The sequence below is a fragment of the Undibacterium sp. Di27W genome, assembly GCF_049340345.1.
In the GTDB taxonomy this organism is placed as follows: domain Bacteria; phylum Pseudomonadota; class Gammaproteobacteria; order Burkholderiales; family Burkholderiaceae_D; genus Undibacterium.
Map to the genome: position 1 here is coordinate 57,672 of NZ_JBMPOS010000002.1, position 461,373 is coordinate 519,044.

General features: G+C 51.6%; 385 protein-coding genes, 17 tRNA genes and 1 pseudogene (2 of these 403 running past the window's edge). 174 read left to right on the top strand and 229 right to left on the bottom strand.

Annotated features, from left to right (window positions below; all coding sequences use genetic code 11):
* Window positions 1-1,837, top strand: the 3' portion of a protein-coding gene (locus tag ACO0LF_RS05010; RefSeq protein WP_423012551.1) for a bifunctional diguanylate cyclase/phosphodiesterase. 392 nt of this gene lie to the left of the window's left edge; the window shows 1,837 of its 2,229 coding nt (coding positions 393-2,229); its start codon lies off the left edge, out of view; the stop codon is at window positions 1,835-1,837.
* 93 nt (window positions 1,838-1,930) lie between these two features.
* Here ACO0LF_RS05010 and ACO0LF_RS05015 read toward each other — a convergent pair whose 3' ends face one another.
* Window positions 1,931-2,452 carry a Spy/CpxP family protein refolding chaperone gene (locus ACO0LF_RS05015; protein WP_423012553.1) on the bottom strand — a complete coding sequence of 174 codons (522 nt, stop codon included), beginning with the start codon at window positions 2,450-2,452 and terminating at the stop codon, window positions 1,931-1,933.
* A 368-nt stretch (window positions 2,453-2,820) separates the two neighbouring features.
* Here ACO0LF_RS05015 and ACO0LF_RS05020 point away from each other — a divergent pair, with 368 nt between their 5' ends.
* The 3 genes from ACO0LF_RS05020 to ACO0LF_RS05030 all read left to right on the top strand — a co-directional run bounded on the left by ACO0LF_RS05020 (window position 2,821) and on the right by ACO0LF_RS05030 (window position 5,499).
* On the top strand, window positions 2,821-3,549 hold the full coding sequence (locus ACO0LF_RS05020) for a response regulator (RefSeq protein ID WP_423012555.1): 729 nt from the start codon (window positions 2,821-2,823) through the stop codon (window positions 3,547-3,549).
* Window positions 3,546-4,892, top strand: a complete 1,347-nt coding sequence (locus ACO0LF_RS05025) for an ATP-binding protein (protein WP_423012557.1) — start codon at window positions 3,546-3,548, stop codon at window positions 4,890-4,892. Before ACO0LF_RS05020 ends, ACO0LF_RS05025 begins: the two co-directional genes overlap by 4 nt.
* 136 nt (window positions 4,893-5,028) lie before the next feature.
* Entirely contained in the window at window positions 5,029-5,499 is a 471-nt protein-coding gene (locus ACO0LF_RS05030; protein WP_423013463.1) for a DUF2721 domain-containing protein, read from the top strand.
* An 87-nt stretch (window positions 5,500-5,586) separates the two neighbouring features.
* Here ACO0LF_RS05030 and ACO0LF_RS05035 read toward each other — a convergent pair whose 3' ends face one another.
* Complete coding sequence (locus tag ACO0LF_RS05035) at window positions 5,587-7,005, bottom strand: PKD domain-containing protein (RefSeq protein ID WP_423012559.1); 1,419 nt, start codon at window positions 7,003-7,005, stop codon at window positions 5,587-5,589.
* A gap of 210 nt (window positions 7,006-7,215) precedes the next feature.
* On the opposite strand from ACO0LF_RS05035, the gene ACO0LF_RS05040 reads away from it, so the two are divergent.
* Window positions 7,216-8,880, top strand: coding sequence for a long-chain fatty acid--CoA ligase (locus ACO0LF_RS05040; RefSeq protein ID WP_423012561.1), 1,665 nt, complete (start codon window positions 7,216-7,218; stop codon window positions 8,878-8,880).
* A 195-nt stretch (window positions 8,881-9,075) separates the two neighbouring features.
* Here ACO0LF_RS05040 and ACO0LF_RS05045 read toward each other — a convergent pair whose 3' ends face one another.
* Window positions 9,076-9,486 carry a hypothetical protein gene (locus tag ACO0LF_RS05045; RefSeq protein ID WP_423012563.1) on the bottom strand — a complete coding sequence of 137 codons (411 nt, stop codon included), beginning with the start codon at window positions 9,484-9,486 and terminating at the stop codon, window positions 9,076-9,078.
* A 383-nt stretch (window positions 9,487-9,869) separates the two neighbouring features.
* On the opposite strand from ACO0LF_RS05045, the gene ACO0LF_RS05050 reads away from it, so the two are divergent.
* Complete coding sequence (locus ACO0LF_RS05050; protein ID WP_423012565.1) at window positions 9,870-10,664, top strand: N-acetylmuramidase domain-containing protein; 795 nt, start codon at window positions 9,870-9,872, stop codon at window positions 10,662-10,664.
* Between the two features lie 250 nt (window positions 10,665-10,914).
* On the opposite strand, the gene ACO0LF_RS05055 is transcribed toward ACO0LF_RS05050, so the two are convergent.
* Together ACO0LF_RS05055 and ACO0LF_RS05060 are read right to left on the bottom strand one after the other, a co-directional pair.
* Window positions 10,915-11,271 carry an immunity 22 family protein gene (locus tag ACO0LF_RS05055; RefSeq protein ID WP_423012567.1) on the bottom strand — a complete coding sequence of 119 codons (357 nt, stop codon included), beginning with the start codon at window positions 11,269-11,271 and terminating at the stop codon, window positions 10,915-10,917.
* Window positions 11,271-11,870, bottom strand: coding sequence for a hypothetical protein (locus ACO0LF_RS05060; protein WP_423012569.1), 600 nt, complete (start codon window positions 11,868-11,870; stop codon window positions 11,271-11,273). Before ACO0LF_RS05060 ends, ACO0LF_RS05055 begins: the two co-directional genes overlap by 1 nt.
* Window positions 11,871-12,127: 257 nt before the next feature.
* On the opposite strand from ACO0LF_RS05060, the gene ACO0LF_RS05065 reads away from it, so the two are divergent.
* A complete protein-coding gene (locus ACO0LF_RS05065) occupies window positions 12,128-13,150 on the top strand; it encodes a BMP family ABC transporter substrate-binding protein (protein ID WP_423012571.1) in 1,023 nt (340 codons plus the stop codon).
* A gap of 180 nt (window positions 13,151-13,330) precedes the next feature.
* On the opposite strand, the gene ACO0LF_RS05070 is transcribed toward ACO0LF_RS05065, so the two are convergent.
* From ACO0LF_RS05070 to ACO0LF_RS05095, 6 genes are all read right to left on the bottom strand, one after another.
* Window positions 13,331-13,519, bottom strand: coding sequence for a 4-oxalocrotonate tautomerase (locus ACO0LF_RS05070; RefSeq protein ID WP_110254338.1), 189 nt, complete (start codon window positions 13,517-13,519; stop codon window positions 13,331-13,333).
* A gap of 53 nt (window positions 13,520-13,572) precedes the next feature.
* Window positions 13,573-14,901: a guanine deaminase gene (gene guaD, locus ACO0LF_RS05075; protein WP_423012573.1), complete on the bottom strand. Its 1,329-nt coding sequence runs from the start codon at window positions 14,899-14,901 to the stop codon at window positions 13,573-13,575.
* A 125-nt stretch (window positions 14,902-15,026) separates the two neighbouring features.
* Window positions 15,027-16,160 (bottom strand): xanthine dehydrogenase accessory protein XdhC, encoded by a 1,134-nt coding sequence (gene xdhC / locus ACO0LF_RS05080; RefSeq protein WP_423012575.1) that lies wholly within the window; start codon window positions 16,158-16,160, stop codon window positions 15,027-15,029.
* A 26-nt stretch (window positions 16,161-16,186) separates the two neighbouring features.
* The gene (gene xdhB / locus ACO0LF_RS05085) at window positions 16,187-18,553 is read right to left on the bottom strand and encodes a xanthine dehydrogenase molybdopterin binding subunit (RefSeq protein ID WP_423012577.1); all 2,367 of its coding nucleotides are present in this window, start codon (window positions 18,551-18,553) and stop codon (window positions 16,187-16,189) included.
* 14 nt (window positions 18,554-18,567) lie between these two features.
* On the bottom strand, window positions 18,568-20,049 hold the full coding sequence (gene xdhA / locus ACO0LF_RS05090) for a xanthine dehydrogenase small subunit (RefSeq protein WP_423012579.1): 1,482 nt from the start codon (window positions 20,047-20,049) through the stop codon (window positions 18,568-18,570).
* Window positions 20,050-20,372: 323 nt separating this feature from the next.
* The gene (locus ACO0LF_RS05095) at window positions 20,373-21,959 is read right to left on the bottom strand and encodes a S41 family peptidase (RefSeq protein WP_423012581.1); all 1,587 of its coding nucleotides are present in this window, start codon (window positions 21,957-21,959) and stop codon (window positions 20,373-20,375) included.
* Window positions 21,960-22,103: 144 nt separating this feature from the next.
* On the opposite strand from ACO0LF_RS05095, the gene ACO0LF_RS05100 reads away from it, so the two are divergent.
* A complete protein-coding gene (locus ACO0LF_RS05100) occupies window positions 22,104-22,862 on the top strand; it encodes a helix-turn-helix transcriptional regulator (protein ID WP_423012583.1) in 759 nt (252 codons plus the stop codon).
* Window positions 22,863-22,865: 3 nt separating this feature from the next.
* On the opposite strand, the gene ACO0LF_RS05105 is transcribed toward ACO0LF_RS05100, so the two are convergent.
* From ACO0LF_RS05105 to ACO0LF_RS05160, 12 genes are all read right to left on the bottom strand, one after another.
* Window positions 22,866-23,273: a hypothetical protein gene (locus ACO0LF_RS05105; protein ID WP_423012585.1), complete on the bottom strand. Its 408-nt coding sequence runs from the start codon at window positions 23,271-23,273 to the stop codon at window positions 22,866-22,868.
* 13 nt (window positions 23,274-23,286) lie between these two features.
* Window positions 23,287-25,647 carry a protein kinase domain-containing protein gene (locus tag ACO0LF_RS05110; RefSeq protein ID WP_423012587.1) on the bottom strand — a complete coding sequence of 787 codons (2,361 nt, stop codon included), beginning with the start codon at window positions 25,645-25,647 and terminating at the stop codon, window positions 23,287-23,289.
* The gene (locus ACO0LF_RS05115; RefSeq protein ID WP_423012589.1) at window positions 25,648-26,304 is read right to left on the bottom strand and encodes a 4Fe-4S single cluster domain-containing protein; all 657 of its coding nucleotides are present in this window, start codon (window positions 26,302-26,304) and stop codon (window positions 25,648-25,650) included. It abuts the gene before it with no gap.
* Complete coding sequence (locus ACO0LF_RS05120) at window positions 26,301-28,184, bottom strand: AAA family ATPase (RefSeq protein ID WP_423012591.1); 1,884 nt, start codon at window positions 28,182-28,184, stop codon at window positions 26,301-26,303. Before ACO0LF_RS05120 ends, ACO0LF_RS05115 begins: the two co-directional genes overlap by 4 nt.
* Window positions 28,181-29,251, bottom strand: coding sequence for a hypothetical protein (locus tag ACO0LF_RS05125; RefSeq protein ID WP_423012593.1), 1,071 nt, complete (start codon window positions 29,249-29,251; stop codon window positions 28,181-28,183). Before ACO0LF_RS05125 ends, ACO0LF_RS05120 begins: the two co-directional genes overlap by 4 nt.
* A gap of 57 nt (window positions 29,252-29,308) precedes the next feature.
* Entirely contained in the window at window positions 29,309-29,884 is a 576-nt protein-coding gene (locus tag ACO0LF_RS05130) for a hypothetical protein (protein WP_423012595.1), read from the bottom strand.
* Window positions 29,885-29,896: 12 nt separating this feature from the next.
* On the bottom strand, window positions 29,897-30,559 hold the full coding sequence (locus ACO0LF_RS05135) for an HAD-IA family hydrolase (protein WP_423012597.1): 663 nt from the start codon (window positions 30,557-30,559) through the stop codon (window positions 29,897-29,899).
* The gene (locus ACO0LF_RS05140; protein WP_423012599.1) at window positions 30,556-31,041 is read right to left on the bottom strand and encodes a GNAT family N-acetyltransferase; all 486 of its coding nucleotides are present in this window, start codon (window positions 31,039-31,041) and stop codon (window positions 30,556-30,558) included. Before ACO0LF_RS05140 ends, ACO0LF_RS05135 begins: the two co-directional genes overlap by 4 nt.
* Window positions 31,028-31,366: an antibiotic biosynthesis monooxygenase family protein gene (locus tag ACO0LF_RS05145; protein ID WP_423012601.1), complete on the bottom strand. Its 339-nt coding sequence runs from the start codon at window positions 31,364-31,366 to the stop codon at window positions 31,028-31,030. Before ACO0LF_RS05145 ends, ACO0LF_RS05140 begins: the two co-directional genes overlap by 14 nt.
* A gap of 124 nt (window positions 31,367-31,490) precedes the next feature.
* Entirely contained in the window at window positions 31,491-31,832 is a 342-nt protein-coding gene (locus ACO0LF_RS05150) for a YkvA family protein (protein WP_423012603.1), read from the bottom strand.
* An 11-nt stretch (window positions 31,833-31,843) separates the two neighbouring features.
* Window positions 31,844-32,476, bottom strand: coding sequence for a LysE family translocator (locus ACO0LF_RS05155; RefSeq protein ID WP_423012605.1), 633 nt, complete (start codon window positions 32,474-32,476; stop codon window positions 31,844-31,846).
* Between the two features lie 77 nt (window positions 32,477-32,553).
* Entirely contained in the window at window positions 32,554-33,414 is an 861-nt protein-coding gene (locus ACO0LF_RS05160) for a L,D-transpeptidase (RefSeq protein WP_423012607.1), read from the bottom strand.
* A 212-nt stretch (window positions 33,415-33,626) separates the two neighbouring features.
* On the opposite strand from ACO0LF_RS05160, the gene ACO0LF_RS05165 reads away from it, so the two are divergent.
* On the top strand, window positions 33,627-34,094 hold the full coding sequence (locus tag ACO0LF_RS05165; RefSeq protein ID WP_423012609.1) for a hypothetical protein: 468 nt from the start codon (window positions 33,627-33,629) through the stop codon (window positions 34,092-34,094).
* A gap of 13 nt (window positions 34,095-34,107) precedes the next feature.
* Here ACO0LF_RS05165 and ACO0LF_RS05170 read toward each other — a convergent pair whose 3' ends face one another.
* The 23 genes from ACO0LF_RS05170 to ACO0LF_RS05280 form a co-directional block, all read right to left on the bottom strand.
* Complete coding sequence (locus ACO0LF_RS05170) at window positions 34,108-34,548, bottom strand: GNAT family N-acetyltransferase (protein ID WP_423012611.1); 441 nt, start codon at window positions 34,546-34,548, stop codon at window positions 34,108-34,110.
* Window positions 34,549-34,608: 60 nt separating this feature from the next.
* Window positions 34,609-35,157 carry a gamma carbonic anhydrase family protein gene (locus tag ACO0LF_RS05175; RefSeq protein WP_423012612.1) on the bottom strand — a complete coding sequence of 183 codons (549 nt, stop codon included), beginning with the start codon at window positions 35,155-35,157 and terminating at the stop codon, window positions 34,609-34,611.
* 122 nt (window positions 35,158-35,279) lie between these two features.
* On the bottom strand, window positions 35,280-37,316 hold the full coding sequence (locus ACO0LF_RS05180) for a primosomal protein N' (protein ID WP_423012613.1): 2,037 nt from the start codon (window positions 37,314-37,316) through the stop codon (window positions 35,280-35,282).
* A gap of 166 nt (window positions 37,317-37,482) precedes the next feature.
* Window positions 37,483-37,854: a hypothetical protein gene (locus ACO0LF_RS05185; protein WP_423012615.1), complete on the bottom strand. Its 372-nt coding sequence runs from the start codon at window positions 37,852-37,854 to the stop codon at window positions 37,483-37,485.
* A complete protein-coding gene (gene hemE, locus ACO0LF_RS05190) occupies window positions 37,820-38,902 on the bottom strand; it encodes a uroporphyrinogen decarboxylase (RefSeq protein ID WP_423012617.1) in 1,083 nt (360 codons plus the stop codon). Before hemE ends, ACO0LF_RS05185 begins: the two co-directional genes overlap by 35 nt.
* A 360-nt stretch (window positions 38,903-39,262) precedes the next feature.
* A complete protein-coding gene (locus ACO0LF_RS05195; protein WP_423012619.1) occupies window positions 39,263-40,027 on the bottom strand; it encodes an SGNH/GDSL hydrolase family protein in 765 nt (254 codons plus the stop codon).
* Window positions 40,024-40,848 (bottom strand): PPK2 family polyphosphate kinase, encoded by an 825-nt coding sequence (locus tag ACO0LF_RS05200; protein ID WP_423012621.1) that lies wholly within the window; start codon window positions 40,846-40,848, stop codon window positions 40,024-40,026. The genes ACO0LF_RS05195 and ACO0LF_RS05200 overlap by 4 nt, the downstream gene beginning before the upstream one ends.
* A gap of 34 nt (window positions 40,849-40,882) precedes the next feature.
* Window positions 40,883-41,299, bottom strand: coding sequence for a CoA-binding protein (locus ACO0LF_RS05205; protein ID WP_423012623.1), 417 nt, complete (start codon window positions 41,297-41,299; stop codon window positions 40,883-40,885).
* Window positions 41,300-41,407: 108 nt separating this feature from the next.
* Window positions 41,408-41,830: a F0F1 ATP synthase subunit epsilon gene (locus tag ACO0LF_RS05210; protein ID WP_423012625.1), complete on the bottom strand. Its 423-nt coding sequence runs from the start codon at window positions 41,828-41,830 to the stop codon at window positions 41,408-41,410.
* 71 nt (window positions 41,831-41,901) lie between these two features.
* Complete coding sequence (gene atpD, locus ACO0LF_RS05215; protein ID WP_423012627.1) at window positions 41,902-43,305, bottom strand: F0F1 ATP synthase subunit beta; 1,404 nt, start codon at window positions 43,303-43,305, stop codon at window positions 41,902-41,904.
* 30 nt (window positions 43,306-43,335) lie between these two features.
* Complete coding sequence (gene atpG / locus ACO0LF_RS05220) at window positions 43,336-44,205, bottom strand: F0F1 ATP synthase subunit gamma (RefSeq protein WP_423012629.1); 870 nt, start codon at window positions 44,203-44,205, stop codon at window positions 43,336-43,338.
* 29 nt (window positions 44,206-44,234) lie between these two features.
* A complete protein-coding gene (atpA, locus tag ACO0LF_RS05225) occupies window positions 44,235-45,776 on the bottom strand; it encodes a F0F1 ATP synthase subunit alpha (protein ID WP_162044016.1) in 1,542 nt (513 codons plus the stop codon).
* 26 nt (window positions 45,777-45,802) lie between these two features.
* Window positions 45,803-46,336: a F0F1 ATP synthase subunit delta gene (locus ACO0LF_RS05230; RefSeq protein WP_423012631.1), complete on the bottom strand. Its 534-nt coding sequence runs from the start codon at window positions 46,334-46,336 to the stop codon at window positions 45,803-45,805.
* A 2-nt stretch (window positions 46,337-46,338) separates the two neighbouring features.
* Complete coding sequence (locus ACO0LF_RS05235) at window positions 46,339-46,809, bottom strand: F0F1 ATP synthase subunit B (RefSeq protein WP_422999512.1); 471 nt, start codon at window positions 46,807-46,809, stop codon at window positions 46,339-46,341.
* Between the two features lie 65 nt (window positions 46,810-46,874).
* Window positions 46,875-47,117, bottom strand: a complete 243-nt coding sequence (atpE, locus tag ACO0LF_RS05240) for a F0F1 ATP synthase subunit C (protein WP_110254369.1) — start codon at window positions 47,115-47,117, stop codon at window positions 46,875-46,877.
* 78 nt (window positions 47,118-47,195) lie between these two features.
* Window positions 47,196-48,026, bottom strand: coding sequence for a F0F1 ATP synthase subunit A (atpB, locus tag ACO0LF_RS05245; RefSeq protein WP_423012633.1), 831 nt, complete (start codon window positions 48,024-48,026; stop codon window positions 47,196-47,198).
* A 2-nt stretch (window positions 48,027-48,028) separates the two neighbouring features.
* On the bottom strand, window positions 48,029-48,367 hold the full coding sequence (locus ACO0LF_RS05250; protein ID WP_423012635.1) for an ATP synthase subunit I: 339 nt from the start codon (window positions 48,365-48,367) through the stop codon (window positions 48,029-48,031).
* 308 nt (window positions 48,368-48,675) lie between these two features.
* Window positions 48,676-49,242, bottom strand: coding sequence for an RBBP9/YdeN family alpha/beta hydrolase (locus ACO0LF_RS05255; RefSeq protein WP_423012637.1), 567 nt, complete (start codon window positions 49,240-49,242; stop codon window positions 48,676-48,678).
* A gap of 13 nt (window positions 49,243-49,255) precedes the next feature.
* Window positions 49,256-50,149, bottom strand: a complete 894-nt coding sequence (locus ACO0LF_RS05260) for a ParB/RepB/Spo0J family partition protein (RefSeq protein WP_423012639.1) — start codon at window positions 50,147-50,149, stop codon at window positions 49,256-49,258.
* Between the two features lie 2 nt (window positions 50,150-50,151).
* The gene (locus tag ACO0LF_RS05265) at window positions 50,152-50,928 is read right to left on the bottom strand and encodes a ParA family protein (protein ID WP_422999523.1); all 777 of its coding nucleotides are present in this window, start codon (window positions 50,926-50,928) and stop codon (window positions 50,152-50,154) included.
* Window positions 50,929-50,944: 16 nt separating this feature from the next.
* A complete protein-coding gene (rsmG, locus tag ACO0LF_RS05270) occupies window positions 50,945-51,595 on the bottom strand; it encodes a 16S rRNA (guanine(527)-N(7))-methyltransferase RsmG (RefSeq protein WP_423012641.1) in 651 nt (216 codons plus the stop codon).
* Between the two features lie 133 nt (window positions 51,596-51,728).
* Window positions 51,729-53,684, bottom strand: a complete 1,956-nt coding sequence (mnmG, locus tag ACO0LF_RS05275; RefSeq protein ID WP_423012643.1) for a tRNA uridine-5-carboxymethylaminomethyl(34) synthesis enzyme MnmG — start codon at window positions 53,682-53,684, stop codon at window positions 51,729-51,731.
* A gap of 184 nt (window positions 53,685-53,868) precedes the next feature.
* Window positions 53,869-54,627 carry a sulfite exporter TauE/SafE family protein gene (locus ACO0LF_RS05280; protein ID WP_423012645.1) on the bottom strand — a complete coding sequence of 253 codons (759 nt, stop codon included), beginning with the start codon at window positions 54,625-54,627 and terminating at the stop codon, window positions 53,869-53,871.
* Between the two features lie 185 nt (window positions 54,628-54,812).
* Between ACO0LF_RS05280 and ACO0LF_RS05285 the strand changes: the two genes are divergently transcribed.
* On the top strand, window positions 54,813-55,970 hold the full coding sequence (locus ACO0LF_RS05285) for an iron-containing alcohol dehydrogenase (RefSeq protein ID WP_423012647.1): 1,158 nt from the start codon (window positions 54,813-54,815) through the stop codon (window positions 55,968-55,970).
* Window positions 55,971-56,039: 69 nt separating this feature from the next.
* Here the strand turns inward: ACO0LF_RS05285 and ACO0LF_RS05290 are convergent, their stop codons facing one another.
* Genes ACO0LF_RS05290 through ACO0LF_RS05300 form a run of 3 tightly spaced genes read right to left on the bottom strand, consistent with a single transcriptional unit; the run spans window position 56,040 to window position 58,420 of the window.
* Window positions 56,040-57,362 (bottom strand): hypothetical protein, encoded by a 1,323-nt coding sequence (locus ACO0LF_RS05290; RefSeq protein WP_423012649.1) that lies wholly within the window; start codon window positions 57,360-57,362, stop codon window positions 56,040-56,042.
* 54 nt (window positions 57,363-57,416) lie between these two features.
* Complete coding sequence (locus ACO0LF_RS05295) at window positions 57,417-57,722, bottom strand: transcriptional regulator (protein WP_423012651.1); 306 nt, start codon at window positions 57,720-57,722, stop codon at window positions 57,417-57,419.
* A gap of 8 nt (window positions 57,723-57,730) precedes the next feature.
* On the bottom strand, window positions 57,731-58,420 hold the full coding sequence (locus tag ACO0LF_RS05300; RefSeq protein WP_423012653.1) for a hypothetical protein: 690 nt from the start codon (window positions 58,418-58,420) through the stop codon (window positions 57,731-57,733).
* Between the two features lie 103 nt (window positions 58,421-58,523).
* On the opposite strand from ACO0LF_RS05300, the pseudogene ACO0LF_RS05305 reads away from it, so the two are divergent.
* Window positions 58,524-58,841: pseudogene (locus tag ACO0LF_RS05305) on the top strand (alcohol dehydrogenase); the annotation flags it as partial.
* Between the two features lie 80 nt (window positions 58,842-58,921).
* On the opposite strand, the gene ACO0LF_RS05310 reads toward ACO0LF_RS05305, so the two are convergent.
* Entirely contained in the window at window positions 58,922-60,316 is a 1,395-nt protein-coding gene (locus ACO0LF_RS05310; protein WP_423012655.1) for a YncE family protein, read from the bottom strand.
* Between the two features lie 27 nt (window positions 60,317-60,343).
* The gene (locus ACO0LF_RS05315) at window positions 60,344-60,769 is read right to left on the bottom strand and encodes a DUF305 domain-containing protein (protein WP_423012657.1); all 426 of its coding nucleotides are present in this window, start codon (window positions 60,767-60,769) and stop codon (window positions 60,344-60,346) included.
* 161 nt (window positions 60,770-60,930) lie between these two features.
* Here ACO0LF_RS05315 and ACO0LF_RS05320 point away from each other — a divergent pair, with 161 nt between their 5' ends.
* Together ACO0LF_RS05320 and ACO0LF_RS05325 are read left to right on the top strand one after the other, a co-directional pair.
* Entirely contained in the window at window positions 60,931-61,611 is a 681-nt protein-coding gene (locus tag ACO0LF_RS05320; RefSeq protein WP_422940383.1) for a heavy metal response regulator transcription factor, read from the top strand.
* Window positions 61,608-63,023 carry a heavy metal sensor histidine kinase gene (locus ACO0LF_RS05325; protein ID WP_423012659.1) on the top strand — a complete coding sequence of 472 codons (1,416 nt, stop codon included), beginning with the start codon at window positions 61,608-61,610 and terminating at the stop codon, window positions 63,021-63,023. The genes ACO0LF_RS05320 and ACO0LF_RS05325 overlap by 4 nt, the downstream gene beginning before the upstream one ends.
* A 23-nt stretch (window positions 63,024-63,046) precedes the next feature.
* Here ACO0LF_RS05325 and ACO0LF_RS05330 read toward each other — a convergent pair whose 3' ends face one another.
* The 10 genes from ACO0LF_RS05330 to ACO0LF_RS05375 form a co-directional block, all read right to left on the bottom strand.
* Window positions 63,047-63,523, bottom strand: a complete 477-nt coding sequence (locus ACO0LF_RS05330; protein WP_423012661.1) for a hypothetical protein — start codon at window positions 63,521-63,523, stop codon at window positions 63,047-63,049.
* Between the two features lie 340 nt (window positions 63,524-63,863).
* Entirely contained in the window at window positions 63,864-64,289 is a 426-nt protein-coding gene (locus ACO0LF_RS05335; protein ID WP_423012663.1) for a DUF4279 domain-containing protein, read from the bottom strand.
* 219 nt (window positions 64,290-64,508) lie between these two features.
* Entirely contained in the window at window positions 64,509-65,489 is a 981-nt protein-coding gene (locus tag ACO0LF_RS05340; protein ID WP_423012665.1) for a branched-chain amino acid ABC transporter permease, read from the bottom strand.
* An 11-nt stretch (window positions 65,490-65,500) separates the two neighbouring features.
* Entirely contained in the window at window positions 65,501-66,385 is an 885-nt protein-coding gene (locus ACO0LF_RS05345; RefSeq protein ID WP_422951691.1) for a branched-chain amino acid ABC transporter permease, read from the bottom strand.
* A 315-nt stretch (window positions 66,386-66,700) separates the two neighbouring features.
* On the bottom strand, window positions 66,701-67,921 hold the full coding sequence (locus ACO0LF_RS05350) for an ABC transporter substrate-binding protein (protein ID WP_423012667.1): 1,221 nt from the start codon (window positions 67,919-67,921) through the stop codon (window positions 66,701-66,703).
* Between the two features lie 82 nt (window positions 67,922-68,003).
* Window positions 68,004-68,738, bottom strand: coding sequence for an ABC transporter ATP-binding protein (locus ACO0LF_RS05355; RefSeq protein WP_423012669.1), 735 nt, complete (start codon window positions 68,736-68,738; stop codon window positions 68,004-68,006).
* Window positions 68,735-69,508: an ABC transporter ATP-binding protein gene (locus ACO0LF_RS05360; RefSeq protein WP_423012671.1), complete on the bottom strand. Its 774-nt coding sequence runs from the start codon at window positions 69,506-69,508 to the stop codon at window positions 68,735-68,737. Before ACO0LF_RS05360 ends, ACO0LF_RS05355 begins: the two co-directional genes overlap by 4 nt.
* A 164-nt stretch (window positions 69,509-69,672) precedes the next feature.
* Window positions 69,673-71,292, bottom strand: coding sequence for a GMC family oxidoreductase (locus ACO0LF_RS05365; protein ID WP_423012673.1), 1,620 nt, complete (start codon window positions 71,290-71,292; stop codon window positions 69,673-69,675).
* Window positions 71,293-71,312: 20 nt separating this feature from the next.
* Window positions 71,313-72,350, bottom strand: a complete 1,038-nt coding sequence (locus ACO0LF_RS05370; RefSeq protein ID WP_423012675.1) for an NAD(P)H-dependent flavin oxidoreductase — start codon at window positions 72,348-72,350, stop codon at window positions 71,313-71,315.
* Between the two features lie 876 nt (window positions 72,351-73,226).
* The gene (locus ACO0LF_RS05375; RefSeq protein ID WP_423012676.1) at window positions 73,227-74,723 is read right to left on the bottom strand and encodes a CoA-acylating methylmalonate-semialdehyde dehydrogenase; all 1,497 of its coding nucleotides are present in this window, start codon (window positions 74,721-74,723) and stop codon (window positions 73,227-73,229) included.
* Window positions 74,724-74,836: 113 nt separating this feature from the next.
* Here ACO0LF_RS05375 and ACO0LF_RS05380 point away from each other — a divergent pair, with 113 nt between their 5' ends.
* From ACO0LF_RS05380 to ACO0LF_RS05395, 4 genes are all read left to right on the top strand, one after another.
* Window positions 74,837-75,721: a LysR family transcriptional regulator gene (locus ACO0LF_RS05380; protein ID WP_423012678.1), complete on the top strand. Its 885-nt coding sequence runs from the start codon at window positions 74,837-74,839 to the stop codon at window positions 75,719-75,721.
* A 96-nt stretch (window positions 75,722-75,817) separates the two neighbouring features.
* On the top strand, window positions 75,818-76,546 hold the full coding sequence (locus tag ACO0LF_RS05385) for a substrate-binding periplasmic protein (protein WP_423012680.1): 729 nt from the start codon (window positions 75,818-75,820) through the stop codon (window positions 76,544-76,546).
* Window positions 76,546-76,821: a hypothetical protein gene (locus ACO0LF_RS05390; protein ID WP_423012682.1), complete on the top strand. Its 276-nt coding sequence runs from the start codon at window positions 76,546-76,548 to the stop codon at window positions 76,819-76,821. Before ACO0LF_RS05385 ends, ACO0LF_RS05390 begins: the two co-directional genes overlap by 1 nt.
* A 156-nt stretch (window positions 76,822-76,977) precedes the next feature.
* A complete protein-coding gene (locus ACO0LF_RS05395) occupies window positions 76,978-77,424 on the top strand; it encodes an FKBP-type peptidyl-prolyl cis-trans isomerase (RefSeq protein ID WP_423012684.1) in 447 nt (148 codons plus the stop codon).
* Between the two features lie 44 nt (window positions 77,425-77,468).
* Here ACO0LF_RS05395 and ACO0LF_RS05400 read toward each other — a convergent pair whose 3' ends face one another.
* Window positions 77,469-77,753, bottom strand: coding sequence for a hypothetical protein (locus ACO0LF_RS05400; RefSeq protein WP_423012686.1), 285 nt, complete (start codon window positions 77,751-77,753; stop codon window positions 77,469-77,471).
* Window positions 77,754-77,928: 175 nt separating this feature from the next.
* On the opposite strand from ACO0LF_RS05400, the gene glpK reads away from it, so the two are divergent.
* The 9 genes from glpK (at window position 77,929) to ACO0LF_RS05445 (ending at window position 87,840) form a co-directional block, all read left to right on the top strand.
* A complete protein-coding gene (gene glpK, locus ACO0LF_RS05405) occupies window positions 77,929-79,398 on the top strand; it encodes a glycerol kinase GlpK (RefSeq protein ID WP_423012688.1) in 1,470 nt (489 codons plus the stop codon).
* Between the two features lie 65 nt (window positions 79,399-79,463).
* A complete protein-coding gene (locus ACO0LF_RS05410) occupies window positions 79,464-80,006 on the top strand; it encodes an SRPBCC family protein (protein WP_423012690.1) in 543 nt (180 codons plus the stop codon).
* Between the two features lie 42 nt (window positions 80,007-80,048).
* On the top strand, window positions 80,049-80,465 hold the full coding sequence (locus ACO0LF_RS05415; protein WP_423012692.1) for a hypothetical protein: 417 nt from the start codon (window positions 80,049-80,051) through the stop codon (window positions 80,463-80,465).
* Window positions 80,466-80,684: 219 nt separating this feature from the next.
* Window positions 80,685-81,899, top strand: coding sequence for a DUF3419 family protein (locus tag ACO0LF_RS05420; protein WP_423012694.1), 1,215 nt, complete (start codon window positions 80,685-80,687; stop codon window positions 81,897-81,899).
* A 6-nt stretch (window positions 81,900-81,905) separates the two neighbouring features.
* Window positions 81,906-83,030, top strand: a complete 1,125-nt coding sequence (locus ACO0LF_RS05425) for a hypothetical protein (RefSeq protein ID WP_423012696.1) — start codon at window positions 81,906-81,908, stop codon at window positions 83,028-83,030.
* An 892-nt stretch (window positions 83,031-83,922) separates the two neighbouring features.
* Window positions 83,923-84,432, top strand: coding sequence for a DUF2059 domain-containing protein (locus tag ACO0LF_RS05430; RefSeq protein WP_423012698.1), 510 nt, complete (start codon window positions 83,923-83,925; stop codon window positions 84,430-84,432).
* Between the two features lie 81 nt (window positions 84,433-84,513).
* Window positions 84,514-85,794 carry a glycosyltransferase gene (locus ACO0LF_RS05435; RefSeq protein ID WP_423012700.1) on the top strand — a complete coding sequence of 427 codons (1,281 nt, stop codon included), beginning with the start codon at window positions 84,514-84,516 and terminating at the stop codon, window positions 85,792-85,794.
* A 69-nt stretch (window positions 85,795-85,863) separates the two neighbouring features.
* Window positions 85,864-86,214, top strand: a complete 351-nt coding sequence (locus ACO0LF_RS05440) for a hypothetical protein (protein WP_423012702.1) — start codon at window positions 85,864-85,866, stop codon at window positions 86,212-86,214.
* 399 nt (window positions 86,215-86,613) lie between these two features.
* Window positions 86,614-87,840 carry an arabinose transporter gene (locus ACO0LF_RS05445; protein WP_423012704.1) on the top strand — a complete coding sequence of 409 codons (1,227 nt, stop codon included), beginning with the start codon at window positions 86,614-86,616 and terminating at the stop codon, window positions 87,838-87,840.
* Window positions 87,841-87,922: 82 nt separating this feature from the next.
* On the opposite strand, the gene ACO0LF_RS05450 is transcribed toward ACO0LF_RS05445, so the two are convergent.
* A complete protein-coding gene (locus ACO0LF_RS05450) occupies window positions 87,923-88,561 on the bottom strand; it encodes a TetR family transcriptional regulator (protein ID WP_423012706.1) in 639 nt (212 codons plus the stop codon).
* Between the two features lie 120 nt (window positions 88,562-88,681).
* Complete coding sequence (gene putA, locus ACO0LF_RS05455; RefSeq protein ID WP_423012708.1) at window positions 88,682-92,341, bottom strand: trifunctional transcriptional regulator/proline dehydrogenase/L-glutamate gamma-semialdehyde dehydrogenase; 3,660 nt, start codon at window positions 92,339-92,341, stop codon at window positions 88,682-88,684.
* Window positions 92,342-92,491: 150 nt separating this feature from the next.
* Between putA and ACO0LF_RS05460 the strand changes: the two genes are divergently transcribed.
* Together ACO0LF_RS05460 and ACO0LF_RS05465 are read left to right on the top strand one after the other, a co-directional pair.
* Window positions 92,492-92,950, top strand: coding sequence for an Lrp/AsnC ligand binding domain-containing protein (locus ACO0LF_RS05460; RefSeq protein WP_110254407.1), 459 nt, complete (start codon window positions 92,492-92,494; stop codon window positions 92,948-92,950).
* 33 nt (window positions 92,951-92,983) lie between these two features.
* Window positions 92,984-94,954, top strand: coding sequence for a GAF domain-containing sensor histidine kinase (locus ACO0LF_RS05465; RefSeq protein WP_423012710.1), 1,971 nt, complete (start codon window positions 92,984-92,986; stop codon window positions 94,952-94,954).
* A gap of 724 nt (window positions 94,955-95,678) precedes the next feature.
* Here ACO0LF_RS05465 and ACO0LF_RS05470 read toward each other — a convergent pair.
* Window positions 95,679-97,190: a DUF3369 domain-containing protein gene (locus ACO0LF_RS05470; RefSeq protein WP_423012712.1), complete on the bottom strand. Its 1,512-nt coding sequence runs from the start codon at window positions 97,188-97,190 to the stop codon at window positions 95,679-95,681.
* Window positions 97,191-97,214: 24 nt separating this feature from the next.
* Between ACO0LF_RS05470 and ACO0LF_RS05475 the strand changes: the two genes are divergently transcribed.
* The 4 genes from ACO0LF_RS05475 to ACO0LF_RS05490 all read left to right on the top strand — a co-directional run bounded on the left by ACO0LF_RS05475 (window position 97,215) and on the right by ACO0LF_RS05490 (window position 99,957).
* Complete coding sequence (locus ACO0LF_RS05475) at window positions 97,215-97,508, top strand: hypothetical protein (protein ID WP_423012714.1); 294 nt, start codon at window positions 97,215-97,217, stop codon at window positions 97,506-97,508.
* Window positions 97,489-97,713 (top strand): hypothetical protein, encoded by a 225-nt coding sequence (locus ACO0LF_RS05480; RefSeq protein WP_423012716.1) that lies wholly within the window; start codon window positions 97,489-97,491, stop codon window positions 97,711-97,713. Before ACO0LF_RS05475 ends, ACO0LF_RS05480 begins: the two co-directional genes overlap by 20 nt.
* Window positions 97,710-97,961 (top strand): hypothetical protein, encoded by a 252-nt coding sequence (locus tag ACO0LF_RS05485; RefSeq protein WP_423012718.1) that lies wholly within the window; start codon window positions 97,710-97,712, stop codon window positions 97,959-97,961. Before ACO0LF_RS05480 ends, ACO0LF_RS05485 begins: the two co-directional genes overlap by 4 nt.
* A 175-nt stretch (window positions 97,962-98,136) precedes the next feature.
* On the top strand, window positions 98,137-99,957 hold the full coding sequence (locus tag ACO0LF_RS05490; protein WP_423012720.1) for an AMP-dependent synthetase/ligase: 1,821 nt from the start codon (window positions 98,137-98,139) through the stop codon (window positions 99,955-99,957).
* Window positions 99,958-100,100: 143 nt separating this feature from the next.
* Here the strand turns inward: ACO0LF_RS05490 and ACO0LF_RS05495 are convergent, their stop codons facing one another.
* From ACO0LF_RS05495 to ACO0LF_RS05515, 5 genes are all read right to left on the bottom strand, one after another.
* Window positions 100,101-101,360 (bottom strand): DUF4214 domain-containing protein, encoded by a 1,260-nt coding sequence (locus tag ACO0LF_RS05495; RefSeq protein WP_423012722.1) that lies wholly within the window; start codon window positions 101,358-101,360, stop codon window positions 100,101-100,103.
* Window positions 101,361-101,385: 25 nt separating this feature from the next.
* Window positions 101,386-102,279: an FAD:protein FMN transferase gene (locus tag ACO0LF_RS05500; RefSeq protein WP_423012724.1), complete on the bottom strand. Its 894-nt coding sequence runs from the start codon at window positions 102,277-102,279 to the stop codon at window positions 101,386-101,388.
* 13 nt (window positions 102,280-102,292) lie between these two features.
* The gene (locus ACO0LF_RS05505) at window positions 102,293-103,423 is read right to left on the bottom strand and encodes a DUF3570 domain-containing protein (protein WP_423012726.1); all 1,131 of its coding nucleotides are present in this window, start codon (window positions 103,421-103,423) and stop codon (window positions 102,293-102,295) included.
* Between the two features lie 239 nt (window positions 103,424-103,662).
* The gene (locus ACO0LF_RS05510) at window positions 103,663-103,908 is read right to left on the bottom strand and encodes a DUF4266 domain-containing protein (RefSeq protein ID WP_423012728.1); all 246 of its coding nucleotides are present in this window, start codon (window positions 103,906-103,908) and stop codon (window positions 103,663-103,665) included.
* Complete coding sequence (locus ACO0LF_RS05515) at window positions 103,905-104,405, bottom strand: TlpA family protein disulfide reductase (RefSeq protein WP_423012730.1); 501 nt, start codon at window positions 104,403-104,405, stop codon at window positions 103,905-103,907. The genes ACO0LF_RS05510 and ACO0LF_RS05515 overlap by 4 nt, the downstream gene beginning before the upstream one ends.
* Window positions 104,406-104,745: 340 nt before the next feature.
* Between ACO0LF_RS05515 and ACO0LF_RS05520 the strand changes: the two genes are divergently transcribed.
* The 8 genes from ACO0LF_RS05520 to ACO0LF_RS05555 all read left to right on the top strand — a co-directional run bounded on the left by ACO0LF_RS05520 (window position 104,746) and on the right by ACO0LF_RS05555 (window position 111,921).
* Entirely contained in the window at window positions 104,746-105,162 is a 417-nt protein-coding gene (locus ACO0LF_RS05520) for a carboxymuconolactone decarboxylase family protein (RefSeq protein ID WP_423012732.1), read from the top strand.
* Between the two features lie 27 nt (window positions 105,163-105,189).
* Window positions 105,190-105,690 carry a cupin domain-containing protein gene (locus tag ACO0LF_RS05525; RefSeq protein WP_423012734.1) on the top strand — a complete coding sequence of 167 codons (501 nt, stop codon included), beginning with the start codon at window positions 105,190-105,192 and terminating at the stop codon, window positions 105,688-105,690.
* A gap of 147 nt (window positions 105,691-105,837) precedes the next feature.
* Window positions 105,838-106,893 (top strand): sensor histidine kinase, encoded by a 1,056-nt coding sequence (locus ACO0LF_RS05530; protein ID WP_423012736.1) that lies wholly within the window; start codon window positions 105,838-105,840, stop codon window positions 106,891-106,893.
* A 16-nt stretch (window positions 106,894-106,909) separates the two neighbouring features.
* Entirely contained in the window at window positions 106,910-107,653 is a 744-nt protein-coding gene (locus ACO0LF_RS05535) for a LytR/AlgR family response regulator transcription factor (RefSeq protein ID WP_423012738.1), read from the top strand.
* Between the two features lie 330 nt (window positions 107,654-107,983).
* Entirely contained in the window at window positions 107,984-108,409 is a 426-nt protein-coding gene (locus tag ACO0LF_RS05540; RefSeq protein WP_423012740.1) for a DUF2141 domain-containing protein, read from the top strand.
* A 13-nt stretch (window positions 108,410-108,422) separates the two neighbouring features.
* A complete protein-coding gene (locus tag ACO0LF_RS05545) occupies window positions 108,423-109,892 on the top strand; it encodes a carotenoid oxygenase family protein (RefSeq protein ID WP_423012742.1) in 1,470 nt (489 codons plus the stop codon).
* A gap of 57 nt (window positions 109,893-109,949) precedes the next feature.
* Entirely contained in the window at window positions 109,950-111,131 is a 1,182-nt protein-coding gene (locus tag ACO0LF_RS05550; RefSeq protein WP_423012744.1) for a sensor histidine kinase, read from the top strand.
* A gap of 4 nt (window positions 111,132-111,135) precedes the next feature.
* Complete coding sequence (locus ACO0LF_RS05555; protein WP_423012746.1) at window positions 111,136-111,921, top strand: LytR/AlgR family response regulator transcription factor; 786 nt, start codon at window positions 111,136-111,138, stop codon at window positions 111,919-111,921.
* 23 nt (window positions 111,922-111,944) lie between these two features.
* Here ACO0LF_RS05555 and ACO0LF_RS05560 read toward each other — a convergent pair whose 3' ends face one another.
* Window positions 111,945-112,940: a GlxA family transcriptional regulator gene (locus ACO0LF_RS05560; RefSeq protein ID WP_423012748.1), complete on the bottom strand. Its 996-nt coding sequence runs from the start codon at window positions 112,938-112,940 to the stop codon at window positions 111,945-111,947.
* A gap of 82 nt (window positions 112,941-113,022) precedes the next feature.
* Here ACO0LF_RS05560 and ACO0LF_RS05565 point away from each other — a divergent pair, with 82 nt between their 5' ends.
* The 5 genes from ACO0LF_RS05565 (at window position 113,023) to ACO0LF_RS05585 (ending at window position 117,670) form a co-directional block, all read left to right on the top strand.
* On the top strand, window positions 113,023-114,105 hold the full coding sequence (locus ACO0LF_RS05565; RefSeq protein ID WP_423012750.1) for a DJ-1/PfpI family protein: 1,083 nt from the start codon (window positions 113,023-113,025) through the stop codon (window positions 114,103-114,105).
* A gap of 75 nt (window positions 114,106-114,180) precedes the next feature.
* Complete coding sequence (locus ACO0LF_RS05570) at window positions 114,181-115,242, top strand: serine hydrolase domain-containing protein (RefSeq protein WP_423012752.1); 1,062 nt, start codon at window positions 114,181-114,183, stop codon at window positions 115,240-115,242.
* A gap of 1 nt (window position 115,243) precedes the next feature.
* Window positions 115,244-115,702 (top strand): GNAT family N-acetyltransferase, encoded by a 459-nt coding sequence (locus ACO0LF_RS05575; protein ID WP_423012754.1) that lies wholly within the window; start codon window positions 115,244-115,246, stop codon window positions 115,700-115,702.
* Window positions 115,703-115,890: 188 nt separating this feature from the next.
* Window positions 115,891-117,117 carry a hypothetical protein gene (locus ACO0LF_RS05580; RefSeq protein ID WP_423012756.1) on the top strand — a complete coding sequence of 409 codons (1,227 nt, stop codon included), beginning with the start codon at window positions 115,891-115,893 and terminating at the stop codon, window positions 117,115-117,117.
* A 181-nt stretch (window positions 117,118-117,298) separates the two neighbouring features.
* Window positions 117,299-117,670: a hypothetical protein gene (locus ACO0LF_RS05585; protein ID WP_423012758.1), complete on the top strand. Its 372-nt coding sequence runs from the start codon at window positions 117,299-117,301 to the stop codon at window positions 117,668-117,670.
* A gap of 152 nt (window positions 117,671-117,822) precedes the next feature.
* Here ACO0LF_RS05585 and ACO0LF_RS05590 read toward each other — a convergent pair whose 3' ends face one another.
* The 10 genes from ACO0LF_RS05590 to ACO0LF_RS05635 all read right to left on the bottom strand — a co-directional run bounded on the left by ACO0LF_RS05590 (window position 117,823) and on the right by ACO0LF_RS05635 (window position 133,097).
* Complete coding sequence (locus ACO0LF_RS05590; protein WP_423012760.1) at window positions 117,823-118,500, bottom strand: DUF2314 domain-containing protein; 678 nt, start codon at window positions 118,498-118,500, stop codon at window positions 117,823-117,825.
* 107 nt (window positions 118,501-118,607) lie between these two features.
* The gene (locus tag ACO0LF_RS05595) at window positions 118,608-118,934 is read right to left on the bottom strand and encodes a hypothetical protein (protein ID WP_423012762.1); all 327 of its coding nucleotides are present in this window, start codon (window positions 118,932-118,934) and stop codon (window positions 118,608-118,610) included.
* Between the two features lie 90 nt (window positions 118,935-119,024).
* On the bottom strand, window positions 119,025-121,394 hold the full coding sequence (pbpC, locus tag ACO0LF_RS05600; RefSeq protein WP_423012764.1) for a penicillin-binding protein 1C: 2,370 nt from the start codon (window positions 121,392-121,394) through the stop codon (window positions 119,025-119,027).
* Window positions 121,395-121,953: 559 nt separating this feature from the next.
* A complete protein-coding gene (locus ACO0LF_RS05605; protein WP_423012766.1) occupies window positions 121,954-127,107 on the bottom strand; it encodes an MG2 domain-containing protein in 5,154 nt (1,717 codons plus the stop codon).
* 156 nt (window positions 127,108-127,263) lie between these two features.
* Window positions 127,264-127,674 carry a hypothetical protein gene (locus ACO0LF_RS05610; protein ID WP_423012768.1) on the bottom strand — a complete coding sequence of 137 codons (411 nt, stop codon included), beginning with the start codon at window positions 127,672-127,674 and terminating at the stop codon, window positions 127,264-127,266.
* Window positions 127,675-127,828: 154 nt separating this feature from the next.
* Entirely contained in the window at window positions 127,829-128,338 is a 510-nt protein-coding gene (locus ACO0LF_RS05615) for a protein tyrosine phosphatase family protein (protein ID WP_423012770.1), read from the bottom strand.
* Between the two features lie 347 nt (window positions 128,339-128,685).
* Window positions 128,686-129,114 carry a YybH family protein gene (locus ACO0LF_RS05620; protein WP_423012772.1) on the bottom strand — a complete coding sequence of 143 codons (429 nt, stop codon included), beginning with the start codon at window positions 129,112-129,114 and terminating at the stop codon, window positions 128,686-128,688.
* A gap of 46 nt (window positions 129,115-129,160) precedes the next feature.
* The gene (locus ACO0LF_RS05625; protein ID WP_423012773.1) at window positions 129,161-129,868 is read right to left on the bottom strand and encodes a riboflavin synthase subunit alpha; all 708 of its coding nucleotides are present in this window, start codon (window positions 129,866-129,868) and stop codon (window positions 129,161-129,163) included.
* Between the two features lie 65 nt (window positions 129,869-129,933).
* Entirely contained in the window at window positions 129,934-131,943 is a 2,010-nt protein-coding gene (locus tag ACO0LF_RS05630) for a sensor histidine kinase (RefSeq protein ID WP_423012775.1), read from the bottom strand.
* Window positions 131,944-132,122: 179 nt separating this feature from the next.
* Window positions 132,123-133,097 (bottom strand): LysR family transcriptional regulator, encoded by a 975-nt coding sequence (locus tag ACO0LF_RS05635; RefSeq protein WP_423012777.1) that lies wholly within the window; start codon window positions 133,095-133,097, stop codon window positions 132,123-132,125.
* A gap of 147 nt (window positions 133,098-133,244) precedes the next feature.
* On the opposite strand from ACO0LF_RS05635, the gene ACO0LF_RS05640 reads away from it, so the two are divergent.
* Both ACO0LF_RS05640 and ACO0LF_RS05645 read left to right on the top strand, forming a co-directional pair.
* The gene (locus ACO0LF_RS05640; RefSeq protein WP_422999665.1) at window positions 133,245-133,562 is read left to right on the top strand and encodes a hypothetical protein; all 318 of its coding nucleotides are present in this window, start codon (window positions 133,245-133,247) and stop codon (window positions 133,560-133,562) included.
* Window positions 133,563-133,605: 43 nt separating this feature from the next.
* Window positions 133,606-134,019 (top strand): DUF2798 domain-containing protein, encoded by a 414-nt coding sequence (locus tag ACO0LF_RS05645; RefSeq protein ID WP_423012779.1) that lies wholly within the window; start codon window positions 133,606-133,608, stop codon window positions 134,017-134,019.
* 28 nt (window positions 134,020-134,047) lie between these two features.
* Here the strand turns inward: ACO0LF_RS05645 and ACO0LF_RS05650 are convergent, their stop codons facing one another.
* Together ACO0LF_RS05650 and ACO0LF_RS05655 are read right to left on the bottom strand one after the other, a co-directional pair.
* Window positions 134,048-134,818: a substrate-binding periplasmic protein gene (locus ACO0LF_RS05650; RefSeq protein WP_423012781.1), complete on the bottom strand. Its 771-nt coding sequence runs from the start codon at window positions 134,816-134,818 to the stop codon at window positions 134,048-134,050.
* A 141-nt stretch (window positions 134,819-134,959) separates the two neighbouring features.
* Window positions 134,960-136,810 carry a phosphoenolpyruvate carboxykinase (GTP) gene (locus ACO0LF_RS05655; protein ID WP_423012783.1) on the bottom strand — a complete coding sequence of 617 codons (1,851 nt, stop codon included), beginning with the start codon at window positions 136,808-136,810 and terminating at the stop codon, window positions 134,960-134,962.
* 373 nt (window positions 136,811-137,183) lie between these two features.
* On the opposite strand from ACO0LF_RS05655, the gene ACO0LF_RS05660 reads away from it, so the two are divergent.
* From ACO0LF_RS05660 to ACO0LF_RS05680, 5 genes are all read left to right on the top strand, one after another.
* A complete protein-coding gene (locus ACO0LF_RS05660) occupies window positions 137,184-138,161 on the top strand; it encodes a D-2-hydroxyacid dehydrogenase family protein (protein WP_423012785.1) in 978 nt (325 codons plus the stop codon).
* A 289-nt stretch (window positions 138,162-138,450) separates the two neighbouring features.
* Entirely contained in the window at window positions 138,451-140,391 is a 1,941-nt protein-coding gene (locus ACO0LF_RS05665; protein WP_423012787.1) for a putative bifunctional diguanylate cyclase/phosphodiesterase, read from the top strand.
* A gap of 112 nt (window positions 140,392-140,503) precedes the next feature.
* The gene (locus tag ACO0LF_RS05670) at window positions 140,504-141,079 is read left to right on the top strand and encodes an ElyC/SanA/YdcF family protein (RefSeq protein WP_423012789.1); all 576 of its coding nucleotides are present in this window, start codon (window positions 140,504-140,506) and stop codon (window positions 141,077-141,079) included.
* Between the two features lie 180 nt (window positions 141,080-141,259).
* Window positions 141,260-141,775, top strand: coding sequence for a TlpA family protein disulfide reductase (locus ACO0LF_RS05675; protein ID WP_423012791.1), 516 nt, complete (start codon window positions 141,260-141,262; stop codon window positions 141,773-141,775).
* Window positions 141,776-141,788: 13 nt separating this feature from the next.
* Complete coding sequence (locus ACO0LF_RS05680; RefSeq protein WP_423012793.1) at window positions 141,789-142,223, top strand: GNAT family N-acetyltransferase; 435 nt, start codon at window positions 141,789-141,791, stop codon at window positions 142,221-142,223.
* Between the two features lie 166 nt (window positions 142,224-142,389).
* On the opposite strand, the gene ACO0LF_RS05685 is transcribed toward ACO0LF_RS05680, so the two are convergent.
* Window positions 142,390-143,166, bottom strand: coding sequence for an L-asparaginase (locus ACO0LF_RS05685; protein ID WP_423012795.1), 777 nt, complete (start codon window positions 143,164-143,166; stop codon window positions 142,390-142,392).
* A gap of 147 nt (window positions 143,167-143,313) precedes the next feature.
* Here ACO0LF_RS05685 and ACO0LF_RS05690 point away from each other — a divergent pair, with 147 nt between their 5' ends.
* Both ACO0LF_RS05690 and ACO0LF_RS05695 read left to right on the top strand, forming a co-directional pair.
* The gene (locus ACO0LF_RS05690) at window positions 143,314-143,799 is read left to right on the top strand and encodes an asparaginase domain-containing protein (RefSeq protein ID WP_110254445.1); all 486 of its coding nucleotides are present in this window, start codon (window positions 143,314-143,316) and stop codon (window positions 143,797-143,799) included.
* 47 nt (window positions 143,800-143,846) lie between these two features.
* On the top strand, window positions 143,847-144,341 hold the full coding sequence (locus tag ACO0LF_RS05695; RefSeq protein WP_423012797.1) for a hypothetical protein: 495 nt from the start codon (window positions 143,847-143,849) through the stop codon (window positions 144,339-144,341).
* Window positions 144,342-144,348: 7 nt separating this feature from the next.
* Here the strand turns inward: ACO0LF_RS05695 and hisC are convergent, their stop codons facing one another.
* Window positions 144,349-145,413 carry a histidinol-phosphate transaminase gene (gene hisC, locus ACO0LF_RS05700; RefSeq protein WP_423012799.1) on the bottom strand — a complete coding sequence of 355 codons (1,065 nt, stop codon included), beginning with the start codon at window positions 145,411-145,413 and terminating at the stop codon, window positions 144,349-144,351.
* 29 nt (window positions 145,414-145,442) lie between these two features.
* Complete coding sequence (locus ACO0LF_RS05705) at window positions 145,443-145,913, bottom strand: MarR family winged helix-turn-helix transcriptional regulator (RefSeq protein WP_423012801.1); 471 nt, start codon at window positions 145,911-145,913, stop codon at window positions 145,443-145,445.
* Between the two features lie 38 nt (window positions 145,914-145,951).
* Here ACO0LF_RS05705 and ACO0LF_RS05710 point away from each other — a divergent pair, with 38 nt between their 5' ends.
* Window positions 145,952-146,689, top strand: a complete 738-nt coding sequence (locus ACO0LF_RS05710) for a siderophore-interacting protein (RefSeq protein ID WP_423012803.1) — start codon at window positions 145,952-145,954, stop codon at window positions 146,687-146,689.
* A gap of 399 nt (window positions 146,690-147,088) precedes the next feature.
* Entirely contained in the window at window positions 147,089-147,700 is a 612-nt protein-coding gene (locus ACO0LF_RS05715; RefSeq protein ID WP_423012805.1) for a hypothetical protein, read from the top strand.
* 29 nt (window positions 147,701-147,729) lie between these two features.
* Here the strand turns inward: ACO0LF_RS05715 and ACO0LF_RS05720 are convergent, their stop codons facing one another.
* Both ACO0LF_RS05720 and alaC read right to left on the bottom strand, forming a co-directional pair.
* Complete coding sequence (locus ACO0LF_RS05720; protein ID WP_423012807.1) at window positions 147,730-148,275, bottom strand: hypothetical protein; 546 nt, start codon at window positions 148,273-148,275, stop codon at window positions 147,730-147,732.
* A gap of 50 nt (window positions 148,276-148,325) precedes the next feature.
* Window positions 148,326-149,579: an alanine transaminase gene (gene alaC, locus ACO0LF_RS05725; protein ID WP_423012809.1), complete on the bottom strand. Its 1,254-nt coding sequence runs from the start codon at window positions 149,577-149,579 to the stop codon at window positions 148,326-148,328.
* A 332-nt stretch (window positions 149,580-149,911) separates the two neighbouring features.
* On the opposite strand from alaC, the gene ACO0LF_RS05730 reads away from it, so the two are divergent.
* Window positions 149,912-150,805, top strand: coding sequence for a Dyp-type peroxidase (locus tag ACO0LF_RS05730; protein ID WP_423012811.1), 894 nt, complete (start codon window positions 149,912-149,914; stop codon window positions 150,803-150,805).
* Here ACO0LF_RS05730 and ACO0LF_RS05735 read toward each other — a convergent pair.
* Window positions 150,788-153,760 (bottom strand): bifunctional diguanylate cyclase/phosphodiesterase, encoded by a 2,973-nt coding sequence (locus tag ACO0LF_RS05735; protein WP_423012813.1) that lies wholly within the window; start codon window positions 153,758-153,760, stop codon window positions 150,788-150,790. The two genes, ACO0LF_RS05730 and ACO0LF_RS05735, sit on opposite strands and share 18 nt — an antisense overlap.
* Window positions 153,761-154,158: 398 nt before the next feature.
* Between ACO0LF_RS05735 and kdpF the strand changes: the two genes are divergently transcribed.
* The 7 genes from kdpF (at window position 154,159) to ACO0LF_RS05770 (ending at window position 163,365) form a co-directional block, all read left to right on the top strand.
* Window positions 154,159-154,248: a K(+)-transporting ATPase subunit F gene (gene kdpF / locus ACO0LF_RS05740; RefSeq protein ID WP_423012815.1), complete on the top strand. Its 90-nt coding sequence runs from the start codon at window positions 154,159-154,161 to the stop codon at window positions 154,246-154,248.
* Window positions 154,248-156,056, top strand: a complete 1,809-nt coding sequence (kdpA, locus tag ACO0LF_RS05745) for a potassium-transporting ATPase subunit KdpA (protein WP_423012817.1) — start codon at window positions 154,248-154,250, stop codon at window positions 156,054-156,056. The genes kdpF and kdpA overlap by 1 nt, the downstream gene beginning before the upstream one ends.
* Before the next feature lie 87 nt (window positions 156,057-156,143).
* Window positions 156,144-158,312 carry a potassium-transporting ATPase subunit KdpB gene (kdpB, locus tag ACO0LF_RS05750; protein WP_423012819.1) on the top strand — a complete coding sequence of 723 codons (2,169 nt, stop codon included), beginning with the start codon at window positions 156,144-156,146 and terminating at the stop codon, window positions 158,310-158,312.
* Window positions 158,313-158,339: 27 nt separating this feature from the next.
* Complete coding sequence (kdpC, locus tag ACO0LF_RS05755; protein WP_423012821.1) at window positions 158,340-158,954, top strand: potassium-transporting ATPase subunit KdpC; 615 nt, start codon at window positions 158,340-158,342, stop codon at window positions 158,952-158,954.
* 38 nt (window positions 158,955-158,992) lie between these two features.
* The gene (gene kdpD / locus ACO0LF_RS05760) at window positions 158,993-161,716 is read left to right on the top strand and encodes a two-component system sensor histidine kinase KdpD (protein WP_423012823.1); all 2,724 of its coding nucleotides are present in this window, start codon (window positions 158,993-158,995) and stop codon (window positions 161,714-161,716) included.
* 7 nt (window positions 161,717-161,723) lie between these two features.
* Entirely contained in the window at window positions 161,724-162,431 is a 708-nt protein-coding gene (gene kdpE, locus ACO0LF_RS05765) for a two-component system response regulator KdpE (protein WP_422951774.1), read from the top strand.
* Window positions 162,432-162,630: 199 nt separating this feature from the next.
* A complete protein-coding gene (locus ACO0LF_RS05770; RefSeq protein WP_423012826.1) occupies window positions 162,631-163,365 on the top strand; it encodes a TorF family putative porin in 735 nt (244 codons plus the stop codon).
* Between the two features lie 99 nt (window positions 163,366-163,464).
* On the opposite strand, the gene ACO0LF_RS05775 is transcribed toward ACO0LF_RS05770, so the two are convergent.
* From ACO0LF_RS05775 to ACO0LF_RS05825, 11 genes are all read right to left on the bottom strand, one after another.
* Complete coding sequence (locus tag ACO0LF_RS05775) at window positions 163,465-164,046, bottom strand: hypothetical protein (RefSeq protein ID WP_423012828.1); 582 nt, start codon at window positions 164,044-164,046, stop codon at window positions 163,465-163,467.
* Between the two features lie 502 nt (window positions 164,047-164,548).
* Entirely contained in the window at window positions 164,549-165,196 is a 648-nt protein-coding gene (locus tag ACO0LF_RS05780) for a hypothetical protein (protein WP_423012830.1), read from the bottom strand.
* 17 nt (window positions 165,197-165,213) lie between these two features.
* Window positions 165,214-166,158 (bottom strand): 4-hydroxy-tetrahydrodipicolinate synthase, encoded by a 945-nt coding sequence (gene dapA, locus ACO0LF_RS05785; protein ID WP_423012832.1) that lies wholly within the window; start codon window positions 166,156-166,158, stop codon window positions 165,214-165,216.
* 43 nt (window positions 166,159-166,201) lie between these two features.
* The gene (locus tag ACO0LF_RS05790) at window positions 166,202-166,606 is read right to left on the bottom strand and encodes a hypothetical protein (RefSeq protein ID WP_423012834.1); all 405 of its coding nucleotides are present in this window, start codon (window positions 166,604-166,606) and stop codon (window positions 166,202-166,204) included.
* 146 nt (window positions 166,607-166,752) lie between these two features.
* Window positions 166,753-170,463 carry a two-component regulator propeller domain-containing protein gene (locus ACO0LF_RS05795; protein WP_423012836.1) on the bottom strand — a complete coding sequence of 1,237 codons (3,711 nt, stop codon included), beginning with the start codon at window positions 170,461-170,463 and terminating at the stop codon, window positions 166,753-166,755.
* A gap of 188 nt (window positions 170,464-170,651) precedes the next feature.
* Window positions 170,652-171,716: an ABC transporter ATP-binding protein gene (locus tag ACO0LF_RS05800; RefSeq protein WP_423012838.1), complete on the bottom strand. Its 1,065-nt coding sequence runs from the start codon at window positions 171,714-171,716 to the stop codon at window positions 170,652-170,654.
* A gap of 91 nt (window positions 171,717-171,807) precedes the next feature.
* A complete protein-coding gene (locus tag ACO0LF_RS05805) occupies window positions 171,808-173,586 on the bottom strand; it encodes an ABC transporter permease (RefSeq protein WP_423012840.1) in 1,779 nt (592 codons plus the stop codon).
* Between the two features lie 107 nt (window positions 173,587-173,693).
* Window positions 173,694-174,809 carry an ABC transporter substrate-binding protein gene (locus tag ACO0LF_RS05810; protein WP_423012842.1) on the bottom strand — a complete coding sequence of 372 codons (1,116 nt, stop codon included), beginning with the start codon at window positions 174,807-174,809 and terminating at the stop codon, window positions 173,694-173,696.
* Window positions 174,810-174,874: 65 nt separating this feature from the next.
* Window positions 174,875-175,858 carry a Bug family tripartite tricarboxylate transporter substrate binding protein gene (locus ACO0LF_RS05815; RefSeq protein ID WP_423012844.1) on the bottom strand — a complete coding sequence of 328 codons (984 nt, stop codon included), beginning with the start codon at window positions 175,856-175,858 and terminating at the stop codon, window positions 174,875-174,877.
* A gap of 160 nt (window positions 175,859-176,018) precedes the next feature.
* Window positions 176,019-177,134, bottom strand: a complete 1,116-nt coding sequence (locus ACO0LF_RS05820; protein WP_423012846.1) for an ABC transporter substrate-binding protein — start codon at window positions 177,132-177,134, stop codon at window positions 176,019-176,021.
* Between the two features lie 630 nt (window positions 177,135-177,764).
* Window positions 177,765-179,687 carry a methyl-accepting chemotaxis protein gene (locus ACO0LF_RS05825; protein WP_423012848.1) on the bottom strand — a complete coding sequence of 641 codons (1,923 nt, stop codon included), beginning with the start codon at window positions 179,685-179,687 and terminating at the stop codon, window positions 177,765-177,767.
* 199 nt (window positions 179,688-179,886) lie between these two features.
* Here ACO0LF_RS05825 and ACO0LF_RS05830 point away from each other — a divergent pair, with 199 nt between their 5' ends.
* From ACO0LF_RS05830 to ACO0LF_RS05845, 4 genes are all read left to right on the top strand, one after another.
* Window positions 179,887-180,561: a response regulator gene (locus ACO0LF_RS05830; RefSeq protein ID WP_423012850.1), complete on the top strand. Its 675-nt coding sequence runs from the start codon at window positions 179,887-179,889 to the stop codon at window positions 180,559-180,561.
* Window positions 180,561-181,994, top strand: coding sequence for a sensor histidine kinase (locus tag ACO0LF_RS05835; protein WP_423012852.1), 1,434 nt, complete (start codon window positions 180,561-180,563; stop codon window positions 181,992-181,994). The genes ACO0LF_RS05830 and ACO0LF_RS05835 overlap by 1 nt, the downstream gene beginning before the upstream one ends.
* A 62-nt stretch (window positions 181,995-182,056) precedes the next feature.
* The gene (locus tag ACO0LF_RS05840; protein WP_423012854.1) at window positions 182,057-182,371 is read left to right on the top strand and encodes a metal-sensitive transcriptional regulator; all 315 of its coding nucleotides are present in this window, start codon (window positions 182,057-182,059) and stop codon (window positions 182,369-182,371) included.
* 28 nt (window positions 182,372-182,399) lie between these two features.
* Complete coding sequence (locus tag ACO0LF_RS05845; protein WP_423012856.1) at window positions 182,400-183,263, top strand: substrate-binding periplasmic protein; 864 nt, start codon at window positions 182,400-182,402, stop codon at window positions 183,261-183,263.
* Between the two features lie 18 nt (window positions 183,264-183,281).
* Here the strand turns inward: ACO0LF_RS05845 and ACO0LF_RS05850 are convergent, their stop codons facing one another.
* A complete protein-coding gene (locus ACO0LF_RS05850; RefSeq protein ID WP_423012858.1) occupies window positions 183,282-184,832 on the bottom strand; it encodes a DUF4080 domain-containing protein in 1,551 nt (516 codons plus the stop codon).
* 412 nt (window positions 184,833-185,244) lie between these two features.
* On the opposite strand from ACO0LF_RS05850, the gene ACO0LF_RS05855 reads away from it, so the two are divergent.
* Window positions 185,245-185,463 carry a hypothetical protein gene (locus ACO0LF_RS05855; protein ID WP_423012860.1) on the top strand — a complete coding sequence of 73 codons (219 nt, stop codon included), beginning with the start codon at window positions 185,245-185,247 and terminating at the stop codon, window positions 185,461-185,463.
* A 116-nt stretch (window positions 185,464-185,579) separates the two neighbouring features.
* Window positions 185,580-185,897, top strand: a complete 318-nt coding sequence (locus tag ACO0LF_RS05860) for a hypothetical protein (protein WP_423012862.1) — start codon at window positions 185,580-185,582, stop codon at window positions 185,895-185,897.
* A gap of 167 nt (window positions 185,898-186,064) precedes the next feature.
* Here ACO0LF_RS05860 and ACO0LF_RS05865 read toward each other — a convergent pair whose 3' ends face one another.
* Window positions 186,065-187,084 carry an HDOD domain-containing protein gene (locus ACO0LF_RS05865; RefSeq protein ID WP_423012864.1) on the bottom strand — a complete coding sequence of 340 codons (1,020 nt, stop codon included), beginning with the start codon at window positions 187,082-187,084 and terminating at the stop codon, window positions 186,065-186,067.
* A gap of 218 nt (window positions 187,085-187,302) precedes the next feature.
* Here ACO0LF_RS05865 and ACO0LF_RS05870 point away from each other — a divergent pair, with 218 nt between their 5' ends.
* The 3 genes from ACO0LF_RS05870 to ACO0LF_RS05880 all read left to right on the top strand — a co-directional run bounded on the left by ACO0LF_RS05870 (window position 187,303) and on the right by ACO0LF_RS05880 (window position 189,327).
* Entirely contained in the window at window positions 187,303-188,331 is a 1,029-nt protein-coding gene (locus ACO0LF_RS05870) for an alpha/beta hydrolase (protein WP_423012866.1), read from the top strand.
* Window positions 188,332-188,411: 80 nt separating this feature from the next.
* Window positions 188,412-189,005: a hypothetical protein gene (locus tag ACO0LF_RS05875; RefSeq protein WP_423012868.1), complete on the top strand. Its 594-nt coding sequence runs from the start codon at window positions 188,412-188,414 to the stop codon at window positions 189,003-189,005.
* Window positions 189,006-189,078: 73 nt separating this feature from the next.
* Window positions 189,079-189,327 (top strand): hypothetical protein, encoded by a 249-nt coding sequence (locus tag ACO0LF_RS05880; protein ID WP_423012870.1) that lies wholly within the window; start codon window positions 189,079-189,081, stop codon window positions 189,325-189,327.
* Window positions 189,328-189,483: 156 nt separating this feature from the next.
* On the opposite strand, the gene ACO0LF_RS05885 is transcribed toward ACO0LF_RS05880, so the two are convergent.
* On the bottom strand, window positions 189,484-190,908 hold the full coding sequence (locus ACO0LF_RS05885; RefSeq protein WP_423012872.1) for a glycoside hydrolase family 18 protein: 1,425 nt from the start codon (window positions 190,906-190,908) through the stop codon (window positions 189,484-189,486).
* Between the two features lie 164 nt (window positions 190,909-191,072).
* On the opposite strand from ACO0LF_RS05885, the gene ACO0LF_RS05890 reads away from it, so the two are divergent.
* Window positions 191,073-191,285: a SlyX family protein gene (locus ACO0LF_RS05890; protein ID WP_422999758.1), complete on the top strand. Its 213-nt coding sequence runs from the start codon at window positions 191,073-191,075 to the stop codon at window positions 191,283-191,285.
* A gap of 642 nt (window positions 191,286-191,927) precedes the next feature.
* Here ACO0LF_RS05890 and ACO0LF_RS05895 read toward each other — a convergent pair.
* The 6 genes from ACO0LF_RS05895 to ACO0LF_RS05920 form a co-directional block, all read right to left on the bottom strand.
* Window positions 191,928-193,082, bottom strand: a complete 1,155-nt coding sequence (locus tag ACO0LF_RS05895; RefSeq protein ID WP_423013465.1) for an ABC transporter substrate-binding protein — start codon at window positions 193,080-193,082, stop codon at window positions 191,928-191,930.
* 48 nt (window positions 193,083-193,130) lie between these two features.
* On the bottom strand, window positions 193,131-194,375 hold the full coding sequence (locus tag ACO0LF_RS05900) for a cytochrome P450 (RefSeq protein ID WP_423013467.1): 1,245 nt from the start codon (window positions 194,373-194,375) through the stop codon (window positions 193,131-193,133).
* A 78-nt stretch (window positions 194,376-194,453) separates the two neighbouring features.
* Window positions 194,454-195,434 carry an MBL fold metallo-hydrolase gene (locus ACO0LF_RS05905; protein ID WP_423012874.1) on the bottom strand — a complete coding sequence of 327 codons (981 nt, stop codon included), beginning with the start codon at window positions 195,432-195,434 and terminating at the stop codon, window positions 194,454-194,456.
* Between the two features lie 124 nt (window positions 195,435-195,558).
* Window positions 195,559-196,539, bottom strand: coding sequence for an MBL fold metallo-hydrolase (locus ACO0LF_RS05910; RefSeq protein WP_423012876.1), 981 nt, complete (start codon window positions 196,537-196,539; stop codon window positions 195,559-195,561).
* Between the two features lie 127 nt (window positions 196,540-196,666).
* Window positions 196,667-197,518: an HDOD domain-containing protein gene (locus ACO0LF_RS05915; protein WP_423012878.1), complete on the bottom strand. Its 852-nt coding sequence runs from the start codon at window positions 197,516-197,518 to the stop codon at window positions 196,667-196,669.
* A 50-nt stretch (window positions 197,519-197,568) separates the two neighbouring features.
* Window positions 197,569-199,260 (bottom strand): methyl-accepting chemotaxis protein, encoded by a 1,692-nt coding sequence (locus ACO0LF_RS05920; RefSeq protein WP_423012880.1) that lies wholly within the window; start codon window positions 199,258-199,260, stop codon window positions 197,569-197,571.
* A 369-nt stretch (window positions 199,261-199,629) separates the two neighbouring features.
* Between ACO0LF_RS05920 and ACO0LF_RS05925 the strand changes: the two genes are divergently transcribed.
* Window positions 199,630-200,358 (top strand): glycine-rich domain-containing protein, encoded by a 729-nt coding sequence (locus tag ACO0LF_RS05925; RefSeq protein WP_423012882.1) that lies wholly within the window; start codon window positions 199,630-199,632, stop codon window positions 200,356-200,358.
* Between the two features lie 6 nt (window positions 200,359-200,364).
* Here ACO0LF_RS05925 and ACO0LF_RS05930 read toward each other — a convergent pair whose 3' ends face one another.
* Entirely contained in the window at window positions 200,365-200,958 is a 594-nt protein-coding gene (locus ACO0LF_RS05930) for a PilZ domain-containing protein (RefSeq protein ID WP_423012884.1), read from the bottom strand.
* Between the two features lie 116 nt (window positions 200,959-201,074).
* The gene (locus ACO0LF_RS05935) at window positions 201,075-202,103 is read right to left on the bottom strand and encodes a GlxA family transcriptional regulator (RefSeq protein ID WP_423012886.1); all 1,029 of its coding nucleotides are present in this window, start codon (window positions 202,101-202,103) and stop codon (window positions 201,075-201,077) included.
* Window positions 202,104-202,196: 93 nt separating this feature from the next.
* Here ACO0LF_RS05935 and ACO0LF_RS05940 point away from each other — a divergent pair, with 93 nt between their 5' ends.
* Window positions 202,197-202,646 carry a PaaI family thioesterase gene (locus tag ACO0LF_RS05940; protein WP_423012888.1) on the top strand — a complete coding sequence of 150 codons (450 nt, stop codon included), beginning with the start codon at window positions 202,197-202,199 and terminating at the stop codon, window positions 202,644-202,646.
* Window positions 202,646-203,179: a PaaI family thioesterase gene (locus ACO0LF_RS05945; RefSeq protein ID WP_423013469.1), complete on the top strand. Its 534-nt coding sequence runs from the start codon at window positions 202,646-202,648 to the stop codon at window positions 203,177-203,179. Before ACO0LF_RS05940 ends, ACO0LF_RS05945 begins: the two co-directional genes overlap by 1 nt.
* 116 nt (window positions 203,180-203,295) lie before the next feature.
* Here the strand turns inward: ACO0LF_RS05945 and ACO0LF_RS05950 are convergent, their stop codons facing one another.
* Together ACO0LF_RS05950 and ACO0LF_RS05955 are read right to left on the bottom strand one after the other, a co-directional pair.
* Window positions 203,296-204,519 carry a M20 family metallopeptidase gene (locus ACO0LF_RS05950; protein WP_423012890.1) on the bottom strand — a complete coding sequence of 408 codons (1,224 nt, stop codon included), beginning with the start codon at window positions 204,517-204,519 and terminating at the stop codon, window positions 203,296-203,298.
* 27 nt (window positions 204,520-204,546) lie between these two features.
* On the bottom strand, window positions 204,547-205,779 hold the full coding sequence (locus ACO0LF_RS05955) for a urate hydroxylase PuuD (protein ID WP_423012892.1): 1,233 nt from the start codon (window positions 205,777-205,779) through the stop codon (window positions 204,547-204,549).
* 342 nt (window positions 205,780-206,121) lie between these two features.
* Here ACO0LF_RS05955 and ACO0LF_RS05960 point away from each other — a divergent pair, with 342 nt between their 5' ends.
* Window positions 206,122-207,060: a LysR family transcriptional regulator gene (locus ACO0LF_RS05960; RefSeq protein WP_110254977.1), complete on the top strand. Its 939-nt coding sequence runs from the start codon at window positions 206,122-206,124 to the stop codon at window positions 207,058-207,060.
* A 19-nt stretch (window positions 207,061-207,079) separates the two neighbouring features.
* On the opposite strand, the gene uraH is transcribed toward ACO0LF_RS05960, so the two are convergent.
* Window positions 207,080-207,433 (bottom strand): hydroxyisourate hydrolase, encoded by a 354-nt coding sequence (gene uraH / locus ACO0LF_RS05965; RefSeq protein ID WP_186954319.1) that lies wholly within the window; start codon window positions 207,431-207,433, stop codon window positions 207,080-207,082.
* Window positions 207,434-207,643: 210 nt separating this feature from the next.
* Here uraH and ACO0LF_RS05970 point away from each other — a divergent pair, with 210 nt between their 5' ends.
* The 8 genes from ACO0LF_RS05970 (at window position 207,644) to ACO0LF_RS06005 (ending at window position 217,540) form a co-directional block, all read left to right on the top strand.
* Window positions 207,644-209,401 carry an allantoate amidohydrolase gene (locus ACO0LF_RS05970; RefSeq protein ID WP_423012894.1) on the top strand — a complete coding sequence of 586 codons (1,758 nt, stop codon included), beginning with the start codon at window positions 207,644-207,646 and terminating at the stop codon, window positions 209,399-209,401.
* Window positions 209,402-210,082: 681 nt separating this feature from the next.
* The gene (locus ACO0LF_RS05975; RefSeq protein WP_423012896.1) at window positions 210,083-211,471 is read left to right on the top strand and encodes a nucleobase:cation symporter-2 family protein; all 1,389 of its coding nucleotides are present in this window, start codon (window positions 210,083-210,085) and stop codon (window positions 211,469-211,471) included.
* Window positions 211,472-211,506: 35 nt separating this feature from the next.
* The gene (locus ACO0LF_RS05980) at window positions 211,507-212,865 is read left to right on the top strand and encodes an 8-oxoguanine deaminase (RefSeq protein WP_423012898.1); all 1,359 of its coding nucleotides are present in this window, start codon (window positions 211,507-211,509) and stop codon (window positions 212,863-212,865) included.
* Between the two features lie 200 nt (window positions 212,866-213,065).
* Entirely contained in the window at window positions 213,066-213,638 is a 573-nt protein-coding gene (locus ACO0LF_RS05985; RefSeq protein ID WP_423012900.1) for a transcriptional regulator, read from the top strand.
* The gene (locus ACO0LF_RS05990) at window positions 213,635-214,777 is read left to right on the top strand and encodes a sensor histidine kinase (protein ID WP_423012902.1); all 1,143 of its coding nucleotides are present in this window, start codon (window positions 213,635-213,637) and stop codon (window positions 214,775-214,777) included. The genes ACO0LF_RS05985 and ACO0LF_RS05990 overlap by 4 nt, the downstream gene beginning before the upstream one ends.
* Complete coding sequence (locus ACO0LF_RS05995) at window positions 214,770-215,534, top strand: LytR/AlgR family response regulator transcription factor (protein ID WP_423012904.1); 765 nt, start codon at window positions 214,770-214,772, stop codon at window positions 215,532-215,534. The genes ACO0LF_RS05990 and ACO0LF_RS05995 overlap by 8 nt, the downstream gene beginning before the upstream one ends.
* Before the next feature lie 105 nt (window positions 215,535-215,639).
* Complete coding sequence (locus ACO0LF_RS06000; RefSeq protein WP_423012906.1) at window positions 215,640-217,046, top strand: hypothetical protein; 1,407 nt, start codon at window positions 215,640-215,642, stop codon at window positions 217,044-217,046.
* Complete coding sequence (locus ACO0LF_RS06005) at window positions 217,043-217,540, top strand: hypothetical protein (protein WP_423012908.1); 498 nt, start codon at window positions 217,043-217,045, stop codon at window positions 217,538-217,540. The genes ACO0LF_RS06000 and ACO0LF_RS06005 overlap by 4 nt, the downstream gene beginning before the upstream one ends.
* 301 nt (window positions 217,541-217,841) lie before the next feature.
* On the opposite strand, the gene ACO0LF_RS06010 is transcribed toward ACO0LF_RS06005, so the two are convergent.
* The 5 genes from ACO0LF_RS06010 to ACO0LF_RS06030 all read right to left on the bottom strand — a co-directional run bounded on the left by ACO0LF_RS06010 (window position 217,842) and on the right by ACO0LF_RS06030 (window position 221,812).
* On the bottom strand, window positions 217,842-218,675 hold the full coding sequence (locus ACO0LF_RS06010; protein WP_423012910.1) for a hypothetical protein: 834 nt from the start codon (window positions 218,673-218,675) through the stop codon (window positions 217,842-217,844).
* Between the two features lie 227 nt (window positions 218,676-218,902).
* Window positions 218,903-219,694, bottom strand: a complete 792-nt coding sequence (locus tag ACO0LF_RS06015) for a LytR/AlgR family response regulator transcription factor (RefSeq protein ID WP_423012912.1) — start codon at window positions 219,692-219,694, stop codon at window positions 218,903-218,905.
* Window positions 219,695-219,739: 45 nt separating this feature from the next.
* Window positions 219,740-220,624: a sensor histidine kinase gene (locus tag ACO0LF_RS06020; protein WP_423012914.1), complete on the bottom strand. Its 885-nt coding sequence runs from the start codon at window positions 220,622-220,624 to the stop codon at window positions 219,740-219,742.
* Window positions 220,625-220,660: 36 nt separating this feature from the next.
* Window positions 220,661-220,918 carry a hypothetical protein gene (locus tag ACO0LF_RS06025; RefSeq protein WP_423012916.1) on the bottom strand — a complete coding sequence of 86 codons (258 nt, stop codon included), beginning with the start codon at window positions 220,916-220,918 and terminating at the stop codon, window positions 220,661-220,663.
* Between the two features lie 258 nt (window positions 220,919-221,176).
* Window positions 221,177-221,812 (bottom strand): ATP phosphoribosyltransferase regulatory subunit, encoded by a 636-nt coding sequence (locus ACO0LF_RS06030; RefSeq protein ID WP_423012918.1) that lies wholly within the window; start codon window positions 221,810-221,812, stop codon window positions 221,177-221,179.
* Between the two features lie 847 nt (window positions 221,813-222,659).
* Between ACO0LF_RS06030 and ACO0LF_RS06035 the strand changes: the two genes are divergently transcribed.
* Window positions 222,660-224,903 (top strand): collagenase, encoded by a 2,244-nt coding sequence (locus ACO0LF_RS06035; protein ID WP_423012920.1) that lies wholly within the window; start codon window positions 222,660-222,662, stop codon window positions 224,901-224,903.
* A gap of 162 nt (window positions 224,904-225,065) precedes the next feature.
* The gene (locus tag ACO0LF_RS06040) at window positions 225,066-225,440 is read left to right on the top strand and encodes a VOC family protein (RefSeq protein ID WP_423012922.1); all 375 of its coding nucleotides are present in this window, start codon (window positions 225,066-225,068) and stop codon (window positions 225,438-225,440) included.
* Window positions 225,441-225,453: 13 nt separating this feature from the next.
* On the opposite strand, the gene pyk is transcribed toward ACO0LF_RS06040, so the two are convergent.
* From pyk to gcl, 5 genes are all read right to left on the bottom strand, one after another.
* Window positions 225,454-226,878 carry a pyruvate kinase gene (gene pyk, locus ACO0LF_RS06045; RefSeq protein ID WP_423012924.1) on the bottom strand — a complete coding sequence of 475 codons (1,425 nt, stop codon included), beginning with the start codon at window positions 226,876-226,878 and terminating at the stop codon, window positions 225,454-225,456.
* An 84-nt stretch (window positions 226,879-226,962) separates the two neighbouring features.
* Window positions 226,963-228,231, bottom strand: a complete 1,269-nt coding sequence (locus tag ACO0LF_RS06050; protein ID WP_423012926.1) for a glycerate kinase type-2 family protein — start codon at window positions 228,229-228,231, stop codon at window positions 226,963-226,965.
* 242 nt (window positions 228,232-228,473) lie between these two features.
* Window positions 228,474-229,361 carry a 2-hydroxy-3-oxopropionate reductase gene (glxR, locus tag ACO0LF_RS06055; RefSeq protein WP_423012928.1) on the bottom strand — a complete coding sequence of 296 codons (888 nt, stop codon included), beginning with the start codon at window positions 229,359-229,361 and terminating at the stop codon, window positions 228,474-228,476.
* Between the two features lie 173 nt (window positions 229,362-229,534).
* Window positions 229,535-230,332: a hydroxypyruvate isomerase gene (hyi, locus tag ACO0LF_RS06060; protein ID WP_423012930.1), complete on the bottom strand. Its 798-nt coding sequence runs from the start codon at window positions 230,330-230,332 to the stop codon at window positions 229,535-229,537.
* A 107-nt stretch (window positions 230,333-230,439) separates the two neighbouring features.
* Window positions 230,440-232,215 carry a glyoxylate carboligase gene (gcl, locus tag ACO0LF_RS06065; RefSeq protein WP_423012932.1) on the bottom strand — a complete coding sequence of 592 codons (1,776 nt, stop codon included), beginning with the start codon at window positions 232,213-232,215 and terminating at the stop codon, window positions 230,440-230,442.
* Between the two features lie 212 nt (window positions 232,216-232,427).
* Here gcl and ACO0LF_RS06070 point away from each other — a divergent pair, with 212 nt between their 5' ends.
* The 8 genes from ACO0LF_RS06070 to ACO0LF_RS06105 all read left to right on the top strand — a co-directional run bounded on the left by ACO0LF_RS06070 (window position 232,428) and on the right by ACO0LF_RS06105 (window position 240,082).
* Window positions 232,428-233,336 (top strand): LysR family transcriptional regulator, encoded by a 909-nt coding sequence (locus ACO0LF_RS06070; RefSeq protein WP_423012934.1) that lies wholly within the window; start codon window positions 232,428-232,430, stop codon window positions 233,334-233,336.
* Window positions 233,337-233,528: 192 nt separating this feature from the next.
* Window positions 233,529-234,836, top strand: coding sequence for an NCS2 family permease (locus tag ACO0LF_RS06075; protein WP_423013471.1), 1,308 nt, complete (start codon window positions 233,529-233,531; stop codon window positions 234,834-234,836).
* A gap of 214 nt (window positions 234,837-235,050) precedes the next feature.
* Entirely contained in the window at window positions 235,051-235,521 is a 471-nt protein-coding gene (locus ACO0LF_RS06080) for a GNAT family N-acetyltransferase (protein ID WP_423012936.1), read from the top strand.
* A gap of 11 nt (window positions 235,522-235,532) precedes the next feature.
* Window positions 235,533-235,889: a ribonuclease E inhibitor RraB gene (locus ACO0LF_RS06085; RefSeq protein ID WP_423012938.1), complete on the top strand. Its 357-nt coding sequence runs from the start codon at window positions 235,533-235,535 to the stop codon at window positions 235,887-235,889.
* Between the two features lie 77 nt (window positions 235,890-235,966).
* Window positions 235,967-236,287: a hypothetical protein gene (locus tag ACO0LF_RS06090; protein ID WP_423012940.1), complete on the top strand. Its 321-nt coding sequence runs from the start codon at window positions 235,967-235,969 to the stop codon at window positions 236,285-236,287.
* A 372-nt stretch (window positions 236,288-236,659) separates the two neighbouring features.
* The gene (locus tag ACO0LF_RS06095; protein WP_423012941.1) at window positions 236,660-238,060 is read left to right on the top strand and encodes a hypothetical protein; all 1,401 of its coding nucleotides are present in this window, start codon (window positions 236,660-236,662) and stop codon (window positions 238,058-238,060) included.
* Window positions 238,061-238,103: 43 nt separating this feature from the next.
* Window positions 238,104-239,513 carry a hypothetical protein gene (locus ACO0LF_RS06100; RefSeq protein WP_423012943.1) on the top strand — a complete coding sequence of 470 codons (1,410 nt, stop codon included), beginning with the start codon at window positions 238,104-238,106 and terminating at the stop codon, window positions 239,511-239,513.
* Window positions 239,514-239,563: 50 nt separating this feature from the next.
* Window positions 239,564-240,082, top strand: a complete 519-nt coding sequence (locus ACO0LF_RS06105; protein ID WP_423012945.1) for a hypothetical protein — start codon at window positions 239,564-239,566, stop codon at window positions 240,080-240,082.
* Here the strand turns inward: ACO0LF_RS06105 and ACO0LF_RS06110 are convergent.
* Window positions 240,062-240,985 (bottom strand): LysR family transcriptional regulator, encoded by a 924-nt coding sequence (locus tag ACO0LF_RS06110; protein ID WP_423012947.1) that lies wholly within the window; start codon window positions 240,983-240,985, stop codon window positions 240,062-240,064. The two genes, ACO0LF_RS06105 and ACO0LF_RS06110, sit on opposite strands and share 21 nt — an antisense overlap.
* Before the next feature lie 141 nt (window positions 240,986-241,126).
* Here ACO0LF_RS06110 and ACO0LF_RS06115 point away from each other — a divergent pair, with 141 nt between their 5' ends.
* The 4 genes from ACO0LF_RS06115 to ACO0LF_RS06130 are packed head-to-tail and all read left to right on the top strand — an operon-like array spanning window position 241,127 to window position 243,933.
* Window positions 241,127-242,089 (top strand): NAD-dependent epimerase/dehydratase family protein, encoded by a 963-nt coding sequence (locus tag ACO0LF_RS06115; RefSeq protein ID WP_423012949.1) that lies wholly within the window; start codon window positions 241,127-241,129, stop codon window positions 242,087-242,089.
* A gap of 45 nt (window positions 242,090-242,134) precedes the next feature.
* Complete coding sequence (locus tag ACO0LF_RS06120; protein WP_423012951.1) at window positions 242,135-242,566, top strand: PaaI family thioesterase; 432 nt, start codon at window positions 242,135-242,137, stop codon at window positions 242,564-242,566.
* Between the two features lie 58 nt (window positions 242,567-242,624).
* Window positions 242,625-243,140 (top strand): flavodoxin family protein, encoded by a 516-nt coding sequence (locus tag ACO0LF_RS06125; RefSeq protein ID WP_423012953.1) that lies wholly within the window; start codon window positions 242,625-242,627, stop codon window positions 243,138-243,140.
* Entirely contained in the window at window positions 243,130-243,933 is an 804-nt protein-coding gene (locus ACO0LF_RS06130; RefSeq protein ID WP_423012955.1) for an arylamine N-acetyltransferase family protein, read from the top strand. The genes ACO0LF_RS06125 and ACO0LF_RS06130 overlap by 11 nt, the downstream gene beginning before the upstream one ends.
* A gap of 454 nt (window positions 243,934-244,387) precedes the next feature.
* Here ACO0LF_RS06130 and dbpA read toward each other — a convergent pair whose 3' ends face one another.
* Complete coding sequence (gene dbpA, locus ACO0LF_RS06135) at window positions 244,388-245,773, bottom strand: ATP-dependent RNA helicase DbpA (protein WP_423012957.1); 1,386 nt, start codon at window positions 245,771-245,773, stop codon at window positions 244,388-244,390.
* A 134-nt stretch (window positions 245,774-245,907) separates the two neighbouring features.
* Window positions 245,908-247,563 (bottom strand): DUF4214 domain-containing protein, encoded by a 1,656-nt coding sequence (locus ACO0LF_RS06140; protein ID WP_423012959.1) that lies wholly within the window; start codon window positions 247,561-247,563, stop codon window positions 245,908-245,910.
* Between the two features lie 205 nt (window positions 247,564-247,768).
* Between ACO0LF_RS06140 and ACO0LF_RS06145 the strand changes: the two genes are divergently transcribed.
* The 3 genes from ACO0LF_RS06145 to ACO0LF_RS06155 all read left to right on the top strand — a co-directional run bounded on the left by ACO0LF_RS06145 (window position 247,769) and on the right by ACO0LF_RS06155 (window position 249,583).
* A complete protein-coding gene (locus tag ACO0LF_RS06145) occupies window positions 247,769-248,293 on the top strand; it encodes an SRPBCC family protein (protein WP_423012961.1) in 525 nt (174 codons plus the stop codon).
* Between the two features lie 32 nt (window positions 248,294-248,325).
* The gene (locus tag ACO0LF_RS06150) at window positions 248,326-248,616 is read left to right on the top strand and encodes a hypothetical protein (RefSeq protein ID WP_423012963.1); all 291 of its coding nucleotides are present in this window, start codon (window positions 248,326-248,328) and stop codon (window positions 248,614-248,616) included.
* 88 nt (window positions 248,617-248,704) lie between these two features.
* A complete protein-coding gene (locus tag ACO0LF_RS06155; RefSeq protein WP_423012965.1) occupies window positions 248,705-249,583 on the top strand; it encodes an AraC family transcriptional regulator in 879 nt (292 codons plus the stop codon).
* Window positions 249,584-249,585: 2 nt separating this feature from the next.
* Here ACO0LF_RS06155 and ACO0LF_RS06160 read toward each other — a convergent pair whose 3' ends face one another.
* Both ACO0LF_RS06160 and ACO0LF_RS06165 read right to left on the bottom strand, forming a co-directional pair.
* Window positions 249,586-251,166, bottom strand: coding sequence for a pyridoxamine 5'-phosphate oxidase family protein (locus ACO0LF_RS06160; RefSeq protein WP_423012967.1), 1,581 nt, complete (start codon window positions 251,164-251,166; stop codon window positions 249,586-249,588).
* Between the two features lie 41 nt (window positions 251,167-251,207).
* The gene (locus ACO0LF_RS06165) at window positions 251,208-251,741 is read right to left on the bottom strand and encodes a carboxymuconolactone decarboxylase family protein (RefSeq protein WP_423012969.1); all 534 of its coding nucleotides are present in this window, start codon (window positions 251,739-251,741) and stop codon (window positions 251,208-251,210) included.
* A 333-nt stretch (window positions 251,742-252,074) separates the two neighbouring features.
* On the opposite strand from ACO0LF_RS06165, the gene ACO0LF_RS06170 reads away from it, so the two are divergent.
* A complete protein-coding gene (locus tag ACO0LF_RS06170; RefSeq protein ID WP_423012971.1) occupies window positions 252,075-254,240 on the top strand; it encodes a S46 family peptidase in 2,166 nt (721 codons plus the stop codon).
* Between the two features lie 212 nt (window positions 254,241-254,452).
* Here the strand turns inward: ACO0LF_RS06170 and ACO0LF_RS06175 are convergent, their stop codons facing one another.
* From ACO0LF_RS06175 to ACO0LF_RS06195, 5 genes are all read right to left on the bottom strand, one after another.
* Window positions 254,453-256,687 (bottom strand): ATP-binding protein, encoded by a 2,235-nt coding sequence (locus tag ACO0LF_RS06175; protein ID WP_423012973.1) that lies wholly within the window; start codon window positions 256,685-256,687, stop codon window positions 254,453-254,455.
* The gene (locus ACO0LF_RS06180; RefSeq protein WP_423012975.1) at window positions 256,687-257,172 is read right to left on the bottom strand and encodes a cache domain-containing protein; all 486 of its coding nucleotides are present in this window, start codon (window positions 257,170-257,172) and stop codon (window positions 256,687-256,689) included. Before ACO0LF_RS06180 ends, ACO0LF_RS06175 begins: the two co-directional genes overlap by 1 nt.
* Before the next feature lie 119 nt (window positions 257,173-257,291).
* Window positions 257,292-257,759 (bottom strand): cache domain-containing protein, encoded by a 468-nt coding sequence (locus ACO0LF_RS06185; RefSeq protein WP_423012977.1) that lies wholly within the window; start codon window positions 257,757-257,759, stop codon window positions 257,292-257,294.
* A 161-nt stretch (window positions 257,760-257,920) separates the two neighbouring features.
* On the bottom strand, window positions 257,921-258,343 hold the full coding sequence (locus tag ACO0LF_RS06190; protein WP_423012979.1) for a GFA family protein: 423 nt from the start codon (window positions 258,341-258,343) through the stop codon (window positions 257,921-257,923).
* 44 nt (window positions 258,344-258,387) lie between these two features.
* A complete protein-coding gene (locus ACO0LF_RS06195; protein ID WP_423012981.1) occupies window positions 258,388-261,165 on the bottom strand; it encodes an EAL domain-containing protein in 2,778 nt (925 codons plus the stop codon).
* Window positions 261,166-261,413: 248 nt separating this feature from the next.
* Between ACO0LF_RS06195 and ACO0LF_RS06200 the strand changes: the two genes are divergently transcribed.
* Window positions 261,414-261,611, top strand: coding sequence for a DUF1737 domain-containing protein (locus ACO0LF_RS06200; protein WP_422999877.1), 198 nt, complete (start codon window positions 261,414-261,416; stop codon window positions 261,609-261,611).
* 29 nt (window positions 261,612-261,640) lie between these two features.
* Complete coding sequence (locus ACO0LF_RS06205) at window positions 261,641-262,447, top strand: lysostaphin resistance A-like protein (protein ID WP_423012983.1); 807 nt, start codon at window positions 261,641-261,643, stop codon at window positions 262,445-262,447.
* 79 nt (window positions 262,448-262,526) lie between these two features.
* Here the strand turns inward: ACO0LF_RS06205 and ACO0LF_RS06210 are convergent, their stop codons facing one another.
* From ACO0LF_RS06210 to ACO0LF_RS06235, 6 genes are all read right to left on the bottom strand, one after another.
* Window positions 262,527-263,621 carry a hypothetical protein gene (locus ACO0LF_RS06210; RefSeq protein WP_423012985.1) on the bottom strand — a complete coding sequence of 365 codons (1,095 nt, stop codon included), beginning with the start codon at window positions 263,619-263,621 and terminating at the stop codon, window positions 262,527-262,529.
* A gap of 110 nt (window positions 263,622-263,731) precedes the next feature.
* Window positions 263,732-264,214: an SRPBCC family protein gene (locus ACO0LF_RS06215; protein ID WP_423012987.1), complete on the bottom strand. Its 483-nt coding sequence runs from the start codon at window positions 264,212-264,214 to the stop codon at window positions 263,732-263,734.
* A gap of 81 nt (window positions 264,215-264,295) precedes the next feature.
* Window positions 264,296-264,661, bottom strand: a complete 366-nt coding sequence (locus ACO0LF_RS06220) for a response regulator (RefSeq protein WP_423012989.1) — start codon at window positions 264,659-264,661, stop codon at window positions 264,296-264,298.
* Between the two features lies 1 nt (window position 264,662).
* Entirely contained in the window at window positions 264,663-267,824 is a 3,162-nt protein-coding gene (locus tag ACO0LF_RS06225) for a response regulator (protein ID WP_423012991.1), read from the bottom strand.
* A 51-nt stretch (window positions 267,825-267,875) separates the two neighbouring features.
* The gene (locus tag ACO0LF_RS06230) at window positions 267,876-268,676 is read right to left on the bottom strand and encodes a hypothetical protein (RefSeq protein WP_423012993.1); all 801 of its coding nucleotides are present in this window, start codon (window positions 268,674-268,676) and stop codon (window positions 267,876-267,878) included.
* Window positions 268,669-269,730 (bottom strand): response regulator, encoded by a 1,062-nt coding sequence (locus tag ACO0LF_RS06235; protein WP_423012995.1) that lies wholly within the window; start codon window positions 269,728-269,730, stop codon window positions 268,669-268,671. Before ACO0LF_RS06235 ends, ACO0LF_RS06230 begins: the two co-directional genes overlap by 8 nt.
* 283 nt (window positions 269,731-270,013) lie before the next feature.
* Between ACO0LF_RS06235 and ACO0LF_RS06240 the strand changes: the two genes are divergently transcribed.
* The 5 genes from ACO0LF_RS06240 to ACO0LF_RS06260 all read left to right on the top strand — a co-directional run bounded on the left by ACO0LF_RS06240 (window position 270,014) and on the right by ACO0LF_RS06260 (window position 275,689).
* Window positions 270,014-272,044, top strand: a complete 2,031-nt coding sequence (locus tag ACO0LF_RS06240) for a UvrD-helicase domain-containing protein (RefSeq protein WP_423012997.1) — start codon at window positions 270,014-270,016, stop codon at window positions 272,042-272,044.
* A 133-nt stretch (window positions 272,045-272,177) separates the two neighbouring features.
* Window positions 272,178-272,807 carry a pyridoxamine 5'-phosphate oxidase family protein gene (locus ACO0LF_RS06245; RefSeq protein ID WP_423012999.1) on the top strand — a complete coding sequence of 210 codons (630 nt, stop codon included), beginning with the start codon at window positions 272,178-272,180 and terminating at the stop codon, window positions 272,805-272,807.
* 118 nt (window positions 272,808-272,925) lie between these two features.
* Window positions 272,926-273,831 (top strand): TraB/GumN family protein, encoded by a 906-nt coding sequence (locus ACO0LF_RS06250; protein ID WP_423013001.1) that lies wholly within the window; start codon window positions 272,926-272,928, stop codon window positions 273,829-273,831.
* A 160-nt stretch (window positions 273,832-273,991) separates the two neighbouring features.
* Window positions 273,992-275,128, top strand: coding sequence for an acyltransferase family protein (locus tag ACO0LF_RS06255; protein WP_423013003.1), 1,137 nt, complete (start codon window positions 273,992-273,994; stop codon window positions 275,126-275,128).
* Window positions 275,129-275,272: 144 nt separating this feature from the next.
* Entirely contained in the window at window positions 275,273-275,689 is a 417-nt protein-coding gene (locus ACO0LF_RS06260; protein ID WP_423013005.1) for a hypothetical protein, read from the top strand.
* Window positions 275,690-275,716: 27 nt separating this feature from the next.
* Here the strand turns inward: ACO0LF_RS06260 and ACO0LF_RS06265 are convergent, their stop codons facing one another.
* Both ACO0LF_RS06265 and ACO0LF_RS06270 read right to left on the bottom strand, forming a co-directional pair.
* Entirely contained in the window at window positions 275,717-276,499 is a 783-nt protein-coding gene (locus ACO0LF_RS06265) for a substrate-binding periplasmic protein (protein WP_423013007.1), read from the bottom strand.
* A 209-nt stretch (window positions 276,500-276,708) separates the two neighbouring features.
* On the bottom strand, window positions 276,709-277,908 hold the full coding sequence (locus ACO0LF_RS06270) for a GIN domain-containing protein (protein WP_423013009.1): 1,200 nt from the start codon (window positions 277,906-277,908) through the stop codon (window positions 276,709-276,711).
* Between the two features lie 205 nt (window positions 277,909-278,113).
* Between ACO0LF_RS06270 and ACO0LF_RS06275 the strand changes: the two genes are divergently transcribed.
* Entirely contained in the window at window positions 278,114-278,731 is a 618-nt protein-coding gene (locus ACO0LF_RS06275) for a YcbK family protein (RefSeq protein ID WP_423013473.1), read from the top strand.
* 64 nt (window positions 278,732-278,795) lie between these two features.
* Here ACO0LF_RS06275 and ACO0LF_RS06280 read toward each other — a convergent pair whose 3' ends face one another.
* From ACO0LF_RS06280 to ACO0LF_RS06290, 3 genes are all read right to left on the bottom strand, one after another.
* Entirely contained in the window at window positions 278,796-281,513 is a 2,718-nt protein-coding gene (locus ACO0LF_RS06280) for a M16 family metallopeptidase (protein ID WP_423013011.1), read from the bottom strand.
* Between the two features lie 71 nt (window positions 281,514-281,584).
* Window positions 281,585-284,341 (bottom strand): M16 family metallopeptidase, encoded by a 2,757-nt coding sequence (locus ACO0LF_RS06285; RefSeq protein WP_423013013.1) that lies wholly within the window; start codon window positions 284,339-284,341, stop codon window positions 281,585-281,587.
* Between the two features lie 170 nt (window positions 284,342-284,511).
* A complete protein-coding gene (locus ACO0LF_RS06290; protein ID WP_423013015.1) occupies window positions 284,512-285,336 on the bottom strand; it encodes a D-hexose-6-phosphate mutarotase in 825 nt (274 codons plus the stop codon).
* A 79-nt stretch (window positions 285,337-285,415) separates the two neighbouring features.
* Here ACO0LF_RS06290 and ACO0LF_RS06295 point away from each other — a divergent pair, with 79 nt between their 5' ends.
* Together ACO0LF_RS06295 and ACO0LF_RS06300 are read left to right on the top strand one after the other, a co-directional pair.
* Window positions 285,416-285,871 carry a SirB2 family protein gene (locus ACO0LF_RS06295; RefSeq protein WP_423013017.1) on the top strand — a complete coding sequence of 152 codons (456 nt, stop codon included), beginning with the start codon at window positions 285,416-285,418 and terminating at the stop codon, window positions 285,869-285,871.
* Between the two features lie 11 nt (window positions 285,872-285,882).
* The gene (locus ACO0LF_RS06300) at window positions 285,883-287,448 is read left to right on the top strand and encodes an amidase (RefSeq protein ID WP_423013019.1); all 1,566 of its coding nucleotides are present in this window, start codon (window positions 285,883-285,885) and stop codon (window positions 287,446-287,448) included.
* A 24-nt stretch (window positions 287,449-287,472) separates the two neighbouring features.
* Here ACO0LF_RS06300 and ACO0LF_RS06305 read toward each other — a convergent pair whose 3' ends face one another.
* Window positions 287,473-289,068, bottom strand: coding sequence for a GMC family oxidoreductase (locus ACO0LF_RS06305; RefSeq protein ID WP_423013021.1), 1,596 nt, complete (start codon window positions 289,066-289,068; stop codon window positions 287,473-287,475).
* 128 nt (window positions 289,069-289,196) lie between these two features.
* Between ACO0LF_RS06305 and ACO0LF_RS06310 the strand changes: the two genes are divergently transcribed.
* The gene (locus tag ACO0LF_RS06310; RefSeq protein WP_423013023.1) at window positions 289,197-290,231 is read left to right on the top strand and encodes an AraC family transcriptional regulator ligand-binding domain-containing protein; all 1,035 of its coding nucleotides are present in this window, start codon (window positions 289,197-289,199) and stop codon (window positions 290,229-290,231) included.
* Here the strand turns inward: ACO0LF_RS06310 and ACO0LF_RS06315 are convergent.
* Both ACO0LF_RS06315 and ACO0LF_RS06320 read right to left on the bottom strand, forming a co-directional pair.
* The gene (locus ACO0LF_RS06315; RefSeq protein ID WP_423013025.1) at window positions 290,222-292,555 is read right to left on the bottom strand and encodes a PAS domain-containing protein; all 2,334 of its coding nucleotides are present in this window, start codon (window positions 292,553-292,555) and stop codon (window positions 290,222-290,224) included. The two genes, ACO0LF_RS06310 and ACO0LF_RS06315, sit on opposite strands and share 10 nt — an antisense overlap.
* A gap of 19 nt (window positions 292,556-292,574) precedes the next feature.
* The gene (locus ACO0LF_RS06320; RefSeq protein ID WP_423013027.1) at window positions 292,575-293,045 is read right to left on the bottom strand and encodes a thioredoxin family protein; all 471 of its coding nucleotides are present in this window, start codon (window positions 293,043-293,045) and stop codon (window positions 292,575-292,577) included.
* A gap of 296 nt (window positions 293,046-293,341) precedes the next feature.
* Here ACO0LF_RS06320 and dinB point away from each other — a divergent pair, with 296 nt between their 5' ends.
* Window positions 293,342-294,499, top strand: coding sequence for a DNA polymerase IV (gene dinB, locus ACO0LF_RS06325; protein ID WP_423013029.1), 1,158 nt, complete (start codon window positions 293,342-293,344; stop codon window positions 294,497-294,499).
* 7 nt (window positions 294,500-294,506) lie between these two features.
* Here dinB and ACO0LF_RS06330 read toward each other — a convergent pair whose 3' ends face one another.
* The 4 genes from ACO0LF_RS06330 to ACO0LF_RS06345 form a co-directional block, all read right to left on the bottom strand.
* Window positions 294,507-295,280: a substrate-binding periplasmic protein gene (locus tag ACO0LF_RS06330; RefSeq protein ID WP_423013031.1), complete on the bottom strand. Its 774-nt coding sequence runs from the start codon at window positions 295,278-295,280 to the stop codon at window positions 294,507-294,509.
* A 57-nt stretch (window positions 295,281-295,337) separates the two neighbouring features.
* Complete coding sequence (locus tag ACO0LF_RS06335) at window positions 295,338-295,874, bottom strand: HD domain-containing protein (RefSeq protein ID WP_423013033.1); 537 nt, start codon at window positions 295,872-295,874, stop codon at window positions 295,338-295,340.
* A gap of 74 nt (window positions 295,875-295,948) precedes the next feature.
* Window positions 295,949-298,723: a M16 family metallopeptidase gene (locus ACO0LF_RS06340; RefSeq protein WP_423013035.1), complete on the bottom strand. Its 2,775-nt coding sequence runs from the start codon at window positions 298,721-298,723 to the stop codon at window positions 295,949-295,951.
* A gap of 262 nt (window positions 298,724-298,985) precedes the next feature.
* A tRNA-Arg gene (locus tag ACO0LF_RS06345) sits at window positions 298,986-299,062 on the bottom strand.
* 271 nt (window positions 299,063-299,333) lie between these two features.
* Between ACO0LF_RS06345 and ACO0LF_RS06350 the strand changes: the two genes are divergently transcribed.
* From ACO0LF_RS06350 to ACO0LF_RS06380, 7 genes are all read left to right on the top strand, one after another.
* Entirely contained in the window at window positions 299,334-299,879 is a 546-nt protein-coding gene (locus ACO0LF_RS06350) for a c-type cytochrome (protein WP_423013037.1), read from the top strand.
* 738 nt (window positions 299,880-300,617) lie between these two features.
* Entirely contained in the window at window positions 300,618-303,398 is a 2,781-nt protein-coding gene (locus ACO0LF_RS06355) for a TonB-dependent receptor (RefSeq protein WP_423013039.1), read from the top strand.
* A 202-nt stretch (window positions 303,399-303,600) separates the two neighbouring features.
* Window positions 303,601-303,807 (top strand): hypothetical protein, encoded by a 207-nt coding sequence (locus tag ACO0LF_RS06360; RefSeq protein ID WP_423013041.1) that lies wholly within the window; start codon window positions 303,601-303,603, stop codon window positions 303,805-303,807.
* Window positions 303,808-304,326: 519 nt separating this feature from the next.
* Window positions 304,327-307,431: a TonB-dependent receptor gene (locus ACO0LF_RS06365; RefSeq protein WP_423013043.1), complete on the top strand. Its 3,105-nt coding sequence runs from the start codon at window positions 304,327-304,329 to the stop codon at window positions 307,429-307,431.
* Window positions 307,432-308,521: 1,090 nt separating this feature from the next.
* Complete coding sequence (locus ACO0LF_RS06370) at window positions 308,522-311,377, top strand: TonB-dependent receptor domain-containing protein (RefSeq protein ID WP_423013045.1); 2,856 nt, start codon at window positions 308,522-308,524, stop codon at window positions 311,375-311,377.
* 552 nt (window positions 311,378-311,929) lie between these two features.
* Window positions 311,930-313,663 (top strand): methyl-accepting chemotaxis protein, encoded by a 1,734-nt coding sequence (locus tag ACO0LF_RS06375; RefSeq protein ID WP_423013047.1) that lies wholly within the window; start codon window positions 311,930-311,932, stop codon window positions 313,661-313,663.
* A gap of 135 nt (window positions 313,664-313,798) precedes the next feature.
* Complete coding sequence (locus tag ACO0LF_RS06380; protein WP_423013474.1) at window positions 313,799-314,083, top strand: energy transducer TonB; 285 nt, start codon at window positions 313,799-313,801, stop codon at window positions 314,081-314,083.
* A gap of 106 nt (window positions 314,084-314,189) precedes the next feature.
* Here ACO0LF_RS06380 and ACO0LF_RS06385 read toward each other — a convergent pair whose 3' ends face one another.
* The 4 genes from ACO0LF_RS06385 to ACO0LF_RS06400 form a co-directional block, all read right to left on the bottom strand.
* Window positions 314,190-316,379 (bottom strand): M3 family metallopeptidase, encoded by a 2,190-nt coding sequence (locus ACO0LF_RS06385; RefSeq protein ID WP_423013049.1) that lies wholly within the window; start codon window positions 316,377-316,379, stop codon window positions 314,190-314,192.
* A 130-nt stretch (window positions 316,380-316,509) separates the two neighbouring features.
* Window positions 316,510-316,647, bottom strand: coding sequence for a hypothetical protein (locus ACO0LF_RS06390; RefSeq protein WP_423013051.1), 138 nt, complete (start codon window positions 316,645-316,647; stop codon window positions 316,510-316,512).
* 10 nt (window positions 316,648-316,657) lie between these two features.
* Window positions 316,658-317,866, bottom strand: coding sequence for an MFS transporter (locus ACO0LF_RS06395; RefSeq protein ID WP_423013053.1), 1,209 nt, complete (start codon window positions 317,864-317,866; stop codon window positions 316,658-316,660).
* 118 nt (window positions 317,867-317,984) lie between these two features.
* Window positions 317,985-320,864: an ATP-binding protein gene (locus tag ACO0LF_RS06400; protein ID WP_423013055.1), complete on the bottom strand. Its 2,880-nt coding sequence runs from the start codon at window positions 320,862-320,864 to the stop codon at window positions 317,985-317,987.
* A 163-nt stretch (window positions 320,865-321,027) separates the two neighbouring features.
* On the opposite strand from ACO0LF_RS06400, the gene ACO0LF_RS06405 reads away from it, so the two are divergent.
* The 3 genes from ACO0LF_RS06405 (at window position 321,028) to ACO0LF_RS06415 (ending at window position 323,858) form a co-directional block, all read left to right on the top strand.
* Window positions 321,028-322,578, top strand: coding sequence for an AlkA N-terminal domain-containing protein (locus ACO0LF_RS06405; protein ID WP_423013057.1), 1,551 nt, complete (start codon window positions 321,028-321,030; stop codon window positions 322,576-322,578).
* 10 nt (window positions 322,579-322,588) lie between these two features.
* The gene (locus ACO0LF_RS06410) at window positions 322,589-323,071 is read left to right on the top strand and encodes a methylated-DNA--[protein]-cysteine S-methyltransferase (protein WP_423013059.1); all 483 of its coding nucleotides are present in this window, start codon (window positions 322,589-322,591) and stop codon (window positions 323,069-323,071) included.
* Between the two features lie 223 nt (window positions 323,072-323,294).
* On the top strand, window positions 323,295-323,858 hold the full coding sequence (locus tag ACO0LF_RS06415) for a phasin family protein (RefSeq protein ID WP_423013061.1): 564 nt from the start codon (window positions 323,295-323,297) through the stop codon (window positions 323,856-323,858).
* 94 nt (window positions 323,859-323,952) lie between these two features.
* On the opposite strand, the gene ACO0LF_RS06420 is transcribed toward ACO0LF_RS06415, so the two are convergent.
* Window positions 323,953-324,345, bottom strand: a complete 393-nt coding sequence (locus ACO0LF_RS06420; RefSeq protein WP_423013063.1) for a hypothetical protein — start codon at window positions 324,343-324,345, stop codon at window positions 323,953-323,955.
* 539 nt (window positions 324,346-324,884) lie between these two features.
* Here ACO0LF_RS06420 and ACO0LF_RS06425 point away from each other — a divergent pair.
* Window positions 324,885-326,060 (top strand): acetyl-CoA C-acetyltransferase, encoded by a 1,176-nt coding sequence (locus ACO0LF_RS06425; protein ID WP_422999968.1) that lies wholly within the window; start codon window positions 324,885-324,887, stop codon window positions 326,058-326,060.
* A 159-nt stretch (window positions 326,061-326,219) separates the two neighbouring features.
* Here ACO0LF_RS06425 and ACO0LF_RS06430 read toward each other — a convergent pair whose 3' ends face one another.
* Window positions 326,220-326,624 carry a hypothetical protein gene (locus tag ACO0LF_RS06430; protein ID WP_423013065.1) on the bottom strand — a complete coding sequence of 135 codons (405 nt, stop codon included), beginning with the start codon at window positions 326,622-326,624 and terminating at the stop codon, window positions 326,220-326,222.
* 217 nt (window positions 326,625-326,841) lie between these two features.
* Between ACO0LF_RS06430 and ACO0LF_RS06435 the strand changes: the two genes are divergently transcribed.
* On the top strand, window positions 326,842-328,038 hold the full coding sequence (locus tag ACO0LF_RS06435; RefSeq protein WP_423013069.1) for a peptidylprolyl isomerase: 1,197 nt from the start codon (window positions 326,842-326,844) through the stop codon (window positions 328,036-328,038).
* Between the two features lie 216 nt (window positions 328,039-328,254).
* Window positions 328,255-329,727: a serine hydrolase gene (locus ACO0LF_RS06440; RefSeq protein WP_423013071.1), complete on the top strand. Its 1,473-nt coding sequence runs from the start codon at window positions 328,255-328,257 to the stop codon at window positions 329,725-329,727.
* A 101-nt stretch (window positions 329,728-329,828) separates the two neighbouring features.
* Here the strand turns inward: ACO0LF_RS06440 and ACO0LF_RS06445 are convergent, their stop codons facing one another.
* The 5 genes from ACO0LF_RS06445 to ACO0LF_RS06465 all read right to left on the bottom strand — a co-directional run bounded on the left by ACO0LF_RS06445 (window position 329,829) and on the right by ACO0LF_RS06465 (window position 336,645).
* The gene (locus ACO0LF_RS06445; RefSeq protein ID WP_423013073.1) at window positions 329,829-332,240 is read right to left on the bottom strand and encodes a prolyl oligopeptidase family serine peptidase; all 2,412 of its coding nucleotides are present in this window, start codon (window positions 332,238-332,240) and stop codon (window positions 329,829-329,831) included.
* 161 nt (window positions 332,241-332,401) lie between these two features.
* Entirely contained in the window at window positions 332,402-333,478 is a 1,077-nt protein-coding gene (locus ACO0LF_RS06450) for a HupE/UreJ family protein (RefSeq protein ID WP_423013075.1), read from the bottom strand.
* 65 nt (window positions 333,479-333,543) lie between these two features.
* The gene (locus tag ACO0LF_RS06455) at window positions 333,544-334,734 is read right to left on the bottom strand and encodes a hypothetical protein (protein WP_423013077.1); all 1,191 of its coding nucleotides are present in this window, start codon (window positions 334,732-334,734) and stop codon (window positions 333,544-333,546) included.
* A gap of 100 nt (window positions 334,735-334,834) precedes the next feature.
* The gene (locus ACO0LF_RS06460) at window positions 334,835-335,101 is read right to left on the bottom strand and encodes a hypothetical protein (protein WP_423013079.1); all 267 of its coding nucleotides are present in this window, start codon (window positions 335,099-335,101) and stop codon (window positions 334,835-334,837) included.
* Between the two features lie 41 nt (window positions 335,102-335,142).
* On the bottom strand, window positions 335,143-336,645 hold the full coding sequence (locus ACO0LF_RS06465; protein WP_423013081.1) for a DUF4331 domain-containing protein: 1,503 nt from the start codon (window positions 336,643-336,645) through the stop codon (window positions 335,143-335,145).
* A 301-nt stretch (window positions 336,646-336,946) separates the two neighbouring features.
* On the opposite strand from ACO0LF_RS06465, the gene ACO0LF_RS06470 reads away from it, so the two are divergent.
* Window positions 336,947-338,368 (top strand): RtcB family protein, encoded by a 1,422-nt coding sequence (locus ACO0LF_RS06470; RefSeq protein ID WP_423013083.1) that lies wholly within the window; start codon window positions 336,947-336,949, stop codon window positions 338,366-338,368.
* 54 nt (window positions 338,369-338,422) lie between these two features.
* Here the strand turns inward: ACO0LF_RS06470 and ACO0LF_RS06475 are convergent, their stop codons facing one another.
* Window positions 338,423-339,952 (bottom strand): peptide MFS transporter, encoded by a 1,530-nt coding sequence (locus ACO0LF_RS06475; protein WP_423013085.1) that lies wholly within the window; start codon window positions 339,950-339,952, stop codon window positions 338,423-338,425.
* Between the two features lie 489 nt (window positions 339,953-340,441).
* Here ACO0LF_RS06475 and ACO0LF_RS06480 point away from each other — a divergent pair, with 489 nt between their 5' ends.
* The 3 genes from ACO0LF_RS06480 to ACO0LF_RS06490 all read left to right on the top strand — a co-directional run bounded on the left by ACO0LF_RS06480 (window position 340,442) and on the right by ACO0LF_RS06490 (window position 341,444).
* A complete protein-coding gene (locus ACO0LF_RS06480; RefSeq protein WP_423013087.1) occupies window positions 340,442-340,621 on the top strand; it encodes a hypothetical protein in 180 nt (59 codons plus the stop codon).
* A gap of 81 nt (window positions 340,622-340,702) precedes the next feature.
* A complete protein-coding gene (locus ACO0LF_RS06485) occupies window positions 340,703-341,179 on the top strand; it encodes a glutaredoxin family protein (protein ID WP_423013089.1) in 477 nt (158 codons plus the stop codon).
* Window positions 341,180-341,279: 100 nt separating this feature from the next.
* Window positions 341,280-341,444 carry a hypothetical protein gene (locus tag ACO0LF_RS06490; RefSeq protein WP_423013091.1) on the top strand — a complete coding sequence of 55 codons (165 nt, stop codon included), beginning with the start codon at window positions 341,280-341,282 and terminating at the stop codon, window positions 341,442-341,444.
* Window positions 341,445-341,550: 106 nt separating this feature from the next.
* Here the strand turns inward: ACO0LF_RS06490 and ACO0LF_RS06495 are convergent, their stop codons facing one another.
* Window positions 341,551-343,512 carry a methyl-accepting chemotaxis protein gene (locus tag ACO0LF_RS06495; protein ID WP_423013093.1) on the bottom strand — a complete coding sequence of 654 codons (1,962 nt, stop codon included), beginning with the start codon at window positions 343,510-343,512 and terminating at the stop codon, window positions 341,551-341,553.
* 329 nt (window positions 343,513-343,841) lie between these two features.
* Between ACO0LF_RS06495 and ACO0LF_RS06500 the strand changes: the two genes are divergently transcribed.
* From ACO0LF_RS06500 to ACO0LF_RS06530, 7 genes are all read left to right on the top strand, one after another.
* The gene (locus ACO0LF_RS06500; RefSeq protein ID WP_423013095.1) at window positions 343,842-345,170 is read left to right on the top strand and encodes a M16 family metallopeptidase; all 1,329 of its coding nucleotides are present in this window, start codon (window positions 343,842-343,844) and stop codon (window positions 345,168-345,170) included.
* A 4-nt stretch (window positions 345,171-345,174) separates the two neighbouring features.
* Window positions 345,175-346,593 carry a M16 family metallopeptidase gene (locus ACO0LF_RS06505; RefSeq protein WP_423013097.1) on the top strand — a complete coding sequence of 473 codons (1,419 nt, stop codon included), beginning with the start codon at window positions 345,175-345,177 and terminating at the stop codon, window positions 346,591-346,593.
* 258 nt (window positions 346,594-346,851) lie between these two features.
* The gene (locus ACO0LF_RS06510) at window positions 346,852-349,314 is read left to right on the top strand and encodes a prolyl oligopeptidase family serine peptidase (protein ID WP_423013099.1); all 2,463 of its coding nucleotides are present in this window, start codon (window positions 346,852-346,854) and stop codon (window positions 349,312-349,314) included.
* 125 nt (window positions 349,315-349,439) lie between these two features.
* A complete protein-coding gene (locus tag ACO0LF_RS06515; protein WP_423013101.1) occupies window positions 349,440-349,883 on the top strand; it encodes an ANTAR domain-containing response regulator in 444 nt (147 codons plus the stop codon).
* Window positions 349,884-350,016: 133 nt separating this feature from the next.
* Window positions 350,017-351,384, top strand: coding sequence for a sensor histidine kinase (locus ACO0LF_RS06520; RefSeq protein ID WP_423013103.1), 1,368 nt, complete (start codon window positions 350,017-350,019; stop codon window positions 351,382-351,384).
* Window positions 351,385-351,405: 21 nt separating this feature from the next.
* Window positions 351,406-352,161: a LytR/AlgR family response regulator transcription factor gene (locus tag ACO0LF_RS06525; RefSeq protein ID WP_423013105.1), complete on the top strand. Its 756-nt coding sequence runs from the start codon at window positions 351,406-351,408 to the stop codon at window positions 352,159-352,161.
* 231 nt (window positions 352,162-352,392) lie between these two features.
* Entirely contained in the window at window positions 352,393-353,208 is an 816-nt protein-coding gene (locus tag ACO0LF_RS06530; RefSeq protein WP_423013107.1) for a TatD family hydrolase, read from the top strand.
* Window positions 353,209-353,236: 28 nt separating this feature from the next.
* On the opposite strand, the gene ACO0LF_RS06535 is transcribed toward ACO0LF_RS06530, so the two are convergent.
* Window positions 353,237-353,809, bottom strand: a complete 573-nt coding sequence (locus ACO0LF_RS06535; protein WP_423013109.1) for a hypothetical protein — start codon at window positions 353,807-353,809, stop codon at window positions 353,237-353,239.
* A 183-nt stretch (window positions 353,810-353,992) separates the two neighbouring features.
* Between ACO0LF_RS06535 and ACO0LF_RS06540 the strand changes: the two genes are divergently transcribed.
* Entirely contained in the window at window positions 353,993-354,865 is an 873-nt protein-coding gene (locus ACO0LF_RS06540; RefSeq protein WP_423013111.1) for a DMT family transporter, read from the top strand.
* A 54-nt stretch (window positions 354,866-354,919) separates the two neighbouring features.
* Here ACO0LF_RS06540 and ACO0LF_RS06545 read toward each other — a convergent pair whose 3' ends face one another.
* Window positions 354,920-356,875: a CocE/NonD family hydrolase gene (locus ACO0LF_RS06545; protein ID WP_423013113.1), complete on the bottom strand. Its 1,956-nt coding sequence runs from the start codon at window positions 356,873-356,875 to the stop codon at window positions 354,920-354,922.
* A gap of 62 nt (window positions 356,876-356,937) precedes the next feature.
* The gene (locus tag ACO0LF_RS06550) at window positions 356,938-357,612 is read right to left on the bottom strand and encodes a GGDEF domain-containing protein (protein ID WP_423013115.1); all 675 of its coding nucleotides are present in this window, start codon (window positions 357,610-357,612) and stop codon (window positions 356,938-356,940) included.
* 68 nt (window positions 357,613-357,680) lie between these two features.
* Between ACO0LF_RS06550 and ACO0LF_RS06555 the strand changes: the two genes are divergently transcribed.
* From ACO0LF_RS06555 to ACO0LF_RS06565, 3 genes are read left to right on the top strand one after another with little or no spacing between them, the layout of a single operon-like run.
* Window positions 357,681-358,580, top strand: a complete 900-nt coding sequence (locus ACO0LF_RS06555; protein ID WP_423013117.1) for a 1-aminocyclopropane-1-carboxylate deaminase/D-cysteine desulfhydrase — start codon at window positions 357,681-357,683, stop codon at window positions 358,578-358,580.
* Window positions 358,581-358,613: 33 nt separating this feature from the next.
* Window positions 358,614-359,402, top strand: a complete 789-nt coding sequence (locus tag ACO0LF_RS06560) for a substrate-binding periplasmic protein (RefSeq protein ID WP_423013119.1) — start codon at window positions 358,614-358,616, stop codon at window positions 359,400-359,402.
* Window positions 359,403-359,446: 44 nt separating this feature from the next.
* Window positions 359,447-361,216 (top strand): ABC transporter substrate-binding protein, encoded by a 1,770-nt coding sequence (locus ACO0LF_RS06565; RefSeq protein WP_423013121.1) that lies wholly within the window; start codon window positions 359,447-359,449, stop codon window positions 361,214-361,216.
* A gap of 12 nt (window positions 361,217-361,228) precedes the next feature.
* On the opposite strand, the gene ACO0LF_RS06570 is transcribed toward ACO0LF_RS06565, so the two are convergent.
* The 3 genes from ACO0LF_RS06570 to ACO0LF_RS06580 form a co-directional block, all read right to left on the bottom strand.
* Window positions 361,229-361,534, bottom strand: coding sequence for an NIPSNAP family protein (locus ACO0LF_RS06570; RefSeq protein ID WP_423013123.1), 306 nt, complete (start codon window positions 361,532-361,534; stop codon window positions 361,229-361,231).
* A gap of 56 nt (window positions 361,535-361,590) precedes the next feature.
* Window positions 361,591-362,358 carry an SDR family oxidoreductase gene (locus ACO0LF_RS06575; protein ID WP_423013125.1) on the bottom strand — a complete coding sequence of 256 codons (768 nt, stop codon included), beginning with the start codon at window positions 362,356-362,358 and terminating at the stop codon, window positions 361,591-361,593.
* Window positions 362,359-362,563: 205 nt separating this feature from the next.
* A complete protein-coding gene (locus ACO0LF_RS06580; RefSeq protein WP_423013127.1) occupies window positions 362,564-363,724 on the bottom strand; it encodes a M48 family metallopeptidase in 1,161 nt (386 codons plus the stop codon).
* A gap of 122 nt (window positions 363,725-363,846) precedes the next feature.
* On the opposite strand from ACO0LF_RS06580, the gene ACO0LF_RS06585 reads away from it, so the two are divergent.
* On the top strand, window positions 363,847-364,806 hold the full coding sequence (locus tag ACO0LF_RS06585) for a LysR family transcriptional regulator (RefSeq protein WP_423013129.1): 960 nt from the start codon (window positions 363,847-363,849) through the stop codon (window positions 364,804-364,806).
* 24 nt (window positions 364,807-364,830) lie between these two features.
* Here ACO0LF_RS06585 and ACO0LF_RS06590 read toward each other — a convergent pair whose 3' ends face one another.
* Complete coding sequence (locus ACO0LF_RS06590) at window positions 364,831-365,250, bottom strand: hypothetical protein (RefSeq protein ID WP_423013131.1); 420 nt, start codon at window positions 365,248-365,250, stop codon at window positions 364,831-364,833.
* 253 nt (window positions 365,251-365,503) lie between these two features.
* Here ACO0LF_RS06590 and ACO0LF_RS06595 point away from each other — a divergent pair, with 253 nt between their 5' ends.
* Window positions 365,504-367,816: a DEAD/DEAH box helicase gene (locus ACO0LF_RS06595; protein ID WP_423013133.1), complete on the top strand. Its 2,313-nt coding sequence runs from the start codon at window positions 365,504-365,506 to the stop codon at window positions 367,814-367,816.
* A gap of 220 nt (window positions 367,817-368,036) precedes the next feature.
* On the top strand, window positions 368,037-369,371 hold the full coding sequence (locus ACO0LF_RS06600) for an alpha-amylase family glycosyl hydrolase (protein ID WP_423013135.1): 1,335 nt from the start codon (window positions 368,037-368,039) through the stop codon (window positions 369,369-369,371).
* A 45-nt stretch (window positions 369,372-369,416) separates the two neighbouring features.
* On the opposite strand, the gene ACO0LF_RS06605 is transcribed toward ACO0LF_RS06600, so the two are convergent.
* Together ACO0LF_RS06605 and ACO0LF_RS06610 are read right to left on the bottom strand one after the other, a co-directional pair.
* Window positions 369,417-371,612, bottom strand: coding sequence for a C1 family peptidase (locus tag ACO0LF_RS06605; RefSeq protein WP_423013137.1), 2,196 nt, complete (start codon window positions 371,610-371,612; stop codon window positions 369,417-369,419).
* 189 nt (window positions 371,613-371,801) lie between these two features.
* Window positions 371,802-372,779, bottom strand: coding sequence for a foldase protein PrsA (locus ACO0LF_RS06610; RefSeq protein WP_423013139.1), 978 nt, complete (start codon window positions 372,777-372,779; stop codon window positions 371,802-371,804).
* 425 nt (window positions 372,780-373,204) lie between these two features.
* Between ACO0LF_RS06610 and ACO0LF_RS06615 the strand changes: the two genes are divergently transcribed.
* The 3 genes from ACO0LF_RS06615 to ACO0LF_RS06625 all read left to right on the top strand — a co-directional run bounded on the left by ACO0LF_RS06615 (window position 373,205) and on the right by ACO0LF_RS06625 (window position 376,268).
* Complete coding sequence (locus tag ACO0LF_RS06615; protein ID WP_423013141.1) at window positions 373,205-374,866, top strand: M20/M25/M40 family metallo-hydrolase; 1,662 nt, start codon at window positions 373,205-373,207, stop codon at window positions 374,864-374,866.
* An 88-nt stretch (window positions 374,867-374,954) separates the two neighbouring features.
* Window positions 374,955-375,515 (top strand): hypothetical protein, encoded by a 561-nt coding sequence (locus tag ACO0LF_RS06620; RefSeq protein WP_423013143.1) that lies wholly within the window; start codon window positions 374,955-374,957, stop codon window positions 375,513-375,515.
* 12 nt (window positions 375,516-375,527) lie between these two features.
* Window positions 375,528-376,268: a hypothetical protein gene (locus ACO0LF_RS06625; protein WP_423013145.1), complete on the top strand. Its 741-nt coding sequence runs from the start codon at window positions 375,528-375,530 to the stop codon at window positions 376,266-376,268.
* A gap of 158 nt (window positions 376,269-376,426) precedes the next feature.
* Here ACO0LF_RS06625 and ACO0LF_RS06630 read toward each other — a convergent pair whose 3' ends face one another.
* Window positions 376,427-377,353: a TonB family protein gene (locus tag ACO0LF_RS06630; RefSeq protein ID WP_423013147.1), complete on the bottom strand. Its 927-nt coding sequence runs from the start codon at window positions 377,351-377,353 to the stop codon at window positions 376,427-376,429.
* 409 nt (window positions 377,354-377,762) lie between these two features.
* Here ACO0LF_RS06630 and ACO0LF_RS06635 point away from each other — a divergent pair, with 409 nt between their 5' ends.
* Window positions 377,763-382,523 carry an NAD-glutamate dehydrogenase gene (locus ACO0LF_RS06635; RefSeq protein WP_423013149.1) on the top strand — a complete coding sequence of 1,587 codons (4,761 nt, stop codon included), beginning with the start codon at window positions 377,763-377,765 and terminating at the stop codon, window positions 382,521-382,523.
* Between the two features lie 61 nt (window positions 382,524-382,584).
* Here the strand turns inward: ACO0LF_RS06635 and ACO0LF_RS06640 are convergent, their stop codons facing one another.
* Entirely contained in the window at window positions 382,585-383,139 is a 555-nt protein-coding gene (locus ACO0LF_RS06640) for an SMI1/KNR4 family protein (protein ID WP_423013151.1), read from the bottom strand.
* A gap of 5 nt (window positions 383,140-383,144) precedes the next feature.
* A complete protein-coding gene (locus ACO0LF_RS06645; protein WP_423013153.1) occupies window positions 383,145-383,660 on the bottom strand; it encodes a hypothetical protein in 516 nt (171 codons plus the stop codon).
* 106 nt (window positions 383,661-383,766) lie between these two features.
* On the opposite strand from ACO0LF_RS06645, the gene ACO0LF_RS06650 reads away from it, so the two are divergent.
* The 3 genes from ACO0LF_RS06650 (at window position 383,767) to ACO0LF_RS06660 (ending at window position 389,886) form a co-directional block, all read left to right on the top strand.
* On the top strand, window positions 383,767-385,389 hold the full coding sequence (locus ACO0LF_RS06650) for a M28 family peptidase (RefSeq protein WP_423013155.1): 1,623 nt from the start codon (window positions 383,767-383,769) through the stop codon (window positions 385,387-385,389).
* 200 nt (window positions 385,390-385,589) lie between these two features.
* Window positions 385,590-387,656, top strand: coding sequence for a M13 family metallopeptidase (locus ACO0LF_RS06655; RefSeq protein ID WP_423013157.1), 2,067 nt, complete (start codon window positions 385,590-385,592; stop codon window positions 387,654-387,656).
* 88 nt (window positions 387,657-387,744) lie between these two features.
* Window positions 387,745-389,886: a M13 family metallopeptidase gene (locus ACO0LF_RS06660; protein ID WP_423013159.1), complete on the top strand. Its 2,142-nt coding sequence runs from the start codon at window positions 387,745-387,747 to the stop codon at window positions 389,884-389,886.
* Between the two features lie 48 nt (window positions 389,887-389,934).
* Here the strand turns inward: ACO0LF_RS06660 and ACO0LF_RS06665 are convergent, their stop codons facing one another.
* The 3 genes from ACO0LF_RS06665 to ACO0LF_RS06675 form a co-directional block, all read right to left on the bottom strand.
* Window positions 389,935-390,969, bottom strand: a complete 1,035-nt coding sequence (locus ACO0LF_RS06665) for an alpha/beta hydrolase family protein (RefSeq protein WP_423013161.1) — start codon at window positions 390,967-390,969, stop codon at window positions 389,935-389,937.
* Between the two features lie 116 nt (window positions 390,970-391,085).
* A complete protein-coding gene (locus ACO0LF_RS06670) occupies window positions 391,086-391,892 on the bottom strand; it encodes a LytR/AlgR family response regulator transcription factor (protein WP_423013163.1) in 807 nt (268 codons plus the stop codon).
* On the bottom strand, window positions 391,889-393,145 hold the full coding sequence (locus ACO0LF_RS06675; protein ID WP_423013165.1) for a sensor histidine kinase: 1,257 nt from the start codon (window positions 393,143-393,145) through the stop codon (window positions 391,889-391,891). The genes ACO0LF_RS06670 and ACO0LF_RS06675 overlap by 4 nt, the downstream gene beginning before the upstream one ends.
* Before the next feature lie 84 nt (window positions 393,146-393,229).
* Here ACO0LF_RS06675 and ACO0LF_RS06680 point away from each other — a divergent pair, with 84 nt between their 5' ends.
* From ACO0LF_RS06680 to ACO0LF_RS06690, 3 genes are all read left to right on the top strand, one after another.
* Window positions 393,230-393,709 (top strand): (2Fe-2S)-binding protein, encoded by a 480-nt coding sequence (locus tag ACO0LF_RS06680; RefSeq protein ID WP_423013476.1) that lies wholly within the window; start codon window positions 393,230-393,232, stop codon window positions 393,707-393,709.
* On the top strand, window positions 393,706-395,889 hold the full coding sequence (locus ACO0LF_RS06685) for a molybdopterin cofactor-binding domain-containing protein (protein ID WP_423013167.1): 2,184 nt from the start codon (window positions 393,706-393,708) through the stop codon (window positions 395,887-395,889). Before ACO0LF_RS06680 ends, ACO0LF_RS06685 begins: the two co-directional genes overlap by 4 nt.
* A gap of 88 nt (window positions 395,890-395,977) precedes the next feature.
* Window positions 395,978-396,370, top strand: coding sequence for an MAPEG family protein (locus ACO0LF_RS06690; protein WP_423013169.1), 393 nt, complete (start codon window positions 395,978-395,980; stop codon window positions 396,368-396,370).
* 29 nt (window positions 396,371-396,399) lie between these two features.
* Here ACO0LF_RS06690 and ACO0LF_RS06695 read toward each other — a convergent pair whose 3' ends face one another.
* Window positions 396,400-397,908, bottom strand: coding sequence for a tetratricopeptide repeat protein (locus tag ACO0LF_RS06695; protein ID WP_423013171.1), 1,509 nt, complete (start codon window positions 397,906-397,908; stop codon window positions 396,400-396,402).
* Between the two features lie 41 nt (window positions 397,909-397,949).
* Between ACO0LF_RS06695 and ACO0LF_RS06700 the strand changes: the two genes are divergently transcribed.
* The gene (locus ACO0LF_RS06700; RefSeq protein ID WP_423013173.1) at window positions 397,950-398,216 is read left to right on the top strand and encodes a hypothetical protein; all 267 of its coding nucleotides are present in this window, start codon (window positions 397,950-397,952) and stop codon (window positions 398,214-398,216) included.
* Window positions 398,217-398,221: 5 nt separating this feature from the next.
* Here the strand turns inward: ACO0LF_RS06700 and ACO0LF_RS06705 are convergent, their stop codons facing one another.
* Window positions 398,222-398,770 carry a GNAT family N-acetyltransferase gene (locus tag ACO0LF_RS06705; protein WP_423013175.1) on the bottom strand — a complete coding sequence of 183 codons (549 nt, stop codon included), beginning with the start codon at window positions 398,768-398,770 and terminating at the stop codon, window positions 398,222-398,224.
* Between the two features lie 162 nt (window positions 398,771-398,932).
* Between ACO0LF_RS06705 and ACO0LF_RS06710 the strand changes: the two genes are divergently transcribed.
* The 3 genes from ACO0LF_RS06710 (at window position 398,933) to ACO0LF_RS06720 (ending at window position 400,619) form a co-directional block, all read left to right on the top strand.
* A complete protein-coding gene (locus tag ACO0LF_RS06710) occupies window positions 398,933-399,427 on the top strand; it encodes a low molecular weight protein-tyrosine-phosphatase (RefSeq protein ID WP_423013177.1) in 495 nt (164 codons plus the stop codon).
* Window positions 399,427-399,654: a hypothetical protein gene (locus ACO0LF_RS06715; RefSeq protein ID WP_423013179.1), complete on the top strand. Its 228-nt coding sequence runs from the start codon at window positions 399,427-399,429 to the stop codon at window positions 399,652-399,654. Before ACO0LF_RS06710 ends, ACO0LF_RS06715 begins: the two co-directional genes overlap by 1 nt.
* A gap of 74 nt (window positions 399,655-399,728) precedes the next feature.
* Window positions 399,729-400,619: a M23 family metallopeptidase gene (locus tag ACO0LF_RS06720; RefSeq protein ID WP_423013478.1), complete on the top strand. Its 891-nt coding sequence runs from the start codon at window positions 399,729-399,731 to the stop codon at window positions 400,617-400,619.
* Window positions 400,620-400,632: 13 nt separating this feature from the next.
* Here ACO0LF_RS06720 and ACO0LF_RS06725 read toward each other — a convergent pair whose 3' ends face one another.
* Together ACO0LF_RS06725 and ACO0LF_RS06730 are read right to left on the bottom strand one after the other, a co-directional pair.
* A complete protein-coding gene (locus ACO0LF_RS06725; RefSeq protein WP_423013181.1) occupies window positions 400,633-400,818 on the bottom strand; it encodes a hypothetical protein in 186 nt (61 codons plus the stop codon).
* 62 nt (window positions 400,819-400,880) lie between these two features.
* A complete protein-coding gene (locus ACO0LF_RS06730) occupies window positions 400,881-402,836 on the bottom strand; it encodes a DUF5916 domain-containing protein (RefSeq protein ID WP_423013183.1) in 1,956 nt (651 codons plus the stop codon).
* Window positions 402,837-403,093: 257 nt separating this feature from the next.
* On the opposite strand from ACO0LF_RS06730, the gene ACO0LF_RS06735 reads away from it, so the two are divergent.
* The 4 genes from ACO0LF_RS06735 to ACO0LF_RS06750 all read left to right on the top strand — a co-directional run bounded on the left by ACO0LF_RS06735 (window position 403,094) and on the right by ACO0LF_RS06750 (window position 409,756).
* Window positions 403,094-404,251 carry a sensor histidine kinase gene (locus ACO0LF_RS06735; protein WP_423013185.1) on the top strand — a complete coding sequence of 386 codons (1,158 nt, stop codon included), beginning with the start codon at window positions 403,094-403,096 and terminating at the stop codon, window positions 404,249-404,251.
* Window positions 404,248-405,066, top strand: a complete 819-nt coding sequence (locus ACO0LF_RS06740; protein ID WP_423013187.1) for a LytR/AlgR family response regulator transcription factor — start codon at window positions 404,248-404,250, stop codon at window positions 405,064-405,066. Before ACO0LF_RS06735 ends, ACO0LF_RS06740 begins: the two co-directional genes overlap by 4 nt.
* Before the next feature lie 263 nt (window positions 405,067-405,329).
* Window positions 405,330-406,514: an efflux RND transporter periplasmic adaptor subunit gene (locus tag ACO0LF_RS06745; protein WP_423013189.1), complete on the top strand. Its 1,185-nt coding sequence runs from the start codon at window positions 405,330-405,332 to the stop codon at window positions 406,512-406,514.
* 2 nt (window positions 406,515-406,516) lie between these two features.
* A complete protein-coding gene (locus ACO0LF_RS06750; protein ID WP_423013191.1) occupies window positions 406,517-409,756 on the top strand; it encodes an efflux RND transporter permease subunit in 3,240 nt (1,079 codons plus the stop codon).
* A gap of 232 nt (window positions 409,757-409,988) precedes the next feature.
* Here ACO0LF_RS06750 and ACO0LF_RS06755 read toward each other — a convergent pair whose 3' ends face one another.
* From ACO0LF_RS06755 to ACO0LF_RS06765, 3 genes are all read right to left on the bottom strand, one after another.
* Complete coding sequence (locus tag ACO0LF_RS06755; protein WP_423013193.1) at window positions 409,989-411,518, bottom strand: S41 family peptidase; 1,530 nt, start codon at window positions 411,516-411,518, stop codon at window positions 409,989-409,991.
* Between the two features lie 99 nt (window positions 411,519-411,617).
* Window positions 411,618-412,631, bottom strand: coding sequence for an LLM class flavin-dependent oxidoreductase (locus ACO0LF_RS06760; protein ID WP_423013195.1), 1,014 nt, complete (start codon window positions 412,629-412,631; stop codon window positions 411,618-411,620).
* Between the two features lie 265 nt (window positions 412,632-412,896).
* On the bottom strand, window positions 412,897-413,715 hold the full coding sequence (locus ACO0LF_RS06765) for a nucleotidyltransferase domain-containing protein (RefSeq protein WP_423013197.1): 819 nt from the start codon (window positions 413,713-413,715) through the stop codon (window positions 412,897-412,899).
* Window positions 413,716-413,845: 130 nt separating this feature from the next.
* On the opposite strand from ACO0LF_RS06765, the gene ACO0LF_RS06770 reads away from it, so the two are divergent.
* A complete protein-coding gene (locus ACO0LF_RS06770; protein WP_423013199.1) occupies window positions 413,846-415,234 on the top strand; it encodes a hypothetical protein in 1,389 nt (462 codons plus the stop codon).
* A gap of 27 nt (window positions 415,235-415,261) precedes the next feature.
* Here ACO0LF_RS06770 and ACO0LF_RS06775 read toward each other — a convergent pair whose 3' ends face one another.
* The 24 genes from ACO0LF_RS06775 to ACO0LF_RS06890 form a co-directional block, all read right to left on the bottom strand.
* Window positions 415,262-416,317 carry a hypothetical protein gene (locus ACO0LF_RS06775; RefSeq protein ID WP_423013201.1) on the bottom strand — a complete coding sequence of 352 codons (1,056 nt, stop codon included), beginning with the start codon at window positions 416,315-416,317 and terminating at the stop codon, window positions 415,262-415,264.
* A 7-nt stretch (window positions 416,318-416,324) separates the two neighbouring features.
* Window positions 416,325-417,353, bottom strand: coding sequence for an RNA ligase (ATP) (locus tag ACO0LF_RS06780; RefSeq protein ID WP_423013203.1), 1,029 nt, complete (start codon window positions 417,351-417,353; stop codon window positions 416,325-416,327).
* A gap of 91 nt (window positions 417,354-417,444) precedes the next feature.
* Window positions 417,445-417,532, bottom strand: a tRNA-OTHER gene (locus ACO0LF_RS06785).
* Window positions 417,533-417,607: 75 nt separating this feature from the next.
* Window positions 417,608-417,683: transfer RNA gene (locus tag ACO0LF_RS06790), tRNA-Arg, on the bottom strand.
* 9 nt (window positions 417,684-417,692) lie between these two features.
* Window positions 417,693-417,780, bottom strand: a tRNA-Ser gene (locus ACO0LF_RS06795).
* A gap of 5 nt (window positions 417,781-417,785) precedes the next feature.
* A tRNA-Thr gene (locus ACO0LF_RS06800) sits at window positions 417,786-417,862 on the bottom strand.
* Window positions 417,863-417,868: 6 nt separating this feature from the next.
* Window positions 417,869-417,943 (bottom strand) — tRNA-Asp (locus ACO0LF_RS06805).
* A 7-nt stretch (window positions 417,944-417,950) separates the two neighbouring features.
* Window positions 417,951-418,039: transfer RNA gene (locus ACO0LF_RS06810), tRNA-Ser, on the bottom strand.
* Between the two features lie 77 nt (window positions 418,040-418,116).
* A tRNA-Arg gene (locus ACO0LF_RS06815) sits at window positions 418,117-418,192 on the bottom strand.
* A gap of 10 nt (window positions 418,193-418,202) precedes the next feature.
* Window positions 418,203-418,278, bottom strand: a tRNA-Trp gene (locus tag ACO0LF_RS06820).
* A gap of 41 nt (window positions 418,279-418,319) precedes the next feature.
* A tRNA-Ile gene (locus ACO0LF_RS06825) sits at window positions 418,320-418,396 on the bottom strand.
* A 10-nt stretch (window positions 418,397-418,406) separates the two neighbouring features.
* Window positions 418,407-418,481, bottom strand: a tRNA-Ile gene (locus tag ACO0LF_RS06830).
* Window positions 418,482-418,485: 4 nt separating this feature from the next.
* Window positions 418,486-418,561: transfer RNA gene (locus tag ACO0LF_RS06835), tRNA-Asn, on the bottom strand.
* Between the two features lie 86 nt (window positions 418,562-418,647).
* Window positions 418,648-418,721, bottom strand: a tRNA-Lys gene (locus tag ACO0LF_RS06840).
* A gap of 78 nt (window positions 418,722-418,799) precedes the next feature.
* Window positions 418,800-418,875 (bottom strand) — tRNA-Ala (locus tag ACO0LF_RS06845).
* A gap of 410 nt (window positions 418,876-419,285) precedes the next feature.
* Window positions 419,286-419,370: transfer RNA gene (locus ACO0LF_RS06850), tRNA-Tyr, on the bottom strand.
* 16 nt (window positions 419,371-419,386) lie between these two features.
* Window positions 419,387-419,461 (bottom strand) — tRNA-Glu (locus ACO0LF_RS06855).
* A gap of 52 nt (window positions 419,462-419,513) precedes the next feature.
* A tRNA-Gly gene (locus ACO0LF_RS06860) sits at window positions 419,514-419,587 on the bottom strand.
* Window positions 419,588-419,882: 295 nt separating this feature from the next.
* Window positions 419,883-420,155, bottom strand: coding sequence for a hypothetical protein (locus tag ACO0LF_RS06865; RefSeq protein WP_423013205.1), 273 nt, complete (start codon window positions 420,153-420,155; stop codon window positions 419,883-419,885).
* Window positions 420,156-420,340: 185 nt separating this feature from the next.
* A complete protein-coding gene (locus ACO0LF_RS06870; RefSeq protein ID WP_423013207.1) occupies window positions 420,341-420,643 on the bottom strand; it encodes a high-potential iron-sulfur protein in 303 nt (100 codons plus the stop codon).
* Window positions 420,644-420,782: 139 nt separating this feature from the next.
* Window positions 420,783-422,018, bottom strand: a complete 1,236-nt coding sequence (locus ACO0LF_RS06875) for a hypothetical protein (protein WP_423013209.1) — start codon at window positions 422,016-422,018, stop codon at window positions 420,783-420,785.
* The gene (locus ACO0LF_RS06880; protein ID WP_423013211.1) at window positions 422,015-422,788 is read right to left on the bottom strand and encodes a sigma-70 family RNA polymerase sigma factor; all 774 of its coding nucleotides are present in this window, start codon (window positions 422,786-422,788) and stop codon (window positions 422,015-422,017) included. Before ACO0LF_RS06880 ends, ACO0LF_RS06875 begins: the two co-directional genes overlap by 4 nt.
* The gene (locus ACO0LF_RS06885) at window positions 422,752-427,053 is read right to left on the bottom strand and encodes an MG2 domain-containing protein (RefSeq protein WP_423013213.1); all 4,302 of its coding nucleotides are present in this window, start codon (window positions 427,051-427,053) and stop codon (window positions 422,752-422,754) included. Before ACO0LF_RS06885 ends, ACO0LF_RS06880 begins: the two co-directional genes overlap by 37 nt.
* A gap of 101 nt (window positions 427,054-427,154) precedes the next feature.
* On the bottom strand, window positions 427,155-427,958 hold the full coding sequence (locus ACO0LF_RS06890; protein WP_423013215.1) for a hypothetical protein: 804 nt from the start codon (window positions 427,956-427,958) through the stop codon (window positions 427,155-427,157).
* Between the two features lie 211 nt (window positions 427,959-428,169).
* On the opposite strand from ACO0LF_RS06890, the gene ACO0LF_RS06895 reads away from it, so the two are divergent.
* Window positions 428,170-428,880, top strand: a complete 711-nt coding sequence (locus ACO0LF_RS06895) for a YceH family protein (protein ID WP_423013217.1) — start codon at window positions 428,170-428,172, stop codon at window positions 428,878-428,880.
* A gap of 215 nt (window positions 428,881-429,095) precedes the next feature.
* Window positions 429,096-429,848, top strand: coding sequence for an AAA family ATPase (locus tag ACO0LF_RS06900; RefSeq protein ID WP_423013218.1), 753 nt, complete (start codon window positions 429,096-429,098; stop codon window positions 429,846-429,848).
* 154 nt (window positions 429,849-430,002) lie between these two features.
* Here the strand turns inward: ACO0LF_RS06900 and ACO0LF_RS06905 are convergent, their stop codons facing one another.
* The 9 genes from ACO0LF_RS06905 to ACO0LF_RS06945 form a co-directional block, all read right to left on the bottom strand.
* Window positions 430,003-431,085, bottom strand: coding sequence for a hypothetical protein (locus tag ACO0LF_RS06905; protein ID WP_423000131.1), 1,083 nt, complete (start codon window positions 431,083-431,085; stop codon window positions 430,003-430,005).
* A gap of 69 nt (window positions 431,086-431,154) precedes the next feature.
* Window positions 431,155-432,309, bottom strand: a complete 1,155-nt coding sequence (locus ACO0LF_RS06910) for an SPFH domain-containing protein (protein ID WP_423013220.1) — start codon at window positions 432,307-432,309, stop codon at window positions 431,155-431,157.
* A 607-nt stretch (window positions 432,310-432,916) separates the two neighbouring features.
* Entirely contained in the window at window positions 432,917-434,275 is a 1,359-nt protein-coding gene (locus ACO0LF_RS06915; RefSeq protein ID WP_423013222.1) for a sugar MFS transporter, read from the bottom strand.
* Window positions 434,276-434,432: 157 nt separating this feature from the next.
* On the bottom strand, window positions 434,433-437,033 hold the full coding sequence (locus ACO0LF_RS06920; protein ID WP_423013223.1) for a TonB-dependent receptor: 2,601 nt from the start codon (window positions 437,031-437,033) through the stop codon (window positions 434,433-434,435).
* Window positions 437,034-437,453: 420 nt separating this feature from the next.
* Complete coding sequence (locus ACO0LF_RS06925) at window positions 437,454-438,656, bottom strand: ABC transporter substrate-binding protein (RefSeq protein ID WP_423013480.1); 1,203 nt, start codon at window positions 438,654-438,656, stop codon at window positions 437,454-437,456.
* 440 nt (window positions 438,657-439,096) lie between these two features.
* The gene (locus ACO0LF_RS06930; protein ID WP_423013482.1) at window positions 439,097-440,494 is read right to left on the bottom strand and encodes an ATP-binding protein; all 1,398 of its coding nucleotides are present in this window, start codon (window positions 440,492-440,494) and stop codon (window positions 439,097-439,099) included.
* Between the two features lie 61 nt (window positions 440,495-440,555).
* Entirely contained in the window at window positions 440,556-441,272 is a 717-nt protein-coding gene (locus ACO0LF_RS06935; protein ID WP_423013225.1) for a response regulator, read from the bottom strand.
* A gap of 18 nt (window positions 441,273-441,290) precedes the next feature.
* Entirely contained in the window at window positions 441,291-442,616 is a 1,326-nt protein-coding gene (locus tag ACO0LF_RS06940; protein WP_423013227.1) for an ABC transporter substrate-binding protein, read from the bottom strand.
* Window positions 442,617-443,336: 720 nt separating this feature from the next.
* On the bottom strand, window positions 443,337-444,833 hold the full coding sequence (locus tag ACO0LF_RS06945) for a glycine betaine ABC transporter substrate-binding protein (RefSeq protein ID WP_423013229.1): 1,497 nt from the start codon (window positions 444,831-444,833) through the stop codon (window positions 443,337-443,339).
* A gap of 415 nt (window positions 444,834-445,248) precedes the next feature.
* Between ACO0LF_RS06945 and ACO0LF_RS06950 the strand changes: the two genes are divergently transcribed.
* Complete coding sequence (locus ACO0LF_RS06950; RefSeq protein WP_423013484.1) at window positions 445,249-446,055, top strand: dienelactone hydrolase family protein; 807 nt, start codon at window positions 445,249-445,251, stop codon at window positions 446,053-446,055.
* 51 nt (window positions 446,056-446,106) lie between these two features.
* Here ACO0LF_RS06950 and ACO0LF_RS06955 read toward each other — a convergent pair whose 3' ends face one another.
* The 5 genes from ACO0LF_RS06955 to ACO0LF_RS06975 all read right to left on the bottom strand — a co-directional run bounded on the left by ACO0LF_RS06955 (window position 446,107) and on the right by ACO0LF_RS06975 (window position 451,734).
* The gene (locus tag ACO0LF_RS06955) at window positions 446,107-447,270 is read right to left on the bottom strand and encodes a glycerophosphodiester phosphodiesterase (protein WP_423013231.1); all 1,164 of its coding nucleotides are present in this window, start codon (window positions 447,268-447,270) and stop codon (window positions 446,107-446,109) included.
* A gap of 244 nt (window positions 447,271-447,514) precedes the next feature.
* Window positions 447,515-447,907 carry a hypothetical protein gene (locus tag ACO0LF_RS06960; protein ID WP_423013233.1) on the bottom strand — a complete coding sequence of 131 codons (393 nt, stop codon included), beginning with the start codon at window positions 447,905-447,907 and terminating at the stop codon, window positions 447,515-447,517.
* Between the two features lie 99 nt (window positions 447,908-448,006).
* Window positions 448,007-449,071 carry an alkene reductase gene (locus ACO0LF_RS06965; RefSeq protein WP_423013235.1) on the bottom strand — a complete coding sequence of 355 codons (1,065 nt, stop codon included), beginning with the start codon at window positions 449,069-449,071 and terminating at the stop codon, window positions 448,007-448,009.
* Between the two features lie 259 nt (window positions 449,072-449,330).
* A complete protein-coding gene (locus tag ACO0LF_RS06970) occupies window positions 449,331-449,918 on the bottom strand; it encodes a TetR/AcrR family transcriptional regulator (protein ID WP_423013237.1) in 588 nt (195 codons plus the stop codon).
* A gap of 412 nt (window positions 449,919-450,330) precedes the next feature.
* Window positions 450,331-451,734 (bottom strand): aspartate kinase, encoded by a 1,404-nt coding sequence (locus tag ACO0LF_RS06975; RefSeq protein ID WP_423013239.1) that lies wholly within the window; start codon window positions 451,732-451,734, stop codon window positions 450,331-450,333.
* 222 nt (window positions 451,735-451,956) lie between these two features.
* Between ACO0LF_RS06975 and ACO0LF_RS06980 the strand changes: the two genes are divergently transcribed.
* The 4 genes from ACO0LF_RS06980 (at window position 451,957) to ACO0LF_RS06995 (ending at window position 457,884) form a co-directional block, all read left to right on the top strand.
* Window positions 451,957-453,420, top strand: coding sequence for an FHA domain-containing protein (locus ACO0LF_RS06980; RefSeq protein ID WP_423013241.1), 1,464 nt, complete (start codon window positions 451,957-451,959; stop codon window positions 453,418-453,420).
* Between the two features lie 135 nt (window positions 453,421-453,555).
* Complete coding sequence (locus ACO0LF_RS06985) at window positions 453,556-453,828, top strand: hypothetical protein (protein WP_423013243.1); 273 nt, start codon at window positions 453,556-453,558, stop codon at window positions 453,826-453,828.
* A gap of 282 nt (window positions 453,829-454,110) precedes the next feature.
* Window positions 454,111-456,366 (top strand): hypothetical protein, encoded by a 2,256-nt coding sequence (locus tag ACO0LF_RS06990; protein WP_423013244.1) that lies wholly within the window; start codon window positions 454,111-454,113, stop codon window positions 456,364-456,366.
* A 78-nt stretch (window positions 456,367-456,444) separates the two neighbouring features.
* The gene (locus ACO0LF_RS06995) at window positions 456,445-457,884 is read left to right on the top strand and encodes a protein kinase domain-containing protein (protein WP_423013246.1); all 1,440 of its coding nucleotides are present in this window, start codon (window positions 456,445-456,447) and stop codon (window positions 457,882-457,884) included.
* Between the two features lie 82 nt (window positions 457,885-457,966).
* Here ACO0LF_RS06995 and ACO0LF_RS07000 read toward each other — a convergent pair whose 3' ends face one another.
* The 4 genes from ACO0LF_RS07000 to ACO0LF_RS07015 all read right to left on the bottom strand — a co-directional run bounded on the left by ACO0LF_RS07000 (window position 457,967) and on the right by ACO0LF_RS07015 (window position 460,764).
* Entirely contained in the window at window positions 457,967-458,758 is a 792-nt protein-coding gene (locus ACO0LF_RS07000) for an alpha/beta fold hydrolase (protein ID WP_423013248.1), read from the bottom strand.
* Window positions 458,759-458,923: 165 nt separating this feature from the next.
* Window positions 458,924-459,358, bottom strand: a complete 435-nt coding sequence (locus ACO0LF_RS07005; protein ID WP_423000167.1) for a MarR family winged helix-turn-helix transcriptional regulator — start codon at window positions 459,356-459,358, stop codon at window positions 458,924-458,926.
* A gap of 191 nt (window positions 459,359-459,549) precedes the next feature.
* Complete coding sequence (locus tag ACO0LF_RS07010) at window positions 459,550-460,332, bottom strand: tRNA-uridine aminocarboxypropyltransferase (protein WP_423013250.1); 783 nt, start codon at window positions 460,330-460,332, stop codon at window positions 459,550-459,552.
* Between the two features lie 183 nt (window positions 460,333-460,515).
* Complete coding sequence (locus tag ACO0LF_RS07015) at window positions 460,516-460,764, bottom strand: DUF3297 family protein (RefSeq protein WP_423013252.1); 249 nt, start codon at window positions 460,762-460,764, stop codon at window positions 460,516-460,518.
* Window positions 460,765-460,979: 215 nt separating this feature from the next.
* Between ACO0LF_RS07015 and katG the strand changes: the two genes are divergently transcribed.
* A protein-coding gene (gene katG, locus ACO0LF_RS07020) for a catalase/peroxidase HPI (RefSeq protein ID WP_423013486.1) crosses the window boundary here: on the top strand, window positions 460,980-461,373 show its 5' end (the start). 1,781 nt of this gene lie beyond the right edge of the window; 394 of the gene's 2,175 nt are visible here — the first part of the coding sequence; the start codon lies at window positions 460,980-460,982; its stop codon lies off the right edge, out of view.

Sequence of the window (461,373 nt, forward strand, 5' to 3'; positions counted from 1 at the left end):
TGACATCAATGACTATAAAACCAAGAATGAACTGACGCGCAAGAAATTGCTGACTTCACTGACTGCTGCCGTGCGCTCTTATGAACAGATACGTACCATCGATGCCAGCCGTCGCGGCCTGCACCAGATCATCAGTTCCAGTTCTGCCTTCACCTTTGAACATGGGATACAGTCTTTTGCCAGCGGCGTGATTACCCAGATCGCTGCTTTGTGTGGTGTACCTCCCGAAGGCTTGCTGTGTGCCCAGGGTGAACTTGATGATGTGGATGAAGAAGCTCCTCAGGTCTTCAATGTCATTGCTTCTGCGGGACACTACAGCAATCTGATGAATTGCCCCATAGACGATATCCACAACAGCAGGATACGCGATGCCTTGCGCCATGTGCTGACCCTGCGTGAACCCCTGTTCACCGATCACAGCATGACCCTGTATTTTTCTGGCCGCGGCAACCGGCCACTGGCAGCCTATATAGACCTGCCCTTCTCGCTGTCAGAAATCAACCAGAATTTGCTGGAAGTATTTTGCTCCAATCTTGGTGTCTGCCTGGACAATTTGAGCCTGGTGAATCAACTCAAGAACCATGCTTACCGCGATCAATTACTGAAGTTACCAAACCGCCTGAAATTCATAGACCAGATCAGCAGTGTCCTGAAAACCAGGATGCCCGGGCAAATGGTGGCACTCATAGACATCGATGATTTTGCCGAAATCAATGATGTGCTCGGCCATCACTATGGTGACCTGATACTCAAGGCCGTCGCAGACCGTCTGCGCGAAAAACTCGGTGAGCCCATTTTCCTGGCGCGTATTTCCGGCGATGTGTTTGGCCTCCTGGGCAGTAGCGAATTACTTGAGCCAGAAAGCTTGCGGCTCTTGTTCATCGAGCCCTTCACGATAGAAGAAACCGCGCATTCGGTATCCATGTCGATAGGCATGGTGGCCCTGGCTGGTTATGAAGGGGATGGCGCAGAGCCACTGAAAGACGCCAGCATCGCCTTGAAGCGTACCAAGATACACCAGCGCGGCACTTGCACACTGTTCACCCGTTCCATGGGTATAGAAATACGCGAGCGCGCCACCCTGATGCAGCATTTGCACAAGGCCTTTGATGCAGAACGCCTGTTCCTCATGTACCAGCCGCAAATCGATCTGGAAACCGGCAAATTCACAGGCCTGGAAGCACTGATACGCTGGCGCACAGATGAAGGTGTGCTGATACCGCCGAATGATTTTATCCCCCTGGCAGAATATTCCGGCCTCATCATCAGCCTGGGTGCCTGGGTCTTGCGGACGGCCTGTTTCATGATGGTCAGATTGCAAAAAGCGGGGATCGCCCCGCAACGCATGGGTGTCAATGTCTCGGTGGTGCAATTCCGCCAGGATGATTTTATCGACATCGTGGAGCGCGCCTTGCGCGATACCGGTTTGCAGCCACAACACCTGGAACTGGAAATCACCGAGTCTGTCACCATGAGCGGTGCAGCCATGTTTGAAACCCGGCTCGCCAAACTCAAAGAGCTGGGTGTGAAAATCGCCATCGATGATTTTGGTACCGGCTTTTCTTCCCTCAGTTACCTCGATAAATTACCGGTAGACAGATTGAAAATAGACCGCGCCTTCGTCAATCAGATCGATACCCCTGAGGGACCACGCATTGCCGAGCTGATTACACAACTCGGTAAAAAACTGGGCCTGCAAGTCATTGCCGAGGGTGTAGAACATGAAATCCACTGGAAGACCCTGGCGGCCATGGGTTGTCATGAAGGCCAGGGCTTTTATATAGGCCGGCCCATGCTGGAAGAGAATCTGATCAGCTGGATCAATCTCAGAAAATAAAAGGCTGTCGCAGGCGGGGCATGTTATTTCTGCCTCACGCTGCAACAGCCTTATCACAGTATCAGGGCAAACGCCCTGTCCTGCTTACGCGGCTTACTTCTTGTCCATAGGTGGGTGCTGACCATCCTTATGCTCGCCCATATGCCCCATGCGTTCACGCATATGCGATGCCATGCGCCTGTGGCTTTCATCAAAAATCTTTTGTTGCTCAGGTGTCAGCACAGCATAGAAAGTTTTCAGGGAGGCCAGGCGGCTTTGCATCTTGGCCAGATGCTCTTTCATTTTTTCCAGGCCTTTTTCCATACGCTCTGGCGTGGTCAGTTTATCCATTTCCTTGCGGTCTGGACGGGCAGGCATGGGGCCAGGGTTCATGGCATCGGTAAAAGTTTTCCAGGCGGGTTCCTGGGCTGCCGTAATTTTCAGTTTGTCGTGCAATTCGGCCTGGTGCTTGGCCATGCGTTCTTTCATTTTTTCTGCCCACTTGGCAGGATCACCATGCTGGCCGTGCCCGGCTGGCGGGGCTGCAGGTGCGCTACTTTGCGCCCAGCTCAGACTTGCAGCACCGAGTGTCAGCGCCGTCAAAGCGATCGATAATTTTTTTTGTAAGGTATTCATGATTTTCACTTTCTGAACAGAAGAACATACTCAAAGTTTGCTGTAAGCTGCCGGCAAAATAGGAGCGGACCTGATTGCCACATTTTCCATCAGGACTGAAGCAAACGATGCTGGCTGGCTAAACATCTAGACTCATTCCCCGGCTGGCTGATTTGCCTTGCCCCGGCATTGCTGCCCGGGACACGCTTCGCATCTTGCAGTACAGTTGTAACGATGAAATGTCGGTCTGCTCTCGCATTGTATCGACGTGTAACACGCAAGCTGATGTGGGCGTGGTATGTTACTTACTGTTTCCCCTTCGGTTTATCATAACAAGACGATACAAAATCAGGGTTTTTATAGTCAAGACCAGGCTCATAATGAAGAACATGGACACACCAAACAAAATTCTCATCGTTGATGATGACCGCGACATCCGCAACCTGCTGGCCGATTATCTCGACAATAATGGCTACAGCACCGTCACAGCCGCCGAAGGCAATGCCATGTGGGCAGCCCTGCAAAATCACCAGATCGATCTGGTCGTGCTGGATTTGAACCTGCCCGGTGATGATGGCCTGACGCTATGCCGCACCCTGCGCAGCAAATCAAGCTTGCCGGTCATCATGCTGACTGCCCGCGGCGAACCCCTGGACCGCATCCTGGGGCTGGAAATGGGGGCAGATGATTACTTGCCCAAACCTTTTGAACCACGCGAATTACTGGCCCGCATACGCAGCGTCTTGCGCCGCACCCAAAGCAATGCCCATCCGCATACCGGTGAGGCCTTGCAAAAACTGAAATTTGCTGGCTGGACGCTGGACTTGACGGCCCGCCATCTGATAGGCCCGGATGGCATGGTGATCTCGCTGTCAGGTGCAGAATTCCGCATGTTGAATATTTTCCTGGAACACCCCAACCGTGTGCTCAATCGCGATCAATTGCTGAACATGACACATGGCCGCGATGCCGACCCCTTTGACCGCTCGATAGATATTCAAATCAGCCGCCTGCGCCAAAAATTACGGGAAGATGCACGCTCACCGCAAATCATCAAAACTGTCAGGAATGGTGGCTATGTGCTGGCCGTGACTGTCGCTGTGGAGCAAGAGGCATGAAAATCCTATCGTCGATGTGGGGCCGGGTATTTGCCATCCTGTTACTGGGCGTGATTGCGTCAGCAGCACTGACCTGGTCACTGGCTTTTGGCGAAAGACAAAAAACCATATCGCAGTACAGGGATTCTCATGCTGTTGAAAGAGCCGAGCAACTGGTGCTGGCGCTGGATGCCCTGCCGGCCGAAAACCGCGAAAAATTCCTGGCGACTGCACCGCGCCTGGGTTTGAAAGTGGCTACCCTGCCAGCCGAGACGACGGACCAGGCCCCGCGTTCTGAATATGCTGCGGCTGTCAGCGAAAGACTGGGCAAGACTTTTCGCGTCATGTCATTGGCACAAGACCCGGAGTCCTGCCCGCGTAATCCGCAAAATATACAAACCAATCGCCTGCCCTGCGAAGCCCTGGGCATCACCCTGCATGATGGCACGGCCCTGCGCCTGACGGTATTGCCACCACGCAACCCAGCCCCACCGCTGCGCCCCGATTTCCTGCAATACCTGTTCCTGTTTTTAGCCAGTATCGCCGTGCTGGCTTATCTGATCGCCCGCATGACCATGCGGCCTTTGCAGCAAATGGCAAAAGCTGCCACTGCCCTGGGACAGGATATCAACCGCCCTGCGCTGCCAGAAAAAGGCGCAACCGAAATCCTGCAAGCGACACGCGCCTTTAATGCCATGCAAGCCAGGATACGCCAGCATATTGCTCAGCGTACCCATATGCTGGCCGCTATCACCCATGATTTGCAAACCCCGCTGACCCGCCTGCGCCTGCGCCTGGAAAAAGTCAGGGATGAAGAATTGCGCGACAAACTCATAGAAGATTTGTCTGGCATGCAAATGATGATACGCGAAGGCCTGGATCTGGCACGCAGCATGGATAGCAATGAAGCCCTGAAGCCGCTGGACCTGGACTCATTGCTCGACAGTGTCTGTGCCGACGCTGCCGATGCCGGCCAAAATGTCAGCTTTGAAGGCAAGCCCGGCCTGACCGTCATGGCCAGACCGCAAGCATTGCGCCGCTGTCTGACTAATCTCATCGACAATGCAGTCAAATATGGTCATTACGCCACCGTCAGCCTGGTAGCAGGCAAGGATGCTGCCAAAGATGTGCTGCATGTGCTGATACGCGATGGCGGTACGGGGATTCCACCTGAATTTCAAAGCAAGGTATTTGAGCCATTCTTCCGCATGGAAACCTCGCGCTCGCGCGAATCTGGCGGCACTGGCCTGGGCCTGACCATCGCCCAGAATATCGCCCAGCAACATGGCGGCCAGTTGCAACTGAATAACTTGCCTGAAGGCGGCCTGGAAGTACGTTTGACCTTACCCATGCAAATCGCCTGACCCCGTCTAAGACCTCGCTGTTACTCCTGCTGCCTTGCAGCAGGAGGCAGCCCCCCAAGCAAAAAGTCTGCAAGCCGCTAGCCCAAGCCCGTCCCCAGCCTGTAAAATTCAGAAAAAACCTGAGGACATACACATGATCAATCTACAACTGGGTGATGTCAGCCATATCATACAACTTGCTATTGCCCCGGTATTTCTGCTGACTGGCGTGGGTACTACACTATCGGTCCTGACCAGCCGCCTGGCACGCATCATAGACCGTTCCCGTGTTGCTGAAGAATTACTACATGGCAATAATAGCCCGGCAGTCAGCCCGGCCGGCCTGGAAGAAGAACTCCATGAACTCTATGAACGTTCTCACCTCATCAATCGCGCCATTACCCTCAGCACTTCTTGCGGTTTACTGATTTGCCTGGTGATCGCGACCCTGTTCATGGGTGACGCCACCAGCCTGAATCTCGACAAGCTGATTGCCACACTCTTTGTCGCCGGTGTGTTTTCGCTGATAGGTAGCTTCATCTACTTCATGCGCGAGATCTTTGTCGCCACCAAAACCCTGACACGCCAGCGCCAGCTTGGCAGGCGCAAAATCATCGCCCGCGAATAATATGTCGCCATAAAAAAAGCCCCGCCCATTCATCATGGGCGGGGCTTTTTTACAGGGAAATCGACTTTTTTCAGCTTATTGGTCAGCTTATTGTTTAGGCGGTGCCTGCACCAGCACGATGACATCGATCGATGCCGCCGCCGGATTGGCCACGGTAATAGGTTGATAGCTGCCACTGGCGCGGAATACCATCAGGGTGTCGCTGGAGACTGTCGGTGCCACAAAGCCGGCATTGCCCGTCGTCGCACCGGCGATGAATACCGTAGGGCCCGCCACCTGCGACCAGCGGTAGTAAATGATATTCGAACCCGTGTTCGAAGGTGCATCCACCTTCAGGGTAGCAACACCGCCCGAAGCGACTATCTGTGTCGGCGTATACGAGATCAATGAGATCGGTGGCAAAGGATCGACATAGAACACCACATCCATTTGCGTAATCGGGTCCAGTGAAAAACCACCTGGTGTAATGGCCGAGTTAGAGACATTCAGGGTGAATACAAATGCCGTCCTGGTATCGATGAACTTGGGCAGAGCCGTGCTGGCGACACTGGAAAAAGAATTAAATACTTCTACCACTGGGCCGGATTTTTGTTTCCAGAAATAAAAGATGGGCGTACTGGTGTCGGCCTTGCCGTTCGCATCATATTTGACCGACTTGCTGCCATCCAGAGTGATCGTGGCACCGGCGCTGACCACACCGCCGCTATAGGAGATGGGCACTACCGTGGGCTTGATGATGGGCGTAACCGTCACGTTCTGGGTGGCGGTGCCGACTTTTTGCTTGTCATCCGTGACCCGACATTGAAACTTCAGGGTAGACGCCACTGCGACGATAGGGGCGACGAAAGTCGTCGTTGCGGTATCCGTGGTTGCCAGGTTGATGGTGGTGCCAACAGCATCGCTGATGACCCATTGATAGGAATAAGGCTCGCCCGTTGTCGCTGGCGTACCGCCGCTGCCCGCACAGGTCAGCGTGACTTTATCGCCTGTCGTGGCAGTCAGCGCGCTACCGGCCTTGGCAACCGGGTTGGCCGTGGTCGAGGCTTCCTGCTTCACCAGCAGAGTCGTTGAAGCCTTGATGGTATTGCCTTTGACGTCAACCGCATTCAAGGTCAATTTATAGGTGTAATCAGCTGTCAGCAAGACGGGTGGCGCTACTTGCAAGACGCAGGTGGCATCTGTACCAGCCGTGCTTTTTTGTATGATCTTGCAATCTGCATTGCTGACCGAAGCCAGCGCATTGGCTGACAGCGTCAGATTCTCTACCTGCCAATACATATTGGTGATAACCCCCGCGCTGCTGCTGACTTGCCCGGTAAAGTTCAAAGGCGCACCAGTGACCACGGTCAGGGCATCAGGCACGCCTATGGTCATGGGGGTAGCGCCAGAGCCATTATTAGTGCTACCGCTGCTGCCCGAGCTGCCACTTGAACTGCTGCCACCGCCGCAAGCCACCAATACCAGGCTGGAAAAAATGACTAGGGCTGTTTTGATTTGCTGAACCACGCTGACTCCGATGACTTACAAAATAGAGGGATGCCTATCATTGTAGCTTCATGTCAGCATTTTCAATACCTTTGCATAAAGTGTTGACAAAATGTTTCAAGTTTCTGACAAAAATGATTTTTTTACGAACGATCGTGCAAAAATGGATTAGGTATGGCACTCTAATAAAAAATCGACCAATAATCGAACCGTAAGCGGAGACTGTAGATAATGAATACTTTGCACTACGCCCACTGGCCGCAGGGCCTGCCCCATGAGCTGCTCGTACCAGAGGCCAGTGTCTATACGAACCTGCAAGTGTCCGCCCTGCGCTACCCTGACAAGGCAGCCATCATCTTTTATGACAGCGTCATCAGCTACAGCGAATTACATGCAGAAGTGCTGGCGCTGGCGGGCTACCTACAACAAGTCTGTGGCGTAAAAAGGGGCGACCGGGTCTTGCTGAACATGCAAAACTGCCCGCAATTCATCATAGGCTTTTACGCCATCCTGCGCGCCGATGCCATGGTCGTGCCAGTCAACCCCATGTTGATGACGGATGAGCTAAGCCATTACATCGCCGACAGCGGTGCCAAAACCGCCCTGGTTTCGCAAGAAATATTTGCGCGCCTGCAACCCCTGGTAGGCCAGAGTATCTTGCAAAATGCGATAGTAGCTACTTACTCCGACCATCTGAGCACGGCCACCAGCCTGAATATCCCGGATTTTGTCAAAGCTGAGCGCCAGGTGCCAGAGCAGGCTGGCGTCTGTAGCTGGCAAGCCGCAGTAACCGCCGGATACCAGCCTCAGGCCCATATGGCCACGCCAGAAGACCTGGCCTGCATGCCCTATACCTCAGGCACCACGGGCAAACCCAAGGGTTGCATACACACCCACCGTTCCGTCATTTTCAATTCCGTCGCCAGCCCCACCTGGTCGGGCAATATCGTTGCCAATCATGTGTCTCTGGCCGTACTGCCATTCTTTCATGTGACTGGTATGCAGTCCGTCATGAACAGCATGATTTACTGCGGCGGCACCCTGGTCATCCTGCCACGCTGGGACCGCGACGTCGCCGGGCAACTCATCACCCGTTATGCCGTCAGCAACTGGACCCTGGTGCCCTCGATGATGATAGATTTCCTGTCCAACCCGCGCCTGGCAGACTACGATATCTCCAGGCTGAACCGGGTCTCCGGCGGCGGCGCAGCCATGCCCGCTGCGATAGCCCAAAAGCTGCTGGACTTGTCTGGTCAGGTATATATGGAAGGCTATGGCTTGTCAGAAACCATGGCCGCCTCGCACGTTAACCCGCCCCAGCGCATGAAACAGCAATGCCTGGGCGTGCCTTATTTCAACGTCGACTCGCGCATCGTTGATCCCACTACCCTGCAAGAAGTCAAACAGGGCGACACCGGCGAAATATGGATACATGGCCCGCAAGTCTTCCAGGGTTACTGGAATGACCCGCAAAAAACCGCCGACTCTTTCGCCGAACTCGATGGCAAAAAATTCTTCCGCTCCGGCGACCTCGGCTATATGGATGCCGAAGGCTTCTTCTTCTTCACCGACAGACTGAAACGCATGATCAACGCCAGCGGTTTCAAAGTCTGGCCTGCCGAGGTCGAATCCATGATGTACCAGCACCCGGCCATACAAGAATGCTGCATCATTGCCGCCCACGACGCCTACCGCGGCGAAACCGTCAAAGCCGTCATCGTCAAAAAACCCGGCAGTGACGTGACAGCCGAAGACATCATGACTTGGGCGCATGACAAAATGGCTGCCTACAAGGTGCCCAAATTTGTGGAATTTGTCGACAGCCTGCCCAAGTCAGGAACAGGAAAGGTCATGTGGCGCACGCTGCAGGAGCAAGAGGCGGCGAAGGTTAAATAACAGGTACACAACAAGATGCATTTACTACCGCAAACCTGGTAAGGGCGATTAGCATCCCGTAATCGCCCGTAAGGTTAAAAATGCATAAATGTTAGACACGTTTCCACGAATATCTGCACGAGAAATGCAAAGCCAAGAGTGCTTACATTTTCCCGTGCTTTTATTGGTGGCTAACTCTGCATCAACTGTCCTTGCTCACGCACAACTATTCGGTGGCACAGCAATGCGCATGGTCTGGTCAGCGCGGCCGTCGGGGCTGTAAGTGTACAAGTATTCTACGGTGACCTTTTTATCGAGCATGATCTTCATGGGGCCGCCGCAGATCTGACTGATGGCGGTGGATTTGAAGAAGTCATGCTTGCCGGGGTCAATGTTAAAGCCCTGGTCCATGGTGTAGTTGATGCGATAGGTTTTGCTACCGGGGTCATACTCGACCTTGGTGGCGGTGGTGACGTTGTCGATTTTCTTGGGCAGCTCTTGGTTAGCCTTGGCGGTGGCGGCGATCATGAGCTGGTCGACGTTTTCCCTGAACATGACTTTCTGAACGATTTTGGGCACGAAAATGAGAATGGCGATGACGCCGATGACTTTGACTACTTTGGACAATTGAAGACTCCGGTAAGTGTGACGACAAGCTGGCGAAAATATGGCAAGAACGAGGTGACAATGTGATGACTGATGCGACGAGGCAAATCACGCCAAGGCGGTGACAGTGTGGCTTGTTCCACCTGATTTTTTTATTTCTTTTCTATTTCCTTTTCATTGTACTTTAACCAAGTTCTTCGGTACATGCTCACCAGGCCGCCAGGCCCGTTTCTTTGGCATTGCCGGGTAAAGTGACTGTGGGAAGCAAAAAAATATTAAAGCAAATGTCATTGTTTTTTCATAAAAAAAGTCTACATTAAGAAAATGTTAATTAATTTTCATGGCGACAAGCCAAGGGGTTTTTTCACATTGACCAGCAGTTTTTTCTCACAACGGGGACCATCATGAATTTTGCAGGCAAGGCTTTACCACTACAACAAAATGCGCTCGATGAGATTATCGGCAATCTCGGCTGTGATGGCGCGTCGCTCTGGTCGGTGATCGCGGTGGAGACTTCAGGCCAGGGGTTTTGGGCCACAAAGAAACCAGCCATCCTGTTTGAGCGCCATTTGTTCAGCAGAATGACTAACAACATCTATGACAACAGCCACCCTGACATCAGCAACAAAGAAGCAGGTGGCTATGGTGCCTCGGGTGAGCATCAATATGCCCGCCTGAATGCAGCGCTGGCGCTCGACCAGAATGCGGCACTGGCTTCTACTTCATGGGGCCTTGGGCAGGTATTGGGCGAGCATTGGAAACCGCTGGGCTACCCCAGCCTGCAACAATTCGTCAGCGACATGCAGGATTCTGAAAGCAAGCAATTGCTGGCTATGGCAAAGTTTATCCAGCACAATGGTCTGGCCAATGACCTGAAAGCACGTGACTGGTCTAACTTTGCCCGCAAATACAATGGCAGCAACTATGCCATCAACCATTATGACGCCAAGCTGGCGCAACACGACGAGCTATTCAAGAAAGGCCCCCTGCCCGACTTGCGCATCCGTGCTGCCCAGTTGGCACTGACTTATTTAAGCCTGGACAATGGCAAATTTGACCCGCATGGCGTGGACGGCTGGATGGGCCGCATGACCAGCGCCGCCCTTGCCGAATTCCAGCGCAGCAAAGGGCTGACTGCCAGCGGCACGCTTGACAATACAACTTACACAGACCTGATAGCAGCGGCCAATCTGAGCTGAGGGGTTTGCCCTAGGACTGATCCGCACTTGTGGATGAGCAAACACTGGCAAGCCCGGATAGCAAGAAAGCAGCATTCAGACGGCGCCATCACTGGTGCCGTTTTTTATGCAGCCAGGGATATAACTCAGTAGTGAGTTCGTTCTTAGAACATGTTCACAAAGCGGGGGGCCAGTCTTATTTCACACATTTCTGTAACATGGAATTGTCGTAATGCAAGATCCAACCCCAATTTTTTGTGTAATTCCTGCCCTAGTCATCATCGTTGTAGTCAAACACGCCTAAGAATCTGACTTTGTCTGACATCTTCTTTTTTGTTTGGCTTTCATCAAAAGAAAAATTCAATTGCATCACTACCCAGGCTACTTCATTGATACCAATGGCTTGAGCTGATGAACAAGCATTACTGCCAAAAGATTCATTGTATGAAAGTTGATTAACTAAGTTTCCAATTGCATTCGTTTTCCCATTCAGGGCCGGGATACACTCCTGAAAATCAAGATCATAGAAATCCACGCCACAAAGGTCTTTAAGCAAATCGATATCGCTGCGCTGATGTTCTAACCCAACCCAGATGGAAACCACCCCATCCTTTTCATTTTTGCTCATCAAACTGTCCTTTCCGATAAATTTTGCATGTATTCATGGACATTATTTTCATTGAAGCGAACCATATCAAAACCAAAATTGCTGCAAAGATTTTTCTGCAAGTTCTGCAGCAGGCCTTTATCTGCGAAATAAATGCCGTCCAGATCTTCCACATCCAGCGCTGAAGGCACTAAGCCATATGGCGTTTTTTTGAAGTAATCAAAAATATTACGTTTATCAGCTTCGCCTACTAAGCTTGATTCGATGACATAAGCAAGCGCGTCTATGCCCAAGTATCTCGACAAGAATTCAATGTCGACAAAATAACTCACCTGGTCTATCAATCCTGAAAGCTTTGGGCGAATATTTGGGCGGATTAACATTCCCACCCAAAAATCATTTGGCAAACTTTCCCATAAAAATGGTGTACTCAAAATGAAATCCAGCACATATTGATGATGCCAATTCAGGTTCATTTGATGCTGTAAAACTATTCCAAAATCAAACTTTTCCAATTCATCAGAATATTTTCTGAAATAGGAAATCCCCACTGCATCCGATGTTCCATAGCCGTCATACATAGACGTCAACAGTAAAGAAAGTCTCTTTATTTTTTTCATTTTCTCATTACCTAAACAAGTTTTATTTATGAAATTTCTTCCCAGTCGATCCCTTTCACACTTGAGTACATATAAATCCTGGTGGGGTGATTATCTTAATAAAGAAACCTCACACTTAACACAAGCCCTATTCTCATCTATCCCCAAAAATCCATATTCATTATTGCGCATAACATCCTCATCGCCCATATTTTTCCCCCAAGATAAAACCTCATGCTGGCCCCGAAGCCAGCAGTAAAAATATCTGGAGGACGACCATGCGAGTCTGTATAGACAAGTGTAAATTCATCTGTGCAATTCTGCTGTTCATCGTTGCAAGCACTGGCTACACGACCAGACTGGCATTTGCCGCGGAACCACAAAAGATTTTCTACGTCCGCCCCGTTCCTGACAACGACGATCCCTATCTGCAACAAGGCAGCGACGGCATCAAGCAGGCGGCGCAGATGTACCAGATGCAGGCTACTACCCTGGCCAGTCAGGCCGACCGTGCGGGCAGGCAAAAGCAGCTGGAAAATGCCATCAGGCTCGGGGCGAATATCATTGTCATGATAGGTTATGAATTCAGGGAATTGCTGGATACCGTGCCGCGCACTGCGCCTAACGTGCGTTTCGTGATGCTGGAACAATGCATTGCCAATCCACCACCGAATCTGCTCTGCATCAGCTTTCGCGAAAGCGAAGCCAGTTACCTGGCGGGCATGGAGGCGGCGCTGGTGTCGGCCAGTGGCAAGATAGGTGTCATCGGTGCTGTGAAGTCACCGCTAAAACAAAAGCCTGTCGATGCCTTTATCGCCGGTGCAAAGTCGGTCAAGCCCGATGCGGACTTGAGCCATGTCGTCTGGATAGAAGGCAGCCAGCCCTTCAATGACACAGCACGTGCCGAGGCGCTGGCGAAGAACATGCTGGCTGATGGTGTGGACATCATTTATGCCGCGGCAGGCAGCAGCAATAATGGGGTATTCAAAGCGCTTGCTGGCAATACTAAGGCGCGAGCCATAGGCAGTTATGTCAACCAGTGTCCCAAGACTGGCGGCAAGGTTATCGATAATATGCAGGTGCATGGCGATACTGCCATCAGCCTGGCGGTCGCTGCTATCCTGGGTGGATCAACTGCCACCAGGATAGAATATGGTTTGAAGGAAGGTGCAGTATCGCTGACTGGCATCAGCACGGATGCAGCATACTCTGATTGCGATATCCTGCGCCAGCGGGCTGTGCTACAAAAACTGCGTGAAGCCAGTCAGGCGATTATTAAGGGCAAGCTGAAAGTGGAATAAGAAGCTGTATGGCAAAGTGCGTGTGCAAGAGGCGCGGTAGGGTGCGCAGTGCGCACCGCCCTTCTCGTCAAAAATCTCGGGAGATATATGGCTGCATACAAAGAATGCATATGTCTGCGTCAAGAAATGGTGCGCATGGCGCACCCTACCAAGGCTTTTTGACTTGAATTTATTCAGCTTCTACTTCTTGTCTGACCACAAAGTCCCGCCGGAAGCCCAGTCTTCGCGCTTGATTTCCTGGATGATGATATCCACAGCGTCAAGAGAACAACCCAGAGTCTGGGCGCTGGCTTCGGTGACGGCTTTGACGAAGGCGCGTTTTTGTTCCAGCGTGCGGCCTTCAAACATTTGTACATTGATGGTGGGCATGGTTTTTCCTTGAAAGGTATTGGACATAGTTGAACAATACCCACCATCATAAATCAGTTATGCCCGACTTTTCGCTGATGTACCAGTTTGCCTGCTGCATAAGTTGCAGCTACTGTGCGGTCATCGCCCAGCATGGCCAGCGCAAACAATAATTCATCAAGACTCTCGGTATGCCCGGTACGGCGCGCCAGCAAGGGCGTGGCCTGCGGATCAAGCACGATGAAATCAGCTTCTGCATCCTTGACGAAATTGCCTATCGTGCCTTCTAGCTGCATGCTGCGTGCGCCACCCAGGGTTGCCAGGTAAAACATGCGCAGCGCAGGCAGGTAAGTGCCACCGAGGCGCGCCATTTTGTAGGCTTCATTCATGGTGCGCAGCATCGAGAATGAAGTGCCGCCACCGACATCGGTTGCCAGTGACAGGCTGACTTGCTGGGCGTCGGCACGTTCAAAATTGAACAGGCCGCTGCCAAGGAAGAGATTAGAAGTCGGACACATCGCCACTGCCGATTGCGTTTCTGCCATGCGCGCACGGTCGGCATCGTCAAGCCAGATGCAATGGCCGTACATGGCACGCGGACGCAGCATGCCGTACTGGTCATATACATCGAGATAACTGCGTGCTTTTGGATAAAGCGCTTTGACCCAGGCTACTTCATCGGTATTTTCTGCGACGTGGGTCTGCAGGAAAGTATCGGGATAAGCCTGTGCCAGTTCGCCCGCCAGCTGCATTTGTGCGTCGCTGGAGGTAGGTGCAAAGCGTGGGGTGATTGCATACAACTGGCGGCCACGCTTATGCCATTTCTTGATCAGGGTTTCGCTGTCGCGTATGCCACCCTCGGCAGTGTCGCGCAGGAATTCAGGGCAATTCCTGTCCATCAAGACCTTGCCTGCCACCATGCGCAAATTGCGTGCTTCACTCTCAGTGAAAAAGGCTTCGACGGATTCTGGATGGACGGTGCAATACACCATGGCTGTCGTGGTGCCTGAGCGCAGCAATTCATCAATGAAGAAATGCGCGACCTGGGCACTGTGGTTGATGTCTGCAAACTGGCGTTCAGTCGGGAAGGTATAAGTCTCCAGCCAGGGTAGCAAACCGGGCGCTGGTGAGGCGATCATGTCGGTCTGGGGGTAATGGATGTGGGTATCGATAAAACCCGGCACTATGAGTTTGCCGCGGTAATCGATGACCTCTGTCCCTTCAGGCAGGCTGGCATGTAATTGGGCATACTCGCCGGCGGCAACGATCTTGCCGTCTTCAACGATCAACAGGCCATCCTCATGCCAGGCATAAGCCTGCGCATGAAAGGCAGGGTCTTGCTGGAAATGCAGCACGCTGGCGCGGTAGGCTTGCAGCGTGTTTTTACTTGAAATATTGCTCATCGTGGTCTTTCTGAATTCTGTCTTGCAGGCGCAATCAAGCCAGACCACGACTTGTACATCAAGTCTGCCGGTCTGGCATCACATTCGCATTGATCTGGTGGGTGCTAAGCGCTAACAGCGAGAGTTTAACGCTTAGCCAGCAAGTGTCGTTCATCTGGGACCATTTTTTCTGTCTGTGTGGCAGCAGAAACATGCTGGCCTGTCTGTGTACCTATGCGTGCCAGTACGCGGTTCAGTTCTTTTTGCTGGTGGATGTCATGCTCTTCCCAAACCTGCAAAAGCTGGGCAACGACAGAAGCGGCAATCACTGCGGGTTGCTTGCCATGTATGCCGGGCAAACCTATGGGGCAGACCATGTCATTGAGGCGGGTAGCCGGTATGCCACGTTCACGCAGGCGGCGTTCAAACTGCACGCGCTTGGTTTGCGAGCCTATAAGGCCAAACCAGCCCACATCCGGCAGGCGCAGGATATGTTCAGACAGTTTCTGGTCCAGTGCGTGACTATGTGTGAGCACCAGAAAAGATGTGCCCGGGGCAGCTTTGGCAATCAGGGCTTCTGGCGTATCCGTTGCTTCTACCGTGACATTGGCTGCCAGCCTGGTAGGGAACATGTCTTCGCGTTCATCAACCCAGGTGATACGGCAAGGCAAGTCAGCCATGGCACGTACGATAGCGGCACCGACATGGCCTGCGCCAAACAACATCAGGTGGGCACGGTAAGCGAGACAGGAATCAAGCAGCCAGCGCTGACCTGCTGCATCAGTCAGGACCTGGCAAGGATTACTGGTATCGATTTGCACAGCCAGACCCGTGGGCCAGGCCGGGCCTGTCAGGTGGGTGCCATTGGCATCGCACAGAGTTGGCTCTTGCGCACTGTCCAGCGCCAGCAAGCGCCAGCTATCCTGCCCTAACCGCCAGCGCTGGTTCAGGCAATTCAGATAAGCCAGGCTGTCAGCCTGCACACGTTCAAAAGCCAGGTGTACGACGCCACCACAGCATTGACCCAGGCTGGGGCCTAGCGGGAAGCGTTCAAAGCGGCGCTGGGCGGCAAGCTGGCTTTCCGGCATAGCCAGCATGCTGCGGGCAATTTCTGTGGCCTTCATTTCCAGATGGCCACCACCTATGGTGTCGAATAATTCATCTGCCGTGACCAGCATCTTGGCACCCGGTTCACGCGGGCCGGAACCCAATACCGTGGCAACCGTCACCAGTATCTTGGGTGCGGCTTGTGTGGCAATTCCATTTAACCAAAGCTTCATGATGAACTCGCTTGTCTGATTTTATCTTAGCTGGCAGCAGCCATGGCTGTTACGCCATTGATGGCCGACAAAATCGCTTCGCTGGTTGCCGGTGCATTCAGTGGCGGGTTATAGCGGTAATCTGCCACGCTGGCAATCGCATCACGTATCGCGAAGAAAACAGAGAACGGCAACAGCAGAGGTGGCTCACCGACGGCCTTGGACCTGTGTATGCTGTCTTGCACATTGCGGTTCTTGAACAGGCTCACACGGAAGTCTTCAGGACAATCAGAAATCGCCGGTATCTTGTAAGTCGAAGGCGCATGCGTCATCAGCTTGCCGCCTTTGTTCCACCATAGTTCTTCTGTCGTCAGCCAGCCCATGCCCTGTATGAAAGCACCTTCTACCTGGCCGATATCGATGGCGGGGTTCAGTGAATTACCGGCATCGTAGAGCGCATCAGCACGCAAGAGTTTCCATTCACCAGTCAGGGTATCGATAATGACTTCAGATACCGAGGCACCGTAAGCATAGTAAGAGAAAGGATTGCCACTCATGGTCTTGGGGTCCCAGTGCAAACCTGGTGTCGCATAAAAACCATCCGACCATAATTGCACCCGCGCCAGATAGGCTTTTTGCACCAGGGCTTCAAACGGGATATCCAGGCCATTGACACTGACCAAGCCTGCCGCAAAGCGGATGTCTGTCAGTTCGCCACCATAAGTCTTTACTGCAAATTCAGCCAGGCGCTGGCGCAGGGTATGCGCGGCATTTTGCGCGGCCTTGCCATTCAAATCTGCGCCAGTCGAAGCAGCCGTGGCCGAGGTATTGGCCACCTTGCTGGTATCAGTGGCGGTAGCGCGTACCTTGTCCAGGTTCAGGCCCAGCTCATGGGCGACCACCTGGCAGACCTTGGTATTGACGCCCTGCCCCATTTCGCAACCACCATGGTTAACGAGCACCGAGCCATCGGTATAGATATGTACCAAAGCACCAGCCTGGTTCAGGTGAGTGACGTTGAAGGCAATACCAAATTTAACCGGCGTCAGTGCCAGGCCTTTTTTGAGGACCAGGCTGCTGGCATTGAACGCCTTGATGTCAGCACGACGCTGTTGATATTCACTGCTGGTTTCGAGTTCTGCCACCAGTTCATGGATGACGTTATCGACGACCTTCTGGCCGTACTGGGTGATGTTGCGCCCCTCTGCGTCATTGCGACCATAGAAATTGATCTTGCGTATCTCCAGCGCATCCTTGTTCAGGTCTCGGGCGATATTATCGACGATATATTCAATCGCAATCGCCCCTTGCGGGCCACCAAAACCACGGAAGGCGGTATTCGACTGGGTATTGGTCTTGCCACACATGGCGCGGATATCGACATCACCAAGATAGTAAGTATTATCGAAATGGCAGACTGCGCGGGTTGCGACTGGTGCTGACAGATCGGCAGAGAAACCGGCACGCGACACCATCTCTACCCTGGCCGCGATGATGCGGCCTTCATCGTCATAACCGACTTCATAATCATAATGGAAGCAATGGCGTTTGCCTGTCACCATCATGTCGTCATCACGGTCAGCACGCAGCTTGACCGGGCGTTTCAGATGGACGGCAGAAATCGCCGCCGCTGCTGCCCACAATGCCGATTGTGACTCCTTGCCACCAAAACCACCGCCCATGCGGCGGCATTCAACCACGATGTTATGGCTGTGTACACCGAGCGCGTGCGCGACCACATGCTGCATTTCGCTGGGGTGCTGGGTAGAACACAGCACCAGCATGCCACGGTCTTCTTTCGGTATCGCGTAAGAAATCTGGCCTTCGAGGTAGAACTGTTCTTGCCCGCCTACATACAATTCACCCTTGACGCGGCGAGGTGAACGCTCGAACGCAGCCTGCGCATCACCACGCTGCAAACGCATAGGTGGCAAGACGAAGGACTGGGCTTTTTTTGCTTCTTGCGGTGTCAATATCGCAGGCAATTCTTCATAGATAACCTCGGCCTTGCGCACTGCACGGCGTGCATTGTCATGCGTATCAGCGACGACGATGAAGATGGGCTGGCCCACATATTCAACCAGGCCTTCTGACAGGATAGGGTCATCATGGATGATGGGGCCGCAGTCATTGGTGCCAGGGATATCCTTGGCGGTGTATACCGCCACGACGCCACGTGCGCTTTTGACTGCATCAAAATTCATGGACACAATATTTGCATGCGCCTTGGACGACAGCCCAAGCGCCGCATGCAAGGTGCCCTGCACTTCAGGTATATCGTCGGTATAACGGGCCTCGCCCAGCACATGCAGGACTGCTGATTCATGCGGATGTGATTTGCCTACCTCTGCCCAGTCTGCATTATCTTTGGCGAGGTTTTTGTCGGTCAGGAAAGCTTCAGTTTGGGTATTCATATTTTCTCCTGAGCTTAAGCTGTGACGGTGATGGGGGCAAAGACATTGATGGCCTGCAGTTTCAGCGGCGCATCGATACGTGTCTCCAGCCAGAAACGGCGCAAGAGATTTTGTGCTGTCTGCATGCGGTAGGTATTGCTGGCACGCATATCGCTCAGTGGTGTGTAATCCTGCGCCAGCAAGGCCATGGCATTTTTCACAGTCGCTTCATTCCAGGCTTGCCCGTTCAAGGCTGCCTCTGCCAGCGGTGCGCGGCGTGAAGTAGCAGCCATGCCACCAAAGGCGATATGCGCATCACGCACGATGTCACCATCCAGGTTAATTGCAAACGCTGCGCAGACGGCAGAGATGTCCTGGTCATAACGCTTGGCGAGTTTATAGGTGCGGAATTGCTGCCCGGTTTTTGGCAGGGGTATGCGCACGGCAGCGACAAATTCGCCGGGCTGCATATCCTTTTTCATATAGTCGAGGTAAAAACTCTCGAGCAGCAGCACACGCTGGCCGCGCACGCTGTGCAAGACGATCTCAGCACCCAAGGCGATCATCCATGGTGCTGAATCCCCAATCGGCGAGCCATTGGCGACACTGCCACCCAATGTGCCGGTATTGCGTATGGGTTGTGAAGCAAAGCGCTGCCACATCTCGGTCAGTTCATCCGGATAATGCTGGCAGACTGCGCCATAGGCGTCATTCAGTGACACGGCTGCACCTATTTCCAGCATGTTATCCACAGTCTTGATATGCTTTAACTCATCAACTTCACGCACATAAATGATATTGCCCAAGTCACGCATTTGCTTGGTCACCCACAGACCTACGTCAGTGGAACCTGCCAGTATGGTGGCCTTGGGATTAGCTTCACGCACTTCAGCCAGTTGCTGCAAAGTGCGCGGTGCATAGAAAGTCTGGTCATCAGCCGTATAGCTGAACATCTCACCACGCTGCAAACCTTGCAGGCCATGGATGACAGCCGCACGGTCAAACTCAGCCGCAGGCAATTCACCCATGCGCTTTGCGGCATCGATGATAGGGCGATAGCCTGTGCAACGGCAGAGGTTGCCGGACAGGGTTTCGTCTATCTCTTTGCGACATGGCGGAACACTGTCACCTTCTTTTTTTAGATACAAGCTCCATAGAGACATGGCAAACCCCGGCGTGCAAAAGCCACATTGCGAGCCATGGCATTCCACCAGCGCCTGTTGTACAGGATGCAAATCACCATTCTTTTGTTGCAAGTCTTCTACCGTAAACACTGCCTTGCCGTCCAGCGTAGGCAGGAATTGTATGCAGGAATTCACCGACTGCAATTCCAGCTGACCATGTTTCATTTCACCAACGACGACTGTGCAGGCTCCGCAGTCACCCTCGGCACAGCCTTCCTTGGTGCCGGTGCAATGCAGGTCTTCACGCAGATGCTGCAACAGCGTGCGCGTAGGCGCAGCATTGCTGACTTGCTGGATTTGGCCTTGGTAGTAGAAACGAATAGGGTCAGACATGAATGCTCCGGTATGAAATTCTTATGAAGCGAGGTTAGCATCCGTGGCGCTGACATCTATATGCATAAAATGATGTTGACTATCCGCAGAAAAAAATATGAGCACCCGCCATGCTTCTGCCTGGCCTGTCTGCCTCTGAGTGTGGAGATTTGCTATTAATTTCAGTATAGGCAGTTTGACGAGATTCGTCCAAATTCGTCCAAAATGGACTAATACATCTGCTTTTACTGGGAATTTTGGAGTATTCAGGCTGAACAGCCTGGTGAAGAGTATAGGTATCTACCCTGGATCACACAGACCCAGGGTAAGTCACAAGATGCTATTTATGGCAGGGGACGTGCTGAGGCCAGGTCTTGTTCTACATTGTGAATGAGGCGTGCCGCACGGGCGCGGTCACTCTCGCCCGGCAAGGGCTCCAGTGAGATATCCGGGATATTGGCCATGACTTCATCACTGCCATCCTTACGCAGGCGCACACAGTCTGGTGCCTGAAAACTGAGCTTTGAATGTGGCAAGGTGATAGGACGTATGGCCTGCATATTGCCGCAACCGGAGCCGGCGGTAACCGTGCCTATCGTTTTGGCCACGCCATTATCTTTCATAATGGCAACAAAAGCCTCAGCCGCCGAACCTACTCCTCGGTCGGTCAATACATACACCAGACCAGTCCAGCTGCCACGGTATTTGTCAACATTGGCAGGCCAGTACATATGGCCTGCATAGTCGGTTTCAGTCTCGGGCGTCACTGGCAAGTAAGCATAAGGGCCACTGGCAAAACCGACCCTGGCCAGGTTAGAACAGCCCTCAGCCTGCCATGGCCTTTGCTCTTGCCATACCCAGGATAAATCGCAGGAGCGTGTGGACATGTCTGCCTGCGCTTTCTCAAACGTCGCCATCGCAGCCTGCATGCCAGCTCTTTGGGTCGTCTTGGCATAGGCAGGATCATCATGGACCTTGCGCATGCCTCGCAATTCCTCCTCCAGATACGCATGTGCTATCGGCCCTGCTGCCATTAGTAAAGGAGCTGAACGTACAGGCGCGGCCGTCAATAAGCGCGCGGTCCAGTCACCAAAATCATTGCCGCCACCGTTACCACCTACGTCGACGATGAGCGCTTGTACGCCAGTGTTTTTCATGCGTGCAAGATGACTGGCGAGCACATCAAACCATGCATCCGCCATGGCGTTTTTAAGTTTGCGCACATTCACAGGCTGTCTGGCTGCAACCAGGGCGTTCCAGGCATAGCTGCACAAGCCTGGATTTTCAATTTCGCGAAAACGCGGTATGCGCAGGATACCCAGTTTTCCACCCTTTTCCGTTGTCATGATGCCCGCTCGAAAAGCCTGTGCTACGCCATCAGAAAAAAGTGAAAATCCCGGCAGGCTCTCGACAGGCAAAGAAAATTGCACTCGACCAGTAGAACCAACACCGATGGCAGCGCAAGCGTTTTCCATGCTCATATTGTCGATGGCAACAACAGCGGGCTCATTGTCAGTGCCAGGTTTTGCAGTGCTGTCCTGGCGCGCTGCCAAACGCAAATGTCCATCGTGGAAGGCATCGATGAAATTACGCAAGACTGCCCTGGCTTGCTCATCATTTCCTGCCAGTGCCAGGGCTTTTTGCGTATACAAATCGAGTTGTGGCAAATTGACCTTGCCCTGGGGCGTGGCAAACCAGGCCAGATTTGCATACTGTTTTTGCAGTTGCTGTTTTAAAAAAACATAATCTGCCTGCCATCCCTTCAAATCAAAAGCTGCGGCAAGCGGTGCTGCGCCCGGGCTTGTCGTTACTGTTGAAGTTGCCGCGTGCGCGGCAGAAAATACAGAAAAATTGGCACAAATGAATGCCAGAGAAAAAAACAATTGCCTGGCTTTAGGCCAGTTGCCTTGCGGGGAAACACTGATAGACATCGCTTATATCCTATTCAAAACCCAAAAACAGGTGGCCTACTTTAAAGGTAAAATAGCTGTTCGTCTTTCCCATAATTAGCGTTTTTTCCCTGGATTAGCATCCCCACTCCCTTGTACTATTTTATAGCCAGGTAAAACCCAGACATGCAAAGCGGACTACAGCTCCACCTTTCAAATTATCCGGCACTGGCCAGTTTGGAAGAGCATGTGCATACGGAAACCTCGTTTTGCCTGGTTATCGCAGGCAGCTATCAGGAAAACATACGTTCACGGGTTTCTGAGCATGTCAGGGGGGATTTGCTGGTGTGCCCCAGTGCCACGCCCCATGCCCAATTGATAGGAGCAAAAGGCGCACGCAAATTGATTTTTACTGCCAGCCAGACTGCCCAGGATTATTTGACTGAGCGCGGTATCAGACTGGACCAGGCACCATGTTTGCGTTCAGAAAAATTCCTGCAACTGGGTGCGCGGCTACTGTCGGAATTGCGCAATGAAGATGCTTATACGGCGCTGGCAAGAGAAGGCCTGGCATTGGAACTGATCGCACTGTTTGCACGCGAAAAACAATGCACAGGGCAAACCCGTGAACCAGCATGGTTAAAAAGCGCGCGTGATTACATACATGACGAATGCGAGCAAAACATCACGCTGGAGCATATCGCCAGTGAAGTCCATCACCACCCCGTACATCTGGCCAGGGAATTCAAGCGGTACTACGGCATGACCATAGGCGAGTATCAACGACAGATCAGGGTAGAACTGGCAGCACGCCTGCTCAAAGAGGGTAAATTGCCCTTGTCAGACATTGCACTGACTTGTGGATTCGCCAGCCATGCCAACCTGTGCCGCAGCTTCAAGGCTGCCTATGCCATGACACCATCACAATACCGCCAGCAATTTTGAGGTTCAGCGTGTAGCAGGCTTGATACAGGATACATGGCGGAAGCGTAATGCCGACCAGTCCTCATCTATCGCCACCATCCTCACCGTATCAAAGCCAGCCGCCTTGATCACGTCCCAGCCAGTATCACGGTTAAACTCGCACTTATACTTCTTTGACGTACCCTTGGGATAAGCAAACCATAACAAGGCATCGCCATGCACCAGCTTGCTCAGGGCCAGCGAGACTTCATCAAGCTCTTGCTGCTTGCTGACAAACACTAAAGCAAAGCTTACTTGTTTGACGGCAGACAATTTCCTGAGCACCTTGACACCCGTCAAAGCAGCAATCTCTGGTTCAAAAGAAGCTGGCGGGTTTAAGACCAGGATCTCGTTCTGGTCCTTCAGGTTTAATTTTTTAAAAATGGCAGACATATCACTCCTGTATTTATAGCTGCTCAGCGAGCGCGCGAATTTCGCGCATAGTCAGGAAATTAGGCAAGAAGCGCCAGATGGCAACTCCGGCAATCAAGGCCGGTATCCAGTAGAAATGAATCAAACGAAAAAACAAGGGTACTCCCACCAGGGCAATGACCACAAAAATCTGCATTTCCTCGCCTATCCAGCCCTGGTTTTCCATGCGTCTGGCAGCCAGTTTATCAAGCGAACGGGATATTTTTGCGGCTAGGTGCTCTACTCTTAAAGCAGCCTTCCTGGCGTCTTGCCATGCCAGTTCGGTGCTGGCGGAGGCACGCAGCTTTTCCAGCAATGCATAGTATTCATCCAGCGCAGCATAGAGATTGTCAGTCGCACTGGCAGGCAAGAGACTGTCCGTAGCGGCCACGCGTATGGCCTTGATGCTGCGCACAACCTCTTGCTTCATGGCCACTGCGGCATCCTGATCGGATGTACGTTGCCAGGCCTCGGCTTTTTGCTGGCGTTCTACGGCTTTTTGCGCCTCGGGCAAGATGGCTTCCAGCACCAGCAAGGATGCCACTGGCATTTGCTCTATCTCACCCAGCGCAGATAACCAGGGACAGTAGGCTTTCAGGCCAGCATAGGCAATGACCAGACGTTTGCGCAGGCGTTCTGGCCAGCGCTCATCATAGGCCAGTGCCAGAACGCGCGCATGCAATTTGTGCAAGGGTGCGCTGTCATCCGTCTCCAGGCCATACATGAGCTTGTCGACATTGGTATATTCGCCAGGCAATTGCTTGCTGGCATAGTCTTTCATCAAGCCAAAAGCCTCTTGCCAGGCTCGCTGAATTTGCGTGCAGCAATGCTGCCACTTGTGCACGATGCTGGCGACTTCCTTGTTACCGGCATCGGCATAGGTTTCCAGCACGCCGTAGTTATATAGCTGGTTCAACCAGTTACTGGCAGCTTCTTCACCCTTCAGTGAGCGGTTGGCATAACTGAGTATGGCGGGCAGTTCTATGGTTTCGCCGCGCCAGACTGGCGGTATGCCGGGAGCAAGATGCAGGATGATGCGCAAGAGCTGCACATCGACCGAGAGTTTTTTATCCTGGCGCATGTCGAGCAAAACCCGCACCGCATTCTGGTCTTTTTGCACATCGCGGAACCAGGCCAGCAATTGCGCATTCGAGATATCCCTGACGCCATCATCCCAGTTGCGTGTCAGGGCAACTGCCAGTTGTTCACGTGTGTGGCAGAGATACTGACCCAGGTGATAGGGTTCGCGAAAACCACCCATGGCCATGGTTTCTACCGCGTCTGGCAAGCTGGCATCCCGCGCCAGCCAGCGCATGATCGGTTCATCGCCCCAGCGTTTCTTGGGGTCACGCAAGAGCAGGCCGCGCAGCAGTTTGCGCAGATATGTGTCCGCTACTGCATTGAGTTCCAGCTCGCGTGTGGTCAGATGATGCAGGATCACCGCTTCTGACAAACCGGCGAAGGGATGCTGGCCCAGGGCCAGCTCCAGTATGATCATGCCCAGCGCCCAATAATCTGCCTTGGCATCGATGACCCCGGACAGGCTTTCTGGCGAAGCATAGGGCAAGGTGCGCGCGGTGCCAGTCAGTCTTTGCGTCGCATCCAGCACGGATGAAATACCAAAGTCAGTCAGTATCAAATCCAGCGGTTGCAGCGTACGCAGCAATATATTTTCTGGCTTGAGGTCGCGATGGATAAGCCCGGCCTTATGCACACTGGCGATGGCCGTTGCCAGCTCACGCACTATGCTTTCCAGCATAGCAGCATCGATTTTTTTGTTTTGCGCAAACTGCCTTAATGATCCCAGCGCGCAATACTCCATGAGCTCATAGGCATGGCCATCAGAGACACCGGCTTCCAGCACGACCACGCAATGCTCTGCCGGTACTGCTTTCAATCTCTCCCTGACTTCTGATTTGCCATGTATGCCATGGCGATATATCTTGGCGACGCGCTGTATCGCAGATGCGTTTTCTTGTACCAGTAACAGCTCGGCCTCTGCACCCAGGGTAGGTAGATGTTGCAGTATCTTGTAGCGATCACGCAGGGCTTGCGGCAGTGATAAAAGGCTATGGATCTGGCTACTGTCTGGTGTTGCGGCTTCCTTGATCAGCGGGCGATTGCAATACAGGCAAAGCTCGCTACCTGGTGGATTGCTTTGTTCGCAATCTTCATAACTACAAATTAATTCTGCTGCGCTGGCTACGGCTTGCTGTATTTCGATTGCAGGTTCAGGCTGCTCGCGCTTCTCCATCAAATCCACACCTGACAGCAAAGTGCCGCAAACGCAGCGCATGACTTCAGGCGCGTTTTCGGTTTCACAGGCGGGGCAGCGACGTATGTAAATCTGACTCACTCAGGGTCTCCAGCTGACGCTATCAAAGCTCAGGCCACGGCTGGCACATACTTGTTCCAGCGCCTGCATGTCCCCACGCCCTGGTATGCCTACATACCAGACACGCTGGCCATCTATCATGGTTTGTATGCGCTTGTCCTGTTCATCTATGGGGGCATCAACATAAGTCTGCATGCGTGCCCTGGCACGCTCTGACAAGAGTACCAGCGGCTGATTGGCTGAGCCACGCCAGGCCTGGGTCAGCGGCTTATTGGCGATAAACGGTTCGGGGATCAGGGCATCGAGTTTTTGCAGCAAGCCTGCATGTTTTTTTTGCAGCGTCGCCAGTGGATAACCGCTATAGCAGAGTATGTCAAAATCCATCCCTGCACTACTGCGCCAATGATGCAGACCATCCAGCAAGGCATGCAGGGCCCTGGGCTGCTCGAATGGTTCGCCGCCTGAGATGGTGATGCCATCAAATTGCCCGGCACTGACTTCGCGGCACCAGCTCAGCAAACCCGCGACTGTCATTTCCTTGCTGCCATCCCTGGCCCAGGTATCTTGCGAGACACAGCCCTTGCAGCCTATGCTGCACCCCTGTACCCATATACCTATGCGCCGCCCTGGCCCCAGTACGGTGACGGGGAAATGCGCTTTATTGATGGCAATCTTCATGCTAATTGCAGGCTCAGGCTGATGACTTTATCGGCTTCGGTAATCGCTGTCACCGTGACGCGCTGCTTGCCTTCCAGCTCTTGCTCAAACAAGGCACGTGACAAGGGATTGATGAAATTTGATTCCAGCTGGTTGCCAACACCACGGCCCCCATTGCTGAGATCGCGTATGCAACGTGCCAGCAATTCATCACGTACCGTCGCTGGCATGGCCAGTTGCAGGCCGAGTTCTTCCTGCAAGCGACGCGCCACATTGCGCAGCATACCATCAAAGATTTTTGCGGCTACTTCAGCAGAAATAAAATCAAAAACCACGATATTGTCACCGATGCGGTTCAATAATTCTGGCCGTGACAATTTGAATTTGAAGTAATTGCCTATGGCTTCGCGCACCTTGAATTCCACGGTCTCATAGCTATCACCCGGCTTGACATTCTGGCTGCGGTTGCCTTGATTATCCTCAACATAAATACCCAGGTTAGAGGTGAAAATCAATATGGTTTCCGAGAAATAGGCGGTGTCACCACGGCCATCGGTGAGGCGGCCATCTTCAAGTATCTGCAGGAATTTATCGAGTATGCGCGGATGGGCTTTTTCGATTTCATCGAAGAGCACAACAGAAAAAGGTTTTTGCCTGACGGCATTGGTGAGTTCGCCACCTGCATCAAAACCCACATAACCAGGCGGCGCACCGAGCAGACGGGCGCTGGTATGTTCTTCAGCAAATTCGCTCATGTCAAAACGCAGGTAGGCGCGCTCGTCACCAAACACCAGTTGCGTCAGTGTCTTGGCCAGTTCGGTTTTACCGACACCGGTGGGGCCAGCAAAAAATAAAACCCCGCGCGGACGACTGCCGCCAGAGCGTGCCTGCGCACCTGTCAGGCTCATGACCGAGCGCTTGAGTATATCCAGGGTTTTGACTACCGCCGGATGCTGGCCCTTGACGCGGTCTTCAATAAAACTTTGACCATCGCGTATTTTCTTGCGCAGGTAATCCTTGCGCCATGGGTTATCCAGCGCACCTATCTTGAAGCAGCGCACGGCATCTTCTATATCTGCAATACCCAGTTTCTGGCGGTCTGCCAGCTCAGTGATATCGGACAGGGCTGACAAGGACATGCCCTCAGTCCCTTCAGTAAAACTTTTAACAAACTGGGTGCGCACGGCAGTAGCCGCGTCAGCATAGCCATTGAACAAGGGGGCCAGTTGCAGGGCAGCGGCCTGACGCATTTCAAAATCAGGTTTACTGATGACCAGACTGGCTACTCTTTCACTATCGAGTGTGAACCATGAAGGTAAATCCTGCGCACGGTTCACCAGCCACAGTATGGGATTGTATTGCGGTGGCCCACCTGTCTCACGCGGGACGATGGCGCTGGCCGTGAGTGAGAGTTTTTCAGCAGCGACAAAAAACCGATGCTCAGCATCACTCAACTGTTCTGCCTTACGCGGTATGCGAGAAGAAAAGTCCAATACCATGGCGCAGCGTACTTCTCTTTCTGCACTCAACTTCTTCATCAGCTTGCTGAGACTTTCCAGACTGACTTGCTGGCAGCCATCTGCCAATTTCAAATCAAACAGGCGCGTAGCCAAATCACGCTGTGCAGGCTCATCTGGATAAACACGCAAGCCATCGACAGGATCATAAATTAATAAAAACCGATAATCATAACGCTTCATGGATTCCCATAAAGCGCGATTAAGTGGAACCAGAGTAGCACTGCTGACTATGTTGGTACTGGGTGCATTGGCAGTACTAATAACAGTAGCATCCAGCGACACAAGAAAATTATCGCGTATGCTACCGGAAATGACAAAATGTGAGCGAATGGACAGCAATCGCTGCAGATCTAGTAACCAACGCGTTTCTGGGACGTTCATGGTAATTTTTTCGCCATTAATCGGGTATGACTTTCAATTTGCTCTTCTTCGGCAAATTGCGGCAGCTTGTCTTCCACGACCAGTTGCACTGGCAGTTCGCCAGCCTGCAATAGCCGTGTCACTTGCATATGGATGCCACGTGCTTCCAGTGCGGCCATCAGAGTCGGGAATTCGCTGCACCAGCGATCTTCTGCCAGATGGTCAAGCACACTGCGTTCATTTTCACCCTGTTTGACAGAGCGAATCACATTGAAATTGGCTTGCCCGGTCTTGGCATCCATACGCATGCGCACCATGTATTTGTCCCAGCTGGCACGACGGAAATGCACTACGCCACCTTCGACAAACAGGGTATGCGAAACTTCTTCGACCTGATAGCCAAGGTCTTTCAAAGTCTGTTCCAAGATCAGGGCCTGGGCTTGTTCTACCTGGCGTTTTTTCTCTGCTTCCAGCAGGGCCTGGATTTGCAGGCGCAACTCGCTGGCCAGCATGTCGGCGCGGGCACCCGGCAAGGACTTTTCCAGTTCCCTGGCCAGTTGTGCAATGTGTTCAGGCAATTGCTCCAGATGAGCAATTCGTTTCAGCAGGCGCGCCAGCCGGTCTTGCGGCAAGGCTGCGGCGCTGGCGGCATCCAGGCTGACATCACTTTCGGCAGACAGCGCATCTGCACGTCTGGCTGATTCCTGCAATAGGACCGGGCGCAACTCATGCACCAGTGCCTGCAAGCTGCGCAGATATTCTATGGTTTCCTGCTCGTCTGTCCCTGCTGGCGGTACAGGCCGACTGGCGGTGATTTGTGCGCTACAACCTATCTTTTCAGCCAGGGCAATCAGCTGGGCATAATCCTGTTCGGCGATTTGTAATTGCTCTTGCAAGGCTTGCTTGCCGATGACACCAGCTGCCTGCAGGCGTTCTTGCAAAGCACTTTGCTGCGCATCTTGATCTTTACGCAACAATTTGGCATTTTGATGTGCTTGTGCCACCGCCATTGCTGCGCGTATGGCAGCTGCCGACAACAGGATTACCAGGCCATCACCTGTGATCATTACTGTAGTTGGACCACTCATGGCTCAGATTTCAAGAATTACGGAAGTAACTAATATAGCATGGGCCAGGCTAGCGTCTTACTGGAACACGCAATACCCGGCTATCAACCAGCGCTGATCGACTTTGACGAACTTGAATTCCGCTTCCCATTGATAAGGCGAGATCACGGTCACACTGGCTTTGTCACCATCGAGTTTGATGGTCTTGGCCTTGATTTTCTTGATGAAAGACGGTTTGTACTCATATTCCTGGGCGCAAAAGAAGATATCCATATCTTCCGTCTCCATCAAGGGTCCACGGCCATCCCTGGCCATCTGGGCAAACTCGGCATCGGTATACGCCTGGAACTGTTGCTGGTACTTGCCATAATAACGCTGCAGTGCCGCTGGGAAACCGGGTGCAAAATAACCGGAAGCCATGAATTTGTCACCGAAAGCCTTGAGGTTTTTGGTATCAAGCTGGAATTTCTTGCTGCCAGTGATATCTTTGATTTGCGGCTGCAAGGCAGAAACCTGTTTGCCATTTTTTAGCACCCAGCCATAAAAACCTTGCACGCCTCCCATTAATGCCTGTTCATCCTGGCTGCTGGCACTGGCCAAGGGCGCGCTGCTGAATAAGGCGGCGATCAAAACGATGCTCAGGCTGGTTTTCATATGGCGGTACTTTCAGGAGCTGATTGGTAAACCCGACAAGAAGTATGGTAACTCATGCATGCTGGAAAATCGCGGCACCTGTGGATAAGCATGCACTTGCCCGGCACTCCCAAACCAGTAAGCTTGCATGCCCGCAGCGATGGCTGCCTGTATGCCTACCTCGCTGTCTTCAATGACGAGGCAATCTGCGGGAGCAAACCCCATTTGCCTGGCCGCGTGCAAAAACAAATCCGGCTCTGGCTTCCAGGAAGAAATGTCGTAGGAGCTATAGATGCGCTCACCAAAGAACTGGCTCAAGCCAGTCAGGCTCAGTGCTTTCCTGATTTTATGCGGCGGCCCGGCAGATGCGACACAGATGGGCAAGTCCAGTTGCTGTAAAACTTCAAGGACACCAGGGAAAGCCTGCAAAGACGCATCGAATAATAGGTCTACGGTACGTCGGTAACTCTGCATAAAATCCTGGCCCAGTTGCAGGCCATGCTGCTGCGACAAGGCACTACAGATATCTGCCAGTTTGCGGCCACGAAAGCGCTGCGTCAGATCAGCAAGATCTTCTTGCACACCATAGCATTGCAATTCTTTTTGCAAACCAAGGTTGCACAAGCCTTCGCTGTCGACCAGCGTGCCATCGCAATCAAAGATCAGGCAACTGGATTTGCGCAGCGGGGAATTCATTTTCCCTGTGCAGCGTTTAAGACTATCTCTGCATTCATCTCGCCCTCTTCGTCTACACCTGTTTCTACAAATCCAAAACTGGCATAAAAATCTTTGGCTACCGGGTTTTCTGGCAGATAGCAAATGGTGATGCGTTCTGCATCCAGGTCCTGGCGTATTTCCTCGATCGCCAATTGCAAGGCCTGCCGCCCTATGCCCCTGCCCTGTTGACGATGATCGATCATGAAGCGATGTATGGCATATTCCCTGGGGCGATGTTCATCATGCATGGTCTTGTACATCAAAAAACCGGACAACTGCTCATCCACATAAATGGCACGCGGCCTGTAGTAAATATCGTATTTGGACTGCGCCAGAGAATAGGCATTACTGGCCAGATAATTTTCCTGATGGGGCAGCAAGGGCAGATGAATGACTTCATCAAAATTATCGATATCTACTTCTCTCAGTTGTATCTTCATCGCGCTTTTAATGTGCGGCATGCGGCACTACGGTCACACAGGGATGCGGCAAATTGCCATCACCATATGTGCGCAAGACTTCTGCCACAATGACTTGATACCCATCCAGCCACTTTGCCTGCGCCGCCTTGGCTTGCTGGTGTATAGGATTATTGATCAGCGATTGCAGGGCTTCCAGACTATCCCAGTAATACACATTGGAAACCTGGCCTGTTGTTGCATTCTCCCAGGTCTCTTCACCAAGATAACCTGGGATGGACTTGGCCAGGCTGACGATCTGATCATCCAGCGCATAAAAAGCGTCGTCGTATTGTTTCTTCTTGAAAGTGAAGGTGGAGGTGTACATGTGCGAGCCCGACTGATTAAATGAGCTGCAAATCATACATAGGTTTGCACGCGTCTGAACTTTTTTGTCGTATTTTTGCGCGTTTTTTTGAGCGTCAAAACAGGCATTAAAAAGTGAATCCATTTCAAGCTGAATTCTGCCCAAACCAGCTCTTCATCTTGTCCCGCGCACTCTGCCTCACCTCATCCGTAATATATAAACTGACAGTCACCAGTGCCCCCGCTATGACGCCCAGGTCATCTGTATAACCAATAACAGGCAAGACATCCGGCACTGCATCCAGCGGGAAAATGAAATAGCCCAATGCCCCAAAGATCACCGTCCTGGCCCAGGCCGGGGTTTCTGGCCTTTGCGCCGCATAATACAGGCACAGCACTTTTTCTATGACTTCGCTGCCGGCTGTTTGCGCGTATTTTTTAAGCTTGCTCCAAAAACCGCTTTCACTATAAGCCTCTGCATGTAACATGAGCCTGCTCCTTAATCATTTGCCTTTTTCACGGTAGCCAGCAAGCCTGCTGCTGCCACAAATACGCCGCCAGAAAACTGATTGAACATTTTCGCCTTGCCCTTGGAACGCAGCCAAGGCCCCATGCGTTCTGCGAACATGGCATACAACATCAGGACACTGAATTCAAAAAACACAAAGGTGCTGCACAAGACCAAAAACTGCGGCAGCTTGGCGGCAGCAGGATTGATGAACTGCGGGAAGAAGGCAGTAAAAAACAACAGGGCCTTGGGATTGCTGATACCGACCAGCATGCCTTTGACATACAGGCGCAGGCGGGTGCCGCGCAGCTCGGTTTCCGTGGGTAAGACAAAATCGCTGCTTTTGGCACGCAGGCTGCTGATACCCAGATACAAGAGGTAGGCCACACCAAGGTATTTGATGACGGTAAACACCAGCGCCGATGTAGCCAGGATGGCACCTATGCCTATCGCCGAGCAAGTCATGATGGCGATGAGGGAAGTGATATTCCCCAAGGCAGGGAACAGGGTCATGCGGGCACCAAAGTTGATGCTATTGGTAATACACATCAGCACGGCCGGGCCGGGGGTGATGGTCAATACCAATACGGCGACGACATACAGCAACCAGGTTTCTATAGACATGAGGGCTCCCTGAAATTAAACATCCTGACAGGGATATCTTAGTCGATTTCAGGGCTGGCTATCGTTTTCACTCAAATTCAGGAAGATTTCACCACTTTGCGTGCAGCAGTTGCAGGTGGAGGTGGTCTAAGTGGTGCAGGTGGTGCAGGTAATGTATATGCCGCCCATTCCGGTTTTTGCTCCTTGCCGCTATCAACGATGACCATATAGCGGCCCGCCCAGGGATTGTCCTGGCGATTTTTATCGAGTACCCAGAATTTCTTACCCTCAGCCAGCGCCTGTAGGTAGTCGGCATCCAGGACAGAATAGTGATCAAGCAAGAAATTCAAAGTCCCAGGTATGCGCACACAGCCCTTGGATTGCACTGTGCCCAGGCGCGATTCGAGTAAGCCGGGGTCAGTAGCATGCATTTGCAGGCGCATGTCGGCAATGATTTTATCGCCCCAACCTTTTTTCGCCTTTTGCCAGCCAAAATCAAAGACTCGCCTGCCCTTGGCACCATAACCACGTATGCCCTTGCTGTTTTTACTGCCTTCAGCGCGATAATCCAGGTTGGCCAGGCTATGGGCATATACTCCTAGGGGTGTTTCAAAATGCTCAAAACCAGGTGAGCGGCCTGTCGATACCGGCGATGCGCCTATCAACTGGTACTGCCCTTCCTGGTCCAGCCAGAACAGCATGGCGACCTGGACTTTGGGGTTGCGGTCTACCAGCAAGATATATTGCGAAGGCAAGTTGCTGATATTGCTAGTGGCCAGCACAGTCGCCATCTGGTCTATATAGTTTTGCAAGTCTTCGGCTGCGGGCTGGACTTGTTGTTCTACCGTACTGGCATAGATATCTTTCAAGCTCAGGGGGGATTCCAGCGCCTGGACAGGCCCGGCAAAGGCAAGCGCCACCATGATGGCGAGGGTAGGTTTGAGCAGGGATGGAAGCATGTTGGGATCGCGAAAAAGTCTGGTCGGCACACAGGACGTCCGCATCTGCATGTGGACAAGTGCATAGTTTCAATATGCCGCAGTTTCATGCCACCAGACAAGCTTTACAGCATGCTGGGACGCATTTGTTGCAACTTTGACTCACGGCATCGCTCTAATGCCAGAAAGCCTATATTCATTTACAAGCCCATCCGCTTACTGAGGAGCATGCTGTGAAACAGAACAATTTGATGTTGATGATTCCCTTCTTGCTTGCCCTGCTGGCGAGCCACCCGGCACTGGCGACGGGCAACAATTGCTCAAATAAGGATATCGCCTGTGTATCAGGTGGCATAGGTAGTACAGAACGGGAAGAATTGCAGCAGCAAGCTGGACAATACAGCTTGTGGCTACGCACTGTCGCCAGTAAATCAGGCGCTTATCTGGCGAATATCAAGGTCATTGTTCGCGATGAAAAGACCAGGGCAGTGTTAATGAACGTGACACTGGATGGCCCCTGGCTATTTCTTGGTTTGCATGAAGGCCGCTATGAAATTGAGGCGCAATATCATGACCCCGTGAAACGCTCAGACCAGATCGTCAAGCAAGTCACCGATATCAGAAAAGGCAAACAACGCCAGATGCTGATGTACTTTGAGGCCAGTAATGTGGGTGAATTGAATTACAAGCCGGCTTCTTAGCAGCGCCAAGGCTTTAGTCCAGATAAATCCTGGGCTTATACACTTCCATGAAATTGTCCGGTCTGCTCAATGGAGTAAAGCCAAATTTTTCATACAGGCCGGCAGCGGTGCTCGTGGACAGCGTGAAGCGGCGCAGCTTGCTGACAACCGGGTGGGCCATGACTTCTTCCATCAATAATCTGGATATGCCCTTGCCGCGCATATCCGTGACGACAAAGACATCGACCAGGTTACCAAAGGTGGCCATGTCGGTGATGATGCGACAAAACCCCACCATGCGCTCTTGCTGGAAGATACTGAAACACAGGGAATTGCGCAGGGATTCCTCTACTACAGGTCGTGGAATACCGGTGGCCCAGCCACTTTCCGTACTCAGAAATTGATGGACGACATCAATGTCTATCTTGTCCTGATCGGTCGTGATCCAGTATTCACCACCCTGCGCTGTACTCATGCGGTATTGCCTTTCTAAAATGAAATTACCGGAGTTCTGACCTGGAACCAGCTTGCAAGTTCACTGACCGCCTGCAACCACGGTGGCCAGGTAATTATTCTTGATGCGCACATAGTGCTCGGCTGAATATTTGAAATAGCTGATTTCTTCCGGCGTCAGGGCACGTACCTTGACTGCCGGGCGGCCTACATACAGAAAGCCACTTTCCAGTACCTTGCCCGGTGGCACCAGGCTGCCCGCACCCAGCATGACATGCTTGTGGATAACGACATCATCCATGACGATGCTGCCCATGCCTATCAGACATTCATCGCCTATATTGCAGCCATGCAAGATAACGGAATGGGCAATCGTCACATAGTCACCAATGATGAGCGGCGAACCAGCGGGCTTGCTGGCATTCTTGTGCGAAACATGACCCATGGCCAGGTCCTGGACATTGCTGCTACGGCCTATGCGTATATGATTGACATCGCCACGCAAGACGGCATTGCACCAGATAGAGCTGTCTGGCCCCAGTTGTACATCACCAATGATCTGGGCGCTGGGATGCAGATAACAATTCTCGGAAATTTCAGGAAAGCTGTTCAGGTAAGGGCTGAGTGGCATGGTGTTAGGATTCAGGCTTGATGATTGGTAGTCAGTTAGCTTCTGATTTTAACTGATCAATATCATCAAGCCCATGTGGGTAAATACTTAGAACTTATTTCACTAATGGGCTGAGATGCATTCTAAATATCCACAGGATCAATTTCCACCGACCACCTGACCCGGCTTTTCATGGCACGCAGATCAGCTATCCAGGCTTTGACAAAGGCTTGCAGGGCCGGGCGTGAGACTGACTCTACCAGCAATTGTGCCCTATCGACATTGGCCACCCGTGTCATGGTCATGGGGATGGGGTCATTGATCATGATGCCCTGATGCTCGGTACAGAGCGCCGCTTCTTTCAAAAAGACGATGGCGGTTTCCAGCTCTTTGGCTTCTGCCCGCAATAAAGCCTGGTACATGAAGGGTGGCATATGGGCTTGCTGGCGTTCATCCAGCAAGTCTTTGGCAAAGTCGGGGTAATTATGTGACATCAGCGCATGGTAGAGCGGATGGTCGGGGTAGCGGGTTTGTACCAGTACCTCGGATGCATTACCGCCCTCTTTTTGCGCAGCCCGCCCGGCCCGGCCTGCCACCTGCATGAGCTGGGCAAACAGGCGTTCACTGGCGCGGTAGTCTTGTGAGAATAAAGCGGCATCCGGGTTCAGCGCTGCCACCAGAGTCAGGCGTTTGAAGTCATGCCCCTTGGCCACCATTTGCGTACCGATCAGGATATCAACTTCACCGGCATGCACGCGTTCAAATGCGGCGGCAGCACTGCCTTTGAGGCGGGTGGAGTCGGCATCAATACGGAATACCCTTGCCTCAGGGAACAGCAGGGCCAGGCCTTCTTCCATGCGCTGGGTGCCGCGACCCAGGGGTTGCAGGTCAATATTGCCGCAAGTCGGACATGAGCGCGGTATGCGTTGCTCAAGGCCGCAGTGATGACAACGCAATCTATGGTCACCTTTATGCAAGACCAGATGGGCAGTGCAGCGGGTGCAATTGCTGATCCAGCCGCAGGCATCGCAAGCCAGCACTGGTGCATAACCGCGTCGGTTAAGGAACAGGAGTGATTGCTCACCCTTCTCCAGACGCAGCTTAATCGCGCCTATCAATCTTTGCGTCAAACCTTCACTAGGCTTTTCTCTTTCCAGATTGATGATACGTATGATGGGCAAAACCGCGCGCTGGACTGCGCGCTCGCGCAATTCCAGCAGGCGATAACGGCCAGTCTGCGCGCCCTGCCAGCTTTCCAGCGAAGGCGTGGCAGAGCCCAGCAAAATGGGGATGGAGAGCTGGCGGGCCCGCCATACCGCCAGGTCACGGGCAGAATAACGCAAGCCTTCCTGTTGCTTATAGGAAGGGTCATGCTCTTCATCGATAATGATCAGCTTCAGCCTGGGTAGGGAGGCCAGCATCGCCAGCCGCGTACCGAGCACGATGCGGGCACGTCCGGTATGCGCTGCTAACCAATGTAGCAAGCGCTCACCCTCAGCCATGCCACTATGCAGGGTGGATAGCATCAGGCCTGGGAAACGGGCGCGGATATGGGATTCCAGCTGGGGGGTCAGGTTAATCTCTGGCACCAGGATCAGGATCTGGGCATCCGGGGTTTTTGCCAGCACTTTGGCGGCGGTCTGCAAATACACTTCCGTCTTGCCACTGCCGGTGACGCCAAACAAGAGATGCGGAGCATAGCCCTCAGCTTGAGCCACAGCATCGACAGCTGCCTGTTGCTCGGGATTTAATTGCGGCTCACCCAGCGGGCTGACATCGGCCTGCTCAGGCAATTTGGCCAGCTTCTTGATGGCACGCTGCAGGGATACCGTCTTGATGGCTTTGAGGTTCCTGGGCAAGGCAGGTATCGCCACCTCGCCTATCGGCCGCTGATAATACTCGGCGGCGAACTGGCATAGCGCCAGCCATTCCCTGTTCATGGCTGGTAGTTCATGCCTGACGGCGATGACATCACGCAGCTTGGCGGGTGGGACATCTGTCTCACTCACCACATCCATGATGAGGCCGACTACTTCTTGTCGCCCAAATGGCAAAGCGACCAACTGCCCAATCTGGGGCAAGTCCGCAGTAATACCGCCCTCTTCTTGTGCTGTCCATCGATAATCGAAGGTAGTGTCAAGAGGGGTATCGAGGGCTACGCGTAAATAAACTTGTTTCACGATCTAAGCCTGGGCATGAAAATCGGCGCTAACTATTGATTTCATAAGGCTTTTTGACATATCCACAGTTTCTGTGGATAACTTTGTGGAGAAAGGTCTATTGACATCGGTTTTCGCTAGCGTTTACGTGGGTTTCGGCAAAATGGCCTGTCTAAGAGCCAAGAATTTAATCTTTTAAAATCAATGACTTAGAAAAAATGCTGGACGACAAAAAAATATTTTTGAAAATATTTTTTGTCGCCCCGATTTTGTGCATAAGTGACAGAAAATGTGCATAGAAATGCAAAATTTTACTAGCGCTAATCCATTGGTTTTCCACAGCATTTTGGCTGGAAAAGCACGCCAGTACTATGTTTTGCAGAGCAACATAACGCAATGGCAAGCCTCTCCAGCACTTGTTGTTTTGCCAGTGGCTAAATATACAGACTTTGCCAAGCAGCCCGGCAACAATACTGCCTGAGCAGCCAGTCTGCACAAACAAACTGGCAATTAAATTGTGTGACTTATGCTGGCAGACGTTGCTTACGGCTGTATTCATGCACCGTTTCGACCAGCACGCTGACAGACTCAACTGGGGTAAATTGCGAAATACCATGGCCCAGGTTAAACACATGGCCATGACCAGCCGCAGGCTTGCCATAACTATCGAGTGTAGCAATTACTTGCTGGCGAATTTGTTCTGGCTCAGCAAACAATACTGCCGGATCAAGATTGCCCTGCAAGGCCACCTTGTCGCCGACTTTGGCGCGAGCCTGACCGAGGTTCATGGTCCAGTCCAGGCCGAGGGCATCGGCACCGATATCTGCCAGTTGTTCCAGCCACAGGCCGCCGCCCTTGGTAAACACTATGGCTGGGATACGCTTGCCATCCTTCTCTTTTTGCAACTGGCTGACGATATCGCGCATATAAGATAGCGAGAATTCCTGGTAAGCACCATCTGCCAGCGCCCCGCCCCAGCTGTCAAAGATCATCACGGCCTGGGCACCCGCATCGATTTGCGCATTCAGATAAGTGGCTACGGCATCGGCGTTGGTACGCAGGATGTGGTGCATGAGGTCTGGGCGCTTGTACATCATGCTCTTGACGGTATGAAAGTCGCGCGAGCCCTGGCCTTCTACCATATAACAAGCCAGTGTCCATGGGCTGCCGGAGAAACCGATCAGCGGTACACGGCCATCCAGCGCGGTGCGGATTTGCGTTACGGCATCAAATACATATTGCAGGCTGCCTGCTTCTGGCACTTTGAGTGCCATGACGTCTTTTTCATCTTTCAGCGGACGCTCAAACTTCGGGCCCTCGCCTTCTTCAAAATACAGGCCCAGGCCCATCGCATCCGGCACGGTCAGGATATCTGAGAACAGGATGGCCGCATCCAGGCCATAACGGTCTATCGGCTGCAAAGTCACCTCAGTGGCAAAGCCGGGGTTCTTGGCCAGGCTCAGGAAAGAACCCGCACCTTTACGGGTAGCGCGGTATTCGGGCAAGTAACGGCCAGCCTGGCGCATCAGCCATAAAGGTGTGTAATCAGTTTCCTGGCGCAATAAGGCTCTCAGGAAAGTATCGTTTTTGAGTGGGGCAAAGTTCATGGATATAAAGGCTTTCTGTGAGGCTGCGCGTATTTGCTCACGCATCTGCACATCTAATGACATTGTCAAATTACGCAGGCAATTGCTGTATAAGCGACATTATCGCCTATGCGCGCAGGATAGGCATATGATCTGCAACAAGTGACGCAATTTTCAGCAAAATTTCCAGTAATAAACTGTGGATAACTTTGTGGATAGAAATGACAAAATACTAGTTTACTGATTAATTTTAAATTCGGTTAACAGGAATGTTGTGTAAGTCATTGATTCTATTGATAGTGATTACTGATTTCTAATAATTATCGATTTTTGTGCTTAAATAGCATGCAAGATAAATTGTGCATAAGTAGCAGATCTCGATTATTTTTCTTGACGATTTTGCAGAAATGTTTTCGCTAATTCTTGCGCCCAAATACTGACGCCAAGTGCTGACGGATGGTAGCCATCTTCGGCCATCTGGCGCACATCTTGAAGTTTCGCGGTAAACGGCAAATGCAAAACCTGCTGCCGGGATGCTGCCATTTCGCGATTTATTTGATCCAGGACGCGCGCTTTCATGCCCAGGACCTGGCGCAAAGGACTAGGTAGGGCGGGGAAAACTTGCATGGGAGGCACGCCTGCCAGGATGATAAAACCTGCTGGTACCAGCATGGTTTGCAACTCGTCCAGCAAGCTTTGCAACTCTGCTCTATAACTCCTGGCGGAACAAAAGCTGGTCGTATCATTGACACCAAAGGCGAGCAAAATCACATCCCAGACTGGCAATGCCTGGGCTTGCGTCTGGCGTAATGCAGCTAAAGCTGGCCTGGCCCAGGACAGGCGTGCACCGTTTTGCCCTAAAGCCTGCCATTCCACAGTGGCATACAGCTTGCCCGCCAGGGCGTTTGCCAATTGTGCTGTAATCGCCTCTTTATAATTGGCGACGCCGACTCCCGCAACGGGAGATTCTCCTATGCCCAGCACCCGCAAGTTATCCACAGGTGGACTGGCAGATACGCATACACCATAGGCCAGGTCACGGGCTTCTGGCAGGCGCGGTGTCACTGCACGGGTATGTCGCCCCTGCCAGGCCAGCAAGGGGTATAGCGGTGCTGCGATCAGCTCAGGTAAATAGCTGAACTTCATTCCACCTTGAGCTTGCTGTATTCAGGATTGCCAGGTGGATATTTAAGTTTCAGGCTCAGCATTTTTTCCTGGACTATGCTGGCAATCACCAGGTTGCGCTGGGTCTTGGAGTCAGACGGCACGGCATACCAGGGTGCATGATCGGCGTCCGTTGCCAGCAAAGTATTTTCATAGGCTTCTTGATAGGCATCCCAGTATTTGCGCTCTACCAGGTCCTGGGGGTCAAACTTCCAGTGCTTGTCAGGATCAGCCAGGCGTTCTTCCAGCCTGGCTTTTTGCTCTGCCTTGGAAATATGCAGGAAGAATTTCAGGATTACCGTACCAGTCTCAGCCAGCATGCGTTCAAAGTCGCGAATTTGCGCATAACGGCGCTTGCATTCTGCCTGGTCTATCCAGTCATGCACGCGGGTAATCAAGACATCTTCATAATGGCTGCGATTGAAAATGGTGATCTCCCCCTTGCCTGGTAATTCTTTATGTACACGCCATAGATAATCATGGTTTTTTTCATCTGTGCTAGGGGCTTTAAAGGCCACTGTGCGTGCCCCCAGGGGATTGATTTGCCCGAACACACCTTTGACCGTGCCATCTTTGCCTGAGGTATCCATGCCCTGCAGGATTATCAGCAGCTTGCGGTCATGAGCGGCATACAAGAGATTTTGCAGGTCAGAAATTTCTTCTGCCAATTTTAATGTCGCCAGTTTGTCGGCAGCCTTTCCGCCATCTTTATCCTCGCCAGCACTGCCCAAAGGCTTCTTTTTTGCATTTGCATCTTTGACCTGAAATTCTTTCGTGATGCGAAACTGTTCGGCTATGGTCATGCTATCCCTTTCATTTGAACTCTGGTGCGTTGCATTACAATCGTATACGGTGTTCTATCTTGATGCACCTGTCCATCACTACTTTGATGCCTGCAACTTCGGCCCTGGCAGCAGCTGCCTCATTGATGATGCCTGATTGCATCCATAGATAGGGGGCGGCAATCTGTATCGCCTCTTCGACGATGGGTGGAATATCCGCCGCATTGCGGAAGCAATCGACGATATCGATACGATGCGCTGCCGCGGCAGCAATCAGGTCAGGATAACAATACTCGCCCAATATCATATTCCCTGCCTCACGCGGATTAACCGGGATGATGCGATAGCCATGCGCCTGCATATAAGTCGCCACGCCATGACTGGGGCGGGAAGTTTTTGAGGACAGGCCGACGACGGCGATGGTTTTACTTTTGCTCAGTATTTCAGCAATCAAGTCTTGTTCCATAGGCATGGGCAGTTCCAGTATTGGTCCAGTTTGGCAGAATGGAAAAACAAAAAGGCAGCCTTAGCTGCCTTTCCATTGTACTGCTTTCGTCGCAAAAAAATTTTCGCAGCGAAATTAACGCTTTTGACGCAATCTTTGTATCGCTGCCAATTGGGCGATCGCCGAAGCCAATTCTGCCTGTGCTTGCGCATAGTCAATTTTGGAATCACGATTAACCAAAGCTTGTTCTGCCAGTCTCTTGGCTTCATTGGCTTTGGCTTCGTCCAGATCGTGACCGCGAATCGCTGTATCGGCCAAAACTGTCACTGCATCTGGTTGCACTTCAAGCAGGCCACCGGCGACGAATACGAATTCGTCTTCCGCTTTGCCTGGAACCTTGATGCGCACCGCGCCCGGCTTGATGCGGGTAATCAGTGGTGTATGTTTCGGATAGATACCCAATTCACCAGCCTCACCCGGCAACGCGACGAATTCGGCTTCACCGGAGAAGATCAGCTCTTCTGCGGAAACCACGTCAACGTGAATAGTGTGTGCCATGTTGGACCCTTATTATTCGCTCAAAAAAGCTATGGTGCAGTCAATCAATCAACTGCACCGCCAGTGCGTAATTACGCAGCCAGTTTTTTCGCTTTTTCGATTGCTTCGTCGATAGTACCTACCATGTAGAACGCTTGTTCTGGCAGGTGATCGAGTTCGCCGGAAGCGATCATTTTGAAACCACGGATCGTTTCTTTCAAGGAAACATATTTACCTGGAGCACCGGTAAACACTTCAGCAACGTGGAAAGGCTGAGACAGGAAACGCTGCATCTTACGTGCACGTGCAACCAGCAGTTTGTCTTCAGGAGCCAATTCATCCATACCCAGAATCGCGATAATGTCGCGCAATTCTTTGTAGCGCTGCAAAGTACCTTGAACAGCGCGGGCTGTTTCATAATGCTCTACACCAACCACTTGTGGGTCCAGCTGACGGGATGTTGAATCCAGTGGATCAACCGCAGGGTAGATACCCAGGGAAGCGATGTCACGGGACAGAACAACGGTGGAATCCAAGTGAGCAAATGTTGTTGCTGGAGATGGATCGGTCAAGTCATCCGCTGGAACATATACGGCCTGAATGGACGTAATGGAACCAGTTTTTGTGGAAGTAATACGCTCTTGCAGACGGCCCATTTCTTCAGCCAGTGTAGGTTGATAACCCACGGCGGAAGGCATACGACCCAGCAAAGCGGATACTTCAGTACCAGCCAGTGTGTAACGGTAGATGTTATCCACGAAGAACAAAACGTCTTTGCCTTCGTCACGGAAACCTTCAGCAATCGTCAAACCTGTCAGAGCAACGCGCAGACGGTTACCTGGTGGTTCATTCATCTGACCATACACCATCGCTACTTTGGAGTTTTCTGGATTTTCCAGATCCACCACTTTAGCGTCAGCCATTTCGTGGTAGAAGTCATTACCCTCACGAGTACGCTCACCCACACCGGCAAACACGGACAAACCGCTGTGTGCCTTGGCGATGTTGTTAATCAATTCCATCATGTTAACGGTCTTGCCTACACCCGCACCACCGAACAGACCGACCTTACCACCTTTAGCGAATGGGCAAACCAGATCAATAACTTTGATACCGGTTTCCAGCAATTCCTGGGATGGGGACAGTTCGTCGTAAGCAGGGGCTTTACGGTGGATGGATGCTGTCTGCTCGTGGCTGACAGGACCGCATTCATCGATAGGGTTGCCCAGTACGTCCATGATGCGGCCCAGCGTTGCTTTGCCGGTTGGTACCATGATAGGGTTGCCAGTGTTGGAAATAGTCATGCCGCGACGCAGACCATCAGAAGTACCCAGAGCAATAGTACGGACGATGCCGTCACCCAATTGCTGCTGAACTTCCAATGTCAGCTCGGAGCCTTCCATTTTCAAGGCGTCATAAATCTTAGGCATCGCGTCGCGTGGAAATTCAACGTCCACAACAGCGCCGATACACTGAACGATTTTGCCATTAGCCATGTTCGTTCCTTCTTAATATTTAAATTCAGTTTAGACCGCTGCCGCGCCGGCGACGATCTCGGAGAGCTCTTTGGTAATGGCGGCTTGACGGGTTTTGTTATAAACCAGTTTCAGTTCGCCAATCACGTTACCTGCGTTATCAGTTGCTGATTTCATCGCCACCATACGGGCCGATTGTTCAGATGCCATGTTTTCCGCTACGGCCTGGAAAATCAGTGCTTCTACATAACGTATCAACAATTCATCAATCACCGTTGCCGCATCTGGCTCATACAGATAATCCCAGGTATGGGCATTTTTATCTGTCGCCAGTTTGTCCGCTGTCAGGGGCAACAACTGCTCCATCACCGGCTCTTGCTTCATGGTGTTGATAAATCTTGTATAACTCAGGTAAACCGCGTCCAGCTTGCCTTCCTGATACGCATCCAGCAAAACTTTGACTGGACCTATCAGTTTGTCGAGGTGAGGAGTGTCGCCCAATTGTGTAACATGGGAAACCACTTGCGCACCTACGCGATTCAGGAAGCCGAGACCTTTATTACCAATTGCGACCGCTTCTATCTTTGAACCCTTACCTTCGAGTTCACGCATTTTGCTGGTGACCAGACGCAACACGTTGGTGTTGAGACCGCCACACAAACCTTTATCTGTCGTTACAACAATCACGCCAATTTTCTTGGACAGATCTTGTTGCACCATAAAAGGATGCGTGTACTCTGGGTTGGCCTGTGACAAGTTAGCCGTAATCGTACGAATCTTTTCACTGTACGGGCGAGCCGCACGCATCCGGTCCTGCGCTTTACGCATTTTGGATGCGGCGACCATTTCCATCGCCTTTGTGATCTTCTTCGTATTTTCTACGCTTTTGATCTTGCCACGTATCTCTTTGCCTGCAGCCATGAGTATTGACTCCTTCTAGCTACAGTAAATTAATAGGCGCCGGATTTTTTGAAATCAGCAATTGCGGCAGCCATGGCAGCTTCGCCATCTTTGTCCAGTTGCTTGGTTTCTTCGATCTTCTGCAGCAATGCTGCATGGCTGGTTTTCATGAAATTGTGCACGCCTGCTTCGAATGCCAGCACTTGCTTGACCGGTACATCATCCAGGAAGCCTTTGTTCACGGAGAACAGAGTAACGGCCATCAGGGAGATAGACAGTGGAGCATATTGAGCTTGCTTCAACAATTCAGTCACGCGGGCACCACGATCGAGCTGCTTGCGTGTTACTTCATCGAGGTCAGAAGCGAACTGGGCAAACGCTGCCAATTCACGGTACTGTGCCAAGTCATTACGGATACCGCCGGACAAGTTTTTGATCACTTTAGTCTGCGCAGCACCACCAACGCGGGAAACCGAGATACCAGCGTTAATCGCTGGACGGATACCGGCATTGAACAAGGATGTTTCCAGGAAGATCTGACCGTCAGTAATCGAAATTACGTTGGTAGGAACGAAAGCGGAAACGTCACCAGCTTGAGTTTCAATGATAGGCAATGCTGTCAAAGAACCTGTTTTACCTTTAACTTCACCTTTGGTGAAAGCTTCAACGTAGTCTGGGTTAACGCGTGCTGCACGTTCCAGCAAACGGCTGTGCAAATAGAATACGTCACCTGGGTAAGCTTCGCGGCCTGGTGGGCGGCGCAGCAACAGGGAAACCTGACGGTAAGCAACAGCTTGTTTGGACAGATCATCATAAATGATCAGTGCATCTTGACCGCGGTCACGGAAGTATTCACCCATCGCGCAACCGGAGTAGGCGGATACGTATTGCATCGCTGCAGATTCAGCAGCAGTAGCAGCAACAACGATGGTGTATTCCATGGCGCCGTGGGCTTCGAGAGCACGCACAACGTTTTTAACGGAAGAAGCTTTTTGACCAATCGCTACATAGATACATGTAACGTTTTGACCTTTTTGATTGATCACGGCATCGATCGCAACAGCTGTTTTACCAGTTTGACGATCGCCAATGATCAATTCGCGCTGACCACGACCAACCGGTACCATGGAGTCGATAGACTTCAGGCCAGTTTGCATAGGTTCAGAAACGGATTGACGTGCAATAACGCCAGGCGCAATCTTTTCGATAGGCGCGGACAGTTTTGCATTGATAGGACCTTTGCCGTCGATAGGCTGACCCAGCGCGTTAACTACACGACCACGCAGTTCAGGACCGATAGGCACTTCCAGAATACGGCCGGTACATTTAACTGTATCGCCTTCGGAGATGTGTTCGTAGTCACCCAGGATAACGGCACCAACGGAATCACGTTCCAGGTTCAGCGCCAGACCAAATGTGTTGCCTGGGAATTCCAGCATCTCACCTTGCATCGCGTCAGACAGACCGTGAATGCGGCAGATACCGTCGGTAACGGAGATAACCGTACCTTGATTGCGAATCTCAGCTGTGTCGCCAAGGCCTTGGATCCGGCTCTTGATCAGCTCGCTGATTTCAGATGGGTTGAGTTGCATACTAACTCCTAATATTTATTACGTTCTTACGCGGTCAGGGCGACGTGCATTTTCTGCAGCTTCGCGCGTACCGACGTGTCGAGCACCTGATCACCAACCACGATGCGTACACCACCGATCAAAGAGGAATCCACTTTGACAGTAGGGTGCAACTTGCGGCCAAATTTCTTTTCCAACAGCACTGAGAGCTCGCTCAACTGAGCTGCCGACATGTCAAATGCGCTAGTTACCTCTGCATCTGCAGCGCCTTCGTGGGCGTTTTTCAGAGCATGGAACTGGAAAGCGATTTCCGGCAGCAAAGTCAGACGGTCATAGTCAGCAAGTGTGTTGATGAAGTTTTTCGCTTCAGCAGTCACTGGAGATTTGATCGCAGACAAGAAAATCTCAGCTTTTTGATCAGCCGAGACTTTGGGGTTGTGTGCAAGAGCTTGTACATCGGGATGCGCACCTACCTGTGCCATTTCGGTAACCAGGTCCGACCAGGCGGACAGGTTACCGGATTGGGCAACACGAAACAGCGCTTCTGCGTAAGGACGAGCGATCGTTGCGATTTCGGCCATGATTACAGCTCGGTTTTCAGTTGGTTCAACAGATCAGCGTGAGCAGATGCGTTGACTTCACGTTTCAGAATTTGTTCTGCACCTTTGACTGCCAGAGTGGCAACCTGGTCGCGCAATTCTTCGCGTGCTTTAGTCACTTGATTTTCAGCATCCGCTTTTGCTGCAGCAATAATGCGGGCAGCTTCAGCAGCAGCAGTGTTGCGAGCTTCTTCAACGATCAGAGCAGCGCGTTTTTCTGCGTTGACGATATGTGTTTTGCTCTCTTCACCAGCAGCAGCCAATTGAGCCTGCACGCGCTTTTCAGCAGCTTGCATTTCCAACTTGCCTTTATCAGCAGCAGCCAAACCGTCTGCAATGCGCTTCATGCGCTCATCGATCGCACCAATTACTGGTGGCCAGATGAATTTCGCAGTCACCAAAGCCAGGATGAAAAACACCCCAGCCTGGTACCACATAGATAGATTCAGATTCACTTTAGTTTCCTTATCAAATTAATCGTTCCGCAGGCCAGAGACCTGCGGTAGAAAAAGGAAAGCTATTAGCCTTTGAATGGGTTTGCAGTTGCGAAGAACATGGCGATACCAACACCGATAATGAACGCAGCATCGATCAGACCAGCCAGCAACAACATTTTACCTTGCAGTTTTTCCATCAATTCTGGTTGACGTGCAGATGCTTCCAGATATTTACCACCCATCATAGCGATACCGATACAAGCACCCAAAGCGCCCAAACCGATGATCAAACCACAAGCCAATGCAACGAAAGCGACGTTAGTCATGAGAAAACTCCTAGAAAGTTAAAATTAAAATACCAAAACCAAAAAACTAAAACCAAAAACTAAAACTTCAAAACTTAATTAATGCGCTTCGTGAGCCTGACCCATGTATACCAGAGTCAACATCATGAAAATAAAGGCTTGCAGAGGTACGATCAGGATGTGGAAGATGGACCAGGCAGAACCCAGTACCAAATGACCAATACCACCAAAAATGGAATCGGAAGCACCCAGCAAAGCTGCAATCAACAGGAACAACAATTCGCCAGCAAACATGTTGCCGAACAACCGCATACCAAGCGAGAAAGTTTTCGCTGCGTATTCAACCAGATTCAATGCCAGATTGGCAGGAAAAAGCCATGGACCAAACGGTGCTGTCAACAATTCCTTGATGAAGCCGCCCACGCCTTTGATCTTGAAGCTGTAAAACATCATCAGGCCGAAGATACCAATGGAGATACCCAGAGTACCGTTCAAGTCAGCAGTAGGAACCACGCGATGAGGCATTTCATGATCCAGGCCCAGCACTGGGAACAACCATTGAGAGAACAGATCAACTGGCAGGAAATCCAGGGAGTTCATCAATACTACCCAGACAAATACCGACAAAGCCATAGGGGCGATGAAGCTGGTGTTGCCGTGCACTATGCTTTTTGCATTGTTGTCCACCATTTCGATGAGCATTTCAACTGCGCACTGGAAACGGCCAGGAACGCCGGAAGTTGCCTTGCGTGCTGCCAGATACATAATGATCGTGCCGAGCAAGCCGCAAAAGACTGACCAGATAACCGTATCAACGTTCACATACGACATGTCCCACAAGGAGGTTTGTGCCTGGTGGCCGTGGTTTGTCAAATGCCCAAGGTGGTGGGCTATATATTCTGACGGAGTGACTTGTTCAGCTGAGCTCATGATCAGTGCCTAAAGAGTAAAATGAAATAGCTTTTCAGTACGACGATGAAGGCGATCAAAAAGGCCGGCCAGTTGACATCGGGGTACCAGAAGACAACCGCTGCCATCAGCGCGACTGTCGATATAACTTTGAAAAATTCACCGATGAAAAAACTCATCGGATTTGCTCCTCCAGGCCTCCGGGCGCTCATACTCATGCGCAACGCGAACAAGGCATTTGGAATCGCACAGGATAATCCCCCAAACAGGGCTGATAATCCGTAAGAAATATTGCCAAAAATTCCAGCCAGCAAGCTCACGACCAGCGCTGCTACCAGTTGCAGCAGTATGATGCGTGCCATGCTTCCCTCATTTATCCAGGACTTGCGCAAAATAGCAGCAATGGATCAAGCTCATCGCCAGCCCCAACATCAGTTTTGCACTGCGTTCACGGTGGGGCTTTGCTGGACTATCTTGCGTAAGTCCTATAATTTTTAAAATATGACATTGAATTTAACTGGCTTGCCACTATATAACCGGGCAGCGCAAATCCTCGCCAATCAAAACCACGGAATTATACGTGGTTGTGCGTAATAACGTCAAACGTTTGATGCATATGGTCAAACGTTTGGTGCATTGCATAAAAATGCAACATTTTGGTGCTTTTTTATTATTGTACTGGTTTTGTCGTTTTTGCTGTTTTTGCAATCAATCCGTTCAGCCAGGCCTGGCCTTGCGTCCAGCTACCCAGACCAGACTCGCCATTGATATGGCCTCTTGCACCAATCAGGTGCAGCTCGGCTCCCCAGCTGCTTGCCCAGGCTTCAACAATTGACAGATCGCACCAGGGATCATCGCTGGATGCTACCACGGCGACCGGAAACGGGAAGCTGATCTGCGGCATGGGATTAAAACTGGGCGCGGGGAAATTTGCCCGTCCCACATTGGGCGGGGCCACCAGGAATGCTGCCCTGACTTTGCTTTTATCCACTACCCCCGGCATGCCGGATGCCAGCCACCAGGCTGTCAGCGCACAACCCATGCTATGCGCCACCAGCACCACTTCATCATCAACCGCATTAACGGCAGCTGACAAAGTGGCAACCCACTGATCCTTGACTGGATGATCCCAGTCTTGTTGCTCTACTCTTTTGACGTTGGGTAATTCGGCTTCCCAGCGTGTTTGCCAGTGGCCGGGGCCTGAGCCATACAGGCCGGGTAAAGTCAGTATCTGCATGGGCTGAATCTTTTTACTGTCCGCGAATTTTCAGGATGATGCCGTCCAGGCTATCCAGATCGGCAAAATCGATCAGCATTTGCCCCCTGCCCTTGCTGCCTAATTTAAGCGCAACCTGGGTCGCCAGCAAATCGGATAACTCTTCTTCAAGGCGGGTGATATCGCGGGATTTTTCTGCCTTGTCGCGTGGCTTGCCATTGGCACTCATATCTGCCGTGGTCTTGGCGACCAGCTTTTCTGCTTCACGGACTGACATGCGTTTGGCGACGATCTGATTCGCCAGTTGTATCTGGGTGGCGGCATCGGTCACCAGCAGCGAACGGGCATGGCCCATGTCGATGTCACCCGCCATGAGCATGGTTTGTACCGGCTTGGCCAGATTCAACAAGCGCAGCAGATTGGATACCGCACTGCGTGAGCGCCCGACTGCATTGGCTGCCTGCTCATGGGTAAACGAGAAATCCGTGATCAGCCTGTGTATGCCCTGGGCTTCTTCCAGAGGATTCAGGTCTTCACGCTGCATGTTCTCGATGAGAGCCATGGCGGCGGCGGCCTGGTCATCGACATCCTTGACCAGTACCGGCACTTCATCCATGCCTGCCATTTGCGATGCGCGGAAACGGCGTTCACCGGCAATGATTTCGTAGCGGGTTACACCGTTGTTTTGTCCTATCGGGCGAACCAGGATAGGTTGCATCAAACCCTGGGCCTTGATGGAGGCAGCCAGCTCGGCCAGTGCGCCCTCGTCCATGCGGGTGCGGGGTTGGTACTTACCAGCTTGCATTTGTGCCACGTTCAGGCTGGTAGGGGCACCAGTGACGGTAGGTACGGCTTCGGCAAAGTCGGCGGCACCGCCGAGCAAGGCGTCCAGGCCGCGGCCCAGACCTTTTTGTTTTTTGATCGACATACTTATTTTTCCAGTTGTTTAATTCTTTCCACCATCTCTGCACCAAAGGCAATATAGGCTTGCGCCCCTTTGGATGCAGGATCAAACACCACGCCGGGGATACCGTAAGAGGGTGCTTCTGCCAGACGGACATTGCGCGGGATCAGGGTCTTGAAGACCTTGTCGCCAAAATGCTGTTCGAGCTGGTCAGAGACTTGTTGCGACAGCGTCATGCGCGGATCAAACATCACGCGCAGCAGGCCGACTATCTTCAAGTCAGGGTTGAGGTTGGCGGAGACTTTCTTGATGGTATTGGCCAGGTCAGACAAACCTTCCAGTGCATAGTACTCACACTGCATGGGGATGATCACGCCATGCGCCGCACACAGGCCATTCAATGTCAGCAGCGACAAGGCTGGCGGACAGTCGATGAGGATGAAGTCATAGTCAGCATCGACCTTGGCCAGGGCTTCACGCAGGCGCTTGTCGCGGTTGTCCAGCGAGACCATTTCCACTTCGGCACCAGCCAGCTCACGGTTGGCGGGCAAGACATCAAAACGACCAGATTCGGAACGCAGTTTGGCGGTCGTCACATCTGACATACCCAGCAAGACTTCATAAATGGAAGCGGTCAGCTTGGCCTTGTTGATACCTGCACCCATGGTGGCATTACCCTGGGGGTCGAGATCAACCAGTAAGACGCGTTGATCGAGTTTCGCCAGGCCTGCGGCGAGATTGACGGTAGTTGTGGTTTTACCCACGCCACCTTTTTGATTTGCTATACAAAAGATTTTTGCCATAGAGGTTTCCGTGAGATCAGGCCTGGGTTTTCTTGATAAAGACGAGGTGACGTTCTGCCTGTAAACCAGGCACCGTCAAAGCTTGCAACTTATCCACATGCCAGCCAGCGGGCAGGCTGTCTATTTCCTGTTTCGGTTCTACGCCCTTCATGGCGATGAACTGACCGCCATCCGCCAGCAGATGACCCGACCAGTTGACGAAATTGGCCAGCTCAGAAAATGCGCGTGAAGTGATGACGTCAAAGGCCTCTTTGACCTGCAAGGCTTCTACCCTGCCGGTATGGACGGTCACATTCTTCAAACCCAGCTCAGTCTTGGCCTGGGTCAGGAAGGCCGTTTTTTTGCTGACCGTATCTATCATGGACACTTTGGCCTGTGGATAAGTAATGGCCAGCATCATACCGGGCAAACCACCACCGGCACCCACATCCAGTATATTTTTTGCATCCTTGAATGCTGGCGCCGCAGAAAGGGAATCCAGCAAATGTTGCCTGACCATTTCTTTGGGATCGCGGATAGCCGTCAGGTTATAAACAGAGTTCCATTTTGACAATAATGACAAATAAGCAATCATGTTATCAATTTGATCATTATTTAAATCCAGTGTCAATTCCTCAACACCGCTTGCCAGCATCGCTCTTAACTGTGTTTGTTCCACGTGAATCATACGGCCCTGCCCTCGATTAGCTTCTTGTTTTTCATTTCAATTTTTATTCTTCGTTTTAATTTCTTGTGTTTGCAGACATACTCATACCAAAGCGCTTGCAAAAACATGCCTGCAATCTGATGTTCCACGTGAATCAATCTGCTGGGCTTTCAGCACCCGCCTCAGCCACTGCATCAGCACTCGCCATAAACTCTTCAAAACCGCGCTTCTTCAGATGTACCAACAGCAGGGAAATCGCTGCAGGCGTCACGCCAGAAATACGACCACACTGGCCCAGGCTTTCAGGCTGATGCTTGTTCAGTTTTTGCCTGACCTCGATAGAAAGCCCGTTGACTTCCATATAGTCAAAAGCAACCGGCATTTTGAGATTTTCAAAATGCGCATGGCGCTCAACCTCTTTGGCCTGCCGGTCTATATAACCAGCATATTTAACCTGTATCTCTACTTGCTCACGCACATGTGGATCGAGCACACCTGGCCCGGCCAGCTCCTGCCCTTCCACACCCTGCAAACTCATGAGGCTTTCATAAGTCACTTGCGGGCGACGCAGTAAATCAGCCAGGGAATATTCACGCTCCAGAGCCTTGCCTACGACACGTTCAGCTTCCACATCTGCGAGGATGCGGGGGTTGACCCAGGTCGAACGTAGTCTTTCCATTTCACGTGAAACACTTTCACGCTTTTCTTCAAACTGCTGCCATTGCGCATCGCTAACGCAACCGAGTTGACGACCTATCTCGGTCAGGCGCATATCGGCATTATCTTCACGCAAGCTCAGACGGAATTCCGCACGGCTGGTGAACATGCGGTAAGGCTCTTGCACACCCTTGGTAATCAGGTCATCCACCAGCACACCCAGATAAGCTTCATCACGGCGTGGCACCCAGGCGTCTTTACCCTGAGTTTTCAGTGCAGCATTCAAGCCTGCCAACATACCCTGGGCTGCGGCTTCTTCGTAACCTGTCGTGCCATTGATCTGACCGGCAAAGAACAGGCCCTCTATCTGACGGGTTTCCAGCGATGATTTCAAACCACGCGGATCGAAATAATCGTATTCAATTGCATAACCAGGGCGCAAGATGTAGGCGTTTTCCATGCCGCGCATGGAACGCACCAGGTCCAGCTGTACATCAAAAGGCAGGCTGGTAGAGATACCGTTGGGGTAAAACTCATTCGTCGTCAGGCCTTCTGGCTCCAGGAAAATCTGGTGCGATTCCTTGCTGGCGAAGCGGTGTATCTTGTCTTCTATCGATGGGCAATAGCGTGGCCCTACCCCTTCAATGACCCCGGTGTACATGGGGCTACGATCCAGACCGGCGCGGATAATGTCATGGGTTTTTTCATTGGTATGGGTAATCCAGCATGGCAACTGCTTAGGGTGCATGCTGGTGTTACCCATATAGGAGAATACCGGCACAGGATCGAGATCACCTGGCTGCTCTTGCATGAGTGAAAAATCGATGCTGCGACCATCTATACGTGGTGGCGTGCCAGTCTTCAACCTACCTTGTGGCAACGCAAGTTCTTTCAAACGCGCAGACAAAGATATTGCTGGCGGGTCGCCAGCACGGCCTGCAGAGTAGTTATTCAAGCCCACGTGGATCTTCCCATCGAGGAAAGTACCTGCAGTCAGCACGACTGCACGGGCGCGGAACCTGATGCCAACCTGCGTCACAGCACCAACGACACGGTTACCTTCAACCAGCAAATCATCGACTGCCTGCTGAAACAACCACAAATTAGGCTGATTTTCCAGGCGACTGCGTATGGCTTGCTTGTACAAAATACGATCAGCCTGGGCACGGGTGGCACGTACTGCCGGGCCTTTGGATGAGTTCAGGATACGAAATTGTATGCCGGCCTCATCAGTGGCAATGGCCATGGCACCGCCCATGGCATCAACCTCTTTAACCAGATGCCCCTTACCTATCCCACCTATGGATGGGTTGCAAGACATTTGACCCAGGGTCTCGATATTATGGGTCAACAACAGTGTGGACTGCCCCATACGGGCAGCGGCGAGTGCAGCTTCAGTACCGGCGTGACCGCCGCCGACGACGATGACATCGAATTCTTTAGGATAAAACATGGTGGATTTCTGAGAATCTAGGAGATGAGGCTCGATTATAGTTTGTTTTGCAGTGCAAACTTTGGCGAGCTAAAGATTCTCTTTTTATTTAGATCTATGTTTCACGTGAAACATAGGTATCAAGGCATAAAAAATGGGACCGAAGTCCCATTTTGTCTACCTGATTGTTTCACGTGAAACACTGTTACTTAAAGAAACCATCATAGGTAGTCTTGCATATCAATGCCACCACCACGCCCAGGAACATCTTGCGTACAAATGAAGTGCCGTGTTTTATTGCCAAATGACTACCTAAAATCGAGCCACCTACACCGCACACAGCCATCGTCAAGCCCAGCATCCAGAGTACGTGGCCACTGTATCCAAACCAGATCAGGGCTGCGGTATTGCAGGCAACATTCAATACCTTGGCCGCGGCAGAGGCGCGCAAGAAGTCATAACCGAAGATGCGCACAAACAAAAACATGAAAAAGCTGCCCGTACCTGGTCCAAAAAAGCCATCGTAAAAGCCTATGCCTGCACCCACCAGCATAGCCATATAGGTTTCTTTACTGCCTGAAAATACCGGCTTATTGTCCGCCCCAAACTCTTTTTTCTTGAAAGTATAGATAGCTACAGCCAGCAAGATGAAAGGTAAAGCCCTGCGCAAATAGGTAGGTGGGATATGCGTCACCAGAAAAGCCCCGGCAAAGGAAAACGCAAAAGCCATGAATGCTGCTGGTATCACCATGCTCCAACGCAGGCTGACTGTCTTCATATAGCGCGTCGCTGCAACCGTCGTCCCCCAGATACCGGCCATCTTATTGGTACCAAGCAGTGTCGCTGGTGCCGTTCCTGGGAGGAATGAGAACAAAGCGGGCACCTGCACGAGGCCACCACCGCCGACGATGGAATCAACAAAACCAGCAAAGAAAGCGGCCAAACCTAGCAATACTATATCCATGGGTAACCTGAAAATTTGATGTTAATAAGTGGCGCAGGCAGCTTAAGTACAAGATCCAAGCAACTACGCCTCACCTATAGTACGATAAAGACCAGGCAATAAATCAGAACAGAAAAGCGCAAACAGAAATGGAATTACATCTGGCCTACCACCTTTAAACCTATCCATTTTTAGAAAATGTACATATGAACGACTTTGAATTCAGAACCGTCCCCAGCCTGATCAGCCAAACCGGTGCCGCTACACGCCTCGGTAAAACCATACGCCAGGAATTCCCCGCAATCCAGCATGTATTGCTGGTCACCGATGCCGGTTTCCTGCGTACTGGCCTGGTCCAACCCGTCATAGCTAGCCTGGAAACAGAACAACTCAAAGTCAGTATTTTCTCTGATGTGATTGCCGACCCGCCAGAAGCTATCGTCTTGCAGGCAGTAGAGAATGCGCGCAGCTTGCAAGTAGAACTGGTGGTTGGCCTGGGTGGTGGCAGCTCCATGGACGTCGCCAAACTCATCGCCATCCTGGCAGGCAGCGAGCAAAGCCTGTCCACCATGTATGGCATAGGCAATGTCAAAGGCAAGCGCCTGCCCCTGATACAAATCCCGACCACAGCAGGTACCGGGTCTGAAGTGACGCCTATCTCCATCGTCACCACCGGGGCCACTACCAAGATGGGCGTGGTCGCACCACAACTGTATGCCGACATCGCCATCCTCGATGCGCAACTGACTACCGGCTTGCCACCCAAAGTCACGGCTGCCACCGGCATTGACGCCATGGTGCATGCGATAGAAGCCTATACCACCAGGCACAAAAAGAACCCGTTGTCCGACATGCTGGCGGTACAGGCTTTAAAATTGCTGTGGAACAATATCGACGAGGCCTGCACCAACGGCAGCAACCTGGCGGCAAGGCAAGCGATGTTGCTGGGTGCCATGCTGGCTGGACAATCCTTTGCGAATGCCCCCTGCGCCGCAGTCCACGCCCTGGCCTATCCCGTAGGCGGCATCTTCCATGTGCCGCATGGTTTGTCGAATTCCCTGGTCTTACCGCACGTACTGCGCTTCAATGCAAGTCATGCGGCTGAACTGTATGCCGAACTGGCAGCGATCATCGCGCCTGAAGCTACAGGCACAGCAGAGCAGCGCTGTCACGCCATGATCAAGGCCATGGAAGACCTGGCAGTAAGGGTAGGCATAGAAACCCGCCTGAGCCAGGTAGGTATTACTGAGCAAGACCTGGATCAGCTCGCCAGCGATGCCATGTTGCAAACACGCCTGCTGGGGAATAATCCACGTGAATTGACGAAGGAAGATGCACGGGCGATTTACGCCGCGGCCTTATAAGTAAGGGCTTGAAGGTGGCGCATGGAGTAGCGAACATGCACCACCTTGCCAGCATGAGGCAATCTTGCCTCAGCGGGCCTCCTCATTATTATTATCATCACCGGGCCTGGTACTGGCACGAAAATGCATATTCACCCACAGGCCTGTCAGCAACATGGAGAAGGCAAGGATGATGACCACAATACCTTTAGCCATTTCCTTGTGCGGCAATAAAGGCCCCACGTTTCTATAAAGAATATAAAACGAAGCACAGGAAACCAGCGTAATCGCCAATAAATTGCGGCTGCGGTAAATAATGATCGCCAGGCAGGCTCCCAGCAAAACGCATTTCCATGAATACCAGACGGGAAAGTCTGGCATGGTCGCGCCATCCCCATTCCAGCCTGCCAGGCAAGTCGCGGCAAACATCAGCAAACTCGCAGCCACAGCAAGATTTCCATTGGAACGGTGCCAGGCTTGCAATGCCAAAATCAGAGCTAGCAATAGTAGCGTGTACATCAGGATAGCCGGACTGAATAAACTGCTTGCCAACATCAGCATGGCAAATTTCCAGATATCCCTCATCGACTCACGCGTTATTGTGCCTAGTAAAAAGTATGCAGAGAATTGTCCAACTATTGCCGCCGCCCAACCATGTGGTTCAGAGACAAACAACAAGAACGCCCAGACATGATAAAAGTAAAAGCCTATCAAGATCCGGAAAGCCGCTTTGATACAGGCATCTGCCAGCCTCGCCTGCCTTGCATTTTTTGACCAGGCAGATTTCAATGCTGGTCGACGCAATTCTAAAGCCAACACAATCAAGCTACCCAACCAGGCGGCAACTTGCAAGCCTGTGGCAGTATGACTACCCGCACTGGAAAGCCAGGCGATCAACACTGGGATAGAAGCCGCAGTCAGTAGCACAGCAACATAATGATAGGCCTTGAAATCCAGCCGCATGGCAACTGCCATCATGCGTAACTTGAGCGCCAGCATCACCAGCCACAAGACATCAATCACTGCACCAAACCAGGATTGCAAAGCCAGGCCTTCAAGCCTGAAGGTGCAATCGAAAAGCAGTACGCATTCCAGCAGGCATAACATGGCAGCCGGGCGAATAGCCCCCAGTCTGTGTGCCAGAAAGATAGCTGCAGCCAGCAAGCTGATTTCATACAATTGCAATACCAGTAAAAGCGCAATGCTGGCCATTGGTCCTGAGGATATCGTCATGGCCGACAAATTGCGGTCGATCAGGAATATTCCGTACAGCATGCAAAAGGCACTGACAAAATACAGCGGGTTATACTCGACAAAAAAGTACCTGAGCCAGGTATGGATGTCTGGTTTTTTTTGCTTGCCCTGAGCTGGTATCAAGCCAAAAAGCTGGGCTGACTCAGGTGTATTTTCCATTACTGCTGAATTGTCCATAATAGCTTTCGATGGGGTATCTGGCTGTCACTCGTCTCAACGCACTTGCTTCAGCAATGCTTCTATCGTGTTCAGATAGATTTGCAAATCTTGTCTTCCGGAGGCAGTACAAACATAAGTCGTCCTTGGCTTGCGATCGACAAACTCTTTATTGACACTGATCAGTGTCGCCTCTTCCAGCTTGCGCAAATGGGTAGACAGATTGCCCTTGCTCAGGTCGAGTGCTTCCAGCAAGCTATTAAAATCGACAGGCCCGCCAGCGATGGATAGATGCACCATGATCATCAGACGCACGCGGTCAGCCAGTAAGGGGTGCACATTTTGTAAATCGTTAGCACTCATGGATGCACCTAGTGCGCAGTCTGCACTTGATTGCGGTAACGCAAAATCAGTCTGCCTGCGGACAAACCAGCCACTGCGCTAAAAGTCAGCAAAGGTAGCAACAATGATCCCGAACCCACATAAAATTGATAAGCAGCCAGACTCAGGCAAAACACACCCAGTGCAGCAGCAACTTTTGAGGGCAGCGTAAACAGGCGCGCCTGAAACAAGTAATCAGCAGTAAAAGCCAGTAAAACCGGTGCTATCCACAGCGCCTTGTCAGCCAACAGCAGCAAAGCCAGACAAATGAACTTCATCAACAAATCTGACACCAGTGACAACTGGTACATATACAGAAAATTGCGCCGGATATAAGCCCCAGTTTCTTCACCATTATGTCTGGCAGCCCGCCAGACGACAAAATACAAAACCAGCACCAGGCCAGCAATAATGAATGCCATCAAGCCTATGCCGAAAAACTTCAGCTCCAGATTTTGATGGCCACTACCAAGTGTCTCTGACATGGCACCAGCGGTAAATAACTCAAGCAAGCCAAGGGCAAGCACGATGAAAAACACTCCTAGCTGCACCAGCAAGTTGGCATCCAGCGTGATGCCGGACAATTTCGCATCCGGCTTACCAGCATCAGCCTGGCTTATCACCTGCCGTATCAAGGCAATACTATTGATTGCCTGTTGAATATCATCATCTTTATTCATTTCACGCCTTTATTGAAAACTAGTTTGTGATACAAACCAAATGATAGACGATTGAGAGAATAAGTCAAGAACAGCGCTTCCAGCACGTCCATATCTTGCATGGCTCACGAATTCCCTGCTCTTGCCGGACGTACTGCGCTTCAATGCCAGTCATGCGGCTGAACTGTATGCCGAACTGGCCGCTATCATCGCGCCTGAAGCTACAGGCACAGCAGAGCAGCGTTGCCACGCCATGATCAAGGCCATGGAAGACCTGGCAGTAAGAGTAGGCATAGAAACCCGCCTGAGCCAGGTAGGCATCACCGAGCAAGACCTGGATCAGCTCGCCAGCGACGCCATGTTGCAAACACGCTTGCTGGGGAATAATCCACGTGAAGTGATGAAGGAAGATGCGCGGGCAATTTACGCAGCAGCCCTATAAGAGAGAAATAAGGTCAGAATAAAGCCAGATGCTGCATGAGCGGCATCTGGTCACAGCGTCAAATAAGCGTCAAATAAGCATCAGATAGAATCAACCAGTACAGCATTCGCCTTATCTACAACACCACCACCTTCCATCACAACGATATGATTAATGGTGCCTGCACTTTTTCCCTCAGGCGCAACCAACTCCCTGACTGGCCCTATCATCGTGCCATTCACTGCGCCCTTCGCATCCGTCTTGAAGACACCACTGACACTCGTCTGCCCATTCACATACACGCTATAAGTGGTGCCCGGCTTCAGCTTGAACAGCGACACTTCCAGCGCATCGACCACACCCAGATTACGCAAGACCACAAAACCACGGGCATCACCCTTGACGGGCTGCAAACGGATATTACTGGGCTCGCCATTGCCACGCGCCAGCAGATTGGCACTGCCGTCGCCGCTTTCCACCACATGCGACAAATACACTAGCGCCTGCGGTGCCTGGCCACCGCCCATATGGGCAAGCACCTTGTTGCTGTCGGTATCAATGACTTCCACCCCATCGCCATTTTCGAGACCAACATACACACGACTGCTGTCATCAGAAGTCCAGATGCCATGCGGCAAAGCGCCGGTAGCAATTGTCGCCAGCAATTCTGTATTCTTGTCCGTGGTATAAACCTTGACCACATTCTCGCCACCTATGCTGACATAGGCCACAACTCTGCCACCGACTTTGGCAAAGGCAATGTGGTTAGTGATAAAGCCGGTATCAAACACGCCAATGACTTCCAGAGTACGTGTATCAATGCGTGTGACCTTGCCGACATCCTTATGCGTCATCCACATTTCCCGCCCGTCTGGCGTGAATTGCAGGAAAGGTGAAAACGGGCTGACGACAGGAATCTTTTTTATGACCTCATGCGACCTGACATCCACCACATCGACAGCCGCCGTAAAACTGGAAACCACAAAAGCCAGTTTGCCATCAGGATGAAACTGCACCATGCCTGGCCCCAGACCAGTCTGGATACGGCGGGTTTCCTTGAAGCTGATGGGATCAATCACAGACACGTAATCTTCGCCACGCACCACCACCCAGACCTCTTTGCCATCGGCGCTGAAAAAACCTTCATGTGGCGAGCGACCGACATAAGTCGTGCCTTTGACTTTATTGGTAGCAGTGTCGATAAAGCTTACCGCATTCGAACCATTGGAAATTGCCAGCAAGGTTTTATGATCAGGTGAAAAGCCGAGGCCATGCACATTGATCTGCCCTTTGTACAAGGGAGAAAGCACGTCAGGACGCGCATTGCCAAGGCGTATCTGCCCAACCAGCGTATTCGTGGCGGGATTAAATACCGACACCGTATTGCTGTTCTGATCTGCTGTGTAGACGCGGTCTTGTGCAGGCGGCGAGGCTTGTGCGGATGGCAAAAGTAAACCCATTGCAGCGGCAGCCAATAGATGAGAAGATTTTTTCATGAGATTCATTTTTCGTGAGGGAAGGATTTATTTTTTCTCTGAAGCATCAGCGTGATGTTTCAGCCAGGCTTGCATGAGGCGGATTTCGTTTTGCTGTTCCGTAATGATGCCAAGCGCCAGATTGCGGATTTCCGGGTCTGTGGTGTACAGCAGCATCCCTTTAGCCATATCCACCGCACCCTGGTGATGCGGGATCATCATGGTGATGAAATCATGTTCCGAAACACCGTTCATATAGGCGCGCTGCATGCCGTCATCCATGACGGCCATGGCATCATCCATCAGCTTGGCGAAGGGCTTTGCTGTGCTGGCGACAAACACTGGTGGCGGGCCTGATGTCGTGGCATTACCGTGGTGGTGATGTGCTTCCTGGGCGCTGGTCACAGCAGCGGACAGGCCGAGACTAAGCGCTACTGCCAAATGCCATAAGAAACTGGAATTGCAACTACGCATGAAAAACCCCTCTCAATGATGGAAAACTGTACCCGCATCTTAAAAGGCAGATGCTGAACTTCTCATGTCTTTTGGATGACAAATTTGTCATCCTGAAATGCAGGGTCAGGAGGTAAAATCATTTTCATGATTTGTGTGCAGCAGCAATAACAGGACGACAAATGACCCTACTCGTCATTGAAGATGATCAAAAAACCGGTGACTACCTGAAGAAAGGTTTTCAGGAATCCGGCTATGCCGTTGACCTCGCCCGCAATGGCATAGATGGATTGCACCTGGCACTGGAAGGTGAGCATGAGCTGATTATCCTTGACGTCATGATGCCGGGTATGGATGGCTGGACCTTGCTCAGCGCGCTGCGCGCCAGGCGTGATGTGCCGGTAATTTTCCTGACCGCGAAAGACCGTCTCGACGACAAGATTAAAGGCCTGCAACTGGGTGCCGATGATTACCTCGTCAAACCATTTTCATTTGCAGAACTGCTATTGCGCGTGCGCACCATACTGCGTCGCGGCGTTACCCGTGACACCCGTGATGCAGATATGTTCCAGATCGGTGACCTGCAATTTGATGCGATCAAACACAGGGTCACACGGCAGGGCGTGCAGATCGTGCTGACAAAAAAAGAATTCATGCTGCTGCATTTGCTCATCAAACGACAGGGCGAAGCCCTGTCCCGTTCCGTCATCGCATCCCAGGTTTGGGACATGAATTTTGACAGCGACACCAATGTCGTCGATGTGGCCGTGAAACGCCTGCGTGCAAAAATTGACGCGCCCTTTGAACAAAAACTCATCCATACCGTGCGCAGCGTAGGCTATATGTTTTCGGACCAGCCATGAGATTCTGGAACAACTGGGAACTGCGCTACCGCGTCGCTGCGCTGTTTGGCCTGGTGGCCTGTCTGGTCATGGCCGGACTGGGTTTCTACCTGTATGCATCGGTCAGGCAGACGATGGAGATGCGCGCTGACTATACCCTGATAGGCAGGGTAGAACATTTCCGCAATCTCTTCCATGACCTGTACGACATCCAGCAGATGGAAGAACGTCCGGGCTTGTTTGAAAGCATGCTCGGCAATGAACAAGACGTGCGCATTTTCAAACGTGTTGGTGATGCGCCGTTTATACAGGTGAACCCTGGCAAGCTGAACCCGCCCGCCATGTCCGCCGTGCCGGTAGGAACAGCCATCAACATCGATGCACTGCACACCGGGCAAGCTGACGATCGCGTGCGTGTGCGCTGGGTGACGGCGCTGGCCAAGCTGGGTAGCAACAAGGATACGATAGAGATCACGGCAGCCTACGTCATGACCCAGGAGTCCAGGGTCCTGTCCACCTATCTGTACCGCGTCATGGCCGCAGTCGCCCTCACTGCCCTACTGACCACGGCACTGGCTTTCATCATCCTTCGCCGTGGCCTGCGGCCCATCCAACTCATGCATGACAAAGCAGCAGAAATCACCCCGGCCAAATTGTCGGTGCGCTTTGGCATGCAAGACGCCCCTCCGGAATTACGCTCACTGACTGAGGCGTTTGATGCCATGCTCGACAGGCTGGAAAAAGGCTACCAGCATCTGAACCAGTTTTCTGCAGACCTCGCTCACGAAGTGCGTACACCCGTCAACATCATGATGGGCCAGTCACAAGTCGCCCTGCGCCAGGCCAGAAGCGCGGCTGAATATGAGCAGGTATTGGAATCGAATGTGGAAGAATTATCCCGCCTGGCACGCATCATAGAAAACATCCTGTTTCTCGCCAATGCCGACCAGGACACAGTCGTCGCAGACCGGGTAGAAATTGATATGGCGGCTGAGCTGGAAAAGATTGCCGACTATTTTGAGCCACTGGCAGAAGAAAAACAGATGCGCTTTGAAGTCACGGCAAATGGCAGCATCTTTGCCAACCTCATCATGTGGCGTCGCGCTGTCAATAACCTGGCATTGAATGCCATACGCTATGGCAAATCCGGTACGGCAATCCAGCTGATCGGCGGGCAAAATGAAGGTACTGCTGTGATCTCTGTCATCAATCAATGTGAGGCACCACAGCCACCCGATACAGACCGCATGTTCGATCGCTTTTATCGCGGCGATGCATCACGCAGTGCCTACACGGAATCGAACGGCCTGGGCCTGTCCATCGTGCGTGCCATCATGCATCTGCATCATGGTGCGGCCGATGTGACCTATCTGACGCAGGAAAATACCCTCTGTTTTACCCTGTCGTTTCCAGACAAGGGCGTCAGCAAATGAAGTATGGCTATGGCTTCAGGCAACTAGCCTTGCTCTTCAGCATAAGAAAAATAAATCTTGTCTTTGGCGGCTTCGATGCCTGCTACGCGCCTTGGCCCGCCTTTTTTCAAGGGCTTCAAATTCCAGCTCACATCGCATGCACCATTTGTCTTGCCCGGCTTGCCAAAACGCTCGGCCAGGATTTTTTTCATTGCCTCACACTTGTCGGCACCAGTAAAACTCGCCTGTATCATACTGACCGTTGGCGTCTCACTACCTGAAATTGTCAGGCTCTCGACATCGGTATTTTTAGTGCATTCAACGTTACCATTTTTAATCAGGTCAACACCGGTACGTGTACTCTTCTTGCACAAACCATTCAACGGCGCCAGGATTTTGCTGAACGACATATCGAAAACCCTGGGCTTGCTGATGGCATCGAATACTTGTTCAAAGGGTGTGGTTTCTGCATGGGCATGCAATGCGGGGAAGGCAAACAAGAGGAATAGTAATTTTTTCACGAATTGGTTTTCTATATGTTGAATATATTATGTTGGCAAAGCAGATAATGAACGACGAATCATTTCCTGTCACCCTCGCATAAAAAAAACCCCGCGAATTTCTTCGCGAGGCTGTCTTCAAGCAGGGCATGTCTATGCCCTAACCAGCCCTGGCCTTACCGTTACGTTACACATAAGCCATCAATTCAGCGACGATACCGCGCTTCTGCCAGGCATTATTGTTCATGCTCATCCAGGAAGGAGACACCAGGCCCGCCAGTAAAATCAGCAATAACAAGACACTATTTTTATGGAAACAATTCTTAAATCGAACTCCCGCTTAAGAGACTGATCAAGTGTATTAAGCATGTGGGTAAATATCGACCACAAAACTTACGCCGAGTCCGGCACAGCGCAGCATGAATTGCGGACTCAATTCCACGGCATAGTTGCGGTTGCCATATGAACTGGCTTTCAAATGTATGCGTGCGCCCTGTTCTCTCAGCATCAATAAGAATTGCGTATGTGGTGTCAGCTCATCGAATACCTCTGCCATGGCATCTTCCAGCGAGATATCTGTGGAAAGATATTCACCACGCTCAAATGGATCAGCGAACCAATAACTTTCGGCATATTTCCCATCCAATAATTGTCCCCTGGGAGTCTGGCGCTGCATACCGCACATCTGGGCGTGCCTGGGCGTAATACCCAAGCGCTTGGTGATGAATGAAGGATCGATATTGGGATGCCAGATTTGCAGGGAAAGGCGATAGGAATAATTTTGCAATACAGACTTTCTCTAAATATTTTGAAATTTAAAACAGTTGATTCAGTTCCTTCCATTCTTCCCGAAAAAATTCTACGTCGAATCATGAAACTGAAAAATCTACAGCATTTTAACAAGCACCTGATTGAAAACATAGTCGGTGAAAAAAGTCCATCGCATATAAAAAAAGCCCCAAGAATTTCTTCAAGGGGCTCCTCATGAATCCGGCAATGCAAAACTTTAACCAGCCTTGGCCTTACCGTTACGTTCCACATAAGCCATCAATTCACCAACAATCCCGCGTCTGAAAGCCAGTACGCAGACAATGAAAATCAGACCAGTGACGATGGTGACTGAGTCACCTATGGAGCGGAACCATTCTATCGTCGTGATGTTCGCCAGCAGGTTGCCAAGGTCGCCGAGTTTGTTTTCCAACGCGATGATGATGATGGCACCAACTATCGGGCCTACCAGCGTGCCCAGACCGCCCACCAGGGTCATCAGCACGACCAGGCCAGACATGGACCAGTGTACGTCCGTCAGCGTCTCAAAACCCAGTACCAGGGTTTTGGTGGCACCTGCCAGGCCAGCGAGAGCAGCTGACAACACGAAGGCCATGAGTTTGTAGCGATCTACGTCATAACCGAGTGAGATCGCGCGTGGCTCATTTTCCTTGACGGCTTTCAAGACCTGGCCGAACGGTGAATGCACGGTACGCATGACGATGGCAAATCCGGCAATCGCCACCACCAGCACAAAGTAATACAGTGTCAGGTCAGAACTCAGATCAACCATGCCCAGCAGTTTGCCGCGTGGTACACCTTGTAAACCATCTTCACCACCCGTGAACTTGGCCTGCAGGAAAACGAAGTAGAGCATCTGCGCCAGCGCCAGCGTAATCATGGTGAAGTAAATACCCTGGCGGCGTATCGCCAGTGCACCCATCACCAGGCCTATCAGGGCTGCCGCCCCTACGCCCAGCAGGATGCCCAGCTCAGTCGGTAAACCGGCATCGCGCAAGGCCCAGCCCGCGATATAACCGGCGGCACCAAAGAAGGCAGCATGACCAAAAGACAGCAGGCCGGTAAAACCGATGAGCAAATTAAACGCACAGGCAAACAGGGCGAAGCACAAGAGCTTCATCAGGAACACCGGATAGATAATAAACGGTGCCGCCAGTAACAGGGCAAAAGCAATGCCGTAACTGATTTTCTTATTCATGGTGGCTCCGTTTATTTTTCTTTACCGAACAAACCGGCAGGGCGGATCATCAAGACGATGGCCATGACGATAAACACGACCGTCGCCGACAGCTCAGGATAAAACACCCGCGTCAGACCTTCGATAATGCCCAGGCCCAGACCTGTCAAAATCGAACCCAGGATAGAGCCCATGCCACCAATCACCACTACCGCAAACACCGTGATAATCAGGTTGGACCCCATCAAAGGCGACACTTGTATCACCGGTGCTGCCAGCACACCGGCAAAAGCCGCCAGTGCCACACCAAAGCCATAAGTCAGCGTGACCATCAAGGGTACATTGACACCAAAGGCTTCCACCAGTTTGGGGTTTTCAGTACCGGCACGCAGGTAGGCACCCAGCTTGGTTTTTTCTATGACGAACCAGGTCGCAAAGCAGACCACCAGCGAAGCCACCACCACCCAGGCACGGTAATTAGGCAGGATCATGAAGCCAAGATTGGTCGCTCCCGTCAGCGCTTCCGGCACTTGATATGGCTGACCGGATACACCGTAGATGGAACGGAATACTCCTTCCAGCATCAGCGTAATACCAAAGGTCAGCAGCAAGCCATACAAATGATCCAGCTTGTACAGCCAGCGCAGCATGGTCTTTTCTATGACGATACCAAACAGCCCCACCAGCAAAGGCGCAAGCAGCAGCATGGCCCAGTAATTGATGCCAAAATAATTCATGCCCATCCACGCGAGGAAGGCACCCATCATATACAGGGCGCCATGGGCAAAGTTAATCACATTGAGCAAGCCAAAAATCACAGCCAGCCCCAGAGACAGCATCGCGTAAAACGAGCCGTTGACCAAGCCCAGCAAAAGCTGGCTCAGCATCGCTTGCAGCGGAATACCAAATATTTCCATGGCACGCTAAATAAAAAATGGATGGAAAGGTGAAGACCTCTCAACACAGAGGCACAGAGACACAGAGAAAATCAAGAGAAAAGCCCTTATTTCCTGGCTGATCAGTAAGCAATTTTCTAGTGAAAGCCCCTAAACTGAACGGCATTCATTTCTTCAAACAATAAGGTCGCGACGAAGTCCGCGACCTCACACCTCAAATTACAGACACAGCATAAAATTCAATTCCCGGGATGCAGAGCAAGGCGCAAAACACAGCAATACTTTAGTATTGCGAGGCTTTGCAACGCCGCTATGCGCCCGAGAATTGGATTTCAATCATTTCCAGAGGGAGCATTTGGATTCGGATTTAGTCGTAAATGCCTGCTCACCCGGAATAGTCTGCGCCACTTTGTAATAATCCCAAGGCTCTTTAGACTCAGCACTGGATTTCACTTGCATGAGATACATATCATGGATCATGCTGCCGTCACCGCGGATGTAACCGTTTTTCGCATAGATGTCATTGATCTTGGCAGCCTTCAGTTTTTCCAAGACCTTGGCTGTGTCATCCGTACCGGCAGCCTTGACCGCATTCAGGTAAGTCAGGGTGGCCGAGTAATCAGCTGCTTGCAGGCTGGAAGGCATTTTCTTCATTTTTTCGAAGTAGCGGCGTGACCATTTGCGCGCTTCTTCGTTTTGATTCCAATACCAGCTATCGGTCAGATACATACCTTGCGTAGCGTTCAGGCCCAGTGAGTGGATGTCATTGATAAACATCAGCAAGCCAGCCAGTTTCATGGTCTTGGTGACGCCAAATTCATTCGCTGCTTTTACGGCATTGATGGTGTCACCGCCAGCATTTGCCAGACCCAGGATTTGTGCCTTGGAAGCTTGTGCCTGCAGCAGGAAAGAAGAGAAGTCAGATGCTGACAAAGGATGTTTGACCGAGCCTGCAACCGTGCCGCCATTGGCTTTGACAACATTGGCAGTATCACTTTCCAGCGACGCGCCGAAGGCGTAATCGGCTGTCAGGAAATACCAGCTTTTACCGCCCTGTTTAACCACGGCAGAACCTGTACCCTTGGCCAGCGCCACGGTGTCATAGGCATAATGCACGGTGGTTGGTGCGCATTCTTCATTGGTCAGGCGGGCAGAGCCAGCACCTATGGAAATAAAGACGCGTTTCTTTTCTGCGGCCACTTTTGCCATCGACAAAGAAGTACCTGAATTGGTGCCGCCTATCAGCATATCGACGCCATCACGGTCAAACCATTCACGGGCGCGGCTGGCTGCGATATCGGCCTTGTTTTGGTGGTCGGCTGTGACCAGTTCAATTTTCTTGCCCAGTACTGTGCCGCCAAAATCGGCAATCGCCATCTTGATCGCTTCTGCACCGCCCTGACCATCAATATCAGAATACAGGCCGGAAATATCGGTGATGAAACCGATCTTGACCGTGTCACCAGAAATCTGCGCATTTGCATTCAGCGCCAGGCCTGCCAGTGCAGCGGAAACAGCGAGACTTGCTACTTTTAATTTCGTGAATGTTGCTTTCATGCGTCTTCTCCAATCGTATTTTTATTCAAATCTGCATCACCAAGACAGCGAGACAGTTACCTACACATCCTGAGCACTCAAATTACACACCCAACAACTCATTCAAGACCGGCATTTTTTCCTGCAATTGCGCAGACGCAAAACTCTCTACGATCTGCCCATGCTCCATGACATAAAACCTGTCCGCCAGCGGAGCAGCAAAGCGGAAATTCTGTTCGACCATGACGATGGTATAACCCTTGGATTTCAACATCGTGATCATGCGCGCCAGGGCCTGGACGATAACCGGTGCCAGGCCTTCGGAAATTTCATCGAGCAATAGCAAACGCGCACCCGTGCGCAAGATGCGCGCCACTGCCAGCATCTGTTGTTCACCACCAGACAGGCGTGTACCCTGGCTGTTTTTACGCTCGGCCAGATTGGGGAACATCTCGTAAATCTCGGCCACCGACATACCCTTGTTCTCTTTCGATACCGAGGGTGGCAGCATCAGGTTTTCTTCTGTGGATAAGGATGAAAATATCCCCCGCTCTTCCGGGCAATAACCCACGCCCAGATGCGCCACTTTATGGGTAGGCAGGTGGATAGCCTCTTGCCCATTGATCTTGATCGAACCCTTGCGAGCGCCAGTCAGGCCAACGATGGCGCGCATGGTGGTCGTGCGCCCGGCACCGTTGCGGCCAAGTATGGTGACGACTTCGCCCTGGTTCACTTTCAAATTCACGTCATGCAGGATATGCGATTCGCCATACCAGGCTTGCAGGCCGGTAATTTCCAGCGCAGGATTTGTACTCGTATTTTTACTCGTGGCACTCATGCATGCGCCCCTTCCAGCTCGCCGCTGGTACTGCCCATATAGGCTTCCATGACTTTGGGATTGGTAGACACTTCTTTATAAGTGCCCTCGGCCAGCATGGCACCGCGCTGCAAGACCGAGATCTTGTCGCAAATACCTGACACCACGTTCATATTATGTTCCACCATGAGGATAGTGCGTCCAGCCGACACCTTCTTGATCAGCTCGGTCACGCGATGCACATCTTCGTGACCCATGCCCTGAGTAGGTTCATCCAGCAACATCATTTCCGGCTCCATCGCCAGGGTGGTGGCGATTTCCAGCGCACGCTTGCGGCCATAGGGCAAGTCTACTGTGACTGTGTCGGCAAAGGAAGTCAGGTCAACTTCAGCCAGCAACTCCATGGCCCGCGCATTGAGCTGGTTCAACGACTGCGCGCTTTTCCAGAAATGGAAAGAGGTGCCCAGTTTTCTTTGCAAGCCTATGCGCACATTTTCCATGACGGTCAGGTGTGGGAACACTGCTGAAATCTGGAATGAACGTATGATGCCCTGCCGCGCAATCTGGGCCGGTTTGGCCGAGGTGATGTCGCGGCCATTGAACAGGATTTGTCCCGAAGTCGGGACAAGAAATTTGGTCAGCAAATTGAAACAGGTGGTCTTGCCGGCACCGTTAGGGCCGATCAGGGCGTGGATATGCCCACGCTGTACCTGCAAATTGACATCGCTTACAGCGGTAAAGCCCTTGAACTCTTTGGTCAAGCGCTTAGTCTCCAGGATGACGTCGGTCATCTCTTCTCCTTATTGTCTGGCTCATGGTTATTAATCCAACGCGACAACACTTCCTTATTTTTTTGGAAGTTTTTTATATTAGCTTTTTATAGTACCCAGCAAATGGATTTCTAAACAATACGGTATAACTACTGTAAGTAATTCCACGCAGAAATTGCAAGCCTTCATTTTCCCAATATACTCTGCGCTGCCTTCTCTGCAATCATCACCGTCGGTGAGTTGGTATTACCTGAAGTTATAGTCGGCATGATGGACGCATCGGCCACGCGCAGGCCAGCTATGCCTATGACGCGCAAGCTGCTGTCGACTACCGCCAGTGCATCATCTGCACGTCCCATTTTGCAAGTACCTACCGGGTGGAAGATCGTCGTGCCTATATCCCCTGCCGCTCTCGCCAGTTCTTCTTCCGTCTGGAACTGTACACCAGGCTTCATTTCTTCAGGCTGATATTTTTGCAAGGAGGGCGCGGCGATGATCTTGCGGGTCAGCTTTAGCGAGTCAGCGGCGATCTTGCGGTCTTCTGGCGTCGTCAGGTAATTGGGCACGATCTTCGGCGCTGCCGCCGCATCATTGCTGGCAATGCGGACATGGCCACGCGAAGTAGGGCGCAGGTTACAGACACTGGCCGTGAACGCCGGGAAATCATGCAGGGGGTCGCCAAATTTCTCCAGCGACAAGGGTTGCACATGGTATTGCAGATTAGGTGTCGCCTGGCTGGTATCCGAGCGGGTAAATGCGCCCAGTTGCGACGGTGCCATCGACATGGGGCCACTCTGGAACAATGCGTATTCCAGTCCTATGCGCGCCTTGCCTAGCAGGCTATTCGCCATCTTGTTGAGCGTTTTGGCACCAGTGATCTTGAATGCAGAACGTATCTGCAAATGGTCTTGCAGATTACCGCCAACGCCAGGCAAGGCATGCGCAACATCAACCCCTGCCTGTTGCAAATGTGCTGCATCACCTATGCCGGATAATTGCAAAATCTGTGGTGAACCTATGGCTCCTGCTGCCAGCACGGTTTCTTTCATGGATTCTGCAAACCAGCTGCGACCTCCCCCTATGAATTCCACACCTGTGCAGCGCTTGCCTTGTTCATCGTTCCTGATGACCAGCTTTTGCACCTGGCAACCGGTCATGATGGTCAGATTGCTTCGTTCAGCTGCTGGCTTCAGGAAAGCCTTGGCAGCATTCCAGCGTATACCGCGTTTCTGGTTCACATCAAAATAGCCACAGCCCTCATTATTGCCACGGTTAAAGTCATCCGTGTTAGGAATGCCGACTTCGGCTGCTGCACTGCGGAAAGCATCCAGGATTTCCCAGGACAGCCTTTGTTTTTCCACCCGCCATTCACCGCCTTTACCATGGAATTCTGCATCACCTCCGTGGTGGTCTTCGCTCTTCTTGAACAGCGGCAAGACATGCTCCCAGCGCCAGCTATCGTCACCTGTCAGCTCTGCCCATTGCTGGTAATCCCTTTCCTGGCCACGCATATAAATCATGCCATTGATGGATGAACTGCCACCCAGCACCTTGCCACGCGGATAAATCAGGCTGCGGCCATTCAGGCCTGCTTCTGCCTCGGTACGTAACATCCAGTCTGTGCGCGGATTATTGATGCAGTACAAATAACCAACGGGGATATGTATCCACACATAATCATCCTTGCCACCCGCTTCTATCAACAAAACCCTATTCTCAGGATTCTTGCTGAGGCGGTTTGCCAGTACGCAACCTGCAGTACCGGCACCGACGACGATGTAATCAAACTGTCCTGCTGCTTCCATACCGTTTTCCTTAATTCTAATTAGGCTTGCATTTCCGCGACCAGCGCAGCCATCAGTTCCGCCACACTCATATCTCTGGTAGCTGCCATGCCCTGCCCGCCCCACATCGACATCAGGCCGGTGTTATTTGCCTTGGCAGCGGCTGCGCGTATCGCCCCCGTCAATGCATTCTGTATGGGATAGGCTGGTACCTTATCTGCAACCGCATCCATGATTTGCATGAAATGATTGTCCAGACCACGGGCAATACGGCCAGAAAAAGCCCGGGTCTGGCGTGTGCTGTCGCTACTGCTTTCCAGCAGGCCTTGTTTATAAGCTGGGTGTATCGCCGATTCCTTGGTCGTCAGGAATGCCGTGCCCATCTGCACCATCTGTGCGCCTGCCTGCAGCACGTGCTTGATCTGCCTGCCATCCATGATGCCGCCAGCGGCGATGATGGGTATTTGCATATGCGGCTTGCAGGCTTCCAGCAAGGCAAACAGGCCCAGTGTCGAATCTTTTTGCGCACCGATGAAAGTGCCACGATGCCCACCTGCCTCTACCCCTTGCAGGCAAACAGCATCCGCCCCCATGGCTTGCCAGACTATGGCTTCCTGCAGATTGGTGGCGGTACCCACCACCTTTATTCCAGCATCATGCAGTCGCTGCAACTGGCTGCCGTGCAAGACATCGAAAGTAAAACTGGCCACGGCAGGGCGGGCTGTGATCAAGGCATCGAGCTGGGCTTCAAAGTCTTCACACCAGCGGGTTGGGGTAGGCAGGTTGTCCCAGCCCAGTTCCTGACAAACCGGTTGCAGCAAGAGCTTGGCTGCTTCCAGAGCTGCAAAATCGACTTGTGGCCGGGTTTGTACGAACAGGTTAATCGCGAAAGGTTTGTCCGTCAGTCTTCTGATGTGTTCGGCCTGTTCTATGATGGCCAGCGGCGTCAGCAGGGGGGCTGCCAGGGAGCCCAGGCCGCCTGCATTCGACACTGCGGCCACCAGTTCCGGGGTGGTGGCGCCACCGGCCATGGGGGCCTGGATGATGGGGTGGGGGCAGAGGGTTGGCAGGCTGGGCATTTAGGGCGCTCCTTTAAATTTGATTTAGCAACAAATGGGAATTCGGTTCTTTTACTCGCATTGATTAATGATTTGCTTTGAACGCTAACTCATTTACTCACTTCTGTCACTTTTATAAATTGCTCTTTAAACGTTTGGTCTTTGAACTACATTTGTCACCATGTTTCGATTGCAGGTCGGGGGTAGCCCGACAGCTACATTCTTTTCTTGTCTCGCCAAGAAAAGAACGCAAAAGAAGGCGACCGAGGCGTCGCTGCCCCCTAAAGGGGGTTCCCGTTTGTGCGGTACAAAAAATGGGAAGGTCCGAAACTCGCTGCGCTCAGACAGCGGCCCTTCTTTTTCCATTTTCTGTACCGCACAAACGGCATCGACACATCGGAGCGGCAAAATTCAAAAACAACGGCAACCCCAAAAACACGGGTTAATTGACCATGCACAACTGCATATGCATAACGGTCGCATTGACGTTGCTTTTGACTCTGTTTTTGATCTTCAACCGCTTGGGACGATGTAATTTGTGCGCCACAGAAAATGGATCAGAAAGCTTCGTTGTTTGAGCGAAGCGAGTTTCGAAGCTTTCCCATTTTTTGTGGCGCACAAATTATGCTGAAGCGTAGCGTAAGCACCCGAAGGGCGAGTCTGCGGTCGCCTTTCTTTGAATACTTTCTTTGGCGAAGCAAAGAAAGTATTTCGGTCGCCGGGCCGAGACCCGGCTTGTGTCCACGGAGGGCAATCCATTTCAAACTATAAACGTATACAACGAACGCCGCTGGGCTCCTGCCTGCGCAGGAGCGACGACAATCTGATTGCCGTTTATCGACAGAACCCCATCCTCATCCCGACCTTATCCTTGAAGGAGAAGGAGCCCGTTCGCCGCTACTTCGCCACCGGCATCGTAAACTCCGCCCCTTTATCTATGCTATCCGGCCACCTCTGCATGATGGATTTATAACGCGTATAAAAACGTATGCCCTCTTCGCCATAGGCATGTACATCGCCAAATAAAGAACGCTTCCAGCCGCCAAAAGAATGCCAGGCCATGGGCACAGGAATAGGCACATTGATGCCCACCATGCCGACCTGGATACGGCGTGAGAATTCGCGTGCGGTGTTGCCGTCCGAGGTAAACAAAGACACGCCGTTACCAAATTCATGGCGGTTGATGAGTTCAACAGCAGAGGCAAAATCAGGGACGCGGACTACGCATAAAACTGGTCCAAAAATTTCTTCGCGATGTATTTTCATGCCCTCTTTGACATGGTCAAACAGGCAGCCGCCAAGGAAGAAACCTTCTTCATGGCCGGGCACTTTCAGGCCACGGCCATCGACCAGCAATTGCGCGCCTTCGGCTATGCCTTCAACGATATAAGACTCGATTTTTGCCTTGTGCTGAGCTGTCACTACCGGGCCCATTTCGGCATCAGACTCCATGCCGTTTTTGATCTTCAAGGCTTCAACCCTGGGTACTAAAGCTTCGACAAGTTTGTCAGCCACATTGCCTACGGCAACAGCGACCGAGATCGCCATGCAGCGTTCGCCGGCAGAGCCATAGGCTGCCCCCATCAGGGCATCAACGGCTTGTTCAAGGTTGGCGTCGGGCATGACGACCAGGTGGTTTTTTGCGCCGCCCAAAGCCTGAACGCGCTTACCCATGCGGGTGCCTTCACTATAGATGTATTCAGCGATAGGAGTGGAACCTACGAAGGAAATCGCAGAGACATCGGGATGCTCTAGCAGGGCATCAACAGCCACTTTATCGCCCTGCACGACATTGAAAACACCATCCGGCAAACCAGCTTTTTTGAGCAGCTCAGCTATCAACAAAGAGCAGGAAGGGTCACGTTCAGACGGTTTCAAGATGAAGGTATTGCCCGTCGCTATCGCCAGCGGTGCCATCCACATCGGTACCATGAAAGGGAAGTTGAAAGGCGTGATGCCAGCCGTCACACCCAGTGGTTGGCGCAGGTTGTAATTGTCGATGCCGCCGCCGATGTTGTCCGAGAATTGCGACTTCAATAGTTGAGGCATTCCACAGGCAAATTCGACGATTTCTATGCCGCGTGTGACTTCACCCATGGCATCCGACAAAACCTTGCCATGTTCGCGGGTGATCAGGGTTGCCATTTCCTTGTGATGCTGGTCCAGCAATTCCTTGAACTTGAACATCACACGGGCGCGTTTTAGCGGCGCAGTTTCTGCCCAGGCCGGTGCAGCGGCTTTGGCGGCAGCGATGACGGCGTGTACCTCCTCTATGCTGGCGAGGGCAACACTGCCCGTCACTTCACCGGTGGCAGGATTGAATACATCTTGCTGGCGACCACTGCCGGATGCATAAGACTGGCCATTCATATAATGCGCAATTGTGGATGTCATAAGTAAACCTTGGGGATAAGTTCCGTCTTACGGAAAGATGCGCACCACAATAATCGACTACCCTCACTAAATCCAATGAGTTATTATCAATAGCAATATAAGGATTGCTAATAATGGACTTGACACAATTACGTGCTTTTGTCGCTGTCGCCAGGGCAGCCAACCTGACCCGCGCGGCAGAGCAATTGCATGTGACCCAGCCTGCCGTCAGCCTGCAAATCAAATCCCTGCAAGAGAGCTTGCAACTGACTTTATTCACACGCAGTGCCAGCGGCATGCGTCTGACCAATGATGGAGCCAGGCTGTTACCCCTGGCAGAAAAAGTCATCGCCAGCATGGGTGAATTCCGCCAGACGGCACAGGCCTTGCACAGCACCATTTCTGGGGAGCTGGCGATAGGGACGATACTGGATCCCGAATTCACCCGCCTCGGGGTATTTTTGAAACGTCTGGTCGAGACTTATCCACAGTTATCTACAAAATTGCAGCAAGGTATGTCGGGCACAGTCTTGCAACAAGTACGGGCTGGTAGCCTGGACGTCGGTTTTTACCTGGGCCAGCCGCCAGATGACGGCAAAACACCTTGTCATAGCCTGGTGCTGACGCCATTTACTTATCGCGTGGTGGCACCCTATGGCTGGAAACACCGGGTAGCGGGCCAGGGCTGGGCCAGCCTGGCCACTTTACCGTGGCTGTGGACACCGGCAGAATCTGCCCATCATCGTCTATTAAGTAAAATCTTCGCCGAACTTGATGTCATTCCCAATAAAGTGGCGCTGGTGGACCAGGAGCCCAGCATGCTGGACCTGGTCAAGTCTGGCGTGGGCCTGAGCCTGATACGCGATTCCATCGCCATACGCGAAGCCCATGCCCATGGACTGGTGATTGCTGACGCGGTCAGCATCACGACTGAATTGAGCTTCATTTGTCAGGAAAAACGACAAAATGAAGCCATGATCGCAGCTAGTTTTGCCTTATTGAAAACGATCTGGGCCTAGACTGCAGACAAAGCCGTCAATCAGGAGAAAATATCTGCCTCTGGGGCAAATTCAGCGGTATATTTCCACAGATTATCTTCATCGGAAACCTGCGTCGTGAAATCCTTGAAATCCTGCCTGGTTTTGTGTCTGGCCATTGCTCCTGCCATCAGCCATGCAGATACGATCAAACTATTGATACAGGAATTCGCGCCTTTCACGCATACCGATGCCAAGACAGGAGAAATTCAAGGGGCCCTGACTGAAAAAATACAGGAAATCCTGAAACGTGCTGGCGATAGCTATATCATCAGCAGCACCTCACTGGCACGCGGACTGAGTTCCACCCTCAATGACGACAATACCTGTTTGTTTGGTTTTCGCCGTACGCCCGAGAGGGAAAATCTGTATAAATGGGTGGGCCCGTTAGTCACTGACAACTGGGTGTTGTATGGCCGCAAAACCGATAGCTTGCTATTGAAAAATTTTGAAGATGCCAAATCCTATTCCATAGGCTCGTACAAAAATGCCGCAACAGGCATACAGCTCAGCGAACAAGGCTATAAGATAGAATTCGCCAATCAGGATGAAGACAATCCACGTCTCCTGGTCAATAACCGGCTGCGTTACTGGATAGTTTCAGAAGCGCATGGCATGGTCATTGCCCAGCAGCTGGGATTTGCCAATGATATAGTGCGGGCCATCAAATACAAAAGCCAGGAGTTGAATATGTTGTGCAACGCCCGCATGGACAAGCAACGCATAGAGCTATACAACAAAATCAACAAAGAACTGGATAACGACGGCACCATGGAAAAAATCACACGCAAATACGGAATTAAATAATGGCCAGATCAACCAAGGCCGCCTATGCCGTCAATCGCCTGCGTGAGCGCAGCAATAATGCCCCCTATTCCATGGTCAGCCTCGCCGATGGCCGCTTTTCCCTGACCCTGGCCAATCTGGAACAGCCAGATGAATTACCAGTCAGCGTCAGCGAGGCCATGGAAATGGATGAATTTGTCGCCTACGTCAACAGCCTGCAAAAACTGGCTCCCAAAAAAGCCAGCAAGCTCGATGTCGCCTTTGAAAAAAAACTCCAGGCCGCCAAGCAAAAGTAATAGGCAACACAGCAAGCCCATTATTAATTAATATATATGCAAAATTGTAGCTGTCAGATCTCCTGTCATTTCATAGGCAAGCCCGAGCTTGCCTGAAATCCCGGTTGGCATCTGGCACCAGCAGTTTTGCGATCATATTTTTATAAGGAAAACCGTATGAAATACACTTGCCTCAGCGCCCTGCTCGCCAGCGCGCTACTGACTGGCATCTTGCCTGTATCAACTGCCCAGGCACAAGCACCTGATAGCGTAGTCGTCAGCAAACTCACAAAAATCGATGAAAAAGTCGGCACAGGAAAAGAAGCCATCATAGGAAGTTCTGTGAACGTGCATTACACAGGCTGGATACACGACCCCTTTGCCAACAGGGAGCGTGGTAAAAAGTTTGATAGCTCGGTGGGCCAACAACCGTTTTCATTTACTGTCGGCGCAGGCCGTGTCATCAAAGGCTGGGAACAAGGCGTTGCTGGCATGAAGGTGGGTGGCAAACGCACCCTGGTTATTCCGCCAGAACTGGCATATGGCGCGGCAGGTGCTGGCAATGGCCTGATACCACCAAATTCGTATTTGATCTTTGATATTGAGTTGCTGGATGTAAAGTAAACGCCTGGCACATTAGACGCCTTTGGCGTGCTTGCTGGCCTTCATCAAGAGGTCGGCTCGCCTTTGTTTTCTGGTATATCTGGCCACATCGAGTCATAGGAATAAATCGCGTAAAAGAAAATCGAGATGGCCAAAACAGTCGCTAAAGTGCCCGCAAAAAACAGGGCGCTCAAGCCCGTGGGAAAAATATACTGATACCAGGCAACCAGGCAAGCAGCGACCATGGCAAAAAATGCCAGGACGATCAAGCGACGGCTTTTGCGCATGGTGCCAAAGCCCATCAGCAGCAGCACCAGCAAGGACAAAGAAAAATTGAGTAAACCCGGCACAAAATTGCCTTTCTTGCTTAATATTAAATTAATAATCTACTATATCAAATTCGACTCTGTTTGCCATTACACAACAGACTTAATTTGTAACGAGACGTCAACATCAGCCTGAATATATTCAGTCTATGTTGTCCTGTACTCCTTTCATGAGCGGCCAGACGCATCAGGAATTTTTATGACATATCTGCTTGCACTAGATCAGGGCACCTCCAGTTCGCGCAGCATCATCTTCAATCACCAGGGTGAAGTGATAGCCACCGCCCAGCAAGAGTTTCGCCAGATTTTTCCGCAACCGGGCTGGGTAGAACATGAGGCCATGGAAATCTGGCAAAGTCAGTTTGCCACCTGCCAGCAAGTCATGCGCAAAGCCGGTTTGCAGGCAAATGACATCGCTGCCATAGGCATCACCAATCAACGTGAAACCACAGTATTGTGGGACAGGAAAAGTGGGCAACCGCTCTACCATGCCATCGTCTGGCAAGATCGCCGTACCGAAGCCTATTGTGATGAGCTGCGCCAGCAAGGCTATGCCGATCGCATACAGGCAAAAACCGGTTTGATACTCGACCCTTATTTTTCTGCCACCAAGCTGAAATGGTTGCTCGATGAGCTCCCGGACGCCCGCCGTCGCGCTCTGGCAGGTGAACTGGCCTTTGGCACCATAGACAGCTGGCTGGCCTGGCAACTCAGTGAAGGCAAATTGCATGTCACCGATGTCAGCAATGCTTCGCGCACCATGCTGTACAACATCCATGAAGGCAAGTGGGATGAAGAATTGCTGGCCTGGTTTGACATCCCCAAAGCCGTCTTGCCTGAGGTTTTACCCTCCAGCCACAAGTTTGGGCAAACCAGCTTACTGGGCTCCGCCATCCCGATCGCCGGTATTGCCGGTGACCAGCAGGCAGCCCTGTTTGGCCAGGCTTGTTTTACCCCTGGCATGGCAAAAAATACCTATGGCACGGGTTGCTTCATGCTCATGCATACAGGCGAGCAATGCCCAAGTTCGCAAAATGGCTTGATCAGCACAGCAGCCTGCCAGACCGATAGTCGCTCCCAATATGCACTCGAGGGCAGCGTCTTCATCGGCGGTGCCGTGGTGCAATGGCTCAGGGATGGCTTGAAAGCCATACAACATTCACCCGACGTGGAACAACTGGCCGCCAGCGTGCCCGATTCTGGCGGCGTGGTCTTTGTACCCTCCTTCACCGGCCTGGGAGCACCTTACTGGGTGCCTGCGGCCAAGGGTGCCATCCTGGGCCTGAGCCGCGGTAGTACGGTTGCCCATATTGCCCGGGCCGCGCTCGAATCCATCGCCTTCCAAAGTACCGCTCTATTGCAGGCCATGGTCAGGGATGCGGTATTCCCCATCCGTGAATTGCGGGTAGACGGTGGTGCGGCAGCCAATAATATGTTGCTACAATTCCAGGCTGATTTATTGGGCATACCCGTAATACGCCCCAAAGTCACGGAAACCACAGCCCTGGGCGCGGCCTATCTGGCAGGTCTGGCTGTCGGTATTTATCAAAATATGGAAGAATGCGCAACACAATGGCAAATGGACAGGCAATTCAGCCCGTCCATGAGCCGCGACGAAGCGAATAATCTCATGCAAAATTGGGAAGTCGCGATAGGAAAAGTAAGATAATCCGTGCAATCTATCCATAGCCTGGATAGGCACTTTATTAACAGATGAAAGACCGGAGAATAAAAATGAAGATCATCAAATGGTCAGCAGGCATACTGCTTATTGCAATTGCATTGATAGTGGCGATAGCCTATTCCTTGCCGAATGAATACAAAGTCAGCCGCAGTGTCGTGATACGTTCCACACCAGCATTACTCTTCCCCATGATAGCCAGCCCCAAGGAATGGAAAAACTGGTCAGTCTGGAACCAGCGTGACCCCGATATGAAACTGGAATTTTCCGGACCAGAATCTGGCGCAGATGCCGCCTGGGAATGGAAAAGCAAGTCACAAGGTAATGGCGGCATGAAGATCACCCATGTGGGCCCGAATCGCATCATAGACTATGAATTACATTTTGAAGGCATGGGTAAACCATCCACTGGTGCTTTCTTGCTGGAAGCACAAGCCCAGGGCACTAAAATTACCTGGACCATGGAAGGTACTAGCGAAGGGAATTTTATGATGAAGCTATTTGGGCCATTTATGGATAAAATGGTGGGCCCTGATTTTGAAGCTGGCTTGAGTAATCTGAAAAAGCTGGCTGAGAAAAATTATGTGCAAAACTAGCAGCCACCCTGGCTAGCGTATTTTCCTCTACCGAATGTATCAATGAAATTCAAGTTTTCCCCGGCCCGGATGTTGTCCCTGGTGTTGCCACTCTTGCTGGCAACACCAGCCCATACCGTTTTTGCTACCGTTGAAAGCAAGGCCGCTACTACCGCTACCACCACCACTCCCGCCAACCCGGCTCTGGGTTCACAAGCGGTATTTGTAGTCGCCCCCGAAGAATTACCCAAGCAAAATGCAGGTGTGCAAATTGACACCCCCAAACAGCTAGCATCGCAGAAAAGCACTAAACCCGATGTTGCCATCCAAGTCTGGTCCGGTCCTGTTCCCCTGGCTGGCGGCTTGTGGATACTGGTCGCCTCCATGCCAGTGCTTGCTTCGCTGTATTTTGCCTATCAATTATTGCTGTTTATTAAAGCCAGACGTCGACGCTTCTCCACAGAACTTGGTAGCAGGTAATAAGTCAGGAGAATAATAATCAAGCTGGTCTGAAGCTAAAGCTTAATATACTTAAATAAGCTGCTTAAGCTTGACTCACTAAAAAAGCATGAATCTTTATTCATGCTTTTTTTTGTGGTTTTCTTATCTGTTTTTCACATAAACTTCATCAGTCTGTCACTTGCCTGTCACCTGCACATCCTAAAGTCTTCCTTATCCAAAACATAAGCGGAGACCAGCATGTCCACGAAAGCCCTGATAGACAGCGCCGTTTTTAATTCCACCACATCTGGCCGCAAGGGCCTGGCAGACAAACTGTTTGCCCACTGGTTCAGCCGCCTCGTGTATGCCCAGATCTGGGAAGATCCGCAAGCCGATCTGGATGCCCTGCAACTCAAACCTGGTGCGAATATCCTGACCATTTCTTCAGGTGGATGCAATGCCCTGGCTTATTTATCTGCCGAACCCGCGGCCGTGCACGCCGTGGATTTGAATGCTGCCCACCTGGCCATGCTCAATATCAAGCAAACTGCCATCAGGCATTTGCCTGATTACGATGCAGTACTGGCTTTTCTGGGCAATGCCGACAAACCGGATAATCTGAAACGCTATAAGCGTCATATACGCATGCAATTGTCAGACGATGCCAGCAATTTCTGGGAAAGTCGCTCTTTATCAGGCAAACCCCGCTACCATTACTTTACCAGGCAGGCTTATCAACATGGCTTGCTGGGCAACTTCATTGGTTTTGCCCATTTCTTTGTACGTCTCATGGGCGGCGACATGAGCAAACTCCTGCAGGCAAAAAACCTGCAGGAACAAGCGCAATTATTTGAGCAATATGTCGCCCCGGTCTTTGAAACCCGTTTATTCCGCCTCATTGCCAGCCAACCCCTGGCCCTGTATAGCCTGGGTATACCGCCTTCCCAATTCGCTGAATTGAAGCATGACGCCAAAGATGGCTTGCATGTCTTGTTCAAGGAAAGAATGCGCCACCTGGCCTGCGATTTCCCACTGGAAGAAAACTGCTTTGCCCAACAGGCATTTGGCCGCCGCTATGACACAAAAAAACAGACTGCCCTGCCCATGTATCTGCAACAAGAAAATTTTCATACTTTGCGTCGCAATATAGACAGGCTGCATCCCCACCATCAAACCCTGACCGGCTTTTTACAAGGCCAGCCACGGGCCTCCATGGATGCCTACCTCTTTTTGGATGCCCAGGACTGGATGGATGAAAGGCAATTGTCTGAACTGTGGCAAGAAGTGAACCGCACAGCCGCGCCAGGTGCCAAAGTGGTGTTCCGCACTGGTGGCAGCACATCGCCGCTGGAAGCCAAACTAGCACCAGAGATGCTGGCGACCTGGCATACCGATGCTGCCCACAACCGCGCCCTGTATGCCACGGACCGCTCGGCCATCTATGGCGGCATGCACCTGTATACCAAGATGTAAGCACCCGTGCATACCTCATTACCGCCACGCGTGGTGGCTGATGCCCTGTGGCTGCTCACTGCGCGTTCCCGTGGTGGCCAACACTGGCTGAATAACGCCAGCTGTGACATCTCCACCATCGATATAGCTGGACAAAGCCAGCCTGTCAGCCTGCTGGAACACAGTTCCTGGCAGGAAAGCTATGTGTCCAGCCCACGCTCCACCTGGTTACGTTATCCACACCAGGAAATGCTGGGCCAGGTCCAGCCCAATATGAGAGCTTTGCTCAAATTGGCTGGCTGTGCCATTTTTGCGCCCTTATCAGCCCTGCTGAAGGCCAGCAAGCTGGACCAGGCAGCCATCGTCGCCAATCACCTGGTTTCTACCAATTTGTATCCAGACTGGACCAGCGACGAGATCCGCGAAGTGACAGATAAATTAGTCGCTACTTATCCACAGCGCCCGCTGATGATGCGCAATATCTGTCCACAAGTGAATCCTGGACTGACAAACAGCTTGCTAGGCAGTGGCTGGCAATTACTGCCTTCACGCATGATCTATGTATGCGATCCACAACTGGCCAGCGTCTGGAAACATAATCATGTCAAACAGGATGCCCGTTTGCTGCACCATCCCGAGGTAGAAGTGCTGGGCCATGAGGCCTTGCAAATGCAGGATATACCGGTATTGCAAGAGCTATACCGCCAACTTTTCCTGGACAAGCATTGTTACCTGAATCCCGCTTTCAGTCCGGCCTTCTTTGAACTTTGTCTGGAAACCCAGTTTCTGGAAATGCATGCCCTGCGCTGGCAAGGTCGCCTGGTCGGTGTTATTGGTTTATATAGCCATCATGAGAATGGCTGGCTGACTACGCCTTTGATCGGTTATGACACCAGCCTGCCAAAAGAACTGGGTTTGTACAGGCGCCTGATGGCCTTATTACTCAAAACAGCCAGGGAAAAGAAGCTGAAACTGCATTACAGCTCAGGTGCCAGCCAATTCAAACGTGCTCGTGGTGGCATGCCTGAGCTTGAATATACCGCCATTTATAACCGCCATTTATCCACAACGGCAGTACAGAGCGCAGCAATATTTGGCCGTTTACTCACTAGTTTTGCGCCAGCAATACTGAAAAAAGCCGATCGCCTCTAGGTTGTAAACCTGGGAATACATGCATTTTATCTGTGGATAAACCTATGCATATCCACAGGATGAAGTGTGCAGAACCAGTTAAAACTTCCAGAAAAATTTTTTTATCCCAAAACCATCCTTTTTTCATACAGGACTTATCAGCACATCTATACATGAACTAAGTACTTGTTTCTGTGGACAAATAAGGACTTGTCCACAAAAAATCGCGCCGTTAACTACTACTACTATGTATATGTAAACTAATTATATTAATTAAACCCTTTTTGAAAAAACCTGGAAATTTTTTTAAAAAATCTGGTTTTGATCAAAATAGAAATGGTTTAGAAAAAACTGAGCGAGATGTCGAAGTTTTAAAAAACTGCTTGCAAGCTTTTATTGAAAAATTTCGGTGGCTTTAAAAACACAGATGTTTTTTTACAGATCAATTCAAGTCTGGAGAACTACTCAGGCTTGAAAACAAGCAAGCTCTTTGCAAAATCACACGAATGCAGTCTTTTTGTGAAAAACCTCGCCTACAAACTGATAAAACCGGTTTTTTTGTGAAATTCCCATTGAAAAACAACATTTTTAAAAAAATTTCTGTGGATAAGTACGCCGATATCCACTGTATTTATTGTGCGTAACCTTGAATTTACTCATCGCCAAGTTTACTGTGCAGATTTTGTCCTGTGGATATACAGACTTTGATCACCGCTTTATCATTTACCTAAACTATTGATCCTGTGGATGTTTACCTACTTATCCACAGCAACATGCCTACGTTAACTACTACTACTATTTATATATAAACTTATTCAATTTAAAGGTATTCACACCTCAAAAAAAGGCAAAAAAACAAAAGCAAAAAACTGTCGTAGAATCCGTAACTCATTCAAATGAAAGGAAACTTTCCATGAAACGATGGTCAATTTTGCTCTTTGTCACCCTGTTGGCAAGTGCTTCTGCCTACGCAGAAAAACCCACGCAAGCATCCGTCAAGGAATTGCTGGTGTTGACAAATAGCCAGCAAATGTTGAAAAGCATAGAAGCGCAGATGGATGGCATGATGAAATCCGTGATGACGAAAGCGCTCAAGGACAAAGGCGTTACTGCTGAACAACAAGCCATCATGGATAAATTCAGGGATAAAGTCATACTTATTCACAGGGAAGAGATGACCTGGGAAAAACTGGAACCTGTTTTCATAGAAATTTATAGCAATTCTCTAACCCAGGAAGATGTCGATGGCATTAGCGCTTTCTATAAATCACCAGCTGGCAAGTCTTTTGTCAGCAAAATGCCAGGAATGATGCAACAGAGCATGTCTGCCATGCAGCAAAAAATGGCACCAATGATGGATAAAATACTCTCAGCTTCCAAGGTAATGGAAGAAGACATGCAAAAGCTGGAACAAAAGAAATAAGTTCATTTTCATATTGCGCAAAGATCGTACTTCATCCGCTATATTGACAAATTGACTGCAACATAAAAAGAATCTTTATCCATGAGTCTCGCAGTCCTGAAATCGAAGCATTTTATTTTTGTCGGACTGGGAACGCTGGGGGATATATTTCCTTCATTAAGCATGGCGGTAGAAATGCAGCGTCGTGGACATCAAGTCACCATGCTGCTTTCTCCAGTTCACGCAAAACATGCAAAATTGGCGGGCATCGCCTGCCATACCCTGGGTACTGAAGCCGACTATGAAGCGGCCTTGCGTAACCCCGATATGTGGGACATACGCAAGGGCATGACGGTAGTGCTCGAAGCAAGTAAGAGTATCTTCACAGCAATTCCTGACTATATCGCTACTTTGCCTGCCGAACAGGAAGGCGTATTGATCGTCCATCCCCTGGGACTATTGGCAGCAGACATGGTACGCAGTTTTCGTCCTGATATCCCTATCATTGCTGCTTATCTGGCACCCTCGAATTTAAGAACCATCCATGATCCCCTGGTTATGGGCGATTTATTTATCCCCAGCTGGTTACCAACTGGCATACGACGTTTCCTGTGGTCTTATGTGGATAAAAATTTTGTCGATCCTGTTGCTTTGCCCATCATCAATCAAGCCAGGCAGACCAGGCATTTAGCACCCATTGCCAGCATGGCCAGTCATATGTATGCCGTACCTGATCTGAATATCAGCCTTTTTCCTGCATGGTTTGCTCCGGTACAGGCTGATTGGCCTATGCCCATGTACATGGGAGAGTTTCAGCTATATGACAGCCAGCCTGATACAGACTTATCCACAGAGTTGCAAGAATTCCTGGTGGCTGGTCAGGCGCCGCTGATTTTTACACCGGGTAGTGGCAATTTACAGGCAGCTCATTATTTTGACTGTGCACTGCAAGCCGTAAAAAAACTGGGAATACGAGCAATTTTCCTGACCCCGCACAGAGAACAACTACCAAAAGAATTACCAGCCGAGATACTCTGGCAAAGCTATCTGCCTTTGCGCAACATTTTGCCGCATGCTGCAGCCATTATCCATCATGGCGGCATAGGGACGATGGCGGAAGCCTTAAGGGCAGGCACGCCACAGTTAGTGACTCCCCTGGCATTTGATCAATTTGATAATGCTGCACGCGTAAAAAAATTGGGCGTAGGTGACTTACTGCGCATGTCGCGTCTGAATACCCGTAAATTGACGTCTGGTTTGCAGCAATTGCTGAATTCCGTAGCAGTTAAAAGTAATTGTGCGGCAGTTGCGAAAAAATTTAACAGCGCGACCTATGCAAAATCTTTATGCGATGTGATTGAAACGGTAAAAATTAAGCAATAAAATAAGTCGTCAATTTTTTTTGCAAAATAGACGAAAACTTATCCACAGCTTATTTTCCGGAGCTTTTTTATGCGCGACTTGAAATGGTCAGATACAGAAAAGAAAATTGCGCGGTCTGTTTTTGATATCGCATTACAAAAAGAACTGGCTGCGATCATGGCAAGATTCAAAGAACTTGCCCTTGCTGCCACTACACCCGACGATCTATGGGAAATAGAGCGCTTTCTTCATCATGCAAGGCGAGGAATAGACGACAAGTATGATTATCGTTATTCACAATTGCCCTTACTGTTCGCCCGGCTGGTGCTGGAAAACTTGATCAAGCGCGAAGAATTACAAAAGCTGGGGCAAGATAAACTGGCAATCATCGATGATGTCATTGAGTTGAATAGAAAATATTCAGCTGAGGATGATGATTAATAGGCGCTAAATACGCGAATTAATACCAGAAGATGATACCTGTAAGAGTACATTGCGCTTTTTGCTCTGTGCTTATGTTGCCCTGCATGTTAGCCCACATATTACTCAGACCTTCTGACGCTCGCTACAGATAGCAAACAGCTTTTCAGCTCATACAACAGTAATCTGTAGCGACCCATGTAGCCTGCGCCATCCTGCTTTCCCAGTCCACATACCCGCTTAAAACGCGACTACGTCGCGCACCTACAGTAAGAAAATAAAAATAAAAAATGCGCAAAGCCATGTCCTGCCTGGCTTTCAGCGGTGTTTCCTGTTGCCAGGATTACGCGACTATTCGAGCTGAATGAAGACTTTTATCATAACCGACATCAATCACTCGTTTATGTAGGGAGTTCTTTAATGTCTTTATCTTCACAATCCTCACCGCCCCTGTCTGCTGCGCCTGCGGCGACTGGGGTTCATGTTTTTTTGAAATTACTGCCGATCTCATTAGCTGTTTTTATAGGTTTTTTGACCATGGGCATGCAGTTACCGGTACTGCCCCTCTATCTGCATACTAGCCTGGGTATGAGTACTCTGGTGGTCGGGCTGGTCATAGGTGCACAATTCATAGTCGCCCTGCTTACCCGTGCGTGGGCAGGCAATTTTGCTGATAGCCGTGGCACCAAACGCGCCGTTGTGACGGGCTTGCTCATCATCGCCAGTTCGGGCCTGCTGTACCTGGCATCATTGCCCTTTGTCTCTACCCCCGCGATTTCAGTCTGGATATTGCTGAGCGGCCGTGTTGTGCTGGCCCTGGGCGAAAGTCTGGTGGTGACTGGTTCCCTGGGCTGGGGAATCGGATTGGTGGGGCCGCAAAATGCTGGCAAGGTCATGGCCTGGGTGGGTATCGCCATCTACGGCGCATTTGCACTGGGTGCACCTATCGGTGTTTTCGTGAATGCACACCAGGGTTTTGCCGGTATTGCGATAGGCACTATCCTGATACCGCTGCTGGCATTATTGATCGCCTCACGTGTGCCAGCATTGCCACCTGCAGCCAGCACACGCATGGCTTTTTACAAAGTGCTAGGTTTGGTCCTCATACCCGGCCTGGGTCTGGCCCTGGCCAGCATAGGTTTTGGTGTGATAACGGGCTTCATTGCATTACTGTTTGCAGCCAGGGACTGGGGTAAATCATCTCTGGCATTCACGGCCTTTGGCGTGGCTTTCATCGGCGCACGTATTTTGTTTGGACATTTGCCAGACAAGCTCGGTGGGGCCAGGGTTGCCCTGGTCAGTGTCATCATTGAAGCTGCTGGATTATTGCTGATCTGGTGGGCAGATACGACGATGATTACCTACCTGGGTGTCGCCCTGACCGGCTTTGGTTACTCGCTGGCCTTCCCTGGTTTTGGGGTAGAGGCGGCAAGACGCGCACCACCACAAAGCCGCAGTGTTGCCATGGGGGCCTATGTGGCTTTCCTGGATATCTCACTGGGTATTGCCAGCCCGCTGGCTGGTCTTATCGCCGGGCAGTGGGGCGTACACACGGTATTTCTTGCAGGTGGTGTGGCGGTAGGCTTGTCTTTGTTGATTGCAGTGCGCTTGTTAGGTAAAGCACCTGTCGGCATACAAAAAAACTAAGATGGTAGGGTGCGTTATAACGCACCGGTTTTCGCACACGGCCATGGTGCGTTATAACGCACCCTACAAAAGCGAGTACCGCCTAAAATGACCTGGCTTCGAGGCTGCTCAGGTAGGCACAAAACATATCGGCCATGGCATCTGCGTAGGCATCTACCCTGTCGGCAGGATAGCCATGCGCCGAGACATGTTCGCCAGCGCTGCCAAGTGTGGTGGATATCAATTCTTCAAGTATGGAGCGCGTTGCTGCCGATGCTGCAGGCAGCAACTCTGCGATGAATACCTGCACGGTAGCATCCCAGTATTGCCAGGCTTCATGGGCTTCGGGGTCATCGTTGTACAGCGGTGCTATATCGGTCAGGGCATTGCGCATTTCTGCTTCTTCACATTCCGATCGGATGAAGGCGTGGACGAGGGTACGCAAGCGTTGCAGCGGTGCCTGCTGGGCATCCTGCAGTATGTCGCGCAACATCCCGCCGGTTTGTCGCCATTCATCGCTTTGCAAGCGAAACAGAATGGCTGCCTTGTTAGGGAAATATTGATACACCGAGCCTATGCTGACACCCGCCCTTTCTGCCACCCTTGCCGTGGTAAATTTCTGCGCGCCTTCTCTTTGTAAAACCTGAAGGGCAGCTTCCAGTATGGTGGCCACCAGATCAGCAGAGCGGCTTTGCTGGGGTTGCTTTCTTGAAGAAATAGGAGGGGTTTGACGTTTGCTCATGGGAATAAGAAATAGGATACAAGCTAGTACTTGAGATGATAGGCACTATATCTTTCCACCATGAAAAAAGCTCCAGATTTCAGGAGCTTTTTCCACTTACGACGATAAGACAGAAAGCGATCAGGTCGCCAAAGTCATCAAACTCGCATTGCCACCGGCAGCCGTGGTATTCACGCACAGTGCCCGTTCAGCCATCAAACGCCACAATGGTATTTCTACATGGTCATGGGTTTCGACGACTGAGACGATGGCATCATCCAGACCGGCAAACAAAAGTTTGTAGTGTGACAGCAAGCCACCTTCCACCAGGGCCAGCTGGGCACCACATTGTTCTGCTTCGGCAGTGATGAGGAGCTTGCTGACTTCAGCTGGCAAACCGGCAGGCAGGATAGCCATGGTTTGCGCAGGCAACACTGGCAGGTTGCCGGTAGCCAGGGTTGCCGCCAGTTGATTGACGAGACAGTTGACGGTGGTCGCCGCACAGAAGATACGGCCACGTGGTGCAAATGACAGGGTATTGCGTTCACCCGTAGGGCCAGGCAAGACCTGGGTCACTTTGTAAGGGCTGTTGTGGGCATAGTGCTCACCCAAATCGGCGATTTTTTGGTGACCCTGTTTTTGCGCCCAGACCAGCAAGGCTTCCAGCGCAGGCGGTGACTGGCGTTCATACACGGTATGTCCACCCAGGCCAGTGACAGGTGTGCGTTGCAGGCGTTTCAGGTAGAGCGGGCCACCAGCTTTGGGGCCGGTACCGGATTTACCTTCACCACCAAAGGGTTGTACTCCTACCACCGCACCAACGATATTGCGGTTCACATAGATATTACCGACATGGGCGCGACTAACAATGAAATCGATGGTTTCATCGATACGGGTATGGATGCCCAGGGTCAGGCCAAAACCGGTGCCATTGATCTGGTCTATCAATGCAGGCAAGTCGCTGCGCTTATAGCGCAAGATATGCAGTACCGGGCCAAAGACTTCTTTTTTCAGGTCGGCCAGGTTGGCGATTTCCATGACGGTAGGTGCAACAAAGGTGCCGGCGCGGCAAGTGGCTGCCAGGTCCAGCGTGTAGAAGGACTTGGCCTTATCACGCATGCCATTGATATGGCTCATCAAATTGTTTTGTGCTTCAGCATCGATGACGGGGCCGATATCGATGGCCAGGCGGTCAGGCTGACCTATGCGCAATTCCTGCATGGCACCGTGCAGCATCTCTATGGTCTTGTCGGCGATATCTTCTTGCAGACATAGTACACGCAGGGCTGAGCAACGCTGGCCGGCACTGTCAAAAGCTGAAGACAATACATCATTGACGACTTGCTCAGGCAAGGCGCTGCTGTCAACGATCATGGCATTTTGTCCACCAGTCTCGGCAATCAGCGGGATATCGATGCCTTCAGCCACTGCACGTTTCGCCAGTGTACGGTTGATGATTTGTGCGACTTCGGTGGAACCTGTAAAGATCACGCCCTTGATGCGGTGATCAGCTACCAGTTGCGCACCAACGACTTCACCCGTGCCTGGCAAGAATTGCAGGGCACCGCGCGGCACGCCTGCTTCATGCATGAGTTGTATGGCGCGATAAGCGATCAACGGGGTTTGCTCTGCCGGTTTGGCCAGCACCACATTACCTGCAGCCAGTGCAGCACTGACTTCACCGATAAAGATGGCGAGCGGAAAATTCCATGGGCTGATACAAACGACCGGCCCCAGCGCCTGGGTATTGGGCAAGCTTTCTACCTGGGCTGCGTAATAGCGCAAAAAGTCTACTGCTTCGCGTACTTCTGCCAAGGCATTCGGCAGGGATTTACCGGCTTCACGTATTGCCAGCGCCATGAAGTCCAGGGTTTGCGCTTCCAGCAAATCGGCGGCTTTCTTCAGGGCGGCGGCACGTTCTACCGGCGCTGTGGTTTGCCAGTCCATCGCATATTGTTCTGCTGCATGCAGGGCGGTTTGCACATCCTGGGCATCGGCTTCGATGACTTCACCAACGATATCGAGCTGGTTCGCTGGGTTATTCACAGGGCGCGCCTGGGTAGCAGAAACCTGGCCATGCAGGATGGGTGCCGCTGTCAAACTTTGCTGGCTGCTCTCGGCAAAGTGGGCACTGATTTTTTGCAATTCCAGCTCATTCGAAAAATCCAGGCCAGCAGAATTTTTTCTTTCCTTGCCAAACAAATCCTTAGGCAAGGCAATCGCTGTATGTGGGGCACCAGCCAGTTCACGCGAAACCGCAATCGGGTCGGCCAGCATGGATTCTATGGATACGCTTTCATCAACGATCTGATTGACGAAGGAGGAGTTAGCACCGTTTTCCAGCAGGCGGCGTACCAGGTAAGCCAGCAAGGTCTGGTGTGAACCTACCGGGGCGTAGATACGGCAAGGCTTGTCTAGCTTGTCTTTACCCACTACCTGGTCATACAAGGTCTCACCCATGCCATGCAGGCACTGGAATTCATAGTCAGTGATACCGGCTTTTTGTGCCCAGGTATAAATGGTCGATAAGGTCAGCGCATTATGCGTGGCAAACTGTGGATAAATCACATCCGTTGCGGCCAGCAGTTTTTGTGCGCAAGCCAGGTAAGACAAATCGGTGTAGACCTTGCGGGTGTAGACCGGGAAGCCACTCATGCCATCGACCTGAGAACGCTTGATTTCTGCATCCCAGTAAGCGCCCTTGACCAGGCGTATCATGAACTTGCTGCCACTACGACGTGCCAGGTCAACCAGGTAGTCGATCACAAACGGGCAACGTTTTTGATAACCTTGTACGACGAAACCTATGCCTTCAAAACCTTTCAGGTCGGCATCAAAGGCCAGTGCCTCCATCAGGTCCAGCGACAATTCCAGCCTGTCAGTTTCTTCTGCATCGATATTCAGGCCTATGTTGTATTGCTTGGCCAGCAACAGCAATTTTTTCAGCAGAGGCAACAATTCATTCATCGTGCGCTCACGCTGGGCACGGGAATAACGCGGGTGCAGGGCAGACAGTTTGACGGAAATACCAGGACCATTCTTGATGCCGCGGCCATTCGAGGCCTTGCCTATCGCGTGGATCGCAGTTTCATAGGCCTTGTAATAGAAGGCCGCATCCTTGGCAGTCAGCGCGGCTTCACCCAGCATGTCATACGAATAGCGATAGCCACGTTTTTCATTGTCCTGGCTGTTTTTCAGGGCTTCTTCTATGGTCTGGCCAGTGACGAACTGGTTGCCCAGCATGCGCATGGCCATATCCACGCCCTTGCGTATCAGTGGCTCACCACCCTTGGCGATCAGGCGCGTCAGGGCAGAACCCAGGCCTTGCTCGCTATTGGTGCTGACCAGCTTGCCAGTCACCAGCAAGCCCCAGGTGGCAGCATTGACGAATAGCGAAGGTGATTCACCCAGATGCTTGCGCCAGTCACCCTTGCTGATCTTGTCAGCAATCAGGCGGTCGGCAGTTTGATGGTCAGGTATGCGCAACAAGGCTTCGGCCAGGCACATCAGGGCCACGCCTTCTTCCGAAGACAATGAGAATTCATGCATCAGGGCATCGACACCAGAAGCGCGGGTGCGTTGCTGACGTACATTGCTGACCAGACGGTGTGCCAGTTCTGCAACACTCTTTTGCTGATCTGCATGGGGATTGACATTGCTGAGTAACCATTGCACAGCTTCAGGCTCAGGTCGGCGGTATACTTCTGTAATAGCAGTCCTGAGAGGGCTGGCAGGGGCGAGCAGCTCTGCCTGCAGGGCAGAAAAAGGGGAGTTATTGGTTGGCACAGTGGTCACAATCATATAAAAATAATCAAAACAAATATGATTTCATTGTATAGATGCTCTTCGAGGATTAATTCTGGAAATCAGAACATATATCGAAATTTTCTTTTTTGTGAGAAAATTATGCCGAATATTATTAATCACCACTGACACAGTTTCTGACTTCTTATGCTCGACAAAATCAGTAAAAGAATTCTGGCCGAATTGCAAAACGACGGCCGTATCAGTAATGTAGAACTGGCAACAAGGGTTAACCTCTCCCCTGCTGCCTGCCTGGAACGCGTGCGCAAGCTGCAAGAGTCCGGCTACATACTAGGATATACAGCCCAGCTTAATCCCCATCTGCTTGATGTGGCCTTGCTGGTTTTCATTGAAGTTGTGCTGGATCGCACGACACCAGACGTATTCGATGCTTTCCGGCGTGGCGTACAAGCCATCCCTGAAGTGCTGGAATGCCATATGGTGGCGGGTGGTTTTGACTATCTGGTCAAGGCGCGTGTCAAAGACATGAATGCCTACCGCGATTTCCTCGGCAAATCGCTGCTGCAATTGAATGGTGTGCGTGAAACGCATACTTATGCAGTGATGGAAGAAGTCAAGAATACCAGCTGTCTGCCTATCAAATAAACCCGCTGTCGATATCTCCCTGGGGAGTTTGTCATGGAAGCGCGCCTGGAACGCCTGGAAGCGGTGCAATCCGTGGTGTTGGAAATCAGCCGGATTTCTGCTTCCTCCAGCGATGTTACAGAATTCCTGCAAGCGGTACACCAGGCATTGGGCCGCATCATGTATGCGGCCAATTTCTATGTCGCTCTTTACGATAAACAGCAACACGCCATACGCTATGCCTATCGCGTCGATGAAATTGACGCGCCCATGGACCCGGCAGCCTGGTTTGTGCTGGCCTCCCCTGACCAGTCACCCACTGCCTGGGTCATACTGAATTGCAAGCCCTTGCTGATGACTGCGGAAGAAGATGCAGCCAGGGAAAGCGCCGTCATTGCCGCTGGTGGTGAAGCCTGGGGCAGCGGTGCCCGTGCTGAACACTGGATGGGTTGCCCGCTGCTGGACCAGCAAAAGCAGCCACTGGGGGCAATGGTCATACAAAGCTATGATGTATCGCATACCTATAGCGAAGAAGACCAGGCCCTGTTTGCCCTCATCGCCAATCATATTTCCACGTCCTTGCAGGCCGTGCAAAGCCTGGACCGCCTGGAGCAGGCAGTAGCAGACAGAACTGCCCTGCTGGAACATGAGGTGCAGGAAAGACGCCGTGCTGAAACCCTGCAAAGAGTCTTGTATGAAATCGCCGAATTATCCATCACCGCCACGGAAACCGAGCTGAAATTCTCGCGCCTGCATGACATCGTCAGCCAGTTATTACAGGTGCCAAATTTCATGGTGGCCCTGTACCTGCCTGAAGAAGATGCCTTCAGCATACAGTATATGCGGGATGAAAAAGACGCCGACCTCAGGGGCCAGCGCTTCCCCATGGGCGCAGGCATGACTTCTTATGTGGTGCATCAGCGCCGTGCGCAGCTGATAGACCAGCAGCGTTTGCAAAAGCTGGTCAGCGATGGTGAGATACAGGTGTTGGGCAGCAGCGACCTGGTCAGCTGGATGGGGGCACCCATGCTGGATAATGATTACATCCACGGCGTCATCATCGTCCAGAGCTACAAGGCAGATATCATCTATAGCGAGGCAGATCTTGATTTGCTGGCCTTCGTTGCCAACCATGTCGCCTCTGCCCTGGCGCGTATCAAGGCAGACAGCGAAATCCATGATGCCTATACCAGGCTGGCACTACAAAACGAGACTCTGAACCATACCCTGGCGGCCCTGCAAACTGCCCAGTCAGAACTCATCAGCCAGGAAAAACTGGCCTCGCTGGGACGCCTGGTGGCAGGTGTTGCCCATGAAATCAATACCCCGGTAGGCATCTGCGTGACAGCCACCAGCCACATGGTCGAAGAACTGGCCCTGATACGCAAAGACTTTGAGGCGAGCCACCTGAGCAAAGATGGTTTGCAGCAATTCTTCGATATCATGGACCAGTCCTTGCGCATCATGACCAGCAATTGCCAGCGCAGCGCCACCCTGATACGCAGCTTCAAACAAGTGGCGGTAGACCAGTCTTCAGAAAGCATGCGCGAATTTGATCTACGCGCTTATCTCGAAGAAATCCTGTTATCCCTGCATCCCAAGATCAAGAATAAAAACATCAGCGTCAATCTGCAATGTGACCCCGGCTTGCTGGTCAATAATTATCCTGGTGCGTTATCGCAAATTATCACCAATATGCTGATGAACTCCATCCATCATGGCTTTGACGGGCGTGAACAAGGCATAGTGACTATCCGTGCCCAGCTGGTGCAGGATCAGGTGGAGCTGGAATTCGCCGATGATGGCATAGGCATGGATGATGCTGCCCTGAAAAAATTGTTTGAACCATTCTTTACCACCAAGCGTGGTCAGGGCGGCAGCGGGCTGGGGGCGCATATTGTGTATAACCTGGTGACGGGGGCTTTGCATGGCACGGTCAGGGCGACTAGTGTGCTGGGAGAAGGATTGCGGTATCAGTTGCGGTTTCCGCAGAGGAGGAGTTTGCCGGTGAGGGAGGGGGGATAGGTTTGTGGTTGGGATATGTTTGTTTGCTGACCTGAACATACTTTCATGCGTGATTTAACGGTTGCAGGTCGGGGGTAGCCCGACAGCTACATTCTTTTCTTGTCTCGCCAAGAAAAGAACGCAAAAGAAGGCGACCCAGGCGTAGCCGCCCCTGCGGGGTTCCCGTTTGTGCAATACAAAAAATGGGAAGATCCGAAACTCGCCTTCGGCTCAAACAGCGGCTCTTCTTTTTCCATTTTCTGTACCGCACAAACGGCGTCTACACATGGGAACTGCGAAAGTCAAAAGCAACCCCAACCCCAACCCCAACCCCAACCCCAACCCCAACCCCAACCCCAACCCCAACCCCAACCCCAACCCCAACCCTATATCTCGTTGATCAACTACATTTAATGTAATTTGAATCGCAGTTGCATTGACGTTGTTTTTGACTTTGGGGTTGCTTTTGCCTTTCGCTGTTCCGATGTGTCGATGCCTTTGCTGCGAGGCAGAAAATGGATTAAGAAATACCCGTGTTTGAGCGTAGCGAGTTTCGGGGATTTCCCATTTTTTGCCTCGCAGCAAAGGGAACCCCGAAGGGGCAGCGACGCCTCGGTCGCCTTTTTTCGCTTACCTTTTTTGGCGAAGCAAAAAAGGTGAGTAGCCGCCGGGCTACCCTCGGCCTGTAAACTCAAATGACGTGTGCAGGTGACTAATAATCAGGCTAAAAACAATCCCAACAACCTCAATCCGGAAACCTCGCATTCACCATCAGCGCCTCATCCACATTGGCGATCATCAAGTCCACATAACGCGGATCAAGGTGGCTGCCGCTGACGCTTTGCAGGTGGCTGAGGACGGCGTCGAGTTCCCAGGCGGGCTTGTAGCAGCGGGCGTGCATGAGAGCGTCGAAGACGTCGGCGACGGCGACGATGCGGGCGTAGACGTGGATGTCTCCGCCGCGCAAGCCCTGTGGATAACCGCTGCCATCATATTTTTCATGATGCTGGTGGGCGATGATGGCGGCGGCCTTGAGTATCGGTCTTTGTGAACCTTCCAGTATCGATGCGCCTACGTCGGGATGCTGCTTCATGATTTCCCATTCAGCGACATCGAGCTTGCCGGGTTTCAGCAAGACGGCGTCAGGGGTCGCTATCTTCCCTATGTCATGCATGGGCGCGGCTTGCCGCAGGATATTCGCTTCATCCCTGGGCATGCCAGAAGCCACTGCCAGCAGGTAAGAAACCTCGGCCATGCGTTGCACATGGTTGCTGGCTTCATGCGAACGCGATTCCACTACGTCACCCAGGCGCATGATCATTTCGCTTTGGGTATCGGTGATTTCCTGGTTGAGTAAAATATTATCGAAGGCGATCGCTACGCCGGAAGAAAACACTTCCAGCAATTTGGCATCGATCTCGGCAACATCATGTACCCCTTTCAGTACCAGCAAAGATGCCTTGCCGCTGCTATTCGGGAAATAACCTACATAGGTGTCACCATTCAGGAGCGAGATGCGGTTGACGCAGGCTTCATGTAATTGCTTTATCAGCTCATCGGTAAAGATCTGGCTGTCATCCTCGAATTCACCTATCTTGGCCAGCACTTCATAACTGTCGGCACCCGAGATACCGCTGGCACCGCGCAGGCGCACCAGCAGGCTTTGTTCCAGCCGCAACAGGGCAACGACCTGCTGCAGCAAGCCATTGGCAAAATCATGCAGGTTGCGCTGCTTGAAGATATGGGCAGAGGCTTCGATGACACGCTCCAGGCCTTCGCGATACGTCGCCTGAAAACGCCTGGCCTGCTCCACATCCATGATGTCGCGATAGGCCCGCAGGGCGGCAAAGGTGGTGGTGAATAACTTCTTGCGGTCGAGTTCGGTTTTTTCCTTGTAATCATTGATATCGTAATCAACGATGACATTTTCTTCCGGTGCCTGGCCGGGCTGGCCTGTGCGCAAGACGATGCGGGTGAATTGATTGCCAAGGTCCTGGCGCAGCCAGCGCGCTACTTCAAGGCCGCTGTCTTCTTTTTCCATGACTACATCAAGAAATACCAGGGCGATATCCTGATGGCTGGACAGCATGGTTTTGGCTTCTGCACCGCTATAGGCATCCAGGAATAACAGCGGCCTCCCATCCATGCGAAAGCGGCTCAGTGTCAGCTTGGTGACGTCATGGATATCAGGCTCATCATCAACCAGCAAGACTTTCCAGGGCGGTGGTGGCTTAGCGTTTGATGACAAGAAAGACATGACGTATATCCTCTCAAAATCTGCATGGATGAGTCTGAATTAATTCAGCCTGCTTATGCTCATTATGTATGTATTTTTGTCATCTGTCACAAGAGGTATTTTTCTCGTTGCCGACGTCGCCAGCAAGGCCGACAAACCCAGGATCGCACTGCGCGTCATGATAAGGATGAACTGGAGCAAGCCTTGCGTGCCTGGCATATATACTCCGGTATGGGATGGGCTTGCCAAGGAATTGATTATACTGAGAATTGCAAATCCATCTTATCAGCCAAGATTTTGATTTTTCAGGATTTCACAAATGAAGCAATTTTGGAATAACTTATCGCCCATCTGGAAGACAGTGCTCGCCTGCATGGCCATGGAGGCCGTTTTGTTTTTCCTGCTAATGGTATTGAGCCGTTCGCTGATTATTTCAGTGGTGGTGCAGATCGTGTTGTTTGGTCCGCCTAGTTTGTTTTTTGCCCCTTTTCTGTATAAAAAATACAAAAAACTGGCTGAAAAGTCGCTGGGAGTGGGCACATGAGTCATAAAAAATTAAGCTACGACTGGGTCTGTCATGCCTGTAAAGCAGAAAACAGCAAGCAAGCCCAACAATGCCAGGTGTGTGGCTATGCGGCCTTTGCCAGCATGCAATCTATAAAAAACCATGAGAGTCAGCAGCGCAAAGCTGAATTTCAACTCTCACGCGAGCAGACAGTGCAAGTCTTGTTCTGGGTAGTGACGGGGATTATTGTGCTTTTGTTTAAATTTGCACTGATGCTGTGGATATGAAACGGGCATTTTGTGCCCACGTTGTGCTCACATTGTGCCCACATCATAAGACCACTCTCAATTTGTTGCATAATGACGCTTTTAGTCGGCATTTTCGTTTAAATACGAACTACCAAGTTTTCGCGGGTCCGCTTGAAAACTTGCTGCTGGCTTGTTTAATTTTGCTTCGCATTTCATGTCTACCTCTGCCCAAACAGTAACAACTCCTGACTTATCCACAGTGCAAACCCTGGCAGAATTATTTGCCTGGCGGGTAGCACAAAGCCCAGATGCAGAAGCCTACCGGCAATTTGATGATGCCCAGGGCCTGTGGATATCTTATTCCTGGCGCCAGACGCAAGAGCGCATGCTGGGCTTCATCAAAGCCTTGTCACCGCTGGCACTGGCCCATGGTTCCCGCATTGCCATCCTGTTGCCGAATGGCTTGCATGCGATCTGCATGGACCAGGCTACCCAGGCCTGTGGCTTCGTACCCGTGCCCATGCATGCGCTGGATAACCCGGCCAGTATTGCCTACATACTTTGCGATAGTGATGCCTCTTTTTTAATCGCTGCAACTGACCAGCAATGGAAAGACATCGCCGCGGCTGGCCTGGAATTGCCAGCCCTGCGCCAGGTCGTGGTCTTGCAAAAAATCTTGGACGCAGCGTCCTTGCCAGCCAGCGTGCCAGTGCTGCACATCGATGAATGGCTGGCCAGTGCGGCTCATTTGCAGGCCAGTGTAAAAGGTCCGGCAGCAGATGACCTGGCGGCCCTGGTGTATACCTCTGGCACGACCGGCAAACCCAAGGGGGTCATGCTGACGCATACCAATGTGATGTCAAATGTGAAGGCAGTTGTGCACAGGGTGTCGCCTGTCATCAGCGATGTGTTCTTATCCTTTTTGCCTTTGTCGCATACCTTTGAACGCACGGCTGGTTATTACCTGCCGGTGGCAGCGGGTGCCTGCGTTGCTTTCTCGCGCTCGGTCAAGCAATTGCCGCAAGATTTGCTGGAAGTACGACCGACTATCCTGATCTCGGTACCACGTATCTATGAACGGGTATATGGCGTGATCCAGACCAAACTCTCGGCATCAAAATTCCAGGCGAGTCTGTTCAATCTGGCGATTGCTACCGGCTGGCGCCGGTTCAGCCGCAGCCAGGGTTTGCTGAAAGGCGATGGCATGACAGGCTTGCTGGATGGTCTGCGCTGGCTGGTGCTGGACCCCTTGATCGCCAGCAAACTCAAGCAGCAATTTGGTGGCCGCCTGCGGGTAGCCGTCAGTGGCGGTGCCGCCTTGTCGCAGGTGATTTCACAATGCTTCCTGGGCCTGGGCATCCCTATCGTGCAGGGTTATGGCATGACCGAGACTGCTCCCGTGGTTTCCTTTAATGCGCCTGATGATAATGACCCTGCCACGGTAGGCCGTGCTGTGGAAAATGTCGAAGTACGCATAGGTGAAAATGCAGAACTCCAGGTACGTGGCCCGAATGTCATGCGCGGTTACTGGAAGCGTGAAGAAGATACCGCCAAGACTTTTATTGATGGCTGGCTGCGTACTGGTGACCAGGCTTCCATCGTCGATGGCCGGGTGCGCATCCTCGGTCGTGTGAAAGAAATCATCGTCACTTCCACCGGCGAAAAAATTGCGCCTGTTGATCTGGAACTGGCGATTACCAATGACCCGGTATTTGAGCAAGCCTATGCCTTTGGTGAAAACTCCCCCTTCATCGCCTGTGCCGTGGTACTTAGCCGTGCTTACTGGCTGGAATTGTCACGCTCGCTGGGCCTGGATGCTGCCTGCCTGAAATCGCCCAAGGCACAAGAGGCAGTCGTGCAGCGTATCAAGGACTTGACCAAAAACTTCCCCTACTATGCGCAACCGCGTGCGGCGGTCTTGACGCTGGAAGCCTGGACTGTGGAAAACACCCTGATTACCCCTACCTTGAAGCTCAAGCGCAATAATCTGCTCGCGCATTTTGCCGAGGATATCAAGGCTGTGTATAAACGCTGATAGCGCTGATAGTGCTGATAGTGCTGATAGTGCTGATAGTGCTGATCAAGAGGAGAGCGGTGCGCACGACACAGCCTGGTCTTGCATTGATTAAAATGGACTTATCCACATGCTGATGCGGACAACTGCCGCATCAGCATGCTTCATCCAAATGGGATGAAATCTATGCCATTCTGTATCTTGGCAATCACTTGCGCCTGATTCTCGGTACTTTCACTAAAGCCTGCCAGGGCAGTAGCTATAGTGTCTTTGCCGCTTGCCAATTGTCCCAGCCAGTAATCCATGCCAGGCTGGTCTGGTGCGCGATGCAATACATTTTGATAATAAGCAGTGATGACTTGCTCATTGCTCGGGTTATTCCCATATAACCTGTGGAACTCATCCGAGACCACAAAACTATTGGCAACGTCGCGCAGGGTCTGGCCCTTGTCCATCTGCCCTATCCAGTAACCCAGGCCCGCCAGGTCTGGCGTGCGGTTGAATGCCGCCTGGTAAATGCGGTAGGCGATGCCCGGCGTGCTGGTGATATCCAGCGCCACGGACATGTCGGCAAATTGCAGGCGCTCTACCTGGTTCAGGGTATCCGTGCCTTCCGCCCCGGTTTTGTCTTGCACGATAAAATTGACGCCGCTGGCAGTAACAGCAAAGTCAGCCCGCTTGCCCGCATAAACCGCCGTATCCAGACCAGCGCCACCATTGATAGTGTCATTTCCGGCCAGGCCGTTGAAACTGTCATTGCCGGCCGTGCCATTCAATGTGTCATTTGCTACCGTGCCTATGATGCCGCCGGGCACAGCCTTGGGGGCAGTCGTGAAGGAATAACTGCTGGTGCCTATGAAGTTATTGCCAGCCAGATCCTTGATGGCACCAGAGGGGATGCTCAGCTTGTAGGTGCTGGCATTGTTCAAGTCATTGGTCGGGTTGATGGTGACGATATTGCCATTGATGCTGACATTACTGCTCTGGGCAATGTTGTAGCTGGCGACGGTACTGCCATCAGCATTCAAGAGGCTGATCGTGCCACTACCAGCCTTGACGGCTTCACTGAAGGTCAGCACGATATCACTATTGGTGGCGACGCTGGTGGCCAGCGTCGCCGGGCTGAAACTGATGACCGTAGGTGGCGTGGTATCGCCAAAAAAGCTCAGCAAGTCCAGCACATCCTGGCCATTGTTGAAGACCAGTCTTTCCATATTGAACAGGGTGGCATGCAACTCGCCACTGGCGCCCGACAGAGTGTCGATATGCACGGAACCGTCTGCTGCTTTAGTGATGTGATAAGCAGAGCGCAGTGAAGTACCGAGATTGAGCGTGTCTATACCGCCTTTGCCATCCAGGGTAAAGGTCGAGGGATTGACAACGGTCCAGGTGTTATTGCCATCGTCGCCGACTATGGTGGTCATGATAAATACTCCTTAAAATCTCTGTTCAGGCATCCGCCTGCGTATGTACTCTGCCCTGCTGGTCTATTGCCAGAAAACGCAAGCCTGTTTGCCGTAAATACTCCACAGCATTTTCTTCCTTCAGCATGCCTATGGTGGTGCAACTGCCAGCCAGCGCAGCCACTGGTGCCAGCACGCTGATGCTGCGCCAATGCCTGACCGGCATGCCGGTCTGCGGATTCAGGATATGGCAATAACGCTGTCCGCCAACTTCAAGATATTTTTCATAATCGCCACTGGTGGCCAGCGCCCCCGATGTAAGCGGGATGCTGGCGGCTATCTTGTCTGGCTGGCGCGGGTCTTGTATGCCCATGATCCAGGCCTGACCATCTGGCTTGGGTCCCAGCACCCGTATATCGCCACCCAGGTTCACATAGCCATGCGTGACACTTGCCATTTCTAAGACGGAGGCTGCCCGGTCTGCGGCATACTCCTTGCCAAAACCACCAAAATCGATTTCCATGCCCGCCAGTGGCAATCTCAGCCTGTTGCCTGTTCTCTCCACCTTATGCCAGCCTATACGCTGGCATAAAGCCTGTAATTCATCAGCGGCGGGCACCCGCTGGCTCTTGAAGTCCCAGGCCTGGCGCAAGATGCCTGCGGTGATATCGAACAAACCATCGCTGGCTGCATGCAGGGCCTGGGCATAATCCAGCAAGGCCAGGGTTTCTTCATCACAGGTCACTGCATCTACACCTGCCTGACTATTGATGCGCGAGACTATGCTGTCTGGCCGGTAGCGTGAATACTTGAGCTCTATCCTTCTTACTTCGGCAATCGCTTCCTGTGCCTTGGCAAACATTGCCTGTTCGTCAGTATCCGCAATGACGACTTCACAGGCACTGGCCATGGCCTTGAAAGGGATGCGGTAAATCTGCATAAATCTGTCTTCACTAAAACTGTCTTGATATTCCCAGCTGTATGGTCCTGGCATCAAACGGCAATAAGCCCGGGCTGCCGCTGCCAAACAAGCGGTAAGAAGCACGTTGCTGGTATTGCTCAAACTTCACATCGACTTGCCAGTCTTCATTGATCTGCTTGGCCAGCTTGATACCCACAGTGCGGGCGCCATAGGCCGAGACCCTCTGGTCTTCTGAATAATTTTGTGCACCTTCGGGCGGGTTGGGTGCAAAAGGATAAATGTCCGGCTGTGCATTGACATAAAAACTGGCCGCGCTCTGGCTATAGATGCGTACGATCGGCGTGACGCTCCAGCCCTGGGCAAAAGGCTGGGTATATTCCAGGTTGAAGGTGTGCGACCTGATCTTCCAGCTATCGCCAAAATAGCGGTAGCTGATGCGTGCACTGCCGCCTGTGGCATCGAAATGATGGTTCCAGCGTGTCAGCAGGGTGTAGCTATTGCGTTCATCAGGGCGCTTGTCAAAAGCCTTGTAGGGATCAGACAAATAACCTTTGGCATGGGCCAGGCTGGCATTGAGCTGTACGATATCATTCATGCTCATGACCTGGGTCAGGCCGAGCAAGACGTCGGTCACCTGCTTGTTCTCACCTTTGACCCTGCCGGTGGAGGCGCTGACGGTATCATTGGCAAAGCCCAGGCCTGCAGTCCAGGTGGTATTTTTATCTTCACTGAACTGGCTGCCCTGCAGCGACATGCCACGCGAAATATAATCTGATTCGCTCGATGCGCTGGCACCCAGGGTCAGGGTGTGGTGGGCGAAATAACGGGTGACTTCGGCATCCAGTGCGCGGCGAAAGTCCCTGAGCTTGACCAGGCCATAACTATGAAAGGCTGGTGAGGCACCAGAGATACTGTCCGTCACATAGGTCGCACCGACTGACCATTCATCCGACAAGGGCGCCATGACTTTGAGGGCACTGGCCTGCACCTTGACGCGGTCTTCGCCGGGCTGGCTGTCCTGGTAATCGAGTAATTTCAGGCTGATCACGCCCTTGTCCGGAGCTGATTCTGCATGGGCAGCCTGCATCATGGGCAAGGCCAGCGCAGCAGCCAGCAAAGTGCTGGCGAGATTGTCCGGGCTTATGGGCTTGACTGGCTTCATGCTTTTTTCCTGGTCTTAATCATGCTCATGCTTATTCATCGATAGGGCTTACGCAAAATTGTCCCAGCAAGGCTACCGCTTTGTGAAACATCCCTTTCAAGGGATGTTTGTTTCGTCGGCAGACAATATATTGTCTGAAACCCCGACTACACCGTAGCGACGAAGACAGTACTTTAGTACCGAATCTTGCTAAATGCCGGAGCTACAACGCAGCTGGGGCGGTTTTACGTAAGTCCTAATTAATTGCAACCACAACCGCCGCCACCAACACCCGTGCCACCAAAGGCAGATTCCTTGCTCGAATAAGTATGTTCGGCAAATTTGCTTTCCAGTGCGTCGTGGTCAAATGTCATTTCCTTTTTGGCCAGCTTGCCTTTTTCCCAGGGCTGTACGGCTTGCACCAGCTGCATATTGCTGCAAGCTGTGCAGGACAGCACCAGGGCCAGCAAGGCCAGTGTGTGCAGATGTTTGATTTGCTTCATCATTTACTCCCCAGGCCCGCCTGTATGGCTTGTTCAATTTTCGCCTTGCCAGCGTCAGTAAAACCGGCATGCTGTGACAGTATCTTGCCATTCCTGTCTATCAGGATACTGCTGGGCATGCCCTTGATTTCATACGCGCGTGGCATGAGCCCTTTGGGGTCATAGGCAATATGAAAATTGCCAGGCGTGGATTTCAGGAACTCCAGCGCATCTTCCTGTTTGGTATCGAGATTAATGGCGACGACCTGGAAACCCTGTGCGCCATACTTGTTTTGCATGGCATTCATCCAGGGGAAAGATTGCTTGCATGGCCCGCACCAGGATGCCCAAAAATCGAGATAGACGACTTTGCCGTGATAATCAGCCAGTTGTATATTGCCCTTGCTGCTCTGGGCACTGAACTCAGGCGCGGGTTTGCCAGTTTCCAGTGCCAGCGCAGGCACACTTAAGGCCAGGGGGATGGCAAAAAATACTGCTGCCTTCAGATTCAGAAATTCCATGGTGCGGCCTTGCCCGTCGTGCAGGATAAGTGAGTGCAGCGCTGGATAGACCTGGGTCCTGTACCAGCAGCTTGCGTTTTACATCCATCATAAGCCCAGCGCAGAATAAATAAATCCTGGCATTGGTAAAGATACCGAGTTTTCTGTAATGAACTGTAACGTGGGAACGCAGTTAAAACAAGTCTGTTGTCAAACAAGTTTCCAAATTAACATAATTTCACCAGCAAGCAACATCGCTACTTAAAAACAACAGATCGCATTGCTGTTTTGACCCTGCTTGTCTATCTGGCTAGCATGTTTGTGCAGAAACAAATGAATTTGAACAGAAATGGAAAAGCGCATGAAAGCCAACAACATGGATCAGCAGTTTCAAGACGGCCTGCAAATACGCAAGCAAGTCATGGGCGAGGCCTTTGTCGAAAAAGCATTTAGCAATACCGATGCCTTTACTGCACCCTTGCAGGAATTTGTCACCCGCAATGCCTGGGGTACGGTCTGGTGCCGTGATGGCCTGGATTTGAAAACCCGCAGCCTGATTACCCTCTCCATGCTGACGGCTCTGGGGCGCGCGCACGAGATCAAGGGCCATGTACGCGGTGCTGTCAATAACGGCGCCAGCATGAAAGAAATACAAGAAGTACTATTACATGCCAGCGTGTATTGCGGCATGCCGCTGGCCATCGATGCGTACCGTTCTGCCCATGAGGTTTTACTGGAAATGGGCAAGATAGATGCAGACCAGACTGACCACACATAGCCACCTGATATTTCTAAGGAAGCAGATATGACAGCGAGCAGAAAAGCAATCGCACTCACTGAGGATGGAGTAAGCCGTCCGTTTGCAGTGGAGGATGTACCCTGGGATGAATATTCCCACGGGCAGAGTTTTGGTTCACGTTATCGCCAGCTGGGCCAATATGGCGGCTGCCAGCACGTAGGCGTGTGCATGGAAGAACTGGCGCCCGGCAAGCATGCCTGCCCCAACCATTATCATTATCTGGAAGAAGAGCAATTGATGATGCTCGATGGCAGCCTGACCCTGCGCATGGGTGATGAGACCTACATCATGAAAGCTGGTGATTACATGGTATTCCCGGCTGGACAAAAGGTAGGCCATAGTTTGTTCAATCATACCGATGTAGTCTGCCGTTACCTGGTCATCGGTGAGCGTAATCCCCACGACGTGATTGTTTATCCCGATAGCAATCGTATCAGCGTGGTGCTGGCCGGTGAAGGTTATGACAAGGCGGCGACGCTGGAGTATTGGGAGCGCGAGAAGGATTGAAACGACTGGAAGGGCTTAATCAGTGGCGCAGGCTTTGCAACTAAGCACCCTAATTCCTCATTTGGTGTCATCACAGTAGCTGTCCGGCAAGAATTGCCGGATACTCTGCCTGGTCTTGATAGCGTAAAAGGATAAGAGATGCGCCGCATGTGGCTTTTTTATACCCTGGCATGGATAGCATATTCCATCCTGATTACTTTGGCGATACAGGTAGACGGCTTGTCCACTGGCCAATTTGACCTGCAACAGGCTATCAATTCAGAGTTCAATACCTTGCCTGCGGCTATCTCACTGGCCTTTATCTGGCCCCTGACTGCCTGGATGGAACGCAAGGCTTTGCGTCCGCTCAGCATCGTGTTCATCCATATTTTGCTGAGTGTGGCCTTTGGGTTTTTCTGGCATTACCTGGTCAGCGGTTTCATGCAATTGATCGTGCATGTCAAGGAAATCGAAAAAGTTCGCCCCCTGAGTGCGTATATCTGGCCCTTCCTGTACAGCCTGATGATGTATGGCGTAGTTGCCAGCATTTTTCATTCAGTGCGTTCCAGCGATGCGCGCCGCCTGCAAGTGCTGGCAGCAGCCCAGGCCCAGGGTTTGCTGGTGGTGGCAGAACTGGCCAGCTTGCGCAACAAGCTCAATCCCCATTTTTTGTTCAATACCCTGCATTCCATCATTGCCCTGATGCGCAAGGATGGCAAGGCGGCTGAAGCTGCACTCTTCCGTTTTTCTGACATGCTGCGCTATGTACTTGATACCGAAAAAAACGGTAATACCCATGTCGCTCTTGAAGATGAATTGAATTTTGTCCGCGATTATCTGAACCTGGAAGCCCTGCGTCTGGGTCACAGGCTCAATGTAGACTGGCAACTTGATGAAATGGCTGGTGGCTTTGGCGTGCCCGCACTGACAGTGCAACCACTGGTAGAAAACAGCATCAAGCATGCATTCAACCCGCGCAGCCAGCCTGGCAATCTTTTGATCAAGACCAGACTCAAGGCCCTGCATGGTGAACTGGAAATCACCATCCGCGATGATGGCCCCGGTGCTGAGCTGGCAGAAGTACAGGCGTCCAGTGGTATAGGTGTAAAAACTGTAGAGCGCCGCCTGCATCTTGAATATGGCGGGCGCGCCAGTTTCAACATCAATACTGCACCTGGACAGGGTTTTGAAATATGCTTGACGATACCTATCTCTTCGACCTGAGGTCAAGGATCAAATCATGAGCAAAATTAAAACCGCCTTCATCGCAGAAGATGAACCCCTGGCCCGCGAAGTCTTGCGCGATGCCGTCAGCGACAGGCCAGAACTCAGCCTCATCGGTGAAGCTGCCGATGGCGTCACGGCATTGACGCAAATCAATCTGCTGAAACCTGATGTGGTCTTCATGGATATACAAATGCCCGAGATGACAGGTCTTGAAGTCTTGCGCCGTCTCAGCCATTTGCCAGAAATCGTCTTCACTACCGCCTATGACCAGTATGCCGTGACCGCCTTTGAATTGCATGCGGTCGATTATTTGCTCAAACCATTTACACGTGAACGTTTTGATGCCGCGGTAGACCGCTTGCTGGATGCGCCGCCATCCATGCAAGCCATGGAACATGCCCTCAATCTGGCCGCCGGTCGCGACAGCGGGCGGCTGGAACGCATCCTGGTACGTGACCGCGGCCATATCTTCCCGGTCAATGTGAATGACATCGCTTATCTCAAGGCTGATGCCAAATACACTGCCATTATCGTCGGCGACCGGACCCATCTGGTCAGGCTGGGCATCACCGAACTGGAAACCCGGCTAGATCCGGCACGCTTCATACGCATACACCGCTCGTTGCTGGTGAACCTGGATTTCGTGGTCTCCATGAAGGCCGATGAGCAATCACAATTACGCCTGCATATGCGTGATGGCAGCGAATTGCTGGCCAACCGCGAAGCCTCGCGCATGTTGCGGGATATGTCCATCTGAGTTTGGCGGCTTTGCTCCTTCCTCTTCAAGGAGGGAGCTTGGGTTGGGGATGGTTTTCTGTTGATTGACGATGATCCTATTTTCTATGCCCGTAAGAGCGGCTTCTGCCGCGAACAATACGCCGTACCTCATATTCCCGTCTGTATCAACCATTCGCGGCTAAAGCCGCTCCTACGGGCATGGTTTCTCTTAGTCCTGAAGCAGTTCGCGAACCAGGTAAGCAATTCGCGCCATCTGGGTCTGCCTTCGTCGCATACCCCGGCAAGCCCGCCGCAGGCGCGGCAAGATACGGGTATCGCAAGCGGCGATGCAAACTACGGGAGACAGACGGTGAAGCACTATTTTCAATCTATGATTTTGGCGGCGAGTGTTGCATTCGCAGTGACTGGCATGGCGCAGGCAGCAGAGCTGACGGTAGAAGTGACAGGTCTGAAGAGTGCCAAGGGCAAGGTCATGGTCGCTGTGTATGACAAGTCAGAAAATTTCCTGAAACAGCCTTTCAAGGTAGCGGCTGTCGATGCCCAGGCTGACAAGGTCAAACTGTTGATTGCCGGTTTACCGGCTGGCGATTATGCCCTCAGCGTGTTCCAGGATGAAAACAGCAATGGCAAGCTCGATACCAATCCCATAGGCATGCCGGTCGAGCCTTATGGCTTCAGCAACGATGCCGCAGGCAATTACGGCCCACCCAGCTTTGCCCAGGCGCTGGTGCAAGTGTCAGATGCTGGCAAGCTCATCAGCATCAAACTTCGTTAAGGGAGGGTGAGTCATGGACAGGCGTCATTTTCTGCGCGGTGCATTGGCAGCGCTGCCGGCCATCGCATTGCCAGCCGGGGCATATGCAGATGAAACCAGGGACGCCTTTCTGGCGAGCCTGCCAGCCCACCAGCGTCTTGCTGTGCTCTGCAACCACGATGCAGATATGCCGGGTGGTACGGCAGTTGTCGAAGGTCGCTGGCCTGCCGGTCTCAACGGCACCTTCTACCGCAATGGCCCGGCGCGCTTTGAGCTGGGTGATGAGCGCTATCACCACTGGTTTGACGGCGATGGCATGGTACATGCGTGGCAAATGGAGCATGGCCGGGTACGGCATAAAGCGCATTTCGTGCGTACCAAAAAATTTGTCGAAGAATCAGCCGCAGGGCAGTTTTTGTATCCCGCCTTTGGTACCGGCATCAGCCGCAGACCAGTTGGCAATAATGATACGGTCAATACCGCCAACACCAATGCCGTGCCGCATGCAGGCAAGCTGTATGCCTTATGGGAAGGCGGCTCGGCCACAGAGCTCAATCCGGCCAGCCTGGCGACCGAGGGTATCAAGACCTGGCGCGATGATCTGGCTGCCATGCCATTTTCTGCTCATCCCAGGATTTCACCAGATGGTGTGCTGTGGAATTTTGGCGTCGCACCGGGTGCCAACAAACTGCTGTTGTGGCGCATAGATGCCGACGGCAGCCTGGGCAAGTTCGGCATGGTCAATGTGCCGCAATTGCCCATGGTGCATGATTTCGTGTTAACGGCAAAGTACATGGTCTTCCTGGTGCCACCGTTTGATTTGCGCAATTCACCAGACCAGAGCTATCTGGGCTCACATGTCTGGAATGGCCAGCGCCCCATGCGTGCGGTGGTGGTGGACCGTGCAGATTTCAGCCTGCGCCGCATTATAGAAATGCCCGCAGGCATGGTCTTTCACTCAGGTAATGGCTGGGACGAAGGCAATACCATCCGCCTCGATGCCAGCATGGCGGCAGACGACAGCAGCCTCAGGGGCCTCGGTAGCATCATGCGGGGCGACACCGGGAAGCTGCAGAATGCAGATACTGTGCTCATCACCCTGGATCTGAACCAGGGCACGACACGCAGCGAAAAACTGATGAGCGTGACAGAATTTCCCCGCGTATCACCAGTCGATATGGGTTTGCGCAATCGCCAGCTCTTCGTGACCACCGGCGACAAATCGCCAGAATTTGGCATGACAGGCATCGCCAGCATTGATATGGAAACTGGCCGTCACGACAGATACAACTATGGCCAGGGCTGGGTAGTCGAAGAACACATACCTGTACCCAAGCAGGGCGGCAAGGGTGTGTGGTTGCTGGGCGTGGCTTACGATGTGAGAAAGTCGCAGACGGCGCTGAGCGTGTTTGACGGTGGGCATTTGTCACAAGGCCCGGTGGCCAGGGCACGCCTGCCCTATGCGGCACCGCTATGCTTTCATGGTAATTTTTTGGCGGCCTGAGTTTGTCCCTAAGCAGGGGCCAGGCTTGTCAGCCCCTGCCCACCTGTTTAGACTGTCATGATGAAACCCGCACCTGCCAACCCGGTCAGCCTCTCACTTCGCAAACAAGAGGCCAACGACCATCCGCTTGCATTGATCCCCTACTTTCGCCGCTGGCAGCCGGGTATTTTGCGCGACCTCGTCTATACCTTCATGCTGGGCCTGGGTTTTGCCCTGTTTTTCTTTGCCCTGTATGCGTATAACCTGTCGCGTGACCAGTTGATGGCGCAGTTGTGGAATAATTTTGTCATCGCGATGTCGATCTCCTATTCCATCCATATCTTGTTCGCAATCAGCTCTTTTTTGCTTGGGCCTGGGCTGGAGAAGATTCGTGGCTGGAAGTGGGCTGCCTATTACCTCATCGTACCTGGCTGCGGTGTGTTTGCTGGCTATTTTCTGGCCGTCGTACTCATCAATCCGGCTGCGCTGCATCTGCATTTTTTCCAGCCGGGTGTCATTTTTAATTTCGCCATTGTTTCCGTACTGGTTTCCTGTGTGCTGCTATTTGCCTATCTGATACGGGAGCGTGAGTTACAGGACAAGGAAAAAATCGCCACAGAACAGCAACGCGCCCTGGAATCCGAGCGCCGCGCGCTTGAGGCGCAGCTACGCATGCTGCAGGCGCAGATAGAGCCGCATTTCCTGTATAACACCCTGGCCAATGCAGTAGGCCTGATACAGCCGGATCCGGCACGCGCCCGCCTCTTGCTCGAACGCCTCATCGACTACCTGCGCGCCACATTATCGGCCAGTCGTGACAGCGATACTCTGCTGCAGGGCGAGATCGATACGATCAGTGCTTATCTGGAGCTGATGAAGCTGCGTATGGGTGAACGCCTGCGCTACCGCATTGAAATGTCAGACCAGGCCGCCAGCCTGTCCATCCCGCCCATGCTCTTGCAGCCTGTCGTTGAAAACGCCATCAGCCATGGCCTGGAACCCAAGATAGAAGGTGGCGAAATCCTGTTGAACGCGCACGTAGAGAAAGATCATCTGCATGTCACTATCAGTGATACCGGCGTGGGTTTCCAGACGGTTGCCAGCAGCAAGCCAGGTGGCGGAGTAGGTTTGGCTAACTTGCGTGAACGCATAGCCGCACTGTATGGCAAGCAAGGCAGCCTGAGCATCACGGAAAATTCCGCAGGCGGCGTCAGCGTGAGCCTGCATCTGCCCTTGCCACCTGAATTTACGTCACGATAAATACATGCCTACCGCACTCATAGCAGACGATGAAGTCACCCTCGTCAATTTTTTGAAAGCCGAGCTGGCAGTGCTCTGGCCTGAACTGAAGATTATCGCCGAGGCCTACAATGGTGCAGATGCCTTGCGCCTGATCAACGAACTCTCACCTTCCATCGCCTTTCTGGATATTCGCATGCCGGGCATGAGCGGGCTGGAACTGGCCAGTCAATTGCAAGCTGCGAATACTGCACCGCTGATGGTTTTTGTGACCGCATACCACCAGTATGCAGTCGATGCCTTCGAACGCGAGGCTGTCGATTACCTGCTCAAGCCACCGACCAGGGAGCGACTGGGGCGCTGCATAGAAAAACTCAAACGCCAGCTTGCAGCAACATATGGGGCAACACCTGCTGCAGATGTGCTTGCCAGACTCATGTCCGCCATGTCATCCATGACAGCGATGCATCAAGCCCCCGCAGCAAGCCGTCTTGACTGGATACGTGCCGCAAACGGCAATGACACCCGGCTGATTTCCATTGATGAGGTGGTTTATTTCGAGGCGAACGACAAATACGTGTCTGTCTTTACAGACACAGGCGAATCGCTGATACGCATGCCGCTCAGGGAATTGCTGGATGGGCTGGACAGCAGCCGCTTCTGGCAAGTACATCGCGGCACGATAGTCGCCGTCAAACACATAGCAGGCACCACGCGTGATTTTCGTGGACGCACCCTGCTCAAACTCAAAGAGCGACCCGAAGAATTACTGGTCAGCCGTGCTTATCTGCATTTGTTCAAGCAGATGTAGCCTCGGTGCGATGAGGACGGATATCAAACCACACTGCCAAACCTGTCCCTGAAAAATCCCGGTGTTGTCCCCAGATGTTTCATGAAGCTGCGGTGCAGGGTATCGAGGCTGCTATAGCCTGAATGGTCGGCTATCCTGGCCAGGGGCCAGCTGGTCGTGATCAACAAATTCTTGGCGAATTCCAGTCGGGCGGCATCGACAAAACGCGCTGGCGTGCTGCCGGTTTCTTGCTGGAAGATGCGCGAGAAATTACGCTCGCTCATGTGCACTCGCGCCGCCAGTGCTGGCGTGCGCAAGTCACCAGCAGGCTGGGCCAGTATCTCATTGACTAATTGTTGCAGGCGCGAGTTGCTCTGGTTTTGTGATGAAACCTGGCTTTGCAGGGTATGACTGTATTGCGATTGCCCACCAGCGCGGCGCATATACAGCACCAGCTCACGCGCCACCGCCAGACTCAGTGCCGGGCCACCATCAGCTTCCAGCAGCGACAGGCACAGGTCTATGCCAGCTGTGACACCTGCCGAAGTGTAGATGGGGCCGTCAGCAGTGAAAATCGCATCAGCATCGAGCTTGACCTGAGGGAAAAGCTTTTGCAATAGCGCGCAGCTATTCCAGTGCGTGGTAGCACGGCGATCATTGAGCAAACCGGCAGCAGCCAGTACCAGCGCATCTATGCAAACGCTGGCAATACGACGGGTATTTTTGCTGCGTGCTCGCAGCCAGGGTAGCAGAATATTCTCCTTAGCCGCTTCGCGCATCGCAGCCTCGCTGCCGCCAGTGACAATGATGGTATCAATCTCTGCTGGCAAATCCCTGAGTGCGCATACCCCATGTATTTCCAGCCCGGCGTGGGTGGTGATGACACCACCATGCGGGCTGGCAACTATCAGGCGATAGGCTGGCATGGCTGATGGTTTGTGCTGGTTGGCCACGGCAAACACTTCCATGGGGCCACTCAGGTCCAGGCTTTGTACGCCAGCCAGGGTAATGAAGACGATGGTGCGGGTATGTTTATCCATGGCTGAATTTGCGACAAGATTGGCACTACGGCCAAGATGTTGATGATTATAGTGTGCCTGTGCATAAATCCCCGGTGTACTGATGAAAACAAAAATCCTGCTCTTCCTGTTCCTGGCCCTGAGCTTTTCCCTGGCTATTGCAGATAGCCTGTCCACGCCTTTACCTGACTATCAGGCGCGTTTTGGCCGCAAGCAACCCCTCATCGCCGTGGTCGCCGATAATGAAATGACCGAGTTGACCGACTTTGTCGTGCCCTATGCCGTGCTCAAGGCCTCAGGTGCGGCGCAAGTCTTGTCCGTGGCAACCGGCAGCGGCGTGGTCAATCTCTACCCTGCACTCAAGATGCAGGCGGAGACGACAATGGCAGGATTTGACCAGACTTATCCACAAGGGGCGGACTATGTCATCGTCCCGGCTCTGCATAATGTGCAGGCGGCGGTACTGCAAAACTGGGTCAGGGCGCAGGCTGCCAAAGGGGCTATCATCGTTGGTATCTGTGACGGCGTCTGGGTTTTGGCCCATGCGGGTTTGCTGGAGCAGCGCCGTGCCGTGGGTTTCTGGTATTCCATGGGTGGCCTGCAAAAACAATTTCCCGCCACGACCTGGGTGCGCAACCAGCGTTACCTCGCCGATGGCAAGATCATCACCACGACAGGCGTGACAGCATCTCTGCCCGCGTCACTGGCCCTGGTCGCGTCCATTGCGGGTCACGAGCGCGCCACAGCTCTCGCCAGTGAGCTGGGGATAAAAGATTACTTATCCACACATGACAGCCAGCAATTCAAAATGAGTTTTGCCCATGCTACGACCATTGCAGGCAACTGGCTGCGTTTCTGGTCACATGAAGAAATCGCGCTGCCGCTGAGCGCAGGTGTCAACGACATCGCCCTGGCCCTGTATGCCGATGTCTGGTCGCGTACCTACCGTTCGCAAGTCAAAACCTATGCCAGCAGCATGCAGGCTGTGAAGTCGCGTTATGGTCTGCAACTGCTGCCGGATGCCGTGGCCGATGCAGCTGGCATGGACAGGATCAAAAAAGAACACAACTGGCTGACAGAGATAGCTCCGGCAAGAGCCATGGACCAGGCTCTGCAAGAAATAGGCAAGGCCTATGGGCTGGCGACCAGGGCCATGGTCAGTACCTTTATGGAATATCCGCAATAGTAAGATACATCATGAAGCTGAACCAACTTATTGTAAACTGGTCAAGTATTGCTGTGTTAACGCAAAGGGACGACCATGTTTGCTTACAGATTCAAATTGCTGGCAATACTCTTGATGTGCTTTGCACTGACGGCCAATGCCGCCACAGTTTTTCCTGGCAAAGAATGGGAGGTGACTGCCAGCACCACTGCACAATGCAAACAGGGCCAGACTGAACTCGATAGCTATGTGCAAAGGCAAGCCACCACAGCTCTGCTCGCCATCAAGGATGGTCGCATCCTGTATAGCTACGGTAAGACCGATGTGCCAAGCATCATAGAGTCACAACGCAAAAGCATCTTGTCCATGCTGTATGGTAAATACGTCGCGAATGGGACTATCAATCTTGACCAGACCCTGGAGACTGCCAATATCGACGATGTTGGTGGCCTCTTGCCTGCAGAAAAACAGGCCAGAGTGCGTGATCTGCTGACTGCACGCTCAGGGGTTTTTCATGCCGCCGCCAATAGTGGCGATGATCTGGCCAGTGCACCCGCACGTGGTACACAAACACCGGGCAGCTATTTTCTGTATAACAACTGGGACTTCAATGTCGCTGGCACTCTGCTGGAAAACGCCACCCACAAAAGCATCTATCAATTGTTCGATGAAGACATCGCGCAAAGCCTGCAACTGCAAGACTACAAACTCAGCGCCCAAAAGAAATTTGGCGACAAAAGCAAATCCAACCACCTGCCCTATCACTTTTTCCTGTCCACCAGAGACATGGCCCGCATAGGCTTGCTGACCCTGCATGCAGGTAACTGGAATGGCAGGCAGTTGATACCAGCAGACTGGATGCGCGTGACCACCAGTTTTTATACACCTTCATCCGACATGCACCCTGCCAGCACAGCAGCACGCCATGTCGCCTATGGCTATATGTGGTGGGTGCTCGAAGAACCCAGCGACTCACCATTGCAAGGCGCCTACATGGCCTGGGGTTTGCACGGGCAATACTTGCTGGTTATCCCCAGGCTGGATATGGTGATCGCCCACCAGCGCCGCGTGCCTGTGGATGGCAAATGGGATCAACCTAAAGTGGGTAAGAATGCGTTTATCCACATGGCGAAATTGCTGACAGAAAATTGTTCGTGATATGAATTTAAAACTTGAACCTTGCACGCCCAATGATGCTGCGCAGTTGGCAGAACTGCGCGTCCTCGCCATGCGCCCAAGTCTTGAGCGCATAGGGCGCTTTGATACAGAAAGAGCACGGCAGCGCCTGCTGCAAAATTTTGTAGCTGAATGCACCAGGCTCATCAAACTGGATGGTTTGCTCGCCGGGTTTTTAGTGCTGCGTCCAAAGGACAATGATCTCTTGCTGGATCATTTTTACCTGCATCCAGATTTTCAGCAACGTGGTCTGGGTAGCGCAGTCATAAAGTTGGTGCTGGCAGAAGCCGATGCAATGGGAAAGATCATCCACGTAGGCGCCTTGCGTGACAGTGATGCCAACCGTTTTTATATTCGACATGGCTTTGTTTTACGCGAGATAACTGAATTTGATAATTATTATCTGCGTTATCCACAGGCTGATACAAGCAGGTGCGAATAGCTTGCGTATTCGCATGCATGATTTTAAAAAGCCCGGTAGTACTTGCAGGCTGGACATGCGTGCGATTACGTTATATTAGTCGCATTTACTCGGGCTAATCGTATCTGCACATCATGCCAATATAGATTTTTATGCTTTACTATTTGCATTGATAAATTGACCAAATAAAAAATTAGGATAGATAGTTCATGAGCTATGTCATGCATATTTGGGAAGGCCCTGAGCCTGCCAATGTTAAGGATATCCCCAGACTGCTTGATTTGATATCACAGAATCGTTCACGGCAAAATCCCAAATTCATTGAATTTGCCAGCAAACTGATGCAACGCTATCCCTATGACGATGATGAGGAGGAAGAAACCGGTATTTGGACTGATGGTTTTATAGACGGGAAGCTTGGGTCAGCAGTTTTTGTGCTTGGTGTTGCCACCCCCAACCGTTCCATATGTCGATTTATTGTAAGTACAGCAAAAGAGTTGGGTTTAAATGTGCACGACATGCAAGAAGGGAGAGACTACTTTTCATCAGGCAGAGTAGTTCCACCATTTAGTAGCGTCGAGTTATCCCAAATGGCGTCGCGACCAGAAATACTTTCCATCACTGAGAAGAAAATTGCTGTCAATATTGCTCTTCACCCGTTTCTGAGCAATAGTGGATTTACTGTTTCCGATGATAAAATTAAACTGATACGCCGATTACCAGACGGTATTCAACGTATTAGCCCTATGTTTATTCGTGGTGAAATAGATGATTTCTACTGTCCTGTAAAAATAGACGAAGTACAGCGGATATACAATCCACTTTTTTTACCTGAAGATCCTGATCTCTACCGAAAAATTAATACCTTCAGCACTTTTCTTAGCTGGATTGTGAATGATAAGTCATCGATCGTTTTTCCAGCGGGAACCGATCAAGAAATCAAACACTGTATCACCAGATTGGCTCCAGTCATTCTGAAAAAAATCATCCCCCAACTCGACTGGTGTACTGATGTAATGCGGATCAACGAAGCGATTTATAACAACGCGATACCTTCTGTGAAAATCGATCCGCTGCGAAGACTGATCATCGCCCGTTTGGCTGATGATCCATGTTTTGAGAATTTGGTGCAGCAGCTAGACGCTGAAACCGCTAATAAAAAATCCGAAGAGCAGGATAAATTTTTCAGGCTTCGTGATTTTCTTCGAAAATATGATGTGAAGAATCCAGTCTCGCCGGAAATTCATCAAAAATATCCCTATGACCCATCAAGTATGCCGGTTGGAACACGTATTGAACATATCCCGATGAAACAACAGGGCGTCATATCAAAAATAACGGGGCAATGTTTTGGAACTCGGATTCATATTAATTTTGATGACGGAGATAGCGGCACATTCACTCCTGTGGTTTATAACATGCTAAAGCGTATATGATTGGAACCTTGGAAATAAGTTTGGAGTAATTCCCGCATTGATACAGACCACGGAGGTGCGAATAGCTAGCGTATTCGGACGAATGGTTTTCAAAGGATGAGTAATAATATCTTACAGCGTGACATACGTGTGATTACGTTGCGCTAATTGCACCTACGCGGGATTCAACATAGGGGAAAATATGAATGACGTAATGCGCTCGGTCTGTAAGGCAAACATCTTTTATGCCCTGGACAGATTACAAAAACATTCAGACCAGTATGTAATCGATCAAGCGGAAATGATCAAGGCACTTCTCACTGATTTGGAGTTATCAACAACCTCACCCAATGTGGAAGAAGAGGCTCCTTCAAGAAAAATCTGGGACACTGATCCAACAAATTACGACACATATAGATTGCTACACCAATTTGGATTATCTCCCACGCAATTGATTGATGTCACCAAGTGCGAAGGGCTTCATGAATTGCGTGCAATTAGAATGCTTAGACTTACATTCGACTTGTCCTATATGGAAGCCAAGGCAATATTTGATGGTCATGTGGGTTCTTAAGATGAAATCGACGATCAGGGCCGCTTGGCACCATGCGTGCGATTACTTTGCTCTAATCGCACCTAAACGCTATAAGTATTCAAAAGGCCTGGTCTCATTAGAAGATGGTGGAACTGTTTGCCCAGCCAAGTTCGTTAAGTGAATTATGGCTTTCACAGGTAGCGACTAACTCCCAGATGCCTGTCCAGTTTTTCCTGTTCCAAAGCATCGAGCGTCTCCCTGTGGGCGCGTATGGTGTAACCACCGTGCAGTTTGCCGTCGTGGTTGATCATCCAGTCGACAACGGCATCGTCGGTGACCTGGAAGCTGTCGCCGATTTCATAGTCTGCCAGGGCTTGCGGCAACTCAAATAATTCTGCAAGAAAACCTTCTGTATTACTTTCGAGCACCAGTAGCCATACGAAGATATTGCCATTGGCTAATACGAACTTGGTTTTGACGAGGGGGTGGAATTCTCTGGCAGTGTTGCTGTAAATCAGCTGGCGAAATTGGGGCAGGGATAGTTGTGCCTGGGCAAATGCTCGCTGCATGTCCTCGTCATCGGTCTTGCTCATGCTGATCCTGGCACCGGGATCAAGATCAGGCTGGCGGCCCATTTTCCTTCTGCTCATCTGCCAGTCATACCAGCAGTTTTCCGGGTCTATGTCGTCGTAGCCGCGAGATTCATCGAGTGCATCTGCATGGGGTTTTTCCATCATCATGACATTCGCGTAATCGCGTATGTTCAGCACTTGTGCATGCGTCAGGGGCTCACCTTTGCTGTCTTCTGCATGCACCAGCAGGGCAATCAGGGCGGGAATAAAAACGGGAATCAGTTGCTCTTCACTCATGGTTTTCTTTCAGCATGGCTGCAGATTTGCCAATGTAGAAATTCTACTCTGGCAAACCTGCCCTGACGGGGTCAGACATGTAAAGAAAGGAGACTTGTTGTGACAAATTATTTCTTTGCTTGCGGATTATTTTCTTTGCCTTCTGGCGGGTGTGGTGGCCTTTCAGGGCGGGCAAACAGGCCCTTGGGTGAATTGGTGCAAGTCGCAGAAATCTTGCCTTCGCGTGGCGTGGTGATTTGCACGACAGCGCCCTCTTTCTTGCCTTTGCAATCTTCATAGGCTTGTGGTGGCGGCTCACGCGGTGGCCTGTCGTCTCTGCCTGCTTCTGGCGGTTTTTTCTGGTCGCCGCCGGGTGGCTGGGCATGGGCGAACAGGCTGGCAGCCAATGCAGTCATGAATATACTGGCACGTGCCAGGGTGAGTAAGCTTTTCATTCTGTTTCCTTTCAATGGTGTTGAGGACAGAATAGATCTTAAGCAAAAATTATGAAGAAAAAGTGAAGACAGGCACTTCTTTACCTAGCTTTACTTTGTCACGCTCACACTGATCCTGTCATATCTTCCATAAGCATCAAAAGCAGTAATATCATAGCGCCCGGCCTCAGGAAATTCTATGATCTGAGACTGGTTCGCCAGCTTGTTCGATACAAGATGGCCATTCACCATCCAGCTGACTTCGGCCTGTGAGCCACGAATTTCCAGCCTGGCTTTGGGCACTTCCTTGTCGCTGGCCCTGTGCAGGGTTTCGCCATCGCTAAGGCCGACTATCTTGATGCTCTCATCAGCATTGTAGATCGCTGCGCACTCTGTTGCCCAGGCAGGTGGCAGGGCGACTTTGCGCAGTCCTGCGTCCAGCCAGGGTTCGAGGGCGGAGGGCCAGCGGGCGGCCTGCAATTTGTCCATGGAGCGTTTGCTGCATTCGGGGGCGACCCGCAGGCCGCTCTGGCTATCGACAAAGTAAGTGAATATGGGCGAAGCGGTTTTCAGGCGGTCGGCAAAACTGGGTGGCGCTGCGCCATTCAATATCCATGCGGTGCGTTGCAGCGGGCAGAGTTTTTCTACTTGTTCGCTGGCGCGAGTACCCAGCGGCCAGCAGATTTTTTCCTGGCTGACGGTGGCTGGCGGCACATCCGGGCTGGTGTTGCGGCCATCGGGTATGGCGGTAAAAATATCCACCAGCAAGGGGGCTGCCACATTTGCACCAAAGAAGCCGGGATTGGGTGTGCCATCTGGCCGCCCTACCCAGACGCCTATGGTGTAGCGCTTGCTGACGCCAACTGCCCAGGCATCGCGAAAACCAAAGCTGGTGCCGGTCTTCCAGGCGATGCCACGGTAGCTGCCATTGCCTTCTACGGCACGCGCCACTGGCCCGCCAGTTTCCAGTATGTCGCGCACGATGAAGGCGGCACCTTCACTCATCATTCTTTGTTCCTTGTGTGGCGCGTTTGGTGTCATGCGCGGTACGGCGGCCATGCCCTTACGTGCCAGGGAAGAATAGGCACCGACCATGTCTTCGAGTTTTGCTCCTGCACCACCAAGTATCACGCTGAGGTTAGGAGTCGCGCCACGCGGGAATTCCAGCTTCAAGCCACCACGCCTGAGCATGGAGACAAAGTTCGATGAACCCAGTTGTTCCAGTACTTCGACAGCCGGTACATTCAGGGATTTTACGAGGGCTTCAGACACACTGACCGGGCCACTGAAATTTTGCTGGAAATTACCAGGCTGGTAACCAGAAAAAGATTGCGGTGTATCGGACAATAAAGATTCTGAATGGATCAGACCTTCATCAAGTGCAAATGCATACAAGAATGGTTTCAGGGCAGAACCTGGTGAGCGTGCAGCCCGCACCATATCAACATCACTGAAACGCTCACGATCACTAAAATCTGCCGAGCCAGCATAGCCCAGCACTTCAAAGCTGGCATTGTCCATTACCATCGCAGCCATCGACACATGTGGCGGCAATTGTCGTATGCGGTCAGCCAGCAGGGTTTCCAGCGTTTGCTGGATTGCCGTATCAACCGTGGTCTGGATGACGGCTTGCTGGTTTTTGCTATGCCTGGCCTGCTGCTTCATACGCAGTGCCAGCAAAGGGGCAAGTAGAGGCTCACGCACTACCTGCGCCGTAACAGGCTCGGTCAGGGCATCGGCAATGATGTCCTTGCTCCAGTTGCCATCCATGCGGCGTATCACCTTGTCACGCGCCACCTGCGCACGTTGTGGATAACGGTCAGGCCGCAAGACTGAGGGTAATTGCGGCAGCACCGTCAGCAGCGCGGCCTCGGCATGCGTGAGGCGGCTGGCAGGTTTTCCGAGGTAGGCGCGGCTGGCTGCTTCCATACCTTCGAGCACGCCACCCATGGGGGCATAGTTGAGGTAGAGGGTCAGGATTTCTTTTTTCGAATAATGCGCTTCCAGTTGCAGGGCGCGTGCAATCTGTTTGAGCTTGCCACGCAGGGTATGTGGTGTAGGGTCGATGATGCGCGCCACCTGCATGGTGATGGTGGACCCACCGGATACGATCTTGCCATTGTGCACCCACTGCCAGGCTGCCCGCGTCAATGCCAGCGGGTTGACACCAGGGTGCCACCAGAAAGCCCTGTCTTCATACTGCGTCAGCGCATCGACATAATAGGGCGAAACTTCCTGCAGACTGATGGCATGACGCCAGATGTGGTCCTTGTCAGGGAAGGCGCGTAAAGGCGTGCCGTCGCGGGCCAGGACTACCATGGCGTAAGGGGAATCGCGACCGGGTTTGGGAAGAGGGAAGCAGAGGTCGGCGATGATGAAGGTCAGGGCGACGATGATGATTGCTGCGCATTTCTTTTTATGCGTGAGCAGGACTTTACGCAGGAAAGTGAAGTTGGTGTACTTCTTGAGATTGAGCGTCATTCGGGTAGGTCTTTATTAGAAACGCATTCAGGAAAAATAAGATAAAAGAACGGGATATGGCGTTATTTTTATAATGATCAAATTACCCTGTTTTTGATCTTCAACCGCTTGGGACGATGTAATTTGTGCTTCACAGAAAATGGAATCAGAAGAGCCGATGTTTGAGCGAAGCGAGTTTCGGATCTTCCCATTTTTTGTGAAGCACAAATTATGCTGAAGCGTAGCGTAAGCACCCGAAGGGCGAGTCTGCGGTCGCCTTTCTTTGGTGAAGCAAATAAAGGAATTCGGCCGCCGGGCCGAGACCCGGCTTGTATCTGCGGAGGGCAATCGTTTTAACAATGACTCAAGTATGCAACGAACGCCGCTGGGCTCCTGCCTTCGCAGGAGCGACGTTTTTTTGATTGCCGTTCATCAAAAAACTCAAGCCTTACTCAGTGTTTCCTCTGTGGCTCTGTGTCTCTGTGGTGAGAGGTCTTGAATCGGGCGTTGATTAACGAATACGCCATCAAGCGCCCAGAGTTGGGCTGATGAAGCGTAGCCCAACCTACACAATAAGTCCCTACTTCCCACTCTCCACCACAGTCAACACATCCGTCCCACCGGTTTGCCCATACAAATCCGGCCTGTACATATCTTCTGCATACAGCGGCGGTATCACGAATTTACCTGGGGTCACTACCCGCACGCGGTAGAACAGGTTCAGTACATTCCAGTCCATGCGTACTGCTGCCACAAACCTGTCATCGCGGAATTCTACATGCTTGATATGCGGGTCTTGCATGACTTCGGCGGGCTTGAGTTTATCTATCGTCACCGTACTCATTTGCTCACCCTGGACGATATTCGTGTTCTCGATTTCCAGGCCCGCCGGGATGCGATCGACGATCATGCCTGTGCCCATGGCGTTGCGGCTGCGGGCGGTGATGCGCATGATGATGGTCTCGCCTACCTTCAAGGCACGGTTGCCGATTTCCGAGCCATCCGGTGCATACATCTTGCGGCTCAGTTCTATGACATCAGTCTTGGCAGGTGGCATCTTGACCGGGTTGCCGTTCATGGACAATTCTACGTACAGATTGTCCTTGCTGTTATTACTCAGCTTGACACCGCCAGATAATTCACTGGCCTGCAATTCCCGGAACAGCGTCGTCTTGGCTGACAATTCATCAGCCTTGCCGGCGATGGCTAAAGTACCAGTCCATGGAGCTGCTTCACCAGTGCTGTAAGAACGACCTACCAGGAACAGGGCGAGTTTTTCCTGGGTGCTGTAGTAGCGGTATTTCTCCATTTCATTGGCGATGACGCCTATCAGATTGTCTCGACCAGGGATGTTGATCTGGTGGCGATCCAGCAAGGCGTAGGACAGGGCAGCATCGCGCAGATTGCTGCCATAGTCATACCACCAATAGCCATTGTCACGGCCCTTTTTGACACCTTCAGCCAGTGCCACATCGCTGCGTCCCTTGTCGCCCATTTGCTTCAGGGCGATGCCCAGTTGTATCAGGCCCAGGCCAGACTGTGCATTGCCACGGACATCATGCATCTGGCGCAATGTTGCCAGTGGCGCTTTGTTCTGACGTGACAGTACATAAGCACCGGCTGCCAGTACACTGAAGCGGCCATTGTCGAGCACACGGTTTTCTTCCCACAAGCCAGTGCTGTTGGCAGTCGTTGTAGAAGTTGCAGCTGCCACCGGTTTTGGATTGGCTGGCAAACGTGCTACCCCTTCCTGCAAACCACGCAGCAAAAAGTCCAGTGCCTTGTTATACATGGCATCTGGCACACCAAAGCCCTGTTCACGTGCATCCACCAAGAAGCCGGTGACATAGGCGGACAACCAGTATTCAAATTCGGATGCATTACCCCACAGGCTGAAGCCGCCATTCGGTGCCTGCATGGTGGCCAGGCGGGCGATGGCCTTGTCCAGCATTTCCACTCTTTGCTCGCGTGTATATGGCTTGAGTCCAAAGCGTTTGGCGGCTTCTTCATCAATGAAGACATGCGGGTAAGCGGTACTGGTGGTTTGCTCGACACAGCCGTAAGGGTAAGTCAGCAAACCCTGGATGGCAGCGCGGACATCGATAGGTGCCTTGTTCGATACCACCATGTGCGCCAGCACAGATGCCTTGTGCAAGCCAGCCAGATCAGCTTCCTTGATATCCAGCGATTCACCAGCCTTCACCGCGAAGCGTTTGGTGATCTGTGTCTGTGGCGTAGGAGCCTGCACGGTCAGGGCAAAGCTGCGCTCCATCTTGATACCAGAGCCGCTGATATTAACGGTGATGGTATGCAAACCCGGCACAGGCCTGGCTTCGATAGGGAAGCGCAGGGTTTGTTTTTGCTGGTCTTTGAGGCTCAGGCTGCGTTCGGCTTCTGTCAGTTTCAGGGCTTCGCCGCCGTTGATGCTGACTTTCAGGTTTTGTCCTGCACCCGAGAGATTATGCAAATCCAGCGCGACGATGGCAGTGTCACCAAAAGACAGGAAGCGTGGTGTCGCCAGCTCGGCTATCAGTGGTGCCGCCACTGTCATCTCGGCATCTTTGGCACCAAAACGCTCACCGCCAGCAACCACAGCCATCAGGCGCAAGGTACCGTTAAAGTCGGGGATGACCAGCGGTATCTCGGCCTCACCCTGATCATTGAGTTGTACAGGGCCACTGAAGATATCGATGAGTTTGACCTTCTTCGGCAAGCTCTTGGTTGCCTTGGGTGTGTTATCACCACCAAACTTCAGCTTGCCTTTCTGGCCCTGCATTTTTTCTATGAGACGGCCATAGATATCATGCTGGTCAGGGCCATAGCGCAATTTGGCAAAGAAAAAGGCATGCGGATCAGGCGAGGCAAACTTGGTGATGTTAAGTATGCCGACATCCACTGCCGACAGGGTCACCATGGTTTTTTGGCCTTTGGCTTCTGGCACCTTGATTTTTACCTTGACGGTGGTGTCAGGCAGCACTTTGACAGGTGCTTCCATGCTCACCGCAAATTTGCGGTCTGTTCTGTCCAGCGGGATATGCGCCAGGCCCAGTGCACGTGCCGGTGTCACCTTATCACCCTCATTGCCAGGGCGCAGAACCACGGCAGAGACATACAGGTCATGGCGTTTCCAATCCTTGTTGAGCGGGATATCTATCGTCGTCGCATCGGCACCGACAGACAGGCGTTTTACCCACAGGGTCTTGTCACCTTCCACCGTGATCAGGGCTTCGCCTTTATGCGGCGGGGTAATCGTCAGGTGTGCTGTGTCACCGTCCTTATAGACGGGCTTATCCAGCTTCATGGCGACCTTGTCGGGGCGTACACCCTGGCTTTCGTCACTGCGCGCGCTCCAGCCTGCATAGAAGCGATACACGGCCTGCATCTTGGTATCCGGGTCCAGCACTTCAAGGCGATAGCGGCCATAGTGCACTGGCAGGCGCAATTTGCCACGGCCATTGGCGGGCACGGCAACGACACTGGCTTCTACCAGTTCATCGGTTTCAGTAAAGCCAGACTGCCAGCCGCGCTGGTCTTCAAAGCGCCAGTAGTAATTGCGGTCTTCGCGGAACAGGCGTACCGGCAAGGTTGGCGATGCCTGCAATTTGCCATCCTTGTCCGAGCGTATGACTTCAAATTCCACAGGGCTGCCTTCAGGCGCATATTCACCCGTGAACATGGGGCGCAGGCCGACCAGCACAGGGGCGGGCCAGACTACCCGTTCCATACTGCGTACGACAGGGCGACCACCACTTTCCAGCAGGCTCAGGGTAGTGCGTACTGTGAAGGGGGAACGGCGTTTGGCGATAGGCGAGAGATCAACATCGACGGAGGCCTTGCCTTCATCATCGAGCTTGCTTTCTTCCAGCTCAGTACGGGTCTTGGCTTCGTTTTCAGTGACATCACCAAATTCAAAACCTGGGTATTGCTTGGCCAGCGGGTTTTTATTGCGTTCAAACTGGGCCACACCCAGCAGGCGGTTGCCGGCAGCCGGTGCGCCATACAGATAATTACCAACGACATCGACACTGTAGTCACTATCAGCCGCCAGCGTAGCCAGCTTGCTGGACAAATCCAGTTTCATGCGCTCTGGCAGGAATTCTTCAACGCCGAAGCGAAATACCGTACCTGGCACCTTGTCGGCAGGGTCGGCGCGCAATTCCAGCGTCCAGAAACCGGTAGGTGCATCGGCTGGTAATTCTATGCGTTTGACGAGGTAACCACCAAAGCGCTGGTCTGGCCGCCAGGTGGCGGTGAACTGGTCCTTGCCATCGGGACGTTTCAATTTAGCCTGTATGGCCTTGGCAGGCACACTGCGGCCATCGGCATCGCGGGCCAGTACCGATAAATCAAATTGCTCGCCAGGGCGGTATAAGTTGCGGCCAGAATAGGCGAACAGACGCGTCGCCTTGAATGGCGAGCCAGTGATATCGTATTCCGACAAATCAAGCGCCGGTTCTTTCAGGGCCAGTACAGAAATCTGCTCACCCTTGCGTGCCATCAAGACCTTGGCGGCCTTGGGTTGCTCGGCAAAAGTCGCATGGCCATCACCATCGGTATCTGACTTGGCCAGCACCTTGCCTGCTTCATCCATCCAGGAGACTTCGACACCACTGACGGCCTTGCCATCGGTCAGGGAACTGACAAAGGCGTCGGCTGACTTGTCATACAAACGCGTATGCAGGCCCAGATCAGACACATAGAAATAAGTAGTCTGGTATTCGTAGCGGAAGCGCCCAGGCTGGCTCATGACTGCGACATACACGCCGGGTTCCTTGAGTTCCTTGATGTCTTCCACCGAGATGTAGGTGACGCTGCGCTTATTGGCTTTTTGCTCGGTCATGAAGCGGCCAAGGTAGACGCTGTCTGACATGCCACGCAGGTCATCGATCTGGTAAATCTGAACAGCGCCCTTCAGGCTGCTGCGCCTGTAGTCATAGTTGTAGTCATCGCCGCCTTCGCCCTCTTCACCCTCAGCTTTTGCAGTATCGGATTTTTTTGTTTTGCCATTGATGACGCGATCCAGAAAGCGCGGCAACTGATCATTTTTCACACGCAGGAATTGCACATCGACTTCCGGCACATTCACCGTGACGATAGGCAAGCCGCCATTTTGTTTGGCGGGCAAGACCATGCCATTGCTGGCGAAATAATAGGAAGGCGATACTGGCGCAGAAACGATGGAATAGCGCGCCTCGCTACCCAGGGTTTTGCCATTGCGCGCAGGCAGGCCGATTTGGACCTGGACCACATAACGGGTTTGTGGCTTGATATGCGGGAAGTACAGGAGACGCGGGTTGTCACCCACCACCCAGGCACCGGCTACCGGCTTGCCACCCTTGCTGTCGGTATCTTCTGCCGTGGTACTGACAGTGCTGACCTTGCCCTTCCTGGGCTGGCCATCGTCGTCGTAGCCATTGTCTTCATCATTATTGCTGGTCTCGGATTTTTTCAGGTCGGCTGCCGAAGGTGGCATCTCGAATACCTGCAAATACTTTTCGTAGGTCTTGCTACTGTCGAGCGGAATGCTGAAAGTCAGCGCCAGTGCCGGTGCGCCATCGAGGCCACGGTCTGCCGCATCGACCAGGCTAAGTGGGGCATTTGGGTCATCATTGATTACCAGGCCGCCCACAGCATCAGATGCTCCCGGGCTTTTGTTCTTGTACCAGTATGCGCCGCCTATGATGGCAATGAATAAGGCGAACAACATCGCCATTTTGAACGATTTGCTTTGCATGTGGCTTCCCTGATTTATCTGGATGATTGCTTAAATTTCGCCCAATGATTATGACACGCACATTGTCAACAATTTCACTTGTTACGATATCTTCCGGTGTTACGATTTCTTCCGCGGGGGGAAATGCAACAGAGCTTCATAAGAGAATTTCAGTGCTCAGGGGGTGGGGCGCAGATACGTAAAATAGATCACCATCAACAACAAGGCTGCGGCCAGTACGCCCGTGACAATAAAGAAAGCGATGTGGGTTTTACCGTAAGTCGCCTGGCACAGCGCACCTATGCACAGGCAAATACCGCGCAGGACGGCAAGCGAGCTGAGGAAAGTGATGAAACCAAATAGTTTGGCATAGCCAAATGCGGAATTAAAGAATTCGGTGTTACTGGGATTGCTGCCATGCCCACCCTGTCCAGCCAAACCCGCAAGCAGAACGATGCCAACCACGACCGTGATGGAGACAATCAGGAAGAGTACGAAAATCGGTATGGATAACAGTAAGGCGCGTGTCGCTTGTCCCCATGTGACGATGTGCTCGTTCTTGACTGCATTGCTGAGATATTCAATCACGATATTCCACCTGTTCCATGGACAAAGCTATGTGTCTTGTTCATGCACAGGGTTAAGGTGGCATGGGCGAAAATATACAAAATAATAGGCATACTATCGCGATGGAACACAAAAACATAGCCGACCAAAGTATGTGGTGGCTTCAGGTGGGGGATCAATACGGTTCAAACCGAATCTGATGCTTTTGCAAGACGTCCAGCATCAATTGCTTCCAGGGCCCGCTGGGTGCCCAGACCTTGCTGACGGCTTCATAGGCGATGGCCGGGTCTTCCTTGCCTACCACCACGCGGTACAAAAAGACCATGGTCGAAGCACGCATATTCACCTGGCAATGTACCAGTACCTTTTTGTTTCCCAGGCCCTGCAGTATCGCGGCAAAGCTTTCGTAGTCGTTGACGGTGGGCTTGTTGAAAACTATCGGGATATTCACAAACACCATGTTCTGGCGACCGACGATGAGATTCTCTTCGCGCACGGCATCAGAGACATGCGGCGGGGCCAGGTAGATGACGGCTTCATAGCCTTGCGCGGCCAGGCTTTCCAGGGCTTTGGCCGTGGGCTGGCCTGAGCTGGTCAGTTGTGTGGTAATCGGGACGACATTCGGTGCATCAATGTTTTGTGCATAGGCATCTGTGGATAAGCCTGTACATAAGGCTGTGGACAAGCCTAGAAAAACGGTGCATAAGTATGTAGATAAGCTTGTGGATATGCCTGTGGACAGACCTGTGTATAAGATTCTGTCTCGCAGGCCTGGGCTGCTTATTCCTGCGGAGGACTGCTCACGTTTTCCTTGAATAGATTGCGTCGTGTCGTGAACCATACCCAAGTCCCCCATGCTCCGTAAATAACGCCCATCGGCAATAAGACCCATTCCCACCATGCGAGATGTTGGTCGCTTATTAGTGCGGCAACACAAATAATGACCATGAGTGGTCCAAATAGCCAGGGAGGTAGCCATTTTTCCCAAGGTAATAGGCCTATCATATAGCTTTCCTTCATTTTTCAAAGCGCTCATGCGGGATTGTCCTGCACCAGGCTCAGCAAATTCGCATCGCGACAGATGCGCCACTTACCATCGGCCTGCAAGCGCCAGATGCTCAGCACATTCCCGGCACGTTTCATGTGCGGGCCTGCCTGTTTCGGGGCGATCTCGACTTGCAGGTAAGACCAGGTATAGGCCAGATCAGCCTGCACGACAATTTCCTGTATCTGGGAGCTGGAAGCGATGTGATGTGTCTGTAAGATGTTGCGCAGGTTCTGGGCAAATTGTTCGCGGCCCTTCATGGGCGCATGGCCTGCTATCAGGAACACCACTTCTTCATCCATCAGATCAAGCAACTTATCCACATCCCCGGCAGCCGTGGCATCCTGCCATAGCTGGATATTATTCAGTATGGTGGTGGTTGCTGCGCTGGCTTGCTCGCTTACTTCAGTGTGCATGGCTATCCTTGTTGATGTTTGGGGCTGAAGCAAGCGCAGATCAGGCTTATTTGGGTGGTGGTACCTGGGTTTGCAGGATTTGCCCCAGGTCCTTGCCTTGTTGCGCCAGCAGGCTTTCCAGCGCAGGCATCAGCGGCCCCAGGGTCTCTGCCAGCATGCTGCGTACTGTATCGACCACGACCTGGGTGGTTCGTTCAATTTCTATATTCAGGCTGGCACCGGTTTTTTTCTCGGCAAAAACGGTCATGCGCAGGGTTTCCGGGATCAGCCAGACTTCAAACCAGCCTTCCTGGCGATTGACTTCGGCTATCGTCAGGCTGGCACCATTGATGGCGATATAGCCTTTGGCGAAGATATAGCGTAGCCATTCTGGTGGCACGGCGATGCGTATCACATAATTATTTTCCAGCTCGCGTATCTGGGCGATATGGGCCTTGAAGTCGATATGGCCAGACAGGGGGTGACCGCCGATCTCGGCACCATCTTTCGCGGCGCGTTCTACATTGACGCGGCCATCCTGGGCATATTCACCCAGCGTGGTAATCGCCAGGCTTTGCTGCATGACATCAAATTCTGCAGCATGCTCGCCGTGCAGGGCAGTCACAGTCAGGCAAACGCCGTCAACGGCAACGCTGGCACCGATTTCCAGGTCCTTGCAAAAACCATCGGGGAAATCCAGCTGGTAAGTGCGCAAGCCGGTTTTGTCATGGAGTGTTGCGATGCGGGCTATGCCCTGTACTATGCCTGTAAACATGTTTTATCTTGTTGAGGTACTTGGAATGTCTGTGATTGTAAGCCATTCGTGCACTGGCGATATTTTTATGCCGCCAGTGGCAATTCCACCATGAAGCTGCAGCCTTCACCGACCACGCTTTCACAATGGACTTTGCCACCACAGGCTTCACTGAGTTTCTTGACGATGGACAGCCCCAGGCCGCTGGAATGTTCGCCGGCTGTCGGCAGGCTGGATAGCTTGGTGAATTTTTCAAACAAGTGCTGCTGGTCTTCTGTGGATAAACCCGGCCCTTCATCCCTGACCTCGAACACGCCAAACTCTGGTGTATTGCTGACACTGAGCCAGATGCGTTTGCCCAGTGGTGAATACTTGACCGCATTCGACAACAGATTATCGATGATTTGTACGCAGGCATCAAAGTCAGCCTTGACCATGACACCATCCTGGATATCCATGATGACTTGCAAGTCCTTGGCTTTGAGCATCTCGGTATATTGCTGGGCCACGTCCTGCAAGATCTTGCTGACATCCAGGTTTTGCATCTTCAAATGCAGGTGACCGGTTTCCAGGGCATTCACATCCAGCAAATTGCTGATGATGCGCATCATGCGCTGGCCGCTGTTGCTGATGCGTTCGAGATAATGCTGGCGCTGCTGTTCCGGCATGGATTGCTGTAACTTACGCAATAAATCACTCATGCCTATGATGCTGGTCAGAGGATTTTTCAAATCATGGGCAGCGATACCCAGGAAGTCATTTTTATCCTTGTCCAGTTTTTGCAGCCTTGCCACGGCCTCGGCCAGCTCGGCAGTGCGCTGCCTGACCTTGGCATCGAGTTGTTGTTCTGTACGTTGTGAAATTTCCAGCAATTTGGCCTGAGTCTGGGCATGTTCTTTCTTCATCAGGCTGATGTGGTAAGCCTGGGCCAGCGCCAGCAAGATGGCTTCAATGGCAGAACCTATCTGGAAGCCGTATTCAGTTTCCCAGCTCGGCTCCAGCACACCCATATTACGCAGGGTGACCAGCGATAGCCCGGTGATCCAGGTAGCCGATGCCAGCATGACGATGTAGCCAGGCCGGTAGCCGCGCATGCCGACGATCAGGCACACCGGCAAGATCACCAGTATCAAAGCGAAGCCAGTCACTTGCATGATGGGAGCAACCAGCGGATAGTAACCGGCCAGCACTGCCACTGCAGCAAGCACGCAGGAGATCTGGGCCAGCACGAACAGGCGATAGATACGCGGCATTTTCTCTTGCAGACGCAAGAAGCTGGCGATGAACATGGACGTACTCATGACCACCAGGGGGGATAAGACGCCCGGTAGCATATCCACAAATTCCGGCCAGTCGGGGGTCAGGTACATGCCTACATGGCCGTTGATGCTCATGCCTGCCAGCAGGGAGATGCAAGACAATAACAGGTAATAGCGCAGCGCGACATCACGGTAAGACACTGCCAGCAAGAGGTTATAGACGATCATGGCCAGCATGATGCCGTAGTAGATCCCCATGAAATTCGAGACCTGGTTCGAGTGGGCTACAAAGGAATGTGGCTCCCACAGGCTGGCCTGTAAAAACACCGCACTGCTGCTCTGTATGCGCAGGTATAAATGATGGACTTCGGTATCTGGCAGCTCCAGCAGAAAAAGCGGATAGCGATGGCGTATTTCCAGACTGGAAAAAGGCAGGTGGTCACCAGCGCGGTGGACTGTCATGCTGCCATCAGCAGCGTAGTGGTAAAGGCGGATATCGTCGAGGATGACAGGCGAGAGTTCCAGCAGCCATTGCTTGCCCTGAGCTGGCTGGGTGCTTTGTATATCCAGCTTCAGCCAGAACACAGAAGAAGAAAAAGAAGCACTCAGATTGCCATGCAGGGGCTGGAATTTATTTTCATACTCTGCCTTGCTGATGTCGGCAATTTGCAATTGTGCGCTTTTGTCTTCATAGACCTGGAAGCTGGAGCGCAGTGAGATTTCATCCTTGCTGCCATCGAGCTTGAGGCTTTTTGCATGCGCTGTCGTGTTGCACATGCCCAGGCACAGTGCAAACAACAACAGATAGCGCCAGCAGTAAGCGTGGATTTCGGTCATGTTAAAGTGGAAATATCATGCGTTGCAGCCATGCCGAAATGGGAAAATAAAAAATACCGTCAAAAATCCTGCTTTTAGCCTAACAAGTTTTTGCTGGTGCAGCAATAGCAGAAAGACTTGTCTTCGTTCATCTTCGCTGTTTTACCGCTATCTTGTCTTTTTTTGTCTTGATTCCTGGCTTAGGTATCGAGTTGCACATCATGCTCAAGTTCCGGGATCAGATTGGAATGTGTCATATTCACCAGATTCTGGCGCAACCATTGATGAGCAGGGTTGCGGCTGTCACGCTCATGCCAGAGCATGTCGATATGGACATCCGGCATATTGAAGGGCAGTTCTTTCCAGATCAGGGCCTCGGTCATGCCGGTGGCAGAAATCAGGTGGCGCGGCAAGACCGTGAGCAAGTCTGAATTTGCCACTACCCGGCCACCGGTGAAGAACTGGTTCACTGTCAGCAAGATACGTCTTTCACGGCCCATCTGGCTCAGGGCTTCATCGACCAGACCATGGGCACGACCAGAAAAGCTGACCAGCAAGTGCTTGGCATTGCAATAATCATCCAGCGTCAGCTTGCTATTGGCCAGGGGATGATCTTGCCGCATGACGCAGACATAATGGCCGGAATACAGTCTTTCATGACGGATTGCGCTATTCGCCGCCCCCTGCCCGCCCGTCAACTGGGCCACCACGCCAGGGAAGAAACCGATAGCAATATCAATATCACCACGCATGAGCATGGGGCGCGGCTCGCGTGTAGTCAGTGGCACCATGCGCGCATTCACACCGGGAGCTTCTTTTTCTATGGCACGCACCAGGGTAGGCATCCACAAGGCAGCAGTCGCATCGGCCATCGCCATGCGAAAGGTGGTCTGGGCCTTGGAGACATCAAAGCTACTGGGCGCGATGGCGCTTTCCAGGCTGGAGAGTGCCTGGCGTATTGCTGGCCACAGGGTTTCTGCCCGCGGCGTAGGCTTGACGCCATAGGCGGTGCGTATCAATAACTCATCCCCCAGTGAATAACGCAGGCGTTTCAGGGCATTGGAGACGGCGGGCTGGGTCATGGCCAGCTTGTCTGCCGCACGGGTCAGGTTTTGCTCAATCATGACGGCGTCAAAGACACGCAGCAGATTCAAATCCAATGTCAGGAAATTCACGTTATTCGCTCCGGTTATTCAATTGCCAATATTTACTGACAATTATTCATGAAAAGCATAATTGATATGATAAATCAAAATTAGAATTATATGATGCACTGCAATATCATGGCTTCATTACATAGTGTTTAAAGAGTGGAGTAAATCATGACTTTCCTAAATATCGCCTTCCCTGCTGCAAGTGCCCTGCCAGTTTCTCAAATGGCTATCAGTGCCGTTATTGGTGCTGCCCGTCCTCTGCTGGGCCTGGGTATCCTGGCTACCATGCTGATCGTATTCAAACCCATGTTGATGGGTATGTTGCGCGCTGCCTTGCTGGTCATCAGCCCAAAACAATCCCGCGAAGAAAAAACCGCGTCCCGTAACTTGCGCACTATGCTGACTATCCGTCGCATCGCCAATGACCTGGATCGTAGTTCGCCTAACATGGCAGCAGAATTGCGCGCCCTGGCTGCACGTGGCTAACCGCCCGTAGCTAAACAGTAGCACGATTTTATAATTGGTCGCCATGCAACAATCATCTGCCTACACTCTGACAACAGCGACGGTCCAGGGCCAGTTTGCTGTGCAGCGCCAGCCACGTGTGGTGGCTGGTTCCAGGAGTCTGGCTTCCATGTTGCCTACCATCCTGACGACAGGTTTGGTGAGCCTGGTGGCGACTGCAGTCTTACGCCTGATGTGGATGGGCTGGGGCCATGATTTTTTTGGGGCATGGATGGAAGCCTGGCTGACAGTCTGGCCTATCGCTTTCCCGGCTGCCTATATCAGCAAACCCCTGGTCAACAAATTGATGCGTCGTCTGAGCAAACCATTGGCAAGCGAGCATGCGCTGGGCGCCAGTGCCATCATGCAAGCCTCGGACCAGGCGACAGCCTATAGCGGCTTGACACGCAAGCCCAGTTTATTGCCTGTGCATCGTTGAGCCTGTAAAGTCGCCCACGCAAAAGCCGCTAGCCAGCGGCTTTTTTGTTTCTGGCATCAGACAGTTCTGTGCATTGCTCCATGTATTCTTGCATGACCTCTTCCTGGATTTTTTTGATGCTGCCGTCTTTTTCCATGTTCTTCAAGACCGCTTCCAGTGCAGGCACCAGTTGTTGGTGTTTGCTATGCAGGAAATGATAGCCCAGCCTTTTTTCCAGCGATGGTTCGAGTATGCGTATGTTATTCAAGCCCAGTTTGCGTACCAGGCAAAAGCTGAAGCGTGAGTCGACGGCGACATCGGTGCGCCCGGCTTCAAGCTTACGGAATAAGGATTCCAGGCTGGGTGCAGTTTCTTTTTGCGGTACATTTCTCAGTCTTTCTTCCAGATAGGTGATGCCGTTGACATAGCCGACCACATAGGGTTTCAGGCTGTCAAAGCCATCCAGGCTGAGATTTGTTCGTGTGGCAAAGACCACCGCTTCTTCAAAGACGATGGGCACATTAATTTTGATCGAGTCTGGCAAGCCTGTATCTATGATCTTGGCGGCAACCGCATCAAGCTTGCCAGCATTCCACATGCTGAGTGCCCTGGCAGCTGGAGTGGCGATAAAGTTGACCTTGATACCCAGTTGTCCATACGCCTTGCTCAAGACTTTTTGTGCCGCGGCTGTACTGGGGCGGTTGGAGTCAGATGATGAAATATCCAGCCTGATTTCTTCACGACTTTGGGCCAGAACTGGCAAGACAGCTATGCTGGCTGCCAGTAGCAGCGATGACATCCGGTGTTTGGATAGATGCATGGTGTTCCCGACGTGTAAGTCGCTGCCTGGTAAAGTTTCCAGTTGATATTTATACACCCGTTCCTGCCGCATTTCCAGCCTGTGCACAAAAACAAAAAGCGCAACCACAGTTGCGCTTTTTGTCGTTTCAAACCTTAAGAATCAGGCTGCCAGGCGTTTTTCCAGGGCGACACGGGTCGCTTCCAGATCGGCTGGCAAATGGTAAGCCAGTTTTTCAAACAGCTCGGCATGCAGTTTCAATTCTGCATCCCAGGCGGCTTTGTCGATGGAAGTGATGGTATCGAACTGCGCTTGCGTGAAGTTCAGGCCTTCCCAGTTCAGGTCGGCAAAGGTAGGCGTGACGCCAAAGATGTTTTCCACACCCTTAGCCTGGCCTTCTATACGTTCCAGCATCCATTTCAACACGCGCATATTGTCGCCAAAACCTGGCCAGACAAACTTGCCGTTGTCATCTGTACGGAACCAGTTGACGCAGAAAATGGCTGGCTGTGTTGCGCCTGCCGCTGCTATCTTCTTGCCCATGTCCAGCCAGTGCTGGAAATAGTCGCTCATGTTGTAGCCCATGAAAGGCAACATGGCGAAAGGATCACGACGCACCACGCCTTGCTGGCCAACGGCAGCAGCCGTGGTTTCAGAACCCATGGTCGCAGCCATGTAGACGCCTTCTACCCAGTTGCGGGCTTCAGTCACCAGTGGCACGGTCGTTGAGCGTCGGCCACCGAAGATGAAGGCAGAGATAGGCACGCCAGCCGGGTCATCCCAGGCTGCATCGATAACCGGGTTTTGCGTTGCTGCTACCGTGAAACGCGCATTGGGATGGGCAGCTTTACGGCCTGTCTCCTTGGCGATTTCTGGTGTCCAGTCCTTGCCTTGCCAGTCGATCAGGTGCGCTGGCGCTTCCTTGCTCATGCCTTCCCACCAGACATCGCCATCATCGGTCAGGCCGACATTGGTGAAGATGGTGTTGGCTGTCAAAGACGCCATGCAGTTGGAATTGGTGGCGGTATTGGTGCCAGGTGCCACGCCAAAATAACCGGCTTCAGGGTTGATCGCATACAAACGGCCATCCGCACCAGGTTTGATCCAGGCAATGTCATCACCGATGGTGGTGACTTTCCAGCCCTTGATGGCAGGGATCAGCATGGCGAAATTGGTTTTGCCGCAGGCAGACGGGAAAGCCGCTGCCACATAATGCTTCTTGCCTTCCGGGGACTCTACGCCCAGGATCAGCATATGTTCTGCCAGCCAGCCCTGGTCACGGCCCATGGTGGAGGCGATACGCAACGCAAAGCATTTCTTGCCCAGCAGCGCATTGCCACCGTAACCGGAACCAAAAGACCAGATCTCGCGCGTTTCTGGATAATGCACGATGTATTTGGTGTTATTGCAAGGCCATGCCATATCAGCCTGGCCCTCTGCCAATGGTGCGCCCACGGTATGTACGCAAGGAACAAAATCACCGTCTGTGCCCAGTACATCATACACAGCCTGGCCCATGCGGGTCATGATGCGCATATTGACAGCAACGTAAGGCGAGTCAGACAATTCCACGCCGATATGAGCGATAGGAGAACCCAGCGGGCCCATGGAAAAAGGCACGACATACATGGTGCGTCCACGCATGCAGCCATCAAACATGGGGTTCAGGGTGGCGCGCATTTCTGCCGGGGCCATCCAGTTATTGGTTGGGCCAGCATCTTCCTTGTTGGTCGAGCAGATATAGGTGCGGTCTTCGACACGGGCCACGTCCGACGGATCGGAGCAGGCCAGGTAACTATTCGGGCGCTTGGCTTCATTGAGCTTTGTCATGGTGCCAGCGGCAACCATTTGTGCGCACAGACGGTCATACTCTTCTTGCGAGCCGTCACACCAATAGATATTGTCAGGTTTGGTCAAGGCCGCCATTTCAGCGATCCAGTTGATCAATTTCTGATGTTTCACGTAAGCGGGTGCGTTTAATGCAGCCACACCTTTCATGATGGGTTGATTCACGATACTACCTCCAATGCCATTTCAATAAAAAAACCGGTGTAGCGGCACGGCAGGATCGTCGTTAGATTGTGGCGATGCGATCGCAGGAGCGCTCAAGCAAGGCGAACACCATAGCGGCGGTTCTGTCGGATAATACGAAGACAAGAGGGTGTCTTGGCTCCAGGCTTGCGCCCGGCAGGATGGCGCGGGGCGGAAGAAATCAAAAAGCTACGTAGGCGAACATTGTACACGCGAGTCTTGCTTGACGCGAATTTTGCATCAGTTTCATTATCATTGTTTTACGTTTTATGAAAGTGAAGATTTTTCAGCCAAGCATGAACGAAAGCAGGAACAAAGATTTTCCATCGTTTTAAAGAATGAATAAGGATAAAGCATGAAAATAGCCATACTTGATGATTACCAGGACGTGGTCCGGCATCTGCCTTGTTTTGATTTATTGAAGGACCATGAAGTCAAGGTCTTCAATAATACTGCCGTAGGTACAGGCCAGCTGGCGATACGCCTGCAGCCGTTTGATGCTGTTGTGTTGATACGCGAACGCAGCCGCCTGACGCGCGCCCTCATGCAAAAGCTGCCGAATCTGAAGCTGATCTCGCAGACCGGCAAAGTGGCAGGCAATATAGACATAGCCGCCGCCCATGAACTGGGTATCGCCATCGCAGAGGGCATAGGTGACCCGACCGCACCTGCTGAACTGACCTGGACCCTGATCATGGCAGCATCTCGCAAACTGACCAGTTATGCACAGCTCTTGCAGGAAGGCGTCTGGCAAACTTCCTCCCTCAATCCCGCATACAACCAGCTGGGCCGTGTCCTGAAGAAGCGCACCCTGGGTATCTGGGGCTATGGCAAGATAGGCAAGATGATCGCGGGCTATGCCAAGGCTTTTGGCATGCAGGTCATGGTCTGGGGACGTGAACCCAGCCGTGCGCAAGCTGCTGCAGATGGTTTGCTGGTAGCAACATCGAAGGAAACTTTCTTCGCTGAGTGCGACATCATCAGCATGCATCTGCGTCTGAATGATGCGACTCGCGGCATCGTCAGCCAGGCTGACCTGGCGTTGATGAAGCCGGATGCCCTGTTCGTCAATACCAGCCGCGCTGAACTGGTACAAGAGGGAGCGCTTGAGGCAGCCCTGGATGCCGGTTGCCCAGGCTTTGCTGCAATCGATGTTTTTGAGAGCGAACCCGTTGCCACAGAGCACTCCTTGCTGCACCGGGAAAATGTCCTGGCAACGCCCCATCTGGGTTATGTGGAGCAAAGCAGTTATGAATTGTATTTCCGCATTGCTTTCCAAAACATCGTCGATTTTGCCAATGGCAAGCCGCAAAATATTTTGCAAGCGACTTGATTGCAGATAGGCAGTGGCTTAGCAATATGAAAAAAATATGATCATTTTCCAACAGGTGAAAAAATATTTCAAAAATAACATTGTAAATACTTTAACTTTGTAAAAAATGCACTAAACTTTAGCCTCATAGTCAGTGTTCAAGGGCTAATTGGTGTGAGTGGTGATTTTCCTTTGCCAAGGATCTTTGTCAAAGATTGCCGCTTGCCAATAAACCCTGGAGCTGGCCTTGCCTCTATCAACCTGAAGCTACGTTGGTATGACTCATATTGACTGTGAGGAGAGCTTTGCGATGAGATTACAGTTGCTAAACCCCGCCATGTTGAAAGGCATGCTGGGTATGGTGGCCGGGCATGAGTTAAGCGTCAAGCAGCGCAAACCTCATGTGCGGCGACTGATTTATATTGCCTTGCCCTGCGCTATCTTGCTGGCCCTGGCGAATTACCTGAAATCTGGCTATCCCCTGCCGGGTTTGATTTTTGCGCTGATTGCCGCGCTGACGCTGGGCGCGGCATTTTTTCTCAGCATGCAAGACAAATTGCTGGCAATGGCCGAGTCCTTGCTCTTGCTGTTTGCGCTAGGCACCAGTGTCGCCCTGGGTTTGCTGGGTGGCATCGCTGGCAGTGGCGTGTTGTGGATTTACGCTTTTCCCTTCCTGGCCTTATGGCTCAAAGGCCAGCGCCAGGGCGCGCAATGGAGCTTGCTGTGGTTGCTATCTGTGTCTCTCAGCATCTGGAGTGCCGGTGAATTTTCTTTTGGCTATCCCTATGAAGAACAATTCAAGATACAGGCCAGTGTTGCCCTGCTGCTGTATACCGGCATAGCCCTGGCCTACAATTTTAGCCGCAGCCAACTGGAAGAAAAACTGTATGTCAGCGAGCAAGGTGTACAGGCCAAGAAGCGCGACTATCTGACGAAACTGGAACAAGCCGCCTATCAGGATGGGGTGACCGGCTTGCCTAACCGCCTGCGCCTGCTGGAACTCTTGCACAAGGAAATCAACATCGCTCAGGAACGCGGTCACACTTTGCTGGTGGCCCATATACGCCTGAAAAAGATGTTTGAAACCGCCAATATCATAGGTGCAGATGCCAGCGATAAACTGATACGCAATATCGCCGCCACCATGACGGCAGCGGTGGGTTCACGCGGCAGCTTTGCGCGCATACGGCGTGACGAGTTCGTCTGTATTTACCGCAAGCATTCGGAAGACATCACCGCTACCGACATCATCAAGGAAATCCTGGACTTTCGCCTTGAATATAAAATCAATGAGTATGCGGTGCACATCGACCATACGATAGGCATAGCCAGCTTCCCCAGGCATGGGCAAGATGCCGAGACCTTATTGCGCAAAGCCTCTCAGGCCATGCTGCAGGCGCAATTCGCGCATCAAAGCCTGGCTTTTTTTGATGAAAGACAGGAGCAGCAATTCACTCGCCAGCAACAGCTCTTTGTACAGCTGCATGAAGCCTTGCATAAAGGGGGACTCAGCCTGCATTACCAGGCCTTGATCGATTTGAAAACCGGGGCTGTGGTCGGTGCCGAAGCTTTGGCCAGATGGATAGACCCGGTATCCGGGCCGGTCACCCCGGCAGAATTTATTCCGATTGCAGAAAAATCCGGCCTCATCAAGCCCTTTACCCTGTGGGTCATACGTGAAGCCTTTGGCCAGCTTGCCAGATGGCGTGCCGAAGACTTGAACCTGAGTGTTTCCATCAATTTGTCAGCACGCTGCATAGTCGATCGTCAACTTGTCGATGACTTGTGTGCTTTGCTCACAGAATTCAATTTGCCTGCCGAATCCATCATCCTTGAGCTGCGGGAATCCAGCTTTGCCGATGCAGCTGAAACGGCCATGCTAACCATACAGAACTTGCATACACTGGGCTTTCGCCTGTCCATCGATGATTTTGGGGCCGGATATTCTTCCCTGGCTCATCTGAAAGACTTGAAGGTTGATGAACTCAAGATAGACCAGAGTTTCATGCGCACCATGGGCATAGATGCCAGCAGTCGTGCCATCGTGCTATCGACGATACAACTGGCGCATAACCTCAATCTCAAAGTCGTCGCCGAGGGTATAGAAAGCGCCAGGGTCGAGCAGCAATTGCAGGAAATGGGCTGTGACCTGGGCCAGGGCTATTATTTCTGCAAACCCATGCCTGCTGATGTCTTCAGCCAATGGGCCAGATCCTGGCAAATCAACCGGCGGGCAGTGTTGTCGGCCTGATCCAGCCATAAGCAGGGATGAGCAGAGATAAGCAGGGTTTTGCATTCGCCCCTGAAAAGGCTTAGCATGCGGGTTCCTGTCTACTACTTCCCCTGCTTCCATGCCTTATTCATTGCAAAAGAAAATAAAACAATTCAGCCTGGCTTTGCTGATCTGCCTCTTGTTCATGGCGGCGGCTATTTCTACCCTGGGTTTGCGCGATCAGGTCGTGGCTGCGGATCTGGTGGTAGTGCCTGGTAATACCGTTAATCCTGATGGCAAACCATCCGATCGCCTGCGTGGCCGCCTGAATGCCGCCTTGCGCCTGTACGTCGCACAAAAGTGTAAAGCCATCCTGGTCAGCGGCGGCACAGGGGAAGAGGGTCATGATGTAGCCATCGTCATGAAAAAATACCTGGTCGATCATGGGGTGCCAGACGCTGCTGTATATACCGACAGCCAGGGCATCAATACCTTTGCCACCGCCAAAGCGGCGACTAGCCTGATGAGAGAGAAAAACTGGAAATCCAGCATGCTGGCCAGCCAGTTTTTTCATATCGCACGTTTTCAACTGGCGATGAAAAAATATGGGGTCGACCCTGTCGGGCATGTGCATTCCACCGACTACGAAATACGGGATGCCTATTCACTGGGACGCGAAGTGTTTGCCTATTTTGAGTATACCTTCAGCAATCCACAAGCGGAATGAATGGATTACTGGAGCCACTTAAGCAGGGAGTGTTATGGGCTTTGTCAGCTTGAAAATGAGAATGTCATATTTCGTGTCCAGAAATAAATCACTGTAAGCTGAACGCCTAAAGCTGCGACCAATTTATATCTGTCGTATGATTCATGCATAAGTACATATCTTTATAGAAAGCCTTTTATCGTGAAAAAAACAAAATTACTCAGTGTCGTCATCGCAGCGATGCTGGCGACAGCCAGTATCGGGGCTAGTGCACAGGCAGGCAAAGATAGCCAGCAGATGAGTTTCCAGGGGGCGGACTTGAATGGCAAGAAGCTGGCCATCAGTGATTACGCGGGCAAGACCTTGCTGGTCAGTTTTTTTACTGCGGGTTGCAATCTTTGCGCGCGCGACCTGAAACTCATGCGTGAGTTTTATGTTGGCAATATGAAACGCAATTTTGTCTTGCTGGCCATCAATATTGATGCGGACAAAAAAGATTTTGATTCTTATGTGCAACTGATCAATCTCGCTGTACCTGTAGAGCAACGTTTTCCCATCATCTGGCGCAATACGCCGGGCTATAAGGATAATTTCGGCACTATCGTCAGCCAGCCCACGCATTTCGTGATTAATCCCAAGGGCCAGCTGGTTTTGAAACGGGAAGGCAGTTTCCAGGCGAATGACTGGGATAATCTGTGGGAATCGCTGGGCTCCTGAAATAGGGATGGAAATGAAATACGAAGTGAGCATACTTGACACCGGCCATGTAGAAAATATACGCCAGTGTTTCACTGTTTTTAGCTACTTGCGCCCCCACCTGGATGAGGCTGAATTCATCAGCCGGGTACAAACCCAGGTCGCTGAAGGCTATACCATCGCCTGCATCTACATGGATGGGGAAGTGGTCGCTGCTGCGGGTTATCGCGTTCAGCATTATCTGGCCTGGGGCAAGATACTTTATCTCGATGATTTGATCACCCACCCGCAAAAGAAAAATGCGGGTTTGGGATCAGCATTGATGGACTGGGTAAAATTGCAGGCAAAGATCTTGAATTGCAGTGAATTGCATCTCGATACTGGCTATCAAAGGCATGATGCGCACAGGCTGTATCTGAAGAATGGTTTCGACCTGAGTTGTCACCATCTTTCCAGAAAAACAAGCTGAGCTGGCAGCTAATCACTACTTGTGGCTTGCAGGAGCGGCTTCAGCCGCGCATCTTTGGGCCAAATGAAATACCGACACGGCATGCTGTTCGCGGCTAAAGCCGCTCCTACAAAACCAGGGCAAGCGTCTTATTGGACTTCAACTACTGGTATGTAATCGGGCTTACTCAAAATTCCAGCGGCAAACTCCAGCTGGTGGGTATCACATCATGCCTGACCACGGCGCGCTGTTGCTGGCGGCGTTGCAGGCTGTCTGGGCTCCAGGTTTTTTCCCAGCCAGGCGGATAAGCCAGGCCCTCACCTTGCCAGTCTGGCAGGCGTTGCCGTACGGCGATCACCGGCAGGTGCAGAGGTAAAGGCTGTTCCGGGGTATCTGCCCCCAGGCTATAGGCATAATTCGGCAGCAAGGCGTCGCAGACTGCGGCAAACCAGGCAGTATGGTCTTCATCCTGCCCCAGTGCATTGGCCAGGCCAGCCGGATCAAAGCGGGCCAGTGCTTCTATCAGCTCTGCCGTGCTGGCACCGGGTGCATCACCCCAGCCCATAACGGGGTTGAAATTGTAATCCGCACCTGAGCCATACCAGCCTTCGCGCCAGGGTCTTTGCATCCAGTTGCGCGGGCCTGTGAATAACTGCCAGCGCCAGTGCAGGCCAGAGGCCTTGGGCCAGCTGTACAAGTACAGTTTTTGATAACCGGCAGCATGCAAGTCCCTGACCACGGCCATCAAACGCGCATGCGGCATGCGTTCTGGCGGGGTGCGGCGAAACAGTATGGCTTCGCCATCGGCATGCTGGACTTCATCTGTGGATAAGTTCAAGTCCAGGGTGCGTTTTTCATCGCCAAAGCGTGCTGCCACCCAGCCACTGAGCAAGTTCACGGCAGTCAGCACGCCATAGCCACGATGGCGGTGAAAAATTACGGTTCCGGGGGCGATCGGTTTCATATATCTCTGGTGTATCTTGGATCTATCAACAAGCTGCATGCGATGAAATGCAACAGCTTAGTGTAGCAGTTTTCACTGGCCCCCTATGCGCGTTACAATGTGTCTAATCTAAAATTTTTGAAATCCCTCATCTACAGAGACAAGACCATGACTTTGCGCATCATCGCCACGGGCGGCACTTTTGACAAACATTATGACGAACTGGCAGGCAAGCTCAGCTTTGCTGACAGCCACCTGCCTGAAGTGCTGAAGCGTGCGCGCCTGACGATACCGGTAGAACTGGAAGTCTGCATGCTGGTCGATTCGCTCGACATGAACGACAGCCACCGCAATACCGTCTTGCAGGCTTGCCAGCAATCGGCAGAAAAAGCGATTGTCATCATCCACGGCACCGACACCATGCGTGAAACGGCAGAAGTGCTGGGCGCAGCCAATCTGGGCAAGACCATCGTATTTACCGGCGCCATGATCCCTTACGAAATCGCCAATTCAGATGCCTTCTTCAATCTGGGTTTTGCCTGCAGCGCAGCGCAACTCTTGCCAGCCGGTGTACATGTCGCCATGAATGGCAAGGTGTTCCCCTGGAACGATGTACAAAAGAACCGTGAAGCTGGCGTCTTCGTTAATAAATAAGATCAACTGAGATCAACTGAGACCAAGTGAGACGAAGCGAGACTACTATGAAACTGCTGCTGGCGACATTATTACTGTGTTTTTCTACCCTGACGCAGGCAGCAGAGGCGCGTTTTGATTCTATCTATTTTTTCCAGTCGCAAGCCGAGCTGGAAAAAAAGGGTATCAATGTTGATAGCTTTGGCCGTTATACCCGGGCTTTGCAAACGCAGATTTACAAAGCCCTCAAAAAAGCCAAGATGCCTGAGAGCGCCGGTTACCTGGTCGTGGCGATACGTTCAGATGGAGAAGTCACTTGCTGGCTGGACATGACACCCGCTGTACATGAATATTACGATAACCAGATTTATGAGATCGTCAAAAAAGTCCAGCCTGTCAGTGTAGAAAGTGGCATCCTGGTGTTTGGCATGAAGATGGCGATAGACACTGCCGTGCATACCAAAAAAGCCGTGCCCGCCCCTGCAGACTGGGCAGAGGCTAAAAAGAAAATGAATGACCCGAATAATATAGAAGAGCTGGTCTTGTCCCGCTGGCCTGAGTAAGCATTCTTCAGTCTTGTTTTACCAATAGCTTTAAGGCAGCAAGCAGTGCAGTACTTTCATCATCCCTGCCTATGGAAATCCGCAAGAATTCACTGATGCGCGGCAGTTTGAAATGGCGCACGATGATGCCTGACTGCCGCAAATTCAGGGCAATTTCTTCTGCCGCAAAATCAGGATGGCGGGCGAAGATAAAATTCGTCGCTGATGGCAAGACTTCAAAACCCAGGTCCCGCATAGCTATTGCCAGTCTTTCGCGCGTCGCCATTACTGCCTGGCAAGTCTGCAAAAAATAATCCTGGTCTGCAAATGCGGCAATCGCGCCCGCCACTGCCAGCCTGTCCAGCGGATAAGCATTGAAACTGTTTTTGACACGGTTCAAACCCGCAATCAAATCTGCATGACCAGCAGCGAAACCTACCCGCAAACCAGCCAGCGAGCGCGATTTTGACAGGGTGTGCACCACCAGCAAATTGGGGTAACGGCCTATCAAAGCAATCGCTGTCTCGCCACCAAAATCCACATAGGCTTCATCAATGACGATTACCGTATCGCGATTGTGTTGTAGCAGGAATTCGATTTTTTCCAGCGGCACGACGCAGCCGGTAGGCGCGTTGGGATTGGCGAAAATAATCCCGCCATTTTCTTGCAGATAATCTTCAACATTCAATTGAAATTCTGCATCCAAGGGCACGCTGCGGTGAGCGATTTCATACAGACCGCAATACACAGGATAAAAGCTGTAGCTTATGTCAGGGAAGAGCAAGGGCTGCTGGTGTTTGAGTAATGCCTGGAACACATGGGCCAGCACTTCATCCGAGCTGTTACCAACAAAAACCTGCTCTGCCTGCAAGCCGTGATAATTGGCGATGACGCTACGCAAACTATCTGAGCCGGGATCAGGGTAGAGGCGCAGATCAGCATTGGTGGCTTGCTGTATCGCCGCCAGCACACGGGGTGAGGGCGGGTAGGGGTTTTCATTGGTATTGAGCTTGATGAGCCTGGCCATTTTCGGTTGCTCACCGGGGGTATAGGGGCTCAGCTTGTGGACAACTTCACTCCAGTATTTACTCATGATCTGATATTTTTTTCGAAAAAAATTCTTTACGTGCCGTTATCCAGATTGACTTTAACTCTTTGCAATAGTTGCAGTAGTTGCCCTTGTTCCTGGCCATCCATTGCCTGCAGTGCCAGGGTATTCAGGCGTTTGGCTTGCTGGCGCAGTGTTGTCAATACGCTTTGTCCATCTGCAGTCAATGTCAGCCTGACATTGCGCTTGTCACTTTCATCTGCAACCGCATCAAGCAGGCCCTGGTCACGCAAGCCCTTGATGAGCCTTGCCAGTTGTGCCTTGTCGCGGCCACTGTGCTTGGCCAGGTCACTCTGGGTGGAGCCGGGATAATGGCCAAAATAGCTCAATACCTTGCCTTCCATATGGGTGATGTCATGCGGGCCGTCGCGCAGGGCCTGGTATTGCATGGAGCGGTATTGATGCATGACCGTATGAATAAGGTCCAGCACCCCATCCTCATTATTTTCTTGAGAATGGTTGACATTGTCATTTATTTTGCGCATTATAGTAGATATTGTCAACTAATTTGATGGGTGAATAAATGAGTATAGCCTCTGCAAGCAGTCGCGTACAACGCGTACGCCATGAAATCAAACGTCGTAATCTGCAAGTTGTCCGTGTTGAAAGTCCTACTCCACACTTCCGCCGCATCACTCTGAGCGGCACTGATCTGCCTGGTTTTATCAGTGCATCCTTTGATGATCACCTTAAATTGATACTGGGCGCCGACAGTGACAATGTCGTTATGCGCGACTACACGCCCAGGCATTACGATGCCGTCAAGGGCGAACTGGTGCTGGAATTTTCCATACACGGTGATGGTCCCGCTGCTGCCTGGGCCAGCCAGGCTGATGTTGGTCATAGCGTCACGGTCGCCGGGCCGCGTGGTTCTTTAGTTATCCCCACCGATTATGAATGGCATTTACTGGCCGGTGATGAAACTGCCTTGCCAGCGATATCGCGACGCTTGGAAGAATTGCCAACTGGTGTGCGCGCCATCGTCATCCTGCAAGTGCCACCAGTAGAGCGCCGTGAATTAAGCAGCGCAGCAGACATCAGCATAGTCTGGGTAGACAGTGCACAAGAGTTTTTGGACACCCTGCGTGCCCTGCCTTTGCCAGCGGGCGATGGCTACGCTTGGTGCGCCGGTGAAGCTGCCACCATGGCAGCGACACGTCGCATACTGGCAGAAGAAAAAGGCCATGCTGGTACTGCCATGCGGGTGGCGGCTTACTGGAAGCGTGGTTTGATTGCGCATCATGAGAACCTGGAAAGCTAATGAGTTGGTGCTTTATCAGGAGCAGGGACCTGCTCCTGATAACACGGGTAGTTTTTCAGCACAAATTAATTACCGGGAGTTTTCTGACGTATAGTGTCGCACCGCAATTTACCTCATCCCAGCATGTCCTCGCCCCAGGTTTTCTCGCAAACAATAACTAAACTCTTGGCCTCGCAATTTGCCTCGCTGCTGTTTCTGGCAATTTGTCCAACACCCGCATGGTCAGCCGATATATTGAGTTGCAAGGATGTTAATGGCAAAACCATCTTTACCGACAATACCGCGAATTGCGTAGGGCAGACGCAAAAGCACGAGATACATGATTCTCTCACTTCAGGATTGGCAAATTACAGTTCTCCGCCAAGGACGTATTACCGCATACCTGGTGACTGGAACATCATGGTTGAGCAAGATATGGCGGCGGCAGACCCCAAGCTCACTGCTGCGGCAAGCAGCAGGCTACAGCAGATGTTGACAGCGATTCTGGAAAAATTACCCGCCGCATCACACCAGCATGTCAAAGGGCGTAATTTTTACCTGATGTGGGGGCCGCGTTCACCCAAGGGAGGGAAAAAAGGATACGGGCATTATATGGAAGCGATTTTGTCCGTCGACCCTTTGCGCTTACCCATGTATGACCCTGCATGGAAAAATGCCGTCGTGATTTATAGCACAGATTTTTTCATGTCCTGGGATGATGTGTATATAAGACATTCACTGGCCCATGAGATAGCGCACACCTGGCATCAGCGTGAGGTGCTAAGGAAAAACCGGCAAATAATAGATGCCCTGGAAGCAGCAAAGCGTGCGGGTTTATACAAAAACGTAGCAAGCCTCAAGAGAGGAAATATTGGTCGAGCCTATGCACTCACCAATGATCATGAATACTTTGCCGAGTTGTCTGCCGCCTATTTCATCGGTGGAACTTATTTTCCTTACAGCAGGGAAGACCTGAAAAAATATGATCCCATAGGTTACCGTATGGTGGAAGATCTTTGGGATCTGCGCTGAAAGTCTTCCAGTTTTCTCTCATCAGCTCGTCAACAATACCAGCGCCAGGCAGCCAGCATTTGACTGGCGTCTGCGCTGCCTGCCATCAGACTATCCAGGTCTTGAACAACCCGCGCACGGGCAGCGCTTGTCAATTCACAAGTATCATCAAAAGCCTGTTCATCCAGTTCGCGCATGGTATTTGCGACGCAGGCGATCGCTGTAAAAGCAGTCAGCAAGTCTGGTGCAAACAATCGAAAATCAGGTTTGCCACCAGCCAGGGCAAAATAGACTTGCCCTGTCATGGTGTCGAGCATGAAGGGATTGCTGCCTTCCGTCGCCACCACCAGCCAGTGCTCTTGCCAGTCGGGCAGACGCTGGCCGGTGTTGCCGTGCCAGCGATAGCAAGCCTGGCGCGACCATAAATCCTTTAATGTGGGTATATCGACGGGGTTGCCACCCGCAGCTATGCTTAAACCCATAGGGCCATGTTTTTCATGCACGCGACCCCAGGGGCCTATCTGCTCATAGAATTCTGCAACAATACCAGGCAGGGGTATTTCACCCTGCCAGTCACTGGCTGGCTGCGGGCGCAATTTACCCCAGGACGATAGCAAGTCGCGCAGGGCAGAAAAAATGATCGCGCTTATTTCGCCACCCCATCATCCTTGAACATGGTTTTCAAACCGCGCAGAGCCTGGCGTATGCGCGACTCATTTTCAATTAATGCAAAGCGCACATATTCATCGCCATATTCACCAAAACCTATGCCGGGTGAAACACAGAGCTTGGCTTTTTCCAGCATCTGCTTGGCAAATTCCAGCGACCCAAGATGACGGTAATACTCAGGGATATGGGCCCAGATATACATCGACGCTTTTGGTTTTTCCACCATCCAGCCCAGTTCATGCAAGCCTTTGACGAGTACGTCACGGCGGCGCTGGTACTGGTCGCGTATCTCATTGACACAAGTCTGGTCGCCTTCCAGCGCGGCAATCGCCGCCACCTGCACAGGGGTGAAACTGCCATAGTCATGGTAACTCTTGATGCGGGCCAAAGCCGCCACCAGTTCCTTGTTGCCGACCATGAAGCCTATGCGCCAGCCTGCCATGTTATAGCTTTTTGACAGTGTGAAAAACTCCACGGCGACATCGCGTGCACCTGGCACCTGCATGATGGACGGGGCTTTCCAGCCATCATAGGTAATGTCGGCATAAGCCAGGTCATGCACGACCAGGATATTATGTTCTTTCGCCAGCTTGATCACGCGCTCGAAAAATTCCAGCTCCACACATTGTGCAGTGGGATTGGATGGAAAACCAAAGATCATCATCTTCGGCTTGGGGTAAGTTTCGCGTATTGCTCTTTCCAGCTCGGCAAAAAAATCCACGCCCGGGCTCATGCGTATGGAGCGTATATCAGCACCGGCGATCACCGCGCCATAGATGTGGATGGGGTAGCTGGGGTTGGGCACCAGCACCGTGTCGCCCTTGTCCAGCGTTGCCAGCATCAGATGCGCCAGGCCTTCTTTCGAGCCTATGGTGACGATGGCTTCTGAATCCGGGTTCAGGTCTACCTCGTAGCGGCTCTTGTACCAGTGCGCAATTGCGCGACGCAAACGGGGTATGCCCTTAGAGGCAGAATAACCGTGGGTGTCAGGGCGCTGGGCCACTTCGACCAGTTTTTCTACGATGTGTGCAGGGGTTGCGCCATCGGGATTACCCATGGACATATCAATGATGTCTTCGCCACGACGGCGCGCAGCCATCTTCAGCTCGGCAGTGATATTGAATACGTAAGGGGGCAGGCGATTGATACGAGCGAAAGAGAACTTTGTTGCAGGCGCAGGCGTGCCTTCAACAGCAGAACCCCGACCCGGCGGAGTAGTTGTATTGGTCATGATATGAATTGTACGTAGCCCTTGTAGTCCATACGAACTGCAAGAACGGGCGCCCGGAACCGTCCGAGCGACGTTGAAGCGATTTGCCTCGCATTTGATTGTAGCGAGCAATTTAAAAAATAACAAGCGGCGGTGTTGCAGGAGGGCGGGGATATTTTACCTGGAACATATTGCCTGCCTGTTGATAAAATGCGTCCCAGAGCTGGCTTACGTGCCCTTTGCATTTTCGTAGGAGCGGCTTCAGCCGCGAATGTCCGGTATAACAGGCTGTTCGCGGCTGAAGCCGCTCCTACGGTACAGGTGGTTTGAATTATATTAATCAGGAGCAGTACATGAACTTATTCCAGGAAGGCATATTGCAGGCAGTCCCTGCCCATGCCGTTTATCTCAGTTTGAATATCAAGGCTGGTACTGATGCAGCAACGCTCAAGAAAGTAGTACGCGCGCTGGCAGACAAAACCGATGGCCAGAATCTGGTCATCGGCTTCGGTGCCAGTCTCTTGCAGCAATTGGGCAGCGAGATCGCAGGCATGAAAGAATTCCATGGCATAGAAGGCAGCCGCATGCGCCTGCCTGCGACACCGGCAGCATTGTGGTGCTGGTTGCGCCAGCATGAACGCGGCGATCTGGTGCGCCAGCTGCATCAACTCATGCCTTTGCTGGCACCGGCATTTGAAGTGCAACAGCAGGTTGATGCCTTCAAATACCAGGAAGGTCGTGACCTCAGCGGTTATGAAGATGGCACCGAGAATCCGCATGACGACGCTGCCATCGCTGCGGCTTTTGTTGCGGGTGATACGCCAGGACTGGCAGGCTCCAGCTTCGTCGCCATCCAGCAATGGCTGCACAAGTTTGATCGTTTTGATGCCATGGCAACAGCAGACCAGGACAATGCCGTGGGCCGTCGCCGCAGCGATAATGAAGAACTGGAAGATGCGCCAGAATCAGCCCACGTCAAGCGTACTGCTCAGGAAGACTTCACGCCTGAAGCTTTCATGCTCAGGCGTTCCATGCCCTGGTCTGCATTGGATAAGGCGGGTCTGTATTTTGTCGCCTTTGCCAATTCCTTCTATCCGTTTGAAGTGCAATTGACGCGCATGTCAGGTGCAGAAGATGGCGTCACTGATGCCCTGTTCCAGTTCACTGTTCCGCAGACGGGTAGCTATTTCTGGTGCCCGCCCATGCAGGACGGCAAGCTCGATGTGCGCTTATTGAACCTTGTCTGATTCCGGCGCTTTCAAGAGTGCCAAAAAGCCTTCCAGTGGTAGAGGTTTGGAGAAATAATAACCCTGGAAGGCATAGCAATTATGCGCAATCAAAAACGCCCGCTGGGCACTGGTTTCCACCCCTTCGGCTATCACATTCAAGCCCAGGTTAACGCCCAGTGAGATGATGGCCCGCACTATGGTCGCATCATTTTCATCATGACTTAAGTCGCGCACAAAAGACTGGTCTATCTTCAATTGATTTAAGGGCAGGCGCTGCAAGTAGGCCAGTGAAGAATAACCAGTGCCAAAATCATCCATGGAAAAAGCAATACCCAGCTTTTTCAATTCATGCATTTTCTCGGTCGTGGCATCGACGTTGTCGAGCACCGTGCTCTCCGTCAATTCGATTTTCAGTCGAGTGGGATCGATCTTGTGACGTCGTATGATTTCACTGAGGCTCTCGACAAAATCGACTTGCTGGAATTGCTTGGCGCTGACATTCACGGCCAGCGTCAGGTGACGGGTTTCCTTGCTGCTTTCCCATTGCTTGATCTGGGCACAGGCGGTTTCCAGTACCCACAATCCTATAGGAATGATGAGACCGGTTTCTTCTGCCAGCGGGATGAAATCTGCCGGTGAAATAAAACCACGATCGGGGTGTATCCAGCGCAACAGGGCTTCGGCACCGATGAGTTTTCCTTCGGAATTGACCTGTACCTGGTAGTACAGCTGGAATTGATTATTCGCCAGCGCCACGCGCAAATTCGATTCCAGCAACATGCGCACTACCAGTATGGCTTGCATGGCCGGATCAAAAAAGCGCACGGCATTGCGGCCAGCGGTCTTGGCTTCATACATGGCCGTGTCGGCGCGCTTGAATAAATCCTTGACCGTGATATCGCCGCCCTGGAACAGGCATACACCGATGCTGCTGGAACCATGATGTTCAAAGTCGGTGATCTGATAAGGCTGGCTCAATAGCTGGCGTATTTTTTCTGCGATGCGGTCAGCCTGGCGCAGGGCATCTTCTTTTTCTATACTCAATTCTTCGAGTACCACCACAAATTCATCGCCACCGAGGCGCGCCACGGTATCGCTGTCGCGTACACAGGTTTGCAGGCGGCTGGCAGTTTCTATCAGCAGCAAATCACCGGCATCATGGCCGCGGGTATCGTTGAGGGTCTTGAAGTTATCGAGGTCGATAAACAGGATGGCGCTGTGGGTGTCATTGCGGTTACTGATGGAGATCAGGTGCTGCAATCTGTCCATCAACAAACGGCGATTCGGTAATTGCGTCAGTGGATCATAAAAGGCCAGATTACGTATCTCGGCTTCATAACCCTTGTGGCGGCTGATGTCGGTGAATGAGCCTATGTAATTGCTGACTTCGCCATGGTTGTCGGTGATGGCGGTCAGCGTAATCATCTGCGGGTAAATTTCACCGTTCTTGCGGCGGCTCCACAACTCGCCGTGCCAAAAGCGATGCGCTGTCAAAGAGGCGTTGATCTGGGTAAAAAAATCCCGGTCTTGCTGCCTGGTCTTGTGCAGGGGCGGGCGTTTGCCTATCAAGTCTTCTGCGGCATAACCAGTGATACGGGTGAAAGCCTGGTTCAGTCTCAGCATGATCCAGTTGGCGTCGGTGACGAAAATACCTTCCTGCGATTCAAAGGTGCAGGCAGCAATCCGCAAATCCTGCTCAGCCTGCTTGCGTTCAGTGATGTCGGTAATAAAACAATGCCAGAGCATGGAACCACCGGGTTCAGGCTCGGGCAAGCCATCCAGGTACAGCCAGCGTATGGTGCCATCCTTGCGATGCATGCGAAATTCACTTTGCCAGGGCGACAGATTGCGCATGGCGGCACGTATCAGTTCCGTACCGTTTTCTATATCACGCGGGTCTATGCGGGCAAATAAATGCAGGGCATCGTCCTTGACTTCTTCATGCGTGACTTCAAACATTTGCACGATGGCATCGCTGGCAAAGGGGATGGAGGCACTATGGTCAGGTCGTATGCGATATTGCATGACCAGGCCAGGCAGGCGCGATGCAACTTTATTGATACGCTGATAAGCTTCCTGGATCTGACGGGTGGCGTCTATGCTTTCTGACTGCAGGGCGGTGATGATCAGGGTGATCAAGACCATGGTCGTCATGTATGCCCACAGTATCAACAGATTGGTCTGGCCGCCGTCATAAAACGGCCCCATGCCGTGAGAAGTCGCCCAAGCCGAGAATAAAGAGGTGCTCAACACCGCGCAGGAAGCACCGCTAATGCCAAAACGCATGGCCGCCCAGATCATGATGCCCACCATGATGAAGGTCAGATGAAAATGGCTGTAAGGCGAAGCAAAAATCAGCCAGTTGGCCAAGCCAAACAAGAGCAGGAAGCCGAGAATTTCTTTACGCCTGTCGGACCAGCCAGACAGGGATTTCAGTGTAAACGACAGTAGCAGTGGGCCAGCCAGCAAGGCACCGACAGTGTCCCCTGCCCACCAGGTCAGCCAGACCGCAGCCAGATCGGCATTCAAGCCATGCAGCCAGAGTGTCAGCGTGCCGCCCGTTGCCGAGATACACATGCCCAGCATGACAGCCATGCCAAAGCCGATGACATCGCGCCGCCTGGAAAAATCGCGCCTGAAACCCTGTTTGCGTAATAGCCATTTACTGAGCACAGGCCCCAGGGTATTGCCCACGGCCAGGCTGCCAGCCACCAGTACACTGAAACCTGCCGACGTTTCCAGCAGCCAGGCGGCGATAAATATGGCAACTGCGGCCAGCCTGCCATAGCGCAGCAAGCCTGTGATGGCGATGCCGGTTGGTAGCCAGATCAGGCTGACATTGGGATTGATATAGGGAATGGACAAGCCTATGCGCCCGGCACCAAAGTAAGCCAGCATGATCAATAGAAAATGCCCCAGCCTTATTTCCTGGAGAAAACTTCTGGAGTGGGCAAATTGCTCAGGCTTGTACATGGATTAAGACTTTAAAAGACTTGAGCAATTATGCGGCAAAGCCAGACTAGCGTTAGTTAACTTTTGATAAGTCACCATTCTTTGAGCAAGGTTTATCGATAATAAAAAAACATTTACATGCTTATAGTTAAGCTTAGGTCAATATCGGCATTTCTTCCAGTCAGTCTCTGAGTTCGCCTCGTCCATCCCACTTTTTGCGAAATTTTTACATCTTGTTTACGCCCCCTGTTTAAGTCTTTACGAATTTTTTACATGCTTCTGACTATGCTTCACTGTGTAAAAACGAAGGAGTAAAGCATGGAATATCTGATGGAATTTTTATATCTCGCAGGCATGGGAATCTTCCTCCTGCTGGTTTGGGCTTTAGTGCTGGCTTGCGACACTTTGGGAGCAAAAGCATGAATCCCTTCTACGTCCTGGGCACGGTGGTGGCTGCCGCCTTGTTCGTCTATCTGATTGCAGCCTTGTTGAATGCCGAGGAGCTGTGATGACTACGCAAGCAATTGTTTTATTGGTATTGTTCCTTGTCGCGCTATTGCTCCTGGCCTATCCCCTGGGCGGCTTCATCGCCAGGATAGCCGATGACAAGGCTGCTGTACCCGGCATGGGCTGGTTGCGCTGGCTGGAAAAAGGCCTGTACCGTGTCGCTGGCGTAAAAGCCGAAGTGGGCATGGGCTGGAAGCAATATGCCATCGCCCTGCTGATTTTTAATACCCTGGGCGGGCTGCTGGTGTATGCCGTACAGCGCCTGCAAGCCTGGTTGCCTTTGAATCCGCAAAGCCTGGCCAATGTCAGCATGGATTCTTCTTTCAATACCGCGGTCAGCTTTGTCGCCAATACCAACTGGCAAGGCTATACCGGTGAATCCACCATGAGTTACCTGACCCAGATGCTGGTGCTGGCCGGGCAAAACTTCTTTTCCGCAGCGACCGGCATTGCCGTGGTGTTTGCGCTGATACGCGGTTTCAGCCGTCATTCAGCCACGTCCATAGGCAATTTCTGGACTGATATCACACGTTCTACTCTGTATCTGTTGTTGCCGCTGTCGGTCATTTTTGCGGTCTTCCTCATGGGCCAGGGCGTGATTCAGAATTTCTCTGGCTATAAAGATGTACAGCTGATTGATCCTGTCACTTATAGCCAGCCCAAGCTCGGCCCTGATGCGCAGCCTTTGAAAGATGACAAGGGCGCACCTGTCATGGAAACCCTGACGACGACGACCCAAACTCTGCCCATGGGGCCAGTGGCTTCACAAGAAGCGATCAAGATGCTGGGTACCAATGGTGGTGGTTTTTTCAATGCCAACTCGGCACATCCTTATGAAAACCCCAGCTACCTGAGCAATTTCATGCAGATGATTGCCATCTTCCTCATCCCTGCAGCGCTGTGCTTTGCCTTTGGCCGCATGGTCGGTGATATGCGCCAGGGCTGGGCGGTATTGACGGCAATGACAGTCTTGTTCGTGGCCATGACGCTGACCGTGATCTTGTCAGAACAGCAGACCCATCCTGTGCTGGCCAGCATGAATATCGACCAGGCGACATCAGCCTTGCAAGCCGGTGGCAATATGGAAGGCAAGGAAACCCGCTTCGGCATCAGCGCCTCCAGCCTGTTTGTTGCAGTGACGACGGCAGCATCCTGCGGTGCGGTGAATGCCATGCATGATTCCCTCATGCCTATCGGCGGCCTGGTGCCTATCGTCCTCATGCAGTTTGGTGAAGTGGTGTTTGGCGGTGTCGGTAGTGGCCTGTACGGCATGTTGATCTTCGCGATACTGGCGGTGTTTATCGCTGGCCTGATGATAGGCCGCACACCAGAATACCTGGGCAAGAAAATCCAGGCGTATGAAATGAAGATGACTTCGATCGCCATCCTGGTGACTCCGGTCCTGGTGCTGGCAGGCACGGCCATCGCGGTCATGTCAGAAGCAGGCAAGGCCGGTATTTTGAACCCAGGTGCCCATGGTTTTTCTGAAGTGCTGTATGCCTTTACTTCAGCCGCCAATAACAATGGCAGTGCCTTTGCTGGTTTGAGTGCGAATACGCCCTTCTACAACATCATGCTGGCGATCGCCATGTGGTTTGGCCGCTTTGCCATGATCGTGCCTGTGCTGGCGATCGCCGGTTCACTGGCAGGCAAGAAAAGGCTGGAAGCCAATGCTGGCACCATGCCCACCCATGGCCCCATGTTCATCGCCTTGCTGGTCGGTACGGTGGTGCTTATCAGTGTGCTCAATTATGTGCCAGCCCTGGCCCTGGGCCCGGTGGTTGAACATCTGCAGCTGATCGCGAAATAACACGCAAAATGATTTGGGGAACCTGAATGAGGCTTTGCCTGATGGCGTACGCTCATTCAGACCCACTCGTAGTCTAAGGGGATTAAAATGTCTAGTACCAGTGTACAAAAGTCGATAGACAGCAAAGTCAATACAGCCGCCAAACCTGGCGCTGGACAAGCTGGCGACACAACATCCAGCGGCAAGCCACGCTTGTCGCTATTTGACAGCAGTCTGATCATGCCTGCCGTCATCGATTCATTCAAAAAACTCAGCCCACGCACGCAATTGCGCAGTCCGGTGATGTTTGTCGTGTATGTAGGCAGCATCATCACCAGCATGTTGTTCGTGCAATCCCTGATGGGCCAGGGAGAAGCCAGCCCTGGCTTTATCCTGGCAATTTCCATCTGGCTATGGTTCACCGTCCTGTTCGCCAATTTTGCCGAAGCACTGGCAGAAGGCCGCAGCAAGGCCCAGGCTGCGTCTCTGCGCGCATTGAAGCAAACCGTGATGGCCAAGAAGCTGGCGATACCAAAACACGGCACTACCTGGCTGCCTGCCCAGGCCAATGACTTGCGCAAGGGCGATGTGGTACTGGTCGAAGCCAATGATGTCATCCCTATCGATGGTGAAGTCATCGAGGGTGTGGCGACGGTGGATGAAAGCGCCATCACTGGTGAATCTGCACCTGTGATACGTGAATCTGGCGGTGACTTTTCTGCCGTCACCGGCGGCACCCGCGTCTTGTCTGACTGGCTGGTGATGCGCGTGACATCCAATCCCGGTGAAGCCTTCATCGACCGCATGATCGCCATGGTAGAAGGTGCCAAACGCCAGAAGACCCCGAATGAAGTTGCCCTGACTATTTTGCTGGTGGCGCTGACTATCATCTTCCTGGTGGTGACGGTGACTTTGCTGCCGTTCTCGCTGTTCAGCGTCGATGCCGCCAAGGCCGCTGGTCTGGCTTCTGCTCCTATTTCCATCACAGTGCTGATCGCCTTGCTAGTCTGTCTGATCCCCACCACTATAGGTGGCTTGCTGTCTGCCATTGGTGTAGCTGGCATGAGCCGCATGATGCAGGCCAATGTCATCGCCACGTCTGGCCGCGCAGTTGAGGCTGCCGGTGACGTTGATGTCTTGATGCTGGATAAAACCGGCACCATCACCCTGGGTAACCGTCAGGCATCTGATTTTTTCCCTGCACCTGGCGTAACCCTGCCACAACTGGCTGACTCTGCCCAACTGGCTTCACTCGCAGATGAGACACCAGAAGGCCGCAGCATCGTCATCTTTGCCAAGCAAAAATATAATCTGCGTGAACGTGAGATGGCCAGCCTGAATGCGACTTTTGTGCAATTTACCGCACAAACCCGCATGAGTGGTGTCGATATCGGCAATCGTCAGATACGCAAGGGCGCTGCCGATTCCGTCAAGAAATTCGTTGAATCCCTGGGCCGTCCCTTCCCTGCCGAACTCAGCAAAACCGTGGATGACATCTCGCGCCGTGGCAGCACCCCATTGGTGGTGGTGGATGATGGCAGGGTCATGGGCGCGATAGAGCTCAAAGATATCGTCAAGGGCGGCATCAAGGAAAGGTTTGCCGAGCTGCGTCGCATGGGTATCAAGACCATCATGATTACCGGTGATAACAAGCTGACTGCAGCGGCGATTGCTGCCGAGGCTGGTGTCGATGACTTTTTGGCAGAAGCCACGCCAGAAGACAAACTCAAGCTGATACGCAGTTACCAGTCTGAAGGCCGCCTGGTCGCCATGACAGGTGACGGCACCAACGATGCACCAGCACTGGCACAGGCTGACGTGGCGGTGGCCATGGCTTCTGGCACGCAGGCGGCAAAAGAGGCTGGCAATATGGTGGACCTGGATTCCAACCCTACCAAATTGCTGGAAATCGTCGAGATAGGCAAACAGATGCTGATGACACGCGGTTCGCTGACGACGTTCTCGATTGCGAATGATATCGCCAAGTATTTTGCGATTATCCCGGCAGCCTTTGTCGCCACTTATCCACAGCTCAAAGCGCTGGACATCATGCATCTGACCAGCCCTTCTTCGGCCATCATGTCTGCGGTGATCTTCAATGCCCTGATCATCGTCTTCCTGATCCCGCTGGCTTTGAAGGGTGTCAAATACCGCGCCATCGGTGCTTCGCTGCTATTGCGCCGCAATTTGCTGATCTATGGCCTGGGTGGCATAGTCCTGCCTTTTGTTGGCATCAAGCTCATTGATGTCATCCTGGCCATTTTGCATCTTGCCTGAATTTATATTGCTCAATAAGGAAACATCATGAGTACCAATACAAGCGCTGTTACAAACCCCGACGCTGGCAATTCAATTTTGCGCCCCGCCATCGTCCTGCTCGTCGGGCTGACACTGGTGGTTGGCGTTATCTACCCCTATGCCATGACAGGCCTGGGTAAAGTAATGTTTAACGATCAGGCAGAAGGCAGCCTGATCGTGCAGGATGGCAAGACGGTCGGTTCTTCCCTGATAGGCCAGTCTTTCTCGTCACCAAAATACTTCTGGGGCAGGCCATCTGCCACTGGCCCTATGCCGAACAATGCCCTGGCATCCAGCGGTTCCAACTTTGGTCCTACCAATGTGGCGCAATTTGACGCCATCAAAGGCCGGGTAGAGGCATTGAAGGCGGCTGACCCTGGCAATACCGCAAAAATCCCTGTCGATCTGGTGACGGCATCGGCCAGTGGGCTTGACCCTGAAATCAGTCTGGCAGCGGCCAATTACCAGCTCGCCAGGGTGGCACGCGAACGTAAGCTGCAAGAGTCGCAAGTCAAGGCTATCATAGACCAACTGGCGCAACAGCCCGCTTTGGGTTTGCTGGGCGAGGCCAGGGTGAATGTGCTGGCTTTGAATCTGGCACTGGACAAGCTCTCCAAGTAATCAAGTAATTCAAGATAAGAAGTACAAGAAAAACCGATATGGCCACAAATAGCGAACAACGCCCTGACCCTGATGTCTTGCTTGCCCATGTGCAGGAGCAAGAGCGCAGGGCCACGCGTGGCAAGCTGCGCATCTATTTCGGTGCATCCGCTGGCGTAGGCAAGACCTACGCCATGCTGACTGCCGCACGCAAGCTGGTGGCCGAAGGCCAGCAAGTATTGGTTGGCGTTATAGAAACCCATGGCCGTGATGAAACTGCAGCCCTGGTTGATGGTCTCGAAGTCTTGCCTCCGAAGGCCATCGCCTACCGCGACAAGACCCTCAGTGAATTTGATATAGACAGCGCGCTGGAACGCCATCCGCCCTTGATACTGATGGATGAACTGGCACATTCGAATGCCGCCGGTTCACGCCACCCCAAACGCTGGCAAGATGTCGATGAATTGCTGAGCGCCGGTATTGATGTCTACACCACCGTCAATGTCCAGCATCTGGAAAGTCTGAATGACGTGGTCGGTGGCATCACCGGCATACGCGTCAATGAAACCCTGCCCGACAAGGTGTTTGATGAAGCCGATGAAGTCGTGCTGGTGGATATCCCGGCTGACGAATTACTGGCCAGGCTCAAATCGGGCCGCGTCTATAAGCTGCAACAGGCAGAACGCGCTGCCAAGAATTTTTTCCGCAAAGGTAATCTGATTGCCTTGCGCGAACTGGCCCTGCGCCGTACTGCCGACAGGGTCGAAGATGATGTACAAGCTTATCGTATAGAAAAATCCATAGGCACGATCTGGAAGACGGATGCCGCCCTGCTGGCCTGCATAGGACCACATGGGGATGCCGACCATCTGGTACGCAGCGCCGCCCGCCTGGCCAGCCAGATGAATGCAGAATGGCATGCAGTGTATGTAGAGACGCCGCAACTGCAAAGGCTGCCATCGGCGCAGCGTGAACGGATTTTGAAAACCCTGAAGCTGGCGCAAGACCTGGGAGCTTCGACAGCAGTATTGACTGGCAAGGACATTGCCCTGGCGGTTGTTGATTATGCCCATAGCCATAATTTTTCACGCATCGTCCTGGGACGCAGTAAAGCAAGAAAATGGCGCTTTGCCTGGCATCAAACGACGCATCTGCATGATATTGCGGCCTATGCACCAGACCTGGACTTGATCGAGGTTGGACAAAGCCGCACTAGTACTACCGACAATGATCATGAAAAAAATGCAGCGCCTGGCAGTGCCAGTGAGCTGCCCAGCCCGCGCGTACCAGCACGGCATTGGCGTTATGTTTATGCGGTGCTGGCCAGTGTTGCCACCGGCCTGATAGCTACACCCTTATTTGAGGTATTCAATCTCGTCAATATCGCCATGCTGTTTTTATTGACGGTAGTGCTGGTGGCCGTCAAATTTGGGCGTGGCCCTTCAGTACTTTCCACCATTGTTGGCATTGCGGTATTCGATTTCTTTTTTGTACCACCACGTTTTTCATTCGCAGTCAGCGACCTGCAATACCTGATGACATTTGCAGTCATGCTTTTGGTTGGTCTGATCACTGGTCATCTGACTGCTGATCTGCGTTATCAGGCCAGGGTGGCATCGCACAGGGAATCGCGGGCGCGTGCCTTGTATGAATTTGCCCGTGATTTATCCGGGGTTTTATTGGCAGAACAGATTTCAGAAACTACCCAGCTCATCATACAAAGAGCCTTCCGCGCCCAGGCAACCCTGTTGTTACCGGATGATAACGGGCGTTTGCTGCCTCCCAACAATACGGTGAGCGGCCTGGACATGGGCATCGCACAATGGGCTTTCGACAAGGTAGAAGCCGCAGGCATAGGCACAGACACCCTGCCCGCCAGTAATTTCTTTTACCTGCCGCTGGTGGCTCCCATGCGTACCCGTGGCTTGCTGGCAATACAGCCAGAGAGCAAGCGCTGGATCATGATACCCGAGCAAAGACAGCAACTCGATACCTTTGCCGCCCTGGCAGCCATCGCGCTCGAACGTGTGCACTATATCGAGGTCGCGCAAGATGCCCTGATCCATATGGAATCCGAACGCCTGCGTAATTCATTGCTGGCAGCGCTGTCGCATGACTTGCGCACGCCCCTGACTTCGCTGGTGGGTATTTCGGAATCCCTGGCCATGTCCAAACCTGCACTGGCAGATGCGCAACTGCATATGGCGCAAGCCCTGCGTGAAGAGACCCTGCGTCTGTCAGCCCTGGTGACCAATCTGCTCGACATGGCAAGAATAGAAAGCGGTGAAGTCAAACTGAATTTGCAATGGCAGACTTTTGAAGAAGTGGTCGGCACTTCTCTGCGCATCTGCAACGCGCAATTGCAGACACATCAAGTGGAAACCAGGCTGGCAGCCGCTTTGCCCCTCGTCAATTTTGATGCCGTACTGATAGAGCGGGTACTGTGCAATCTGCTGGAAAATGCCTGTAAATATACGCCAGAGAATTCTCTCATCACGATTTCAGCCGAGCTCAATGGCAGCATGCTGGAAGCCAAGGTCTATGACAATGGGCCGGGTTTGCCAGCCGGGCGTGAAGAAGCCATATTTGAAAAATTTACCCGTGGTGAACGCGAATCTGCCCTGCCCGGTGTTGGCCTGGGGCTGGCAATTTGCCGCGCCATTATCACGGCCCACAAGGGCAGCATGCATGCAGCGCAGTCGCCCAATGGCGGAGGCGGCGCCTGCTTCATCTTTACCCTGCCTTTAGGCACGCCACCGGCGATGCCTGATCTTGAAGAATAAGCATACGATGACTACTGCTAGCCAAACAACACCAGTCGCCTTGCTGGTTGAAGATGAACCACAGATACGCCGTTTCGTGCGCAATGCGCTTGAAGAAGAACAATGGCAAGTCCATGAATCGGTCAATCTGCAACGTGGCCTGGTCGATGCTGGTACCCGCCAGCCTGATCTCATCATCCTTGACCTGGGTTTGCCAGATGGCGATGGTATCGATTTCATCCTCGATGTGCGCAAATGGTCGAATGTACCCATCATCGTCTTGTCTGCCCGCGTCAGTGAACAGGACAAGATCAAGGCGCTGGATGCCGGTGCCGATGATTATCTCAGCAAGCCTTTCGGTGTCGGCGAATTGCTGGCGCGCGTACGTGCCACTTTCCGGCGTCAGCGCCAGCCTGGCGTCAATCTGGATGGCATAGTCCAGTTTGGTGATGTCAAGGTCGATATGAAAGCCCGCCTGGTCACCAAGGCCGGGGCGATGGTGAAACTGACACCGACAGAATTCCGGCTGCTGATGGTGCTGGTCACCAATGTAGGCCGGGTTGTCACCAACCCGCAACTGCTGCGCGAAGTCTGGGGCCCCAGCCATTCCGAAAGCGGCCATTACCTGCGCATCTACATGGGGCATTTGCGACAGAAACTCGAAGATGACCCGGCGCAGCCGCGTTATCTGCTGACAGAGACAGCGATAGGGTACCGCCTCCTGCTCCCAAGCTAAAGGGACTTCCGCAAAACCGCCCCAGCTGCGTTGCAGCGACTAGCCGTACTAAAGTACTGTCTTCGTCGCTGCGCCTTGCTGGGACAATTTTGCGTAAGTCCCTCCACCTAAATATTTGAATAACCGGCAGCAACCTTTGCTCGCCGGTGGGACTTTTGCATCCTTAAATTTTGCAAATACTTTTTTGAGAGGACTCAATATGAAAAAACTCATCATGGCAGCAGCCATCAGTACGGTCTTTTTTGCCGGATACGCCAGCGCAGAAGATGTCAAACCCGAGCATGAGGTCAGCTTCAATGCGGCAGTGACTACTGACTACCGTTATCGCGGCATTTCACAAACACGCCTGCAGGCAGCATTGCAGGGTGGGGCTGACTATACCCATAACCCCAGCGGCTTTTATGCCGGCACATGGGCATCCACCATCAAATGGACCAAGGATGCCGGTGGTGGTGGTGATGTAGAAATTGATCTGTACGCAGGCAAGCGCGGTGAGCTCACTAAGGACATAGGCTATGACGTCGGTGTACTCAGCTACGTCTATCCATCCAATGGCCTGGCTGTAAGCGCGAATACGACAGAAATTTATGGTCAGCTTTCCTACGGCCCGGCTTATGCCAAATATTCACACTCCGTCACCAATCTGTTCGGTTTTGCCGACAGTAAAAACAGTGGCTATCTGGATCTGGGCGCAAATGTGGAAATGGTCACTGGCCTGACGCTGAACCTGCATGCCGGGCATCAGCAAGTCAAGAACAACGGTACTTATAGTTATACAGACTGGAAGCTGGGCCTGACAAAAGACTTTGGCATCGTCACAGGTGCTGTGGCCGTTATCGGCACCAATGCCGGTGAAGTGGCGTATGCATCGCCAGCCAATGGCAAGTTCCTGGGTAAGACAGCGCTGGTGGTCACGGTCAGCAAGACGTTCTGAATAAGTCCTGATTAAATTTTTAGGGTGCGCATGGCGCACCCTAAAAAATTCAGGCCTCGTTTTGCAACTGGCTTTATTTGTGAATAGGGAACAAGGCAATCAAGGTAAATAGATTGCCCTGTAAAGCTGTGTCAGCGGCATATCATTTTCTGCATCGAGGTAAATAAATTTGATATGGCAAAGTTGCTGCGACAACTGGCTGATAAATTTCTGGCCTTGCATGCAGGCGATTTTATCTATCGTAATCAGCACTGGTAAGTCTTTATTTTTACTGCGTGCCAGCCGTATGCATTTATAGAGTTTTGCCTGTTTTTCTTTATTCCATGCATGCAGTTCTGTATGGCATATCAACAGATCACAGCAAGATAAAGCAATGGCAGCATCTGCATAAAATGGCTTGGGAATATCCATCACGGTATCATGGAAGTCTGCATATCCATGCGCCAACTCTTTAGTCATGGCATTGGAGGAAAATGCAGTAGTCTTGGCACCTGCTTTTATCTCCAGGCGTGACCATGCAATATTTTCAGCTTCGTTGCGATACTGGTTAGCCTGCTTTCTTTCGCCGTTTTGTTTTAGTAATAAGACGTTCCTGCCCGCTAGTGCCCGGCGTTCAGCCAGCCTGGTGGCAGTGCTGAAAGATAATGATGCGAAATCTGCAGTTACTATTGCCGCAATCATGGCAAGTGCAATCCTGAGGAAAACTGCGCATGCATGCCAGACAGCAGGTCTTGTACCGCCAGCATAATCAATATCAAGGCCAGCAATTTCTGCAAACTTGTGAGTAACAGTACATAGTTCTTTTGCAGAGATCGGTGCTCGCTAGGGAGTGTGATGAATACCTGCAAGAAGCTTGTAAAAATAAGCGCTAATATGCATTCCGTCAAACAGCCATTTCTGCTGGTTTGATATAGCATGATAGAAGGTAGAGACGTCGCAGCCAGTAAGTAAACAGGGATGTCAAAACCCTCTTCAGTTTCTTTATTCAGCGAATTGCTCTTCATGAATATGCAGATGGCAAGTACAAGCAGTATCAGTCCAGAAACTATCTGCAAACTCAAGTCTTGTATCGGCATACAGGCAAGCAGAATATAGCCTGAAAAAACCATGCTGCCATACGCAGCCAGTGCAATAAGAAAACGTTTCATTGCGTAAGGCATTTTGCTATCTTTTTTTAATATCTTCAGTGGCTGGCAAACACTTTGCTGGACAAGGCCTGTAAGGCCTTGATCGTCATGGGATGTGCCGCCGGATATTCACAAACTGACAAGCCACCCTGGTAGGCTTGACGAAAACTGCCACCACAAAATAGGGGATAGGGGAATAGCTCTGTAGCATCTAGCTGGCTGACAAAATTCTTTACCCTGTTCACTTTATCGGTAGCTGCCTGGACATCGCTGCAACTCATGACGACCAGGGTGCGCATGCGGGGATTTTCTGCCTGTGCGAGCTGTATGCGCGTGCGCAGTTCTTGCTCTTGCAATTGTGCCAGTTGATCAAGGTCGATAACCAGTATCGTGACATGCGCTGCCTGCAAGGCACTGCGACTACCCATGCAGTCACGTGCTTCTGCATCAATGACGATATCCTGATAATGAAAGCCGAGGTTTTCCAGTTCTGCCTGCATGCCCTTGCCGCTGACTCTGCGCACGTTGACTGGAGTGCAGTCAGTAGTACGGCGGCGGGCGCGGCTCCAGTCCAGGGATGAGTGACGGGCGTCGTTATCGAGCAAGATAAGTTTGCTGCCTGACAGGGTACGCAAGGTAGCGAGATTGTCGGCCACGATGGATTTGGCGCAGTCTCCCGCGCCATGTGCAATGGTGATGATCATAGGTAATTTCGGTATCCTCAGCGCACCATGCGCAGCGAGCGGCTATTGTTGATAACTGGGCTGGGCAAGCTCCTGGCTTTGACTGGCAAAGGCAAAGCCGCCAGTCTCTCCAGCTCATGCGCGAGTTTGATTTTCCCTGCAAGCGACATGGCTGTCATGGGCAGGCGCAGTTCTTCCTGTATCAAACCCTGCATCGCCAGTGCTGCCTTGACAGGGGCAGGATTGGATTCAGAAAACAATAAACGTATCAGTGGCTGTATTTCAGCAAACAAGGCCTGGGCTTCTGGCAAATGTTCAGTGCGCATGAGTTCATACAATTGCACAAACAAATCCGGCCTGACATGCGCCGCTGCAGAAATCGCGCCTTGACCACCCATGCTCAGCGTGTCGAGTAACATGGCATCGTCACCGCATAACACTTTCAGGTGACTGCAATTCACCAGTCCCATCATTTGCGTCAGGTTGCCGCTGCTTTCTTTGATGGCTACGATATTTTTTTGCTTTTCCAATGCGATGACGGTGCTCAAGTCTATGTTCACCCCTGTCCTCGCGGGCACGTTATACAGGACGATATCTTTCTCAGTCGCTCTGGCAATGGTCTCAAAATGCAAGCGTATGCCTTCTTGCGAAGGTCGCAGGTAAAAGGGCGCGCTGAGTAAAAAACCTTGCAGGTGCTGACTGGTATAGGAGGCTACTTTTTCTGCCAGCAAGCGCGTGTCGCTACCACTCATACCCATCAGCACTGGGCAAGTATTTTTTGTTACGTCCAGCACGGCAGCCAGCAATTGCTGTTGCTCATGCTCAGTCAGTGTCGCGGCTTCGCCGGTAGTGCCACAGACCACCAGGCCGTGTACACCTGCAGCGATCAATTGCGTGGCCAGTTGTTGTATTTTATCCAGCTCAGGCTGGCCATTCTTAAATGGCGTGACGAGCGGAACCCAGATGCCTTCGTAGATAGACATAGTGATCTCTTTAAATATTTGGAGTTGTCGGCGTGTCTTAAAATCAGATCGCGATCAGCGGTGTAATTTTCCCGAATTCAGCTTGCGGCAAGGCGCGCATGATGTGGCTGATGATGGTATCAACCGAGGACTTGCTCAGGCATAACCACACCTTCATTTTACTGGCATGGTCTATCGGTTTGACACGCATGAACAAGACCAGCTCACCGCAGGATTTGAGTATCAGATGACGCAATTCAGTGATGCTGGCAGCATCGACCGTGATACGCATGACAAAGTCATTTTGCACTAATTTTGCTGCGGTCTTATAGGTGACCAGGGGGTGGGGCAGAGCATAGGCGCTTTTGCGTTCGCGATGATTTTCAAATAAAAATTTTTCGCGCTTGCATGATTTTAGTACGTCTGAATAATTTTCAGAGTTATGGCCAGAGTATTGATTCATCATCATCTCGTGTTGTTTGACACAAAACAAGATTAGCAGTCACCGCGTAAAGATTCTCTAAAAAGAATGGGGTTAAATCGTAAACGGCGTGTAAATTTTTCTTCGCTGAAATCCAGGTAAGCATGCGTTGCCAGAGATAGGTAGCTGAATACTTACTGTTTCGCTTCATTCAACATCTGTGAAACAACATCATGTAACACTTCAGCCTGTATAGGTTTGTGCATCAGGATCAATTCTGCAGCTTTGGCGTCTTCTGCCAGTTGTGGCGAGATGTCGCCGGTAATCAAAATGGCGGGGATGTGATGATTAAATTCTTCACGTAAATTGCTGACGACATCAATACCGTTTTCATTCCGATTCAGGCGATAGTCGCAAATCAGCAAGTCAGGTATTTTGATTTCTTCACTGCACATGGCCAGTGCCTGGGCACCTGAGGTAGCCGTGATGACACGGCCATCCCATTGCTCCAGCAAGGCGCGCATGGCCATCAGTATGCTTTCATCATCTTCTATGACGACGATCAAGGCTTCCAGCAAGGATGCTGTCACGACAGACTTGCTGCGACTTTGTTTTTCTCTCATGTCCTGACTCATGGAGAGGGGTAAACTGATTGCAAAAGTTGAGCCCTGGCCTGGCTGTGAGCGCAGTTGTATGGGGATGTGCAAAAGACGGACCAGTCTTTGTACTATCGCCAGGCCCAGACCCATGCCCTTGGCACTACGCTGTGACTCTACCTGGAAAAATTCTTCGAAAATGGTTTCCTGGTCATGCAGGGAAATACCGATGCCGCTGTCTTCTACCGCGATTTGTAATTGATCACCGCTTTCCTGGCAATTGACGATCACTTGTCCGGCAGGGGTATAGCGTATGGCATTGGCGATCAGGTTGCGCAGTATCTGCTCCACCAGGGCAGGGTCACTCCTGACCACCGCCATGCTATGTTGAATATGGAAGTGCAAGCCCTTTACCAAGGCTTGCGGCGTAAATTCCACTTCCAGCCTGCCCAATACTTCGGCGATGCCAAACTCTTGCCATTGTGGTTCAACGATCTGCGCGTCCAGGCGGGATAAATCCAGCAGATTGGCAAACATATCATCCATGGTGCGAGCGCAGTGCCTGAGATTATTCAGCACAGGCTTGACAGTTGCGGGTAATTCAAAATTACTCAGTGCACCCAGATATAAATTCAGCGCATGCATGGGCTGGCGCAAGTCATGGCTGGCCACCGCCAGGAAGCGTGTTAATTCGCTTTGCTGTGCTTCTTGCCGTTTATTGACCCTGAGCAGGGCTTGATTGGTTTTTTCCAGTTCTTCTTTTTGTGCGCTGACTTCCATGGTCCTGATATTGACTTCAGCCTCCAGGGCTTGTTTTTGCTGTATCAAGGTGCGCACGCGCCACAAGTACGCAAGCCAGATGATGGCCAGCAGGCTGGAGCCCAGGAGCAGCCGGAACCAGATGGTTTGCCAGAATGGCGGCAAGACGGTGATCTTCAAACTTCTGCCCGTCTCATTCCAGACACCATCTTTGTTGGCGGCCTTTACTTTGAAGGTATAGGTGCCAGGATCCAGATTGGTATAGCTGGCAAAACGTTTGCTGGCATCTGTCAAGACCCAGTCCTGATCAAATCCCTGCAACTGATAGGCAAACTGGTTTCTTTGTGTATCTGCATAATGCAGGGCTGAAAACTCCAGCGAGAAAATCGCATGTTGATGCCCGAGTGTAATTTCTTTTGCATCCTGGATCTGACCCTGCATGGAAAAACCATCCGGGAATTTCCCTGTGCTGACAGATTGATTGAAGATTTTTAAATCCGTCAGCAAGACCTGTGGGGCATGGGGATTATCGCGGATATCTTCAGGTTTGAAACTGATGAGCCCGGACGGCCCGCCAAAGTACATATTGCCCAGCTTGTCCTGGTGGCAGGTATTTGCGTAGTAACCTAATTCTCCCAGCCCATCTTCATAGGTATAGTTCTTGAATTCGCCTGTGGCTGGATTGAAACGTGAAATATCACTTTCCTGGCTCATCCACAATACCCCCTTGCTGTCTTCCAGTATGCAATTGACAGCTTGTTTGCTGGGGTAATTGATAAATTGAGCCTGCTGGCCTTTCCATCCTGTCAGCTTGCTGAGACCGGTTTCCGTCCCTAGCCACAATTGTTTTTTACTATCAGTAAAAATATGAAATACATTATCGCTCATCAGACTGTGCTGATCGCTGGCATTGTGATGGAAACGACGGAATTTACCTGAGCTGGTATCAAGCAAGTTCAAGCCCTTGATCGTTGCCACCCACAATGTACTATTGTCTGCAAGGAGTATGGAGCTGACATAGTCATTTGAGATGCTGTCGGGGTCATCTGCCTTATGCTTGAAGGAAACCAGTTTGTCCGTGCGGGTATCGAGTTGCATGAGGCCATTGATACTGGCTAGCCAAAGCCGGCCATCGCCATCCATGCGCATTTGATTGATGGAGGTTTTTAAAGATGGCTCATCTTTATTATAGGCGCGCATGATCAGTTGCCTGGTCTGTGCATCCAGATGGCCCAGCCCAGCCCGCGTCGCAGCCCAGATCTGGCCGTGTATATCCTTGTGCAAGCTGCTGACTATATCCATGTCGTCTATGCGCTGATCACCGACTTTGCTTTGCCGTATACTTTTTAATTCTCTGGCATTGTCGGGATCGTAGAGCTTGATCCCTTTTCCCCAGGTGCTGATCCACAAGAGTTGGTCCTTGCCTGGAATGATAGAGGTCGCCTTGCTATCTGCCTCCATGCCTGTGCCCGGTGGCAGGTAAGCAAAATTGGTAAAGCCACCACTGGCCAGGTCCACCCTGTTGACCCCACCACCTGACCAGGTGCCCACCCACAGCGAGCCACTTCTATCCTGGTACAAGGCCTCAACCTGGTTGTCAGACAGGCTTTCGGGTATGCCTGGCTGGTGTTGAAAAGAGCTGAACTTTTGACTGGCTTCGTTCCAGTACTGCAGACCCCGGTCTGCCAGGCTTAGCCATATGCCATAGTTGCGGTCTTCATAGATCTTGAGGAAGACGCCACTAAGCAAATTGTCATCTTCCCCAAATCGCCGGCGCTCTGGCTGGCCTTGTAACTGGGTCCATAATTCCAGCGAATAATTAGTACCAACCCAGAGGCGTTGGCTATGATCTATCATTAAACTGCGTATGATTTGCTGCGCTGGCGTACCCGCAAGCTGAAAATGCTCAAATTGCTGGCTGCCGTATTTTTTTCTATCCAGGCCCTGGGTCGTACCTATCCATAGATTTTTATTGGCATCCATCACCAGTGAAGTCAGCTTGTCATCCACCAGGGAGTCGGGGTTTCCTGCATCATGCTGGAAAACACTGAATTTTTGCCGCTCGGGATTGAAATACTTGAGGCCACTTCTGCTGGCCAGCCATAGCCCGCCCTCACCATCACTGATGATGGCACGTAAAGAGTGTTTATTATTGCTATTACTTGGGTCAGATGAATAAAAGCGCTGGAAATTATTCTTGCTGGGGTCATACAGATGCAAACCGCCGCGATTAGTACCTACCCAAAGCCGTCCGATTTTATCCACATGCAGGCTGCGCACCCAGTTATCGTCGAGGCTGGAAGGATCTTCTGGCTGATTCTTGTATAGGCTGAATTTGTACCCGTCAAAGCGCGACAAACCTTGCTGTCCGGCTATCCAGATATAGCCTTGTGCATCTTGGACGATATCGGTAACCGACCCTGGCAAGCCCTGCTTACTCTTGATGTGCTCAAATTGCAGACTGCGCAGGGGCGTGGCTGCGTTGGCTGCATGCCAGTTTGACATGAGCAGAGCAAACAGAGCCAGCAGGCAGGTGCGAAAAATAGGCATCTTGGTAGGTTAGTCTGGAGTAGGAAGGCATGATGACTGCATATGCGGGTCGCGGCAATAGAGGTGATACCTAAGTATGCCTTTAGAGGAGCATTTATTTGCCTGAAAAAGTAAAAAACCCGCATTGTTATCCACAATGCGGGTTGATTTACCAGATGTTTAAGACCCGTTAGATGCAGGGTGTTGAATTAATACAACCAAAGTTTGTCGGCATCCAGTTGCAGATAATATTCACCCGGATTGAGCTTGAATGGTGAATAGGCGCGTAAGCCAGCGTCTGTCTGACCAAACAGGCATTCCCAGCGGTCACCCAGGTACATGCAGGTACTCAATGGCAGTTTGATGGCATTCTCAGTATGACTGTCAGCAATTTTGACCTTTTCCAGGCGGATGATGGCGGTGACATCTTCCCCTACATCCTTGCCGCGCACCGTGGCTTTTAATTGCTGGCCATTGACACTGATGGTAGCAGTATCGCCATTCTTCTGTATGACTTTGCCTTTCAGTTTATTATTACTACCCATAAATTCGGCGGTAAACAGTGTGTTTGGTGTTTCATACATGCTTTGCGGCGTACCCTGCTGCTCTATGACGCCATTGTTCAATAACAGGATACGGTCAGAGATTGCCATGGCTTCGCCCTGGTCATGCGTCACCATCAAAGCGGACAGGTTCAGCCTGACGATCAGTTCACGCAGGAAGGCACGCGCTTCTTCGCGCAGCTTGGCATCGAGGTTGGACAGCGGTTCATCCAGCAGGATGACGGGCGGGTTGTACACCAGCGCCCGGGCTATCGCCACACGTTGTTGCTGGCCGCCCGACAATTGATGCGGGAAGCGCTCGCCCAGATGGCCCAGGCCCAACTGGCCCAGCACATCCTTGACCTTGTCATTGATTTCGCTGCTGCCCAGTTTGCGCAACTTCAAACCATAGGCAACGTTATCAAATACCGTCTTGTGTGGCCACAAGGCATAGGACTGGAATACCAGGCCCAGGTTGCGTTGTTCTGCCGGTATTTCCAGCCCTTTGCTGCCGTCAAACATGGCGCGTTCGCCCAGGTGTATTGTGCCAGTCTTGGGGGATTCCAGCCCGGCCACGGCACGCAGCAAGGTAGTCTTGCCGCTGCCGGATGGGCCCAGCAGGGCAACTACTTCGCCACGCTGCAAGTTCATCGACACGCCTTTGAGGATGGGGTTGGCGGTAGCGCCGGAACCATATTCCAGGGTCAGATTTTGTACGCTTAATTCAGACATAGTGTGCTCTCGTATATTTTTGTATTGCTATGCAATGAAATTTTATGGAACGTTTTCAGTGACTAATTCAGTGGCCAACTTAGTGATTACTTCAGTGACTTAGCTTCACGCCAAAGCGCAGGGCCAGACCCAGACCTATGGCAACCAGGGTGATATTGATGAAGGACAATGCCGCCACCAGATCAACAGAACCACCCGCCCACAGCGAAACGATCAATGCACCAATGACTTCAGTTCCTGGCGACAGCAAGTACACGCCAGTTGAATATTCACGTTCAAAAATCAGGAAGACCATGAGCCAGGCACCCAGCAAGCCAAACTTGACCAGCGGCAGGGTGACATCACGTGTGACTTGGCCACGGCTGGCACCAACGGCACGCGCCGCTTCTTCCAGTTCAGGGCCAACTTGCAGAAGGGCAGTGGAAATCAGGCGCAAACCATATGCCATCCATACGACGGAATAGGCTATCCATACCGAGAAGATGGTCGAACGCAAAGCACGCAATTGCGGTATTACATTTTCTATCAACCAGATGCAGAAGGCATTGTCGAATCCCTTCAAGCCACCTTCCAGCCAGCTGGGCACGAACAGGAATACCCACAGGAAAGACAGGCCGGCCAGCAAGCCAGGAATCGCACGCGGCACCAGAACGCTATAGTCCAGCAAACGGGTAATGCCATCCGGCTTGCGATGCATGGCCAGTGCAATACCGGCATAGCAAATCACCGCCAGCGCACCACCGATGATGCCGATCAACACGGTATTGAAAATACCGCGCATCAAGGAAGGTTGTTCCAGGATATCCCTGAAATGCTGCAGCGTGATCACATCAGCCAGCTTGACACCCTCACCCCAGTAAGAAACAAAAGCACGCAAGACGATGCCTGACAATGGCAAGACGATAGTGAAGATCAGCCAGGCCGCCAGTACAGCAAAAGCCAGCCATTTCCATTTGCCCAGTGGCAGTGCTTTCTGGCGTGAACCCTTGCCTTTGATCGATACATATTTATTGGCGGATTTCAGCAACCAGCGCTGCACCATCACCAGTGGCATGGTCACTGCCACCAGGCAGACAGCCGCAGCTGCCATCAGGTGATATGAGGGTGTGCCCAGCTTATTGGTCAGCTTGTACAGATAAGTCGCTAATACTAAATGCCCTTCAGGGTCACCCAGCACCAGCACCAGGCCAAACACTTCAAAGCCCAAAAAGAATACCAGCACTGCAGCAAAGGCCAGCGCTGGCATGATCATAGGCAGGGACACATGCATGGCCACCTGGAAAGGTGAGGCACCTGCGACCCGTGCCGCTTCTTCGACGTCTGAGCCCAGGCTCTTCAGCGCAGCAGATGAATACAGATAAACATGCGGCACATGCGTCAGGCCAGCGATCAGGACGATACTGAAGAAGGAGTAGATATTCCATGGCTCTACCCCGGTCAACTGCTTGACCCACAGGGTATAGAAACCAACCGGCCCCATGGATACGACATAGCCAAAACCCATCACCATGGGGGAGACAAAGATAGGCACCAGCAGCATAGGCTCTATCCAGCTGCGGCCTGGCAAATCCGTGCGTACCATCAGGAAGGCCAGCAAAGCGCCGAGCGGAACAGCGATAGCTGCCAGGCCAGAAGCCAGGATCAGGCCATTCCAGAAAGCCTGGCGGAAATCAGTATCGTCAAAGATGAAGCGATAAGAATCCAGGCCCAGTTCTTTTACTGGTGCAAAGAAAGGGGCATTCAAAAAACTCTGGAATAATATCAATGACAGCGGCGTAAATATCGCCAGCAGCGTCAGGGTCACAACCAGGCCACGCGGCCAGTTGAATTGCGACCACCGGCTGCGCGGAGGTAGACTCAGGGTGCTCATGCTTAGCCCAATTAGAATATGGTGTGTGATAGCGGTGGAAGAAAAAACCACCAAATGCGTTTAGCAATGCCAGTGAGATACAAAGGCATTGCTATTGCCAGTAAGGTCTATTTTTTGCCTGCGGCTTCTTTCCATTGTTTCAGGAAAGCCAGGCGTTTGTTTTGATCCAGGTATTGCAATAACATGGGATTGACCGGCAAAGGTTTGAGGCCTACGCCTATCATTTTTGCCAGGTCAGAATAGGTGGTTTCACCCTTGACGTCAGCACGTATCGCATACAGCTTGGCTTCATTGGCGATCATGGTCTGGCCACGTTTCGACAAGGTGTAATCAAGCCACAGCTTGGCAGCATTCGGGTGCTTGGCGGCTTTGCTGATGAACATCACGCGTGACAATACCAGGGTGTAATCCTTGGGGATTTGCACGCCTATGGACGGATCCTTGGCGGCGCGTACCAGCGCATAAGAACCAAGGATGTTATAGCCGAGCAGGTTTTCGCCGGAAGAAATACGTTCCAGCATGGTGCCGGTAGATGATTGCACGCGCACGCTGGCATTGCCGAAGGCTTTCGCCAAATCCCAGAATTCCTTGTTTTCGCGACTATCCTGGGTAATGAACATGAAACCTACGCCGGATTTCTCGATGTCATAAGTCGTGACCTTGTTCTTGAATTTATCCAGTTTGCTATTGATGAGCTTGGCAAATTCAGCATGGGTCTTTGGTACTTCATCAGCCGTCACCAGACGCTTGTTATAGACGAAGACTGCTGGTTCAAATGTCGTGCCATAAGCTGCATTATTCCAGATTGCCCATTGCGGTATGCCGCTGATTTCTGGCGATGCATAGACCAGGCCATAACCATCAGAAACCAGCTTGGTTTGCAAGTCCATGGCAGATGACCACATCAGGTCGGCGCTATTGCCACCTGCGGCCATTTCCGAGATATAGCGGTTATACACTTCGGTGGAATTCATGTCATTGTATTCAACCTGCACATCTGGATACATGCTGCGGAAATCCTTGATCAGCGGTTCCACTGCCTTGGTGTCGGTGGCGCTATAGATGACCAGCTTGCCTTCTTTTTTTGCACCATCAACGATCTTGCCATAGTCGGCTGGATAACCTGCTGGCGCCTGTGCCTGCGCCGCAGTTTGGGCACTTAGCATTACGCTGCCAGCCGCCAGTGCTAGCATGCTCTTGACGAAAATTCTTTTTGTTTGCATTTGTCTTCTCCTGTTATTGTTTGTACTGGTGTACCAAGTGATGAGGGTTTACTGCTGGCAGGGCGCTAACGCACCATGCCAAATTCTTTTGCCTGCAGACGATAATTATTGACAGCTTTTTGTATGTAATCAGTCAGCTCCTTGCCCGTCATGGCGAAGGGGAAGAGGCCGTGAATTTTTCTTTGATCTTCAAAGGCGGGGGTGTTCATGGCTTGCTGGAAATAAGTGACCCATTTTTGATAATCCTTGTCGCTGACCTGGGGACCCATATACACCCCACGGATAATAGGCCAGGTCACGTCAAAGCCCTGTTCACGCGCGGTAGGCACATTCGCCAGCGGGCCGGGCAGGCGGGCATCGGACAAGACGGCCAGCACACGTATCTTGTCATCGCGGGCATGCAGGCTGGCTTCAGAGGCATCGCCGGATACTGCCTGCACATGGTCAGCCAGCAAGGCCGTGAAAGATTCACCGCCGCCTTCAAAAGCTACCAGGCGCATGGACTTTGAGTCTATGCCTATCTGCTTGCCTATCTGGGCCATCTTCAACCAGTCCTGGCTGCCAACCGTTCCACCGGCACCGATGGCAATATTGGCGGGCCTGCTCTTGATGGCTTCCATCAATTCACGCAGGTTCTTGTAGGGGGAATCCTTGCGTACTGCAATCATGCCGTAGTCAGTGCCTATGGCCGCCACCCAGCGCACATGGCTGGCATCAGATTTACCGAACTTGCCTTCGGCCAGGTTCAGCAGCGAGCCGCCGGAATAGGCAACCAGGGTATTGGCTTCAGCTTTTCTCTGTGAAATGATGGTGGTCCAGGCGATAGCACCGACCCCGCCAGGCAAGTAACTGATTTGCATGGCTTGCGTGGCAGTGGCCTGTTGCGCCAGCTTGCAAGTCAGGTCCATGCCACCCCCGGGTTTGGCCGGGACGATGCACATGGCCATTTCTGGCTTATCTGCAGGCATCACAGGTAGTGCGGCACTCGCAGGCAAGCCAGCCAGCAGGCTGCTCAGCAAGAAACTCAGATGTGTAGGCCGGATGTGCATGACAAGACCATGGTTGATGGGTTACATGGATCATACCGAATTGAATCTTTCAGTACGCTTTCACAAAATCTGGTGATGATGAATGCGGCAATAGTATGCAACATTAGAGTCTAACAATAGAATGTAAAAATAGAAGCTAAAAATAGAAGCTAACTGCAGCTTACCGCAATATCACGCCATTTTTACCAACGATGGTCAACTCTACGAAATGCGAGCCATCATGGTCTTTGGGACCATAACTGACTTCCACTCCGCCCAGATCGACATTGCGCATGCTTTCCAGTGCCTGCAGCAGTTTCCTTGAATCCGGGTTATTCCCGGCACTGCGCAAGGCTTGGGCCATTAATTTGGCGGCAACATAGCCTTCCAGTACAGCATAGGACAAAGGCGGTGGATTTTTGGCCGATTTCAAGGCTTTTTGCAACTCCCTGACTACAGGTATACCTATATCCCGCGGATAGGGCATGACTTGCATGACGCCTATGCCACGCCCTTCTGCCCCCAGAGATTTGAAAAAATCATCCGAATTGACATTCGATAGCATCAAAAATTGCGGTCTTTGCCCCAGTTTTTGCATTTGCCGTATGAAGTCAGCACAGGCAGCTGGTGTGCAAGCCATCAAGACCGCCTGTGGAGTCGTCGCCGCGATGCTGGCAACAGCGGCATCCAGCTTCATTTCTTTCCTGTCATATTTGGCGATGACAGCCGCGCGCATATTGCGTTTTTCCAGGTTGCTGACAAAGCCGTTCAAGCCATCTTTGCCAAAACTGTCATCCTGGTGCAGGATAGCCAGCTTGCTGATCTTCAGTTCGGCCAGTGAAGCCACCATTTTGGCTGCCTCGTCCTGATAACTGGCGCGCAGATTGAACACCTGGGCATGCAGCGGCTGGTGCAGGCTTTGCGCACCAGAGAAAGGCGCAATCAGCGGTATCGCATATTTGTCCAGCAGCGGCAGTATGGCTTCTATGGTCGGCGTGCTGCGATAACCAAACAGGGCTATCGCATGGTCTACATTGATGAGCTTGAGAGTATTTTCTTTAGTCAGCGCCGGATCGCGCTTGTCGTCATAGCTGATGAATTCTATGGTTTTTCCGTTGATGCCGCCCTGGCGGTTCAGTGCATCAAAATACAGTTGTGCACCTTCGCGGTTTTCCTTGCCGGTGCCCTGGCCGGATAATTCTACCGACTGGCCGATGACGATTTTGCCGTCTGCATGGGCGATGGCGGGACAGATGAAACAGGCGAGCAGGAAGAAACTGAGGCGTAAGGGCTTCATGATGGTAGTCTCCGGAATTTTTTTTGTAAGGGAGCATAGGGCCGGGGAGCTTTCATTTTGCTTGCAGTAAGGGGCCTTTCGGAAATTTTGGGGATGCTCGAGTGGGTGACGAGCCTATGCGCACTGTGGTTTGAGTCTGGATTAGAGGGTAATCATATTAACGTCATTCCTGCATGGTTTTGGCAGGAATCCAGCGGCGTTCGTTGTAAAATATTGCGTGAATTAATTTCAGATTCGTTGAACTTTTAGTGCTCTGACTTTTAATACTCACATTCGTCGATTAAGATTGCAGGCCAGTGGTAGACCGGCGGCTACACACCTTTTTGTCCCGCCAAAAAGTTGTGCCAAAAAGGCGACCGAGGCGTTGCTGCCCCTGTGGGGTTCCCTTTGCTGCAAGTCAAAAAATGGGAAAGTCCGAAAACTCGCTACGCTCAAACATCGGCCTTTCTTTTTCCATTTTCTGCCTTGCAGCAAAGGCATCGACACATCGGAACTGCGAAATTCAAAAGCAACCCCAAAGTCAAATGCAACGTCAATCCATCCTCTATCCAGATTGCACTTTACATTGCGGCCCAACAAATCAAAAGGGACGCATAAGCGTCCCTTTGTTGCTATCAAGATGAAATATGGCTACAACTTAAACACACTCACAGTCTGTACCAGTGCCTGTGATTGCTCTTGCAAACCTTCTGCGGCAGCGGCAGCCTGTTCTACCAGGGCGGCGTTTTGTTGGGTCATTTCATCCATCTGGGTGATGGCCAGGTCGATTTGTTCTATGCCTGTGCTTTGTTCTACGGTGGCGACGACGATTTCCGACATGATATCGGTGATACGTTTGACGCTGGCGACGATGTCGTTCATGGCTTTGCCAGCGTGGCTGGCCAGTTCATTGCCAGTGTCGACCTGCTCTACGCTGCTGCCTATCAAGTCCTTGATTTCACGCGCAGCAGTGGCGCTGCGCTGGGCCAGGTTGCGGACTTCGGCGGCGACTACAGCGAAGCCGCGGCCTTGTTCCCCGGCACGGGCGGCTTCGACGGCAGCATTCAGGGCCAGGATATTGGTCTGGAAGGCGATGCCATCAATGACGCCGATAATTTCAGAAATTTTGCGAGAACTGATATTAATAGCTTCCATGGTATGGATGACCTGGTCGACGATGCCACCGCCTTCTGTAGCGACCTTGCTGGCATCATTGACGAGTTGATTGGCTTGCCTGGCGCTGTCGGAATTTTGTTTCACTGTGCCCGTCATCTGTTCCATCGACGAGGCAGTTTCTTCCAGGCTGGAAGCCTGGGTCTCGGTACGGGCTGACAAATCTACATTACCCTTGGCAATATCATGTGTGCCATTGTTGATATTCTCTATGCTATCCCTGACATTACCGACTATAGCTATGAGGCTGGTGCGCATGTCTTCCAGCGCTTGTAACAGCCGCCCGGTTTCATTGCCGCCACTGGCATCGGCAGGAAAACGCAAGTCCCCACTGGCGATATGCTGGGCTACCACGATGGCTTGTTCCAGTGGCACGCTGACTGAGCGCGCAATGGCCCTGGCAAACAGACCAGCCGCGCAGATCATTGCCAGCATAGAGATGATCATGGTCCATCTGAGCTGATAAAAATCGCTGATGCGTTGATCGAGTATATTGTGCAATTCCTTGCTGGCATCTGCATTGAGCTGGAATTGGGCATCAATCGCACGGGTCGTCACCTGTACATATTCCACCGATGAAAATTCCAGAGACTCGGCCTTGGCAATTTTTTCCGTTGCCAGCTTCATCGCATCTATGGCTTGCCCGGTTGCTTCTTTCATGACGGCACCGAGTTTTTTCTCTATATCGGGATTACTGAGAACAGCCTTGTTGAAGGAGTTATTCATTTGCTGGGTGCGGTCATTTGATCTGGAAATCAGGTCAGAGACCACCATCTTGTCCTCTATTGTGGCTTCTTTTTTTGTCAGCAGCCCTGCCCCTTTTGCACGCATGCGCCCCAGTTCTTCTGTCAGGTAGGGCTGGATATAGTACATCGCCTGTATCAATTGATAACTGTCTATATTCGGGTCCAGGCTGAGACCGTAATAATCACCGATGAGATCATTCACCAGCAGCAATTTGGGCATCAGTGCACTATGGGCCTTATAGCTGTCGGGCACGCTGATACTAGCTTTGGAAATCTGCTCACGCAGGATAGCCCAGTCTTGTTCAGCCTTGTTCCAGGCCTCGGTGATGGCTTTGTCGTTGATGCTTTTGACTATGGCAGCCATGCCAGCATATGAGGTATCGGCTTCTTTTTGCTTGCTTTCCCGTTTATCTTTTTCGCTGCTGACACCGCCTAGTACCAGTGCAGACAATGCCCGGTGCTGTTGCGTCAGTTGCACAGTTTTGAGTATCAGGGTCATGGCTGGCAAGCCTTGTTTTTCAGCTAGCGCAGCATCCAGGTTTTTGGAGGATTCCAGATAATACAGAGCCGTAGGTATAGCAGTCAAAATCAAGGCTATTACACTCAATAGTACAAATTTTTGCCATAGTAGCAATTTTGTTAATATCGATTTCATTCCAGCCTCCTGTTATGGAATCTATAAGATTTTCTTGTTGAACAGAAAGTTTATAAATTTATCTTAGGTCAAGCCCAGCACGATTGCGATGCGTTTATTGAAATCTGCCTAGTTTTCTTGTCAGAAATAGTTACAGGAATAGTGACGCTTTTGAATCAGGCTGGTAGCCTAGTGGGTATCTGGAGTGAACAGGCTGTGTATGCGCATACTATTAGTTGAAGATCATATCGAGTTGTCCCACTGGCTGGCCAAGGCCTTGCGTGATGCACATTTGACGGTGGAAACTGCCATGAATGGGGCGGATGCCGATGCGCTTTTGCATACGCAGGAATATGCGCTGGTCATTCTCGACCTGAGCCTGCCAAAAATGGATGGCATGGATGTGCTGAAGCGCATGCGCGCGCGCGGCAGCAAGACGCCTGTGCTGATCTTGACGGCTCGGGGTGGCTTGAATGACAGGGTGCAGGGTTTGAATTCCGGTGCCGATGATTACCTGCCCAAGCCGTTTGAGCTGGCTGAGCTGGAGGCACGTGTCAAAGCCTTGCTGCGTCGTGCCCAGGGGAATGAAGCGGTGACCTTGACTTGTGGTGCACTGAGCTTTGATACCGTGATACGGCAATTTCATTATGACGGCCAGCCATTGTCACTGACCCCGCGTGAATACGCCGTGCTGGAAGCCCTCATCATCCGTCCTGGCCAGGCAGTGTCCAAGGACAAGCTGTTTGATGAAGTGTTTGCCCTCGATGATGATGCCAACCTCGATGCCATAGAAATCTACATCCATCGCTTGCGCAAAAAACTTGATACCGTCAGCACCGGCAAGGTCGTTATCGTTACCCTGCGTGGCATAGGTTATCTGCTGGAAGCACGCTGATGGCCAGGCCTTACCGACTGGGGAGTTTGCGCGGGCAGTTCTTGCGCTGGTTATTGATACCCCTGGTCCTGCTGGTGGCATTGAATGCTTTTTCTGTGTATCGCAATGCGCTTGATGCAGCGGACCTGGCTTATGATCGCTCGCTGCTGGCTTCTGCAAGGGCGCTGGCAGAAAGAGTGCAAATCGTCGATGGCAAGGTGGTTGCCAATGTGCCCTATGTGGCACTCGATAGTTTTGAAACCGATACCCTGGGACGTTTGTATTACAAGGTCACCGGTGTCAATGGTGAATTTGTGTCGGGTTATGAAGACCTGCCGGATTTGCCCAAAAATGTACCTCGCTCAGAAATCTATCCCGCCCTGGTACATTTTTTTCATGCTGATTATCAGGATCAGGCAGTGCGTATCGCTGCCCTGCACCAGCCCGTGTATGACGACCAGATGCGTGGCATCGCCCTGATAGAAGTCGGTGAGACGCTGGATGCGCGACGTGGGCTGTCACGCAAAATCCTTATCGATACCCTGTTGCGCCAGGCTGCTCTGGTGCTGGCAGTGGCGCTCATGGTCTGGGTGGCTTTGCGCTTCGTGCTGGCTCCCATCATGCAATTGCGGGCCGATGTAGAAGCGCGCGAGCCTACTGATTTGTCAGACTTTGATGTCAATCTCGTGCATAAGGAAATCCGCCCGCTGGTAAATGCCATGAATGCCTATATGGCGCGGCTGCAGACGCTGATCAATGGGCAAAAGCGTTTCATTGCCGACGCCTCGCATCAGTTACGCACTCCCCTGACAGTCTTGAAAACCCAGGCCGAACTGGCGCTGCGCGAAAATGATGTGGTGGCCATGCGGCAGATTGTTGCCAGCATCGCCCAGACCACCGATGCCACGGTCCATCTGGCGAACCGTTTGCTGACACTGGCGCGTACCGGGCATGGGGCAGTGGTGGCCGAACTGGAAGATATTTTGTTGAACCAGCTGGCGCAAGAGGTTTGCCTGGAACTCGCCATGCCAGCCGTGCGCAAGCAAATAGACCTGGCGCTGGAAGCGGATGAGGTAATTCCTTACCGCGGCAATACCCTGTTATTGCATGAGATGCTCAGCAACTTGCTCGACAATGCCATACGCTATACACCGGAAGGTGGGCGCATACTCTTGCAGTTGTATTTGCGCGATGGGCAGGCGCACATCGATATTCAGGACACGGGTCCTGGCATAGCAGAGGCCGAACGTGAAAAGGTGTTTGAACCTTTTTACCGCGCCGCTGCCAGCTCAGCGATCAATCCGGGTGGTACCGGACTGGGTTTATGCATAGTGCATGATATCGTCAAGCTGCATGGCGGTGACATCGATCTGGCAGATGCCAGCCTGCAAGAAAAGAGCCATGCAGAATTGCCGGGCTTACGTGTGCAAATCCATTTCCCCCTCTTGAGCTGACTAGTGTAGGATACTCAGTAGTAGTATCAGATTCATCATCACCATCGCAAAGGAGCACTTTCATGGCGGATACTCCCCCACTAAAAATAATTCAGGGTACGGCTTTGAACGAGCAGCAAAAAAAAGACTTGCTGCACCGTCTGGCCAGGGTCGAGGGGCAATTGCGCGGCGTACAAAAACTCATCGCCAAGGCAGCCGTGCCCGCCGACTGTGAGGCAGTGGCACAACAGATGTCGGCAGCGCGCAAGGCGCTGGATCGTTCTTTCGTGACTTTACTGACCAGCGCAGTTGTCACTCACGCAGAAAAAGCCGAGACTACAGAAGAAGCTATCGCCAGCACCAGGCGCCTGGCCTCTTTACTGGAAAAATTTGCCTGAAGCCAAGCTGACAAAGAAGTAAACACCTATGCCTACCCTCACCCAGCCAGATCGTCCTGACCCTGCGTGCAGATGCTGGCTATCGGTAAGGCTGTTGCCATGGCTGTTAGTATGGTTGTTTTTCGTCTTTATCCTTGGCTGCTTTGTCTCTACCTCTGCCAAAGCAAATGAGCCTGCAAAGCCGGAAAAACTGGTTTTACTGATACGTGAATTGCGTAATGAAGCCGGTGAGATCGTACCCATACGCGATGAAATCCGCCAGCTCCTGAATTATTTTGAACATCAGCTGCAAATCAAATTTGAAATTCGTCGCTATCCCTGGACACGTTTATTGATCAATGCCAGGACGGGTGAGGGCATTGTTTTTGGCCTGTCAAAAAACCGTGAGCGCTTGCAGACTTACCAGTTTTCTGAAGCCATTTACGCCAATTATGTCTGGCTGGTCACACGCACTGATGCCACCTTCACTTATAACAGCATGCTGGACTTGAAAGGCAAGACTGTTGGTGTTATCCGTGGCACCAGTTATGGCGATGAATTTGATAGTCAGCGCAATATCTTGTTCCAGGTGGAAGAAGATGTAGGCTCACACGGCGCACGCCTGAAAAAACTCATCAATAAGAGAATGGATGTGATGATTTTTGGTGACCGCCGCGCCCAGGCCGACGAGGTGGAGCAATTACTGTTGCGCATCTTGCGCAAAGAATCCAGCACGACGGATAAAGCCGTGGAACAGGGCTTCAAGGTTTTACCCAAACCCATGCTGGTTGATGAATTGCATTTCGCAGCCGTCGGTGCCCAGTATGAAGAATGGATACGCAAGCTCAATGCGGCTATCCTGGCCGGGAGAAAATCCGGTGAGATCAGTCGCATACTCATTAGCGATAAGTAAGTTTCTCGTATCCCCCGCTTATGCCGCCATATGGCGTGCCTGTCTTTGTGGTACAGCCTTTGCCGCTTCCCTGCCCGCCTCTTTTCTGGTCTGCCTTTGTGGCGCTGATGGATCAGCTTTGTTACCCTGTTTGTGCATGGCCTGGCCAGCATAGTCACTCGACATGGCCAGTTGTATCGCGTCGGCTGCCGTGCCGTGGACTTCCAGCAGCCATTTGTTGACCAGGGCTGCCAGTTTGTCGAGGGCGATGCGGTGGGTTGCATCGGTATTGGCAAACAGCCAGTCAGACAAGGCCATGAAATTCTCGAACGCAGTGTCTGCCAGTATCAAGGGCAGGCTATGAGAAAAACGTCCTGAATTGGCAATCATGTCCCAATAACGGGCAAAGCGTATCAGTCTTTGCATGTCAGCAAAGGCGATGTCCTTGTTGGCCAGGATGGTGTAAGGCGGTTGCGGATCAAAGGCCAGCTGATAGGCAGCGGTATGACGGATTATAGGTGTGCCGCGCAGGCGTTTCAGGATGCCGAACTGGATTTCATGCGGGCCCAGTGCCACCAGCCTGTTAAACCCCTGGGCAAAACTTTCCATGGTTTCGCCTGGCAAACCGGCAATCAAATCCACATGCAAGTGGGCATGTGAATGCTCACATAACCAGCGTATATTCTCGGCCGCCTTTTCATTATTTTGTTTGCGGCTGATCAGGGCTTGCACTTCCGGGTTAAAACTTTGTATGCCTATCTCAAATTGCAGGCTGCCTTCCGGGAATTTTTGTATGCCCTCTTTCAAGGCATCCGGCAAATGATCTGGCACCACTTCAAAATGCGCATACACAGGATCATGCGGTGCTGCTTCCAGCTTGTCGAGGAAGAATTGCATGATCTTCAAACTGGTTTTGATATTCAGATTGAAGGTGCGATCAACAAACTTGAACAGGCGCGCACCACGCTGATACAGGCCTTCCATCTCTTGCAGGAACAGGTCTATATCAAAAGGCCAGGCGGTCTTGTCGAGTGCAGACAAGCAGAATTCACACTTGAAAGGACAGCCGCGCGAAGCTTCTACATACAGGGTGCGGTGGCGGATATCCTGGTCGCTATACAGGTGATAAGGTAATTGTATGTCAGCCATGGCTGCCTGCACGCCTGCATGCACCTTCATCAGTGGTTGCGGACCATGCAGGATTTGCTGGCACAGGCTGGCAAAACTGACGTCACCCCAGCCAGTGATCACATAATCGGCCAGGCGTATGATTTCCTGGTCGGCAGTTTCATGCGACACCTCGGGGCCACCGAGTACCACCACCACCTCGGGGGCAACACGTTTTAAGACGGCGACGATTTGCGTGGTTTCCACGACATTCCAGATATACACACCAAAGCCGACGATGAATTTTTCGTCGGTTTTGCGTAAGGCCAGGATTTTTTCGACGATGTCGGTACTGCGTGCACCAATGACAAATTCCTGTATCTGGGTGACAGGCTGCAATTCGCCCATGTTTGCAAGCAAATAGCGTAATCCCAGAGAAGCATGGGAATAACGGGCATTCAGGGTGGTTAGCAGGATGTTCATGGTACAAGAGGCGGGAGCAGCTAAAACCGCTATTGTACGCCTCTAGTGCAGGCAGCCTGCCATGAATCCGGTTCGCCTCTGCGCGACACCGCTTGGTCGCGCATATGCTGGTAGTGAAACTTACTAAACTGGCATGAACATGCCTGAGACAATAATGACAATAAGAATTACAAGTTCAACAAGCACTACAACGATAACAACAATAACTAATCAGTGAAACGGATGAAAACTGCTGCAACAACAATTAGTCTGTCAGCGCAGCAGTCAGCATAACGATAGTTGCCAGAATTTGAGCAAAAACGATAACGGTGATCATGTTTATTTCCTTGGTTGATTAAAAACAAGCTCATGATACGAGAAGGCAACTGTCGAATCCAATGACATGTTTAGATGTCTGTTATATGAATTGTGAATGTCATCGTTCAGTCACATTCTTTTTGCACATGAATGTAATAATCCCTGGCCTGCCAGTCTGATGGCTATTGCCTGGACTTGTGGCTGGTGTTTCCTGGGTTTTTACTCCTTGCACCGGACTTCAGGTTTGCCTGTTCGTCTTTTCAGCCTGGTCACCCGCTATCTCCTGTCTGACGCACTTTTTTCTTTCCGGACTACCGCCCTCAAAAAACGTTGAAGAAGTGTTTTTGACACTTCGATCTCAGTTTCCTGCATTTCGTCGCATAGCCCTCGCAGATGGACAGCGTAAGTTCTACAGTACACACATCAACCAACCACAAAGAGGAAAACGAAATGAAAAACACTATCACTAACGCATTCAAATCTGGCTTGATTTTGTCTACAGCATTGCTGACTGGCGCACTGGCTATCACAGCAGCTTTCACACAGGGTAATGCAGAAGCCAGCATGAATATCGCCAGCGTGACCATCTCTGCCAAACGTATGACTGAAGAACAAAAACTGGCATTTGATGCAGCTCAGGACATCACACAAACTTTCTTGATCAGCGCTAAAAGATTGACTGCTGAAGAAAAACTGACGATGGATAAAGAAGATCAGTTTGAACGTCAGCAGCTGGCAGAAAAAGCCGCAGCCCGCAAACAAGGCTGATGAGCATGTGTTTTGTGTGCGATAGCAATCGCCAAAGCCACAAGGGATGCGAGCAAGTGCAAACGGACTTTTTCTTGATGAGCGCCCGTTTTTAAAACAAAGATTTTCGACACTGCTTTCGACCTGATAGACGGAAGTTTTTGTTTTGAAAATGGGCGCAGGAAATCTTAAGCCTCATCCTTTTCTTGCAAATGCAGCGCTGTAAAACAGTGCTGCATTTCTGCGTCTGTTGCCAGGCATAATTCATCATCATCTTTGCTGATGACGCCAGCATTCACCAGCAATCTGATTTTGCTGATATCACTCGCCTGTTTTAATACCAGCCCCAGATCCTGCAGCTCACCCTCATGACTGACCTGGGCTTTCAGGGCTTGCATGACGGCATCGGGGAAATCCCATTCTTTGGCGATACGGTAAGACAGGATATGCGCCATGTGTAAAAAGCGCAGACGAAATTCAGTTGCCAGCGGCATGACAGGTGCCAGCATGATTTGATCAAGGCTGCGAAAAGCGATGATCAAACCGATGTTTTGCAACAGGCCAGCCAGATAAGCATGGAAACCATCGAAACCCCGCTCTTGCGCCAGCAAGCGACAAGCCTGTGCGCATTTTTCTGACTGTTCCCAGATCACAGGTGCCACAACGCTGGTGATACGCCCCGACTGCAGCTGTATCAGCGGCCGGAAAGCCGTGCGCGCCACCAGCAGGCGCAAGCCATTGATGCCCAGCAAGCGTATGGCATTGTCGAGATTGCTGATCTTGTCTGCCGGGCTATAGTAAGAACTATTAACTTCACTGATGATCTCGGCCAATAAAGTCACATCTCTGGAAATATGATTGACCAGCTCATCGACAGAGACATTTTCATTGCGCAGGCTTTTCAATAATTGCGGCAGCACGCTGGGCACGCGCGGTATATGACGGGTGTCGCTGAAGTCAGCCCGCACCAGCCTGTCCAGCGCGATCAGCAAGGGTTTTTCAGCACCATGCTGTATTTGTTTGCCATGCACGCCCAGCAACCAGGGGTAAAAGCGTGAATCGACATCAAAGGCTGCTTGCCAGGCGCCTTCTTCCGCGACGATCTCTTCTGGTTCACTGAAGACGGTCACGGCCTGCAATGCATCATCGTCGTCATAGACCCGGCCCCGGATCAGGCGTCTGAACAAGTTGCGCAAATAGCCTAGCACCTTGCCTCCGGCTGGCAGCGACAAAGTGACACTAGGCAGGGCAACGACATAAGAGGCGCTCCAAACTGGCGATGCCTGCTATATTCGCACAAACTGGGGCTGCTTTGCATAGCCGCCATGGCGAGTGTTGCTAGTTTGTGGGCAGGAGTAACAAATCTTGCATAAATTAACTAGAATAAAGCCCTGCCGTAAAGCCTTGCTGTTTTCTACCGGAGTACATGATGCCTGAACTCGCACCTCTTGCTATTAATACCCGTCCTGCCTTGTCGGTACTGGTGTTCTCCCTTATTTTAGGCCTGGCATTGCCTGTTGCCCCAGTCAGTGCTGGTGTACTGCGTGACAAACTCATGGAGCGACGCCAGGAAAGAAAAGAGCAAAGGGCTGAACAGGCGGCGGAAAAAAACGAAATGACTGAGCCGGAATCTGCAGACCTGGCGCCCCAGGGTCTGCCTGCCGGCACTAAGGTCTTGCGAGATATTACCTATGGCAGTGACCAGCGCCAGACCATGGATGTCTATTTGCCCGCCAATGCGGCTGGCCAGAAAAACATGCCAGTGATCTTCATGGTGCATGGTGGTGCCTGGAAAATAGGCAGCAAGACCGCTCGTGGCGTGGTTGAAAACAAGGTAGCCCACTGGCTGCCCAAGGGCTATATCTTCATCTCTATCAATTACCGCATGCTGCCAGAGATCAAACCACTGGAGCAGGCAGAGGATGTGGCCACAGCCCTGGCCGTGGCACAAACCAGGGCGGCAGAATGGGGTGCTTCGCGCAATCGCTTCATCCTCATGGGGCATTCTGCTGGCGCTCACCTGGTATCGCTACTGGCCAGTTCACCGTCTATCACCAGCAAAGCCGGCGCTTCTGCCTGGCTGGCGACGATCTCACTCGATAGTGCAGCCTACGATATCAGCAAAATCATGGCGCAAAAACATTACCGTTTTTATGATGAAGCTTTTGGCACTGACCAGGCCTACTGGCAAGCCGCTTCACCCAGCCTGCAATTGCAAAAGAGTGCCGCGCCTTTCCTGGCGGTCTGCTCCAGTATCAGACCAGACAAACCCTGCGCCCAGGCCGAGGTTTTTATCAACAAAGCCAAGTCCCTGGGCATGCAGGCTGTCTTGCTGCCGCAAAGGCTTAGCCATGCCGACATCAATAAAAACCTGGGCCTGGATAATGCCTATACGGCAGCAGTGGATCATTTCCTGAAGCAATTTGATACGGTGCTGCATGCAGGGCATGACTGACATGAATTACTATTTGTCAAAACAGCTGCTTAATGGCAGCATGCTGACCGATATCAAAAAACTGGAAACCGGAAATAATCGTGATTGATCTACAAATTGTCTGTGACGACGTGGTTGTGACCAATGATGGAATGATCCACTTGAATGAGGCCATGTTTAGCGGGGCCATCAATTTGCTGAATAATCCTGAAGAAATTTTACTCAGGATACATCCAAAAAAGAAAGCGGTTTTTGACTCCATCACAGATGGCAGCATCCATTCGATAGAGGTGAGAGATTCTGCCAGCGGCAAGCTGGTAAAACAAAAAATCAATCCTCAAATAAAAATCCATGTGAATAGTCCGGCTGGCATAGTTGCCGTCAATTATGCAGACATAGCACATACTCCCATGAAATCGCTAGTCAGGGATTTTCAAGTGCAAGGCTTTGATGACAATGCCGAGCCAATCATCAGACTGATCAAGGATGGTAGTTTGCGTGTCATATTTTGCACCATGCCACCCAAGAAAAATATTTTGGGCAATGCTTTCGACATGGATCATTTTGCCAGGCAACTACAAAAAAATGTGAGTTCTCAATTTGCCTGGGATGACAGAGATGTTTTTTATTTCAAATCATCCGAGCCATCGAACGTCCGTGAAATTACCAACTTCATTTCAAAATTTGGCAGGTAATACTCGCACCATCAGTAAGCGAAACTGGCATGAAGTACAGAGAGTGCCTTTCATTTTTACGAAAGATATTTAGGTGATTTTTCTTGCATTGACACGTAACGGTCTGGATGAATTAATTGCACTCAGAAAAAAGTCGGATATCGCAATCTGGTGTGGCAGTAATGTCTTGAGTAATGCTGAATATGCCGCTTTGTCTGGTATGAATATTTCACGCTTTAATTATCCCCTGAAAAGCCCTGGCGACGAGGCTTTTCAGGGCGCGCTGGAAACCATGGCAGATCATCATGGGAATGAAAAAATCTGGGTAGAGAATATTAACTAGGGAATCCCAGAGCGGATAAACCTAATCATTTTTGTCAGGTGACTTGAGAAAAAATTCCTTTACTTTGTAGGAGCGGCTTCAGCCGCGAACAGTTTACCGTGTCGGGCATTCGCGGCTGAAGCCGCTCCTACAGAGAAAAATTTTCTGCGGCATTCCTCATTTCGGCTCGTAATGCAAACCACCCTGCAAACCTGCTTCTGGATTTAAGCCCGTATACAAACTGCGCAACAAACTCCCCTCTTCATCATCCTGCCCCAGGTGCCAGAACATGGCACCGGCCAGTTTGTATTTTTTCAGGTAGGCGATTTTGTAGGCAAAAGAAACTTCATTGTCATAGCTGATAAAGATTTTCTTTTCGGCGTTGTATATCCAGGGCACCTTGGTCTCGTTACTGAAATAAGATTGATAGCCCAGGTTGGCCGCCAGCAGCTTTTTGATTTCACCATAGCCAGGCATGCGCGGATCTTTGCGGGCGGTGCAGGCATCGCAACCCACCAGCAGGCTGGGGTCGCCTTCATACACGTCACCGGCAGGTGTGACAAAGGCTTGATACAGGCCACGGTTTTCTCCGGCCTCTACCTGGAAATAAGCACGGCCATAAAATGGCAAGCCCAGCACCAGTTTACTGGCAGGCACACCGGCATACAGGTGTTGCTGCACGGTGGCATCCACAGTCAAGGGCAAAGGGGAAGGGAAGCGTTGTTCCAGTGCTTTCTTGCTCAATGCCGGTTTGATGGCCAGGGCGCGCAAGGGATTGTCAAACATGTGTTCACGCGCATCACCAAACAGATGGGCATTGTGGTTCGTCAGTTTTTCCCACGGCCCAGTCAAGTCATAACTCATGAGATTGATGTAATCAACCTGGGCGGCGATTTGTGGCAAATGCAGATAAGTGCGCGCCATATTGAAAGCACCGCCAGCAACTGCGATGGTCAGTTGCGGGGCCAGCTTGTTGTCTGGCCTGCTAGTTTTCAACTGGCCCAGTTGCGTGCGCATTTCCTTGAGCAAGTCCACAAAGTTCTGCGCATCTTCTGCACGCGGATATTCCCAGTCTATGTCTATACCATCGAAACCATATTCACGCACCATGCCTACGCAGGATTGCGTGAGTGTCTTCCTGTTATCTGCTGTTGCAGCGGCCTTGCGATAACGACCTACGGTGGGGCTTTCATCATTGCTATTGCCCCAGCCACCTATGGAAAATTGCAAACGTAAATCAGGATTATATTTTTTCAGGCCTTGCAATTCCCGAAAGATTTTTGCTGCAGCTGGCAAGCTGGTGCCTTCTTCCAATGCGCATTTACCATCTTCGCTGATGGTCAGGAAAGAAAAATTGAGATGCGTCAGCATGCGTGCTTTTTCTGCCGTAATGGCAGAGACCGGGAATGCGACCTTGCCTTCATCGTAATGATTGATTTCTTCTTTTTCCAGCGCATAATAAGCCATGACTACCGGCTTATTTTGTAGCTTTGCTGCTGGCTTGCTGACTTCTTTGGCCAGACTGGCAGTTGAGGAAGATAAGACCAGTATGCCAAACAGGCATGACAGGAGAGGACGTGGGGGAAGGTGAGTAATTTTCATATCCATAGCATGCAAGCGCAGGCAAAGCGGGTCAACAGGTTTTTATTTTTTAACAAATCAGGGCATACCACTTGCATGCCTTGCTTGTAAGTAGAGAATACCAGTCCACTAGCATACCAGACTGGTATGGCATACTGTGCGCCTGATTAAATGAAAGCGATGCCATGACGACAGAAGAAAGATTGATAGACCTGGAAATACGCCTGACCCGTCAGGATGATCTGGTCGATACCCTCAATACCCAGGTCTACAGGCAGCAAAAGAAAATTGATGAGCTCGAAGCGCTGTGCACGGCGATGGCAGCGCGCCTGCGGGAAGTGGCTGTGGCGGCTAGCCAGAGGACTGCGGTGGTGGATGAGAGGCCACCGCATTATTGAGATGGGTGTAGTTGCTTTGCCAGAATAAATTCGAAAGAAACGCTCTATAGTTCATAAGCCGTATCTGTATTTATGTCATTCCTGCGTACGCAGGAATTCAGTGGCGTTCGTGGTATGCCGTATTGCTCGTTACATGCCACACTTTGATTAAAACGATTGCCTTCCGTGGTTGCAAGCCGGGTCTCGGCCCGGCAGCCGAAATTCTTTCTTTGCGTCGCCAAAGAAAGAACTCAAAGAAAGGCGACCCAGGCGTAGCACTCCACTGCGCCGCTTGCAAGCGGCTTAGATGTTGGCAGCGCAAAGCATGCTTTGCGAAACCCTGCCAACATCCCCTGCGGGGTCCCCGTTTGTGCAGTACAAAAAATGGGAAATGCCCGAAACTCGCCTGCGGCCTTGCCCTTAGGAACATGCGCTTGCAAGCGCATGCCGTTACGCAGGCGCGCAGCAGTGCTGCACGAAACCCCTGCTACACCTCAAACAACGGTCATTTCTTTTTCCATTTTCTGTACTGCACAAACGGCGGCTACACATGGGAACTGCTAACGTCAAAAACAACAGCAACCCCAAAGTCAAACCAAACAGCAACGTCAATACGGTTATTGCCTCATTTTCTGCTGACTAGTTAATTAAAATTTTCTCGTCCTACTCCGCCTGATAAACCCACTTCCCACCCTTGATCTGCACCATGACACGCGCCCTTTGATCGAGGCCCAGGTGGTCAGATTTATTCATGTTGACAACGCCATTGGTGGTGGCCAGGCCTTGTGTTGCTTCGAGGGCGTCGCGCAAGGCAGCGCGAAATTCTGCAGTGCCGGGGGTGGCTTTTTTCAAAGCGAGGGGGATGGCTTGTTGCAGCAGCAGACCAGCGTCCCAGGCATAAGAGGCGAAGGCTGCCAGGTTGCCTGCGCCGTAGGTGGTTTCAAATTTGTTGGAGAAATCCAGTGCAGCTTTTTTGACGGGGTTGTTATCGGCCAGTTGTTTGGCGACCATGACCGGGCCGGTGGGCAGGAAGGTGCCGTCACAGTCTTTGCCGCAGACGCGCAGGAAGTCGCTATTGGCGACGCCGTGATTGTGGTAGATGCGGCCTTTGTAACCGCGTTCTGCCAGGGTTTTGGGTGGCAGGGCGGCGGGTGTGCCTGAGGCGCCAACGACGATGGCGTCGGGGTTGCTGGACATCAGTTTCAAGACCTGGCCGACGACGCTGTTGTCATTGCGGCTGAAACGTTCCGTCGCCACAACCTTGATTTTTTTCAGCTCGGCATATTTTGTCACTTCCACCAAAAAAGCTTCACCCAGAGCATCCGAGAAACCGATGAAGCCCATGGTTTTGACGCCCTTTTTGCTCATGTCTTCGGCGATCGCAATCGCCATCATGGTGTCGGTCTGTGGGGTCTTGAACATCCAGGCTTTATTGGCATCCATGGGTTCTATGATACGGTTGCTTGATGCCAGGCTGATGGTCGGGGTCTTGCCTTCGCCGATGACAGGCAACATGGCGAGGGAATTGGGCGTAGTGGTCGAGCCTATGATGGCATCGACTTTTTCTTCCGAGATCAGCTTGCGGGTATTGGTCACGGTTTGGGTAGTGTCAGAGGCATCATCGAGGACGATGTAGTCGACTTTTTTGCCAGCAATTTCTTTGGGCAGCATGGCAATCGCATTCTTCTCAGGGATGCCCAGCGAAGCTGCCGGGCCCGTCGATGAAATGGTCACGCCTATCCTGATCTGTGCCTGCGCATTGATGCTGAGGCTGGCGCAGAGCATGATCGCTGCTGCTGCCAGCAGGTTTTTCTTGATATGTATATTTGTCTTCATTTTGTCTCCGTCTTTTTGTTGTGAGTCATTTTATAGTTTGCAGGGTACTGATAAAAAACCGCGGAAGCGAGCGCGGCCACCTCTGACAGGTGCTGCGCTTAATTCATAATCGGGGAAGCGTGCCAGCAGGCGAGAAATTGCTACCCTGCCTTCCAGCCGCGCCAGAAACATGCCTGCGCATTGGTGTATGCCGGAGGCAAATGCCAGATGGCGATTCGGGCTGCGGCTGATATCCAGTTGGTCGGGCTCAGGGAATTGCAAGGGGTCACGATTGGCGGCACCTATACACAGGCTGATGCGGCTGCCAGCAGCGATAGCGACGTCACCGATGTGCGTGTCCACCGTCGTCATGCGGTTGCCCAACTGGTTGGAACTTTCAAAGCGCAGAAATTCTTCGATAGCGGTGTTGATCATTTCTGGCTGGGCGATCAGGCGGGTTTTTTGTGCTGGCCATTCCTGCAAGGCGACCAGGCCATTGCCTATCAGGTTGGTGGTGGTTTCATGCCCGGCATTGAGCAGGAAAACGCAGTTTTGCAAAAGCTCGGTTTCAGTCAGCTTTTCGCCATTCGCTTCGCCTTCTATGAGGCGGGTAAGCATGTCCGTTTTTGGGTCACCGGGATGCAGCCTACGCTGTGCCACCAGTTGTTTCAGATAATCCAGAAATTCTGCGACACATTGATTGGCATAGGCAAAAAATTCTGGCGTGATGGCAGGCTCCAGCGCACCGAGTATGGCCAGTGACCATTCGCGCAAAGGCTCGCGCTCATCATGCGGCACAGCCAGCAAATTACCTATGATTTCTACCGGTATGGCAGAGGCGAAATGGGTGATGAGATCGACTTCTCCCTTGCTTTCCATCTGGTCCAGCAAGCCATCCACCAGCTTGATGAGGCCGGGTTCGGTATCGGCCATGGCTGCCGGTGTCAGGCCACCCATGATGAGGCGACGCACTCTTGTGTGCAGTGGCGGATCATTGAAGACCAGGCTATTGGTGTGATGCTCATACAGCAGCGAATCACCATAGCGCGGCTTGAATTCCTGCTTTTTGTCTGAACTAAAGGTCCTGGCATCCTTATACACGTGCACCAGGTCGGCATAGCGCGTCAGCAGGTAAGAGCCATCTGGCATCTTGCGTACGGGCGTCTGTTCACGTAGGGCGTGGTAGTAGGGATAGGGGTTCTGGTAAAAATCTGCAGGCAGGTGGCGCAGGTCAAAATCATCCCTGATGAGCGGCGCTGATGTGGCGGTATTCTGATACTCAGGATCAGGATTCATGGAAAACCCGGCAAAGGACAGAGTTTGCACTGTGTCCGATTTGCCGGATACTGTCAATCAGGCTGATGACAATACAGATTATGGCAAGGGGGCATGGTTCAAAGGCATCCAGGCATAGCCCTTGCCCTCTTTGCGCACATAACCCAGGGCTGGAAAAGACAGGTGAGCGGCGCCGACCAGATAGGCATGTTGCGCTGCATCAGCATAGGCTTTTTGCCTCTGTAGCGTGGCAAACTTGCTATTTTCTTCAAACTGGATGGCGACTGCTGGAGTCTCAAACTGGACTGCCGCGACATGCATGAGATCGCCCCATAAGACCAGGGTCTGGCCCTTGCTCTCCAGTTTGAAAATACTGTGACCGGCAGTGTGCCCATGGCTGGCAATCGCCTTGATGCCTGGTAGCAGTTCACTGTTGCCATCGAAAGTTTTCAGTCTGTTGGCCTCGACATAGGGCTGCAATACCTTGCTTGCTCTTTCATAATAGGCCTGGATTTCCTTGGGGGCCCTGGCCATATTGGCCGGGTTCAGCCAATGCTCTGCATCCTGGCGGTCTACCCGCACGATGGCATTTGGAAAAACTGCTTTGTCGCCCTCCCCCAGGCCACCGATATGATCAGGATGCAAATGGCTGAGATAAATTTCATCAACTTGTTCCGCCTGATAACCGGCAGCCTGCAAATTGCTCAGCAACTTGCCCAGGCTGGGGCCAAAAAACTTGCCACAACCAGTATCAATCAGCACCAGTTTATTGCCGGTGTTGATCAAAAAACCATTCACGGAAGTGATCACCGGGCTGGATAGATGTGACTTGGCCAGGGCCTTGTTGACTTTTTCTTGACTGGTATTCGTCAGCATTTGCGCTGCTGGGAATGGAAATGTGCCATCCGATAAAACAGTAATTTCAAAATCGCCCAGCATGCTGCGATAAAAACCAGGTGTCGCTATGCTTGCCAGCGGTGCGGCTGCCTGGGCAACTGGCGCTAGCCCAGCCAGGCTGATGAGGGCCGCCAGAGCGGTGGAATAAAATGCACCGGAAAATAGCGGGCGTGATAACTGCATGAATTTCTTTCTATAAGCGGCAAGACAATTAAAAAACCAACACCTGCCGACCGCATGGCGGCGCAGCATGTGTTGGCGATGTTGCTTGTGTCGGAAGATAGGCTAATCTGCCAGGGGGAGGTAATTACTGCAGTGGGGCGTAATTCAAAGGCATCCAGGCATAGCCCTTACCTTCCTTGCGTATATAACCTATGCCTGGGAAAGACAAGTGAGCAGCACCCACCTGATAGGAATGCTGGGCTGCATCAGCATAGGCTTTTTGCCTTTGCGCATAGGCGGCCTTGCTATCGCTGTCAAACTGTATGGTGACAGACGGATCTTCAAACTGCACGGCGGCGACATGCATGAGGTCGCCCCACAAGACCAGGGTTTGCCCTTTGCTCTCTACCTTGTAGATGCTGTGACCAGGAGTATGCCCATGAGAGGCGACTGCCTTGATGCCGGGCACCAGTTCAGTATCACCTTCAAAGGTTTTCAGCTTGCCTGCCTGTACATAGGGTTTCAGGATGGCGATGGATTTTTCAAAACTGCCTTTGGCATCACCAGTGGCCTTGTCCAGGTTGGCCTGGCTTAACCAGTAATCAGTGTCATGCTGGTCTATGCGCACGATGGCATTTGGGAAGGCGGCCTTGTCACCATCCACCAGACCACCGATATGGTCGGTGTGCATGTGGGTGATATAAATTTCATCGATTTGCTCAGGCAGGTAACCAGATGCTTTCAGGCTGGCTTGCAGCTTGCCCAGGGTAGGGCCAAAGAAGACTCCAGCGCCGCTGTCTATCAGCACCAGCTTGTTGCCGGTGTTGATGAGAAAGGCATTCACGGAAGTCACCACCGGGGATTGCAAATGGTATTTACTGAGTGCCTTGCCGACTTTTTCTGGCGTGGTATTGGTCAGCATTTTGTCGACCGGTAGCGGGACTGCGCCATCCGACAAGACGGTGACTTCAAAATCGCCCAGCATGCTGCGGTAAAAACCGGGAGCACTGGTTTTCACCATGGGCGCTGCGGCATGCGCGCTGATGGCAGGTATGCCAAATACGGCAATGCCAGCGAGGATGGAAGAACTGAACAGGCCAGAACGAAGCAAACTTTTCAATTGCATGGTTTTTCCTTGGGAAGTGGCGGGGGCGCAGCAGCTTGCTGCGACAGGCAAAAAAATTGCAAATGCGACAGCTATTATGCCGAATTTCTGCCAGCTTCGTTGGAAAGCAATAATGAAGGGCGAAGTGTCAGCTGATCAGGGAGGCAGTCAGGGCATCGACTTCTTCAGTCGATTCAGACAGGATGGAAAGCAGGGTACCTTCGCCGACGGCAAAATCAATTTCTGAAGCTGACTGGCGTATGCTTTCTGGCGAACGCGGGTCCAGTGGCGATGGCACTGCTGCCAGTTCATTGGCCAGCAACAGCGTGTCGCCCAGGGTTTCTGGCGGCATGACGCGCATGCCATACCACAGGGCTTCGACGGCAGAGACCACACGTTTTGGGACCAGCAATTTATTCAGGACGGCGCGGCCTATGAAGGTTTCATCGGTTTCTGCCAGCGCATCTGGCACGCCTGCAGGCGCATCGATTTCCAGCAAGGCCGGGAATTCCTGCGCGCGTGAGAGCAGGTAAAAGCCACCTACTTCATGGACTATGCCAGCAAACAAGGCGGTTTCTGCATCGACCTTGCTGACCTTGCGCGCGATCAGGTGGGCCAGGGCGGCAACATAGGCAGAATGACGCCATAGAGCATCCATCCTGCTGCGTATGCCAGGGTCGGAGACCGCGGCGCTGAGCTGGCGCATGACGACGGCAGCGGTCACCGAGCGCAGGGTATTGAAGCCGAGTATGGTGATGGCAGTGCGGATATTGGTGACGCCACCGCCAAAACGGTTATAGGCTACTGAATTGGCAATGGCCACCACACGGGCAGACATCAGGGGTTCAGTCATGACCAGTTTTGCGGCCGTCTCTATACCGCAATCAGGATCGTCGAGTGCCTGTTGTATCTTCAGCGAGGCATTCACATTGGTGGGGAAAACCAAGTCGCCCTTGCTGGCTTGCGCAACGATACTCTTTAATGCTTCCGACTTGTTCATAATATGCTTGTTGGAGCAGACCAGAAAGCAGGGATCTGCCCCACAGCCCGCTAATTTTTATTGAAACCCAGTGCCCTCACCAGTTTACCAGCAGTTGCTGCGATCAAGGATGGCTCTTCCTCAGTATAGTCGTTCCTGGCAGAACTGAGGTTAACGCCTTGATTAAGCGCTTGCGCCCGGCGCACATGATTGCCAGAAGCATCCAGTTTGAAGGCAGATACTGCCCTGGCCAGGTTGTTGGCCTGTTCTTCCATGCTTTCTGCGGCGGCAGCAGCCTGCTCCACCAGCGCTGCATTTTGCTGCGTCATCTCATCCATCTGGTTGATGGCGCGATTGACTTCTTCTATACCCGAACTTTGCTCCTGGCCAGCTGCCGTGATCTCAGACATGATTTGCGCCACATGTTTGACCGAGCTGACGATCTCATTCATGGTCTTGCCAGCCGCATCGACAAGCTTGCCGCCGGTATCGACTTTTTCTACAGAATCGCCGATCAGGGTCTTGATCTCTTTGGCGGCACTGGCACTGCGCTGTGCCAGATTACGCACTTCGGAGGCTACTACGGCAAAGCCACGCCCTTGTTCACCGGCACGGGCAGCTTCTACCGCAGCATTCAGGGCCAGGATATTGGTCTGGAAGGCGATGCCATCGATGACACTGATGATATCGACAATCTTGCGTGAGCTTTCCTTGATGGAGTTCATGGTGTGGACAACTTTGCCGACTTCTTCACCACCCTTGATGGCGAAGTTGGAAGCAGAGGTGACCAGGCCATTAGCCTGTCTGGCATTGTCGGCATTATGTCTGACGGTGGCCGTGATTTCTTCCATGGAGCTGGCGGTTTCTTCCAGCGCCCCAGCCTGGTTCTCGGTACGTGAGGACAGGTCGGAGTTACCGGTCGAGATTTCTACTGCAGCAATCGCGATGGCATCTGTGCCCTGCCTGACTTCGCTGACGATATTGTGCAGGTTGTCGCTCATTTCCTTCAGGGCATTGAGCAACTCGCTGATTTCATCGGTGCCCTCAGCCGCTTCACGGAAAGTCAGTTCACCGGCGGCAACACGTTTGGCGATGACAACGGCATCACGCAAGGGTGTAGTGATGCTGCGTGTCAGGAAGATAGAAAATCCTGCACCAAACAATAAGATCACCGCACCTATGGCGAACAGGGTCAGGGTTAATTGCTTGCCCTTGCTTTCTGCCGTGGCGGAAAGTTCGGCAGAGGCCTTGTCCTGGATATCGACTAGTTTATTAATCTCCAGCAAAGCTTTTTGTTGCAAAGGGTCAACCTGGGTGGCGATCAGCTTGACGGCTTCTTCACCATTGAAAGCCAGCAACATCTTCATGGCTTCCTTGATGGGCACGTCGACTTGCTTATCGAACTCCGAGACGCTATCAAGAATCTTCTTTTCTTCTGCACTGAGGCCCAGGGCAATCAGTTTTTCACGGGTTTCGGCAAAACGGGCCTGCTGTTTTTTGGAGATGGTTTTTTGCTTGTCGATTTCACCAATATCGCTTTGCAAACCTATATTACGTATGGCGATACCCCCTTCCAGCATGCTGCTCTTCAGGCTGGCGGCGAGTTCACTTTTATTGTGCGAAAGTTCCAGCCCCGCAACCATCTCCTTGCGGTTGGCGGCGCTGAAGATACTGTCTATGACCAAGATCAGTATCAGCGTGGCGAGTATCACACCAAAGCCCACGGCAAGTCGGGTTCCTATGCGCAAGTGACGCAAATTCATAGTGAATCTCCCAGAAAGAAAAACATGACTACGAGGTTGTGCTTACCTGAAATCTTCAACTCAGAGAGTTTATGCATCCCTTGCACGCAAAGCGCATGCCAGGGGCTGTCAGTCTCTGTTGCCGATTTGATTTGTATGCTGTAAAGATTTCAGACTAGCCTCTTAGAAAAAACTTTTTCATAAAACAACATATCAGAGTCTGGGGAAGAGAAAATCTGGTATCGCAGACCTGACTTGGAATAAGCTACGGCAGTTTATGTCTAGCCAACTAAATCACTTTGTTTCCATACTATGCCAAAATTGCTTTTGCGCAAAGCGTGCATGGCGCAAGTTTTTGTTAAATTCTATTGATCAAGAGCAAGAATACTTATGCCTATTTTATTGAGCGTGGTCGTACTGGCACTGGCTGTCAGTCTGTTGCTGGTCTGGATGCGCTGGCGGCGGGCGGCGCGAGCTGACTATATACGTACTTATATGTTTCCACCCGGACTGTTGGAAAGGCTACACAAACAGCGCCCTGACTTGCATCTGAAAGACCAGCAATTGGTCGCCAGGGCTTTACGACAGTTTTTCCTGGTCTACCTGAAATCCGGTTACAAGCATATTTCCATGCCTTCGCAAGTGGTCGATGACTTGTGGCACGAATTTATACTATATACAAAAAATTACGAGCAATTTTGCAAACAGGCTTTTGGGCGCTATATGCACCATACACCGGCAGCAGTACTGGGTGCCAGCCAGCGCAGCAATGAAGGCTTGCGCCGTACCTGGTGGTTTGCCTGTCTCGAAGAAAACATCAACCCGCGCCGCGCCACTCGTCTGCCCCTGTTGTTTGCTCTGGATGCCAAGTGGAATATTGCCGACGGTTTTCGCTACCAGCCTGACTGTAGTGCTTTGCGCAAGAATGGTGACGGCACAGTGTATTGTGGCGGCGATTTTTATGGCGGTGGCAGCAGCGATACGGCGTATGATTTTGGCGACACCAGTCAGGATAGCGGCAGCAGTGCCGATAGTCGCAGTGACAGCGGTGGTGACAGCGGAGGGGACAGTTCGGGCTGCTCAGGTGGTTGCGGTGGCGGCTGTGGCGGAGGGGATTAAGCAGGATCAAGCCAGACTGGGCCTGAGGGCGGCATTGCTGCTTTCCAGCCTGTCCATCAGGATTTTCTTTTCGCCATCGCGAAAATGCAGGAATTCCAGGCCCAGGCGAAAAGCATATTGCGAGAGTATGGTGTACACCATCCTGCTCTCGACTTCGATTTTTTGTACTGCCGCGCCTATATGCAAAGGCGGTAAGCTCATGACCAGTTTGACCCTGCCATCAAAAAACACATTGTAGTCACAAAACATGCTGAGGCCATTCTCGGAAATATCATTGACCCTGCCGTAATAACTGTTTTTTTGATCGCGGCCTTCATGAATCAGGGCGATTTCCCATTTCACCAGATAGCGGTTATGTGAACGCAATAGCTGCGTTTTGACCACATTGAATTTGGCCAGGGTATCGGCGATGGCCGGATTTTGCGAGGCTGCCAGGTCTTGCACGGCTATCACCTCACCCAGGTCAGGAGTCGCAATAGCCTGATCGGACACATCCTCTGCTACTGTGGCTGAATCTGAATCTGGCGCAGCAACAGGTGCTTCTGGCGCTACAGGATCTGAGCCATAAGAGATTTTTCTTTTTCCGGGTAATTTGTGCATGACTGCATTATATAAAGAAAACCGGGATTAATTTCCACAAAGAAATTACGATAAAGTTTTGATATGCTTATTGTATATTAATACATAGGGACGCTCAGAGTGTTGAATAGATAAGCTTAAACCGTATCGACCACCCGTTTCGCTGGCTTGAATTGCTCACGATAACTGGCTGGCGACAAACCCGCATGCCGTTTGAACAGACGGCGAAAAGAGCTGGGGTCACTATAGCCCGTGCGCTCTGCCACTTGTTCCAGCGTCAGCGTGGTGGTTTCCAGCAAGCGCTTGGCAACATCCATCTTGACTTGCTGGGCGTAGGTGGCGGGTGTGGTATCGAGCGTCTGGTGGAAGTGACGTATCACAGTGCGTTCACTGACTGCCAGGTGCTCCGCCAGGGCAGGCAGGCGGAAAGGCAGGTGATGATTCAGGCTCAGCCATTTTTGTGCACGTTGCACCAGCATGTTTTCATGCTGATGGGTATCTTGCTGGGTCAGGCTCAACAATTGCATATACGGCATTTGCGAAGCGCGATTGGCATCAATCAGCAAAGTCTTGGCAACGCCGCTGGCAATTTCCTGGCCACCAAAGCGTTCCACCAGATGATAGGCAAGATTGAGATAGCTGGTGGCGGCTCCACTGGTCAAGATGTTTTGATATTCATCCAGTACTTCTGACAAATGCAGGCTGACTTCGGGATAGCGCGCCTTGAAAGAACGCTCCAGCCACCAGGTCGTCGTGGCATGGCCACCATTGAGCAAACCAGCTTCTGCCAGTAAAAAAGTGGCGCTGCAATTGGCCGCCAGCACACAACCCTGCGCATGCTTGGCCCGCAAGGCTGGCAACAAGCCGCGCATGGCATGCAAATCTGCCGTCAGCCCGGCTATGCCATTCTCTATATAGATGCCAGGCAATAAGACGATATCTGCCTTGCTGTTTGCATTGATTGTTGCATCGGCAGTCAGGCAGACTCTGGAAGGCGTGATGACAGGTTCGCCATCCATGGAATGTAGGCTCCAGCTGAACAGTGGACCTACCTCGCCCTTATTCTTGATAGACCAGATGGCATTGGCAACCGAGAACACATCCAGCGGGCCAGTCACCGCAGAAGCCATGCATTGGGGATAGAGCCAGACCTCTATATGTGCCATTTGTCGCAATCTGCATAGAAAGAGTCAATACTGACACTGTCCGACTTTTCCTGCAATAACTAGAATGCAGACTGCACATCTGAGGAGAAGGCCATGAGCACAACAGACACAGTCGACAGCATCGCAGCACAAGAGCAGGCGCAACGCCTGAACCAGTTCGGTGCCAAATTCCTACCCGGCCACCTGGGCATCAATATCTTAAGTGTAGAAAAAGGCAAGGTCACCGCAGAATTGCCAGTCCAGCCGCATTTACTGGCCCCGAATGGCTATCTGCATGCGGGCAGCGTGGTCACCCTGGCGGATACCGCCTGCGGCTATGGCTGCGTCGCCAGCTTGCCGGAAGGCGCGCAAAGCTTTACCACGGTAGAGTTGAAATCCAACCACCTCGGTACTGCCCGTGAAGGCAAGATCAGCGCCATCGCCACTGCCGTACACCTGGGCCGCACTACCCAGGTCTGGGATGCCATTGTCAGCTACGAGGGCAAGACCATCGCCCTGTTCCGTTGTACCCAAATGATCTTATTCCCCAGAAAGGATGCATGATGAGCAGCGATCCAGCAACAGTCTTGCAGCAATGGCAAGAACAGGAAGCCGCCGTGCGCGCCCGCATGGCAGAACCTGGCGTCTTAAGCCTGGAACAGTTAAAAGCCGTCAGTGGTATTGATTTCCTGCGTGGCATCTTGAATGGTGATTACCCTGTCGCCCACATAGGCAAGACCCTGGATTTCATTCCGGTAGAAGGCGAGCCTGGCCGCATTGTCTTCCAGGGCACGCCGGGTTTGCAGCATTACAACCCGCTGGGCAGCGTACACGGTGGTTATTTCTGCACCCTGCTCGATTCTGCCGTTGGTTGCGCCGTGCAATCCATGCTGCCAGCCGGTATCGGTTACACCACTCTGGAAATCAAGGTCAACCTGATACGCGCCATGAACAGCAAGACTGGCCCTGTACGCGCTGAGGGCAAGGTCATACAGGTGGGCAAACAAGTGGGCACGGCAGAAGGCCGTATCGTCGATGCCGCAGGCAAGATCTATGCGCATGCGACGACGACTTGTTTGATATTTCCTTTGCCTTGAGGCTAATCATACGGGCTTGCTTTCACTCTCAATAAACAGCAATCCCAAATTCTTCGCTCCTGCGGTGTTCGTCGCATACCGTGTTCTCATTGGTATGCAACGAACGCCACCCTACATCACACCAGCAAATCCGCCAGACTGCGCGCAATGACCTTGGTGGCTTTGCGTAAATCTTCCAGATGCAAACGCTCATCTGCGCGCTTGGCATGGGATTCCAGCACAGTGCGCGGCCCCGCACCATAGATAACGCCAGGTATGCCTGCTTCCGAGAACAGGCGTACATCGGTATACAAAGGCGTACCCAGAGCAGGAATCGCTTCACCAAATACCGCACCACCATGTTTTTGTATTGCATCTACCAAAGGTGTATTACCTGGCAATGGACGCATGGAATTTGCCAGCAAGATGCGTTTGACATCGACGCTGATACCAGGCAATTCAGCCGCGGTATCGTTAATGACTTTGCGCAAAGTCGCTTCGACTTCTGCCGGATTTTCTTCCGGTATCATGCGGCGGTCGAGTTTGAATGTCACGCGGCCAGGGATCACATTGGTATTGGTGCCACCTTCTATCGTGCCCACATTCAGGTAAGGATGGGTGATGCCTTCGACTTTCGATGTGACTTGTTTGTACAGCGTGTTTTGCGCATACAGGGCATTCAAAATCTTGACTGCTGCCTGCAAGGCATCAACACCTGAGTCAGGGATAGCTGCATGCGCCATCTTGCCGTGGACGGTTACTTCCATCTGCAGGCAACCGTTATGCGCAGTGATGACCTGGTAAGAAAAACCTGCGGCTATCATCAGGTCAGGCTTGATCAAGTTGTGCTTGAGCATCCAGCCCGGGCCAACTTCGCCACCGAATTCTTCATCATAGGTGAACAATAATTCCAGTGTGCCTGCAGTTGGTTTGGCAACCGCTTCCAGTGCACGCAGGGCAAAGGTATACGTCGAGAAATCGCATTTACTGACAGCCGTAGCGCGGCCATAGATATTGCCGTTTTCTATTTCGCCGCCGTAAGGGTTCTTGGTCCAGCCTTCACCCGGTGGCACTACATCGCCATGGGCATTCAGCAGCACCGTCTTGCCTGGACCATACTGGCGGCGTACCAGCAGGTTGGTGATGCTTTGCAGGCCAGCGTCTTTGACTTCGCTATCTGGCACAGCATGTTTTTCTGCGCTGATGCCCATGTCTTGCAGCAGATCAGCGGTACGTTCTGCATGCGGCGTGTTATTGCCAGGTGGGGTATCAGTCGGTACACGTATCAGTTCTTGCAGGAACTTGACCTGCTCATCAAAGTGCGCGTCTACCCAGGCATCGAGTTGTTCGTAGTTATTCATGTCTTGTACTTTCTAAATTTTATTGATTTACTTGGCACCAGCCTGGAACCAGGCGCCGACGACTGCACGTTCTTCTTCCGTCATTTGCGTCATATTCCCTATAGGCATGGCCTTGAGTTGTACGGCTTGCAAATTTACCTTCACTGCGTTTTGCCTGATCAGCTCTGGCGTATCGAGTTTGATACCAGCAGGCGCAGTAGCAAAGCCAGGTTGGGTAGGTGCGGCTGAATGGCAAGAGGCGCAACGCTGCTGGATGATGCCCTGCACTTTTGTGAACTGGGCCTTTTCTGCTTCTGCCGCCGACAGGGCCGGGTCAGGCGCTGCCACTTTGGCTGGCGGTTTTGGTGCAATCGCAATTGCCACTGCCAGCAATAAAGTCACACCAGCCGCAGGGTAAGCCCAGTTGGTAATGCCCTTGTGGCGCAGGTTGAAGAAATGACGTATCAAGACACCCGCCGCCATGATGGTCGCCAGCACCAGCCAGTTGTATTCATGGTTATACGTCATTGCATAATGGTTGCTGATCATGATGAACAGCACCGGCAGGGTGAAGTAATTATTGTGTACGCTGCGCTGCTTGGCTTTTTGGCCGTGAATGGGGTCTGGCGATTTACCCTGCTGCATGGCTTCGACCAGTTTGCGCTGGCCGGGGATGATGAGCATCAGCACATTACCGACCATCATCGTACCTATCATCGCGCCAACGTGGATATAGGCCGCACGGCCACTGAGGAATTTCGACAACACAAATGCTGCCGCCACAATAAATACAAACATGATGATGCCCAGCAGGCCTTCACGTTTGCCCAGCGGTGAGCGGCACAGCAAGTCATACACAGTCCAGCCCACCAGCAGCGTGCCCAGGCCTATGCCTATGGCTTGCCAGCTCGTCAGGTCAGCGACGGACTTGTCTATCATCATGGCAGACGCATTGAAGTAATAGACGATAAACAACATCGCAAAGCCAGACAGCCAGGTGGCATAGGCTTCCCATTTGAACCAGTGCAGTTCTTCCGGCAGTTCCTTGGGGGCGATCAGGTATTTTTGCGGGTTATAAAAGCCACCGCCATGCACGGCCCACAATTCACCGGACACACCCTTGTTGGCCAGTTCAGAACCCGGCTTGGGCGGGCGGATATTATTGTCCAGCCAGACAAAGTAAAAGGATGCACCTATCCAGGCGATGCCGGTAATCAGGTGCAGCCAGCGGACAATCAGGTTCAGCCACTCAGTGCCATACGCAAGTAAAAAAGCTTCCATGTTTTCTCTCATGTTAGAAGCTCGTCTGCCTCCGCGGGGCTCTTCAGACGAGAGGGATATAAAAATATCCCAAAGTGGTCGCGAACCGAAGCTCCGCTGCGACCAGGTATTTCTGGCAGCTTACGCTACCATGATTCACGATCTTAGTGCTAAAAAACCACAACCTGTAGCTATCTGCTGCAAATGTCTCCTATTGCCGCAGTTAAAACAAGGGCAGGTACTACCAATAGCAAAAAACTTGGTGAAGTCTGGTAACGATAAACTTTTTCCCTACAAACTTCATTGAAAACGAAGTATATTAAAAATACAGATTTCGATATACGTTTGAAGACAGGCATCAGCATGGCACAACTACCCAATCATCTCGATCTGCATCTGATACGCATTTTGTATCTTTTGCTCAGTGAGAAAAACGTTTCCCGCGTGGCTTTAAAGCTTAACCAGCCGCAGCCTTCGATTTCTGCCTCGCTACGCAAACTGCGTGAGCTGACTGGTGATCAATTGCTGGTGCGTGGTGGCCGCGGCATGGTACCTACCCCGCATGGTGAAACCCTGCTCAAGCCTGCCAAACGCATACTCGATGAAACCGAGCTCTTGTTTGAACGCAAAGTCCCTTTCGTCGCCCAGCAGGAAAGCAAGACGTTTCACATCGCTGCGCCAGATTCCCTGCATGTGCAATTTTTGCCCAGCGTCGTCGAGCGCCTGCGCCGTGAATCACCTAAAAGCCGCATCGTCATCCATGGTCTGGGAGCAGAAGTTGATTATGTGCGCCACCTGTCTGACGGTGACCTTGACCTCGTCATCGCCAACTGGGATGAACCACCGCAACACCTGCACCTGTCCAAGCTTTTTGAAGATCCCATCGTCTGCGCCATGCGTGCAGACAGCCCTTATGCCAAGCGCACCGGCACTGACGACATGACGCTGGAAGACTACCTGAGTCTGCCGCATGTCGCGCCTTCGCAACTCTTGTCCGGCTATCATGGCGTCATCGACGCCCATCTGGAACGCCAGCATCTGCGCCGCAATGTCGTCGTTGAATCCGCCTACTTTGGCCTGATGCCACATATGTTGACGCAGTCAGACATGGTGCTGACGACGGGCAAGCAATACCTGAGCTTTTATGAAAAAAGCCTGCAACTGAAGACTTTTTCCATCCCCATCAAATTCCCGCCACTGCGCTTTTACCAGCTCTGGCATGAACGCGTACATCATTCGCCAGAACACAGATGGCTGCGTGAGCAGATAGCCCAGGCAGCCAAATCGCTGATGTCCAAATAATCCTGAACGGCGCAGGGGCTTAACTACCCCTGTAAGTCGAGTAAGCCCATGGCGATACCACCAGCGGCACATGGTAATTCTGGCTGGCATCAGCCACGCCAAAAGCCAGGGTCACGCGGTCTATGAATTTGGGGCTGGGCAGGTCTACACCTTGCTTATCAAAATAATCACCTGCTGCAAATACCAGCTCATACAGGCCGGGCTTCAGGCTGTCACCTTCCAGCAAGGGCGCGTTGCAGCGGCCATCATTATTGGTGGTTTCTGTCTTCAGCAGGGTTTTCTCGCCTGCATTGACGGCATACAACTCCACCTGCACACCCACGCCGGGTTTGCCAACGGTGATATCCAGCACATGTGTACTGAGCTTTCCCATACTGATCTCCTATATTGATGACTTGAAATGTGCTATCAGCTAAATCTTATACTGCCAGCAGTCTATCAATATACTATCGAAGATATACAGATCATGACGACAGCAGCACATTGCAGGCCAGAATTGGGCTTAAGCTTCATCATCATGCCGGGACAACACCGGTCACATTAATGAATACGTACAAATAACAGGCACAAGGCCTGAGCAATTATGACGACAACTCTGGACCACCTGAACCACTGTAGCCCGCAAGACTTTGTGCATATTCTGCACGGTATCTATGAGCATTCACCCTGGATACCCGAGCGGGCAGCCGACAGTCGCCCCTTTGCCAGCATCACGGCGCTCAAGCTGGCCTTGCAAACCGTGGTCAGCCAGGCGACAGAGGCAGAACAGCTGGGCCTGATCCGTGCCCACCCCGAGCTGGCAGGCAAGGCCGCCATCGCCGGAGAATTGACGGCAGAGTCAACAGGTGAACAGGCCAAGGCGGGCCTGACCAATTGCAGCCCTGAAGAATTTGCGATACTGCACAAGCTCAATGCCGACTACAACAGCAAATTTGGTTTCCCCTTCATCCTCGCCGTCAAAGGGCCGGATGGCAAGGGTTTTACGCGGGAAGCCATCATCGCCACTTTCCAGCGCCGTTTTAAAAACCAGCGGGCAGATGAGCTGGCAGAATGTCTGCGCCAGATAGGCCGCATCGCCGAACTGCGCCTGAATGATTTGCTCGAACACACCCTGCAATTTGGCAACACCATCATGCAATGGTCAGAAACCCTGGCTGCCTGGAGCGATGATGAAGATGGCCTGACCTGTGCCTACATGACAGCCGCGCACCAAAAAACCGCAGAGCAACTGGCGGCCTGGATGCGCGAAGCTGGCATGCATGTGCATATCGATGCGGTCGGCAATGTGGTAGGTCGCTACCTGTCTGATGCAACCGACGCCAAGACCCTGCTGACCGGCTCCCACTATGACACCGTCTGCAATGGCGGCAAATACGATGGCCGTGAAGGCATCCTGCTGCCCATTGCCATCGTCAAGCACCTGAACGACAGGAATGAAAAACTGCCCTTCAATTTCGAAATCATCGGCTTTTCTGAAGAAGAAGGCGTGCGTTTCAAAAGCACCTTCCTCGGTAGTAATGCCGTCATCGGCCAGTTCGACCTGGCCTTGCTGGACAAGACCGATGCAGACGGCATCAGCATGCGTGAAGCACTGACTGCCGCCGGGCATGATGTCAAACAAATCCCGGCCATAGCGCGTGACCCTGCACAAATCCTGGGCTATGTAGAAGTGCATATAGAACAAGGCCCGGTCTTGCTGGGCCGTGACCTGCCGGTGGGCATCGTCACTTCCATCGCCGGCAGTTGTCGCTATCAGGTGCAACTCAAAGGTGTCGCCAGCCACGCTGGCACCACACCCATGAGCATGCGCAAGGATGCTGCCGCTGCTGCAGCAGAAATCATTTTGTATGTAGAACAGCGTTGCGCCAATGGAACGTCCCTGGTTGGCACCGTAGGCCAGTTACAGGTGCCGCATGGTTCAGTCAATGTGATACCCGGCTCCTGCAATCTTTCGCTCGATATCCGCGCCGCTGACGATGCTACCCGCGATGCCGCGGTGAATGACATCCTGGCAAAGATAGACGCCATCTGCCAGCGCCGCAATATTGAAGTCAATATAGTCAAAGCCGTATCAGCCCCGGCAGCGCCTTGTGCCCCATGGCTGATGCAGCAACTGGCAGCAGCCACGCAAAGGGCAGGTTTGCCCGCCTTTGAATTGCCATCAGGCGCAGGCCACGATGCCATGGCGATAGCAAAGATGACCGATGTGGCCATGCTGTTCACCCGTTGCGGTAATGGTGGCATCAGCCACAACCCGCTGGAAACCATGAGCGCCGACGACGCAGAAGTCTCGGCACAAATCTTGCTCGATTTTTTAAGGAATTTTAAGGGGAAATCTTAAGACCTTAAAGCTCACCACAGAGGAGGGAAAGGCTTCTTGCAAGAAGCCTTCGTTACGCAGGCATGCGGCATGCCGCATGAATTCCCTGCTACACCACAGAGGGGGCACAGAGGTTCACAGAGAAAATCAAAAGAATAAAGATTTCTCATGCTTTTCTCTGTGTCTCTGTGCCTCTGTGTTGAGAGGTCTAGTTTTTCAGTTCAACAACCAGGATTTCTGGCGCCACTTTCAGTATTGCCTGCATCAGCTTCGCAATGAAGACCTGATGCAGGACCAAGACTGAGCTTGAGCCTGCTGCCATGTTTGCGCTTGATAGCGCTGCATGGTTTGAGGCGACGCAAGAATATGCTTTCACCGGCATTTTTTTACGACGCAGATCAATCCTGACGAGATGTCTTCTTCCAGTTCATGGAGGATGCATTTCGTCAGGCAGCAGTAAAAAGCGCAGTCGGACACTATGTTTCGGCTGTATTTGTAGCCGCTTTTCCTGACGACACCATCGTCAGGAAGGCAAACCAGGAGTTTTGCACATGATGCATTTCCCCCTCATCTCGATTACCAGTCGCTTAAATCTTTAGCAGCTCAGTATGTGCATTTCCAGCCATCACTGACAAAGAATTCCGTCAGAGAATCCAGCAGTGATGTGTCAAAAAAACCAAACCATCAAGCAAGGAAGAGACGATGCAAACAGCGATACACCCGGTAGATGAAAAGCTACCAGCAGCAAAATTATTCACTCTGGGCATACAGCACGTGCTGGTGATGTATGCCGGGGCGATAGCCGTGCCTCTCATTATCGGCGGTGCCCTGCACCTACCCAAAGACCAGATCGCCTTCCTCATCAATGCCGATTTATTCTGTTGCGGCCTGGTGACCCTGATACAAGCCCTGGGCATCTGGAAATTTGGCATACGCATGCCTGTCATGATGGGTGTCACCTTTGCGGCAGTAGGCCCCATGGTGGCGATGGCGGGTAACCCCAATCTGGGCATACTCAGCATTTATGGGGCGGTCATCGCCTCCGGTATTTTTGGTCTCATCATCACCCCCTTCATGAGCCGGGCTGTCAGGTTTTTTCCACCTGTCGTTACCGGCACCATCATCACCGTCATCGGCATTACCCTCATGCGCGTGGGCATCAACTGGGCAGCGGGTGGGCAACCGATGATTTTTGATGCGGCCAGCAAGTCCATGCAGCCCAATCCCAATTATGGTGCGCCTGAGAACCTGGCGATTGCATTCTTTGTGCTGGTCTCTATCATGCTCATGACACGTTATTTGCGCGGTTTTTTGGGCAATATCTCGGTCTTGCTCGGCATGGTGCTGGGCTTTGTGGTTTCGCTGGTATTGGGCAAGGTCAGTTTTGATGGTCTGGGTGACGCTGGCTGGTTTGCCTTCATCATGCCGTTTCAATATGGCATGCCGACTTTTGACCTGGGAGCCATTATAGGCATGTGCCTGGTCATGATAGTCACGATGGTGGAATCGACAGGCATGTTCCTCGCCCTGTCTGAGCTCACAGGCAAGCGCATCAGCAATGAAGAACTGGCAAATGGCTTGCGGGCAGACAGTCTGGGCACAGTCATAGGCGGTGTCTTCAATACTTTTCCTTACACCTCGTTTTCACAAAACATAGGTTTGGTCGGTGTCACAGGTGTGCGCAGCCGTTATGTCTGCGCTGCTGCGGGTGTGATCCTGGTGGTGTTTGGCATGTTCCCCAAAATGGCACATGTGGCGGCATCGATACCTGTGTACGTACTCGGCGGTGCAGGCATAGTCATGTTTGGCATGGTGGCCGCCACTGGTATCAAGATACTCGGCAATGCCGGGCTCAATCACCAGCGTCATAACCTGTTCATCGTTGCCGTCAGCATAGGGGCGGGCATGATACCGCTTGTAGCACCGCAGTTTTTCTCGCACTTGCCGCACTGGCTGGGCACGATAGTCGATAGCGGCATTTTGCTGGCCACCATCGCGGCAGTGACACTCAATCTGTTTTTCAACGGTCAGGGTGCTGAGTCGGAAGCCAAGGCATTTGCCATGGCGGCGGCCCACAGTTCCGACCATTAATTTTCTCTGTTATTTTATTTCTTATTTTATTTGTTATGGCCAGCCTACTTATCAAAAATGCCCGCGTCGTCGTCACCATGGACGACACGCGCCGTGAAATCAGCAATGGTGCGGTATACATCATCGACAATGTCATTGCGCAGGTGGGTCTCAGTGCAGACTTGCCACAGACTGCTGACGAAATCATCGATGCGACTGACCATGTCGTCATGCCCGGCCTCATCAATACCCATCACCATATGTACCAAAGCCTCACGCGCGTCATACCTGCGGCGCAAAATGGTGAGCTGTTCAACTGGCTGACCAACCTCTACCCTATCTGGGCCAACCTGACACCAGAGATGGTGCAGGTATCGACCCAGGCCGCCATGGCAGAGCTGATCTTGTCAGGCTGTACAACGAGTAGTGATCATCTCTACATCTACCCAAATGGCTGCCAGCTTGATCACAGCCTGCAAGCCGCACAAGAGATAGGCATGCGCTTTCATGCGGCGCGTGGTTCCATGAGTGTGGGCCAGTCAAAAGGTGGTTTGCCACCAGACCGGGTGGTGGAAGACGAAGCCAGCATCTTGCGCGACACCCAGCGCCTGATAGAGACTTATCACGACAGCAGCCGCCACGCCATGCAACGCATCGTCGTTGCACCCTGCTCGCCATTTTCTGTCTCACGCGATCTCATGCGTGAATCAGCAACACTGGCGCGCAGCTATGGCGTCTCACTGCATACTCACCTGGCAGAAAATGCCAATGACATCGCCTACAGCCGTGAGAAGTTCAATATGACCCCGGCAGAATATGCCGAGGATTGCGGCTGGGTAGGCCATGATGTCTGGCACGCGCACTGTGTGCAGCTCGATGACGATGGCATCTATATGTTCGCCCGCACAGGCACTGGCATTGCCCATTGCCCCTGTTCGAATATGCGCCTGGCATCCGGCATTGCACCTATACGCAAGATGCTGGATGCCGGTGTCAGTGTCGGCCTCGGTGTCGACGGTTGCGCCTCGAATGATTCTGGCCACATGCTGGGCGAAGTCAGGCAAGCCATGCTCCTGCAACGTGTGGGCTTTGGCCCTGACGCCATGACAGCCAGACAGGCGCTGGAAGTCGCGACCCTGGGTGGTGCCAAGGTACTCAACCGCGACGACATAGGCGCACTCAAACCCGGTATGTCGGCCGACATCGTCATGTTCAACCTCAAGCAGATAGGCTATGCCGGTGCCTGGCATGACCCGGTCGCGGCCCTGGTCTTTTGCACGCCTTCAGATGTGGCATATAGCATCATCAATGGCAGGGTAGTCGTTCGTGATGGGAATATCACATCCATAGATTTACCAGTAGTGATGGAAAAACATAACCGGCTGGCCCATCAACTGGCAGAAGCGGCAGGTTGAAAAGCCAGATTGCATCCCGAGTCCGTCACCTGCTTCCATCAAACAGGCAGGTTTACTGGTGGAATGTGAAAAGGGTGCATCTTTTATCTTGTTGCAGACGCGTTTATCGCTAAAATCATGCGCTTGTCGCAAGCAAGCCATGAGCGTATTTTTCTCTGGCAAAGTGACAACATGACAAGTCGTCATGAAAAGGAGAAAACATGAAACCGGGATTTATTATTTTGTCAGTACTCGCTGCTACGTCCTTATATGCGCTGGCCGCAGAATCCGTAGAAAAATTGGCCACACCGTGGGACCTGGCCGGTGAAACACCGAAGTCTTACCAGATTGGTCTCGACCGCAGCCAAACAATTAGTGGTAAAGGCAGCAAGTTTATTCGCTATGTCAGTGGTGACGATCAAAGCTGGGGCACGCTGATGCAAATGATCGCTGCGGATCAGTATCTCAACAAGCGTGTGCGTTTCCAGGCCAGGGTAAAAACCAAGGATGTGGATGGCTGGGCCGGTTTGTGGATGCGTATTGATACGAAGTCAAAGTCAGACTACCATTTTTATAATAGTGAAGACAAACCCATCAAAGGTACGACAGACTGGCAATTACGCAGCGTGGTGCTGGATGTACCTGCCGATGCCAAAGCCATTGCTTTTGGTGTCATTGATGACGGTAAAGGCCAGGTCTGGCTGGATGACTTGACACTGGAAGTGGTAGGCGCGGACGTACCTGTCGATAAAATGAAGCCGTCCAAATCCTTGCCGACTAAACCCAGTTTATGAAGCTGGCTTTGCTGCATACCCTGGCTACAGCAGGCAAGCACGTGCTGTGGACCAGATCATCTGAAAAGTATAGCCTCAGCATGCCAGACAGCGACGCTGCATCGGTAGTGTTTAATATGCTGGGCTTTTCAAGATCACAGTTCCTGCTCAGCATATGCATGCTGGTGGGAGTGAATCTGCTAGCGATACGATGGAAGGCCCATGCCTGGCTGGGCTTGTTTGGCTTACTGGCTTTCCCTTTATGTATGACGTCATGGACGCTGCTGCTCAGTCTGCGACTATTCAGCAAATGCCGCAACTGGCTGTGGATATGGTGTTGTTTGTTATCGCTCACCGCATTGACAGTCTGGCTGGCAGTACGCACGTATCACTGGTGGGTAGATGCTCATGAGCTGCATGGTTTGAATACTTTGCAGGCTTTTGCCAGTACCATCGTGTTCAGTGGCGTATTGCTGGGATGGCCGTTATGGCGGGTGCAGATCCAGTCACGTGACTTGCAGATCGCCAATTTGAAACAATTGGCGCTGGCAGCAGAGTTGAAGGCCTTGCAAGCCCAGGTCGAACCGCATTTTCTTTATAATACGCTGGCCAATAGCCGTTACCTGGCACGCCATGATCCAGAAAAAGCCGTGCAGATGCTGGACCACCTGATCGCCTATCTGCAAAGTGCCCTACCTGATTTACGTAGCCCCATGTCTACCGTGGAAAGGGAGTTTGAACTGGCGGAACATTATCTGGCGCTGATGGCAATACGCTTTGGCGAGCGCCTGCATTTTCAGTTTGATTTTTTACCCAGTTTGAATGATGCAATTTTACCGCCCATGATGCTGATGTCACTGGTCGAAAACGCGGTGCAGCATGGCGTTGAATGTCAGCCTGGGCAAGTGAAAATCTTGCTGCAGGCGCGCGAACAGGCAGGAAGCCTCTACATTACCGTCAGTGATGATGGCGCAGGGCTGGAACAAAAAGTTCTGGGGAGTGGCGTAGGTTTGCGCAATCTGCGCCAGCGCCTGCATGCCCTGTATGGCGACAAGGCAAGCTTTGAATTGCGCACGGAAGCCAGTCAGCTCACCGTGGCAGAACTGATTTTGCCATTGCATTTGTCATTGAATTTGCACTCTGAAGTGAACCATGAATAATCCCGACAGAAGACCACGCCTGCTGATCGCCGATGATGAACCCTTGCTGAGGGCAGAATTGCGCGAATCGCTGGCCCTGCTATGGCCAGAAGCCGAAATCGTGGCTGAAGCCAGCGATGGTTTTGAAGCACTCAGGCTGGCCAGAGAAATGTCGCCGGATGTGGCGTTTCTGGATATACGCATGCCCGGCCTGAACGGCCTGGAAGTTGCCAAAGCTTTTGCAGCACGCACCCATGTCGTCTTTGTTACCGCATTTCAGGAGCATGCCATCGCCGCCTTTGAAGAAGGCGCGCTCGATTATGTGGTGAAGCCCAGCAGCCCCGCCAGGCTGGCTCGCACCATCACCAGGGTGCGTGAACGCTTGGGGACACCACCACCGGATCTGAGCAACTTCATGCAGAAAATACAGGAAAAACCGCAAAAAAAAGCGCAATCTCCAGCCTGGTTGCAGGCAGCAGTTGGCAATACCATCCACTTTATCGATCTCAGCGAGGTCATCTATTTTTGCGCCGAGTTGAAATATACGCGGGTAGTCACAGACAAAATCGAAGCGCACATACGCATCCCTTTGAAAGAGCTGGCCGATACACTGGAAGACGCAGGCTTCTGGCAAATTCACCGCGCTTATCTGGTTGCCGTCAAACGCATTGCCAGCGTCAATCGCGATGCCGATGCTGCATTGTGGCTGAGCTTGCGCGAGCACAGCGCCCGCCTGCCAGTCAGCCAGCGTTACCGATACAGATTCAAGGGTATGTGAATTCCAGAGCAGTGTTCTTGCTCGTGTAGTAAGAAAGATATGGCGGGCCACAGCTGAGTCAAGTTCATGCAGATTTGCTGAACATTATCCCTGTTCTGTTATAGTTTGAAAAAACCCATCAATGTCGGCCTGTCCCAGGCCATTACCCCTCTATACTTATACGTGAAAAAACAGATTTCATTAATACCAACTGAAACCACAGAACTGCAAAAGCAGTTTTTCCATTCCCTGACCCTGGGTACAGGTAGAGCGATGCTGCTTTTGAAGACGTATCCTCAGTTGGATTTTTCCAAGGAACTCATTGCGGCATCCGCCAAAAATCTCGCAAATGATGCTCCATGTGAAGGCAGTCGAGCCAATTATTTGTATCCATTAATCAGACGTGCCAAGAACAGAGTCTTGATAGAAAAAACGATACTTCAAAAGCTTAAAAATAAAAAATCTGGGGTTTGCAATTTGGCTCAACTGTGTGACCTTGCCCTGCATTTCCATCAGGATGGGAATCTTCATGCCAGAGATATTTTTCTTGAGCGCTTCGACAAGTCTTTTCAAGATGATTATGAGCTTTGTGGTGAAGAACAAATCTTGAAAATGGATGGATTGCAAGGATTATTCAGGCTGGCTGACAAGATAGGCAGGCTCTCAGAAGATGAATGGGCGTGGTATGAGTATCGTTGGGATATAGATGATTTTCAAAAGGCCAATCCATCGATTGATGTCTTTGCAGAGTTTGAAAATGCCGCTAAAAATAATCCTTACATCCATAACTATTTCAAATTAATATCTTCTATCGAGCCCCTCAAACGTGCACGCCGAAAAGTGCCTTCAGCTTATACAGTGAGCGATGTGGAAGAGATTATCAATCGTCCAAATAAGCGCGCCGGGTTTGGCTTTGAACGTACGCGGAGGATGAGCCAGCAAGAGATAGTCACGGTTGCCAGAAATTTTCTTGATGAAAAAGACAAGCTCAGGAAATTCAAGTATCTACGTTTTTTCTATGCGACCAAGTTCCCTTTTGATTACGCGCCTTTGCTAAAAATTGCGAGTGGCCAAAAAAATCATCAAACTAGAGCAGTGAATAATGCAGTGCTTGCGCTCAGCCATTTTTCTGGTGATGACATCCGCGCCCTGGCTTTGAAAAAATTGCGGGAAGAGAGAATCCCGTGTGAGTACCTGCACCTGCTCGTCAGTAACTATCAGGCCGGGGATGCTGAAATGTTGGTGGAAATAATAGGGCGAGCAAAGAATTTTGATGAAGTGCATCTGCTGGTACAAGGCATCATTGCCATCTACAAAGCGAATCCAGGGGCTGATTGCAAGGCACCGCTGGAAGCCATGTACTACAGCATGAATTGCGCTTTACACAGAAGGGATTTACTGGAGATTCTGAATGGCAATGCTGTGCTTTCCGACGATATTCTTGAAGAACTGGCATATGATACAGATGCAGATATACGTAAATTATCCCGCAGCATAAAACGCTCAAGAAAAAGTGAGGCTATATCAAAATGAGTTTGGCTATCAAAAAGTTTTTATGTTTTCTATGTTTCAGCATCTATGCGGTGGCAGCTTTTGCTGCAGCACCCAAACCCATGGAGCTCGATTGCAGTGGCACCAAGGCCAGTGTAGAGTTTGAGGAAGAACAGCTCAGCCCCAGACAATATAAAGCTTATCTGACTTTAAAAGGGGAGAATGGCTATACCTCAATATTGACTTTTTCCGTGCGCAGTTTTGGGATGGAGTGCCGCAGCAATATACTCAACTGGCAAGGCTTTGTCGTATGGCAGACAGCTTGCCCTCTGGCGTGGGGGCCGGCTACTCCCTTCGACGCCTGTGACAAGAAAAATTATTTTGGCATCGCCAAAGGCTCGGATGTCATGCTGGTACCCAGCGCCAACAACGGGCGTCTGGCGGCTGAGTTATTTCATTATCCTTACCAGAAAAAAGCGCCAGATCTGGCACCTGTCAAAATCTACTTCAAGGTAGATGAGAATCTCACCAAGTGAAAGTCACATCTGTTGAAACAGGTGTGTGTGATTGCGGCTGACTTCCAGTTTCTCTGCATGGCCTTTCAAGCCTATCAGCTGGCGGCCACGGAAATCACAGGTGACTTAGGCAATTATAGAGACGTGCACTAGGTTATATTTTGCATTGAAATAAAAAACGAAACTTCCTTGGTGCCGACCATGCGCAGGCTGGCCTGTATCCAGCACAGCACTGCCGCCGGGATGAGTTAGGAGAGGATCATTGCTTGCTGGTTCGCATGCATATGCAAAATGCATGCAAACTCTTGTTCAGTACGTTAACTCAAGCTGCAATTGCTACTCTCAGTGTACTTCTTTCCTGCTCCGTAAAATCGAGTGTCGTCAGATCATCATTGAGTATGACGACATGGGGTGTGCCAGCGAGCCTGACTGCCAGTGCCATATCTTGTTGATGCGGCAGGAAAAGCGGGCCTTCTTTCTTGCGCATGATGTGGCGGAGTTTTTTCTTCACGCCATCTATATCGGTTTCAAAGTACACGGTACGTTCGTTTTGTATGTCTTTGACTTTAACCATCACAGGTAACAGGCCCGGTTTTGTTTGTATCAGGCGATTAAAGAGATTGCTTAACCAGGCGGCGTACAGGCAACCGAAAGTAATAAACCCAAATAGCAGGGCAAAAGTCAGTATCATGAAAAAGCGGTTGGTGATATGTTCGGTCGCCATGGTCGTCGTGATCATGCTGGGGTTGGATCTGGATCTGACGGCTACTGTGGACATGGATGGCTGGAAGCTGACAAACCAGAAGCTGTGCTTGATCTCCTGCGCTACGCTGTCTTGTGGTGTTGGCAGATAACGGATTTTGACATCGCAGTCAATAAAGATCACTTTGCGGCTTTTGCAGCTGCCGTGAATTTCTGCGCGTTCATCCACGACAGGGTCTTTGGATACTTTGTAGTCATACAGGAAATCCGGCACCGTCATATAGATCAGACCGACCAGAAAAAGCAGCCCGGTCATGGACAGACCTATCAACATCAGCACCCCCTGTTTTCCGGTTGCGAGTATTTTCATACTGCGCTTGGGAAAGGCGGCGCTGATAGATGCAAGTTGTGCTTCCGCTGAAGTGCTGCGGGTGGTTAATGGTGTCTGGAACATGTCAGGCTTCCTTGGCAAAGTAAAAATACCTTTGTAAGTATCTTTTATAAGCTGGAAGTATCGGAAAAGCTGACATGCCGGAGTAGATTTATTTCAAATTTTTACATTTGAATAATCGTGTTGAAGAAGAGTTTTTCATTCGGTAGCAAGCATGTACACAAGCTGGTGAATGGAAAGATATCAGTGTTGAATATCAGGTTTGAGCAAAGATCATTCTGAGCCGAATACTACATTTGCTGGAACAAATGTGTGTGATTACGGCTGACTTCCAGTTTCTCTGCATGGCCTTTCAAGCCTATCAGCTGGCGGCCACGAAAATCGCGGGTGACTTCGGCAATCGCAGAAACGCGCACCAGGGTGGAGCGGTGGATGCGCCAGAATTCTTTGGGGTCGAGTTCGTCTTCGAGCTCTTTCAGTGATTTGCGTATCAGGTATTCAACCTGCTCAGTCTGTACCAGGGTGTATTTTTCATCGGAGCGGAAAAACAAGACTTCCTTGGTACTGACCATGCGCAGGCTGGCACCTACGCTAGCTTGTATCCAGCGCAGGTATTCACGCTTCTGGCCTTGCTGCTGCATTAATTGCGTCAGCATTTGTTCTACCTGTTTGGCCTGGTCGCTGGCGGCAGTGGTGGGTGCGTTTTTTTCTTGTTGGCGCTGCTGCAATCGTTCTCTCAGTCGCTCGCAAGTGCCTGCCAGTCTGTCAGCTTCTACTGGCTTCAAGAGATAATCCATCGCACCACGTTCGAAAGCCTGTATTGCATATTCATCATAGGCAGTCACAAACACCACTAGCGCCTGCTTGGCCAGGATGCTGGCAGCTTCTATGCCATTCTTGCCTGGCATACGTATGTCGAGGAAGATAATGTCGGGATGCAGTTCTTCTGCCTGCTCGATGGCGACTATGCCATTGGCAGCCTCGGCAATGATGGATAAGTCTGGCCAGACTTGTTGCAGGCGTGCGCGTAGCTGATCGCGCATCGGGCTTTCATCATCGACTATCATTGCTGTGGCGGACATGCTCTTACCTGTTATTGATTGTGTAAGTCTTAGAGAATAATAGGCTTATGCCTTGCTGTCTACAGGTACCAAGATGCCGACGATGGCACCGCCAGTCTGTGGTGCTTCTATGACCAGCTGGGCCTTGCCTGAATACAGCACTTTCAGTCGTTCACGTATGTTTGTCAGGCCCATGCCATCATCGGCGTGCATGTCAAAGCCCATGCCATTGTCTGTGACTTCGACCAGTAATTGTCCCTCAGTGATTTGTGCCTTGATGCCGATATGACCGCCTATGGTCTTGGGTTCCAGGCCATGCTTGATGGCGTTTTCTACCAGGGTTTGTATCATCATCGAAGGGAAGGGCAAGAATTCCAGTTCGGATGGCAAGTCTATCTGGTAAGTCAGCCTCTCCTGCATGCGCGCCTGCATGATGTTGAGGTAAGCACGGCACATCTCTATTTGCAGGCCCAGCTTGCCATTACCCTTGTCACGCATCTGTGGCATGGCCGAGCGCAGGTATTTGATCAGGTGCTGGTGCACAGTCGTGGCTTGGGCTGGATTGGTTTCTATCAACTGGCCTATCAAGGCCAGGGTATTGAACAGGAAATGTGGCTCTATCTGCGCTTGCAGCGCTGCCATTTCTGCTTCCAGCAATCTGCGTTCCAGTGCTTCCACATCGGCACGGGTTGCCGCTGCAGTGGCGGCGATCTCTGCACTGCGCTTGCCGCCTGCCAGGCTTTTGATAATGCAGGAGGCGAACACCAGCCCGGGCATCAGGCCACCCAGACCCAGGGCTCCACCTACTATCATGGCAACCAGCGAGATGGCCAGTAAAGATGACCAGGGTACCACCGCCAGCCAGTCAAAGAACTTCCACCAGATCACGGTCACCGTATCGGTGATATCCATGATCAGGTCGAGTACCTTGTTATCGTCGCGATGTTTCATAACAGTTCCATTCGCCGCTTATGCTTTCAAAGCGGCTTATTCAGTTTGAGGGTTTGTTGCTGTATTGTTTTTGTTAGCAAATAATTTGACGATGATAGCGCCAAACACCAGGCCATTTGCCAGTGATGATAAATGCAATATGCCGCCAGTGAGCAAAGTCAGCAAAGAAGTCAGTAATAGTTTTTTCCAGGATGCCTGTATTACCCAGTCAAAAGCATGGCGACCTACAAAAGCCAGCGTGTCTGCCAGGTTTTTGACAAAGTCCAGGACTGGGTTGTTGTTTGTGCTGTTCATGTTATCGCTCCTGTTAGTGGTTGTTTCAAGGGTGACCAAAGTGTTTTCTGTTGGCGTAGTCATTTTTCTCTCCTGTCTGCAGGATGATGATCTTCATCCATGGAGGCAGAATAGCAGGCACTTTTACAGGGTAATAGTCCGCTGCGACTAACAGTAACTTGACCGGGTCTAACGGTCGTTTGCGAGGATAAGTGGGGACGAAACGGAAGAGAGGCTGGCAGCGCAAGTCGCGCGCCAACCCCTTCTTGTGCATGGATTTTATTTATTGCACAACATCAGTCTGTCAAAACCCAGACCAAATCCTATACCCTGCTTGTAGCTGCCACCGCCGACGACCTGCTTTTGTGCACCGAGTGCAGGGACAGAAATTTCAAAACCAGCCTCAGTGTAATAATCCAGCCCACGTTTGACTGAGCTGGCAACTTCATAAGCACCGGTTTTCAAAGCCACCATTTGTTCAGCCATGGCCAGCAACTCTTCACGACAGGAAGGATTATCAGGATTGATGATTTCGACACCAAACTGGAAAAATTCGCGGTAACGCCCTTCCTGTGGTTTCTCATAGCGCCAGCAACGCTCGAAATACCAAAGCTTGAGATTCTTCTTTTGCTTGTAGTGTTTATCGGCTAGCAGTTGTATCGTGGCCGTCGCTTCGGGGCGCAGGCACAGTGACCGGCCTTTTTTATCCGGGAAGACATACATTTGCGATAACACTTCAGGGCCAGCCTTATCAATGTAGATAGCTGCCGGTTCCAGTGAGGGCAGCATGATTTCATTGAAATCATTTGCTTGCGCGATATCGATCAGGGCGTTTAAGAGGCGGCGTCTTTCCCTGACTTCATCGCCCACTAAAATTCTTACTCCACGACTTTGTTCTTCTATTCTTAATTCCATATTTCACTCCATCATTGCATTGCAACATGACCGCTGCGCACCAGGTTCTGATCTTTTGCAGCGGAAATAAAAAAGCCCTCTGTGCAGGCTGAGAGGGCTTTCTTAGTGATGGGGCTTAACATTCATCCAAGCAATAGCTCTCCCAGCCAGCGATGTGACTGATGTTGGATAGCATGCAAAAGAGATATAGAAAATGTAGGCATGAAAGTAATCATAAATTTGTAGCCGATTTCTGTCAATCAAGAATATCAAATCTGGGAATGTGAATTTCTCATAATTTAGAGGATTTTTTTGTTACGTATCTTTACAACTTTTCAAAACTATATTCTTTCTGTTTCTACTTTTTAAACTTAAAATTCCGTCCTGCTAAATAAATGCCCAATTTTCTGGTTTTGTGAAATTTGGTCTAGATATTTATAAAATATATTACTAATATATTTCCACCAAATGATATTTGCATTTGGTAAAGACAATGTCCGGCGCTGTTTAATAGGCTAGTGGGCAGTAACAGTGAAAGCGAAGATACCGGGTACCTGCCCGGCGAACCAAGGCAAGCTCAACGCTCAGGCGTATCGATAGCAACATCGAGCGCATTTGCAAGACAGCCATGGTCGACGCGCAGGTGGCAGGCACTTTACTTTGACTGTGACAGTTCACTAGGTTGCGCAGGCATTGATAAAAGCAAGCAGCGGCATGCAGGTGCATGTCTGCTGCTTTGACATATATGGAGTCGGTAAATACCTGCTTCCAGAAATTCGGGCGACGTCATTCTACAAACTGACGGATGAAAAAGCCCGAAGGGGACGGTATTGCCTGAAACTCTTAAACAATCAGGGAGATGTATTTCATGTTATATCCAAACAAAATAGCCAGCATGGCTGGGCTGATGGCGCTTAGCTTTACAGGCCTGACGCAAATGGTTCATGCTGCCGATGCAGAAGAACATGCGCGTTTGAAGCAAGCACCTATGCCGCATCTGCGACAAAGTCTGCCACCTACGGCAGAGCAAAAGAAATTCAACCTGCCACCAACCAGTGCCACGCGCCTGGACCTGGGCATAGTCAATAAGCAAAGAAATCTGATGGCACCGCCCCCAGCTGACGATTGCAAAAACATGGCAACCCTGGCTGGCTATAGCGGTGACGCCCTGGCGACCTACATCGTCAATCTGCCCAGCTACGAATGTCACTATGGCCTGTTTTCGCTGAATGCAACTGATGCAGCTAAGGTATATTCACCTGCCAATTTTACGGCGGTCATCAATCGTTTTGCGCAAGAAGCAAGCAACTACAATGCCACTAACATGGCGCTGGTTAACCTGATCATTTACCTGCGTGCCGGTTACTATCTGGCAGGCAGCGATATCATCCCGGCACCTTCGGCAAGTTACCTGACCAGCATGCGCGGTCCGATCAAGCAACTGGTGGATGGCAACCAACTGTTCAAGACCAATACAGTCGGCCCAAGCACAGCGGCAGAGACCCTGAAGCTGGTTACCAACCTGCATGACGAAGCCAACTTCTTGTCTAGCGTAAAAAATATCGTTACTCGTTACACCAATACGCCAGCCAATCCTGCAGCTACGGATGCCTTGAAATCATCAACGGTTGCCGATGCCTACACTGCTGCATTGACAATACTGTTCTACGGACATTCCCGTCCTGATGCCTTGCCTGTATTGCGCAGTGATGCGTCATATGCCACTGCACTGAACAATTTCGTGGTCAACAATAAAGCAGCACTGATGGGCACCAGTCTAGAATATCAGCTCAGCGATACCGAGAATGAAGCCTTCCGTTTCATGCAGTATCCCAGCCTGCAGCCTACCGTCAAGCCTATGGTCAAGTACCAGCTCAGCCATTCCAGCATGACTGGCAATGACAGTTCGCTGTGGTTGAATGCAGCATCGGCAGTCAAGTACTATGACACTGCCAATTGTGCAGAATATGGTACTTGCAACTATGAAACGACGCTGGCTAATACCATCCTGAAAAACAACTACACTTGCAGCCCTAGCTTGAAAATCCGTGCACAGGACATGACCACTGCGCAGTTGCAGGATTCTTGCTCCATGCTGGCAACGGAAGAAAATTATTTCCACACCATGCTGCAAAGCAAGCGTCAGCCTGTCGCCGGAGATAATAATACTTCGCTGGAAGTAGTCGTGTTTGATGACTATACCAACTACAGCAAATATGCGTCGATACTGTATGGCATCGACACTAATAATGGCGGCATGTATCTGGAAGGTGACCCAAGTTCGACCACCAATCAGGCGCGCTTTGTTGCGCATGAGGCATCCTGGTTGCGTCCTGTCTTCCAGGTCTGGAATCTGCAACATGAATACGTCCATTACCTCGATGGCCGCTTTGACATGAAGGGTGATTTTGGTGCTGGCACTGCCAAACCTACAGTCTGGTGGATAGAAGGCATAGCTGAATACCTGTCACTGAAAAACAATAATCAGAAAGCCATAGATGCGGCAAAAACCGGCACCTATAAGCTGAGCCAGATTTTCGGCAACACTTATTCCATGGCTGATTATGTGAATCGTGCCTATAGCTGGGGTTATATGGCGACGCGCTTCATGATAGAAAAACATCGTAGTGATGTGGACGCCGTTATCGCCAAGTTCCGCGTTGGTGATTACGATGGCTATCAAACCTATATGAGCAATATAGGTACACGTTATGACAATGAGTTCACAGCCTGGGTAGCCGCTGCCACTACAGCCGGTGAACCGCCAGTGCCAGTCGATAACAGTTTGCCTGATTGCCCTGCCGGTAGTTACCTGGGTAAAAACTGCATCAAACGCGGTTATGCATCCAGCACCCAGGCTTATGCCTACATCATGGTGCCAGCAGGCGCGAAAAACCTGAAACTGACTACCAGCGGTGGCACGGGTGATGTGGACTTGTATGTGGCCCTCGACAAGTACCCAAGCACAGGTATCTATGACTATGCTTCCGTCAAGAGCGGCAATGATGAAAGCGTGACGATCAGCAATCCAACTGCCAATCGCTGGTATTACATCATGCTGAGCGCAAGACAGAGTTTTGCAGGTGTCAATGTTTCGGTAACCTATGACTGATAAAAAACTGGCTGCTTGTTAGTCGCAAACCAGCCATTATAAAAAAAGTGTAACAAGGTGTTGGGGCAGGCATGTAAATGCCTGCCCTTTTTTTATGCAGTCAATTTACTGATACTGTTTTTTTGATATCCTGTACATCCACGCAAATGAAGGGAGCTCAATATGCATAAAAGTAGATTGGCATGTTTTGTGATTGATTGCCAGGTAGATGATATCAAGCCGGGAGCCGATTTCTGGGCTGCGGCTTTAGCTTATCCAGCCGGAGAGGCGGACGAAAAATACGTCGCCCTTGAAGCTACACCCACTGGCCCGAAAATGCTCTTGCAAAAGGTCAAGCACCCCAGTCGCATCCACCTTGACATAGAAACCGACAATAAGGAAGCTGAGGTCCAGCGTCTGGAAAAACTCGGTGCCAAAGTCGTCAAAATCATGGAGCGCTGGGTCGTCATGGAAGCACCGACTGGCCACCGGTTTTGCGTCGTCAATCCCCAGCGCCCGGATTTTCATACGGCCAGTGATGTCAATGTCTGGGAGTGAGCTTGCATGCACATTAATGCTGCGGCCAGATCTCGGCTATCCGCAATAGATTGGTAGAGCCCGGCTGGCCAAACGGTACACCTGCCGTAATCGCTATCTGCTCGCCGACTTGCGCCAGACCTTCCTGCCAGGCGGTACGGCAGGCAGTGGCAACCAGGATGTCTTCGTTAGGTACGACATCACTGACGCTGGAATGCACGCCCCAGACCAGCGCCAGGCGACGGGCAGTATTTATCTTGGGCGTGATGCTGAGTATCGGAGCCATTGGCCTTTCACGTGCAGCGCGCAAGCTGGTGTGGCCAGAAGTGGTATAGGTGACGGTAGCTACCGCACCGACTATCTGCGTGACTGAACGCAGTGCGGCACAAATGGCATCGCCCTTATTATTCTGCGGCGCTTCATGCTGGGCGGCGATCATGTTTTTATACAAGGGGTCGAGTTCTACTTCGCAGATGATGCGGTCCATAATTTCCACGGCTGCAACCGGGTAGGCACCGCTGGCTGATTCTGCCGACAGCATGACTGCATCAGCCCCATCATAAATCGCGCTGGCGACATCGGATGCTTCAGCACGGGTGGGTACGGGTGCGGCTATCATGGATTCCAGCATCTGGGTGGCGATGACTATCGGTTTGCCATGGCTGCGGCAGACGCGCAATATGCGTTTTTGTACCCCGGGTACGCGTTCTGGCGGCAATTCCACACCCAGGTCGCCACGGGCCACCATGATGGCATCGGACACTGCGACGATTTCTTCCAGCCTGTCCAGTGCGGCCGGTTTTTCCAGCTTGGCCAACACACCTGCGCGACCTGCCACCAGGGTTTTGGCTTCTGCCACATCTTCCGGCCTTTGCACAAAGGACAGGGCGATCCAGTCGGCGCCCATGTCGAGTGCGAATGCCAGGTCGCGCCTGTCTTTTTCTGTCAATGCCGGGATGGGTAATACGGCATCTGGCACATTCACGCCCTTGCGGTCAGACAGTGCACCGCCGTTGATGACGCGGGTACGTATGGTGTTTGCATCACTATCCATGACTTGCAGGCGCAGCTTGCCATCGTCAAGCAATAATGATTGCCCGGCTGTGATGACAGCAAACAATTCAGGATGTGGCAGGCAGACCCGGTTTGCGTCACCAGGCGTGCTATCGCTATCGAGTATGAATTCCTGCCCGGCTGTCAGGATTACCCGGCCAGCGCTGAATTGCCCTACCCGCAATTTCGGTCCTTGCAAATCCGCCAGGATAGCGATGGGGCGGCCCAATTCTGCCTCGACCTCACGCACGATATTGCAACGTAATTGATGGTCAGCATGGCTGCCGTGGCTGAAGTTAAAGCGGAACACATCAGCACCGGCTTCAAACAGAGCCTTGATCATTTCCAGGCTATTGCTGGCAGGGCCCAGGGTAGCGACTATCTTTGCTTTACGACTGCGTTTCATGGCTTGCTTTCATTTGTTATAGACGACAGACATCCCGGCGCGCCGCACCTTATTCTTGCTGTCGTTGAATGTTTGAGTTGTGTCTTACAAGATCAGGATGGCCCTGAAGTCGTTGACGTTGGTGCGTGTAGGGCCGCTGACAACCAGATCATCCAGTGCGTTGAAGAAACCATAGCCATCATTGTTTTCCAGCAGGCTACGCGCGCGTATCTGCTTCGTTGCAGCACGGGCTATTGAATCCGGCCCGTACAGCGCCCCGGCATTATCTTCCGAGCCATCTATGCCATCGGTATCACAGGCGATGGCGTGTATATCTTTGTGGCCATCGAGTGCCACTGCCAGGCTCAGCAAAAATTCTGCATTGCGGCCACCACGCCCCTTGCCGCGTACAGTGACGGTGGTTTCACCGCCAGAAATCAGTACGCAGGGTTTCTGGAATGGCTGACCATGCTTTGCCACCTGCTTGGCCAGGGCCGCATGCACCAGGGCAACATCGCGCGCTTCGCCTTCTATGCCATCCGACAAAATATACGGCGTGATACCTGCCGCACGTGCTGTCGCTGCTGCGGCTTCCAGTGCTTCCTGTGCCGTAGCAATCACATGATGGCTGTGACCTGCAAAACGCACATCATCTGGCTTGGGTGTTTCACCCTTGCCGCTTTCCAGATGCTGCAATATTTCTGCTGGAATAGCGATGTCATATTTACGCAAGATCGCCAGCGCCTCCGAGCAAGTCGTGGCATCAGGCAAAGTAGGGCCACTGGCGATGATGCCGGGTTCATCACCAGGTACATCAGATATCAGCAAGGTCACTACCCTTGCCGGTGCGCAAGCCAGTGCCAGACGGCCGCCCTTGATGGCCGACAAATGCTTGCGTACGCAATTCATTTCTGAAATTGCTGCCCCGCTTTTCAGCAAAGCCTTGTTGATGGCCTGCTTCTGTTCGAGGCTGATGCCGTCTGCAGGCAAAGCCAGCAAGGCAGAGCCACCGCCAGAGATCAGGCAGAGTACCAGGTCATCCTTGCTCAGCCCTTGCACCATGTCCAGTATGCGCGCTGCAGCCTGCTTGCCTGCTTCATCGGGTACAGGGTGAGCGGCTTCCACCACTTCTATTTTGCGACAGTCTGCGCCGTGGCCGTAGCGGGTGACGACCAGGCCAGAGAGTTCACCTTGCCAGTGATCTTCCACCACCTTGGCCATGGCTGCTGCGCCTTTACCGGCACCGATGACCAGCGTCCTGCCTTTTGCCGGTGGTGCTGGCAAAAAGGCGGGCAGGCACTTCTCTGCGCTGACGGCGGCAACGGCGCTGGTGTAGAGGTCGAGCAAGAACTGGCGTGGGGCTAGGGTGGTCATGTCAGGGCTTTCTTAAAAACTTTGTGTTGCTTCGTTACTTGGGCCGGGCCTCGTAGGTTGGGCTACGTTTCATCAGCCCAACACTTGGCGGCTCAATGACGTACGTGTCAATTGCAGGCCCAGTGTTGGGCTGGTAAACCGTAGCCCAACCTACAAGAATATTTCAAAATCTAGTATGCCTTCAAACCGCATAGCGCCAGGTGAATTTTTTTCGTGCATTCACTGTCGAAGGCCAACAACGATCAAACCTTGGCAATCTCATGATTCGACATGATCTCTATCGCCCGACACAGGGCCGAGTGATCAAGACCGCGCATGCCGTTAGCAGCGCAGGCATTCATCAATTCCTGCGCGGTTGCCGTATTTGGCAAAGATACACCCAGGGCTTTTGCCCCTTGCAAAGCCAGGTTCAAGTCTTTTTGATGTAGCTCTATCCTGAAGCCGGGGTTGAAAGTGCGTTTGACCATGCGCTCACCGTGCACTTCCAGTATGCGCGATGCAGCAAATCCGCCCATCAGTGCCTGCCTGACTCTGGCCGGATCTGCACCGGCTTTTGAAGCAAATAGCAAGGCTTCCGCCACGGCCTGTATGTTCAGCGCAACGATGATCTGGTTGGCAACCTTGGTGGTCTGGCCATCGCCATTGCCACCCACCAGGGTGATGTTCTTGCCCATCAATTCGAACAGGGGTTTGGCCTTGTCAAAGGCCGCTTCCGGGCCACCGACCATGATGGTCAGGCTTGCTGCCTTGGCACCGACTTCACCGCCGGACACTGGCGCATCGAGGTAGTCACATTTCAGAGCATTGATTTTTTTTGCGAAGTCCTTGGTGGCAATCGGGGAAATAGAACTCATATCCACCACGATCTTGCCAGCGTCGAGGCCAGCAGCAACACCGTTTTCACCAAACAGCGCCGCTTCTACATGCGGTGTATCTGGCACCATGATGATGATGATGTCCGCACGCTTGGCGACTTCTTCACCCGATGTACAGACGGTGGCACCACGTTCTATCAATTCAAACGGCGGGTTCTTGATGTCGTGCAAATACAGCTTATGCCCACCCGCCTGCAAATGCCCGGCCATAGGTGCACCCATGATACCCAAACCTATAAATCCAATTTTAGCCATGATAGTTCCTGATAAAGTTAATAGTTTGCTTAAGACCTCTCAACACAGAGGCACAGAGACACAGAGAAAGGCAGGAGAAAAACAATTTTTCCTAAGTCACGTATATCAACAAGATTCCTCTCTTTGCTTTTCCTCTGTGTCTCTGTGCCTCTGTGGTTAATGGTCTTGAATAATTAAAGGCCGTGCGATTTGATCCAGCCCAGTCCAGCGACAGTACCGTTCTGCGGTTTGTATTCGCAGCCTACCCAGCCCTGGTAGCCCTGGTAGCCCTGGTAGCCCATGTCGGCCAGTGCGGCGAAGATAGTGCGGTAATTGATTTCACCTGTGCCGGGTTCAAAGCGACCTGGGTTGTCGGCTAGCTGTATATGTCTGATCATCGTCAGATTTTTCTTGATGGTATTGATGAGTTCACCTTCCATACGCTGCATGTGATAGATATCGTATTGGACGAAGATATTGTCTGAACCGGTAGCGCGTATCAGGTCCAGCGCCTGCTGTGTGCCGGATAAGAAGAAGCCGGGTATGTCGTAGGTATTGACGGCTTCGATGAGCAGATTGATATTTGCAGCTTTCAGTTTGTCCGCCGCATAGCGCAGGTTGGCAACCAGGGTTTGTTCCGCTTCCTGTGCGCTGACATTTGCCGGGCGTATGCCGACCAGGCAATTCAGTTGAGTGACATTCAAGGCTTTTGCATAAGCGATGGCAATGTCTACACCCTGGCGGAATTCATCAACACGCTCAGGGTGGCAAGCAATACCGCGTTCACCCGCTTCCCAGTTACCAGCGGGCAGGTTGTGCAATATCAGTTGCAGATTATTTTCCTGCAGTTTTTCTGCGATCTGCTTTACTTCGAAAGCATAGGGGAATAAAAATTCCACAGCCTTGAAGCCTGCCTGCGCGGCAGCGGCAAAGCGGTCGAGGAAGGCATGTTCGGTAAACAACATGCTGAGATTGGCGGCCAGTCTGGTCATCGCATATCCTTGTAGATGAGTGACCGTAAGCCTCCCGCGGCATAGCTACGGGAGTTCACGGGGTACCAGACGGGGAGGCCCGGCACCTGAAAATTTTCGCTAATTGTTTAATCGAGCAAAGCGATGGCTGTCGGTGCATGGCCATCTTCCGTCGCCAGCTCTTCAAATTCATTGATATTGCTGATCTCGGTGCCCATGGCGATATTGGTCACGCGTTCGAGGATGATTTCGACGACCACAGGCACGCGGAACTCTTGCATCCAGCGCTGGGCCTGGGCAAAGGCATCCGCAATAGCGCTAGGCTCAGTCACACGTATGGCCTTGCAACCCAGGCCTTCGACGACGGCAACGTGGTCGACGCCATAGCCATTCAGCTCTGGCGCATTGATGTTTTCAAAAGCCAGTTGCACGCAATAATCCATGTCAAAGCCACGCTGTGACTGGCGTATCAAGCCCAGGTAAGAATTGTTGACGACCACGTGCAGGTAAGGCAGCTTGAATTGCGCGCCTACGGCCAGTTCTTCTATCATGAACTGGAAGTCATAATCGCCAGAGATGGCGACCACTTGCCTCTGCGGATCAGCGGCGCAGACACCGAGGGCTGCCGGTATGGTCCAGCCCAGCGGGCCAGCCTGGCCGCAGTTGATCCAGTGACGCGGGTAATACACATGCAGGAATTGCGCTGCCGCGATTTGTGATAAACCGATAGTACTGACATAGCAGGTTTCACGGCCAAAGGCCTTGTTCATTTCTTCATACACGCGCTGCGGTTTCACCGGCACATTGTCAAAATGCGTGCGGCGTAACATCGTGCGTTTGCGTTGCTGGCAATCGGCTACCCAGGCAGAGCGGTCTTTGAGTTTGCCTGCGGCTTTCCATTCTTTGGCGACTTCGATGAAAAGTTTTAATGCCGCGCCTGCATCAGAGACAATGCCAAAATCAGGGCCAAACACACGGCCGATTTGCGTGGGTTCTATATCGATGTGGACAAACTTGCGGTCCTTGGTAAATACATCAATGGAACCTGTATGGCGATTCGCCCAGCGATTGCCTATGCCCAGCGCAAAGTCAGATGCCAGCATGGTGGCATTGCCATAACGGTGGCTGGTTTGCAGGCCCACCATGCCAACCATCAGCGGGTGGTCATCTGCTATTGCCCCCCAGGCCATCAGGGTAGGTATGACGGGCACGCCAGTCAGCTCGGCAAATTCCACCAGCAAGGCTGAGGCATTGGCATTAACTATGCCGCCACCAGCGGTAATCAAAGGGCGCTCTGCATCATTGAGCATGGTCAGCGCTTTTTCTATCTGGGCGCGGGTGGCCTTGGGTTTATACACTTCCAGCGGCTGATAAGTGTCCGGGTCAAATTCTATCTCGGCCATCTGTACATCAAATGGCAGGTCAATCAATACCGGGCCAGGGCGACCAGAGCGCATGATATGAAAAGCTTGCTGGAATACCATGGGCACCAGAGCCGGTTCACGCACCGTTACCGCCCACTTGGTGACAGGCTTGGCAATGGATTCTATATCCACCGCCTGGAAGTCTTCCTTGTACAACCTTGCCCTGGGTGCCTGGCCAGTAATGCAGAGTATGGGTATGGAATCTGCCTGGGCAGAATACAGGCCGGTAATCATATCCGTACCCGCCGGGCCGGATGTGCCTATGCAGACGCCGATGTTGCCAGCCTGGGCACGGGTATAGCCTTCGGCCATGTGGGAAGCCCCCTCTACATGGCGCGCCAGTATATGTTTGATGGTGCCTTGCTTCTTCAAAGCCGCATAAAACGGATTAATCGCCGCACCCGGCACCCCAAACACCTGATGCACGCCTTCTTTTTCCAACACATAAGCCGCCGCCTGCGCCGCCGTCATCTTTGCCATTTTGCTCTCCAGTTTTGCTATTAGTCGTGTGTATGCAGATGTTGAAACACATGCTAAAGGCAAAAGGGACGGCTGATAAGACGACAAATTCTCGTCTTATTCAATACAAAAAGTATGGAATAATGAGGCCTCTCAAGATTTCTCTGTGCCCCCTCTGTGCCTCGGTGTCTCTGTGGTGAGAGGTTTTCATGCCAAATTCACATGGATAAACCATGGACAAACTCACCCAAATCGAAGCCTTCGTCGATGTCGTCGAAAAAGGCAGCCTGGCCCGCGCCGCGCTGGGCCAGAACATCACCCCGGTCATGCTGGGCCGCCGCATCGATGCGCTGGAAAAACGCTTGGGCGTGAAGCTCATGCACCGCAGCACCCGCCATCTGACGCTGACGGAGCAGGGCACGGTTTATCTCGATCATTGCCGCAAATTGCTGGCTGACCTGGGGTATGCCGATCAACTGGTATCTGAAGGACGGCACAAGGCCACTGGCCACCTCATCGTCTCAGCCCCTGCCGCATTTGGCCGCAAGCATGTGGCACCGCATGCACCGCAATTCGTGAAGTCCAATCCTGCCGTGCAGATTTCCTTCAACCTGACCGACAGGGTGGTCGATCTGGTACGCGAGGGTTATGACCTGGGCATACGCATAGGCGGCAATATCGATCCCAATTTTGTTGCCGTCAAACTGGCCAGTAACCGCCGTGTGGTCTGCGGCACGCCAGCCTATTTTGAGCGGCATGGCATACCGCGCACGCTGGAAGACCTGGCCCAGCACAATTGCCTTGCCTTCAACTTGCAGGGCGGGCAACAGCGCGGCTGGTATTTCCAGCAAAACGGCAAGCCTGTGACCATCAAGGTGGCCGGCAATCTCGATTGCAATGATGGCGAATTGCTACACCGCTGGGCTTGCGAAGACCTGGGCCTGGCCTGGCGCTCTTCATGGGAAATACAGTCGCAACTGATCTCGGGAGAATTGATTACCGTGCTGGATGACTATGCCCTGCCGCAATACGACATCGTCGCTGTATACCCGCAACAACGGCATTTGCCTGTGAAGACACGGTTTTTCATAGACACCCTGAAGGCGATCTATGCACAACCAGATTACTGGCTGAAAAATTGATGGGGACCGGGCACATATTCAAATTCAAATAGCATCTATAGAAATTCCTTAGCCTTGATATCGAAATAATTGCGCTATCGTCTTTTCACAAACAAAAAAATTGGATTATCCATAATCAAGGAGACAAACGTGTTAACTTCCGAGCAAATTCCGGCTGCACAAGATAGCAACAGGCCTGTCAGTCACAGCCCTGTGCAGCTTTCCTTTCTCGATAAATTTTTCAAGTTAAGAGAAAACAATACCGATGTACGCACAGAATTACTGGCAGGTCTGACGACTTTCCTGACGATGGCGTATATCATTTTCGTCAACCCCTCTATCCTTGGTGACGCTGGCATGCCCAAGGACTCGGTGTTTGTCGCCACCTGTCTGGCCGCCGCAATCGGTACCATGATCATGGGCCTGTATGCCAACTATCCCATGGCGCTGGCACCGGGCATGGGCTTGAACGCCTACTTCACTTATGCCGTCGTCAAGGGCATGGGCATACCCTGGGAAGCAGCGCTGGGTGCGGTATTCATCTCGGGTTGCCTGTTTGTGGCAGTCAGTGTGTTTCGCCTGCGCGAGATGATCGTCAATGGCATACCGCGTTCCATCCGTACCGCCATCACGGTGGGTATAGGCTTGTTCCTGGGTCTGATTGCATTGAAAAATTCCGGCATTGTAGTTGCCAATCCAGCCACCATGGTGGGTATTGGTGACTTGCACAAGCCACAACCCATTCTGGCCATACTGGGCTTCTTCCTCATCGTGGCGCTGGACCGCTACCGTATCAAAGGCTCCATCCTGATCGGCATCCTGAGCGTGACGGTATTGAGTTTTTTCTTTGCCGGTAATACCTTCCACGGTGTCGTGTCCATGCCGCCTTCACTTGACCCTACCCTGTTCAAGCTGGATATCATGGGTGCACTTTCGGTCGGTATCCTGAATGTTGTGCTGGTATTTTTTCTGGTGGAATTGTTTGATGCAACAGGTACGCTGATGGGTGTTGCCAGCCGTGCGGGTTTGCTGGTCAACGGCAAAATGGAAAGACTGAACAAGGCATTGCTGGCTGACAGTACGGCCATCGTTGCGGGCTCTTTTTTGGGCACTTCCAGTACGACAGCTTACATAGAAAGCGCGGCCGGTGTGGAAGCCGGGGGCCGTACAGGTTTGACAGCCGTGGCTGTCGGCCTGCTGTTCCTGGCCTGTCTGTTCATTGCGCCGCTGGCTAGCGTCGTGCCATTCTGTGCTACTGCGCCAGCGCTGTTCTACGTGTCTTGCCTGATGTTGCGTGAACTGGTTGAAGTCGACTGGACAGACACCACAGAAAGCGTGCCTGCGGCCATTACCGCTTTACTGATGCCCTTTACTTATTCGATTGCAACCGGTGTCGCATTTGGCTTCATTTCATTTGCCGTCCTGAAATTGTTAAGCGGACGTGCCAAAGAAGTCAAGCTCATCGTCTGGGCGATAGCTGCGGTTTTCCTGTTCAAGTTTATTTATCTGGGAGCGGGCTAGACTTTGTATCTGTTGCAGGGCTGAATCATCCGGTGCAAGCAAAAAAGGGTCAGGCAGAAATGTCTGGCCCTTTTTGCATCTGTACTTGCTGTCTGCTTTTTTTTGCAAGATCATTCAATAAAATAAAAGCCTTTGTGTATTTCAGGCTGTGGCAGAATCGCTGTAGCAAGTATAAAAACGAGTAGTACAAATGCGTAGTACAAACGAGGTGAGAATGTTAGACGCAAGCCTGGTAGTAAGAAGTGCGCAGGAAGCAGATAATTCTGAAATACGTCATATCGTACTAGCCTCGCTTGGTGCTTTTGGTATCGAAGTTGAATTTGATGGGCTGGATGCTGCAATTGCTTCTGCAGGCTTGCCCGGGACAAAAAATGCCATAGAGCTGGTTGCAGAATTGCATGGCCACATTTGCGGCTGCATCGCGCTGGAGCGTATGCATGATCAGCAGGGGAAAGTTTTTGGTTTTCACGTCGATCATCATTATCGCGGCAAAGGCATAGGACGGAGCTTATTGATAGCTTTGATGGCGGATGCAAGGCAACTTGGCTTCAAGACTTTGCACCTGGATACCTGGGATAGCATGCAAAGCGCCATCAGTTTGTACAAAGCTCTTGGCTGGATAGCTGGGCCCGATCCTGCGCCTGAGTCAGGCGCAAATCGTTCCTATTTTTTTGAAATTACCTGAGTATATTCAAGATGCAAACGACGGAACAATTATTGTATCAATTAAAAAATTCCGATGACCCTGATGCAGCCCTCATGTTGCAAATGCTGGAAATGGGTAGTGATTTCTCCCGGCCGCATCAGCCAGAATTTTGCTTTGAAAGCCCAGCCAGGGAAAAACTGGAAACCCTTGCCGCAGTATTGGGAGCGATGAATTTTGAGCTGGAATTATATACACCGGATGATGATCACCCAGACTTCCAATTGATAGCCCGCAAAGAAATGCTGCTGGAGTTAAGCGACATGCAGGAATGGACGAAAAAATTTGAATCTCTGTCGACGCAATACGGCGTAAATTATGACGGTTGGGGTGCCGAAATTAATGCTTGAATCAGAAAATCTGTAATTCGTTTTTATTTAAAAAATTCTCCCATTAAAATTCTTCCATTATCTGACGAGGATGGATCATGAGTGAAGCACTGGCAGAGTATGAAAAGCTGGCAAAGAAATTGACTACAGCTGAATTGGCAGAGGCTGGCCAAATGTTCGGCAAAGCCTGTCTGAAAATCAATGGCAAGGCCTTTGTGGCACAGCATAAAGATACCGTGGTTTTCAAATTGTCGGGTGATGCACACACCAAAGCAATGGCGCTTGCGGGGGCGGTTTTATGGGATCCTTCTGGTAAAGGTCGTCCCATGAAAGAGTGGGTAGCATTGACTAGTGTTCATAGTAAAAAATTTTCTTCTCTGGCTGCGCTGGCTTCAGAATATGTGCAATCCATTATCTGATTTTTCTTGAAGTAATCATCGTCTGAGTCAAACCAACAGTTTCCCCATGCAAATCTTTTGCCAGGGATGCTCACATACTTAAGTATTGCCATCTCCTCATTTATATGGGCATTAATTAGTGCGATTGAAATGTATGGCAAAATTCTTTGCAAGTAATATCGTCGATATCCTTGGCGATTCAAGATTTTATCGACTTCGACAATCTTGTGAGCATGTACACCAGAAAAAGTGACATCCCTTACAGGCTGTTTGGTTGGTTTTAAAGGGAGAAATCCCTCAAGCTAGCTCGGTACATATGAGTGTCTGGCGTAAAAATCCCCTTTTTAATATTTGTTGCGCTACAGTAGCTGCCATGACCAGCCTGAATTTTCTATGAAAAAAATATCGCCTCTCTTGTATCCGCTTGCACTATTTACTGCCATTGCCATCAGCCATCCTCTGGCTGCGCAAGCTGATACTGACGCACGTTGGGTGCATGGTTCCTGGGTCAATGTCAGGGCCAAGCCTGAAGCGAATGCAACAGTCCTGACGCAGTTGGTGGTGAACACGCCTGTGCAGCTGGATGCCGCCGCGTCGAAAGGAGAATTTTGTGCCATTAGCTGGGGCCAGGGGCAACGGGGCTTTATCGCTTGTAAGCTGATAGGTAATCAGCAACTCAGCATACAGGACTTAATCGATAATCTGGATAAGTCGGACGATAACAAGAATAATTTTCGTACGCGCGCCTTCTGGATTGAGCCTAGTTTTAGCCGTTTGCGAGAAGCTGGATATTTTTTTGACGAGAGCATGTTGAGCCCGCAACAGAAAGCCCTGGAAAATTATGCAGAAAAATTTCCGGGAGATAAACGGCCTTTACCCAAACGATTTCCGATTCCCGAGTTTGAAGCGATGAAGCAGCGCATGATGGCGGGTGTGATAGAGCCAGCATCCGAATTCTTCCAGCCAGGTATTTCATGGGTAGCTTTGCGCAAACTGGCACAAGAGGAAGACTTGTCGCCCCAAAAATTAATAGAAGTAAGCAACTACGCAAATCTTTATCCAGGTGCCTTGAAGATGTTGCGCCAGATAGAATTGCCAGCGCCTGCAAGTTCCTATTTTCTATCATTGCAGGCGCTGGGGAAACCCTCGACCTTGCCAGAACAATTATCGTTCCAATTTCAAAAACCGTATGCCATCAAGATAATCAGTGGACCATACTGGGATGCTTATGAGCCTCCTGGACCATCCACAAAAAATTCATGGGACATGGGCAAAGTCGATGTCTTCCTGAAAACCCCTGTCATCAAGCATACGCTCATGCTCAGCGGTAGTTTGAAATCAGAAAACAGCGATTTGAAATATCATTTGTCAGATAGCGTATGCAAAGAAGGCTTTCATTTTGGCGGACCTGCCCTGCAAGGACAAGCAATAAAAAGTCTTGCAAAAAGAAAGGCAGAAACGCAGTTCAAGGACGAAGCGCTATTTCACTTTTATACGCAATCCAAACTGCCAGCATTGCATGGGCAAGTAAGCTTGAATTTGCAGGCACCCATGCCCCTGCAATATGAGCCAACAGATAAAGCTAAGCGTTACGAACAATTTACCCAGGCCAGCATCAACACATTTGATCTTGACCATGATGGCATCGCCGACTTTGCCATGATAGAAGCCTGGCATATAGGACCTGATTCTTCAAGCAAAGTACCTGAACCAGGATACAGAATATTGTTTGTCAATGCAGGTGGGCATTGGTATTTATTTGATATAGACCAGTACCATGGTTGCGATCATTAAGAAAACTGCGTGCACAAAATTCCTGAGATTTTTTAACTCGCCCATGAAAAAAATACCACTTGCCCTCGTCGCAACAGCATTATTTTTTACTGGAATAAGTTGGGATGCAATGGCGCAAACTGCGACAACGCAGACACGCTGGGTGCATGGTTCATGGGTCAATGTGCGATCCAAACCGGATGCCAATGCGACAGTGTTGACGCATCTGGTTGCCAATACTTCAGTGCAACTGGACCAGTCGGCATCCACAGACAAATTCTGCGCAATTTCCTGGGGTGAAGGGCAGCAAGGTTTTATCGCCTGCAATTTATTGGGCGATAAGGCATTACGCCTGGAAGACTTTGTAGACAGTGAAAACCGGACTGGTTCAAGTAGCAATTATTATCCTGCCCGTATGTTCTGGATAGCACCCAGCTTGCGACGCTTGCAGGAGGCTGGTAAATTTTTTCAAGAGACCATGCTCAGTCCCCAGCAAAAAGCGCTGGAGACAGTAGACGATAAGTTCAACTGGGAAAAACCACCTGTTCCCAGGCGTTTCCCAATACCAGAATTCGAGGCCATGAAACAGCGCATGGCAGCCGGTGTCATAGAGCCGGTTTCAGCTCACTCCAAACCACCAGCCTCCTGGACGCAAATACTGGCCCTGGCCCAGGCAGAAGAAATGCCGGAAAAAAATACCCTGGCTGCCGCTGCGCGCCTGCATCCTTCCCTGTTTTATCCTGGTGTCTTGCTCATGTTGCGTCAACTCAAACTACCAGTGGCCACAGCTTCTTATTTCAAGTCCTTGCCTGAGCTGGGCAAGCCTTCTGCCAGGATAGAAGAACTATCTACCCAGTTCCAGATTCCTTATGCAATCAAGGTTCAGAGTGGACCCTACTGGCATCAATATGATCCTTCTTCGAGAGCTCTGCTTGGCTGGTGGGATATTGGCAAACTGGACGTATTTTTACAGCAGGCTATTTATAAACATAGGCTGATGCTGGATGGACAATTGAAATCTGCCTCCTATAGCAGTGCTTCTTACAACACTGCAAGTACTTGCAAGGATGGCTTTCGGCTGGGCGTTTCTGCTGAGCAGAGTGAGCCAGTAAAAAGCCTGAGAGAGCGGAAGAAGGGAAAAAATTTTAGCGATGAAACACTTTTCCACTTTTATTCCAAAGAAGCGCTGCCAGGATTTGCAGAACAGATAAAGCTGGATTTTCAGCCACCCCGAAAATTACAATATGATGTGCAAAACAAGAATCAGATACACGAGCAATTCACGCAAGCCAGCCTGACTACACTGGACCTGGATGCCGATGGCAAGCCTGATTTTGTTCTTGTGGAAGCATGGCATGTAAGCCCTTTTTCTAACAGTAAATTACCCGAGCCATCCTATCGCCTGATATTCGTGAATGCGGATGGCGCCTGGTACTTGTTCGACATTGATCAATTCGATATTTGCGGTGAATAAAGCTGAGGGCAAACAATAAAGATGCGACAAAGACTATTGCTGGACTACCCTTGAGCTTACTCACTCTATTGCCAGGCGCTCACAATGATATTCTGGTCATGCCACGCTGGCCCTCGAAGCAGGTATTGGTAGACGAGCTGACCTGGCAAAAATTGCAGGCAGCGCAGGCCAGCTTGCCTGCACACCTTGGTTTGCTATTGACGCGTGCGTATGAGCCTGCAGTTACCGAGCTTGGACGTGCCAGAACTGTATTCCGTCGTATGGGAATCTGGCTGTTTGGCATGTTATACCCGCATAGAAAAGACGAGATAGACGACATCTTTGGTAGCAATGGTCATGATCTTGATGGTACACACATCGATGTCTCTATCACTATTCATGGACGCAGGGTGCGTCTGCTGCCTCTCAGTGTCTTTACCCCCATATCATGGCAGGCGCGGCGTATCAAAAAATTTAATGCCGACCTTGTTTTAGTGCAGACAGCCTTGGCTGCGCAAGGCTTTCAATTGCATAGGAACGCCACGGAGAGCCTGCAAATTCATTGCGATTTAAAACCTGTGCTGCAATAAGCCTTCAGCCAGAAAATCAAACACCGTCCGAATGCGCTTGCTGGACTTGAGTTCCCTATGCGTGGTCAGCCACACTGGCAGGGATGGCAGTTCCTGTTCCACCAATACCTGTTCCAGGTCTGCATGGCGCTCTGCCAGCCAGCGCATGGCGATACCTATCCCCAGGCCTTGCTGTATGGCTTGCCAGTTGACCAGGTGGTTATCGCAACGGAAGTCGAAGAAGCTGCGGTCTATCTGCAGTCCAGCGGCACGAAAGCCAGCGATAAATTGGTCGGACTGATCCATTCCCAGCCAACGAAATTTTTGCATCAATGCCAGCGTGGCTACCTGGTCTTTTGCTGGTAAACCGGGCAAGCTGGCCAGATAGTCTTTGTGTCCATACATGCCTATGGGCCAGTCAGTCAGGTGACGGGCAATCAGGGCAGACTGCGTGGGTCGTATCATGCGTATGGCAATATCGGCCTCACGTTCCAGCAAATTGCTGACCTGGTTACTGGCGACGAGCTCTATCTGGATTTCAGGATGCAATTGTGCCAGTTGACGCAGCAAGGCTGGTAATACAAAGCCAGATACCATTTCACTGGCGGTGATCCTGACTGTGCCGCGCATCTCATGATTTTGTGTGGCCGCAGCCATGCCCAGTGTACGTGCCGCTGCCATCATATGACGGGCAGGTTCCACCAGGTTTTCACCCGTGCTGGTCAATTTCAAACCACGCGCCACTCTTTCAAACAGGGCTGCACCTATGCTGCTTTCCAGCTCGGCGATCTGCCTTGACAGGGTGGGCTGGCTCAGGCCCAGCACCTCGGCTGCCCGCGTCAAGGAGCCTTGTTCGACCACAGCAACAAAGCTGCGTATCAGGTTCCAGTCAGTCTGGCTGGGATCAAAAGTGAGCTTAGACATGGGATTCCTTGATGGCGATAGTCATAGAGGTATGCAAATTTGAATAATATCTATCCACGCATGTCGATTGTAAATGCATAGCCTGTGCATGAAAATACTTTCATCAGCCAATTTGCTGACAGACATAAAAAGGAATTCCCTATGAATCTTGCAAGCAAAGTGAGCAATGTCCAACTACCCTCAGTCCTGGTGCTGGGTGCGAAAGGCCGTCTGGGCCAGGCTGCTGTCGAGGCCTTTGCTAATGCAGGCTGGCGCGTGATCGCCCAGGCACGTACAGCCAGCCATGACAGGCCGGGGCGCAATATTGAATTCCTGCAATGCGATGTACTTGATACTGCCCGCATACTGGCTGCCGTGCCCAGGGTGGATGTGGTGATACATGCAGTCAATCCCGACTACACCCGCTGGGATACGCTATTACCCCCAACGACGGAAGCGGTCATACGCATCGCTACCGTCAGCCAGGCCTTGTTGATGGTGCCCGGCAATGTGTATAACTTTGGTGCTGATTTACCGGCAGTGCTGGCAGAAGACACGCCCTTTGTCGCCAATACCCCCAGGGCGGCGCAACGCATCGCCATGGAAGCAAGTCTACAGGCCGCCACCCGGCAAGGCTTGCGCTGCGTGATTTTGCGCGCCGGTGATTTTATCGGCGGGACAGGCACCTGGCTGGATATGGCGATCACCAAATCACTCACCAAAGGCGTGGTCACTCATATGGGGCCAGATGATATGCCACATGCCTGGGCCTACCTGCCCGACCTGGCCAGGACATTTGTACGCGTTGCTGAGCAACGTCAGCGTCTGCCTGCATTTGAGGTCATGCATTACCCCGGTATCACAGCCACCGGCAAGGATGTGCATATCGCACTCGAACAATTGAGTGGTCGCACATTGAAAGCCAAGCCTATGCCGTGGTTGCTGATGCAGGGCATAAGCTGGTTTTCGCCCATGCTGCGTGCGGTCATCAAAATGCGTTATCTGTGGCAGCGTCCGCATCAATTGCATGGGAATAAACTGGAGCATTTACTAGGCAAGATATCCACCAGCAGCTTGCCAGATGCCTTGCATGGCTATGTGCATAAGTCGCCTACCAGCAATTGATATTGCGCTGGCTTATACTGTGTTCATCTATTTAGTGGAGATGGTATGAGCAAGCAAAATTTCTTTTGGCAGATACAGGCTGGTGAATTGCCGCCACCACCGGCAGCACAAACCCTGGGTATACGCTTTACACAGATAGATGCAGAAGCAGGCACGATAGAAACCGAGTTCCAGGCCAGGCTGGAATTTACCAATCCGGCTGGCAATATCCAGGGTGGTTTTCTGGCAGCCATGCTGGACGACAGCATGGGGCCAGCATTGGCAGCGACTCTGGCTGTTGGTGAATTTGCCCCTACCCTGAACCTGAATGTGTCTTACCATCGTGCCGCAAAAGTGGGGCTGATACAGGGTAAGGCACGCATAGTAAAGCGCGGCAAGGATATTTGCTTCCTGGCGGCTGAGTTATATCAGGATGCGCATTTGATCGCTAGTGCGACGGCCACAGCCATGGTGCGTAATATGGCTGTGCAGGCTTGATCTGCAAGAATTGCCATAGCGGAGTATATTCTAGCTTTCTTTGTTGCTCATCGTAGTCATGACTGAAACCAGCACCGTCATTATCGTTGGCAGTTCCAGAAGCACAGGTAATACTGCTGAACTGGCGATGGCCGTTGCCAGCAAACTCAAAGCCAGCGTCATCGATCTCAAGCAATATCAGATCGCCCCCTTTGATTATGAATTCAAAAACCGGGATGATGATTTCCTGGCACTCATGAAGCAGGCGCTGAGCTTTGAACGCATCATCTTCGCGACGCCCATGTATTGGTATGCCCCCAGCGCCACCATGAAAACTTTCATGGACAGGATTTCTGATTTACTGAAAATCGAAAAAGACCTGGGACGGCAATTACGCAGTAAGAAGGCTGCCTTGCTGGGAACGGGTTGTGATGCCGAGCCCGCTGCCTGCTTTGAGCAAGTGTTCCAGCTGACTTTTGCCTATCTGGGCATGGCTTATCAGGGCATGCTGTATGCGCATTGTGAAAATGAATTTATCCATGCCCAGCATTTACCGGCGATAGACAACTTTGCGGAGGCCTTGCATGCTCAATGAAACCCAAGTCTCAACTTATCTGCACAGACTGGCATATCTGGGCCCGCGTACTGCCAACCTGGCGACTTTGAACGCTTTGCATCATGCGCATTTGCAAAAAATTGCGTTTGAAAATCTCGATATCAGCCTGGGAAAAAAACTGGATTTATCGACGCATGCTTTGCTGGATAAATTATTGCAGCAAGGCCGCGGTGGTTTCTGCTATGAGTTGAACCAGGCCTTTGCACTCTTGCTGGAAGCCCTGGGATTTAACGTCAGCCGCTTGTCTGCCCGCGTACACAATGGCAAAGACTATGGGCCAGACTTTGATCACATGTTATTGCTGGTGCATGTGGATGGACAAGACTATCTGGCCGATGTGGGCTTTGGTGATTGCTTCCGTACACCTTTGCAATTAGGTGGTGAAGGCGTGCATGAACTGGGCCTGCATTATTATCTGGCAGCAGATGTGGAGCAGCATCACGTGCTCATGCAGGCCAGGGATGGCGGTGCCGGGCATGCGCAATACCGCTTCAGTTTGCAGGCGCATGCGATTAGCGATTTTTTTGAAATGTGTGAGTATCAACAGACTTCGCCTTTATCGCATTTCACGCAAAAATCGATTTGTTCCATCGCGACTTTGGCCGGGCGTGTCAGTATGTCGAATAACAAATGCATAGTCACGGATAGTCTCGGGCGGCATGTGCATACTATCCATGGTGAGGATGAATACAGGGCCTTGTTGCAGGAGTATTTTGGGATGAGATTGGCGGGAGATGTGGATGTAGGGAAGTTGTTGGTGAGGCAGGTATAGGAACTGTTTTCTTCGACTACTGACAATCTTCTTAACGTCATTCCTGCGTGCTTTTGGCAGGAATCCAGCGGCGTTTGTGGCATACTATAAGGTAAATTAAAATCAGATACATCATAATTGCATATCTGATTTTAATGTCTCTATGCGTTATTTGAGACTGCCGGCCGGGGGTAGCCCGGCAGCTACTCACCTTTTTTGCTTCGCCAAAAAAGGTAAGCGAAAAAAGGCGACCCAGGCGTAGCCGCCCCTGCGGGGTTCCCGTTTGTGCGGTACAAAAAATGGGAAGATCCGAAACTCGCTACGCTCAGACATCGGCTCTTCTTTTTCCATTTTCTGTACCGCACAAACGGCGTCTACACATGGGAACTGCAAACGTCAAAAACAACTACAACCCCAAAGTCACACCCAACAACATCATCAATCCAATTGCTGTTGATATTTTGTGATGCCGCAATCAATCAATAATCCGCATCCTGAATTGCCTGCCCTTGATATTGGTACGGCTCAGCCTGTCCACGGTTTTTTCTGCTACCTGTCTGTCTATGGCGACATAGGTGACAAATTCCGAAACATTGATTTTGCCTACCTGTTCTTTTTTCAAACCCAGGTCAGCCGTCAGCGCACCGAGCAGGTCGCCGGGGCGGAGTTTGTCTTTTTTGCCACCCATGATGCAGATGGTCATCATGGGGGCTTGCAAGTCTCTTTCCGGGCCGGCTTCGAGGGTGTGGATGTCGTCCCAGTTGACCGATACGCCCTGATATTCTTCTATCAGTTTGACCCACTTCTTTTCACCGGGGGTGGCCAGGCTCAGGGCCAGGCCTTTTTCACCAGCGCGACCGGTGCGGCCTATGCGGTGGATGTGGACCTCGGTGTCTTTCGATACATCGACATTGATGACGGCACCCAGGGTTTGTATGTCGAGGCCGCGGGCGGCGACGTCGGTGGCGACGAGGACGGAGCAGCTCTGGTTGGCGAAGCGTATCAAGACTTCATCGCGGTCGCGTTGTTCCAGGTCGCCATGCAGGGCCAGGGCGCTGATGCCCTGGGCGTGCAATTCTTCTGTCAGTTCGCGGCAATGGATCTTGGTATTGCAAAAAGCAATCGTGGAGGTCGGCTGATAATGATGCAGCAGGGTGGCGACGGCGGTATTGCGTCCTTCTGGTGTGACCAGGTAAAACATTTGTTCGATGTGATTGGCGGCATGCTGGGATTCGACCTTGATCTCCACCGGGTCGCGCAATAGTTGCTCGCTGGCCTGGCGTATATCGTCCGGGTAGGTGGCCGAGAACAGCAGGGTTTGCCTACGTGCTGGCGTGGCGGCGACGATGTCGTAGATATCGTCATAAAAGCCCATGTCGACCATGCGGTCGGCTTCATCCAGCACCAGTGTCTGTACGGTTTTCAGGTTGATGGTGTTACGGCTGATATGGTCGATCAGGCGACCAGGCGTACCGACCACGATGTGGGCACCATATTCGAGTGAGGCAATTTGTGGGCGCATGGCGGTGCCGCCGCACAGGGTGACGATTTTGACGTTGGGCATGGTCCTGGCCAGACGGCGTAATTCATTGGCGACCTGGTCTGCCAGTTCACGTGTAGGGCATATCACCAGAGCTTGTACGGCAAAATAAGTCGGATTGAGTTTGGCCAGTATGCCCAGCCCAAAGGCAGCGGTTTTGCCGCTGCCGGTCTTGGCCTGAGCGATCAAGTCTTGCTGTTGCAGGATGATGGGCAGGCTGGCTGCCTGTATGGCTGTCATTTCCTTGTAGCCCAGGCTGTCCAGATTGGCCAGCATGGGAGCGGATAGCGGCAGGTTATTGAAGGCGGTGGATTCTGACATGGATGTATTTCTGTATAGAGAGAGCGACAACAGGCCGCTTAAGGTATAAGCAGCCCGGCGGATATGTCGTCATTGTAGGTTAAGCTGCCACTGACGTGGCAGGCTTTACCTTGAGAATGGGGAAAACGGCGTGTTTAAGCAGGCCAGGCCAGATATTCTATGCCATTTTGTATAGAACCTATGACCAGTGCCTGGTTTTCGGCGCTTTCACAAAAACTGGCGAGGGCACCGGCAGCAGTGATTTTATGGGTATTGAGCTGGTCCAGCCAGTAATCAAAACCGGCTTTATCTGGTGTCCTGTGCAAGACATTCTGGTAAAAATTGTTGATCAGCGTGGTATTCGACGGTGCGCTGCCATATAGTTTCTGGAACTCGGGGGAGAGCATGAAACCTGCTGCCACCGTAGTCAGACTGGAACCATTATCCATGTCATTGATCCAGTAACCCAGGCCCTTCAAGTCGGGCTTGCGGTCAAAGGCAGCCTGGTAAAGTCGGTATGCCTGTCCAGCAATGCCACTGATATCGAGGGCGATGTTGTCATCGCTGAAATGCAGACGCTCTACACTGACTAGTGTATCTGTACCTTCGATACCAGTTTTAGCCTTGACGACCGCGGTGACGCCACTTGCCGTGATAATGTAATCGCCGTGCAAGCCACTGTAGTTGGCCGTATCCAGACCCAGGCCGCCGTCTATGGCGTCATTGCCACCGTTGCCGGTGAAACTATTATTGAGCTTGTTCCCTATCAAGCGATCGTCCCCGGCACCACCTATGGCGTTTTCTATATAGGCACCAAAGGCGATGCCCAGGTTGCCTATGCCGTCATAGGTTGGGACCGTGCCGCCGGTATACCCCTTGGGATTGGGTGCAGATATCATGCGGATATCAGAATAATTGCCAGGCGTGAGGTCTATCACACAGCCAAGGCTAAAGTTAGCGACAGATATCGTGTCGTTGCCACCAGCATCCCAGATAGTTTTAAAAAATGGGGTATTCGGATCAAAGGTGTAGGTATCGTTGCCTGTCTTGTAGCTGTTATTGGCACCATACAGATATTGCATGGCGGCGATATCGTAGACCATGGGTGTTTCCTGAACTACATCCTTGTAGGTAAACACGGGCTTGTTATTGCTGTCATAGCTGATGGTACGGAATAAATCATTGACTACACTGGTATACGACATGATGGTATTTTGCCTGGTATCGAGAGAAGCAGGCAAAGTCGTCCCTTCATCGTCAAAAGGATGTTTCAAACCCAGGGCATGGCCAATTTCATGCATCAGTGACATGAAATTATAAGAGCCTGTACTCCAGTCTTTATTGGTAGCTCCTGAGCTTTCTGTCGAAATCCAGATATCACCACCGTCAGGATAGCTTTTGTTCGGTTGGTATGCCCAGCCCCAGGCTTTTTTATTCGTTGATGTTATATCAACTGCCGAAGTCCAGGCGATGCGGATATCCCCAGCACTGCTGATATTGTCAGCCACTGGTACGAAATTCAGGTTGGCGACGTTGGCCCAGGCCTGGAAGGCCTTGCTGGCAGAAAGCTGTTGTTCTGTAGTCAGGGCAAAATGGGACGTGGCTTTTTGTTCTTCCAGCTTGGAATACTTGCCGGTAGAAGTGAAACCGTAAAAATAAGAATCCCCGCTCGTCCAGGGGAAGCTATATGAAATGGTCGCGCCTGTGGATAAGTCGCCACCCCATTTGATGGCATGCAAGATGGCATCAATAATGAGCTGGCCAGACAGAGGCACGTTCGTGGCGGGTGAGGCAGAATTAGGCGTAGGCATGGCGATGTAAGGTAAATGCGATTAATGCACATCTCAGCATAGGTGCATGCCAAGGATTGAAAGTCTTATTTTAGCGGGTATTCATCAGTTTTGATGGTCTCCTTGATAATAAAGGCAGGCTGGTAATAATGCGATAAGCGCATTAAGCTAGAAGGCATTCTTCCGTTCGCTCGGGATCATTACTGAATATTTCAGGAGACCTGCCATGATGCTTGCTGCCATAGTCTTGCTTTTGCTAATCGCTTTTATATTGTTTGTCGCCACCCGGCCAGATGATTTTCGTATTGAGCGTTCCCTGATCTTGCAGGCCAGGCCGGAACAGATTTTCCCCCTGATTAACGACTTTCATGAATGGGAAGCCTGGTCGCCATGGGAAAAAGCTGATCCTGCTGTGCAGCGCATCTATAGCGGTGCGGCACAGGGGCAGGGAGCCATCTATGCCTGGAAGGGTAATAAAGACCTTGGCGAAGGCAAGATGGAAATCCTCGAAACCCGCCCTCATGATTACCTGCGTCTGCAAATCAATTTTTTCAAGCCATTTACTGCGCAAAATACCATCGAGTTCCGTCTTGAAGAAAAAGAGGGTCACACTGTCGTCAGTCATGCCATGTTTGGCCCCAGCAATTTCATGTCCAAGCTCATGAGCTTGTTCTTCAGCATGGATAAAATGGTGGGTAGTAAATTCGATGAAGGCTTGCATAGCCTGAAAAACATCGTGGAGAAAATCTGAGCTGGTTGATCAGCCTGTAGAAAGGATTGCACATGGCAAGACAGCGAAAATTCTATGCCTGGCTATGCCAGCACAGTATCACCAGCTTTCTGATATTGACTCTGAGCTTCGTGGTATTTGGCAAACTGTCTTTTGATATCGTCCATCTGTTCACTGCCAATGCAGAATACCTGCTTGATAATGGCTGGATAGGTTTGGTGGAAGGTGGCTTGCAGCAATTGCTGGAATTGATACTGAGCGCCTGTGCTGCCATGGCTGCATATATGCTCTTTAAATTATGTGAACAGGCGCTGCTGGAAAGGCTGCGTCACCGTGCTGACTAAACAAATCCCCAAAAAACAAAACACAGCAAGAACTATCATGCGACAACACTGAGGCCTGGCTATTCTGCAGTCTGTCAGGGAGAAATGATTGAGCGAATCTAATTATCAAACGCGCATGCTTCGAGTAGTCAGGTATATCGACAGCCATCTGGATCAAGATCTGTCGGTGGAGCGTTTAAGTGAAGTCGCGACTTTTTCAAAATACCATTTTCACCGGCAGTTTTCTGAATACTTTGGTATAGCGGCATTTCGTTATGTGCAGCTATTGAGACTAAAAAAAGCCATGTATGAACTGGCATTTCGCAGCCATAAACAGGTCATCGATATTGCTCTGGATAATGGCTATGAAAGCAGTGAAGCTTTTTCCCGCGCTTTTAAAAAAAGCCTGGGGCTCAGTCCGGCTCAATTCAGAAAACAGCCACAATGGCATGCCTGGCAGAACAGCAATCTGACCATAGACCACATGAGAGAACAGTATATGCCTGCTACCTATCAAATCGCCGACGTGCGTATCACGGACTTTCCCGAAACCCGTATTGCTGTGCTTGAGCATCGCGGTGCCCCCGCTTTGCTGCCCAACAGCATCCAGCAATTCATCGCCTGGCGCAAACTCAACAAACTGCCGCCCAGCGTCAGTGCGACTTTTAATCTCATCTACGATGATCCTGAACAGACACCAGCTGAAGAATATCGCTTTGATCTGGCTGCTGCAGTAGCCGCGCCAGTGGCAGATAATCAGCATGGTATCGTCAACAAGATCATTCCCGCCGGCGCATGTGCAGTGCTAAGGCATACTGGCAGTGACGCGCAGCTGGGCAATGTCGTGCGTTTTTTGTATAACAACTGGTTGCCACAAAGTGAGCGTAATTTACGGGATTTTCCTTTGTTTTTTCAACGTATCAGTTTCTTCCCGGATGTGCCTGAACACTTGATAGTGACCGACGTATTTCTACCATTGCAAAAATAAAGTTACAGATCAAGTACCAGTTCGCCAGCTTGCGCACGTGAGACACAGATGCAGATGCGATTTTTTTGCTCTGCTTCTGTCAATACGGCATCCCTGTGCTGTGCCTGCCCGCCCAGCAGTTTCACGGCACAAGTACCGCAATTCCCGGTTTCGCATTCTGCATCTGCAGCCACACCATGGGCGCGCACTGCCTGCAAGACACTTTGATCTGCACGGACCATGATGACTTTTTTACTGCGCACCAGTTCCACCCGGATTTCTTCATCATCTGCTGACTTTTGTGCCGCAAATCTTTCATAGCGTATTCTTTGCTTATCTATGCCCAATGCTGCGGCGCTACTCAGCACGGCAGCGATCATGCTGGCAGGGCCGCAGACATAGATCAGACTATCCTTGCTGGCTGCTACCATGATCTGGCGGATATCCAGTCGCTGGTCCTGGTCCGCCGCGTACAGATGCAGGGATGCACCCAGTTGCTCCTGCAATTCCTTACGATATGCCATGGCCTGGAGTTGGCGGCCAGCGTAATGCAATGCGTACGGTCGCCCCTGGGCTTGCAAGCCCTCTGCCATCGGCTTGATGGCCGTGATACCTATGCCACCGGCAATCAGTATGGCTGGTGCCGCATGGGCATGCAGTTCGAAGTCATTGCGCGGCAGATCGCAATGCAGATGCATGCCAAGTTCATACAAACTATGGACCGCCATGGAGCCACCGCGCCCTTCAGGCTCTGCCAGTACGGCAATTTCATACACATCCGGCTTGCCAGCGGCGGAGCTGATGGAGTATTGACGGCTACCAGCTTGCCCATCTGCCAGTAAGACGGGCACACGCAAATGCGCACCGGCAGTCACGACAGGCAAGTCTTTACCCGCCGGATCGCGCAATTCATAGGCACGTATGCGCGGGCTCAACTGGCGCACGCCAGTGATGACCAGTTCCAGGGGACCGTGGCCAAGACGGCTGAGTTTTACTGGTGCAGGCTGTTGCTTTAATTGTTCTTCGAGCTGACGGTTTTCTGTCAGCAGGCTGGCCAGCATGGCTTGCACTTCTTTATCCGTGAACCGGGGTGTGATATGTTGTGGGCAATTCCATTCTATGGCCTCTACCGTGATCACCACGGCACGCTCAACACGAGCGCGGTAGCTGGACATTTCCAGTCTGGCGATCAAACGGGGATCTTCACTTTCATGGACGATCCTGGCCCGGCCCCAGATTTTCAGACGGCGGCGGTTGGCATAATCCATGAGTATTAAAGAGATCTTGTCGTCGGCGAACAGATTGCCTACGCTCAGGTATTGGGCATTGCCGGAAAAATCGGCATAGCCTATGGTTTTTGCATCGAGAATTTTGAGAAAACCGGCTGGGCCACCACGGTGTTGCACATAGGGCCAGCCGTTTTGCGAAATCGTTGCCTGGTAAAAGCTGTCACGAGCAGCGATGAATTCCATGTCCTGCTTGAGCAAATGATCACGCTTCTCTTCCACCAGTTCAAAGCCACGATTGGCGTCACGGCTGCCATACAGGCTTTGTGCAGCTTTCACGCTGGCGGTAAAACTGATATCGGCGAATGCGCGTGACATGATGACTTCCTTGCTGTTACGGGACGAGAGTGTTACTGGAATCAGAGACTGACTTTAGGGAAGTCGATGTCCAGACGGCTGGCCTTGCCCAGCATATTCGTCAGGATATTCATACCTACATGGGTGATGACTTCAACGATATCGGCATCGCTATAACCCGTGTCACGCATTTCCAGAATTTCTGCTGTCGTGACTTCGCCACCATGCTCGACCAGAGAGCGGGCAAATTTGACGGCAACGGCTGCTTTGGCATCCTGGCTGCTGCCAGCGCGATTGGCCGCCATTTCTTCATTGTCCAAACCAGTACCGCGACCGATGGCGGTATGGGCAGATACGCAATATTCACAGGAATTTTTTTGTGCTACAGCCAGGGCGATGCGTTCGCGGGTTTGCGGGTCAAGGCTGCCCTCACCGGCGATACCATGCAAACCCAAAAAAGCGCGCAGGGCAGCAGGTGAATTGGCGAAGGCTTTCAAAAAATTGGGAACCATGCCCAGTTTTGTTTGTATTGCTTCCAGCAAGGCCAGTTGTTCAGCATTGGCAGTTTCTTTAGTGACGAGATTGATGCGGCTCATGATTTTTCCATTCAAAGTAGGCTTGTAGCAAGTGCGATAGAGGTGCAAGTGCATGGACTATATTTTGTGCCTTCCTTGAAAATATAGGAATAGACTAATTTATCAATTTATTATTTCATTAATTGGAATAATGGAGAAAATCATACAGAGCAATGGAAAAATACAGGAACTAATTAAACTGGGATATGTCTCTATTTACGCCTAATTTTCGTTATTTCATGCTAATTAATTAATGTGAGTGTTTTTAAAAATTGAAAAATCTTCACCGGCCTTACTATTCTGGCTGTTTACAGGTGGCCGGCGCAGCTATACTGCCGCCCATGATTCATACTCATGTCATCAGAATTTAATTTGGAGTGTATTTTGTTGAAGACCCTTGCTGTTCCGCTGGCCCTGGCTGGCGTTTTTTCATCTGCGTATGCTGACGAAGGCCAGTGGCAACCTTATCAGTTGCCACAACTCAAATCTGAATTGAAACGCATAGGCATCAATGTGCCGGCAGAAAAATTGGCAGATTTGAACAAACACCCTATGTCAGCCATGGTGTCACTGGGTGGATGTTCGGCTTCTTTCGTATCGAATACTGGCCTGGCGGTGACCAATCATCATTGCGCCTATGGGGCGATACAAAAAAACTCGACGGCAGAAAAAAACTATATTGCCAATGGTTTTCTGGCCAGGACCATGGCAGAAGAATTGCCAGCTGGACCCGATACTCGCATGTATATCACGGACAAGGTGGAAAACGTCACGGCGCAAGTCACGCAAGGCTTGACTGCCGCCATGTCTGGCCGCGCCAGAACCGAGCATGTGGAAAACCGTATCAAGGCCCTCATCGCAGAATGTGAACAGGACAAGGCTTATCGTTGCTCCGTACCTGGCTTTCACCGTGGCCTCGAGTATTACCGCATACGTCAGTTGACCATACGTGATGTGCGCCTGGTGTATGCGCCGTCAGACAAGATAGGCAATTTTGGTGGTGACGTCGATAATTTTGAATGGCCGCGCCATACCGGTGATTACTCCTTCCTGCGCGCCTATGTAGGCAAGGATGGCCGTCCTGCCGACCCTGCTGCCGACAATGTGCCGTATCAGTCCAAAGACTTTTTGGTGGTATCTGCACAGGGCTTGAAAAATGGCGATCCCATCTTGCTGGCAGGTTATCCTGGCCGCACCAGCCGCTATAAATTACCGGCAGAAATACGCTTTGCGCGCGATGTTATTTTCCCAACCAAAGTGGCCGAGTCCAAGGCTGACCTGGCAGTGATTGCTGCCGCAACGCAGGGCAATGCTGCTGCTGGCGTACGCTATGCAAACGTGGTCAAGGGCATCAATAATGGTTTGAAAAAAACTGAAGGCTTGCTGGACGGTTTTGCCCGTAAAGATATCGCTGCCATCAAGGATGGTCAGGATGCTGAGTTCAGGCTGTGGTTTGCCCAGCATGGCAGCAACAAGAATTTGCTGAAAGAACTGGATGACCTGATTGCTGCCGACATGGCCATGTCGGACGAAGAATTCGCCTGGAACGTCGCCAATACCAGTGAACTTCTGAAGAGTGCACGCACGCTGTATCGCCTGGCGATCGAAAGCGAAAAACCGGATGCAGAACGCTATACTGGCTATCAGCAAAGGGATATGACTATCATTGCCGGCAGACTCAGCCGCCTGGAGCAATCCTATTTACCGAATGTGGATCAGGCCAGGTTTACTGCTGCTTTGCAAAGATATAATCAATTGCCAGCCAAGACACATCCGCAAGGTCTGGACGTGTTGTTACCCACACCGGAAAGTGTCGTCAGTCTGTATCAGCAGAGTACGATGGGCGAAACCGCCAAACGCCTGTCCTGGATGGGCAAGGACCGCAAGGCTTTCGAACAATCGGATGATGCCTTTATCCGTCTGGCTGTGAAATTGCATGACACCGGTATGTCGCTGGAAAACCGCCGCAAGGAGCTGGATGGCAATCTTGAACGTGTCATTCCCCAGTACATGCAAGCCGTCATCGAGTGGAAAAAATCCCAGGGCAAACCAGTGTATGCTGACGCCAATTCCACCCTGCGCGTGACGTATGGCACGGTAGCCCCGTATTCACCACGTGATGGTATCAGCAAGGGGCCGTTCACCACTGTTGAAGGCATAGCCGAGAAACACACAGGCAAGTCACCCTTCAATATGCAAGAGAGTTTGCTGGCTGCGGTGAAGGAAAAACGTTATGGCGTTTTCAAGGATAATGTCTTGCAGACTGTACCTGTCAATTTCCTGTCCAGTGCCGATACCACGGGTGGTAATTCCGGTTCTGCGGTCTTGAATAAAAATGGCGAACTGGTGGGTTTGAATTTTGATTCCACCTATGAATCCATCACCAAGGATTGGTATTTCGATAGCGCCATCACGCGCGCCATTCATGTCGATATACGTTATATGTTATGGGTCATGAAAGAAGTCGATCATGCTGATAATCTCTTGAAAGAAATGACTATCAAGTATCCCGGCAAATAAGGCTGGCAGTTAGGATGAGAGGGGCTGAATTTATTCAGCCCTTTTTTATTTTCGACAAATTTGTAGCAGCAATTCGTACGTCACTATCGCAGCAAAAAATCAAACAATTTAATTTCTGCAAGTGATTCTGATACGCTCGGAATCGACCTGTTTTTCTCGTTTGTGTTGCATGCAGGATACAGCTGCCTGATCAACTCCTGGATCAGGCTGCCCTAGGTATGATGAATATCAGTTTCCACTTTATCCTTGTTGAGCTTGGCTCTGACTTTCAAGGGCAGGTGGATGATAATGCAGGCACCTGCACCTGATGGGCTTTCTACTTTAATACTGCCTTCCAAAGTACCTGTTACCAGGTTGTAGACGATATTCATTCCCAGTCCCGAGCCACCCTGTCCCAGTTTGGTGGTAAAAAACGGATCAAAGATACGGCTCAGGTGCTCAGGGGCGATACCCAGGCCGTCGTCAGTGAAAATCAATTCCAGTTCTTCATTGGATAAGCGTCGACTGCGCAGCTGCATGGTGCCCCCTGCCCGGCCTTCAAAACCATGGACGATGGCATTGCTGACCAGGTTGGTGATGACCTGGGCCAGGGCACCAGGATAACTATCCATGTTGAGCCCGGCTTCCAGATCCAGATGGAGTTGATGCTGTTTGACGAACATGGGTTCTATCGTCACGACCAGCTCTTGCAATACTTGCTGCAAATCGAAACAGCGTCTGCGGTCACTGGACTGGTCTGCTGCCACCTGCTTGAAACTGGCGACCAGGGTGGCGGCTCTTTCCAGGTTGCGGATGACGATGAACCCACCTTTATGGATGAGTTCAGCCGTAGAATTCAGTATGGAACGACGCGGGCGCTCACTTTTCAATTCTTCCAGCAAATTGTCTGTGTAGGCTTGCACGCTGCTGGAAGCAGTCAGGCTGTTTCCTATAGGCGTATTCAATTCATGGGCGACGCCTGCAACCAGCATGCCCAGTGCGGCCATTTTTTCCGTGCGCACCAGTTCGCTTTGCATGGCAGTGATGGAACTCAGCGCTTCCCGCAAATTCGCGGTACGGTCGGCGACACGTTGTTCCAGCTCTTCATTGAGCTGGCGAATTTCGCTTTCGACTTCGCGTTGCCGACTGATATCAATGGGCGAAAAAATCACTACTTTTTGTCCCTCGGATTCCAGCATGCGCGCCGATAGCAAGCAGGTAATGATCTTGCCATTCTTATGCTGAAGCGAGGCTTCATAATTGTCGACAAAAGCTTGTGACTGCAATTGCTGCAGATAGGGGGCACGTGCCTGAGGGTCTTTCCACAGCGCGAGCTGTACCGGGGTCTTGCCCAGGAACTCCAGACGGCTATAACCGAATTGCAGGAGCAGGGCGTTATTGACTTCCATCAGCACATCATCGCCGACGGCCATCAGGGCTAGCGGTACTGGCGAGCTTTGGAACAAGTCCACGAAGCGGCTCTCACTGGCTCGCAGCTTGTTTTCCGAACGTTGTAATTTATCCATATGCAAGACCAGGTACCAGGTCAGCAGTAAGTGAAAGACGATGAATACGCCGGAAAAAAACAGTCTGTCCCAGGTACGGGCCTGCCAATTGACCAAGACCTTATCCAGTTCACGTCCAAACAAAGTGGTGACTGGAAAACCATTGACCTTGCGATAAGCATATTGATACAGATGTTGTTTACTCTCATCCAGGTAGGCTTCAAATGCACCTTCCACTGCAGAAGCTTGCAAGGCCTGCAAAACCGGTGCCGGTAATTTATTTTGCTTGAATTCGCGCCCGGCAGAGGCCGAGCTGACGATCACCAGCCCCTGGTCAGACACCAGTTGCACCAGTGCCTGGCTATCCTTGGCCACCCTGTCATATACCGTATTGAAATAACTTAAGGACACTTCAGTGCTGATCAGGCCGACATGGCGAGCATGGCGATCATACAGATTGCGTGCCAGAGGCAGCACCAGCTCCGCATCAATGAAGCGCTGCAAGGGAGAGCCTATCGTTACAAACTGATATTGCGGGCGCTGTAGCAACCATGCCATGTAATCCCTTTCCTCGGTATTGAAGACATAGGAAGGGAAATCCATAGTGCTGACCCAGCGTTCGCCCTGGCGGTTGGCGAATTGCAAGGCACCGGCAGAGCGGCTGTTTTTCAGGGTTTCTTCTATTACATCATGGATGGCGGCATCATCACTTGCTTTTTCCTGACTGATGGCTTGTACGCCATTGGCGACCGTATCAAGCCGGATCGAAGCGGTAGCCAATTGTTGCTGTGCATGTTCTTCCAGCAAACGCACGGCAACCAGTCCATTTTCTCGCTCAGATGCCAAAGTGATGCGGCGATCTTCAAAGATGGCCCAGGCAGTCTGCAACAAGATGGCGATGGAAGTTAATCCTACGAAGAAGAGCAGTACGGTGCGTGGATTTCCCAACTGCCGCCAGCGCATCACCGGGCCCATTCCTTGGGCATGCCGCAACCAAAAAACAAATCGCCAGCACGTTCTATATAAGATGTTTTCAATTCCACGAATTTGCCACGGGTGGCGCTAGGCCATTTGTAATCTACCCAGCCTTTGCCGCTCTTGCTATTGGCGACATCAAGGAAGCGTTTGATAATATAAATACCATCGGGGTCCCGCATATCCAGCAAGTTCTTTCCTACCAGAGCGGGGAACACGGTATTGGCCTGGGTGATGCCATCACCTTTCAAATTAAAGGCAAACAGATACAATTCACCGTCTACCAGCACGCCCTTGGGATTATTGATTTCCGCTAATGTGCGTTCACGACCGTACTGGTTTTGAAAAGCGATGGCTTTCTGGACCAGGGCAATGACTTCATCAGGACGCCTGATCTTGCGTTCGGCCCTTGAATCTGCCATGACGCTGCTCAAGAGCAGGGCAACGAGCAAGCTGACAAGAAATTTCCACACTAACCTCTCCCTGGCATGAAGCTGGTCGTACAGAACAAGTTTGGATACTGCGAGAGGCCAAGGGAGAGGCTGTTGCCTTCCCTTTGGCAAGGATGAATCTGCGGGTAAGCTGGTATTCCTTATTTGTAAATACCGCAGCCTATCCAGATATCGCCCACGCGTTCTATATATGATTTTTTCGCCTCCAGCGCCTTGGTGATGGAATTGGGCCATTTATAACTGACCCAACCCTTGCCTTCAGGGCTGACGGCTATCTTGTTGGCCTCACGTATCAAATAGACACCGTCTACATCTTTCATATCCAGCAATTGCTTGCCTATCATTTTCTGGTTTTGTCCATGTGCCAGCACGATGCCATCACCGTTTGCACCATAGACAAAAAAGTACAATTCACCTTTGACGAACTCCCCATTCGGATCGCTGAAGGCAGCCAGGGCTTTTTCCTTGCCGTTTTTTTTGTAGTATTCCACACCTTTTTTAACAAAGGCAACGGCCTGTTCTTCCGTTGCCTTTTCATTGGCATAAGCGCTGCTACCAGCAACCATGGCAAACAACACCATCATCAACTTAATCAATAAACTTTTCATCGTCTACCTCCATGTTGTCAAATGAGCAGGCGTGGCTGTATTTGCCATCGCTACTACGCTTACAATCTAGATGACATGAACAAGTTTTCCTATAGAAATTTTGAAAAGAAATGTCATTTCATTTTTTCGGATGATGAAGTGGAAATTAAACAGTGTGGATTTTACTTGCTGGGCGGGCGAGTGGGCGCCTGTGCAAATTGCCGGCAATCTGCAGTCAGTTGCAGCCAGCTTAACTGGTTTTCACAAAACAGGGCCAGGTGGGGAGTCAAGTCCTGGTGTGCGTCGACAGTACCCAGATAGAGCATGGCCAGGCCTGCATATTTTTCTGTATTGGCATTAAACAGGGGTGTGCCACACTCGCCACAAAAATGACGTTTTGTATGAGCTGTGACGGCATAGGTTTTCAATGCATCCTGACCCTGGGTAAAGACCAGTTCAGCAGCCTTGACGACGACATAGGAGGACATTGCCGCTCCTGTCATGCGACGACACATGCCGCAGTGGCAAGTCACGACTTGCAGGGGCGCTGCAGGGTAATGATAGCTGATGTTCCCGCAACTGCAGCGGCCGGATATTGTTTGCATAAGCGCTTTCGTCAGTAGATGTAGCGAGTGATGAAGACGGATAATCAGGCATCTTCCCATTCCGGGTTTTTGCCATGCGCCCAGAGAGCGGGCGGCACATAATTTTTTGCCCATGCTGCGATGTGCTCGGCTGGCATGGGGCGGGCAATGCCATAGCCCTGGGCCAGATCGCAACCCAGGCGCATCAGCGCCACGCCGTGTTCTGCGGATTCTACACCTTCTGCAATGACACTGCGCTTGAAGGCATTTGCCAGGCCGATGATGGCGCTGATGACCGCCAGGTCATCCTTGTCTTCCAGCATGTCACGCACAAAACTCTGGTCAATTTTCAGGGTATTGGCTGGCAGTCGTTTCAGGTAAGACAGCGAAGAATAACCTGTGCCAAAATCATCCAGGGCAAAACTGACACCGATTTGCTGACATGCCAGCATGACTTCGCGCACATGCTGGATGTCTTGTATGGCGGCAGATTCCAGTATCTCTATTTCCAGTTTTTCTGGCGCGACATCAGGGTAAGCCGCGAGTACTTCGCGCAAGCGTGCGACGAAATCCTTGCACTGGAAATGGCGGGCGGCAATGTTGACGCTGATGACCCAGTCTGCATGCGATGCATTCCACGCGCGCAATTGTGTCATGGCCTGATGCAAGACCCAGTCACCCACATCGATAATTAAATCCGTATGTTCTATCAGCGGTAAAAAATGTAAAGGGCCGACGATGCCCTGCTCTGGATGTTGCCAGCGCAATAGCGCCTCCATGCCAGTGATACGAGCTTGGCGCATATTCACCTTGGGCTGGAAGTACAGACGCAATTCACCTTGTTGTAAAGCCTGGCGTATGCGGGTGCGCTGATTGTGATGGGTGCGTAATTGCTGGTCTTGCTCGGCATCAAATAAATGAAACTGATTACGGCCATTCAATTTCGCCTGGTACATGGCCTGGTCGGCACAGCGTAACAGGGTATCGGCATTGACATCGTCGCGCGGATAAATCGCCACGCCTATGCTGGCGGTGAGGCTGATGCTGTGCTGCTCTATTTGATAAGGCTGCGCCAGTTCTGCCAGGAGCAAGGCCAGGTTTAATTCCACACCTGCGACATTCTGCTGGTTTTGCAGCAACACCACAAATTCATCGCCACCCAGGCGCGCCACGTGGTGCTCACTGGCAGTGCTGCTTTCCAGGCGGCGGGCTACTTGTTGCAATAATTTGTTGGCGAATTCCTGGCCATGATTTTGATTGATGGCTTGAAAATGATCGAGATCCAGCAGGCAAACCGCCAGCCATTTTTTCTGAGTACGGGCAGTTTGTATCGCCGTGCTGAAACGCTCATTCAGGGTCGCGCGGTTTTCCAGTCCGGTCAGGACATCATGACCCGCCTGCCAGCTCAGTTGCTGCATGAGCTGCTGCTTTTCGCTGACATCGCGAAACACCAGCACACAACCCATGACCTTGCCATTTTTCTGACGTATCGGTGCTGCCGTATAGTCGACCGTAAAGCGTTGTCCACCCCGTGCATGCAGGCTTTGATTATTTGCTTGCAAGATATCGCCGCTCAGACAAATTTTTTGTAAAAATCCTGCCAATTGCTGACGCTGAAGTTCGTCACCCAGAGAAAATACTTCTGTCAGCGCATGTGCTTGTGCTTCCTTGCGGCTCCAGCCACAAATCTGCTGCGCCACCTTGTTGAGCATCAGTATGCGTCCGTGGACATCAGTACTGATAACAGCATCGCCTATCGATGCCAGCGTGGTTTCCACTCTCTCGTTTTCTGCTGCCAGCGTGGCCTGTGCCTGATTGCGTTCGCTGATATCTATCAGTGCTCCTATACTGCCCGTGGTTTGCCCCTGAACATTGGTGAAGCTGGCCTGGTAGTAAATCACGTCCAGAATTTCCCCGCCTGCCTGTATCTGCATTTCCATGACCAGCTTGTCATGGCCTGTGTCTGGTGTGGGCTTCTTGCTGGCGTGCAGGGCCAGCACTGGCATGGGACGACCTACTACATCGACAGCACTCAATGCAAACAATTCTTCCCAGGCGCGATTGATGCGCTGGCAGATGCCATGCTGGTCCTGGAAAAAAATCGGGATGGGCAAGGCATGTAGCAATTGCCAGGTGAAGTGCAGTTGCTCACTATTGGCCCGCTGGCTGCGCTGTAACGTCAGCAGCAAGGCTTGCACTTCGGTCGCCATACTATTAAAGGTCAGGGCCAGGGCGCGTGCCTCGGCTGTCCCCGTAACGGCCATGCGTATCGCATGCTGGCCTTTCTTGAATTTGTCACTGGCTTCAGCCAGTTTATGCAAACTGCGGGCGTTAGCGCGCAGTATCAGCCCCAGCAAAAAATAAATCGTGAAAATGATGCTGACAGAAATTTTTGCCTGGCCCGTGACTTTTTGCCAGATATGCAGACTATCATTATCTGCCCTGGCGTCCAGACGCAAGCGCGCCATCTCCCCATCCGCCAGCCTGACCTCGGTGACTACGCTCTCTGCTGGCAAAGACAGGAGCCTGACAAACCATGCTGGCGCAGCAGCAGGAAGTAGCTCATTTTGCTGCTGGATTTCTTGTTGCTGGTAGTGCCAGCTGATGCGCCAGATGGCTGGGCTGGAGGCGACTTCCTGGGCTAGCAAATTGCGTATGGCCAGCGTATTGGTTTGCGCAGACAAGCTGTTCAGTGCCGGGATCAGGTAATGTGCGCTGTGGCGCAATTCTGTGCTCAGTCTTTGCCGGGCATCCCTGACTTCGCCATCTATCAGCAGATAGTAACGCAGGCCGCTGACAATCAGGATCAATACAAAGATGGGTATGAATAAACGGGTATACACGCCTCGCTGTTGCCATCGCTGTAAAAAATCTTGTAGTTTTTGCACAAATTCGACGACTTCCAGTGATAAAGACGGTTTGCTTGAGTATGCGGGCGGGCCAGGAGTGGCGGCAATTTTAACCTGAAGATGAATATTGTCACATTGAAAAAAATTGATACTCAGCAAATGAGCGGCAACAAGCCTGCAGGCAAGCATGGAATATAATGTAGTACTCCGTTTGAGCATATTATCTGGATAGCAAACTCATCATGAAACTCTATCGTTACCTGACCGGCCCGGATGACAAGGCTTTTTGCCTGCGTGTGACTGCAGCCCTGAACCAGGGCTGGAACCTGTATGGCGGGCCTACCCTCAGTTTTAATGGGCAGCAAACCATCGCTGGCCAAGCCATCATCAAGGAAGTGGATGGCGAGTTTACCCCAGACCTGGATTTGTCCAGCCTCTAGGCTGGAACAGGTTAATACGGTAACGGCTGATGCAAGAAAAACACAAAAATTTCCCTTCAGGGCTGGAAGCTTTTTTCCTCATCGTCTTCTTGCTGGGCATAGAGTTCATCATTGCTATCCTGGTCCATGACACCAAGTCCTGGACTGGCGTGGGGGCGGAAGACATCGATGGTGTCATTGCGGTCTTGTCGAATGCTGTCTTGTTCTCGGCCATATTGCACTACAAGGGCTTGAGCTATACAGAGTTGTTTCATTCCTCTGCGGGTAAATCCAAAAGCAGTATTTTTCTCTTGATCTTGCCTATATTATTGTTGCTGCCAGGACTGGACATGTTGCTGGTTTTTTTGGGGACCTTGCTGGAAGCATGGCAACCCGTGCCAGCTGGTCAGCAAAGAATGTTTGATGAGATGATGAACAATGGGGTGCACTCCATCATCACGGCCTGCCTGGTCGCGCCCGTATTGGAAGAAATGCTGTTCCGTGGCATTATCCTGCGCAGTTTTTTACATCTGTATTCCCGCTGGGTAGCGATACTGGGTTCGGCCTGCCTGTTTGGCCTGGCGCATCTGAATATATACCAGTTTCTCTGTGCCACAATAGTAGGCGTGGTCTGTGCATGGCTGTATCAGAAGACCTTGTCCTTGTGGCCAGGTATCATCTTGCATGCGTGCTCAAACGGGGTGACGATCTATCTGTATAGAATCTCGGTGACGCGCGGGGTGAATCTCGCCTGGCAACCCAGCGCGGGCGTGTATGCCGCGATAATGCTGGCTGCTGGTCTGGGCATTTATTTTTTGCGACGCCTGCTGGCCAGTGAAAGCGATGTTGGCGTATAGATGCCGGTAAAAAAGGCGCTGAAAGAGTTTGCTCTCAGCGCCTTGCCCTACCACTATTTCAACTATTCAAAACTCAGCTTCAGGCTGGCTGCATTTCACGCTTCAGACGACGTGGCACTTCCCAATCCAGTTCAGTTTCACGCTTTTTTTCCAGTGCATCGATATGCTTGAGCTTTTTGCCTTCGACAAACTGACCAGACAAGAGCAGACGGGGTTTGCTGACGGCAGAGACCATGCCATGCGTAGCCCAGCGTGAGCGCGGCAGGCTGGTGGCAGCCAGGATGCCATAATCGGCACCGCAACTGATGCCTTTTTCGGCGACGATGGATTCGCCAGACTTGATGTATTTGGCAGCGTAGACGCTGCCCTTGGTGGCGATCCAGCGACCGCTATGGATTTCACCGCGCAGGCTGCTGACTTCACCAGTAGCGCGCAGATAACCCCAGCAACTGATATCGCCCTGGCTATGGATGCTGGCTACATCCAGGTTACCCTGGCATATCAGGTTGGCAGCAAACAGTGCGCCTTCGACCTGGATATCGGTTTCGCTGAACAGCTCGCCCTGGCAATTGCAATCGCCTGCAACATGGATGGCCGCTGCCGACAAATGGCCACCAACAAACTGGATTTCACCGACTTCCAGCACATCATCGAGTTGTACATTGCCATGGCAATCGAGGTCGGCGCAGGCCACATAACCGAGTGCCTGGATATCGCCAAAACCACCAAAGGCATCATGATGGTCATAGCGCGCCAGGATGGCGGGATGCACCAGGATATCCATATAGCTGCTGCCGTCGGCTGCCGGTTTGCGCTGATCCAGTTCCAGCATGCGTGCCATCCAGTCGGCACTGCAACCGGTTTTGATGAGGTATTCAACATCAATATTGCCACCCGCATCCAGTGCATGGCCTACATACAGGGATTGCACGCGTATATCGCCAGTGACCGTCAGCTTGCCCAGGCAAAACACTTCTTCAGCTTCTAAATCGCCATCAATGAGGCAGTCACCGCCGACGATGAACTGAGTGGCAATCACCGCATCACCCTGGATATGCACATCGCCGGTGCTGGAAAATTGCTTGCGTTTCAGACGCGCGGTTTGCACTGGTGCAGGCAAGTCCAGAGCTGCCAGGACAGGCTTCTTTGTTGCAGGAGTAATACGCTTGGTCATGGGAGCCTTGGAGTAATGAAAGGTAGACTAATTGAGGAAAGTAATGACAGAGCCGCATTATCCCTGAAATGCTGGCGGCTCAGCAATCCTTCTGCTGTTTTCCGCTTTGATCAGGATGGCAGGGCATCGAGTCGTCCGCTTTCGGCCAGTTCACGGATGATGCGTATGGTTTCCACATCGGCTTCCTGATAGGCTGATTTGCGGTATTCGTTATACATCCGGTTTTCTGCATCTTCTGCTTCGGCATGCCCGCTGTCATACAGGAAACGCACGAACAGCGCCTGTGGTTGCGGCTCTTCTATACGCATGCGCAAGGATGATTGGGGGATATCATTCTGGGCCGCCACATCGTAATGTACATGTTCGAGGTGGACAAAGCTGACGCGGTCAGTGATTTCCAGCGCACCGTACTTCAAGGTGCGTGTCATGCCGGCTTCATTGTGGTCCGTGATGCTGGCATCATCGAGGTAAGAGACAAACAGTTTCGGCATTTCTGCCCGCAAGACCAGGCCACGCCATAATTGTTCGCGGCTGATGACTTCGACCATGGGATTAGCGAAATCATTGATTTCAATTAAATGTTCAAATTTCATGGAGCACCTTTTTTCTGATGCCTGCAGTTTACTCTGCTTGCTGCTGCTTGTCTCAGCCTGCCCTGGCCTGCACCAAGCTGATCAAGCCTTGAGTATGGATTCAACCAGGGATAAGAATGCCTGATAGCGTATCGGTTTTGCCATATAGGCATCACAACCGGCGGCGCGGAAGCGGTCTTCATCACCGTTCATGGCAAAGGCAGTCAGGGCAACGATCTTGATATGGGTGGTTGCTGCATCAGTTTTTAGCTGACGGGTGGCGGTGATACCGTCTATGCCGGGTAATTGCATATCCATCAGTATCAGCTCGGGCAATTCATCGCGGGCAATTTGCAGGCCAGCTTCTGCATCTACGGCTTGCAGCACTTCATAGCCAGCATTTTGCAGCAAGAATGCCGCCAGCTTCATGTTGACAGGATTGTCTTCTATGATCAGTACACGAACCATCTCACTTACCCCTGCCTGTCATGGCACGTCTGACTTCGCCTATGAAGCGACCGTGATTGAAATCGGATTTTTCCATGACTTTTCTGACATCGCCATTTAAACGCATCCTGTCTTCTGCCGTAATCTGTTTGGCAGTCAGGACAATAATTGGAATACTTGCTGTGACTGTATCACTTTTAAGGGCTTCGACGACATCAAAACCATTGATTTCTGGCATCATCAAATCCAGTACGATAAGATCAGGCGTGTGTTGTCTTGCCATGTTGATACCATCCTGTCCACCCAGAGCCGCCACGGTATGATAACCCAGGGAGCCGAGCTGGGTTGTCACCAGACTAACTGCCTTGGGATCATCATCGACCACCAGGGCAGTTTTTTGTACCGCCGCCGGGTCATTGCAAAAACCCAGTACCGTCAGTGCGGTCGTCAGATTTTCCCTGGCGATGGGCTTTTGCATGACATGGGCAGCGCCCAGCGACAAGCCGCGACCACGGTCGGCCACGATAGAGATGATGACAACGGGCGTAGACGCAAACAGGGGATGTTGCTTGAAGCGCTCCAGGAATTCCCAGCCATCCATGCCGGGTAATAAAATATCCAGGGTAATCAGGTCAGGATGGGCTTCTTCAGCCATGCTGAGTGCGGCTTCAGCTGTCTTTGCACGCAGTATGTGAAAGCCTTCGCTCTCCAGTTGCACCCGCAAGACTTCTGCTGCCTGGTCATCGTCTTCTATGACTAGGGCCAGCAATTCTCCGTGCGCCAGGCTACTGCCAGAACTGGCAATGGCAGGAGACGTTGTTGCTGTAGCCGCCTGTACCGCGCTGTATTTGCCTGGCAGATTGGCAGTACGCCATGGCAGCAAGATAGTGAAAGTCGACCCCTTGCCAACGATACTGCTCATGCTGACACTGCCTTCATGCAATTCGACCATGCGCTTGACCATTGCCAGGCCCAGGCCTGTACCCTGGTACTTGCGTGACAGGCTATTGTCTATCTGGCTGAAAGGCTGGAAGAGCAAGCCTTGTGCGTCTTGTGGTATGCCTATGCCGCTGTCACTGATCATGATTTCCAGATAATGCTCAAAGCGCCCGCCAGCGATCTGGTGACCCTCAATGCGGCGCGCCGATAAATGCACACGGCCACCCTCGGGGGTAAATTTGACGGCATTTGACAAGAGGTTGTAGATGATTTGTTTGACCTTGATTTCATCGAGCCAGATGTGACCCAGATTCTCTTGAACTTTGGCTGAAACTTGCAGGCTTTGCGAGATAGCCTGTTCGCGTATGACTTGCAAACTGGCTTGCACCAGCGATGCTATATCGGTGGATTCCAGATTGATCTGCATCTTGCCCGCTTCTATCTTGGACAAATCGAGAATGTCATTGATCAGGGCCAGCAAGTGCTTGCCGCTACTGAAAATATCGACGGCAGCATCTTTTTGCTGAGGCAATAAATTGCCCATCAAGCCATCCTTGAGTATTTCAGAAAAACCGACGATGGCATTGAGCGGGGTGCGCAGCTCATGTGACATATTCGCCAGGAATTCTGATTTCATGCGGCTGGCCTGTTCCAGTTGCTGGTTCTTGGCAGCGATTTCATCACTGCTGGTACGCAGTTGATCTGCCAGAAGCTTGAGATCACTGTACTGACGCAGATTATGCAGGGCAACTCCAAGCTGACCAGCCAGTCTTTCCAGAAAAGCCTGTTCACCAGCGATCATATTATTCGTGGTAGCCAGCACCATCACTGCCAGGCGGCGTTCCTGGTAGACCACCGGTATCATCAATACATGTTTGGGGCTGAAGTCTGCCAGGCCGGTTTGCAGGCTCAGGCGGCTGGCGTCCAGTGAATTGCTTTTGCCGGTCTGGGCCGCCTGACCCAGCAAGCCCTCACCCATTTCAAATTCACGCGGGATATCACGACCCAGGCCGTAGCTGGCTTCACAGCGAAAGCGGGCATACCACTCATCATAACTATACAGTGCAGACACCAGGTAATCATGACGGTCGGCCAGCAGGGATAGCAAGCCATCGAAAATCTTACTGCGCTCAAAAGTGGCAGCAAACAGGTTTTGCGCCTTGACCTGGGTGTCATCATAATGAGCAGCAGTGCGCAGCTTGCGTTCCGTCAGGGTGAAGGCGGTGACATCGACATTCACCGACAAACCGCCGACGATCTGGCCACTATCGTCACGCAAGGGGGCAGTGCTGTTAGCGATCGTTTTGCGGTTGCCATCGAAGCAGCGTATGTCGGCCAGTTCATTGAGTATGGTCTCGCCAGTTTTGAGTGTCCTTGCCAGCGCCCATTCATCCGCTGCGATGCGCTTGCCGCTATCCGGCCACCAGCCCGCATATTCACCGTATTGGTCCAGGCGCACTTGCCGGCTACCACCCCAGATAATCTTGGCACCCGGATTAATCTGGGTCAGCGTGCCGTCGCGGCCACAGATCAAGACCCCCACCGGCAAGATATCGAGCACTTGCTTGAGCAGAGATTCACTATCTCTGACGGCAGCTTCCGCCTGTTCGCGCTGTATCAGATCGCGTCTGAATTGCCACCATAGCAAAGCCCCACCAGTCAGGGTAATGATCAGTACCAGTATGCCTATGTTGCGAGCCTGCACGAAATTGTTTTCGACCTGGGTCTTGCGCTGTTGCAGCAAGACCCGTTCTTCTTCTTCCATGCTGCTGATTTGTGCCAGCAGGGCTTCCATGACCAGACGTGGCGTACCGCTGATCAAATGCTGGCGTACTGCAGGGTAAGCCTGGTTTTGATAGATCTGCAGGGCCTTGTCGAGAGCAATCAGCCTCTCTTCAAGTTTGAGGGCCAGGGTTTTATACAATAATTGCTGACGTGGATTATCGTTCGTGAGTTCGTCGATTTTTTTTGCTGCCTGGCGTATTTGTGCTGACCTGCTTTCACGTTGACTGGTGAAGACATCATCACCAGTGATGAAGTACAGGCGCTGTATGCTTTCCATTTCCAGCACACCGGATTTGACCTCGTTTAATTGATCCAGCACCTGATAGGTGTGGGTGACCCATAAAGAGTTTTCACGGTAGTCTTGCAATGAACGGTAGAGCTGCCATCCGGCTGATAAGAGTAAGGCCAGCCCGAACATAAGCCCTGCGAGCAGTCTGAATTCGGTACTGAGTTTTTTCATGATGCTGCTTTCTTGGTGAGCATATGCAAAATGGAAGTGCCATGTTCATGATTATGCCTGGTTTGGCGGCCTGCCCAGCCTGGGTTCTGGGGCAAATGCGATCAGCGTACCTATGCTCAGGTCCAGCACAAAATAATCCAGCCTGCGCTGCCCGTTCAAGCGTGTCTGTACACGCAGCTTGCGTTTTGCATCGTAGGCCTGCTGGAGTATCAAGGGCAAGTCTGCCAGTGGAGTGGCGATGTCGACTAGTGTCAGATCAAGTTCCCTGAGATAGCGATTGACCTTGGTATTCATCAATTGCACGACACCATCGACCAGCAAGCATGCCGCCATGGGTAAACTGTGTATCGCATCTGCCGCCATCTCCTTGTGGATAGCGTGCATCAGTGCTTCAAGACTGCGAAAAGCGTGGGCAGCTTCGGCATTGTCGAGTATGCCGTTGTATTCGCTGAGCAAGCGCTCACGTTCGCGGTTCAAGGCATATTGTTCCAGTGCCTGGCTGACTGTCGTCAGCATTTCTTCATTCAGCCAGGGTTTGACCAGTAACTTGAAAGGCTGCGCCTGATTGACTGCCCGCAATACACTGCTCAGGTCAGGGTAGCCAGTCAGTATCAAACGCACGACATCGGGATGTTTTTCCCTGGTGGCGATCAGGAGCGCAGCCAGACGTTCATCCCTGGGTTCACAAATCAGGACGCCGACAGGATGTTGAGCCATGAGTGCCAGTGCTTGCGCCGCATCTCTGCTGCAGAACATGGGGTGTTGCAAGGGTCTGAGCAAGCGCATGAGTGCCTGCTGCAGATCGACATCATCATCGATCAGTAAAATACCGGGGCGTTGGGCATCAGGCATCGGCATGCAGATCAAAGATGGCTGCAAAGCGCTCCGCCTGGGCTACAAAGCAGGACAAGACCTGTGGATCAAAATGTGAGGGCTGGGTACGTTCATCCCCTTCTATGATAATGCTCATGCTCTGCTCATGATCGAGCGAGGGCTTATAGGGGCGACGACTACGCAAGGCATCATACACATCGCAGATTTGCATGACCCTGGCAGCGATAGGAATGTTTTCACCCTTGAGACCATTCGGGTAACCGGTGCCGTCCCAGCGCTCATGATGATTCAGGGCGATTTCTGCACCCATTTCTATATAGGGCGAAGTGCCACTGGCAAGTATGCTGGCACCGAGGGCGCAGTGGGTGCGCATGATATTCCATTCTTCATGATTGAAGCTGCCTGGCTTGAGCAGCACATGATCAGGTATGCCTATCTTGCCTATGTCATGCATGGGGCTGGCCTGGAAGATCGCATCATGAAAGTCGGCAGGTAAATCCATGGCTTCTGCCAGGGCGCGGCAGTAATAGCTGATGCGGCGCACGTGATGGCCGGTTTCTTCATCCTTATGCTCGGCAGCACGCACCAGAGTGAAGACGGTATCGCGATAAGCATTTTCGAGTTGCTCGGTGCGCTGTACCACCTGGTTTTCCAGTATGCGGTTATGGTCGTTCAGGAAGTCACCATATTCCTTGAGACGTAAGAGATTGCGCACTCGCACGCTGAGATCGGCACTGTCTATGGGCTTGGTCAGAAATTCTTCTGCGCCTGCCTGCAGGGCGCGCAGTTTGGAGGTACGGTCATCCAGTGCAGTCAGCATGATGACAGGCACAGGCTGGGTCAGGGGATTGGCCTTGAGTTCTGCCACTGTGGCAAAACCATCCATGTCCGGCATCATGATGTCGAGCAGGATAAGATCAGGTTGCGCAAAGGCGGCTATTTTGAGTGCATCACGACCATTATTGGCGCTCAGGGTAGAATAGCCTTCAGCATGCAAGAGTACTTCCAGCAGGCGGATATTTCTTACCTCATCGTCAACAAGCAGGATACGAGCGGATTTCAGATCTTTCATAAAAAGCATCCTCCTGATTAAGAGAATAGTCTGAGCTTATACAATTGTCTAGCCTTTATTTCTATCTTTCTAGCAACACTATCCCTATTTTCACAATAACATCAGCCAGGCTGTATTGTCTCTGATGTGTTGTTTGTTGATCTGTGCGTATGCTCACATAGGAAGGGTGTTGCTGGGATTGAGCTGAGCTTAAGCTGCGGTGAAGCTTATCAAGGCACTCTGGCTATTGCAGGCTACAATAGCGCTTGCAAGTTTTTGCGGATCAGCTCCGTCTTTCTCCCTTATGTCACATGGCCTGAATACCCCCCAAAGTAATGCAGTCAATTATATGGATGGCCCCTGCCTGGTGCTGGCTGGGGCTGGTTCAGGCAAGACGCGCGTGATTACCCAGAAAATCGTCAATCTGATCGAGTTGCATGGCTATGATCCAAAACATATTGCCGCCCTGACCTTTACCAATAAGGCTGCCCTGGAAATGCAGGAGCGCATAGGCAAACTGCTGGCCGAACCGCGCCAGGCCAGGCAATTGACAGTGTCCACTTTCCACTCCCTGGGAGTGAAGATACTCAGGCAGGAAGCCCAGGCCCTCGGTCTGAAAGACCGTTTTTCCATCATGGATAGCGATGACTGCTTTTCGCTGGTGCAGGATCTGGCGATTACCACCGACAAGCAATTGATACGCCGTATACAAACTGCCATGTCGCTCTGGAAAAATGGCCTGGTTGACCCTGAGGTCGCTTTGCAACAGGCGAAAGATGAAGACGAAGCGATTGCCGCCAGGGTTTACCGTAGTTATGTCGCTACTCTGTCAGCCTATCAGGCGGTGGATTTCGATGATTTGATACGCTTGCCGGTAGAACTGTTCCGCAGCAATGAACAGGTGCGCGACAAGTGGCAACGCCGCCTGCGCTATTTGCTCGTCGATGAATACCAGGATACCAATACCTGTCAGTATGAACTGGTGAAATTACTGGTGAGTGGCATAGGTAAAAAGCCCATGTTTACTGCCGTGGGCGATGATGATCAGGCTATCTATGCCTGGCGCGGTGCCACCATAGAAAACCTGAAAACCTTGCAGGTGGATTTTCCTAATCTGGAAATCATCAAGCTGGAACAAAATTACCGCTCCAGCACCCGCATCTTGCAGGCAGCCAATTCTGTTATTGGCAATAATCCCAAACTGTTTGAAAAGTCACTGTGGTCTGAGCATGGCCTGGGTGATCCGGTCAAGGTATTGGGTATGCAGGATGATGAACAAGAGGCCGAGCAAGTCGCCATCATGATTTCTGCCCACCGCTTTGAGCGCCAGGCCAAGTATTCTGATTACGCGATTTTGTATCGCGGTAATCACCAGGCGCGTGTTATCGAACAGGCCTTGCGGCGCGAACGTATTCCCTACACCATTTCCGGTGGCCAGAGTTTCTTTGACCGTGCCGAAATCAAGGACATCATTGCCTATTTACGCCTGATCGCCAATGAAGATGATGACCCGGCTTTTATCCGCGCCATCACCACACCCAAGCGTGGTGTCGGCCTGGCCACACTGGAAGTGCTGGGTGAATTTGCCGGGCAATGGCAATGCTCGCTGTTTGCTGCCGTTTTCAAAGGTGGCATAGAAGCCAAGCTGCCTGACAAGCAGTTAAGGCCTTTACGCAATTTCTGTACCTTCATCAACCAGGTCGAAGCCCACGCCCACAGGGAGGGTCATGCCACAGAATTGCTGGATGACCTGATGAAAGAAATTAATTACGAAGGCTATCTCTACGATAGCTTTGAAGACCGTGCTGCGCAAAACAAATGGCAAAACGTGCTCGACTTTACCCAGTGGCTGAAAACCAAAGGCAGTGGCGGCAAGGATGGTACTGATGATCACCGCAGCCTGCTCGACCTGACCCAGATGGTGGCCCTGATGACCATGATGGAAGGCAAGGATGAAGAACCGGATGCCGTGCGCATGTCGACCCTGCATGCTTCCAAGGGGCTGGAATATCCACATGTATTCCTGGTCGGTGTCGAAGAAGGTATCCTGCCGCACAAGGGTGACCCGGATGCGCCTATAGAAACCTTTGCCGCGCGCATAGAAGAAGAGCGTCGTTTGATGTACGTAGGCATTACCCGCGCCCAGCGCAGCCTGCATATCACCTGGTGCAAAAAACGCAAACGTGCAGGCGTGCAAGTGCATTGCGATCCTTCCCGTTTTATCAAGGAAATGAAGCTCGATGAAGGTGATGCCCTGCCAGCCGAAGGTGAAGTCATGACGCCCAAGGAAAGGCTGGCTGGTTTGAAAGCCCTGTTGAGCAAGCCCAGAGAATAAGCCCAGAAAATAGGCCGGGCCAGGCATGCAGCTTTGAGCAATGTTAATATTGTCAGTACTGTCAGTACTATATGCAAGCCCGGTCTTATCAGCTGCCCCATCTCATCTTGATCAACTCTCGCCAGCTCTTCTTATGACAAATCCTTCCTCCCCTTATCTGATTACCAGCAGTGAGCAACTGGCTGCCTTATTTGATGTGGTTGGTGCTGCATCCATCAAAAAGGAAGTGCCATATATACATCCGCACTACCGCGCCATGATAGAAGCCTCGCCCTTTGCCGTGCTGGCCACACGTGGAGTCGATGGCCTGGATGCCTCACCCAGGGGGGATGCCCCCGGCTTCATCGTGGTCGAAGATGAGCATACCCTGCTCCTGCCTGAGCGGCGCGGTAATAACCGCATAGACAGTTTGCGCAATATTTTGTTTGATCCGCAGGTCGGTCTTTTGTTCCTGATCCCTGGGATAGGCGAAACTTTGCGTGTCAATGGCAGGGCCAGCATTTCTGTCGAACCTGAGCTGCTGGAAAGACTGGCCGTGGATGGCAAAGCACCCAAGTGCGTGTTGCGCATTGCCGTGGAGACGGTGTATTTCCAATGCGCACGCGCTATCCTGCGCTCACAATTATGGCAAGCTAATGGCAAGCCAGTTTCCGTGCAAATTCCCAGCCCGGGTACGATTTTGGCCGCACTCAGCAATGCTGAAGTCGACGGTGAAAAATATGATAGTGAATTGCCAGCCAGGCAGCGTGCCACCCTGTACTAACTCGGCAAAGCCCGACATCGCCTGCATGGATCAAATCTGCGCAGGCTTTCTGTTATCCTGTGCCGCCTGACATCACATCAGCCAGACCAGATTAAATAATGATATGGAAATAATGACAATGAAATTCAAGACTACACTAACTCAGTTGACGCTCAAGTACCTGGCCGTATGTGGATTGGCTGTTGCTGCCAGCCAGGCTTTTGCCCAGGCAGAAACGCCGGCCAAAGGAGTATTGTGGGAAGTTAAATCCGAAAAAAATACCGCTTATCTGTTCGGCTCCATCCATCTGGCCAAAGCCAGTTTTTATCCCCTCCCTGAGGCAGTAGAGAGCGCTTACAAACAGGCCGATACCCTGGTAGTGGAAGTCGACACCACCGATGCCAAGGCCGCTGAAAAAGCCATGCCCTTCTTTACCTATGCGGCGCCCGATAAACTGGAAAACCACATCAAGAAAACCACCTGGGAAAGCCTGCAATCCATGGTCGGCCCGGCTGCCGCACAATTCCAGAACCTGAAACCCACCGTCGTCGCCACTGCACTCAGTATCGGTGTCTTCAGGCAGCAAGGCTATGATGCATCCAAGGGCGTGGACTTGCATTACATCTTGCGTGCCAAGCAGGATAAAAAAGAGATAGTCGAACTGGAAAGCACCGCATTCCAGGCCGGTGTCCTGGGCGGCTTGCCGGATGAAGATGCGGATGCCATGCTGGCCCAGACTCTGGATGGCTTGAAGAGTGGTGATACCCTGCGTGAAACCGCAGGCATGATCAGCGCCTGGAAAAGCGGCGACGTCGAGGGATTGGCAAAGATACTGCAAGATGCCGCCAACAAGGATGCCGGTTCGAAAAAGCTCATGAAATTATTACTGGATGATCGTAACCAGGGCATGACAAAAAAAATTCTGGGTTTGCAAGAGCAGGGCAAGAAACTCTTTATCGTGGTCGGTGCCGGTCACTTGTCTGGTGCCAACAGTATTATCGAATTGCTGGAAAAACAGGGTCTGGAAGTGAAACAAATCAAATAAATCCTGACAGTGCATGATCAGAGGCCAGGCGCGGGGTGCTACACTCTGCGCCTTTGTTTTTTTAGCCTGATCAATTCGCCTCAATACCAGCTACGGTATTCGTGACGAAGAAATGTGCATGCCTTGTTAATATGTTCAAACGATAAAATGCTGTAAAAATATGTCATCTGATAAAAACAAGATTTTATTTGCGCATCAACTCAGGGGCATGGCCGCTGTACTCGTGCTGGTCTCTCACTGGTTTGGTGTGTACTGGGGGATGAGGGAGGCAGTTGCTTACTATACTGCATCGCCGGTCCATGGCGGTGCCAGCCCGCTGGTCTACGATATCATGTCCTACTACCCCAATTTTGGTCTTGGACCCCTGGGCGTATCTATCTTTTTTTTGATCAGTGGTTTTGTGATCCCCGTCTCGCTGGAAAAGATTAGCTCGTCGAAGTTTTTGATCATGCGGTTTTTCAGGATTTATCCTACTTACTGTATGAGCTTGTCGGTAGGTTTGTTATTTGTTTATTGCTCCAGTCAGTTTTGGAGCATGCCACTTTTTTGGAATGCGAAAATTCTGGCATCCAATATGTTGTTGATCAATGATTTCTTTTTACTACCCAGTGTTGATCTGGTCAACTGGACGCTGGTGGTGGAATTGAAATTTTATCTCGTCGCAGCCTGCCTGAGCCCGGCAATCAGGCAGGGAAAAATCCTTCCGCTTTTTATTTTTTCCCTGAGCCTATTGATGCTGAACTGGTTCTTGAACAGTACATATAGTACGGCAGTGAGTGCTGAGTTGTTATCTGTCCTCAAGTTGCTGGCTTCCGGCTTTGTGTATGTACAATTCATGTTGATAGGCCTGTTTTTTTATTATTCATATCAACAGAAAATATCCAACAAAAATTTGATTTTCTGTGTGCTGCTGCAGTTGATGATCTTTGCACTGACCTGGTCACACAGCAGCATACAAGATCAATTTCCTATTGTGACCAGGATTTATTTTTATGGGTTTGCGCTCTTTGCACTGGCGTATATCTTCAGAAATAAATTCAGGAAAAACCGCTGCTTTGATTTTCTCGCGGATATCAGTTTTCCCTTGTACCTGGTACATTCACTGGCCGGGTATGTCATGATAAAAATACTGATGTTTTATGCCTGTCCATTTTATTTTTCGGTATTGCTGGCTCTTTTGGTCGTTACTGCGATGGCCTATGCCATCCATGTTTTTGTAGAAATGCCGACCAATTCATTGGGTAAGACCCTAGCTCACTACGGGATATTTAAAGGCGCACTCAGGAAAAACATGTAATTTTTTAAATGTTTGCAGGGGTATACAGCGTCACTTAGCCCGTGCTACCAGAAACATTTGTGTCAAAATGCGGCATTTAGCACTTAATGCTTGCCTCATTACTCTCGGGCTTGTGGATAAGCAAGAAAGCAATAAAGAAACAAAATGATGTTTAATGACGATCTGCCATCAGCTACCCCGCCTTCTCTATTGGAGCATCCCTGGATTTCTCTGGAAACAGCGCTTGATGTCGAAGCCTGGATGGATTTGCAACACCGTGAATTGCAACAGGCCCTGGGTGACAAGCCCACGACCGGACAGGGCATCTGCCTGAGCCTGGTGCATGGTGGTGAGCTATACCTGCATACCAATTCTGATGGTGATGTCTTGCTGGACCTGACTGAAGAAGCATTATGGGTCACACCAGTCCTGACTGCTGTGACGCGCACCCCGCCGCCGCGTGGGCAAGTCTGGGCTTTGCCTGGCCATGTACTGATACAGCTGATACTGGGTTTGAATAGTCTTATCGCCAGCAGCCGTCTGGTCTTGCGGCATCAATACAAGGGTGCCAGGTCAGCCTGATCTGCTTATCCTGGTCTTTATCCTGATCTATCTGGGCGAGTAAATTCGCGCCAGTTCCCCATCTTGCCGGCCACGCAGTATGGCCTGGTCGATTTGTTGCAGCAGGCTGGCATCACTATCCTTACTTATGGCTATATGGATATCGATAGAAGAGACGGGCTTGGGCAAGATGCAAAACAACTTGTTATTCGAGGTTTTGTCGGTGAATTCCCTGGCATATTGCTGATTGAGATAATTTTCCAGGCGGCTGGTATTGGTTGCCGAACTGTAGAGTAAAAAGGCATCCATGCGCCGCATGAATAATTTCCTGAAGCGGCCCAGATTATTGCCAGTATCATCTTCGACCTTGAACAAGACATTGCTGAGTCTGTCAAATTCCTCCCCATAGCTGGTGCCGCGCACGATACCTATGGTCTTGCCCTTTAAATCATCCACAGAGTTATAGCTGAATCTGGCAGTGCATAGTGTCACCAGCACAGCCTGATCGGCAAAGATAGGCAGGCTGAATTTGAACAAGCGCAGGCGCTCTCGGGTTTTCGAGATGCCAAAGATCAGGCCCTCGCCGTTAGCCGCATTTTCTACCGCCCTCTTCCAGGGATAACGTCTTACCTCGAATCTGAGTTTGCTGTGCAGTTCCAGATAGCGCAACAACTCCAGGACTTCATTCGATAGCGGAATGACAGCACCCTTGCCATCGAGTTCCTCGCTCATCAGCAATACGGTGTTTTGCCTGGTCTGCGCATGTGCCACATTGATCCAGCAGGCGCAAACTAGCAGTATGCTGGCAAGTAAGCGCGTGTAGCGTGGCATTGTTATTCCGGGCTGATCTCTGTCGCTTTATCTTAGCGCAATTTATCTGCTTTGGCTGCTGGCCCGGGTAAGGATGCGGCATGGCATGCCACAAACTCTGTTAAATATGGCAAACCAGATACTGAATCGGAATACTAAAAAAACAAAAAGGGCACATGCCATCAGCATCTACCCTTTTGAGAGTCTGGCAGGAATCAGGCCTGCAAGCCTTAATCTGCTACCCCATTTCTATCTATCCTGACAGTCCGTGAGCCGCCTGCTTTTTTGACATTGACTTCGGCTTCGCTGGGGCCGGTCACTTTGATGCTGGCACTATCAAGCAATAATTCACTGGCGCGCAAGTCACCGCTACCTGTCAATTTGGCATTCAGGCTCTTGGCCCGGCCTTTCAGCCTGGTTTCTCCAGGGCCATTCATGATGATTTCCAGTACTGCTTCGGATTGCAAGTCCACGTCAAAGTCACCGGAACCAGCATTTTCCAGCTTAAGCAAGCCTGATATACCAGCATAACTTTGGTTGGAAGGGCCGCTATTGACGACTTGCAAATCCTTGATTTTCAAGTTATCTGCATTGACATCACCAGATCCACTGCTGTTCAGACTCAGGTTGGTGACTTCGCCACTGAGTTCAATTTCTCCTGGTCCGCTGGCACGTATATTCACTTGTTCCGCCTGGATATTGTGAATCTTTGCGTCGCCCGAACCAGACATGACCAGATCCAGCATCTTTATCTTACCCGACAGTTTTGATTCTCCAGGCCCATGCTGTACCAGTTTCACAGGCACCGATTGCAAATCGTCGACGCTGAGTTCGCCACTGCCATTCAGGCTGGCATCCAGCGACTGGGTGATGCTGTGCATATAGGTATCACCCGGGCCATGGATTTCCAGTTCTGCCTTGCCGACTTCTAATTGTTGCAAATCAATATCACCGCTGCCAGTGGCGGCCATTTTCAGGCTTCCTGTCTTGCCACTGATCTTGATATCGCCAGAGCCATTCAGGTTCAGCGCCAGATTATCAGACTGCAGGTTGCGCACATCGATGTCACCACTGCCGGTATTATTAATACGGTTCAGACTATTGACCGTGACCTTGACTGTGCCCGGGCGGTTATTCCAGGTGAAACTATAGGACTTGCGCTTGCTGCGTATGATCAAGACCTTGTTTTCCACCACGGTTTCTATTTCTGGCACCAGATTATCGTCACCACTGATTTCCACTGCAGCAGCAGTCCCGCTCGTCACGATCACATCAAAGAAACCAGCATTTTCTATGGCGCTGAATTCAGTCACCGTGCGCTGCTCGGTCAGGAGTTTGCCACTACCCTTGACGGCATCGCCATTGACCCTGACTTCACATGCGCTGAGTGAGAGCGTGAGCAACAACAGACATCCGAATGATTTGTACATGATATCGTAGGGGAAAGATTAAACAGGTGCCCAGTGTAATGTTGTTTTACCTGGATTTCATCGTGCAACAAGACAGAATGCCATTTTCTAGCCATCAACTGCAAATTTACCGGATAAAACGTAAGCCTTTGCAACAGCTGCCAATTGTTTTTCCAGCAGATGTACACTAAGCTGGTTTTCATCGTCAAACCAAGAACAAAGTATGATGCCTACCCGCCGTCAACTCATAAAAAAAGGACTTTTGCTCGGCAGTGCTGGCCTGGTCGCGCCGCATACCTTGCTGCAGGCAGCAGAACCAACACCACCGCCAGACTTGTTTGATTCGCAGTCACTGGATATAGAATTCTGGGTCAAGCCGCGTACCCTGGATTTGATACGTCCGGCGACTGGCGAGCGCAGCAAGCTGCTGTACTGGAAAGATGGTGATGTACTGGAATCGGCCTACCAGCAGCTTTGCCATTTGCTGCGTGATGTGAATGGCAAAGAAACTGCGCCGATAGATCCCAAATTGCTGGAAACCCTGTGGGCCACCCAGGCCTATATCGCCCGCCTGGGCATGACCAGGCCGCTGGAAGTATTGTCCGGCTTTCGCACCCAGGCTTCCAACATGCGCCTGATAGAACAAGGCGTGCCCGCCGCCCGCAAATCCCTGCATATGGAAGGCAAGGCGGCGGATATACGCATCCCCCAATTGCATGAAGAAATCCTGGGCGAACTGATACAAAGCTTCCGTCAGGGCGGGGTCGGCTTCTATTATCGCCAGACTGCCAACGGCGGCTGGATACATACCGACACCGGCTTGCAAAGGAGCTGGAAGGGCTGAGTCTGGCTAGCAAACTCAGTGGATCAGCCCGGATCACGCACGCGCACTAGGTCGTCAACAGGCGTTAAGGGTTCCTGGGTATCTTGCTGGCATCACCAGTGGTCACGATGCTCCAGCGTTCTGGTTGAAGATATTGTCTGGTGGCCTTGTTCAATTGTTCCAGGCTCAGATTTTGCAAGGCCGCATCCCTTTGGATTTGCCAGGAATAATCGACGCCATGATGTAAGAGGCTGCTCCACTCTGTGGCCAGATAATCATTATTGTGTCTGGCCTGCAGTTGCAAATGGCTTAAGGAAGATTTGGCCATTTGCAATTCATTTTGCGTAAAGCCATTAATGACCAGCAATTGCATTTCTTCCAGGATTGCCTGTTTGAGTTTCTCTATATTCGGGCTGGCGGCACTTGCCGTGATTTCCCAGTTGCTGACAGCATCGGTGGCATAAGGAGTCAGGCTGGAAGTTACACCATAACTCCAGCCTTCCTTCAGGCGCACCCGCCTGCCCAGCCTGGATTCTATAGGGTGGCTACCCAGCAAATAACTGGCAACCGTCAAAGCGGTAAAATCAGCCTCGTTAATGCCAACCGGGACATCCAGTTGTCCCAGGAAAGTGCCATTTTCTTTGCCTGGAGTATCCAGGAATTTATGTAATGGCTGCCGTTCGATAAAGTGCTGGTGTGCAAGCTGGTAAGGCGACTTGCTTTCCCATGCCTGGAATTCTTGTTCCAATACCGCCTTGGTCTCGTCTATATCAAAATCACCAACGATGGCAATATGGCCGTTGCTGGCGCCATAAAACTGCTTGTGAAAATCAATCACATCAGTTGCCTTGATGGTGCTCAATTCAGTGAGCACTTGCTGAGCGGTTTCCAGGGCACGCACATCTCCAGGGGGGAAATTGTTGAAATGTCTGGCCAACTCGTCCCTGGCCATGCGCTCTGGGGTGCTGGCTGATTTTGTCCACAGCAGCCGCTCATTGGAGAGTATGCTGTAAAGGTGGGCAAGATTAGGTTCTTTCAGATTCAACATCATCAATTGCAGGGCCTGTTTCAGATGCGCTTTGTCGGTGGTGAATTTGGTGATGCCACCGCGTATACGGGCTTTTACCCGTTCAGCCTCCAGGCTTTCTTTTCCATAAGAATTGGTGCCATTCGGCAAAACTTGTGCGGTCAGGTTCTCTATCCATCGTTTGCCAGCCAGGGAATTTTCATCTCCCCAGTGCAAGACCAACTCTACGCTCACTGCCTGGCCACGCGTGGGTTTTGCCAGCAAGGCGGCTTCTATATTTCCTATCTTGAGCCGGCGGGTACTTTGTTGAATATGTTCGGCCGAGGTATTGAATTCAGCGACCGTAGCATATTCATCGCGATGTGAAAATTCCTTGAGTGCCTCACTGGCCGTGGGAACCGGCGGTATGCTGCTGTCTGTGCTTTTCTCTTCTGACAGCAAGATGCCTGTAGTGCGGTTTTCCCTGACAAAATAACGCAATGCGGCTTTTTGTATTTGTTCACTCGTCATACTGACCATACGATCCTTTTCCAGGAACATTGAGCGCCAGTCTCCGGCTGCGATGTATTCCGAGATCCAGAAATTCAGGAACCGGGGGTCATTCATTGAAGCTGAAAAACCATTCATATATTTGTTCTTGATAAAATCCAGTTCTTGCTGCGGCCAGGTATTTTTCCCAAAAGTTTCTATGACCTTGGTCAAGCCTTTAGCGCTGTTTTCATCGAGACTACCCGGTGAGTTAGTATGAGAAAAAAATATCAAGCCATTCTGGGCTGTGCCTTCGAGATGAAAACCTACGCCCGGATTGGCGGGAAATATGTCGCCAGCCTCATTCCGCAATTCGCGGCTGGCACTTATCATGAAGGCGGCGAATTTCAAGCTGACATGGTCGGGATGCAATAGCGAGGGCAGGTGATAGGCAAGTATGACCGCATCGGCGTTTTCTTTTTTCCTGAGAATGATCTGACGTTCACCCTGCTGTGCCGGTTCTATCGTAGGAATATTTGGTAAGGCAGATTGAGGTGCTGGAATGCGGCCAAACTCACGTGAGATAGTCTTTAACACCATGCCAGTATCAAACTTGCCTGCTACCAGCAATACCACATTATCAGGCCGATAATACTGGTGGTATAACTGCTGTAATGATTCTATATTGACATTCTCAATATCGCTTTTTTCACCGATGACGCTATGACCATAGCCATGCCAGTCAAAGGCGACCGACTGTACCCGCCGCTTCAGCGTATCGTGTGCATTATTCTCTCTGCGTTCAAGTTCATTACGTACCACCGTCATCTCTGTGTCGAGTTCTGATTTCAGGATACGCGCATTTTGCATGCGGTCTGCCTCCAAGCTCAGGATCCAGTCAAGCTCACTGTCATTCGCCTCGAAGTTGGCGAAATAGTGCGTGCGGTCTGGAAAGGTCATGGCATTTGAGTGCATGCCTTTTTCATTCATTTGTTTGGAAAGTTGCGGATAATTTTTACTGCCCTTGAATAGCATATGCTCAAGCAAATGTGCATAGCCGGTTTGTCCTGCACCCTCGTTCCTGGAGCCGACCAGATACGTCATGCCTATGGTCGTCGTCGACGTGGATTTGTCTGGCATTAGCAAGAACTTGAAGCCGTTGGGCAGGCGATATTCAGTGATGCCTTCTACAGTTTGCACCTGCACTATGTTGGCAGGTAAGGCAGGAGCTGCCAGTGTCTGGCTGTGTAGCGATAGCAGGCCCATGGCAAGAGTGAGCGCAAGAACAGGCGTTTTAAATGTGGACATGATGAAGCTTGAAAATGGGCAATAAAAAAACCGGAAATCTCAGATTCCCGGTTTGAAGATAAAGAAAAAACTTATTTGGCTATAACTGCTTTAGCCTTGGCTTCATCTGCCGCGATGAAGATACTCATTTTGGCTGGATCGATATAGCGGCGGAAGGCATCGTTCACCTGTTCGACGGTCAGCGCCTGTATCTTGTCATCCATGGCTTGCGACCAGGCCCATGTGCGTTTCAGGTAGATATTGCTATTCCAGCCGCTGGCGACGGCACCATCACTGGTGCGCCCCTGTACCCTTTGCTGTAATAAACCTGACTTGGCCTTGGCCAGCTCATCGGCAGTGAAGCCATCTTTGAGGGCGCGTGCCAGTTCTTCCTTGATGGCGGCTTCCAGTTTTTCCAGGTTTTGCGGTGCTGCCGTGGCACTGATGCTAAAGCTGCCTGTCGGGTCTATCTCACCCGCAGTCAGGCTGGAACCACCGCCATAAGACAAGCCATCTTTTTGACGTATGCGTTCCATCACGCGCGAGTTCATGCCAGCACCACCACCAAAAATATAATTGGCTACACGTAGTGCAGCGAAATCGGCATCGTCTTCCCGCAAGCTCAGATTCATGCGACTGGAGTAGACGCCGTTTTCCTTGTCAGGAGTGTTGAAAGTCTTGCGTACCGCCGGGATGTCTTCGCGTTTGCTGACCAGGCGAGTGTAGGGAGCCTTGCTGGTCCAGCCATCAAATACTTTGGCGACGGTCTGTTTGGTACTATCCACATCAAAATCACCGACGATGGACAATTCACCTTTGGAGACACCATAGAAATTTTTATGGAAAGCCTTGATGTCTTCCAGCTTGACATTGCGGATCGCTTCCAGGCTTTCATCCAGTGTCAGCGAGGCACGGACATCTCCTTTAGGATAGGTATTGAAATGCTGGGCCATGGCGCGGCTGGCAACGGCAGAAGGTTCATTGCGTGAAGCCTCCATGCCGACCAGGGCTTTTTCCTGCATTTGCTTGAATTCACTCTCAGGGAAGTTGGCTTCTTTCAAGACATGCGCCACCAATTCCAGTGCTGCTGGCAAGTTGGCCCTGGTGGTCTGGAATGAATACAGGCCGCCACTCATTTTCAGTTTGGACATTTCATCTGCCAGCTGGGCGCGGCTATATTTGCTGGTCCCTGTGTTTAGCAAGCCACCAGTAAAGCCTATTGCTGTAGCTTTGCCGAACAGGCTTTTTTCATCGCCCCAATGCAAATTCAAAGTGACATTCACAGTCTCGCCACGGGTTTTTTTAGGCAGCAAGGCTACTTGCAGATTGCCGATATTGCTTAGTTGTGTGCGTTTATCGATATTTGCCGGTGATGGGTCAAACACTTCGCCACTCAGCGTTGCGGCTTTCGGTTTGAAGTCTTTCATGACTTCTGCAATACTTGGCGCAGCCGGTATCTCGGCACGTTGTGGATTATCTTCAGGGATGAATGTACCGATAGTGCGGTTGTCGCGTACCAGGTACTTTGTCACGGCCGCAGTGACTTCTTCTGCTGTGACTTTGCCAGCATCATCCCTGTCCTTGAACAGATAGCGCCAGTCGCCCATGGCGATATATTCAGACATGCTGATGCCTATGGATTCATGATTATTCAGCAGCTTTTCATAGTAATTGGCATTCTCGCGTTGCAGGCGCTCAAGTTCTTCCTTGGTCGGTGGATTCTTCTTGAAGTCCTCTATGCCTGCCAGCAGTGCATCTCTGGCAGCATCGGCAGATTCGCCTTTTTTGACGACTGCACCGATGATGGCGAGACCAGGCTCAACATGTCCCATGCCACTTGAGAATACCTGCACCAGCTTGCCGCTCTCTACCAGTTGTTTATGCAAACGACCATGTGGTGCACTGGCCAATATACTGCCTGCATAATTCAGGGCATCACGGTCATGATGCAAGCCAGCTGGTACTTTATAGGCGATCATGACCATCTGGGTGTCACCCTTGCGTCGCACGACAAAGCTGCGCTCACCGTCCTGCGTAGGCTCAGTGGTCCAGAACTGAGGCAGGCTGCGGGTGGGTTTGGCTATTTTGCCAAAGGACGCATTAATCCACTGTAAGGTTTTTTCTGTCTCGAATTTACCTGCTACCAACAACACGGCATTGTCTGGCTGGTAGTATTGACGGTAAAAGGCTTGCAGGTTTTCTATCTTGACGTTCTCTATATCACTGCGGTTACCTATGGTGGAATTACCATAGTTATGCCAGTCAAAAGCCACGCTTTGCAGGCGTTTCATCAGCACTGCACCGGGTGAATTTTCACCACGCTCATATTCATTGCGTACTACGGTCATCTCTGTGTCGAGGTCTTTTTTCGCTATATTGGAATTGACCATACGGTCGGCTTCCATTTCCAGCGCCCATTTCAGGTTGTCATCGCTGGCCTGGAATAGTTCAAAGTAATTGGTACGGTCCAGAGAAGTCGTGCCATTGATGCGCATGCCACGTTTATTGAAATCATCCGTAATTTTGGGATTGGTCGGCGTGCCCTTGAACATCAGATGCTCAAGCAAATGCGCCATACCGGTTTCGCCATAGTTTTCATGACGCGAACCGACCAGGTAAGTCACATTGACTGTGACGGTAGGTTTGGATGCATCTGGCATCAGTAAAACACGCAAGCCATTTGGCAAGCGGTATTCGGTAATACCTTCTACGCTGCTGACCTGGCTCACGCCTTTGGGCAAACTGTCTGCCAGGGCTGCGGGCACATTGAAGAAAAAAACTCCTCCCAGTACAAGGGCGCGCAAAACGGGTTTGAGGCTAAATTGCGTCGCTGAACATAGTTGTTGCATAAAATCCTATTATTTCGAATAAAAACAAAATAAATCCGCTGGATGGATAAGATGGATGAAAATAGAGAAAGTTGCAGCTATTTTGTCATATGGATAGACGATGTTTGTTGCATAAAGCCAGTATTGGCAAATACGCTCAATTGTGACTATGTGTTAAATGTATTTGTTTGTCAACTGTCTGCGGCGATCACTTCCAGTGTCTGACTGCCACTCCAGCTATCGCCTGGAGCCAGACTGATGGGCCGCAAAATAGTGGCAGCTTCCACACAGAGCATGCGTTGCTCTCCACCAGCTTCCATGTCATTGATATTGGCTGCTGCCGCGCCCGGGTTCCAGACCACTGCATCGGCAAAACCGCTGCTGCGTATGAGGGTAGTTTGTTCTTTCTGACGCAGCTCCAGTTGTGTTGGTACAGCGCCATAAATGCGGTCAGTTTCACCGGCAATACGCAAAAAGGGATCAGCTTCCAGACAATGTGACGCACCACTGACAGTGTCACGATAATGCAGGCCTTGCAAGCCATGCAGACTGACGTCGGCAATATCCTGCACCGCCAGGTAAGTATGCAAGGCTGTCGTGAAGCTGAAATTGGTGTCGCCAGTGTTTTCAATGTCCAGGTTCATTTGCAAGGCATTGCCACCTATGGAGATGCGCAACTGGGCACGGAAGACATGCGGCCATATCGTCAGGCGTGCGATATTTTCCTTCAGTTCATAGACTGCTTCAGCCGCGCCATTCGCCAGCAAACCAGATTGCAAGAGCTTCCATTCAGAGTTGCGGGCAAAGCCATGCTTGGGCAAAGTGCCCTGATTGGAAAACTGGGGAAACACCACCGGTACGCCGCCACGTATGGCCACACCCTCCTGGAAGGCTGTGCTCTTGCTCATGAATAATTGCTCGACTCCGCCCGCAGGTATCCAGGAGCATAGATGAGCACCCTGGCTGGCAATTTTTGCTGTGGCACCGTCTTGGGAGAGGAGGTCGAGGAAATTCATGCAGGCTTCTTTCTGTAGATAGGAATATTTGCCAGTGTAATGGATAGTGAGCAAAAAGCTATGGCTTGACCAACAAAACATGATGACAAAAAATGACGGCTTTCGGTTAGTATTGCAGGCACAAAAAAATTACCGGGGATTGTCGTTTGCCATGTCCATCAGCTATCTCGCCATTAAACACCTGCATCTGACTTGCGTAGGCTTGAGTGGCAGCTTGTTTTTGTTGCGCGGCTTTTGGAGGATGCGTGACTCTGTACTGTTGAATCAGCGCTGGGTCAGGATAGTGCCGCATCTGATCGATACGCTCTTGCTCGCCAGTGCCCTGACACTGGCTGTCATGAGCGGGCAATATCCCTTCCAGCAAAACTGGCTGACTGCCAAACTGCTGGCCTTGTTGTTGTATATCGTATTGGGCACCATCGCCCTCAAGCGTGGCAAGACGCCCGCGATACGCACTGCCGCCTTCGTCGCCGCCATCCTGACTTTTGCCTATATCATCAGCGTTGCCCTGAGCAGGCAAGCTATTCCCCTCTGAAGGAAATATTCATGACATGCCGTTCTATCCGCTTGCGCCATCTCAGTCTCAGCATATTTGCCACCCTGCCTCTGCTATACGGACCTCATGCCAGTGCCAGCGATACTCTACATGAACTGGCGCAGGACTTACAGTCAGGTAAGACTACGGCGCAGCAAATTTACGATACCTATGATGCGCGCATACAAATGTATAACCCCAGCATACAGGCAGTCACTACCCGTAATCCCCAGGCCAGGGCCGATGCACAGGCAGTGGACCAGCAAAAGACTGGCCGTGGCAGCCTGGCTGGCTTGCCCCTGCTCTTGAAAGACAATATCGCCGCCCGCGGTATGGTGACCACGGCTGGTTCAACTGCCCTGGCTGATAACCTGGCAGAGCAAGATGCTCCTCTGGTGGCCCGTTTGCGTGCTGCCGGTGCCATCATCCTGGGCAAGGCCAATCTCAGTGAATGGGCAAATCTGCGTTCCAGCCAGTCCAGCAGTGGCTGGAGCAGTGCTGGTGGCCAAACCCGCAATCCCTATGCCCTGGAGCGCAGCCCCTGTGGTTCCAGCGCAGGCTCAGGTGCGGCGGTGGCGGCACGTCTGATCCCGGCCGCAATAGGCACAGAAACGGATGGCTCCATCGTCTGCCCCGCATCAGTCAATGGCCTGGTGGGTTTGAAACCCACCATAGGCCTGGTCAGCCGTACTGGCATAGTCCCGCTCAGCCATAGTCAGGATACGGCCGGGCCTATGACCCTGAATGTACGTGATGCCGCCATGCTCTTGAACGCCATGGCTGGCAGTGATAAACAAGATATTGCCACCCGCCAGGCAGACCGGCTGCGCAGCAAAGACTATACGGCAGGCTTGCAAACCACGGCCTTGCAAGGCAAGCGCCTGGGTATAGTACGCAAAATGGTGGATGGCTACGATGCTGACACTAGGGCCTTGTTCGACAAGAGCCTGGCTATCCTGATCGCACAGGGAGCTACCGTGGTTGACCAGATAGACTTGCCTTATCTCGAAGAGCTGGACAAAGACGAACTCAACGTCTTGCTGTATGAATTCAAGGCTGATCTGAATGCCTATCTGGCCAAGACACCAGCGAGTGTCAAAACCCGCAGCATGGCCGATGTGATCGCCTACAATCAGCAGCATGCGGATACTGTCATGCCTTATTTTGCCCAGGAGTTGATGGAACAGGCGCAAGCCAAAGGCAAGCTCATCGACGCCGCCTACCGCCAGGCCAGTGCCCGCATCAAGCTGCGCGCTGGCAAGCTGGGCATCGATGTAGTGCTCAAGAAATATAAACTTGATGCCCTGATCGCACCGACCACAGGCACAGCCTGGCTGATAGACTATAAAGCGGGCGACACAGTAGAGGGCAGTTCCAGCAGCCCGGCTGCGGTTGCCGGTTACCCCCACCTGACCGTGCCCATGGGCCAGGTCAGGGGTTTGCCAGTTGGCCTCTCACTGTTTGCCGGTGCTTGGTCAGAAGCCAAATTGCTCAACATGGGCTATGCCTTTGAACAAGCCAGACCAGCCCTGCCAGCGCCTACTTTGGCCACGACAGCAACCGCTGCCGCCAAATAAACCAATCAGGGCTGTACTGTAAAACTACAGGGCAGCCCTGATCATATCCGCCGCCTTTTCCCCTATCATCATGGTAGGGGCATTGGTATTGCCACCGATCAGGGTAGGCATGATGGAGGCATCCACCACCCGTAAGCCTGTCATGCCATGCACGCGTAATTGCGGGTCGACCACGGCCATGGCATCCACTCCCATTTTGCAAGTGCCTATGGGGTGATACACGGTGTCGCTGGTCTGGCGCAAGACGGCGCGTATCTCATCATCCGTATGCACATTGGCCGTCTGGAAGTCGCTGGTGCGCGCTGCCACCAGTGCTGGTGCATCCATCAGTTTGCGCGTCAGTTTGAAACCCTTGACCATGCTTTCTATATCATCCGGGTGTTCCAGGAAACGTGGGTTGATGAGAGGCGCAGCCAGAGGGTCTTTGCTGGCCAGTGTCACCTCACCTATGCTCTTGGGGCGCAACAAACACATATGGCAGGAATAGCCATGACCCAGATGCAGCTTGCGCGCATGGTCATCCAGCATGGCCAGGACAAAATGCAGTTGTATGTCGGGCGCGCTCAGGCTGGGATCAGTTTTCAAAAAGCCGCCACCTTCAGCACCATTGGAAGTCAGCAAGCCGCGGCGTTGTTTTTGATAACGCCAGAATTCCCTCACCATGCGCACACTGCCACCGGCGGAGACGCCCAGCAAATCCAGGCTCTTGGCGCGGTATTTAAAAACAAAGTCCGGATGGTCTTGCAAATTCTGGCCTACGCCTGGCAAATCGTGCACGACTGGTATGCCCATGGCTTGCAAGGCCTTGCCATCCCCCACGCCAGACAACATCAGCAATTGCGGGGTCTGGAAAGCACCGGCTGCCAGCAAGACTTCCTTGCCCGCTTTCAGGGTCTTGGTTTGCCCGCCCTGATGGTATTCAACACCAATGGCGCGCTTGCCTTCAAACAGGATGCGCGTCACATGGCAGCCAGTTTCCACTTGCAGATTATTGCGCTTGCCCAGATGCGGGTGCAGATAGCCACGGGCGGCAGTCCAGCGTTCACCATTGTGCTGGGTGACCTGGTAAATACCCACGCCTTCCTGTTCTTCGCCATTGAAATCAGTATTGATATTGAAGCCAGCCTGACGGGCCGCTTCCAGGTAAATTTGCTGAAAGGGGTTATCGCTGCGCAATTCACTGACATGCAGGGGGCCAGACTGACCATGATAATGGCCGCCATGGGTCTGGTTGTTTTCTGACTTTTTAAAGTAAGGCAAGACTTCATCAAAAGACCAGCCGGTATTGCCCAGGGCTGCCCACTGATCATAGTCTTGCCTGTGACCACGGATATACACCATGGCATTGATGCCTGATGAGCCACCCAGCATCTTGCCACGCGGCTGATAACCACGCCTGCCATTCAGGCCGGGCTGCGGCAGGGTTTCAAAAGCCCAGTTGTTCAGCTTGGTCGGCAACATCGCCACCACCCCCGCTGGGGTATTGACTACCCAGCTATCCCCCTTGCCACCGGATTCCAGTATGGTCACATGCAGATTAGGGTCTTCCGTCAGGCGGCCAGCCACGGCACAAGCGCCGGAACCGCCACCGACGACGATGTAGTCGGGTGTAGTTGTCATGTTGTCTCTTTAGTATTGTTAATTTCTCTAGTATTGCCGAATTTTGTGTTCCGGTGTAGCTTAAGATAGTAAATCTTCAGACTCGGTAAAGTAAGGACAAATCCTGCCACGTCGCAGCCAAGGTGCAGATGAACAACAAGGTACTCTCAGTACAGGATGCAGTTTTCCCGGCGCACCCATTTTCGGGTTTGCTGGCGATAGGTCGCGAGCGCAACTGGCGTCTGCAAGAGATATTCCCGGCACTAGGTCTGGATGCGGATGGACGGGCGCCCGACGATGTGCGCATCAGCTATACCCAGGCGCGCGAGAGTTTGCTGAGGGCGCGCCATCAGGGTGGCGCAGACCTGGGCATCTTGTCCGGCGCCCGCAAATCCCTGCCGGAACTGGGTGCCATGGCCAGTGGCATGCTGGCTCAGGCAAGCCTGGCGGAAGCCATGCATTTTGGCCTGGAATACCAGTTGATTGCTGGTGCCATGGTGCAATTGCAACTGGAACAGGGCACACACAGCTCGGTGCTGACAGCCCGTCCTTTGTTTGATGACAGTGAGTTGCAGGATTTTCTGGATGCTGATCACCTGGCAACGGCCATCAATGTCAGCCGCGCCCTGTGTGGTCCTGCACTGCAAATAGAAAGAGTGGAGTTGCGCGGCAATAGCAGGGCCAGCCGCGCTGTTGCAGAGGATTTTTTTGGCTGTCCCGTCATTTATGGCGCTGATGCCAGTCGTGTCATCGTCAGCAATAATGTACTCGCCACCTTGTTGATCAATCCTGATCCCGGGCTGGCTGCCGACAGTAAAATGCGTTGTGATGCAGAACTGGCAGCAGTCGGTTTGACGGGTAAACAAAGCCTGCTACACCAGCTGGTCAGCCTGCAATGTGAGTTCCATAGCGTGCCTGAACTGGCACAGGTGCTGGATATCAGCGAGCGTTCGCTGCATCGCCTGCTGGCGCGCGAAGGCTGTTCTTACTTCCAGATTGCAGAAAGCCTGCGCATGGAAAGAGCCAGGCATTTGCTGCGCAATACTGAGCTTGCTCTTGAGGATATTGCCGGTCAATTACTCTATTCGGACAGTCGCAGCTTTCGTCGTGCATTCAAGCGGGCAGTGAATCTGACACCCGCACAATTCAGACAGCAGTATGAGAGCAGAATTGCTCAGCGATAAACATCAAACTCGAACCAGAAAGTTGTCCCCTCTCCCGGTGCGCTGTTAAAACCGATCTGCCCATGCATTTTTTCCAGCATGGCCTTGGTAATGGACAAGCCCAGGCCGGTGCCGCCTTTTTGCCGGGTATCGGTACCGTCGGCCTGGGTGAAGGGTTCAAACAAATGTTCTTGAAATTCAGGGGCGATGCCTGCACCCAGGTCACTGACTTCTACGCGGTAACGCGATTCTGTACTGACGATGCGCAGGACGACGGCGTCACCCTCTTTGGAAAACTTGGCGGCATTGGAGATCAGATTGGCCATGACTTGCATGAGCCTGTCGTGGTCGGCCAGTATCCACGCTTGTCTGGGATGCTGTTCCAGTTGCAGGCCTACCTTGAGCGAGGCCGCATAAGCCATATTCGATTCCAGCGAACTCTTGACCAGGGCCACCAGGTCCACGGCTTCTGATTTGAAGATCATCTTGCCGCTGGCCAGCTTGTCCATGTCGAGAATATCATTGACCAGGGTAATGAGGCGCTTGCTGTTATTGTGGGCGATGCGTATCAGGTGCTCGGCCTGTCTGGGCAAGACGCCACTGACGCCAGACTCCAGCAGGCTTAGTGAACCACGGATAGACGTCAGCGGTGTGCGCAATTCATGGCTGACGACAGAAATGAATTCTGTTTTCAAGCGATTCATGCGCAGCCTGTCGCTGATATCCATGGCAAAGGCCACCCAGTCACGCTCGGAGTTTTCCAGATGGCTAAGGCCTACCAGAATAGGTACACCGACATTTTCTCCTTGCTGCAACATGATTTCGAAAGGCGCTGTGGTGCCGGTCTGTATCAATTCCTTATACGCCTGCTGGCAGATTTTCAAATCCTGCGATGACAACAGGGTGTCCCAGACACTGGCATGTGTCAGCAGGTAATCTCGATTGTAGCCGCTGAATTGAGTAAATACATCGTTCACATCGAGTATCTGGCCAGACTCATTGCCCTGGATAATGCCGATCAGACTGGAATTCATCAGTCTTTGCAGGCGTTGCTCACTGGTACGCAAGGCATCCAGGGTCATTCTTTGTTCGGTGACATCTTCTATCATCCAGACTGCGCCACGGACATAGCTTTCCGTCGGCAAAGAGCGTCCCGCCACGCGGCCAGTGAAGGGCTCGCCATTGTAGCGGCGCAATTGCCATTCCAGCTCAACCAGCTCGTCGGCCTGCAAGCCTGGCACGACCTGGGCGCTAAAGGCTTGATAATCTTCCGGTCCCTGATACAGGAAGGTGGTCTGCACCCCTATCATGGCCTGCGCATCGGGGAAGCGGCATAGTTCTGCCAATGCCTTGTTGGCCCTGACAATGAGGCCGTCGCTGACAAACATGATACCTACCGGCGCATTGGTGATGAGGATTTCCAGTTCCCTGGCCAATTCCTTATAGCGGTTCTTGTTGGCTTCCAGCAGCTCCTGGTTATGCCTGAGCATTTCCTCGGTTTGCTTGCGCTCGGTGATATCGATGTGTGTGCCCACCATGCGCAAGGGCTTGCCCTTGCTATCCCACTCGACGATGCTGCCTAGGGACATGATCCAGCGCCATTCACCCGCGCGGTTTCTTTGCCTGAACTCGGCATGGTAATCGGCATTGCCCTGGGTGGTGGCATGATTTTTATAGGCGTGCTTGAGATGCGGGACATCATCTGGATGCACGCCCGTACCCCAGAAATAATCCCAGAATTGTTGGGGGGTACTGAAGTCACCCGGTTCATAGCCCAGCATCTGCAAATACTCGGGGCTGAAACTACCTTCACCCGTTTGCAGATTGATGTCATACAAACCCTGGTTTGATGCTTTCATGACCAGGCGACGCTGGCGCTCGGCCGCCTGCAATTTTTGTTCGGTCAGTTTGCGCTCGGTATTGTCACTGAGAAAACCATGCCAGAGCACACTGCCATCATCGAGTTGTTCAGGGGTGGCGTCGCCGACTACCCAGCGATCTTGCTGGCCAGGAGAAACGATGCGGTATTCCTGATGCCAGGGACTGAGCTCGGCGAAGGACTTGCGCACGGCGACTATCATCTTGGGCAAGTCTTCGGGATGGACTTTGGCAAACATGAAGCTGGCATCTTCACGTAATTGCTCAGGCTGGACGCCAAAAAATGCGACTACCGCATCGCTGGCATAGGGCAGGCAAAAACGGCCATCAGGATAGCGCCGGAATTGATAAAACATGCCCGGCAGACAGCGTGAAAAATTCGATAACAAGGCATGGCTGTGCTGTAAAGCTGCCAGCTCGGTTACTTCCGAAGTGAGCTTGGCAGACATGGCAGGATCTTCAGACATGCTTGTTCATTTTGTATGCTTAGCGGTACAGTGCGGTGATTTCATCAAAGAAGTCGTACACCCCTTGTTCACTCATCTTGCGCGCATTCGACAATTCACCGCCCTTGGATGCATACAAGACCGTGTTATCCGGTCTCAGCAATACCGCCGCTGGTATGCCTTTCTTGGTGGGGTTGCCATATAAATCGACCAATTCCTTGTTTTTATCAAACTGCCCTACATTCACCTTCACAGTGATGAACTTGCTGGCTAGCAGAGGTTCATTCTTGCCATGCATGGATTTATCCAGCTCCAGACAATCCTTGCACCAGTTGGCACCAAAAATCACCAGGACTTTTTTATCTGTTTTTTTTGCATCTGCCAGGGCCTTATTGACAACAGCCTGGGCATCCGCCGCTTCATCATAGGCTTGTGGCGTGGCAGCGCTGGCCGGACTGATACCTGTAAGCAGACTGAATGCAAAAATAAGGGAAAGCAGTTTTTTCATCATCGTTCCGTCAGAAAATTCAGGGAAAAAAGCAGGAAATGCAGTATCGGTCTATCTTAGCGCAAACTGCATCTGGCTGTAATTCCTTGTTGTGGCTAAAATCAATTTTGCTGTATGTATATTCAGTTATATGTCGGTTTCGGGATAAAATAAGGGATTAGCGTATAAGCATATGAGCTTGCCAGGACTTTTTTTGAAAAAATTATCGATAGGGGCAGTGATTGCTCTTACCCAGCGACAGAAAAGTGCGATGCAGCCACGCTGCCAAGTGATGTATTTCCAGGCGATTTTTAATTGCTATGAATAATAAACAACGCCGCATTGCCCATTTGGACATGGATGCTTTTTATGCATCTGTTGAGCTGTTGCGATATCCCGAACTGCGGGGGCAGGCGGTACTGATAGGTGGCGGCTCCGCGCACCGCCCCATACCCAAAGGCGATGGCACGCATGAGTTTTCTAGGATAAAAGACTATGTTGGCCGTGGCGTCGCAACCACGTCGACTTATGCAGCGCGGGCACTGGGTATCTTTTCTGCCATGGGCATCATGAAGGCTGCGAAACTGGCACCGGATGTCTTTTTGCTACCGACGGATTTTGAATCCTATCGTCACTACTCCCGGCTGTTTAAAGAAGCAGTAGGCAAGATTGCCCCAAAAATTGAAAACCGTGGCATCGATGAAATCTATCTCGACCTGAGCGAGCACCCGCAAGAAACACGCGCCCTGGCCAGCAGTTTGAAACAGGCAGTCTTTGAGTCGACGGGTCTGACCTGCTCGATTTGTGTGGCACCCAACAAGTTGCTGGCAAAGATAGGCTCTGATCTGGAGAAGCCTGATGGCCTGACCATCCTGGATATGGAAGATGTGCCAACACGGATATGGCCCTTGGCCGTGAAAAAAGTCAATGGCATAGGCCCAAAATCAACTGAGCGCCTGGCGAGCCTGGGTATCAATACGGTTGGTGAACTGGCAAGTGCAGACCTGGGTTTGCTGCAAACCACTTTCGGCAGCAATTATGCTGGCTGGCTCTACAATGCGGCGCGTGGTATTGATGACAGAGAGATTTCCACCGAGTCAGAACCCAAGGTCATCAGCAGAGAAACCACATTTGACCGTGACCTGCATGCCGTTCATGACAGGGCGGTTTTGACAGATATTTTTACCGATCTCTGTACGCGCCTGGCGAGGGACTTAACAGTTAAGGGCTATCGCTGTAAAACCGTAGGTATCAAGATCCGTTACACGGATTTTCGTATCTCTACACGTGACATCACCATTCCTGTGGCGACAGCTGATCCTGCCATCATACGCAGGACGGCTGGTGAATGTCTGCGCAGAGTGGCCTTGGAAAACCGGTTTCGCCTGTTAGGTGTCAGGGCCAGTGCCCTGGTGCGAGAGGCGGATGTCCGCAATGAACGTCAGGTCAGCCAGGGTAGTTTGTTTGATGAAACCTAGTGGGCTGTCAGGGCTGGGTATTTTGCATTTGCTGGAAATACAGGTTTTCAATTTTCCTGAGATTGAGTTTTTCCAGATAGGGGTTGATGAGTTGTTGATATTTCAAGCCACGCTCATTGCGCTGGAAGCAAATGTGCAAGGAGAAATTGATGACTTCTTTGGGGTGGATAATGATGCTTTCCTGACTGTTCTTCAGGCTGCTTTCCGTGATCAGCAATTGACGCAAGACATCCTTGCTGATGACGACCAGGTCGACCCGCCCTGCTATCAGTTTGCGTAAGTTGCTGATGTCTGAAGGTGCCACATCAAGTTTCAACTGTTCTTTTTTAACCTGGGCATCAAATTCCTCGCCATTGGCATAGTCTTGTACCACTCCTATGGTCAGGCCCTTCAGATCTGCATAAGCTTTCCAGTCGAAATGACGCTCTTTTAAAGCCGCCAGGCCGATGATGCTATTGCCTAAAGGAGCTGAAAAATAACAGGTTTTTTCCCTCTCCTTTAAATAAAAGGCAGGAAAGTAGCCAGCGTAAGAGGGATCATTCTGGCCCAGTTGCACGGCGCGGCTCCAGGGTGTGTAACTGATATGGGTATCCATTCCCGCCTGTAAAGCTGCCGCCTTGACAATGACAGACGTCAGTCCTTCATCTGGCAGATGTGAGCCTACATAGGGCGCCCATTCCAGCGAGGCCAGTTGCATGGCAGGCCTGTCGGCAGCCAGAGACGACACTCCTGGCAGGCAGCTGGCAATGATCACAAGTGAGCGAAAAAACCGGGCACTCATAGCATAGGGACTAGCGTTAGTAAAAACTGAGTGTAGCGCAAGTAGGCGGAAGCAATTTTAAGAGATAGTTACATGACTGCTGCGTTGTAATCTTTCAGTGCCATCTGCGGCGATTGCCTCAAATACATCATCCAGCGCGGTAAACATATCCCACTGATCAACTTGTTTTTGTATCGCAATAGTCTCGATGAGTTTGAGTTCCAGTTCCGCCTCGCGCTTACCTTTCCATAATTTGTCGGCAGCAGCGACAGATAATTCTTCCAGGCTCAAGTCACCATGTTGCCATTGTGCATGGGTGATGCAACACCGGGCAACTATTTTTTGTACCCCATGATCCAGCAGCATTTTTTCACCGGCAGGCTCATGCAGGGAACCCGGGCCGTCTAATTCATTGGGGTGCAGGATTTTTCCGGCGTCATGGATGGCGACACCAAGGCGTATCAGATTTGCATCGAATTGCAAGTCCATGTTTTCAAACTTTGAAATCAGTATTTCCGCTGCTTCTCCGACCAGTTTGACATGGGTCAGCAGGCGTTCTGATGCACCAAGTCGTGATAGCAATTGGTAAGCTTCGGTGGTTGTTTTAAGCATCATGAGCAATCAGGAGAAGTAATAGGGCTTGCACAGAATGAAGTACAAGCCCATTTCTTAAAAACTGCCAAAACTCATTATTTGAAATCGCCTGCGAACACCCGCACGGTTTTTTCATACCCCAGGTGTCTGGCCATGGCTTCTTTTACCTGTGCCACGGTCAGTGCCTGTATCTTTTTCTCTAATTCAGCGCGGTATTGCATATTGCGGCCAAGCTCGAGATTGTTCGCAAGTGTTGGTGCCAATACGGCGTCCTGGCTGCGTTCGAGCTGGTATTGCTGGATCAGGCTTTTCTTGCCATCTTCCAGTTCTGCCTGTGTGTAGCCTTCGCTCAGGACGCGGGTGATTTCTTCGCGTATGCCGGTTTCCAGCTTGGCACGGTTTTGTGGTGCATAAATAGCGCTTACGGAAAAATGAGCGACTTCATCCAGGGCAGAGGCATTGAAACCGGAACCACCACCATAGCTGACACCATCTTTTTGACGGATGCGGTTCAGTATGCGTGAGTTGGCGCTACCACCCAGCAGGTAGTTACCCAGGACCAGCGCAGGGTAATCAGGGTGTTTGATGCCCAGCGGCAGTTGCATGCCGGCATAGAAGAAGGCGTTTGCCTTGTCCGGTGTAATGATTTGCTTGTCATCTGCCTTGGTGGCCTGATAAGGTCGGGCAAGGCGGGTGAATTTTTTCTGCGTATTCCAGTCGCCAAAGGCAGCCTGCAATTCGGCTTTTACTTTATTGGCATCAAATTCACCTACTACGGCAATTTGCGCCTGGCCTGGCTGATTGGCGCCATAGAATTCTTTCCAGAATGCCTTGGCATCGGCTAGTTTCGCCGTTTTCAGGTAAGCAATTTGTTCATCAATGCTGCGGTAGTAGCGCGGGTCATCGCTGGAGTAAATGTTTTGGGCTTTTCTGCCAGTATCGACGGCGACTGATTGCGGTTCTTTGCGTGACTCTTCCAGTTGTGCCAGTTGTGAATTCAGCAGTTGTGTGAATTCCGCTTCATTGAAAGCGGGCTGGCGCAGGGAATCGCGCAGCAGTTCCAGTACGCGTGGCAGACTGTCGCGTATGGTTTCTACCTGGATATTGGCCATCGTCGCATTGCCATTGATTTGCAGCTTGGCTTTGAGCTTGTCCAGTTCTTCCGTAAATTGCTGGTGGCTGAGTTTTTCTGTACCGCGGCTGAGCATGGCAGCGGCCAGCTCGGCAGCACCGGCTTTGCCTTTCAAACTGTTTTCATCACCCAGGTTGATATGCATGGACAACACAACAGTATTGCCGCGGGTAGTTTTAGGCAACAGCGCATACTTCATGCCATTGCTGAGTGCGCCTGTGACAGTACGTTTGTCGATATTGTCGGCAGAGGCTAAGAAATTTTCTGCCTGCGCGACGGCTGTTCCAGGTTTGAATTGCTTGATCTGCTCATCAACTGCTACCTTGGCTGGTGCTGGTGAGCGGTCCGGTTTTTCAGTCGGGATAAAGCTGCCTGAGGTGCGGTTACTGGATTTTAGCCAGGTAGTGGCAACTCTTTGTACATCCTCTGCCTTGAGTGCCTTGACGCGGTCGCGGAACAGCAAAAACAAACGCCAGTCGCCCGCGGCAATGTTATCAGAAAGAGATACAGCAAACTTTTCCGGGTCATTGAAAACCTGGGCAATGTCTGAATCAAGCCTGGCCTTGGCGCGTACCAGTTCAGCTTCTGTTACTGGTGATTTGTCAAAGCTTTCTATGGTGTCGAGCAATATCTTCCTGGCTTCTTGCAAGTTTTGCTCAGTCCGCAAATTGACTCCCAGTATCAGGAAACCAGGCTCTTCCAGATTAGCGGCCCAGGGAAAGACATCGGCCGCTTTCTTGGTTTCCACCAGGGCCTTGTAGAGACGACCATTTGGCGTATCTCCCAATATCAACGCCAGTGCTTCCGTTGCTGCATAATCCGGGTGGGCGGCTGGCATGGTGTGATACAAGGCAGCGACAGCTTGTGAATCACCCACGCGACGGACGATGACATCACGCTCGCCATCTTGTGCAGGGTCTAAAGTATACGTGGTTTCCAGTACACGTTTGGGTTTGGGGATTTTGCCAAACTGGCTGGCAATCAGTTGCAGCGCCTGCTTGCTATCAAAGGCGCCTGCCACGATCAGGGTGGCATTGTCAGGCTGGTAGTATTTACGCCAGAAGGCTTGCAGGTGCGGGATATTGACGTTCTCTACGTCGGTACGTGCGCCTATGGTGTCCTTGCCATAGTTATGCCATTGATGGGCGCTGGACAGGATGCGCTGCACAAGGATACTGGTACCGGAATTCTCATTTTTTTCCATCTCATTGCGCACGACAGAAAACTCGGTCTTCAAGTCTTCGCCTGAGATGCGTGAATTGACCATGCGATCAGCTTCCATGCTGATGGCCCAGGCCAGGGTCTCAGGCCTGGCGGCAAAGGTTTCATAATAATTGGTGCGGTCCAGCGTGGTCGTGCCATTGAATTGCACGCCGCGTTGTGACATTTCTTCCCACAGGCGTGGGTGGGCTTTACTGCCCTTGAACATCAAGTGTTCCAGCAAATGTGCCATGCCGGTTTCACCATAATTTTCATGGCGTGAGCCTACGCGGTAAGTGATGTTGACCGTTGTCGTTGGTTTGCTGGCATCCTGCACCAGTAAAACGCGCATGCCATTTGCCACCTGGTATTCATCGATGCCCTCAACCTGTCGTAGCAACTGTATACCTGCGGGCAGGGCCGTCCTGGTTGCCGTCAGGTTTTCTGCCGCGACGGCAATAGGGATATGGACCAGGCCAGTAAAAGCCAGGGCCAGTGACAGGCTTAAGCAACTGAGTGGCATGCGCGATGATTTCATGTAGCGACCTTTATGGATGAGGTGAATACAAATTGGTGAACACAAATGGCAGAAATAAATCAGGGAAATAAATCAAGGAAATAACTAACAGTGAGCCTGAGTATCAATAGCGAGGCTTTGACCATGGAAAATAAATTCTGGTTCAATTCAAAAATACTTGCAAAATAGATAACTACAGAGGAGGGGCTTCAGACTAGCCGAGCCAACTTCTGGCAACAGATGAAGGAAGCTAATAGCAGATGAATCGTAGACAAGGAAAACTTGGCGCGCCAGACACGAATCGAACGTGCGACCCCAGCCTTCGGAGGGCTGTACTCTATCCAACTGAGCTACTGGCGCGTGGGATTATGCATAGATATGCATAAGTGATACAGAAGTAATGCAAGGGCAACATTTTAACCTAATTTCATGCTGACCTCGTGTTAGAAAGCGAGGAAATTGTCGTTAATGCGGGTAGATTTTCTTTATTCTTGGCCCGTACAGCCTGCTTTTCATTCCATACATGGCGCTTTCGCACTATAATCCCAAGCTTTAGCACTTGTGGTGATAAGTTGCTGAGTTGCATAGACTGAAGATTTTCTGTACCTAATTTATTTGCATTGAGGAAACCATGAGCGACGCGCACGACGAACACGAATCAGCTATCAAGACCCCTAAGCAACTTATCGTTGCTGTTCTCGCCGGATTCCTGGTCCCCATTATCGTCATTGTTTTGCTGGTACAGTTTGTATCGAATGACAAAAAAGTCGGCGCAGGTTCTTCTGCCCTGACAAGCGAGGCCGTTGCTGCACGTATCAGCCCGGTTGCTGATCAGGGTTTTAATTTCAAGGATGCCAGTGGCCCGAAAACCTTGCAGTCTGGTGAAACAGTGTATAAAACCATCTGTGCAGCTTGTCATGATAGTGGCGCAGCAGGCGCGCCAAAATTCGGTGATGCCGCCGCCTGGGGTCCTCGTATTGCACAAGGCTATGACAAGGTAGTTGCCAATGCTATTGGCGGCTTGCGCGCCATGCCCGCCAAAGGTGGTAACCCTGATCTGGATGATATAGAAGTCGCCCGTGCCGTGGTTCACATGGCCAACGCAGGCGGTGCGAAATTCAAGGAGCCTGAAGTCAAGGCTCCGGCTGCAGCTTCTGCTGAGGCCTCTGCAAAATAAAATACCTCATGCAGGTAAAACAAAAAACCCCGGTGCGCCGGGGTTTTTTGTTTTATACGCGCAGTTTTTATCGCAGGACATATACTTTTTTTATCTCCGACATAAACCGCACTTGCGCAAAAAACCGTCACAGCTGCGCTGCAAGCTCCCGCATTGAGCAAGCGATACTAAAGTACTGCTTTCTTCGCTGCAGTGTAGTCAGGTTTTTGGGCAATATATATTGTCCACCAGCGTAACAAACATTCCCTGTAAATATGCCGCCTAAAGCGCTAGCCTGGTAGAGGCAATTTTGCGTAAATCCCCATAAACCGCATTTGGCCAAGTGACTCCATCATCCACCTGTGCACAAATTCAGTGCATCTATAAGTAATATAATTCTCTTTAGTAAATATTACTTATAAAGCAATTCTTTCTTAAAAAATGATATTTAAGAAATGTTTCTACAAAGAAATTTATATTTTTGTGGAACTTCCTACATGATCAACTAGTCTGAACACCACGCATTGCTACGCGCCTCCCCTATAAGAGCACGGTTGTGTTGTTTTTTTGTAGCAAGCATTCTATCTATATTGACAATAGAATCTCTTAAATGCTTTCATGCTGCAGTGAAATTTAGAAATAAAATTTTCATAATTTACTGTCATAAGAAAATAAATTTACATTTTTGTTTGGCGGTTAGGCAAAGATTCTTTGCTTGTCACAAATTTTGTTAAGAACATATAAGTATTGGAGCGTATAGTGATAAAAGAGAAAAAGATTTCAAGATCAGTAAGACTGATCTGTTCTAGTGGCTTGTTGTTGGGCGTGGGCATGCTGGCCCAGCCAACTTTCGCCCAGGAAGGTGTACAGAAAGTTGAAATTACCGGTTCCAGTATCAAACGTACTGAAACTGAAGGTGTTGCAACGACTCAGGTTTTGAGCCGTAAAGACATAGAACAAACAGGCAAGACTTCCATCGCTGACGTAGTCCGTAGTATCTCTGCAGATAACAACGGCAGTATCAGCGGTTCCTCCACGAATGGTTTTGCTGGTAGTGCTTCCGGCGTTTCCCTGCGTGGCTTGAGCGTCAGCTCCACGCTGGTGCTGATCAATGGTCGCCGTACCGCACCTTATGGTTTTGGTGATGACGGTCAACGCAGCTTTGTTGATTTAAATTCCATCCCACTGGATGCAGTTGATCGCATAGAAATCCTGAAAGATGGCGCTTCGGCGATTTACGGTTCCGACGCTATCGCTGGCGTGGTGAACGTTATCTTGCGTCAAAACTATGTAGGTCAATCCGTTTCTGCCAATATCGGCCAGTCCTCCCGTGGTGACGGTCGCGTTAGCAGCGCTTCTGCAGCCATCGGTTTTGGTAATCTGCAACAAGATAAGTACAATGTATTTTTGACGATTGATGCCAAGAAACAAGAAGCCATCTGGTCCAAAGACCGTGATGACTATCTGGGCCAGGCTGATGCGCGTCCATGGGGTGGCCGTGATCAACGTGCTGGTTTCATCACAGGCGGTAATGGTGGTGGTACAACCTTCCTGGGCACAGTACGTCCGGTAAGTGCTACTGGCGCTGCGATTCCAGGCCGTGGTATCCAGCAATTGAAAGGGACCTGTGATCCTAAAAACCTCGACCCTCTAGGCGGCAACAATTACGATAATGCAGGTGGCGGTTGCTTGTGGGATCCTATCCAGTATCAGGCGATACAACCAGAAACAGATAATCTCAATCTGTACGGCCGTGCCACGTTTGCCATCAATGACCAGACTACTGCTTATACAGAACTGGGCTTGTTCAAAAACAGGGCAAAAACCCTGACTACACCATCTGCATTGACCGGACCAGGTTTCGATCTTCTGCATTCCCGCGTCTACAATACCAGCACTGGTCCAGATCAGTTGCTGCTGCCTATCGGCCATCCTGACAATCCTTATGCTGATGCACGTGCGCGTCCGCGTTGGGCAGATGCAGCGCGTCCACGCACTTCCGACCTGGAAACGACAGTTACCCGTTTCCTGGCAGGTGTGAAAGGCACAGTGGCTGAATGGGACTATGACGCTGGTTTCCTGTATGCAGAAAGTAAAACTGACAGGACCCAAAATGGTTACTATCGTCAATCTGCCTTGAAAACAGCAATGGCCAATGGCAGTTTCCGTATTGGTCAAAACGTGGTCAACAAGCCTGAGGTGCTGGCCCTGGTGTCGCCAACCTTGTATAACTCTGGCGTGACCAAGAGCACTTCTGTCGACTTCAAAGCTACTCGTGAATTAATGCAATTGCCAGGTGGTGCCCTGGGTATCGCGATCGGTGCCGAATATCGTAAAGAAGACACCAATAGTGACGCTACTCCTTATACGATCGATAGTGATATCGCTGGTCTCGGCTATTCTGCTTCCAAAGGTTCTCGCAATGTCTCGGCGCTGTACACCGAGCTGGCTATTCCTGTGCTGAAGTCCCTGGAATTCCAGGCAGCAGTCCGTACCGATAAATATTCTGATTACGGTCGTTCTACCACGCCAAAACTGGGTTTCAAATTCACGCCTACCAATACTGTAGCCTTCCGTGGTACTTATGCAGAAGGTTTCCGTGCTCCTAGCGCAGCAGAGAATGGGGATAGTGCGGTTGCTGCCTATACACAGATCGGCAGTGATCCAATTCGTTGCCCGGTAACAAAATTGACTGCGGATTGTTCTTCACCAAGTGTTGGTGCCGTCACTCTTGGTAACAAAAACATCAAGCCAGAAACTTCCAAGAGCTATAGCCTTGGTTTGGTTGTAGAACCTGTCAAGAACTTCAGTGTTTCCCTGGATTGGTGGAAAATTGTCCGCGATGGCGAAATCAGCAGCTCTGACCCGAGTGCGATTGTTAATAATCCAAAAGGTTTCCCGGACGCACAAATCGTTCGTGGTGAAGCAACAACCGATTTCCCTGGCCTGGTTGGTCCTATCCTGTTGGTGAAAGCGCCTTACCAGAATGCAGGTAAGACAACCACTTCCGGTCTGGACCTGGACATGCGCTACAAGTATGACCTGGGTGCAAATGGCAAGATCAATACCGGTCTGGTAGTGACTTACATAGACAAATTCACCAAGGTTGATGCTGCAGGTACTGTTTTTGAATATGCAGGTACACATGGTGATACCAACTTGTCTGCCAACGGCGGTACACCACGTACTAAAGTCAGCTACAGCCTGGGTTGGGAACGTGGTCCCTGGACATTCAACGGTAATGTCAATTATGTATCCAGCATCAGCGACACCAATCAAATTGGTGGTGACTGCCTGGATACTGACACCGATGGCAAGCCTTACTTCGGTTGCCGCATTGCTGCCTTCACAACAGTAGACATCTTTGGCAAATGGAAAATGTCTAAAAACCTGGAGTTCACAGCATCGATCACTAATCTGTTCGACAAGATGGCACCACTTGATGTCCAGACTTATGGTCGCATCAATTACAACCCATCCTTGCATCAAGCCGGAGCAGTTGGACGTTACATCAATCTTGGTGCACGTTATACATTCTAATGTGATGTTGTGATGGCAAAACCTGAAGAACTTGATACAAGGGCAACGAAAATCTTGCCTTTGTGATTTCAGGATAGTTTGAAACTAAAAACCCCCGTAAGCATGCTTATGGGGGTTTTTTTGTCCCATTTTTTGTTCCACATCAACTATCCGTCACCCGAAAAAAGAATCAGGAGTGCAAACAGGACGACTTCCAGGATACATGAGCTTTGTCTCTTTAAAGATACAAAAAATCTCATGCTTAAAAAATTATAGAGGTTTTTCAGCAGCCGCAGACGCTGGAACGTGGCGCGAAATAGTCGAAATTTTTCAATGGAATAATGCAATAAAAACAAAATATTTTATTGCAGGTATTGATTTTTCAGTATTTAATTTCCAAAAAAACACAAATAATCATTCTTGCAACTGAAATACGCTGCAATAAAATTTTGCGAGAGCCAGTCTGGAGTGAATTAAATCGATAATTCTGTATTTTAATCATGACAATAAAGAATTAATGGCGCTTCAATCTTGGGTTTGAAAAAGTGTTTTTTTAGAATTAATCCAACTCAAAAAAATGGGTGAAATTCGATTGAAAGTATTAAAAAAACAATCTTGACTTCACTTATTGCAAATGGTTCCATGCAATACGAGTATTTTTTGATAGGAAAATTTACATATTGTTTTAGTGGGAATTGCTCAAATTTGATGCAATTTTCATGAAATCTGAATCCAGTATGAAAATTTCTTCGACAGAGAATATTTGTAATGTGCATTAGCAATGGATAACAAAAATAGATTTGAGAGTGATGGCTAAAAGAGATGCAGCCAGATGCCGTCCCTCATTTCACGTCGCATCGCTAAGCTGGCAGGGAGAAGTGGCACGGGATAAGTGAGTTGAAGGCAAATTCCGTGTTGTGTTGCATTGGAAAAATACTTAGGAAAACACATGTCGAAAAATAGTTTAGTATTTAAAAAGACACTGGTTGCCCGCGCGCTGATGCTCGCGTTTGGTGCTGGTGTAATGACAGTTGGCTATCAAGCCGACGTAATGGCGCAATCAAACACAACTGGTACGATTTCAGGCAGGGTCACGACGAAGGCGAATACCAGCGTCTCCGTGGTCGGCGTGGATAATGGTGTCAAACGCGTTGTCACCCCAGATGCCAATGGTCAATTTCGTCTGACTTCAGTACCTACAGGTAACTACAAAGTATCTTTGCTGGAAGGTAGCAATGTCGTTGGCACGCAGGACATCGAAGTCCGTATTGGCCAGGACAGCGAAGCGACTTTCGGCGTACAGGTAGTGCAAATTACCCAGCGTGCCAAGGCAATTGATGTCAAGACTTCCAATTCTGGCAGTTCATTTACGGCCAAAGAACTGGCAGTTTTGCCTATCGCGCCTGCAATCGCGAATATCGTTCAACTGGCTGGCGGCACCACCCGTGGTGATTCCCGCTTCGGTAATAATGCGGCCAGCTTCGGTGGATCCAGCTCGGCAGAAAATGCTGCCTACATCAATGGTTTCCCAGTCACTAGCAGCCTGTATCAAGTTGGCTACTCATCCCTGCCTTTTGGTTCCATTGCTGAAGCCCAGGTGATTACCGGTGGCTACGGTGCCGAGTTTGGTCGTTCTACTGGCGGTGTGGTCAATATCATCACCAAGAGCGGTACCAATAACTGGGAAGTGAATGCTGGCTTTACTTATGCACCTAATTCTCTGCGCGCGACACCAAAAGATATCCTGTTTCCAAACACTGGTGCAGCACGTAATGCAGCAACCGATGGCACAATCTGGAATTACAAATCTGGTGACATAGTCAATGAAAAGATTTATAACGCCTCTGTCAGCGGTCCTATCATCAAAGATAAATTGTTCATCTACCTTGGTGCTGAACTGAACCAGACTGACAGACAAACTGCACGTCAGACTGTCAGTAACACCACCAATGCAAAAGTGGGCTGGCTGGAACAAAAATCTGAAGTGCCACGTTACATCGCCAAAGTCGATTGGAACATCACAGATGACCATCGTCTGGAATACACCCGCATAGGTGATGAATCCAAAGTTGAAGACAAGTACTTTGGTTTTGACTATGCGACAAAACAACGTGGTTATGTCCAGAATGGTGGTGCGACATTCAAGAACTATGCTTCCGGTATTATTGGCCTCAATGCCAACGGTGCGGCTTTGTCAGCACCACAAGGTGCCAATATCGATATCCTGAAATACACGGGTTATCTGACCAATGACTTGACCGTGCTGGCCTTGATCGGCCAAGCGAAAACAGACCGCAAACAAGATCCATTTGGTTACCTTCCCAACGTGTATCCTATCACTGCGGCAGAAGCTAACCGTGCACCTGGTGTCAACTATACGCCAACCAATCCGCAAAATTTCACCGGTTCTCTCTTGCGTGACGGTTCTGGCGATCAAAACAAAGGCTACCGTGTTGATATCGAGTACAAGCTGAACAAGGAACACACTGTTCGCGGCGGTCTGGATTACAACAAGATCAATGCCAACATGGGTACGATCGCAGCTGGTGGTGGTCAATGGATATACTTGCGTGCCACGGATCCTAATGCAGTCTTGTCTGGTCATAATATTTCCCCGGCAGCTGGTGGTGGCCTGGGAGCAGGTGGTTACTATGTGCGTGAAAACAAAGTTTCTGGTGGTTTGACACCTGCTGTCAAGCAATCAGCTTTTTACATAGAAGATCGCTATCAGGTCACCAAAGATGTTCTGGTGACTCTGGGCTTGCGTAATGAAGCTTTCTCCAATTTGAACGGTATCGGTGAAGTCTTCGTTGAGCAAAAAAATCTGATCGCACCACGTCTGGCAGCAACCTGGGATGTGAATGGTGATGGTTCCCTGAAAGTCTTTGGTACTGCTGGTCGTTATCACCTGGCATTGCCAACTAACCTGGCAGTCCGCTTTGCCGGTGCTTCTTTGAATACAGATAAGTTCTACACTTACACAGGCGTTGATCCTAAGACTGGTGCTCCGCAAGGCTTGAACGCAATCAGTGGCGTTCTCTCTGCCAATGCTGAATTCGGTCAGGATAAAGTTGCCAATGAATTGTCGGCCACCAATCTGAAGGCTCACTATCAGGATGAGCTGAATTTCGGTTTCGAAAAGGCACTGACACCTGAATTCAATGGTGGCGTCAAGTTCACTTATCGCAAGCTGAAAAACACCATTGATGATTATTCTGATCCACGTCCAATCTGGAAAAAACTGGGTCCGGTCGATGCCAAGTATTTGCAAGACAATGGCTGGGGCGGTGCTCTGTTCAACCCAGGCCAGGACAATACTTTCATCGTGCCTATCGGTGGTGGCAAGCAACGTGCTGTGACGATTACGGCCGCAGATGCTGGTTTCCCAGAAGCCGCGAAACGTGAATACACTGCGCTGGAATTCATGCTGGAACACCCAATGCGCAATAGCTGGTATGGTAAATTCAACTATACCTGGTCGCGTACAGAAGGTAACCAGGAAGGATTGACCAAGTCTGACAATGGTCAATCCGACGTGGGTAACAGTTCCTTGTGGGATTTCCCGGAAGCGATGTTGAACAGCAGCGGCTTGTTGCCAAATGACCGTACCCATCAGTTCAAGGCTTATGGTCTGTATGAGATCAATTCCGAGTTTGCAGTTGGTGGCAATGTCCTGGTAGCTTCTGGACGTCCAAAATCACTGACTTGCAACATTCCATCTGCAATGGATCAGGAAGGTCTGGGCTTGTCGCAATATGGTTCAGTATTCTATCTGTGCCCGGCTGGTATTCCTAATGGTCGTGGTGCCGCAGGCAAATTGCCATGGGATAAACGTCTGGATCTGAACTTCATGTACAAGCCAAGTCAGATCAAAGGCGTACTCTTGAAGGTAGATATCCTGAACGTCTTCAATGCGCAAGTTGCTGAGCGTATTGACGAAGGCTATAACGTGACTGCTGCAGGTAATGCAGTCAGCCCTACAGCTGGTCAGGAAACAGCGTACACAGCACCACGCTCTGTGCGCCTCTCTGTACAGTACAACCATAAGTTCTAATTTGGTGTGGTGCAAAAAAACCCCCGCAAGCTTGCGCTTGCGGGGGTTTTTTATTTCGTGTATTGCTTAGTGGTAGATGACGTGGTGTGTATTCGCTGTTTCCAGCCTGGATCGCAAGCGATGCTCCTGTCCATACACACGAGAGTCTGGACTCACTATGTTAGTGCCCTAGCTACGCCAGAGTATGGTTCCGTCGTTGAAAGCTGTGCCTGACTCCCAAGTTATAGAACGTATCGTTGAAGGCGACAAGCGCGGTTGTGCTGACGATGCAGTCAGGCCAGGGCTGGGTGGCAGAATTCTTGAACGATATCCGCTTTTGTACGCTTGTCAGCGCATTACCAGGACCAGTTTACAAGATGCACAGGTAGCGCAAGCTTGCCGAGGGCTGGTTTATTGCAGCGATCAGATGGGGCTTTGAAAAAATATTATTCAAACAATTTATTCTTTAAAGCTGCACGTGCGTTGTTGTTCACAAGAGACAGCTCAGAATTTTGAGTCAGGCACTCTATAATTCTGGCAGGAAATAGAATACTGAGACAGTCCGCCAGCATTAAATGTAAATTTATACATGCAAATTTCAGATACTGAAAACAGGGTTGCCCGGATATTTTCAGATCCGCATCTGCTTCAAAATCCTCCAATTTTTATACAGAAAATATGCATTTAATGGCATATAAATTCTTATAAGTAAAAAATAACTAAATTAAATATAAATATTGTAAGCCGACGTAATTTAGCAACAGATCATATTGCCTAATTTCATGCACTCAAAATCAATATTAATAGTATAACTAATTTTACTTAATTCCATTCGGGAAATATAACAAGCCAGTCTTGACAGCAAAGTTTTCAAATGGTTCCATGAAAAGGGAGATTTTTTTTCGGCAAAGCAAAAAATCCAAGAGAAATGTATCAAAGCTTCACAGACAAGCATAAGTACTGACTCTTTTGTTTTAGCCGGAGGAAAAGTTCTACATAAAAAATCTGGCTACTCCAGGCAAATAGGGGGTTCTGGTTATCCACCGGGATCTTGCCTGGGTAGACATCGCTCATAAGTATCATTTTTGGGGGTTTAGTCATGGTAGAAAAAATGTTGGCCCGATCAGTACGCCTGATGTTTGTAGGTGGTTTTGCGGTCGGTGCGGGTTTGCTGGCACAACCAGCAATGTCGCAAGACGCAGTGCAAAAAGTGGAAATTACCGGTTCTTCGATCAAACGAATTGCACAAGAAGGCGCATTGCCGGTGCAAACCCTGAGCCGTAAAGACATAGAACAAAGTGGTGCGAATAATGTGGCCGACTTGGTCGCTGCCCTCCCTGCCATGCAAGGCTTTATCACGGCGTCCACGTCCGTCAATGGTGGTGGTGGTGGCCGTCAGTCTGCCTCCATCCATGCGATAGGTACCGACTACACCCTGGTATTGCTGAATGGTCGCCGTATGGCACCATACGGCACAGGCAGTGCTGTCAATTTGGGCAGCATTCCTTTGTCCGCAGTCGAGCGAGTAGAAATTTTGACGGATGGCGCGTCCACGCTGTATGGTTCAGATGCCATCGCTGGTGTCGTCAACTTCATTTTGAAAAAGAACCAGACTGACCTGAACGTAGAAGCGACACTGACCAGCCCACAACAAAGCGGTGGCCGTAGTGGCAACTTCTCCATTTCCAAGGGCTTTGGTGATCCTGAAAAAGATGGCTTTAACGTCTTGTTCGCCTATAGCCATGATGAACAAAAACCGCTGGAAGCCAATCAGCGCAGTTTTGCAAATTCTGGCGTCCAAAAGTTCATGAAAGATGGCAAGATGTTTGCCACCTGGCAAACCAGTATCAACTCCATACCTGCCAATGCCGATATCTATGATTCCAAGGGTAATAACGCGACTTTCTCGCCTGACCTGGTCAATAGTGGCAAATGTAATGGCCCTAACACTTTCGAACGTGGTGGCGTATGCCGCTATGATTATGCATCGACCGTGCAATTGTTGCCAGAACTGAAACGCGACAGTTTCTTTGCTTCCGGCAATTTGAAAATAGGCAAGGACACCACCTTGTTTGGTGAATTGGTCATGTCCAATTTCTCCAACAAGGCACGCTATGCGGCTCCTGCCCAGCCTTTGACGACTTTCAGCACGGATCCGGTGACAGGTCAGAAAGTCATCAATCCGAATTATATCGGTGCCTATAACAAGTCGGTCGTGCCACTGCTGGCAGGACAAGGTATTAATCCTGCCGATGTGACTGACGCCTTCTTCTATTTCCGTGCGCGTGATGCAGGCGGTCGTGCTGATGATTACAAAACTGAAGCCCGTCATCTGGTGCTGGGTTTGGACAGTAACTACCTGGGCTGGGATTTGAGCGCCAGCTACACTCATTCCGAAAACACAGAAAAAGATGATGCAGTCTCCGGTTACATGAGTGCCAATCGGTTTGATGCCCTGGTCAAGTCGGGTGCCTATAACCCTTACATCATCAATCAAAATGCCGGTTCCATACTGGCTCCCGCAGTATTGCAAGAAAATCTCAGCGTTACCAAATCCAAGATTGATGTCCTGAGTGCACATGCCTCCAAAGAACTGTTTGAGATGACCGGTGGCAAGGCGCAATTGGGTCTGGGTGCGGATATGACCAAGCAGTCTTTCAATGACGCGCCTAGTGAACTGGTGCAAGGCCCGGGGCCGCAACATCCTGCCTGGACTGATGTCATTATCGGTGGTTCCACAGGTTCTCAGGCTTTGGATGCTTCCCGCAAGAGCTGGGGTGCCTTTGGTGAATTGCTGATGCCGGTCATCAAGAATATGGATGTCACAGCCGCTTTGCGCTATGACAGCTATGATGCCGTCAAAAAAGAAAATGTCAGTTATGACGTCAGTGGCAATGCCTCACAACCAGGCACCCAGGGTATCTCCGTTTCCAAGGCAACCTATAAATTGTCAGCACGTTATCAGCCTATCCAGAGTCTGATGTTGCGTGGTTCTTACGGCACAGGTTTCAAGGCTCCTACCCTGAACGATATTTCCGATCCTTTGAAAAATGACGGCTCGTCGAATTTTTTCCCATGCCCTATCACTAAGGCAACAGATCCTCGCTTTGCTTATTGCCGTGGTACTGCTGAATATGGCTTGCTGAAAAAAGGTAATCCAAGTACAGGTGCCGATGCGCTGAAAGCGGAAGAATCAAAACAAGCTGCACTGGGCTTCCGTTTTGAGCCTGTCAGCAGCTTGTCCCTGGGCCTGGATTGGTGGGATGTGAAACTGAAAAACCAGATCCAGAAATTGTCTCAGGATTTGATTTTCACGACACCGACTCTGGCTGATCAATACATCTCTCTGTATTACGATCCTATCCAGAAGTCCAAAGTTCTGGTGGCTAACCGCAGCCCGGTCAATCTGGCCAGCTCGCGTTATTCCGGCGTGGACTGGGATGCAACGTTCAAGACAGCAACGCCGATAGGCAAACTGAACGTGAACTGGTCTGGTACTTATATGCTGACTGCCGAGAAAGATGTGCCAGGTGCAGCCAAAGAAAGCAGCATAGGTCGTTTTGACTCGTATGATGATGTGACTTTCCGTATCATCTCCAGATTGGTGACTTCTTTGAAAGTGTCTGATCAATACACTCATAGCCTGACCATGAACTACCGTTCTGGTTATCATGACAAAGTGGCAGCTGCTGGCGACGGTTATGTCCGTGCCGTCAATACTGATGGTACAGTCGGTGGTTATGTAGACATGAACCGCGATGTCAGCAACTACACGACCATAGATTATCAGTTGCAAGCCAAAGTCATTAAAAACCTGACGATCACTGGTGGTATCCGCAATCTGTTCAACGTTGATCCACCATTCACTATCCGTAATACCGGTGGTGGTAATCAGGTTGGTTACGATGGTCGTTATACCGATCCACTCGGTCGTACCTTCTACGTCACTGCTGCCTATAAATATTGATTTGCTCAATAGATACAGGTAGATAAAAACCCGGACTTGTCCGGGTTTTTTCATTTTTTTTCAAATTAATCAGTGATATTGAAAATTTTTTTTCTTATGACCAGCATAAGACCACTAGGTATTTTAGCAAGAGAGTGATTTGTCAATAAAATGATGTTGCCATGGAGAAATCGAGAAAAACGTGAACAAAATTTAGTCAGTTGCCGAGACTGGCAAGTATAGTTTTTCTGCGTAAAAAATAAGCAAATTTGCAGCACTGTATAAATGCAAATAATTTCTTTCCCTTCCGACTTTTTGAGAGTGGGGATACCAGTAAAAAGCACTTGCTACTGAGAAAATTTCGAGTATATTTCTAACTTTATCCTTTGCTTTTCCACCGAATATGCCGGTTTTTTTAATAAATGCATGCTTCACCATGCATTTGTAAAAATAAGTGTCCTGGCGGCAATTATGCGTGTAAGGATAAGCAATCAGGTTAGTATTTCGTAGCACTCTTGTTCTCCTCTCCTTCAACCATTTTTCACACCAGTCAAGCAAATGAATTTATCAAAAATGACAGTAAGTAGGCGTCTGGGGCTGGGCTTTGCTCTGGTTTTAACGTTATTAATTGCAGTGACCGTCGTCGGTATTTCCAGGATGGCGCAAATTCAGGGGCGACTGGACAAGATAGTCAATGTCAGCAATGCCGAAACCCGTCTGGCACTGGACATGCGTGCCATCGTGTATGACCGTATGGTATCGCTGCGTAATCTGACCCTGCTCAATGATGCTGGTGACATGGAGCCTGAGCTGAAAAAGATCGCCGAGCAATCCAAGCAGTATGCTGCCGCGGATGAAAAAATGAGTAAGCTGGCGACAGAAGAGGGCGCAGGCAATAGTGATAAAAAGACTTTGCTGGGCAAGTTGAAAGAAGCTGAAACCGCTGCCGCAGCCTTGCCTGCCAAAGCGCAGGAACTGGGTCTGGCGAATAATGCCGAAGCAGCGACCATCACCCTGATCAAGAAACTGCGCCCAGTGCAGAAAAAATGGTTGGACACTCTGGACGAGCTGGTCGTAGTGGAAGACAAACTGAATTCCCAGACTGCTGATGAAGCTGGTTCTGCCTTCAAGGCAGCGACCAGTCTGATGTTGATCCTGGGTGGCCTGGCATTACTGGCAGGTATATTCATGGCTTTTGCCATCAGCCGCAGCCTGCTCAAGCAACTTGGTGGCGAACCTGATTATGCAGCTGAAATCGCTGGCCAGATAGCTGCTGGTGACCTGACAGCGCCGATAGATCTGAAGTCTGGTGACACTGCCAGCTTGCTGTTTGAAATGAAGAACATGCGTGACAGCCTGGTCAACATCGTTGCCCAGGTACGCAATGGCACCGACACCATCGCCACTGCTTCCAGTGAAATCGCGACCGGTAATCTGGACTTGTCTTCCCGTACTGAACAACAAGCCAGCTCCCTGGAAAAAACCACCTCGTCCATGAAAGAATTGACGACCACGGTCAAGCAAAATGCTGACAATGCGCGCGAAGCCAATCAACTGGCCGCGTCTGCATCGGAAGTGGCACGCCAGGGTGGTGTGGTAGTGGCTCAGGTGGTTGATACCATGGGTTCCATCAATGAATCCTCCAAGAAAATTGTCGATATCATCAGCGTCATTGATGGTATCGCTTTCCAGACCAATATCCTGGCTTTGAATGCCGCCGTAGAAGCAGCCCGCGCTGGTGAACAAGGCCGTGGTTTCGCTGTAGTTGCCGCTGAGGTGCGTAACCTGGCACAACGCAGTGCCGCAGCAGCCAAGGAAATCAAAACCCTGATCGGTACTTCGGTAGAGAAAGTTGAAATCGGCACCAAGCTGGTAGGCCAGGCAGGTGTCACGATAGACCAAGTCGTCTCCAGTGTGAAACATGTGACCGACATCATTGCCGAAATCAGCGCTGCAAGCCAGGAACAAAGCGTGGGTATTGAGCATGTCAATCATGCCATCATAGAAATGGATGGCGTGACCCAGCAAAATGCCGCGCTGGTAGAACAGGCTGCTGCCGCCGCACAAAGCTTGCAGGATCAGGCTTCAGAGTTGGCGAAAGTGGTCAGCGTGTTTAAATTGCAAGCGGGGGAACGTACCCAGCAAATTGCCGCACCAGCCGCCAGAGTCGCACCGCGCCGTGTTGAACCGGTAGTGGCAATCAAGCCTAAAGCCAGAAACACTCAGGTAAAATCTCTCCCAGCTGCAAGAGCTCCAAGCAAGAAAGCAGCGAGTGCCAGCAGTAACGATGAGTGGGAAGAGTTCTGATGCAAAATAGGCTGCTTGCCTTGAAAACCCCGGGAAATTTTTTATACTGAATAGAACATGAATAAGAAGATCACTATGAAACCTCAACTGTCAATTCTCATTTCATCCTTGTTGCTGGCGGCCAGTGCTTCCGTCATGGCGGCTGAGACATCTCCCGTCATGGATAGCAAATCCTGCGAGCCACCTAAATACCCGAAAGCCGCCTTGATGAATGAAGAAACCGGCACGGTTTCCATGGGCTTTCTGGTCGGTGCCGATGGCAAGGTGGTTGAATCCAAAGTCGAAAAATCCAGTGGCTCCAAGAGCCTGGACAAGGCTGCGCTGTCTGCCTTGAGCCAATGCAAATTCAAGCCAGGCACCAAGGATGGCAAACCTGACCAATTGTGGGCCAAGGTTGATTTCGTCTGGAAGCTGGAATAAGTTTTTTACAAGTAGCGCTGCAAATGAAAAGAGGGAACAGTGATGTTCCCTCTTTTTTTACGACCTTTGTTTAACTGCTACAGCCCGTAAGCTATTGGCAGATTGATTACTCCGCTTTCAAACCGCGGCGTATCAGCAAAGGTTCTATCTTTGGTTCGCGTCCACGGAAATTACGGAAAGATTCCAGCGGATCCATGCTGCCGCCCTTGGACAATAATTGCTGACGGAACCAGTCACCATTCTTGCGATTCAGGCCACCGTTTTCCTTGAACCATTCCACGCTTTCCGCATCCAGCACTTCACTCCACAGGTAGGCATAGTAACCGGCAGAATAGCCGCCGCCAAAGATGTGGGAGAAATACGTGCTGCGATAACGTGGCGGCACAGGGGCAAAGTCGACTCCAGCCTGCTTCAAGGCTGCTGCTTCAAAGGCCAGCGCATCTTTAGGAACCTGGGCTGGTGTCAGTTGATGCCAGCGTTGATCCAGCAAGGATGCTGCCAGATATTCCGTGGTCGCAAAACCCTGATTGAATTTATTCGCCGCCGTGATTTTATCGACCAGGCTTTGCGGTATCACTTGGCTGTTTTGATAATGTCTGGCGTAGTTTTTCAGAACTTCTGGCCAGGTCGCCCACATTTCATTGACTTGCGAAGGATATTCGACGAAGTCACGTGGCACATTGGTACCAGAAAAACGCGGGTATTTCACATTCGAAAACAGGCCGTGCAAGGCATGGCCAAATTCATGGAAAGCCGTGCGCACTTCATCAAATGTCAGCAGGGTAGGCTGGCCTGCCGGTGGTTGCGGGATATTGAGATGATTGGCGATCACCGGGTGAGTGCCAAACAGGCTGGATTGCTCCACATAGGCATTCATCCAGGCACCACCGCGTTTGGTATCGCGGGCATACATGTCAGCGATGAACAATGCCATGCTCTTGCCATCGGCATCAAATATTTCATAGACCTTGACGCTGGGGTGGTAGACCGGCAAGTCAGTGCGTTCTTTGAAAGTAATGCCATACAGCTTGGTGGCAGCAAAGAAGACACCGTTTTCCAGTACATTCTTCAATTCAAAATAAGGACGCAACTGGCTATCGTCAAAGCTGTATTTGCTTTTGCGTAATTGCTCGGTATAAAAGGCCCAGTCCCAGGCCGCCAGTTTGAAACCGCCTTGCTGGGCATCTATGATTTTTTGCAGCTCTGCGGCTTCTGCCCTGGCATTATTGACGGCTGCCGGTGCCAGTTCACCCAGCATTTTATTGACGGCTGTCGTGGTCTTGGCCGTTTCATCTTCCAGGCCATAGGCGGCATGGTTGGCATAACCCAGCAGCGTTGCCCTTTCGGCGCGCAGGCGTGCCAGGTCGATGGCAACCTGGCGGTTGTCAAATTCACCACCGTGGCTACCGCGGTTGACGGATGCTTCATGCAGGCGCTGGCGCAAGGTACGGTTAACCAGGCTGGCTTCAAAGGGTTGGCCCGTGGTATTCACCAGTGGGATGACGAATTTATCTTTCAGACCACGCGTCTTGGCTGCTTCGGCGGCACTGGCAATTTCTTCTTCCGACAAACCCTGCAATTCAGCCTTGCTGTCAACGATGATGGCCGAGGCATTGGTTTCTTTCAACACATTCTGGCTGAACTGGGTGGCCAGGCTGGCCAACTGGGCGTTCAGGCTTTTCAGCTTTTGCTTGTCCTTGTCGCCGAGTTTGGCACCGGCACGCACAAAGTCGGTGTAATAGCGTTCCAGCAAGCGAGCAGATTCTGCATCCAGTTGCAATGCCTGGCGCGCTTCATATAATTTGCTGATGCGCTGGAACAGGCGGGCATTCAAGAAAATCTGGTCTTGATGGGCCGCCAGTTTGGGTGCCAGTTCGCGCGACAGATTCTCCATCTCAGGATTGGTATTGGCCGCAGTCAGGCTGGAAAATACTGTGGAAACACGGTTCAGCATCTGACCTGCGCGCTCCATGGCAATCACGGTATTTTCAAATGTAGGGGCAGCATGATTATTGGCAATCGCTACAATCTCCAGACCATGCAGACGCATACCCTCGCTAAAGGCTGGCGCATAATGCGCATTTTTTATTTGATCAAAGGCAGGATATTGGTAAGGCAGTTTGCTGGCGCTGGTAAAGGGATTGTCGGCCAGCTTGACAGCAGGCTTCTTTTGCAGAGCAGCACTGCCTGGCTCCGCAGTCGAGGTAGCGGTGGTGGCACTAGTAGCAGTTGTGGCATGGCTGGCCGGGTTGGCCAATGCTGTGCCCAGCAAGATAAGCAGCAAATGTTTGTTCATGTAGTTTTACCAAAATCTTTTGATCAAAAAGGGAACCCAGTGTAGCAGACCATACAGCGGAAATATCGTTCATCCCGGGCAAAAAAATAGCGCCGGACTGGCGCTATTTTTTGCTGGGAGTGGAGCGCACTCAGCACATCACAAAGCGATTCGCCAGATCAAGTATGAAAGCCGGACGCAGATAAGCCAGGAAAACCAGGGCCAGCACTGTCACCATGATGGCAGCCCAGAGCAGGCGCAACAGTTTTTTGGAGCAGAGCATAGCCATGGCCAGGTCCTCAGGCGGCTGCTACGCGGGCTATGGGTTTTTCACTGATAGGCAAATTCACCAGAGCCGCGAAGATACCCAGTACCAGGACTATGCCCCATACCATGTTGTAACTGCCAGTCCTGGTGTAGATATAACCACCCAGCCAGACCCCGATGAAGCTGCCGACCTGATGCGAAAAGAAGACAAAGCCCGACAGCATCGACAGATACTTGACCCCAAAAATCCCGGCAACCACGCCATTCGTCAGCGGTACGGTAGATAACCACAGCAAGCCCAGCGCTGCTGCGAACAAATATACGGAATACGGTGTCAGCGGTGCCAGCAAGAACAAACCGATGACCGCACTACGGGCCAGATAGATTGCTGACAAGAGATAGGGTTTGGGGAACATGCCCCCCAGTTTGCCTGCATAGTAAGAGCCAAAGATATTGAACAAGCCTATCAGGGCCAGGGCATAGACAGCCACGCTGGGGTCCATGACACCCTTGTCCTTCAGGTAGGCAGGCATGTGCACGCCGATGAATACCAGCTGGAAACCGCAGACGAAATAGCCCGCTACCAGCAGCAAGAAAGGTTTGTAGCCAAAGGCTTCGCGAGTCGCTTCCATGATGCTTTGCTGTGGACCTGTGACTTGCTCCAGCGCTGGTTCGCGCAACTTCCAGGCCATGGGCAGCATCAGTACCACGACCAGGGCGGCCAATACATAGAAAGCAGTTTGCCAGCCAGCATGGGCGATCAATTGCTGCTCTATCGGCATCATGATAAATTGACCAAAGGAACCTGCCGCAGAAGAGATGCCAAAGGCCCAGGAGCGTTTTTCCAGTGGTGCCGTACGGCCTATGATGCCACTGACTGCACCAAACGAAGTACAGGCCAGCGCCGCCCCTATCAGTATGCCAGTGCCAATGATGAACAGGCCGGAGTTATCGATCAGTGCCATCCACAGCAAGCCGGCGGCATACAGGAAGGCACCCAGCACCATCATCTTCATCGTACCCACTCTGTCTATCACCATGCCGGCGAGAGGGCCAAATACGCCCCACATCAGGTTTTGCATGGCCATGGCCATGGAAAAGGTTTCCCTGGTCCAGCCATGCGCTTGCGAGATAGGTTGCATCCAGAAACCAAAACCATGCCTGACGCCCATGGACAAGGTAATGACAATGCCGCTGGCCAGCAGCACGGTTTTCAGGTCGGGGGCGCGTTGAGTAGTCATGATAAATAAGTATAAGCAAACTCAGTTAGTGTATGCCAATCCTGAAAACCATGTGGACTGCCCAAAATACCATGACGGTATGGTGTTCGGCAGCAGTCAGCGCAGGGTTGGCAAAAACTCAGGGATTGAGTGGCAAGCTTAAACTAAAGCGCGTGCCCAGGCCGGGCGTGCTGTCGACCGTGATACTGCCCATCATGATGGTGGTCACCAGGTTATGCACAATGCTGAGTCCCAGGCCACTGCCACCCTGACCCAGCTTGGTGGTGAAGAAGGGATCGAAAATGCGCCTTAAATCCTGTTCCTCTATGCCCATGCCATTGTCAGAGAAAATCAGTTGTACCTGATTGTCCGGTGTTTTATAGGCGCGCAAGAGCATCTTGCCATTCTCGCGTTTGTCAAAGGCATGCAGCATGGCATTATTGATGAAATTGCTCAGGATTTGCCCATACGGCCCCGGGAAGCTGTTCAACTCTATATCATCAGGGATATCAATTTCCAGCGTATGGCCGCGCTTGTGTATCAGGTTGTGCAAGGTGCGTATGACTTCCAGTGAAGTCTTGCGCAAATTAAAGCTGCGGCGCTTCTGGCTGGTCTGGTCTACCGAGACTTGTTTGAAACTGCTGACCAGGTCGCTGGCACTCATGAGATTGCGCAACAATAAATCATTGGCATTATTGATACTTGCCGAAAATTGATTCAAGTCAGAGCGCTTCAAGCTGTTGTCCGCCAGCTTGCGCAGGAAGATGGCGGACTGTTCCTGCAAGGTGGTAGCTGTCAGTAGGCTATTTCCTATGGGGGTATTCAATTCATGGGCGATGCCAGCCACCAGCGAACCCAGGGCCGCCAGTTTTTCTTGTGAGATCAGGATTTGCTGGGCTTTTAATAACTGTTGATAAGTCTCGGCATTTTCCACGGCGATGGCGGTATACGCCGCCAGCATCATGGCGATATCCAGATGCATGCGCTGGAAAGCATTTTTCTGCGTACTCTGTATGGCAATGATGCCTATGGTGCGCCCTTTGATCACCAGGGGCACGTAAATATGCGAGACCGGGATGATCTTTTCCAGATCGGCAAAATAGGCACTGTCCACAGTCAGTTTATGCAAACCGGCTGCACTGATATAGCTATGGTATTCAGTATAGATGTCGCTGATGAAAATCGCCTGCTGGTGGGTGACACACCAGACTGACAGCAAGTCCCTGTCCTTGATATCGCGTATATACGGCAACATGCGATGGCCGCGCAAAATATTGCAGGGGAATTCTATGGTTTCCTGTTCTGGCCGGTAAATGCCAACTGCAAATACCTCAGCCCCCATCAAGTCATGCACATGGCGGTAGACAATTTCCATGATGGTATCGCGGTCCAGGCTGGAAGTGATTTCCCTGCCTATTTCGCTGAGCTGGTAAATATGCTGGTGCGCCTGTTGTAATTGCTCAGTCTGTAATTGCAGGCTGGCGGTGCGTTCTTGTACCCTGGCTTCGAGCTGCTTCTGGGTTTGTGCATGCTCGGCATGGCTGAGTACTTGTTGTATCAGATTCGCCAGATGGCGGCCAAACAAGACATCTTCGCGCGACCAGTGCCTGATACTGCTGGTCTGGGCCAGGCATAGCAAGCCCATGCTCTTGCCATGCAGACGCAGGGGGATTTCCAGTACCGAATGCAGTTGCGGCTGACCGAGCAAGGCCTGCATCTCGCCAGCCACTACATGCAGCCGCATATCATGGGCCACCAGCGGTACTTCATCTTGCTGCAATATGTGCATCAGCAGCGGCAAGTTCTGGCAAGGCATTTCTGCCTTGACCCTGGCGCAGGCGACACCCGCTTTGGCATGGCAATGCAAGCCTACGCCATTGCCATCAAACAGGTGGATACTCACCAGCTCGGCATGCAGGATGCTGAGCGCAGTATCGCTGATGAGTTGCAGTATTTCCGCTGGCTGGCCTTCTTCGAGCAAACGGTTGGACGAGAGTTCCAGCAGGATTTCTACTGGCGACTTGCGTGATAAATCATAGGCGCGCAATTCACGGAACTTGTCCACCGTACCCAGTTCGCTCAGCTCGCTGGCGGTTTGCTGATGCAGGCGGGCAAAGTGCAGGGCAGCTTGCCAGTTTTCCTGCTGCTCATGCAATTCGGACAGCGCTGCCAGGCTGCGCACTTTCTGGCTGCGTGAACCAATTTTTTCTGCATAGCTCAGGGCAGTGGCATAGGCCGCCAGGGCTTCTTCCACTTGTCCTGCCGCACGCAAGATGTCAGCCAGCGAATCCAGGGTTGCTGCTTCCAGCCAGACATAGTCGCAGGCATGGGCCAGTTGCAAAGCTGTTCGTATATGCGCTTCGGCTATCGCCAGCTGTGCGCGACGGCTGGCAACCAGACCCAGATACCAATAGGTTTCTGCCAGGTATTCATGGATGGCATGTTCTTCGGCCAGCGCTTTTGCCTTCAGAAAGCAGTCTGCTGCCGCCTGCAATTCATCGGTATTGAGTTCATTGACACCCAGATTGATGATTTGCTTGCACAGCAAATAAGGTTCATTCAATTGTTCCAGCAAGATGCCAGCATCGGTATGAAAACGGGCGGCAGTCTTGCGGTCGCCTAGGGCATCGTAAATCTGTCCCAGCCCTATATGCGCTTCTACCAGGGTGACCTGGTCGCGGTTGAACTTGCTGAGATCGACACAACGGGTCCAATACAGGATGGCATCACGGTAAGCACCTTCGGTATAGCTGATGCGGCCCAGCGCCAGCAACATTAGCCCCGCCGGGCGTGTCAATTGCTGTTGTTCAGCAATTTGCAAGCCTTGCTCCAGTTCATGGTGCATGGACTGCGCTTGCCCCAGTCTTTCCAGTATCAGGTAGCGCTGATAACAGGCATCAAGCTGCAAGCCGGTTTGCCCGGCAGCTTGAGCCTGCAAGCTCAATTGGCTGAGTAAACAAGTCGCCAGCCGCGGATGCCTGCGCGCGGTCTTGACGATACGATGCAAATTGCGATTCAAATTCAGCGCCTGGCGCATGATTCCCGATTTGTTTGTCCGAAAATGGCTAGAAGAGTGACCAGCACTCGCGTATAAAGTTTCCTGAAGATAGTAATGCAGATTGTATATTGGGTACATGACTTTAACTATTTCAGAATTGATTACGCGAAAGAAAGTGGCGGCTATGGAACAGCAGATACGGACTACACCTGGCAAGCAACAGGCAATAGCGCAGCCGGATGCGACCAGCCTGATGCTGACAGAAGCCAGCGATGGCTTGACGCAAAAGCAATGTTATTACCGTGCCCTGGCCGCCAAGGATAGCCGTTTCGATGGCGTGTTTTTTACCGGCGTGAAAACCACAGGGGTGTATTGTCGCCCGGTGTGTGGCGTCAAGACGCCGCGCGAATCATCTTGTGAATTTTTCGGCAGTGCTGCGGCGGCAGAGGCGGCCGGTTTTCGCCCCTGTTTGCGGTGTCGGCCCGAACTGGCTCCCTATGCGATACAGCAAAACCTGGCGCATGCCATCTGGCAAAAAATTGCTGACGGTGCCTTGAATGAAACAGATATAGAAAGTTTTTCTGAGCAGGTGGGACTGTCATCGCGCCAGTTGCGCCGCGTCATGTTGCAGGAGTTTGGGGTGACACCAGTAGAACTGGCCCAAACCCAGCGTTTATTGTTTGCCAAAAAACTCTTGCAGGAAACCCAGCTGGGCATGGCCGAGATTGCTTTTGCCGCCGGTTTTGGCAGTGTCAGGCGTTTTAATGCCTTGTTCTCAGAACGCTATCAATTGGCTCCGGGGTCGATACGCCGTGCAGCAGATAGCCCAGGCGAGGGCGTCAGCCTGAAATTGGCTTACCGCCCACCCTATGCCTGGGACGCAGTGATTACTTACCTTGCTGGCCGTGCCATGCCCGGCCTGGAAGCCGTCATCGATGAAAAAGGCGGCAAGGCCTATGTGCGCAGTGTGCACATGGATGGCCTGGACGGTTGGCTCAAAGTCGCCCATCTGCCAGCCAAACAGCAACTCAGTCTGCAAGTCTCGCCCACTCTGGCACCGGTACTCATGCCACTGATGGCCAGGGTCAGGCAACAATTTGACCTGGAAGCCAATCCCGCGATCATACAAAGTCATTTGCAAAGCCATGCCTTGCTGGCCGGGCAAATCCTGCGCACGCCCGGTATGCGCGTGCCCGGTGCTTTTGATAGTTTCGAACTGGCTATCCGCGCCGTGCTGGGCCAGCAAGTCAGTGTGGCTGGTGCCACCACGGTGGCGGGGCGTCTGGTGACGCGTTTTGGTCAGCCAGTGCTTACCCCGTTTGCGGCTGTCACCCATCATTTTCCCAGCCCGCAAACCATCGTTGGTTTATCGATCGATGAACTGGCAGGCATAGGCATACCCGGTGCACGCGCTGCCACACTACAGAATATTGCCCAGTTCGCGCTGGATGGTGGCTTGCAAAGGCAGTTGGCCGCCAGTTCAGATGAGATGGTGAGCAGACTGAAAACCGTCAAGGGCATAGGTGAGTGGACGGCGCAATACATCGCCATGCGCGCCCTGCGTTTCTCGGATGCTTTTCCGGCGGGCGACCTGGGTTTGCAAAAGGCCGCCGCCTTACTGGCTACCCCAGTCAGCGAGCGCCTGACTGAAAAACAATTATTGAATATCGCCCAGCCCTGGGCTCCGTGGCGGGCTTATGCAGCTCTATTGTTATGGCAATCACTGAAAGATTAAAGGAAATATCATGAAATACATTAATTGCAGCAGCCCGGTAGGGAATTTACTATTAGCCGCCAGTGAACAGGGGCTCAGCGGCGTGTACTTTGAAAACCACAAACACTTCAAAGGCAGCGCAGGCTGGCAAGAGGATGAGTCTGAGCCCATCCTGATACAGGCACGCCAGCAATTGCAGGAATATTTTGCCGGGCAGCGCCAGGATTTTGACTTGCCCCTGGATTTATCGGCAGGTACAGATTTCCAGCAAGAAGTATGGTCAGCCTTGCGCCGCATCCCCTTTGCCCAGACCAGCAGCTATCTGGCGCTGGCGCAGGGCATAGCCAGGCCCAGGGCAGTACGTGCAGTGGGCGCGGCAAACGGGCGCAATCCTCTATCCATCATTATTCCCTGCCACAGGGTAATCGCCAGCAATGGTGCGCTGACGGGTTATGCCGGTGGTTTGCAGAATAAGGAAGCCCTCTTGATGCTGGAGAGAAAATTTTCTAAATAGCAATTTGTGTATGCTTAAATAGTCAGCAGAACTGGCAATTCCAGGAAAAGCAGTTAGATATCTGAAAATATCATTTACTTAATTTTGGTGCGATGCACAAAAAGTGCTTGACGTTTTAAATTCTGCGTGTAGAATCGTATTTGTTGCGGTGCACCATTCAAGAATTCCTGGAAAGCGCTGCCGATTACCTAAAGCCACTTAATTCCATCTACCGGAGAATGCCATGACTACCAATACACCAGAACAATTTATCGCTACGACTAAAGCTAACCTGGAAGCGCAATTTGCTTCCCTGACTTCCCTGAACAAAAAAGCATTTGAAGGCCTGGAGCAATTGTTTGCCCTGAACGTCAATGCTGCCAAGGCAAGTTTCGAAGAAGGTACTGCTGCAGCCAAACAACTGTTAAGCGCCAAAGACCCACAAGAATTTTTCACTTTGTCTGCAGCACAAGCTCAGCCAAACGCAGAAAAAGCCCTGGCTTATGGCCGTCACCTGGCAACGATCACAACAGCAACTCAGCAAGAATTCACTAAAGCTGTTGAAGCGCATATCGCTGAAACAAACACTAAAGTGATTTCCCTGATCGACGAAGTAACAAAAAATGCACCGGCTGGTTCCGAACAAGCTGTTACAGCCTTGAAATCTGTCGTTGGCAACATCAACGCAGGTTACGAGCAACTGTCCAAAACAACCAAGCAAGCTGTGCAAACACTGGAAGAAAACCTGAACAAGGCTACTCAACAGTTCACACAAGCGGCTGAAAAAGCAACTGCTAAAAAGAAATAATTTAGCAATTGTAGATTCAGACTCACTGCGGTGAGTTGCAGTAAAAAAATCCCCTGATGCTCGCATGAGGGGATTTTTTCATTTTCAGACAAAATCAAGTCTGTGCCGATGACGCTGGTGCCTTACCCAGCAAGTAAATCGAATACAGCAGCACACAACTGCCGTCGAAAAAAGCGGCAATATGCAGACCCTGCAAGGCTGGCTCAGTCCAGTTGATGGCCAGCATGAAGACCAGGCCCAGTTTTTCCACTGCTGCTGCCAGTAAAATTGCTCTCCTCGCCTGCACTTGTTTGACCGCATAGATAATCAACGCGCCAACCACAAAAGCCATCAAACCCCAGTGCCGCGCAAAGAACAGGCCGGTGACATCGCCTACCTGCATGCCCGATGCCTGCAGAAACAGGGTGGGCGCAATAAACTGCAAGCCCGCCAGCATGGTGACGGTGCCACTGACGTACAGGATTTTACTGATGATTTTTTCTTGCATGGTCTTCCTCCAGCTTGTTAGCTTTTTCTTTGTTGATATAAAAATGCAGGCCCTGGTAATTCCCTGCCAAGATCAGCACCTGCTTCGGCAGTGATCAGTGTATTCAATCTTTGATTCAAGTCCAGCAACAAAAATCCAGCAGCAAATCTTTGTCTTGCTCAGGGCTGGCTGCCGGTCTATCTGACCCAGCCTCTCTCCCATGGCGGCAAGGGTATTGGCTAAGCTTGCCAAGCATGTGTAAAGCATGACAGCCATGTTACATGCCAAAACACCATCTTTTTTTGAGCACTCTGGACTCAAGCCATCGCCAGCAGTGGTAAGCTAGAGGATGTATCCTAAGAACCTGTTTACGATCTGTAGCGAGCGAGCGTCAGCGGGGTGAAGAGTAGCGCAAAAAGCGGAATGTACTTAAGTACATGAGCATTTTGAGCAACGCATGAGCCCCGATCACGCTTGCGCAGTAAGATCGTAAACAGGTTCTAAAGCAGCAAACATTTGACCATCTCACCCCCCCCAGGGGTAAAACCAGGAGAATTCACATGCAAGACGTGGTAATCGTAGCTGCAGGTCGTACTGCAGTAGGCAAATTTGGTGGCTCTTTGGCAAAAACGGCTGCTTCCGATCTGGGCGCGCATGTCATCAAGGCCTTGCTGGCGAAAGCCGGCCTCAGTGGCGATCTGATCAATGAAGTCATACTCGGCCAAGTCCTGACTGCAGGTGTGGGCCAGAATGCGGCGCGCCAGGCTGTCATCAAAGCTGGTTTGCCAGACATGGTGCCAGCTTTCACCATCAACAAGGTATGCGGTAGCGGCCTGAAAGCCACCCATCTGGCGGCGCAAGCCATCAAGGCCGGTGATGCTGACATCATCATCGCCGGTGGCCAGGAAAACATGAGCGCCTCCCCGCACGTATTGAACGGTTCTCGCGATGGTTTTCGCATGGGCGATGCCAAACTGGTCGATACCATGATCGTTGATGGTCTGTGGGATGTCTACAACCAATACCATATGGGTATCACGGCAGAAAACGTCGCCAAGAAATATGGCGTGACCCGTGAAGAACAAGACTTGTTTGCTCTGGCTTCCCAAAACAAGGCAGAAGCCGCGCAAAAAGCAGGCAAGTTCAAGGATGAAATCATTCCTTTTGAACTGGTCAGCAAAAAAGGCACGACAGTGTTTGACAGCGATGAATTCATCAAGCACGGCACCACGCTGGAATCATTGGCGGCACTGCGCCCTGCCTTTGACAAGAATGGTACTGTGACTGCCGGTAATGCCTCTGGCCTCAATGACGGTGCTGCTGCCGTCATCATGATGTCCGCCAAGAAAGCCGATGAGCTGGGTTTGCCAGTGCTGGCCCGCATCAAGGCTTATTCTTCTGCCGGTATTGATCCTACCATCATGGGCATGGGCCCGGTACCTGCCGCTCAACTCTGTCTGAAAAAAGCTGGCTGGAGCCATCAAGACCTGGACCTGATGGAAATCAATGAAGCCTTTGCCGCCCAGGCAATCGGCGTCAACAAGGAAATGGGCTGGGACACCAGCAAGATCAATGTCAATGGTGGCGCAATTGCGATAGGTCACCCTATCGGTGCATCCGGTGCCCGTATCCTGGTCAGCCTGATTCATGAAATGATACGTCGCGATGCCAAAAAAGGCCTGGCGAGTTTGTGCATAGGCGGCGGCATGGGTGTGGCGCTGGCGATAGAGCGTTGATTTTTTCTTGCTAATGGATGCCTGAATCAGCAAAAGATACAGACATGTTCATCAAGGCCCCTCGGTTATCTTGACGAGGGGCTTTGTTTTTGTGGTGGTATAAGGTATGCATGGCGCATGCTTTATCCATGTGCCATTCTGAGCAGTGTTGAATTCCAGTTATTTGCCAGCGTCCTCGGCTGCACAACGAAATTCTTTACCGTCAATCATCATGGCAATGGCAGCCATCCCAGGTTTTTGAGCAGGCAGTTTGCTGTTATCGCCTTCGAACTGTATTTCTGCACGATGCAACTTTTGCCCACAAGCAGTCACCGCCTTGATTTCCAGCAAATCTACTTTGCCAGCTCCCGCCGCACTTAAGCTTTTTATAAAATCCGCGACTGCCGTATTCGATGCCGCATATGACACAACTTTTGCTCCACTGGCAGTGGCTGTCACATTGGCCAGCGACAGACTGCTGGGCTTGGCTGCTTGCAGATTTTCTGCAGTGATAACGTAGGTTTGGGCGGCAAAGCTGCTGGCTGCGAGCAGTGCGCAGGCCAGGAAATAGATTCTAGGGTTCATGATTATCCAGTACGAATGAAAAAATGCATGCCGACATGTTCAATTTTTGATCCGGCATTCAACGCTGAAATATACCTTGATGAAATATAGAAATTAAATTGTGTGTGCATAAATCGGGCCTATTTTTGAGGTGTTAATTTGATCATTTCATATTGAGCAATGTGGGAACAAGTTGCAAACCCAAGTAAAATGCGGCCTTTACTAAAAAGGTCGCGTGATGAAAAAACTAATTTGCTTGAGTATGCTGGGCATGCTGTTGACAGCATGTGGTGGTGGCGGCGGTTCAGCGCCAGCCAGTCCTGTTGTTGTCAATGATCCTGGTCTGAGCTTTAGCCCGGAATCCTTGAATGTCGCCGTCATCGAGGGACAAAACAAATCGGCGGTCATCAGAGCCAGCGCCAACAAGGTTTTTTCAGGAACGGTGAATGTCGGCATCATAGACACGAAAGGCGTGACTACCGGCACTGTCAATATGACCGCGGTTTCCACTTCTGCCTACGATGTTACTTTGCAGGTTTCCGGGAAGTTGCCGATAGGGGTCTATGACGGTGTTCTGGAAGTGCGCTTGTGCCAGGACAACCCTACCGTATGCAGCCAACCGCAACCAGGTTCACCCTGGAAATTGCCCTACCATATAGAAGTCAAAGCCCTGGCCAGCATCAGCAAGGTGAGCATGGATCAGTTGGTATACAGAAAAGTTTCCAAGATTACTGTCACTGGTGAAAACCTGGGCTCAGCCAGCGTCAAGATGCCGTTTTGCCTGAGTTTGATAGAGGCGGGCAATGGCTCATCTACCCAAAGGAATTTTTCTTGCAAGATCATCGGTGTGGGCAGTTCTGAATTGACGGTACTCTCTGACAAGGGCAGCAAGCTGTATTCCATGCCCACGGTGGTCAACCTGGCTAATCCACCGCAAGTGACGATGAAGACCAATCTGGGTGACATGGTGGTGGAATTAAATCCTGCCAAAGCACCCATTACAGTGGATAACTTCCTCACCTATACAGAGAATGGCTTTTATACGAACAAGATATTCCATCGCGTCATCAGTAATTTTGTGATCCAGGGTGGCGGCTATGACGCTGATCTGAAGCAAGCGGCGACGCTGCTGCCGATCAAGCTGGAATCGCCCAATGACTTGAGCAATTTGCGTGGGACCATTGCCATGGCTCGCACCAATGTGCCAGATAGCGCCACTTCGCAATTCTTTATCAATGTCGTCGACAATCCTGCACTCGATTCTTGCAGTCAGTTTTCTTGCGCCACGACACAAGGCTATGCCGTATTTGGCAAACTCGTCAGTGGGCTCGATATCATGGACAAGATACGTCAGGTGCCAACCAGGCAGGTTCAGGACATGAGTGATGTGCCGGTCAATTCTGTCATTATTTATTCGGCGATACAGACGCAGTAATGCCCAGAGTTTGAACATGGAAAAGGGGGCTGTGCAGGCTCCCTTTTTTTATGCTTTTGCATTTATTCTGAACTTTAATTTGTATTGCTCTCTAAGCTAGAATATTGCAAGTATTATATTGCAATTATTGTATCTACTTAGAGTGCAGCTGGCACTTGCTTTGTTATTCCCTGCGAAGCCCATGATGTACATCATTCCGAACAGAGTCCACTCACAATGAAAAAAATCTTTGCCCCTTTTGCTTGTCTGTCCTTATTGTGTTTGACCATGCAGGCAATGGCCGAAGATGCTGCCACGGTGGATGCACTCAATGTACGCATAAGCCGCATAGAAAATGGCTTGTTACCGCAAACCGTCATCAAGGGGCGGCCTCTGCAGCCCATGCGCCTGGCAGAGCGCATGGCGGCACTCAAGGTCCCAGGGCTGAGTATCGCCATCATTAATCAGGGCAAGCTGGAATGGGCGCGTGGCTATGGCTATGCCGATGCGCTCAGCAAGCAGCCTGTCACTGTTGAAACCAGATTCCAGGCTGCCTCCATCAGTAAGCCGGTGACAGCCATGGCGGCACTGGCCCTGGTCGAGCGCGGTAGCTTGAATCTGGATGGCGATGTCAACCAGCAATTGCAGTCATGGAAACTGCCTGGCAATGCTTTTACAGACAAACAAGTCGTCAGCCTGCGTGGTTTGTTAAACCATACGGCTGGTATCAATGTGCATGGCTTTCAAGGTTATGCTGCCAGTCAGGATGTGCCGTCCTTGATTGATGTGCTGGAAGGTAAAAAGCCAGCCAATTCCACCGCAGTCAGAGTCACTGCCTTGCCCGATAGTGTCTGGAGTTATTCAGGTGGTGGCTATTCCATAGCACAGCTGCTGATGACGGATGCCAGCCATGAAAGCTTTCCTGCCCTGATGAAAAAAAACGTGCTGGACAAACTGGGCATGGATCATAGCAGCTTTGAATTGCCAGAAAACTGGCAGTCTATGGCAGCCTCGGGCCATCTTGCCAATGGCATGCCTGTACCTGGTAAATGGCATCGCTATCCGGAAATGGCAGCTGCATCCCTGTGGACTACCCCATCGGATCTGGCACTTTTTGCGATTGAGATACAGCAGAGCAGCCTGGCTAAATCAAACAAAGTCTTGTCGCCAGAAATGACCAGGCAAATGCTGACACCCAGCAAGTTAAAAGACTATGGCCTGGGTGTGTTCCTGAGCCCGGCCACCGACAAGCATGCGGGTTTTGGTCACAGCGGTAGTAACGAAGGTTATCGCACCATGCTGACAACTTTCACCAGTACTGGCCAGGGCGCAGCACTGATGACCAATAGCGAGAATGGTAGTGAACTGATACAGGAAGTTTTGCGTGCCATTTCGATGGAATACGGCTGGACTGACTACAAGGTAGTGGAAAAAATTGCCAGGGCTGGTGATGCCAGTGAATACAAGAGTTTGGCCGGTGAATATGCGCTAGCTGGCTATCCTGTCATCATCACTGCCGAAGCTGATCGCCTGTACGTCAAGGCTGCTCCCTTTGGCGGCGACCGGCAAGAGCTTTTTTCTGCTCTTGATGGCAGCTACTTCATGCTCAATAACATGGCCTCACTACGTTTCGAAAAAGATGCGAATGGCGACGTGAGTGCGCTGGTCGTCGAGAGAGGCGGCAAGTCCATCGGTAAAAAGATCAAATAACAGGACAGTTAAACGACATTGCTGGCGTGTTTTCAGTGAAGTGAATAAAAAAATCCCAGGCTGGTCAGCCTGGGATTTTTTGCTTATGACAGTTTCACTATTTATTTTTTCAGGCATTTCTCCAGAAACTGATCCTGTTCCCACAACAAATGCATGATGCTTTCTTTGGCAGCATAACCATGGCTTTCCTTGGGCAGTATCACCATGCGTACTGGTGCGCCCAGGCCTTTCAAAGCCTGGAAATAACGCTCGGTTTGCAGGGTGAAGGTGCCGGGATTATTATCGGCTTCACCATGTACCAGCAAGAGTGGTGTCTTCATTTTGTCGGCACTCATGAAAGGCGACATCTTGTTATAGACCTCAGGGCTTTCCCAGTAATTGCGCTGTTCAGTCTGGAAACCGAAAGGTGTCAGCGTGCGGTTGTAAGCGCCGCTGCGTGCGATCCCACAGGCAAATAACTTGCTGTGTGTCAGCAGGTTCGCAGTCATGAAAGCGCCATAGGAATGGCCACCTACGGCGACACGCTTGCGGTCCACATAACCCAGGGCATCGACTGCATCGATCGCCGCTTCGGCATTGTCGACCAGTTGCGGGATGAAATTATCATTCGGCTCAGTCTTGCCTTCACCAATGATGGGGAAGGCAGCATCATCCAGCACCGCATAGCCACGCGTCACCCAGTAAATGAAAGACGCATAGCTGGGGAAGGTAAACTGGTTAGGATTATGCGTGCTTTGACCGGCAGAATTTTTATCCTTGTATTCCGCTGGATAAGCCCAGATCAGCAAAGGCAGTTTCTCTTTCTTCTCTTTGTCGTAGGCGGCAGGCAAATACAGCGTGCCTGACAGTTCCACACCATCCTTGCGCTTGTATTTGATGACTTCTTTCGAGACATCCTTCAAGGCCATGAAGGGGTTCTTGAATTGCGTCACAGGTGTCAGCTGGCTGCCGCCCTTGATATTGCGGAAGTAGTAGTTCGGATATTCACTCTTCGATTGTATCTGTACCAGCACATCACCTTTTTTAACATCTTCAATGGAAACGATGTTTTCTATTTTGTCCGTATAGGTAGATTGATACAGGCGATTCTTTTTCAGACTGCTGATATCCAATTCATCAATGAAGGGGAACTGGCCATTTTTAGTGTGCCCTGCGCCCAGCAGATAAGCCTTGTTATCTTCTACCGCTAAAACACGTCGATGATATTGATTGTATTTGGTTTCAAAGCGACCAGGATCGGCATACACATCCTGCATATTGCGTTCTGAAATCAGGCGTGGCGCCTCGGCCGGATTGGATGGGTTAAAGAAATGGACTTTGACATTGCGGGTGTCATACCAGGCATCGGTAACCACGGCCAGATTGTCACTGCCCCAGGTAATGCTGACATAGCGCTGGCTGGTTTTTACCAGTGATACCGGCGCTTTGTCAAAAGGTGCATCCCAGGAAAATACTTCATCGCGGAAATCGACTTTATTGGCCGGGTCACCGCCATCCAGCGCTTCTACATAACTCAGGCTGGCTGCCTTGTCGGCACGCCAGAACACATAGCGCTTGCCAGTGGGGACGGCACTAAAGCCTTTCGGCATCACTTCATGCAGAGGTGTTTCACTGACTATCTTGATCTGTTTGCCAGCAGTATCCGTGACTACTATTTTTTCCGGAAAACGCTCCAGCGGGACGATGTAAGAGAAAGGTTTTTGCAAGGAGTTTAATTGCAGATACTTGCCATCCGGCGAAAAGTGGATGTCATCATACATTTCTGCTTTTCTGAAAAAACTGCTCTTGCCATTCAAGCTCACTTTATGCAGTTCTGAGGTCGTCAGGTTTTCAAAATTGCTTTCATCATTTTTATTTTTCAGCAAATCGGCATAGGTACGATTTTGTGAAGTGGCACCTGTAGAAGTCGAGACGATGGGACCGCTGGGCAAATTCTTGCTGGCATCCAGCAGTGGCTGGCGATTCTTGGGCAAGACCTTGATGAGCAGGTTTTCACTATCCCTGTACCAGTCAAACGGCGTGTCGAGGTTGGCATTCAGATTGGCTTCTGTCAGTTTTTTTGCCGTGGCTGTCTCGACATCGATGACCCACAATTCCACCCCATTGGCTGCGGTATGGGTAAAGGCGATTTTCTTTTCATTCGGTGACCAGCTGACATAGGCGATCAGCGGGTTTTCAGGCAGGCCCTTGACTTGCACTTCTTCCCTGGCATCGACTTTGCGTAATTTCAGGTTATTGATATAGGTCAGGGTGCTGGAAATATTCGTGACGGGATTGATGCGCAAACCGGCCAGACGCATTTCAGTCTGGCTCAGCTCGCTCAGTGTCTTATAGGTATTGCGATAGCTTAACAACAGGGTCTTTTTATGACTATCCATACTGACCGCAGGGGCACGCTGGAAGTCAGCCAGCTCCAGTATCGATTGCGGCGGCTTTTGATAATTGAGATTTTCCTGTGCACCGGCATTGGCACCCAGAGCTGCCAGCAAAAGCAGACCCAGTTTGTTTTTCATGCATATCCTTTATTGATCGTGTAGTTTTATATGATGCGACTGCCAGCAAGGCATCCATGACTTTGTCCAGCCTGGATGGCAGCAGCGCTTCATTCTAGCATTGCCATGCAAGGCAAAACCCAGTTTTATTTCACATAAGGATAGTCAATATAAAGCGTTTTCTAGGAAATCAGTTTCAGATTGAAAGCCCGTTCCATGAACCAGATCAGGGCGATGAGTATGATCAGCCCGGAGCCCGCCTGCAAGATGAGGCGCTGGTATAGCCATTGACGGCGCAGCAAAAAAGCCAGTGGCAGGAATACCGCGACGATGGCGAGCTGCCCGGTTTCCACTCCCAGGTTGAAGCCTACCAGGGCCAGCAATAATGCCGATTGCGGCAAGCCCAGATCAGCCAGGACGCTGGCAAAGCCGAAACCATGGATGAGACCAAAAGCAAAGGCCACCAGCCAGCGCCTGCCTTGAAATAGCGGGAACAGGTTATTCAATGCGGCCAGTACCACCGAGGCGGCAATTGCCGACTCCACCAGGCGCGAGGGCAGGGCCAGCATCCCCAGCGCTGCCAGACTAAGAGTGATGGAGTGGGCGAGGGTGAAGGCCGTGACGATCTTCAGGACATCGACAAAGGCTGCTTTAAAACCTGGGGCCGCCTGCCATTTACCCGCCTGCAAGACCAGGACGGCGGGTAATAACAAAGAGAGTAAAAACAGTATATGGTCGAAGCCTATCCAGATATGCCAGATACCATGGACGATGTAATCGCTGAACTGCCGCCACCTGCTGACTTCTGCCAGCACGAATTGCTGGCTGGCCAGCTCAGGGCTGAAGATGGCAGTGGCGGTCACACCGTTCTTGTTGACCAGGCGTAGCAAGCCCTTGTGCTGGCTATCGAGATCAAAAAATAATTGATACTGCACCTCGATTTTTTCGACTTCGCAAGTGCTGTCGAACATCAAGACGGTATAGGCCCCATCACTGTGCTGGTCTATCAATTGTTGCCCGACCTTCAGCGGGCATTGCTGGTCGCCAGCTGTTATTTTCAGCCTCGCCAGGGCATAGGCGGCGATTTCGGCATGCTTGCTGCGTACCTCATCCCAGGTTAGCTCACCATTGCCATCTGCATCCAGGCCGATGGCGAAATCGAGGTCGCGCAAGGCGATATCCCATTGACCATGTATGCCGCTTTGATCTGCCCGCAAGATCAGGTAACTATCGCTGGGTTTATGGGCATGCGCTGGCATACTGCACAGGCTCAATAGCGCAAGTAAAATGAAACAGCATCTGTTAAAAAAATGCGGGACTAGATTCATGATCTGCCTCCCAGTCTGGTATTTAACTTGGCGATCACAGCTTGCAATGTTTTATCTTCCAGTTTGTTTTGTTGTAACCATGCCAGTGCCGGTATGGCAGCTTGCGGGTCTTGTGCGGCAGCGGCTTCCAGCAAGATGCGCAAATCTGCAGTTTCTTTTTGTATGGCCCAATTCAGTTGCGCCAGTTTCAGGGCGATTGCCGGGCGGTTTTTTAATTGCAATTCATAGCGGGCCTGCTCACGCTGGTGCACGGTATCACCGCGCAGCATGGCTGCCTCAAAGCGTTGATCCAGCAACATGATCTGGCTGGCAGCTGCCGCAGATTTTTGTGCTTGCAGGGCAAGGGCATAACGCAAGAGCAAGGCATCATTCCTGGTCTTGCTCTTGAGCAGGGTGATGACTTCGCCAGGTCTTTGCTGATCCAGTAAAAAATCGGCATATGAGCCCAGCAAGTAGCTGTCAGGGCTAGCCAGCGTCAGTGCCTGTTGGTACCAGTTTTCTGCAGCCTTGCTGTTGCCCAGCCTGGCTGCCATTTCAGCCAGCAGGGTGCTGCCCCAGATTTTTGTGCCAGCATCGCTATCCGCATATTTGGTATAGGCGGAGCTCAAGGCTGCATAGCTGCTGGCGGCATCGCCATTCAGGCTGCCGATATTGTGCAGGCAAGTCAGGGTAATCAGCTCTGGTGCGAGAGGGTAGAGGCGCATGCAACTGGCCCTGGCCTGGGCAAACTCCCCTTGTACCTGCAAGACTGTGGCACGGGTCAGCCAGGCCTGGGCATTGTCTCTGTCCTGCTTCAAGACGCTGTTCAGATCAAGCAAAGCTTGCGGGAACTGGTGGGTGCTTTGCAGTATGGTGGCGCGTAGCACCAGCACGGATACTGGCGGATTAGTCAGGCTCCACCACGGTTTCAGCACTGCCTGGGCATAACCCAGGTAACGTGGGTCACCATCATTGCGGGATGCATGGATATAGGCCATTGCCAGTTCACTGGCAATGGCCGGGTCGTCCGGTTTTTCGGCCAGGCGTTTGCGCAATAGTGCGAATTCTCGTTGCAGCGGATCTGTGCGTGCGGGTAATTGCTCCAGCACCTGCTTGCCATTGGTGGGGATGAACGGTGCTGCCTGCACGGCAGTCATCAGCAAGCCGGGCAGTATCAACAAGGCAGAGAGCAGGCGTGGCAGGTGCATGATATGGATGTCAGGTAGTGCAAGTCACTGAGTTGCTCAAGTCCAGGCCAGGTAAATACCGGCCTGGTCTTGAGCACCGCGGATACTACAAACAAAATTGCTAAGGGTTGAGGGCGACGGGTTCCGTGGTTTCTGGGACCGTTACCGCGGCTGCATCTATTAACTGTGGCTCTGCGGTATCCGCATTGGCACCGAATAGATTCAGTACATATTGCGTGAAGCTATCGATGGTGGACGTCACTGGAGTCGTGGTACCTGTGCCAGTGCCCGTCGTGCTGGCTGGCGGGGTGCTGTCGCTACCGCCGCAGCCAGCCAGCATCAGCGTCAATGCCGTACCAGCGACCAGGCTATAAACTCTTGTTTTCATGATTTTTCCTTGAGTAGAGTGTACATAAATGACTGCTGCGCTTAACGTTTCAGCGCACCAGCCACAGGTGTTTTCAGGTAAGGAAAGGCATTGTCAACAAAAGTGCTGTCGAGGTAGGCACCATCTGTGAAATCAATACTGCCTGCTGGCGCATCAGCTGGTACGCAACCTATGCTGAGTATGCACAACCTGCCCATGACTACACGCAAGGCGATATCGACGACGTCATCACCAGGGCGACGACCATTCGGGAAGCCGGCACTATCGCCACCGATGACACCCAGGCGATTTTGTGTGGCGCTGACGGGTGTCGTGGTATTCAGGCGCAGCATTTCAGAAGGGGTTACCGTTGCTGGTTGATTGACACCCTTGATGCCGGTCAGGAAAGTCGCGACCAGATCATTACGCGGGAAGTTGGTTGGTGCCTTGACACCGGCGCTGCCAAACAAGACTTCGACCAGGGCAGGCAGGGTAGGATTGGTCACATAGGTCAGGAACTGGGCATCACCGCTGGGTTTGCTGTGATTGAACTGATCCTTGTCTTTGAGGCCGATGACAACTTCATTCACCAGTGGCATGCCGAGGCGCGATACCTGTGTCCATGCGCCACCTTCTTTGGATGCCGCACCGGTGCTGCTAGGCGTAGGGTTGATGGCACGACCCTGACGCAAGCTGGCCGTGGTCCAGCCGCCGATGACGGCTTCCTTGCCATTGGTCAGGCAAGTCGTAGGCACTTCCATTTCTATGGCCGTGATGTTCTTCATCGCCAGGTCATCATGCCCGGCTTTTTCTGCATTCGGATCAAACGCCGTGGCAGGAGCCTTGATATTGATGAGATCAAAGGTTTCGCCGAGGTTGACTACGAAGGGATCTTTACGCTGGCCGACAAAGACCTTGCCCGGCGTCGCGCAGCCAGGGATATTGACGGCAAACACATGCTTGGCCGCATAGCCAGCATAGTCAGGGATGGATTTGTTACCGATATAGTCGATAGGTTTGTCAAAGGTGACCGAGCCTGTAGCTGCATTGGTGACCGCCTGGCGGGTGCCAGTGCGGCGGTCGCCTGTCACCATGGTGACGGTATAGGTTTCACGTACATTCAAGCCAGCCGCATTGACGCCGTCAATCGCGCCACCATTGATCACCAGCGGCACAGAGACTTTCTTGCCACCTACCGTGAACTGAGCATCATTATTGGTATTGGTAAAGCGGAACTGGAAGGTCAAATGTTCCTTGCCATCACCGACATTGTCGATATGGATTTCATACAGGGCATCCGGGTCCATGGAAAAATAATTCGGGCCACCATAGGAATCTTGCAGGGGGGAGTAATTGGCGATCAGGGTAGTAAAGGCGCTGCGGTTTGCTTCATAACTGCGGAACATGTAAAAGTCGGCAGCATCCACCTTGGGGTGACGGGTGATAAAGGGCGCTTCGCGGTGACTGGAAGCCTGGGCTGGCAGGCTGGCGATGCCGCTCAGAGTCCCGGCTGTGACCAGGGTGAGTAGAATTTTCTGATGGAAGCTTGATGTAACTTGTCTCATGACCAACTCCTGTAGTGTAGGAAAAATGCCTCTTGTTATTGAAAAAACGCGAGGGGCATTCTTGATACGCGAGCTGTCGAGGTTTGGATGCAAGTTTTTTAAAGAAATTACACAATTCTTTTGCCAGGACATTTTTTTCGCCCTTTATCACTGCATACCAAATCACTGCATACCAAAGACGGATTTGCATCTCAGGCAAATATCGCTATACTTAATGCTCTCCTCTTGGCGCTGCTGCTAGAGGTACAAATGCCCCCGAATCGCCGGAGGCGCACCTGTACTTCAAATTTTGGTAGCAGCCATGACTTCTATATCTCGTGTTTCTATAGCTCGCGTTTCTATAACTCGTTTACAAGCGGCCCTGCAAAGACAGGGCATCCATGTTGAGCATGCCAATGGCATCTTTCAACTTCATCATGAACATGCGCAGGCCACGGTCTTACTGCCTGATAGCCTTCCTCTGGAAGAAAAGGCAGTAAAACAATTAATGGCGTTTGCCGCCGTCAAATCAGCCGACGGCCATCATGCCGTCTGCAAGGCTTGTGCCACGCCTGACTTTCATCCTGGCAGTATTGCGCCAGTAGGTTCCATCGTGGCTACCGATGCCGGCTTTGTGATTCCGGCAGCAATTGGTACGGACATCAATTGCGGCATGCGCTTGTTGACCACTGGCTTTAATTTGTCCCAGATCAACCAGCACAAGCCCGCATTGATGCGCCAACTGCAACGTGTCTTGCTGGAAAATGGCAGAGACGTGCCCGCCCATGCCAAGGCCTTTGCTGCGCTCAGTGATGCCGGTCCATCTGCTTTCCTGGATAGTTTGCCGGACAGTGGTATCTGGGCGACAGCTGACCGCGACCGTCTGCAACAAGAACTTGCTGCCTGCATAGGTTTGCAAGAATTTGGCGGTGCCCGTCGCTATGCACCTGAAGCCTGGTTTAACCGCGATGGCATCGTGCGCGACCCCAGCCTGGGTACGCCGGGTGGTGGTAATCACTTTGTCGAGTTGCAGATCGTCGATGCCGTTTTTGACCGCCACCTGGCTTATCGCGCAGGGCTGGCCAAGGACGATATCGTCGTCATGATACATAGCGGTTCGCGCGATGTGGGTTTCTATGTTGGCCAGCGCTGGATGGACAGGGCCAGGGCAGAATGGCCTGCCGGTCTCAAACATCCTGACACTGCTCTGTATGGGCTCAGCGGTGAACTGGCTGAGGAATACCTGCAAGCCATGGGCGTGGCAGCCCGCTATGCCTGGGCTAACCGCATGGTATTGGCAGAGTTGGTCAGACAGCAATTGCAGTTAGTGCTGGGCGATGCCAGGTCTTCACTTATTGTCAATGTGCCTCACAATGTCATCTTGCGTGAGCATGGCATGAATATCCACAGGAAAGGTGCAACCTCGGCGCGGGAAGGTGACCTGGCCCTGATACCCGGTTCCATGGGCGATGCCAGTTATCTGGTACAGGGGCTGGGTAATCCTGACTGGTTATGGTCTTGCAGTCACGGTGCAGGCCGCCGCGTACGCAGACAGGATGTGCGACGTTTGCGCCACGACAATGCCGATGCCAGCTGGCAATGCGTGACCCTCAGGGAAGAGCGCAAGGTAGAAGAGGCACCGCAAGCCTATAAACCCATAGGTCCGGTGATAGAAGCGCAAGAAACGGCAGGCCTGATCAAGGCGGCAGTCAGGCTCAAACCCTGGGTGACCTTCAAGGCATAAAAAAATCCCCGCGCTATCTTCATAGGGCGGGGATTTTTTCATGCAAACAGCAGCTTAGTGGATGCCGTGCATTTTCTTTTCCATCCACTTGTTCAACATCATCAAGACCAGACCAGCAGCAATCGGTATCAGGGTGAAGATCAGGAAGAACACTGACAAGGAATAGGTTTCGGAAATATGGTCGATATAACTACCGGAGAAACCAGCCAGTTTATTGGCGATCGCGGTATTGAGAAACCATACACCAAACATCAGACCCAGCAAACGCGGCGGAGCCAGTTTACTGATATAAGACAGGCCTACCGGGGAGATGCACAATTCACCCATGGTATGGAAGAAGTAAGCCGCGATCAGGAAGACCATGCCTACACTGGCGGTTTTGGCGCCAGCCGGGATGCTGGATGCGCCATAAGACAAGGCGGCAAAGCCCAGACCCAGCAAGATCAGGCCCACACCAAATTTGACCGGGCCACTCGGGTTCCAGTATTTTTCCCACATTTTGGAAAACATTGGTGCCAGGATGACCAGGAAGAAGGAGTTCAATACACCAAACCAGGTCGCTGGCACGCTGGATTGATCGAGCGCAAACTCACGTTGCAACATCCAGATTACTAATGCCCAGATCAAGCCTATGCACAGTACCAGCAAGGCATTCGACAAGAGATAGCGCTTGGCAGTACCAGCAAACAACTTGATCAGCAACCAGGACAGGATAATCGTAGGAATGACTGTCATCAGGCTATTCACGACCTTGAACAGCATGCCACTGGTACCGACCAGGGCACGGTCAGTATAGTCGGAAGCAAAAATCGTCATCGAACCACCGGCTTGTTCAAACGCAAACCAGAAGAAGATAGTGAAGAAAGAGAAGACGCAAATTGCTTTCAGACGGTCGGCAACGATATGCGGTGCAGCTTCTTCTTCAGCAACAACGGTTCCGCTTTGCTGAGACTTGGCCAGACCGATTTCACCAAAGATACCCTGGCCAAAATAAAACTGTATCGCACCCAGGATCATGAAGGCACCAGCCAGGCCAAAGCCCATGGGCCAGGAGATTTTTTCACCAATATAGCCGCACAGCAGGATACCGAAGAAAGCGCCCGAGTTCACACCCATGTAGAACAGGGTATAACCACCGTCACGACCACCTTCATTGTCCTTGGTATACAACTGACCAACGATGGCAGAGATATTTGGTTTGAACAAACCAGTACCAGCAACCACCAGGCCAAGGCCGGTATAGAACATGGCTGGCGTATCAAACAGCAAACAGGCATGTCCTGCAGCGATGATGAAACCACCGAGTACCACAGAACGGCGGCTGCCCAGTATCTTGTCGGCGATATAACCACCGAGGATAGGGGTCAGGTAGACCAGGCCGGTGTACCAGCCATACAAGGCCGTTGCATCAGCACGGCTCCAGCCCCAGCCGCCTTTGGCTGCCGTGGTGACCAGGAACAGTACCAGCAAGGCACGCATACCGTAGTAAGAAAACCGTTCCCACATCTCTGTAAAGAACAGGACGAACAGGCTATCCGGGTGCCCCAGAATAGTATGTGCACCTGGCGTTTGAATTTTGTTCAAAGTGCTCTCCAATAATTATTTTGTATAAAAGTCGCAGCTGGCCGCAAAATATTTTTCAATGCGTACCTTGAAATGATGTGAATTGAGTCAATTCGGCGCGTAGCTTACCACGACAAAAACCTCATATAAAAAGACATATGCTGCGACGCAGCAATTTTTGCAGTGCAAAAATTGACTATGACAAGCTGATCTCGCTGACTTGTCTGCCATTTCGGGCATAGGCTGGACTTACAGAATTATTGGTACTTAGGCAAATTTACTGCTTTAGTATGGTGTACAAGTAAATATAATATATCTATAGTTAATGACATTGTTTTGCGGAAAAACAAATATTTAATAGCAATATGCTTATTGCAAAATAAATGATTGCCTTGGCAGCAGATAGTAGATGGCGATCTTGATGACGGTGTTTTAAAACTAAGTAAATGATGGATGGCAAATACTTAGTTGCAGTCACTTTCCATCCTTTTATTAATCTGGAGACTTTCAATGTTTAAATCAACTACAAAAAAATTAATTGCCCTCGCATTGGCCATTGGTTGCAGCGCTGCATTTGCTTATCCTCCACCATTCTATTTCTGCAATAGAGAATGCATAAAAGAAGCCCCACGTGGTTCTGTTGAATACAAGCAATGTATGGCAGATTGCCTGAGTGGCTGGCCTGAGTAATTTGTACTAAGTCTTAATGGCAGTGAACCTGCCATGTCCTTAGACAAGTCCTTGTGCAGAAGTTGACTTGTTGAGGGTGTCGTGACCATCAGCGTAAAGCTGATGGTCATTGATTCAAGCAAAAACCTCATCATCAAAGTTAATTATCAAGGATGCCGCATGAAAGTAGCAAAAACGATTTTTACTTATGCTTTGATCATTGCAATAGGATTATTGATTGGCTATGTCGCGCCGCGTCTTCCTATGCTGCTGAAGCCCGCCTATCAGGAAGGCGACTACTCCGCGCACTTCCTGAATACCAAGACAAAAGTCCTTATGTACGGGACAGCCAATTGTGCGTTTTGTAAAAAGACGCGTGCGTATTTTGCTGAAAATAAAATCGACTATGTCGACATGGATGTAGAGAAATCACCTGCTGCCGCTGCCAAACATGCCGAGTTGGGGGCTGAGGCTGTACCAGTGATTCTGATTGGAAAACGCATGATACGAGGCTATCAGCCAGAAGCCTTTGCTGAGGCCTTACGCGCTCTGGAAAAGACACAAACCGCAGAAAAATAAACTGTGCGTCATTGTTGTCATACCGTACAAAAAAGGAAGCCATGTACCGGGCGCGTGGGTTCTTGCGTGACATTGCCCGATCTAACCTTAGGAGTTTTACATGTTTAAATCAGTAACAAAAAAATTGGTTTTGCTGGCTTTGGCTATTGGTACTAGCGCAGCTTTTGCTTATCCACCACAGTCTTATTTTTGCCATAAACTGTGTATCAAAGAAGGCCCTGTAGGCTCGCCAGTTTATGAAGAATGCATGGACGCCTGCATCTGATGATCAGTTGTAATTAAGCATGCCATAAAATCTAGCCTTAAAAAAATGGCCATCAAATCCGGGTTTGATGGCCATTTTTATTCTGCAGAAATACCCTGGACTTAAGTCAGTTAACCTTGAATACCAACAAGGCCTGCCACAATTTTTGCGCCTCTTCTTTGAGCGATGCCGCTGCTGCCGCAGACTCTTCCACCAGTGCCGCATTTTGCTGGGTAGTCTGGTCCATCAAACCTATCTCTGTGGTGATCTGGGCGATGCCATGGCTTTGTTCAGTCGAAGCGCTGGAGATTTCATTGAGTATGGTGGATAAGCCCTCTACCGACGCCAGGATTTCGGTCATGGTCTTGCCGGCATGACCCACCACCTCGGAACCCACATCGACTTTGGCGATCGAGGTTTCTATCAAGGACTTGATTTCTTTCGAAGCGATGGCGCTACGCTGGGCCAGGTTACGCACTTCTGATGCCACCACGGCAAAACCGCGCCCCTGCTCGCCAGCGCGCGCGGCTTCGACAGCGGCATTCAGGGCCAGGATATTGGTCTGGAAGGCGATGCCTTCTATGGCGGCTATGATGTCAAACATCTTCTTCGATTCGGTCGAGATATCAGCCATGGTGTTGACCACTTTATCCACCTGGGTACTACCACGCTGTGCCGTCTGGGCAGCAGACACGGCGAGCTGGCGGGCTTGCTCGGCATTGCCGGCATTTTGCCTGACCGTCTGGTTCAGACTCTCCACGCTATTGGCGGTTTCTGCCAGTGAAGAAGCCTGGTTTTCGGTTCTTTCAGAAAGATCGATATTGCCCATGGCAATTTCGCCCGAGGCATTTGAGACAAACTCGCTGCTGTCGCGTATATGTGTGACCATGCTGGTCAATTGTTGTTGCATGCCATGCAGGGCAAACAGCATGCTGCTGCGGTCGCCAGGTTTCAGTGTGACTACCGTGGTCAAGTCACCTTCGGCCACGCTCCTGGCGATGTTGACAGCCACGTCAGGCTCGCCACCCAGCGGGGCAATCACCAGTTTATTGATGACAAAGGTCAGAATGGCAGATACCACCAGCACACTCAGTACACCTATCATGATGGCGGTATTGCGCAGGTAATTGACATCAGCCAGAATCTTGTCTTCTGGTACGCTGATGACAAACGACCAGGGCGTTGTGGTGGCACCTATCTGCACAGGCACATAGATGCGCTTTACCGTGGTCTGCATTTCCTTATGCGCCAGAGTGTCGCTATACGTCTGGCCCGCCTTGATGGCGAGCTTGGCCGCTTTGGCCTCAGCGTTGTCACCTATGCTCTGGCCCACATTCCTGGCATTCACGTCACCGATGTAGATACCGTTATTCGAGATCAGGCTGGCATAGCCAGTTTCATAAGGGCGTATCTTGCTGACATCTTCCTGGAAACCTGCTACCGGCAAATCCACCGTCACGGCACCAACAAACTGGCCCTTGGCCTTGATAGGTACAGTCACCGTGGTCATGAAGACATCCTTGCCAGCGATCTTGTACATATAGGGCTCAAGCAAGACTTCATTGCCGCTTTTCTTGGCCAGCAGGTAATAATCGCCTGCACCGTCCTTCTCATAGTCAGTCAGGGCTTCAACCTGGGTCTTGCCACTGCCGCGATTCCAGTAAGGCAGGTAGCGGCCAGTGGCATCATGGCCTTCCTTGCCTACGTATTCGCTATCCTTGCCATCAAAGGCATTGGCTTCCCAGATTGTGCCTACACCGGTAAATTCAGGATGGCCTTCCAGTACGCTTTTCAACAAGAGATCAGCATTGGCGCGCTCCGCCTTGCCGCTGGCTTGCATGGCAGCCAACTCGAAGGCCAGGCTGCGCGCTGCATGCAGAGCCAGGTTGATGCGCTCTGCCACCTTACCGGCATTATTGATGGCCAGCTGTTTGGCATATTGCTGGGCCGAGTCTTGCTGCATGCTGCCAGCCTGACGAGTCAGCAGGCTGATGGTCACGGTAAACCCGGCCAATACCATGGCGAGCACGGCAAAAAGCATTTTGGCACGCAAACCAAAGCGTGCAGGAGAGGTAGTAATGGATGTCATGGTCGTATTCGCCTTGCGTATTTTCTGGGCAGAAATGTCTGCACTGTATGCATGATATGCCGGATTGGCAGATTCTTGCCGTGGCGTACAAATTACAGAGAATAAGCGTGACAATTTGCAACGATTTCGCTTGCCAGGATGACAAATTCCGGTATAGATTCAGCAATTTTCATGACAAATAGTCAGCCTTGACCTTTTCTTTCCATGCGCTGAACTACCCACAGGTTCTAAGGTCGTATAGACATGATGGACATGGGCAGACTGGTTTTGTCAAAAGATCCTAATCAAGAATTACCTAAGTTATCCATATTACCCGAGGGAGAGATGCAATGAAGTGGAAAAACCTGGTCGCCGCCGGCGGCCTTTGCCTGGGTGTGATGGGCGTGGCAGTGACAGCGCAGGCCGTGACAGTAGAGCAGGTGAAAACCTTTACCCTGCCCAATGGCATGAAGTTCCTGGTATTGGAAAATAGCACGATACCAAATGCGAATATGTACACTTATTGGAAAGTCGGTTCGCGCAATGAAGTGCCAGGCATTACCGGCCTCTCGCATTTCTTTGAGCACATGATGTTCAATGGCTCCAAGAAATTCGGACCCAAGCAATTTGACCGTACCATGGAAGCCAATGGCGGTGCTAATAATGCCTATACCAGCAATGACCTGACCGTCTACCAGGACTGGTTCCCGGCCACTGCCCTGCCCACCATTTTCGATCTGGAAAGCGACCGTATCGCCCATCTCAGCATAGATCCAAAGATGGTCGAGAGCGAGCGTGGCGTGGTTTTATCCGAGCGCAGCACCGGCCTGGAGAACTCGAACCTGCGCGCCCTGTGGGGTGAAGTCTATGCTTCTGCCTTCAGCGCCCATCCCTATTCAATTCCAACTATCGGCCATGAGTCTGATATCAAGGCCTGGACGCAAGATGACTTACAACGTTATTTCAATATCTATTATTCGCCCAATAACGCAGTCGCTGTCATCGTAGGTGATGTCAAGGCAGCGGAAGTGAAACGCCTGGCCGAGCAATATTTTGCCAATGTCCCGCAACGTGCTCTGCCACCAGTGGTGCGTACAGTAGAGCCTGAGCAAAAAGGCGAGCGACGGGTATTCGTACGCAAGGAGTCTGCGACTGCTGCCAATCTCATGGTCTCCTATAAGATGCCAGCCACCAGCAACCCTGATTACTATGCCCTGAGCGTCATTGCCAGCATACTCACCGATGGCAAAACTTCGCGTATGTACCAGGCTTTAGTGGATCAGCGTCTGGCGACCCAGGTCGGTGCCGATCATGGCAAGAATTTTGACCCCGGCCTGTTCAACTTCTTTGCGGTTGCTGCCAACAAGGTGCCTGCTGCCAAGGTTGAGGCTGCATTGCTGGCCGAGGTAGACAGGCTGGTCAGGGATGGCGTCACTGCAGATGAATTGCAAAAAGTGAAGAACCAGAAGCTCTTGAATTTCTACCGTGCGCAGGAAACCATCAATGGCAAGGCAGCCCAGCTGGGCGAATATGAAATGTTTTTTGGCGATTACAAAAAACTGTTCGATGCGCCGGATGCCTATCGCAAACTGACGCCTGCTGATATCCAGAACGTCGCTGCCAAATACTTTAAAAAATCACAAAGAACAGTAGGCGTGCTCGCCGCTGTGGAGGAATAAGAAGATGATCAGTATAAAAGTAATCAATAAAAAAATGCTTGCCGGTAGTCTGGCCACTTTGAGCCTGCTGGCTTCCCATAGCCAAGCTGCAGAATTCCGCCTGCCAGCCTTTGAAACCACCAAGCTGCCTAACGGTGTGACCGTGTATTTGATGGAACGCCATGACGTGCCCCTGATTGCCGTGCGCGCTGTTGTCAAGGCTGGTGCTGTCAGTGATGTTGGCAATGCTGGCCTGGCTAATCTGACCGGTGATGCCTTGCTATTGGGGAGCAGCAAGTTTGATAAAAAGACCCTGGACCACAGCTTTGATTTCCGTGGTGGCCGCATCAACAGTGCAACCAGCACAGAATCGACTTCCCTGAATGCAGATTTTGCCAGCGCCGATGTGGATGTACTCTTGCCCATCTTTGCAGATGCCATGTTGCATCCAGTGTTTGATGCAGAAGAATTTGGCAAGCTGCGTTCGCGTACCGTGGATGGTTTGAAACAAGCCAAGGAAAGTCCACGTAATGTGGTACAGACTTACTATCGCAGCATGCTGTTTGCAAATGGTGCTTATGCCAATCCGGTGACAGGCACAGTCAATAGCGTGACTGCCTTGCAACCCCAGGATGCCAAAAAATTTCATGAGGCTTATTACCGCCCTGAAAACGCCGCCCTGGTCGTGGTCGGCGACTTTCAACCCACAGCCATGCGTGCCCAGCTAGCCAAGCTGTTCGGTACATGGAAAGCCAGCGCAGCCCTGCCCGCAACTGCCGCGAATGGCAAAGTAGTGGCAGACAAGGCAAGAGTCTGGCTGGTGAATAAATCGGATGCAGTAGAAACCACTTTTGTCTTTGGTGGCAAGGGCATCGCCCGCAATGATCCTGACTACGTCCCTCTGCAAGTCATTAATACCATTTTGGGTGGGCGTTTTACTTCCTGGCTCAATGATGAATTGCGTGTCAATTCTGGTTTGACCTATGGTGCTGGCAGCAGTTTCACTGCGCTGGCGGAAACCGGCAGCTTTGCTGTTTCCAGTTTTACTGCCACTCCCAAGACTGAGGCGGCACTGGCACTAGCTAGCAAGACTTACCAGCGCCTGTGGGACAAGGGCATCGATGCTGCTACGCTGGAATCGGCTAAGGCTTATGTCAAGGGGCAATTCCCGCCGCGTTTTGAAACCAACCAGCAACTGGCGGGCTTACTCGGTGAAATGTTTGTTGCCAAAGTAGGTCGTGAACAAATTGATCATTTCATGCGCGATGTCGATGGCCTCAATGTGGAGAAAGCCAAACAATTGGTGGACAAGCATTTCCCGCGCGACAAGCTGCAAATGCTCTTGATCGGCAAGGCAGAAACCATACGTGGCATCGCTGCCAATTATGGCGAAGTCACGGAACTGGAGATTACTGCCAATGGCTTTGCACCGGGTGCAAAATGACAGATGCACCATAATGAGTCGCTAACTAAGACTTGTTCTAAGGTTTGCAACTAAGCTTGTAGTCAAGCTTTTAGTTAAGCTTGTAATTAAGCTTGTTAACAGTCCCTGGCTGTAAAAAGCCTGTAAAGCGCTTACAATGCAATAAAAACTCCGCCCCATCTTGGGGCGGTAGTTTTTTATAGGGCATAAAAAATTATCAAATTAGCCCTGAAATTATTGTCAAGCTGTGTTTAAGCTGTAGATCAGGATGCTCTGTTAATGATACGTATCAAACCCTTGTTCTTCTTCGGGACACTCACTCTGCTGGCGTCGGTCGGCAGCCATACCCAGCTGGCAAATGCCGCAGAAGCTGGTTATCAGTTGCCACCGGCAGAATTGCAAGCCGTCGTCGACGCTCCCAGAGGCCCGCTGTTTCGCCTGGGGCCGCAACGCAAGACAGCCGTGTTGTTGAACCTGCCTGGCTTGCCCGGTATCGCCGATGTCTCTCAGCCAGAGTTGCGACTGGCGGGCTTGCGCATCAATCCGCGTACTCGTGCTACCAGCCATTTTGATTTTGGCAATGGCATGAGTTTGCTGGATGTCAGCACAGCCAAAGTAAGGGAAGTTACAGGCCTGCCCGCCAAACTCAAGATTGCAGAAACAGCCTGGTCGCCAGATGAGCAATGGCTGGCATTCAGTTTATGGGTAGAAGGGGGCGTCGAGTTATGGTTGCTGGATGTTAAAAAAGGCAGCGCCCGTCGCCTCATGGCAGACAAGCTCAATGCAATTACTGGCCCCGGTTTTTCCTGGATAGAAGGTTCAGAAAAACTATTGGTCAGGCTGACTCCTTTGCACCAGAAGGAATTGCCCGCAGCTTCCGTCGTCCCAGCCGGGCCGAATATGCAGGAAAGCAAGGGTGGCAAGACTTCGCAAAACCGTACCTATCCCGATATGCTGAGGACGGCCAGGGATAGCGATACCCTGGACTGGTATTTACAGACACAACTGGGCATCGTCAACCTGAAGGGGGAATTGCGCCGTCTGGCCCGCCCCATGACCCTGATCAAATCCCTGGCTTCGCCGGATGGCAAGCTGATCCTGACGACACAATTGCGCCGCCCCTATTCCACCATGTTGCCGGTGGACCGTTTTGCCCAGCTCATAGAGTTGTGGGATATCCAGGGCAAGAAAATCAAGACCGTGGCAGAGCGCCCCATGCGTGAACGCCTGCCCTCAGGCAATGATGCCGTGCAGGCAGGGCCGCGTGATTTTGGCTGGCGCAGCGACAAGCCTGCCACCCTGTACTGGCTGGAGGCCCAGGCGGGAGGTGACCCTGAAGTCAATAGCAAGGTCCATGATGCCCTGTTCCAGCAAGCTGCGCCGTTTGATGCGCCAGCGCAAAAAATCATGGATATGGCCTGGCGTTTCGGCAATGTGCAATGGGGCAATGACTATCTTGCCATCGTTACCGAGAACTGGGTAAAGAGCCGCGACACCCGCAGCTGGCGCATACAGCCAGGAGTGCCAGACAGCAAGCCGGAACTGATGTTTGCCCGTAAGTCGGAAGATCAGTACAGCAATCCCGGTAACCCGGTGATGACCCAGAATGCCCAGGGCCGCCTGGTCTTGCGCATCAGCCCGGATGGCCGCGCCATTTTTCTGACAGGGACGGGTGCCAGCACTGAAGGCGACCGGCCTTTCCTGGACAAATACGATTTGACCAATAAGCAAACCACGCGCCTGTGGCGCTCGCAAGCGCCGTATTATGAAGAAGTGCTGGCCTTGCTGAATGACAAGGGCAGCAGTTTCATCACCAGTCGCGAGTCGGTTGAAGAAAGACCCAACTTCTATTTGCATGATTTATTGCAAGGTGCTGCACCACGGGCGCTGACGCAATTCCCGCATCCCATGCCGCAATTCAAAGGGATCAAGAAGCAGCAAATTCGCTATGAACGCGACGATGGTGTTGACCTGAGTGCCACCCTGTATCTGCCACCTGGTTATGAACCCAAGCGCGACGGCCCGCGCCCCGTGCTGATGTGGGCTTATCCGCGTGAATTCAAAACCGCAGAGGCTGCCGGGCAAGTCATAGGCTCTGCCTACAAGTTCAACCGCATGTCTTACAATGGCCCGCTGCCCATGCTGGCGCGTGGTTATGTCGTGCTGGATGGGCCTACCATGCCTATCATAGGCGAGGGTAAGAAAGAGCCTAACGACAATTATCTGGAACAATTAAAGATGAATGCTGAAGCGGCGGTGGAAGAAGTGGTGCGCCTGGGCGTGGGAGACCGCAACCGCATTGCCATAGGCGGCCATAGCTATGGCGCTTTCATGACGGCAAATTTGCTGGCGCATACGCGTTTGTTCCGCGCCGGGATTGCGCGTTCCGGTGCCTATAACCGCAGCCTGACACCTTTCGGCTTCCAGTCGGAAGACAGGAATTACTGGAAAGCCAACAAAGTCTATCAAGACATGTCACCGTTTAATTTCGCCAATCAGTTCAAGGACCCGATTTTGTTCATCCATGGTGAGCAAGACAATAATCCTGGCACCTTTCCCATGCAAAGTGAGCGCATGTATCAGGCCATACAAGGCCTGGGCGGGGTGGCAAGATTGTCCATGCTGCCAAATGAAAGCCATAGCTACCGCGCGCGGGAATCCATCCTGCATATGCTATGGGAGCAAGACCGCTGGCTGGAGACTTATGTCAAGAATGCCAAGCCTGACAGCAGTCGGGACTGAGCGTAGGGAAAATAAATAGTGTGATTGTGTGAAAAGGCGGCAGATGCGACAGATCTGCCGCCTTTTTTACATGAACTTAAAGTTTTGCATTAATATGCAAATTGAATCTTTTTCTACATTTAGCCATGCTAAAAGCCGTTATCCTGGATGCGAATGCCGTTGCCCGCAATTTGCTGGCTTCTGTTCTGGTGAACGGCGGCCATGATGTGGTGGGAGACGCCAATCTGACACCCGCCAGCCTGGCACGTGTGATCAAGCTGAAACCGCAGATAGTTTGCGTTGATATAGGCGAAGCGGATGAAGAAGGTCTGGCCTTGCTGGACAAGATCAAGGCCGAGCTACCCAAGGCCTTGATATTCATGGTGTCTTCAAAGATTGATGCGACCATATTGCAGCAAGCCCAGCAGCGCGGAGTGCAGGGCTTCATTGTGAAACCCTTCAATTCAGTGGCGGTCTTGACCTCCATACGCAATACCATCATACGTATTGCCAAGCAGCAAAGAGCCTCCATGACTGAACTTGCGCCCGAGGGTGGAAGCGAAGCGGGAGGCGAAACCGCCATTGAATAATCCGTCGCCTTAAAAACGCATTTCATCGACTGACAGCAAGTTTTATCGCATTTTTCCTATTCCACCCCTGCAATCCTTAGACTGGCACGCATCAATGAAATGAGTGCTTGGCACAATATCATAAGGAATTGCCATGTCTGCTACTACCCGTATGCGCACAGCTTTACACACTTCAGAACAATTATTGCCAGCCGAAGTCGCTGCCAAGAGTGAGACCTGGCTGACCCGGGCGCGCAGCTATCCGGTTTTTTCACGCACCTGGTTCCGCTATCGTGCCCAGGCATGGCTGGGCTTGTTTGCCATTGTCGATTTGCTGGTGGTGCTGGTCAGTTTATTGATAGGTGCGGATCTGAGCAAGGCCGCCGTCGCTTTTGTTCCTTTGACCGTGGGGGGCACTGCCCTGCATTTGATAGGGCCGGCAAGCGCAGTCTGGGTCAGGAATCAGGCCTATGCCAGCAAGAAGGAAGCCATCTTGTTGGCGCTGGCCTTGCTGCTAGGGGGCGCTGTCAGCTACGGCATATTTTCCGGCAGTAATTACCTGACCAAGTATGTGGTATCTGGCGGCAAGGATGTGTCATTTGCCATAGGTGGTTCCATCACCGCAACTGACAAGTATGATAAGTCCGATAAGGCTGAACAAAAAAACGCTGCCCCCGCGGCTAGCGTCAATCAGAGCCCTATTTCAGCAAATTCAGCAAATGAGGCACGCCCGGAAATCAAGAAAATCGAACAATCAGCTGCATTAAAAGCAATCCTGCAAGCTTTTTCCCTGTTGATGGCTTTTGCGATAGTGGCTTATACAGGTGGTGCCGTTGATCTCTGGTATTTCTTCCGTCAGAAAAAGCGCCTGATAGAAGCCATGCGTCAGCAAGAACTCAGTGCCGCACAAGAAGCTCGCCGCGAAGCTGAATTGCGTCTCTCGGTATTGGCGGCCCAGGTTGAGCCGCATTTTTTGTTCAATACCCTGGCAGGTGTGCGTTCCGCCATACTGACAGAGCCGCAAAGGGCGACTGCCATTGTCGATCACCTGGTTGATTATCTGCGTGCCACCATACCGCAAATGCGCAGCGATGGTAGCTCCGCCCAGGCCAGGCTCAAACAGCAACTGGAAGCTGCCTCTGCCTACCTGGGCCTGATGCAGGCACGCATACCACGCCTGAGCTACAGTGTGGACAGCGAAGTAAGCGATGCCGCATTGCCACCGCTGATGTTGATTTCACTGGTAGAAAATGCCGTCAAACACGGTGTGGAACCCAAAGTTGGTGCGGTACATGTCGCTGTCCATGCAAAAAAAATACAACAGGATAGCGTCGACATGCTGGAGCTGACCGTGGCTGACAATGGTGTCGGTTTTGCTGCCACCAGCTCTGGCACTGGCATAGGTCTGGCGAATATCCACGAGCGCCTGGCATCCATGTATGGTGCGCGTGCCAGCCTGGTTTTGAAAGCCCGGGCCGATGGCGGTGTTGCAGCAACTATCCTGCTTCCGCTGGAAGCCTGAACCGAATTAAGGAACTGTTTCATGACGACTGCCATCATTGCTGACGACGAAGATTTGCCCCGCAAGGAGTTGCGCCGCATGCTCAATAAAGCCTGGCCAGAATTGGAGATACTGGCGGAATGTGAACATGGTGCCGAAGCACTGGAAGCCATACACCAGGAAGAACCAGATATCGCCTTCCTCGATATCCGCATGCCCGGCATGACCGGCCTGGACGTGGCGCATGCCATCAAAGGGCGTTGCCATGCTGTTTTCACGACGGCTTACGACAGCCATGCGCTGGACGCATTTGCCGCTGGAGCTGTAGATTATTTACTCAAGCCAATTTCCGAAACCAGATTGCAGGAAGCCGTGGCCAGATTGAAGGAGCGCATCGCCAACAAGCAACCGGTGGCTGATGTCAGCCAACTGATGTCTGAACTGGACAAACGCTTGAAAAATACCACGGCAGAACGGATACGCTGGATCAGTGCCAGCGTGGGTGACACCATCAAGATGTTTCCGGTAGAAAAAATCCTTTTTTTCAGCTCAGATGAAAAATATACCCGCGTGGTGTGTGCCGATGATGAAGCCCATGTACGCAAGCCTTTGAAAGAAATCATGGATGGCCTTGATCCCGATGTTTTCTGGCAAGTACACCGGGGTGTCGTGGTACGTGCCGACGCTATTACTCGTGCGCACAGGGATGAAATGGGCAAATACACAGTAGAGCTTAGAGGTTTGCCAGAGAAACTGAAAGTCAGCCAGGCTTATGCATGGCGTTTCAAACCCATGTAGGGGCCTTTCTTTCAGTATGTAAAACCCCACAATCACAAAATGAAACGCTTGATGTTTTCCTGCAAATCGCTTTAAGATGGCGCTGGCGTTGCAATCAGCGCCATAACTTTAAACAATAAGATTTGGATCTATCCAGACTATCCTTTGCAGTTTCTGCTTCTGTATATACCCTCAACCCAGGTGTTGAGCGGCCGGTAGTCCAAATAATAAAAACAACAGGAAATTTATACCATGCTACAAAAACCTACACTGATAGATATCGGTGCGAATCTCAGCAACCATCGCTTTCATGATGATCTTGATGCGGTCATTACCAGAGCCAGACAGGCAGGGGTGGAACATATGATCGTGACCGGCACGTCTGAAAAAGCCAGCCGCGCCGCTCATGCATTGACACAAACTTATCCAGGCTACCTGAGTTCCACTGCAGGGGTGCATCCGCATGAAGCCAAGAACTGGAATGCGCAATGCGCCAATACCATAGAAAAACTGGCGGCCAGCGACACTGTCGTGGCTGTCGGTGAATGCGGCCTCGACTACAACCGCATGTTCTCTACCGAAGTGCAACAACGCGCCTGCTTTGAAGCGCAATTGCAATTGGCCGTGCGTTTGCAAAAACCAGTGTTCTTGCATGAGCGTGACGCGCATGAGGATTTCTTCGCCTTGCTCAGGCAATACCGGCCGCAATTGAAAGGGGCGGTGGTGCACTGCTTTACTGGTAACACCGAAGAATTGCGCGTCTACCTGGACCTTGATTGTCACATCGGTATTACTGGCTGGATTTGCGATGAAAGACGCGGCGATGACTTGCGCAAGGCCGTCAAGTTTTTACCTAAAGACAAATTGATGATAGAAACCGATGCACCGTTTTTGTTGCCGCGCAATCTGCCCGTACGTCCCGATGATGGTCGCAATGAACCCATGTATTTGCCGGTTGTATTGCAGGCAGTCGCGACTATCTTGCGGGTCTCACCAGTGACATTGGCACAGCAGGTGCGCAGCAATACCGAGCATTTTTTTGGCTTATCCTTGCCTAAGGCAGCTTAGTGTATTGTGGAATAAGCCCTGATGCCAATCAGGCCTGTTGGTCTGCGACCTCAATTTTGTTGGCAGCATCTGTTGCAGCAGGGGGTGCACCAGTCCGCAAACTACGCGACCAGCGCAGCAGGCCTATCGCATAACTGATGTAATACGCAGCCAGCATGCCAAACAGGGATAAGGTCAGCGGGCTGCTGGCAAAATCGTCGGGCGGAGGTGTGAAGGATTGGGTGGTCAGATACAAACTACCCATGCGCCAGGCTATCCTGCCTATCATCAACAGTGACAGGGCGATACCCAGATGGGCGTTCGGCGTATAGAATTTTCCGGCAGGGCCGTTTTCAAATTTGGTCAAACGATGACCATAGATACCCAGGCCAGTCCCCACTGCCAGCCCCGCCAATACAAAGAGCAGATTACCCTCATGTCTTAGCGAACTGAACATCACTAGGGCGATAAGCAGGGGGAAAATGCACAGTGTGATACCAGCACGTACCCCCGAATATTTTTGCCGCCCCACCATGCGTCGCACGCGTGAGATGACGCGCCATAGTATCAAGGCACCTACGGCAGTACCTATCAGCAGGGAGGAAGGGTTTGCGCTTGCCATGAGGGACTTTCTATCTCGTCAGTAAATGATGAATGAGTTCGAAAGTCTAGCACGCTCAAAAATTTGCCTGTACCGGAATGTATCAGGCTTGTGCGTAGGTGCATGTATTTCTCATGTCCGAAAACTGCCAGCAGCTTTCTGTGTAGTTTGTTAAGCTGGGCTCCTGATTTTTATGGAGTACTTATGCGCAGTGCTGACTTATTACGTTTGATTTCCCTGGCCGCGATCTGGGGCGCGTCCTTTTTGTTCATGCGGGTGCTGGCACCGGTAGTCGGGGTCTTGTGGAGTGCCGAGGTCAGGGTGGGACTGGCGGGGATTGCTTTATTGGCGCTGATGTACTTTACTGGCCGGGCCATGAATTTTCGGGAAAACTGGAAATCCTTTTTGATACTGGGCACGATTAATTCTGCCCTGCCGTTTGCCTTGTATTCATATGCGGCACTCAGCATACCTGCCGGTTATTCAGCAATCGTGAATGCCACCAGCCCGCTATGGGGAGCGATGCTGGGCGCGGTTTTTCTGGGAGAGCAATTAACACTGCGCAAGATGGCTGGCATGGCAATAGGCGTGCTCGGCGTCGCCTTCCTGGTGCGCCTGGGGCCAGTGGAATTCAATAGCAAGCTGGTGCTGGCAGTCCTGGCTTGCGTGGGCGCCACCTTATGCTATGCCATTGTCGGTATTTATACCAAGAAAAAACTGGTGGGTATCACGCCCATGCAAATGGCCACAGGTTCGCAAGTGGGTGCGGCATTTGTCTTGCTACCCTTCTTGCCTTTGGCACCAGTGCAGGGTGAAATCACTGCAAACATCGCCATGATAGGTGTGGCCCTGGCCTTGCTGTGCAGTGCGATCGCCTATCTGATTTACTTTCGCCTGATGGCTGACCTGGGACCAACCAAGGCACTGACTGTGACCTTTTTGATCCCCTTATTTGCCTTGCTGTGGGGTTATCTGTTCTTGCATGAGCACATCAGCTTGAACACTGCCATAGGCTGTGCTGGCGTGGTATTGGCGACCTGGCTGGTGGTGTTCCAGCCAGTCAGGAAAACAGTGTAAAGACAGACAGATAAAAAATGCCGGTCACTCCATGCAGGGGTGACCGGCATTTTTTTATTCGTCCAGTGCTGGCAAGACTTTGACGCGCAAAGCGCTAGGCTGTTTGCTGCCGTAGTAGACCTTATGCGTGGCCTTGATGAAATCACTCTCCTTCGCTTCATAGATATTGGGGACAAAGGATTGCGGATTGCGATCGATGAAAGGAAACCAGCTCGACTGCACTTGCACCATGATGCGGTGGCCACGCTGGAAAGTGTGGAAGACATCGTTGATGCCAAATTTAACTTCCGTCACCTGATTTGGCACCATGGGTTTGGCCGTCTCGAACCCATCGCGGTAACGGGCGCGGAAGGGTTCTCCACGAACCAGGGTTTGCTGGTTGCCACGATTGGTTTGTGCATCAACTTCCAGATTGGGTGGATTGACATCGATGAGTTTGACCACAAAGTCGGCATCACTGCCAGTCACGCTGACAAACAAATCCGCCTGTAAGGGGCCCGCCAGGGTCACGTCTTTTTCCAGTACCTCGCTTTGCCAGGTCAGCACATCCGGGCGACTCGTCGCAAAACGCTGGTCAGCCGCCACGTATTGATTACTCCAGCGCGTCATGACCTCGGTGGTATACGGTACAGGCTTGGCCGGGTCACTGATGTATTCATCCGACTGCGCATCCTGATTGCCAGATGGCTTGAAACTCAGCTTGCCATTGGCATGAAAGTACAGTGCCTGATCCTTGCTCTCCTTGGGAGGCCAGCTGTCAAAACCACGCCAGCGATTGGCACCGGTCTCGAACATCCAGGCTTCGGCCAGTGCCGGTTTGTCGCCGGTTTTCAGATAATGTTTGAAAAAGGCCAGTTCCACCGGCTGATAAGTCTGTACGGTCTTGTAGCCAAAGCTGGCGTCGCCGACTTTATCACCATCGGTACGGAACCAGCCGCCATGTGTCCATGGGCCGATGACCAGGGTGTTTTGTATGCCGGGGTTTTGTTTTTCTATGGCCTTATAGGTATTCAAAGGGCCATACAAGTCTTCCGTGTCATACCAGCCACCGACGGTCAGCACTGCCGCCTTGATGTTTTTCAGATGCGGCAGGATATTCCGGCTTTGCCAGAAATCATCATAATTCGGGTGCGCCGTAATCTCATTCCAGAAAGGGATGCCATCTTTGAAATGGCGCGTATTCACATTTGCCACCGGGCCCAGATCCAGGAAGAACTGATAACCATCTGGCGTGCCGAAGTTGAAATTTTTCCAACCCACGTTGGCGACTGGCTGCGGGCGTGGCTGACCGAAGCCATAAAAAAAGCCAAAAGCCATTTGCAGATTCAGGGCACCATTTCTATGCATATCATCACCACGAAACCAGTCGGCAATCGGTGCCTGCGGTGAAATGGCTTTCAGCGCCGGGTGGCCATCGATGGCACCCGCCGAAGTATAAAAGCCTGGGTAGGAATTACCCCATTGGCCTACCTTACCATTCTGACTGGGTAAATGTTTTACCAGCCACTCTATACTGTCATAGGTGTCACTGCTTTCATCGATATCAGACTTTGATTTTTTCTGGTCTATATGCGGGCGCATATTGACGAACTCACCCTCGGACATATAAGTGCCACGCACATCCTGGTAAGCAAAGATGAAGCCCTCTTTTTCATATTCGGCGGTTGGTCCCAGCATGGTTTTATACTGCTCACCGCCATAAGGTGCGATGGAATACGGCGTGCGGTTCAACAAGATGGGGTAGCGTTTGCCAGCACTGGCATCATTTGGCACGTACACCGCAGTGAACAGCAATTTGCCATCGCGCATGGGGATGCGGTATTCAAATTTTGCATAATTTTTGCGTATGTATTCTGCCCGCAACTTGGCAGCATCGGCCTTGTCATCGGTATTGCTGGTACTGACTATATTATTAGTGACGGACAGTGCGGGTGTAGTCAGGCTGCTCAATATTGTGCCCAGCAAGATGGATGCAGCAGGCAGCACTTGTCGCAAGTGGGGTGTTCTCATGTTTTCCCTGGTTGTTTTTATGTTTGGAGTGGCTTGGTGTGCAAAAGCACGCTACAAGTTCCCTAATCTTCTGCAGTGGGATCGTAGTCAGGCAGGGGCGGTTCTATTTCGGCAATCTTGTCTGCCCCCTGGCTGCGCGCATCTTGCAGCGCAATGTTTACCCTCTTCAACATGCTTTCGGCATTGTCTTTATGGGCATTGGTGGTCAGGCCGGTGGAAAAAGTCACTGTCAGGCCGGGTGATATGGCATTCCAGTCCACTTCGGCGATGCGTAATTTTAAACGGGCGATGGCTTTGCGGCTGGCTTCCAGCCAGGTGGTTGGCATGACGATGGCAAATTCATTGGCGGCGACACGACCAAAAGAATCCAGGGTACGCAGCATGGTCAGGGCTTCTTTGGCGACTTGTTGCAAGACCTGGCGGGCTGCTGCCTGGCCATGTTGTTCGAGTATCTGTTCCAGGCCATCAACGGTGATGGCAGCCAGGGTAAAGGTGTGGCCGGTACGAAAGGAGCGTGCCAGTTCGCCATCCAGCATGGCCATCAGCGAACGACGATTGAGTGCGCCGGTCAGGTGATCATGCCTGGCCATGCTGTCTAGCTGGGTCAGCACGGTTTCCAGCGTGGGCAACAGGTTATCCTGAAGATTGTCCTGATGGCCTTCGGTCTTGATTTGCTTGATCAACTGGTCTATTTGTTGTCTGGCATTTAACAAAGGCTGTTTAAAGTCTGTGGGCATGTACTCTCCGGCTATGGGCTAGGCGCTACAATGGCACTTTACCATTGTCCCCCGCACTTCTGCCAAGCATGTTATTCACCGGCCCTGCTTCTCCCTGCCAGCAAGTCTGCAGCCAGCTCTTCCCTGGCCTGGATTTGTGGGTGAAACGCGACGATCTCTTGCACCCCCAGGTGTCAGGCAATAAGTTTCGTAAATTGAAATATCCTCTGCTGGGTTTGCAGGGGCAGCGCAGTCATGTGGTATCCATGGGGGGCATCTGGTCTAACCATATTCATGCCCTGGCGCATGCGGCCCATGCTTTAGGTCTGCCAGCGACTGCCCTGATACGCGGGGCCAATGGCATGCACAGCGCCATGCTGGATGATGTCAAAGCCCTGGGCATGCAAGTGCATTTCGTCAACCGGGACGCCTATCGCCAGTTGCGGCTGGATGAGTCAGCCTGGCGCAGCCATCTGGACTCGCCAGTAGCGGATACCCTGTGGCTGCCCGAGGGCGGCAGTGCGCCACAAGCCTTGCAGGGCGTGGCAGAACTGATCGCTGAGTTACCCTTCCTACCCGATTATCTGGTGGTGGCTTGTGGCACAGGGGCAACGCTGGCGGGCTTGCTGGCGGGATTGCAAGGGCGCTCCAAAGTACTGGGGATTGCGGCTATCAGCCAGGGTGATTATCTGCGTGCAGAGATCAGTCGCTTGCTGACGCAGGCTGGCTATCCCGATCATCAAAACTATGAGTTGTTGACGGAATTTCATCATGGTGGCTATGGCAAGGCCCCACCTGAATTGCAAGCATTTTGCCAGCAATTCCAGCAAGAGACTGAGATAGCCCTGGAACCGGTATATACAGGCAAAATGCTGTTTGCCTTGCGCCAGTTGTGGCATGATGGTTGTCTGGCCCAAAATGCCAGGGTCATCGCTATACATACTGGTGGCTTGCAAGGGGCGCGTGGGTTTGTCCCAAGGTCCTCGTGATTTTGTAGCTTTAGCTATCGTCCAGGTGCACATATGGAAAGACAGCGCTCAAGTTCGTTCATTGCTGCCAGCGCGGTGGCAGGGCTGTTCTTGTGCTGGGCCTGTTCTACATCCAGCTTGGCTGCAGAGCCGCAATTGCGGGTGGCTGTCTATGAAAACCTTGATTATCCCCTTAATATTTTTGACAAGAACCACCAACTGATAGGTGGCGTGCAAAAAGATTTTACTGATCAACTAGCAAAAAAACTCGCAGCACAAGCCAGCTATGTACCGTATTCACGCAGGCGCATAGAGAGCGTGGTGATACAGGGTGATGCCGACCTCATGTGTTATTCCAGCCCCGCCTGGTTTGATGCACCCAAGGAAGTCAACTGGACTGTCGCCACTTTCCCTCAGGTGGAAAGAGTGGTGGTAATGGCGGACAAAGCCAGTATAGAAGTCGTACCGCAGCAACTCGAAGGCAAGAAAATGGTCTTGCAACTGGGCTATCATTATCCACAGATTGCCAGCCAGTTGACCGAGGGTAAAATCAAGCGTGTCGACCTGACCGATGTCCCCGGCATGTTCCGTTTGCTGGCACTGGGCGGAGGCGATGCTATGGTCAGCTCAGATGGTGAAATCGAAGGCTATTTCAAGAATTTCCCAGAAAAGCGCGCCCTGTATAAAATTTCCAGGACACCGTTCTCGATAGTACAGACCCAGTGCGCGTTGTCACATAAATCCGCCTGGAAGCTGGAGCAAATCAATACCGCGATACAGTTTTTGCAAGAAACTGGCGAGATGGACAGGATCATGCGCAAATATGGTTTATCCATGCGCTAAATTTCACTGTTATCCTGCTGGCTTTATCCTTTTCCTTTCCTGAGATGAAATCTTCCCTGACGGCTGTGCTGACGGCACTGCTCTGCAGCCTGAGCTTGCCCGCGATGGCGGCAGCTGATCCAAATAAAGTCTTGCATCTGTCCTTTGAAGCCGCCGACGATGGCTTTGATGCCATGCGCACCAATAGTTCTTATTCCAACTGGGTTGCCGATGCCATTTTTGAAGGCCTGGTTACTTATGATTATCTGGCGCGCCCGGCCAAACTGGTGCCCAATACCATAGAGGCCATGCCAGAAATCAGTGATGGCGGCAAGACCATGATATTCCGCTTGAAGAAGGGCATCTATTTTGCCCCGGATCCGGCATTCAAGGGACAAAGACGGGAATTACATGCAAGCGATTATGCCTATACTTTCAAACGCTTGCTGGATCCCAATAACCTGTCAGTACAGTCACGGGTAGTCGAAGGCAAGCTGACAGGTCTGGACGAACTGGCCGCTGCCGCCAGGAAGACCGGCAAGTTTGATTACGACAAAGCGATTGCAGGTCTGGAAACGCCAGACAATTACACCCTCATTCTGCGTTTGAAAGCCGCTGATCCCAGCCTGCTTTACTATCTTGCCAAGCCTCTCGGGGGTGCCGTCGCCAGGGAGGTCGTTGAATATTATGGCGAAGCAGTTAATCAGCATCCGGTGGGCACAGGTGCTTACATGCTCAAACAATATGTGCCACGCAGCAAAATCATTTTGGAAGCCAATCCCGAATACCGTGGCTTTGTCTGGGACTTCAAGGGCACAGGTTCAGACTGGGATAAGCAAATCATCAAGGACATGCAGGGCAAGCAGATGCCGCAGGTTGGCAGGGTAGAAATTGCCATCATAGAAGAAGAGCAATCGCGCTGGCTGGCCTTTGATTCTGGTCAGCTGGATTTTGAAATGCTGGTGCCTGCCGCCTCGGTCAAATTGCTTGATCAGGGTAAACTCAAGCCTGAATATGTTGCCAGAGGCTTGCGTTTGTATCGCTTTGTTGACCCCGGGGTTTATCGCACATTCTTCAATTTCCTCGACCCTACAGTGGGTGGTTATAGCAAGGACAAGATCGCCTTGCGCCGTGCCATTGCCCTCGCTTATAACCACCAGGAAGAAATAGATCAGGTCTGGTTTGGTCAGACCGTCAAGGCACAGAGCATGGTGCCGCCAGATGTGCTTGGGCATGATGCCAGCTACCGCAATAGCAATGCCTATGACCCCAGACTGGCCAACCAGTTGCTGGACAAATTTGGCTATAAACGCGGTCAGGATGGTTTCCGCAGCATGCCCGATGGTTCACCACTGAAACTGCGCATTCATTCTGCACCCAAGACCAGGGACTATGCCCGCATGGAAGTCTGGAAGCGCTCGCTGGACAAGATAGGGATACGGGCAGAATTTCCGGTTGCCGGTTTTGCCGATAACCTGAAGTCAGCTTATCAGTGCAAGCTCATGATGTTTGGCATGGGTTACATTGCGGATATTCCGGATGGCATAGATTTCATGGAATCCTATGTAGGCAGCAATGCCTATCGTGGTAATAACGGTTGCTATAAATCTGCAGCCTTTGACGCAACTTTTGAAAAAGCCCGTCTGATGCCAGACGGGCCGGAGCGCCAGAAATTATTCAATACCATGGAACGTATCATGGAAGCCGATACCGTGCACAGCCTGGAGTTATGGCGCGTGCGCAACTGGTTGATACAACCCTGGGTAAAGGGCTATAAGTCTCACCCTATCATGCGCGGTGACTGGCGTTTTCTGGATGTGGAAAAGGCTAAATAATTTTTTATTTTGCTATGCAAATACTGGCCTGAAAAAACTACGTTCATAGCTGATGATGCACTTGTGTTCTTCTGCGTATCTGAACGCCGCCTGGCATTCCGGGTCATCCATCATCTGTATGCGATATTGTTCATAGGCCGCCAGGCTGGAGAAAGTGAACAGTGCCAGCGCCACATTATTCGCGCCTTCAGAAGGAAGGAAATAACCGTGGTGCTGGCCGCCAAACTTGTTCACCAGCGGTATCCAGAGTTTGCCGTAATGTTCAAACTCTTTGAGTTTGGCGGGATCAATGATGTAGCGTATATAACAGGTGACCATGATATCGGCTTGTTTGGTGTCAGAAAGCTGATCTTACACGCAATACCGGATCTTCATCAGACCTGGATCAGGCCACCGTCTGCACACAGCTCTACGCCATTCACATAGCTGGCTGCTGGAGATGCCAGGAACAAGACGGCAGCTGCAATTTCTTCTGGTCGACCCATACGCCCGGCCGGTGCTGCTCCTGCCAGATAGGCGGAAAAATTGGCGATATCTGCTTCTTTCATGCCCAGGCCATTTTCCATGATGGGCGTCCTGGTCACACCGGGGCTGATGGTGTTGACACGTATCTGCCTGTCCTTGAGATCATTGGCCCAGCTACGCGCAAACGAGCGCACGGCGGCTTTTGACGCATTGTACAGACTCAGGTCAGGCATGCCCTTGCTGGCCGCGATAGAGGCATTCAGGACGATGGCAGAAGCTGGTTTCATCAAGGGCAGCAAGCTTTGCACAGTGAAGAACAGGCCTTTGACGTTAGTATCAAAAGTATTCGCGAATTCGGCTGCCGTGGTATTGCCAAACTTGTTGTGGATGGCAATGCCTGCATTGGCGAACAGGACATCAAGTTGATCGCCATGGGCAGCAATTGTATCGTGCAGAGCTTGCAGGTCGCTGAGATTGGCGACATCTGCAGTGACAGGGATGACCTTGCTGCCGAGGATTTCTCTGGCTTGTTCTAATTTGCTGCTTGAACGGCCAGTGATGTAGACACGTTTGGCACCAGCATTGAGAAATGCCTGGGCGCTGGCCAGGCCTATGCCTGAGGAACCGCCAGTGACGACAATGGTCTGGTCTTTGAATTCGTTGGTGATGGCTGACATTTCGGTTTTCCTGTGGAGGTGGGGGAAATGGCAGTATGGTGCTTAAGGATTGGTGAAACAATCCATGTTTTATTCATGATATTGCTGAGTAAATTTCAGTAATTGGAATTTTTCTTTAAGCGGAATGATGAGTCATTGAATACTGGCAATCGTAGTAAGTCCATACCAGCGTGCTTTTGGCGGGAGTAGTTCAGGATTGCGTTACCTAAGACTTGGCAACAAATTTTCTGACAGCGTCCTGCAAGGCCTTGAATTCGGCTTCCTGATTCAGGTAGGGGCCTTGTAGCTTGCCTGTCAATTCACGCAGATGTGCCATGCGTTTTTCGCTGGCGGGATGGGTGCTCAGCAAGCCCAGGGCTTGCTTATAGGCTTCGCGCGCCTGCTGGTTGTCAATCTTGTCCAGCGCTTTTTTTTCTTCTGCGATCATGCGTTCAAAGAAAACTGGCAAACCTGCAGGATTGATGTTGGCACGTTTTAACAGCAACACGCCCTTTTCATCGGCATCGGTTTCAAAATGACGCGAATATTGCTGGCTCAGCAGCATGGGGGCGGCATTGCTGGCAACTGCCAGCAAACCACTGACATCGCCAAATACTGCGCTGGCCACCAGGTAAATACCCGCATTGCCTATGATGCTGCGAGTGCCATGGCGTTCTTCCACGTGGCTGATTTCATGCGCCAGCACGCCTTGCAATTCTTCGGCGCTGCCAGCTTTGAGGATCAGGCCGCTATGTATCGCCACATAACCGCCGGGCAGAGCATAGGCATTGGTGCTACTGTCGTTGACGATGTGAATAGTATAGTGATACGGCGAACCAGGCAGGGCTTGCAGCAAGGGCGCTGTCAATGGCGTTAATACCGCATCTGCTTCAGCCTTGGGCATGCGCTTGTTTTTAAGATCATCCTGGGCCGCGACGCTGGCACCAAGTTTTTCTTCCCATGCTACTGGTACCTGGCGGGCAGCGTAGCCAGACAAAGTATCCATTTGCCATATCAGTAACACAGGCAAGGTCAGTATCAGCAAGCTCAGCGTGATTAAAGCTACTCTGCCATAAAGGCGTTTGCGGCCAAAGGCTGCGATCTGGCGTGAACATTCAGGATGCGCCAGCAAGGCGGGGTGCTTGAGTATGCTGAGGTCGCTGGTGTACAGCACCAGGTCAGGTTTGTGCGCATGATTGATGAAGACCAGCTTATTCTCGGCACCACCGAGTGTCAATTCCATGTGTGCAAAAGACAGCGTACCCAGCAAGGATGCCACCTGATAACTGATGCCCAGTGGCGAGACGCTCAGTTCACCGATATCCCGGCCACCGGGCAGGGAGGCATGAAAAGCGTGGCATTGATATTTGCTGGAAGCGAAGTCCATGAGTATCCTGGGAGCGAAAAGAAACATTGCTGGTGGTGCCAGCTGGCCTGAGCATTTGCTATCACGGCGACAGAATTATAAAGCAGCATTTTCTGCAGTGATGTCCTGGTATTCAGGTTACCATGACCAAGGTGATATTGAAGAGCCAGCTTATTCCTGAGCGCATCCATATAATGATGCCCATCACAAAAGGAATTATTGCCATGTCGCCAGACTTGAATGATTTATTGGCTTTCTCCCGGGTCGCGGAATGTCGTAGCTTTCGCCAGGCTGCGCAGGAGTTGCAACTCACCGCGTCTGCCCTCAGCCACACCATGACCAGGATGGAAAAAAAGCTGGGTATGCGGCTATTGCAGCGCACTACCCGCAGCGTCAGCCTGACACCGGCAGGGGAGCGCTTATTGCAGAGCCTGCAACCGGCATTGCAAGAAATCCAGGGAGCACTGGAAAGCTTGAATGAACTGAGGGATAAACCGGTAGGACGCCTGCGCCTGAATGTGCCACGCCCGACTGCCCAACTCACGCTGGCCCCGCTGATGGCAGCCTGGCACGCGGCCTACCCGGAAGTGGAGCTGGAAGTCGTCAGCAGCGATGCCCTGATCGATATTGTTGAACAAGGTTTTGATGCTGGCTTGCGCTTTGGTGAGAGCCTGCAGCAAGATATGGTGGCTATCCCGGTAGGGCCGGAAGTCCGTTTCGTGGCCTGTGCTTCTCCTGCCTATTTGCAAAAGCATGGAATTCCAGAGACACCCCATGATTTATTGCAGCACCAATGCATACAATTCCGTTTCCCCAGCGGGCAAAGATATCGCTGGGAATTCCAGCGAGGCCAGGAAAAGCTGGAAGTCGCCACCACCGGTGCGCTGGTGTTTGACGATTTCTATGTAGCGACACGGGCAGCCCGCGATGGCGCCGGAATTTGCTATACCTACCGCGGCTATGCCGATGAATTGGTGCAGCAGGGGCAATTACAATATGTGCTGGAAGACTGGTGGCCCGCACCTGAGCGCAGTTATTTATACTACCCCAGCCGCCGCCATCAGTCGGCAGCTTTACGGGCTTTCATCGATTTCATGAAATGAGGCACTGGCTTATTGCTACACCACTTATTTGGGAATGGTCGTAACTTCCCAGGAAAAACTGCCGACCTTTGATTTAACAGCTTCATACAGGGTGCTGACCTGCTTGTCCGCATTGTTATCCTGAGCGGCGACTTTGTTGCTGATTTGTAGTTTCCATTTTTTTGTTGTGGCTTTATCGCTGGACGCAGAGAAGCTATATACCAATTTGTAGCGCAGCCCCAGATCGTCAGCAGCCTTGCGAAATGTGTCTATGTCTGCCTGCTCTTTAGTCTCATACGAGATGTTCAACAGCACATCGACCTTGGGATTTTTTGCATATAGACGAATAGCGTCAGAGGGCAGATCAACAGCGCTGGCAGTGTTGGTAGAGTTGGCAGTACTGCTAGCGAGTGCCGTGCCTCCAAAGCAGATAAAGGCGTATGCCAATAACAGGTATTTTTTCATGGTGTATAGCTTTCCAGAGTCTGGTTTTTCAGATTAGTCAGTTTTAATTGGGATTGCACATCAGATAAAGTGCTAAATTAATATCTAATAATATCAAAAATATAATTTATAGGTAAGTGAAAATAAATAAGATTTTTATTTTTTGTCAAGCCTCATTGGCAGGTATTTCCCCTGACTTAGCCACAGAAGAGTAAACTGTGGGGATAACCATCTTGTCGCATCCTGCGATACGAGCGAACGAGCGAGCATCGCCATGTCAGAAAACACACCTCCGATTACTTTTGAAGACCTGCAACTGAGTGCGCCTATCATGCGCGCCTTGCAGGATGTAGGCTATGAAACACCATCGCCGATACAGGCGGCCACCATCCCGATTTTGTTGTCCAACCGAGACGTGCTGGGTCAGGCTCAGACTGGCACCGGCAAAACCGCTGCTTTTGCCCTGCCTATCCTGTCGCGCATCGATATCCGTCAGACTACGCCGCAAGCGCTGGTGCTGGCACCTACGCGTGAGCTGGCGATACAGGTGGCAGAAGCCTTCCAGACCTATGCCCGCCATATTCCCGGTTTCCATGTGCTGCCTATCTACGGCGGTCAAAGCTATGGCCCGCAACTCTCGGCTTTGCGCCGTGGTGTGCATGTCGTGGTTGGCACGCCAGGCCGTGTCATCGACCATCTGGACAAGGGCACGCTGGATTTGTCCGCCCTGAAAACCCTGGTGCTGGATGAAGCCGATGAAATGCTGCGTATGGGCTTTATCGATGATGTAGAGCGCATCCTGCAAGAAACCCCGGAAGGCCGCCAGACTGCCCTGTTTTCGGCCACCATGCCTTCAGCCATCAAGCGCATCGCCCAGACTTATCTGAACAAACCGGCAGAAGTGACAGTCGCTGCCAAGACCGGCACTGCCGACAATATCCGCCAGCGTTACTGGCTGGTCAGCGGCATGCACAAGCTCGATGCCCTGACACGCATACTGGAAGCCGAGACTTTCGACGGCATGATCATCTTCGCACGTACCAAGCTGGGTACTGAAGAACTGGCAGCCAGGCTCGATGCAAGAGGCTTCTCGGTAGCCGCCATCAATGGCGACATCAACCAGCAACAACGCGAACGCACTATTCAGCAACTGAAAGACGGCAAGATCGATATCCTGGTCGCTACCGATGTTGCTGCCCGTGGTCTGGACGTAGAGCGTATCAGCCACGTCATCAACTATGACGTACCCTATGATCCAGAAAGCTATACCCACCGCATAGGCCGTACTGGCCGTGCCGGTCGCAGTGGTGAAGCCATCCTGTTCATCACACCACGCGAAAAGAATCTCTTGAAAGCGATAGAACGGGCGACGCGCCAGCCAGTGTCACCGCTGGAATTGCCAACCATACAGACCGTTAACAATGTCCGTATCGCCCGCTTCAAGGACCAGATTTCTGCCACGCTGGCACAAGGCGGCCTGCAGGAATTTACCTCCCTGATCGAAGACTTTGAGCGCGAGCAAAATATCCCGGCTGTGGAAATAGCTGCGGCACTCGCCAAAATGGCGCGTGGCGATGAGCCTTTGCTGCTGGATAAAAACCGTAAAGAAACCAAAAACGACGATGGCTGGCGCGATGAGCGCCCGGCCCGCGCTGAGCGTGGTGACAGGGGTGATCGTGGCGACCGGGGTGATAGATTCGAACGCGCACCACGTGAAGACCGTGGCGCACGCCGTGAACACAGCCCTCGTACACCAGAGCCTGGCATGCAGACTTTCCGTATCGCGGTAGGTCATGATCATGGTGTCAAGCCTGGTAATATCGTGGGCGCGATTGCCAATGAAGCCAATATCGAATCCAAGTTCATCGGTCGTATCGATATCTATGATGACTACACCATCCTTGATCTGCCAGACAATCTGCCTGGTGACATGATGGAACACCTGAGTTCAGTACGTGTGGCTGGCCAGGCCCTGCGCATCAGTGCAGAAAGAGCGCAAGGCAGCAGCGCGCCAGCATCTCGCCCGGCACCACGTGCAGCGCGTGAAGAAGCACCTCGCGAACGCGCCCCACGTATAGCTGAGGCCGCACCTGGCAGCAAGCTGAACCAGGTAGTAGACCGCGCCGCCCGTGCTCCCCTTGATGAAGAGCGCCCAGCCAAGCCCAGGAAAGACAAGGCTGACGGCAAAGGCAAGGTCAGCATCCCCATGCTGACTTACCGTATCGAAGTTGGCAAGGCAGATGCAGTCACGCCTAGCAATATCGTCGGTGCGATCGCCAATGAAGCCGGTCTCGAAGCCAAGCATATAGGCCGTATCGATATTTTCGACGACTACAGTACGCTGGATCTGCCAGATGGCATGCCCAAGGAATTGCTGAAACAGTTGAAAGGCGTCTGGGTTGCAGGTAAACAAATCCAGATCAGCCCGGTCGGTGAAGACCATGTACGCAAGCCTCTGCCAGCAAACCAGCCCTCACCTTTCGGCCCCAAGAAAGCTGGCGCTGATCGCCGCGTGACAGAGAAAGCCAAGGGTTATGGAGCAGGCAAGCCAGCAGCAGCCAAGCCGCATCGCAAAGGCCCTAAATAAAGCCTGACTGAGTTCTTGGTGAATTAATCGGCAAGCCAAACCCAGCCTAAACCCCGCTTCCATGCGGGGTTTTTTATTGCGCATTCAATTTTAAAATGTATTTAAACTACAATTACATGTCTCGATTTTATTATTGATTATTTATTTTCATGCTATTTAACTTGAGATTGGCTTTTTCTTGATGTATCTTAACTACATAAATCAATAAAGAGACAACAACATGAAGAAACTAGCCAGTCTGGCCCTGCTGAGCCTGATATCCTTGCCTGTACTTGCACAAAGCACTAGCACGGTGAAACATCCGGCGTGGAGTAAGAATGCTGCGATTTATGAAGCAAATATCCGCCAGCATTCAGCCGAGGGCAATTTCCAGCGTTTTCAGGCATACCTGCCCGAACTAAAGAAAATGGGCGTAGGCATCATCTGGATCATGCCTATCAATCCTATCGGTGAAAAAAACCGCAAGGGCACGCTGGGTAGTTATTACGCTATCCGCGACTACAAGGGTGTCAATCCAGAATTTGGTACACCGGCAGATTTCAAGAACCTGGTCGATGCCGCACATGCACTGGGCATGAAGGTCATCATAGACTGGGTGGCTAATCACACAGCCTGGGATCATCCCTGGGTCACATCCCATCCCGAGTATTACCTCAAGAATGACAAGGGTGAATTCGTGCCGCCAGTGGCGGACTGGCAGGATGTCATCAAACTCAATTATGCGAATAAAGAACTCCGGGCAGAAATGATAGGGGCGCTGAAATTCTGGCTGACCGAATATGATATCGATGGCTATCGCTGTGATGTGGCTGAGATGGTGCCGACTGATTTCTGGAACGAGGCGCGGGCAGCGCTCGATAAAGTCAAGCCGGTATTTATGCTGGCTGAAGGCGAAGCCACGGATTTGCATGAAAAAGCCTTTGACATGACTTATGCCTGGCAACTCAAGGACTTGTTTGGAGAGATTGCCAAGGGCAAGAAAAACGCCAATGACCTGGCAGCCTATATGGCCGGGCCAGAAAAGAAATTCCATACCAATGCCTATCGCATGCTGCATACCTCCAACCATGATCTCAATTCCTGGGAAGGTACAGAGTTTGAGCGCCTGGGCGATGGTGCAGAAAGTTTCCTGGTCTTGTCGAATTTGCTGAAAGGCATGCCGCTACTGTATTCAGGCCAGGAAGCGGGCAATACCAAGCGCCTGGAATTTTTTGAGCGCGACCCCATCAAGTGGCAAGAGCACCCCTATAAGGCTATCTATACCAGGCTGTTCCAGTTGAAGAAAAGCAATCAGGCTTTATGGAATGGTGAGGTTGGTGCAGAACAGGTACGCATGGCAACATCGAATGATGCCGCCATTTATGCATTTTCACGCAGCGAGGCAGGTAATCAAGTAGTCGGTGTTTTTAATCTGAGTGGACAAGCGCAGCGTTTCAGTCTGCATAAGCCAGTTGCCGCTGGACTCAGCAATCTGTTTACCGGCAAGCAAGAAACCATTCAACAAGGCCAGCAAATTGAACTCCAGCCCTGGGAATACAAGGTGCTGGTCAAGTAAACATGGCCTCAGGCCGCAGACAACATATCTGCGGCCCGGGAGCTTTCAATAATCCAGATCCTCTACCGGCACAGGCAAAGCGTCCGGGCTTGCCAGACCCAGGATGCGTGCCAGGGTTTGCGAAACGACATTGACATCATTATCAAAGCTGCCGTGTGCCACCGGGATCAGGCGCTTGCCGCAATTGACATGGGTGTCATTGATGATATGCAAACTGGCTTTTTGTTTTTCAGTCAGGCCCTCGCCATCTGCGGCAAAATGACTGGGGAGTGTGTTGCCCCAGTAGAATTTATTCCAGCTTGTCAGTGTAGCGACACTGGCTTCATTCCATTGCCCATCCCTGGTTGTCTCATCAAGAAAATAAGCGGCATCCAGGCTGGTCGCCATACCCAGTAAAGGCGTTTTATGGCGGATTTCAAAGGCGCGTGCCACGAGATACAGCAGGGACTTGCGGTAGATGCCAGCGACATTGTCCTCCAGTTCGCGCGCATCCGACATCAGGTGGATATGGAAATTCTCCCGCATGAGTATTTCGTTTTCTATGGCGGGGCGGTAATTGTTTTCAGCAAATTCCAGACTGCAGGCAGGTGCGTACAAGCTGCAAGTGTTGACCGCAAGCGTGCGCTCTTCCAGTAACTGCAATAAATGCCCATGCACGATGGAGCCTGCTGAATGGCCTATCAAATGGATTTCCAGCTTGCCCTTGCCCAGCGCCTTGTTCAAGTCTTTCAGGCGCTCGGCAATGACACGCAAACCGCGTGGCGGATCACCATCTTCTATGGACAATGCGGCATTTTGTTTCATCTGCACCCACTGCGATTTGCCACCCAGGTTGGCCGCCAGGCTTTCTACCGTGCGGTCCATAGTATCTACTATCTGATTTTTAAGTTGCTCCAGCCACCCGCCAGACAAGACCGCACCGGGCAAATAATCCTTCATCTTGTCTTCGAGGATATCCACCAGGGTTTCGCTTAAGCCAGTTTTCCAGGTGATGAAGACCGGGTAAATCCCGTTCGCTAAAAAATAAGGTGCCATGGCGGCGATACGTTTGAGCGAGTCATCTTCACTGTTCAAGCCGCCGTGGGCATACAGGGCCAGCTTCAGGGTCTTGTTCTTGCCCTGTTGCTTGAGCCAGGCTTGTGGGGCGTCGAGCAAGACCTTGGCTACGGTTGCCTCGGCGTTGGCGACTTCCAGTAATCTTTGTATCAGCCCGCCATCATTGCCCATGACCACGGTCAGGCTATACGCCTGATCCATGCTAAGGCTGGGCTGGCCCAGTTTGTTTTGTGTGCTGGCACTATTCGGCACCAGGGCAGAGCCACTGGCCTTGAAGGCCGCAGCGGGCGGTATATTGGCAGGTGTCGCCAATTGTTTTTCTGCGCGGGTACGGTTGACGGCATCGACATAGCGTACTGGCACGCCGAGAGAGACTGTCCAGACATCCGTACCATTTACCAGCCAGTCGTCATAACTGAGTATGCCAAAGCCCTGCAGGCCCCATGCCTTGCCCCAGGAATTTTGCACGACGAAGCCCTGGTCGGTATAACCCAGCAAGGCAAAGGCATGGCCACCGGTATTGACTTCACTAAAGCTGATGACAGGCAGTTGCTCGAGGCTAGTGAAACTCCGGGCTTTCGTCACAGGCAGTGCCCAGCCCTCGTGTACCTTGCAAGACACATAGACCGCACCAACCTCGGTGATGGCGGCCTGCATATCGGTGATCGATTCCTTGTCTATGCGGTAGTAGACACCAAGGGCACGGTTCAGTGCATCCTGTTCCCAGCCGTGCTTGGGTGGCTCAAAGGCGGGCACCTGATCATTTTTATCGACGGTATAAGGCCAGAGTTTACGACTGCAGACGCCATGCTTGTGCCAGCCTTTGAGGGCACCACGACAACTGGAACCCAGATAATCTTCTCCTGGCCACTCGTCATACAGTTGCGCCAGATGATAAATCATGCGCGGACTACTTTCTGTATTGATGCCATCTCGTCGCCAGAACAGGTAATTGATGACGGCTGCCAGGCCAAAGCCGGTGCAGGCACCATCCGAGCCCTGGTCCAGCACCATGCCTGCCTTGAGGTATTTGCTGAAATGGGTTTTGACAAAGGCCTTGTCGGGATACGCTCGTGGCAGGTTCAATACTCTGGGGATGTAGATGCGATCGCGGATATCCAGACGATCAGGGCGCGCATCCAGCGCCAGTTCACTGCCATTGAAAGGAATGATTTGGGTTGGCATCAAAACCTCCTGAGTAGGAAAAGCGCAAATTCAAGCAAGGGCGTTGCTTATATTATTGGCAATAGAAGTGTCTCAGGATTTATTTGACTTGGCAATAGTTTAATAATTTGTGGTGTGCAAAAAATGCCAGCGGCAAAGAAAAAGGCTGTCTGGACTAGCCAGACAGCCTTTTGCGGGAAATGCTAAAACTTATTTCTTCGCTGCGTCTGCTGATGCAGAAGCTGCCGCAGATGCTGCAGGAGTGGCGCCAGGTACGACTGTCAGCGGAGCACTTGCTGCTGGTGCAGAGGCAGGTGCCGGAGCTGCTGTAACTTCAATCTTGGCCTTGGCCTTCATGTCATCCAGCATTTTTTTCATATTTTTTTGTTGCAGTTGCTGGCTCAGACCGGCTTTAACTTCTTCCAGTGGTGGCAGGGTCAGAGGGCGGGAATCGTCAAGCACAATCACGTGGTAACCAAATTGGGATTTGACTGGCTCTTCAGTGAATTTGCCTTTTTCCAGAGTGGCAACGGCTGCGCCAAATTCAGGCACCATGCCACGTGGGTTGAACCAGCCCAGATCGCCGCCCTTGTCCTTGGAACCTGGGTCCATGGATTTGGATTTAGCCAGACCGTCGAAGGATTTGATGTCTTTCTTGATTTTGGCGATGATGTCTTTGGCTTCTGCTTCAGTTTTTACCAGGATATGGCGGGCTTTGTATTCATTGCCACCATTTTTGGATTTGAAATCATCGTATTCAGCTTTCAAGGCTTCATCCGACACAGTAGCTGTCTTGATGTAATCCTTGACATAGGCATTTGCCAGGATGGATTGACGTGTCATTTCCAGTTGATCGGCAACTTCAGGTGACTTGTCCAGGCCTTTTTTGACAGCTTCTTTGGCAACGATGAGTTGCATGGCCAGGTTGTCGATGATCATCTTGCGTGTTTCAGGCGTGTCTGGCATGCCTTGGCCAGCTTGCTGCTGCATGATCTGATCGAGTTGTTTTTTGCTGATAGGCGTGCCATCGACAGTGGCAGCGACTTCGTTGCTAGTGCTGGAGGCCGAAGCAGTCGCACTTGCGGAAGCAGAAGCTGATGCAGCTTTGTCTGCATTTTTATCATTACAGGCGCTGAGTACCAACAGGGCAAGAGCGCTACCCAAGACTACACGGGATTTAATTGACATACACATTCCTTCAATATTGAGCTGACTTTGCAGCAGATATCATGCCTGTCGGCATACGACGATTTAAAAATGACGCTGAATTCTACTCGTGATTTTGTCTGTCATGCTAGATATTCACCTTTACTTACTAAATTTGTTACTAAATTATTTACTAAAACCTTACTAAATTCCAGGCAAGTATTTATGGACGAGTTTGTGCTTTCCAAGCTTTGCTGCATTCAGTGTCGATTTTTTGACATCGTAATATTTGCATAAATGTCAATAAAATGAAATATCTTCTTCAAAATGACTGAATAATTTTCAATTTGGCATAAAACAATGGAACAAAAATTAGCTAATTAACTCCAAGCAACGCTGCAAATAAAAAGATTAAAAAATAATCAATCAGAACTTATACCAGTTCCCCAAGCCCTTAGGAGACACCCATGCGTTTGCTTCATGTTTTACTTGGTACTGCGTTAGTCAGCAGCAGTGTTGCCGGTACTACCGCTTTTGCTGCTGCCGTGAATGAAGAGAAAATCGATCTCGACCTCATCACCAAATTGCGTGACGAAGCCATGAACCGCTCCAAGGCGCAAGAGATACTGGGCGTGCTGACCGATGAAATCGGCCCGCGCCTGACCGGTTCACCCGCCATGCGCAAGGCTGGTGACTGGACCCGTAGCAAATTTGGCGAATGGGGTTTGCAAAATATCCACAGTGAAAGTTTTGCCCCCTTTGGTCGTGGCTGGACGCTGGAAAAAACCACATTGCGCATGGTAGAGCCCGCACAAGTCGATCTGTATGCCATCCCCAAGGCCTGGACGCCAGGTACAAACGGGCTGCAACGCGGCAAGCTGGTGATCGCAAAGATTGCCGCTGATGAAGACCTGGTCAAGTGGAAAGGCAAACTGGCTGGCAGCATCGTCTTGCTGGATGATCCACTGCCCATACAACCACACATGAAGGCCGATGCCCATCGTTATTCCCATGATGAGCTGGGTGAATTAAGCAAGATTGATTTTGATCCTGCGCCATCACGCCGGGGCGACATCCAGACTTATGTGAAGCGCTACCTGTTCGCCAAAAAACTGCGCGCCTTCCTGACAGAAGAAAAAGCCCTGGCTGCCTTGAATGTCACCCGTGGCGAAGATGGCACCATCTTTGTACAGGAAGGTGGCTCCTACAAAAAAGATGAAATGACCGGCCCGCCTAATCTGGTGGTCGCCAGCGAAACCTATAATCGCCTGTATCGCCTGGTGGAAAAGAAAAAAGCCGTGGAACTGGAAATTGATGTCAAGGCGACTTTCAATGACGAAGACCCGGAAGCCGCCATCAATATCGTGGCGGAAATCCCCGGCACTGACAAAAAAGATGAAATCGTCATGCTGGGCGCGCATCTGGATTCCTGGCATGGTGGCACAGGTGCTACCGACAATGCTGCCGGTGTCGCCATGGTCATGGAAGCCGTGCGTCTGTTGAAAGCCACCGGCTTCAAGCCGCGCCGCACCATACGCATTGCCTTATGGGGCGGTGAAGAGCAGGGTTTGCTGGGCTCGCGCGCCTATGTCAATAAATGGCTGGCATCCCGCCCTGAACCGACTGATCCCAAGGAGCTGGAATTACCCAGCTTTGCACGCAAGCCTACTGGCCCTTTAAGCATTAAAGCCATGCATGGCAAGATTTCAGCCTATTTTAATCTGGACAACGGCGGTGGCAAAATCCGCGGTATTTATGCAGAAAACAATGCGGCGATAAAACCTATTTTTGATGCCTGGCTGGCCCCTTTCAATGATGTCGGTGCCACCACCACGACGCTGCGCAATACTGGCAGCACTGACCATGTCAGTTTTGACCGCGTAGGTGTACCGGGCTTCCAGTTTGTCCAGGATGACATGGATTACTTTAGCCGTACCCATCATTCCAGCATGGACTTGTATGACAAGGTGCAAAAAAGCGACCTGACCCAGGCCTCGATGATACTGGCCAGCTTTGTTGCCCATGCGGCCAACCGCAATGAAATGTTGCCACGCAAGCCATTGCCTAAAGATCCACCACCAGACGAGAAAAAAGAAGACGCCAAGCCAGTTGAGGAAGCGGCAAAGTAAATCGGTTTCTCTCATGCAGTAAAAAAGGACCATTTGTGCATACACAGGAATACAATGCACGAAGGTCCTTTTTTGATAGAGATAGCAGATGAATGAAGTGAGCACTGCCGGTGCGGAGAATGTGCCAGATAGCCTGGTAGAGATGTTGCCGGTTGGCATGATTGCTGGTGGTGGCATGGCCGCCATGGCCATGGCAGTAGTGGCAAACCGTCATTTCCTGGCCGCCCAGCCAGTGGGACAACAAGACAGTGACTGGCAAGCGTTTCATTACGAGCGTATTTCAGCGACCGAGTTTGAAATCACCGGCGGTATCGCCGATGCCAGTTCCGGTGGCCGGAAGTTTCATGGTAGCCATGATACTGTCATCATCACTGAAGCCGAGATTTTGGCAGAAATGCGCAAGATGTTGCCTCAGCCTCAGTCAGTGCAAGGCTGGTCTGCGCCAGTTCCAGCGCCAGTGCTTGCACCAGTATTGGCACCAGCAAGCTTGTCGGGCAATGCCAATGTCCTCAAAGTCATATTTACCCTGCCCGAAGATGAACAGGGTCGACAAAGAATTTTGCGCGCCTTTCAATTACAGGCCGATTTTTTTGGTGCCAAAGTGCAGGCCTGCTCCCTGCATGATGTCAGCCTCCTGAAGCTCGATTAAAGCAGCACGATCATGATACGCACTAGCCTGAAGTGGCTGATGATATGCAGTCTTTGCCTCTTGCTGGTGGCTCTATGGCGGCGCGATGTCTTGCCACCAACTACAGAAGTGAGTACGGTACTCCTGGCAGAGCCACTACAGACGCAGATCACCCAGCCCGCATTTGCCACTACCACAGGTGGCGTCACTTACAAAGTACAACCCCTGTATGACTATGACCTCGTCGGCCTGGTGGTCAGCAAACATGCGGCCGATACCTGGTGGGATTATATGCACCGTGAATCGAATGACCACTTGAACGTCATGGATATCTGCGTGGTGTGGGGTAATAATGTACGTAATGGTGTCTACCAGGATCTCAGTTTTTCCAGTGGCCAGTTCACCTGCAATATCCGCGCCCATTCCGCTGAGGTATATGCTGCCTTTGATCAGACGGCCATCTCCAATAATCATTTACTGACTGACCAGCCTGCGCTGGCAAAAATCATAAAAAATGTGGAGATCGGCGACCAGATCCATTTTCGTGGCCGCCTGTCTGAATATTCACATAACCACGGTTTTGCCTTCAAGCGCGGTACCAGCATAGTGCGCACCGATACTGGTAATGGTGCTTGCGAAACTGTCTTCATCGATAGTTTCGAGATACTCAAAAACGGCGGCCAGCCCTGGCGCAAGCTGGTGTGGCTGGCGGCCTTCATGCTGGTAGCCAGTATCCTGGGCTGGTTCATGCAGCCTGTGCGGTTTAATGATTGAAATCATGATGCAAGTACTTGCTCGCCGTACCTTAGTTGTGTGGGAAATAATGCTCTTATCGATGTAAATATTATTCCTATCAAAGTAGCAAAGAATTGGATCAGAATAGAAATCCTTCTCGAATGAGAATAGCAATTTTCAGCAAAGACCTTCTGAATTTACTCTAATTTCCACGTATATTGGTAGCCAAACCAACTGGTTACCGGGTTGTCGTTGACGCTTGCTGGTTCAAATTTGCAAGTAGATAATTTTTCGAAAACTGCGTCATCCAATATTTTCCAGCCACTACTTTTTGAAATATACTTGGCAATGATATGGCCATTTTCATTCACCAAAAAGCGCAATTGAGTTGCGCCTTGTAATTCTTTAATTAATGCTTCGCGCGGATATTCGGGTTGCTGGCAATTACCCGGCTTAATTACTGCACCTTTGAATGTGCCTTTAGGCTTTGCATCTGGTACTGCAGTAAGGCCCGGTTTGATATTTACAAACCTCATTGCCATTTTATTTGCCAAGTCTTCTCTTTTTGAATTTCTATATATTTTTTCTAACTTTCTGAAAGTTAATTGCTGCCAGTAAAGATCTATTTGATTTTTTTCTTCAATTAATTTCAAAGCTTGTTGAAGTGGTACTTCCGCTATTTCCAAGCGTTGTTGTGCCAAGTAAACGTCACTGAGCTGCAGATAATTTTTAGTCAGAATTTCGGCATTTGTATCAGAAGATGGTTCAAGAATGGATATTGCCCTAAGTAGAGTGGCTTCAGCTGACTTATAGTCGTTCTGTGCCACATATGAGTTGGCTAATAAATAAAGTGTTTTTCCCAAATAGCGTGCAGCCAGTTCGGGTGTCTTTTCTTCTATATCAATGAGTCGTAAAAGAGTAGTTTTTTCTTGATAAAATTGTTGTAATTTTTCATGGAAATGGGCTTGTTGCTCTAGAATTTCTATGACTTTTTCAGGATGAGAGTGTTGTTCTTTTTCCGCCAAAAGCAATGCTTGATTGTTTAGTTTCCATGCCACATCGTATTGTTGATTTTTGAAAAATAAATTGAAGGCCTCTCGTGTCAATGCGTTAATACTGTCCATTGAAGCTGCATGCGATTGACAAAAAAAACAGAGGCTCAGAAGTATAGGAATTGTGGTAGTTTTCATCACTTTTTACTGATTGTGGTAATGAGCAACATTATCCAATAGAAAACAGATTTTCTTGTGAATTTCATATTAAAGGCCTTTAAATAAATTTCGCTAAATGCCACAAAGAAATAGTGTTTTACAAGGAAGTGGTATTAGTTGCGCCTATCTTTTGCTATTTACCTTGCTTCTGAAATCAATCTTCATCCAAATTGATAATTACCTCATGTCCGCTGTTATCATAATTTGACTTGGCATAAGAATCGGATTTGTTTCCATCCGCATAATGGAGGATACTTGCAATAATATGGTGCATCAGCCTTGCACTTTTATCTCTCGTTATCTTCCAATAGAAGGAGAACGTATGACCTCTTCCCACTTCGCTGAGCTGATTGCTTATGCGCAAGCGCACACTGGCCCGGCATCTGAACGCCAGGGTTCTTTTATTACTACCTATTTCGAAAACACTGACCCGGATGAAATCATCAGCCGCGGGCCAGCTACCCTGTTTGCCCAGGCCAATGCCCACTGGCGTTTACTGGATGCACCGCGTACCGCACAGACACCGAAGATAAGGGTGTTTAATCCCACCCTGGCAGAAGATGGCTTTGTCAGCGACCATACGGTCGTGCAAATCGTCAATGACAATATGCCCTTCCTGGTCGATTCGGTGACGATGGCGATCAACCGCAGTGGTCGTACTGCACACTGGATAGTACACCCCCTGATGAGCGTGGCGCGTGACGCGAATGGCAGTGTGACTGCCGTCAGCACAGTAGCAGCGGCGAAGGCGGCAGGGCGTACAGATCCGGTAGAGTCGTTGATTCTGGTCGAGTGCGACCGCATCGTTGACCAGGCTGCACAGCAGGCATTGGTAGAAGACTTGAAGAGTGTCTTGTCTGATGTAAGAGGTGCCGTGGTCGACTGGCAGCCTATGCTGGCGCGCGCCCGCGAAGTGCGTGCCGCTTGCGAAAAAGCCACCCAGTCGCCAGAAAAACGTGATGAAGCGATAGCTTTCCTGGCCTGGCTGGAAGACCGCCATTTCACCTTCCTTGGTGTCCGTGATTATGATTTGAAGCGCGAAGGCGAGAATGTCAGCCTGGTCGCCATTGCTGATTCCGGCCTGGGCATCTTGCGCGGCCCGGTCAAGACAGCAGAAACCCGTTTGCCACCAGAGGTTGTAGCTCTGATGGATTCCACAGAAATGGTGATGGTCACCAAGGCCATGACAAGGGCTACTGTACACAGGCCAGCCTGGCTGGACTATATCGCCGTCAAGCGTTTTGATGATGCTGGTAATGTCATCGGTGAATCGCGCTTCCTTGGTCTGTACACCTCCACGGCTTATTCTGAACCGGTAGGCAATATCCCGCTGGTACGCCAGCGCGTGGTGAATGTCATGAGCACTTCTGGCGTCGTCCCTGAAAGCCATGCCGCCAAGTCACTGCAAGCCATTCTCGATGACTATCCGCGTGATGAATTGTTCCAGATCGATGCTGCTACCCTGGCCGAGCATGCGATAGGTATCTTGCGCCTGCAGGAACGCCAGCGCACCCGTTTGTTCCTGCGTCGTGATCCTTTTGGTCGCTTCACTTCCGCCCAGGTATTCGTACCGCGTGACCGTTATAACACTGAGCTGCGCGTCAAGATAGGCAATGAATTGATGATGGCCCTGAATGGGCAATCGATAGAATTCACGCCCATGCTGACAGACAGCCCGCTGGCGCGCATCCATTATCTGGTCAGGGCCAAGGATGTGGCACCGCAAAACGTCAATCTGGCAATACTGGAAGCACGCATCGCCAAACTCGCGCAACGCTGGGAAGATGATTGCACCTCGGAGCTGTTGCGCTCACATGGTGAAGGCAATGGCCTGAGCCTGGCCAACCGTTTCGCGAATGCCTTCCCGACAGCCTACCGTGAAGATTTTTCTGCCCTGGTGGGTGCAGAAGATGCCGACATGCTGGCGAGTCTGAACGCCGGTGCACCGATGATGGTCAAGCTGTATCGACCACTTGATGCAGGCCCCGGCAATTTGCGCTTCAAGATTTATAACACCGCCAAGGTGGCCTTGTCTGATTCCCTGCCGGTGCTGGAACATATGGGTGCCAGGGTACTCGATGAACACCCTTACGCCATCGTCAGCGGTGCCGAGACTTTGTGGATACATGACCTGGGTTTGCAACTGCCTGCCAATACCGATTTGTCTGCGGTTAAAGTACGCTTTGAAAACCTGTTCTCGCAAGCCTGGGGTGGTGAGGTAGAAAGCGATGACCTCAATCGCCTGGTTTTGAATACTGCACTGGATGCACGTTCCATCGCTGTCTTGCGCGCCTGCTCACGTTACTTCAAGCAACTCGGTTTTGCGTATAGCCAAAACTACATAGAAGCAGCATTGAACAAGAATGCGGGTATCACCCAACTGATCGCCGAACTGTTTGGTGCACGCTTCAAACCTGATTATGTTGGTGACCGCGAACAGGCACAAAAGCATATACGCGAACAGCTGGAAACCCAGATGAGCAATGTCGCCAGCCTGGATGAAGACCGTATCTTGCGCCAGTTCATCGCAACCATCGTTGCGACCCTGCGTACCAACCTATGGCAAACCACGGCCACCGGTGCGTTTAAACCCTATATGAGTTTCAAGCTCAATCCGCGTGAAGTGCCTGGTGTACCAGAACCCAAACCGCTGTTTGAAATCTGGGTCTACTCCCCACGTGTTGAAGGCGTGCATCTGCGTGGTGGCAAGGTGGCCCGTGGTGGCTTGCGCTGGTCTGACAGGCGTGAAGACTTCCGTACCGAAATCCTCGGCCTTGTGAAAGCCCAGCAAGTCAAGAATACCGTCATCGTGCCGGTTGGTTCCAAAGGTGGTTTCGTCCTCAAGAATGCACCACCAGCGACAGACCGCGAAGCCTATCAGGCAGAAGGCGTGGCTTGCTACAAAATCTTCCTGTCCGGCTTATTGGATGTGACTGACAATATCGTCAAAGGCACTGTCGTGCCACCACAAAAGGTCATACGTCATGATGTCGACGATCCTTACCTGGTGGTTGCAGCTGACAAGGGCACGGCCACTTTCTCTGATATTGCCAACGGCGTCTCGGCTGATTATGGCTTCTGGCTCGGTGATGCCTTTGCCTCTGGTGGTTCGGTAGGCTATGACCACAAGAAAATGGGTATCACTGCCCGTGGAGCATGGGAATCGGTCAAACGCCATTTCCGTGCACAAGGTGTGAATACGCAAGATACGGCATTCACTGTCGCCGGTATTGGAGATATGTCAGGCGACGTGTTTGGTAATGGCATGTTGCTGTCCGAGCATATCAAACTGGTGGCGGCATTTGATCATCGACATATCTTCATCGATCCATCACCTGATGTGGCAACTTCATTTGCCGAGCGCCAGCGCCTGTTCAACCTGCCGCGTTCGAGCTGGGATGATTATGACAAGAGCCTGATTTCTGCTGGCGGTGGCGTCTTCCCTCGCACTGCAAAATCCATCAGCCTGAGCCCGGAAGCACGGGCCGTGCTGGGTATAGAAACAGCCGAACTGGCACCAGTAGAATTGCTGCGCGCCATTTTGCAAGCCCCTGTAGATTTGCTCTACAACGGTGGCATAGGCACCTATGTCAAGGCCAAGTATGAAACCCATGCCCAGGTCGGTGACAAGGCCGGTGATGCCTTCCGCGTCAATGGCAATGACTTGCGCTGCAAGGTGCTGGCAGAAGGCGGTAACCTTGGTTGCACCCAGAATGGCCGTATAGAATTCGCGCAAAAAGGTGGCCGTATCTATACCGATGCGATAGACAATTCCGCCGGTGTCGATTGCTCAGACCATGAAGTCAATATCAAGATTTTGTTGGGCAGCATCGTTGAAGCAGGTGACCTGACACTCAAGCAGCGCAATGACTTGCTGGCCTCGATGACCGATGAAGTTGGCCACCTGGTCCTGACCGATAATTATTATCAAAGCCAGGCCCTGGATATTGCCGCACACCGCCCATTATATGTACTTGATGGCCAGCAAAGGCTGATGCAGTCGCTGGAAAAACAGGGCCGCCTGAACCGTGCCATAGAATACTTGCCCAGCGATGATGAAATCTTCCACCGCAAAGCATTGAAGCAGGGTCTGACTGCACCAGAAGGAGCGGTCGTGCTGGCCTATGCCAAGATGTCAGTGTTTGATGAACTGGTCGCCAGCAATTTGCCGGATGATCCTTTCTTCAGCCGTGCATTGAAGGCTTACTTCCCGCAAGTCCTGTCTGAACGTTTTGCCGAAGCAATTGCTCATCACCCGCTGAAGCGTGAAATCATCGCCACCTTCATCACCAATACTGTGGTCAATCGTGCCGGTGCCACCTTCGTCAACTTTATCGCCTCTGAAGCGGGTGCGACTGCGGCGGACGTGATACGTGCCTTTACCCTGGCGCGTGAGATTTTTGACCTGGAAGTATTGTGGGACCAGATTGATGCACTGGATTATAAGGTTGATTCAAAACTGCAACTCGACCTCTTGTCCAAGCTGATTGCGATCGCTCAAAGGGCCTCGCGCTGGATGTTGCGCATACGCTCGCAAAGCACAGACCTGCCTACCCTGATACAACGCTACCAGCCTGCGGCGCGTGAGTTGCGCTGGCAACTTGATGACTGGCTGCCAGCCAATGCCCACGCCAGCTGGCAAAAAGAAGCTGATGCCCTGACGCAAGCCGGAGTAGAAGCTACCCTGGCGCAAAACCTGACAGCGCTGGAATACATCTTCCCGGCACTGGATCTGGTTGACCTGGCGCAAAGCACCAGTAGTGAACTGGAGCAGGTGGCACGCGCCTACTTTGGCATAGATGATGAGCTGGGCCTGACCGGCTGGCGTAATCAGATCAACCGTCTGCCTACTGACACCCTGTGGCAGACGCAGGCGCGTGGTAGTGCAAGGGATGATGTGTATTCTATCGCCAGCCAGATTACCCGTGGCATCCTGTCACGCCAGGAAGAAGTCAGCAACTGGCGCGCCCAGCATGCGCCAGCCATAGACAAGCTGACTGCCTTGCTGAGCACCATCAGTGCACAGGGACCAGATCTGGCACCAGTATCCGTGGCCTTGCGTGAGTTGCGGCATCTGGCTTGATGTCTGCATGAAACAAAACCGCCCACTGCACAGGTGGGCGGTTTTGCGTAAATCTTATGATTTAATCCTGATAAATCAATTCATCCGCTGCTTCTTCAAACATCTGTAGCGAAGCGACCAGCAAGTCATCGAAGGAAGCCGCCACATACTCTATGCAGTCAGGGTCATGGGTAAAGCAAATGATTTGTCCTGCCTGCCCTTGTGCTGTTGGTGACATATCCAGTATCAATGATAAAGTACCACCACCAAAGCTGGCAAAGGGTAGCCAGCCATCTTCATACCAGTCTGGCCTGATGCGGGCATCGCGTGCTTTTTCCTGTTCATAGTCCAGGTATTGAATCGCCCGGTTCTTCATGCTGAGGCGCTCTTCCATGCTTTCGCTCAGTGAAAGAAAATCATAGCCGGTCAGATAGCCAGGTCGGGCAAACAGGGCGCGGTAATAACCACCGCCATTGGCAGTCAGCCAGGCCTGTTTTAATTCTTCAGGCAGAGGAAAACCATAGTCTTTTTCCAGGGCCTCGATTTCTGCCAGGCTGGTTGCACTCTGCAAATCTGCTTCAACCTCCGCATCAGCATACATGGCCAGGATTTTTTTCAGGTAGTCTGAGAATTGCATATGACTTATTTCCTCATGGTTTGTGGCAGGCAGCTGGCATTCAAAGCATAATCCTGGCGGCTGCGTCGTTTTCCATCCTGCTTTTCGGTGCGTATCAGATTGCCACTGATTTTCCATGTCGAGACTGAGACATCCAGTTCATGCAGTTTGCTGCAATCCCTGGTGCTGTAAAACACCAGAAAATCATTGGAGCCGCTGTATTCATGGGTCAGCAATAACTGCTCATCGCGGCTCAGGTAAACATCTTTCCTGACCCAGATACCAGCATTGATTTCACACTGAGTATTGCTGGCGCGCTGCAGGATTTGCAAAGGTGGTTCAGGGAAGGCATCGACATGGGCATCATTGCTGACACTGTTGAAGCGCAATTCCACAGATTTTCCTGTCGCGTGAAATACCTCATAGTGCCCGGGCTGGAGTGGGGTGACAGCAAGGTTTTGCAATTGGCAATTCGCTGCCTGTACTGGTGCCAGTATGCTGCACTGCACAGCAAAAACCAGGGAAATTATTCGTAGATGCATGGTGATTTAATGAACACAAACTGGCATCACTATATACAATCTTGCCTGCAAATGCTGAACGTATTCTGGTTTCCTGACTCTTACCTTTTTTACTGCCTTGAATGACATGAAAAAAAATTCCGCACACTATTTATCGACTGCCTTGCTGGGCCTGGTACTCGCCAGCCCATCCCATGGTTTTGCACAAGGGCAGGATGCCAGGGTAAATGAAGTTGCTTTGCGGGCCCATCTGGCCCTCTTGTCTTCTGACTTGTTCGAGGGCCGCGGCACGGGGCAGCGTGGCGGTGACCTCAGCGTCGCCTACCTGGAAACCCAGGCCGCAGTCCTGGGCTTATTGCCTGCCAATGGCAAGAGCTATAAACAGGCGGTCAGCATCAATGGCATCAAATCCCTGCCCCAGGCGAGTAGTGTCAATTTGCATATTGCAGGCAAGCAGCTGGACTGGAATTTTGGTAATGACTGGATCTGGAGCGCAGGCGATGCTGTGAGTACCCACCAGTTCGATCATGAATTGCTTTTCGTAGGCTATGGCATCACCGCGCCAGAAGAACAATGGGATGATTTCAAGGGCATAGATTGCAAAGGCAAAATCCTGGTCGTCATGGTCAATGACCCGCAACCCACTGCCGAACAACCAGAACGCTTTGGCGGCAAGGCCCTGACTTATTATGGTCGCCGCTCTTACAAGACAGAAGAAGCATTGCGCCGTGGCGCCGCAGGCGTGTTATTGATACATACTGATGCCTCCGCCAATGTAGGCTGGGATGTCTTGAAAAACGGTGGCGTAGGTGAGCAATTTCAGTTGGCGAACAAGGATAGCAAAGGCCTGGCCATACAAGGCTGGGTGACTGATGCAGCGGCGACAGCTATGTTTGCCGCAGCAGGGCTGGATTTGAACAAGCTGCGTGCAGCGGCAGAAAGCAAGGATTTCAAGCCTGTTGCCATCAATGCCAGACTCAAAGGAGAAGCAAAGTCGCAGGTGCGACAACTGGAGCAATTCAATATCGCTGGCATCGTGCCCGGTACAGATGCACAACTGAAAAATGAACTGGTGATCTACAGCGCGCACTGGGATCACCTGGGCAAACAAGAAGGCACGGGTGATGTTATTTATAACGGTGCTGTTGATAATGGCTCAGGCACTGCCGCCTTGCTGGCTATGGCCAAAGCCGCCGTAATGCAACCAGCCAAACGCAGCCAGCTATTTTTATGGGTAGCGGCAGAAGAACAGGGTTTGCTGGGCAGCGCCTGGTATGCAGCCCACCCTTTATGGGCGCTGAATAAAACCGCTGCTGCCCTGAATCTCGATACCCTGAATTTTGTCGGTCGCACCAGGGATATCAGTGCCTTTGGGGCAGAACGCAGTGATCTCATCATCGCTGTCAACAAGGTGGCGCTCAGCATGAATATGACAGTCGCGCCGCCACGCATAGACGTTGCTGGTGGTTATTTTCGCAGCGATCATTTCAGCTTTGCCAAGGCTGGCGTACCAGCGTTTTCCATAGGCAGTGGCCGTGATTACATCAATGACCCGCAAGCCTCGCTGGAAAAGGCGCGTGGCTATGGCAAGCGTTATCACCAGGTGACGGATGAATATGATCCCGCCTGGGATTTGTCTGGCATGACAGAACAGGCACAGTTCACCCTGAACCTGGGGCAAGAAATTGCCAACGCCAAAGCGATGCCAGCATGGAAAGAAAATGATGCATTTTCCAAAGTGCGTAAGTAAAAAAAATCAAAAAACTTGAACTTGTAGTCGCCAGACGCTTCAAAGCTATGCACAAATGGATGTAGCGTGCTGGCTTATTTTATGGATATGAAGAGAGCTTTTTCTTTGCAAAAAGAGAAAGTCATTAGTCATCATCTTGATAGACATAAACAAAGGCAGAAAAACAGTCAATAACAAAAAGAAAATCAAGAAAGCAAATAATGAACAATGGCAAGCTTACATTGAAGCCTATGACCAGTATGTGTTTGCAAGTCATGCTGGCTTTGTCTTTGATGCACGGTAATGTGCACGCTATGGGGGAGACTGCTGACGTCGTCAAAAAAGAAGCTGGCATGGACACTTCAGTCTTGCCAGGAGATGATTTTTATCGCTATGTGAACGGTGGCTGGTTAAAAAGTGCAATCATCCCCGATCACAAGACCGCAGTCGGGAATTTTGATAGCCTGATTGAGGAATCTGATAACAAGGTCTTGAAGCTCATAGAGCAGGCTGGCAAAGCCGAGCCAGGCAGTGCAGTGCGCAAGGTAGGTGATTTTTATGCGGCTCACTTGAATATGGATGTCATCAATCGACTTGGCCTGGCACCATTGAAAAATGAGATGCAAAGCATCGCTACTCTCCAGGACAAAATCAGTCTTGCAGACTATCTTGGCAAGCATCTGCGTGCTGATGTCGACCCTATCAATACTGCAAACATCTTCACAGAAAATTTGTTTGGCTTGTGGGTAGCCCAGGGTTTCCATGATCATACAAAGTACATGCCCTACCTTTTGCAAGGTGGCCTGGGCCTGGCAAATCGTGAATACTATTTGTCCAGCAGCCCCAAGATGGTCGAACTCAGGAAAAACTATGTGGAATACATAGCCGCGATGCTGAAACTGGCCAATGTTGCTGAACCAGAAGCGGCAGCCAAACGTGTATTTGACCTGGAAATGAAAATCGCCAAAGGCCATACGAACCGCGAAGTGACTTCAGACGTCATGCAAGCCGACAATACCTGGAGCATGGCTGATTTTGCCAGGAAGGCGCCTGGCATGGACTGGGCGACTTATTTCAAGGCCGCTGGTCTGGATGAGCAGAAAAAATTCATAATCTGGCATCCAAGTGCCTTGAAAACCTCATCTGCACTAGTGGCAAATACAGCGCTGGCAAGCTGGCAAGACTATTTGCGTTTTCATGTCATTAACCAGCGTGTCAACGTATTACCTCAGGCTTTCTTTGAGCAAAAGTTCAAATTCTATAGTGCCCTTAGTGGTGCCAAGGCAGCTCAGCCGCGCTGGAAATATGCAGTGACAGCGACCAATGAGGCATTGGGCGAAGAAGTTGGCAAACTCTATGTAGCAGAGAATTTTTCACCCGAAGCCAAGCGCCGCGTCAATGACATGGTGACAAATTTGCTGACAGCTTTTGCTGAACGGGTACAGGCATTGACATGGATGACACCTGCTACCAAGAAGGAAGCCCTGGCAAAAATCAAGGCGACTTATGTGGGTGTTGCTTATCCAGATAAATGGCGTGATTATTCAGGCTTGAGTGTGGACGTGAATGATGCCTATGGCAATCGCGAAAGAGCACAGCAATTTGAATACCGTCGTGCCCTGGCAAAATTTGGCCAGCCTGTTGACGCTACAGAATGGGCCATGAATCCACAACTGGTCAATGCGATTAACATGCCTATGCAAAATGCGGTGAATTTTCCTGCAGCGTATTTGCAGTTTCCCAATTTTGATTTGCATGCCAGTGACGCGACTAATTATGGTGCATTAGGTTCGACCATAGGCCATGAAATCAGTCATAGCTTTGATAATTCTGGTTCCATGTTTGACTCCAAAGGAGAATTACGCAACTGGTGGAGCAAGGCTGATCTTGCGCATTTCAAGGCATCATCCAAAGCACTGATTGCACAATTTAATCAGTATCGTCCCTTCCCGGATCTGGCTGTCAACGGTGCACAGACATTGGGTGAAAATATCGCTGACCTGGCAGGCTTGATGGCAGCGTATGATGCCTATCATGCCTCCATGAAACAGAAAGGGCAGGCGATTACCAAAGAAGATGAAAAAGAATTCTTTTTATCTTATGCGTATAGCTGGCGTCGCAAAATGCGTGATGAAACTTTACGCACTATCATCATTACCAATGAACATGCCCCAGTCCAATATCGCATACTGACGGTACGTAACCTGGATGCCTGGTACGATGCATTTGCCGTGCAGCCAGGGCAAAAACAATATCTGGCACCCAAGGACCGTGTCAAGATCTGGTAAGTTGGTATTGATACCGTTTCTGATCTTAGTAATATAAATTAATTGGCTTTGACGCAAAAAAATATTCAATCTCATAAGAAAGAAAATAATGAACAAGACAAATTTCGTCATAAAACCCCTGACCCGTGCGTGTCTGCAAGTCATGTTGAGCATACCTCTGATGCACAGCATGGCACATGCTGCTGATGAAGCTTCTGCAGCTTCTGCAGCTTCTGCAGCTTCTGCAGCTTCTGCAGCTTCTGCAGCTTCTGCAACTCAAACCAGACCAGCAAGTTCGCTTAAAAAAGAAAGCGGTATGGATAGTGCGGTCGCACCGGGCAATGATTTTAATCGCTATGCCAATGGTGCCTGGGAAAAATCCGCAGTCATTCCTGACGATAAGGTCGCTGTGGGTATTTTTGATGTGCTGGTAGAAGAATCTGATGCCAAGGTCTTGAAAATCATAGAGCAATCGACCAAGGCTGATGCCGGTAGTGCTGCGCGCAAGATAGGGGATTTTTACACTTCTTATCTGAACATCGATGCCATCAACCAGCGCGGCCTGGCTCCTTTGCAGGGCGAGATGCAAAGCATCGCTGACCTGAAAGACAAGGTGGCACTGTCGACTTATCTGGGCAAGCATTTGCGCGCTGATGTCGACCCTATCAATGCCACCAATGTATTTACTGAAAACCTGTTCGGCCTGTGGGTGTCACAAGGTTTCCATGACCATACTAAATACATGCCTTACCTGCTGCAAGGTGGCCTGGGTCTGCCTGACCGTGAATATTATTTGTCAGCCAGCCCCAAAATGGCTGAGATCAGAAAAAACTATCTGGCGCATATAGTCGCGACTCTGAAACTGGCCAATGTGCCTGATGCCGAGCAGGCTGCCAAGCGTGTATTTGATCTGGAAATGCTGATCGCCAAAGGTCACGCCAATCGCGAAGCAACATCAGATGTTTTAAAAGCTGACAATACCTGGACGCTGGCCGACTTTAACAAAAAAGCCGCTGGCCTAGATTGGTCCGCTTACTTTAAAGCTGCGGGCCTGGATGGCCAAAGCAAATTCATCATCTGGCATCCAGGTGCCTTGAAAGCCTCTTCTGCGCTGGTAGCAAATACCCCACTGGCCAGCTGGCAAGATTATTTGCGTTTCCACACCATCAACCAGCGCTCCAATGTATTGCCACAGGCTTTCTTTGATCAGAAATTCAAATTCTATAGCGCCCTTTCCGGCGCCAAGACAGCCCAGCCGCGCTGGAAATACGCTGTTGGTGCCACTAATGACGCACTGGGTGAAGAAGTCGGGAAATTGTATGTAGCTGAAAATTTTTCTGCTGATTCCAAGACCCGTATCAATGGCATGGTCAGCAATATTTTGGCGGCTTTTGGCGAACGTGTACAAGCTTTGACATGGATGACCCCAGCCACCAAGCAAGAGGCACTGGCTAAAATCAAGGCCACCTATGTTGGTGTTGGTTATCCTGACAAATGGCGCGATTATTCAGGCCTGACTGTCGATGCGGCTGATGCCTATGGCAACCGCGAACGTTCGCAGGAATTTGAATATCGCCGTGCACTGGAAAAATTTGGTCAGCCTGTCGATGTCACTGAATGGTGCATGAATGCGCAACTGGTGAATGCGGTCAATATGCCGCTGCAAAATGCCATCAATTTCCCGGCTGCCTATTTGCAGGCACCCAACTTTGATCTGGCAGCCAGCGACGCTACCAACTACGGTGCCCTGGGTGCCACCATAGGCCATGAAATCAGCCATAGCTTCGATAATTCCGGTGCCATGTTTGACGCCAAAGGCGAATTGCGCAACTGGTGGAGCAAGGCGGATCTGGCCCACTTCAAGGCGTCTTCCAAGGCACTGATCGCCCAGTTCAATCAATACAAGGCCTTCCCTGATTTGTCTGTCAATGGTGCACAGACCCTGGGTGAAAACATTGCCGATCTGGCCGGTTTGATGGCGGCCTATGATGCCTACCATGCATCGATGAAGCAAAAAGGCCAGGCCATCACCAAGGAAGATGAACAGGAATTTTTCCTCGCCTATGCCCGCAGCTGGCGCGGCAAGATGCGTGATGAAGCCCTGCGTACCGTTATCATTACCAATGAACACGCGCCTGGACAATACCGCGTACTGACCGTGCGCAATCTGGATGCCTGGTACGATGCTTTTGCCGTGCAGCCTGGTCAAAAACTTTATCTGGCGCCTAAGAACAGGGTCAAGGTTTGGTAACATTGCAAGTGTAAAACCAGGGGCGACGTCGAAGTGATGTCGCCTTTTTTATTTCACCTGGTGCTTAATCCAGGTACTGATCATCTTCATGGCGCGCGGTGACATGGTTTCTTTTATTTTGCCAAATTCAGAAAAATCGCCCGTTACTGCAGTTTGAAACATGTGATTCAATTGCGGTATCTCTTGTACTGTGGCTCGCTTATTATTGTGTAGCGCCTCCTGGATAGCAGGCAGATGTTGTCTGGATGGGATGCTGATATCCAGACTGCCTGCCAGTGCTAATACCGGGATAGTCAATTTTTTCAAAACTGGCCGTGGGTCATACAAAACGAATTCACGAAACCAGGCCGTTGTATATACTGCGAGACGTTCATCCGCCTCAGGTTGAGACATGAGCTTGTCTGCAATAGCGGCGCTCAATATCGGTTTCAGTGCCTGTTCGCTTTCAGCCAGGTTGCCTGAGCTACTTATTGCATGCATGGCTTTTTCCAGGGCCGCCAGTTTCTTGCCTGACTCGGCTCGCGGCACTTTTAGCAAGCTGTCCCGTGCCCGGGTTTGTGCCAGTATCAATTGATCTCCACGCAAGCCTGACCCTGCCATCATGACGATGAAATGCACAGCATTATTTTCTGCTGCAAGCATGGGGGCAATAGTCCCTCCTTCTGAATGGCCTATCAAACCCAGCTTGTTGATATCGACTTCTGCCCTGGTGCGCAAATAGGTAATCGCAGCGTGAACATCAGAAGCAAAATCAGATGTCCTGGCAAGGGCGAGATTGCCTTCGGATTTTCCTACACCGCGCTTATCGAAACGCAGTACAGCAATACCCCGTCGGCCAAGATGGTCTGCCAGTACCAAGAAGGGCTTGTGCTGCAGATTTTCTTCATCCCGATTCATGGGGCCAGAACCAGCGATGAGGATGACAACAGGAAAAGGGCCTTTCCCCCTGGGCAGACTCAAGCTGCCGGCAAGTTTTATTTGCGCAGCAGGATTCGGGAAACTGATTTCCAGCGTGTCGTAAACACTATTATCTGAAGTAATGACAGCTTCCTGTGGCCGCTGCTCTGCACTACAAATATTCAATGTAAAACACCAGATCAGAATGTTGAGGATTTTAAAAAATCGAGGAGAATTATTTCTTGTCATGGCTAGTAATGAAAAAGAAGATTCGTATTTTGTCTACTCTTAATGGCTGCGTTTCAGCCATCACCCATACGCTTTTTGATATCAGCCACATAGCGTTCACTGACGGGCACTGTATCCTGATTCGTTAATTTGAGCTGGTATATGCCGTCGCCCAATACTTCTAGATGATGGAGTTGATCGCAGCGTACGATGGCGCTACGGTGTACCCGTATAAAACATGCCGGGTCCAGGTGTTTTTCCAATTGGCTCAGCGCCACCCTGTGTAATACCTGGCGCTGGATTTTCCCTTTTGTTGAGATTTGCTGCAGGTGCAATTGCATGTAATTGCCGGCGGCTTCTATCCACAAGACATCTGCCAGTTGTATGCATTCTATGCGGCCAACTGAGCGCACGCTGACTTGTTGCCAGTAAGCAGGCTTATCTTTTTTAGCCTCATCTTCTGCCTGTATGTATTGGCTCATGGCTAAGGCATAGCTGGCCTGCTGGCGTTGTCTCAGCATAGCTGTGGCCCGCTCAAGGGAGAATGCCAGACGTTGGTCATCAAAGGGCTTGAGTAAATAATCCAGGGCATGCAGGTCAAAGGCCTCTATGGCATGGGCATTGAAGGCAGTGACAAAAATGACCAGCGGCGGGCTTGCCTGTGTGCTTAATTCTCGCGCCAGTGCCAGTCCGGTTTCGCGCGGCATTTGTATATCCAGAAAAATAATATCCACGGCATGAGCCTGCAGCGCTTCTCTCGCGCTGGCGACGCTGGCACATTCGGCGAGGATGTGCCAGTCAGGGTAGTCTTGCAAGGCATAGCGCAAATTGGCACGGCCGGGTTCTTCGTCATCGACGATCAATGCGCGTATGCTGCTCATGGGTTGCCACTTTCTGGCATATGCAGGGGCATCCGGATTTCCACGATAAAACGAGCCTGTCCATCTTCCTGCATGGGGCCGCTATGCATGCTGGCACGACCAGCATAAATCAGCTCCAGCCGGGCGCGTGTCTGTGGCAAGCCCAGGCCCAGCCCGGGGTTGGGGGCGACGCCATCGGTGACGGTATTACTGACTTTGATACTGAGTTTTTCTGCCTGCAGGCTGAATTGCATGCGTATATCACTACTGCCTTCATGACAATCGAGATCGTGGCGCAAGGCATTTTCCAGCAAGGGTTGCAGCAGCAAAGGCGGGCAATCACCGGCCAATACCATATCACTATCGCCTTCTATGCTGACTTGCAAGCGTTCGCCATAGCGCAGTCTTTGCAAGTCCAGATAATCACGGATGAAATTCATTTCATCTTCCAGGCGCACCCAGTCTTTGCTGCTGGCAGTCAAGGCATAGCGTAGCAAATCGCTGAGGCGGTTCAAGCCAGTCAGGGCGATGCGTTTGTCATCGCTCCTGACCAGGGCGCTGATGGCATTGAGGCAATTGAAGATGAAGTGTGGCTCAAGTTGCCCGCGCAAGGCATTCAGCCTTTGTTGTTCCAGATCCAGCCGCAGATGCAAGATATCATTCATGGATAGTTGCAAGGCATGTTCACGCACGCGTGCCTGGCGCCAGGTACAGATGGCCAGCACCGCTATGAAGGTGCCGGTCGACCAGGCAAATTCCAGGAAGATGTTAAACCCACGCAAATTCATAGCCGTGACTATGATGTCTTGTAGCCCGAAACCAGGTTTGTCCTTGAGCAGATCAAGAATCGCGATATACATCAATTCCAGCGGCAGGTAGCAAAGCAGCATGACGCAATAAGCAAGCGCAATGCCACTGGCCTTGCTGAGCTGGCGTTCACGCCGCATGAAGATCAGGTAGAGGCAGGTACTAAACACCATCATCAGCAGATGGCTGCTGACCCAGAACCATAGTATTTCGCCGTAGCTGCGCTGAGTACCATGCTTGATCAGGTCGCCATAATTGCCTAGCGCACCGATGGCACACATGCTGGTCCAGATCAGGATATTGCTCAGCAAAAGCTTGAGCAGACTGGCTGGCGTATAGGTCGGTGCCTGGGTCAGGAGCTTGCTGTCTGTGCGTAGGTTTTCCATGCTGCTCAGTATAGCAGCCAGGGCTATGACAATGACCCTCATCCTGGCATGTCTGGTAGCAGGGTTTCGGGGTTTCGTCACAAGAGCTGTCCATGCAATTTGTCATTGCCAGATAATTCATCCAGGTAATGAATTCAAATGTCAGCGATGGGGGACAAGATGGATGTGAATCTGAAAGTGAATGGGCAAATGCGCCACTGTCAGGCAGAAAGTGACACACCTTTGTTATGGATATTGCGCGAAGACCTGGGCCTGACCGGCACCAAGTTTGGTTGTGGTGCCGGGCAATGCGGTGCCTGTACCGTGCATCTGGATGGGGAGGCTTTGCGTAGTTGTGTCATGCCAGTAGCGTCTTTGCAAGGGCGCAGTATTACTACCATAGAAGGCCTGTCCCCTGATCGCAGCCATGTCTTGCAACAAGCCTGGATAGAGCATCAGGTGCCGCAATGTGGTTATTGCCAGTCAGGCATGCTGATGGCCGCTGCTGCCTTGCTGAAAACCACCCCTCACCCAACTGACCAGCAAATCAATGCAGCCATGACCAATCTCTGCCGCTGCGGTACTTATCCGCGGGTCAGGGCGGCGATACATGCTGCGGCCAGCAAACTCAAGCCACAATCAGGCAAGAAGGGAGTCAAGACATGACTACAGTCGCTTCCCCTGCACGCAGGAGTTTTTTGAAATCCTCTCTGGTGGCCGGTGCCTGGATTTTGGGCAGTAGCAGTATCCCCATGCTTGATAGCCTGGCAGCCGATGAAAAAAAACAGGCAGTGTCCCCTTTTGATTTTTGGCTCAGCATGGATGCTGCTGGCCTGGTGACTGCATGCACCACCGTCACCAACCTTGGCCAGGGTACCCACGCCGCCATCGCCCAGATCGTCGCAGAAGAGCTGGAGATGCCCCTGGCAAAGGTGCGCATAGTCCATGCCCCCGTGGTCAAGCAATTCCACCGGCGCTGGCCGCCAGGCATCACCACCTTTGCCAGCGCTGGTTTTCATTCTGCCATGGCGACCATCGCCCCGGCCTGTGCCGCAGCCAGGCAAATGCTGGTGCAGGCTGCGGCCTTGCAATGGCAAGTTGATGTCAAGGATTGCATAGCCAGCCAGGCGCAGGTGAGCCATGCAGCGACAGGCCGTAGCTTGCCCTATACCGATTTGATACAGGCAGCAGCTCTGCTGGCACCGCCAGAAAAGCCGGTTGTCAAAGCCCCCCGGGACTGGAAGATACTGGGGCAGTCAGTAGCACGCCCCGATATCCCGTCGCGGGTAGATGGCAGCGTCGTGTTTGGCATAGACGTGCAGCGTCCCGACATGCTGGTAGCCGCAGTCTTGCATGCACCACGCTTTGGCAGCAGCCTGCAAAGTGTGGATGAGCGGGCCGCCCTGGCTGTCAAAGGGGTACGCAAGGTGGTTCGTCTGAGCAATGCAGTGGCTGTGGTGGCTGAGCGTTACTGGATAGCCAGCCAGGCCCTGCAATTATTGCAGCCAGTCTGGCAAGATGGTGCGCATGCCAGCATCAATACTGCAGACATGCGCGCCAGCCTGCTGCAGGCAGTGGCCACCGGGGCAGGTAAAGCCTTTCCTAACACTAAGGCACAACATGCTGAAGCCACAGAAACAGCCATGGCGGCTGCCAGTACCGTCATTGATACGACATTTGACTTACCCTTCCTGGCGCATGCTGCGATGGAACCCTTGAATGCCACTGTCGAAGTCACAGCAGAAGGCGCGCAAGTCTGGCTTTCCACGCAAAGCCAGACCGATACCCAAACAGGCGTCGCCAAGGCCCTGGGCCTGCAGCCTGAGCAAGTGCAAATCCATACCCAGCATGTGGGGGGCGGTTTTGGTCGCAGGCTGGAACATGACTTTGCCATTGAGGCAGCATTGATCGCCAAGGCTGCTGGTGCCACGGTGAAAACCATATGGTCGCGTGAAAATGATATGCGCGCTGGCTATTACCGTCCCATCACGGCTTCGCGGGTACGACTGGCGCTGGACCAGAATCATCTGCCGCTGGCCTTGCGTCATGATACGGCTGGGCCATCTTTGCTGGAATATTCCAGGGTGACAAATAGCCCTGCCAGGGATGGCTTTGACTGGAGTTTTACCATGGGCTGGCTGGGTAGCAGTTATCAATTCCCTGCATTTGATACGCGCTGGACCAGGGTGGATTTTGGTGTACCCTGTGCCTATTGGCGTTCGGTAGGCAATTCACAAAACTGCTTTTTCCTGGAACATACTTTGGAGCAGGCGGCGCGCCGGGCTGGCCAGGACAGCCTGGAATACCGGCGTCGCTTATTGCAGCACAATCCCAGGGCTCTGGCATTCGTGCAGTCGCTGGCTGAGCGGGCGGGCTGGAACAAACCCCTGCCCAAAAACCATTACCGCGGTTTTGCCATGAATGGCAGTGGCGACTGGTTGTTCAGTGCCCATATCGTTGAGCTTGCCGTCGTCAAACCTGGGCAATTCCGTCTGATTAAAATCACGGCAGGCATAGATCCCGGTGTAGTCGCCAATCCCAGGGCAGTCGAAGCACAAATGATGGGCGGCACTTTGTTTGGTCTGACTGCTGCCTTGTTCGGTGAAATCAGTTTCAAGGATGGCCAGGTGGAACAGGGAAATTTTGATAGCTATCGCCTGTTGACGCTGGCACAAACTCCTTTGCTCGATGTCATGGTCATGGGCACAGGTGACAAAATCGAAGGGGTAGGGGAAGAAGGCCCACCCTCCATAGGTCCGGCGATTGCCAATGCCTTGCTGGCAGCTAGCGGCAAACCAGTGACCCGCTTGCCGCTGACCAGGGCTGGGTGGGAGCTGGTGGTTTAGCAATATATTTTGCTGCGTATTTATCTGAGTGCTGGTATTGTGCGACTCTGGAAGAGTTGAACTTTAATCCACCACTTTTGGAGATAAAATGACTATTGCAAACTGGTGCGTGCTGGCCGCATGCATATTACCCATCATGACGGTAGGAATCGCCAAAGCACATTCCGCAAAATTGCCGCGTGATGCAGGCAGGTATGACAATAGCGCTCCCAGGGAATGGGCCAAGGGCTTGAGTGGCTGGCAGCAAAGAGCCAATGCAGCACAGCAAAATGGTTTTGAAGCCTTGCCCCTCTTTATCGCTGCCGTGCTATTGGCCCAGCAAGCCCATGTGGACCAGGGGCGCATAGATCAGCTGGCCATTCTGTTCATTGCCTTGCGCATTGTCTACACCATTAGCTATCTGATGAACCAGGGTACTTTGCGTACCCTGATCTGGAGTGCAGGCCTGGCAACCAGCATCGCCCTCTTGCTGATGGCGTAAGTTATAGTCGCCGCATTATAGTCGCTGCATTATAGTCGTCGCATGACCAGGAGATAGGCGAGTATATGCTGGCCTTTATCCTGGCGCGCTATTTCCTGGCTGGCCTCGACGATGGCAAAGCCATGTAATTCTGCCAGACGCTGAAGATAAGCCAGCTTATGGGCATAGCGTTGCGATGGCTGCAAAATATAATCTGCGCTACCGTCTGCCACTTCAACAGAAAATCCCAGCACGGCACCAGTTTGCATGACACGGCTGACGGCAGCAAATACCGGGGTCAGATCACCGATATAGACAAACACATCGGCTGCAATGATGAGGTCGAAATCCTGGTCTTGCAGTTGTAGCCAGTCGCTTATTTCTGCGCAGTGCAATTCATCATACCAGCCAGTTTTTCTGGCCTGGGCCAGCATTTTTTCTGACAAGTCTATGCCTGTCAGCTTACTGGCCTGTGCCCGCAGATAAGGCGCACACAAGCCCGTGCCGCAACCCAGGTCCAGGTAATTGCCTGGCCCTGGCTTGACATATTTAATGACGGCCTGACTCAGCAAGGCGGGTACTTGATAATGCAAGACTTCCAGTAAATGCTGGTCAAAGTGGCTAGCGTACTGATCAAACAAATCAGCCACATAGGCTGGAGGCGAATTTGCTGGTGTTTCTGTCACGCCCAGGGCAGCCAGCGCATACTGGATTTGCGCCTGTTCTGCCTCATCGCTGCAATACCTGGCTGCCGTTTGATAAGCCGCAATGGCAGCATCGCTTTGCTCCAACAGGCGCAAGACATGGGCGCGTTGCAGATGGGCTTTGCCATACCCGGGTTTGATGTTCAATGCCTGTTCAAAACTATCAAGCGCGGCGGGCAATTGCTGCAATTTTTGCAGGCACATGCCACGATTGCACCAGGCTTGCTCATGTCCGGGCTGCCAGCGCAACACTGACTCATATCCGTCGATTGCCTCTGCCTCCAGATGCAAGCATTGCAGGCTATAGGCGCGGGCAAAATGCGTGGCGACATCTTGTGGACTCAATTGCAGAGCTTCCTCAAAATCCTGCAAGGCTGCCTGATGGTCATCCATGCTTTGCAGGCTGATGCCGCGGTTTAACAAGGCCTGGGGATAGCGTGGCTGCAGCTGCAAGGCCTTGTCATAATTATGCAGGGCGGCGGCAGGCTTACCGATGCTGCGCAGGACATTGCCGCGATTATTCCAGACCATGGCGTAATCCGGTTTCAATTGCAGGGCCAGGTCATAACTGGCCAGGGCCTCTTGTGACAAACCCAGGTCTTGCAAGGCTGCACCCAGGTTGCCATGGGCAATGGCTTGTTGCGCATCGATAGCGACAGCCTGACGCAGACGAGTGACGGCCAGTGCTGCATCACCACGCTGGCGGGCAATCACTCCCAGCAATTGCTGGGCATCAAAATGCATGGGCTGGGTTTGCAAGACTTGCTGGTATAGCTCTTCTGCGGCATCTAGCTGGCCCTGTTGATGTAGTGCGACTGCCTGTTGCAGCATGCTGTTGATCTGTATTGCGTTCATTTTCCTGTACTATCAGGGCTATGCTAATAAGGATGGATGTTATGGACCAGCAAGAATACTGGGAATTACTATGGAGCCTGTTGCCCTCACCGGCTTACCTGATTGCCGCCTTTGCTTTTGGTTTGCTGGGGATGGCGGCGTTTTACTATGGCAGGAAAAAACTCAATAAGCGAGTCAAATGGCTAGCCGTGGGCTTGATGTTTTATCCTTACCTCATAGGCAGCGACTTGCGCCTGCTATATGGCGTAGGTATCGCCTTTTGCCTTGCTATTGCCGCCAGTATTTATTATCCCGCCAAACCCAGATAAGCCGCTCAGCCCAGAATTTTCTCCATCTCTTCAAACTGCAGGTTTTCAACCAGCATTTTTTCCTTGCCATTGTCTGTAGGGAAGGGCTTGAAGCGGCCAGTGCGCGCGTAACCGCGACGCTCATAATAGGCAATCAATTCTTGTCTGACACTGATGACTGTCATCCAGATTTTTTGTATGCCCCAGAGTTGCTGGGCATATTGCTCTGCAGTTTGCATGAAGTGCTTGCCTATGCCATTACCTTGCAGCACAGGGCGCACCACAAACATGCCCAGGTAAGCGGCATCCTCCGTTTTTTCCAGATTGACACAACCTATGATGTCCTCGCCTTGCAGGCATAGCAGAATGACCGAGCCCGGCGTCGCGATCAGTTCGCGTACTTCAGGTGCATGTATGCGTGAACCCTGCAATAAGTCAGCCTCGGTAGTCCAGCCCTGGCGGCTGCTGTCACCGCGGTAGGCACTATTTACCAGCGCAGCGATAATTTCAGCGTCGGCATCAATGGCCGGGCGAAAGTGGGTGGCTGAGTCAGGAGTTGAGATATTTTCTGTCATACGCGCCTAAGTGAGAGGGAGAATTCTGGTGTGCTCAGTTCTGAAATAATACCATGTGTTTTTTTCAGGCCAGCATCGGCCTTTGCTGATACCAAAGCTGCGTGTTAGCATGTCACGAACATAGGTAATTTTAGCTTTCTATTAAGAATTTTTGATTTACTCATGAAAAAGTCGACTTCCAGGGCAATTTTATTTGTCTGCATGGGCAATATTTGCCGTTCCCCCAGTGCTGAAGGCGTGTTCCGCAGTCATGCGCTGGCCGCGGGCCTGAACCTGCATATCGATTCTGCCGGTACCCATGCTTATCATATAGGCGAGCCACCCGACCCGCGTTCGCAAGAATTTGCCGCCCGTCGCGGCATAGACTTGTCGCAGCAAAGAGCGCGCAAGCTCAGCGATGATGACTTTGAAAAATTTGATTTGCTACTGGCCATGGACAAAGAGAACCTGGCAAGGATGAAAGCAGCTTGTCCGCCTGCCTACCAGCATAAGCTGAAGCTCATGATGGATTACGCCAGCCAGAGTGACAGCGAAATCGTGCCAGACCCTTATTATGGTGGCCCGCATGGCTTTGATCTGGTGCTTGATTATATAGAGGACGCCAGTAAGGGCCTGGTCCTTCGCATACAGCAAGAGCTGAATAAGGGAGAAGGCTGATGCAGGCACAAGAGCTGGAATTCATCAGACATTCCATACACAGTTATCTGCAAGCCCGCCCCAATAGTGCCGACACGGCGGAAGGCATAGCCAACTTCTGGATAAGATGGCCAGGTGAAGCTTTACCCTTGTCCATGGTGATGTCCGTGCTTGAAAACATGCGTCATGCTGGTGAACTGGAGAGTGTGACCGTAGGTGGCCGCACGATCTGGCGTGCGCCGCGCTGACACGCTGATCCATGTCAGCGCCGCCAATTTTTTTGCAAGCTTCATGCTGCCTGGGAATATCCCTCGTGCTGGCCATGCCAGTGCAGGCACGTAGTGAACAGGTAAAAATAGAAACAGTCAAAACTGCCTATTCACATACTGTCGTCGCCAGCAATCATAGCCGTCTGCCAGTTACCGTAAATTTGCAGCTTAGCAGTTCCAGTAACCTTGCTTCCAGCCGTCCATGGCCTATACAAGCGCAACTGGCGGGTGGACAAACCATGGAACTGGTGGAAGTGTCTTCGGTCGACAAGCAGTTTGGCTATACTTTTTATTACAACAGCCAGTATGTGCAGGGTGACCCCAATGCGCACCCTGACGCCAGTATCAATTATGGCATTCCCTTTCTGGCCAATCAGGGCTACCAGATCTTGCAGGCAGCAGATGGGCCGCTGTTTTCACACAAGACCGTGGCCACTCGGTATGCAGTTGATATCAATATGCCCATGGGCACGACCGTGGTGGCAGCGCGTGCCGGCACTGTCGTCGAAATAGTCAGCCAGTTTGCCGACAATGGCAAACCTGAGGCAGAATTTATCGACAAGGCCAATTATGTGCGCATATTGCATGATGATGGTAGCTGGGCCGATTACTTTCATCTCATGCAAAACTCCATACAGGTGCAGCCCGGCATGCAGATAGCTGCCGGACATGTGCTGGGCTTGTCTGGTAATAGCGGTTACTCTACTACGCCGCATCTGCATTTTCATGTGCAGGTGAATCAGCATGGCACCATCATTTCTTTGCCATTTCGTTTTCGCAATATGCATGATGGTATCTTCACACCCCGTTACCAAAGCTGGCTGATCCCTGATGCGCCAACGCTTAATGCCAGCAAGAGCAAGTCAAAAAAAACTTTGCGCGAATGTCTGCCTACTGGAAAAACTATCGATGAGACAGTCATACGCTGCCTGTCCAATTCCTGATGACAGTCCTTGTTTATAACTGGAACAGGTAATTGAATTTCATGAACACTCTCCTGCCTGTATGCAAATCCAGATTCTCGGTGTTTTGCAGGTAGGGAGGATTTCCCAGCAATTTCAAATTTTCCTGCCTGTCGCTAAAACCGGCATAAAAAGTGGTGCCTGGACTGAGCACATAACTGAGCTGGAAATCTGAATTCAAATGCTTGCCAGCTTCCAGGCGTGTCAGTTGTGGGTTCGCTTTCAGGAAATCATAGTCCAGTATCAGGGCAGGCCCAGGTAGCGGTTATGCTGGTAGCTAAAGCGCGTACGTGACAGCAGGTCACGATAAATCATGCCGCCGCGGTTTTGCCCGGCCAGGCTGTTTTGCAGGCGCAAATCATTCCAGAGCAGAGTTTGTTCCACCCGCATATGCTTGCTGGGTTTAGCTGTCAACACGGCGGCGATGCTCCTGGCATCACCCAGTTGGGCGGCTTGACCAGATGCAGGCAGGTAATTGATGACTTCATTCTGGCCGACTTTAATATCCACGGTCAGCCAGCTCAGCCAGTCCGAGGTGGCAGAGAGCAGATAGCCATTTTTACGGAATTGTCCGCCCTCAAAACGTTCATAAGCATTCAGCAGATGGGCTTCCAGCGTAGTACTGCCTATGCCATTGACGATATAGGCACTATCGAGTGACCAGTCTTGCAAGATGTTTTGATGATCACGGGTGGCGACGGCAGTGATTTGCGGGCCATGGGTTTGCAACCAGGCATGCTCATCGACTTCCCATAAGTAGCTGGCAGTCTGGGTAGTCTGGCGTATGTCCTTGCGTGGCAAGAACGCCAGTGTGGTATCAAAATCGCGTGAGATATCCAGCAATTTCCCCGAGTAATTGAAGTTTTTATCGACACGTTTGAATTCGGCATAGGCCAGGCTGCCCTGGCTTTGCTGCTGGCCTGCATCCGTGGTTTTGCTGCCTGCCAGCTGGGCGGCAATCACCCAGTTCTGGTCCCATTGATACAACATGTCCATGCCCGCGACGGTATTGGAAATGCCGCCCAGACTGCGCTGGGTCAGCATGCCACCAAGATTGGAGCCGGCAGAGAAATCATTTTGCGCACGCAAGACCGTGATGCGCGCATCTTTGTCGAAATCCTTGTGTGCGGGATCCAGCAATTGACCAGGGGCCTTATCGTTCATCAGCAAGCCACCAAAGGCCCAGTGTTCTTCACGTCCTGTCAGCCTGAGTCCATAGGTCGGTTCGCTGATGCGGCGCGAAAAAAACAAGGGTTGTGGTGTCTGGAAAAAACCGGAATTTTCCAGGAAGAAGGGACGTTTTTCCGGGAACAGGGTTTCATAGCGCTTGTCGATGACAACTTGCGGTTCATCGGATTCAACTTCACTGAAATCAGGCTTGATCGTCATGTCCAGAGCGATTGCCTCTGACAAAACCCACTTGGCATCGAGCCCGCTATTGATCTTGCGTTCTTTCTTCCAGAATGGCGTGCTGGCACTGTCACGATCCAGGATGCGGCTGTTACCCAGATACACATAAGGGTCGAGTTGCAGATTGCGTCCCGGTGTAATTTGTTCGCGAATTTCTGCCGTCGCCATTTGTGGCACAAAGCCAGCTTCCCGGCGCGTGATATAAGGCCAGTAAGATGCCTCATTCAAGCGCGCTATCATGCGGCCGACGGCGATTCCCCACTCCTGTACAGGCGCGCTTCTGAAGCGCAGGCTCTTGAAAGGAATGGCCATCATGGCGACATAGCCATCGCTAGTCAACTGACCATCGGACTGCCATTGGGTCTCAAAGTCGAAATCGGTTTCCTGTCCCTCGGTACGCTTGGCATCAAGCTGTACGCCATAGGGATTGATGAAGAATACGAAGGAGCGCTGTTTATCGTGGAAGGTATCAAGCTCCAGGATGACGTAATCATCGCCCAGGAAATCCTGACGTTTAGCCATGCGTGCCTTGACCAGCGAGGGATCGTCCTTGGCGACGAACACCGCATAAAAATGACTGTCATCGTAAGACAGATAAGCCTTGGTAGATTTGCTTGCCGGTATGCCATCACCCGGTATTTTTTGCCGGAAGTCCGTAATTTCCACACCCGCATTGGCTGGTACGCCAGTCACATAATCAGCCAGTACCGGCGGCTTGCTGGCCCGTGGAATTTGCAAATTATCCATGGCCATGGCAATGGGTATATAGGCAAGCAGTAAGATCGCCAAAAATAGAATGCAAATGAGTTTTACCCTATATGCAGAGTGCTGCTGGTAGTTGATCTGGTATTGCATGATAGGCTCCTTGGCTTTGCAAGCGGATATGGATTTGCCAATAAAATGTACTGGGCAAGTTCGCTGTGAATGCCGGATTTTGAGCCTGCACTAAACGGCTTTGTGGTCTTGAGTGATGAAAATGATTTCTGCCGTGACGAAAATTTCTTGTACAGAAAATTCCGGGCTGAGGCGCTGCTATACTGCAAGCCATGAATACCACCAGCCTGCCTACCTCACCAAGCGACTTGCCGCCAGCTGCACCGCAGACCTGGCAGGCAGCGCTGAAGGTATTGCTCTTGAATGTATTTGTCTGGAGCACGCTCAGCCTGATCGGTGCGCTGACTTCGCTCAATGATGATTTGCGCGAAGGGAACCAGGGCGACTTCTGGCTGATTTTTCTGAGCTGGGGCAGCAGTGCCATCGCCCTGGCTATACTCAGTTATATTCTGACTTATTGTTTCACACGCTGGCCCTGGTTCATCAGCAGTACCCGGCACATCGCTTTTGGCTATGTCTTGTTATTGCTGATCGTGTTGCCAGGACAGTTACTCTATGTAGGCAAATTGTTTACCCTGGATGGCCCGCATGATATGAACTGGGGGCAGATTGAGGCAGAGTTGCAGGTCTTCGACAAGTTGGCGGCACTGTTGCGCCTGTCTTCCATCAGTGCGGTTTATTTTGCCGTAGTTGCCATCAAGATCTGGCAGCAAAGTCAGGAAAGAGGCCGTGCCTGGGCGCAAGAAAGAGCAGATACCCTGGCTCTGCGGCTGGAGCTGGAGCAGCAAAAATCCCTGGCCTTGCGGGCCCAGCTGGAACCGCATTTCATGTTCAATGCCCTCAATGCCATCAGTGCCCTGGTGATTTCTGATGACAAGGATGTGGCCCTGCATGGTATCCATGGTTTGAGTGAACTCTTGCGCTATGCCCTGGCCGCCGGGGATAAAAACTGGGTCAGGTTTTCTGAAGAACTGGCATTTGTCGAAGATTACCTGGCCTTGCAGCGCCTGCGCTATGGTGAGCGCCTGCATATCGCCATACAGGGTGCCGCTGATCAAGTGCTGGCTTGCGATTGCCCGCCCTTGTTATTGCAACCCCTGATAGAAAATGCCTTGAGACATGACCTGGATTGCCATGAAGATGCCAGTGATATCTTGTGCAGCTTTGATTGCCAGTCGCAGCGCTTGTTGATACGCATCAGCAATCCTGTTCATGCCGAGGCCGCCGCCAACCCCGGGGTTGGCCTGGGCTTGCGTAATACCCAGGCGCGTCTGCAACTGGCTTATGGCGGTGCTGCTTCCTTGCAGACAGAAACACAGGCGGGGCGCTTCCAGGTGACAATCAGCATGCCTATGCACAGGCCAGCATGACTGCCATGCCAGCCATGCCGACGATGCCAACAATGATGCGCAGCATCATCGTCGATGATGAAGATCATGCGCGCATCACCTTGCGCTATGCCTTGAGTAAATTTCCTGAATGGCAAGTACTGGCTGAGTTCAAAAATGCAGCCACTGCGCGCGAGTATCTGGCACAGCATACGGTTGATGTGGTGTTTCTTGACATACAAATGCCCAAAGAGTCTGGCCTGGAGCTGGCACGCAGTCTGCTCGCGCAAGGCAAGCCACCCTTGATCATTTTCGTTACCGCCTACAATGCCCACGCCATTGATGCCTTTGAATTGCAGGCACTTGATTACCTGCTCAAGCCGTATAGTAGTGACAGATTTGCCAAAGCCCTGGAAAGAGCCAGGGACATGTTTAACCTGACCAGGCCAAACGCCTATGGCCAGGCCCTGGCCAGCTATCTGGATGCTGCTCAGCCTAACGGCAGTGAAACCAGGCCTGCCTACCTGAAAAGGGTGACGGTACGTTCCGTAGGTGAAATGGAAAATATTTTGCTCTCAAATGTCCACTGGATGGCCGCAGCTGGCAATTATGTAGAGTTGCATCTGGACAAGCGCGTGGTCTTGCACAGAGTACCTTTAAGCAAACTGGAAGAATATCTTGACCCGGCGCAATTCATCCGGGTCCACCGCGGTGCCATCGTCAAGGCTGACCAGCCTGTACATCTACTATCCCTGGGCAATGGGGCTTATCAAGTCAGTTTGTGTAATGGTGACGAAGTAGCTGTCAGTAAGAACTATGTCGAAGCAGTTCGTCAGCTACTACTGAACAGAGCCTGATAACAGAGCCTGATTTTTCCCGCCAGGTTTTCAATGTTGCCATGACAGTCGCTATGACGGTCTTCTGTACTTCCTCTGTAGTTTTCACTCCTATCACAGTCTGATCCAGGTATTTCAGTCAGCCTGCCTGCATTTCAGCCCGCTAAATCTGCACTTCATCCATTAAAAAGTGCAATTCAAATCCATGCCGCTTGAACTGGACAGTGCTACAGGGAATACTTTCTCATCCATTTCTCCCCACACTCATAGCGACAGGGATCATCATGTTACGTAAAACTCTACTTGTTCTGGCCATTGCGTCTGCCCTGACGGCATGCAGCAAAGACAAAGCCGCGGAAAAAGCCAGTGCCAGTTCCGAAGCCAGCGCAACAGCAGATAAGGGCGATGCCAAGGACAAGAAAGACAAACCTCCTGTCAAGCTGGTGATTGCCCCGGAAGACGTCATGACGGTACAAAGCAATGCCCTGGCATCCGGCCCTGTGGTTACCGGTTCCATACAGCCAGAGCGCAAAGCTGATTTGCGGGCCGAAGTATCGGCGATAGTGTTGCAGGTATTGAAGGAAAATGGCGATGTCGTGAAACGTGGCGATGTCCTCGTCAAGCTCGACGAAACCTCCATACGCGACAATCTTAGTTCAGCTGAAGACAATGCCCGTTCCTCTGCCCTGGCCCTGGACCAGGCTGATCGCGCCCTGCAAAGGCTGAAAACCCTGCGTGCCTCGGGCATGACATCAATGCAGGCACTGGATGATGCAGAAGTACGCCGTAACAGCGCCCAGAGCGAGTTGTCAGCTTCCAAAGCGCGTGCGGTAGTGGCACGCCAGCAATTGCAACGCACGGTCGTGCGCGCCCCATTTGATGGCGTCGTCAGTGAACGCAAGGTATCGGCTGGGGATACCGCCGCCATAGGCAAGGAATTGGTCAAGGTCATAGACCCGACCAGCATGCGCTTTGCTGGCCGTGTCTCAACAGACAAGATTGCCATGGTCAAGGTTGGCCAGCCTGTAGGTTTTCGTATCAATGGTTATGCCGGGCAAGAGTTCCGCGGCAAGGTCACCAGGGTAGACCCGGCCGCCAATGATGTGACCCGCCAGGTAGAAGTACTGGTGGCCTTTGCTGACAGCAATCAGCCCCGGGTATCCGGTCTGTATGCCGAAGGCAATATCGAGGCAGCCACCGTTAATGCTCTGACCTTGCCAGAAGCTGCCGTCATCAAGTCCGGTGACAAATCCTATGCCTGGAAAGTTGCAGGCAAGACCCTGAGCCGGGTTGATTTGCAGATAGGCAAACGCGATCAACGCACCGGTAATTATGAAATCCGCGGTGGCCTGGCAGCTGGCGATGTGGTCATGCGCAGCCCCAGTTCCAGTTTCAAGGATGGCCAGAACATAGAAATGGCAGTGGCCAAGGTTGCTGTTGCTGACGCTACTCCAGCGCAAGGGAAATAATCATGTTCCTGTCCGACTTCAGTATCAAAAAACCGACGGCGACCATCGTCCTGATTGTCGCTCTCATGGCCCTGGGTTTGCTGGCGCTCAGCAAACTGCGGGTTAATCAAAACCCTGACGTCGAAGTGCCTGGTTTGTCGGTCATGATTGCCTATCCCGGCGCTTCACCAGATACGGTAGAACGCGAAATTATCAATCGCCTGGAAAAATCCCTGCAAGCGGTTTCTGGCGTTGAGGAAGTATGGGCAACCGCATCAGAAAACAGCGGTCGTTTTGATATGCGCTTCAGCTTCAAGAAGAACATGATCGAGGCTTCTGACGAAGTCCGCAATGTGATTTCTGGCCTGCGTTATAAAATGCCGACAGAAATGCGCGAACCCATGATACGCCGCTGGGACCCGGGTTCACAACCTATCGTCAATATGGCCTTGTCCTCGGACAAACGTAGCCACGCCGAGATTTCACGCCTTGCTGAAGATACCCTGGCTGATAAATTGCGCAGCATCAGTGGTGTGGCGACGGTAGAAGTCAGTGGCTCCCTGAAGCGTGAATTGTCGGTACTCTTGCGCGCTGAAAAACTGCGCGAATTCAATGTCTCTGTAGGCGAAGTCGTTAATGCCCTGCGCAACCAGAACACCAATGCGCCGGTAGGCAAGATACGCGGTAACCTGGATGAAGAAAGCATACGTCTGGTGGGCCGCATAGAAACACCAGAAGAATTTCAGGGCATCGTGGTCAAGCGCAATGGTGACCAGATTGTGCGCCTGTCACAAGTGGCGACCATAGAAGACAGCTTCGCTGACAAAGATGGTCTCAGCATACGCAGTGGTAAACCAAATGTGGGTATCTTCGTGACCCGTGCCCGTGATGCGAGTACCGTCAGCGTGGCTAAGGCAGTGCGCGACAAGGTCAATGAAATCAACAAGGATTTCGAAAAGACACAACCAGGCACCAAGCTTGAAATCACCCGTGACGGTGGCCAGGATGCCCAGCGCAGCTTGAACAATGTCATAGAATCCCTGGTGCTCGGTGCTGGCCTGACTATCTTCGTCGTGTATGCCTTTTTGAATTCATGGCGCTCGACTTTGATTACCGCCCTGAGCTTGCCTACTTCAGTGATTGCCGCCTTCATCGCTGTCTGGTTGTGCGGTTTTACGCTCAACTTCATGACATTGCTGGGTTTGTCGCTGGCGATAGGTGTACTGATCGATGATGCGATCGTGGTGCGTGAAAATATCGTGCGTCATATGCAGAATGGTTCCGACCGCCGTACTGCCGCACTTGAAGGCACGGCAGAAATTGGTCTGGCTGTCGCTGCCACCACCTTCTCCATCATTGCCGTGTTTATTCCTGTGGCCTTCATGCCTGGCATGCCGGGTGAATGGTTCCGTCCGTTTGCGCTGACCGTGGCTTGCTCGGTGCTGGTCAGTCTGGGTATCTCATTCACACTTGATCCCATGTTGTCGGCATACTGGGGTGACCCACCAGATCATCACACTGCGCCCAAGAAAGGCATCAGCAAGGTGCTGGCGCGCTTTAATGACTGGTTTGACCATCAGTCTGACCGTTACAGTAAAGTGATCGCCTGGGCTTTGCATCACCGTCGTTCCATGGGTGCGATTGCCCTGGTCAGTCTGGTGATTGCTTTGGGTGTACAAGTCAAATGGGGTGGCACCAGTTTCTTGCCTGCAGCCGATTCAGGTAACCTGATGATTACCGTGCGTACTCCCGCATCTTCATCGCTGGAATATGCACGCCTGAAAATGGAAAGAGCTGCAGAAATTGCCCGTACCATTGCCGAGACCAAGGAAACCAATAGCAATATCACGCCAGCCGGTGGCCGCATTTATGTGGATATAGGCAAGCGCACTGAACGCAAACGCGGAGCCAAGGAAATTGCCGCTGAACTGCGTGAAAAAGTGCGTGTCCTGGTTGGCGCTGAATATGTGGTGCTGGACGACCTCAACAATGGCGCACAAAAACCGGTGCAGATAGAATTCACCGGCCCTGATTCCCGCAAGCTGCTGGAAATCACCAGTGCTTACATGGATAAATTGCGTCAGGTACCAGGTGCGGTTGACGTGGGTTTGTCTGAGCAGGACCCTAAAAAAGAATTGAAGATAGAACTTAACCGTGGCCTGGCCAATTCCATGGGCATCTCCTCCAATGACGCCGCCCAGGCTTTGCGCGTTGCCTTTGCCGGTATCGAAGTTGGTGACTGGGTAGACCCAACCGGCGAAACCCGCGATGTGGCCGTGCGCCTGCATCCGGATGACCGCGTCAGCAAGGAAAATATTGAGCGCCTGCCTATTGCGATATCTGGTACCAATCAAATGGTGCCACTGGATCAGATCGCCACTGTATCCATGGGTAAGGGGCCATCTGGTATTGAACATGCCAATGGCAAGCGCACTATCACTGTGTCTGCCAATGCGCAGGGTCGTTCGAATGGTGAAGTGATCGCGGATGCCATGAAGCTGGCAGAATCCTTTGACTACCCGCCTGGTTATGGTTTGTCACTCGGTGGGTCAGGTCAGGATCAGCAAGAAGTATTCGGTGCCATGCTGATTGCCCTGTTGTCCGGCATAGGCCTGATGTACTTGATACTCGTCATACAGTTCGGCTCCTTTACAGCACCACTGGGTGTCATGCTGTCATTGCCGCTGTCCCTGATAGGCGTGGTGCTGGCCTTGCTGATAACCGGCAGCACCCTGAATTTGATGAGCTTTATCGGCATCATCATGCTCATGGGCCTGGTGGCAAAAAATGCGATTCTTTTGCTGGATGCGGCCCGTAAGCGCGAGGCAGAAGGTTATGACCGCGAAGACGCACTGATGTATGCAGGCCGGGTACGTTTGCGCCCTATCCTGATGACTACCTTTGCCTTGATTGCAGGTATGTTGCCGGTGGCCCTGGGCCTGGGTGAAGGCGGTGAATTCTACCGTCCGCTGGCGATTGCAATTATCGGTGGCACCATCACTTCGACGATTTTGACTTTGCTGGTCGTGCCTACTTTCTACGACAGCATAGAAATTTCTCGTGACCGCATGATGGCAAAAATGCGCAGACGCATGGAAGTACGCAATCCCCTGATCGGGTTTTGCATGACCATGCTGGAAGCAGTTTTTACCTTATTAGGTATACGTTTGATATATCGCATGTTGGCGAAACTTTTTGGCCTCATCACTGGTCGAAACCATAAATCAAATGCAGCACTGAATATCAAGGCAGAAAATATTTGAAGAGGTTTCAGAGCAATCTGAAACGAGCTAGCAAAGAATAGTCGTATTAAAGATTTGCAGTAGAAAGTTTTAATCTGTAACGCTTCCCTCTTGCTGATAAGACCAATTGTTCTCTGGTCAGCAATTTATAGCCTGCGCAACGAGGTGTGCGCAGGCTTTTTTTTAATCTAATTTCGCATCTTAAAAAAGCCCGCAATTGCGGGCTTTTGGTTTGCTACAGCCTTGCTATGAATTATCTGGCTTGTCTGGATTTCAGCAGATCAGCTTCGACCACTTTCAAGAAATTTTCAGTCGACCATGCGATGTCGGTAACCGTAATGGCAGGTGTATAAATCTGCCCGGCTGCCCTGGCACGATTGACATAAACCTTGTTAGGGATAACCACTCTGGCTAATCCAGATGGCAGGGCCTTGATGCGGATTTCCATATAAGTGGAATCTGCCGAACTCGGCGCACCTATGAGTTTGGTATTGTCGAAACGTGTGAATACGTCCAGCGCATCCAGGCAGGCACTGGCACATTGACCAGGGACGATGACATAGACCGGGGTTTTCAGTTCTACAGTATTGTCTGGCACGGCATCGCCAGGAGTGGGTGCTGGTGCTTTTGGTCCGGTGGAAGATTCTATATAGAACTTATCGCCCTTATCCAATGCCGCCTGCATGCCATCGGCATGGCGTTTTGCCCAGGCGGCGGTGTCTGCTCTGTTTTCGCCAGCGAATATCGTTACCAGGCTCTGCACATAGCTGGTGTTATCCCTGGAAGCACGCCACCAGACGTCGGTATTGGGAGAATATGCTGCCATTAGCCTATCGACTCGACTCTTGCCCCATAAGGCCTCAGCAAAATTTTCACTCCACTCAGAAGAACCACCCTGATTCCCACGTAAATCAATGACGATGGCCTGCGCATGCAATGCACGATCGCGGTGATCAGCGATTTCCTGTGTCATTTTATTGAAAGTTTCGCGTTCGGCCTGGTCGGGTTGAAAATTAGGCATGGCGACCCATAACAAATTCTTTTTAGGCTCTGTCAAACCTGTAGGTAAGATCTCGCCATTGTGAGAACGCGTGCGCCAGGTTTCGAAATTAGTAGTGACAGGCTGCCAGGACAGCGCATGTGTCAGTGTCTTGCCCTGATGGCTGAACACACATTGCTTGGGCATTTGTATAAAGGGATTGCCATAATCTATCATGAGCTGTCTGGCAAAATACCACCAGTGTCCCGCTTCGTCACTGCGGCCCTTGTAGGAAAAAACATTTTCCATGACAAGGTCTTTAATCTGTTTGCCATCACAACTGACAAGCTTGGCTCCAACAGCAGGCTGCTCGCTTTCTGATGCATAAACATATAAACCATCGCCACGCCAGACCGTCATGAAACCTGGCCAGCGCAAGCCTGGTGCCAGGCTTGGAGGTAGCGTTGCCTGCGCACCGGCATGACCATCATGCAGACTGACATTGAAACGATTGAAGGCAGCCTGATAGCCTGCCGCATCTTTTACCTGGTCGGCCAGGGCCAGAGCATTATTACGTGCGGCTTCCAGATTTTTGCGAAATTCCGGCTTATGTGGATCATGGGTGCCTGGATGGTTTTCCAGGGTTTCCTGATAAGCCAGATCCAGGTCTTTTTTAAATGTATCTGACCATGCAGCAGGTGTTGCTGGCACACTATTTTGTGCTTGAGCATTTCCAGTCAGACTGGTCGCAGCGAACAGTGCTGCGATAGCCGTATAAGTAAAATGATGCGCGATATGTTTCATGTTTTACTTGTCTCCAAAGTTATAGTGCATCTTAAGACAAGCAAAAAAGGCGATGAGTTCCCTGTCACCTGTGCCAATTTTCAAGAAGAAAATTTCACTTCAAATGTTGATGACAGGCTTCATTGTTAAACCGGCTTGCGCAGCGATTTCATAAGAATGCAAACGCGCAGCATGCTCGTGTATTTGTGCCGTAATCATCAATTCATCTGCACCTGTATGAGCGATGAATGCCTGCATTTTTTTTGCGATAGTATCTGTTGCACCTATGGCTGAGCATGACAAAACCTGCTCCAGCAAGGCATGCTCTTGCGGGCCGATTTTCTGCAAAAAATCATGCGCAGGCAAAGGCAGTTTTGCCGGACGACCGCTACGTAAATTGATGAAAGCCTGTTGGGCAGAGCTGGCCAGGTAATAGGCTTCTTCATCGGTATCTGCAGCAAAGACATTAAAGCCCAGCATGACATACGGTTTGGCCAATTGCGCCGAAGGGCGGAAAGTAGCGCGATAAATTTCTATCGCCTGCATCATTTGCTGTGGTGCGAAATGCGAAGCAAAGGCATATGGCAAGCCCATGGCTGCAGCCAGTTGTGCACCAAACAGGCTGGAACCCAAAATCCAGACCGGCACTTTCAAACCATGGCCAGGTACAGCACGCACCGCCTGCTGCGATTCATCACTGAGGTAATCCATCAGTTCTGCCACATCTTGCGGGAACTCATCTGCATCACTGGCCAGGTTACGGCGCAAGGCGCGGGCCGTGCGCTGGTCTGAACCTGGCGCACGCCCCAGGCCCAGGTCTATGCGGCCAGGGTAGAGTGACTCCAGCGTACCAAATTGTTCAGCAATAACCAGCGGCGCATGATTCGGCAGCATGATGCCGCCAGCACCTACGCGTATGCTTTTGGTGCCGCCAGCGATATGGCTTATCAATACCGCAGTGGCAGCACTGGCTATGCCGGGCATGCCATGGTGTTCTGCCAGCCAGTAACGCTGATAGCCCCAGCTTTCGCCATGCTGGGCGAGACTCAGCGAATTGCGGAAAGATTGCGCCGCATCACTGCCTTCGGCAATGGGGGACAGATCGAGTATGGATAAAGGGTAAGAGGAAGACATGAGCGGGCAATTCCAAATGGGAAGAAAACCATTATGGTTGAAATTGCGATTTCCTGTTGGGCGGCCCAATTTTCTTAAAACAGTTACATGATAAACCAGCATCATTGCGTCTGGTGGGGGCAGCATTTGCACTATTTTCCGACGCGTATGCTCGATGATACATGGGCAAAGACGGTGCGTTACAACGCACCCTGCAAATCTGGAGCGATAGAAAGATCAGACGCGGCCTGTGCCTGGTAGGGTGCGCCGTGCGCACCCTACAGACTTATGCAGTTTTCTTCATCACCGTATCCAGCAAAAGCCGGTCCAGCACAGAGAAATCCATGTCACCGGTACTGCTGGTCCTGACACTGTCCAGTCTTTCCAGCTGGCTTTCGATAAATCGGTTGATGACAGGCATAGGCACAGATAATTCTGATTCCTTGGCACGCCGTTTGATGAACAATAATTCGGCGATCGCAGCCAGTAATTCCTGATCTTCAATGGTCGCATCCACCATCTCCTGAAAACGCATGGGCACCGGCCCCAGGTCTTGTTCTATCCACAGGCAAGCCAACAGGGGACGCAATACATACAGGTATTTTTTCAGTTTGACCATTTCACCGCGCAAGTGCTCACGATAATTTTTACTGGCCATATGCAGATAATGATAGTAAGCCCGTTCTGGTCTATGCACTTCACGTGCGGCTTCCTGCAAGGCTTGCAGGAAGACAGGATCAGCCGCATACACCACTGGTGACGACAGCCATTCTATCAAGGTCGCATTGCCATTGCGCAGCAAGCCCAGGGCCTTGCGCACATCCCAGCCGCTGACATCATAGATTTCATTGACAGGTAATTCTATGACATCGCGCCCAGGAAAAACAGTCAGATACCAGTCCAGTTTGTTAGCATAGATAAAGCGCACATCATAGTCACTATCCGGCGAGGCAAAGCCCCAGCCCCGGCTGCCTGATTCGCAGGCAAACAAGATTTTGACATCATGCATCTGTTCTACCCGCTGCAGGGTCGCATTGATTTCTGCGCGTATGGCAGGGTCTATAGGATGTTCTTGTTCTTCCAGTGGCAGGCTAGTCGTGTTCATGGCGATCTTTGAGAATGATTTTATAAAAAATGATACATGTTTTCAGTCTGGCAATTTGTAAGAAAATGCAATTGGTATTGTCGCTCCCCTGTTTCAAGACTAGGCTGACTGTCCGCTCAGGAGTAATACCATGCCATCCAATTCCTTAAAAAAACTCTCGTCTCTCGCTCTGATATTGACTGTAGCTGCCTGTGGCGGTGGTGGCGGTGGTTCTTCACCCGTCAATACGGGTACGTCTGGCTCTACAGGCTCAACGACTGGCTCAACGGCTGGTACAACGACTGGTACAACTGGTACGGGTAGCAGTACAGGCACAACTACCGCTACAGCCCCTGTCATCAACAGTTTCAGCGCCAATCCTGCCAGTATTACCATAGGATCAGCCAGCCAGTTGAACTGGACAGTCAGTGGTGCCACTGGCATGACGCTGAATGGCAACGCAGTCACGGGCAGCAGCCTTGCTGTCAATCCAGCCACGACGACGACTTACACCCTGATTGCCAGCAATTCGGCCTGTAGCGCGACTTGCACGACCAGTGCCAGCGTCACGGTGACTGTGAACAGCGCGGGCACGGGCAATACTGCAGGCAATGCCATCTATGGCGATTTGCGCAAGGCTGATCTGGGTGCTGGTGCCAATCTGAATGGCAGCCTGCCTTTCCCTGCCAATAATGCCTGGAATACTGATATCTCCAAAGCTGCGCTTGATCCTGCCTCTGATGCATTGATTAACAGCATAGGATTAAACACTGGCTTGCACCCCGACTTTGGTGCCGGCTTGTACGATGGCGCACCGATAGGTATCCCCTATGCCGTCGTCGCTGGCAGCCAGCCCAAGGTCAGTGTGCAATTCACCGACTATGGCGATGAAAGCGATCCCGGTCCTTATCCCATCCCTGCCAATGCACCCATAGAAGGGCAGAAAGCCAATGGCAGCAACTTCGATGGCGACCGCCACGTACTGGTGATAGACCGCGATGCCAACCGCCTGTATGAAGTCGGCAATGCCTATCCACAAACAGCTGCTAACTGGAAGGTCAGTGGCGGTGCGATATTTGACCTGACATCCAACACTGTCAGGCCAGGCGGCAAACCAGGCTGGACCAGTGCCGACGCCGCAGGTCTGCCTATCTTCCCCGGTCTGGTAAGGTATGAAGAAGCTGCCAGTGGCCTTATACGTCATGCCTTGCGCTTTACCGTCAGCCGTAGTCGCCGCGCCTATGTAGCACCAGCGACTCACTACGCTTCATCGAATACCAGCAATACCCTACCACCCATGGGCATGCGCGTGCGCCTGAAAGCCAGTTACCAGATACCTGCCAATTTCTCCAACGAAACCAGGGCCATCCTGCAAGCCATGAAAACCTATGGCATGCTGGTAGCCGACAATGGCTCCAACTGGTACATCAGCGGCGCACCAGATGCACGCTGGAATAATGACAAACTGGTGTCAGAACTGGGCAGTGTCAAGGGCAGCAGTTTTGAAGTAATCCGCATGGACGGTCTGGTTACCCCCTGAATTCGCAGGCAGCCTTATTTGGGAAGTTCATGACGACAGGAGTAATGCGGCTTCCTTTAAGAACCTGACTTTGACAGCGTCAGAGTCAGCTTCGAGAAAGAAGTTTTCAAAACTGCTTTCATCAACAAATGAATGACGCACTTGCGCCATTAATTCACCTAACTGCTTGCCTGACAAGCCAGTAATTTCAGCCGCAAGTTCACCATTGAATTGCAGTTTCAATTGTTTCTTGCGGGCGTATTTTTCCAGCGCCTGATCATAAACCTGTCTGAAATCTGGAAAGAGTATGAAAGTCGCTTCCAGAAATTTCTGCTTTTGCTCGTCACGTGCTGCCGTGCCAGCTTCTGCCCAAGGGTAGGCTGGCAATTTGATTTCATCCTGCTCATCGAGCCACAACAAAAAGGCGTTATAAGTCGCCCGCTTGGCATCACGTATCCTGGCCTTATGATTGCGATTATCCAGCAGGTAAATTTCTCGATTCACATAGGGTGAAGAGACGACATAGCGAAAGATATCTTGCAGGTTTTTGAATTGACCATTTGCACGCATGCGCTCATACAGCAAGGCATCATAGCCCAGCAACTTCAGCGCCTCACTGAAATCTCTGGTAATGCACAATTCAGCAAGCAAATGATCTTTGTCATCCGGTGCACGCAATGGATACAGCAAGCCAAGATGGCCAAACTTGGCGCCAAATTTATGCGCGATGCGACCTATCAGATTACCAAAATCATTAAAACCAAAATAGCGAGAAGCAAAATCAAATGAGTCAGATTCTGTCCTGATCAAATCAAGCTGGAACACGCCTTCAGCTACCGCCAGACCCATGCTGGTGACATCACCATTAAAGACCACTTCGGTCGCCTGCAATGCCACAGCGAGTTGCGCTGCATTGTAGTCCTCACCAGCTTCTACCAGGATATCAAGATCGCCAAAGTCTGCCTTGTCAGCATAAGCCATCACAGCCTCAATACGGCGCTCTGGAAAATGCTGCCGCAATGTAGTGACGGCATGATGTTCCACTTCGCTATACCTGGCTGCTGGTAAACGAATTGACTCAGCCTTTAATGCATTTCCACCCATGATCTTCCTACCTGTCTGCGTGTTTCAGTAAATATGTATTTGAAATCGCCTTGAACGACATGCTGCCATCCAGGCGCTTGAAGACGACACCCTCTCTGGCCGTGGTTGGGTTCAATGAACCGCCCTCAGCATAGTCAAGCACCTTGGTAATATCGCCGCCAAAATTTCCCAGTGTCATGTTTTCCAGCCACGGTACTTCATGTACGGTAGCACCCAGTTCACGTAGCGCTGTCAGTGCTTGCTGACGTTCTTCCCTGCCCAGATATCTGCCCGCAGCTATGTCAAAAATATCGAACAGATAAAAGTCCTGGCCGCGCAGTTTTTCAGGATTGCCCTGTATGCCTTCACCTATGATCTCACCTTGTAGTGCCAGATTACGGCCATAAGCAATTAGAGCATCCAGTATTTTATTCTGTCTTGCCACGCGCCACAGACTATTGGTTTCAGATTCCCTGATCCACCAGTTCCTGCCGCACACACCAGAGACACCTGCATTGTGAAAGACCGTCATGCTGGAACCATCGAGCTTGATTGTCACTTCAAATTCTTCTTGTGCCTGATCACTCAAAATTTCAGTCAGGTTCTGTATACGCTCCTGATCCGTCTTGCGTATGTATTCAGGAAAAGCACCCTCCACTTCACCAGACAATGAAGCAGGAATGACAGGCTCCCATTTTTCTATGCCCAGTATCTGGCTAAAATCTGTGTCTCCGTCATTGGCAAGTCCGGCCAATTCCGGAAACTGATTCAGTGGCAGTATCATGCCCTGTGAAATCTGCCCACGCAGTTTAATGGTGCGCAACCTTATCCCGGGTTTTTCATTCCAGATGATTTTGTTTTTTTCAAGAAAAGCAAAACGTGCATCGCTCAAAGGCAGGAAGGAATCGATCTCAAAATAGACGCAGGCATCGCCAATCTGGAATTCATTTTTCTTGACGACCACAGACCAGCCATCCACGCTCGCGCATTCTATGGCATCTGCGTCAGGGATAGGTCTGATGTTGCTGACGGTTCTGATCGTGACTAATTTTCTCATGGAGATTCCTTTTTATTTTTGTATGCGCATTTTAAGGTGATGACAATTGTATTTGAATAGAGTGAGGAGTAGATAGTGAAGTATGGGATATTGGTCGAGATTGCTGGATTTGAATCAGCGACTACTAGCATATAGCATCTTGAAAAAAGCGAATGCACTGGCAACTGAGCTAAATCTCGACATTGAGGTGGGAATGGGGATTGACCGCCACGAATCGGCAAGGCCGAAACGGGTCTGTGTGTGGCGATCAAAGATGGTGCGTCAGGCAGGACTTGAACCTGCAACAGTCGGCGTAGAAGACCGGGGCTCTATCCTTTGAGCTACTGACACGTAATGATGTGGAGGAAGCGGTGAGATTCGAACTCACGGTCCTTTTCAGGCCTCCTGTTTTCAAGACAGGTGCAATAGACCACTCTGCCACGCTTCCATGACTGGTGCCGGCTGCAGGACTCGAACCCGCGACCCACTGATTACAAATCAGTTGCTCTACCAAACTGAGCTAAACCGGCGAAAATTGGCGCCCCATAGCGGAATCGAACCGCTGGCAACCCGCTAGACAGGCGGGGACTCTACCATTGAGTTAATGAGGCAAAAAACTGGCGGAAGATGTGCGACTCGAACGCACATAGGCTCGTGAGAACCCGCCGGGTTAGCAACCCGGTGCAATACCATTATGCGAATCTTCCTTCAAAAAATACCGCGCATGTGCGTCTGCACATCCCACTGGTGAGGTAGTGAGGATCACTTGATCACACGGTAAAACTGGACCCGCCTGCAGGGGTCGAACCTGCGGCCTCAACATTCGTATTGTTGCGCTCTTCCAACTGAGCTAAGGCGAGAAAAAATGTTTGGCATCCCAGGCAGGACTTGAACCTGCAACCTTCGGTTTTGGAGACCGCGACTCTGCCAATTGAGCTACTGAGATAATGGCTATGCATTTCATGCTGATGAAATGCATACAAAAACTGGTACTTGCAGATGGAGTTGAACCATCAGCCTCTGCCTTATCAAGGCAACGCTCTGACCAATTGAGCTATGCAAGTAAAGATAAATTGGTGCCCCTTGCTGGTTTTGAACCAGCGACCCACCGGTTATGAGCCGGTTGCTCTCCCACTGAGCTAAAGGGACGTTATGGCTCCTCGACCTGGATTCGAACCAGGGACAGATGCATTAACAGTGCATCGCTCTGCCAGCTGAGCTATCGGGGAATTAAACTGAAATACAGCTATCGCTGTTGAAGAAATACGTTCAAAAACATCGGTTAAAACGACTACGCTTTAATCGGTATTCTTGCTGGTCGGGATAGAGAGAATCGAACTCTCGCCGTCCGGTTAAAAGCCGGATGCTCTACCTTTGAGCTACATCCCGTGAGATGATTAAGTGTGGCATCTGACGATGCCTGGTCTTTTGCTTCATGATTTACTCCTGTTATTGAAATAAAAAAAATGGTGGAGGTGGACGGAATTGAACCGACGACATACTGCATGCAAAGCAGGCGCTCTACCAACTGAGCTACACCCCCGTAATCTGTAAGGCAATTGCACATGGCTTGAAAATGCCAAGCTATTTACTGCGAATAAAATGGTGCGTCCCCGTGGTAGCTAGAACTCATCTCCTCAATGGGAGTGAGATGCGTTTGTCTCATAACGTGGGCTGGCAAGGCGGACGAGGCAGTCAATAGCTTTGTCTATTGATAACGAGTCCAACGCAGTCCAGCACGCGTTATGAGGCAAACCCTTCGGGAACTGACGATTTGGGCGCATTGCTGCGTTGTGCCGCTTGCTAAGGCAGAAGCTTTAGCTGCACGTCACGCCTTGCACTGCATCCCAAATCGTCTTGTTCGCACTCACTCCCATTGATGAGATGAGTTCTGTCCACGCTCTCCGATTTTTCAAAACGGCGCTTTCACCTGTTTAGCTTGAGACACAAAAATGGTGGATGGTGATGGAATTGAACCACCTACGTCTAGCGTGCTTGCGGGTTACAGCCGCACCCCTTACCGTTCGGGCAACCATCCTTAAAACTGTTGATGCTGGAGTCCTTGAGCGGAATCGAACCGCCATTAGCTGATAGAAAGTCAGCTGTCCTAACCTTTAGACGACAAAGACATCATGAAAAAAACCTCGGCAATAGTAAGTACTTATAAAGTCACTTTCATGATGGAGCGGGAGAAGAGAATCGAACTCTTACCGTAAGCTTGGAAGGCTTCAGCTCTGCCTTTGAGCTACACCCGCATATAAACGTGTTTCATCTTCAATGATGAAACGAGTTTTTGTATTTAGCCTTACCCCAAAAGCAGATATTCCTGCCCTTGGGATAAAACTGTTGAACTTCCCAAATTGTTAAAGAGCTTCCATGGTCCGGTGTTGTCCGGTCACGACCGCGTTGGCGGGTTTAACTGCTGTGGTTGGTCTTGTCATACAACATGCAAACCAACAAATCTAAATTCAAAAATGACACCAAAAAATCAAAAAGCCCGGAGCTTTTCAGGGCATCCGGGCTTTTCAGCGCTTAGGGTCTTGGGTGGCTTTAACTGCCGCCTGTGACCTTCAGGGTTTCCCCTCGAATGCTTGTGTTGCTAAACCATGTGGCCGCAAAATTAATTGGGCTGACATCACTGGATATTTCACTACCTGTATCTTTAGTTGTGCGTGTATTTTCGCTTGTGCGGCTTGTGCGAAACGAGGCTGCATAGGCATGCCATGTACTGTTCGCATTTGCTTCAACTCTGCCAAGCGACGTCAAAGCCCGCGCTGTCTTGCGCAAGTTTTGTGTCAGTTCTTGTATCAAAGTTGTTTTCACGGTCATTCCTAAATAGAGTGTGTTGCTTGGTTGATGTACGTATCTTGCCACAGCTTTTTTATAAAAACAAGCATGGCATGACGAATTTATTCAAATAGTTGATGTATTTTTGCGACGCATGCAAATATTGTACGCATTACGATACTAGCGTCGCGTGCATTTCCTACTGAGTTCCGCTATGAAAATCAGCCCCAGACATCGCACCAGCCACTCTCTTTGACCAGCTTGCCGGGGAAGATGCCACAGCCGCCCCAGCCCTTGCCTTTGTCTTCATATAACTGGCAGCTGCCACATTTTTGTGTGTCCTTGAAGTCGGGGAAGCGCTTGGTGTCGACTTTACTTGCGTCTTCTAGATAGGCATGTTGTTTGGCTGCCGGGTCATCTTCTTTCAGGATGGAGTCAGCAGCATAGCTGGCTGCAGTGCATATGCTCAGGCAGGCACCTGCCACCTGGGTGATGAAGATACGGCGGTGTTGATTGATGTCCATTTTGATGTCTAAATAATGTCCGTGCTTGCGCTTGCTTATTCTTGCGTCAGGTGATCTGCCGCAAGGCCATGAGTATTCTTGAAGAGCAATTCATTTTACGCCCATCCTCAGAGCCACTGCTGGCAAATGCGCCGGCTTTTTATTTTTGCAGCGTGTCTATTTGCTTTTGTAAAGATTTATCGACCACAAAATCTGGATAGCTGACACGGAATTTCCGCCATTCTTCCAGTGCTTCCTTGTTACGCTGGTTTTTCAAGAGTTGCTCGATTTTCTGTGACCAGTCATGGGCGCTCAGATGTATTTCTGGTGCCAGTGCGGCTGATAGCGGCGGTGCAGCAGCAGGGGGCGCAGCCATGACCGGACGTGGTGCTGGCTGGGCTGGTGCGGCGGCCAGCATGTTTGCTTTTTTATCTGCCTGGGCGGCATCGGCTTTTGCCTTACCTGTAACGTCAGCAATGATGGCGCTTTCAGGCACTGTCGTTACTGGTTTTGCTGCAATCGCGGCGGGCGACCTGGGTTCCGTTTCGCTAGCCTTGGCCAGCATGCCTGCGGCTTCTGCTTTGGTAGGGCTGGGGCTCGCCATTGGTGCGCGCATTGTTGCATTGCTGGCGTATTGATTGTCCGCAACCGTTTTTTCTTCGCTGGCGGCTGAACTGGCAATAGACTGCACGGGGGCCGCAGATGACATATCTTGTCTGCGTATGTTTGACCCTGTAATCGTCACCCTCACAGGCTCCGGTGCAACGGCCACCATCACAGGTGGAGCTGGAGCCGTGGCTGCTATGGGGTCAGTTTGCTGAACAGCTGGCCTGGGATCACTATGTGGTTTTGCGACACTGGTGCGTCTGGCGTCAGTGGCTCCCTGGCTTTCTTTGGCCTTGCTGGCTTCCATGACTGAGGGGGGGATATCATTCGCGGCTGCTGCAGGTGCCGCGGCTTCTGCGCTCCTCGTCTTTTTCGCCAAATCTGCCTGGGCAAGTTGCGGCAATGCAGAATGCTCCTGCTCTTGCGAGACCGGTGCATTTGGCGAGGCGACGGTGACAGGGTCTGTCGTATAAGATTCCTGCTTGTATTGCATGACCACTGGTATAGCAAACAGTATGCTGGCAGCCAGGCTCAGTGGCAACTTCCAGCGCCATAAAAATGAGGGTGGTTTGCCGTGGCCTTCCGGGCCTATGGCATCATTGGCTGCTGATACCATCAATGCAGGTGTGGATGCTGCAAGGGCACGTTCTGCCTGGGCGATGATAGCCGCATCCAGCTCAGCCGACGGTTGTGCCTGCGGCAAATTTTGCAGCAGGCTGGCAAGTTCACCCTTGCCTTGCAGGAAACCCTCAAACTCAGCGTCTTGCATGTCGTCATTCCTGGATGTCATGCTGGCTCCCCTTGTGCCTGGGTATGCAATTCGGCACGCAATTTTTGCATGGCATAACGTAATCTGCTTTTTACGGTCTCCGTTGATACGGCGGTAATGGTGGCAATTTCTTCCAGACTCAGGCCATTGAATTGCTGCAAGACCAGCGCTTCTTTCTGTTCGCTGGGCAGGCTCCTGATGGCTTCATGCAAACGGTCGGTCTGCTGTTTTTTTTCCAGCTTTTTTTCTGGTGACCTGGTCAGCGGTGTGGATTCCTGTGTGCTTTCCAGCGTGTGCTCATATTGCTCAGGATCGGCGTCGAGCAGGCTTTCTCTCTGACGCAGCAGATCAATGAGGCGGTTGCGGGCGATCTGGTACAAGTAGGTCTTGAAGCCAGCCACGGGCGTGTATTGCGATCTGGCTGCATGCAAGGCCGCCCAGCTATCCTGCACGATTTCATCTACCCATTCCTGACGTGGCGAACGCCAGTCTATAAAACGGTACAAACCCAGGCGATGGCGCTGATACAACTCTTTGAAGGCGAGCAGGTCGCCATCGCAATAGAGCAGCATCAAGGCCTCGTCTGTTTGTGGTTCGGTCATCATGGCCGCTAGTTTAACGGAAAATCCCGTCTCACCAGCATAATTTCCATGTACCGTTAAGGTAAAACTGTAGCGCAAGCAAGCGGCTTTCAGCGTTTTTCTGACAATAATCAACTTGCCAGAAAAACGCTCAGGCCAGGCTTTGCCCTGTACTAAGGCGCGATGCGTATTGCCAGCGGCGTTGTCCACGTCTTGTCCGTATCGTTGTAGTACAGATAGGCAGAAGAGGCTGGCCCGGTATAGCTGCCTGGCACTGTTGCCACCAGGTCCACTGCCAGCTTTTTCACTTCGCCCGGTTTCATGTCACGGAAATACAGTATCACTTCACGGGCACGGGTTTCATAGAAAGCGATCTGTCCTTTTTCACGCATTTCTTTCAATTGCCAGTTCTGGAAAGTCAGGCCACCAGGCAAGCCCAGGCGTACCAGGCTCATGGGCTGGCCAGCTTGCGTCTTATTGCTGATGACCGCATCCAGCCTGACGGTTTCACCCATCTTCAAATCAGCTTTAGCCAGGCTGGTACTCAGATTGATGACGGCGGTATTGGATGAGGCCGGTTCATTGCTGCGGTATTCAATCGCCATGGAATACGGCAGAGCAGATCCGCTGCTGGTTTTGAGCGTGATATTGTGCTTGCCAGGTGTCAGCAAGTTTTCAAAATCATTGAACAACAAGGGTTCACGCTTACCCGCCTCATAGTTTTTCTCGCTGACGACGATACCATCGACAATCAGGCTGACTTTGCCAGCCGTGGGGGCAACCCTGGTTGCTTCGTCAAAGGCGATCATTGCCTTCAAAGCCAGCACAGTGGCCTGGGTCGCACCCCATTGACCAAAGCCGCTGCGGTTGGCTTGCAACCAGGTAATGCCCTTGCGTGCCTGCTCCAGATGGCCATCTGCTTTGAGCATGGCCAGCACCGCCAGCGATGTGGTTTCTATATGCAGATTGCTGCCACCACTGTGGGTGATGGAATGATCTGCATTCGTCCAGGAACCGTTAGCGTTTTGCATGCCCGCCAGTTTATCCACGGCAGCGCGACGGGATTTTTCTGATACTGCTGCTTTTGCAGAGGGGGCCAGCATGGTGCCGCTTGCCAGTGCCAGTTGATAGGCATCTTGCGTGGTTTCCGCCAGCTTGACGGATTTGCCTATTTCCTTGTCCAGCCCGGTTTCACCAGCGCTGACCAGGGCCCAGGTGATGTAGGCATCAGTGACTTCTGGCGCAGCACGGCCAAAGCTATCGAGCGCCTTGGCATCACGCTGGTAACCACCATTGCCATCACGTCTGGCTTTCAGCCAGGCTCCAGTGCGTGCCAGCATGGCAGTGTCGACGGAACCGTAGATATTCTTCATATCGGCAAATTCCAGCAAGCCATAGGCAGTCAGCGCTTCATGACCGGGGTCACCGCCAAACCATTCATAACCTTTTTTCGGTGATTCAAAGCCAGCCAGTTTCTTGTAGCCGCTGTCCAGCAATTTGCTGGTGCGTTCCAGCAAGGCGCTGTCGGCCACATCATGCTGCTTCAGGTATTGCATGATCATGACGTTAGGATAGTTGGTTGATGAAGTTTGTTCGAAACAGCCAGACGGCTCGCGCAACATGCCTTCCAGGCCAGATACCATGGTAGCGAGTGGCGAGGTATACACCCTGATCGACGTCTGCACACTGCCTTTATTCGCTTTGCTGAGGTCAATGTCGTGCGTGATCTGTCCCTTGATTTGCCCTGACTTCTCCAGCAATTGCGGAAAACCAGGTGCGACCACGGGGATGCTGCGCAAGACTTCATCTTTCAAGCCCGATGCAGTTGCCGACAATTGCACCTGCGATAAGCCCTGAGTACCCGTGACTTCAATCGGGATAAACAGGCTCTTGCGCTGGCCCGCAGCAATAGCATCGACCTTGCCTTTGCTGCCACTGGCTTTTAAAAGCTTGCCAAAATCACTGTTGAGCGTGACCTTAACCGCTTGTTCACTTTCATTGCTCAGGGTGACGGGGATCAGCGGCTTGTCTCCCGCTGATATTTCCAGCGGCAGCTTGGCTGATAAAGAAAATGGCAAGGATGATTTGAGGATGTTTTCACTATGCCCGGCTTGCCCACCACCGACACCTTCTGCCGTGACACGGAAAGACGTGACAGCATCCGACAAGGCCAGCTTCAAGGTCGCCTTGCCCTGCTTGTCGGTTTTTACCGCAGGTGCCCACAGCACCGTGTCGCGGTAATCATCGCGCGGCCCGGCATAATCAGGCGTATAGGCAGGAACGGGGAATACCCGCACTGTTGCCCAGGCCTGTTCCATCATGACTGGCCTGGCCTCCACTCTCGCCTCAGCGCGGGCAAAATCCTTGTCAGCCATAGGGGGTGTTGGAAAATATTGTGCTTCCACCTGCGGAGGGGCCGCGGCCATGACATTGCCCGCAACAAATTCTTCCTTCATTTTTGCTGCGACAGGTTTTTGCGGTGCTGCTGGTGCAGCAGCCAGTTTTTTCAACTCTGGCGCTGCTACGGGTTTTTGTGCAGGCATAGGCGCTGCCATGGGCAGTACCAAGGGGACGGCTCTCTCTACCTGCACAAGATTGGCAGGTGCTGACTCATTGATGTTTTGTCGGCGGATATTGCTGCCAGTGATCGTTATGTGCTGTACAGACGTCAATACCTGCACCCAGTCAAAGCGTCTATAGCCACGCGTGCCCATCAGCATATCCAGTGCCAGGGCACTCTTGTCTTCACCCAGATCGGTATAAAAATTAGGTTCTTCTATCTTGCCGGGCAATTCACTTTCCAGCAGCAGGCGCGATAGCATATTGGCGCTCTTGTCATCGGCAAATGACAGCACCGTGTCATCGACTACAGACAGCGCCAGTTCTGCCAGTACGGCATTGCCGCTGCTATCTCTGGTGCTGATGTTCAGGGCAACCTCACCGCGTGGCACATAGGCTTTTTTGTCTTGTTCGACCTTGATCTCAAGCCGGTTGCGGCGATTGCGGAACACCAGACGTTCAGCCAGTGGATTCAGGTTCTGGTTAAACAGGGTGACGCGGGCAATGCCAGCGGTAGCAGTCGTGGCAGGGTCTTTGGCCTTTAAATAGATGACTGCCGGTCTGGCTGGGCCAGCCTCGATACTGCCTGCATCCAATAATTTTTCACGCACGGTGGCAGCAACCACGACTTGTTGCGTGGTGCTGCATTGCACGGCGACACGCAAGGCTTTTTCTTGTCCATCCAGGTCATCATAGCTGCGCATGACGCAGCCCGCTTCTTCTGCCAGCGGTAAAGCATAATGCTCAGTGACAGTACTGGGCTTGCTGATTTCTGCATGATAAGTGCGACCGGTAGCTGGCGTAAACGCCACACGGCCCAGGCCATTTTTATAGGTGCTGAATTTGGCGACCGTATTACCCAGGTCATCGACCAGCTTGCCCTCGGTATCTGCCGGTTTTCCCAGGCTGGTCTTGGCTTCAAAATACAGGCGGGTCGGCAAGCCAGCCACCATCTTGCCACCCTCAGGGAAGAAAGAAAGCGCCAGCTTGTTTTGCAGGATGGGGATGGATTTTGAAATCGATTCAGTAACACCGCCATCTTCTACCAAGATCGTCAACAAGCCATCACCTGTGCGGATGTTCTTGGGTAAATCAAATTTCACCAGTGCTTCACCCGTGGCATCTGTCGTGACATTCACGCGGGGTAATTCCACGCCGTCGACAGTGGCCACGGCGACCAGGCGTTTGCCTGACAGGATCTCGCCAGTAGGGCGCTTGACAGCGATCGTGGCGCTGACCTGCTCACCAGCACCATAAGATTTTTTGACGAATTCCAGGGTTTTCTTCACGCGTGGTGCTTCAAATGCAGACACGATGATGGCGCGCTCCAGTTGTTTGCCGTCGCCGGTTGTTATACGTATCTTGTACTCACCACCTTGCGCCTCAGCAGGCAATTCAAAATCATTGGCTGCACTGCCTGCATCGACACGCAAACGCTTCTTGCTTACGCTGGCGCCTTTGGGCGAAATCAATTCCACCGTGGCCTGTTCTATTGTGGCACCCGTCAAATTGCGGGTTTTCAAGTCCCAGCTTTTGAACCAGATGGTTTCTCCCGGTTTGTACAAAGGCTTGTCGACCTGTATATACAGGTTGCGGCCCTCATGCGTGTCGAAATAACTATTGATCAAGGCTGGCAATTCTTCTGCGCGCACTTGCTTGATCCTGGCTGATGCTGCTGGGGCAGGCTCCGCAGCGACCGCGGCCAGTACCGGTTTTTGCCCATCCTGGGATGCCAAGGCTTTGTTTTTATTGTCGCCAGTTTGCCTGGAAGGCGTGGCATCCGCTTGCGGGTTGACCGTCACGTCCCCAGTCGTAGCCACGGTTTCTGCAACGTCACCGAACTGGCAGCCGCCCAGCATCAGCAGCAGCAAGGGGCACAAGATAGGCGCTTTAAAGTAGTAGCCAGTTTTTTTCATGATTGACAATTCCTGTATTTTTAGTTTGAACGAGGGCCTGGGGCAACCCCCAAGCGGCCTTGCAAGTCATTGCGTTTTGTTGATTTTTATTTAGCCGGGATTTAATTCGGGTCTGGCACAAAACTGCCGGGGAAGGGATTGGCATCCTGATGGCGGCTACGCGGGATGATGCCGCGTGCTACCAGATGGGCATAAGTGTCATACTGGATACTGATGATCTCGTCAGGTTGCTGGCTGGCACGGCGGAAATCGGTATTCCTGACGCTGCTGTCTATGCGTTCACCATGGCCCGTGCCTATCCTGGCATCCATGGATTTTTCTGCCATGTCAGACTTGCTTTTTGCCAGACTGCCCATCGCTTCAGCAGAAGGCGGGGCCGAGGTGATAGGGGCAGGCGCAGGGGCGGCAGATTCAGCCCGGCGTGAATACCAGGGCTCTACAGGCGCAGGCTCCCTGTATTCCCTGAACAGCGCAACACCGATGACGCCGACATTGTCTGGCCTGCCCGTGCGGGCCGCATACGAATCAGGCAGCTGGGTGAAGTAGAAAGCCGCCACTTCATCCATATTCTTGCGCCAGCCTTTTACCTCTACCGGTTGCTGTCCCGCCAATACATAGCCAGATTGCTGGGGTGATGCCGTGGCACCCGTCAATACATTGACGCCATCGACAGACAAGACCGACAAAATACGCCCGCCTGTCTTGTTGGTGATTTCTACCGCATAACGCTCACCGGGCTTGCCTGCCACATAATTATTGCCCTGATGACGCCATATAGGCAGCCTTTCCCCCGTGCTTTGATTGATGATGCTGACGCCAGCAAGCTGGCCTGCACTTGCGATTGTGCTCATCGTGGCCATCGCCCCCATTGCCAGGGCTGCGAGTAAAGATGTCCATTTATTCATTTTGTTCTCCATATTGTTCTACATAAAAACGAGCTTCATACGCATTAAACGGAGCAGCAAAACAAAAGGGGTTAAGATTTTTTAAAAATAATCGAATAGATGGCAATGTTCTCGTCATCTAGTGTCACATTTTCAATTTTTAAGGATAATATGAAGCTAAGGCGAGCTTAAGTTACCTAAGTTGCTCGCAGCAATCATCTCAGGAACAGTCATGAACACAGAAAACACCAGTGAATCAGGCAGTACAGCGGCCAGCCCGGCAGCAGATGCACAATACCTGGACGCAGTAGAAGTGCGCGTCCTTGGTGTGCTGGCAGAAAAAGAAGCCGCCACCCCGGACAATTATCCCCTGTCACTCAATACCCTCGTCAATGCCTGCAACCAGCTCACCAGCCGCGACCCCGTCATGTCTGTGACCGAGTCTGAAGTGCTGGAAGCCATAGACAGGCTGGCCACCAAAAAGCTGGTAAATGCCATCCACCAGGCCGGTGCCCGCGTCGCCAAGTATGAACACCGCATGCGTATCAAATGGATGCTGGACCAGCCCAAGGTAGCCGTGCTGACCATACTCATGTTGCGCGGTTTCCAGACCGCTGGCGAAATCCGCGCCCGCGTCGGCCGCCTGCATGAATTTGCCAGTGTCGCCGATGTAGAAAAATGCCTGGACTACCTGATGGACAAATACCCCCCCCTGGTCGCCCGTTTGAACCTGACGCCAGGCACCAAGGAACCGCGTTACGCACACTTGTTGTCCTGTGATGAAGCCAGCCTCGATCAAGCAGAAGCTTCCAGTTTTTCCAGTGCCAGTGGCGCTTCAAAAAATGACAGAGTCAGCCAGCTGGAGGCAGAAGTCGCCCAACTCAAGCAGCAGGTCAGTGATTTGAGTGCGCAGTTTGCGGAGTTCAGGAAGCAGTTTGAGTAGAAGGCTGTAAGACCAAAAAGCTCACCACAGAGACACTGAGACACAGAGGGGGCACGGAGCTTGAGCTTTTCTCTGTGTCCCTCTGTGGTGTAGCAGGGAATTCGAACGGTATGCCGTTCGCCTGAGTAGCGAAGGCTGCTTGCCAGCAACCTTTCCTCCCTTCGTGACTCTGTGTTGAGGGGTCTTGACCTTGACTTGATTATTTGTGATTCAACATGATTTCAAAACAATACGTCAGCCGCGTCAGCTTGCGCAGGGATATCGTTGAATCTTTCGATCGCTACCCCTTCTCTTTGCCAGCGATAAAAAACTTCGAGTATGTAGACCTGCATCCCAAGATCACTTATTTCGTTGGTGAAAATGGCTCGGGCAAATCCACCCTGCTCGAAGCGATTGCAGTTTCCCTGGGCTTTAATGCAGAGGGTGGCTCTAAGAATTTTAGCTTCGGTACGCGGCGTTCACATTCAGTATTGGATGAATATCTGCGTATTGCCAAGGGTGTGCGCAAGCCACGCGATGGCTTCTTCTTGCGTGCAGAGAGTTTCTTCAATGTGGCTACAGAAATTGAAAAGCTGGACGAAGATACTTCTTACCCTGCACCGCCGATTATCAATTCCTATGGCGGTATCTCATTGCATGAACAGTCGCACGGTGAATCATTCCTGAAACTGATGACAGAGCGTTTTGGCGGCCAGGGCTTGTATATACTCGATGAACCAGAAGCGGCACTGTCGCCACAAAGGCAACTCGCGGTCTTGTCACGCATCCATGATCTGATTGAAGACAATTTCCAATTCATCATCGCCACCCATTCACCGATACTCATGGCTTATCCAGATGCCTGTATTTATCAATGCGGCAAAGAAGGCATATCTGAAATTGCCTATGAAGAAACCGAGCACTACAAGGTCACGCGGGATTTTCTGGCGAATCCCAAGCGCATGATGGATATGTTGATGGAGCGTTGAGCTTTTGAATTAGGTGGATTTCTGAAAGACCAAAAAGCTCACCACAGAGTCATAGAGGGTTCACAGAGAAAATTCTCTAATGAACTTTCTCTGTGAACCCTCTGTGTCTCCGTGACTCTGTGTTGAGAGGTCTTGACCCTTGACCTTGACTCGATTATTTGTGATTGAGCATCACGATCACGACGACGACTGCGATGGCCAGCAACACCGCCCCCGCAATTTTCCACGCTGAATATGGACGCTCACCCTGCACCTGGCCGGTCTGGCCATTCACCAGAAAGCGGTAAGTTTTGTCGCCATATTTATAAGACGACAGCCAGATAGGCAACAGGATGTGCTTGAAACTGATATTCGAATAGCGCGGCTGCATGGCGATGATGCGCTGGTGGTCGCCGCCGATATCACGGCAGATGGCATCGCGGATTTCGCCTTCCATCTTGCCTTGGGCATCGACAAAGCCAGGTTCCAGGCCCACCTGGTAAGCTTCTACCGTAAAGCCTGATACATAATCGTCGCGGTAACCCTGCAGTTTTTCCAGGCGCCATGGCGCGAGGTTTTCTGCATACGCAGTCGGCAGGGTTTTTGAACCGACCACCAGTACATCATCAAACGACACCTGCACTGCGCCCACTGCCGGGTACCAGTTGGTACGCGTCACCTGGCGGCTCTTGGTTTCACCGTTTTCAGTATAGTTTTCTGTCACCGTGTAATCGACACCGCGCTGGCCCTGATAGGTAGTGTCGCTGTCGGCATCATACGTCCAGTAAGGGGTGTAGATGCCCTTGAGGCCACGCTCGGCCCGGTAAGCCTGCTTCAGCGCATTTGGAGCGAACCACAGGCCGGTAATCCAGTTGGCAAACTTGCTGCGTGCCTCTGATTCCTTGATATCAAATGGGGCGATCGCCTTCGGTTTGATCTTGCGTGCAGAATAAGCATTGGCAGCGATCAGCGGCACCGCGCAAAACGGGCAGCGGTCAGAGACCAGATTGGCCGCCAGTTGCGACTCTGCGCCGCAGCCTGTGCATTTCACATGCTGGCTGGCGAGCATGGGTTCATTGCCAGCCTGTTCTGCCAGGTAAGCCTGATAATCCAGCTCTTCTACCGCTGCGACCGTGGCTTCCTTGTCTTCAGGGATATCATTTTTAGCACCGCAATACGGGCATTGCAGGGCGTGCTGGCCAGGCGCATATTCGAGTTTGGCACCACAGGATTTGCAGGGATAGTTTTTTGTGGTCACTTTGATGATTCCAAAACAAAATAGAAAGCGCCGCAACCATCAGTTGCGACGCTGTATCAGAGCAGGAGTTTATTGCGGTGGCAGCGGTGGTGGCATCGCCGCAAACAAGCCAGACAAGTCAGCCTGTTCACTCGCTTTGCCCCAGGCCGCCATGCCCTGACGCCATACCAGGCTGTCACGCGTCAAACTGCCATTGCCCACATGCGATTGCAACACACCCAGATCAAACGGCCCGGTCTGTGCACCATTTTGCGCGACAAAATAAGCTACTGCTGTCGGCAAAGGTGGCGGCATACCACCGCCTGCCGCTGGTGCAGATGCAGGAGCGGCAGCAGGCGCTGCCGCAGGTTGCGGATTATTACCAAACATTGTGCCCATGCTCTGGCTTAACATACCACCCACGCCCACGCCCATCATGGCACCCGCCATGCCCGGGTTTTGCGCTGCATCACGCAAAGCCTGCGCACCCTGGTATTGGGCGAACTGGTTCATATTGCCGATCACGCGCATCGCACCCTGCTGATCGATGGCTTTCTCGACTTCTTCCGGCAAACCTATGTCCTGCACCTGCACTTCGCACAGTTCCAAACCATATTGGGCAAAATCGCCAGCAATTTTCTCTTGTATGCGCTTGCCCACTTCAGTGACCTTGGCTTCCAGGTCTATCACTGGCACGCCAATCTCGGGCATTACTTCCTTGATGCGCATGCCTATCTTGCCACGCAGGTTTTCTTCTATATCTGCGGTTGTAAAATCAGCCTTGGTGCCTACCAGTTCAGACAACATGGCCTTGGCATCGGTAATACGTATGCCATAAATACCAAAGGCAGTCACACGTACCACGCCAAATTCAGGATCGCGCATGGTGGCAGGCCCGGCCGTGCCCCACTTCATATTGGTAAAGCGGGTGGTCTTGAAGAAATATACTTCCGCCTTGAAAGGGCTGTTAAAGCCATACTTCCAGCCCTTGAGGGTACTCAGCAAAGGCATGTTCTCGGTCGACAGCTCATACATGCCAGGCGTGAACACATCCGCCACCTGGCCCTTGCCCATCTGGCCTTCATTGACCATGATGGCAATCTGCCCTTCGCGCACCGTCAGCTTGGCACCCATCTTGATTTCATTCTGATAGCGCTCAAAGCGATGCACCATCACATCGGGACTGTCATCCAGCCATTCGACGATATCGATAAATTCATTGCTGAGCTTATTCCACAGACCCATAGTGTTCTCCAAAAAACAAAATTCTTGCAGGATGCTGGCAGGCAATTCTATTGATAGCGGCCAACAGCTATTCGGCGAATAGGCTTAAGTGACTGAATTTCACCAGCACATTCGGCGTAGGCGAAGTATTGCTGAATTGGTACATTATCACAAGGGTAGAGGAAGGGAAATTGTGTTGTAAGCGTTTGTAAATGCCCATACAAAGAGCTTATTAAAACAATTGGCAAAAAAATTTGATTTTTGATGGCAAAGAATTTGGTAGATTTCTTCGAGTTTCAGAAGTGTTCCTGGATTTAAAGCGAGGATATACTGTTTTTCCTACACGTTGTGCCAATCTTTCTAAGAAGATACTCTACAGCAAGCGCCATAGATATCTGCTCGACGAGCTCTACGCAAATCTCATTAGATATGAGAAAAGAGAAATCCATTGGTTTTATATAGATTACGATTAAATAAGCTAGCTTTCCAATATAAATATAGTGCTTACGGTGTTGACGCAGGCTTATTTTTTGAGCAAATTATTCTGTGGATTGTTGCTTCTTATTTAAGCCTTATCCTCGCCATGGCAAGGATAGGGCTAGTGATTTAAGGGCAATCAGGTATTAACTCACCCCGCCTGATCCACCCTCTCCAATCGCCCTGCACCGGCTCCCCAACTCCTCAATGTATGCCCCTTCACCGCATACATGAAGATCAACAGGTAGCAGGGTAGCATGACCCAGTAGGCGGTTTGGGAATTGCCTGCGTCTGAGAATTTGCCGTAGAGCATGGGCAGCAGTGCGCCACCGGCGATGCCCATGATGAGCAGGGCAGATCCGGCGGCGGTGTATTTGCCCAGGCCTTGCAGGGCCAGCGGCCAGATGGCTGGCCAGACCAGGGCGTTGGCCAGGCCCAGCATGGCGAGGAAGAAAACGGTGTTGGGCACGACGGGTATGCCTGCCCAGCCTATGATTGCCTGGGCAATGCCGGTGTCGGTGGCTGAGCTGGTAGCGACGCCAATGGTGAACAGCAGGCCGCTGACGGCAGAGAATAGCAGGGCGGCTTTTTGTGTCATGAGCCTGGGGATGGTGGTGGCACCCAGCAGGTAACCCAGCACCATGAAGCCCATGGTGTAGGAAGTCAGCACGGCATAGTTGCTGACGCCCAGGTTACGGCCATACAGGCCTATGGTGTCACCGGCAATGACTTCAACGCCGACATAGGCGAACAGTGAGAGTGCGCCCAGTACCAGTTGTGGGTATTGCAGCACACCCCATTTCGTGACTTCTGGCTGGTTCTTTTCTTCTTCTGCCTGCAATTCTGGCAGGGAAGAAAAATGCACGATGCCCATGACTAAAAGCAAGCCACCCGCCATGATGGCATAGGGGTAGACCAGGCGTGCTGACAGTTCGCTACGCAAGGCAAGGCGGCCAGCATGGTCGAGTGCTGCCAGGGCAGTATCAGAATATTGCTCTATACCAGACAAGATCAGTGCAGAAAACACCAGCGGCACGACGATGCCTGCGCCCTTGTTGAACAAGCCCATGATGCTGATACGCATGGCAGCGCTCTCGCGTGATCCTATGCAAACGATGTAGGGGTTGATGGCCGTCTGCATCAGTGTCATGCCGGTGGCCAGGGTGAACAGGGCCAGCAAGAACAGGCCGTAATAACTGGATTTGGCTGCCGGGATAAACAGCAGGGCACCAATTGCCATGATGCCCAGGCCCAGCGTCATGCCATTCTTGTAGCCGGTACGGCTGAGTATGGCGGCAGATGGCAGGGCCATGACGGTGTAGGCGATATAAAACGCAAACGTCACCCACAGCGCCTGGAAGTTATTCAGGTCGCAGACTATTTTCAAAAAGGGGATCAGCGAGCCATTGAGCCAGGTGGCAAAGCCGAGGATAAAAAACAAGAGGCTGATAAAGAACATGGCGACGACCACGTCCTTTGTTGACCCCCTTGCCTGATCATTGTTATTCATGAGGTATTCCAAACATATGTAAAGTGGTCATTTGATGCTGAGCTGATGGACTATCTCAGTCCTGGCTGCTACTTATTGCAAAAAAGCCTCCCCCACAGTGTCATCAGGGGAGGCTTTTGCTACCGGCCTGGATTACTCCCGGCCATCATCGTGCAGATCAGAACTTGGCTCTGACACCTAGGCTGTAACGTGCGCCGTTTTCATACACGCCGACTGGCAAGCCATCGGTGGTATTCGTGCGTATCACAGAATTGGTCAGATTGACTGCAGTGGCGAACAGGCTGATCTTGGGTGTGATATCCCAGTTGGCCGTGGCATCCCATTGGCCATAGGCGCTGGTGACATCCTGGCCACCTTCATCCAGGCCGCCGTAGGATTTGGAACGGTAGTTATACGAGACGCGGAAGCTGATACCGTTCTTTTCATAGTAACCACTGGCATTCAACTGATTGCGCGAATTGCCGATGACATTCAGTTTCTGCCCGCCTGCAATAGCACCTGCCTTGGCATCAGTGAATGTGTAGTTGACGATGGCGCCAAAACCATTGCCAAAAGCTTGCTGCCATTGCAGTTCCAGGCCATTGATGACGGCACCATTGTCGGCATTATAAGGACGTGTTACCGGGCGGGTTACGCCACCGACATTTTCTTGCGAAGTCGAGGTATAGATAAAGGTATCGAGTCGTTTGGTGAACAAGGTCGCAGACAACATCGATGCATCGGCGAAATACCATTCTGCACCTATCTCGGCCTGGTCGGCATGGTAAGGTTTCAGCAAAGGGTTACCGGCAGTGGCTGCATTGGTGGTACCGCTGACTTCAGTACTGGCGCTGAGATCACTATAGGTATTGCGGGCCATCACACGGGCTATGGCACCACGGATGATCAAGTCTTTGCGCCAATCGTAAACCACGTTCAGGCTAGGCAAGACGTCATTGTAGGTGCGTGTGGTGCTGACCAGGTTGAAGACACCGTTAGGGTTTTGATAGGCTTCAGAACTTTGCTCAGTCTTGACCAGGCGCACACCAAAGTCACCACGCCATTTGTCGACCGCATAATCGGCCTTGACATAAGCGGCAGTGATTTTTTCCTGTATCTTGTAATACTCACCCTTGGCCTCGTTATAAACCATGCCCTTGTCATACATGGCAAAACCTTTGCTCGTAGCCAGTGCATCATTGACCCAGGCATATTGCGTCAAAGAGCCTGCATTGGCTGCCGCCTGGCTCAACAGTGGTGAGGGGCCAGTCGACAAATCAGCCAGGCTGAAAGATTGCCAGCCCGGGCTGTCTGGGCCTACCGTGCCTATGGTGCGATGGTTTTGCACAGTGTTGTCACGGTATTTCAAACCGAATTTGATATCCTTGATGAAAGAGCCAGTCAGATCCAGCGTCATGTCACCCTGTACATAATTTTCCTTGCTTTCCATCTTGCGTACCCAGTCACGTGCATTTTGCAGCGTGAGCTTGGTCGGATCCAGCGGGCTCATGTCTAGATAAGACACTTGATACGTATCCGGTGCGATATTGATGGTGGCGCGGGTATTGCCAGTGAACCAGAAATTGCGGTCATGTGTGCTACCGCCTTGTGCAGCAGTAGAGCCTAACTGTCCATGCAGTTTCCAGCCATCGCCTTCATAGTTGCCTTCCAGGTCCAGCACCTTGGATTTGATATAGGCTTCGCGATAGATAGGTTCAAACGAGACGCCGGTCGTTGGGCCTACGGTGCCGCCGACCACGGCCTTGGTGCCGTCAGAGGTCGTGATGAAGCGAGGATCGGTGATGCGTATGACTTTTTGCTTGTCCGCCAGACCACCTATTTGCCACAGGTAGTTTTGGTTATTATTATCCATGTTCATGTCTGAATTGATGTAATTCAGAGAGACATCGCTATCACGGTTGGGCTTGATTTGCAGAGTGACATTGCCAGTCGTGCGTTCACGGTCCTGACGGAAAATCGCTGAACCACCGCCCCATGATGCATAAGCGTTCGGTGTGGCTACATTATTTTGATCGACGATGGTGTACTTAGTGGCATCAGTAAAATTTTCCAGGCCATCACGGCGCATGGTGCGTTTTTGCTTGCTCAGAGAAAGCAAGATACCCATAGTACCTTCATCATTCTTCCAGTTCACCAGGCCAGAGACTTGTGGATCTGTCTTCTTGGGCAAATCTGAATACGTGGCTTCCAGCGAGAATTGTCCAGTCAGTGGTGCCTTGAATTGCAGGGGTTTGCGGGTTTTGACATTGACCAGGCCACCTATGCTGCCTTCATCCAGATCAGCCGATGGGCTCTTGTAGACATCGAGGCTGCCGACCAGTTCAGAAGGCAGGATGTCATAGTTAAAGCCACGACTTTGGGAATCGTTTTTCCACCAGTAGGCAGAGGCTACCGATTGGCCATTCAACTGTGTCATGTTGAGGCTCTTGTCGGTACCGCGTACGAAGATGTCGCGGCCTTCACCCCAGGTGCGGTCTACCGAAATACCGGGTACGCGTTGCAGGGAATCAGCAACGTTCTTATCCGGGAATTTACCCAGGTCTTCTGAATTGACGGTATCAACGATATTTTGTGAATCGCGTTTGCCAGCCAGGTTTTTTTTCAGGGTATCGCGTATGCCGCGTACTTCAACTACTTGTGAACCTGGTTTGTCTGGTGTTGCTTCATCTGCCGCATAGACCATGTCAAATGCGGTGGTGCCTAGTACCAGTGCTATTAATTGCGGTAATACTTTTTTCTTGAATACGGGTGTGCTCATCTAAGTCTCCTTCAGTTATTTTATTCATTAGTATTAAGATCACATCTATTTTTTAACGCAACAATTTTGACCTCTCTATGGACCACTGCAAGCGAGGTAAAAAATAATTCTCATTAAACTCTTTTTGCTTTTCTTCATTCCAGCATCTCCCTTTGAAAACCTGATTCTTCATTTTTGCAGTTCAAAGGAAGCTGATATCCGGTCTATGCAGCCTACCGAGCACATCCATTTCACATGTGGAAAACGAAAAAAAATGCCGACGCCGCGCTAAGCGTCGGCAAAATAATCACACTTCTTGGGGGAGGTATGATCTTGGAACCTGCTTACGATCTAAAGCGTGTGTGTGTGATCGAGGGCTTACGTGCTGCGTTGTTGTTACCCTGACCTCACTGACGCTCGCTACAGATCGTAAACAGGTTCTTAGCGCTTGAACCTGTACACACTTGCAAAACTATTCTGTACCCGTGCTGCTGCTTCCTTGCCTGTGACCGTGCCATTCAATAGATCGGCATTCACATTCCATAATTCCTGTTCCATGCTGGGCTGGCCACGATTCAATATCTGTGCATTGACGCGTATGCTGGATTCACATGCAGTGCGCCATTCCATCATTTGCTTGCCTATCGGGTCGCGCACAGCGATCAAATGATTCGATAGCGAAAAAAATCCGGTCACGCGATTGGTATATAAGTCGGCAAATTCTTGTGAGCCCAGCCATTCAATAAACTTGTAGGCATCTTCCTTGTTACGGGATTTTTTATTGATGCCTATGCCTATATCCATATGATCGAGGATGTAGCACTTGTCGCCAACTGCGCGTACCGGTGGTGCAAACACGCCAAAATCCAGACCCTGCGCTTGATTGAAATAAGAGATATCCCAGGAGCCAACAGGGTAGACCGCCGCCTTGCCAGTAGCGAATTGATGCTGGCTATCGCTATAGGTTTGCGTGCTGGCGGTGCTGGGCAGATACGAACCCAGTTTGGCGGCATAATCAAAGGCTGCCACATACTGCGCATCGGTGAATTTTGCCTTGCCTGCGATGAGCGCTTTGCGACCGGTTTCGCCATGCCAGTAATTTGGCCCTATGCTGGTGAACAGGGTTTGCGTGGCTTCCCATTTTTCTGCTGTGCCCAGAGCGAGTGGGACGTAGCTGCCATTTTTTTTCACGGTATCCAGCACCGTCAAAAATTCAGCCTGGGTTTTGGGTGCCTGTAGATTGAGCTTTTTGAAGATTTTTTTGTTGTACAAGAAACCGTGTATGACAGATGCCACCGGCATGCAAAAAGTCGCTTTTGCATCGTCGGTTTGCCAGGCCAGCAAAGCGGTTGCCTCAAAATGCTCCATGCCTGGCTTGCCATCGAGCTTTTCCAGACAACCTTTGTTGTACAAAGACTGTGATACATCAAATGGGCGGCAGGCTACCAGGTCGCCGGCAGTGCCATTGGCAAAATGTGCTTGCAAGCTGCTGTCGTATTCTGTTGGCGTGGTCGGCGCGAAGCGTATGTCTATGCCAGGATGGCGTTTGGCAAATGCAGGTATCAAAACAGTTTCCCACAAGGCCTTGTCATCGACGCGCCAGCTCTCCAGGACGAGTGTGCCTGCCTGGGCAGTGCTCATCATGGCGGTGGCGCATAACAAAGCGATGTGGGGAATACGGTTCAAGGCAAATCCTGTTAAGAATATTTTCAGGCTCAACAAATCGATATAAATGAACTACTTGAAACTGATACTAGCAACGTGACGAATGTAATGCCACTTGCCTATCTGTTTAGCGCATCTTTTCATAAGTGCTTGATTTATTAGCACTTTGTGTAAACTGGTCAGGTGTGCGGCTTACAAATCCTTACCCGGTTTTGATGCTGACATTGCCGCTTGCTGGAGGGTTGGTGATTTGTATATGTTTGAATTCCTCAGCTGGCAAAACTTAATTTAAGAATTCCTTACAAAACTTTACAAAAGTCCAGATTCAGGTGTTGTGATTCGCGCAGGAGGAGGCCAGCTTGTTCGGCAATAACAAGCTGAGGCAAGAAAAGATAGGGAGAGCGTGAGGCAATGCCGGTTCAGGCATTGCCTTCGTTAGGCAGGGTAATGATGGCCTTCAAGCCACCTTCGGGATGGTTTTCCAGCACCAGCGTGCCGCCATGGGCTTCAATGACACTGCGGGCTATGCCCAGCCCCAGGCCCATGCCGCTTTCATTCTGGCTGCGGCCATGTACCAGACGTACATAGGGATCGAACAGATTCGGCAAGGCATCTTCCGGTACGCCGGGGCCGTGGTCGCGTACTTCTATAATGACGGCATCGGTCGCAGCGCGTACGCTGATTTCTGCACGCTCGCCATAGTAGAGGGCATTGTCGAGCAGATTACCTATCGCCCGTTTCAATGCCAGTGGCTTGCCATGGACGCTCACGCCTGAGTCGGCAAACTCCACATTATGCTTGGCCAGATGGGCGCTGCGTACCAGTCTGCGTATCAGCGGGTCCAGCCTCACTTCGGTGGGGTTTTCATGGATGTCGCTATCTTTTACGCATTGCAATGCACCCTTGACCATCATGTCGAGGTCATCGAGGTCTTCTTCAAACTCACCACGCAGGGCATCATCGTCGAGTAATTCTGAACGCAGCTTGAGGCGGGTGATGGGCGTGCGCAAATCGTGTGAGATGGAGATGAACAGGCGCTCACGGTCTTCGATATAGCTTTGTATGCGCTGGCGCATGGCGCTGAAGGCGCGGGCGGTGTTGATGAATTCCTGGCTGCCGGTCTCAGGTAAATCCGGTACCTGTTCACCCTTGCCAAAGGCAGCGGCGGCATCTGACAAGGCTGCCAGTGGTCGCGTGATCCAGCGTACCACCATGATGGATAGCAGCAATACCGCAGCCAGTGACAGGCCCTGCAAGACCAGGCGGTCAAAGGACAGGGGGTCGGTACCCTTCAAAAAATAAGGGTTGGGCATGAGGGCAGCCAGGTATAACCAGTTACCCGGTTCCAGCTCGGTCTGTATCACCAGCACCGGTGCGGGTTCAGGCTTGATCAGCAGGATATGCTGCACCCAGCTCTCAGGCAAATCGGTGATGCGGGTACCATCGACAGAGGTCGTCAATTGATCTGGCCAGGCAAAGGCCAGCTTGAATTCAGGGTATTGTGGCAAGTCTGTTTTGAGGGTATTGCCGACCTTGCCCAGCACCGTATGCGCCAGCGCCTGTGACTCTATTTCTGTGATGGGGACATAGGCATTGTTCGCCTGCACAAAAAAACGCGTGCCACCCATCTCGCGAAATTGCTGTATCAACACGGTGCGGTAATTCGGCGGCAGGCTGCGGAAGAAACGTATCGCGCTCGATGCACTATGCGCCAGGTATTGCGCAGCCGTAGTCGCTTCTACCTCGGCCTTGGCGCGTTGTTGCGTAGTCCAGATCGCACTGCCCACCAGTTGCGTCAGCAACACGCCGCAGACCATGACCAGCGACAGGCGGCCCAGCAAGGATTGCGGCAGCCAGCGTCTGAGTATCGCAGCAGATTCAGGCACTGGCCACGCTCACGTCGGCAGAGAATACATAGCCAGCACCGCGCACGGTCTTGATCAGGGTAGGTTGTTTGCTGTCATCTTTGAGCAGCAGGCGCAGGCGGCTAATTTGTACATCAAGTGAACGGTCCAGCGGGCCCGCATCACGGCCACGGGTTTCTTCTGACAGCACATTGCGGTCAAGCACGTCACCTGGGTGTTCGACAAAATATTTCAGCAATTGATAGTCCAGCCCTGTCAGTGCCACCAGCTCACCGGTATTATCGGTGACCTTGCGCTCTACCAGATCCAGCGTGAAACCTAGAAAACGATAGTAGCGCGGTGCTGCTGCCACATCGGCCGATGCAGTGCGTCGCAAGATCGCCTTGATGCGCGCCAGTAGTTCACGTGGATTATAAGGCTTGGCGATATAGTCATCAGCCCCCAGCTCCAGACCGACGATGCGGTCAGTGTCGTCGGAGCTGGCAGTCAGCATGATGATGGGGATATTCGATTTTTGCCGCACCACCTTGCACAGGGCAAAGCCATCGGTGTCAGGCAACATGACATCAAGTATCACCAGTGACAACTGGTTCATCTGGCTATTGAATTCGGCCACGAAGCTCTCGCCATTGTGCGAAAGGATGACTTCATACTGATTCTTTTCCAGATAGGTTTTCAGTAACACCCGGGTTTTCTGGTCATCGTCGACTATCAGTATTTTGCGTGTCATCTTTGTCTGCCTCACATTTTATGGAGTTTGTTTTTTATTATTGCCAAATGTCTTGTACATTGCCACCAGCCTGGCCTGGGTATCTGCAGGTGTTACAGCGGCATCGATAAAGTATCTGTGTATCACGGCGATGATGGCGTCTTTACTGGTTTCATCGGTCGCCATGCGGTGCACCAGGCTGGGGGCTTGTATAGCAGCCCCCTGGGCAAAGGCTGTCCATGAGGCGCGGGCACAACTATCCATGCGTGCCGGGTCGGCATCACGTCTCACCGATACCGAACCTTTGACAGCATTGTAGTCAGCCTGCACCGCTGGCGTGGCAACCAGGCGCGCCAGTTTTTCTTGCGCGGCGATGCGTGAATAATCATTGGTGAACATGGAAAAGGTATCGACGCTATACAAATGGTATTTACCCGTACCCGGCATGGCCGTGCAAGAGAAAGCCTCGTCGGTGGCAAAACCGCCATCATTCAGTTCGCCCTTGACCCAGTCGCCGGTGATCATCATGGCTGCTTCGTTTTTTGAAAACTGTTTCACCACTTCTGTCCAGGGACGTTCATCGACAGGATTATTCATCCAGCTTTTCATCTGGCGCAAGCGTTCCAGCGCATGGCTGAAGCGTTTGTCCATGACAGCCTGGGCGTTTTGTTTGACGAATAATTCGCGGTGGTATTCTGGCCCGCCCTCGGCCAATATCAGGTTTTCAAACAGAGTGGCAATTTGCCAGGGTTCACTGCTTTGTGCCAGTGGTATCACACCTGCGGCTTTCAGTTTCGTCGCCACAGCGACCAGCTCATCCCAGTTCTCTGGTGCTGACAGCTTGAGTGTGCTGAATATTTTCTTGTTATAAAACAGGGTGTTAATGCGGTGTATACCTAGCGGTGCAGCCACCACATGTTTGCGATGCTGTATCAGGTTTTGTATGGTCGGAAAGAAACTGGTATTCCACTTATTGGCCGCAGCCACCTTGTCCAGCTCCAGCAGAAAGCCCAGGTCTGCCCATTCGCGTATCGAGACACCGATGATTTGCGTGACCTCGGGCGCATCATTGGCCAGCACGCGGCTCTTCAATACTTTGCCCGCACCTATGCCTGCACCACCGGGTATGCCTGCATCGCGCCAGGTGATACCTTCATCCGCCATGCGTGCCGCCAGCAGGCTGGCTGCCTTGCGTTCGCTGGCCGAGGTCCACCAGTGCAAGACTTGCAGTGTGCTGTCAGATTGCGGCGAGGCTGCTTGGATTTTCCCTGCGCAAAATGCCATGCACAAAACCCCAAGCGCCGCCGCCCTGGCAAAGCGCCAGGCAGGTGATGATGCAGCGAGATGATGGGTGGGTGAAATCAAAGGAATTTTTCCGGGCAGGTTATTGCAACAGGGAAATCACGCTTTTTTGGATTGATAGCAAATATCAGGCCGGATGCATATTACCAAAGGGGGCAGCTTTCTGGTAGGCATTGTTCTTTTGTGTTCAAGTAGAAATTGTAGGTTGGGCTACGCTTTATCAGCCCAACACTGGGCATAAACAAACGTATACGTCATTTAAACGCCGAGTGTTGGGCTGGTAAACCGTAGCCCAACCTACGGACTGTCTTCGTCGCCGCGGTGTAGTCGGGGTTTCAGACAATACATTGTCTGCCGACGGAACGAACCTCCCTTGCCAGGGAGGTTTCCTTGGCGATAGGTATAGTTGGGGTTTCGGACAACATGTTGTCCGCCAACGTAACGAACCTCTCTTGCAAGAGAGGTTTCCTAAGGCGATAGCCTTGCTGGGACAATTTTGCGTAAGCCCTTGCTTTGTGTACGCAGTGCCTTACAGAGTTGTTGTTTTCAAGAGATAAAACGATGAAAAGCGTAGGTTGGGCCGGGCCTCGCTAGGCTACGTCTCATCAGCCCAACACTGGGCATAAACAAACGTATACGTCATTTAAGCGCCGAGTGTTGGGCTGGTGAACCGTAGCCCAACCTACAATTAAATGACGGATACGTTGTTGTAATGTCGAGTGTTGTGCTGATGAAGCGTAGCCTGGCGAGTCCCGACCCAATCTACGGTGCGCCTCATTTTGATCAATCCCTTCTTCTCACGGCCACCTTCTCCAGCAAATCAAACCCCCACTGCGTCAACAAAGCCAAAGCTGCGGCAGGCAAGGCGCCTGCCAGCAGCATCTGGTTGTCATTCAGGGCCAGGCCTATGGTGATGCGTTCACCGTAACCACCGGCACCGATGAAGGCGGCTATGGTGGCAGTGCCTACACTCATGACGGCCGCTGTTTTCATGCCCGCCAGTGTCATGGGCAAGGCCAGCGGCAAATCTATATTGAGCAAACGGTCTCGCGATGACAAACCCAAAGCCTGTGCTGCCAGGCGTAATCCGGCAGGTACTTGCACCAGACCTACGCAGGTATTACGAACGATGGGCAGCAAGGCATACAGCGACAGGGTGATCAGGGCGGGGACAAAACCTATCCTGCCCAGCAGAGGGATCAACATCGCCAGCAAGGCCAGTGAAGGTATGGTTTGCAAAATGCCGACTGTCGCCATGACGACTTCACGCAAGCGCGGGGCAAAGGCGGCGATGATGCCCAGTGGTATGCCAACCAGGCAGGCTAGCGCAACTGACAGCAATACCAGTGTCAGATGTTGCCAGGTCAGCTTCAAAAAATCTGCGCCAAATAATTTGGACATGAAGCCGACGCGTTCAACACTTACTGGAGATTTTGCGACAAACTGCTGTGCAGCCTGGGCAAAGCTCAAGCCATCAATTTCCACGGCAGCATTCATGGCTATCATTTGCGCATTGTCTATCCTGCCTTCCAGTTTCTGTATGGCTGCCCAGGCCTGCGGGAAGCGGGCAGGCACATCCAGTCGATATAGCAGGACAGCATCATAACGCGGAAAATAATTGCTATCATCCACCAGCACGCGCAAGCCCAGTTGTTTGATCTTGGCATCGGTGGAATAAATATCGATGACATCTACCTGCTTTGCAGTCAGGGCTTCATAAGCGATGCCATGATCCAGTCCGCTGGCTGGTTGTGGCAAGTGATAGCGTTTGACCAGGCCTGGCCAGCCATCGGCACGGCCTAGAAATTCATGCGAGAGCCCAAAGCGTAATGCAGGTTTTTTCGCCAGATCAGTCAGTGATTCGATATCCCCGGCATCAGGCCGCATCGCCAGTGCATAGGTATTATTAAAACCCAGAGGCACAGCAATTCCCAGGCCTTGTTTAGCCAGTTCAGCCTGCATCTCCTGCATGCTGATGGCGTTCTCATGTTTCAGTATCTCGGTATTGATGGTACCCATGTATTCTGGGTAAACGTCAATGCTGCCATTCTTGAGTGCATTGAAGACGATAGCGGTATTGCCCAGACCTTGCTGGTGTAATGCAGGGCTATGGGTGGCGGCAGTCTGCGTAAGAATCTCGCCCAGCACATAGGATTCAGTAAAACGCTTGGAACCCACTTTGAGCGTATCAGCGGCTTGTGCCGGTACTGCAACACTGCCTAGCAATAACAGTGTTAGCGCTAAAGAAAAAAGGTATTGCAGCCTGCACCAGATCAGCATGGGTTTGCGCTCCGCTAAATTGTGATCGAAACTGCGATGGATTATTTACCTTGTATTCTACATGGCGTTTGGAATTGTCCAATTCCACCCTGATTCTGGCTGAACCGCTGCTATTCCTGCATCTGACGCTGGCCTACACTTCTAGCTTGGGATTATTAATCAGAAAACCTCTCAACACAGAGGCACAGAGACACAGAGAAAGACAGGAGAAAAGCCTTTTACGGGAGGTCATTTTTCTTTGTCATTGCAATTAGTGTGCAATGACAAGAATTTCTCTGTGCTTGTCCTCTGTGTCTCTGTGCCTCTGTGGTGAGAGGTTTTGATATTCAGTGGTTTGAAATCAGGAGTGCTTATGTCGAGAGTGGAATTTACGCAAATACCGATACAGGAAATCACATTTAGTCCTAAACAGGACATGCATGCCGATGACTCACTCAGTGACTTCAGTGCACGCGAGATCACACTCAATGAAGTCAGCAAGCGTGTCTATGTCAGTGGTACAGGTCCAGCCGTCATCGTCATGACTGAGATGCCGGGCATCAGTCCGCATGTGGCACGTTTTGCGCGCTGGGTGCGCGATGCAGGTTTTACTGTGTATATGCCTTCCTTGTTTGGGCGCGATGGCGTGGTGGTATCTGCAGAAGAAGGTGCGGCGGTATTCCAGAAAGCCTGTGTCAGTGCAGAATTTCGCGCCTTTGCTGGCAAAGGGAGCAGTCCTGTCACGCTATGGCTGAGGGCACTGGCAAGGCTGGCGCATGAAGAATCTGGTGGCCCAGGCGTGGGCGCAATAGGCATGTGCTTCACAGGTAATTTTGCCGTGTCGATGATGCTGGAACCAGCGGTGCTTGCACCGGTCGTATCGCAGCCATCCTTGCCTATGGATGATCCAGCAGGCACGGGCTTAGAAGCTGCTGACTTGCAGGCCGTGCGCCAGCGGCTGGAAGCAGAAGACCTGACTATCATGGCTTATCGTTTTGCTGGCGACGCATTTTGCCGCGCTCAACGCTTTGCCGCATTTTCAGAAGCTTTGGGTGATCGCTTCGTCGGCAAGGTATTGCCAGACAGCGCTTCCAATCAGGACACGGCGCCTTTCTTTAAACGCTATGTGACGACGCCGCATAGTGTGGTGACGGCGCATCTGATCGATGAGGCAGGCCAGCCTACTGTCGCCGCACGCGATGAAATCCTGGCTTTCTTTGCTCATCGCTTGAAACAGGCGTAAAAAAAATGCCTGGACCGGAATCCAGGCATTTGCATCGACGCGGTTTGCAGCTTACTTCTTGAATGCCGTCACAGCAGCGCGGCCAATAGCTGGATCATCGGTAAAGAAACCATCGATACCTGCTTTCAGATAAGCCGTGATTTCGGCGATGGAATCACCACGTTGCGTCAATGAAGCAGGATCACCCTGGCGCATGCTGGGCGGCAGGAAAGGATTTTCCGGGCGCAATGTCCAGGTATGGACTTTCAAACCGGCAGCGTGGGCATCAGTGACAAAGCTGGTTGTCGCGCCCAGTTCATTCTTCGCATCACGCGGGATGATGACTTCCTTGTACGGTGATACCGCATCTGCATATTGCGCGATTTCTTTCAGGCCAGCAGGTTTGACGAGATCAGCATAAGTGCGGCTGCTGCCAGCAGCGACAAAGTCGTACGGTGCATTGCGTGGTACGCCATTGACAGGCGGGTTGAGGGGATTGTCCACCAATTGCACCAGGCGCATCTCTGTCATGCCGCGCAATTCTTTCAGGTTCGCCACTTCAAAAGACTGGATAAAGACGGCGGCATTTTTTCCCTTGTAACCATTCGCTACCAATACATCGACCAGGCGCTTTTCCAGAGGCAGGCCTATGGATTTGAAATAGGTTGGATGCTTGGTTTCTGGATAGATACCAATGACACGGTTTTTGTCTTTGGCCTGTTGTTTGACCAGGTCGATGACTTCTTGCAGTGTCGGTATTTCAAACTGTCCATCAAAAGCTGCGTTGGCAGGACGGTTAGCCGGGATGCGTTCCTTGGCGCGTATGGTTTTCAATTCTGCCAGGGTAAAATCTTCTGTGAACCAGCCGGTGACCGGAATGCCATCTATGGTCTTGGTGGTTTTACGGCCAGCAAATTGCGGTAGCGTTGACACATTGGTCGTGCCAGAAATTTCATTTTCATGACGTGCCACCAGTATGCCATCCTTGGTGGCGACCAGGTCAGGCTCAACTATATCGGCACCGTCATCTATCGCTCTTTGATAAGAAGCCAGGGTATGTTCAGGGCGCCAGGCAGATGCACCCCTGTGGCCGGTTACTGTAGGCAAGGGTGGCCAGGACAAACCAGGATTTTGCAAATCAACAGGCTCAGTACTACTGCCACCGCAGGCACTCATACTGATTGTGGCAAAGGCTGCGCAGAGCAGGCGTGCAGTGTGTTTTGGTAAATGTTTCATCAAATTATTCCTCACTATATGTCCTTGCCATCATGATGGCGATGGCAGGAATGTAATGTTGAAGAATGACCAGATCATGACTTGAAAGAAATATTTCAAGCAAGCTTTGAATACCCATATCCTGTAGGAGCGGCTTCAGCCGCGATTCCTTGCCAGGATCTGAAATGATGGACAGGGTAAAGCGTTCGCGGCTAAAGCCGCTCTTACGCAATGCAAAAGCAATGCAAAAGCAATGCAAAAAGATTTACATGCTGCTGTAAAAAGCTTTATCAACGAAAAGCAGTTTTTCATTCGTCAGCACATGGATAGCTTCCACTGCCAGCGCTTTTGCTGTTGCTATATCCTGTACCGCAATGTTGTTATCGAGCACGGCTTCAATTTCTCTCTGCTCATCTTTGGTTTTGGCAGAAAACGCATCCACCATGAAGATGAACTGTCTTTTTTCCAGCAATAAGAGATACCAGTAATAACCTTCGCGCATCGCATAGGTAGTGCTTATCAACTGCACGCACAATAATTGTCGCTCTTCATCCACTACCCATAAGGCCTCGGGTGAAGGGCGGCGTTGCAGCTCTATGCCCTGGAAGTCAAGCTTGAGGAATTCGGCTTCTGTCAGTTGTCGTTTGATGAGTGTCATAGCTGTCCTGAACTTGGTATGCCCTATTAAAGCATAAAAGCGGCATTGAATATCAATGCCGCTTTTACTGTTGATCTGACTCAGGATGTCAGTACTGAATTACGCAGCCTGCAGGCTAGGGTAATCGGTATAACCTTTTGCACCTGGCGTGTAGAAGGTCGCTGCATCAGGTGCATTCAAAGCTGCACCTTGCTTGATACGCGCAGGTAGATCCGGGTTGGCCAGGAAGCTGGTGCCAAAAGCTACCGCATCCAGTGTGGAGTTGCTGATCGCTTGCGTTGCTTCGTCAGCGTTGTAACCCATATTGCCGATCAGGACGCCTTTGTAATTGGCACGTGTAATCGTCAATACATCACCAGTTTGTGCCTGGAAGAAGTCAGAACGCATCAGGTGCAGATAAGCCAGGTTGAATTCATTCAAACGTGTCGTCAGGTAAGAAATCGACGCCAGCGCATCGCTGTCTTTCATGCTGTTATAGCTATTGATAGGTGACAGACGCAGGCCGACTTTATCCGAACCAATGGCAGCACTGACGGCAGTCAATACTTCAAACAAAAAGCGTGCGCGGTTTTCTATCGAACCACCATAGCTGTCTGTGCGTGTGTTGGCGCTGTCACGCAGGAACTGGTCTATCAGGTAGCCATTCGCGCCATGTACTTCTACGCCATCAAAGCCGGCAGCAATCGCATTTTTTGCACCTTGTGCATAAGCAGCAACCAGGGCAGGGATTTCATCGATACGCAATTCGCGCGGCACTGCATTCGGGATTTTGCCGTTCGGTGTATGGACTTCACCATCAATCGCGATGGCGCTAGGGCCGACGTTTTCTACGCCATTATTGAATGCTGGAACAGCAGCGCGGCCAGCATGCCAGATTTGCATGAAAATCTTGCCGCCTTTGGCATGTACTGCTTCAGTTACGAGCTTCCATGCAGCGATTTGTTCTGCATTGTAGATGCCAGGTTCAGAATAGAAGGCAGAGGTATTTTCAGCCACCATCGTGCACTCAGTCACGATCAGGCCTGCGCTGGCGCGCTGGCTATAGTATTCCGCCATCAGGGCGTTGGGCATGTGGCCTGCATCAGCACGCGCACGTGTCAAAGGGGCCATCAGGATACGATTGGCGAGGGAAACAGAACCGGTTTGCAGAGGATTGAATAACATTTCTTAATTCCTTAATTTGGGCTAATAGAGCATGTGTACAGCGTATGGGGCAGCAAAAAAACTGGGGAAAACTTAAGCCTGGTAAGCAAACTCAGAACTCCATGTGTAGCCAATCCAGGGTACTTCAAGATAAAAATTAGACTGGTCGTCTAGAAAAAATTGATAAGAATAAATGCATTGTCATCATGTCAGTGCAAGTAAATATGTTTTTAGTACGGCAAGGCAGGGCAACAAGGCCAGATTAACTTTTCATCGACCTCTACAGCTTGAGCATCTTGCGGGTGGCTAACATCGCACTTTCCAGTGCACTCATGTCACGCCGCATCTTGCTTAACAAGCCCGCTCCCAGCCACATCTGGTACAGGGTCAGTGCACAATGGTCTGCATCCAGCTCAGCAGGTAGCGAACCATCAATAATACCTTCGCGCATGCAATCAGCCAGCTTGGCAATAATGCTGTCCGTACCACGTTGCAAGGTGATACGCATGGCTTCAGACAAGTCCGATACCTCGCCACCGAGCTTGGTCGCCAGACACTGACATTGCACGCCCTCACCCGGACGCTCAGGCAACCAGCCCTGCCAGTAACGCATGAGACGCTTGGCCGCTGGTATGCTCTGGTTTTTCAATACCACATCCACCGCTGCCAGATAACCAGCAAAATAATCTTCCAGCAAGGCTTCGCCAAATAATTCCTTGGACTTGAAATAATGATAAAACGAGCCCTTGGGCACTGCCGCTGCTTTTAACACCTCATTCAAGCCAACCACCGAAAAGCCCTTGCCCAGGATAATAGGCTTGGCTGTATCGAGGATGTGTTGCCTGACATCGGTGCGTGGAGTGTTCATGCTTGGGATTCTAAAACAAATTAGACCAGTCGTCTAGTAATTTGTTTTAAGGGAAGCAAATTGAGCGTTGACGGCTATAAAGGGTGGCGTTTGGCAAGTTTTTGAGGCGGATATGATAAGCCGTGTATGTTAAGAACGTATATTCATCAGTGGCGAACGCCGCTGGGCTCCAGCCTGCGCTGGAGCGACGGAGTGGGGGCTGGTCGCGTTGCAGTTAGTCTTAGTTATCAAAATAAGGGCACCCCTGGTTTTCCTCGTCATCTCAAAATCGTCGCTCCAGCGCAAGCTGGAGCCTAGTGGCTTTCCTTGATCACCATGTAGAGAAAATTTAGCACAGGTATTAAAAATATCATGCTGCATGGATAATGCTAACAAAGCTAATTCAGCCCATGCCCTCTCATCCCATGCCCTCTCACCCCCCAAAAAACTCCGCATGTATCGCCTGCAAAGCCAGTTTCCTGTCCTCTTGCTGCACCAGCATATACGCCGCCACCTCGCTGGCCCCCGCTGCCGCCAGGCAGACATGCACGCCAGCCGCAATTGCTGCCGACAAGGCGCGGCTGGCGATTGCACCCCCTACGTCAGATGCCTCCAGCACGCCATCACCCACCACCGCGACGATGGCCACATCGGCATTGCGCGATACTTCCACCACACCAGCCAGGTGATGCTCTACCAGTGCCGCATAGCCAGCATCGAGATGATCGCGAGATACCAGGATATTGATGGCAGTCTGCGCCGTCAGAACGCTCTTGATGTTAATGCCGCTGGCATCCAGGGTTTGGGTCACCTGTGCCAGGATGCCGGGTTTGAAACCCACCCCCGGGCCATGCAATTTCAGTATTGCCACATCTTCTGTTGAGGTGACACTCTTCACCACATCACGCGTCACCTTGCGCTGGGCATTGATGACGGTATATGGTTGCAGGCCCCGCTCAGGGCGGGTGATGTTCAAAATACGGATAGGGATATTCTGGTCAAACAAAGGCTCTACTGTGCGCGGATGCAAAATCTTGGCGCCAAAGTAAGATAGCTCTGCGGCTTCCAGATAATTCAATTGGCTAATTGTATGTGGCTTGCTCACCGTACCGGGGTCCGCACTGAGGAAACCATCGACATCCTTCCATACATCCAGCGATTCTGCGCCTATGCAACAGGCAATCGATGCGGCTGAATAGTCTGAGCCGCCACGACCGAACAAGGTGGCCTTGCCATCACGGTCTACGCCATAAAAACCTGGCACGACGATGACTTCATCGCCTTCCAGCGCCCTCGATACGGCTGGCGCACTGGCATCAAAATCGCAGGCCGCATTGCCAAACACACCATCGGTAATCAAGCCTATGTCTTCCGGCAAGGCTTCACGTGCCCGTATGCCATGACTTAGCAAGACTTCAGTCAGCAACAGGCTGGACAGGCGTTCGCCATAACTGAGGATGGCATCATTCACAAACGTCGGTACGTCGCCTATGCAATGTATGCCAGTCAGATAACGGTCGAGCTGGTTCAGGCGCACCGATAATGCCTGTTCTATGCGTGCACGGTGAGCGGGAGCGCTGATATTGGCTTCCAGTATCTGCTTCTTCAGGGCGCGCAGGTTTTGCGTGTAATCCTTGCTTTCGGCCAGTGCCGCGGCGGTCCCCGCACCTTGCTTGGCCGCCTGCACGCAGGCAATCAGGGCATTGGTAATGCCATAAAAAGCCGACACCACCAATACCAGGGGTTGTTGATAGCTTTGCACCACATTGACAACGCGACTGATATCTTCAGGCTGGCGCAGATTGGAGCCACCAAATTTCACGACGATTTTTTTCATTGAGTTTCCAGGGCAGGGATGGCAGGTCACAGACATTTCGCCAAAAAAGAGAAATGCACTATATCGTATGCGACAAGGTTAAAGCAGCACTGCGATCAGGTCAACGCAAGTGCTCTGGTCTGCCTAAAAAACTGGCGGCAAAACACCTTTGTATTCCTGCATTTGATCTGCCACTTTATCCGTATAGTCCTAGCATCGCCCGTACTATTACCCTGCCTCATCATGAAAAAATGCCTGACCCCGGATCATCCGCACTGCACGCACTGGGTGGCAGAGGGTGAAGCCGTATGCGCGGCGGGCCATCCGCAAAGGCCCGTTCCGCAAAGACAGGAATTACTCCATGCCTCTGCAGGTAGCCTGACGCAAAACCGCGAGGCGACCGCGCCCGCCAGCTTGCATTTACACTTCAGTGGTTATGATCCACGTGCTGCAGGTGGCCGGCAAACCATCAGGCTGGAATTGCGTGGCATGCTGCCACCTGAAGTCAGCATCATAGAAGTGCAATTGCGTTCTGATCTTATCGCTAGCGCCGCATCAAAGCAGCGTTTTCAGCGCACGGTATCCGGTCTATGGCAACCTTTGCTGCTCAGTTTTTCTTCTAAAAATAAAGAGCATGGACAATATCCGCTGGAAGTTGTCTTGTCGCATGAACAAGCATCCAGGGCCAGGCGCAAATGGTTGTGCACCAGTGTCATCTTCATCCCCAGGGCAGATGCATCACTGACAGAAATTCATAGCGTCTTTCTGGCCGCACAAAAGAATGTCAGGGTAGTGGCAGAAGATGGTGCCATCGCGACATTGAGCGGACTGGGCCAGTCCAATGGCTATGCATCAGGCAATATGAATATAGAAATCAATGCAAAGGATGCCTCCATCGCCAAACTGGAAATGCGCGCACCTACAGGTAAATATGAAATTGCCATGGGCACCATCGCCTGGGATGAAGAACTCATAGAAGTTGCTGCCGGACCAGAAACAACAGATATAGTTGCGCCAGCCAGACCAGCTATAGCCCTGGCGGCAAAGATGGCAACGGCAGTGCCAGTAATAAAGACAGCAACAGCCAGCCTGATCGCTGCTCAGTCCCGGATACGACTCTTTGCCCTCGATGAATGGGTGCTGGGCCGCATGGAAGAAAAGCCCCAGGCCGATATCCTGCTCAGCCATCATGCCCATCACGCAGCAGAAAACGCCAGACTGACGCGACGCATCAGCGCCTGCCATGCCACCATCCGCAGAAAAGGGGAAGGCGCAGAAATCATCGATACATCACGCTATGGCACTTTGCTTGATGGCATCAGCATGGAAAAAGACCAGGCATATGCTTTACGCCCTGGCATGCAAATCGAATTCTGCGCCAGCGTCAGAGGCATAGTCAGATTACAAGTCATGGCGATATTGCCGCATCTCATTATTCTTGCCTCTGCAGATGGGGGGTTGGGTACTGAATTGCTGTACTTGATTACACCGGAAACTACGCCAGCACTCATACTAGTTTCCACAGACATGACAGCGCTGGCTGCACTGCCTTTGCTATTCCATTTTCAAGGTGGATTTTGGCATAGGGATATGCTCAGTTCACAAGACAGTAAACTGAATGTGCATGCAGATTTGAAGCAGCTTTCCCATTTGCCACTGACTTGCCGTTATACCAGCCGGCCATATGCAGATAGACCTAGTATGTGATGGGTCGCAATAGTGATAAAAAAAATCAAATGAATAGCAGTAAGAAGAGGTAATGAATTTTTGAAATATTTATTCTTATGGTAAATTATTGTTTTTGCTGCAATAAAAGATAACTTTCCACAAACGGATAAATGAATGAAAAAGATACTTATTCTCTGCGCCATAATCACTGGGTGCCAATCAGTAAGCCCGGTCGTCTCCATAGGTAAAGACGCTTACATGGTGGGGGCAAATGTACGCGGAGGCTTGACTTCGGATGCAGAAGTTACAGCTCTCAGTGTCAGACGCGCAACAGAATGGTGTGAAGCCCTGGGCAAGCAAATGGAATTAACCAATGCAAGCAATTCCGGGACGCAAGGCTGGACGCCGCAACAGTCACAGATTATGTTTAAGTGTGTTGCCAAATAAGATAGGCACTATAAGATCGCGACTGCCATTGCGATATCTGGAAGATATCCGGCACATTTTTTCAAGCTTGAGTAGGACTGACAAGCCCTAAATAAAAGCATACTCTGGCATTTCCTTTGAGCCACTGTTTCTCAGTGCTGACAGGTCTTGCCATTTAATTACAAACCACGATCTGGCCCCAAAACCTCCTTCTGTTCCAGAGTTCCAAATCCACCCCTGGTGCTAAGATTTTGCTCAGGTGCAAAACAAGTCCCCGCACCGCAGCGATTGAAGGAGTCTCGCATGTTCAGCATCTTTGGCAGTTCCAAACTCAAATGTCCCCAGTGCGACCATCACAATATACAAGACGCAGTGTATTGCACGCATTGTGGTCTCATGTTGAGCAGCCCAAGGCATGAGACTGTCTTGCGCCAGAAACGCTGGTTGCCTAAAGAGAATGAAGTCGCCATGTATTTTGGCGTGCGCCCGCTCAGCAGCATTGCCGGGCAAGACTTGCAGATTCCTGTCAACGCCCGTGCCTATGTGGTGCAGGAAGGGCACTTTGTTGAATTGCTCACAGGTGATTACATCAAGCAGGATATTTCCAGCCAGCTACTGGGTTTGCAAACGGACAAGGCGGCAGAAATCCTGCTGACCCGTCTCAATCCATTTGCCTTGCTGTTTTCTTTTGATGATTTGCACACTGCAGAATTCCTGGCGATTGCTGCCAAGTTTGTCATCAGCATCAAGATCGCTGATGTACCCGCATTTGCCAAACACTTCATGCATGCCCCTGGCATCATCACTTGCCAGCAGTTGCAACAATTGCTGGAACCCATGGTACGCCAGATCGCGGTGGAGTTTCTGGGCGCGCAATCCTTGCGTGAACTACAAGACAATGTGCACTTGCGTCTGCAACTGGATGAACGTCTGCTGTCTACCCTCAACCAGGCCATGGATCAATACGGTTTTGTCGCAACCCAGGCCGTGACCCGCGAATTGCGCCATGACAAGCTGACTGATGACCGTGAAAAACTCAGTGAAAAAATAGCCAGCCTGCATCTGGTCATCGATGGCCAGCGCGCCCAGCTGGAACAAAGCAAACTCGTCGATGCGCTCTATACCAATACCGAATGGCAGAAGATCGCCAAGCAAGAAGAACAAATCCGCCTGCGTTATCGCCACGAAGAAATGCGCCAGCAATTTGGCAAAGACCTGAGCTGGTTATATATGCAAGGCCAGGTAGAAAATGCCAAGAAACGCCTGAGTCGCGCCAAGTTGCGCCAGGATGAAAACGAGCGTCTGCAAGTCATCCGCGCCCGTGAGCTGGAACTGTATGGCCGCATCGTCGAAGCAGGCAGCCGCAAGCTGGCGCTGGAACGAGGTGCAGGCGATACCATCCGGGAACTGGAGCACAGCCTCAAACAAAAAACTGAGCAGCGCCAGAATGAAGCTGACCAGTGGCTGCACATACGCACCATGGCGCGCATCAAGATGCGCTCGGAATCAGAAATCACTCAGTTGCAGGCCAAAGAAGCGGCGCAACTGATGCAACAAAAAATCCAGCATCAGCTGCAAAAATTTCAATTCGAACATGAGACTGCACAAGCCAGCCTGATCGCCGACCACGAGCAGCAAAAAGCCCAGACAGAACTGCTGCGCCAAAAGCAAAGCCTGTTGGCACGCCGCGAACAGGAACTGGAAGATGAAGAACAAAAAAGCCGCCTGATACTCATCAGCATAGAAGCTGAGGCCAGGGCCAGAGAATTCCAGCGCATGCAAGCCTGGGAAGAAGAATTGCAGCAACAGCGCAAGCGCGGCATGCAAAGGGAAGACAGCCTCCATGATGTCGAGACCGAGTTCAAACTCAGCCAGGTACAGGAAAAAATCCAGGCCATCAGGCGCAGTGATGAGCAGGCCGATGCGATAGTTCAGCATGAAAAATTGCTGGGCACCCTGAAAGCCCATGCCCTGTTTGAACAGCAGACCCAGCAGCAACAACACCAGGCTACCCTCGCCAGCGTGGAAGTGGAAAACCTGAGGCAGCAACTCAAACAACAAGATGATGAACGTCGCTGGAAAAAAGAATTGCAACAGGCAGAAGCCGAGCGTGCTGACAAGTTTGCCCGGCTGAGTCTGGAACGTGAACAACGCCAGGCAGAGCAGGCCCATGATGCCCTGCTGGCCCGTATCGCCATAGAACGCATGAACGCCATCGCCAATTTCAGCGAAACCGGCAAGATCGCCACGGCTGAGCCGGCCAATGCACTGGCCCTGGCCGAGATCGCCAAAGTGCAGGCGCAAGCCAGCCTGACGGCAGAACAAATCCTTGCCATGCAAGCAGGTAGTTCTGAGCATGCCGCGCAAGCCATGAGTGCCATGGCCAGCAAGCAGCAAGGTCTGAGCTGGGAGCAAACCGTCAAGATGCTGCAAGAGCGCATACAGGATGAACGCGGGCAAAGAGAGGCTGACCAGCAAAGACGTCATGAGCTGGACCTGAGCATGGCGCAAAACATGAGTAACCGCGTCGCACCAGTTGCGCAAGCTGGCAGAAAATAAGCAGGCAGCCGGATCAGAAAATGCAGCAAGAATTTATCTTACCTACTCTAAGCAAGTCCAGGAAAACAAGTCATCACCATGCAAACGCCGTTACAAAAAATTCGTGAATTGCGCGCATTGCTGGATGAGGGCTTGCTTGCCGAAGATGAATTCAATCAGCGCAAGAATGCCATACTCGACACCGAACTGGCTCCTGTCATTGCCAGGCAGGGCAAGCAAGGTAAACCAGACCAAGAGCAAGGCACCGACCTGGGTTTCCTGGCCGGGCAAGAAGTGGGGGGACTGTCGAAGCGTTATCGCCTTGAGAAACTGTTAGGGCAGGGCGGCATGGGCCAGGTCTGGCAAGCCAGCGACCTGGCAACCCAGGCAGAACTGGGCCATAGTGAAATGGTGGCACTCAAGATCTTGCCACCGCAACTGACACAAAGCGCCCTGCATGCCCGCTTGCTGGTAGAAGAAGCCTCACTGGTACGCAAGCTGGCGCATGAGCATATCGTCAGGGTCTATGACTGGGCGCGCGACCCTGCCACCAGCAGTTATTTCATCATCATGGAATACCTGGATGGACAAGATCTCGAGGCTTACCTGACCAGGCACACCCGCTGCACCCTCAAGCAAGTGCTGGACATGCTCAGCCCGGTGGCCGATGCGCTGGACTATGCCTGGGCCAAACACAAACTTGTGCATCGCGATTTAAAGCCGAGTAATCTCTTGCTGACGCACACGGGTGAAACCAAGCTGCTGGACTTTGGCATCTCTGCCCGCTTGCGCAGCCATACCCAGGTTGGCCTGATCTCGACCAGCATGACACCATCGCGCTCGCCTTATGCTGGCACGGCAGGTTATCGTGCGCCAGAGGCTGGCAGCCACCAGCATAGTCCCGCGCTCGACGTATATGCAGTAGCCGTCATGATTTACCAGATGCTGGAAGCAAGCATGCCCTTTGGCGAATATCGCCATCCGCAGCAGCAACCAATACCAGCCACGGCACTCAATGCTGCGCAATGGCAAGTCTTGCAAAGCGGTTTTGCCATCCAGCCAGACCAGCGCCCCGCCAGCGTGCGAGCCCTGTTACAGACCCTGCAGGCTGCAGGCAAGTCGGTGGCCAATGCTCCTCAAGCCAAAGCCCCGGGCCATGGTAAACCCGCGCCCGAGTTCAAGCTGTCACCCATAGAAGCTGCTGCCCACCAGCGTGCCGAGCAAAGACGGCAACGCAAAGAACTGGAAAAGCAAAGACGCGAACAGGCCAGTGCCGCCTTGCATGCACTCATCGCCAGGCAAAACCGCCTGCGTGCCATAGAAGATGCCCAGCGTCGCCAGAAAGAAGAACAGATCAGGCAATACAAAGAACAGCAGGAGCAACAACGACTGCAAGAAGAAGCCATCACTGCCATGGCGCAAGCAGATGCGCCCAGCGATGTCAGCATCACCTGGGAAGAAGCGCAGCGCTACCTGGCTGCCATCAGCCGCAATACCGGACCAGAAAACGGGCAAGTGCCAGGCATTGCCGCCCAGTGATACTCAAATAGCCGGGAAGCAGGGTGTGCCATCCAAGAAACTGCCACCCCCTGCATCAGTGGCTATGCGCCATGCCAATTGCCTAGTTTTTCACGGCAGCCAGAATCGCCTCTGCCACAGCTTTAGGCTGGGACAGCATAGGCACATGGCTGGTCGGCAGTGTCGTAGTGACAGCATTGATCTTTTTCGCAAACGCAGCTTGCAAACCTGGGTCTATCATGCGGTCCTTGCTGGCGATGATGTAATGGTTGGGCTTGTTTTTCCATGCAGCGAAACTCACAGGTTCACCAAATACCTTGGCAGGCAACAGACCTTGTGTCGTGGCCAGTACAGCAGTTTTTTCTTTGGGAACGTCTTGCGCGAAATTAGTCGCATATGACTCTGGTGACAATTCCATGTTGCCATTGGCATCCGGTTTCAGGGTCGCAATGCCTGGAGGCACAGGATAATCCTTACCCAGGCCACCCAGGGCTTCGCCTTCAGATGGCGCAAAGGCGGCCACATACACCAGCGCCTTGATCTTGTCGCTGACACCCGCCTGCGTAATCACCGCGCCGCCCCATGAATGCCCAACCAGCACTACCTTGCCAGTCTGTGCATCCACTACACGCTGCACTGCGGCCACATCATCTGCCAGTGAGGACAGCGGGTTTTGCACAGCGATGACTTTCACCCCTTTAGCCTGCAAATAAGGCGTCACCTGGTTCCAACTGGAACCATCAGCGAAAGCGCCGTGGACCAGGACTACCGTAGTGTCATTGCTGGCGGCGGCCAAGGCATGGCCTGGCAAGATAGCAGCGGAGGACAGGGCAATAGACAAGGCCGCAGACAGGGCAGTAGATGAGATCAATGCAGTTTTGCCGATATTTTTCATGATGATGTCTTTCAAAGAAAATTTAAAAACAGATAAATTAGTTAGCGTGCTAAGTATTTGAATGGCATTTCCCGCTTCTTGCGCTTTGCCATGCCGCGAATAATAGCGCGCTAATAATTAGCGCGCAAGTTAATTTTAAAATTCTTCTTGCGGCTTGCTATAAATTTAATTATCGAGGTGACTACTCAGCTTATCCAGGCCAGCCATGAGCTGTTTGAAATCGGCCAATTGCAAGTTGCAGGCAGCCGCAATTTGCTGGCTGATACGGACACCGGCTGCACGCAGTTTATTGCCCGCATCCGTCAGCGTCAGCACCCGGTTACGCTCATCTTTTGGGTCGCGGTTACGCAAGAGATAACCTTCTGCCTCCAGCCGTTTGACCACAGGCGTGATAGAACCAGAGTCCTGCCCCAGGCGCGTGGCCAGATCACGTATCCCCAAACCCTCTTCTTCCCATAGCACTACCATGACCAGGTATTGCGGATAAGTCAGATTCAACTCAGCCAGCAAGGGTTTGTACAACTGCGTCATCTTCAATGACGTAGAGTACAGGTTGAAACACAGATGGTCTGCGAGCAGGGGCGGTTTGCGGGTGGTCATTTGGTAAAGGCTTCTTTGGAAGAGGTTAGCGTAACGTAATTTGGGAGAGTCAGCAAATGCTGGTAGCGTTGGCAAGAGCGTAGGTTGGGCCGGGCCTCGCTAGGCTACGGGGTATCAGCCCAACACTGTGCCTCTGCAAACGTACATGTTATTTAAACGCCGAGTGTTGGGCTGATGAAGCGTAGCCCAACCTACAACGAAGGCCCATCTACGTCATTTCCCCCCACAAACTCCCGCATCTGCACATGCAATTCATCTTCCCACTCCACTTTCAACTGCTGCTTGGCCCGCAGATAATGGTCGGTGAACAAATCCAGATACATCTCCAGCGCCTGCGCAGCCGCCGTCTCACCTGCCAGCCCCAGGCACAGGGCGGCGACTTCGGAGGTGCACAAATGATCATCCCGTCGCGAGCGGCGCAAGCGGTAACGTGAGAGCTGTTCTGGCAACAGACTCAACACCGGGAACTGCGCCAGGTAAGGACTTTTCTTGAATATCTTGCGTGCCTCTGGCCAGGTAGCATCCAGCAAAATAAACAACGGACGTTTGTTACCATTCGGCTCTGCACCTACAGGCGGCAATCCTGTAATCACTCGCTCAGGTGCCACAAATTCACCTGGAAACACCACATAAGGCTGCCATTGCGGGTCAGCCAGCATGGCCAGCAAGGCTGGGTCAACTTCGGTACGTGCCCAGCCAAAGGCCATGGTGTCTGGCACCACGTCGGCAATCAGCCAGCCGGTGTTACTGGGTTTCAGCGTTTCATGCTCGGCCATCAGCAGGCACACCCCGGCACGAGTGGACACGACAGGACGCAGTTCGCACAGACAATGACTGAGGATCAGCCTGCAACCGCCACAACGCTCACCCTTGGGGCCGCCGCGTGCCAAAAATGGCCTGGTGCTACGCTCAAGACGTGATGAGCGCAAACGGGACACAGCATGCGGGGGATGTGGCAATAGCGACGGCTTCATCAGGGGTATAAATCAGGGTAGACAGGCTGGGCACCATGCGTGTTTGAAAAAAACAAGGCAGGCGATCTTCTGGAATTCTAAAGGATAGCGCAATGCGCGCTGAGCACTGTAAGCCAGCGAACTAGCTAAAAGAAAAAGGTGCAAACCCATAGGCTGCACCTTGCTACATCTGCATGAAAGCAATCAGCGGTAAAACGCTTCAACCACGCCCTTGACCTTGATCATCAAAGGGTTACCCTTGCGGTCACGTGCCTTGCCAGCAGCAACGCTGACCCAGCCTTCGCTGATGCAATATTCTTCAACATCATTGCGCTCTTTGCCATTGAGCTTGATGCCTACATCGTGTTGAAACACTTCGGCGACGTGATAAGGGCTGCGCGGATTGACCGACAGGCGATCCGGTAATGGGGGGTATTGTGTAGTATCGTTCATGGTCATAATTATCCCTTAGAACGGAAGGGGATTCAATGAGAACAGCATGCCGCTTCCTGACAGGGCATTGTCCGAGATGGCAGAATTGCACAACATACATTTGTTCAATAGTAAAAACAAATCGAATCAATAAATTAAATTAAGTATATCTATCATCTTTCCATCTCTATAATAAATCAGGTAGCCAGTACCTGACTCAATCAAAGGAGATAATGATGTCAAACGAAGCAAAATGCCCATTTTCAGCTAGTGCACGCTTAACAGCCGTAGCCGGTGCCCCAGCCAATGCAAGCTGGTGGCCAAATCAACTGAACCTCAAAATCCTCCACCAACATTCTCCTTCATCCAATCCCATGGAAAAGGATTTCAATTACGCCCAAGCCTTCAAGACCCTGGATCTCGACGCAGTGATCCAGGACTTGCACGCCCTGATGACAGACTCGCAAGACTGGTGGCCAGCAGACTATGGCCATTATGGCCCCTTCTTCATCCGCATGGCCTGGCATAGCGCAGGCACCTACCGCACTGCCGATGGCCGCGGTGGCGCAGGAGCAGGCGCGCAACGTTTTGCACCGCTTAATAGTTGGCCAGACAATGGCAACCTCGACA

What these genes read in the sequence shown, in the direction of transcription:
- ACO0LF_RS05280 (WP_423012645.1), bottom strand. Translation starts at nt 54,627, where the DNA reads ATGGATATAGTATTGCTAGGTTTGGCCGCTTTCTTTGCTGGTTTTGTT.
- ACO0LF_RS06700 (WP_423013173.1), top strand. Translation starts at nt 397,950, where the DNA reads ATGGACCAGCAAGAATACTGGGAATTACTATGGAGCCTGTTGCCCTCA.
- ACO0LF_RS06285 (WP_423013013.1), bottom strand. Translation starts at nt 284,341, where the DNA reads ATGCAACAACTATGTTCAGCGACGCAATTTAGCCTCAAACCCGTTTTG.
- ACO0LF_RS06760 (WP_423013195.1), bottom strand. Translation starts at nt 412,631, where the DNA reads ATGTCTTCCTCTTACCCTTTATCCATACTCGATCTGTCCCCCATTGCC.
- ACO0LF_RS06770 (WP_423013199.1), top strand. Translation starts at nt 413,846, where the DNA reads ATGCCATCCAATTCCTTAAAAAAACTCTCGTCTCTCGCTCTGATATTG.
- ACO0LF_RS05470 (WP_423012712.1), bottom strand. Translation starts at nt 97,190, where the DNA reads ATGTCTTTCTTGTCATCAAACGCTAAGCCACCACCGCCCTGGAAAGTC.
- ACO0LF_RS06745 (WP_423013189.1), top strand. Translation starts at nt 405,330, where the DNA reads ATGTTACGTAAAACTCTACTTGTTCTGGCCATTGCGTCTGCCCTGACG.
- ACO0LF_RS05375 (WP_423012676.1), bottom strand. Translation starts at nt 74,723, where the DNA reads ATGACATCCACAATTGCGCATTATATGAATGGCCAGTCTTATGCATCC.
- ACO0LF_RS06625 (WP_423013145.1), top strand. Translation starts at nt 375,528, where the DNA reads ATGATACGCACTAGCCTGAAGTGGCTGATGATATGCAGTCTTTGCCTC.
- ACO0LF_RS05105 (WP_423012585.1), bottom strand. Translation starts at nt 23,273, where the DNA reads ATGTCTGCCATTTTTAAAAAATTAAACCTGAAGGACCAGAACGAGATC.
- ACO0LF_RS05710 (WP_423012803.1), top strand. Translation starts at nt 145,952, where the DNA reads ATGAGTATAGCCTCTGCAAGCAGTCGCGTACAACGCGTACGCCATGAA.
- ACO0LF_RS06470 (WP_423013083.1), top strand. Translation starts at nt 336,947, where the DNA reads ATGACTTCTATATCTCGTGTTTCTATAGCTCGCGTTTCTATAACTCGT.
- kdpB (WP_423012819.1), top strand. Translation starts at nt 156,144, where the DNA reads ATGTCTAGTACCAGTGTACAAAAGTCGATAGACAGCAAAGTCAATACA.
- ACO0LF_RS05345 (WP_422951691.1), bottom strand. Translation starts at nt 66,385, where the DNA reads ATGGAAATATTTGGTATTCCGCTGCAAGCGATGCTGAGCCAGCTTTTG.
- ACO0LF_RS06035 (WP_423012920.1), top strand. Translation starts at nt 222,660, where the DNA reads ATGTTATATCCAAACAAAATAGCCAGCATGGCTGGGCTGATGGCGCTT.
- ACO0LF_RS06585 (WP_423013129.1), top strand. Translation starts at nt 363,847, where the DNA reads ATGACCAAGGTGATATTGAAGAGCCAGCTTATTCCTGAGCGCATCCAT.
- ACO0LF_RS06220 (WP_423012989.1), bottom strand. Translation starts at nt 264,661, where the DNA reads ATGGTTCGTGTACTGATCATAGAAGACAATCCTGTCAACATGAAGCTG.
- ACO0LF_RS05570 (WP_423012752.1), top strand. Translation starts at nt 114,181, where the DNA reads ATGTTTGCTTACAGATTCAAATTGCTGGCAATACTCTTGATGTGCTTT.
- ACO0LF_RS05805 (WP_423012840.1), bottom strand. Translation starts at nt 173,586, where the DNA reads ATGAGCACCCTGAGTCTACCTCCGCGCAGCCGGTGGTCGCAATTCAAC.
- ACO0LF_RS06980 (WP_423013241.1), top strand. Translation starts at nt 451,957, where the DNA reads ATGAAAAAATGCCTGACCCCGGATCATCCGCACTGCACGCACTGGGTG.
- ACO0LF_RS05015 (WP_423012553.1), bottom strand. Translation starts at nt 2,452, where the DNA reads ATGAATACCTTACAAAAAAAATTATCGATCGCTTTGACGGCGCTGACA.
- kdpA (WP_423012817.1), top strand. Translation starts at nt 154,248, where the DNA reads ATGACTACGCAAGCAATTGTTTTATTGGTATTGTTCCTTGTCGCGCTA.
- ACO0LF_RS05100 (WP_423012583.1), top strand. Translation starts at nt 22,104, where the DNA reads ATGCAAAGCGGACTACAGCTCCACCTTTCAAATTATCCGGCACTGGCC.
- ACO0LF_RS06645 (WP_423013153.1), bottom strand. Translation starts at nt 383,660, where the DNA reads ATGCATCTACGAATAATTTCCCTGGTTTTTGCTGTGCAGTGCAGCATA.
- ACO0LF_RS05680 (WP_423012793.1), top strand. Translation starts at nt 141,789, where the DNA reads ATGAAATACGAAGTGAGCATACTTGACACCGGCCATGTAGAAAATATA.
- ACO0LF_RS06385 (WP_423013049.1), bottom strand. Translation starts at nt 316,379, where the DNA reads ATGAACAAACATTTGCTGCTTATCTTGCTGGGCACAGCATTGGCCAAC.
- ACO0LF_RS06300 (WP_423013019.1), top strand. Translation starts at nt 285,883, where the DNA reads ATGACATGCCGTTCTATCCGCTTGCGCCATCTCAGTCTCAGCATATTT.
- ACO0LF_RS06530 (WP_423013107.1), top strand. Translation starts at nt 352,393, where the DNA reads ATGCTACAAAAACCTACACTGATAGATATCGGTGCGAATCTCAGCAAC.
- ACO0LF_RS05195 (WP_423012619.1), bottom strand. Translation starts at nt 40,027, where the DNA reads ATGAAGTTCAGCTATTTACCTGAGCTGATCGCAGCACCGCTATACCCC.
- ACO0LF_RS05140 (WP_423012599.1), bottom strand. Translation starts at nt 31,041, where the DNA reads ATGCCGCACATTAAAAGCGCGATGAAGATACAACTGAGAGAAGTAGAT.
- ACO0LF_RS06515 (WP_423013101.1), top strand. Translation starts at nt 349,440, where the DNA reads ATGCTAAAAGCCGTTATCCTGGATGCGAATGCCGTTGCCCGCAATTTG.
- ACO0LF_RS06290 (WP_423013015.1), bottom strand. Translation starts at nt 285,336, where the DNA reads ATGAATTTCCTCGACCTCCTCTCCCAAGACGGTGCCACAGCAAAAATT.
- pyk (WP_423012924.1), bottom strand. Translation starts at nt 226,878, where the DNA reads ATGAAACGCAGTCGTAAAGCAAAGATAGTCGCTACCCTGGGCCCTGCC.
- ACO0LF_RS05315 (WP_423012657.1), bottom strand. Translation starts at nt 60,769, where the DNA reads ATGCGTAGTTGCAATTCCAGTTTCTTATGGCATTTGGCAGTAGCGCTT.
- ACO0LF_RS05735 (WP_423012813.1), bottom strand. Translation starts at nt 153,760, where the DNA reads ATGTACAAGCCTGAGCAATTTGCCCACTCCAGAAGTTTTCTCCAGGAA.
- ACO0LF_RS05290 (WP_423012649.1), bottom strand. Translation starts at nt 57,362, where the DNA reads ATGGAAAATACACCTGAGTCAGCCCAGCTTTTTGGCTTGATACCAGCT.
- ACO0LF_RS06260 (WP_423013005.1), top strand. Translation starts at nt 275,273, where the DNA reads ATGATGTTTAATGACGATCTGCCATCAGCTACCCCGCCTTCTCTATTG.
- ACO0LF_RS06520 (WP_423013103.1), top strand. Translation starts at nt 350,017, where the DNA reads ATGTCTGCTACTACCCGTATGCGCACAGCTTTACACACTTCAGAACAA.
- hyi (WP_423012930.1), bottom strand. Translation starts at nt 230,332, where the DNA reads ATGACCAGACTGGCCGCCAATCTCAGCATGTTGTTTACCGAACATGCC.
- ACO0LF_RS05995 (WP_423012904.1), top strand. Translation starts at nt 214,770, where the DNA reads ATGAATAATCCCGACAGAAGACCACGCCTGCTGATCGCCGATGATGAA.
- ACO0LF_RS05390 (WP_423012682.1), top strand. Translation starts at nt 76,546, where the DNA reads ATGGCCAGATCAACCAAGGCCGCCTATGCCGTCAATCGCCTGCGTGAG.
- ACO0LF_RS05940 (WP_423012888.1), top strand. Translation starts at nt 202,197, where the DNA reads ATGAGCACAACAGACACAGTCGACAGCATCGCAGCACAAGAGCAGGCG.
- ACO0LF_RS06650 (WP_423013155.1), top strand. Translation starts at nt 383,767, where the DNA reads ATGAAAAAAAATTCCGCACACTATTTATCGACTGCCTTGCTGGGCCTG.
- ACO0LF_RS06755 (WP_423013193.1), bottom strand. Translation starts at nt 411,518, where the DNA reads ATGAAACATATCGCGCATCATTTTACTTATACGGCTATCGCAGCACTG.
- ACO0LF_RS06690 (WP_423013169.1), top strand. Translation starts at nt 395,978, where the DNA reads ATGACTATTGCAAACTGGTGCGTGCTGGCCGCATGCATATTACCCATC.
- ACO0LF_RS06430 (WP_423013065.1), bottom strand. Translation starts at nt 326,624, where the DNA reads ATGAACCCTAGAATCTATTTCCTGGCCTGCGCACTGCTCGCAGCCAGC.
- ACO0LF_RS05985 (WP_423012900.1), top strand. Translation starts at nt 213,066, where the DNA reads ATGAAACCGGGATTTATTATTTTGTCAGTACTCGCTGCTACGTCCTTA.
- ACO0LF_RS06415 (WP_423013061.1), top strand. Translation starts at nt 323,295, where the DNA reads ATGACTACCAATACACCAGAACAATTTATCGCTACGACTAAAGCTAAC.
- ACO0LF_RS06175 (WP_423012973.1), bottom strand. Translation starts at nt 256,687, where the DNA reads ATGCGCTGGCGGCAGTTGGGAAATCCACGCACCGTACTGCTCTTCTTC.
- ACO0LF_RS06640 (WP_423013151.1), bottom strand. Translation starts at nt 383,139, where the DNA reads ATGCAATTCTCAGACTACCTGAAAAAAATCCTGGCCATGTATGCTGAT.
- ACO0LF_RS05795 (WP_423012836.1), bottom strand. Translation starts at nt 170,463, where the DNA reads ATGCCTATTTTTCGCACCTGCCTGCTGGCTCTGTTTGCTCTGCTCATG.
- ACO0LF_RS05575 (WP_423012754.1), top strand. Translation starts at nt 115,244, where the DNA reads ATGAATTTAAAACTTGAACCTTGCACGCCCAATGATGCTGCGCAGTTG.
- ACO0LF_RS06455 (WP_423013077.1), bottom strand. Translation starts at nt 334,734, where the DNA reads ATGCACCTGCCACGCCTGCTCTCTGCCTTGTTGATACTGCCCGGCTTG.
- ACO0LF_RS05690 (WP_110254445.1), top strand. Translation starts at nt 143,314, where the DNA reads ATGACTTTGCGCATCATCGCCACGGGCGGCACTTTTGACAAACATTAT.
- atpA (WP_162044016.1), bottom strand. Translation starts at nt 45,776, where the DNA reads ATGCAACTCAACCCATCTGAAATCAGCGAGCTGATCAAGAGCCGGATC.
- ACO0LF_RS06435 (WP_423013069.1), top strand. Translation starts at nt 326,842, where the DNA reads ATGAAAAAACTAATTTGCTTGAGTATGCTGGGCATGCTGTTGACAGCA.
- guaD (WP_423012573.1), bottom strand. Translation starts at nt 14,901, where the DNA reads ATGAGCAATATTTCAAGTAAAAACACGCTGCAAGCCTACCGCGCCAGC.
- ACO0LF_RS05630 (WP_423012775.1), bottom strand. Translation starts at nt 131,943, where the DNA reads ATGACCGAAATCCACGCTTACTGCTGGCGCTATCTGTTGTTGTTTGCA.
- ACO0LF_RS06660 (WP_423013159.1), top strand. Translation starts at nt 387,745, where the DNA reads ATGAACAAGACAAATTTCGTCATAAAACCCCTGACCCGTGCGTGTCTG.
- ACO0LF_RS06740 (WP_423013187.1), top strand. Translation starts at nt 404,248, where the DNA reads ATGACTGCCATGCCAGCCATGCCGACGATGCCAACAATGATGCGCAGC.
- ACO0LF_RS06095 (WP_423012941.1), top strand. Translation starts at nt 236,660, where the DNA reads ATGAAAAAAATATCGCCTCTCTTGTATCCGCTTGCACTATTTACTGCC.
- ACO0LF_RS05975 (WP_423012896.1), top strand. Translation starts at nt 210,083, where the DNA reads ATGCAAACAGCGATACACCCGGTAGATGAAAAGCTACCAGCAGCAAAA.
- ACO0LF_RS06205 (WP_423012983.1), top strand. Translation starts at nt 261,641, where the DNA reads ATGCAAGAAAAACACAAAAATTTCCCTTCAGGGCTGGAAGCTTTTTTC.
- ACO0LF_RS05800 (WP_423012838.1), bottom strand. Translation starts at nt 171,716, where the DNA reads ATGTCTGAATTAAGCGTACAAAATCTGACCCTGGAATATGGTTCCGGC.
- ACO0LF_RS06915 (WP_423013222.1), bottom strand. Translation starts at nt 434,275, where the DNA reads ATGAATAACAATGATCAGGCAAGGGGGTCAACAAAGGACGTGGTCGTC.
- ACO0LF_RS05365 (WP_423012673.1), bottom strand. Translation starts at nt 71,292, where the DNA reads ATGGAAGCAGCAGGACAGTTTGATTACATCGTCGTCGGTGCCGGTACT.
- ACO0LF_RS07015 (WP_423013252.1), bottom strand. Translation starts at nt 460,764, where the DNA reads ATGAACGATACTACACAATACCCCCCATTACCGGATCGCCTGTCGGTC.
- ACO0LF_RS05340 (WP_423012665.1), bottom strand. Translation starts at nt 65,489, where the DNA reads ATGAATAAGAAAATCAGTTACGGCATTGCTTTTGCCCTGTTACTGGCG.
- ACO0LF_RS05955 (WP_423012892.1), bottom strand. Translation starts at nt 205,779, where the DNA reads ATGGAAGCTTTTTTACTTGCGTATGGCACTGAGTGGCTGAACCTGATT.
- ACO0LF_RS05885 (WP_423012872.1), bottom strand. Translation starts at nt 190,908, where the DNA reads ATGAAAATTACTCACCTTCCCCCACGTCCTCTCCTGTCATGCCTGTTT.
- ACO0LF_RS05135 (WP_423012597.1), bottom strand. Translation starts at nt 30,559, where the DNA reads ATGAATTCCCCGCTGCGCAAATCCAGTTGCCTGATCTTTGATTGCGAT.
- ACO0LF_RS06110 (WP_423012947.1), bottom strand. Translation starts at nt 240,985, where the DNA reads ATGTCTAAGCTCACTTTTGATCCCAGCCAGACTGACTGGAACCTGATA.
- ACO0LF_RS06925 (WP_423013480.1), bottom strand. Translation starts at nt 438,656, where the DNA reads ATGATGAGCACTGCCCAGGCAGGCACACTCGTCCTGGAGAGCTGGCGC.
- ACO0LF_RS05950 (WP_423012890.1), bottom strand. Translation starts at nt 204,519, where the DNA reads ATGAATAACTACGAACAACTCGATGCCTGGGTAGACGCGCACTTTGAT.
- ACO0LF_RS05625 (WP_423012773.1), bottom strand. Translation starts at nt 129,868, where the DNA reads ATGTTTACAGGCATAGTACAGGGCATAGCCCGCATCGCAACACTCCAT.
- ACO0LF_RS06550 (WP_423013115.1), bottom strand. Translation starts at nt 357,612, where the DNA reads ATGCCCACAGACTTTAAACAGCCTTTGTTAAATGCCAGACAACAAATA.
- ACO0LF_RS05420 (WP_423012694.1), top strand. Translation starts at nt 80,685, where the DNA reads ATGTCCACGAAAGCCCTGATAGACAGCGCCGTTTTTAATTCCACCACA.
- ACO0LF_RS06600 (WP_423013135.1), top strand. Translation starts at nt 368,037, where the DNA reads ATGAAGAAACTAGCCAGTCTGGCCCTGCTGAGCCTGATATCCTTGCCT.
- ACO0LF_RS06015 (WP_423012912.1), bottom strand. Translation starts at nt 219,694, where the DNA reads ATGTCCGCCACAGCAATGATAGTCGATGATGAAAGCCCGATGCGCGAT.
- ACO0LF_RS06510 (WP_423013099.1), top strand. Translation starts at nt 346,852, where the DNA reads ATGATACGTATCAAACCCTTGTTCTTCTTCGGGACACTCACTCTGCTG.
- ACO0LF_RS06765 (WP_423013197.1), bottom strand. Translation starts at nt 413,715, where the DNA reads ATGAACACGACTAGCCTGCCACTGGAAGAACAAGAACATCCTATAGAC.
- ACO0LF_RS05480 (WP_423012716.1), top strand. Translation starts at nt 97,489, where the DNA reads ATGAAGCAATTTTGGAATAACTTATCGCCCATCTGGAAGACAGTGCTC.
- ACO0LF_RS06125 (WP_423012953.1), top strand. Translation starts at nt 242,625, where the DNA reads ATGACTGAAACCAGCACCGTCATTATCGTTGGCAGTTCCAGAAGCACA.
- ACO0LF_RS06320 (WP_423013027.1), bottom strand. Translation starts at nt 293,045, where the DNA reads ATGATGAAAAAACTGCTTTCCCTTATTTTTGCATTCAGTCTGCTTACA.
- kdpF (WP_423012815.1), top strand. Translation starts at nt 154,159, where the DNA reads ATGAATCCCTTCTACGTCCTGGGCACGGTGGTGGCTGCCGCCTTGTTC.
- ACO0LF_RS06975 (WP_423013239.1), bottom strand. Translation starts at nt 451,734, where the DNA reads ATGAAAAAAATCGTCGTGAAATTTGGTGGCTCCAATCTGCGCCAGCCT.
- ACO0LF_RS05060 (WP_423012569.1), bottom strand. Translation starts at nt 11,870, where the DNA reads ATGAAAAAAATAAAGAGACTTTCTTTACTGTTGACGTCTATGTATGAC.
- ACO0LF_RS06120 (WP_423012951.1), top strand. Translation starts at nt 242,135, where the DNA reads ATGAGCAAGCAAAATTTCTTTTGGCAGATACAGGCTGGTGAATTGCCG.
- ACO0LF_RS06695 (WP_423013171.1), bottom strand. Translation starts at nt 397,908, where the DNA reads ATGAACGCAATACAGATCAACAGCATGCTGCAACAGGCAGTCGCACTA.
- ACO0LF_RS06920 (WP_423013223.1), bottom strand. Translation starts at nt 437,033, where the DNA reads ATGAGCACACCCGTATTCAAGAAAAAAGTATTACCGCAATTAATAGCA.
- ACO0LF_RS06040 (WP_423012922.1), top strand. Translation starts at nt 225,066, where the DNA reads ATGCATAAAAGTAGATTGGCATGTTTTGTGATTGATTGCCAGGTAGAT.
- ACO0LF_RS05860 (WP_423012862.1), top strand. Translation starts at nt 185,580, where the DNA reads ATGAAAAACACTATCACTAACGCATTCAAATCTGGCTTGATTTTGTCT.
- ACO0LF_RS06090 (WP_423012940.1), top strand. Translation starts at nt 235,967, where the DNA reads ATGAGTGAAGCACTGGCAGAGTATGAAAAGCTGGCAAAGAAATTGACT.
- ACO0LF_RS05935 (WP_423012886.1), bottom strand. Translation starts at nt 202,103, where the DNA reads ATGGCACATATAGAGGTCTGGCTCTATCCCCAATGCATGGCTTCTGCG.
- ACO0LF_RS06935 (WP_423013225.1), bottom strand. Translation starts at nt 441,272, where the DNA reads ATGACACGCAAAATACTGATAGTCGACGATGACCAGAAAACCCGGGTG.
- hemE (WP_423012617.1), bottom strand. Translation starts at nt 38,902, where the DNA reads ATGAACTTTGCCCCACTCAAAAACGATACTTTCCTGAGAGCCTTATTG.
- ACO0LF_RS07010 (WP_423013250.1), bottom strand. Translation starts at nt 460,332, where the DNA reads ATGAAGCCGTCGCTATTGCCACATCCCCCGCATGCTGTGTCCCGTTTG.
- ACO0LF_RS05775 (WP_423012828.1), bottom strand. Translation starts at nt 164,046, where the DNA reads ATGATTGCGGCAATAGTAACTGCAGATTTCGCATCATTATCTTTCAGC.
- ACO0LF_RS06590 (WP_423013131.1), bottom strand. Translation starts at nt 365,250, where the DNA reads ATGAAAAAATACCTGTTATTGGCATACGCCTTTATCTGCTTTGGAGGC.
- ACO0LF_RS05055 (WP_423012567.1), bottom strand. Translation starts at nt 11,271, where the DNA reads ATGAGCAAAAATGAAAAGGATGGGGTGGTTTCCATCTGGGTTGGGTTA.
- ACO0LF_RS06360 (WP_423013041.1), top strand. Translation starts at nt 303,601, where the DNA reads ATGAGCTTTGTCTCTTTAAAGATACAAAAAATCTCATGCTTAAAAAAT.
- ACO0LF_RS06270 (WP_423013009.1), bottom strand. Translation starts at nt 277,908, where the DNA reads ATGTACAAATCATTCGGATGTCTGTTGTTGCTCACGCTCTCACTCAGC.
- ACO0LF_RS05850 (WP_423012858.1), bottom strand. Translation starts at nt 184,832, where the DNA reads ATGAACATCCTGCTAACCACCCTGAATGCCCGTTATTCCCATGCTTCT.
- ACO0LF_RS06565 (WP_423013121.1), top strand. Translation starts at nt 359,447, where the DNA reads ATGAAATCTTCCCTGACGGCTGTGCTGACGGCACTGCTCTGCAGCCTG.
- ACO0LF_RS06710 (WP_423013177.1), top strand. Translation starts at nt 398,933, where the DNA reads ATGAAAAAGTCGACTTCCAGGGCAATTTTATTTGTCTGCATGGGCAAT.
- ACO0LF_RS05525 (WP_423012734.1), top strand. Translation starts at nt 105,190, where the DNA reads ATGACAGCGAGCAGAAAAGCAATCGCACTCACTGAGGATGGAGTAAGC.
- ACO0LF_RS06410 (WP_423013059.1), top strand. Translation starts at nt 322,589, where the DNA reads ATGAAATACATTAATTGCAGCAGCCCGGTAGGGAATTTACTATTAGCC.
- ACO0LF_RS06970 (WP_423013237.1), bottom strand. Translation starts at nt 449,918, where the DNA reads ATGAACACTCCACGCACCGATGTCAGGCAACACATCCTCGATACAGCC.
- ACO0LF_RS06655 (WP_423013157.1), top strand. Translation starts at nt 385,590, where the DNA reads ATGAACAATGGCAAGCTTACATTGAAGCCTATGACCAGTATGTGTTTG.
- ACO0LF_RS06615 (WP_423013141.1), top strand. Translation starts at nt 373,205, where the DNA reads ATGCGTTTGCTTCATGTTTTACTTGGTACTGCGTTAGTCAGCAGCAGT.
- ACO0LF_RS05395 (WP_423012684.1), top strand. Translation starts at nt 76,978, where the DNA reads ATGAAATACACTTGCCTCAGCGCCCTGCTCGCCAGCGCGCTACTGACT.
- ACO0LF_RS05145 (WP_423012601.1), bottom strand. Translation starts at nt 31,366, where the DNA reads ATGTACACCTCCACCTTCACTTTCAAGAAGAAACAATACGACGACGCT.
- ACO0LF_RS05715 (WP_423012805.1), top strand. Translation starts at nt 147,089, where the DNA reads ATGGTTGAGCAAGATATGGCGGCGGCAGACCCCAAGCTCACTGCTGCG.
- ACO0LF_RS06560 (WP_423013119.1), top strand. Translation starts at nt 358,614, where the DNA reads ATGGAAAGACAGCGCTCAAGTTCGTTCATTGCTGCCAGCGCGGTGGCA.
- kdpD (WP_423012823.1), top strand. Translation starts at nt 158,993, where the DNA reads ATGGCCACAAATAGCGAACAACGCCCTGACCCTGATGTCTTGCTTGCC.
- ACO0LF_RS05155 (WP_423012605.1), bottom strand. Translation starts at nt 32,476, where the DNA reads ATGTCTATAGAAACCTGGTTGCTGTATGTCGTCGCCGTATTGGTATTG.
- dbpA (WP_423012957.1), bottom strand. Translation starts at nt 245,773, where the DNA reads ATGTCAGAATCCACCGCCTTCAATAACCTGCCGCTATCCGCTCCCATG.
- ACO0LF_RS06445 (WP_423013073.1), bottom strand. Translation starts at nt 332,240, where the DNA reads ATGAAAAACAAACTGGGTCTGCTTTTGCTGGCAGCTCTGGGTGCCAAT.
- ACO0LF_RS05990 (WP_423012902.1), top strand. Translation starts at nt 213,635, where the DNA reads ATGAAGCTGGCTTTGCTGCATACCCTGGCTACAGCAGGCAAGCACGTG.
- ACO0LF_RS05490 (WP_423012720.1), top strand. Translation starts at nt 98,137, where the DNA reads ATGTCTACCTCTGCCCAAACAGTAACAACTCCTGACTTATCCACAGTG.
- ACO0LF_RS06405 (WP_423013057.1), top strand. Translation starts at nt 321,028, where the DNA reads ATGGAACAGCAGATACGGACTACACCTGGCAAGCAACAGGCAATAGCG.
- ACO0LF_RS05170 (WP_423012611.1), bottom strand. Translation starts at nt 34,548, where the DNA reads ATGAGTACAGCGCAGGGTGGTGAATACTGGATCACGACCGATCAGGAC.
- ACO0LF_RS06945 (WP_423013229.1), bottom strand. Translation starts at nt 444,833, where the DNA reads ATGCTGATCTGGTGCAGGCTGCAATACCTTTTTTCTTTAGCGCTAACA.
- ACO0LF_RS06335 (WP_423013033.1), bottom strand. Translation starts at nt 295,874, where the DNA reads ATGATGCTTAAAACAACCACCGAAGCTTACCAATTGCTATCACGACTT.
- ACO0LF_RS05355 (WP_423012669.1), bottom strand. Translation starts at nt 68,738, where the DNA reads ATGAGTGCCACGAGTAAAAATACGAGTACAAATCCTGCGCTGGAAATT.
- ACO0LF_RS06990 (WP_423013244.1), top strand. Translation starts at nt 454,111, where the DNA reads ATGTTCAGCATCTTTGGCAGTTCCAAACTCAAATGTCCCCAGTGCGAC.
- ACO0LF_RS05930 (WP_423012884.1), bottom strand. Translation starts at nt 200,958, where the DNA reads ATGCACAAATTACCCGGAAAAAGAAAAATCTCTTATGGCTCAGATCCT.
- ACO0LF_RS06425 (WP_422999968.1), top strand. Translation starts at nt 324,885, where the DNA reads ATGCAAGACGTGGTAATCGTAGCTGCAGGTCGTACTGCAGTAGGCAAA.
- ACO0LF_RS05465 (WP_423012710.1), top strand. Translation starts at nt 92,984, where the DNA reads ATGGAAGCGCGCCTGGAACGCCTGGAAGCGGTGCAATCCGTGGTGTTG.
- ACO0LF_RS05900 (WP_423013467.1), bottom strand. Translation starts at nt 194,375, where the DNA reads ATGAATCCTGATCCTGAGTATCAGAATACCGCCACATCAGCGCCGCTC.
- ACO0LF_RS06215 (WP_423012987.1), bottom strand. Translation starts at nt 264,214, where the DNA reads ATGAAATTTGAACATTTAATTGAAATCAATGATTTCGCTAATCCCATG.
- ACO0LF_RS06130 (WP_423012955.1), top strand. Translation starts at nt 243,130, where the DNA reads ATGCTCAATGAAACCCAAGTCTCAACTTATCTGCACAGACTGGCATAT.
- ACO0LF_RS05445 (WP_423012704.1), top strand. Translation starts at nt 86,614, where the DNA reads ATGTCTTTATCTTCACAATCCTCACCGCCCCTGTCTGCTGCGCCTGCG.
- dinB (WP_423013029.1), top strand. Translation starts at nt 293,342, where the DNA reads ATGAATAATAAACAACGCCGCATTGCCCATTTGGACATGGATGCTTTT.
- atpD (WP_423012627.1), bottom strand. Translation starts at nt 43,305, where the DNA reads ATGGCTAATGGCAAAATCGTTCAGTGTATCGGCGCTGTTGTGGACGTT.
- ACO0LF_RS05545 (WP_423012742.1), top strand. Translation starts at nt 108,423, where the DNA reads ATGGACAGGCGTCATTTTCTGCGCGGTGCATTGGCAGCGCTGCCGGCC.
- ACO0LF_RS05300 (WP_423012653.1), bottom strand. Translation starts at nt 58,420, where the DNA reads ATGAATAAAGATGATGATATTCAACAGGCAATCAATAGTATTGCCTTG.
- ACO0LF_RS05250 (WP_423012635.1), bottom strand. Translation starts at nt 48,367, where the DNA reads ATGGCACGCATCATACTGCTGCAACTGGTAGCAGCGCTGGTCGTGAGC.
- ACO0LF_RS05915 (WP_423012878.1), bottom strand. Translation starts at nt 197,518, where the DNA reads ATGAACAAGTCGGAAGCATTAAAGAGTATCGTTGCGCAAGCCAGCAAG.
- ACO0LF_RS05595 (WP_423012762.1), bottom strand. Translation starts at nt 118,934, where the DNA reads ATGAAAAGCTTACTCACCCTGGCACGTGCCAGTATATTCATGACTGCA.
- ACO0LF_RS06985 (WP_423013243.1), top strand. Translation starts at nt 453,556, where the DNA reads ATGAAAAAGATACTTATTCTCTGCGCCATAATCACTGGGTGCCAATCA.
- ACO0LF_RS06115 (WP_423012949.1), top strand. Translation starts at nt 241,127, where the DNA reads ATGAATCTTGCAAGCAAAGTGAGCAATGTCCAACTACCCTCAGTCCTG.
- ACO0LF_RS06965 (WP_423013235.1), bottom strand. Translation starts at nt 449,071, where the DNA reads ATGTTATTCAATCCTCTGCAAACCGGTTCTGTTTCCCTCGCCAATCGT.
- ACO0LF_RS06225 (WP_423012991.1), bottom strand. Translation starts at nt 267,824, where the DNA reads ATGAAAAAACTCAGTACCGAATTCAGACTGCTCGCAGGGCTTATGTTC.
- ACO0LF_RS05510 (WP_423012728.1), bottom strand. Translation starts at nt 103,908, where the DNA reads ATGATGAAGCAAATCAAACATCTGCACACACTGGCCTTGCTGGCCCTG.
- ACO0LF_RS06145 (WP_423012961.1), top strand. Translation starts at nt 247,769, where the DNA reads ATGATGCTTGCTGCCATAGTCTTGCTTTTGCTAATCGCTTTTATATTG.
- ACO0LF_RS05505 (WP_423012726.1), bottom strand. Translation starts at nt 103,423, where the DNA reads ATGAAGCCAGTCAAGCCCATAAGCCCGGACAATCTCGCCAGCACTTTG.
- ACO0LF_RS05905 (WP_423012874.1), bottom strand. Translation starts at nt 195,434, where the DNA reads ATGCAGTTATCACGCCCGCTATTTTCCGGTGCATTTTATTCCACCGCT.
- ACO0LF_RS06500 (WP_423013095.1), top strand. Translation starts at nt 343,842, where the DNA reads ATGAAGTGGAAAAACCTGGTCGCCGCCGGCGGCCTTTGCCTGGGTGTG.
- ACO0LF_RS05780 (WP_423012830.1), bottom strand. Translation starts at nt 165,196, where the DNA reads ATGATCATCACCATTGCACATGGCGCGGGAGACTGCGCCAAATCCATC.
- ACO0LF_RS06265 (WP_423013007.1), bottom strand. Translation starts at nt 276,499, where the DNA reads ATGCCACGCTACACGCGCTTACTTGCCAGCATACTGCTAGTTTGCGCC.
- ACO0LF_RS05475 (WP_423012714.1), top strand. Translation starts at nt 97,215, where the DNA reads ATGGATGAGTCTGAATTAATTCAGCCTGCTTATGCTCATTATGTATGT.
- ACO0LF_RS06030 (WP_423012918.1), bottom strand. Translation starts at nt 221,812, where the DNA reads ATGGAATTAAGAATAGAAGAACAAAGTCGTGGAGTAAGAATTTTAGTG.
- ACO0LF_RS06875 (WP_423013209.1), bottom strand. Translation starts at nt 422,018, where the DNA reads ATGACATCCAGGAATGACGACATGCAAGACGCTGAGTTTGAGGGTTTC.
- ACO0LF_RS05160 (WP_423012607.1), bottom strand. Translation starts at nt 33,414, where the DNA reads ATGCTTCCATCCCTGCTCAAACCTACCCTCGCCATCATGGTGGCGCTT.
- ACO0LF_RS05585 (WP_423012758.1), top strand. Translation starts at nt 117,299, where the DNA reads ATGAATGACGTAATGCGCTCGGTCTGTAAGGCAAACATCTTTTATGCC.
- ACO0LF_RS05705 (WP_423012801.1), bottom strand. Translation starts at nt 145,913, where the DNA reads ATGCGCAAAATAAATGACAATGTCAACCATTCTCAAGAAAATAATGAG.
- ACO0LF_RS06340 (WP_423013035.1), bottom strand. Translation starts at nt 298,723, where the DNA reads ATGAAATCATCGCGCATGCCACTCAGTTGCTTAAGCCTGTCACTGGCC.
- ACO0LF_RS05440 (WP_423012702.1), top strand. Translation starts at nt 85,864, where the DNA reads ATGCGCGACTTGAAATGGTCAGATACAGAAAAGAAAATTGCGCGGTCT.
- ACO0LF_RS06380 (WP_423013474.1), top strand. Translation starts at nt 313,799, where the DNA reads ATGGCGGCTGAGACATCTCCCGTCATGGATAGCAAATCCTGCGAGCCA.
- ACO0LF_RS05840 (WP_423012854.1), top strand. Translation starts at nt 182,057, where the DNA reads ATGGCGGATACTCCCCCACTAAAAATAATTCAGGGTACGGCTTTGAAC.
- ACO0LF_RS06780 (WP_423013203.1), bottom strand. Translation starts at nt 417,353, where the DNA reads ATGAGAAAATTAGTCACGATCAGAACCGTCAGCAACATCAGACCTATC.
- ACO0LF_RS06200 (WP_422999877.1), top strand. Translation starts at nt 261,414, where the DNA reads ATGAAACTCTATCGTTACCTGACCGGCCCGGATGACAAGGCTTTTTGC.
- ACO0LF_RS06440 (WP_423013071.1), top strand. Translation starts at nt 328,255, where the DNA reads ATGAAAAAAATCTTTGCCCCTTTTGCTTGTCTGTCCTTATTGTGTTTG.
- ACO0LF_RS06535 (WP_423013109.1), bottom strand. Translation starts at nt 353,809, where the DNA reads ATGGCAAGCGCAAACCCTTCCTCCCTGCTGATAGGTACTGCCGTAGGT.
- ACO0LF_RS05255 (WP_423012637.1), bottom strand. Translation starts at nt 49,242, where the DNA reads ATGCAGATACTGACTTTACCCGGCCTGTATGGCTCAGGCCCCGGCCAC.
- ACO0LF_RS05520 (WP_423012732.1), top strand. Translation starts at nt 104,746, where the DNA reads ATGAAAGCCAACAACATGGATCAGCAGTTTCAAGACGGCCTGCAAATA.
- ACO0LF_RS05410 (WP_423012690.1), top strand. Translation starts at nt 79,464, where the DNA reads ATGAAGATCATCAAATGGTCAGCAGGCATACTGCTTATTGCAATTGCA.
- ACO0LF_RS06505 (WP_423013097.1), top strand. Translation starts at nt 345,175, where the DNA reads ATGATCAGTATAAAAGTAATCAATAAAAAAATGCTTGCCGGTAGTCTG.
- ACO0LF_RS06955 (WP_423013231.1), bottom strand. Translation starts at nt 447,270, where the DNA reads ATGAAACATTTACCAAAACACACTGCACGCCTGCTCTGCGCAGCCTTT.
- ACO0LF_RS05910 (WP_423012876.1), bottom strand. Translation starts at nt 196,539, where the DNA reads ATGCAATTGAAAAGTTTGCTTCGTTCTGGCCTGTTCAGTTCTTCCATC.
- ACO0LF_RS07000 (WP_423013248.1), bottom strand. Translation starts at nt 458,758, where the DNA reads ATGAAAAATATCGGCAAAACTGCATTGATCTCATCTACTGCCCTGTCT.
- ACO0LF_RS05415 (WP_423012692.1), top strand. Translation starts at nt 80,049, where the DNA reads ATGAAATTCAAGTTTTCCCCGGCCCGGATGTTGTCCCTGGTGTTGCCA.
- ACO0LF_RS06315 (WP_423013025.1), bottom strand. Translation starts at nt 292,555, where the DNA reads ATGTCTGAAGATCCTGCCATGTCTGCCAAGCTCACTTCGGAAGTAACC.
- ACO0LF_RS05770 (WP_423012826.1), top strand. Translation starts at nt 162,631, where the DNA reads ATGAAAAAACTCATCATGGCAGCAGCCATCAGTACGGTCTTTTTTGCC.
- ACO0LF_RS05945 (WP_423013469.1), top strand. Translation starts at nt 202,646, where the DNA reads ATGAGCAGCGATCCAGCAACAGTCTTGCAGCAATGGCAAGAACAGGAA.
- ACO0LF_RS05620 (WP_423012772.1), bottom strand. Translation starts at nt 129,114, where the DNA reads ATGCACACTGAAGTAAGCGAGCAAGCCAGCGCAGCAACCACCACCATA.
- ACO0LF_RS06210 (WP_423012985.1), bottom strand. Translation starts at nt 263,621, where the DNA reads ATGACCAAGCGTATTACTCCTGCAACAAAGAAGCCTGTCCTGGCAGCT.
- ACO0LF_RS05550 (WP_423012744.1), top strand. Translation starts at nt 109,950, where the DNA reads ATGATGAAACCCGCACCTGCCAACCCGGTCAGCCTCTCACTTCGCAAA.
- atpE (WP_110254369.1), bottom strand. Translation starts at nt 47,117, where the DNA reads ATGACTAACGTCGCTTTCGTTGCATTGGCTTGTGGTTTGATCATCGGT.
- ACO0LF_RS06775 (WP_423013201.1), bottom strand. Translation starts at nt 416,317, where the DNA reads ATGGGTGGAAATGCATTAAAGGCTGAGTCAATTCGTTTACCAGCAGCC.
- ACO0LF_RS05450 (WP_423012706.1), bottom strand. Translation starts at nt 88,561, where the DNA reads ATGAGCAAACGTCAAACCCCTCCTATTTCTTCAAGAAAGCAACCCCAG.
- ACO0LF_RS06995 (WP_423013246.1), top strand. Translation starts at nt 456,445, where the DNA reads ATGCAAACGCCGTTACAAAAAATTCGTGAATTGCGCGCATTGCTGGAT.
- ACO0LF_RS06375 (WP_423013047.1), top strand. Translation starts at nt 311,930, where the DNA reads ATGACAGTAAGTAGGCGTCTGGGGCTGGGCTTTGCTCTGGTTTTAACG.
- ACO0LF_RS06870 (WP_423013207.1), bottom strand. Translation starts at nt 420,643, where the DNA reads ATGGACATCAATCAACACCGCCGTATCTTCATCACCCAGGTGGCAGGT.
- ACO0LF_RS06250 (WP_423013001.1), top strand. Translation starts at nt 272,926, where the DNA reads ATGAAATTCAAGACTACACTAACTCAGTTGACGCTCAAGTACCTGGCC.
- ACO0LF_RS06050 (WP_423012926.1), bottom strand. Translation starts at nt 228,231, where the DNA reads ATGACCACCCTAGCCCCACGCCAGTTCTTGCTCGACCTCTACACCAGC.
- ACO0LF_RS06570 (WP_423013123.1), bottom strand. Translation starts at nt 361,534, where the DNA reads ATGGTCACCTGTTATATACGCTACATCATTGATCCCGCCAAACTCAAA.
- ACO0LF_RS06165 (WP_423012969.1), bottom strand. Translation starts at nt 251,741, where the DNA reads ATGAGCCGCATCAATCTCGTCACTAAAGAAACTGCCAATGCTGAACAA.
- ACO0LF_RS05370 (WP_423012675.1), bottom strand. Translation starts at nt 72,350, where the DNA reads ATGCCCAGCCTGCCAACCCTCTGCCCCCACCCCATCATCCAGGCCCCC.
- ACO0LF_RS06460 (WP_423013079.1), bottom strand. Translation starts at nt 335,101, where the DNA reads ATGAAAACAAGAGTTTATAGCCTGGTCGCTGGTACGGCATTGACGCTG.
- ACO0LF_RS06620 (WP_423013143.1), top strand. Translation starts at nt 374,955, where the DNA reads ATGAATGAAGTGAGCACTGCCGGTGCGGAGAATGTGCCAGATAGCCTG.
- ACO0LF_RS06085 (WP_423012938.1), top strand. Translation starts at nt 235,533, where the DNA reads ATGCAAACGACGGAACAATTATTGTATCAATTAAAAAATTCCGATGAC.
- ACO0LF_RS06495 (WP_423013093.1), bottom strand. Translation starts at nt 343,512, where the DNA reads ATGACATCCATTACTACCTCTCCTGCACGCTTTGGTTTGCGTGCCAAA.
- ACO0LF_RS06010 (WP_423012910.1), bottom strand. Translation starts at nt 218,675, where the DNA reads ATGTTCCAGACACCATTAACCACCCGCAGCACTTCAGCGGAAGCACAA.
- ACO0LF_RS05325 (WP_423012659.1), top strand. Translation starts at nt 61,608, where the DNA reads ATGAGATTCTGGAACAACTGGGAACTGCGCTACCGCGTCGCTGCGCTG.
- ACO0LF_RS05640 (WP_422999665.1), top strand. Translation starts at nt 133,245, where the DNA reads ATGACTTTCCTAAATATCGCCTTCCCTGCTGCAAGTGCCCTGCCAGTT.
- ACO0LF_RS06245 (WP_423012999.1), top strand. Translation starts at nt 272,178, where the DNA reads ATGACAAATCCTTCCTCCCCTTATCTGATTACCAGCAGTGAGCAACTG.
- ACO0LF_RS06610 (WP_423013139.1), bottom strand. Translation starts at nt 372,779, where the DNA reads ATGTCAATTAAATCCCGTGTAGTCTTGGGTAGCGCTCTTGCCCTGTTG.
- ACO0LF_RS05430 (WP_423012698.1), top strand. Translation starts at nt 83,923, where the DNA reads ATGAAACGATGGTCAATTTTGCTCTTTGTCACCCTGTTGGCAAGTGCT.
- ACO0LF_RS05485 (WP_423012718.1), top strand. Translation starts at nt 97,710, where the DNA reads ATGAGTCATAAAAAATTAAGCTACGACTGGGTCTGTCATGCCTGTAAA.
- ACO0LF_RS05825 (WP_423012848.1), bottom strand. Translation starts at nt 179,687, where the DNA reads ATGAAATCGATATTAACAAAATTGCTACTATGGCAAAAATTTGTACTA.
- ACO0LF_RS06705 (WP_423013175.1), bottom strand. Translation starts at nt 398,770, where the DNA reads ATGACAGAAAATATCTCAACTCCTGACTCAGCCACCCACTTTCGCCCG.
- ACO0LF_RS06230 (WP_423012993.1), bottom strand. Translation starts at nt 268,676, where the DNA reads ATGCCTGATGCCCAACGCCCCGGTATTTTACTGATCGATGATGATGTC.
- ACO0LF_RS06735 (WP_423013185.1), top strand. Translation starts at nt 403,094, where the DNA reads ATGAATACCACCAGCCTGCCTACCTCACCAAGCGACTTGCCGCCAGCT.
- ACO0LF_RS05660 (WP_423012785.1), top strand. Translation starts at nt 137,184, where the DNA reads ATGAAAATAGCCATACTTGATGATTACCAGGACGTGGTCCGGCATCTG.
- ACO0LF_RS05150 (WP_423012603.1), bottom strand. Translation starts at nt 31,832, where the DNA reads ATGTTACATGCAGAGGCTTATAGTGAAAGCGGTTTTTGGAGCAAGCTT.
- ACO0LF_RS05845 (WP_423012856.1), top strand. Translation starts at nt 182,400, where the DNA reads ATGCCTACCCTCACCCAGCCAGATCGTCCTGACCCTGCGTGCAGATGC.
- ACO0LF_RS05580 (WP_423012756.1), top strand. Translation starts at nt 115,891, where the DNA reads ATGAGCTATGTCATGCATATTTGGGAAGGCCCTGAGCCTGCCAATGTT.
- ACO0LF_RS05320 (WP_422940383.1), top strand. Translation starts at nt 60,931, where the DNA reads ATGACCCTACTCGTCATTGAAGATGATCAAAAAACCGGTGACTACCTG.
- ACO0LF_RS05070 (WP_110254338.1), bottom strand. Translation starts at nt 13,519, where the DNA reads ATGCCCACCATCAATGTACAAATGTTTGAAGGCCGCACGCTGGAACAA.
- ACO0LF_RS06255 (WP_423013003.1), top strand. Translation starts at nt 273,992, where the DNA reads ATGTCATCTGATAAAAACAAGATTTTATTTGCGCATCAACTCAGGGGC.
- alaC (WP_423012809.1), bottom strand. Translation starts at nt 149,579, where the DNA reads ATGACCAATACAACTACTCCGCCGGGTCGGGGTTCTGCTGTTGAAGGC.
- ACO0LF_RS06525 (WP_423013105.1), top strand. Translation starts at nt 351,406, where the DNA reads ATGACGACTGCCATCATTGCTGACGACGAAGATTTGCCCCGCAAGGAG.
- ACO0LF_RS05360 (WP_423012671.1), bottom strand. Translation starts at nt 69,508, where the DNA reads ATGACCGACGTCATCCTGGAGACTAAGCGCTTGACCAAAGAGTTCAAG.
- ACO0LF_RS06635 (WP_423013149.1), top strand. Translation starts at nt 377,763, where the DNA reads ATGACCTCTTCCCACTTCGCTGAGCTGATTGCTTATGCGCAAGCGCAC.
- ACO0LF_RS05815 (WP_423012844.1), bottom strand. Translation starts at nt 175,858, where the DNA reads ATGCACATCCGGCCTACACATCTGAGTTTCTTGCTGAGCAGCCTGCTG.
- ACO0LF_RS05120 (WP_423012591.1), bottom strand. Translation starts at nt 28,184, where the DNA reads ATGAACGTCCCAGAAACGCGTTGGTTACTAGATCTGCAGCGATTGCTG.
- ACO0LF_RS05295 (WP_423012651.1), bottom strand. Translation starts at nt 57,722, where the DNA reads ATGAGTGCTAACGATTTACAAAATGTGCACCCCTTACTGGCTGACCGC.
- ACO0LF_RS05500 (WP_423012724.1), bottom strand. Translation starts at nt 102,279, where the DNA reads ATGCAGATTTACCGCATCCCTTTCAAGGCCATGGCCAGTGCCTGTGAA.
- ACO0LF_RS06395 (WP_423013053.1), bottom strand. Translation starts at nt 317,866, where the DNA reads ATGACTACTCAACGCGCCCCCGACCTGAAAACCGTGCTGCTGGCCAGC.
- ACO0LF_RS06170 (WP_423012971.1), top strand. Translation starts at nt 252,075, where the DNA reads ATGTCATCAGAATTTAATTTGGAGTGTATTTTGTTGAAGACCCTTGCT.
- ACO0LF_RS06750 (WP_423013191.1), top strand. Translation starts at nt 406,517, where the DNA reads ATGTTCCTGTCCGACTTCAGTATCAAAAAACCGACGGCGACCATCGTC.
- ACO0LF_RS06670 (WP_423013163.1), bottom strand. Translation starts at nt 391,892, where the DNA reads ATGAGCAGCATACGCGCATTGATCGTCGATGACGAAGAACCCGGCCGT.
- ACO0LF_RS05350 (WP_423012667.1), bottom strand. Translation starts at nt 67,921, where the DNA reads ATGAAAGCAACATTCACGAAATTAAAAGTAGCAAGTCTCGCTGTTTCC.
- ACO0LF_RS06390 (WP_423013051.1), bottom strand. Translation starts at nt 316,647, where the DNA reads ATGGCTATGCTCTGCTCCAAAAAACTGTTGCGCCTGCTCTGGGCTGCC.
- pbpC (WP_423012764.1), bottom strand. Translation starts at nt 121,394, where the DNA reads ATGACGCTCAATCTCAAGAAGTACACCAACTTCACTTTCCTGCGTAAA.
- ACO0LF_RS06890 (WP_423013215.1), bottom strand. Translation starts at nt 427,958, where the DNA reads ATGAATAAATGGACATCTTTACTCGCAGCCCTGGCAATGGGGGCGATG.
- xdhA (WP_423012579.1), bottom strand. Translation starts at nt 20,049, where the DNA reads ATGTCTGACCCTATTCGTTTCTACTACCAAGGCCAAATCCAGCAAGTC.
- kdpE (WP_422951774.1), top strand. Translation starts at nt 161,724, where the DNA reads ATGACTACTGCTAGCCAAACAACACCAGTCGCCTTGCTGGTTGAAGAT.
- xdhC (WP_423012575.1), bottom strand. Translation starts at nt 16,160, where the DNA reads ATGAAGCTTTGGTTAAATGGAATTGCCACACAAGCCGCACCCAAGATA.
- ACO0LF_RS06310 (WP_423013023.1), top strand. Translation starts at nt 289,197, where the DNA reads ATGAACAACAAGGTACTCTCAGTACAGGATGCAGTTTTCCCGGCGCAC.
- ACO0LF_RS06295 (WP_423013017.1), top strand. Translation starts at nt 285,416, where the DNA reads ATGATGACAAAAAATGACGGCTTTCGGTTAGTATTGCAGGCACAAAAA.
- ACO0LF_RS05530 (WP_423012736.1), top strand. Translation starts at nt 105,838, where the DNA reads ATGTGGCTTTTTTATACCCTGGCATGGATAGCATATTCCATCCTGATT.
- ACO0LF_RS05970 (WP_423012894.1), top strand. Translation starts at nt 207,644, where the DNA reads ATGACGACAACTCTGGACCACCTGAACCACTGTAGCCCGCAAGACTTT.
- ACO0LF_RS06275 (WP_423013473.1), top strand. Translation starts at nt 278,114, where the DNA reads ATGCCTACCCGCCGTCAACTCATAAAAAAAGGACTTTTGCTCGGCAGT.
- ACO0LF_RS07005 (WP_423000167.1), bottom strand. Translation starts at nt 459,358, where the DNA reads ATGACCACCCGCAAACCGCCCCTGCTCGCAGACCATCTGTGTTTCAAC.
- ACO0LF_RS05650 (WP_423012781.1), bottom strand. Translation starts at nt 134,818, where the DNA reads ATGCATCTATCCAAACACCGGATGTCATCGCTGCTACTGGCAGCCAGC.
- ACO0LF_RS05115 (WP_423012589.1), bottom strand. Translation starts at nt 26,304, where the DNA reads ATGAAGATTGCCATCAATAAAGCGCATTTCCCCGTCACCGTACTGGGG.
- ACO0LF_RS05265 (WP_422999523.1), bottom strand. Translation starts at nt 50,928, where the DNA reads ATGGCAAAAATCTTTTGTATAGCAAATCAAAAAGGTGGCGTGGGTAAA.
- ACO0LF_RS05820 (WP_423012846.1), bottom strand. Translation starts at nt 177,134, where the DNA reads ATGAAGCCCTTACGCCTCAGTTTCTTCCTGCTCGCCTGTTTCATCTGT.
- ACO0LF_RS05065 (WP_423012571.1), top strand. Translation starts at nt 12,128, where the DNA reads ATGCGAGTCTGTATAGACAAGTGTAAATTCATCTGTGCAATTCTGCTG.
- ACO0LF_RS06580 (WP_423013127.1), bottom strand. Translation starts at nt 363,724, where the DNA reads ATGGACTTCGCTTCCAGCAAATATCAATGCCACGCTTTTCATGCCTCC.
- glxR (WP_423012928.1), bottom strand. Translation starts at nt 229,361, where the DNA reads ATGGCTAAAATTGGATTTATAGGTTTGGGTATCATGGGTGCACCTATG.
- xdhB (WP_423012577.1), bottom strand. Translation starts at nt 18,553, where the DNA reads ATGAATACCCAAACTGAAGCTTTCCTGACCGACAAAAACCTCGCCAAA.
- gcl (WP_423012932.1), bottom strand. Translation starts at nt 232,215, where the DNA reads ATGGCAAAGATGACGGCGGCGCAGGCGGCGGCTTATGTGTTGGAAAAA.
- ACO0LF_RS05025 (WP_423012557.1), top strand. Translation starts at nt 3,546, where the DNA reads ATGAAAATCCTATCGTCGATGTGGGGCCGGGTATTTGCCATCCTGTTA.
- rsmG (WP_423012641.1), bottom strand. Translation starts at nt 51,595, where the DNA reads ATGATTCACGTGGAACAAACACAGTTAAGAGCGATGCTGGCAAGCGGT.
- ACO0LF_RS05460 (WP_110254407.1), top strand. Translation starts at nt 92,492, where the DNA reads ATGCTCGACAAAATCAGTAAAAGAATTCTGGCCGAATTGCAAAACGAC.
- ACO0LF_RS06235 (WP_423012995.1), bottom strand. Translation starts at nt 269,730, where the DNA reads ATGAAAGATCTGAAATCCGCTCGTATCCTGCTTGTTGACGATGAGGTA.
- ACO0LF_RS05260 (WP_423012639.1), bottom strand. Translation starts at nt 50,149, where the DNA reads ATGTCGATCAAAAAACAAAAAGGTCTGGGCCGCGGCCTGGACGCCTTG.
- ACO0LF_RS06185 (WP_423012977.1), bottom strand. Translation starts at nt 257,759, where the DNA reads ATGAAAAGTTTATTGATTAAGTTGATGATGGTGTTGTTTGCCATGGTT.
- ACO0LF_RS05665 (WP_423012787.1), top strand. Translation starts at nt 138,451, where the DNA reads ATGAGATTACAGTTGCTAAACCCCGCCATGTTGAAAGGCATGCTGGGT.
- ACO0LF_RS05695 (WP_423012797.1), top strand. Translation starts at nt 143,847, where the DNA reads ATGAAACTGCTGCTGGCGACATTATTACTGTGTTTTTCTACCCTGACG.
- ACO0LF_RS06025 (WP_423012916.1), bottom strand. Translation starts at nt 220,918, where the DNA reads ATGAACAGCACAAACAACAACCCAGTCCTGGACTTTGTCAAAAACCTG.
- ACO0LF_RS06910 (WP_423013220.1), bottom strand. Translation starts at nt 432,309, where the DNA reads ATGGGTCTGTGGAATAAGCTCAGCAATGAATTTATCGATATCGTCGAA.
- ACO0LF_RS06280 (WP_423013011.1), bottom strand. Translation starts at nt 281,513, where the DNA reads ATGTCCACATTTAAAACGCCTGTTCTTGCGCTCACTCTTGCCATGGGC.
- ACO0LF_RS06020 (WP_423012914.1), bottom strand. Translation starts at nt 220,624, where the DNA reads ATGAAACATCGCGACGATAACAAGGTACTCGACCTGATCATGGATATC.
- ACO0LF_RS06715 (WP_423013179.1), top strand. Translation starts at nt 399,427, where the DNA reads ATGCAGGCACAAGAGCTGGAATTCATCAGACATTCCATACACAGTTAT.
- ACO0LF_RS05435 (WP_423012700.1), top strand. Translation starts at nt 84,514, where the DNA reads ATGAGTCTCGCAGTCCTGAAATCGAAGCATTTTATTTTTGTCGGACTG.
- ACO0LF_RS05920 (WP_423012880.1), bottom strand. Translation starts at nt 199,260, where the DNA reads ATGAATTTGCGTCACTTGCGCATAGGAACCCGACTTGCCGTGGGCTTT.
- ACO0LF_RS05310 (WP_423012655.1), bottom strand. Translation starts at nt 60,316, where the DNA reads ATGAAAAAATCTTCTCATCTATTGGCTGCCGCTGCAATGGGTTTACTT.
- ACO0LF_RS05210 (WP_423012625.1), bottom strand. Translation starts at nt 41,830, where the DNA reads ATGGCACACACTATTCACGTTGACGTGGTTTCCGCAGAAGAGCTGATC.
- ACO0LF_RS05925 (WP_423012882.1), top strand. Translation starts at nt 199,630, where the DNA reads ATGCCTATTTTATTGAGCGTGGTCGTACTGGCACTGGCTGTCAGTCTG.
- ACO0LF_RS06960 (WP_423013233.1), bottom strand. Translation starts at nt 447,907, where the DNA reads ATGACACTCATCAAACGACAACTGACAGAAGCCGAATTCCTCAAGCTT.
- ACO0LF_RS06140 (WP_423012959.1), bottom strand. Translation starts at nt 247,563, where the DNA reads ATGCCTACGCCTAATTCTGCCTCACCCGCCACGAACGTGCCTCTGTCT.
- ACO0LF_RS06450 (WP_423013075.1), bottom strand. Translation starts at nt 333,478, where the DNA reads ATGCCAGCGCATGCCCATAAACCCAGCGATAGTTACCTGATCTTGCGG.
- ACO0LF_RS06150 (WP_423012963.1), top strand. Translation starts at nt 248,326, where the DNA reads ATGGCAAGACAGCGAAAATTCTATGCCTGGCTATGCCAGCACAGTATC.
- ACO0LF_RS05980 (WP_423012898.1), top strand. Translation starts at nt 211,507, where the DNA reads ATGGCCAGCCTACTTATCAAAAATGCCCGCGTCGTCGTCACCATGGAC.
- ACO0LF_RS06480 (WP_423013087.1), top strand. Translation starts at nt 340,442, where the DNA reads ATGTTTAAATCAACTACAAAAAAATTAATTGCCCTCGCATTGGCCATT.
- atpG (WP_423012629.1), bottom strand. Translation starts at nt 44,205, where the DNA reads ATGGCTGCAGGCAAAGAGATACGTGGCAAGATCAAAAGCGTAGAAAAT.
- ACO0LF_RS05960 (WP_110254977.1), top strand. Translation starts at nt 206,122, where the DNA reads ATGGCACAACTACCCAATCATCTCGATCTGCATCTGATACGCATTTTG.
- ACO0LF_RS06100 (WP_423012943.1), top strand. Translation starts at nt 238,104, where the DNA reads ATGAAAAAAATACCACTTGCCCTCGTCGCAACAGCATTATTTTTTACT.
- ACO0LF_RS05830 (WP_423012850.1), top strand. Translation starts at nt 179,887, where the DNA reads ATGCGCATACTATTAGTTGAAGATCATATCGAGTTGTCCCACTGGCTG.
- ACO0LF_RS06555 (WP_423013117.1), top strand. Translation starts at nt 357,681, where the DNA reads ATGTTATTCACCGGCCCTGCTTCTCCCTGCCAGCAAGTCTGCAGCCAG.
- ACO0LF_RS05200 (WP_423012621.1), bottom strand. Translation starts at nt 40,848, where the DNA reads ATGACCATAGCCGAACAGTTTCGCATCACGAAAGAATTTCAGGTCAAA.
- ACO0LF_RS05380 (WP_423012678.1), top strand. Translation starts at nt 74,837, where the DNA reads ATGGACTTGACACAATTACGTGCTTTTGTCGCTGTCGCCAGGGCAGCC.
- ACO0LF_RS05130 (WP_423012595.1), bottom strand. Translation starts at nt 29,884, where the DNA reads ATGAAAACCAGCCTGAGCATCGTTTTGATCGCCGCCTTATTCAGCAGC.
- uraH (WP_186954319.1), bottom strand. Translation starts at nt 207,433, where the DNA reads ATGGGAAAGCTCAGTACACATGTGCTGGATATCACCGTTGGCAAACCC.
- putA (WP_423012708.1), bottom strand. Translation starts at nt 92,341, where the DNA reads ATGATTGTGACCACTGTGCCAACCAATAACTCCCCTTTTTCTGCCCTG.
- ACO0LF_RS05020 (WP_423012555.1), top strand. Translation starts at nt 2,821, where the DNA reads ATGGACACACCAAACAAAATTCTCATCGTTGATGATGACCGCGACATC.
- ACO0LF_RS06465 (WP_423013081.1), bottom strand. Translation starts at nt 336,645, where the DNA reads ATGAGACAAGTTACATCAAGCTTCCATCAGAAAATTCTACTCACCCTG.
- ACO0LF_RS06885 (WP_423013213.1), bottom strand. Translation starts at nt 427,053, where the DNA reads ATGAAAAAAACTGGCTACTACTTTAAAGCGCCTATCTTGTGCCCCTTG.
- ACO0LF_RS05535 (WP_423012738.1), top strand. Translation starts at nt 106,910, where the DNA reads ATGAGCAAAATTAAAACCGCCTTCATCGCAGAAGATGAACCCCTGGCC.
- ACO0LF_RS06240 (WP_423012997.1), top strand. Translation starts at nt 270,014, where the DNA reads ATGTCACATGGCCTGAATACCCCCCAAAGTAATGCAGTCAATTATATG.
- ACO0LF_RS06490 (WP_423013091.1), top strand. Translation starts at nt 341,280, where the DNA reads ATGTTTAAATCAGTAACAAAAAAATTGGTTTTGCTGGCTTTGGCTATT.
- ACO0LF_RS05835 (WP_423012852.1), top strand. Translation starts at nt 180,561, where the DNA reads ATGGCCAGGCCTTACCGACTGGGGAGTTTGCGCGGGCAGTTCTTGCGC.
- ACO0LF_RS05175 (WP_423012612.1), bottom strand. Translation starts at nt 35,157, where the DNA reads ATGCCACTCAGCCCTTACCTGAACAGCTTTCCTGAAATTTCCGAGAAT.
- ACO0LF_RS06950 (WP_423013484.1), top strand. Translation starts at nt 445,249, where the DNA reads ATGCATGCCGATGACTCACTCAGTGACTTCAGTGCACGCGAGATCACA.
- ACO0LF_RS05790 (WP_423012834.1), bottom strand. Translation starts at nt 166,606, where the DNA reads ATGATGATGAATCAATACTCTGGCCATAACTCTGAAAATTATTCAGAC.
- ACO0LF_RS06575 (WP_423013125.1), bottom strand. Translation starts at nt 362,358, where the DNA reads ATGTCAGCCATCACCAACGAATTCAAAGACCAGACCATTGTCGTCACT.
- kdpC (WP_423012821.1), top strand. Translation starts at nt 158,340, where the DNA reads ATGAGTACCAATACAAGCGCTGTTACAAACCCCGACGCTGGCAATTCA.
- ACO0LF_RS06720 (WP_423013478.1), top strand. Translation starts at nt 399,729, where the DNA reads ATGCCAGTGCAGGCACGTAGTGAACAGGTAAAAATAGAAACAGTCAAA.
- ACO0LF_RS05855 (WP_423012860.1), top strand. Translation starts at nt 185,245, where the DNA reads ATGTCATCGTTCAGTCACATTCTTTTTGCACATGAATGTAATAATCCC.
- ACO0LF_RS06895 (WP_423013217.1), top strand. Translation starts at nt 428,170, where the DNA reads ATGAACACAGAAAACACCAGTGAATCAGGCAGTACAGCGGCCAGCCCG.
- ACO0LF_RS05685 (WP_423012795.1), bottom strand. Translation starts at nt 143,166, where the DNA reads ATGAAACCGATCGCCCCCGGAACCGTAATTTTTCACCGCCATCGTGGC.
- ACO0LF_RS06605 (WP_423013137.1), bottom strand. Translation starts at nt 371,612, where the DNA reads ATGCCAACCCAAATCATTCCTTTCAATGGCAGTGAACTGGCGCTGGAT.
- ACO0LF_RS06365 (WP_423013043.1), top strand. Translation starts at nt 304,327, where the DNA reads ATGTCGAAAAATAGTTTAGTATTTAAAAAGACACTGGTTGCCCGCGCG.
- ACO0LF_RS06685 (WP_423013167.1), top strand. Translation starts at nt 393,706, where the DNA reads ATGACTACAGTCGCTTCCCCTGCACGCAGGAGTTTTTTGAAATCCTCT.
- ACO0LF_RS05095 (WP_423012581.1), bottom strand. Translation starts at nt 21,959, where the DNA reads ATGTCTATCAGTGTTTCCCCGCAAGGCAACTGGCCTAAAGCCAGGCAA.
- ACO0LF_RS05285 (WP_423012647.1), top strand. Translation starts at nt 54,813, where the DNA reads ATGAACGACTTTGAATTCAGAACCGTCCCCAGCCTGATCAGCCAAACC.
- ACO0LF_RS06630 (WP_423013147.1), bottom strand. Translation starts at nt 377,353, where the DNA reads ATGGACAGTATTAACGCATTGACACGAGAGGCCTTCAATTTATTTTTC.
- ACO0LF_RS05050 (WP_423012565.1), top strand. Translation starts at nt 9,870, where the DNA reads ATGAATTTTGCAGGCAAGGCTTTACCACTACAACAAAATGCGCTCGAT.
- ACO0LF_RS05565 (WP_423012750.1), top strand. Translation starts at nt 113,023, where the DNA reads ATGAAAACAAAAATCCTGCTCTTCCTGTTCCTGGCCCTGAGCTTTTCC.
- ACO0LF_RS06005 (WP_423012908.1), top strand. Translation starts at nt 217,043, where the DNA reads ATGAGTTTGGCTATCAAAAAGTTTTTATGTTTTCTATGTTTCAGCATC.
- ACO0LF_RS06595 (WP_423013133.1), top strand. Translation starts at nt 365,504, where the DNA reads ATGTCAGAAAACACACCTCCGATTACTTTTGAAGACCTGCAACTGAGT.
- ACO0LF_RS05870 (WP_423012866.1), top strand. Translation starts at nt 187,303, where the DNA reads ATGATGCCTGAACTCGCACCTCTTGCTATTAATACCCGTCCTGCCTTG.
- ACO0LF_RS06070 (WP_423012934.1), top strand. Translation starts at nt 232,428, where the DNA reads ATGGACAAACTCACCCAAATCGAAGCCTTCGTCGATGTCGTCGAAAAA.
- ACO0LF_RS05185 (WP_423012615.1), bottom strand. Translation starts at nt 37,854, where the DNA reads ATGAATACAGCCGTAAGCAACGTCTGCCAGCATAAGTCACACAATTTA.
- mnmG (WP_423012643.1), bottom strand. Translation starts at nt 53,684, where the DNA reads ATGTTTTATCCTAAAGAATTCGATGTCATCGTCGTCGGCGGCGGTCAC.
- ACO0LF_RS06930 (WP_423013482.1), bottom strand. Translation starts at nt 440,494, where the DNA reads ATGGTCTGCGGCGTGTTGCTGACGCAACTGGTGGGCAGTGCGATCTGG.
- dapA (WP_423012832.1), bottom strand. Translation starts at nt 166,158, where the DNA reads ATGTCTATCTACGAAGGCATCTGGGTTCCGCTCGTCACGCCATTTAAG.
- ACO0LF_RS05125 (WP_423012593.1), bottom strand. Translation starts at nt 29,251, where the DNA reads ATGAGTGGTCCAACTACAGTAATGATCACAGGTGATGGCCTGGTAATC.
- ACO0LF_RS05555 (WP_423012746.1), top strand. Translation starts at nt 111,136, where the DNA reads ATGCCTACCGCACTCATAGCAGACGATGAAGTCACCCTCGTCAATTTT.
- ACO0LF_RS05515 (WP_423012730.1), bottom strand. Translation starts at nt 104,405, where the DNA reads ATGGAATTTCTGAATCTGAAGGCAGCAGTATTTTTTGCCATCCCCCTG.
- glpK (WP_423012688.1), top strand. Translation starts at nt 77,929, where the DNA reads ATGACATATCTGCTTGCACTAGATCAGGGCACCTCCAGTTCGCGCAGC.
- ACO0LF_RS06545 (WP_423013113.1), bottom strand. Translation starts at nt 356,875, where the DNA reads ATGAGAACACCCCACTTGCGACAAGTGCTGCCTGCTGCATCCATCTTG.
- ACO0LF_RS05605 (WP_423012766.1), bottom strand. Translation starts at nt 127,107, where the DNA reads ATGCAAAGCAAATCGTTCAAAATGGCGATGTTGTTCGCCTTATTCATT.
- ACO0LF_RS05230 (WP_423012631.1), bottom strand. Translation starts at nt 46,336, where the DNA reads ATGGCCGAAATCGCAACGATCGCTCGTCCTTACGCAGAAGCGCTGTTT.
- ACO0LF_RS06160 (WP_423012967.1), bottom strand. Translation starts at nt 251,166, where the DNA reads ATGTCACGCGCATTCGCCGATATCAGTTTTACCGCCAGCGTGAAAGCT.
- ACO0LF_RS06190 (WP_423012979.1), bottom strand. Translation starts at nt 258,343, where the DNA reads ATGCAAACAATATCCGGCCGCTGCAGTTGCGGGAACATCAGCTATCAT.
- ACO0LF_RS05495 (WP_423012722.1), bottom strand. Translation starts at nt 101,360, where the DNA reads ATGACCACCATAGTCGGCGACGATGGCAATAACACCTGGACCGTTGTC.
- ACO0LF_RS06420 (WP_423013063.1), bottom strand. Translation starts at nt 324,345, where the DNA reads ATGCAAGAAAAAATCATCAGTAAAATCCTGTACGTCAGTGGCACCGTC.
- ACO0LF_RS05890 (WP_422999758.1), top strand. Translation starts at nt 191,073, where the DNA reads ATGACGACAGAAGAAAGATTGATAGACCTGGAAATACGCCTGACCCGT.
- ACO0LF_RS05730 (WP_423012811.1), top strand. Translation starts at nt 149,912, where the DNA reads ATGAACTTATTCCAGGAAGGCATATTGCAGGCAGTCCCTGCCCATGCC.
- ACO0LF_RS05810 (WP_423012842.1), bottom strand. Translation starts at nt 174,809, where the DNA reads ATGCAAACAAAAAGAATTTTCGTCAAGAGCATGCTAGCACTGGCGGCT.
- ACO0LF_RS06540 (WP_423013111.1), top strand. Translation starts at nt 353,993, where the DNA reads ATGCGCAGTGCTGACTTATTACGTTTGATTTCCCTGGCCGCGATCTGG.
- ACO0LF_RS06080 (WP_423012936.1), top strand. Translation starts at nt 235,051, where the DNA reads ATGTTAGACGCAAGCCTGGTAGTAAGAAGTGCGCAGGAAGCAGATAAT.
- ACO0LF_RS06330 (WP_423013031.1), bottom strand. Translation starts at nt 295,280, where the DNA reads ATGAGTGCCCGGTTTTTTCGCTCACTTGTGATCATTGCCAGCTGCCTG.
- atpB (WP_423012633.1), bottom strand. Translation starts at nt 48,026, where the DNA reads ATGAGCTCAGCTGAACAAGTCACTCCGTCAGAATATATAGCCCACCAC.
- ACO0LF_RS06370 (WP_423013045.1), top strand. Translation starts at nt 308,522, where the DNA reads ATGTTGGCCCGATCAGTACGCCTGATGTTTGTAGGTGGTTTTGCGGTC.
- ACO0LF_RS05205 (WP_423012623.1), bottom strand. Translation starts at nt 41,299, where the DNA reads ATGCCTATGGAACAAGACTTGATTGCTGAAATACTGAGCAAAAGTAAA.
- ACO0LF_RS05040 (WP_423012561.1), top strand. Translation starts at nt 7,216, where the DNA reads ATGAATACTTTGCACTACGCCCACTGGCCGCAGGGCCTGCCCCATGAG.
- ACO0LF_RS06900 (WP_423013218.1), top strand. Translation starts at nt 429,096, where the DNA reads ATGATTTCAAAACAATACGTCAGCCGCGTCAGCTTGCGCAGGGATATC.
- ACO0LF_RS05590 (WP_423012760.1), bottom strand. Translation starts at nt 118,500, where the DNA reads ATGAGTGAAGAGCAACTGATTCCCGTTTTTATTCCCGCCCTGATTGCC.
- ACO0LF_RS05645 (WP_423012779.1), top strand. Translation starts at nt 133,606, where the DNA reads ATGCAACAATCATCTGCCTACACTCTGACAACAGCGACGGTCCAGGGC.
- ACO0LF_RS06305 (WP_423013021.1), bottom strand. Translation starts at nt 289,068, where the DNA reads ATGACAACTACACCCGACTACATCGTCGTCGGTGGCGGTTCCGGCGCT.
- ACO0LF_RS05560 (WP_423012748.1), bottom strand. Translation starts at nt 112,940, where the DNA reads ATGGATAAACATACCCGCACCATCGTCTTCATTACCCTGGCTGGCGTA.
- ACO0LF_RS06350 (WP_423013037.1), top strand. Translation starts at nt 299,334, where the DNA reads ATGAGCGACGCGCACGACGAACACGAATCAGCTATCAAGACCCCTAAG.
- hisC (WP_423012799.1), bottom strand. Translation starts at nt 145,413, where the DNA reads ATGAGTAAATACTGGAGTGAAGTTGTCCACAAGCTGAGCCCCTATACC.